Source organism: Lysinibacillus sp. BNK-21 (genome assembly GCF_048684915.1).
Classification (GTDB): domain Bacteria; phylum Bacillota; class Bacilli; order Bacillales_A; family Planococcaceae; genus Lysinibacillus; species Lysinibacillus capsici.
In genome coordinates this window covers 403,701-865,073 of sequence record NZ_JBLQTS010000001.1, presented here as the reverse complement: position 1 = coordinate 865,073, position 461,373 = coordinate 403,701, and the positions used below count along the sequence as shown (strand labels likewise).

General features: G+C 37.0%; 427 protein-coding genes, 17 tRNA genes, 3 rRNA genes, 1 other RNA gene, 6 pseudogenes, 3 riboswitches and 1 other annotated feature (2 of these 458 running past the window's edge). Of the genes and pseudogenes, 116 read left to right on the top strand and 338 right to left on the bottom strand.

Annotation, left to right across the window (positions count from 1 at the left end):
* On the bottom strand, window positions 1–123 hold the beginning of the coding sequence (locus ACMGGO_RS04275) for a DUF5366 family protein (RefSeq protein ID WP_048394459.1). The gene continues 441 nt to the left of window position 1, outside the view; the window shows 123 of its 564 coding nt (coding positions 1–123); the start codon lies at window positions 121–123; the stop codon falls past the left edge of the window.
* A gap of 155 nt (window positions 124–278) precedes the next feature.
* On the opposite strand from ACMGGO_RS04275, the gene ACMGGO_RS04270 reads away from it, so the two are divergent.
* Genes ACMGGO_RS04270 through mnhG form a run of 7 tightly spaced genes read left to right on the top strand, consistent with a single transcriptional unit; the run spans window position 279 to window position 6,034 of the window.
* Entirely contained in the window at window positions 279–2,690 is a 2,412-nt protein-coding gene (locus ACMGGO_RS04270) for a Na+/H+ antiporter subunit A (RefSeq protein ID WP_103118709.1), read from the top strand.
* Window positions 2,677–3,099: a Na(+)/H(+) antiporter subunit B gene (locus tag ACMGGO_RS04265; protein ID WP_004228380.1), complete on the top strand. Its 423-nt coding sequence runs from the start codon at window positions 2,677–2,679 to the stop codon at window positions 3,097–3,099. The genes ACMGGO_RS04270 and ACMGGO_RS04265 overlap by 14 nt, the downstream gene beginning before the upstream one ends.
* Window positions 3,099–3,440 (top strand): Na(+)/H(+) antiporter subunit C, encoded by a 342-nt coding sequence (locus ACMGGO_RS04260; RefSeq protein ID WP_066038177.1) that lies wholly within the window; start codon window positions 3,099–3,101, stop codon window positions 3,438–3,440. The genes ACMGGO_RS04265 and ACMGGO_RS04260 overlap by 1 nt, the downstream gene beginning before the upstream one ends.
* Window positions 3,433–4,920 (top strand): Na+/H+ antiporter subunit D, encoded by a 1,488-nt coding sequence (locus ACMGGO_RS04255; protein ID WP_420281624.1) that lies wholly within the window; start codon window positions 3,433–3,435, stop codon window positions 4,918–4,920. Before ACMGGO_RS04260 ends, ACMGGO_RS04255 begins: the two co-directional genes overlap by 8 nt.
* Window positions 4,921–4,924: 4 nt before the next feature.
* The gene (locus ACMGGO_RS04250; protein ID WP_048394455.1) at window positions 4,925–5,404 is read left to right on the top strand and encodes a Na+/H+ antiporter subunit E; all 480 of its coding nucleotides are present in this window, start codon (window positions 4,925–4,927) and stop codon (window positions 5,402–5,404) included.
* The gene (locus tag ACMGGO_RS04245) at window positions 5,401–5,682 is read left to right on the top strand and encodes a Na(+)/H(+) antiporter subunit F1 (protein ID WP_004228375.1); all 282 of its coding nucleotides are present in this window, start codon (window positions 5,401–5,403) and stop codon (window positions 5,680–5,682) included. The genes ACMGGO_RS04250 and ACMGGO_RS04245 overlap by 4 nt, the downstream gene beginning before the upstream one ends.
* Window positions 5,666–6,034 carry a monovalent cation/H(+) antiporter subunit G gene (gene mnhG / locus ACMGGO_RS04240; RefSeq protein ID WP_004228373.1) on the top strand — a complete coding sequence of 123 codons (369 nt, stop codon included), beginning with the start codon at window positions 5,666–5,668 and terminating at the stop codon, window positions 6,032–6,034. Before ACMGGO_RS04245 ends, mnhG begins: the two co-directional genes overlap by 17 nt.
* A gap of 44 nt (window positions 6,035–6,078) precedes the next feature.
* Here mnhG and cysC read toward each other — a convergent pair whose 3' ends face one another.
* The 4 genes from cysC to ACMGGO_RS04220 all read right to left on the bottom strand — a co-directional run bounded on the left by cysC (window position 6,079) and on the right by ACMGGO_RS04220 (window position 9,657).
* On the bottom strand, window positions 6,079–6,672 hold the full coding sequence (gene cysC / locus ACMGGO_RS04235) for an adenylyl-sulfate kinase (protein WP_048394453.1): 594 nt from the start codon (window positions 6,670–6,672) through the stop codon (window positions 6,079–6,081).
* Window positions 6,669–7,808, bottom strand: a complete 1,140-nt coding sequence (gene sat, locus ACMGGO_RS04230; protein WP_048394451.1) for a sulfate adenylyltransferase — start codon at window positions 7,806–7,808, stop codon at window positions 6,669–6,671. Before sat ends, cysC begins: the two co-directional genes overlap by 4 nt.
* A gap of 70 nt (window positions 7,809–7,878) precedes the next feature.
* Window positions 7,879–8,943: an inorganic phosphate transporter gene (locus ACMGGO_RS04225; RefSeq protein ID WP_319839506.1), complete on the bottom strand. Its 1,065-nt coding sequence runs from the start codon at window positions 8,941–8,943 to the stop codon at window positions 7,879–7,881.
* Window positions 8,944–8,955: 12 nt separating this feature from the next.
* Window positions 8,956–9,657 carry a phosphoadenylyl-sulfate reductase gene (locus ACMGGO_RS04220; protein ID WP_054549431.1) on the bottom strand — a complete coding sequence of 234 codons (702 nt, stop codon included), beginning with the start codon at window positions 9,655–9,657 and terminating at the stop codon, window positions 8,956–8,958.
* Between the two features lie 462 nt (window positions 9,658–10,119).
* Here ACMGGO_RS04220 and ACMGGO_RS04215 point away from each other — a divergent pair, with 462 nt between their 5' ends.
* From ACMGGO_RS04215 to ACMGGO_RS04200, 4 genes are read left to right on the top strand one after another with little or no spacing between them, the layout of a single operon-like run.
* Window positions 10,120–11,172 carry a sulfate ABC transporter substrate-binding protein gene (locus ACMGGO_RS04215; protein WP_305193374.1) on the top strand — a complete coding sequence of 351 codons (1,053 nt, stop codon included), beginning with the start codon at window positions 10,120–10,122 and terminating at the stop codon, window positions 11,170–11,172.
* Between the two features lie 11 nt (window positions 11,173–11,183).
* Window positions 11,184–12,017: a sulfate ABC transporter permease subunit CysT gene (gene cysT / locus ACMGGO_RS04210; protein ID WP_048394444.1), complete on the top strand. Its 834-nt coding sequence runs from the start codon at window positions 11,184–11,186 to the stop codon at window positions 12,015–12,017.
* A 10-nt stretch (window positions 12,018–12,027) separates the two neighbouring features.
* The gene (gene cysW / locus ACMGGO_RS04205) at window positions 12,028–12,903 is read left to right on the top strand and encodes a sulfate ABC transporter permease subunit CysW (protein ID WP_048394442.1); all 876 of its coding nucleotides are present in this window, start codon (window positions 12,028–12,030) and stop codon (window positions 12,901–12,903) included.
* Window positions 12,904–12,918: 15 nt separating this feature from the next.
* Window positions 12,919–13,989 carry a sulfate/molybdate ABC transporter ATP-binding protein gene (locus ACMGGO_RS04200; protein WP_048394440.1) on the top strand — a complete coding sequence of 357 codons (1,071 nt, stop codon included), beginning with the start codon at window positions 12,919–12,921 and terminating at the stop codon, window positions 13,987–13,989.
* 43 nt (window positions 13,990–14,032) lie between these two features.
* On the opposite strand, the gene cysI is transcribed toward ACMGGO_RS04200, so the two are convergent.
* The 7 genes from cysI to ACMGGO_RS04165 form a co-directional block, all read right to left on the bottom strand.
* Window positions 14,033–15,748 (bottom strand): assimilatory sulfite reductase (NADPH) hemoprotein subunit, encoded by a 1,716-nt coding sequence (gene cysI / locus ACMGGO_RS04195; protein WP_066038183.1) that lies wholly within the window; start codon window positions 15,746–15,748, stop codon window positions 14,033–14,035.
* Between the two features lie 123 nt (window positions 15,749–15,871).
* A complete protein-coding gene (locus ACMGGO_RS04190; protein WP_288579728.1) occupies window positions 15,872–17,665 on the bottom strand; it encodes an assimilatory sulfite reductase (NADPH) flavoprotein subunit in 1,794 nt (597 codons plus the stop codon).
* A 43-nt stretch (window positions 17,666–17,708) separates the two neighbouring features.
* Complete coding sequence (locus ACMGGO_RS04185; protein WP_004228347.1) at window positions 17,709–17,858, bottom strand: YezD family protein; 150 nt, start codon at window positions 17,856–17,858, stop codon at window positions 17,709–17,711.
* Complete coding sequence (locus ACMGGO_RS04180) at window positions 17,858–18,598, bottom strand: sirohydrochlorin chelatase (RefSeq protein ID WP_374805752.1); 741 nt, start codon at window positions 18,596–18,598, stop codon at window positions 17,858–17,860. The genes ACMGGO_RS04185 and ACMGGO_RS04180 overlap by 1 nt, the downstream gene beginning before the upstream one ends.
* Before the next feature lie 12 nt (window positions 18,599–18,610).
* Window positions 18,611–19,384, bottom strand: coding sequence for a uroporphyrinogen-III C-methyltransferase (gene cobA, locus ACMGGO_RS04175; RefSeq protein ID WP_420281623.1), 774 nt, complete (start codon window positions 19,382–19,384; stop codon window positions 18,611–18,613).
* A gap of 352 nt (window positions 19,385–19,736) precedes the next feature.
* Complete coding sequence (locus tag ACMGGO_RS04170) at window positions 19,737–19,940, bottom strand: hypothetical protein (protein ID WP_016991509.1); 204 nt, start codon at window positions 19,938–19,940, stop codon at window positions 19,737–19,739.
* Window positions 19,941–20,075: 135 nt separating this feature from the next.
* Window positions 20,076–21,584, bottom strand: coding sequence for a leucyl aminopeptidase (locus ACMGGO_RS04165; RefSeq protein WP_279495890.1), 1,509 nt, complete (start codon window positions 21,582–21,584; stop codon window positions 20,076–20,078).
* A 123-nt stretch (window positions 21,585–21,707) separates the two neighbouring features.
* Between ACMGGO_RS04165 and ACMGGO_RS04160 the strand changes: the two genes are divergently transcribed.
* A complete protein-coding gene (locus ACMGGO_RS04160; RefSeq protein ID WP_048394429.1) occupies window positions 21,708–22,190 on the top strand; it encodes a divergent PAP2 family protein in 483 nt (160 codons plus the stop codon).
* An 88-nt stretch (window positions 22,191–22,278) separates the two neighbouring features.
* Here the strand turns inward: ACMGGO_RS04160 and ACMGGO_RS04155 are convergent, their stop codons facing one another.
* From ACMGGO_RS04155 to ACMGGO_RS04130, 6 genes are all read right to left on the bottom strand, one after another.
* Window positions 22,279–22,608, bottom strand: a complete 330-nt coding sequence (locus ACMGGO_RS04155) for a YuiB family protein (protein ID WP_004228336.1) — start codon at window positions 22,606–22,608, stop codon at window positions 22,279–22,281.
* A 244-nt stretch (window positions 22,609–22,852) separates the two neighbouring features.
* On the bottom strand, window positions 22,853–24,646 hold the full coding sequence (locus tag ACMGGO_RS04150) for a carbon starvation protein A (RefSeq protein WP_004228334.1): 1,794 nt from the start codon (window positions 24,644–24,646) through the stop codon (window positions 22,853–22,855).
* 117 nt (window positions 24,647–24,763) lie between these two features.
* On the bottom strand, window positions 24,764–25,507 hold the full coding sequence (locus ACMGGO_RS04145) for a LytTR family DNA-binding domain-containing protein (protein WP_319839510.1): 744 nt from the start codon (window positions 25,505–25,507) through the stop codon (window positions 24,764–24,766).
* A 6-nt stretch (window positions 25,508–25,513) separates the two neighbouring features.
* Entirely contained in the window at window positions 25,514–27,265 is a 1,752-nt protein-coding gene (locus ACMGGO_RS04140) for a sensor histidine kinase (RefSeq protein WP_054549439.1), read from the bottom strand.
* Between the two features lie 25 nt (window positions 27,266–27,290).
* Window positions 27,291–27,788, bottom strand: coding sequence for an NUDIX hydrolase (locus ACMGGO_RS04135; protein WP_036078588.1), 498 nt, complete (start codon window positions 27,786–27,788; stop codon window positions 27,291–27,293).
* A 321-nt stretch (window positions 27,789–28,109) separates the two neighbouring features.
* A complete protein-coding gene (locus tag ACMGGO_RS04130; protein ID WP_048394421.1) occupies window positions 28,110–28,484 on the bottom strand; it encodes a HesB/IscA family protein in 375 nt (124 codons plus the stop codon).
* A gap of 186 nt (window positions 28,485–28,670) precedes the next feature.
* Between ACMGGO_RS04130 and ACMGGO_RS04125 the strand changes: the two genes are divergently transcribed.
* Window positions 28,671–29,363, top strand: a complete 693-nt coding sequence (locus tag ACMGGO_RS04125; RefSeq protein ID WP_048394419.1) for a DUF2225 domain-containing protein — start codon at window positions 28,671–28,673, stop codon at window positions 29,361–29,363.
* A gap of 50 nt (window positions 29,364–29,413) precedes the next feature.
* On the opposite strand, the gene ACMGGO_RS04120 is transcribed toward ACMGGO_RS04125, so the two are convergent.
* Window positions 29,414–29,650, bottom strand: a complete 237-nt coding sequence (locus ACMGGO_RS04120; protein WP_004228295.1) for a NifU family protein — start codon at window positions 29,648–29,650, stop codon at window positions 29,414–29,416.
* 83 nt (window positions 29,651–29,733) lie between these two features.
* On the opposite strand from ACMGGO_RS04120, the gene ACMGGO_RS04115 reads away from it, so the two are divergent.
* Window positions 29,734–30,069, top strand: coding sequence for a YuzD family protein (locus ACMGGO_RS04115; protein ID WP_054549443.1), 336 nt, complete (start codon window positions 29,734–29,736; stop codon window positions 30,067–30,069).
* Between the two features lie 54 nt (window positions 30,070–30,123).
* Here the strand turns inward: ACMGGO_RS04115 and ACMGGO_RS04110 are convergent, their stop codons facing one another.
* Window positions 30,124–31,188, bottom strand: coding sequence for an NAD(P)/FAD-dependent oxidoreductase (locus tag ACMGGO_RS04110; RefSeq protein WP_004228288.1), 1,065 nt, complete (start codon window positions 31,186–31,188; stop codon window positions 30,124–30,126).
* 269 nt (window positions 31,189–31,457) lie between these two features.
* On the opposite strand from ACMGGO_RS04110, the gene ACMGGO_RS04105 reads away from it, so the two are divergent.
* The gene (locus tag ACMGGO_RS04105; RefSeq protein WP_004228286.1) at window positions 31,458–31,694 is read left to right on the top strand and encodes a YuzB family protein; all 237 of its coding nucleotides are present in this window, start codon (window positions 31,458–31,460) and stop codon (window positions 31,692–31,694) included.
* 79 nt (window positions 31,695–31,773) lie between these two features.
* Here the strand turns inward: ACMGGO_RS04105 and ACMGGO_RS04100 are convergent, their stop codons facing one another.
* Window positions 31,774–32,526, bottom strand: a complete 753-nt coding sequence (locus ACMGGO_RS04100; RefSeq protein WP_066038189.1) for a TIGR01457 family HAD-type hydrolase — start codon at window positions 32,524–32,526, stop codon at window positions 31,774–31,776.
* On the bottom strand, window positions 32,523–32,975 hold the full coding sequence (locus tag ACMGGO_RS04095) for a DUF86 domain-containing protein (RefSeq protein WP_009371987.1): 453 nt from the start codon (window positions 32,973–32,975) through the stop codon (window positions 32,523–32,525). Before ACMGGO_RS04095 ends, ACMGGO_RS04100 begins: the two co-directional genes overlap by 4 nt.
* 88 nt (window positions 32,976–33,063) lie before the next feature.
* Between ACMGGO_RS04095 and ACMGGO_RS04090 the strand changes: the two genes are divergently transcribed.
* Window positions 33,064–33,330 carry a DUF3055 domain-containing protein gene (locus tag ACMGGO_RS04090; RefSeq protein WP_009371988.1) on the top strand — a complete coding sequence of 89 codons (267 nt, stop codon included), beginning with the start codon at window positions 33,064–33,066 and terminating at the stop codon, window positions 33,328–33,330.
* Window positions 33,331–33,413: 83 nt separating this feature from the next.
* Here ACMGGO_RS04090 and ACMGGO_RS04085 read toward each other — a convergent pair whose 3' ends face one another.
* From ACMGGO_RS04085 to ACMGGO_RS04005, 17 genes are all read right to left on the bottom strand, one after another.
* Window positions 33,414–33,608, bottom strand: a complete 195-nt coding sequence (locus ACMGGO_RS04085; protein WP_279495903.1) for a hypothetical protein — start codon at window positions 33,606–33,608, stop codon at window positions 33,414–33,416.
* A 51-nt stretch (window positions 33,609–33,659) separates the two neighbouring features.
* Window positions 33,660–34,187, bottom strand: a complete 528-nt coding sequence (locus ACMGGO_RS04080) for a D-glycero-alpha-D-manno-heptose-1,7-bisphosphate 7-phosphatase (RefSeq protein ID WP_279495904.1) — start codon at window positions 34,185–34,187, stop codon at window positions 33,660–33,662.
* A 114-nt stretch (window positions 34,188–34,301) separates the two neighbouring features.
* Complete coding sequence (locus ACMGGO_RS04075) at window positions 34,302–34,649, bottom strand: YutD family protein (protein ID WP_004228271.1); 348 nt, start codon at window positions 34,647–34,649, stop codon at window positions 34,302–34,304.
* A 33-nt stretch (window positions 34,650–34,682) separates the two neighbouring features.
* Window positions 34,683–35,600, bottom strand: coding sequence for a lipoyl synthase (gene lipA, locus ACMGGO_RS04070; RefSeq protein WP_004228269.1), 918 nt, complete (start codon window positions 35,598–35,600; stop codon window positions 34,683–34,685).
* Between the two features lie 107 nt (window positions 35,601–35,707).
* Complete coding sequence (gene yunB / locus ACMGGO_RS04065; protein ID WP_048394406.1) at window positions 35,708–36,505, bottom strand: sporulation protein YunB; 798 nt, start codon at window positions 36,503–36,505, stop codon at window positions 35,708–35,710.
* A gap of 23 nt (window positions 36,506–36,528) precedes the next feature.
* Window positions 36,529–37,638: an HD-GYP domain-containing protein gene (locus ACMGGO_RS04060; protein ID WP_066038192.1), complete on the bottom strand. Its 1,110-nt coding sequence runs from the start codon at window positions 37,636–37,638 to the stop codon at window positions 36,529–36,531.
* A gap of 33 nt (window positions 37,639–37,671) precedes the next feature.
* Entirely contained in the window at window positions 37,672–39,039 is a 1,368-nt protein-coding gene (locus ACMGGO_RS04055; RefSeq protein WP_048394403.1) for a bifunctional metallophosphatase/5'-nucleotidase, read from the bottom strand.
* Between the two features lie 20 nt (window positions 39,040–39,059).
* Window positions 39,060–39,884 carry a sulfite exporter TauE/SafE family protein gene (locus ACMGGO_RS04050; protein WP_054549446.1) on the bottom strand — a complete coding sequence of 275 codons (825 nt, stop codon included), beginning with the start codon at window positions 39,882–39,884 and terminating at the stop codon, window positions 39,060–39,062.
* Complete coding sequence (locus ACMGGO_RS04045; RefSeq protein ID WP_305193376.1) at window positions 39,884–40,741, bottom strand: DUF72 domain-containing protein; 858 nt, start codon at window positions 40,739–40,741, stop codon at window positions 39,884–39,886. The genes ACMGGO_RS04050 and ACMGGO_RS04045 overlap by 1 nt, the downstream gene beginning before the upstream one ends.
* 156 nt (window positions 40,742–40,897) lie before the next feature.
* Window positions 40,898–41,896: an ABC transporter substrate-binding protein gene (locus ACMGGO_RS04040; protein ID WP_103118721.1), complete on the bottom strand. Its 999-nt coding sequence runs from the start codon at window positions 41,894–41,896 to the stop codon at window positions 40,898–40,900.
* A 254-nt stretch (window positions 41,897–42,150) separates the two neighbouring features.
* Window positions 42,151–43,548, bottom strand: coding sequence for a Fe-S cluster assembly protein SufB (sufB, locus tag ACMGGO_RS04035; RefSeq protein ID WP_016993620.1), 1,398 nt, complete (start codon window positions 43,546–43,548; stop codon window positions 42,151–42,153).
* A 99-nt stretch (window positions 43,549–43,647) separates the two neighbouring features.
* On the bottom strand, window positions 43,648–44,073 hold the full coding sequence (gene sufU / locus ACMGGO_RS04030) for a Fe-S cluster assembly sulfur transfer protein SufU (RefSeq protein ID WP_016993621.1): 426 nt from the start codon (window positions 44,071–44,073) through the stop codon (window positions 43,648–43,650).
* The gene (locus tag ACMGGO_RS04025; RefSeq protein ID WP_048394396.1) at window positions 44,063–45,292 is read right to left on the bottom strand and encodes a cysteine desulfurase; all 1,230 of its coding nucleotides are present in this window, start codon (window positions 45,290–45,292) and stop codon (window positions 44,063–44,065) included. The genes sufU and ACMGGO_RS04025 overlap by 11 nt, the downstream gene beginning before the upstream one ends.
* Complete coding sequence (sufD, locus tag ACMGGO_RS04020; RefSeq protein WP_048394394.1) at window positions 45,292–46,599, bottom strand: Fe-S cluster assembly protein SufD; 1,308 nt, start codon at window positions 46,597–46,599, stop codon at window positions 45,292–45,294. The genes ACMGGO_RS04025 and sufD overlap by 1 nt, the downstream gene beginning before the upstream one ends.
* Before the next feature lie 18 nt (window positions 46,600–46,617).
* Entirely contained in the window at window positions 46,618–47,397 is a 780-nt protein-coding gene (gene sufC, locus ACMGGO_RS04015) for a Fe-S cluster assembly ATPase SufC (protein ID WP_016994918.1), read from the bottom strand.
* Between the two features lie 479 nt (window positions 47,398–47,876).
* A complete protein-coding gene (locus tag ACMGGO_RS04010) occupies window positions 47,877–48,641 on the bottom strand; it encodes a response regulator (protein ID WP_103118724.1) in 765 nt (254 codons plus the stop codon).
* On the bottom strand, window positions 48,613–51,558 hold the full coding sequence (locus ACMGGO_RS04005) for a histidine kinase (protein WP_420281622.1): 2,946 nt from the start codon (window positions 51,556–51,558) through the stop codon (window positions 48,613–48,615). Before ACMGGO_RS04005 ends, ACMGGO_RS04010 begins: the two co-directional genes overlap by 29 nt.
* 155 nt (window positions 51,559–51,713) lie before the next feature.
* On the opposite strand from ACMGGO_RS04005, the gene ACMGGO_RS04000 reads away from it, so the two are divergent.
* Complete coding sequence (locus ACMGGO_RS04000; protein ID WP_048394390.1) at window positions 51,714–52,616, top strand: LysR family transcriptional regulator; 903 nt, start codon at window positions 51,714–51,716, stop codon at window positions 52,614–52,616.
* Window positions 52,617–52,644: 28 nt separating this feature from the next.
* Here the strand turns inward: ACMGGO_RS04000 and ACMGGO_RS03995 are convergent, their stop codons facing one another.
* From ACMGGO_RS03995 to ACMGGO_RS03900, 20 genes are all read right to left on the bottom strand, one after another.
* Window positions 52,645–53,691: a glycosyl hydrolase family 18 protein gene (locus ACMGGO_RS03995; protein WP_048394388.1), complete on the bottom strand. Its 1,047-nt coding sequence runs from the start codon at window positions 53,689–53,691 to the stop codon at window positions 52,645–52,647.
* A gap of 22 nt (window positions 53,692–53,713) precedes the next feature.
* Complete coding sequence (locus ACMGGO_RS03990; protein ID WP_420281621.1) at window positions 53,714–55,465, bottom strand: polysaccharide deacetylase family protein; 1,752 nt, start codon at window positions 55,463–55,465, stop codon at window positions 53,714–53,716.
* Window positions 55,462–57,330 carry a glycosyltransferase family 2 protein gene (locus ACMGGO_RS03985; protein ID WP_279495930.1) on the bottom strand — a complete coding sequence of 623 codons (1,869 nt, stop codon included), beginning with the start codon at window positions 57,328–57,330 and terminating at the stop codon, window positions 55,462–55,464. The genes ACMGGO_RS03990 and ACMGGO_RS03985 overlap by 4 nt, the downstream gene beginning before the upstream one ends.
* Complete coding sequence (locus ACMGGO_RS03980) at window positions 57,327–58,760, bottom strand: polysaccharide deacetylase family protein (protein ID WP_420281620.1); 1,434 nt, start codon at window positions 58,758–58,760, stop codon at window positions 57,327–57,329. The genes ACMGGO_RS03985 and ACMGGO_RS03980 overlap by 4 nt, the downstream gene beginning before the upstream one ends.
* Before the next feature lie 17 nt (window positions 58,761–58,777).
* Window positions 58,778–60,103: a nucleotide sugar dehydrogenase gene (locus ACMGGO_RS03975; RefSeq protein WP_259949638.1), complete on the bottom strand. Its 1,326-nt coding sequence runs from the start codon at window positions 60,101–60,103 to the stop codon at window positions 58,778–58,780.
* A 468-nt stretch (window positions 60,104–60,571) separates the two neighbouring features.
* A complete protein-coding gene (locus ACMGGO_RS03970) occupies window positions 60,572–63,751 on the bottom strand; it encodes a hypothetical protein (protein ID WP_420281619.1) in 3,180 nt (1,059 codons plus the stop codon).
* Complete coding sequence (locus ACMGGO_RS03965) at window positions 63,748–65,169, bottom strand: glycosyltransferase family 2 protein (RefSeq protein WP_259949643.1); 1,422 nt, start codon at window positions 65,167–65,169, stop codon at window positions 63,748–63,750. The genes ACMGGO_RS03970 and ACMGGO_RS03965 overlap by 4 nt, the downstream gene beginning before the upstream one ends.
* Window positions 65,170–66,213, bottom strand: a complete 1,044-nt coding sequence (locus tag ACMGGO_RS03960) for a HEAT repeat domain-containing protein (RefSeq protein ID WP_420281618.1) — start codon at window positions 66,211–66,213, stop codon at window positions 65,170–65,172.
* A complete protein-coding gene (locus ACMGGO_RS03955) occupies window positions 66,210–67,082 on the bottom strand; it encodes a response regulator (RefSeq protein WP_054549458.1) in 873 nt (290 codons plus the stop codon). The genes ACMGGO_RS03960 and ACMGGO_RS03955 overlap by 4 nt, the downstream gene beginning before the upstream one ends.
* Before the next feature lie 213 nt (window positions 67,083–67,295).
* Window positions 67,296–68,147, bottom strand: a complete 852-nt coding sequence (locus ACMGGO_RS03950) for a MetQ/NlpA family ABC transporter substrate-binding protein (protein WP_048394372.1) — start codon at window positions 68,145–68,147, stop codon at window positions 67,296–67,298.
* A 68-nt stretch (window positions 68,148–68,215) separates the two neighbouring features.
* The gene (locus ACMGGO_RS03945) at window positions 68,216–68,884 is read right to left on the bottom strand and encodes a methionine ABC transporter permease (RefSeq protein ID WP_004228234.1); all 669 of its coding nucleotides are present in this window, start codon (window positions 68,882–68,884) and stop codon (window positions 68,216–68,218) included.
* The gene (locus ACMGGO_RS03940; protein WP_004228232.1) at window positions 68,874–69,902 is read right to left on the bottom strand and encodes a methionine ABC transporter ATP-binding protein; all 1,029 of its coding nucleotides are present in this window, start codon (window positions 69,900–69,902) and stop codon (window positions 68,874–68,876) included. The genes ACMGGO_RS03945 and ACMGGO_RS03940 overlap by 11 nt, the downstream gene beginning before the upstream one ends.
* 82 nt (window positions 69,903–69,984) lie before the next feature.
* Window positions 69,985–70,088: riboswitch (SAM riboswitch) on the bottom strand.
* 56 nt (window positions 70,089–70,144) lie between these two features.
* On the bottom strand, window positions 70,145–70,456 hold the full coding sequence (locus tag ACMGGO_RS03935; protein ID WP_054549461.1) for a thioredoxin family protein: 312 nt from the start codon (window positions 70,454–70,456) through the stop codon (window positions 70,145–70,147).
* A gap of 14 nt (window positions 70,457–70,470) precedes the next feature.
* Window positions 70,471–70,812, bottom strand: coding sequence for a hypothetical protein (locus ACMGGO_RS03930; protein WP_004228229.1), 342 nt, complete (start codon window positions 70,810–70,812; stop codon window positions 70,471–70,473).
* A gap of 91 nt (window positions 70,813–70,903) precedes the next feature.
* Entirely contained in the window at window positions 70,904–71,284 is a 381-nt protein-coding gene (gene gcvH / locus ACMGGO_RS03925) for a glycine cleavage system protein GcvH (RefSeq protein ID WP_004228227.1), read from the bottom strand.
* Window positions 71,285–71,365: 81 nt separating this feature from the next.
* Window positions 71,366–71,722, bottom strand: coding sequence for an arsenate reductase family protein (locus ACMGGO_RS03920; protein ID WP_004228225.1), 357 nt, complete (start codon window positions 71,720–71,722; stop codon window positions 71,366–71,368).
* Between the two features lie 301 nt (window positions 71,723–72,023).
* Window positions 72,024–73,373 (bottom strand): IS1182 family transposase, encoded by a 1,350-nt coding sequence (locus ACMGGO_RS03915; RefSeq protein ID WP_420281576.1) that lies wholly within the window; start codon window positions 73,371–73,373, stop codon window positions 72,024–72,026.
* Between the two features lie 296 nt (window positions 73,374–73,669).
* A complete protein-coding gene (locus tag ACMGGO_RS03910; RefSeq protein WP_066037171.1) occupies window positions 73,670–75,454 on the bottom strand; it encodes an acyl-CoA dehydrogenase family protein in 1,785 nt (594 codons plus the stop codon).
* Window positions 75,455–75,580: 126 nt separating this feature from the next.
* The gene (locus ACMGGO_RS03905) at window positions 75,581–76,753 is read right to left on the bottom strand and encodes an acetyl-CoA C-acetyltransferase (RefSeq protein WP_259949652.1); all 1,173 of its coding nucleotides are present in this window, start codon (window positions 76,751–76,753) and stop codon (window positions 75,581–75,583) included.
* Between the two features lie 49 nt (window positions 76,754–76,802).
* On the bottom strand, window positions 76,803–79,187 hold the full coding sequence (locus ACMGGO_RS03900) for a 3-hydroxyacyl-CoA dehydrogenase/enoyl-CoA hydratase family protein (RefSeq protein WP_420281617.1): 2,385 nt from the start codon (window positions 79,185–79,187) through the stop codon (window positions 76,803–76,805).
* Between the two features lie 353 nt (window positions 79,188–79,540).
* Between ACMGGO_RS03900 and ACMGGO_RS03895 the strand changes: the two genes are divergently transcribed.
* Both ACMGGO_RS03895 and ACMGGO_RS03890 read left to right on the top strand, forming a co-directional pair.
* A complete protein-coding gene (locus ACMGGO_RS03895) occupies window positions 79,541–79,882 on the top strand; it encodes a thioredoxin family protein (RefSeq protein ID WP_259949655.1) in 342 nt (113 codons plus the stop codon).
* A gap of 59 nt (window positions 79,883–79,941) precedes the next feature.
* A complete protein-coding gene (locus ACMGGO_RS03890; RefSeq protein ID WP_259949657.1) occupies window positions 79,942–80,445 on the top strand; it encodes a C39 family peptidase in 504 nt (167 codons plus the stop codon).
* Between the two features lie 90 nt (window positions 80,446–80,535).
* Here the strand turns inward: ACMGGO_RS03890 and ACMGGO_RS03885 are convergent, their stop codons facing one another.
* The 9 genes from ACMGGO_RS03885 to ACMGGO_RS03845 form a co-directional block, all read right to left on the bottom strand.
* Window positions 80,536–81,423, bottom strand: coding sequence for a 5'-3' exonuclease (locus ACMGGO_RS03885; RefSeq protein WP_004228212.1), 888 nt, complete (start codon window positions 81,421–81,423; stop codon window positions 80,536–80,538).
* Window positions 81,424–81,538: 115 nt separating this feature from the next.
* On the bottom strand, window positions 81,539–82,525 hold the full coding sequence (locus ACMGGO_RS03880) for an agmatinase family protein (RefSeq protein ID WP_259949659.1): 987 nt from the start codon (window positions 82,523–82,525) through the stop codon (window positions 81,539–81,541).
* A 391-nt stretch (window positions 82,526–82,916) separates the two neighbouring features.
* Window positions 82,917–83,909 carry a polysaccharide deacetylase family protein gene (locus ACMGGO_RS03875; protein WP_259949661.1) on the bottom strand — a complete coding sequence of 331 codons (993 nt, stop codon included), beginning with the start codon at window positions 83,907–83,909 and terminating at the stop codon, window positions 82,917–82,919.
* 4 nt (window positions 83,910–83,913) lie between these two features.
* Window positions 83,914–84,660, bottom strand: a complete 747-nt coding sequence (locus ACMGGO_RS03870; protein WP_231595696.1) for a hypothetical protein — start codon at window positions 84,658–84,660, stop codon at window positions 83,914–83,916.
* Window positions 84,641–86,314, bottom strand: coding sequence for a GNAT family N-acetyltransferase (locus tag ACMGGO_RS03865; RefSeq protein ID WP_420281616.1), 1,674 nt, complete (start codon window positions 86,312–86,314; stop codon window positions 84,641–84,643). Before ACMGGO_RS03865 ends, ACMGGO_RS03870 begins: the two co-directional genes overlap by 20 nt.
* A gap of 1 nt (window position 86,315) precedes the next feature.
* Window positions 86,316–87,446: a glycosyltransferase family 4 protein gene (locus tag ACMGGO_RS03860; RefSeq protein ID WP_199768277.1), complete on the bottom strand. Its 1,131-nt coding sequence runs from the start codon at window positions 87,444–87,446 to the stop codon at window positions 86,316–86,318.
* Window positions 87,447–87,456: 10 nt separating this feature from the next.
* Window positions 87,457–88,092 (bottom strand): sugar transferase, encoded by a 636-nt coding sequence (locus ACMGGO_RS03855; RefSeq protein WP_048394351.1) that lies wholly within the window; start codon window positions 88,090–88,092, stop codon window positions 87,457–87,459.
* A 141-nt stretch (window positions 88,093–88,233) separates the two neighbouring features.
* Window positions 88,234–88,683, bottom strand: a complete 450-nt coding sequence (locus ACMGGO_RS03850; protein WP_054549471.1) for an SACOL1771 family peroxiredoxin — start codon at window positions 88,681–88,683, stop codon at window positions 88,234–88,236.
* Between the two features lie 68 nt (window positions 88,684–88,751).
* The gene (locus ACMGGO_RS03845; protein WP_420282315.1) at window positions 88,752–90,353 is read right to left on the bottom strand and encodes a Na/Pi cotransporter family protein; all 1,602 of its coding nucleotides are present in this window, start codon (window positions 90,351–90,353) and stop codon (window positions 88,752–88,754) included.
* 224 nt (window positions 90,354–90,577) lie between these two features.
* Between ACMGGO_RS03845 and ACMGGO_RS03840 the strand changes: the two genes are divergently transcribed.
* Window positions 90,578–91,195 carry a 3-ketosteroid-delta-1-dehydrogenase gene (locus tag ACMGGO_RS03840; protein ID WP_048394346.1) on the top strand — a complete coding sequence of 206 codons (618 nt, stop codon included), beginning with the start codon at window positions 90,578–90,580 and terminating at the stop codon, window positions 91,193–91,195.
* A 38-nt stretch (window positions 91,196–91,233) separates the two neighbouring features.
* Here ACMGGO_RS03840 and ACMGGO_RS03835 read toward each other — a convergent pair whose 3' ends face one another.
* From ACMGGO_RS03835 to ACMGGO_RS03825, 3 genes and pseudogenes are all read right to left on the bottom strand, one after another.
* Window positions 91,234–92,847, bottom strand: coding sequence for a GNAT family N-acetyltransferase (locus ACMGGO_RS03835; RefSeq protein ID WP_420281615.1), 1,614 nt, complete (start codon window positions 92,845–92,847; stop codon window positions 91,234–91,236).
* A gap of 133 nt (window positions 92,848–92,980) precedes the next feature.
* Window positions 92,981–94,669, bottom strand: a complete 1,689-nt coding sequence (locus tag ACMGGO_RS03830) for an FAD-dependent oxidoreductase (RefSeq protein ID WP_115672946.1) — start codon at window positions 94,667–94,669, stop codon at window positions 92,981–92,983.
* A gap of 231 nt (window positions 94,670–94,900) precedes the next feature.
* A pseudogene (locus ACMGGO_RS03825) lies at window positions 94,901–95,118 on the bottom strand (glutathione-dependent formaldehyde dehydrogenase); the annotation flags it as partial.
* A gap of 208 nt (window positions 95,119–95,326) precedes the next feature.
* On the opposite strand from ACMGGO_RS03825, the gene ACMGGO_RS03820 reads away from it, so the two are divergent.
* On the top strand, window positions 95,327–96,013 hold the full coding sequence (locus ACMGGO_RS03820) for a zinc transporter family protein (RefSeq protein WP_231595704.1): 687 nt from the start codon (window positions 95,327–95,329) through the stop codon (window positions 96,011–96,013).
* A 40-nt stretch (window positions 96,014–96,053) separates the two neighbouring features.
* On the opposite strand, the gene ACMGGO_RS03815 is transcribed toward ACMGGO_RS03820, so the two are convergent.
* On the bottom strand, window positions 96,054–97,112 hold the full coding sequence (locus tag ACMGGO_RS03815; protein ID WP_259949676.1) for an S-layer homology domain-containing protein: 1,059 nt from the start codon (window positions 97,110–97,112) through the stop codon (window positions 96,054–96,056).
* A 433-nt stretch (window positions 97,113–97,545) separates the two neighbouring features.
* On the opposite strand from ACMGGO_RS03815, the gene ACMGGO_RS03810 reads away from it, so the two are divergent.
* On the top strand, window positions 97,546–98,445 hold the full coding sequence (locus ACMGGO_RS03810; RefSeq protein WP_054549488.1) for a 3-hydroxyacyl-CoA dehydrogenase: 900 nt from the start codon (window positions 97,546–97,548) through the stop codon (window positions 98,443–98,445).
* A 50-nt stretch (window positions 98,446–98,495) separates the two neighbouring features.
* Here ACMGGO_RS03810 and ACMGGO_RS03805 read toward each other — a convergent pair whose 3' ends face one another.
* The gene (locus tag ACMGGO_RS03805; protein ID WP_004228187.1) at window positions 98,496–98,687 is read right to left on the bottom strand and encodes a hypothetical protein; all 192 of its coding nucleotides are present in this window, start codon (window positions 98,685–98,687) and stop codon (window positions 98,496–98,498) included.
* Window positions 98,688–98,690: 3 nt separating this feature from the next.
* Window positions 98,691–99,236: an RNA polymerase sigma factor gene (locus ACMGGO_RS03800; protein ID WP_420281614.1), complete on the bottom strand. Its 546-nt coding sequence runs from the start codon at window positions 99,234–99,236 to the stop codon at window positions 98,691–98,693.
* A 173-nt stretch (window positions 99,237–99,409) separates the two neighbouring features.
* On the opposite strand from ACMGGO_RS03800, the gene ACMGGO_RS03795 reads away from it, so the two are divergent.
* A complete protein-coding gene (locus tag ACMGGO_RS03795) occupies window positions 99,410–99,565 on the top strand; it encodes a YvrJ family protein (protein ID WP_082148167.1) in 156 nt (51 codons plus the stop codon).
* Between the two features lie 421 nt (window positions 99,566–99,986).
* Here the strand turns inward: ACMGGO_RS03795 and ACMGGO_RS03790 are convergent, their stop codons facing one another.
* Window positions 99,987–100,484 carry a GNAT family N-acetyltransferase gene (locus ACMGGO_RS03790; RefSeq protein ID WP_115672941.1) on the bottom strand — a complete coding sequence of 166 codons (498 nt, stop codon included), beginning with the start codon at window positions 100,482–100,484 and terminating at the stop codon, window positions 99,987–99,989.
* 108 nt (window positions 100,485–100,592) lie between these two features.
* Here ACMGGO_RS03790 and ACMGGO_RS03785 point away from each other — a divergent pair, with 108 nt between their 5' ends.
* Window positions 100,593–101,171 carry a DinB family protein gene (locus ACMGGO_RS03785; protein WP_374805723.1) on the top strand — a complete coding sequence of 193 codons (579 nt, stop codon included), beginning with the start codon at window positions 100,593–100,595 and terminating at the stop codon, window positions 101,169–101,171.
* 309 nt (window positions 101,172–101,480) lie between these two features.
* On the opposite strand, the gene ACMGGO_RS03780 is transcribed toward ACMGGO_RS03785, so the two are convergent.
* The 5 genes from ACMGGO_RS03780 to ACMGGO_RS03760 all read right to left on the bottom strand — a co-directional run bounded on the left by ACMGGO_RS03780 (window position 101,481) and on the right by ACMGGO_RS03760 (window position 107,620).
* On the bottom strand, window positions 101,481–102,167 hold the full coding sequence (locus tag ACMGGO_RS03780) for an EamA family transporter (RefSeq protein ID WP_259949689.1): 687 nt from the start codon (window positions 102,165–102,167) through the stop codon (window positions 101,481–101,483).
* 37 nt (window positions 102,168–102,204) lie between these two features.
* Complete coding sequence (locus tag ACMGGO_RS03775) at window positions 102,205–103,491, bottom strand: McrC family protein (RefSeq protein WP_259949690.1); 1,287 nt, start codon at window positions 103,489–103,491, stop codon at window positions 102,205–102,207.
* Window positions 103,475–106,027 carry an McrB family protein gene (locus ACMGGO_RS03770; RefSeq protein ID WP_259949692.1) on the bottom strand — a complete coding sequence of 851 codons (2,553 nt, stop codon included), beginning with the start codon at window positions 106,025–106,027 and terminating at the stop codon, window positions 103,475–103,477. The genes ACMGGO_RS03775 and ACMGGO_RS03770 overlap by 17 nt, the downstream gene beginning before the upstream one ends.
* A 27-nt stretch (window positions 106,028–106,054) precedes the next feature.
* Window positions 106,055–106,471 (bottom strand): HNH endonuclease, encoded by a 417-nt coding sequence (locus ACMGGO_RS03765; protein WP_420281613.1) that lies wholly within the window; start codon window positions 106,469–106,471, stop codon window positions 106,055–106,057.
* Window positions 106,472–106,771: 300 nt separating this feature from the next.
* Window positions 106,772–107,620, bottom strand: a complete 849-nt coding sequence (locus ACMGGO_RS03760; protein ID WP_259949696.1) for a pyridoxamine kinase — start codon at window positions 107,618–107,620, stop codon at window positions 106,772–106,774.
* Window positions 107,621–107,798: 178 nt separating this feature from the next.
* On the opposite strand from ACMGGO_RS03760, the gene ACMGGO_RS03755 reads away from it, so the two are divergent.
* Complete coding sequence (locus ACMGGO_RS03755; RefSeq protein WP_004228177.1) at window positions 107,799–108,353, top strand: ECF transporter S component; 555 nt, start codon at window positions 107,799–107,801, stop codon at window positions 108,351–108,353.
* 132 nt (window positions 108,354–108,485) lie between these two features.
* Window positions 108,486–108,926, top strand: coding sequence for a cell wall hydrolase (locus ACMGGO_RS03750; protein ID WP_004228176.1), 441 nt, complete (start codon window positions 108,486–108,488; stop codon window positions 108,924–108,926).
* A gap of 153 nt (window positions 108,927–109,079) precedes the next feature.
* On the opposite strand, the gene ACMGGO_RS03745 is transcribed toward ACMGGO_RS03750, so the two are convergent.
* The 3 genes from ACMGGO_RS03745 to ACMGGO_RS03735 form a co-directional block, all read right to left on the bottom strand.
* Window positions 109,080–111,296 (bottom strand): 5'-nucleotidase C-terminal domain-containing protein, encoded by a 2,217-nt coding sequence (locus ACMGGO_RS03745; protein ID WP_374805722.1) that lies wholly within the window; start codon window positions 111,294–111,296, stop codon window positions 109,080–109,082.
* Window positions 111,297–111,496: 200 nt separating this feature from the next.
* Window positions 111,497–112,783 carry an MFS transporter gene (locus ACMGGO_RS03740; protein ID WP_259949702.1) on the bottom strand — a complete coding sequence of 429 codons (1,287 nt, stop codon included), beginning with the start codon at window positions 112,781–112,783 and terminating at the stop codon, window positions 111,497–111,499.
* 134 nt (window positions 112,784–112,917) lie between these two features.
* Window positions 112,918–114,378 carry an amidase gene (locus ACMGGO_RS03735; RefSeq protein WP_259949705.1) on the bottom strand — a complete coding sequence of 487 codons (1,461 nt, stop codon included), beginning with the start codon at window positions 114,376–114,378 and terminating at the stop codon, window positions 112,918–112,920.
* A 130-nt stretch (window positions 114,379–114,508) separates the two neighbouring features.
* On the opposite strand from ACMGGO_RS03735, the gene ACMGGO_RS03730 reads away from it, so the two are divergent.
* Window positions 114,509–115,240, top strand: a complete 732-nt coding sequence (locus tag ACMGGO_RS03730) for a response regulator transcription factor (protein ID WP_420281612.1) — start codon at window positions 114,509–114,511, stop codon at window positions 115,238–115,240.
* A gap of 164 nt (window positions 115,241–115,404) precedes the next feature.
* On the opposite strand, the gene ACMGGO_RS03725 is transcribed toward ACMGGO_RS03730, so the two are convergent.
* The 7 genes from ACMGGO_RS03725 to ACMGGO_RS03695 form a co-directional block, all read right to left on the bottom strand.
* The gene (locus ACMGGO_RS03725) at window positions 115,405–116,301 is read right to left on the bottom strand and encodes a hydroxymethylglutaryl-CoA lyase (RefSeq protein ID WP_066037149.1); all 897 of its coding nucleotides are present in this window, start codon (window positions 116,299–116,301) and stop codon (window positions 115,405–115,407) included.
* 19 nt (window positions 116,302–116,320) lie between these two features.
* Window positions 116,321–117,676, bottom strand: coding sequence for a tripartite tricarboxylate transporter permease (locus ACMGGO_RS03720; protein WP_016995237.1), 1,356 nt, complete (start codon window positions 117,674–117,676; stop codon window positions 116,321–116,323).
* The gene (locus ACMGGO_RS03715) at window positions 117,673–118,113 is read right to left on the bottom strand and encodes a hypothetical protein (RefSeq protein ID WP_048394316.1); all 441 of its coding nucleotides are present in this window, start codon (window positions 118,111–118,113) and stop codon (window positions 117,673–117,675) included. Before ACMGGO_RS03715 ends, ACMGGO_RS03720 begins: the two co-directional genes overlap by 4 nt.
* Before the next feature lie 3 nt (window positions 118,114–118,116).
* The gene (locus ACMGGO_RS03710) at window positions 118,117–119,373 is read right to left on the bottom strand and encodes a hydroxymethylglutaryl-CoA reductase, degradative (RefSeq protein ID WP_420281611.1); all 1,257 of its coding nucleotides are present in this window, start codon (window positions 119,371–119,373) and stop codon (window positions 118,117–118,119) included.
* Between the two features lie 138 nt (window positions 119,374–119,511).
* Window positions 119,512–120,060, bottom strand: coding sequence for a helix-turn-helix domain-containing protein (locus tag ACMGGO_RS03705; protein ID WP_004228161.1), 549 nt, complete (start codon window positions 120,058–120,060; stop codon window positions 119,512–119,514).
* A gap of 409 nt (window positions 120,061–120,469) precedes the next feature.
* A complete protein-coding gene (locus ACMGGO_RS03700) occupies window positions 120,470–121,462 on the bottom strand; it encodes a trypsin-like serine peptidase (RefSeq protein WP_420281610.1) in 993 nt (330 codons plus the stop codon).
* Window positions 121,463–121,603: 141 nt separating this feature from the next.
* Window positions 121,604–121,981 (bottom strand): DUF3221 domain-containing protein, encoded by a 378-nt coding sequence (locus tag ACMGGO_RS03695; RefSeq protein WP_420281609.1) that lies wholly within the window; start codon window positions 121,979–121,981, stop codon window positions 121,604–121,606.
* Between the two features lie 394 nt (window positions 121,982–122,375).
* Here ACMGGO_RS03695 and ACMGGO_RS03690 point away from each other — a divergent pair.
* Window positions 122,376–122,783, top strand: a pseudogene (locus tag ACMGGO_RS03690) (IS3 family transposase); the annotation flags it as partial.
* Between the two features lie 19 nt (window positions 122,784–122,802).
* Window positions 122,803–123,222 (top strand): annotated as a pseudogene (locus ACMGGO_RS03685) (transposase); the annotation flags it as partial.
* A gap of 117 nt (window positions 123,223–123,339) precedes the next feature.
* Here the strand turns inward: ACMGGO_RS03685 and ACMGGO_RS03680 are convergent.
* From ACMGGO_RS03680 to ACMGGO_RS03630, 11 genes are all read right to left on the bottom strand, one after another.
* A complete protein-coding gene (locus ACMGGO_RS03680) occupies window positions 123,340–123,489 on the bottom strand; it encodes a hypothetical protein (protein ID WP_004228154.1) in 150 nt (49 codons plus the stop codon).
* Window positions 123,490–123,874: 385 nt separating this feature from the next.
* Window positions 123,875–125,302 (bottom strand): reverse transcriptase domain-containing protein, encoded by a 1,428-nt coding sequence (locus ACMGGO_RS03675; RefSeq protein WP_393950314.1) that lies wholly within the window; start codon window positions 125,300–125,302, stop codon window positions 123,875–123,877.
* A gap of 350 nt (window positions 125,303–125,652) precedes the next feature.
* Complete coding sequence (locus ACMGGO_RS03670; protein WP_258860372.1) at window positions 125,653–126,381, bottom strand: TatD family hydrolase; 729 nt, start codon at window positions 126,379–126,381, stop codon at window positions 125,653–125,655.
* Window positions 126,350–127,570, bottom strand: a complete 1,221-nt coding sequence (locus ACMGGO_RS03665; protein ID WP_393950317.1) for a hypothetical protein — start codon at window positions 127,568–127,570, stop codon at window positions 126,350–126,352. Before ACMGGO_RS03665 ends, ACMGGO_RS03670 begins: the two co-directional genes overlap by 32 nt.
* Complete coding sequence (locus ACMGGO_RS03660) at window positions 127,570–128,211, bottom strand: hypothetical protein (protein ID WP_420281608.1); 642 nt, start codon at window positions 128,209–128,211, stop codon at window positions 127,570–127,572. Before ACMGGO_RS03660 ends, ACMGGO_RS03665 begins: the two co-directional genes overlap by 1 nt.
* A gap of 65 nt (window positions 128,212–128,276) precedes the next feature.
* Entirely contained in the window at window positions 128,277–130,259 is a 1,983-nt protein-coding gene (locus tag ACMGGO_RS03655) for a DUF262 domain-containing protein (protein WP_420281607.1), read from the bottom strand.
* A 208-nt stretch (window positions 130,260–130,467) separates the two neighbouring features.
* Window positions 130,468–132,891 carry a CFI-box-CTERM domain-containing protein gene (locus tag ACMGGO_RS03650; protein ID WP_393950321.1) on the bottom strand — a complete coding sequence of 808 codons (2,424 nt, stop codon included), beginning with the start codon at window positions 132,889–132,891 and terminating at the stop codon, window positions 130,468–130,470.
* Window positions 132,888–134,186: a dynamin family protein gene (locus ACMGGO_RS03645; protein ID WP_393950322.1), complete on the bottom strand. Its 1,299-nt coding sequence runs from the start codon at window positions 134,184–134,186 to the stop codon at window positions 132,888–132,890. The genes ACMGGO_RS03650 and ACMGGO_RS03645 overlap by 4 nt, the downstream gene beginning before the upstream one ends.
* Before the next feature lie 10 nt (window positions 134,187–134,196).
* Window positions 134,197–136,380: a dynamin family protein gene (locus ACMGGO_RS03640; protein ID WP_393950324.1), complete on the bottom strand. Its 2,184-nt coding sequence runs from the start codon at window positions 136,378–136,380 to the stop codon at window positions 134,197–134,199.
* A complete protein-coding gene (locus tag ACMGGO_RS03635) occupies window positions 136,377–136,574 on the bottom strand; it encodes a hypothetical protein (RefSeq protein WP_420281606.1) in 198 nt (65 codons plus the stop codon). Before ACMGGO_RS03635 ends, ACMGGO_RS03640 begins: the two co-directional genes overlap by 4 nt.
* A 77-nt stretch (window positions 136,575–136,651) precedes the next feature.
* Window positions 136,652–138,052 (bottom strand): dynamin family protein, encoded by a 1,401-nt coding sequence (locus ACMGGO_RS03630; protein WP_420281605.1) that lies wholly within the window; start codon window positions 138,050–138,052, stop codon window positions 136,652–136,654.
* A 198-nt stretch (window positions 138,053–138,250) separates the two neighbouring features.
* Between ACMGGO_RS03630 and ACMGGO_RS03625 the strand changes: the two genes are divergently transcribed.
* Window positions 138,251–139,894 carry a competence protein CoiA gene (locus ACMGGO_RS03625; protein ID WP_420281604.1) on the top strand — a complete coding sequence of 548 codons (1,644 nt, stop codon included), beginning with the start codon at window positions 138,251–138,253 and terminating at the stop codon, window positions 139,892–139,894.
* A gap of 153 nt (window positions 139,895–140,047) precedes the next feature.
* Here the strand turns inward: ACMGGO_RS03625 and ACMGGO_RS03620 are convergent.
* The 4 genes and pseudogenes from ACMGGO_RS03620 to ACMGGO_RS03605 all read right to left on the bottom strand — a co-directional run.
* Window positions 140,048–140,776 (bottom strand): annotated as a pseudogene (locus tag ACMGGO_RS03620) (IS3 family transposase); the annotation flags it as partial.
* Window positions 140,739–141,245: a DEAD/DEAH box helicase family protein gene (locus ACMGGO_RS03615; RefSeq protein WP_393950329.1), complete on the bottom strand. Its 507-nt coding sequence runs from the start codon at window positions 141,243–141,245 to the stop codon at window positions 140,739–140,741. The gene ACMGGO_RS03615 and the pseudogene ACMGGO_RS03620, both read right to left, overlap by 38 nt.
* 260 nt (window positions 141,246–141,505) lie before the next feature.
* Complete coding sequence (locus tag ACMGGO_RS03610) at window positions 141,506–141,805, bottom strand: hypothetical protein (protein WP_420281603.1); 300 nt, start codon at window positions 141,803–141,805, stop codon at window positions 141,506–141,508.
* Between the two features lies 1 nt (window position 141,806).
* Window positions 141,807–142,097, bottom strand: a complete 291-nt coding sequence (locus ACMGGO_RS03605) for a hypothetical protein (protein WP_066037122.1) — start codon at window positions 142,095–142,097, stop codon at window positions 141,807–141,809.
* A gap of 115 nt (window positions 142,098–142,212) precedes the next feature.
* Here ACMGGO_RS03605 and ACMGGO_RS03600 point away from each other — a divergent pair, with 115 nt between their 5' ends.
* Entirely contained in the window at window positions 142,213–142,557 is a 345-nt protein-coding gene (locus tag ACMGGO_RS03600) for a helix-turn-helix domain-containing protein (RefSeq protein WP_420281602.1), read from the top strand.
* A 660-nt stretch (window positions 142,558–143,217) separates the two neighbouring features.
* Here the strand turns inward: ACMGGO_RS03600 and ACMGGO_RS03595 are convergent.
* Window positions 143,218–143,397 (bottom strand): annotated as a pseudogene (locus ACMGGO_RS03595) (DUF7695 domain-containing protein); the annotation flags it as partial.
* A gap of 923 nt (window positions 143,398–144,320) precedes the next feature.
* Between ACMGGO_RS03595 and ACMGGO_RS03590 the strand changes: the two are divergent.
* From ACMGGO_RS03590 to ACMGGO_RS03575, 4 genes are all read left to right on the top strand, one after another.
* Window positions 144,321–144,962 (top strand): hypothetical protein, encoded by a 642-nt coding sequence (locus ACMGGO_RS03590; RefSeq protein WP_269897754.1) that lies wholly within the window; start codon window positions 144,321–144,323, stop codon window positions 144,960–144,962.
* A gap of 229 nt (window positions 144,963–145,191) precedes the next feature.
* Window positions 145,192–146,100, top strand: a complete 909-nt coding sequence (locus ACMGGO_RS03585; protein WP_393950333.1) for a ParB/RepB/Spo0J family partition protein — start codon at window positions 145,192–145,194, stop codon at window positions 146,098–146,100.
* 20 nt (window positions 146,101–146,120) lie between these two features.
* Entirely contained in the window at window positions 146,121–146,390 is a 270-nt protein-coding gene (locus ACMGGO_RS03580) for a ParB/RepB/Spo0J family partition protein (RefSeq protein WP_420281601.1), read from the top strand.
* Window positions 146,391–146,491: 101 nt separating this feature from the next.
* Entirely contained in the window at window positions 146,492–147,043 is a 552-nt protein-coding gene (locus ACMGGO_RS03575) for a hypothetical protein (protein ID WP_420281600.1), read from the top strand.
* Between the two features lie 230 nt (window positions 147,044–147,273).
* On the opposite strand, the gene ACMGGO_RS03570 is transcribed toward ACMGGO_RS03575, so the two are convergent.
* The 12 genes from ACMGGO_RS03570 to ACMGGO_RS03515 form a co-directional block, all read right to left on the bottom strand.
* Window positions 147,274–148,341, bottom strand: a complete 1,068-nt coding sequence (locus ACMGGO_RS03570) for a DUF4145 domain-containing protein (protein WP_420281599.1) — start codon at window positions 148,339–148,341, stop codon at window positions 147,274–147,276.
* The gene (locus tag ACMGGO_RS03565) at window positions 148,341–149,117 is read right to left on the bottom strand and encodes a hypothetical protein (RefSeq protein ID WP_393950339.1); all 777 of its coding nucleotides are present in this window, start codon (window positions 149,115–149,117) and stop codon (window positions 148,341–148,343) included. Before ACMGGO_RS03565 ends, ACMGGO_RS03570 begins: the two co-directional genes overlap by 1 nt.
* Window positions 149,118–149,789: 672 nt before the next feature.
* Window positions 149,790–150,497, bottom strand: a complete 708-nt coding sequence (locus tag ACMGGO_RS03560; protein WP_393950341.1) for a hypothetical protein — start codon at window positions 150,495–150,497, stop codon at window positions 149,790–149,792.
* Window positions 150,498–150,526: 29 nt separating this feature from the next.
* A complete protein-coding gene (locus tag ACMGGO_RS03555) occupies window positions 150,527–151,090 on the bottom strand; it encodes a hypothetical protein (protein WP_420281598.1) in 564 nt (187 codons plus the stop codon).
* 239 nt (window positions 151,091–151,329) lie between these two features.
* The gene (locus ACMGGO_RS03550) at window positions 151,330–151,545 is read right to left on the bottom strand and encodes a YdbC family protein (protein WP_393950344.1); all 216 of its coding nucleotides are present in this window, start codon (window positions 151,543–151,545) and stop codon (window positions 151,330–151,332) included.
* A 6-nt stretch (window positions 151,546–151,551) separates the two neighbouring features.
* Complete coding sequence (locus tag ACMGGO_RS03545) at window positions 151,552–154,725, bottom strand: helicase-related protein (RefSeq protein WP_420281597.1); 3,174 nt, start codon at window positions 154,723–154,725, stop codon at window positions 151,552–151,554.
* A 277-nt stretch (window positions 154,726–155,002) separates the two neighbouring features.
* Window positions 155,003–156,811, bottom strand: a complete 1,809-nt coding sequence (locus ACMGGO_RS03540) for a hypothetical protein (protein WP_420281596.1) — start codon at window positions 156,809–156,811, stop codon at window positions 155,003–155,005.
* A gap of 242 nt (window positions 156,812–157,053) precedes the next feature.
* On the bottom strand, window positions 157,054–159,558 hold the full coding sequence (gene pglZ / locus ACMGGO_RS03535; RefSeq protein ID WP_420281595.1) for a BREX-1 system phosphatase PglZ type A: 2,505 nt from the start codon (window positions 159,556–159,558) through the stop codon (window positions 157,054–157,056).
* Window positions 159,559–159,745: 187 nt separating this feature from the next.
* Window positions 159,746–163,129, bottom strand: coding sequence for a BREX-1 system adenine-specific DNA-methyltransferase PglX (gene pglX, locus ACMGGO_RS03530; protein ID WP_420281594.1), 3,384 nt, complete (start codon window positions 163,127–163,129; stop codon window positions 159,746–159,748).
* A 48-nt stretch (window positions 163,130–163,177) separates the two neighbouring features.
* Window positions 163,178–166,753 (bottom strand): BREX system P-loop protein BrxC, encoded by a 3,576-nt coding sequence (gene brxC / locus ACMGGO_RS03525; protein WP_420281593.1) that lies wholly within the window; start codon window positions 166,751–166,753, stop codon window positions 163,178–163,180.
* 12 nt (window positions 166,754–166,765) lie between these two features.
* On the bottom strand, window positions 166,766–167,317 hold the full coding sequence (locus tag ACMGGO_RS03520; protein ID WP_420281592.1) for a BREX protein BrxB domain-containing protein: 552 nt from the start codon (window positions 167,315–167,317) through the stop codon (window positions 166,766–166,768).
* A complete protein-coding gene (locus ACMGGO_RS03515; RefSeq protein WP_420281591.1) occupies window positions 167,295–167,906 on the bottom strand; it encodes a BrxA family protein in 612 nt (203 codons plus the stop codon). The genes ACMGGO_RS03520 and ACMGGO_RS03515 overlap by 23 nt, the downstream gene beginning before the upstream one ends.
* A gap of 493 nt (window positions 167,907–168,399) precedes the next feature.
* Here ACMGGO_RS03515 and ACMGGO_RS03510 point away from each other — a divergent pair, with 493 nt between their 5' ends.
* The 5 genes from ACMGGO_RS03510 to ACMGGO_RS03490 all read left to right on the top strand — a co-directional run bounded on the left by ACMGGO_RS03510 (window position 168,400) and on the right by ACMGGO_RS03490 (window position 174,150).
* Entirely contained in the window at window positions 168,400–168,840 is a 441-nt protein-coding gene (locus ACMGGO_RS03510; protein ID WP_420281590.1) for a hypothetical protein, read from the top strand.
* A gap of 607 nt (window positions 168,841–169,447) precedes the next feature.
* Window positions 169,448–171,148, top strand: a complete 1,701-nt coding sequence (locus ACMGGO_RS03505) for a YfjI family protein (protein WP_420281589.1) — start codon at window positions 169,448–169,450, stop codon at window positions 171,146–171,148.
* 105 nt (window positions 171,149–171,253) lie between these two features.
* On the top strand, window positions 171,254–171,439 hold the full coding sequence (locus ACMGGO_RS03500; RefSeq protein ID WP_289449719.1) for a helix-turn-helix domain-containing protein: 186 nt from the start codon (window positions 171,254–171,256) through the stop codon (window positions 171,437–171,439).
* Window positions 171,440–171,518: 79 nt separating this feature from the next.
* On the top strand, window positions 171,519–172,697 hold the full coding sequence (locus ACMGGO_RS03495; RefSeq protein ID WP_420281588.1) for a tyrosine-type recombinase/integrase: 1,179 nt from the start codon (window positions 171,519–171,521) through the stop codon (window positions 172,695–172,697).
* Window positions 172,698–172,986: 289 nt separating this feature from the next.
* On the top strand, window positions 172,987–174,150 hold the full coding sequence (locus ACMGGO_RS03490; protein ID WP_420281587.1) for a tyrosine-type recombinase/integrase: 1,164 nt from the start codon (window positions 172,987–172,989) through the stop codon (window positions 174,148–174,150).
* A gap of 145 nt (window positions 174,151–174,295) precedes the next feature.
* Here the strand turns inward: ACMGGO_RS03490 and ssrA are convergent.
* The 5 genes from ssrA to secG all read right to left on the bottom strand — a co-directional run bounded on the left by ssrA (window position 174,296) and on the right by secG (window position 179,207).
* Window positions 174,296–174,651, bottom strand: a transfer-messenger RNA (tmRNA) gene (gene ssrA / locus ACMGGO_RS03485).
* Between the two features lie 345 nt (window positions 174,652–174,996).
* Window positions 174,997–175,464: an SsrA-binding protein SmpB gene (smpB, locus tag ACMGGO_RS03480; protein WP_048390901.1), complete on the bottom strand. Its 468-nt coding sequence runs from the start codon at window positions 175,462–175,464 to the stop codon at window positions 174,997–174,999.
* Window positions 175,465–175,535: 71 nt separating this feature from the next.
* Window positions 175,536–178,007, bottom strand: coding sequence for a ribonuclease R (rnr, locus tag ACMGGO_RS03475; RefSeq protein WP_048390899.1), 2,472 nt, complete (start codon window positions 178,005–178,007; stop codon window positions 175,536–175,538).
* A 37-nt stretch (window positions 178,008–178,044) separates the two neighbouring features.
* Window positions 178,045–178,791 carry an alpha/beta hydrolase gene (locus ACMGGO_RS03470; RefSeq protein WP_420281586.1) on the bottom strand — a complete coding sequence of 249 codons (747 nt, stop codon included), beginning with the start codon at window positions 178,789–178,791 and terminating at the stop codon, window positions 178,045–178,047.
* A 188-nt stretch (window positions 178,792–178,979) separates the two neighbouring features.
* Entirely contained in the window at window positions 178,980–179,207 is a 228-nt protein-coding gene (secG, locus tag ACMGGO_RS03465) for a preprotein translocase subunit SecG (RefSeq protein ID WP_004228101.1), read from the bottom strand.
* Between the two features lie 205 nt (window positions 179,208–179,412).
* On the opposite strand from secG, the gene ACMGGO_RS03460 reads away from it, so the two are divergent.
* The 7 genes from ACMGGO_RS03460 to dltD all read left to right on the top strand — a co-directional run bounded on the left by ACMGGO_RS03460 (window position 179,413) and on the right by dltD (window position 186,973).
* The gene (locus tag ACMGGO_RS03460; protein WP_328023617.1) at window positions 179,413–180,660 is read left to right on the top strand and encodes a DUF5050 domain-containing protein; all 1,248 of its coding nucleotides are present in this window, start codon (window positions 179,413–179,415) and stop codon (window positions 180,658–180,660) included.
* A gap of 148 nt (window positions 180,661–180,808) precedes the next feature.
* Window positions 180,809–182,455, top strand: coding sequence for an alkaline phosphatase (locus tag ACMGGO_RS03455; protein WP_420281585.1), 1,647 nt, complete (start codon window positions 180,809–180,811; stop codon window positions 182,453–182,455).
* 279 nt (window positions 182,456–182,734) lie between these two features.
* Window positions 182,735–182,872, top strand: coding sequence for a teichoic acid D-Ala incorporation-associated protein DltX (locus tag ACMGGO_RS03450; RefSeq protein ID WP_004228095.1), 138 nt, complete (start codon window positions 182,735–182,737; stop codon window positions 182,870–182,872).
* Between the two features lie 17 nt (window positions 182,873–182,889).
* Window positions 182,890–184,365, top strand: coding sequence for a D-alanine--poly(phosphoribitol) ligase subunit DltA (gene dltA / locus ACMGGO_RS03445; protein WP_420281584.1), 1,476 nt, complete (start codon window positions 182,890–182,892; stop codon window positions 184,363–184,365).
* Window positions 184,362–185,525, top strand: a complete 1,164-nt coding sequence (gene dltB / locus ACMGGO_RS03440; RefSeq protein WP_115673019.1) for a D-alanyl-lipoteichoic acid biosynthesis protein DltB — start codon at window positions 184,362–184,364, stop codon at window positions 185,523–185,525. Before dltA ends, dltB begins: the two co-directional genes overlap by 4 nt.
* Before the next feature lie 42 nt (window positions 185,526–185,567).
* Complete coding sequence (gene dltC / locus ACMGGO_RS03435; protein WP_016994756.1) at window positions 185,568–185,801, top strand: D-alanine--poly(phosphoribitol) ligase subunit 2; 234 nt, start codon at window positions 185,568–185,570, stop codon at window positions 185,799–185,801.
* Entirely contained in the window at window positions 185,798–186,973 is a 1,176-nt protein-coding gene (gene dltD, locus ACMGGO_RS03430) for a D-alanyl-lipoteichoic acid biosynthesis protein DltD (RefSeq protein WP_420281583.1), read from the top strand. The genes dltC and dltD overlap by 4 nt, the downstream gene beginning before the upstream one ends.
* Window positions 186,974–187,379: 406 nt before the next feature.
* Here the strand turns inward: dltD and ACMGGO_RS03425 are convergent, their stop codons facing one another.
* The 10 genes from ACMGGO_RS03425 to ACMGGO_RS03380 form a co-directional block, all read right to left on the bottom strand.
* Entirely contained in the window at window positions 187,380–187,910 is a 531-nt protein-coding gene (locus ACMGGO_RS03425) for a DUF6241 domain-containing protein (protein WP_066037095.1), read from the bottom strand.
* 316 nt (window positions 187,911–188,226) lie between these two features.
* Window positions 188,227–189,519: a phosphopyruvate hydratase gene (eno, locus tag ACMGGO_RS03420; protein WP_048390885.1), complete on the bottom strand. Its 1,293-nt coding sequence runs from the start codon at window positions 189,517–189,519 to the stop codon at window positions 188,227–188,229.
* Between the two features lie 2 nt (window positions 189,520–189,521).
* Entirely contained in the window at window positions 189,522–191,063 is a 1,542-nt protein-coding gene (gene gpmI, locus ACMGGO_RS03415) for a 2,3-bisphosphoglycerate-independent phosphoglycerate mutase (RefSeq protein ID WP_103118783.1), read from the bottom strand.
* Entirely contained in the window at window positions 191,056–191,817 is a 762-nt protein-coding gene (tpiA, locus tag ACMGGO_RS03410; protein WP_048390882.1) for a triose-phosphate isomerase, read from the bottom strand. Before tpiA ends, gpmI begins: the two co-directional genes overlap by 8 nt.
* 19 nt (window positions 191,818–191,836) lie before the next feature.
* Window positions 191,837–193,021, bottom strand: coding sequence for a phosphoglycerate kinase (locus ACMGGO_RS03405; protein ID WP_026023505.1), 1,185 nt, complete (start codon window positions 193,019–193,021; stop codon window positions 191,837–191,839).
* 526 nt (window positions 193,022–193,547) lie between these two features.
* Window positions 193,548–194,564, bottom strand: a complete 1,017-nt coding sequence (gap, locus tag ACMGGO_RS03400; RefSeq protein ID WP_004228061.1) for a type I glyceraldehyde-3-phosphate dehydrogenase — start codon at window positions 194,562–194,564, stop codon at window positions 193,548–193,550.
* Window positions 194,565–194,690: 126 nt separating this feature from the next.
* Window positions 194,691–195,743, bottom strand: a complete 1,053-nt coding sequence (locus ACMGGO_RS03395) for a sugar-binding transcriptional regulator (RefSeq protein ID WP_054549559.1) — start codon at window positions 195,741–195,743, stop codon at window positions 194,691–194,693.
* A gap of 175 nt (window positions 195,744–195,918) precedes the next feature.
* Window positions 195,919–196,041 (bottom strand): hypothetical protein, encoded by a 123-nt coding sequence (locus tag ACMGGO_RS03390; RefSeq protein WP_004228055.1) that lies wholly within the window; start codon window positions 196,039–196,041, stop codon window positions 195,919–195,921.
* Window positions 196,042–196,302: 261 nt separating this feature from the next.
* Complete coding sequence (locus ACMGGO_RS03385) at window positions 196,303–196,536, bottom strand: glutaredoxin family protein (RefSeq protein ID WP_048390876.1); 234 nt, start codon at window positions 196,534–196,536, stop codon at window positions 196,303–196,305.
* 73 nt (window positions 196,537–196,609) lie between these two features.
* The gene (locus tag ACMGGO_RS03380; RefSeq protein ID WP_420281582.1) at window positions 196,610–197,506 is read right to left on the bottom strand and encodes a DMT family transporter; all 897 of its coding nucleotides are present in this window, start codon (window positions 197,504–197,506) and stop codon (window positions 196,610–196,612) included.
* Between the two features lie 122 nt (window positions 197,507–197,628).
* Between ACMGGO_RS03380 and ACMGGO_RS03375 the strand changes: the two genes are divergently transcribed.
* Window positions 197,629–198,999, top strand: a complete 1,371-nt coding sequence (locus ACMGGO_RS03375) for a PLP-dependent aminotransferase family protein (RefSeq protein ID WP_420281581.1) — start codon at window positions 197,629–197,631, stop codon at window positions 198,997–198,999.
* Window positions 199,000–199,053: 54 nt separating this feature from the next.
* Here the strand turns inward: ACMGGO_RS03375 and ACMGGO_RS03370 are convergent, their stop codons facing one another.
* The 3 genes from ACMGGO_RS03370 to ACMGGO_RS03360 all read right to left on the bottom strand — a co-directional run bounded on the left by ACMGGO_RS03370 (window position 199,054) and on the right by ACMGGO_RS03360 (window position 202,800).
* Entirely contained in the window at window positions 199,054–201,327 is a 2,274-nt protein-coding gene (locus ACMGGO_RS03370) for a prolyl oligopeptidase family serine peptidase (protein ID WP_420281580.1), read from the bottom strand.
* Window positions 201,328–201,472: 145 nt separating this feature from the next.
* Window positions 201,473–202,219 (bottom strand): TPM domain-containing protein, encoded by a 747-nt coding sequence (locus ACMGGO_RS03365; RefSeq protein ID WP_420281579.1) that lies wholly within the window; start codon window positions 202,217–202,219, stop codon window positions 201,473–201,475.
* Complete coding sequence (locus tag ACMGGO_RS03360) at window positions 202,219–202,800, bottom strand: LemA family protein (protein ID WP_259949813.1); 582 nt, start codon at window positions 202,798–202,800, stop codon at window positions 202,219–202,221. The genes ACMGGO_RS03365 and ACMGGO_RS03360 overlap by 1 nt, the downstream gene beginning before the upstream one ends.
* Before the next feature lie 133 nt (window positions 202,801–202,933).
* Here ACMGGO_RS03360 and ACMGGO_RS03355 point away from each other — a divergent pair, with 133 nt between their 5' ends.
* The gene (locus ACMGGO_RS03355; RefSeq protein ID WP_004228038.1) at window positions 202,934–203,548 is read left to right on the top strand and encodes a spore coat protein; all 615 of its coding nucleotides are present in this window, start codon (window positions 202,934–202,936) and stop codon (window positions 203,546–203,548) included.
* A gap of 51 nt (window positions 203,549–203,599) precedes the next feature.
* On the opposite strand, the gene ACMGGO_RS03350 is transcribed toward ACMGGO_RS03355, so the two are convergent.
* From ACMGGO_RS03350 to ACMGGO_RS03335, 4 genes are all read right to left on the bottom strand, one after another.
* Window positions 203,600–204,322 (bottom strand): amino acid ABC transporter ATP-binding protein, encoded by a 723-nt coding sequence (locus ACMGGO_RS03350; protein WP_048390865.1) that lies wholly within the window; start codon window positions 204,320–204,322, stop codon window positions 203,600–203,602.
* On the bottom strand, window positions 204,319–205,029 hold the full coding sequence (locus ACMGGO_RS03345; protein WP_004228035.1) for an amino acid ABC transporter permease: 711 nt from the start codon (window positions 205,027–205,029) through the stop codon (window positions 204,319–204,321). Before ACMGGO_RS03345 ends, ACMGGO_RS03350 begins: the two co-directional genes overlap by 4 nt.
* An 86-nt stretch (window positions 205,030–205,115) precedes the next feature.
* Window positions 205,116–205,913 (bottom strand): basic amino acid ABC transporter substrate-binding protein, encoded by a 798-nt coding sequence (locus ACMGGO_RS03340; protein ID WP_004228033.1) that lies wholly within the window; start codon window positions 205,911–205,913, stop codon window positions 205,116–205,118.
* A gap of 499 nt (window positions 205,914–206,412) precedes the next feature.
* A tRNA-Arg gene (locus ACMGGO_RS03335) sits at window positions 206,413–206,487 on the bottom strand.
* A 309-nt stretch (window positions 206,488–206,796) separates the two neighbouring features.
* On the opposite strand from ACMGGO_RS03335, the gene clpP reads away from it, so the two are divergent.
* The gene (gene clpP / locus ACMGGO_RS03330) at window positions 206,797–207,387 is read left to right on the top strand and encodes an ATP-dependent Clp endopeptidase proteolytic subunit ClpP (RefSeq protein WP_004228025.1); all 591 of its coding nucleotides are present in this window, start codon (window positions 206,797–206,799) and stop codon (window positions 207,385–207,387) included.
* A 55-nt stretch (window positions 207,388–207,442) separates the two neighbouring features.
* Here the strand turns inward: clpP and ACMGGO_RS03325 are convergent, their stop codons facing one another.
* The 14 genes from ACMGGO_RS03325 to ACMGGO_RS03260 form a co-directional block, all read right to left on the bottom strand.
* The gene (locus ACMGGO_RS03325; RefSeq protein ID WP_420281578.1) at window positions 207,443–207,700 is read right to left on the bottom strand and encodes an HPr family phosphocarrier protein; all 258 of its coding nucleotides are present in this window, start codon (window positions 207,698–207,700) and stop codon (window positions 207,443–207,445) included.
* Window positions 207,701–207,812: 112 nt separating this feature from the next.
* Window positions 207,813–208,760, bottom strand: a complete 948-nt coding sequence (gene whiA, locus ACMGGO_RS03320; RefSeq protein ID WP_004228019.1) for a DNA-binding protein WhiA — start codon at window positions 208,758–208,760, stop codon at window positions 207,813–207,815.
* A 65-nt stretch (window positions 208,761–208,825) separates the two neighbouring features.
* The gene (locus tag ACMGGO_RS03315) at window positions 208,826–209,821 is read right to left on the bottom strand and encodes a gluconeogenesis factor YvcK family protein (RefSeq protein WP_054549565.1); all 996 of its coding nucleotides are present in this window, start codon (window positions 209,819–209,821) and stop codon (window positions 208,826–208,828) included.
* A gap of 4 nt (window positions 209,822–209,825) precedes the next feature.
* Window positions 209,826–210,719: an RNase adapter RapZ gene (gene rapZ, locus ACMGGO_RS03310; protein ID WP_054549566.1), complete on the bottom strand. Its 894-nt coding sequence runs from the start codon at window positions 210,717–210,719 to the stop codon at window positions 209,826–209,828.
* A 9-nt stretch (window positions 210,720–210,728) separates the two neighbouring features.
* A complete protein-coding gene (locus tag ACMGGO_RS03305) occupies window positions 210,729–211,196 on the bottom strand; it encodes an NUDIX hydrolase (protein WP_048390859.1) in 468 nt (155 codons plus the stop codon).
* A gap of 348 nt (window positions 211,197–211,544) precedes the next feature.
* Window positions 211,545–212,489, bottom strand: a complete 945-nt coding sequence (gene trxB, locus ACMGGO_RS03300; RefSeq protein ID WP_054549567.1) for a thioredoxin-disulfide reductase — start codon at window positions 212,487–212,489, stop codon at window positions 211,545–211,547.
* Between the two features lie 162 nt (window positions 212,490–212,651).
* On the bottom strand, window positions 212,652–214,175 hold the full coding sequence (locus ACMGGO_RS03295; RefSeq protein ID WP_112116617.1) for a tetratricopeptide repeat protein: 1,524 nt from the start codon (window positions 214,173–214,175) through the stop codon (window positions 212,652–212,654).
* Window positions 214,176–214,265: 90 nt separating this feature from the next.
* Window positions 214,266–214,883, bottom strand: a complete 618-nt coding sequence (hisIE, locus tag ACMGGO_RS03290; RefSeq protein WP_048390853.1) for a bifunctional phosphoribosyl-AMP cyclohydrolase/phosphoribosyl-ATP diphosphatase HisIE — start codon at window positions 214,881–214,883, stop codon at window positions 214,266–214,268.
* Entirely contained in the window at window positions 214,880–215,641 is a 762-nt protein-coding gene (gene hisF / locus ACMGGO_RS03285; RefSeq protein WP_054549568.1) for an imidazole glycerol phosphate synthase subunit HisF, read from the bottom strand. The genes hisIE and hisF overlap by 4 nt, the downstream gene beginning before the upstream one ends.
* Window positions 215,635–216,267, bottom strand: a complete 633-nt coding sequence (hisH, locus tag ACMGGO_RS03280) for an imidazole glycerol phosphate synthase subunit HisH (RefSeq protein ID WP_048390850.1) — start codon at window positions 216,265–216,267, stop codon at window positions 215,635–215,637. The genes hisF and hisH overlap by 7 nt, the downstream gene beginning before the upstream one ends.
* On the bottom strand, window positions 216,264–216,863 hold the full coding sequence (gene hisB, locus ACMGGO_RS03275; RefSeq protein WP_004227994.1) for an imidazoleglycerol-phosphate dehydratase HisB: 600 nt from the start codon (window positions 216,861–216,863) through the stop codon (window positions 216,264–216,266). Before hisB ends, hisH begins: the two co-directional genes overlap by 4 nt.
* Before the next feature lie 4 nt (window positions 216,864–216,867).
* Window positions 216,868–218,142, bottom strand: coding sequence for a histidinol dehydrogenase (hisD, locus tag ACMGGO_RS03270; RefSeq protein ID WP_259949820.1), 1,275 nt, complete (start codon window positions 218,140–218,142; stop codon window positions 216,868–216,870).
* Between the two features lie 42 nt (window positions 218,143–218,184).
* On the bottom strand, window positions 218,185–218,820 hold the full coding sequence (gene hisG, locus ACMGGO_RS03265; RefSeq protein ID WP_115673011.1) for an ATP phosphoribosyltransferase: 636 nt from the start codon (window positions 218,818–218,820) through the stop codon (window positions 218,185–218,187).
* A complete protein-coding gene (locus ACMGGO_RS03260; protein ID WP_048390842.1) occupies window positions 218,813–219,985 on the bottom strand; it encodes an ATP phosphoribosyltransferase regulatory subunit in 1,173 nt (390 codons plus the stop codon). Before ACMGGO_RS03260 ends, hisG begins: the two co-directional genes overlap by 8 nt.
* Window positions 219,986–220,545: 560 nt before the next feature.
* Here ACMGGO_RS03260 and ACMGGO_RS03255 point away from each other — a divergent pair.
* Both ACMGGO_RS03255 and ACMGGO_RS03250 read left to right on the top strand, forming a co-directional pair.
* Window positions 220,546–220,749 carry a hypothetical protein gene (locus tag ACMGGO_RS03255; protein ID WP_054549571.1) on the top strand — a complete coding sequence of 68 codons (204 nt, stop codon included), beginning with the start codon at window positions 220,546–220,548 and terminating at the stop codon, window positions 220,747–220,749.
* A gap of 343 nt (window positions 220,750–221,092) precedes the next feature.
* On the top strand, window positions 221,093–222,442 hold the full coding sequence (locus ACMGGO_RS03250; protein ID WP_420281576.1) for an IS1182 family transposase: 1,350 nt from the start codon (window positions 221,093–221,095) through the stop codon (window positions 222,440–222,442).
* Window positions 222,443–222,609: 167 nt separating this feature from the next.
* Here ACMGGO_RS03250 and ACMGGO_RS03245 read toward each other — a convergent pair whose 3' ends face one another.
* The 15 genes from ACMGGO_RS03245 to ACMGGO_RS03175 form a co-directional block, all read right to left on the bottom strand.
* Window positions 222,610–223,152, bottom strand: a complete 543-nt coding sequence (locus ACMGGO_RS03245) for an acyltransferase (protein WP_054549572.1) — start codon at window positions 223,150–223,152, stop codon at window positions 222,610–222,612.
* 5 nt (window positions 223,153–223,157) lie between these two features.
* Window positions 223,158–223,799 (bottom strand): pyrophosphatase PpaX, encoded by a 642-nt coding sequence (gene ppaX, locus ACMGGO_RS03240; RefSeq protein WP_048390836.1) that lies wholly within the window; start codon window positions 223,797–223,799, stop codon window positions 223,158–223,160.
* Window positions 223,800–223,812: 13 nt separating this feature from the next.
* Window positions 223,813–224,634, bottom strand: coding sequence for a prolipoprotein diacylglyceryl transferase (gene lgt / locus ACMGGO_RS03235; protein ID WP_054549573.1), 822 nt, complete (start codon window positions 224,632–224,634; stop codon window positions 223,813–223,815).
* A 43-nt stretch (window positions 224,635–224,677) separates the two neighbouring features.
* Window positions 224,678–225,613 carry an HPr(Ser) kinase/phosphatase gene (gene hprK, locus ACMGGO_RS03230; protein ID WP_004227974.1) on the bottom strand — a complete coding sequence of 312 codons (936 nt, stop codon included), beginning with the start codon at window positions 225,611–225,613 and terminating at the stop codon, window positions 224,678–224,680.
* A 142-nt stretch (window positions 225,614–225,755) separates the two neighbouring features.
* Window positions 225,756–226,079 carry a cytochrome c551 gene (gene cccB, locus ACMGGO_RS03225; protein WP_048390832.1) on the bottom strand — a complete coding sequence of 108 codons (324 nt, stop codon included), beginning with the start codon at window positions 226,077–226,079 and terminating at the stop codon, window positions 225,756–225,758.
* 48 nt (window positions 226,080–226,127) lie between these two features.
* Window positions 226,128–226,970, bottom strand: coding sequence for a YitT family protein (locus ACMGGO_RS03220; RefSeq protein ID WP_004227970.1), 843 nt, complete (start codon window positions 226,968–226,970; stop codon window positions 226,128–226,130).
* Window positions 226,971–227,134: 164 nt separating this feature from the next.
* Window positions 227,135–228,364, bottom strand: a complete 1,230-nt coding sequence (locus ACMGGO_RS03215) for an EAL and HDOD domain-containing protein (RefSeq protein ID WP_420281573.1) — start codon at window positions 228,362–228,364, stop codon at window positions 227,135–227,137.
* 165 nt (window positions 228,365–228,529) lie between these two features.
* Entirely contained in the window at window positions 228,530–229,177 is a 648-nt protein-coding gene (locus ACMGGO_RS03210) for a VTT domain-containing protein (RefSeq protein WP_420281572.1), read from the bottom strand.
* A gap of 249 nt (window positions 229,178–229,426) precedes the next feature.
* Window positions 229,427–230,974 (bottom strand): fatty acid--CoA ligase family protein, encoded by a 1,548-nt coding sequence (locus ACMGGO_RS03205; RefSeq protein WP_420281571.1) that lies wholly within the window; start codon window positions 230,972–230,974, stop codon window positions 229,427–229,429.
* Window positions 230,975–231,116: 142 nt separating this feature from the next.
* Complete coding sequence (locus tag ACMGGO_RS03200) at window positions 231,117–233,051, bottom strand: FtsX-like permease family protein (protein ID WP_066037085.1); 1,935 nt, start codon at window positions 233,049–233,051, stop codon at window positions 231,117–231,119.
* On the bottom strand, window positions 233,023–233,799 hold the full coding sequence (locus tag ACMGGO_RS03195; RefSeq protein ID WP_004230460.1) for an ABC transporter ATP-binding protein: 777 nt from the start codon (window positions 233,797–233,799) through the stop codon (window positions 233,023–233,025). Before ACMGGO_RS03195 ends, ACMGGO_RS03200 begins: the two co-directional genes overlap by 29 nt.
* A 12-nt stretch (window positions 233,800–233,811) precedes the next feature.
* Window positions 233,812–234,237 carry a hypothetical protein gene (locus tag ACMGGO_RS03190; protein WP_066037084.1) on the bottom strand — a complete coding sequence of 142 codons (426 nt, stop codon included), beginning with the start codon at window positions 234,235–234,237 and terminating at the stop codon, window positions 233,812–233,814.
* Between the two features lie 11 nt (window positions 234,238–234,248).
* A complete protein-coding gene (locus ACMGGO_RS03185; protein ID WP_048390819.1) occupies window positions 234,249–235,232 on the bottom strand; it encodes a sensor histidine kinase in 984 nt (327 codons plus the stop codon).
* The gene (locus ACMGGO_RS03180; protein WP_004230457.1) at window positions 235,232–235,936 is read right to left on the bottom strand and encodes a response regulator transcription factor; all 705 of its coding nucleotides are present in this window, start codon (window positions 235,934–235,936) and stop codon (window positions 235,232–235,234) included. The genes ACMGGO_RS03185 and ACMGGO_RS03180 overlap by 1 nt, the downstream gene beginning before the upstream one ends.
* A gap of 100 nt (window positions 235,937–236,036) precedes the next feature.
* A complete protein-coding gene (locus ACMGGO_RS03175; RefSeq protein ID WP_048390817.1) occupies window positions 236,037–237,029 on the bottom strand; it encodes a lipoate--protein ligase in 993 nt (330 codons plus the stop codon).
* Between the two features lie 144 nt (window positions 237,030–237,173).
* Between ACMGGO_RS03175 and yhfH the strand changes: the two genes are divergently transcribed.
* Window positions 237,174–237,299: a protein YhfH gene (yhfH, locus tag ACMGGO_RS03170; RefSeq protein ID WP_004230455.1), complete on the top strand. Its 126-nt coding sequence runs from the start codon at window positions 237,174–237,176 to the stop codon at window positions 237,297–237,299.
* 398 nt (window positions 237,300–237,697) lie between these two features.
* Here yhfH and ACMGGO_RS03165 read toward each other — a convergent pair whose 3' ends face one another.
* The 6 genes from ACMGGO_RS03165 to ACMGGO_RS03140 form a co-directional block, all read right to left on the bottom strand.
* Complete coding sequence (locus ACMGGO_RS03165; protein ID WP_048390815.1) at window positions 237,698–239,887, bottom strand: YhgE/Pip domain-containing protein; 2,190 nt, start codon at window positions 239,885–239,887, stop codon at window positions 237,698–237,700.
* A 133-nt stretch (window positions 239,888–240,020) separates the two neighbouring features.
* Complete coding sequence (locus ACMGGO_RS03160) at window positions 240,021–240,593, bottom strand: TetR/AcrR family transcriptional regulator (RefSeq protein ID WP_009373269.1); 573 nt, start codon at window positions 240,591–240,593, stop codon at window positions 240,021–240,023.
* Window positions 240,594–240,714: 121 nt separating this feature from the next.
* Window positions 240,715–241,239, bottom strand: coding sequence for a FixH family protein (locus ACMGGO_RS03155; protein WP_004230451.1), 525 nt, complete (start codon window positions 241,237–241,239; stop codon window positions 240,715–240,717).
* Window positions 241,240–241,242: 3 nt separating this feature from the next.
* Window positions 241,243–242,631 carry a sensor histidine kinase gene (locus ACMGGO_RS03150; protein ID WP_054549576.1) on the bottom strand — a complete coding sequence of 463 codons (1,389 nt, stop codon included), beginning with the start codon at window positions 242,629–242,631 and terminating at the stop codon, window positions 241,243–241,245.
* Window positions 242,628–243,311, bottom strand: a complete 684-nt coding sequence (locus ACMGGO_RS03145; protein WP_004230448.1) for a response regulator transcription factor — start codon at window positions 243,309–243,311, stop codon at window positions 242,628–242,630. The genes ACMGGO_RS03150 and ACMGGO_RS03145 overlap by 4 nt, the downstream gene beginning before the upstream one ends.
* The gene (locus ACMGGO_RS03140; RefSeq protein ID WP_233436259.1) at window positions 243,311–244,279 is read right to left on the bottom strand and encodes a YncE family protein; all 969 of its coding nucleotides are present in this window, start codon (window positions 244,277–244,279) and stop codon (window positions 243,311–243,313) included. Before ACMGGO_RS03140 ends, ACMGGO_RS03145 begins: the two co-directional genes overlap by 1 nt.
* Window positions 244,280–244,462: 183 nt before the next feature.
* On the opposite strand from ACMGGO_RS03140, the gene ACMGGO_RS03135 reads away from it, so the two are divergent.
* Window positions 244,463–245,548, top strand: coding sequence for a glycosyltransferase (locus ACMGGO_RS03135; RefSeq protein ID WP_374805685.1), 1,086 nt, complete (start codon window positions 244,463–244,465; stop codon window positions 245,546–245,548).
* A 179-nt stretch (window positions 245,549–245,727) separates the two neighbouring features.
* Complete coding sequence (locus ACMGGO_RS03130; protein ID WP_420281568.1) at window positions 245,728–248,712, top strand: beta strand repeat-containing protein; 2,985 nt, start codon at window positions 245,728–245,730, stop codon at window positions 248,710–248,712.
* Window positions 248,713–248,850: 138 nt separating this feature from the next.
* Here ACMGGO_RS03130 and hemY read toward each other — a convergent pair whose 3' ends face one another.
* The 3 genes from hemY to hemE all read right to left on the bottom strand — a co-directional run bounded on the left by hemY (window position 248,851) and on the right by hemE (window position 252,413).
* Window positions 248,851–250,272, bottom strand: coding sequence for a protoporphyrinogen oxidase (gene hemY / locus ACMGGO_RS03125; protein ID WP_048391734.1), 1,422 nt, complete (start codon window positions 250,270–250,272; stop codon window positions 248,851–248,853).
* Window positions 250,273–250,286: 14 nt separating this feature from the next.
* Window positions 250,287–251,207, bottom strand: coding sequence for a ferrochelatase (gene hemH, locus ACMGGO_RS03120; RefSeq protein WP_112116630.1), 921 nt, complete (start codon window positions 251,205–251,207; stop codon window positions 250,287–250,289).
* 156 nt (window positions 251,208–251,363) lie between these two features.
* Window positions 251,364–252,413: a uroporphyrinogen decarboxylase gene (gene hemE / locus ACMGGO_RS03115; RefSeq protein ID WP_048391738.1), complete on the bottom strand. Its 1,050-nt coding sequence runs from the start codon at window positions 252,411–252,413 to the stop codon at window positions 251,364–251,366.
* Between the two features lie 233 nt (window positions 252,414–252,646).
* Here hemE and ACMGGO_RS03110 point away from each other — a divergent pair, with 233 nt between their 5' ends.
* The gene (locus ACMGGO_RS03110) at window positions 252,647–253,165 is read left to right on the top strand and encodes an antibiotic biosynthesis monooxygenase family protein (RefSeq protein WP_048391740.1); all 519 of its coding nucleotides are present in this window, start codon (window positions 252,647–252,649) and stop codon (window positions 253,163–253,165) included.
* Window positions 253,166–253,233: 68 nt separating this feature from the next.
* On the opposite strand, the gene ACMGGO_RS03105 is transcribed toward ACMGGO_RS03110, so the two are convergent.
* Together ACMGGO_RS03105 and ACMGGO_RS03100 are read right to left on the bottom strand one after the other, a co-directional pair.
* A complete protein-coding gene (locus ACMGGO_RS03105) occupies window positions 253,234–254,415 on the bottom strand; it encodes an ABC transporter permease (RefSeq protein ID WP_066037078.1) in 1,182 nt (393 codons plus the stop codon).
* The gene (locus tag ACMGGO_RS03100; protein ID WP_066037077.1) at window positions 254,399–255,148 is read right to left on the bottom strand and encodes an ABC transporter ATP-binding protein; all 750 of its coding nucleotides are present in this window, start codon (window positions 255,146–255,148) and stop codon (window positions 254,399–254,401) included. Before ACMGGO_RS03100 ends, ACMGGO_RS03105 begins: the two co-directional genes overlap by 17 nt.
* Before the next feature lie 104 nt (window positions 255,149–255,252).
* Here ACMGGO_RS03100 and ACMGGO_RS03095 point away from each other — a divergent pair, with 104 nt between their 5' ends.
* The 6 genes from ACMGGO_RS03095 (at window position 255,253) to ACMGGO_RS03070 (ending at window position 258,606) form a co-directional block, all read left to right on the top strand.
* Window positions 255,253–255,666 (top strand): HIT family protein, encoded by a 414-nt coding sequence (locus ACMGGO_RS03095; protein ID WP_048391747.1) that lies wholly within the window; start codon window positions 255,253–255,255, stop codon window positions 255,664–255,666.
* 148 nt (window positions 255,667–255,814) lie between these two features.
* Complete coding sequence (locus ACMGGO_RS03090; protein WP_259949846.1) at window positions 255,815–256,351, top strand: tryptophan transporter; 537 nt, start codon at window positions 255,815–255,817, stop codon at window positions 256,349–256,351.
* 134 nt (window positions 256,352–256,485) lie between these two features.
* Window positions 256,486–256,881, top strand: a complete 396-nt coding sequence (locus ACMGGO_RS03085) for a YtxH domain-containing protein (protein ID WP_048391751.1) — start codon at window positions 256,486–256,488, stop codon at window positions 256,879–256,881.
* Between the two features lie 157 nt (window positions 256,882–257,038).
* Entirely contained in the window at window positions 257,039–257,599 is a 561-nt protein-coding gene (locus ACMGGO_RS03080; RefSeq protein WP_004230760.1) for an HTH-type transcriptional regulator Hpr, read from the top strand.
* Between the two features lie 205 nt (window positions 257,600–257,804).
* Entirely contained in the window at window positions 257,805–258,350 is a 546-nt protein-coding gene (locus ACMGGO_RS03075) for a DUF3267 domain-containing protein (protein ID WP_016992098.1), read from the top strand.
* A 70-nt stretch (window positions 258,351–258,420) separates the two neighbouring features.
* On the top strand, window positions 258,421–258,606 hold the full coding sequence (locus ACMGGO_RS03070; RefSeq protein ID WP_008173337.1) for a hypothetical protein: 186 nt from the start codon (window positions 258,421–258,423) through the stop codon (window positions 258,604–258,606).
* Window positions 258,607–258,851: 245 nt separating this feature from the next.
* On the opposite strand, the gene ACMGGO_RS03065 is transcribed toward ACMGGO_RS03070, so the two are convergent.
* Window positions 258,852–258,956, bottom strand: coding sequence for a YjcZ family sporulation protein (locus ACMGGO_RS03065; protein WP_004230765.1), 105 nt, complete (start codon window positions 258,954–258,956; stop codon window positions 258,852–258,854).
* Between the two features lie 143 nt (window positions 258,957–259,099).
* On the opposite strand from ACMGGO_RS03065, the gene ACMGGO_RS03060 reads away from it, so the two are divergent.
* Window positions 259,100–260,080, top strand: a complete 981-nt coding sequence (locus ACMGGO_RS03060) for a peptidylprolyl isomerase (protein WP_048391754.1) — start codon at window positions 259,100–259,102, stop codon at window positions 260,078–260,080.
* A gap of 62 nt (window positions 260,081–260,142) precedes the next feature.
* Here ACMGGO_RS03060 and ACMGGO_RS03055 read toward each other — a convergent pair whose 3' ends face one another.
* From ACMGGO_RS03055 to ACMGGO_RS03040, 4 genes are all read right to left on the bottom strand, one after another.
* The gene (locus ACMGGO_RS03055) at window positions 260,143–261,447 is read right to left on the bottom strand and encodes a methyl-accepting chemotaxis protein (protein WP_279496118.1); all 1,305 of its coding nucleotides are present in this window, start codon (window positions 261,445–261,447) and stop codon (window positions 260,143–260,145) included.
* Window positions 261,448–261,612: 165 nt separating this feature from the next.
* Window positions 261,613–262,548, bottom strand: coding sequence for a 3'-5' exoribonuclease YhaM (gene yhaM, locus ACMGGO_RS03050; protein WP_048391758.1), 936 nt, complete (start codon window positions 262,546–262,548; stop codon window positions 261,613–261,615).
* Complete coding sequence (locus tag ACMGGO_RS03045; RefSeq protein WP_326141098.1) at window positions 262,545–265,433, bottom strand: ATP-binding protein; 2,889 nt, start codon at window positions 265,431–265,433, stop codon at window positions 262,545–262,547. The genes yhaM and ACMGGO_RS03045 overlap by 4 nt, the downstream gene beginning before the upstream one ends.
* A 4-nt stretch (window positions 265,434–265,437) precedes the next feature.
* Complete coding sequence (locus ACMGGO_RS03040) at window positions 265,438–266,652, bottom strand: DNA repair exonuclease (protein WP_326141097.1); 1,215 nt, start codon at window positions 266,650–266,652, stop codon at window positions 265,438–265,440.
* Between the two features lie 259 nt (window positions 266,653–266,911).
* Between ACMGGO_RS03040 and ACMGGO_RS03035 the strand changes: the two genes are divergently transcribed.
* Window positions 266,912–267,097, top strand: a complete 186-nt coding sequence (locus tag ACMGGO_RS03035; RefSeq protein ID WP_036075853.1) for a YhzD family protein — start codon at window positions 266,912–266,914, stop codon at window positions 267,095–267,097.
* 52 nt (window positions 267,098–267,149) lie between these two features.
* Here ACMGGO_RS03035 and ACMGGO_RS03030 read toward each other — a convergent pair whose 3' ends face one another.
* Window positions 267,150–267,932, bottom strand: coding sequence for an enoyl-CoA hydratase (locus ACMGGO_RS03030; protein ID WP_048391764.1), 783 nt, complete (start codon window positions 267,930–267,932; stop codon window positions 267,150–267,152).
* Window positions 267,933–268,070: 138 nt separating this feature from the next.
* Here ACMGGO_RS03030 and ACMGGO_RS03025 point away from each other — a divergent pair, with 138 nt between their 5' ends.
* Window positions 268,071–269,042 (top strand): rhodanese-related sulfurtransferase, encoded by a 972-nt coding sequence (locus ACMGGO_RS03025; protein WP_066037074.1) that lies wholly within the window; start codon window positions 268,071–268,073, stop codon window positions 269,040–269,042.
* A gap of 140 nt (window positions 269,043–269,182) precedes the next feature.
* Here ACMGGO_RS03025 and ACMGGO_RS03020 read toward each other — a convergent pair whose 3' ends face one another.
* Window positions 269,183–270,832, bottom strand: coding sequence for an FAD-binding dehydrogenase (locus ACMGGO_RS03020; protein ID WP_048391767.1), 1,650 nt, complete (start codon window positions 270,830–270,832; stop codon window positions 269,183–269,185).
* 404 nt (window positions 270,833–271,236) lie between these two features.
* Window positions 271,237–271,478, top strand: a binding site (T-box leader).
* 159 nt (window positions 271,479–271,637) lie between these two features.
* Between ACMGGO_RS03020 and serA the strand changes: the two genes are divergently transcribed.
* The 3 genes from serA (at window position 271,638) to ACMGGO_RS03005 (ending at window position 274,764) form a co-directional block, all read left to right on the top strand.
* Entirely contained in the window at window positions 271,638–273,251 is a 1,614-nt protein-coding gene (gene serA / locus ACMGGO_RS03015) for a phosphoglycerate dehydrogenase (RefSeq protein WP_016992109.1), read from the top strand.
* Window positions 273,252–273,356: 105 nt separating this feature from the next.
* Window positions 273,357–273,851: an RNA polymerase sigma factor gene (locus tag ACMGGO_RS03010; protein WP_048391769.1), complete on the top strand. Its 495-nt coding sequence runs from the start codon at window positions 273,357–273,359 to the stop codon at window positions 273,849–273,851.
* On the top strand, window positions 273,841–274,764 hold the full coding sequence (locus tag ACMGGO_RS03005) for a hypothetical protein (RefSeq protein WP_326141096.1): 924 nt from the start codon (window positions 273,841–273,843) through the stop codon (window positions 274,762–274,764). The genes ACMGGO_RS03010 and ACMGGO_RS03005 overlap by 11 nt, the downstream gene beginning before the upstream one ends.
* 44 nt (window positions 274,765–274,808) lie before the next feature.
* Here the strand turns inward: ACMGGO_RS03005 and ACMGGO_RS03000 are convergent, their stop codons facing one another.
* The 5 genes from ACMGGO_RS03000 to ACMGGO_RS02980 form a co-directional block, all read right to left on the bottom strand.
* On the bottom strand, window positions 274,809–275,597 hold the full coding sequence (locus ACMGGO_RS03000; RefSeq protein WP_048391774.1) for an HAD family hydrolase: 789 nt from the start codon (window positions 275,595–275,597) through the stop codon (window positions 274,809–274,811).
* Window positions 275,598–275,728: 131 nt separating this feature from the next.
* A complete protein-coding gene (locus ACMGGO_RS02995; RefSeq protein WP_048391776.1) occupies window positions 275,729–275,977 on the bottom strand; it encodes a DUF3006 domain-containing protein in 249 nt (82 codons plus the stop codon).
* Window positions 275,964–277,151, bottom strand: a complete 1,188-nt coding sequence (locus ACMGGO_RS02990) for an MBL fold metallo-hydrolase (RefSeq protein WP_319839571.1) — start codon at window positions 277,149–277,151, stop codon at window positions 275,964–275,966. The genes ACMGGO_RS02995 and ACMGGO_RS02990 overlap by 14 nt, the downstream gene beginning before the upstream one ends.
* A gap of 69 nt (window positions 277,152–277,220) precedes the next feature.
* Window positions 277,221–278,567: a GntP family permease gene (locus ACMGGO_RS02985; RefSeq protein ID WP_048391781.1), complete on the bottom strand. Its 1,347-nt coding sequence runs from the start codon at window positions 278,565–278,567 to the stop codon at window positions 277,221–277,223.
* On the bottom strand, window positions 278,568–279,707 hold the full coding sequence (locus ACMGGO_RS02980; protein ID WP_054548652.1) for a glycerate kinase: 1,140 nt from the start codon (window positions 279,705–279,707) through the stop codon (window positions 278,568–278,570).
* Window positions 279,708–279,872: 165 nt separating this feature from the next.
* On the opposite strand from ACMGGO_RS02980, the gene ACMGGO_RS02975 reads away from it, so the two are divergent.
* Window positions 279,873–280,970, top strand: a complete 1,098-nt coding sequence (locus ACMGGO_RS02975; protein WP_054548653.1) for a CdaR family transcriptional regulator — start codon at window positions 279,873–279,875, stop codon at window positions 280,968–280,970.
* 22 nt (window positions 280,971–280,992) lie between these two features.
* On the opposite strand, the gene ACMGGO_RS02970 is transcribed toward ACMGGO_RS02975, so the two are convergent.
* On the bottom strand, window positions 280,993–282,498 hold the full coding sequence (locus ACMGGO_RS02970; RefSeq protein WP_259949878.1) for a coproporphyrinogen III oxidase: 1,506 nt from the start codon (window positions 282,496–282,498) through the stop codon (window positions 280,993–280,995).
* A 165-nt stretch (window positions 282,499–282,663) separates the two neighbouring features.
* Between ACMGGO_RS02970 and ACMGGO_RS02965 the strand changes: the two genes are divergently transcribed.
* On the top strand, window positions 282,664–283,062 hold the full coding sequence (locus ACMGGO_RS02965; protein ID WP_054548655.1) for a hypothetical protein: 399 nt from the start codon (window positions 282,664–282,666) through the stop codon (window positions 283,060–283,062).
* A gap of 50 nt (window positions 283,063–283,112) precedes the next feature.
* On the opposite strand, the gene ACMGGO_RS02960 is transcribed toward ACMGGO_RS02965, so the two are convergent.
* The 4 genes from ACMGGO_RS02960 to ACMGGO_RS02945 all read right to left on the bottom strand — a co-directional run bounded on the left by ACMGGO_RS02960 (window position 283,113) and on the right by ACMGGO_RS02945 (window position 286,453).
* Entirely contained in the window at window positions 283,113–284,024 is a 912-nt protein-coding gene (locus tag ACMGGO_RS02960) for a copper amine oxidase N-terminal domain-containing protein (RefSeq protein ID WP_420281564.1), read from the bottom strand.
* A 119-nt stretch (window positions 284,025–284,143) separates the two neighbouring features.
* Window positions 284,144–284,806: a ribonuclease H family protein gene (locus tag ACMGGO_RS02955; protein ID WP_420281563.1), complete on the bottom strand. Its 663-nt coding sequence runs from the start codon at window positions 284,804–284,806 to the stop codon at window positions 284,144–284,146.
* A gap of 141 nt (window positions 284,807–284,947) precedes the next feature.
* Window positions 284,948–285,295 carry a YlbF family regulator gene (locus tag ACMGGO_RS02950; RefSeq protein ID WP_004230811.1) on the bottom strand — a complete coding sequence of 116 codons (348 nt, stop codon included), beginning with the start codon at window positions 285,293–285,295 and terminating at the stop codon, window positions 284,948–284,950.
* A 15-nt stretch (window positions 285,296–285,310) separates the two neighbouring features.
* Window positions 285,311–286,453 (bottom strand): DUF445 domain-containing protein, encoded by a 1,143-nt coding sequence (locus ACMGGO_RS02945; protein WP_048391791.1) that lies wholly within the window; start codon window positions 286,451–286,453, stop codon window positions 285,311–285,313.
* 208 nt (window positions 286,454–286,661) lie between these two features.
* Between ACMGGO_RS02945 and ACMGGO_RS02940 the strand changes: the two genes are divergently transcribed.
* The 4 genes from ACMGGO_RS02940 (at window position 286,662) to ACMGGO_RS02925 (ending at window position 290,294) form a co-directional block, all read left to right on the top strand.
* Window positions 286,662–286,865, top strand: a complete 204-nt coding sequence (locus tag ACMGGO_RS02940) for a YheE family protein (RefSeq protein ID WP_048391848.1) — start codon at window positions 286,662–286,664, stop codon at window positions 286,863–286,865.
* A 171-nt stretch (window positions 286,866–287,036) separates the two neighbouring features.
* Window positions 287,037–287,453, top strand: a complete 417-nt coding sequence (locus ACMGGO_RS02935; protein ID WP_048391793.1) for a hypothetical protein — start codon at window positions 287,037–287,039, stop codon at window positions 287,451–287,453.
* A 427-nt stretch (window positions 287,454–287,880) separates the two neighbouring features.
* Window positions 287,881–289,200: a hemolysin family protein gene (locus ACMGGO_RS02930; protein ID WP_004230815.1), complete on the top strand. Its 1,320-nt coding sequence runs from the start codon at window positions 287,881–287,883 to the stop codon at window positions 289,198–289,200.
* A gap of 191 nt (window positions 289,201–289,391) precedes the next feature.
* Window positions 289,392–290,294 carry a cation diffusion facilitator family transporter gene (locus tag ACMGGO_RS02925; protein ID WP_313870504.1) on the top strand — a complete coding sequence of 301 codons (903 nt, stop codon included), beginning with the start codon at window positions 289,392–289,394 and terminating at the stop codon, window positions 290,292–290,294.
* 17 nt (window positions 290,295–290,311) lie between these two features.
* On the opposite strand, the gene ACMGGO_RS02920 is transcribed toward ACMGGO_RS02925, so the two are convergent.
* Entirely contained in the window at window positions 290,312–291,049 is a 738-nt protein-coding gene (locus tag ACMGGO_RS02920) for an effector binding domain-containing protein (RefSeq protein ID WP_420281562.1), read from the bottom strand.
* A gap of 65 nt (window positions 291,050–291,114) precedes the next feature.
* Window positions 291,115–292,041 carry a helix-turn-helix transcriptional regulator gene (locus tag ACMGGO_RS02915; protein WP_420281561.1) on the bottom strand — a complete coding sequence of 309 codons (927 nt, stop codon included), beginning with the start codon at window positions 292,039–292,041 and terminating at the stop codon, window positions 291,115–291,117.
* A 555-nt stretch (window positions 292,042–292,596) separates the two neighbouring features.
* Between ACMGGO_RS02915 and ACMGGO_RS02910 the strand changes: the two genes are divergently transcribed.
* Window positions 292,597–293,718 carry a response regulator gene (locus ACMGGO_RS02910; RefSeq protein ID WP_420281560.1) on the top strand — a complete coding sequence of 374 codons (1,122 nt, stop codon included), beginning with the start codon at window positions 292,597–292,599 and terminating at the stop codon, window positions 293,716–293,718.
* 48 nt (window positions 293,719–293,766) lie between these two features.
* Here ACMGGO_RS02910 and ACMGGO_RS02905 read toward each other — a convergent pair whose 3' ends face one another.
* Both ACMGGO_RS02905 and ACMGGO_RS02900 read right to left on the bottom strand, forming a co-directional pair.
* The gene (locus ACMGGO_RS02905; protein WP_048391803.1) at window positions 293,767–294,414 is read right to left on the bottom strand and encodes a response regulator; all 648 of its coding nucleotides are present in this window, start codon (window positions 294,412–294,414) and stop codon (window positions 293,767–293,769) included.
* Window positions 294,415–294,426: 12 nt separating this feature from the next.
* Window positions 294,427–295,542 (bottom strand): GAF domain-containing sensor histidine kinase, encoded by a 1,116-nt coding sequence (locus ACMGGO_RS02900; RefSeq protein ID WP_054548662.1) that lies wholly within the window; start codon window positions 295,540–295,542, stop codon window positions 294,427–294,429.
* A gap of 188 nt (window positions 295,543–295,730) precedes the next feature.
* On the opposite strand from ACMGGO_RS02900, the gene ACMGGO_RS02895 reads away from it, so the two are divergent.
* A complete protein-coding gene (locus tag ACMGGO_RS02895) occupies window positions 295,731–296,156 on the top strand; it encodes a disulfide oxidoreductase (RefSeq protein ID WP_103118813.1) in 426 nt (141 codons plus the stop codon).
* Window positions 296,157–296,210: 54 nt separating this feature from the next.
* Entirely contained in the window at window positions 296,211–297,050 is an 840-nt protein-coding gene (locus tag ACMGGO_RS02890; RefSeq protein WP_328013130.1) for an RluA family pseudouridine synthase, read from the top strand.
* Window positions 297,051–297,092: 42 nt separating this feature from the next.
* Here the strand turns inward: ACMGGO_RS02890 and ACMGGO_RS02885 are convergent, their stop codons facing one another.
* Together ACMGGO_RS02885 and ACMGGO_RS02880 are read right to left on the bottom strand one after the other, a co-directional pair.
* The gene (locus ACMGGO_RS02885) at window positions 297,093–297,923 is read right to left on the bottom strand and encodes an aldo/keto reductase (RefSeq protein ID WP_318528157.1); all 831 of its coding nucleotides are present in this window, start codon (window positions 297,921–297,923) and stop codon (window positions 297,093–297,095) included.
* A 79-nt stretch (window positions 297,924–298,002) separates the two neighbouring features.
* The gene (locus ACMGGO_RS02880) at window positions 298,003–298,173 is read right to left on the bottom strand and encodes a hypothetical protein (RefSeq protein WP_004230831.1); all 171 of its coding nucleotides are present in this window, start codon (window positions 298,171–298,173) and stop codon (window positions 298,003–298,005) included.
* Window positions 298,174–298,564: 391 nt separating this feature from the next.
* Here ACMGGO_RS02880 and ACMGGO_RS02875 point away from each other — a divergent pair, with 391 nt between their 5' ends.
* Window positions 298,565–299,410: a VOC family protein gene (locus ACMGGO_RS02875; protein ID WP_054548665.1), complete on the top strand. Its 846-nt coding sequence runs from the start codon at window positions 298,565–298,567 to the stop codon at window positions 299,408–299,410.
* Window positions 299,411–299,447: 37 nt separating this feature from the next.
* Here ACMGGO_RS02875 and trmL read toward each other — a convergent pair whose 3' ends face one another.
* Both trmL and queG read right to left on the bottom strand, forming a co-directional pair.
* Window positions 299,448–299,921 carry a tRNA (uridine(34)/cytosine(34)/5-carboxymethylaminomethyluridine(34)-2'-O)-methyltransferase TrmL gene (gene trmL / locus ACMGGO_RS02870; RefSeq protein ID WP_004230835.1) on the bottom strand — a complete coding sequence of 158 codons (474 nt, stop codon included), beginning with the start codon at window positions 299,919–299,921 and terminating at the stop codon, window positions 299,448–299,450.
* Window positions 299,922–300,105: 184 nt separating this feature from the next.
* A complete protein-coding gene (gene queG, locus ACMGGO_RS02865) occupies window positions 300,106–301,236 on the bottom strand; it encodes a tRNA epoxyqueuosine(34) reductase QueG (protein ID WP_225340470.1) in 1,131 nt (376 codons plus the stop codon).
* 59 nt (window positions 301,237–301,295) lie between these two features.
* Here queG and ACMGGO_RS02860 point away from each other — a divergent pair, with 59 nt between their 5' ends.
* The 3 genes from ACMGGO_RS02860 (at window position 301,296) to ACMGGO_RS02850 (ending at window position 304,394) form a co-directional block, all read left to right on the top strand.
* On the top strand, window positions 301,296–301,985 hold the full coding sequence (locus tag ACMGGO_RS02860) for a B3/4 domain-containing protein (RefSeq protein WP_103118817.1): 690 nt from the start codon (window positions 301,296–301,298) through the stop codon (window positions 301,983–301,985).
* A gap of 15 nt (window positions 301,986–302,000) precedes the next feature.
* Window positions 302,001–302,510 (top strand): hypothetical protein, encoded by a 510-nt coding sequence (locus tag ACMGGO_RS02855; protein ID WP_048391820.1) that lies wholly within the window; start codon window positions 302,001–302,003, stop codon window positions 302,508–302,510.
* A gap of 297 nt (window positions 302,511–302,807) precedes the next feature.
* Window positions 302,808–304,394 carry a catalase gene (locus ACMGGO_RS02850; RefSeq protein WP_328013127.1) on the top strand — a complete coding sequence of 529 codons (1,587 nt, stop codon included), beginning with the start codon at window positions 302,808–302,810 and terminating at the stop codon, window positions 304,392–304,394.
* Window positions 304,395–304,437: 43 nt separating this feature from the next.
* On the opposite strand, the gene ACMGGO_RS02845 is transcribed toward ACMGGO_RS02850, so the two are convergent.
* Together ACMGGO_RS02845 and ACMGGO_RS02840 are read right to left on the bottom strand one after the other, a co-directional pair.
* Complete coding sequence (locus tag ACMGGO_RS02845; protein ID WP_054548677.1) at window positions 304,438–304,839, bottom strand: cytidine deaminase; 402 nt, start codon at window positions 304,837–304,839, stop codon at window positions 304,438–304,440.
* A gap of 14 nt (window positions 304,840–304,853) precedes the next feature.
* The gene (locus tag ACMGGO_RS02840; RefSeq protein ID WP_054548667.1) at window positions 304,854–305,759 is read right to left on the bottom strand and encodes a S66 peptidase family protein; all 906 of its coding nucleotides are present in this window, start codon (window positions 305,757–305,759) and stop codon (window positions 304,854–304,856) included.
* 121 nt (window positions 305,760–305,880) lie between these two features.
* On the opposite strand from ACMGGO_RS02840, the gene ACMGGO_RS02835 reads away from it, so the two are divergent.
* Complete coding sequence (locus ACMGGO_RS02835; protein WP_420281559.1) at window positions 305,881–306,780, top strand: DMT family transporter; 900 nt, start codon at window positions 305,881–305,883, stop codon at window positions 306,778–306,780.
* Window positions 306,781–306,800: 20 nt separating this feature from the next.
* On the opposite strand, the gene nagB is transcribed toward ACMGGO_RS02835, so the two are convergent.
* Window positions 306,801–307,514 (bottom strand): glucosamine-6-phosphate deaminase, encoded by a 714-nt coding sequence (gene nagB / locus ACMGGO_RS02830; protein ID WP_054548669.1) that lies wholly within the window; start codon window positions 307,512–307,514, stop codon window positions 306,801–306,803.
* Between the two features lie 186 nt (window positions 307,515–307,700).
* On the opposite strand from nagB, the gene ACMGGO_RS02825 reads away from it, so the two are divergent.
* Window positions 307,701–308,447 (top strand): arylamine N-acetyltransferase family protein, encoded by a 747-nt coding sequence (locus ACMGGO_RS02825; RefSeq protein WP_328013125.1) that lies wholly within the window; start codon window positions 307,701–307,703, stop codon window positions 308,445–308,447.
* A gap of 38 nt (window positions 308,448–308,485) precedes the next feature.
* Here the strand turns inward: ACMGGO_RS02825 and ACMGGO_RS02820 are convergent, their stop codons facing one another.
* Together ACMGGO_RS02820 and ACMGGO_RS02815 are read right to left on the bottom strand one after the other, a co-directional pair.
* On the bottom strand, window positions 308,486–309,571 hold the full coding sequence (locus ACMGGO_RS02820; protein ID WP_420281558.1) for an S-layer homology domain-containing protein: 1,086 nt from the start codon (window positions 309,569–309,571) through the stop codon (window positions 308,486–308,488).
* Between the two features lie 82 nt (window positions 309,572–309,653).
* On the bottom strand, window positions 309,654–310,013 hold the full coding sequence (locus tag ACMGGO_RS02815; protein ID WP_066038295.1) for a VOC family protein: 360 nt from the start codon (window positions 310,011–310,013) through the stop codon (window positions 309,654–309,656).
* Window positions 310,014–310,189: 176 nt separating this feature from the next.
* On the opposite strand from ACMGGO_RS02815, the gene ACMGGO_RS02810 reads away from it, so the two are divergent.
* The 3 genes from ACMGGO_RS02810 to ACMGGO_RS02800 are packed head-to-tail and all read left to right on the top strand — an operon-like array spanning window position 310,190 to window position 312,300.
* On the top strand, window positions 310,190–310,786 hold the full coding sequence (locus ACMGGO_RS02810; RefSeq protein WP_259420063.1) for a TetR family transcriptional regulator C-terminal domain-containing protein: 597 nt from the start codon (window positions 310,190–310,192) through the stop codon (window positions 310,784–310,786).
* Entirely contained in the window at window positions 310,787–311,488 is a 702-nt protein-coding gene (locus ACMGGO_RS02805; protein WP_269897850.1) for an SGNH/GDSL hydrolase family protein, read from the top strand.
* A 2-nt stretch (window positions 311,489–311,490) separates the two neighbouring features.
* Window positions 311,491–312,300, top strand: a complete 810-nt coding sequence (locus ACMGGO_RS02800; RefSeq protein ID WP_349726422.1) for an SDR family oxidoreductase — start codon at window positions 311,491–311,493, stop codon at window positions 312,298–312,300.
* A 40-nt stretch (window positions 312,301–312,340) separates the two neighbouring features.
* Here ACMGGO_RS02800 and ACMGGO_RS02795 read toward each other — a convergent pair whose 3' ends face one another.
* Together ACMGGO_RS02795 and ACMGGO_RS02790 are read right to left on the bottom strand one after the other, a co-directional pair.
* Window positions 312,341–313,015, bottom strand: a complete 675-nt coding sequence (locus tag ACMGGO_RS02795; RefSeq protein WP_048391842.1) for an ABC transporter ATP-binding protein — start codon at window positions 313,013–313,015, stop codon at window positions 312,341–312,343.
* A gap of 2 nt (window positions 313,016–313,017) precedes the next feature.
* Complete coding sequence (locus ACMGGO_RS02790; RefSeq protein WP_205447110.1) at window positions 313,018–314,049, bottom strand: ABC transporter permease; 1,032 nt, start codon at window positions 314,047–314,049, stop codon at window positions 313,018–313,020.
* Window positions 314,050–314,439: 390 nt separating this feature from the next.
* Between ACMGGO_RS02790 and ACMGGO_RS02785 the strand changes: the two genes are divergently transcribed.
* Together ACMGGO_RS02785 and ACMGGO_RS02780 are read left to right on the top strand one after the other, a co-directional pair.
* Window positions 314,440–314,640 carry a hypothetical protein gene (locus ACMGGO_RS02785; RefSeq protein ID WP_227744950.1) on the top strand — a complete coding sequence of 67 codons (201 nt, stop codon included), beginning with the start codon at window positions 314,440–314,442 and terminating at the stop codon, window positions 314,638–314,640.
* Complete coding sequence (locus tag ACMGGO_RS02780; RefSeq protein ID WP_259949915.1) at window positions 314,603–314,725, top strand: beta-lactamase family protein; 123 nt, start codon at window positions 314,603–314,605, stop codon at window positions 314,723–314,725. The genes ACMGGO_RS02785 and ACMGGO_RS02780 overlap by 38 nt, the downstream gene beginning before the upstream one ends.
* 378 nt (window positions 314,726–315,103) lie before the next feature.
* Here ACMGGO_RS02780 and ACMGGO_RS02775 read toward each other — a convergent pair whose 3' ends face one another.
* From ACMGGO_RS02775 to ACMGGO_RS02600, 36 genes are all read right to left on the bottom strand, one after another.
* A complete protein-coding gene (locus tag ACMGGO_RS02775; RefSeq protein WP_131521058.1) occupies window positions 315,104–315,811 on the bottom strand; it encodes a LytR/AlgR family response regulator transcription factor in 708 nt (235 codons plus the stop codon).
* Window positions 315,812–315,813: 2 nt separating this feature from the next.
* Entirely contained in the window at window positions 315,814–316,953 is a 1,140-nt protein-coding gene (locus ACMGGO_RS02770; protein ID WP_193767372.1) for a sensor histidine kinase, read from the bottom strand.
* 223 nt (window positions 316,954–317,176) lie between these two features.
* Window positions 317,177–317,329, bottom strand: a complete 153-nt coding sequence (locus tag ACMGGO_RS02765; protein ID WP_131521057.1) for a cyclic lactone autoinducer peptide — start codon at window positions 317,327–317,329, stop codon at window positions 317,177–317,179.
* Window positions 317,329–317,892 (bottom strand): accessory gene regulator B family protein, encoded by a 564-nt coding sequence (locus ACMGGO_RS02760; protein WP_193767371.1) that lies wholly within the window; start codon window positions 317,890–317,892, stop codon window positions 317,329–317,331. Before ACMGGO_RS02760 ends, ACMGGO_RS02765 begins: the two co-directional genes overlap by 1 nt.
* 161 nt (window positions 317,893–318,053) lie before the next feature.
* A complete protein-coding gene (locus ACMGGO_RS02755) occupies window positions 318,054–318,593 on the bottom strand; it encodes a hypothetical protein (protein ID WP_205445576.1) in 540 nt (179 codons plus the stop codon).
* 59 nt (window positions 318,594–318,652) lie between these two features.
* Window positions 318,653–321,034: an ABC transporter permease gene (locus ACMGGO_RS02750; RefSeq protein ID WP_131521054.1), complete on the bottom strand. Its 2,382-nt coding sequence runs from the start codon at window positions 321,032–321,034 to the stop codon at window positions 318,653–318,655.
* The gene (locus ACMGGO_RS02745) at window positions 321,027–321,827 is read right to left on the bottom strand and encodes an ABC transporter ATP-binding protein (protein WP_373565032.1); all 801 of its coding nucleotides are present in this window, start codon (window positions 321,825–321,827) and stop codon (window positions 321,027–321,029) included. Before ACMGGO_RS02745 ends, ACMGGO_RS02750 begins: the two co-directional genes overlap by 8 nt.
* Window positions 321,805–323,652 (bottom strand): ABC transporter ATP-binding protein, encoded by a 1,848-nt coding sequence (locus ACMGGO_RS02740; protein WP_193767369.1) that lies wholly within the window; start codon window positions 323,650–323,652, stop codon window positions 321,805–321,807. Before ACMGGO_RS02740 ends, ACMGGO_RS02745 begins: the two co-directional genes overlap by 23 nt.
* A complete protein-coding gene (locus tag ACMGGO_RS02735; protein ID WP_131521052.1) occupies window positions 323,639–324,151 on the bottom strand; it encodes a hypothetical protein in 513 nt (170 codons plus the stop codon). The genes ACMGGO_RS02740 and ACMGGO_RS02735 overlap by 14 nt, the downstream gene beginning before the upstream one ends.
* Window positions 324,152–324,153: 2 nt before the next feature.
* Window positions 324,154–324,645 carry a MauE/DoxX family redox-associated membrane protein gene (locus ACMGGO_RS02730; protein ID WP_131521051.1) on the bottom strand — a complete coding sequence of 164 codons (492 nt, stop codon included), beginning with the start codon at window positions 324,643–324,645 and terminating at the stop codon, window positions 324,154–324,156.
* On the bottom strand, window positions 324,642–325,004 hold the full coding sequence (locus tag ACMGGO_RS02725; protein ID WP_373565033.1) for a hypothetical protein: 363 nt from the start codon (window positions 325,002–325,004) through the stop codon (window positions 324,642–324,644). Before ACMGGO_RS02725 ends, ACMGGO_RS02730 begins: the two co-directional genes overlap by 4 nt.
* Window positions 325,005–325,127: 123 nt before the next feature.
* Window positions 325,128–325,361 carry a hypothetical protein gene (locus ACMGGO_RS02720; protein ID WP_131521050.1) on the bottom strand — a complete coding sequence of 78 codons (234 nt, stop codon included), beginning with the start codon at window positions 325,359–325,361 and terminating at the stop codon, window positions 325,128–325,130.
* A 394-nt stretch (window positions 325,362–325,755) separates the two neighbouring features.
* On the bottom strand, window positions 325,756–325,995 hold the full coding sequence (locus ACMGGO_RS02715; RefSeq protein ID WP_131521049.1) for a hypothetical protein: 240 nt from the start codon (window positions 325,993–325,995) through the stop codon (window positions 325,756–325,758).
* 75 nt (window positions 325,996–326,070) lie between these two features.
* Window positions 326,071–327,798 carry an asparagine synthase-related protein gene (locus tag ACMGGO_RS02710; RefSeq protein WP_131521048.1) on the bottom strand — a complete coding sequence of 576 codons (1,728 nt, stop codon included), beginning with the start codon at window positions 327,796–327,798 and terminating at the stop codon, window positions 326,071–326,073.
* Window positions 327,795–328,217, bottom strand: a complete 423-nt coding sequence (locus ACMGGO_RS02705) for a lasso peptide biosynthesis B2 protein (protein WP_227744937.1) — start codon at window positions 328,215–328,217, stop codon at window positions 327,795–327,797. The genes ACMGGO_RS02710 and ACMGGO_RS02705 overlap by 4 nt, the downstream gene beginning before the upstream one ends.
* Window positions 328,210–328,470, bottom strand: coding sequence for a PqqD family protein (locus ACMGGO_RS02700; RefSeq protein ID WP_131521047.1), 261 nt, complete (start codon window positions 328,468–328,470; stop codon window positions 328,210–328,212). The genes ACMGGO_RS02705 and ACMGGO_RS02700 overlap by 8 nt, the downstream gene beginning before the upstream one ends.
* Window positions 328,471–329,362: 892 nt before the next feature.
* Window positions 329,363–329,443: transfer RNA gene (locus ACMGGO_RS02695), tRNA-Leu, on the bottom strand.
* 47 nt (window positions 329,444–329,490) lie between these two features.
* Window positions 329,491–329,564, bottom strand: a tRNA-Cys gene (locus tag ACMGGO_RS02690).
* A gap of 8 nt (window positions 329,565–329,572) precedes the next feature.
* Window positions 329,573–329,647 (bottom strand) — tRNA-Gly (locus tag ACMGGO_RS02685).
* A 5-nt stretch (window positions 329,648–329,652) separates the two neighbouring features.
* A tRNA-Gln gene (locus ACMGGO_RS02680) sits at window positions 329,653–329,727 on the bottom strand.
* A gap of 4 nt (window positions 329,728–329,731) precedes the next feature.
* Window positions 329,732–329,807, bottom strand: a tRNA-His gene (locus tag ACMGGO_RS02675).
* Window positions 329,808–329,842: 35 nt separating this feature from the next.
* Window positions 329,843–329,918, bottom strand: a tRNA-His gene (locus tag ACMGGO_RS02670).
* A 12-nt stretch (window positions 329,919–329,930) separates the two neighbouring features.
* Window positions 329,931–330,004, bottom strand: a tRNA-Trp gene (locus tag ACMGGO_RS02665).
* Window positions 330,005–330,017: 13 nt separating this feature from the next.
* Window positions 330,018–330,101: transfer RNA gene (locus ACMGGO_RS02660), tRNA-Tyr, on the bottom strand.
* Window positions 330,102–330,110: 9 nt separating this feature from the next.
* Window positions 330,111–330,186, bottom strand: a tRNA-Thr gene (locus tag ACMGGO_RS02655).
* Between the two features lie 12 nt (window positions 330,187–330,198).
* Window positions 330,199–330,271: transfer RNA gene (locus ACMGGO_RS02650), tRNA-Phe, on the bottom strand.
* Window positions 330,272–330,286: 15 nt separating this feature from the next.
* Window positions 330,287–330,362 (bottom strand) — tRNA-Asp (locus ACMGGO_RS02645).
* 3 nt (window positions 330,363–330,365) lie between these two features.
* Window positions 330,366–330,440: transfer RNA gene (locus ACMGGO_RS02640), tRNA-Met, on the bottom strand.
* Between the two features lie 26 nt (window positions 330,441–330,466).
* Window positions 330,467–330,542: transfer RNA gene (locus ACMGGO_RS02635), tRNA-Val, on the bottom strand.
* A 15-nt stretch (window positions 330,543–330,557) separates the two neighbouring features.
* Window positions 330,558–330,632, bottom strand: a tRNA-Glu gene (locus tag ACMGGO_RS02630).
* 24 nt (window positions 330,633–330,656) lie between these two features.
* A tRNA-Ser gene (locus tag ACMGGO_RS02625) sits at window positions 330,657–330,748 on the bottom strand.
* Between the two features lie 5 nt (window positions 330,749–330,753).
* Window positions 330,754–330,830, bottom strand: a tRNA-Asn gene (locus ACMGGO_RS02620).
* A gap of 16 nt (window positions 330,831–330,846) precedes the next feature.
* A 5S ribosomal RNA gene (rrf, locus tag ACMGGO_RS02615) occupies window positions 330,847–330,962 on the bottom strand.
* A gap of 112 nt (window positions 330,963–331,074) precedes the next feature.
* Window positions 331,075–334,002: ribosomal RNA gene (locus ACMGGO_RS02610) — 23S ribosomal RNA — on the bottom strand.
* Between the two features lie 181 nt (window positions 334,003–334,183).
* Window positions 334,184–335,735: ribosomal RNA gene (locus ACMGGO_RS02605) — 16S ribosomal RNA — on the bottom strand.
* The 16S, 23S and 5S rRNA genes sit together here with 16 tRNA genes alongside, the layout of an rRNA operon.
* Window positions 335,736–336,084: 349 nt before the next feature.
* The gene (locus ACMGGO_RS02600) at window positions 336,085–336,972 is read right to left on the bottom strand and encodes a nucleotidyltransferase-like protein (RefSeq protein ID WP_016994017.1); all 888 of its coding nucleotides are present in this window, start codon (window positions 336,970–336,972) and stop codon (window positions 336,085–336,087) included.
* A gap of 149 nt (window positions 336,973–337,121) precedes the next feature.
* On the opposite strand from ACMGGO_RS02600, the gene ACMGGO_RS02595 reads away from it, so the two are divergent.
* On the top strand, window positions 337,122–337,472 hold the full coding sequence (locus ACMGGO_RS02595; RefSeq protein WP_048394737.1) for a YgzB family protein: 351 nt from the start codon (window positions 337,122–337,124) through the stop codon (window positions 337,470–337,472).
* Window positions 337,473–337,494: 22 nt separating this feature from the next.
* On the opposite strand, the gene perR is transcribed toward ACMGGO_RS02595, so the two are convergent.
* The 3 genes from perR to bcp form a co-directional block, all read right to left on the bottom strand.
* Complete coding sequence (perR, locus tag ACMGGO_RS02590) at window positions 337,495–337,938, bottom strand: peroxide-responsive transcriptional repressor PerR (protein WP_004230508.1); 444 nt, start codon at window positions 337,936–337,938, stop codon at window positions 337,495–337,497.
* Window positions 337,939–338,059: 121 nt separating this feature from the next.
* Entirely contained in the window at window positions 338,060–339,004 is a 945-nt protein-coding gene (locus ACMGGO_RS02585) for a D-2-hydroxyacid dehydrogenase (RefSeq protein WP_048394740.1), read from the bottom strand.
* Window positions 339,001–339,477, bottom strand: a complete 477-nt coding sequence (gene bcp, locus ACMGGO_RS02580) for a thioredoxin-dependent thiol peroxidase (protein WP_048394742.1) — start codon at window positions 339,475–339,477, stop codon at window positions 339,001–339,003. Before bcp ends, ACMGGO_RS02585 begins: the two co-directional genes overlap by 4 nt.
* 129 nt (window positions 339,478–339,606) lie before the next feature.
* Here bcp and ACMGGO_RS02575 point away from each other — a divergent pair, with 129 nt between their 5' ends.
* Window positions 339,607–340,893 carry a glutamate-1-semialdehyde 2,1-aminomutase gene (locus ACMGGO_RS02575; RefSeq protein ID WP_259420330.1) on the top strand — a complete coding sequence of 429 codons (1,287 nt, stop codon included), beginning with the start codon at window positions 339,607–339,609 and terminating at the stop codon, window positions 340,891–340,893.
* Between the two features lie 135 nt (window positions 340,894–341,028).
* Window positions 341,029–342,117: an FUSC family protein gene (locus ACMGGO_RS02570; RefSeq protein ID WP_279496182.1), complete on the top strand. Its 1,089-nt coding sequence runs from the start codon at window positions 341,029–341,031 to the stop codon at window positions 342,115–342,117.
* 124 nt (window positions 342,118–342,241) lie between these two features.
* Here ACMGGO_RS02570 and ACMGGO_RS02565 read toward each other — a convergent pair whose 3' ends face one another.
* From ACMGGO_RS02565 to mutY, 18 genes are all read right to left on the bottom strand, one after another.
* On the bottom strand, window positions 342,242–343,276 hold the full coding sequence (locus ACMGGO_RS02565) for a toxic anion resistance protein (protein WP_279496184.1): 1,035 nt from the start codon (window positions 343,274–343,276) through the stop codon (window positions 342,242–342,244).
* 22 nt (window positions 343,277–343,298) lie between these two features.
* On the bottom strand, window positions 343,299–344,930 hold the full coding sequence (locus tag ACMGGO_RS02560) for a YceG family protein (protein ID WP_420281557.1): 1,632 nt from the start codon (window positions 344,928–344,930) through the stop codon (window positions 343,299–343,301).
* Window positions 344,931–345,025: 95 nt separating this feature from the next.
* Window positions 345,026–345,838, bottom strand: a complete 813-nt coding sequence (locus ACMGGO_RS02555; RefSeq protein WP_420281556.1) for a hypothetical protein — start codon at window positions 345,836–345,838, stop codon at window positions 345,026–345,028.
* An 11-nt stretch (window positions 345,839–345,849) separates the two neighbouring features.
* Entirely contained in the window at window positions 345,850–346,950 is a 1,101-nt protein-coding gene (locus tag ACMGGO_RS02550; protein WP_420281555.1) for a cysteine protease StiP family protein, read from the bottom strand.
* The gene (locus ACMGGO_RS02545; RefSeq protein WP_420281554.1) at window positions 346,947–348,305 is read right to left on the bottom strand and encodes a phosphoribosyltransferase family protein; all 1,359 of its coding nucleotides are present in this window, start codon (window positions 348,303–348,305) and stop codon (window positions 346,947–346,949) included. Before ACMGGO_RS02545 ends, ACMGGO_RS02550 begins: the two co-directional genes overlap by 4 nt.
* Entirely contained in the window at window positions 348,286–349,479 is a 1,194-nt protein-coding gene (locus ACMGGO_RS02540; RefSeq protein ID WP_279496194.1) for an HpcH/HpaI aldolase/citrate lyase family protein, read from the bottom strand. The genes ACMGGO_RS02545 and ACMGGO_RS02540 overlap by 20 nt, the downstream gene beginning before the upstream one ends.
* 321 nt (window positions 349,480–349,800) lie before the next feature.
* On the bottom strand, window positions 349,801–350,376 hold the full coding sequence (locus ACMGGO_RS02535) for a TerD family protein (protein WP_016994007.1): 576 nt from the start codon (window positions 350,374–350,376) through the stop codon (window positions 349,801–349,803).
* Window positions 350,377–350,410: 34 nt separating this feature from the next.
* Window positions 350,411–350,992, bottom strand: a complete 582-nt coding sequence (locus tag ACMGGO_RS02530) for a TerD family protein (protein WP_048394760.1) — start codon at window positions 350,990–350,992, stop codon at window positions 350,411–350,413.
* A 30-nt stretch (window positions 350,993–351,022) separates the two neighbouring features.
* Window positions 351,023–351,640, bottom strand: coding sequence for a TerD family protein (locus ACMGGO_RS02525; RefSeq protein ID WP_048394762.1), 618 nt, complete (start codon window positions 351,638–351,640; stop codon window positions 351,023–351,025).
* 277 nt (window positions 351,641–351,917) lie between these two features.
* On the bottom strand, window positions 351,918–352,814 hold the full coding sequence (nikC, locus tag ACMGGO_RS02520) for a nickel transporter permease (RefSeq protein ID WP_054549024.1): 897 nt from the start codon (window positions 352,812–352,814) through the stop codon (window positions 351,918–351,920).
* Between the two features lie 12 nt (window positions 352,815–352,826).
* A complete protein-coding gene (locus tag ACMGGO_RS02515; protein WP_048394767.1) occupies window positions 352,827–353,831 on the bottom strand; it encodes an ABC transporter permease in 1,005 nt (334 codons plus the stop codon).
* Between the two features lie 225 nt (window positions 353,832–354,056).
* Window positions 354,057–355,673, bottom strand: a complete 1,617-nt coding sequence (locus tag ACMGGO_RS02510; protein ID WP_054549023.1) for an ABC transporter substrate-binding protein — start codon at window positions 355,671–355,673, stop codon at window positions 354,057–354,059.
* Window positions 355,674–355,703: 30 nt separating this feature from the next.
* A complete protein-coding gene (locus ACMGGO_RS02505) occupies window positions 355,704–356,684 on the bottom strand; it encodes an ABC transporter ATP-binding protein (protein WP_048394771.1) in 981 nt (326 codons plus the stop codon).
* Window positions 356,659–357,672: an ABC transporter ATP-binding protein gene (locus ACMGGO_RS02500; protein ID WP_103118833.1), complete on the bottom strand. Its 1,014-nt coding sequence runs from the start codon at window positions 357,670–357,672 to the stop codon at window positions 356,659–356,661. The genes ACMGGO_RS02505 and ACMGGO_RS02500 overlap by 26 nt, the downstream gene beginning before the upstream one ends.
* 296 nt (window positions 357,673–357,968) lie before the next feature.
* A complete protein-coding gene (locus ACMGGO_RS02495; RefSeq protein ID WP_305193654.1) occupies window positions 357,969–359,714 on the bottom strand; it encodes an ABC transporter ATP-binding protein in 1,746 nt (581 codons plus the stop codon).
* A gap of 179 nt (window positions 359,715–359,893) precedes the next feature.
* Window positions 359,894–360,445 (bottom strand): DUF402 domain-containing protein, encoded by a 552-nt coding sequence (locus ACMGGO_RS02490; RefSeq protein WP_004230486.1) that lies wholly within the window; start codon window positions 360,443–360,445, stop codon window positions 359,894–359,896.
* Between the two features lie 318 nt (window positions 360,446–360,763).
* Window positions 360,764–360,943: a gamma-type small acid-soluble spore protein gene (locus ACMGGO_RS02485; protein WP_004230485.1), complete on the bottom strand. Its 180-nt coding sequence runs from the start codon at window positions 360,941–360,943 to the stop codon at window positions 360,764–360,766.
* A 77-nt stretch (window positions 360,944–361,020) separates the two neighbouring features.
* The gene (mutY, locus tag ACMGGO_RS02480) at window positions 361,021–362,070 is read right to left on the bottom strand and encodes an A/G-specific adenine glycosylase (RefSeq protein ID WP_048394777.1); all 1,050 of its coding nucleotides are present in this window, start codon (window positions 362,068–362,070) and stop codon (window positions 361,021–361,023) included.
* A 197-nt stretch (window positions 362,071–362,267) separates the two neighbouring features.
* Here mutY and ACMGGO_RS02475 point away from each other — a divergent pair, with 197 nt between their 5' ends.
* Window positions 362,268–363,254 (top strand): metal-dependent hydrolase, encoded by a 987-nt coding sequence (locus tag ACMGGO_RS02475; protein ID WP_054549020.1) that lies wholly within the window; start codon window positions 362,268–362,270, stop codon window positions 363,252–363,254.
* 36 nt (window positions 363,255–363,290) lie between these two features.
* Here ACMGGO_RS02475 and ACMGGO_RS02470 read toward each other — a convergent pair whose 3' ends face one another.
* Genes ACMGGO_RS02470 through recX form a run of 3 tightly spaced genes read right to left on the bottom strand, consistent with a single transcriptional unit; the run spans window position 363,291 to window position 364,690 of the window.
* Entirely contained in the window at window positions 363,291–363,560 is a 270-nt protein-coding gene (locus tag ACMGGO_RS02470; RefSeq protein ID WP_048394780.1) for a YfhJ family protein, read from the bottom strand.
* Entirely contained in the window at window positions 363,561–363,890 is a 330-nt protein-coding gene (locus tag ACMGGO_RS02465) for a YfhH family protein (RefSeq protein WP_036076977.1), read from the bottom strand. It lies immediately after the preceding gene.
* Complete coding sequence (gene recX, locus ACMGGO_RS02460) at window positions 363,887–364,690, bottom strand: recombination regulator RecX (RefSeq protein WP_115674529.1); 804 nt, start codon at window positions 364,688–364,690, stop codon at window positions 363,887–363,889. Before recX ends, ACMGGO_RS02465 begins: the two co-directional genes overlap by 4 nt.
* Window positions 364,691–364,895: 205 nt before the next feature.
* Here recX and ACMGGO_RS02455 point away from each other — a divergent pair, with 205 nt between their 5' ends.
* The 3 genes from ACMGGO_RS02455 (at window position 364,896) to rlmD (ACMGGO_RS02445) (ending at window position 368,113) form a co-directional block, all read left to right on the top strand.
* Complete coding sequence (locus ACMGGO_RS02455; RefSeq protein ID WP_048394782.1) at window positions 364,896–365,804, top strand: TIGR01777 family oxidoreductase; 909 nt, start codon at window positions 364,896–364,898, stop codon at window positions 365,802–365,804.
* 67 nt (window positions 365,805–365,871) lie between these two features.
* The gene (locus ACMGGO_RS02450) at window positions 365,872–366,696 is read left to right on the top strand and encodes a polysaccharide deacetylase family protein (RefSeq protein ID WP_009371550.1); all 825 of its coding nucleotides are present in this window, start codon (window positions 365,872–365,874) and stop codon (window positions 366,694–366,696) included.
* A 37-nt stretch (window positions 366,697–366,733) separates the two neighbouring features.
* Window positions 366,734–368,113, top strand: a complete 1,380-nt coding sequence (rlmD, locus tag ACMGGO_RS02445) for a 23S rRNA (uracil(1939)-C(5))-methyltransferase RlmD (RefSeq protein ID WP_066038235.1) — start codon at window positions 366,734–366,736, stop codon at window positions 368,111–368,113.
* A 325-nt stretch (window positions 368,114–368,438) separates the two neighbouring features.
* On the opposite strand, the gene ACMGGO_RS02440 is transcribed toward rlmD (ACMGGO_RS02445), so the two are convergent.
* Window positions 368,439–369,074: a hypothetical protein gene (locus ACMGGO_RS02440; protein ID WP_048394785.1), complete on the bottom strand. Its 636-nt coding sequence runs from the start codon at window positions 369,072–369,074 to the stop codon at window positions 368,439–368,441.
* Between the two features lie 238 nt (window positions 369,075–369,312).
* Window positions 369,313–370,497, bottom strand: coding sequence for an MFS transporter (locus ACMGGO_RS02435; protein WP_305193703.1), 1,185 nt, complete (start codon window positions 370,495–370,497; stop codon window positions 369,313–369,315).
* 371 nt (window positions 370,498–370,868) lie between these two features.
* Here ACMGGO_RS02435 and ACMGGO_RS02430 point away from each other — a divergent pair, with 371 nt between their 5' ends.
* Window positions 370,869–371,054 (top strand): SE1561 family protein, encoded by a 186-nt coding sequence (locus ACMGGO_RS02430; RefSeq protein ID WP_016995373.1) that lies wholly within the window; start codon window positions 370,869–370,871, stop codon window positions 371,052–371,054.
* Between the two features lie 40 nt (window positions 371,055–371,094).
* Here the strand turns inward: ACMGGO_RS02430 and ACMGGO_RS02425 are convergent, their stop codons facing one another.
* Window positions 371,095–371,895: a YwqG family protein gene (locus tag ACMGGO_RS02425; RefSeq protein ID WP_257962104.1), complete on the bottom strand. Its 801-nt coding sequence runs from the start codon at window positions 371,893–371,895 to the stop codon at window positions 371,095–371,097.
* A gap of 188 nt (window positions 371,896–372,083) precedes the next feature.
* Here ACMGGO_RS02425 and ACMGGO_RS02420 point away from each other — a divergent pair, with 188 nt between their 5' ends.
* On the top strand, window positions 372,084–373,622 hold the full coding sequence (locus ACMGGO_RS02420; RefSeq protein ID WP_048394791.1) for a fumarate hydratase: 1,539 nt from the start codon (window positions 372,084–372,086) through the stop codon (window positions 373,620–373,622).
* 272 nt (window positions 373,623–373,894) lie between these two features.
* On the top strand, window positions 373,895–375,799 hold the full coding sequence (locus ACMGGO_RS02415; protein WP_420281553.1) for a heavy metal translocating P-type ATPase: 1,905 nt from the start codon (window positions 373,895–373,897) through the stop codon (window positions 375,797–375,799).
* 174 nt (window positions 375,800–375,973) lie between these two features.
* Here ACMGGO_RS02415 and ACMGGO_RS02410 read toward each other — a convergent pair whose 3' ends face one another.
* Window positions 375,974–376,891, bottom strand: coding sequence for a YihY/virulence factor BrkB family protein (locus tag ACMGGO_RS02410; RefSeq protein ID WP_004225576.1), 918 nt, complete (start codon window positions 376,889–376,891; stop codon window positions 375,974–375,976).
* Between the two features lie 22 nt (window positions 376,892–376,913).
* Complete coding sequence (locus ACMGGO_RS02405; protein WP_387256493.1) at window positions 376,914–377,240, bottom strand: YtxH domain-containing protein; 327 nt, start codon at window positions 377,238–377,240, stop codon at window positions 376,914–376,916.
* 177 nt (window positions 377,241–377,417) lie between these two features.
* Here ACMGGO_RS02405 and ACMGGO_RS02400 point away from each other — a divergent pair, with 177 nt between their 5' ends.
* The gene (locus ACMGGO_RS02400) at window positions 377,418–377,639 is read left to right on the top strand and encodes a DUF1128 domain-containing protein (RefSeq protein WP_004225580.1); all 222 of its coding nucleotides are present in this window, start codon (window positions 377,418–377,420) and stop codon (window positions 377,637–377,639) included.
* A gap of 55 nt (window positions 377,640–377,694) precedes the next feature.
* Here the strand turns inward: ACMGGO_RS02400 and motB are convergent, their stop codons facing one another.
* Both motB and motA read right to left on the bottom strand, forming a co-directional pair.
* Window positions 377,695–378,459, bottom strand: a complete 765-nt coding sequence (gene motB, locus ACMGGO_RS02395) for a flagellar motor protein MotB (protein WP_048394798.1) — start codon at window positions 378,457–378,459, stop codon at window positions 377,695–377,697.
* Window positions 378,443–379,246, bottom strand: a complete 804-nt coding sequence (gene motA / locus ACMGGO_RS02390) for a flagellar motor stator protein MotA (RefSeq protein WP_004225583.1) — start codon at window positions 379,244–379,246, stop codon at window positions 378,443–378,445. Before motA ends, motB begins: the two co-directional genes overlap by 17 nt.
* A 191-nt stretch (window positions 379,247–379,437) precedes the next feature.
* Here motA and ACMGGO_RS02385 point away from each other — a divergent pair, with 191 nt between their 5' ends.
* The 3 genes from ACMGGO_RS02385 (at window position 379,438) to ACMGGO_RS02375 (ending at window position 381,698) form a co-directional block, all read left to right on the top strand.
* Window positions 379,438–380,679, top strand: coding sequence for an aminopeptidase (locus tag ACMGGO_RS02385; RefSeq protein ID WP_158651974.1), 1,242 nt, complete (start codon window positions 379,438–379,440; stop codon window positions 380,677–380,679).
* Window positions 380,680–380,819: 140 nt separating this feature from the next.
* Window positions 380,820–380,954 (top strand): hypothetical protein, encoded by a 135-nt coding sequence (locus tag ACMGGO_RS02380; protein ID WP_004225590.1) that lies wholly within the window; start codon window positions 380,820–380,822, stop codon window positions 380,952–380,954.
* 180 nt (window positions 380,955–381,134) lie between these two features.
* A complete protein-coding gene (locus tag ACMGGO_RS02375) occupies window positions 381,135–381,698 on the top strand; it encodes a beta-class carbonic anhydrase (protein ID WP_004225593.1) in 564 nt (187 codons plus the stop codon).
* A gap of 72 nt (window positions 381,699–381,770) precedes the next feature.
* Here the strand turns inward: ACMGGO_RS02375 and ACMGGO_RS02370 are convergent, their stop codons facing one another.
* Both ACMGGO_RS02370 and ACMGGO_RS02365 read right to left on the bottom strand, forming a co-directional pair.
* Window positions 381,771–382,358, bottom strand: a complete 588-nt coding sequence (locus ACMGGO_RS02370) for a GNAT family N-acetyltransferase (RefSeq protein ID WP_054549012.1) — start codon at window positions 382,356–382,358, stop codon at window positions 381,771–381,773.
* A 160-nt stretch (window positions 382,359–382,518) separates the two neighbouring features.
* The gene (locus ACMGGO_RS02365) at window positions 382,519–383,343 is read right to left on the bottom strand and encodes a polyphosphate kinase 2 family protein (protein ID WP_048394803.1); all 825 of its coding nucleotides are present in this window, start codon (window positions 383,341–383,343) and stop codon (window positions 382,519–382,521) included.
* Window positions 383,344–383,542: 199 nt separating this feature from the next.
* On the opposite strand from ACMGGO_RS02365, the gene ACMGGO_RS02360 reads away from it, so the two are divergent.
* Window positions 383,543–384,256, top strand: coding sequence for a hypothetical protein (locus ACMGGO_RS02360; protein WP_048394805.1), 714 nt, complete (start codon window positions 383,543–383,545; stop codon window positions 384,254–384,256).
* 29 nt (window positions 384,257–384,285) lie between these two features.
* Here the strand turns inward: ACMGGO_RS02360 and map are convergent, their stop codons facing one another.
* Window positions 384,286–385,041 carry a type I methionyl aminopeptidase gene (gene map, locus ACMGGO_RS02355; RefSeq protein ID WP_004225600.1) on the bottom strand — a complete coding sequence of 252 codons (756 nt, stop codon included), beginning with the start codon at window positions 385,039–385,041 and terminating at the stop codon, window positions 384,286–384,288.
* Between the two features lie 162 nt (window positions 385,042–385,203).
* A complete protein-coding gene (gene thiT / locus ACMGGO_RS02350) occupies window positions 385,204–385,764 on the bottom strand; it encodes an energy-coupled thiamine transporter ThiT (RefSeq protein ID WP_036076950.1) in 561 nt (186 codons plus the stop codon).
* A gap of 133 nt (window positions 385,765–385,897) precedes the next feature.
* Window positions 385,898–386,005: riboswitch (TPP riboswitch) on the bottom strand.
* A 125-nt stretch (window positions 386,006–386,130) separates the two neighbouring features.
* On the opposite strand from thiT, the gene ACMGGO_RS02345 reads away from it, so the two are divergent.
* Window positions 386,131–386,454, top strand: coding sequence for a DUF4870 domain-containing protein (locus ACMGGO_RS02345; protein ID WP_048394810.1), 324 nt, complete (start codon window positions 386,131–386,133; stop codon window positions 386,452–386,454).
* Between the two features lie 55 nt (window positions 386,455–386,509).
* Window positions 386,510–386,632: a hypothetical protein gene (locus tag ACMGGO_RS02340; RefSeq protein WP_004225603.1), complete on the top strand. Its 123-nt coding sequence runs from the start codon at window positions 386,510–386,512 to the stop codon at window positions 386,630–386,632.
* 37 nt (window positions 386,633–386,669) lie between these two features.
* Here the strand turns inward: ACMGGO_RS02340 and ACMGGO_RS02335 are convergent, their stop codons facing one another.
* The 9 genes from ACMGGO_RS02335 to ACMGGO_RS02295 form a co-directional block, all read right to left on the bottom strand.
* On the bottom strand, window positions 386,670–389,750 hold the full coding sequence (locus ACMGGO_RS02335; RefSeq protein WP_387256492.1) for an AAA family ATPase: 3,081 nt from the start codon (window positions 389,748–389,750) through the stop codon (window positions 386,670–386,672).
* Window positions 389,747–390,904 carry an exonuclease SbcCD subunit D gene (locus ACMGGO_RS02330; RefSeq protein WP_387256491.1) on the bottom strand — a complete coding sequence of 386 codons (1,158 nt, stop codon included), beginning with the start codon at window positions 390,902–390,904 and terminating at the stop codon, window positions 389,747–389,749. Before ACMGGO_RS02330 ends, ACMGGO_RS02335 begins: the two co-directional genes overlap by 4 nt.
* 140 nt (window positions 390,905–391,044) lie before the next feature.
* The gene (locus ACMGGO_RS02325; RefSeq protein ID WP_387256490.1) at window positions 391,045–391,947 is read right to left on the bottom strand and encodes an SGNH/GDSL hydrolase family protein; all 903 of its coding nucleotides are present in this window, start codon (window positions 391,945–391,947) and stop codon (window positions 391,045–391,047) included.
* 31 nt (window positions 391,948–391,978) lie between these two features.
* The gene (locus ACMGGO_RS02320; RefSeq protein ID WP_004225611.1) at window positions 391,979–393,208 is read right to left on the bottom strand and encodes an aminopeptidase; all 1,230 of its coding nucleotides are present in this window, start codon (window positions 393,206–393,208) and stop codon (window positions 391,979–391,981) included.
* Window position 393,209: 1 nt separating this feature from the next.
* Complete coding sequence (locus tag ACMGGO_RS02315) at window positions 393,210–394,358, bottom strand: DEAD/DEAH box helicase (RefSeq protein ID WP_004225614.1); 1,149 nt, start codon at window positions 394,356–394,358, stop codon at window positions 393,210–393,212.
* Between the two features lie 215 nt (window positions 394,359–394,573).
* Window positions 394,574–395,275, bottom strand: coding sequence for an aspartate/glutamate racemase family protein (locus ACMGGO_RS02310; protein WP_066038221.1), 702 nt, complete (start codon window positions 395,273–395,275; stop codon window positions 394,574–394,576).
* On the bottom strand, window positions 395,272–396,504 hold the full coding sequence (locus ACMGGO_RS02305) for a hypothetical protein (RefSeq protein ID WP_054549004.1): 1,233 nt from the start codon (window positions 396,502–396,504) through the stop codon (window positions 395,272–395,274). Before ACMGGO_RS02305 ends, ACMGGO_RS02310 begins: the two co-directional genes overlap by 4 nt.
* Before the next feature lie 55 nt (window positions 396,505–396,559).
* Window positions 396,560–397,642 (bottom strand): C39 family peptidase, encoded by a 1,083-nt coding sequence (locus tag ACMGGO_RS02300; RefSeq protein WP_374806201.1) that lies wholly within the window; start codon window positions 397,640–397,642, stop codon window positions 396,560–396,562.
* A 117-nt stretch (window positions 397,643–397,759) separates the two neighbouring features.
* Window positions 397,760–399,256 (bottom strand): class I adenylate-forming enzyme family protein, encoded by a 1,497-nt coding sequence (locus ACMGGO_RS02295; RefSeq protein ID WP_257962115.1) that lies wholly within the window; start codon window positions 399,254–399,256, stop codon window positions 397,760–397,762.
* Between the two features lie 244 nt (window positions 399,257–399,500).
* Here ACMGGO_RS02295 and ACMGGO_RS02290 point away from each other — a divergent pair, with 244 nt between their 5' ends.
* Complete coding sequence (locus ACMGGO_RS02290) at window positions 399,501–400,094, top strand: metallophosphoesterase family protein (protein WP_112116686.1); 594 nt, start codon at window positions 399,501–399,503, stop codon at window positions 400,092–400,094.
* Window positions 400,095–400,134: 40 nt separating this feature from the next.
* On the opposite strand, the gene ACMGGO_RS02285 is transcribed toward ACMGGO_RS02290, so the two are convergent.
* The 6 genes from ACMGGO_RS02285 to ACMGGO_RS02260 form a co-directional block, all read right to left on the bottom strand.
* Complete coding sequence (locus tag ACMGGO_RS02285; protein WP_420281552.1) at window positions 400,135–401,886, bottom strand: methyl-accepting chemotaxis protein; 1,752 nt, start codon at window positions 401,884–401,886, stop codon at window positions 400,135–400,137.
* A 281-nt stretch (window positions 401,887–402,167) separates the two neighbouring features.
* Window positions 402,168–402,752 carry a DUF305 domain-containing protein gene (locus tag ACMGGO_RS02280; protein WP_004225628.1) on the bottom strand — a complete coding sequence of 195 codons (585 nt, stop codon included), beginning with the start codon at window positions 402,750–402,752 and terminating at the stop codon, window positions 402,168–402,170.
* Window positions 402,753–402,854: 102 nt separating this feature from the next.
* Entirely contained in the window at window positions 402,855–403,043 is a 189-nt protein-coding gene (locus ACMGGO_RS02275) for a cysteine-rich CWC family protein (RefSeq protein ID WP_048394824.1), read from the bottom strand.
* A gap of 78 nt (window positions 403,044–403,121) precedes the next feature.
* Window positions 403,122–403,319, bottom strand: a complete 198-nt coding sequence (locus ACMGGO_RS02270; protein ID WP_048394825.1) for a hypothetical protein — start codon at window positions 403,317–403,319, stop codon at window positions 403,122–403,124.
* A gap of 12 nt (window positions 403,320–403,331) precedes the next feature.
* A complete protein-coding gene (locus tag ACMGGO_RS02265; protein ID WP_004225632.1) occupies window positions 403,332–403,541 on the bottom strand; it encodes a hypothetical protein in 210 nt (69 codons plus the stop codon).
* Window positions 403,542–403,585: 44 nt separating this feature from the next.
* On the bottom strand, window positions 403,586–403,819 hold the full coding sequence (locus ACMGGO_RS02260; protein ID WP_048394826.1) for a hypothetical protein: 234 nt from the start codon (window positions 403,817–403,819) through the stop codon (window positions 403,586–403,588).
* A gap of 127 nt (window positions 403,820–403,946) precedes the next feature.
* Here ACMGGO_RS02260 and ACMGGO_RS02255 point away from each other — a divergent pair, with 127 nt between their 5' ends.
* Window positions 403,947–404,441, top strand: coding sequence for a L,D-transpeptidase family protein (locus ACMGGO_RS02255; RefSeq protein ID WP_274770277.1), 495 nt, complete (start codon window positions 403,947–403,949; stop codon window positions 404,439–404,441).
* Window positions 404,442–404,480: 39 nt separating this feature from the next.
* Here ACMGGO_RS02255 and ACMGGO_RS02250 read toward each other — a convergent pair.
* Window positions 404,481–404,890, bottom strand: a pseudogene (locus ACMGGO_RS02250) (DUF2935 domain-containing protein); the annotation flags it as partial.
* 196 nt (window positions 404,891–405,086) lie between these two features.
* On the opposite strand from ACMGGO_RS02250, the gene ACMGGO_RS02245 reads away from it, so the two are divergent.
* Complete coding sequence (locus ACMGGO_RS02245; protein ID WP_048394832.1) at window positions 405,087–406,760, top strand: ribonuclease J; 1,674 nt, start codon at window positions 405,087–405,089, stop codon at window positions 406,758–406,760.
* A gap of 44 nt (window positions 406,761–406,804) precedes the next feature.
* Here ACMGGO_RS02245 and ACMGGO_RS02240 read toward each other — a convergent pair whose 3' ends face one another.
* Entirely contained in the window at window positions 406,805–407,458 is a 654-nt protein-coding gene (locus tag ACMGGO_RS02240; protein ID WP_369579663.1) for a hypothetical protein, read from the bottom strand.
* A gap of 211 nt (window positions 407,459–407,669) precedes the next feature.
* On the opposite strand from ACMGGO_RS02240, the gene ACMGGO_RS02235 reads away from it, so the two are divergent.
* Window positions 407,670–408,059 carry a helix-turn-helix domain-containing protein gene (locus ACMGGO_RS02235; protein WP_004225641.1) on the top strand — a complete coding sequence of 130 codons (390 nt, stop codon included), beginning with the start codon at window positions 407,670–407,672 and terminating at the stop codon, window positions 408,057–408,059.
* A 41-nt stretch (window positions 408,060–408,100) separates the two neighbouring features.
* Here the strand turns inward: ACMGGO_RS02235 and ACMGGO_RS02230 are convergent, their stop codons facing one another.
* Window positions 408,101–408,976: a radical SAM/SPASM domain-containing protein gene (locus ACMGGO_RS02230; protein WP_048394836.1), complete on the bottom strand. Its 876-nt coding sequence runs from the start codon at window positions 408,974–408,976 to the stop codon at window positions 408,101–408,103.
* Between the two features lie 196 nt (window positions 408,977–409,172).
* On the opposite strand from ACMGGO_RS02230, the gene ACMGGO_RS02225 reads away from it, so the two are divergent.
* The gene (locus ACMGGO_RS02225; protein ID WP_048394838.1) at window positions 409,173–409,586 is read left to right on the top strand and encodes a hypothetical protein; all 414 of its coding nucleotides are present in this window, start codon (window positions 409,173–409,175) and stop codon (window positions 409,584–409,586) included.
* A 202-nt stretch (window positions 409,587–409,788) separates the two neighbouring features.
* Here the strand turns inward: ACMGGO_RS02225 and ACMGGO_RS02220 are convergent, their stop codons facing one another.
* The 3 genes from ACMGGO_RS02220 to ACMGGO_RS02210 all read right to left on the bottom strand — a co-directional run bounded on the left by ACMGGO_RS02220 (window position 409,789) and on the right by ACMGGO_RS02210 (window position 414,553).
* The gene (locus ACMGGO_RS02220; protein ID WP_112116690.1) at window positions 409,789–411,192 is read right to left on the bottom strand and encodes a SpoVR family protein; all 1,404 of its coding nucleotides are present in this window, start codon (window positions 411,190–411,192) and stop codon (window positions 409,789–409,791) included.
* Between the two features lie 44 nt (window positions 411,193–411,236).
* Window positions 411,237–412,394: a sporulation protein YhbH gene (gene yhbH, locus ACMGGO_RS02215; RefSeq protein ID WP_048394843.1), complete on the bottom strand. Its 1,158-nt coding sequence runs from the start codon at window positions 412,392–412,394 to the stop codon at window positions 411,237–411,239.
* A gap of 263 nt (window positions 412,395–412,657) precedes the next feature.
* Window positions 412,658–414,553 (bottom strand): PrkA family serine protein kinase, encoded by a 1,896-nt coding sequence (locus tag ACMGGO_RS02210; protein WP_039884612.1) that lies wholly within the window; start codon window positions 414,551–414,553, stop codon window positions 412,658–412,660.
* Between the two features lie 212 nt (window positions 414,554–414,765).
* On the opposite strand from ACMGGO_RS02210, the gene ACMGGO_RS02205 reads away from it, so the two are divergent.
* Window positions 414,766–415,761, top strand: coding sequence for a M23 family metallopeptidase (locus ACMGGO_RS02205; protein WP_259951018.1), 996 nt, complete (start codon window positions 414,766–414,768; stop codon window positions 415,759–415,761).
* 262 nt (window positions 415,762–416,023) lie between these two features.
* On the top strand, window positions 416,024–417,718 hold the full coding sequence (locus ACMGGO_RS02200; RefSeq protein WP_048394846.1) for a methyl-accepting chemotaxis protein: 1,695 nt from the start codon (window positions 416,024–416,026) through the stop codon (window positions 417,716–417,718).
* Window positions 417,719–417,774: 56 nt separating this feature from the next.
* Here the strand turns inward: ACMGGO_RS02200 and ACMGGO_RS02195 are convergent, their stop codons facing one another.
* The 6 genes from ACMGGO_RS02195 to ACMGGO_RS02170 all read right to left on the bottom strand — a co-directional run bounded on the left by ACMGGO_RS02195 (window position 417,775) and on the right by ACMGGO_RS02170 (window position 423,816).
* Window positions 417,775–418,449 carry a hypothetical protein gene (locus ACMGGO_RS02195; RefSeq protein ID WP_054548995.1) on the bottom strand — a complete coding sequence of 225 codons (675 nt, stop codon included), beginning with the start codon at window positions 418,447–418,449 and terminating at the stop codon, window positions 417,775–417,777.
* 137 nt (window positions 418,450–418,586) lie between these two features.
* Entirely contained in the window at window positions 418,587–420,077 is a 1,491-nt protein-coding gene (locus ACMGGO_RS02190; protein ID WP_048394850.1) for a sodium:solute symporter family protein, read from the bottom strand.
* A 21-nt stretch (window positions 420,078–420,098) separates the two neighbouring features.
* A complete protein-coding gene (locus tag ACMGGO_RS02185) occupies window positions 420,099–420,851 on the bottom strand; it encodes an SDR family NAD(P)-dependent oxidoreductase (protein WP_009374257.1) in 753 nt (250 codons plus the stop codon).
* Complete coding sequence (locus ACMGGO_RS02180) at window positions 420,841–422,592, bottom strand: HAMP domain-containing methyl-accepting chemotaxis protein (RefSeq protein WP_328025614.1); 1,752 nt, start codon at window positions 422,590–422,592, stop codon at window positions 420,841–420,843. The genes ACMGGO_RS02185 and ACMGGO_RS02180 overlap by 11 nt, the downstream gene beginning before the upstream one ends.
* A gap of 105 nt (window positions 422,593–422,697) precedes the next feature.
* Window positions 422,698–422,783, bottom strand: a riboswitch (cyclic di-GMP riboswitch).
* A gap of 202 nt (window positions 422,784–422,985) precedes the next feature.
* On the bottom strand, window positions 422,986–423,180 hold the full coding sequence (locus ACMGGO_RS02175; protein WP_004225659.1) for a hypothetical protein: 195 nt from the start codon (window positions 423,178–423,180) through the stop codon (window positions 422,986–422,988).
* 141 nt (window positions 423,181–423,321) lie between these two features.
* Window positions 423,322–423,816 (bottom strand): DUF1456 family protein, encoded by a 495-nt coding sequence (locus ACMGGO_RS02170; protein WP_103118849.1) that lies wholly within the window; start codon window positions 423,814–423,816, stop codon window positions 423,322–423,324.
* Window positions 423,817–424,000: 184 nt separating this feature from the next.
* On the opposite strand from ACMGGO_RS02170, the gene ACMGGO_RS02165 reads away from it, so the two are divergent.
* Entirely contained in the window at window positions 424,001–424,204 is a 204-nt protein-coding gene (locus ACMGGO_RS02165) for an alpha/beta-type small acid-soluble spore protein (RefSeq protein WP_004225662.1), read from the top strand.
* Between the two features lie 70 nt (window positions 424,205–424,274).
* Here ACMGGO_RS02165 and ACMGGO_RS02160 read toward each other — a convergent pair whose 3' ends face one another.
* Window positions 424,275–425,471 (bottom strand): MFS transporter, encoded by a 1,197-nt coding sequence (locus ACMGGO_RS02160; protein ID WP_420281551.1) that lies wholly within the window; start codon window positions 425,469–425,471, stop codon window positions 424,275–424,277.
* Between the two features lie 302 nt (window positions 425,472–425,773).
* Window positions 425,774–427,111, bottom strand: a complete 1,338-nt coding sequence (locus ACMGGO_RS02155; protein ID WP_420281550.1) for a trypsin-like peptidase domain-containing protein — start codon at window positions 427,109–427,111, stop codon at window positions 425,774–425,776.
* A 293-nt stretch (window positions 427,112–427,404) separates the two neighbouring features.
* Between ACMGGO_RS02155 and ACMGGO_RS02150 the strand changes: the two genes are divergently transcribed.
* Entirely contained in the window at window positions 427,405–427,725 is a 321-nt protein-coding gene (locus tag ACMGGO_RS02150) for a general stress protein (RefSeq protein WP_054548992.1), read from the top strand.
* Between the two features lie 320 nt (window positions 427,726–428,045).
* Here ACMGGO_RS02150 and ACMGGO_RS02145 read toward each other — a convergent pair whose 3' ends face one another.
* From ACMGGO_RS02145 to ACMGGO_RS02130, 4 genes are all read right to left on the bottom strand, one after another.
* Window positions 428,046–428,201: a hypothetical protein gene (locus ACMGGO_RS02145; protein WP_257962123.1), complete on the bottom strand. Its 156-nt coding sequence runs from the start codon at window positions 428,199–428,201 to the stop codon at window positions 428,046–428,048.
* 312 nt (window positions 428,202–428,513) lie between these two features.
* Window positions 428,514–429,482, bottom strand: a complete 969-nt coding sequence (locus ACMGGO_RS02140; protein WP_420281549.1) for a tRNA dihydrouridine synthase — start codon at window positions 429,480–429,482, stop codon at window positions 428,514–428,516.
* Window positions 429,483–429,790: 308 nt separating this feature from the next.
* Window positions 429,791–430,774: a bile acid:sodium symporter family protein gene (locus ACMGGO_RS02135; RefSeq protein ID WP_420281548.1), complete on the bottom strand. Its 984-nt coding sequence runs from the start codon at window positions 430,772–430,774 to the stop codon at window positions 429,791–429,793.
* An 11-nt stretch (window positions 430,775–430,785) separates the two neighbouring features.
* A complete protein-coding gene (locus ACMGGO_RS02130) occupies window positions 430,786–432,171 on the bottom strand; it encodes an FAD-binding oxidoreductase (protein ID WP_420281547.1) in 1,386 nt (461 codons plus the stop codon).
* 226 nt (window positions 432,172–432,397) lie between these two features.
* On the opposite strand from ACMGGO_RS02130, the gene ACMGGO_RS02125 reads away from it, so the two are divergent.
* Complete coding sequence (locus ACMGGO_RS02125; RefSeq protein ID WP_066038209.1) at window positions 432,398–433,123, top strand: FadR/GntR family transcriptional regulator; 726 nt, start codon at window positions 432,398–432,400, stop codon at window positions 433,121–433,123.
* 221 nt (window positions 433,124–433,344) lie between these two features.
* On the opposite strand, the gene rlmD (ACMGGO_RS02120) is transcribed toward ACMGGO_RS02125, so the two are convergent.
* From rlmD (ACMGGO_RS02120) to ACMGGO_RS02045, 16 genes are all read right to left on the bottom strand, one after another.
* Window positions 433,345–434,712: a 23S rRNA (uracil(1939)-C(5))-methyltransferase RlmD gene (gene rlmD / locus ACMGGO_RS02120; protein WP_103119110.1), complete on the bottom strand. Its 1,368-nt coding sequence runs from the start codon at window positions 434,710–434,712 to the stop codon at window positions 433,345–433,347.
* Between the two features lie 109 nt (window positions 434,713–434,821).
* Window positions 434,822–434,944 carry a cytochrome bd oxidase small subunit CydS gene (cydS, locus tag ACMGGO_RS02115; RefSeq protein ID WP_004225690.1) on the bottom strand — a complete coding sequence of 41 codons (123 nt, stop codon included), beginning with the start codon at window positions 434,942–434,944 and terminating at the stop codon, window positions 434,822–434,824.
* Between the two features lie 13 nt (window positions 434,945–434,957).
* The gene (locus tag ACMGGO_RS02110; protein ID WP_259951010.1) at window positions 434,958–435,983 is read right to left on the bottom strand and encodes a cytochrome d ubiquinol oxidase subunit II; all 1,026 of its coding nucleotides are present in this window, start codon (window positions 435,981–435,983) and stop codon (window positions 434,958–434,960) included.
* Window positions 435,980–437,326 carry a cytochrome ubiquinol oxidase subunit I gene (locus ACMGGO_RS02105; protein WP_048394871.1) on the bottom strand — a complete coding sequence of 449 codons (1,347 nt, stop codon included), beginning with the start codon at window positions 437,324–437,326 and terminating at the stop codon, window positions 435,980–435,982. Before ACMGGO_RS02105 ends, ACMGGO_RS02110 begins: the two co-directional genes overlap by 4 nt.
* A gap of 429 nt (window positions 437,327–437,755) precedes the next feature.
* The gene (locus tag ACMGGO_RS02100) at window positions 437,756–438,670 is read right to left on the bottom strand and encodes a diacylglycerol kinase (RefSeq protein WP_004225701.1); all 915 of its coding nucleotides are present in this window, start codon (window positions 438,668–438,670) and stop codon (window positions 437,756–437,758) included.
* Between the two features lie 72 nt (window positions 438,671–438,742).
* On the bottom strand, window positions 438,743–439,306 hold the full coding sequence (locus tag ACMGGO_RS02095; protein ID WP_420281546.1) for a thioredoxin family protein: 564 nt from the start codon (window positions 439,304–439,306) through the stop codon (window positions 438,743–438,745).
* A 157-nt stretch (window positions 439,307–439,463) separates the two neighbouring features.
* The gene (gene gatB / locus ACMGGO_RS02090) at window positions 439,464–440,891 is read right to left on the bottom strand and encodes an Asp-tRNA(Asn)/Glu-tRNA(Gln) amidotransferase subunit GatB (protein ID WP_048394874.1); all 1,428 of its coding nucleotides are present in this window, start codon (window positions 440,889–440,891) and stop codon (window positions 439,464–439,466) included.
* A 1-nt stretch (window position 440,892) separates the two neighbouring features.
* A complete protein-coding gene (gene gatA / locus ACMGGO_RS02085) occupies window positions 440,893–442,356 on the bottom strand; it encodes an Asp-tRNA(Asn)/Glu-tRNA(Gln) amidotransferase subunit GatA (protein ID WP_004225706.1) in 1,464 nt (487 codons plus the stop codon).
* A gap of 24 nt (window positions 442,357–442,380) precedes the next feature.
* The gene (gene gatC / locus ACMGGO_RS02080; protein ID WP_004225708.1) at window positions 442,381–442,668 is read right to left on the bottom strand and encodes an Asp-tRNA(Asn)/Glu-tRNA(Gln) amidotransferase subunit GatC; all 288 of its coding nucleotides are present in this window, start codon (window positions 442,666–442,668) and stop codon (window positions 442,381–442,383) included.
* A gap of 233 nt (window positions 442,669–442,901) precedes the next feature.
* Window positions 442,902–444,041 carry a CamS family sex pheromone protein gene (locus ACMGGO_RS02075; protein WP_048394876.1) on the bottom strand — a complete coding sequence of 380 codons (1,140 nt, stop codon included), beginning with the start codon at window positions 444,039–444,041 and terminating at the stop codon, window positions 442,902–442,904.
* Between the two features lie 121 nt (window positions 444,042–444,162).
* On the bottom strand, window positions 444,163–446,166 hold the full coding sequence (ligA, locus tag ACMGGO_RS02070; protein WP_420281545.1) for an NAD-dependent DNA ligase LigA: 2,004 nt from the start codon (window positions 446,164–446,166) through the stop codon (window positions 444,163–444,165).
* 14 nt (window positions 446,167–446,180) lie between these two features.
* On the bottom strand, window positions 446,181–448,433 hold the full coding sequence (gene pcrA, locus ACMGGO_RS02065; RefSeq protein ID WP_305193718.1) for a DNA helicase PcrA: 2,253 nt from the start codon (window positions 448,431–448,433) through the stop codon (window positions 446,181–446,183).
* Window positions 448,434–448,465: 32 nt separating this feature from the next.
* Entirely contained in the window at window positions 448,466–449,155 is a 690-nt protein-coding gene (locus ACMGGO_RS02060; protein ID WP_420281544.1) for a heptaprenylglyceryl phosphate synthase, read from the bottom strand.
* 111 nt (window positions 449,156–449,266) lie between these two features.
* Window positions 449,267–449,587 carry a YerC/YecD family TrpR-related protein gene (locus ACMGGO_RS02055; RefSeq protein WP_004225717.1) on the bottom strand — a complete coding sequence of 107 codons (321 nt, stop codon included), beginning with the start codon at window positions 449,585–449,587 and terminating at the stop codon, window positions 449,267–449,269.
* A gap of 15 nt (window positions 449,588–449,602) precedes the next feature.
* On the bottom strand, window positions 449,603–450,658 hold the full coding sequence (locus tag ACMGGO_RS02050) for a DUF3048 domain-containing protein (RefSeq protein WP_336623321.1): 1,056 nt from the start codon (window positions 450,656–450,658) through the stop codon (window positions 449,603–449,605).
* A gap of 68 nt (window positions 450,659–450,726) precedes the next feature.
* Window positions 450,727–452,448 (bottom strand): adenine deaminase C-terminal domain-containing protein, encoded by a 1,722-nt coding sequence (locus tag ACMGGO_RS02045; protein ID WP_420281543.1) that lies wholly within the window; start codon window positions 452,446–452,448, stop codon window positions 450,727–450,729.
* A gap of 200 nt (window positions 452,449–452,648) precedes the next feature.
* Between ACMGGO_RS02045 and ACMGGO_RS02040 the strand changes: the two genes are divergently transcribed.
* Entirely contained in the window at window positions 452,649–453,074 is a 426-nt protein-coding gene (locus tag ACMGGO_RS02040) for a YgaP-like transmembrane domain (RefSeq protein ID WP_053075731.1), read from the top strand.
* A 106-nt stretch (window positions 453,075–453,180) separates the two neighbouring features.
* Here the strand turns inward: ACMGGO_RS02040 and purD are convergent, their stop codons facing one another.
* From purD to purL, 6 genes are all read right to left on the bottom strand, one after another.
* Window positions 453,181–454,437, bottom strand: a complete 1,257-nt coding sequence (purD, locus tag ACMGGO_RS02035; protein WP_257962133.1) for a phosphoribosylamine--glycine ligase — start codon at window positions 454,435–454,437, stop codon at window positions 453,181–453,183.
* Window positions 454,438–454,518: 81 nt separating this feature from the next.
* Window positions 454,519–456,045 carry a bifunctional phosphoribosylaminoimidazolecarboxamide formyltransferase/IMP cyclohydrolase gene (gene purH, locus ACMGGO_RS02030; RefSeq protein WP_066038207.1) on the bottom strand — a complete coding sequence of 509 codons (1,527 nt, stop codon included), beginning with the start codon at window positions 456,043–456,045 and terminating at the stop codon, window positions 454,519–454,521.
* A 113-nt stretch (window positions 456,046–456,158) separates the two neighbouring features.
* Window positions 456,159–456,728, bottom strand: a complete 570-nt coding sequence (gene purN, locus ACMGGO_RS02025) for a phosphoribosylglycinamide formyltransferase (RefSeq protein ID WP_004225729.1) — start codon at window positions 456,726–456,728, stop codon at window positions 456,159–456,161.
* Window positions 456,728–457,783 (bottom strand): phosphoribosylformylglycinamidine cyclo-ligase, encoded by a 1,056-nt coding sequence (gene purM, locus ACMGGO_RS02020; RefSeq protein WP_420281542.1) that lies wholly within the window; start codon window positions 457,781–457,783, stop codon window positions 456,728–456,730. The genes purN and purM overlap by 1 nt, the downstream gene beginning before the upstream one ends.
* A gap of 84 nt (window positions 457,784–457,867) precedes the next feature.
* Window positions 457,868–459,292, bottom strand: coding sequence for an amidophosphoribosyltransferase (gene purF / locus ACMGGO_RS02015; RefSeq protein WP_004225733.1), 1,425 nt, complete (start codon window positions 459,290–459,292; stop codon window positions 457,868–457,870).
* A protein-coding gene (purL, locus tag ACMGGO_RS02010; RefSeq protein WP_112116715.1) for a phosphoribosylformylglycinamidine synthase subunit PurL crosses the window boundary here: on the bottom strand, window positions 459,268–461,373 show its 3' portion. It continues 129 nt past the right edge of the window; the window shows 2,106 of its 2,235 coding nt (coding positions 130–2,235); its start codon lies off the right edge, out of view; it ends in the stop codon at window positions 459,268–459,270. The genes purF and purL overlap by 25 nt, the downstream gene beginning before the upstream one ends.

The window sequence follows — 461,373 nt, the reverse complement described above, 5'->3', positions numbered from 1 at the left end:
TGAATACACACCGATGGCTTGAAAAATCTGTAAAGATTTACCAACAGCATACATCCCAAATGTCAAACTAAACAATAAAATTGTAATTAATGGTAGATAACCATAGATATATGGGTTCTTCATAAAAAATTTTTTTCCTCTATTTTTATTGATAACTTCCTATTTATAATATAACGAAAATTCTCCAACGACCGCAAGCTAAATCCCAATAGTACATATGCATTCCCAATTAAAGTACGTTATAATTGATTTACTTACCTGCATAAAGGAGGGTTTTTTTGTTACAAGTACTTTATATTTTTATTCCAATGCTTGTTGCAATATTAGTGCCATTATTATATAAACGCATGAATAATATTCACACAGGTTGGTTTGTTCTTGCTGTACCTGTTACGCTTGCTGTTATTTATACAACATATATTGCTCAAGTTGCTAAAGGTGAAGTATTTACTGCAGAGCTACCTTGGATTCCATCGCTTGATATTTCCATCATCTCATATTTAGATGGACTTAGCTTATTATTCTCATTACTCATTACTGGAATTGGCTCGTTAGTTGTGCTTTACTCCATTTTTTACTTAGATAAACATAAAGAAAAATTACATAACTTTTATGTTTACTTACTGTTATTTATGTCAGCCATGCTGGGAGTAGTACAGTCAGATCATTTAATTACTCTCTATTTCTTCTGGGAGCTAACATCCATATCATCATTTTTACTCATCGGCTATTGGTATAATCGGGATGCCTCACGCTTCGGTGCATTAAAGTCTATGATGATTACAGTTGGCGGCGGTTTAATGATGTTAGGTGGCTTCGTTCTTCTTTATTTAATGGGAGGAACCTACTCGATTCGAGAATTGATAGTCATGGCACCAAATTTAGTAGACCAACCTTTATTCACTTGGTCACTTGTCCTATTACTCTTGGGAGCATTTACAAAATCCGCGCAATTCCCATTCTACATTTGGTTACCAGATGCCATGGAGGCGCCAACACCAGTAAGTGCATACCTTCACTCAGCTACAATGGTCAAAGCAGGTATCTATTTAGTTGCACGATTTACGCCGATATTTGCAGCCTCTGAACTTTGGGTGTGGCTTGTAACAGGTGTAGGTATCTTAACTTTATTCTGGGGTTCCTTCTTTGCAGTGAAGCAAACTGATTTAAAAGGTATTCTAGCATTCTCTACAGTCAGTCAGCTTGGGCTTATTATGTCACTACTCGGGGCAAGTGCTGTTGCTTTTCATGCAAATGGCTCAATCGATACCATAAAGTTTGCTGCATTTGCTGCCATTTTCCACCTTATTAATCATGCAACATTTAAAGGCAGTCTCTTCATGATTGCAGGCATTGTGGATCATGAAACTGGAACTCGAGATATTCGTAAACTCGGTGGTTTAATGAGTATTATGCCAATTAGTTTTACTGTGGCTGCAATAGGAAGTTTATCAATGGCTGGTCTTCCACCATTTAATGGGTTCTTAAGTAAAGAAATGTTTTTAACAGCCATGCTTGCACTTCAAAAGTTTGAATTCTTCGGCTTTGAAACATGGGGAGCACTCTTCCCTATTGTTGCGTGGATTGCTAGTATTTTTACATTTATCTATAGTTTCTATTTTGTTTTCCGAACATTTAATGGGAATTACAAACCAGAGCAGTTACCTCATAAACCACATGAGGCGCCGATTGGTATGCTAATTTCTCCTATTCTTTTAGCAGCTTTAGTTGTGACAATCTTCTTTATTCCAAACTTTATCGGTAATACCTTTGTAAAACCAGCCGTTCAAGCGATACAGCCATTTTTGTATGATTCACCTCAAGCTGTTGATATTCATGTATCTGCTTGGCATGGCATTACCCCAGAGTTACTGATGACCATTGGAATTATAATAGTTGGGGTATTGTTATTTGTTGCCTTACCAAAATGGCAAGGGATGTATCAACGATTCCCGCAAGCGTTAACATTAAACAATGCCTATGACAAAATCATGCAGGGATTAGATGTTGGCTTAAATCGTATTTCCCGACGCTATATGACAGGTTCTATGCGTCACTATTTACTCTATATGTTTAGCGGAATAACTATTATTGTTATCGGCTCTCTATTCGTGAAAGATGCATTTAGTATTTCATTCCAAGGAGCCTCACCAATTAATTTGTATGAAATTATCTTGATCGTAGTTTTATTAATTGGTACTGCCATCACCATCTTGGCCAAATCACGTTTAACAGCCATTATTGGGCTTGGTACTGTAGGCTATACAGTAGCCTTATTCTTTGTCATTTTTAACGCACCTGATTTAGCGCTGACACAGCTCGTTATAGAAACGATTTCAGTAGCACTATTTTTATTAGCATTTTACCATTTACCTAAACTTGGTAAACGCGAGGAGCGAATGAGGTTCCAGTTAAATCGTGCCATTGTTTCCATTGCAGTTGGTGTGATGGTAACACTTGTTGCGCTATCAGCTCATTCCCAAAAACTAATTCCCTCTATTGCTAAGTACTACGAGGAAACCGTCTATTCTTTAGCTGGTGGTGGAAATATTGTAAACGTAATTTTAGTAGACTATCGAGGTTTCGATACATTGTTTGAAATTACAGTACTCGGCATAGCTGGCATGGCCATCTTAGCTATGATTAAGTTACGTATGAATAGAAAGGAGAACACTCATGAAAACAAATGATGTGATAATACAATTTACAGCTAAAATTGTATTTTTCATTATTTTCTTCTTCTCCATTCATATTTTTTTAGCTGGTCACTATACACCTGGTGGAGGCTTTGTTGGAGGTCTGTTAACATCAAGTGCACTTGTTCTTTTAGTGTTAGCCTATGATATCAACACAGTCCGCCATATTCTACCTATTAATTACACATATTTAACAGCCATTGGCTTACTATTAGCCCTTGCTACTGCGGCATACCCAATGTTTGTGGGCAAACCGTTTTTCACACATTTCTTTGATTATTTCGATTTACCGCTTCTAGGCAAACAGTCATTACACACGGCTATGCTTTTTGATAGCGGGGTCTATTTGGTTGTTGTCGGCGTTACGATGACCATTATTCAAACGATTGGGGAGGATGAATAATGGAAATAATTATGGCCTTTGTGATCGGCTTTCTTTTTATGGCAGCGGTCTATTTAATCTTATCAAAAAGTTTATTGCGCATTATTATTGGAACAGGTCTGTTAAGTCATGGTGCTCATCTACTCATCTTAACAATGGGTGGTCTTGGTGGTGAAGCTCCACCTGTCTTAAGCGAAGGAGCCAAAGCATTTGCTGATCCCTTACCCCAAGCACTTATTTTAACTGCAATTGTTATAAGCTTTGGGGTGACAGCATTCTTCCTTGTACTTGCCTACCGTTCCTATCAAGAGCTTAACACGGATGATATTAGCTTAATGAGAGGAAGTGATGAGGATGAATAACTTCCTACTATTACCCATTATCATCCCGTTTTTCTTCGGTATGATTTTAATGTTTGGACAAAAAAATCTAACTTATCAGCGATCATTTTCATTACTTGGGATTGGACTAGCCCTCCTCTCTGCCCTCTCACTGCTTTTAACAGTGAAAGAAGATGGTATTCAAAAGGTCACATTTGGAAATTGGCCTGTTCCTTACGGTATTACAATGGTATCTGATATGGTGTCTGCATTGCTCGTTACAACGACATTGCTTATTGCACTATTTGTTGTTTGGTATGGCTTCGCTTCTATCACGAAGGAACGCGAACGCTTCTTTTATTACCCTGGTATTATGTTTATTTTAACTGGGGTCAATGGTGCCTTTACAACAGGTGATATTTTTAACTTATTTGTGTTCTTTGAAGTATTGTTAATGGCTTCCTATTTACTCATCGTTTTAGGTGGTGAGAAGGGGCAACTGAAAGGGTCAATTAAATATATTTTAATTAATGTTATTTCTTCGGCATTATTTGTTATAACCGTGGCCTATTTATATTCTGTAGTAGGAACATTAAATATGGCTGATATTGCGGTAAAAATTGCTGAAATTAATCAACCAGGGATTATTACTGTTATTGCTGTACTATTTTTAATGGTATTTGGACTAAAAGCAGCTATTTTCCCATTATACTTTTGGCTTCCTACTTCGTATGCAGCAGCCCCGATCCCTGTCTTAACTCTATTTGGCGCTCTGCTCACAAAGGTTGGGGTCTATGCCATTACACGTACCTACACACTATTTTTTGTACATGATTTATCCTATACGCATGATTTACTAATGGCATTAGCTATTGCAACAATTGTGGCTGGTTGTATTGGAGCACTCGCTTATTTTGATGTAAAGCTCATTATTATCTATAACATTGTCATTGCAGTAGGTGTCATTTTATTTGGTGTCTCTCAAATGAATGAGGCTTCTTTAAAAGGAGCGATGTTTTATTTAATTCACGATATGCTGATTAAGGCAGCACTCTTTATGTTAATCGGCATTGTCATCTACATTACTGGTACATCTGACTTGCGTAAAATGGGTGGACTTATGAAAAAATACCCTGCACTGGGTTGGTGTTATTTAATAGCAGCTTTTGGCTTAGCTGGAATTCCACCACTTAGCGGGTTTGTTGGAAAGCTGTTAATTGTTCAGGGAGGCTTTGAGGCTGGAAGTATGTGGAGCAGTATTTTCATTTTAGCATCTTCACTGCTTGTTTTACTATCCGTGATTCGTATTTTCCTCTATGCCTTTTGGGGTGAGGAAAAAGAAACACAAGGTACCGTCGACAAATCTACCTATAAAATGCTGTTTATGCCTACTGCCTTGTTAGTACTTATTACGGTCGCATATGGTGTGGGTTCTGAATGGATTACGCCATTTATGGATGATGCTGCAAAACTATTAAATGATCCATCTATCTATATAGATGCTGTGATGAAGGAGGATTAGCACTATGGCATTTCAAATGATTTTAAATTTTGTACTTGCCTTTGTCTGGATGTTCCTTTCCTCTAATTACACAGCAACTGGTTTTATCATAGGATTCATGATGGGGATACTTTTACTTATTCTCATGCGGAGGTTTTTCAAGTCCCGTCTTTATGTCTATCGATTATGGGCCCTGCTAAAATTAACGTTGTTGTTCTTTAAAGAATTAATTTTAGCAAATGTTCAAGTGTTAAAAGTAGTGTTGAAGCCTAAACTGGACATGCAACCAGCCTTTTTTGCTTATCCAACTGTTTTAACACAAGACTGGGAAATTACGTTATTATCAAGTCTTATTACTTTAACACCAGGAACAGTTGTAGTGCATGTTTCGGATGATGCGAAAACATTGTATGTACATGCAATTGATATTAACGATGTGGATGAAGCCATTGCTTCCATTCGAGATTCATTTGAAAAAGCGATTTTGGAGGTGAGTAAATCATGACAACATTTATTATTGCTGTAATCGTAGTGATTTGCTTATCAATGATAGCGGTCATTTATCGAATGGTAAAAGGTCCTTCCGCATCCGATCGTGTTGTAGCTTTGGATTCACTTGGTGTTTCACTCATTTCCTTAATCGGACTATTTTCGATTTTAGTGGAAACAAGCTTCTTTCTTGAAATCATTTTATTGCTAGCAATTTTATCGTTTATCGGTACGATGGCTTTCTCTAAATTCATAGAGAAAGGAGATATCATCAAACGTGACAATTCTCGCTAATAGTTTAGTTATCTTTTTCATTACTGTTGGAGTACTCTTTATTGTCGTGACAGCTATCGGACTTGTCCGCTTACCTGATTTGTATACACGTGCACATGCCGCTTCAAAAAGTGCAACACTTGGCGTCATGTGTGTACTGATTGGTGTATTCTTTCACTTTTGGCTGATTGAAGATCATTTCAACCCTCGTATTTTACTGGGGATACTCTTCCTCTTTATTACTGGTCCTGTTGGCGGACACATTATGACGCGTTCTTCCTATATTGCTGGTGTTAAGCCTTGGAAAGGTACCGTACGTGATGAACTAGGTCCTGAAATTGACAGAATGAAAAAGGAACAAGGTGTAAAATAAACGTAAAAATCTGCCCGATTACTAAATCGAGCAGATTTTTTTAGTTAAATATATCCCTTGGCAGTTAAAATATTTGTCAGTTGCTCCACACATTCTTCAATGGAATGCTGTTCTGTATCCAAAATAACTTCTGGGTTAATCGGTTCTTCATATGGAGCGCTAATCCCTGTAAAATTAGCAATTTCAGCATTCCTTGCTTTTTTATACAAACCTTTAGGATCTCTTTTTTCACATGTTTCTACTGAACACTTTACAAAGACCTCTAAAAATTCACCATCCTCTACAAGTTCACGGACTACCTGACGATCTTCTCGATAAGGTGAAATAAAAGCCGTTAGCACAATTTGACCGCTCTCTATAAATAACTTTGAGACTTCACCTATTCGACGAATATTTTCTTTGCGCCCTGCCTCATCGAATCCTAAGTCACTATTTAAGCCATGACGCACATTATCACCATCTAATACGAAGGCTTGATTGCTCCTTTCAAATAATCGACGGGCAAATGCATTAGCCACTGATGATTTTCCTGAAGCAGATAAACCCGTAAACCATAAAATAAAGCTTTGATGTTTATTTTTTGAACGGCGTTCTTCTTTTGTAATGGAGGCTTCATGCCAAACAATGTTTGAACTCATTTCACTACCTCCTTACTCATGCCTTTAATTAAAATGTCTACGACTTCTTTACGACTGAATGTACTTGGTGGTACTTCTCCATTTCGTAGCATCTCACGTACCTTCGTTCCTGATAGAATGACATGGGCAGAGCTATCATGTGGACACGTCTTTGTCGTCGCCATGCCTTCACATTGCTGGCAATAAAAGCTATGCTCAAATTTCAGTGGGACAATTCCCAATTCATCTTCAGTAAACTGTTCAAAAATCTTTTGTGCATCATATGTGCCATAATAATCACCAACACCTGCATGATCACGACCAACAATAAAATGAGTACAGCCATAATTTTTTCTAACAAGTGCATGGAAAATAGCTTCCTTTGGTCCTGCATACCGCATAGCGGCTGGAAAAATACCTAATTGTACACGACTTTCAGGATAATAGTTTTTTAATAAAACCTCATAGCTCTCCATACGTATAGCAGCTGACACATCATCTGACTTTGTTTCACCCACAAGTGGATTTAGAAATAACCCATCAATCGTTTCAAGTGCTGCCTTTTGAATATATTCATGCGCCCTATGGACTGGATTACGTGTTTGGAAGCCAACAATAGTTTTCCATCCCTTGTCAGCAAATAATTGTCGCGTTTCTATTGGATCAAATGAATAAGCAGGGAACTTTTGTGTAAGACGTTTAATTAACGTAATTTTCCCTCCAACATAAATGGCAGGACGATCAAAAAGCTTTTGAACGCCTGGATGTGCTAAATCCTCTGTTCCATAGACAAGTAAAGCCTCTTTTCGTTTATTCGGCTCATAAATATCTGCTACTTCAATAACGCCATATACTTCATCACCATAAACCAGCTTCACCTCGTCACCAGGCTGTAAAATGGACGCTTTCTCTTTTGTAACAGGTAATGTAATCGGAATACTCCATACTACACCTGATGCTAAACGACTTTGTGCCACGACTGACTCATAGTCTACTTGTGTTAAAAAACCTTCAATTGGGCTATACCCCCCTATAGCAATTAGCTCTAAATCACTCAACGAAATTGCATCCAACTCAATTTCCTTATGAATAGTTGTGATTTTTTTTTCCGGATTAAATGCTTGCACAAGTAGTCCACCATGTGGTTGTAGACTCATAAAAATCTCCTCCTAATTCTAGTTAAATACTAAGTTTTGTAGTCAAAAGATAGTGATGATATGATTCAATTTAAATGCCTTCCCCTGCATCATAGATAGACTGCTCTTCTTCACGCATCGTACGCATCAGACTAATGATCCCTAGCGTCCCAACAATAATGCTGCCATTTAAAATAATGGCATAAAGGTCTTTTTCTAAAAATAACTGCACTAAAAAATAAGAAATGACTAATGAAAAGATGGGTGATACAACCCAAATACGTATAATTTTTTTCACAATATGCTTATGGAAGATTTGCTTTCCGTTTTTCGCCATCCCCATCCCAATGATGGATGAAGAAGTGACTTGTGTTAAGGGTACTGGAAGCCCAAAAATTGAGCTTACGCCAACAAGCAGTGCACCTGTACTTGAAATGAGAATGCCCTCTGCCTTTTGAAAGCGCACTATTTTTTTACCGTTTGTTTCAAGCACTCGTTTACCAAGTAGCAGAGCACCTATTGCGACAAATGCACCGCCAAGCACAATGCCCGTTGTCACATCCATCATTCCTGCTCCCACCAAGGGTCCAACTGCATTGGCAACATTATTCATCCCCGCTGAAAATGCTTCGAAAAATCCTGCTAAAACGAGAAGAACAGTTAAAATTGGCCGATCTTTCAGCAACCCTGTGTTTTGTAACTTATATAATAACTTTCCACATACAAGAGCAATGACAAAGGCAACAAGCGGTACAATCACCCAAAATGATATAATGACAAGCAGCGAATTGACGAATAGTACTTTATAGGCAATTCCTACACCCACGACAGCACCCACTGTTACTTCACTCGTTGATAAGGGAATGCCTAAAAGATTGGCGAAAAATAACGAGCTTGTCGCAGAAATCAAGATAATGATGACAACCTTTACCGTAATATACTCCTGGGGCATAATGCCTGAGCTTATCGTTTTAACTACCTCTCCTCCGCCTAATACAGCTCCACTGTAGACGCCTATCGCGCATAAAAGCAATGCTTGCCACGCTTTTTTGATGGCACCTGCCCCATAAGCAACACCCATTGAGGCTGCTGCACCGCTTGCTCCTATGTTCATAGCAAAAAATAAACTAATAGCTATTGCAAAATATTCAAGCATGGCAGAACTCCTTTATTCATGTAACCCGCACTCGGTTTTACCAGAACCTTGCCATCTACCTGAACGTAAATCCTCCATTGTAAATGCTGGTTTCGTACAATGCTCACAGCCGATGCTTGGATAGCCTTGATCGTGTAACGGATTATATGGCAAACTGTGCTTCGAAACATAACGCCAGACATCCTTCCAAGTCCAATGAATCAATGGACAAACTTTAATCGATTTAAATTTATCGTCACGATTTAAAAAGTTTGTTTGTTGACGTGTTGGTGATTGCTCACGACGTAAACCTGATATCCAAGCCTTTTTACCTGATAAGGCTTCGTGTAAAGGTTTTATCTTACGAATATCACAGCACTTATTTGGGTTGGTTTTCCATAGTTCGTCACCATGTTGTGTAGCTTGTTGCTCAAGTGTAAGGGTTGGCTTTTTCATGACAATGTTGAGTTGTGGATATTTTTCTTTGACTTTATGAATGGTTTCATATGTTTCTTTAAAGTGTACATCTGTATCTAAAAATACAATCGTAGCGTTAGGCTTTACCTTTGAAATGAGATCAATTAAGACAATGCCCTCAATACCAAAGCTACATGCATAGACGATTTCATCTCCATATTCTTGATAGCTCCACTGTAAAACCTCTAGTGCAGCCTTATACATATCATCAACCTGAAAATCAATGATCGGTTCTTGCCAATTTTCGTAAGTTAACATCGAATCCCCCTCATAGCAAAAAAGGCGTTCTAACAAAAGACATAGGAAAAACAGGTCTTTGTTAAAACGCCTCTAGTTTGACTAGCCAGCTCTATATTTAATGATTGTTCACTAGTAGTTGTTACCTCGTACTACAATCATTCTTCTTATTACCAAATATATACTAAAGTACACCAAGCAGTCAACTAGGTTTTTTAAATATCTTTTCCATACACCCATTTTTTTTGCTCTTTGCTGCATATGATGAGTGGTATCTAAGGACACTTTTATTAATTTTCAAAATAAATAATCTTTTTTATAATTCCTTGTTGACTAATAGGAAATATATGTTTAATGTATTACTAAAGCTTTGACCTAAAAAAACGCTGATCAGAGGATCTGAAGGCCATCTACCCAATGTTGTCATGTCATTGTGGGTGATGGCTTTTTGCATTCTTAAGACAGAAAAGGGGCGGATTAACTATGAAAAAAAAGAGCTATGTTCTACAATCCTTGGCATTATTAACTATTCTAACGCTTAGTTTAACTGGCTGTGGAAGTGCTAACTCAGATGAAAAAACAAGCGGTCAAGAAGACAAGAAGTCTGTAGAGCTACTAAATGTTTCCTATGATCCAACACGGGAGCTTTACGATGAGTTCAACAAAGATTTTATAAAAAAATGGAAGGATGATACTGGCCAAGACGTCACAATCAATCAATCACATGGTGGATCTGGCAAACAGGGGCGTGCAGTTATTGATGGTCTTGAAGCCGACGTTGTGACACTCGCACTCGCTTACGATATTGATGAAATTGCTCAAACTCGTGAGCTGCTGAATAAAGATTGGCAAACCGAATTTGATCTTAATTCGACTCCCTATACATCTACAATTGTTTTTTTAGTTCGCAAGGGCAATCCAAAAAACATACAAGATTGGGATGATTTGATTCAAGATGATGTATCTGTCATAACGCCTAATCCCAAAACATCTGGAGGTGCACGGTGGAACTACTTAGCTGCTTGGGCTTATGCCGGAAAGTTATATAACAATGATGAGACAAAAATAAAGGAATTTATGAAATCACTTTACAGCAATGTAGAAGTACTTGATTCTGGCGCTCGTGGAGCTACAACAACATTCGTAGAACGTAAAATTGGTGATGTCTTAATTGCGTGGGAAAATGAAGCATACCTCTCTCTCAATGAATTAGGTAAGGATGAATTTGAAATCATCACGCCTTCATTAAGTATTTTAGCAGAGCCACCAGTTGCAGTTGTAGACAAAATCGTAGATAAAAAAGGGACACGTGATGTCGCTGAAGCTTACTTACAGCATTTATATAGTGATACAGGGCAAGAAATTGCGGCGAAAAATTATTATCGACCACGTAGTGAAACGATTCTAGCAAAGTATAAAGATCAATTCCCTCAGCTTGAACTTGTTTCCATCGATGATTTTGGTGGTTGGTCACAAGCACAAGCAACCCATTTTAAAGATGGTGGTACCTTTGATGAAATATACGTACCACAATAAGGAGCGTTTTGATGAGCAGTTTAATCATTCCTAAAAAATCGCGTCGAATTATTCCAGGCTTTCATTTATCTCTTGGTTATACAATGCTTTACGTAAGTTTACTAGTATTACTACCACTTTCCATGATTTTCATTCATACCATGTCCTTAAGCTGGTCAGCATTTATAGATATCATTACAGATCCCCGTGCTGTTGCTTCCTACAAAGTGAGCTTCAGCACTGCACTGATTGCAGGCTTACTAAATGTTTTTTTCGGTACGACTATTGCATGGGTTCTCGTTCGCTATCAATTTCCCTTTAAACGAATCATTGATGGGCTTGTAGACTTACCTTTTGCATTGCCTACTGCTGTCGCTGGAATTGCTTTAACATCTCTTTATGCACCAAATGGTTGGATTGGTCAATTTTTTGATTTTAAAATTGCCTTTACACCTCTTGGCATCATTATTGCTTTAACCTTTATCGGGCTACCATTTGTTGTACGAACGGTCCAGCCCGTTTTACAAAATATCAGTGCTGAGGTGGAGGAAGCTTCGGCAAGCCTTGGAGCCAATCGTTTACAAACCTTCCGTAAAGTCATCTTACCAGAGCTAGTACCAGCAATTTTAACTGGCTTTTCCTTGGCCTTTGCGCGCGCTTTAGGTGAATATGGCTCGGTTGTTTTTATTGCAGGAAATATGCCGATGAAAACGGAAATTACGCCGTTAATTATTATGACAAAGCTTGAGCAATATGATTATGCGGGGGCAACTGCCATAGCTGTTGTCATGCTTGTGACATCCTTTATTTTGTTGTTCACCATTAACTTGATACAATGGCTAGCCAATCGTCGGTTTGTACATTAGGAGGTACTATATGGAACAATCAACTTTTATTCAGCAGGCTAGTACAGGAAAAAGGAAAGCAGCTACACAGACTGCTGCCTTACAGGAGCCTCGTATTATTCGCTATACGTTAATATTTATTGCCTTAGCTTTTTTAGCTTTCTTTATCGTACTACCTTTAGTATCTATTTTTATTACAGCCTTTCAAAAAGGATCCGATGTTTACTTTGCTGCGATTACACATCCAGATGCATTAGCTGCTATTAAGCTTACATTAATCGTCGTAGCCATTACTGTACCCCTCAATGCGATCTTTGGCGTAATGGCTGCCTGGGCACTTACAAAGTTTAATTTTAAGGGGAAAAATCTATTACTTACTATGGTAGATTTACCTTTTGCAGTTTCACCTGTTATCGCAGGTTTAGTGTTTATTTTATTGTTTGGCTCACAGGGACTATTTGGTGAATGGTTGTTTGCACATGATATTAAAATTGTTTTTGCACTACCTGGCATTGTCCTTGCCACAATTTTCGTCACATTGCCCTTTGTTGCACGTGAATTAATACCGCTGATGCAAACCCAAGGTATATCTGAGGAAGAAGCGTCCATTTCATTGGGGGCAAGTGGCTTTAAAACCTTTTGGTATGTCACTTTACCCAATATTAAATGGGGACTATTCTATGGTTTGATTTTATGTAATGCACGAGCCATCGGAGAATTCGGGGCTGTGTCTGTGGTATCTGGTCATATCCGTGGCATGACAAATACGATGCCCCTTCATATTGAAATTCTCTATAATGAATATCAATTTGCAGCAGCCTTTGCAGTTGCTTCCTTAATGAGCGTAATGGCCATCTTTACATTAATTGTGAAAGACATTATTGCTTGGAAATCAAAATCTAGTTAAAAGGAGATGGTCTCAATGAGTATACAAATTCAAAACGTATCCAAAAAATATGGGTCCTTTCAGGCACTAGAGGATATATCCGTACATATTCAGTCTGGGGAGCTAGTAGCACTGCTTGGCCCTTCTGGATCAGGAAAAACCTCATTATTACGTGTGATTGCTGGGCTTGAAACAACGGATGTCGGCAATATTTTATTTGATGGTCAATCCATCACAGATCGTCATCCAAAGGAACGCAATGTGGGCTTTGTCTTTCAACATTATGCGCTTTTTCGCCATATGACGGTCTTTGACAATGTAGCTTATGGCCTGAAGGTACGTCCTCGAAAAAGCAGACCTTCAAAACAACAAATCAAAGATAAAGTGATGGAATTATTGCAACTTGTGAAGCTTGAAAATTTCTCAGATCGATATCCAACACAGCTCTCAGGTGGGCAACGACAACGTGTCGCACTGGCAAGAGCGCTTGCTGTAGAGCCAAAGGTACTGTTACTAGATGAACCATTTGGAGCTCTCGATGCAAAAGTACGCAAGGAGTTACGTCGCTGGCTTCGAAAGTTACATGATGAATTTCATATTACAAGTATTTTTGTGACACATGACCAAGAGGAAGCTCTCGATGTTGCAGATCGCATTGTGGTCATGAATAATGGCAAAATCGAGCAAATTGGTAGTCCAGATGAGGTCTATACAAACCCCAAAAGTCCATTTGTCTATGACTTCTTGGGCAATGTTAATCTATTTAAAGGTCGCTTACATAATGGTAAGCTCATGCAGGGTGAAGTTGCACTTGATGTACCTGAGGCCCTAACACATTCAGAGGACAATGCGATAGGCTATGTACGTCCACATGATATTCAGATTGAGAAAACAAGTATTTCAGGTACAGTTCCTGTTAAAATCAGCCACATTCATTTGCTAGGACCTATCGTTCAAATTGAACTACGCCGTGAGGATCTTGATGAATTTTTAGAAGCGGAGTTATCAAAAGAACAATTTCATCTTCTTCAACTGAAGGTGGGCGATCAGGTATTTGTAAAGCCGAAACAATTAAAGGTATTTATTCCTGAGGATTATTCTATATAAAAAACCATGTAGCAAATTTTTCTTTGCTACATGGTTTTTATTTTTAATGAAATTCTCTTCCATCATAGACAGCTGTGACATACCCAGCACGAATGACAAAGTCTCCAAAATGTTCGCCCTCTAAACGTTCCTTTGAAAAATGTAGAAGAATTGGTCGTAGCTCTGCTAAAATTTCCTCCTCACCAATATTTTCACGATAGATTTTATTTAAGCGATTGCCTGTAAAACTTGCACCAAGGTACATATTGTATTTACCTGGCCCTTTGCCAATAAAGCCGATTTCACCCATTGCTGCACGTGAACAACCATTTGGACAACCAGACATGCGAATAACAATTTCTGTTTCATTTAAGCCAGCCTCATCAATAATGGCATCAATTTTTGTTATAAGAGAAGGTAAATAGCGTTCTGCTTCTGCCATGGCTAAGCCACATGTCGGTAATGAGACACAGGCAATGGAATTGCGGCGTAAGGCAGAATAATGCGCACCGTCTGTTAGCTTGTATTGTTTAATAAGCGTATTTATTTGTTTCTTTTTCTGGGGTGTTACATTGCTAATCATTAGGTTTTGGTTCGGTGTTAAACGAAAATCACCCGTGTGCACCTTAGCTATTTCACGTAAGCCAGTTAACAACTGATAATCCTCAAAGTCTTTTATACGGCCATTTTGAATAAATAACGTATAATGCCAATGACCATCTGCACCTTTAATCCAGCCAAATTCATCACCTGTACGCTCAAAAGTATAAGGGCGAGCCTGCTGAATTTCCCAGCCTAGACGACGCGTTAATTCTTCTTGGAACCATTCAAGTCCTCTCGCATCAATCGTGTATTTAAATCGTGCATTTTTACGGACAGAGCGATTCCCATAATCACGCTGTATCGTTATTATTTTTTCTGCTGTTTCTAGTAATTTATCTGGCGTTATAAAGCCAATTTCACGAGCAAGCTGTGGATAGGTTTCATGATCACCATGTGTCATGCCCATGCCTCCACCAACCGCTACGTTAAAACCAACAAGCTGATTGTCTTCAACGATGGCAATCAGTCCGATATCTTGTGAAAAAACATCTACATCATTACTTGGTGGAATCGCAATACCAATTTTAAATTTACGCGGCAAATATTGAGCTCCATAAATCGGTTCAATTTCTACATCCTGACTATCTACTACCTTTTCTCCATCTAACCATAATTCATGATAAGCACGTGTTCTCGGCAGTAAATGCTCACTTAGTTTTGCAGACCAATTATAAACCTCTTCATGTAATGCAGACTGGTTTGGATTGACATTACACATCACATTACGGTTCACATCTCCACATGCAGCAAGAGAATCCAATAACACCTCATTGATTTCCTGCATATATTTTTTAACATTCCATTTTAAAATGCCATGTACTTGAAATGCTTGGCGTGTTGTTAATTTTAAAGAGCCATTGCCATACTTTCTAGCCATTTCATCCATCACAAGCCATTGCGCTGGGGTAGCTGCTCCACCTGGTGTTCGTACACGTACCATAAATTGATAGGCCGGTTCCAGCTTTTGTTTCTGACGTTCATTCCGAAGATCTCGATCGTCCTGTAAGTAACTGCCATGAAATTTCATAAGGCGATTATCGTCCTCTGGGATACCAGAGCTTAATGGATTATTCATGGTACGTTCGAGTGTTCCACGTAGGTAATTACTTTCGGTTTTAATACGCTCTACATCACTTGGTTTCCCGGGCTGTGGAGGTAACACTATTTTTTCAGTCATTCTTTATCGCTCCTTTAATCCATTACACCTCAGCGTATTGGGCATACCTGAGGGTTTACTTGCTAACAAAGAGATCAACTCATTAATAAGGGAAGGTTTTCGAGAAATTTGTGTTGAACTCCATTAATAAACGTCACGTTGGTAGCGTTTTTGCTGTTTTAATTCATTCACATAGGCTTTTGCTTCCTCTGGTGTTTTCTGTCCTTGCTGCTCAATAATTTGATGAATGGTTGCATCCACATCAGATGCCATTGATTTTTCGTCACCACATACATAAATGACAGCCCCCTGCTCCAGCCACTCATAAAAACTTGCGGCATTTTCTTGCAATTTATGTTGAACATAGATTTTTTGGTCTGTATCACGTGAAAAGGCTACATGCATGTGACTTAATGTGCCAGCAGCTAGCCAACGTTGCCAATCCGTTTGATAGAGGAAATCCGTAACAAAATGCTGATCACCAAAGATGAGCCATGCTTTCCCCTCAATCCCTAACTCTTCTCGCTCCTCTAGAAAAGCTCGATATGGTGCAACACCTGTGCCTGCACCAATCATAATAATTGGCGTTTCATTATTCTCTGGCAATCTGAAATTCGGATTTTTATGAACATAGATTGGTAATGTATCACCTATTTGTATTCGTTCTGCCACACTTCCAGAGCAAACACCAAGACGTTGTCTACCTGCTGTTTCATAGCTTACCTTGCCAATCGTTAAATGAACCTCTTCGCTATTGGCCTTTTGGCTACTAGCAATAGAATAAAGTCGAGCTGGAATTTTACGCAGTAACTCTACAAATTGCTGTGCACTCCAAGTAAATGGTGTAAATTCCTCTACTAGGTCGAGCAAGTCTCTTCCTTTTGCATAGTCCTTCCAGGCTTTTGGTTCTTCAAATAGCTTAGAAAATTCTTTATGCTCTGTATAAGCAGCAATTTTTTCGAGTAACGGTTTAGATAACACCGTAATTTCTAATTTTTTCTGTAGTGCTTCTTTTATTGTTATTGTTTCATCAAAAACAGTCACTTCTGTCTCCGAATCAAATTGAAGTGCTGTCAGCAATGCATTGACTAATTGTTCATCATTCTCTGGCAGAATGCCAATGCTATCGCCAGGTTCAAAATGAAAATTAGCTCCCTCAATCGATAATTCAAGATGACGCGTCTCTTTATTGGAGCCACGACCATTTAGATTTATATTTTCAAGTACTTCAGCGTAAAATGGATTTTTTCTTGAATATGTAGATTCTTCAAGTACTTGCGCCCCTTCGGTGTGTGCTGAAGTAGACGTTGCTGAAGTTGTATGCTGAAGAAATTCCTGTTGAACCGCGGAGAACCACTGTGCAGCTGCGTCATCATAATCTACATCGCAATCTATACGAGGAACAATTCTTGTTGCACCTAATTGCGCAAATCGCTCATCGAAGTCCTTACCTGTCTTACAAAAAAATTCATAGGAGCTATCCCCTAAAGCAAGAACCGAATATTGTAGGTGTTCTAGCTTAGGCGCCCGCTTGCTATGCAAAAATTCATAGAATTGTATCGCTTGATCTGGTGGATCTCCCTCTCCATGTGTACTCACAATAAGTAATAGATTGGTGATCTTTTTTAAATTACTAGCTTTAAATTTCCCTAATGATGAGACAGTTACATCTACCTGCTGCTCTTTTAAAGCTGCTGCATACTTTTCAGCTAATCCTTGACTATTGCCTGTTTGGGAACCATATAAAATTGTTATTGTTTTGGTAATCGGCTGGGCTGCTGGTGGTGCCTGTTCAACAATTGCTTCAAGAGTTGCTTGGGGAGCACTTAGGTAACCGTTTAGCCAAAATTTTTGTTCAATTGTTAATTTAGGGAGAAGCTCGTTTAATAACTTCACCTGCTCTTCATTAAATGGACTGTTTATTACTTGTAATTTCAATCTTTGCCACCTCACGAATCATCTTCATTTCATATTTTTTAATTTATCGAAGCCTTATTTTTTCCTTTTTCTCAATCTGAACCACATAGGAATTTTGAACAATCAATGTAATTGATCCGTGGTTCACAGTATTTAACATTTGGCGGACATTATCTAATGCTAGATTTACATTTTCAGTTCTTTTATCTACCATTACGAAACACCTTCCTCTTTAAAATGTAGTAATTCATCAATACGTTCCACTAATACTTTTTTCACATTGTCGTCATAGCCTAAGCTTTCACATAACATAATGTTTTGACTGTCAAAGCCTTGTAATCGCTTGGCAATACTTTGTCTTAAAATGCCTGTAAATAATAAATAAGGGACAATAAAAATTTGCTGTTGCTTCCCTTTAACTTGCAGTAACCAGTCTTCAAAGGTTGGTCCCATTCCGTATAAGAAGCATGTATCAACGGCTTTATAGTGATATTTAGTACGTAGCCTTTTGGCAATTTTGGCTAAATCCATCTTGACGGCTGGATCACTACTCCCACGTCCTATGAGTAAAACACTCGCATTGCTGTTAGGTTGCTGTTTTTCTATTATCCTAGCTTGTAATGTGTCAATTAATCGTTCATGAATGCCAAGAGGCTCACCATATGTAAACTTTACATATGGGTATAGTTTTTGAGCTTTTGCCATTTCTTTCGGAATATCATGCTTTGCGTGTTGAGCAGCTAGTAGGAGAATAGGCATTACGGCAATCGCTGTTGCCCCTTTCCGAATACAGCTAGCAATGCCTTCTGCAATGGTTGGTGTTGCCAGCTCTAGAAAGCATATTTCCTGAATAGCTACTGTCACTTCTTGTTGTACGCCTTGAAGAAAGTTTACGGCCTGCTCTACACCTTCCTTGACACGACTGCCATGTGCAATATATAAAATAGCCTGCATAATCCCACAACCTTATCCCGTTATTTGGATTGGCTGTGCGGGGTTTTGCTCAAACCAATGAATGGTTTCTCTTAAGGTCACAACCTTCCCTACTAATATGATGCTAGGGTTATGAATATTTTCTGTACGCACAATTTCCTCAATTGTAGCTAAAGTCCCCGTAACAGTTCTTTGCTTAGTAGAAACTGTTCCCCAGTGAATAACAGCCACAGGCGTTTTTTCATCACGGCCATATTTGAGTAATTGTTGACGGATATACGGAAGATTACCAACACCCATATAAATGGCAATCGTATCAATTCCTTTTGCAAGACTTTCCCAACGGATAGCATCTTCTTTTCCATCCTGCATATGCCCAGTAACCATAGCAAAACTTGAACCTAAGTTACGATGTGTGACAGGAATACCTGCATATGCTGGAGCTGCTATACCTGACGTAATACCAGGCACAATTTCAAAGGGAATTTGATGCTTCACTAACACATCTGCCTCCTCTGCCCCTCTACCAAAAACAAATGGGTCTCCTCCTTTTAATCTTGTGACAACATATCCTTGTTGGGCATAATCAACAAGCGTTTGGTTGATTTGCTCCTGAATCATGGCATGTTGCTGAGGCAATTTCCCGCAAAAGATTAATTTAGCGTCTTTCTTGGCATAGGCTAATAGCTCTTTATTAATGAGTCTGTCATATAAAATGACATCTGCACATTCAATGCAACGTAATCCTTTAATCGTAAGGAGGTCAACATCTCCAGGACCTGCACCAACAATATAAACTTTCCCCATTTCATCTCACTCCTTCTGTCAATTACGCCTCGTTGTCATGGCATTTCAGATTGATTAAACTTACTAATAAGGGTCCTCGATTTTCTAAACCTGACACTTTGCTTTCGGTACAAAAACCTTTACTAAATTAAGATAAAGAAAAAAGGCTAATATTATCCTTAGACACAAAAATGCCTATGAATAATAAAAGCCTCTAGTTTGCTAGTCAGCCACATATTTAATTCTTAGTAATATAATAAGAATAATAAATAATTTAGTATATTCTGTCAACACTAATTTTGATACTTCGTTAGGCACAATAAAAACCAGTTGTCGATATCAAGATCGACAACTGGCTGATCTAATTATGTGCTTACCATGGTCTACGATATCGCGGACCTGGTCGAAAATATGGACCTGGTGGATATGGTCGATAGTTTGGATAATATGGATTGTAAGGATATTGATTAAATTGAGAGCCAAGGAAACTGCCTAAAAAACCACCAAAAAACGGTGCGCCAAATGGCCAAATAAAGCCTCCAAATCCTCCGCCTGGATAACCTCCGAAATTGCGCATATGCTACCTCCCCTTTTTACTCTATCGTATGAAGGAAGATACATCTATCATATGTAGAATGCCTATTCTATCGAGATTAGTGCATAAATCACAAAAAATCAGCGAGAATAAACTCCCGCTGATTGACATGCTTTATTATTTTTCTTCCCCTAAACGTTGGACAAAATTCGCGAGTGTACGGACCATAACACCAGTACCACCCTTAGGTCCTAAATCATGTACAGCTACTGCATCAGATGTGCCTGCTATATCCAGGTGAATCCATGGTGTATCACCAACAAATTCGCCCACAAAACCGCCGCCGAAAATCATATGACCATCACGACCAGGTGAATTATTTAAATCAGCTACATCTGATTTTCGAATTCGTTTTTTATCACTTTCTGTTAAAGGCATACGCCAAACAAATTCATCAGTCTCTTTTGCAGCTTCCATAAATGCTTCAAAAAATGCATCATCATTTGCAAGAGCACCTGTTTTATCCATACCTAGTGCAGTAATAACGCCTCCAGTTAAAGTAGCAACATCGATCAGTGATGTAGCCCCTTGCTGTTTAGCATATGTAGTTGCATCTGCCAGAACTAAACGCCCTTCTGCATCCGTATTTAATACTTCTACCGTTTTTCCGCTGTACGTCGTAATCACATCATCTGGTTTAAACGCTGTATCAGACACCATATTATCTGTAGAACCGATAACGGCTACAACATTTTTATTTGGACGTAATTCACCGATAATTTTCATCGCACCAAGTACAGCAGCGGCACCGCCCATATCACCTTTCATACCAACCATAGAGTCCTTTGGTTTTAAAGAATAGCCGCCTGTATCATACGTTACACCCTTACCAACAAGGCCAATTGGATCTTCAAAATCTTCAGTCGCTTTATATTTTAAGGTAATTAATCGTGGTTCTTCATAAGAGCCTTGGTTAACACATAATATACCACCCATACCTAGTTCCTCTAATTGTGCTTTATCTAATATCTCTACTTCAAAACCGTATTCCACAGCAAGAGATTGTGCATAGTTAGCTAAATCCGTAGCTGTTAGTAGGTTTGGAGGTAAATTAATTAAGCTACGAGCTTCATTGACAGCATCTGCATAAATCACACCTACCTCAAAGCTTGCTACCACTTCATCTAAATCCTCTGCTGTAGTCACAAGGTGAACAGCATCAATACGTTTATCTACTTCGTTTGAAGTTGTTTTATAATGTGGGACAGCATAATAGCCAAGGCCAATTCCTTCACCCGCTAAAAATGCTACATCTGCTGTTGAAATTGACTCTGTTGTAAATGATTCAAGCCAGATGGAATACTCTTTTACTTTTAAAGATCTTAATTCTTTTCCCACTAAACCAAATGCTGTGCGAATATCACCTTCTGTGAGGTTTTTACGCTCATCTAAACCTACAAATACAATACGTTTCAGGTTAGCATGGTCTTTCACAAATGGTAATTTCGTTAGTTTCTTTAATTCAGTTGAGACGTCTCCTGCACTAATCCATGTATCAAGGGCTTCACCGTAAAAAGATGAAAAGCTTGCCCAGTCCTGCATTTGTTCACGATGTTTTGTGACTCCTACCACTAATAGTTCAGTAGAAATCGTTTCAAATGTTTTTGCTTCTTTTACAATATGCATGTAAATTCCTCCATTCCATATACTATTATAACGAAGTTTCTGAAAAGCGCGTAATATTTGCCTATATCTTCTTTTAGAAAATAATGAATGTTATAATAAAAGCAATTATTTGCGAAGGTTGTGATGAAATTGAGTTTACTCCACAATACCCCATTACTAATTGCCCTCTTTGCGGTTCTCTTTGCACAGTTTGTTAAAATCCCCATTCATTTTTTAATGACCAGACAAGTAAAATGGGGACTTTTTACCTCAACAGGTGGAATGCCTAGTTCTCACTCTGCTTCTGTCACTGGATTGGCAACCTCAATTGCCTATGAGACGGGTTTGGAATCCCCCATTTTTGCGGTAGCCGCAATGTTTTCCATTATCGTGATGTATGATGCTAGTGGTGTTCGTTACCAAGCAGGTCAGCATGCAGCCATTTTAAATCAACTGCGTAAGGATTTCCAAACATTGCTTCATGATTTAAAAAAATGGCCACAGATGGACGGACAAGAAAAAATGGAGGAATTAAAAACATTATTAGGCCATAAACGAAGTGAAGTATTTTTTGGGGCTCTAACGGGTATTTTTATCGCCATCATAGCCTACGAGTTTTTCATCTAACAGACATCAACACATCCTCTAGAGGAGGCTGTGTTTTTTTGTATAAAAAAGTATTCTTTCTTCAATTGAAGAAAGAATACTAAGCACGTTAGAACATTCGATAGCCACTTTTACGTAAATAAATCATCACGATACCAGCCACAATAGAACCCGCAAAGCCACCTGATAAAATAGCAATATCCACAAACTGAAGTGCCTGTAATTTATCAATTAATGCTGGGAATGCAGAGCCTGGCTTAAAAATATAATCTAAGAAGCTTACTTCATCTACAATAAAGATGACAACAATTGGATACACAATTGCCATTAACCATGTCATCCGTAACAGCATATTTAACAAGAATCCGATACCAAAGAACATGACGAAAAATAACAAAATAGAAATGATTAACTGCACTAATGAAACTGGACCATCCATGTATGTATAACCTCCGTTTTCCTCTCATTAGTTTACATGATTACGACACCGCTTTCAATGAACATATCCTTGTTTTCGCTTGTTCGTCATATTTAGGAAAATCATCAATCGATCATCTATGGTTGATCTTTGAATTTAGGGGTATATGCTTCTTCCGCGGTATTTGCTTCTCCTTCGTCGTAGATGCTTTTTTCACCAAAAAACTATTGAAGACAAATGCTTATCTTCAATAGTTTCTATGATTTTATGAAGTTGATTGAGCTACTAAAAACTTTGGTGATTTCCAAAGCTGTGCCCATTTTTTAAATGCTGTCAGCACAATTAAGAAGCCAAGCATTAACATGATAACAGATAAAATCCCATTTAACATATTAAAGCCTGCAGCGGCTGGATTCCAGTATACATTTTTAATCATCCAATAGCCTGCAACGTTGACCGTAATGTATAAATAAGCCAATGGGATAAAGCATGTCAATGCATAGATGCGTTTATCTGCGACCTTCAATACCATCGTCACGCCACATACTAGACCAATGGCTGCCATTAGCTGATTGGATACACCAAATAATACCCAGATTGAGCTTATATCCCCTGAATACAATAAATAGCCCCACATAAAGCAGGCAAGTGCACTAGCAAAAATTGTACCTGGTACCCAATTGGTACGCTTCAGTGGTTTATAAACATTGCCACCAAAATCTTGTATTAAATAACGAGCTACCCTTGTTCCAGCATCAATGGCTGTAAGAATGAAAACCGCTTCAAACATAATGACAAATTGATAGAAGTACGAAGATAACTCTGCGAACCAAGGAATACCTGTAAAGATATCTGTCATACCAACTGCTAGCGTTACAGCACCTCCTGTTCGTCCTTCCAAGTCCATGCCGATACTTTGAGACAATGCTTGTAGATGAACGGGCTCCATTCCTAATGTAGCAAATACAGCTGGTGCTGAGTTAATAGCAAAATAGTCGGCTGGATGAAGAGCAGTAGCTGCGATTAAAGCCATCACACCTACTAGTGACTCTACTAACATAGCACCAAAGCCTACAATACGGATGTCCTCCCAACGATCAATCATCTTAGGTGTTGTTCCTGAGCCTACAAAAGCATGGAAGCCAGAAATGGCACCACAGGCAATTGTAATAGAAACAAACGGCCACACAGGACCGGCAATTACTGGTCCACCACCATGAATAAACTCTGTCAATGGTGGGAATTGAATAGCAGGATTAACAAAGAAAACGCCAATAATTAGTGCAATAAATACCCCAATCTTCATGAAACTACTTAAATAATCACGAGGTGCTAATAAAAGCCACACAGGTAATGCAGCGGCAAAAAAGGCATAGATTGGTAAGATGATAGCTAATGTATCCCGATCAAATGTTAAAAAATCACCGAATGCTGTGCCTTGAATAAGCGGTCCGATAAATACCCCAATCATTAATAAAATAAAGCCTATAGTAGATGTAACAATTAAATTGCCTGTTTTACGATAGGCAATACCCACAAGCATGGCGATTGGTATCGTAATACCTACAGCAAACGTTCCCCATGGATTGCGCTCTAAAGCACCTAACACCACCATCGAGAGACCTGCCATTGTAATCGTAATAATGAATAGCATCGCAAGGCCTGTACAGAAACCTGCGATAGGGCCTAACTCCTCCTTCATCACTTCCGATAGGGATTTACCACCATGACGCATGGAAGCAAATAAAACAACAGCATCATGAACTGCCCCACCAATTACTGCTCCGATTAATAGCCATAGAAGTCCAGGCAAATACCCAAATTGTGCAGCTAGGATTGGTCCAACTAAAGGTCCTGCTGCTGCAATCGCTGCAAAATGATGCCCAAAGGTTACCCACTTATTCGTCGGAACATAGTCTTTACCATCTTCCAAAGCGTGGGCTGGGGTGGGCGTATCATCTTTTATTTTAAGTACCTTCTTTGTAAAGAAAATGCCATACAAACGATAGCTGATCATCAAAATACAAATAGACCCTATCACTATTGTAATCGCATTCATGCAAACACCCCTTTTACTTTTTCCACATCATAGCAAAGGAATGTCCATATTATTCATAAAATAACTGAAATGTCAGAAATTAAAGTTGAAAGGTAGTAGTTGTCCGTTGAAATGCAACTACTTCGATAGGTCAAAAATTTTCCGTACATCCTTCATATATAGCCTACTTACTGGAATGGAATGTCTGTTATGCACAATTAAATTAAATTTAGAACTACTCCAAGGCTCTAATTCCACAATATGCTCTAAATTGACAATATACGCGCGATGGACACGTACAAAGCCTTTTAAGGTAAGTCTTTTTTCTAACGCGGCCAATGATTCAGAAGCAAAAAAACGCCCCTGCTCTGTCACAACAACCGTTTTACTATCCTCAGAGGTACAATACAAAATATCCTGTATTTTCAATAATAAAATTCGATCGTTTACATAAACTGTTAACTTATCGAGCTTGTCCAACTGAGTTGCCTTTAACTCCTCCATTGTTTTTGCTTGCGCAGCTCTTTTTTTAGCTAACAGTTTTTCCACAGCTGTTTGTACCCTTTCTGCCTCAAAGGGTTTCAATATATAATCAAATGCATTGACTTCAAATGCCTGCAAAGCATAGTCATCGTAGGCTGTAGCAAAAATAATTTCAGGTCTCTGTGCATTCAGTAATAATTGTTTGGCTAAGTCAAGTCCATTGTTCATGCCTAATTCAATATCTAGAAATATACAATCGACTTCTTCAAGCTGTGACGCTTTGCACAACTCCTCAAGATTTTCAGATTCACCACAAACATTCACTAATGCTGTTTGCTCTAGTAAATATCGCAGTTCCGCGCGTGCTAAGGGTTCATCATCCACAATATATACATTCAAATTTTTCTACTCCCATCTAGTCGCCTTTAACGGCAGTTGAATCATAATTTTTGTGCCCACATCTAACGTACTTGTTATATGAAAATCCGCTTCAGAACCATAAATTTCATGGATCCTCTGATAAATATTCCAAAGAGCGGTTCCTGTCCCCTGTTCAGATTGCATTATACGCTTGCCAAGTTGTTTTACCTGCTCCTTCCTCATACCACAGCCGTTATCTTCCGTTAACAGGACCAGCTTATCATTCACACGTTGTACTTTGACATAGATTTTGCCTTCATTACGATTTTTAAAGGCATGATAAATAGCATTCTCGACAAGAGGCTGTAAGGTAAATGGAGGAATTTGCACATCAAAGAGTGTTTCATCCATGATAAATTCAACTTCGTAACGATTTGGAAACCGTGTTTGCTCAATAGATAAATAAGCTTCAACATGATCTATTTCATTTTTCAGTGGAATGAGCATTTGCCGTGCGCCCTGCAGATTGCTTCTAAAAAATGTACTAAGCTTGATTAATAATGCTCTTGCCTCATCTGCATCTGTCCGAATCAAGCTTGAAATAGTATTCAGACTATTAAAGAAGAAATGTGGATGAACTTGTGCTTGTAATGCCTTGATTTCAGCATCCTTTAATAATTTTCGCTGTTGCTCAATTTCAGCATATTCAAGCTGAGAGGAAAATAGTCTACTCAAACCCTCTGCTAGCTCCTTCTTCACCCCTGTCAAAGAATCCGCTTTAGTGAAATAAAGCTTTAAGCTTCCCACTGTTCGATGCTGTACCTTCAAGGGCAAGACAATGGCAGCACTTAATGGGCAGCTAGCGTGTGGACATTGAATTTCCTTTTGAGATGTAGCCATTAAAATTTTGCCTTCCTCTAATACTCGTTTTGTCAAAGCTGTCATGATTTCTCGATGAATTAAATGATGATCCTCCCCAACGCCAACATGTGCTAACACCCCATTTTTATCGGTAATAGCGACCGCATCTACTTTTATTTCTCTTTTAATAATTTCTGCAACCGTTTGGCATGATTCTTCATTCAAGCCCTTACGAAAATGCTCAATTGTTTGTTGGGCAATTGAAAAAGCTTGATGGGTTTGTAATGCCTTTGTTCGCTCCTCTTCATCAATAAACGTTTTAATAATCATGAAAAATAAAAATATCCCAAAGGCATTCATTAAAATCATCGGCATTGCAATTAATGAAACTAACTGCAAGGCCTGCTCAAATGGCTTCGCGACTACTAAAATCACCAGCATTTGAATCGTTTCTGCACAGATGCCGATAATGACTGCTTTCTTATAGGAAAAAGTTTGACGTATTTTAAAGCGTTTACTTAAACCACCTGTAATAAAGCCAGCTAGAATCGTTGAAACACCGCAGGCTATTGCTGTAAAACCACCAAGTGTAATTCGGTGAATACCTGCAATAATTCCTACACATACACCAACAAGTGGTCCACCAAAAATTCCTGCAATGGCGACACCAATTAATCTCGTATTAGCAATGGCCTCCTCCGCATTGATCGTACTATGTATCATCTGATTTAAAGGATGGATTGTCCCACTTTCAATTTTAATCCCTGTATAACTGCTGATAATACATAGGCTACTAAAGATAATAATGAGCCATATTTTCTCTTTCGTTCCTTGCTCCTGAAACAGCTTTTCTCGAAAGAGTCGCCATCTTGACATTAAAAAGGCAAACACAATGATCAGCCCAACTCGCTCTAACATAAATAAAAACAGCTCCATCAAAGGTCACCTCCTAAAAGTCATATTATTTTTTAAAGAATAAACGATAAGAGGTATAACCAAAAATATCCCCTGGATTAATCCCTTCTATCGCCTCTAATTGATGTCTTTCAAATTGATTGGAAGCCATTTCCTTTAACATCACAGAGGTTGTTTCATCTTGTGCTAGTTCCTGTGGATACAACCATTTAGCTTCTAAAATTTCTTTTTCTTGAATGGAAACCTGCTGCTGCTCATCTAGCATTCGACAATAAAAAATCGCCATATTATCACTGATATCATCACGGATGACACCTGTTCTAAATCCAATTAAGCCTGAGACTCTACAATCGATGCCTGTTTCTTCTTTGATTTCACGAATAACCGCTTCATCTACCGTTTCTCCTGCATTAACAAAACCTGCTGGCAATGACCAACGTCCTTTCAATCCGCTATAAGCCTTTTTCACAACTAACCATTGTCCAAGCTCATTCACCGTAACACCTGATACACCCAACCATATTTTCCCTCGATCTTTTCTCATAACCTTCACCTCTATCTACCTATTATACCTGCTCACTTTCTATGGAATGAAGCATTTATTCTGAATTTTACAGTTAATCCACAGTGAAAATGCTTCTTTCATTCAACCTCAATGAAAGAAGCTATTATACATTGCCTTGAATTTCACTAAATAAGGTCATAAAAATTTGTTGGAAGTGTCAGATGATTTTTAACATAGTTACTTACAAACGGGAAAATAAAAAGAAAGAAAAAAGCTCCTTTCATTCATCATGTTTTGCAACATCATCAATCAAAGAAGCCTATTATTGTTAGCCCATTATTCGAATGGATTTATTTACTTTTACTCACAAACCTCAGGTGTACCTTCACGCTTTGCTGTTCTGAAAGACGTACCGCAGCCACATGATGCAATGGCATTTGGATTATCGATTGTGAAGCCACCGCCCATTAGCGATTGTTTATAGTCAATTTTTGTTCCCATCAAAATCGGCGCATCTTCACGGGAAACAAGAATTGTTAAACCATGCTGAACATCTTCAAAATCATCATCTTTTTTCTCTTTATCAAAATGCATGCCATAGGATAGCCCGCTACAGCCGCCACCATTCACCACTACACGTAAAAAAGAACCTTGTTCTTCATTATGCTCCATCATTTCATTAATATGAAAGCCAGCAGCCTGTGTCACTTCTATAATTTGCTTTGTACTTGTCATCCCAATCACCTTCCTTCTTACGTATTATCATAACAATTTTGACCATTGTATGACAAACATTCAGCTTCAAGTCGATTATAAGTTATAATTCTCATATTTTTCACATTAATAGTATTTTTTATTCATGTTAATAAAAACATCATTGGTATAATAGTTACAACGAATTCTTGGCAGGGGGTAATATATATGGAGATTTCACCATATTATGAGAAAAAAATTCAATGTTTAAATTGCAAAAAAGAATTTCCAACATTAAAAGTGCGTTCAAAATTTATTAAAGTAGATCATACGGAAACAGATTTTCAACCTATTTATGCAGATGAAGTGAATGCTCTCTATTATAATGTTTTTGTATGTGAACATTGTGGCTTTTCCTTTACAGAAGACTTTACAAAATATTTTGCACCGGGTATCCAAGATGATATACGTACACAAATTACAGAAAAATGGGTGCATCATGATTTCAAGGGTGAACGTACCGTATTTCAAGCGATTCAAGCCTATAAGTTAGCGTTTCTTTGTGGCACGATTAAAAAAGAAAAAAATGTAGCGATTGCTGGACTAACTCTACGTCTTGCATGGCTTTATCGTTCCTTAAACAATAGTGGACAAGAAGAGCGCTTTATGAAATTAGCACGTGATTATTATATGGAATCTTATTCTACCGAGGACTACAGCTCTACACAAATGTCAGCTGTCCGAATTATGTATATGATTGCTGAATTATCTAGACGTATTGGAGATATTGAAAATGCGACACGCTTCTTTTCTAGAGTCATTGAAAAACAAAGTGTCGGTGGTGAGGCAAAAATTATAGATATGGCGAAAGAACAGTGGGCCATTATTCGTGAAGAAAAAGAACATGCGCGTCATAAATAGGTAAATAAAAAAGTTCTAGCTTGCAAACAGCTAGAACTTTTTAAAAAGGCTTAGAATACTTGCTCTACTTCCACGATACCTGGTACTTCTTCTAATAATGCTCGTTCAATACCAGCTTTTAATGTAATCGTAGAACTTGGGCAACTGCCACAAGCACCTAATAAACGTAATTTCACAACGCCATCCTCAACATCTACTAATTCACAGTCTCCACCGTCACGTAGTAAGAATGGACGTAATTTATCTAATACCTCTTGAACTTGGTCGTTAATTGTTGCTTCTGCCATTTATCTCGACTCCTTTCCTTATAATGATTATAATGTTAGCAACAGAAAAAATCCAATATTGAATCACAAGGAGAGAAAATACTATGCCATCAACAAAACCTATGATTGAAATTTATGGAACAGCTGTCATCTGTGCTAGTTGTGTCAATGCCCCATCTTCCAAGGATACATATGAGTGGCTACAAGCAGCCATCAATCGCAAATATCCAGATCAAGCATATGATATTCGCTATATCGATATTGAAGGTCCAATTGAGAATGAACGCGACCAAGAGTATGCGTCACGTATTCAAGACGATGAATTTTTCTACCCCCTTGTCCTCATTAACAATGAGGTAGTTGGAGAGGGCTATGTCCAATTAAAGCCTGTATTTACGGCCCTTGAAAATTTAGGGTTTGTCCCAGACGAAACGGTTTAATAAAAATAAAGGGATTGTTTCAAAATGATTTTTGAAACAATCCCTTTCAGCTAATTAATCATTTTGACGTTTGTAATACCATAATAATCCTGATTTCATTAAGCGAGCGATACGCCCAGTTACTGTTGTATCAGCTAAGTATACAAAGCCTTGTTTTTTACCAAGAGCTCCCATAAAGCCTTTTAATTTAATATCTGGCATCTTCTCTGGTAAATGTTCACCTTTCCAACGCATACGAAGTACTTTCACAATTTGCTCCGCTTGTTCCTCTGCTAATTGTGCTGTTGGGGCTAAATCTGATGAAGCACAATCTCCTACAACATAGACATGTTCATCATCGAGTAAATTAAAATACTGTGTGACAAGTGGACGGTCATGTTTATCTTTCTCAACATCCATATCACGCACAATTTTGACTGGCTGGACACCCGCAGTCCAAACCACTGCATCGAGTAAAATTTCATCATCATGATTAAAAATTTTACCTGGCTCTACTCTTGTAATATTTGAATTGGCAACCACATCAACATTATGCTTAACAAACCAATCCTTTACATACTTACTTAGTTTTTCTGGAAAATCTTTCAATATACGTTGACCACGGTCAAATAGCTTGATTTTTAAATCTGAGCGACTTTCACGTAGCTCACTTGCAAGCTCAATTCCACTTAGGCCAGCCCCTATAATTCCAACTGTAGACCCAGCTGGTAACCCACAAAGTGCTTGGAATGTTGCACGTGATTTACCCATTGTTTGAATGCTGTACGTATACTCTTCCGCACCTGGTACACCATGATATTTATCTTCACAGCCAAGCCCAATGACTAAATCATCATATTCTATACGTTGTCCGTCTTCAAGAATGACTACTTTTTCCGCACGATTAATTTCAACGACTTCTCCATATACGGCTGTTAAACGTTCATGCTCTGGGAAGCTTACACGAATTTCTTTATCTGTTGCTGTCCCTGCCGCCAATGCATAAAACTCTGTTTTTAAACTATGGAAAGGGGCTCTATCTACTATAACTACCTCTCTGTCTAATGGTAGGCTGTTTAATAGACGAAGCATGACACGCATATTGCCGTAGCCGCCACCTAAAAGTACTAATTTTCCCATAATAGTCTCCTTTTATATCTCTTTTAATAATTGTTCACAAAGTATCCACAAACGAGTATAACCGATTGTGAGAAGTTTCACAATATCAGAATGAAATTTTGTGAAAGATTTCACAAAATAAACGAGAACTTGTTCATTTCTATTGATTTTTAAGCCATTAATAACAAATTCCCTTTATCTTTTATTAAAAAACGTTTCTTTTCTCTTAAACATAAATAATTGACGAAAATCGTAAAACCGAGTAGCATTACTTTGGTGAGGTGACATGGATGAATCCAATGGTTGAATTTTGTATAAGTAATTTAGCAAATGGCTCTCAAGCAACTTATGAAGTACTCGAACGCGATCCAAACATCGACGTTTTGGAATATGGCTGCCTCAGTTATTGTACAAAGTGCTCAGAATCCTTTTATGCAATAGTAAACGGTGAATTAGTAGAAGCAGATTCTCCTGATGAATTAACGAAAGCCATTTATCAATTTATTGAAGAAAATCCTTTATGGTAGTTTTCTAAAATACCTATATGAATAAATTTGAACAAATAAAAAGGATGTTATGCTGAAAATTAGCATAAACATCCTTTTATTACTTTAGTACGTCCACTACATATGTAGGTTGGCATTCTTTTTCGAGGACAATCTTTGTAGGCGTCACCCCAGTATTCACATGAATGGTGTCACAGCCAAATCGAATGCCACACATAATGTCCGTATCATAATTATCACCGATCATTACCATGTCTTCTTTCGCAATTCCATGTTCGGTCGCAATTACTTCCAGCATGGCTGGCGATGGCTTACCAATATAGATTGGTTCAACATCTGCAACTTCTCCTACCAAGCGTGCAAAAGAACCATTGCCTGGTAAGAACCCATATTCTGTTGGGAATTTAATATCCTGATTCGTGGCAATAAAGGTCGCTCCTTGCTGAACAAAAACCGTTGCCCTAGCAAGTGCCATATAATCAAGCGTACGATCAATCCCCATAACAAATACATCGGGCTCATCCTCAACAGGCACAATATTTTCATTGAGTAGTGCCTGACGAATACCATCTGTACCCATCATCGCTACCTTTTTGCTTGGAAAATGTAGGGCCACATACTTTGCTGTGACCAATGCACTTGAATAAATATGCTCTAATGGCGCGTTCACGCCAATAGACAGTAAAGCTTCTTGCAGTTGTTCTCGCGTCTTCGAAGAATTATTCGTTACATAGAATGGCTCAATTCCTGCTTGCTGTAAACGATGAATAAAAGCTACCGCAGAAGGAATACCTTCCTTCCCACGGTAGACAGTACCATCTAAATCAAAGCAATAGGCCTTATATTGTTTCATTGATGATCCTCTGGCAAAAATGCTGAAACAGGTCCTAATTCATTTGTTAAATAATTATGAACTGCTGGCGAGAACTGCTTTAAAGCCGTTAGATTAGCTGTTAGTACATGGATAACCTCTTGGATATCTACCTCTATAAACTCACGTACTAGCATTTTACGTAAGCCAACAACTGCTTTGTATGGTGCTTCCAAATCAGCAGCTACAACTTTTTCATCGACTAAAATATCAATAATATCCTCGTAGCTTCCTGGATCGCGCATAATGAAACCGTCAATCATTAAATTTCCTACATCCATCATTGACTCCATAATGTTGTGTCCAATTCGCTCGATAGCTAATTTCTTTATATCATTCTGAAGCCAGTTATCCTCTGTCTCCAAAATAGTTAATAGCCCATCTAAGTACTGTAAATTTTTTGTGATTTTATTACGATCTACAAAATACACAAGGAAAGCCCCCATTCAAATCTTTAAAAGTTGATAGTCTTTTCTCTTCTATAGTACCATAACTATAGGATTGGAAGGAGATTAAAAGATGGAACGTTTTTTTTTATATGATGATGTAGAAGATACGAAAACAAGATTTGTTAGTTTTGCTGGACAAAAGCTACGTTATGATTTAGCTATATTACAATCTGGCCGCTTCTTTGGAAAAGTGCTTGTCATGGATATCCAGTTCGGTCGCTTTGCTATTATTGGTCCTGATGATGTAGAAGAGCCTGGTTACTTAGAACATGTGTACAATCGCACAGAGGAAGAAACAATCGAATTACGGGAATACTTGCGTGAATTATTGAACTAACACCCATTTTATTGGGTGTTTTTTTATATAACATAAAAAAATTTCGCTAACCCTGAGCGATTGCGAAATCTTTTTACGTATTGTTATTTATTTAAAGTGGATGGATTATCTTTATTATGGGGCTTGTCTTTATTTTCATTATCATTTTGCTTTTTCGCTTGCTGATTTTGACCAATCACAGCTAAATCGTCTACACTAATATCAAAACCATACCCATATTCCTCTCGATCTAATGGCTTTTTATTGCGGTTTTCTTTTGCCAACATCATCACCTCCATTCATAAATTATCCCTTTTTTAATGATTTATACGCCCTTTTTCTCAATACATTTAAGCTGTGACATCCTTAATAATCCACTGGGCAGCGCTTATTAAATCTGGAAAGACAGCATCTGCTAATGGATCTTGTTCTCCTAGGAAAACACCCTTTGTTCCTGCCCGTTTTCCTGCAATAATATCCGTATCTGTATCGCCAACCATATAGGATTTTGATAAATCAATGTTATATTTCTTTCCTAAATCCACAATTAATTTGCTATTGGGCTTGCGGCAGGCACAACCTGACTTAGGTTTGTGCGGACAATAAACGACTTCATGGATTACTGCCCCTTTTTTCTCTAGCTCCTTCACCATATGTTCATGTATTTTCTGTAAGCCACTTTCCTTCATAAAGCCTAAACCAACCCCACCTTGATTTGTCACGACAAACACATAATCAAAATGCTTATTTAGCTTTCTGATTGCTTCAGGCACTTGCGGTAAAAAGTACAAATCCTTAGGCTTATTCACAAACTTCACACGATTGGTCAGTACTTCATTGATAACACCATCACGATCTAAAAATACGGCTCTTTTCATTTGCAACACACCTTCGATAAGCTGTTTTGTGCTTTAGTTTTCCCCAATTACACAAAAGCTAACAATCATGAAAAAAAACCTGATGCCTATCACATCAGGTTTTTGTATAAGAGTTTATTCTGCTAAAGGTTCATGGTCTGTTGGCTTTGTTACTTCACTCATATCCACTACTTCTGGCTGTTTCATAACTTTCCCCAATTTACGTAATACGAAATAAGCACAGCCAAAATTACAGTATTCGTATAGATAATCTTGAAGCGTACTTATTTTTGTATCAAAAGTGGATTTTTGATTTTTATCATCAAAAAACCCCTTTAAACGTAACTGGTTATAGCCCCAATCACCTACAATATAATCGTATCTGGCTAAGATATCTGAGTATCTTTCCTGAAAAACTTCCTCCTGAAAGGCCTCGCGATAATCTTCTATTAGTTCATATTCTAATCCTTCAACTATGATCAAAGTGACACCACCCTTTTCGTTCAGCCTTGACGTTTACACTTCCGCTTGTAATTGACGTTCTTTCGTTGCAGCATTTACTTGTTCGTCTGCATGATAACTACTACGTACAAGTGGGCCAGCCTCACAATGCTTAAAGCCTTTCTCCATGGCAATCTTACGCAGTTTACCAAATTCTATTGGTGAATAGTATTTTTTAACTGGTAAATGCTTTTTCGTTGGCTGTAAATATTGACCGATCGTCATAATATCTACATTATTTGCACGTAAATCGTCCATGACTTCTAAAATTTCTTCATGTGTTTCGCCTAATCCAATCATTAGTGATGATTTCGTTGGAATTTCAGGCTGCATCTCTTTAGCTAAACGCAGGAACTCTAAAGAGCGTTCGTATTTTGCACGAGCGCGCACTCTAGGTGTTAAACGGCGTACTGTTTCAATATTATGATTTAAAATATCTGGTTTTGCATCCATTAACATTTGAAGGTTCTCCTTCATCCCGCCTAAATCTGATGGCAATACCTCAACAGATGTGAAAGGACTTTTACGACGAATTGCACGTACTGTTTCTGCTAAAACTTGCGCTCCGCCATCCTTTAAATCGTCACGTGCGACCATTGTAATAACAACGTGCTTTAAATTCATAATGGCTACTGAATCTGCAACGCGCTCTGGTTCTGCCAAATCTAGTTCATTTGGTAAACCTGTTTTCACTGCACAGAAACGACAAGCACGTGTACAAACGGAACCAAGAATCATCATGGTAGCAGTACGTCTCTCTCCCCAGCATTCATGGATGTTTGGACAACGAGCTTCTTCACATACTGTATGCAGATTTTTCTCACGCATCAGCTTTTTAAGCCCTTTATATTCATCATTCGTGTTTAGTTTTATTTTTAGCCAATCTGGTTTTCTTACATGTTCTTCTTTACTTGTAGGTTTACAAGATGTCATACGAATATCGCCCCTATCAAAAATATACATTTTTTAATATTAACTATCTTCACTGTTGTCAATGTAACATATTAAAGGCACTCCAACAACTATCACAACAAACATTTCTATTTATAAGGGACAGGTATTTCTATGGACGGTTGTGGCGCGTCACTACTATTGGTATAAATGTTTGGAACAGGTCCCCTTGTTAGGCCCATCGCTACAGGTATATCCTGTGCAACGGTAGAAGATTTACTAGCGAAAGGAACAATAATCTGAACATTTACCTCTAAATGAATACCTACCTCCACATAAGCACTATTGATTCCAAATTCTTGAATAGAGGATGTCACATTACTATGAACATTCCCAATCACATGGAAGCGAATCGGGATCTTTGGCCCCAAATTTCCAAGCAAGGGAATATTGGCTGCTTGACCAAGCGGTACAAAAAAGACAATGCCATCACCATCTTGGATCCTGTTAATATCATATTCAACATTATCTAATTCAGGTAAATGGGATAGCTCTCCCTGTTCAGCTTGCTCCAAATACATTTTAACAAGCTCTAATGTCTCTGCTCGAACACGATTAATGATTTCTGTATTAAACTTAGTCGTCATCATTTCAGACGTACCTGGAGGAATATCTTCAATGATATCATTTACATCTAATACATTAGAGGTACGTGAATTAATGGCTTTACTCACAACATATGAGGCAATCTTCGTAGTTTGCACTTCCGCATATTGCAAATAGGTTGGCATGAGCCGTTCATTTAAATAATAAATAAATAATATAAGGCAAACAACCATACTAACAATTAAAATCGTTAATTTATTAAGACGCATTCCCCTTCTACCATATGAGCGTAATTTCATTCTTTTTCGAGGGAAAAACAAAAAAATCTCCTCCTGTTCCATAACGTATGAACAGGAGGAGTAATTTATTCTACTTTTGCGGGAACCACATAATCCGTCTCAACATTTTCAATTGTTACATCAGGATAATCCACTAAATTAATTTCATATGTAGCTGCCAGCAATTGATCTTGTTCTTCAAAAATACGAATCCATGGTAATGCTGCATCCAACGTGTTTTGTCTAGATACAATCCCACGGCGTCCATCTGATAATTTTAAAATAACACCATTTGGATAATGAACAACAGCTCTTTTTAAAGCTTTTACAATTCGAGCATCATAAAGAGTGCCCGAGCCAGCTTCAACAATAGCTAGTCCTTGTGAAGGGAGCATCTTCTCCCGGTATACACGATTCGTTGTCACCGCATCAAAAACATCTGCAACACCAATTATCTTGGCAAATGGATGAATTTCAAAGTCAACAAGTCCTCTTGGATAGCCACTTCCATCAATACGTTCATGGTGTTGGAAAGCACAGTGCGCCACAAGCAGAGAGATTGAATGTAAATTCCGTAATAAATCAAAACCGTAACGAGCATGCATCTTCATCATTTCAAACTCATCATTCGTTAAACGTCCTGGCTTTGTTAAAATATCTTTCGGTACCATTAGTTTACCGACATCGTGTAATAATGCACCTATCCCGATCAAACGTAAATCCTCAGCAGAGTAGCCAAGTTCTTTGGCAATGGCAATAGAATACAATGTCACTTGGAAAGAGTGTTGATATAAATATTCATCAAATAAATAAGCATCTGTTAAAATGGTTAGAATTTCATTATTTCCAGTAACTGCAGAAAGTAATTCATCTACGATCGAAACAATTGTCTTTGATTGCTGATCTAATATATAAGAAGCATTTACTGGATTCAAACCATCAATGGACTGGAACGAATCCTTTATAGTTTTGATGACTTTATTTCGCATAGCAGGTGGAACGGTCTCTTCTACTTCTATTCCCTCAGAAATCTCATCGTCAATATATAAATAATGTGTATTTAACTGTTGAAGTCTTTGAATAATACGGTCATTAATGACAACATCTTTCTTTAAAAGCGGATGACCTGCCTCATTCCAAATGGTTCTTCCTAATACCATTCCTTCTTTTAATACATCGATTGAAATTAATCGCATGACTTCTTCCCCATTCCATTCTTTAAACTCTCTCTATTGTTTAAAGAATCTTTGACCATAATCTATCATAATGTTTCGTAAAAATTCAGGTAAAATATATTGTTTTTTTGCATATTTAAAACTTGGATAAAAATAACCAAATGTAAACAGATCCAATGTGACCAGTTTATAAATGTGATTTTGATCTGCTAGCTTACCATTAATTAATAATTGCCGATTTTCATTCATGGAAAATCCATATGTCAATATTTTTCCAAAAATGACGCCTCTAAACCCTAGTCCTTTTAGTTCGATATAGGGCCATTCTTCATTTTTAGATTGCATATAAATTTCTTTCATTTCAGCGACGGATAATTCAATTGTACATAAATTAATTGGATGTGGAAAAATTCGGTGCAAATCTAAGGCAGTCACTATTCCCTTAGGAAGACCATCTAAAAATATCCCTGCATTGAATAATGCACAGTCCGCTCCGCTTTTTTCCAAAATTGCATGTGCAAATAAATCAGATAGCTGTGAATAATGGAACCATTCCTTGTTGTAGGCTTTTTTTGTTGTAAAAACTGGAGTATCCAATATTCTGTTTCCTTCATCCTCCAAAAACTGTACCACTTTCTGTTCATTTTTAACAATTGGCAAATCCTTATTATGAATTAAAGTATCCTTTTTTTCAACAATTTTCCTCAATTTTTTATCATATTCTATGATAAGATGTCCAGTATATTGGCCAAACTTACCTCCACCTGTCAGTAAAACCCCATTAATCACTTTGCCCTCTGGTAGGACATGATGAGTATGAGAGCCGAATATAACATCAATTTCTGGACACTCATCCGCTAAGAGCTCATCCTCTGTAATGCCTAAATGGGATAAGCATACAACAATGTCTACTTCTTCACGTAGTTGATGCGCTAAACGTAGCAGTGTACTTCTAGCGTCGTCCATATGCCAATTTAATTCTTCATAATATACTTCAAACATGGCCGTGGCTGCAATGACGCCAATCTTCGTACCCATTGCTGTTGTTAAGATTACATAAGGCTTCATCCATGCTGGCTTCTTCCCGTGGGAGGCATATACATTTGCAACCACAACATCAAAATTAGCATTGTCATATAAGTGGAAGAGCTCTTCATGGGATAATGTAATACCTTCATTGTTGCCGATTGTCACCACATCGTAACCCGCCTCATTTAGCAATCGCACATTACCTTTCCCAACTGTTGCTTCTGTATAAATGTTGGAACGATCTAAATGATCTCCAACATCAAACAAATAGCTTGTTTCCCCGATATTCCCTAATTTATTGCGCATTTCTTTCACATAGCTTTGCATTCGTGGCCAATACTTAAAATGACTATGCAAATCATTTGTGTGAAAAATATGGATCTTTTCAAGCATTAAAGCCACCTCACTTCAAATTAAGCTAATATGCCTTCTATAATAGATCGAATTCCTAGTAATAATAGAATAATCCTTAAAGCTAGTACAAGTGTATCGGATTTAATCCTCTTATTTAACGCAGCACCCAGCTTTGCTCCAACATAAGCACCAGGAATAACTGGAATAGTATAAAGCCAAGGTACATGACCGAAATAAACATGGCTTGCAGAATTAACAATGGACGTTAAAAATACCATAAACATCGATGTTGCCACCGCGACATGTGGGGGGAATAAGAATAAAATAATCATTGCTGGCACGATCATGGAGCCGCCACCTATTCCAAATAAACCAGAAGCAAAGCCAATACCAAATGTTAATGTAATAGCAAACCAAATGGGATAGCCATATACATAGGTTTTTCCCTCAGAGTCAGTAAACTCTTGCTGCATACCATTTTTTACAAACCATTTTACAGGCTTCAGTTTGTCTCTCACAAGCAAAATAATCGATAAAATAATAAGTAAAATACCGAAATATAAATTAAAGGATGGTAAATCTAATCCTTTATTGACCCATGCGCCAAGGATTGTTCCTGGAATACTTCCAATAAAGAATATAAAACCACTTTTATAATCCACCGTTTTAGATTTCATATAGCTTAGCGTGGAGGCAAGTCCCGTGAAAATCATCATCACCACTGATAAACCGACTACTTTTTGTGGTGTAATATCTGGGATCATTCCTAAATTTAAGCCGATGTATAATGTTGCTGGTACTAATACTACACCACCACCTAGCCCAACTAATGAGCCAATTAGACCAGCAAGCAAGGCAATGATGACTAATAAAATAAACTCCATTATAGTTCCCCTTCAAACATGTTTAATTGTTTAGGTGCCAACCCGACATCGTTAATATTCAACATACCTTGTAGCTCCTTTGCGTTTTTCGCTGCATGATTACCAGAATTATTATTAAATAAAACGAAGAGTTCATTGACCTCTGGTTCAAGCTTTTTCATGCTATCCCCAAGCTGCTGTAATTCTTCTTTATTATAATCATATAAGAAGCGAACTTTACGCCAATTTTCTGCATTTCCTGTGTTCCGCCATCCATGTATATTGCGACCATGGAGACGAATCAACGCTTTATTTGCAGTCACTACAGGGTAGAAAGGAACAGATCCTACACCAGCCTGTGGTTCATCACAAATCGTATGGATAAATTGATGTTCTCGTAAGAAATCTATCGTCTGCTTGACAACATTTTCTGCATACCATGTTTGATTTCGAAATTCAATCGCTACTTCAAAATCCTTTAGCTGCTGTCGGATATACAATAAATATTGCACATTTTTTCCTTGGCAATCAAACCATGGTGGAAATTGTGCTAATACCATGGCTAGCTTTCCATAACGTTTAAATTCATTGGCACATTCAATAAATACATTGAACATATCATTTTTTGATTCAAAGGGAATCTCTCCACGTAAATGACCCGTCATTCCTTGGTAAGCTTTCACAACAAAACGGAAGTTTTCAGGTGTATCCTCACACCATTTCCGAACATGCTCTTTGGCTGGTATGGCATAAAAAGAAGTATCTACTTCAACCGTTAAAAAATGACCTGTGTAATCAAATAATTTATCCTTTGAAGTAGTCACTCCACTATAAAGTGAAGGGTGATCGCCCCAACCAGTTAATCCTACTACAATCATGTGACATCCTCCTCTATGTACATAATCATAGCACACAGTATGTCATTACAAATAAACATCATGTAAAAAATATACCTTCTTTTATCACTTAATTATGCCAAAGAAAAAGCATGAGTCCATATTCCATTGAACTCATGCTACTATAACAGGCGACGTTTATTTCACAAGATTTTGCTGAATAGCCTCTAAAAACTTAATTCGGCTATATGCAGGGCCACCTTCCATTAGTGGATCTAGTACATTAACAAATACTCGGTCATTTTTAAATGCAGTAATATTTTGGATGATTGGATTCTTTTTAAAGTCTTCTAAAGCATTCGGCGCGTCCGCATTTTCATCTGTTGAAAACTGCACAAATAAATAATCAGGATTCATATCTGCAAGCTGTTCTACAGAAATGGCCTCTTGAGATTTAGCTTTAGCAACTTCATTAGGTACTGCTAAACCAAGCTCGCCATAAAGAACTGCATTTAAAAATACTTCTTTTGGATAAACATACGCTTGTCCCCCACGAATACGAATAGCCGCTACTTTTTGATCTTGTAGTTTTTCAGTTAACGTGGACTTAGCAGCTTCAATATCAGCTTTATATGTAGATAAGATCTTCTCAGCATCTGCTTGCTTACCAGTTAGTTCTGCTAGTAAATTCAAATTAGATTCCCAGTTCGTCGAAATATGTGAAACTAAAATTGTAGGTGCAATTTTCTCTAATTTACTTTGTACCTCTTCTGGGAACTTTGTGGACCCTAAAATGACATCTGGATTTAATTCTAATATTTTTTCAAAGTTTGGTTTAATCTTCTCACCAATAGATTCTGCTTTGTCTGTTACAGAAGCATAGAGCTCAGGGAACTTGCCACCAATAGCAATAGCTCCAACTGGGTGAACATCCAGCACCACCATATCCTCCATTGCTTCCATAGCTCCTGTTACAACAATTCTTTCCACTTTTTCTGGCACTTCATAGCTTTCACCAAGATATTCAATCGTTCTCGTGCCATTTTCATTTGTTGATTCTTCTTTTGTTTGTGTCACTTCTTCTTCTTTTGGTGTATCAGTGGAAGATTCCTCTTCTACTGCCTTCTTCTCTCCACATGCGGCGAGAATGAGCATAAATAATGCTATGAAACTAATAAATAAAAATTTCTTTTTCATTTACCTATTCTCCTTTGAATGATGATTGTTATGATGATTAACTATCTCATCTTGCTTATTGAAGTACTGAACATCTTCTAGATTTACCATCCCCCTTTTCAATTGATATTGATTCTCATTATCATTTTAGTATGTAATCTTAAATAAATCCAGTACTATTTCGATATATTATAATTATCCACTTTCTTTCACGACGTAAAAACACAAAAAACCCCTAGTCACAATTTATGTTGTGACTAGGGGTGGCTAATAAATTAACCGATAGAACCTTCCATCTCGAATTTAATCAGACGGTTCATTTCTACTGCGTATTCCATTGGTAGTTCTTTTGTGAATGGCTCGATGAAGCCCATTACGATCATTTCTGTTGCTTCTTCTTCGGAAATTCCGCGAGACATTAAATAGAATAATTGTTCTTCAGATACTTTTGAAACTTTTGCTTCGTGCTCTAAAGATACATTATCATTAAAGATCTCGTTATAAGGAATTGTATCAGAAGTCGATTGATTATCCATAATCAGCGTATCACATTCGATGTTAGCACGTGCACCACTTGCTTTAGGACCGAAACGAACTTGTCCCATATACGTTACCTTACCACCTTGTTTAGCAATCGATTTAGAAACGATTGTTGAAGATGTGTTTGGTGCCATATGGATCATTTTAGCGCCAGCATGTTGGTGTTGTCCTTTACCTGCTAATGCAATCGATAATGTCATACCACGAGCACCTTCACCTTTTAGGATACATGCTGGGTATTTCATTGTTAATTTAGAACCGATGTTACCATCAATCCATTCCATTGTACCGTTTTCTTCTACAACTGTACGTTTCGTTACAAGATTGTAAACATTGTTCGCCCAGTTTTGAATTGTTGTATAACGGCAATATGCATCTTTACGAACAACAATTTCTACAACTGCTGAGTGTAAAGAGTTTGTTGTGTAAACAGGAGCTGTACAACCTTCAACATAGTGTACGTGAGCGCCTTCATCTACAATAATAAGTGTACGTTCGAATTGACCCATATTTTCTGAGTTAATACGGAAGTAAGCTTGTAACGGTGTTTCTACTTTAACACCTGGTGGCACATAAATAAATGATCCACCTGACCATACTGCTGAGTTTAAAGCAGCAAATTTATTGTCTGTGTAAGGAATCACTTTGCCCCAATATTGTTTGAAAATATCTTCATTTTCACGTAGAGCAGAGTCAGTATCTTTGAACACAATACCAAGATCTTCAAGGTCTTTTTTCATGTTGTGATAAACTACCTCAGACTCATATTGTGCAGATACACCTGCAAGATATTTTTGTTCAGCTTCTGGGATACCTAATTTATCAAAAGTTGCTTTGATTTCATCAGGTACTTCATCCCATGATTTTTGAGTAGCTTCTGATGGTTTTACATAGTACGTAATTTCATCAAAATCTAAATCTCCAAGATCGCCACCCCATTGTGGCATCGGTTTTGTATAAAATGTTTCAAGAGCTTTTAAACGGTATTCTAGCATCCATTCTGGCTCTTGTTTCATATTTGAAATTTCACGGACGATTTCTTCAGTTAAACCGCGTTTTGAACGGAAAATTGATACGTCCTTGTCATGGAAACCGTATTTGTAATCGCCGATATCAGGCATTTTTTTAGCCATCGTTTCTCCTCCGTTCATTGAGATGTATTTTTCTAGGTAATCATCCCTTGCTTTGAGTGAAGGCATAGTAGCTTTCACTCAAGAACTAGGAAGTAAGATTTATTTCACACCTTTTTCCATTGCTTTCCAAGCCAATGTTGCACACTTAATTCGTGCTGGGAATTGTGAAACACCTTGCAGTGCCTCAACATCCTCAAGGTCATATTTATCGCTGTACTCCTCACCCATCATCATTTTAGAAAAAATATCAGAAAGCTCAATAGCTTCCTCTACTTTTTTTCCTTTGATGAGCTGTGTCATCATTGATGCAGAGGACATAGAAATAGAACAGCCTTCACCATCAAATTTTGCATCCTCTACAACACCGTCTGTCACTTTCAATGTTAGGTGAATACGGTCGCCACAAGTCGGATTGTTCATATCGATCGTTACAGCATTCTCATCTAAAGACCCTTTATTACGAGGATTCTTATAGTGATCCATAATGACTGAACGATATAGTTGATCTAAATTATTAAAAGACATCGCCAAAATACTCCTTCGCAGAACGTAACCCTGCAACTAAACGGTCAATATCCTCCTCTGTATTGTACAGATAGAAGCTTGCTCGTGCTGTCGCTACTTGCTGAAGACATTTCATTAGTGGCTGTGCACAATGATGTCCTGCACGAACAGCAATACCATTCATGTCAAGCACCGTTGCCACATCATGTGGATGTACATCATCTAGATTAAATGTTACTAATCCACAACGCTTCATAGGGTCACGTGGGCCGAAAATTTTCAAACCGTCAATTGTTTCAAGTTGATCCATTGCGTAGCCTGCAAGCTTATGCTCATGCTCTAGAATGTTATCTAACCCGATATCAGTTAAGAAATCAATAGCGGCTCCTAAACCTATTGCACCTGCAATAATAGGCGTTCCACCTTCAAATTTCCACGGTAATTCCTTCCACGTTGACTCATAAAGCCCAACAAAATCAATCATTTCGCCACCAAACTCAATTGGCTCCATCTTTTCAAGGTGTTCCTTTTTACCATATAGTACACCTATTCCAGTTGGTCCGCACATTTTATGCCCTGAGAAACCTAAGAAATCTACATCCAAATCTTGCACATCAATTTTCATATGTGGCGCAGCTTGTGCACCATCGGCTACCATGACAGCACCATTAGCATGTGCAATTTGAGCAATTTCTTTAATTGGATTTATTGTTCCAAGTACGTTTGATGCCATAGACACCGAAACAATTTTTGTTTTAGGTGTGACTGTCGCACGTACTTTCTCTAGGCTAAGAGTGCCGTCTGCTTCAAGCTCAATGTATTTTAAAGTTGCATTTTTTTCTTTGGCTAATTGTTGCCAAGGAATAATATTGGAATGATGCTCCATATGAGTAATGACAATTTCATCACCCTCAACAACATTTGCACGACCATAACTTGTCGCAACTGTATTTAAAGCGGTTGTTGTACCACGCGTAAAAATAATTTCCTGTGTTGATTGCGCATTAATAAACTTACGAACCTTTTCACGAGCACCTTCATATTTATCTGTTGCACGGTTTCCTAGTGTATGCACGCCACGGTGAACATTGGAATTATCAAATTCATAATAAGCTTTAATCGCTTCAATCACTTGAACAGGCTTCTGAGACGTCGCTGCACTATCAAGATATACAAGTCTATGACCATTTACATCCTGATTTAAAATTGGGAAATAGCTTTTAATGTCTTTATTCATCATTAGCGAACTTTCCTTTCAATAACCTCCGTCAGTTGCTTTTGAACGCCTTCAATTGGTAATTGCGTAACAACTGGCGCAAGGAATCCATGGATAACAAGGCGCTCTGCTTCTGCTTTCGAGATACCACGGCTCATTAAATAATAAAGCTGTAATGGATCTACTCGACCAACAGATGCTGCGTGTCCTGCTGTTACATCATCTTCGTCAATTAATAAAATTGGGTTTGCATCCCCACGAGCTTTTTCTGACAGCATTAATACACGTGATTCTTGTTGTGCATCGGCTTTTGTCGCACCATGCTCGATATAGCCAATACCGTTAAAGATTGACTGAGCTGCATCTTTCATTACACCATGCTTTAAGATATGCCCGTTTGAGTTTTTACCCCAGTGACGAACCTCAGTAGTGAAGTTAAGTTTTTGTTCTCCACGACCAACTACGACTGTTTTTGTATCTGCATGAGAACCGTCACCAATCAAATGCGTAATGTTTTCAGAGATTGTATCAGAATCATTCATTAGACCAAGAGCCCAGTCAACTTTTGCGTCACGCGCTAAACGTGCACGACGATTAACATATGTCGTAAATCCTTTTGCAAGGACATCTACTGCACCATATGTCACCTGTGCATTATCTTGAACAACGACTTCCGCAATAATATTCGCTTGCCCTTTTGCCTCTTCAACTGTTGAAACATAAGTTTCCACATATGTTACTGCTGAATTCGCTTCTGCTACTACTAAAACATGGTTATATAATGAAGCTTCCGCATTGTCATTAAGGAAAACAACTTGAAGTGGTTGCTCAATGATCACGTTTTTTGGTACGTATACAAACACTCCACCATTAACAAGTGCTGTATGAAGTGCTGTTAACTTATGCTCATCTACTTTAACAGCTTCTGTCATAAAGTATTTTTGTACAAGTTCGCCATGCTCACGAACTGCTGTGAAAATATCAGTAAAAATAACACCTTTATCAGCAAGTTCTTGTGATGCCTTAATATATGCTGGTGTATTATTACGTTGAATATATAGGTTTTCTTGTGCTTCAAGGTCAATTAAACCTTTTGCTTCTTCAGGTAGAGCATCCAATGAAGGGAATGCCTCACTATGAACTGCCAACACTGGGAAGTTCATGAAATCCCATTTTGTAATATTCGTTCTATCTGGTTTTGGCAAATCTAAACCAGCTACTTTGTCTAGTGCTGCCGCGCGAAGTTCTGTAAACCAAGTAGGTTCACCATTTGCTTCTGAGAACGAGCGCACGTCCTGTACTGTTACAGGCAAGTTAAGTTCCACTGTCATGCTAGTTCGTCCTCCTTCTTATGCTTCTTGTTCTTCTGTTTCTTCTTCGATTCCTAATTCTTTTTTAATCCAGTCATAACCTTCTGCTTCTAAGCGTTGTGCAAGCTCTGCACCACCTGATTTTACAACACGTCCTTGCATCATTACGTGTACATGGTCTGGTGTAATGTAGTTTAATAGGCGTTGATAGTGTGTAATCATTAAGCAGCCAAAGCCTTCACCGCGCATTGCGTTGATGCCTTTTGAGACAACTTTCAATGCATCGATATCAAGACCAGAGTCAATTTCATCTAAGATTGCAAATGTTGGTTTGATCATCATTAATTGAAGAATCTCATTACGTTTTTTCTCCCCGCCAGAGAAACCTTCATTTAAATAACGTTGAGCCATATCTTCGTTCATTTCAAGGAATTCCATGTTTTTATCTAATTCGCGGATAAATTTCATTAATGAAATTTCATCGCCTTCTTCACGACGCGCGTTAATTGCTGAACGTAAGAAATCAGCATTGGTAACACCAGCAATTTCAGATGGATATTGCATTGCTAGGAATAAACCAGCTTGAGCACGCTCGTCTACTTCCATTTCAAGCACATCTTCGCCATCTAACTCAACAGTACCTGAAGTTACTTCATATTTTGGATGACCCATAATAGCAGAAGCTAGTGTTGATTTACCAGTTCCGTTTGGTCCCATAATTGCGTGAATTTCGTTTGTATTAATTGTAAGATTTACGCCTTTTAAAATCTCTTTTCCGTCGATAGCAACGTGAAGATCTTTAATAACTAAAGTTGACATGAAAATACCTCCATAGTGTTCAGTGAATGGGTCAACCATTCCTTAATTATCATCATTCTAATCTTAACTGAAAATCGTTCTCTATGCAAACCATTTCAATTACTTTCCCATTCCTTAAATAAAATCTTTAAAAATAAAGACTTTGTAAGCATTTTCAGATTATTACTACTTCACCTAAACAATGAGAATAGACTTTCTTCATTTTCAATAAAATCCACCTAATTGAGAATTGATTTCATCTAGCTACATAGTGAAAACCTCGAGAAAAGTGCTAATTGTAGCGGTTTTGTGACAAATTAGCATAAACAACATATCTATACTATAACCTATTTCATTAAAATGGAATCAATTTAAGTTCATATTGGAAGAAAGAAATTTTGCTATAAAAATTAATGGATTGTCTCCTCAAAAGAAAGTAATTTTAGGCAAATGAAAAGACAGAAACGTAGATTGTATCCAACATTTCTGCCATTTCTCCATTAATTTAGATGATATGCCCATAAATATCCTTTTGATTCCAGTAAAAAAGCATCTGACTCTAAGGTAGAAGTGATAACAATTGCATCATTTGTCTTCAGCTCATAGCCTTCATTCACGCGTTCTATTTGAATAGGTAAACCTAGCTCTATAAAAAGCTGACGTAGACGGTAAATCGTATTATAAAGATTAGCTAACGCTTTTTTCTCATCTATATTAGGCCAAATATCATCTAAAATACGATACTTCGATACTACGATTCCTTCATGGACTAATAAATAATAAAAAAGCTCCTCCGTAACCTTTGTTCGCCATTTAATAGCTTTGTCATGTATCCTTGTTCCAACCTCACCTTTTAAACTAACTTCCAACTTTGTAGTGTTTCGCTGTGTTTGACGCCCATAATATTTTGTAAGTCTTTCATTTACTTGTAGTACAATACCTGGCGTCATGGGCTTTAATACATAGTCTAGTGCTTGGACTCGAAATGCATCTACAGCATATTTTGCATAGGCTGTTGAAAAAATAATAGGGACATCAATGCCTTCTTCTACTAAAATAGCTGCAAGCTCTAATCCATTCATCTTTGGCATTTCAATATCTAAAATTAGCGCATCATATTCACCCTTAATGGACAAAATTTGAGTTATTGCTTCTAAAGGTGATGTAAAGGTGGCAATAACTTGAAAAAGCCCCTCTTTTTCAAGTAATAGTTTGTGCAAATCTAAAATTGGCTGTTCATCTTCTACCATAATAATTTTCCACATGTTGAAGCTCCTTTAAAGGTTGTATGAATACCATTGTTGTACCTTCATCTTTCTTAGAAGTAATAGAAAGAGTAGCACTGGGCATTTCTTTTACTCGACGTAGAACATTGGTAAATCCGATGCCATTTGAAAATATATTTTCTCCATTGTTTAAAGCTTTTACCTGTTCCTCAGTCATACCAACGCCATCATCCCTCACCTGAATGCTTAAATTATTTTGCTGCCTTTTAATTTCAATAAAGACTGTCCCATTTCCATCCTTTTCAAAAATCCCATGACGAATTGCATTTTCAACTAAAGGCTGTATCAGTAAACTTGGGATTTCTATCTTTTCAGCATCTAATGTATCTTCTATTGTCAAAATAACCGTTAACTTATCACCAAAGCGTGCTTGTTCAATCTCTACATAGGCACGTATAATTTCAAGCTCTTTCTCTAACGTTGCGCGTTGCCCATCCTTACCTGATTCTAAAATATAACGTAAATAGGTAGAAAGCATCGTTAATAAATGCCCTGCTCGCTCTCCGTCTGTATAACAAAACGAAATAATACTGCTGAGTGCATTGTATAAAAAATGAGGATTGATTTGTGCCTGTAGAAAAGCCATTTCATGCTGTATCGCTTTGCCCATAGCCTCTTTCGTTAATGCTATAGCCGATAAACGTGAAAGTAACATTTCTTTTGTAGCTGGCTTACGGATATAATCATTGGCCCCTGATTCCAGGATAAGTGAAATATTCGTAGGATATTCATTGGCTACTAACATAATAATCGGTAAATCTATATAGCTATAATACTGACGTATATATTTGGTTAGGGCAATGCCTCCCATTCCAGGCATCACTTCATCTATCAATAAAAAATCAGGTCTTTTTTGCTGAATAACGTTGAGTGCCTCCTCAGGACAATGCACTACCTCTATAGCATAGTGGCTTTGTAGTAACGATTGTAAAACCTCTGCATGAATGACATCATCCTCAACTATGAGCAATCTTGGCAAATTTTCATTGAACAGTGGCTGATCATTCATAGTGATAATCATCTCATTGTCTTTTAGCACTTGCTCATAGCCCCCGAATGGCAAGGTGATGATAAATCGAATGCCATTTTGTAATAAATCTACCGAATATGTACCACCCATCTGCTCAATGATGGCTTTCCCTATCGACTGTCCAGTCTCATCTGCTGCTTTTTGCTGTATAGGCTCAGGGCCAGCTCCTTCTACCAAGATTCTTACGTCTGTATCAAGATGTAAAACAGTTAGAATCATATCCCCATTCCCAGCATGAGCAATAGCTGTTTCAAGTACCCTGTATAAGATTTGACCTAGACGTTGCTCATCAGCTTGAACTAATAATTTTGGATTGGTGTGCTTGTATAAACGAATATGCGTTTTTTTTATTTTCTTTTCGTGCATAATTAATACATGCTGAATAATCATTTGAATATTAACTGGGTGTACATCTATTTTAAAATCCTGAAACCTTATTCTAGTGAAATCTTTTAAGTCATTTACTAGATATAATAAACGTTCTAATTGTTGTTCTAGTAGTTGTTGCTTATCCGTCATAGATTGAGTTGATAAGGATTTTGTAATATTTAATGCATGATAAAGAGGTTGTTCTAATTCATTTGTTGTCACTTCTAAAAAGGAATCCTTACCGATTGTCGCCTTTTCCAGACGTTGGCTATATAATTCAGCGTCTCTTGTTCGATTAATTAGTCGCATTGCCAAATAAATATTCATACATACTACAAAGAATAGCAGACCAATACGATTAAAAACATTTCGCCCAGAGAAAAAAAGCTGATCAAATGTTCCACTTATGCTAAAAATTAATAGAGATATAATTGTTGCACTTAATATTATCAGTTCATTTTTCGGAACATGAGCACTTTTCTTCATGATCAAATACAATAATCGTCCTATTATAAAAAATGCTAGGAAATTTATATAGGTAAAAAATATATATTGTAGCTCTGATAAAGATCTTGCTGGTAAAAGCAGTGTTCCAACGCCATATAATAGTAGTGGTGACACAAATAATAAAGCTGTCCTACGCTTCATCATAGCTGTTACCGTATAGGCAAAGAACAGGAATAGCATCACTGCATTTATATACGTTATAAAATCTTGCAAACGAAAATAAAATTCAAATTCTATAGTAGGAAACTCTCTATAAAGAGTTCGTTCGCCTCTTGTACATACCAAAATTGCCAACGTAAAAAAATACATTGCACTATAAAAAAACGCTTTGTCTCTTATTCTTAATAAATACAAACTAAAATGAAAGATTGAAAATATTAATAACATGATAATCGTTGTTTTTTCTAAGTACACATCTTGAATGACATCTTTTGCAAGAGCATCCGCATCTCCTATATCTATAGGAAATATAATGCCATGCCTTGCATTATGAAAATCTGCAACTTGTATTGTTAGGATCACCGAATCTGAAGAAGGTGAAAAATACACTTCATAAACAGGATTACTTGGTTTCGATGCTTCACGAGCAGTAGCAAGTTTACCATAGGAGGCAGCGATCTCATTATTTATAAAAAGTCGATGAGATGACCAAATATTTCGTACCCGAATACCTATTTTTTTGAAATGAGGTGGTAGCTTAATTTTAAGTTGATAAGTACCATACTCTGAATCGGCCTGCCATGGTCCAGGAACCTTTTCAATTGGAGCATGATCAGGAAAATTAGCAGGTTCAAGAAATTTATTGCCTATAAAACGCCATTCTCCAGACAATGCTACAATCTCTTCCTCTTTTGTTATTTCTGATAAATCTAATTGACCATCCACCGCCTGTAACTTAGTATTGCTTGTATCTTGATCGTTAAAAATTAAATAAGTTAGCATCGTGATGGCTAATAAAATAAATAACCAACTTAAACTTTTTTTTATCATGAATCCCACCTCCTCCTCATCTTACAATAGCGAACTCTCAAATATCTAACAGCTTATAATTTTTATTTTGACATAAACAGTCATTTTTCATCTTAAATAATATATAATTAAGGTATAATCAATCTTATTTTTAGATTAATAGAGGTGAAATGTTAGTGGAGTTACGTCAATTACGCTATTTTGTAGAGGTTGCTGAACGTGAGCATATTTCAGAGGCTGCTGAGCATCTTCATGTAGCCCAATCTGCCATTAGTCGGCAAATCGCAAATCTTGAGGATGAGTTAGGCACTCCGTTATTTGAACGAGTGGGACGAAATGTCAAATTAACACCAATAGGGAAGACATTTCTTGAGCATACCATTACGGCATTAAAGGCCATCGATTTTGCAGCAAAGCAAGTAGAAGAATATCTTGATCCTGCAAAGGGCTCAATTAAAATCGGCTTTCCAACAAGTTTAGCTAGCTATGTTCTGCCAACCGTTATTTCAGCCTTTAAACGCGAATATCCTGATTTACAATTTCAACTCCGTCAAGGGTCTTATCGATTTTTGATTGATGCAGTCAAAAATCGGGAGTTGAACCTCGCCTTTTTGGGACCCCTGCCCCCGAAGGACGAATCCATTCAATCAACCATTCTGTTTACTGAAAATATTGCCGCACTCCTACCAGCCAATCATCCATTAGCTAAAAGAGAAAGCATACAGCTTGCAGAGTTGAAAAATGATTTATTCGTATTATTTCCAGATGGTTACATTTTGCATAAGGTAGCGATGGATGCTTGTAGAGCTGCAGGCTTTTTACCAAATGTCATTTCAGAGGGAGAAGATTTGGATGCACTAAAGGGCTTAGTCGCCGCTGGCATAGGTGTTAGTCTATTACCAGAAAGTTCTCTTTATGATTCAGCAGCTCGCTTTACCATTAAGGTTCCTATTGAATCTCCTACAATCCCTAGAACTGTTGGTATTATTTCACCCGTAAATCGAGAAATTGCACCATCAGAAATCATTTTCTTAGACTTTGTGAAAAACTTTTTTTCTCGCCTTTCACAATTCCAATAAAAAAATCGCCTTTTGGGCGATTTTTTTATTATTCTGTTGATTGCTCAGCAATCCATTCTATTGTTTTCTCTCCTAAGCCTCCTGCACGCCATAATACAACGTCATGATAGCTTTTCTTTTGAACGTAAGTAACCCATTTTTCTAGCGTTTCTTGATCAGCATACCAAACTTCATGGCTGACATTATTGTCATCTACATATGAAAAATAAACGGCTCCACTTGCTTGATCACGCTGCTTAGCTGCTTTTCTATCGGCTAGTAATTGTTCGGCCTCAAGCTCTGTTAAAGCGACTATTTTGCCCTGAGCTACCCAATCAAAACCTCCAGTGGCAAAGGCGATAGCTAAATCTTGATTAGACTTCTTCATTTTTTTTACTAAATCATCTAGAAAAGAAAAAGTAGCTTTAGCACCTGGCCCACTGTGGTAACCATGAACATTATAGGCCATTACTGTATAGTGAGGTCCATCTGGCAATTTCACATCAAATGGAAAGCGTGGTTCGAGTACAACATGCAATGTAACATCCTTTTTGGAAAGCTCTTGGTAAAGCTCTTCTAAAAATAGTATATAGTTTTGAAGGTCATCTTTAGCCACCTTTTCATAATCAATCTCAATGCCATTTACTTGATATTGTTCCACAATCCGCAAAATATTTCCAATATGCTTTTGCCTTGCTGAGGAATCCTGCAATAATCTATGCAAAAGCGTGCTATCCTTTTGAACAGATGGAGCATTCTCTGTTACATAATCATTGATGAGTGTTAGGATCACATGATGGGAATCATTAAATTGCTGCTTGGTCTTTTGCAACATATCTACGGCATTTTCTGTTAACAATAGTTCATCATTGCTATTAAAATATGCACCAAAAACACGTATATCTTGTAATCCAAGTTGAGAATTTTCTACATCTTTCATGGCGGATTTATTTTGCCATTCTGGTAACCAAATAGATAATCGGAGCTTCTCCTTATCGTTAAATTCTTCCTTTGCTTTAGCTGGCTGTTCTTTACTATTACTACAAGCTGTAATAAATAGTAGCGCAATACAAATAAATAACATAATGTTCTTCACTTGACTCTAATTTCACCCCGATTTAGAAGGTCTCGATAAAGAAATCAACGACATGATTAAATAACTCAGTGGATTTATACTTAACCTTCTCGAAATTCGTATATTGGTTCGTAAAAATAGTTTGATTGTTTTTATCTGTAATCAAAATATCTTCAATTAATGTATCGTAAATATCATCTGCATACTGTTCGTGTGAAGTGTTCTTATTACTGTACAACGCACCAAATCCAATCTGTGCCCCTTGTAATTTCGGATTTATTTGAACGGTCTTGGATAATACATTATCTACATCTATTTCTATTTTATCCTTATTTATAGCAATGTTAAATACTCTTTTTTCCGTTAAGTTTCTTGGGTACTCTTCTTCATCTATACGTGACCCTTTTTGCGTATCATGATAAGTGTAAACTGTTGCTTTATTAAATGCGTATTCTTCTTCATTCCACTTAATTTCATTTAATGGAAAGCGTTCTTTTTCAACAATTCCCCAGCCTGGTAATTTTTCACTTATTACAATCTCATTATCGACTAGTACAATTCGTAAATAACTATTTGTTTTTTCATCGTAATTTACATAGAAAGCTTGTTGGCCAACCACATTCCCTTTAAACGCAAAATTCACATTATATTGATCTGGCAGTTCCTCCTTTAAAAGAATTCTGCCTTCACTTGATGGAGCTGAAGTTAATGTAATCTCATTATTTTCATATTCTGCCGCACCATTTATCACTTTCCAGTGTTGTGCTACTTCCTGATCTCCTATCTTAAATTGTATCTTTTGCCTACTGGCCTGTCTGATCTTCATCATCACATGATTAGTTGACCAATATGGTGATACTTGTAATCTGCTTAAATTATAAATATCTGCCTCTTTATCATTGTAGGCTCCTAATTCTAGATTAAAATGCATACGAAACTTGTCTTTAATTTCTTTGTTATTCACACTTTCTACGAGAGGATCCATATTGTTATAAAGTGAGTTTGCATGCATAATTGCGTAGGCTTTAGGGACTTCCCCCAACTCTTCATGATAGATATCCTGCATTAAATTGTAGTCCTTCTTAATACGAGCCTCCATCTCTTGTCGAGTTTCACTTGGTATCATATATTGATTACGAATAAAATCCATTAAATAATGATTATAGTATTCTATTGTTGTTTTATTAGGTACGTTATTTTCATCTATGACGCCTAAGGACTGTCCTTTATCATTAAAAATATTAATATAGGTTAACCTATATCCATTGGAGCCCATTTCCCAATAACCGCTTTTTTCCATCAGTTTTAAATCTTTGGGCTTTAAAAATTTATTATCGGTTGTATCCATTTTATTGGCATACGTAAACATCGTTGCCTTATAATTTAATTTTTCCATAATATTTTGAGCAAAAATACTAGAATCTGTACGTCCATCTTCAAATGATAGATACAAAGCTTTTTCTGGCAATAGTTTATCATGCTGATAGAAGTCTAAAATATCCTTTTGAGTAATGGTTTGATACCCTTGTTTTTCTAACAAAGTTAATTGTTCTTCTAAATTCTTTTTAGACACATATTTAGGTGATTCATTTCTACTGACACCAAAATAGGAAAGGGCAATAAAACCCTCTTTATTATTTAATGGAACTGTTTCAGCTCCCCTTTTCTCTGTTAGAAAAACAGCTTTAATTAAAATGACAGCTAACAATACTACTATAATTAATTGAGCGATCGAACGGATGATTTTCCGACGATTTTTTTTAGCTGGCTGAAGCTCTACACTTTTTCCGTTCATTCCTTCTCACCCTTTTTTCTAATTTTCAACATCGAAAATCGGGATTTTCGTAATTTTTGCTTTTCCATTTTCTTTTCCTTCGCTAGAACATCCTGAGGTGTTTCCCTTGTCCCCCATGTAGATTTCCAAAAAGTCACCCAAGCAACTGGCATCTGCCATAGCAAAATAAATTCATAATAGAGGACAAAGATAAAACCAAATCCCCATAGTTTACTTTTTCTAAAGAATAGATGAGCCAAACTCATAAGCATGGCCATTAATAGTAAACCTATTAAAAACGTTGTAGGAAAAATACCATACATGACTGGTACATAAATTAAGTTATAAACAACGACAATTGGTGCTGCAATCGGCACAATTAAACCAATAATGAAGAAAAGGAACATAAACGGTTCTTTTTTCCACATAAATAAAAATGCACGCAATGATTCTCGAAGCCAAGAACGTTTCCATCTCATTTGCTGGGATAGAAAAACTTTTGTGTCAGATGGAACAATTGTTGAACAAATGGCATTGTCCTGATAGCCTGTTCGATGTGTTTTTAAAATATAGTTTGTCATACTACGGTCATCACCAAAAGTTGCTGGCTGACCAAGAAATTTTTGATTAAGCCATGCTGTTTCATTTTTTAAAATTAGCTCTTTCCGGTAACAGGCTAGTGGTCCTGATAAGCAAGTAACCGTATCAAACCATGCTTCAGCTGCTTTCATGATACGGAAGGCAATATAATAACGAACCGTCTGTAATTTAGTTAGCGCATTAGTAAATTTATTTTCAACCTCTGTTCGGCCAGCCACACCGCCCATTTTGGGATCTTGAAAAGGTTGCACTAAATTACGGATTGCATGTGGCTCTAAAAAACTATCGGAATCCACAAAAACAACTAAATCATGCTTCGCTTGATGAACACCCGCAACTAACGCTTCCCGTTTCCCACCGTTTTGCGGAAGCTTATAAAACTTTAATCGATCATTCGTCTTAAATCGTTCACCCTCTTGATGAATAAGGTTAATCATGTCGTATGCCTTTTCCTCTGTACGATCTGTTGAACAATCATCTACAACGATTACTTCTAATTTATCTACTGGGTAATATTGATTGATACAACTAGAAATCGTGCGATGAATCCACTCTTCCTCATTAAAGACTGGAATAATAATGGAGACACCTGGTTCAAATTTTGGATTGATCGGTACATTTTTATAGAAAATACCAAATAAATATCTACTTAATAGAAATGTTGCTGCAATAATACTATAAAGATATAAAAATTTATTAAACCTAAAGTAAATCACGCTTTCTGCTCTCATTAACATGACAATAATCGATACGACCAATAAAAATAAACTAGCCATAAAAATAGAAATGCCCCAACGTTTTTTTGTCATATATTCGTTTAAAGGCTGTAAAAATTCACAGGCAGCATAATAACGTAGTTCTCCATCCACTTCTTTCGTAAAATAACGGACAACCTTAGCCTTTAACTTCACTTTGGCTTCATAGCCCTCAGGCATTGCACCACCCGGTATGTTGAAATTCATTGTTAAAATTTCATTTATTAAAAATTCATGAGGTTGATTAGAGTAAACGAGGATACCCGTTACCGAAATATCCTCTGCAAAAAGTTTTTCTGCGTTCACTTGGCGTTTTGCCCTTTTAATATGAACCTCAAAATGAGTTTCGTAGCGTAAACTTAATTGTTGAAGTCGATAGATTTCATTCACATCTGTCGGATCAATTTCCTCTTTCTGATAGGAGGCGCCACGACGATTCACAAGGCTCCTTACATTTTCGGGATCGGGAATATTTGAAAGAATCCGACGGTCAGAGCGTGGTATCGTTAAGATCTCTTTTTTTGTTTTCATTGTTCATTCACATCCCTATTTGAATCTTCTTCAATCCAAGTAGACATTTTGCTAAAGCTATAACCATCTTCTAGAAGTTTTTCAATAATGAGTGGAAGTGCTTCTACCGTATTTGTTCCATCTAGGATATGCATGACAATGACCTTGCCGGGCCCAACCCTAGAAATCACCCGTTCGTAAATGTCTTGTGCTGAGTAATCTAAATTCCAATCAAAAGAAGCGATATCATACATAGCAATAGTTTTAATTCCCGCAGCAGTAATGATCTTGGCCGTTCGCTCATCCATTATTCCTTGGGCTGGTCGGAAATATAGAAGCGGGGGCTCTTGTAAAGCATAGGTTAATGCCTGATGTGCCTTCACTAAATCATCTTGTAATTCTTCGGGTGTCATTTTTGTAACATCTAAATGGTAATAGGAGTGGCTCGCTACCTCATGACCTTCCTCTACAATCATCTTCGCTAATTGTGGATTCTTCTCTACTCCACTTCCTATTAGGAAAAAGGTACTTTTGATATTATATTGACGTAATACATCCAACACTTCTTTTACTCTTTTTTCATGTGCCCAATCATCAAAAGTAATAGCTATTTCCTTTTTTGTTGTCTCTTTTCGATAATATAAATTCGGCTTGGCTTGCTCATAATTTACATTTGGACTGACAGCATCATATCCTGAAATTTCTTCCACGGACTTTGTTAAATAACGTTTATCCAATAGATCACTCAAAGTAGTAATGGTATACTCGCGTTCTTTAGCTAATTGAGCTAATAATGGTATAGCATCAATAATGGCAGGATTAATGTATGTGTTGAGATGAATAATAGAGCCCCTATCAATATATTTACTGATATAATTAATCAGCTCCTGAGCACTTTGCATTTTTCTATCAAGTGGGTTAATAGATAATCCAATAACAGCTTTCATATCAAGCGCCTTTGCTGCTAAGCGCATATTATCGGTAACATCGCCTGAACGACTACGAACAAATTTCGGTGTATAGCCTAAATGCTCTTCAAAAATTTGATTGGTTAACATGATTTCTTCATACGTTTGGTCATAATCCAAAGATGTTACATTTGGAAATGTCAATGTACCGTTTTGCACCTCATGTCCCCTTTTTAAGATATCTTTCACAAGCTCTGGCTCTTGAGCAACACGCATTCCCTCTAGAAAAAAGGTAGCCTTCATATTCGATTCATCTAGTTTCGTTAATAATGACTTCATTGTGTCGTTATCTGCTAAGCCATTAAATGTTAACGATACTTTTGGTACCACAATATTGGCATGACTAATTAATTCACTTTTAGTACCATCAGATTTTTTGACCTCTATAGAAGAATCAACTGGATGAATCGTTTCTTGTGTCGCTGACTGACAGCCTGCTAAGAACAGCATGATGAGCAGACCACATAGTTTTAGTCGTTTCATTTCCTATGAATTCCCCCTTATAGTTTGTAATAATTTTTATTTTCGAACAAAAAATGGGTATTACGTGTATCAAAAATTAAAGAAGCTTGTTGATCAATTAAAGAGTAATCAATAGTTGAATGATTCGTTAAAATTAATACTGCATCTGCTTGTTGGATTATTGGTGCGGTTAATGCAACCGTATTGAAATGGGATTGTTCGATAGAAAATGTTTGTATATAAGGATCAATGATCGTTAATTGGCATTGTTTATCTAGTAGTTGCTGAATAACATGAAGTGCTGGTGATTCACGTGAATCGTTTATATTAGGTTTATAAGTGACACCAATGACAACAATATTGGCTCTATACAGCTCTTTATTTTGAATACGTAAGTAATTACTTAATCTCTCTACTACAAAGTTGGGCATTGAGTCATTGATTTTATCAGCTGCTTCAATTAACGTTGCAGAGATACCATGTTGTTGCCCAGCCCATAGTAGATATTTAGGATCTACTGGAATACAATGCCCCCCCACTCCTGGCCCTGGTGTAAATGTCATAAAACCATAAGGCTTTGTAGAAGCTGCATCAATAACTTCCCAAATATCAATGTTCATCTTATAGCAAATCTGACTTAACTCGTTTACAAGGGCTATGTTAATTTGGCGAAAAGTATTTTCCAGTAATTTCTCCATTTCAGCCACTCTAGGGCTTGTCACAGTACACACATGGGTATGAAGAACTGTTTCATAAAAAATCTTTGATAATTCTAGGCATGTGGCTGTTATTCCCCCAATCACTTTTGGTGTATTCGACACGGAAAAGTTGCTATTTCCTGGATCAACACGTTCTGGTGAATACGCTAAAAACAAATCATGACCAATAGTAAAACCATATTTTTGTAAAATAGGCTGGACCATTTCTTCTGTTGTCCCAGGGTAAGTCGTACTTTCAAGAATAACTAGCACATTGGCGTTAATATTTTGACCGATGGCATGCGTTGCTTCTTCGATATATGAAATATTAGGTGTTCCATCAGGAGTAGTAGGTGTAGGTACACAAATAATCACAACGTCTGCTTGTGAAAGCATAGAAAAATCTTTAGTTGCTTCAAAATGTTTACTTTCGATCATTTGCTCTATATTTTCTCTCGGTAAATCAGCAATATAACTTTCACCATTTTGCAATTGTCTAATTTTTCCTTGATTCTTATCAAAGCCAACTACCTTAAATCCATTTTGAGCCATTTCCACGGCAAACGGTAAACCTACATAGCCAAGTCCAATCACTCCAATTGTTGCTTTTTTTGTTTGGATTTTTTTCAATAAAGCTGTACTTAGTGATTTCGTTTCGCTCGTCATTAAAATTACTCCTTTATTTAATCTGTATTTTCATTGTTTTTTCTTTATTTAATTGAGGAACGCATTCCATAAAGCAATGGTTCAATTCTCGTCATCTTTTGTAAAAACCCCCTTCAACATTCAAACTTACACAGGACTCTTTAGTCGAAATAGATCAGTAGGATTACACATCACTCAAAATAAGTTTATTAACGTTTATATAGTACTAATTGAAGCTAAACAATTTCTAAACAATTACACCCAAGGTAATAAAAACCTATTCCTATAAAAAACAAATCAAATTTTCATTATAAAAACGTCTATTTACGACGTTTTTTATATTAACCATTAACTGTAATTTTTTTTGTTTAGAAAAATTTTTCTTTCTACAATTCTAAAAATCCCCTTAAGCCTCGGTTGTCCACCGACACTTAAGGGGATTGGTAAATAAAAAAGAACTAAGGGCAGAACAATCTACCCTTAGCTCCTTTAATAAGCTTTAAATAATTTTTGTAAAATATAATAGGATTGTTTTAAGCGCTCTTCATATTTTGGTACTTGCCATGTTTCCCATGTATAAGTAGAGAGTGGTGGTAAAACACCATTAGAAGCTGCTGGCATAGATTGAACAACGTTGTTCTCTTTATCTACAAATAAAGCACCAATATAAATATTGTCTACTTTAACCGCCGCTTTATCGCCATCTTTATACAGGTTACCTATAAACTCACGCTGACTCGGATCTTTAGCTTGAATCAATAACCAAGGGATGCGAAGTTCGATAACATTGTCATCGGTCCAAGTATAATCAACTAAAGAATCATAATCTTTTGCTTCTGGATTAGCATTTCCTTGAAGTAATTTTCCTGTTTCATAGATACTAAAATCAGTCGTTCTATTTTGCTCAGGTAAAAATAGTTGTTTATTTAACACATAGTAAATAGGGGCGAACTTTCCACTATTTTTCAAGGCATTTGCCATTCGGGGAGCAACTAAATTTAAACGGTGGCCATATAAATAATCATAGAAATCGTAGTATTCATCAATAACAACCCTAGATTGACCGTTTTTATTAAGCTCAACTATAAAATCAACACCATTGGAAAACGTCATATTTTTTATAGATGTAGCAGACATATTTCCTTGACCTGGTACAACATCTAATAAAATGCGAGGGGAGGTATTGGCTAACTCCTCACTTTTTAATTTAATGTACAAATAGCGCTCATCATAGTCTACTGCAAAATCTGTTGGATTGTTTGGTGCAGTATCATATAGCTGTTTACCCGTCCATTCCGTTGTCTCTCCATCTACTTTTACCTTAAGTCTATCAAAGCTTAATAAACCAAACTGTTGCTCATTTGTTTGAGCATTGGACCAAAATGGTCGACGATTCGGATCATCATAATCCATCGTATTCCACGTTCGTTTAAACCACTCATCTTGCCATGTAAAAACAAGTCCTCCCATGAGCCCTTCATGCATAATATCCTCAAATAAATGTTGAAGTGTTTCTCCCTGTGCTTGCTCTGACATTTGCCCCTGATTCCAACCATATACATTATCATGTGTTTTACCACGTGATGCTGGGATACCAAATTCCGCAATAAGAACAGGCATAGTATGAGCTTCATGGAGCTCTTTTAAATAACCTGCATAGCTATTTTTGTTCCCTCGGAAATCGACATAATTTAAATAATCTTTATCGAAATTAAAGAAGTCAGGGTAATAAGGATACACATGATAGGAAGCAAATTGTCCTGGTGCTGTCATCTCTCCTTTTGTATAAATAACATTTGGATTGACCCCTACTAAATCTTCCTCCTCTGATGGCTCTGACGGATGTTCAAGAATGTCAGTTGTGACCCAGTTCGTGAAACTCATTGGACGTAGCCAGTTATATTTTTCCTTTTCATAAACTGACACCACATCCATTTGTTCTGCTAGCCAATGCTCAAACGGAGAGGCACCCTTTGTTTCAAAAAAAGTACCGTTGTATTGACCAATATTTGCATGTTTTTCATTCGTTCCCACAACCATGTGTGGATACCATTCAATTCCTAGTACCCATCCTATAACATATTTCGATACGTCTACATCATACAAGCCAGATGCATGTCCTGGGTGAGGCTCCACATAGATATTTCCATGAATGACATCTACCATTTGTTTCATTTCTAATTGGAAATCTTCTAACGTATCTTTGTCATAGGCGTCCAATGAACCTGCTAAGCCCTCTTCATTAATCCAAACTCCATGTAAAACATATAATGGTTTTTTTGGATGTTCTTCATTATATTTAGCAAGTGCTCTATAAAAGCCTGGTGGATGTAATGTATAGACTCGTATCGTATTAGCATTCATGTCTGCTATTTGTTTAAACCATCGATAATATTCCTCTTCAGTAATTGCTGCTTCTCCAGGAAAGGCGCCAGGTTTCCCCATTCCGATATTGACACCCTTAAATACGATTGGTTCCCATTTGCCATCTCTTAGCACCTCAAAAGATTGTCCCTGAATCCTTGCATTATAGTTTAATTTCTCATGATTTACAGTATCCTGAACCTCTTTGTGCTCAAATGAATCAAATATTTTATGCATTACTGGGATGTAAATGGACCAATAAAACGAACTGTCCGCATACTTCTCAGCATATTTATAGATTGTAGGTAACCCTTTTATTTTATAAATATTCGGTACCCGTGCGATATCATTAAAATCTCCCGCAAAATAATAACTAGATGTGTAGCTTTTATCTTGGCCTACAATTGCAGCAAATTGTTCTGGAATGCCATTATCCTTTAACAGCTCTGTTCCTTTTTTTGTTAAATCCCATTTATAATTTGCAAGAGCATCTTCAGCATATTTAGGTGTAATAATATCAAACCAATAATCGTATTGCGCCCTTGCAGATGAATGAAAGAATTTTTTCCCATTTTCAGTAAACTGCACTTGAATACCTTCAGAATTAACATGCTTGTTCATTTCTAGAACAAGAAGCTCCTCAGTTATTTCGTTAAATAGTAAAAAGCCTCCACCTTTATATGACCAATTATCGCCATGTTCATCGATCACCCATTGTGGTATTTCTAAATTTTTATGATAATCAAGCTCATCGAAATAACGTCCGATCCAGCCAGACCATGTAATTCCTAAATAATCCTGTAATTCTTTACGAACTTCCCCTGATGTTGGTGAAGCAAACGTGTTATACTCAGCAATTAACATGCTCTTTTTTTTGCTGGCTAAGCGTTCGACGATTGACTGCCATTCTTTTTGTTCAAGTCCTCCAACAATTTTTTCAGAACGTTCACCTAAACGTTTTGTTTGTTGTAAATCATCTTTATAAACTCCGTACGTATCTGCCAAATAAATGACATCATAGTCACTATAATCATTTGGCAAATTCTTTTCAACAACACTTTTAGTTTCATCATTTGGAACCGTACCATAGTAATCGCGTTCTACGTCATAAGGTTCATTATTTAATCTATATTTATAATGGTTTAAAAACCAATTCACCCCTAAGTGCTCTCGGTAAGACTCATTCGGAACGGTTTTATCTATAATGGCCACATTAAGCTGTTTTTCATCTTCTAAGTACCACCATGTAATAGGGATTATCATGAGGACTAGTACGACCATAACCCCTATATAGATTCGTTTCATACACTTTTCTCCTTTTCAGCAATGCCGACACGTTTCATATTACCCCAGTCACTTTTTCTTAAGACAAAACGAAGTAATCCCTCACAGCGCCAGAATAATGTTAGTGGGCGATACCAAAAAATTTCTGTAAACGCTAAAAGAATCATGCGTAACAACTCTCTTTTTTTCGGATACGTATTCATACTCCACGATTCAAATAATATTGCCGCTATTGAAAAAATAACACCATAAATAACGAATAGTAGTAGCAGCATGAGCGCAACTTCATAATAAATTTTCCCAAAGAAAAAGGCTATGACAATATAAATATATCCGCCTAACTCGACAAGAGGCCCTAGACATTCCACTAGCCAAAAATACGGGAACGAAAGAAATCCAATCATTCCATATCTAGGATTCAAGGTCATTTTTTTATGCTTCCATAGACTTTCAAATAACCCTTGATGCCACCTTCTTCGTTGATTGCGTAGTACTCCTAATGTTTGAGGTGCTTCCGTCCAGCAAACTGGGTCAGGTACAAATTCAATACGCTTATTTTCTTTTTTTTCTTTTATAAGTCGATGGATATTCACCACCAGTTCCATATCTTCCCCAATAATATTGGTTGAATATCCACCTGCTTCAACAGCCCATTTTTTAGAGAAAACACTAAATGCTCCTGAAATAATAAGGACTAAATTGAATTTACTTAACGCTATTCGCCCCATTAAAAATGCCCGCAAATATTCGATTACTTGCATGATTACTAGGTAATTACTAGGTAATTGAGTCTCATAAATAGAGCCAAACTGCATCTTTGCACCATTTGCAATACGAATATTACCTCCTGCTGCAATGACCTCACCATCAGATAAAATGATAGGCTTCATCACCCGCAGCAAGGATTTTTCATCTAAAATGGAGTCCCCATCAATGGAGCAAAAATACGGATATTGAGATACATTAATACCCACATTTAGCGCATCAGCCTTACCACCATTTTCTTTATCTACTAAAATACAATTTTTATAGATTTCAGATTCATATATTTGTTTAATGTCTTTTGTAGGGATGTTAGTTCGAACAATTTTATTGATTGGCTTCATTTGAAAATGTTCGATGACCGTTTGAAGGGTTTGATCTGTAGATCCATCGTTAATAATGATAATTTCAGTTTGAGGATAACGTAAATTCAATAATGAATATACTGTATCTACAACTCCTACTTCTTCATTGTAAGCAGGAACAAGTAACGATACCGGTTTTGAATAAAAGGCATCGATATGTGCATCATCATACTCTGATAGATCGAGACGATAGCGTTTTCTTAAATCCAGCATAGCAATGATGAACATTGTACAATATGAAACAATAACGAACAGCATATAAAATAAAATAATGCCCCCAAAAAACATCATGCAATAATCAATTATTTTCATTTACTTCCCCTCTTTTCTCGCTGCAATTTCTTGGGCCATTTCAATTGCATATTGATCATTTGAGGATTCAATGAATTGCTGTAATTTGGCAATACCATGTCGATCTTCTACAATCGTTTTTGCCGCTTGGGAACGTACCCACCAATTCTCATCTTGAAGAAGCTGCTCTAAATAACTATAAGTATAAGTAAGCGGTACATGTTTAAAAATTTTTGCAACCATTAACCTGGCTTCCCACATTTTTGAGGTCACAAAAGGGACAAAGGGATCCATCTCATCAATAATTCCTATTTCATATAGCCCTTTTAATGCTCTGATGTTAATTTCCGGTGTATCATGGTGTAATAATTTTTTTAATTCATCCAAATACTCCATATTTCTTTTTACAGCAGCAGTATCAATAACAGCAAATTGCATTTTGGCCGACAAACTATTAAAATCATGGAAAAATCGAATAAATACATTATCATCTAATAATATAAATAGTCTTCTATATTCACTTTCAGCGTAATTTACATTGGAATTTTTTATTTTCTCCATAAATAAATCTGGTTGGAAAAGCGAGTATATTTTCAATAACTGGAAATGTTCTTCATCTGTAATGTTATTTTTTTCGAATTCTTGGCACTTCGTTAGCAATTCATCTATTTGTAAGTCTGCAATTCGATAGAGGGCATTCATTCGAATACTCCATCGTTTACTGGATAAATCTTTTTCGTAGAATGCTTTTAAATATTGATTGGAGAATTGTTTAATTTTTAGTTCCACCTGTTCATTCCTTATATTCTTTAAATAGGATGAAAAAATTTTTTCAATAGCTTCTACTTGGGCGCTTCCTCTAGGTACCAATACGATACTAAATAATGCGTTATTGAATAAGTAATCATACCAAAATTGAGAATAATTTTGTAAATAACGGTCACGAACTTTTTCAAAATAGCTTTCACGCTGTCGCTGAACAAGTAAATACATAAAAAAGATAAAGAGCACAACTAATAAAAAGGAAATTATTGCTAAAATTGTCGAAACAGTCAGCTTGATCATTGCCAAAACCTCGCAAACGTTCTTTTAATTTTGGCTTCTAGCAAACGTAAATTAAATGGTTTGACAATATATTCATCAACACCGCCCTCATAAGCATTAAGCGCTGCCCCTTCAGAATTGCGTTCTGACATCATATAAATAATAAATTTCTTTTCATTTGGCATATGTCGTAAGATATGCAATATTTCTAAGCCATTTTTCAGAGGTAAAATATCATTCATAAGAATTAGATGCATATGCCCTGATTTATAATCATCCGATTGCAAAAAGCTATAGCCATCCTCATAAACCTTTACATCTAAAGAAAAATAAGGGATATTTATTTGCTTAAGCGTTGACTCTAATACTTGTCTAAAAATGGCGTTTTGCTCAATAATACTAACTTTCACTAATTCAGTTGGTTGCTCACAGTAATCCTTTACCTCTGCTATACTCCATGTTAATTGCTCATCCCCTGATAACATCTGTTTATTTTTATTTAACAGCTCTTCAAAAATAACGTTATTATTTCTTATTTCTGTTATAGAGGCCTTTAATGCAATCTGTTGGAACTTCCGTTCTGCTTTTAAGATGGCAAATATTCGTTTTAAAAACGCTCTAGCTTCTACATCACTACTTTGTAAAAAGAAGATGCCCCAATGATCCCCGTCGGATAATTGAAAAAGCAAGTCTGTCTTGCGTATTTTTGATTGTAAAAACGAGGTAACTTGATCATTCACATTTTCATTCAGTTGTGTAGCATTAGCTGTTTTTAAAAAGACTGCTGTTATAGTAAGGCGTGATCTAATAACACTTTCTCGCCATATTTTAAAGTAGCGCTCTACTTCATGTTCTTGCATGATGTCATGGGTGAATTTTATATCATTCATTAGAATCACTCCATCTAGTTTTTTCTTATTATTACTTTCTATCATTTATTTCATAGATTAACAACATTACTATAGTAATAAATATGACTAAACAATATCTAAACATAAATAGACGTCATAAAAAATACATAGTTTCTCATCAATTTAACTACAAATAAAAAAAGAGTACATAAGTCGTTAAACTTATGTACCCTTTTATAAAATTTTTAATTCTTATTTTACCGGTACTACTGCACCTTTCCACTCTTCTAAAATGAAGTCTTGGATTTCTTTAGATGTTAATACTTCTAATAATTTTTTAATTTCAGGTTTTGATTCATCACCTGCACGTACAGCGATGATGTTAACATATGGAGATTCTTTATCTTCAAGAGAAATAGCATCTTCAATTGGGTTTAAACCGTTATCGATGGCAAAGTTAGAATTGATAAGTACTGCATCGCCTTCATCGTTTTCGTACATTTGTACAAGCATTTCTGGGGCAGTATTTGCATCGAATTTAAAGTTTTTAGGATTTTCTTCAATATCCTTTAATTCTGCTGCTGTTTTATCAATGCCTTCTTTTAATTTGATTAAGCCTTTAGCCTCTAACAATGACAGCATACGACCATGGTCAGATACTGAATTAGAAAGTAAAATTGTTGCGCCTTCAGGCAGGTCTTCTAACGTTTTATATTTTTTAGAGTAAATACCGATTGGTTCAATATGAACGCCACCTGCATTAACGAAATCATAGCCATTGTCTTTAATTTGTAGCTCTAAGTAAGGAATGTGCTGGAAATAGTTTGCATCAAGTGTTTTTGAGTCTAAATCTTGGTTTGGTAGAACATAATCTGTATACGTTTCAATTTTAAGGTCTATGCCTTCTTTAGCTAAGATCGGTTTTGCTTTTTCTAAAATAACTGCGTGTGGTGTATTAGAAGCACCTACTTTTAATGTTACGTTTTCTTTGCTATCTGTTTGATCGCCAGATGCTGATTTTTCATCTTCTTTTTTATCTGTACCGCAAGCTGCTAATGCTAGTACAAGTATTGATAAAAATAATCCTGCTAATAACTTTTTCATTTATGACACTCCCTTGTATTTGTTTTAAATATGTTAGCGGTAAAAACCGGAATAACCTCATTTTCGTGCTAGCGTTTATCAATTTTTTCAGTAATTAAATCACCAATCCATTGAATAATAAATACGACTACTAAGATCAAAATAGTTGCCATTAATGTCACATCTTGGCGATTTCGCTGGAAGCCGTCTAAGAATGCTAAGTTACCAAGACCACCTGCACCAATAATTCCTGCCATCGCTGTATAACCTACAAGAGCAACAGCCGTTACAGTGATACCAGAAATCAAAGCTGGTAATGATTCCGGAACCAATACTTTCCAAATAATTGTAGAAGTTTTTGCTCCCATTGAACGGGCTGCTTCAATCACACCTTTATCAATTTCACGTAACGCAATTAATACCATACGAGCATAAAACGGTGCTGCACCGATAATTAAAGCAGGTAACGCCGCATTGGCACCGCGAATTGTACCTAGTAAAAACTTCGTAAATGGAATTAATAAAATAATTAATACGATAAATGGAATGGAACGGAAAATATTAACGAGTGATCCTGTTAAAAAGTTAACGATTTTATTTGCCCATAACTGATTGGGGCTAGTTAGAAATAGAACAATACCAATGACTAACCCAAGAATAAATGTCACAACCGTTGATATAGCTGTCATGTATAAAGTTTCATAGGTAGCTTGCCACATATTTTCCCAGTCTACATTCGGAAAGAGATTAGTTAGCATTTTCAATCACCTCCGTCTGTACTTCCACTGTATTTAAATAACGAAGGGCTTCAGTGACGTTTGTCTGAGAGCCATCAATTTGCACAATCAATGTACCATATGCACCATTTTTTGTTTGCGAAATATTTCCGTGAACAATACTTACTTCTACATCAAATTGTTTCACAAGATGTGAGATGACAGGCTGTTCTGTTTTTTCACCAACAAAAATCAATTTGACAAGTTGTCCAGTTGGATAGTTTGTTTTAATTTGTGCTACCGTATCCTGTGTTTCCTTAGTGTCTGTAATTTGAGATACAAACTTCTTAGTAATAGCCGCCTGTGGGGCTTGGAAGACTTGTAATACCTCACCACGTTCCACAATTTCGCCTGCCTCCATCACCGCTACACGATGACAAATTTTGCGGATGACATGCATTTCGTGGGTAATCAGGACGATTGTTAAGCCTAAGCGTTCATTTATATCTACGAGTAAATCAAGAATGGCATCCGTTGTTTCAGGGTCGAGTGCGGATGTCGCCTCATCACATAGTAAAACCTCTGGATTATTCGCTAATGCACGTGCAATTCCTACACGCTGCTTTTGTCCCCCAGAAAGCTGGGATGGATATGCCTTATCGCGCCCTTCTAAGCCTACAAGGGCAATTAATTCCTTCACACGCGCTTCACGTTGAGCCTTTGGGAAGCCTGCGATTTCTAAAGGGAATGCAATATTTTCGGCAACTGTTCTTGACCAAAGTAAATTAAAATGCTGGAAAATCATACTTACCTTTTGTCTAGCTGCTCTAAGCTTTTGCCCTTTTATCGATGAAAATTCTTGATTGTTCACCGTTACTGTTCCTGCTGTCGGTTTCTCTAAACCGTTTAATAAACGAATCATGGTACTTTTACCAGCACCACTATAGCCGATAATGCCAAAAATTTCACCTTTATTAATAGTAAGGTTGACGTCTTTGACTGCCGTTAATTCGCCATTTGCTGTTTTGTATTTCTTTGTAATATTTTGAAGCTGGATCATAGCGAATACTCCTTTTCTCATATAGAAAACCCCTTCACTCACAGACAAGTAGAAGGGGTCACGTATGATACGTTAAACCGTTCTCTCATCTTTCAAAGAAAAATCTTTGGGTGATTTGGCACCTTTTCACATTGTGATGGTTGCCGGGCTTCATAGGGCACTTCCCTCCGCCACTCTTCATAAGAGTTCGATATATTTAATGTTTTAGTAATATATTTGATACTTTACCACGCTAGTAAAGTTCAGTCAATTGATTTTTTTAACAATTCATATAAAAATGGTACGGATTGAAAAGCATAAATCTTTTCTGTCACTTTTCCGCCATCACTGATGAGTAGACAGGGAACACTTTCAATTTGATGCTCATAAGCTATGTGTTCCAAAAAGTTGATATTTGCTTTACCAATTTGTAGCTGTGGCAGTAATTGCTCAATAATGGACATCATTTTAGATGCCACTGCACACGTTCCACACATCGGTGTATATAAATAAAATGCAGTTTTCTCTCCCGACTGTTTAGCCGCTTCCCACTGCTCTATTGACCATTCTTCCATTTACTCACGCAACCTTACAAAATATATTCATTATGGATTGAAAAATGTGCACGCAGTAAGATCATTGCTAGCACTTTTCTTGGTGTCGTTTCTACTTCCTTGTATGTTGGCATTGTGCGCAGATGCTCAGCCTCTGGATAATGTCTGTCCATTAATGCACGTAGCTTATCACCAGAAGTATCTGCATCAAAAAAAGTAAATAGCTCACAGCCCTCATAGGGATCCAGTAGTTCTTCTAATTGATGCACACCAATTGTACCATTCGTACATAGTATTGTAACATTCTCATTCAAAATAGGCTCAATTTGTAGCTTATCTGAGCGCCCTTCTACTATCAAGCATTTTCCCTCGAACATTACGCCACCTCCATTTAGAGATCCCCACTTATAAGTCATTATATAACAAAAAACGCCGGTAGTTTCCGACGTTTTTCGATTATGGCTTGTCTTATTCAGCGATCATTTCTTCGTATTGCTCTGCTGTCATTAGTTTCTCAACTTCTGATGCGTCAGCAGGCTCAACAACGATCATCCATGCTTTTTCATATGGTGATTCATTAACGAATTCTGGGCTATCTTCTAAATCTGCATTTACTTCAACTACAGTACCTGAGATTGGTGCATATAATTCAGAAACAGTTTTTACTGATTCTACGCTACCGAATGGATCATCTGTTTTGATTTCGTCGCCAACTTGTGGAAGCTCAACGAATACGATATCTCCTAATTCAGATTGTGCGAAGTGAGTAATACCAATACGTACTTTTCCATCTTCTACTTTTACCCATTCATGTTCTTCAGAGTATCGTAAGTCTTTAGGTGTGCTCATGCAAAAAACCCCTCCATAAATATGTAATATATTCACTTTCAGTGTGCCATACTTCTCCTATAAATACAAGGTTTAATACGGTTATTTCCAAGCTTGCTCAAAATCTACTTCTTTAAAACCTAAAGTAACTTTTTTTCCATCTGTCACGATGGGACGTTTAATTAACATGCCATCTGAAGCAAGTAGCTCAAGCTGCTCATCCTCCGTCATTTCCGCTAACTTGTCCTTTAAGCCAAGCTCACGATATTTCATGCCTGAGGTATTAAAAAATTTCTTCAAAGGCTGTCCACTAGCTTGCCAAATAGCTGTTAATTCTTCTTTAGTGGGAGGTTGCTCTGCGATATGTACCTCTTCATAGGAAACCTCATGCTCATTTAACCACTTCTGTGCCTTTTTACATGTTGTACATTTCGGATAATGGAAAAATTGAATCGTCATTACAATGCTCCTCTTCTGTCTTTTTCTGTAGTATACCATCATAGTTGTTTTCAATGGTGAACTTCACTCTTTTTTGTAAGTTTATCCACCAGTTGTGCAAATTTATCCGCTCCTTTTACGATTATCCATCTCATATAAAAAAACCTAGCTATCTTTTGCAGATAGCTAGGTTCAGACTGTAGACAAAAGCCATCGAGAGGTTCACTCTCGATGGGCTTTTGTCATTTTTCTTCCTATTTTATCTTTAACATTTGATAATATACTACCAAATTCAACATACTCTTCGAGCATAGCTACCTTCTTAAGCTGCCTGCCACGTCCAAGTAGCCAGTTTCTTTAAATTCATGGCAGCAAAAGTAAGCATCGCCTGCATGGACAATTTTTTTAGACCTCTTAAGGTTGTCCATCGCATACCATGCTTTTCTTTTGCATCCGCAAATACACGCTCAATCGTTTCTTTGCGCTTTGCATAAATCTGTTTGATGTCATAGGAATGGCGTAAATGTTCAGCTTCCTCCACATACGACTCCCAAATATGGCGTTGAATGAGTTTTTGATGATGCTTACTTTCTGTACATTGGGAAAGGCTTGGACACTTCGCACAAATCAAAGGATTCGATTTATATTGCCGATATCCTTCTTTCGTCGTTGTTGCATACTTCAATATCTGCCCTTGTGGGCAAAGATAACAATTATAGTGCTCATCATATATATACTCATGCTTTCGGAAGAATCCATCTTTCGTTTTAGGACGTGTATAAGGAAGAACAGGCAACATTTGATTCTCTAATAAAAAATTCGTAATCGCTGGTGTTTTATAGGCTGCATCTGCCGCAACAGCTAATGGTTTTTGAACGTTTTCAATGACTTTTTCCACAAGTGGCTGTAATACATGACTATCGTGCACATTTCCCGGAGTTACAATGGCACCCAAGACAAAGCCCTTTTCATCTGTCGCTGCATGAAAAGAATACGCAAACTGCTTCGTACGTTCATCCTTCACGTAATAGCCACTTTCAGGATCTGTCGTGCTTTCCTTTATTTCTTTCCATTCTTCCTTTTCAAACTTCTCCGGGGGAAAGGGCTTTTTTCCGTGTTCCTCACGATCAATATTTAACTCTAATTGAAGTTTCTCTTCATAAGCCCGTGTTTCTTTTCGCACAACTTTTTTATCATACTTTCGTTTATTCGCACTCGCTTTCACATGCGTAGAATCGATAAATAAATGGTCTGCATGGAGGAGTCCTTGATGCATAATCTCTTTTAATATACGATAGAATATCTGCTCAAATATATCAGTGTCTTGAAAGCGACGGACATAATTTTTACCGAAGGTAGAGAAATGCGGGACTTCTGTATGGAAGCCAAACCCTAAAAACCAACGATACGCCATATTCGTTTCAATTTCTTTGATGGTTTGACGCATGGACCGTATACCAAAAACGTACTGAATAAACGTCATTTTAAAGAGAACAACAGGATCAATACTAGGGCGTCCTTTAGCAGAGTAGAGGTTTTCTACTAAAGGATAGATAAATGAAAAATCAATAGCCGCCTCTAGTTTTCGTACTAAATGATCTTGGGGAACTAATTGATCAATCGTTAGCATTTCTAATTGTTCACGTTCATTGATTTGATTTTTCGTCATCATGGTTGATCACCTCGAAAGTGTACTTTTTATCAATAATTCTTTATGTAGAAGTTGATTGGAACGAAGGGTGGCGACTCCTGCGGGAAAAGCGGGAAAGTCGAGATCCTGGACTGAGCGAAGCGAGGGAAGCAGCTCGACCCCGCCCGCGGAAAGCGTCCGCCCGTAGTGGAAATCAACGGCTTTACTTTATTTTATTGTAAAAGAAAAAAGACTGTAGGCAAACTCAAAATTCATTGAGTTTGTCTACAGTCTGAACCTAGCTATCTTTTGCAGATAGCTAGGTTAAATTTGCACTATTATACAATATATTTTTCAGCATCAATTAATTTAACGGAAGCCTCACGCTTCTTCGCAATTAAATTGTATGGATTATTACGCGTTAGCTTACGCAGTGCAGATAATGTCATACGGGCTGCATCGCCATCCGCTGAAGCAAGAATTGTGTCTTTTGCTTCTTTTTCGATTTCTGCGAATGCTTCTTGGCAGAAAATTTGTGTGTATAGCAATTTTTGATGTGCTTTTTCAGCACCGTCACGAGCAATTGCTTTTTCTGTACGTAAGACAGCTGATTCCATTGCAAATAATTGGTTAGCTATATTCGCAATGTTTACCAATACTTCTTGCTCTTGATCAAGTTTTGCACCAAAGCGTTGTGCTGCTAATCCTGCAGCTAATACAGCAATCTTCTTGGCATTTTTCACTAAATATTTTTCTTGTGCTAACGGCTCTGTACCGATATCCTCTGGCATTAGCATAAGCAGCTCTTGCTGTAAATTTTGGGCAACTTGTAATAATGGTAGCTCACCCTTTAGCGCCTTTTTCATAAATGTGCCAGGTACAATCATGCGGTTAATTTCGTTTGTACCTTCAAAAATTCGATTAATACGAGAATCACGGTAAATACGCTCTACCTCATATTCAGCCATAAAGCCATAACCGCCATGAAGTTGGACAGCTTCGTCAGCAATATAGTCTAAAGTTTCTGAACCGAATACTTTAGCAATAGAGCATTCAATGGCATATTCAGCAATCGCTCCTGCAATTACTTTACCTTGCTTTTGCTCTTCTAGGCTTAATTGGCTTAAGCGATCCTCAAATAGGCCCACAGTACGATAGTTTAATGATTCTGAAGCATACAATTGAGAAGCCATCGTTGATAATTTTTCTTTTGTCAGATTGAAATCAGAAAGCTTTGTCTTAAACTGCTGACGTTGGTTTGTATACTGAATAGCTAACTCCAATGCACGTTTCGATCCGCCAATTGTGCCCACGCCTAGTTTATATCGACCAATGTTTAAAATATTGAACGCAATGATATGCCCACGACCAATTTCACCTAATAGATTTTCTACAGGTACTTCGGCATCTTCCAATACTAATGTACGAGTTGATGATGATTTAATCCCCATTTTCTTTTCTTCAGGACCAACTGAAACACCATTGTAGGCACGTTCTACGATAAAGGCGGAGAATTTATCGCCATCAATTTTTGCGTAGACCACAAATACATCAGCAAAGCCTGCATTCGTAATCCACTGTTTTTCACCATTTAAAATATAATGTGTGCCAGCTTCGTTTAATTTTGCAGTCGTTTTTGCACCTAGAGCATCTGAACCTGAACCTGGCTCTGTTAATGCATAGGCAGCGATTAATTCACCTGAAGCAAGCTTAGGTAAATATTTTCTCTTTTGATCTTCATTACCGAATAGAACAATTGGTAATGACCCAATACCAACGTGAGCACCATGTGTGATAGAGAAACCACCTGCAACAGACATTTTTTCAGCGATTAAAGCTGAAGAAACTTTGTCTAATCCTAGCCCTTCGTATTCTTCAGGCACATCTGCTCCAAGTAAGCCTAATTCGCCTGCACTTTTTAGGAGACGCACTGAATGCTCAAATTCATGGTGCTCTAAATTTTCCACTACTGGTAAAACTTCATTTGTAACGTATTCCTCTGTTGTTTTAGCAATCATTTTATGCTCGTCAGTGAAATCTTCCGGTGTAAATACACGATCTAATTCCACATCTTCAATAAGAAATCCGCCGCCTTTAATGAAATCAGTTGTTTTTTCAGTCATGATTAATTCCTCCCAATATATCTTTTTGTTAGTTGATTCCCCTAATGATCATGTATAGAAAAGCTTGACGTATACAATGTTCGGAGGCAACCGTAAACAGTACACCTCAAGCTGATCTAGCAAAAATTATAGAATTTTAAATACGCCAGCAGCACCCATGCCGCCACCAATACACATTGTCACTACACCATATTTCTTCCCTTGACGCTTCAATTCATGAATTAGCTTTAATGTTAAAATAGCTCCCGTTGCGCCTAGTGGATGACCTAATGCAATCGCTCCACCATTGACATTGACTTTCTCTTGGTCGATGCCTAAATGACGTACCACCTGTAATGACTGTGAAGCAAATGCTTCATTGATTTCCCATAAATCAATATCTTCGATGGATAAACCTGCAATTTCCAACGCTTTTGGCACTGCCACGATAGGCCCGATACCCATTACTTCAGGAGGTACACCGCCAACTGCAAAGCTTAGGAATTTTGCCATTGGTGTCAGTCCTTGCTTGTCAGCCTCTTCACGATCCATTACTAGTACAGCTGCTGCACCATCAGAAGTTTGAGAGGCATTGCCCGCCGTTACACTGCCTTTTACGTGGAAAGCTGGACGTAGTTTGGCTAAACCTTCAACTGATGTACCTGGACGTACACCTTCATCTATACTGAATGTGAATTTTTTCACTTGTGGTTTATTGTTATCGTCTACGTAATGCTGTTCCACTTCAATTGGTACAATTTCATCATTGAATTTACCTTCTTTAATTGCCTTTTCAGCAAGCTCATGCGAGCGAACAGCAAAAGCATCTTGGTCTTCACGACTAACATTATATTGACGAGCTACTTCCTCAGCTGTATGCCCCATGCCCATATAATATTGTGGAGCCGTTTCTGCTAAAGTCGGATTTAAACGTGGTGTATTCCCTACCATCGGCACCATACTCATGGATTCTACACCACCAGCAAGAATAGCCTTTGAGTGTCCTAGCATAATTCGCTCTGCTGCATAAGCAATTGCCTGTAAACCTGATGAGCAAAATCTATTGATTGTCAGAGCAGGCGTTGTATCTGGTAATCCAGCAAGTGCCCCAATACTACGTGCTACATTCATTCCTTGCTCTGCTTCTGGCATTGCACAGCCTAAAATTAAATCATCAATTGGCCCTTCATAGCCTGCTCTTTTCAATGTTTCCTTGACTACAACAGCACCAAAATCATCTGGTCTTACTGTTGCTAAAGAACCTTTTTTTGCTTTTCCAATTGGAGTTCGTGCTCCTGCTACAATAACGGCTTCACGCATCGTATTAATCCCCCTTTGTTTCATGTGCAAGATTGATTTATTTCGTCAATTAGTTACGAAGTGGTTTACCTTTTAACAGCATGTGTTGCATTCTCTGCTGTGATAGTGGATCAGCAACAAGACTAAGGAATGCCTCACGCTCTAAGTTCAATAAATATTGCTCATCGACTAATGTGCCGTACGGAACCTTTCCACCTGCAATAACATAAGCTAATTTTTTAGCAATTTTTAAATCATGTTCGCTAATAAAGCCTGACTCAAACATCCCTTGCGCACCGATGAGTAATGTACCATAGCCTGATGCACCGACCACTGGCACTTTTGTTGGTACAGGTGGTTGATAGCCCGCTTCGTAAAGTGCTGATGCCGCCTGCTTCGCATCATACAATTGATGATCTGGATTAACTGAAATACCATCCGCAAAGTTTAGGAAATTATTTTCACGTGCTTCCTCACCAGATGTTGAAACCTTCGCCATCGCAATTGTTTCAAATACTTTATTAGCAATATGTTGATAGTCTACCTCTACGCCGTTTGGTAAGCCCTTTAGGAATTTCTGATAGAGTGCTTTATTTCCGCCACCACCTGGGATTAATCCAACCCCTACTTCCACTAAGCCCATATATGTTTCCATTGTTGCTTGAATATGTGCAGCTGGTAAGCAAACCTCTGCTCCCCCGCCTAATGTCATGGCAAACGGTGCTGCTACAACAGGCTTACGTGAATATTTAATTTTCTGCATAGCATCTTGGAATGCTTTAATGACGAAATCTAGCTCAAATATATTATCATCCTGAGCTTCTACCAAAATCATTCCTAGATTTGCCCCAACACAGAAGTTTTTCCCCTGATTACCGATGACTAAGCCCTTATAGTTAGCCTCTACTTCATCTACCGCAAAGTTAATCATTTGAATAATATCCAAGCCGATTGCATTGGATTGCGAATGGAACTCCAGTAATGCAATTCCATCCCCTAAATCTATTAAACTAGCACCTGTGTTTGATTTAATCACACCATGCTTTTTCTTATAACGTTTTAAATTAATCTCTTTTTCATTGACTGGCACTTTCACATATTGTGAACCATTATAGTAAGCTAAATCTCCGTCTAATTCTGTATAGAATGTCTCCACGCCATTTGCTAACATCTCTTTGACAAAAGCAGGTACCTCTCGGCCCTCAGCCTCCATTTTCGCCACAGAATCTTTTACGCCTATAGCATCCCAAATCTCAAATGGCCCTTGTTGCCAGCCGAATCCCCATTTCATCGCGTTATCAATGGCTACGATATCATCTGCAATCTCCCCATGTAGCTGTGCAGAATAAAGGAGCGTTGGTGCAAAAATCCCCCATAATAGCTCGCCTGTACGATCCTTTGCATAGGTTAACGCCTTCACTTTATTAGCCAATCCACGAGTTTGTTTTGCCATTTCAATAGAAGGTGTTTTTAATTTTTTGGCTGGACTATACGTTAAGGTTGCTGGATCAATCTCATGTATCTCTTTTCCTTGTTTTAAGAAGAAACCTTGACCTGATTTTGCTCCTAGCCAACCGTTTGTGACCATTTTTTGTAAAAATTCAGGTACTGCAAATACTTGCTGCTCCTCACCTGTTGTTTGATCGTAAACATTTTTCGCTACATGAATGAATGTATCTAAACCAACTACATCTAGCGTACGGAAAGTTGCAGACTTTGGACGGCCGATAAGCGGACCTGTTACAGAGTCTACCTCACCAACAGAGTAACCACCTTTTAACATTTCCTGTAAAGTGATAAGTAAACCATATGTTCCGATGCGGTTGGCAATAAAGTTTGGTGTATCTTTTGCAAGTACAACTCCTTTACCAAGCACATCTTCCCCAAACGTTTTCATGAAGCTAACTACTTCAGGTGCAGTTGTATTGGCAGGAATCACTTCTAATAATTTTAAATAGCGAGGTGGGTTGAAAAAATGTGTGCCAAGAAAATGCTTTTGAAAATCATCTGAACGTCCCTCTGCCATCGCATTAATGCTAATACCAGATGTATTTGAACTAATGATTGTTCCTGGTGAACGAACCGCATCAATTTTTTCATAAAGACTTTGTTTAATTGGTAAATTTTCTACAACAACCTCAATAATCCAATCTACATCTTTTAGTTTCCCTAGATCGTCTTCAAAGTTGCCAACTGATAGTAGTGATAAATTTTTCTTAGAAGTAAGTGGTGCTGGCTTTTGCTTTAATAACTTTTGCAAAGCTCCGTTTACAATACGATTTCTAACAGCTGGATGCTCTAAAGAAAGGCCTTTTGCTTCTTCCTCTTGCGTCAGTTCCTTCGGTGCTATATCCAATAGTAATGTTGGTATACCGATATTTGCTAAATGTGCTGCAATTCCAGAGCCCATCACCCCAGAACCTAGAACAGCTGCTTTTTTAATGTTGTAAGTCACAAGCAATTCCCCCTTATTCTCCCATTGAATGAATAGCCATTCATTTTTTGGCCAAAAAAATATCAAGTGTTCCTTAGTGAATTTTTTGTCCTTTTGTTGAATGAGATTCCCTCCACTCAACCAAGCACGACTAAGGTTTATCTTCGCTCCAAAATGACACTTCTTAATGAATGAAGATAAAACTACTTTTCTGTTTTTAGTGTAGATTATTTTGTCTAATTTAGCAATCTTTTTTCATGAATTATTTTTGCAGTATACATCTTTTTTTGTTTTTAACGAGCTAAAAGAGGACAAGAAGTAGCGATTGAAACGGCCAAACAGAAAACTTTCAGATTGCGAGAAAAATGTGTAGAATGGAAAGCAAGGAGAGTGAATACTTAATGAAAACTATTACTACTGCAGAACAATTTAACGAATTAATCGCTGGCGACCAAAAAGTTTTAGTGAAATTTTATGCTGGCTGGTGCCCTGATTGCACACGTATGAATATGTTCATCGATCCAATCATTGAAGAGTACAACCAATATGATTGGTATGAGCTAAACCGAGACGAGCTCCCAGAAATCGCTGATAAGTACGATGTTATGGGAATTCCAAGTCTATTGATTTTCCAAAATGGTGAAAAACTTGCACACTTACATAGTGCAAATGCAAAAACACCTCAGCAAGTAACAGAATTTTTATCTGCTCAATAATAATGGCGAGAGAGCTGCATTTCTTCTTGAAATGCAGCTCTTTTTGAAAGGAGTTTATTATGCGTCAACAATTGGCACTACGGGGGGCTTCACAATATGAGATTTCCATTGCACCAAGCTATCGCAATTCTGCCTGTGGACCTACTACGATTCATGTCATCTTAAAATTTTTAAATGAGTCAGCTCCTTCAATTAATGAGCTATATAAACTGCTTCGTGGTACAAAAATTGGCTTATTCAAATGGAGACTGATTCACAATCTTCGTCAATTGCTTCCAACTTGGGATATTCGAACATGTTCATTAAAGGAAGCTCTACAGGAAATTGACGCAGGTCGACCAGTTGCTATGCGTTTTGATCGCTATTTTAGCCTTCAGTGGCGTGATAAAAAATCAACCTTTGCTTATCATTGGGTACCGCTTATAGGCTATGAGATAAAAAATGATGAGCTATGGCTAATATTCCATGATAATGGTGGTCCACAACGTGATAGCCAAATTCGTCAGGCTCTCTATAAAGACAACGAAAAGGTATTATCCTTCGTGAAAATGGTTCCTTACTAGAGCAAATATCGATTAGCCTTCTTTTTGCTCTCTATTCTTTTCCTTACAATAAAAAAAGCAGAGCATATGACTATACTCTGCGATGATTGATTAAATAAGCGAATACAAAGAACGGGCGTGCTTGGCAATTAGTGTGTAGCCACGCTCTTCTATTGCTTTAAAAATATGTGGTTCGTAAGTTGGTAACACAAGGCTTGTAAAATCAGCGTCAATTGGTACATTGGTTTGAATCGTTGCAAGCTCATGTGATAGCTGCAACATATCTAAATTATCTTGAATTTTTGTTCTTTGACCTGGCTTCAATTCACCGAGTGATGCCAGTATTTTGTCTATTGAGCCATATGTTTGAATAAGCGTTAACGCTTGTTTTGGGCCAATCCCTTTCACACCTGGATAGCCATCACTTGAATCACCCATAAAGGCTTTCACCTGTGCAAACTGTGAAGGTTCAATACAATATTCTTCTTTAAAGCGAGCATGTGTATAAATATCGTATTCTGTATAGCCCTTTTTCATAAACGCAATTTCTGTAGATGGCCTTAAAAGCTGAAGTAAATCCTTATCACCACTAATGACCGTAATGTCTGCCTCGTCCTGCCATTTCGTTATCATGGAGCCAATTAAATCATCTGCCTCCATGCCCTTCACCCCGAAATTTTGCCAACCCATTTGCTGCGATAAATTTTTCGCCATATCAAATTGTGGTAGCATTTCCTCTGGAGGTGCTGGGCGATTCGCTTTATAGCCATCAAATAAATCATTGCGGAATGTATGTGCGCCCATATCCCAGCAAACAGCCATATGTGTTGGCTTCATAATAGTTTGTGCTGTTAGAACATGTCGCACAAATCCTTGGGCCCCATTCGTAGGTGTTCCATCTGCCAAGCGAATAAAATGCCCCATGGCAGCCGAAGCGAAAAAAGAACGGAATAACAGTGCCATACCGTCGACAATCAATAATCTTGGTTTTGTTGTCATCATAAATTTCCTCTCTATTACAATACAAAGTTTGTATTTATTTATTGTTTTCTATTTAAACATTATAGCAAACTTTTAAAATTCAGCATTGTTAATACTCGGAAATACACTTGCTTTACAACATAACCTTTCCTTTTTTCGAGATACGATTGCGATGATCTAGTTGAATGCCTGTCAACCATTGTAAAAATGCAGTTACACCGATTTTAACAGTTTCTGGACGTAGTATACCTTCTTTAGGATCAGCATAAACAAAATCAATATGACGAACACCCTCATTTTCGCCAATAATCTTGAGGATATCGAATAACTCATAAGCCGTTAAACCACCAGGTGAAGCTGCAGGAACATCACAGGCAAATACAATATCAAGTGCATCTAAATCCACAGACACATAAATGCGATCTACTTCATACATAAGCTGACGCAGCATTTCACGTATTGTGAGTTGAATACCATCACGCCGCATTTGCTTTAACGTAATCATATGAATGCCTTGTTCTTTAGCATAATGAATCATTTCGGGTGAATTGAAAAAGCCATGCAAACCGACATTATAGACATGTCTCCCCTCCACAACCCCTGCTGCAATTAACTGATGAATTGGAGAATCTTGTGCTAAACCAATTTCCTCTTGGTTTCTTGCATCTAAATGCGTGTCAATTTGAATGATGCCAATGCGATCCTGTGGGAAGGCATTTTTTATACCTTTTATGGAGTGCGCTGTAATAGTATGATCTCCCCCAATCAAACAAGTAAAACTTCTTTGAAAGGCTATACTTAAATTTTCTGCAGCAGCCTCGATGGCAGATTCCGAAAGCATTCGATCATTTTCTAGAATCGCCACATCCCCAATATCCACAACTGAAAGGGCACGTAAATTCACCTGCTCATCTAAATTATATGATTGAAAACCTGGCCAAGCCTTACGAAAGGCTGTTGGGTATTGCGCTTTTGACGACGCACCATTGGTATATGATAAAAGCGCTCCATATACGACAATATCCACCTCATTCGGATTCGGATTTGTTTGCTGCTTTATCCACTGATGCATAGCTGATCCATTCTCCTGCTTCCATAGGCATTCTGATTGTATAAACATATTCATCTACCACCTTCTTCTCTTTTCCATTCAAGTTCAATTGACCTAAATCAATTGGTGCTCCCCTGTAAATGTCCTAACATATTTTCTTTATAGTAATAGTACCATTCGTACAATGATTTTCGTCAAAGTTTTTCTTTTTTTCTCTTATATTGAAAATATTCTTTTGATCAAACAAAAAAAGCAAACTTGAAATCAGTTTGCTTAGAAATTACATGTTTCTTTTGTTAGGAGATTGTGGCTGTTCTCAACTTTTTGAGTGTTGTTCACCTACCTTGAGCGCTTTGACACTCTTAATAAATGACTTTCTCTCGTTTACAAGCACTTTAATTACTCTTCAGAGAGCAAACCTCTTTTTTACCAACTCTTCGTACAGAGAGCTCTTCCATTATTACTTCTGCTGTTTCGAAAGGCTATCGCAAAGTTCCGCTACCTCATACATGGAATAGCTTTGAAAATTATATTGATTACGCAGTTCTTGATGATAACTTAATAGTTCTTCTAGCATCGCCAAATTCTTATCAATATGCTTGCCAAAATTATGAGGATGCCACCATAAATGATAAAAGGCTTGTGCCTGTGCAGCCTTGAGCATGCCTTCCTTTATTCGCTTTACTTTTAAATTTTCGAATATACGCAATGGACTACAGTATGGCCTTAAAAAAGCACTTGATCGAATATTAATCAGTTGCTCCTCTTGCATTTCTTCCAGGGTGGCTATATGATGACCAGTTATATTCCAATAGCTATCTAACCACTTCTTAGCACCTAAAAGTCTTCCCTTTTTCGTAAACTTTTGTGCGTCATATAGCTCATGATTTTCGGTGCCTCTATAGCAAACATATCCCTCTTCTAAACAAGCTGTAAAATAGTCTTTGTTTATTTGATTACGAGGAAAGACAATCGATTTCATAGGCGCAGTATAGCCGTCACTGATTGTTTTCGTTGCATGTAAATCCGCACAAAAGGCAGCTTTCGTTTGGCCCTTCTCCAAGCAATAAAAATGAGAAAAGGTATGACTTCCTATTTCCTGATGTGGTGTACGTTTAATTTCCTCAATTAATGATTTACCAAAATGCAGGAGATCTTCTTGTTCATTTTCGCCAACTTTTGCTAGCTGTGTATGTGCTGCAAAGCGCATATTTTCATATTTCACAGGGATACCTCGCAAATAATGAGCCATTTCTGCCTTTGATTCAGCAAACAATAATCCAACTGTAGCCCAAGTTGCATGGATGTCATATTGCTCAAATAACGCTAGTATCCTGGGCAAGGCTTTACGGACACCATATAGGTTTTTATTGTATTGGCCATAACGAAATACGTCATGGACACCCCAATTCAGCTCAAAATCTAATGAAATAACGAGACCCCCACCATTCATGTTGCTACTTCCTCCATTTTTGCACACCTAGTAAAAGTGCACGTATTTTTGATTGGATAATGTAGCCTGAGTAAACATGAACAACCTGGCCACCAAAGCTTAATTTAAAGGCTCGTACATTTCGATTGTCCGTTAATTCTCCCATATCATATAAGACAAAACCTTGCTCCTTTAGGTGTAGCAGGTTATGCCAAATTAAAAACCGATTTGCATAACGGAAAGGACGTTTTAATTGTGCAGGCAATGCGGTTGCATGACATGTTGCCTCGAAATAAGACATCGCTTTTTTCTCATGCACAATATCTAATCGATAACATAATGTCTGTCCACAAAAACTCTGGATCTCCGATAATAATAAGGCACCCTGTTCATTGAGGAGCAGAATGGTTTCCATTTGCGACTTGCCGATTGCTTCAATTTTTTTTCTTTTGGCAAATTGATTGTAAAATTGCTGAAAGGCTTTCAAATTTTCTATGGATGGCTCTTTATACAAAATGACTTGATAGGATTCTTTTTGGGCACGTCGTAAGATTTTACGATTACCTTCAGACAGTGCTAAATACAATGAAAGCTCATGCTCTTGCAAATAAATGTGAATCGTTTCGCTTTTTACAAGCTTCCGACTTGGTACTAATGAATGCGTGTAGCCTACAACTTTCATAGACTTTCGAAAATTGGCTGGCTTTTCGAGAAAATAAAAATGCTGCATTGCGATATTCCATCGCTTACTTTTAATGGACAGAATGTACATCGCCCCCACTCTCTGTATATTTTTCTACACGGTGTCGCTCAAAACGAGCAAGTTTATAATGTTTCATTCGAGAAATAGGTTTATAGCCTAGTTGTACTAAGCGCTTGCGCTTGCGCCATTGCCAAAAACTTACCGATACCCACAATGTTTGTGCTGGCTTAATTTTCCGTAAAAAAGCTGTAATAATGTCGATTTGTTTGAAAACATCATAGGCTAAAAAATAGGTTTGCTTCGGTAAGGCTTCTACAATTTGCATTGAATCCACTCGCCAGTTTGTGGCATGTAATGCAAACGCCAGCTTATTCGTTTCCGCAAAGGAGTCTTTATAAATCGTATAGCCCTTATAAAGGAGGGCCATGACTTCTTCCTGATCAAGTTGCATCGCTTCCTGAATCGACATTTCTTCAAATAAGTTTCCGACAGGTTGCTGTGGTGATACGTCCTCTGATGGGGATAATTCATACAGCTCCACTTGTTTCAAACGAATAAATTTTTCTACGAATTGTTGTCCATATTCTAGCCAATCTTTTACCTTTCCATACTTTACTAAATATCGTAAATGGCCCAGTGTGTTACGCTTCCAATCTACGACTCGTTGGTTTCCTTTCATAAATTCTTTGAGCCTTTGCTTTAACGATAAAAAACCTGCCAGTAGATTTGTACGTTTCGTACCGCTGCTAGCAAGCATCTGTCTTGTAAAATCAATGTCTGAGCGCCAATCAAATTTATAAGACTCATAGCCTATGCTCATATCATATAAGCGATAGTTAGCAGTAAACGTTCGCTGGATGGCTTCCTGAGTGACTATCCGACCAGCACCAAATAAATTAAAAGTTGGCTCATGTGCAAGGGCATAGGTTACATAGCGGCCACGACAGCATAATCCATAGGTAAAAGCAATCCACTGGTTTTCAAAGACAAGTGCATCGACCTCTACCTGTAACGCCTCACCTTTAAGCATCGTTAAACGCTCAAAAAAATCTCTTTTCTTGCCTTTTGTAAAGCCACTTGTATCTAGTTTTTTTGCCCAACGTCGATCAAATAACCGAAACATTTGCCAAAGCTCGTCCTGTGAAGCCTCACGTCTTTCTAAGGAGCCTAAATTTCTTAGTTTTCGTTCTCGTCGATCAACGCCATGCATTTTTCGACGTTGATTGAAATGGCGATGAAAATCAATTTCCGAAAAAGCAAGATAGGGTGTCACAACTCGGAACAGGCTTGTACGTAATTGTCTTTCTACAAAGTATTGCTCTAAGATCTTAGTAGACACCTTGCTTTCTAATAACCCATGCAAGGAAAAAAGAATATGCCGATGCTTTTTAATGAGCTCATCAAAAACAAAGGTTGTAACTTGCTGAAACCATTCCTTTTTAGCTACAACCCCTGTATAATTGGCGATGTTTTCTCCCGCAAAAGCATACACCCTTACCCCCCAACGAATAGACACTGTAAAAGGAAAAAAGGCCCTAATTGTCCCCTCATGTTCAATGGCGTAAAGCTCTACACGCTCTTTCCGTCCTACAATTTGCCACCAATTATAAAACCAAGCAAATTCTATAAATGGATTATCATTGTTCTCTTCTTCTAAAATGGCATCCCAAATTTCCTTGTACCACATAAGCTCATCATCAGTTCTAATGCGAATTAATTGCAATTTAATCCCCTTTCTTCACTAGTTCTGAAACAGCCTGTTGATAAACCATTAATGTTTTTTGATACATGGGGATGAAGGTGAAGTACTGTAAATAACGCTGCTCACTTGCCGTCCCCATTTCCCCTCTTAAAGGAGCATCCATTAATAATTGATGCAGCCTCTTCTTCAATAATTCATTATTCTCTCGCTCCACTAAAAACCCATTGTCACGATCAATAATAAGCTCTTTCACACCACCTACATTTGTTGCAATAATAGGAAGTCCTACACGCATCGCTTCAATAATCGAAATCGGCAAGCCTTCCCAATCTGATAACAGAACAAATAGGTGGCCTTTCTCAAGATAAGAATGAACGTCTAATTGATTACCTAAAAATGTTACACGATTTGATAATCGATTTTGTTCAACGAAATGTTCTAAAGCTGGACGCAGAGAACCATCTCCAATCAATTGAAGGTGCCAAGGGATATCTGTCAGTTCCGCTAAAGTCTTTAACAGGACATCTTGTCTTTTAGGCACTTCAAAACGAGCAACCATGACAATGACTGGCTGCTCCATGCATATCTTTTCAGTTGTCTTATTTCTCTCGATAGGGTCAATGCCGTTGTGAATAGTCAGCAATTTATGAGCAGGAGCGACCTTTTTCATTAGTGCTAGTTCCCGATCATATTCAGACACTGTAATAATTTTTGTCGTAAATGGCTGAATTGATCTTTCCATCCGTTGATAGAATAGCTTTTTCTTGTAAGGAACACCTTCTGTAAAGCTCCAGCTATGTGCCGTAAAAATAGTTGGAATTTGTAACAACCTACCAACTATGCGACCAATCACACCGGCCTTAGAGGAGTGGGTGGCTATAACATCTGGTTGTAGATGTTTGAAAACGGCTCTTAATTGCCAAAATGCTTGAAAATCTTTCGCTAGATGAATAGCCCGTTGAAGAGCAGATATACTGATAACAGGGATTTTATGCTCTTGTAAGTGCCACAGTGATGGTTGATAGGAGCCCGTCACTACTGTGACATCATGCCCATCCTGTTTTAAGTGGATAGCAAGTGCCTCCACATGTTTTTGCGCACCTCCAACTTTATCCATTCGTGTAATAAGCTGAACGATCTTCAGTATGGCCACTCCTTATTTTTTAATAAGCACCTGTTCGTGCAACAACAACATAAATTGTCTTCAACAAAATTTGGACATCCAACCAAAAGGAATAATGATCAACGTATTCAATGTCATATGATATTTTTTGTCCATGTGAAATATTCGACCTACCATTAATTTGAGCGAGGCCTGTTAATCCTGGCTTTACCTCCAAACGCCGAGCCTGTAAGGAATTATATGCATTCGTGATCGTTGGTACTTCAGGACGTGGACCTACAATGCTCATATCACCTTTTAACACATTTAAAAGTTGTGGAATTTCATCAATACTGAGTTTTCGAAGAATAGCGCCCACTTTTGTGATGCGTGTATCTTGCTCTGTTTTAAAATAATAATCATCAGGGATACCATCAGCACAAATAGTCGGCATATTGACTGGAACTGCCTGAATACACATTGTTCGTAGCTTCCAAATCACAAAGCGGTGATGATCGAGGCCAGTTCGGATTTGTTTAAAAAAAATGGGGCGACCTGTCGTTATGAGTAAAATGAGGAATATAGCTAGCATTAGAGGAATTGTTATAAAAAGCAAAAATAATGCCCCAATAATATCGAATATTCTTTTGCCGTACTGACCATAGAATGTGAGATTCTGAGCTGTCTGAACGTGCAATACATCATCCTTTGCATTTTTTTAGCACTTAACTCTATATATTCATTTTGAACATTTCTAGAACTATTTTAGAAAAAGTGCTTATTTTATGAAAAAAAGAGTTATATCAGCGTTACTTGCTGAATAACTCTTGCTGTCTTATTATATGCTTGCTTCAAAAATTTGAACATCACATTCAATTACAACATTACCTTTTAATGCTTTACTGATCATACATGTTTGTTCAGCCTTGTGTGCTAAGCGTAGAAGTCTTTTTTCAAGATGTTCTGTTAGCTCTTGCACAATAATAGTCGGTTTATGGACAATTTTTTCATAAGTAAAAATGCCATTTTCTACACTAACAAATCCATGGGCCTGCATGGATAATTCCAGTACATCTATTTCTGACCTTTCGAATAAAGCAGCTAGTGTAATTAAATAACAGGTTGCAGCTGCCCCTAAAAGCATTTCATCTGGATTTGTACCAATGCCAGGTCCATTCATTTCCCGAGGAATAGAAATTTGTGTTTGCAAATTACTAGCTTGGATATTTCCTGTACCGTTTCTTCCTTCTGACCAAGTTAAGTCCATTGTAAATTTATGCTGAACCATTCTAGATCCTCCTTTATTTGTAAAGCGAAGAAAAATGCCCGCTTACAAACGTAAGACGAGCATTCCATTTATTCAACTGTTACTGTATTTTTTTCTGTGTCAATATGACGACCTTTCTTAGTCACGGTTTGGTACTCTGCAAGACGAGCGGTCGTACGCCAATAGTGATAGACAAGTCGATCAATCCACAGCAAAGTCTCCACTTTCGATACAGCTGTCTCTAACTCTACCACATTTTCAACAGTGTGCTCAAAGTATGCGTTTCGTTTATCACGACGCACCGTAGCCATTTCAGAGGAAGTAACCTCAAGCAAGGTAGCAATCTCAGGTAGACGTTCATCCTCATCAATGATTAGTAGTACTTTTTCCAATACCTCTAACCACTTTTGGGTTAATGTCTCCTGTAATTGAAAGGCATTTGGATGTTGCTCACGTAATGCCTTTGACAAACGATATAAGTGGTCTAAAGCATGTAAAAGGGCAATATGCTTATACCGTTCTTTTTGAGAGGAAGATTGAATAGCATCCATAAATAAACGTGTTTTTTCGATTGCCTCATCTATTTGAGCCAATCTACTGTCTGTTTCAGCTGTGCGTTTTTTTCCTTGAATAAGGGAAACGAGTACTGTCGTCATTTCCTTAGTAATATCTTGCAATGTATTAAAGGATACCTCTACAGCAACTCCAGGTATTTTGGCAACACTACTATCTAAATTACGAGTTAAATAATTTCCTTTTTCAGGGATCATTTTTTCAATGGCCTTTGCAAAAGGACGAACAAATGGCACAAAGAGTATCGCGCCAATCACACTAAATAATGTATGGAAAACAGCAATGCCGAGTGTTTCATCAAAGCTACCATTGATGGATTTCGTGACAAACTCTGTAAGAGCAAACAAAAACCTTGCACCCAATGTCACTAGTATAGCAGTGACTACATTGAACATTACATGTGTCACAGCTGTTCGTTTTGCAGCTGTTGATGCACCAATCGCAGCAAATAACGCTGTAGCTGTCGTCCCGATATTTTGACCAATGACTAAATAAGCAGCCTGTTCAAAATCAATAGCACCTGCATATAAAGCTGTTAAAGTGGCTGCTATTGCAGCACTAGAAGCCTGCATAATAACCGTCATGATAAGACCCAAAACAATTAAAACTAGTTTTCCACTAATAGAATTTGCACTAAATGCATCGAATGGAATTTTATCTTGTACCGCAGCCATTCCTCCCTGAAGAACATCAATACCTAAAAATAATAAGCCAAAACCAGTCACTAGCCCTCCAATTGCTTTGTAATCACGTGGTGCGAGCAATTGGACAAATACACCAAGCGCAATAAAAGGTAGTGACATTGTCTGCATATTGATCTTAAAGCCGATTAATGAAATAATCCAACCAGTACTCGTACTCCCGATATTGGCGCCAATAATAACGCCAATCGATTGGACAAATGTAAGAAGTCCAGCACTGACAAAACCTATCGTAATCAAGGTCGTGGCCGTGGAGGATTGTACAAGCATTGTCATAAATGTACCAGATAGTACCGAGCTAATGGTCCCACCTGTAAAACGATTGAGCCATTTTTTCAAGGCATCTCCTGCCAATTCCTTTAAACCGTTTGTTAGCATCGTCATTCCAAGTAAAAATAAACCTATGCCCCCAAGCACATTGATCAACCTATCAACACTCCCTACTAAAATTGTATCTCTCTTATGAAAGCTCCTTTTTAAAGGAGTTTTATTCCCCAAACATTCTTAATAGTACCATTATTAATTTTGAGAAAATAGGGATATTTCCCTGCATTGTACAAAATCATCCATTATTTTACGAAAAACAATGTGATAATTTTTATGGTAGAATAGAATAAATAATTCTTTAGGAGATTTTCAAAATGATTTTAACAAAGCAAGAAGCAATACAAGCACTTAAAAAGAACAAATTCATCGGTTTTACTATTACAACGGGTAATATTATTATGAAAAAGATTAATAAAACCGAGTATAATATTTTTGTTTTCGAAGAAGGAAGAGAAAAACCATTACGCTATGTAGGCTCTATCATGAACGTGATGGCGACAATGAGCGATAAAGCTTCTAAAAAAGATTTTGTAATTGTTGAACAACTACCAGCAGGAAACAGCGCTAAAGAAACTCAATCTTCTGAACAAGAAGCAACGACAGAGGAAAAAGTAGCACCACATGAAGAAAAGCCTTTAGTTGAAGGACAAGAAGAAAGCCGTGCGATTGCTGGCTATGAAGGCTTATATGAAATGACGGCAAGTGGTCGAATTATTACAGTAAGAGAAAACCGCCCATTGGCTCGCTGTAATGATGAATATGGCTTCCATATTGCGCGCTTAACAAAGGACGGCAAAGCATCTAGCCATAATGTCTTTGAACTTTGGAAACAGACATTCCCAGAGCTGGAGCACACTCTTTTCAGAGGTGCCTTAAAAGCCAAGTATGGTACAGGCTGTAAGCTAATTGATAAACCTGGTATTCATTTTTAATGAAACACCCTCAGCATATTTGCTGAGGGTGTTGTTATTTAGATATCGTATATTTTTTGCCACTTGAAAATCTTTATTATATTAATTTTAGCTACTTTATGGAAGCCTGCCTGCATGAGCTTTCTTCGTCTGGTTCTCTTATACCAAGGGACTATTGTACAGACTGCTCTCCCTTCCCGTTGCACATCTGCAACGATCTCCTCTAGTCGCAAGCTATCATATTCTTTTATAAACGACATATTGTCTGACAGCTCATAGGAATAGTTAACCGTTTCTTCGGCTACCGTTTGATCGTGTCGCTTATAGATGACATGATCGCTATCTGCAAAGAGTCGATAGCCCTTATAGAAATCTGTAACATTTTTCGCTCGATCCTTCGTTGTCATGATGTCTTTCATTGATAATTCTTGAAATCTCACATTTCCGTTACTCTGTTGTTGCTTTGCAATATAAACTTCTAAAATATGAATGGCTAGCATTCGTTGGAACATTTTTGTTAAAGCTCTTAGCCAATCTTTCGTGCTTGCATGCTTCAGAAAATAACGCAGTTCTCCTAATCGGTCTCGCTTCAATTTTACTAGCTGATGATTATTCGTTAATAGCCCTTTTAGGCGATCACGCATGACCATCCATAATCGAATACTACGCTCTTTAACTCCTTTTGTACTCATTACAAACTTCCTAGTAAAATCAATATGTGTATACCATTCAAACTTATATGGCTCATAGCCACTTCCTAAGTCATAATAACGATAGCCAGCTTGATGTGCTTTTAGCATATTTTCTTTTTCAATGAGGCGACCTGGACCAAATAGATTAAAATCTGGCTCATGGCCCATTGCCTGACAAAAATTGCGCTCTCTACAGCATAGGTCAATTGTAAAAGCAATCCACTGCCCTTCAAATTGTAAGCTATCGACTTCTACGCGAAGCTCCTTACTGTTGGTTTTAGCTAGCTGCTCATAAAATAGACGAGTTTGCTTTTCAGTAAAGCCACTTTTATCAATTTTCTTTTGCCATCTTCTCTTGAATAACGTAAACATGTCTTGTAGATGATTGTGATTCACTTCCTGAAAGGCGACATGACCAAGAGACTTTAATTTGTTTTCACGCCGTTTAAGGCTTTTGAATTTCTTACGATGCATCTTTAGAAATGTTTCCATAGGAATGGTTTGGAAATCAATATAAGATGTGACAGTTCGAAAAATCGAATGAGGCATCTGATATTCAATCGCATATTTTTCTAATACTTGAGAGGTATTTTTACTTTCTAATAATCCATGTAACACGATTAAATAACGCTTATATTTTCGTGAAAACTCCTTCAAAAGAAACGTAATCGAAGGTTCTAACCACTCCTTATCAGCAATCACTTCCATATAGGTCGCAAAACCTTGTCCTAAAAAGCTGAAATAATGGATTGTACCAAATCGTACAGAATGCACTAACGGAAAAAAGGCCACTGCTATACCTTGATGCTCCACTATGTAAATTTTGACATTGTCATGAATCCCGAGCGTTGTCCACCAAGTTGAAATCCATTCATACTCAATAAAAGGGTTATTATTATACTCTTTTTCAAGAATCTCTGACCAAATGCTCCGATAGGGCTCTAACTCTTCGATAGTCGTTATGAGTTTATAAGCTAGCAATGAACTAAATCGCTCCTTTTCACATGATTATCGCCATACATTTAGTAGCCACTATATTCCTAGCAAGAAAGTATTAGAACATTACACCAACGTAAAAACCCCTCCTTATTAGAAAGGAAGGGCTTCGTTTCATTTACACGTTTACAAGTGATACCTCATCTTTTGTCACTGCATTGGCCATATGTGCTGTCGCCACAAAGCTTAGTGTCATACCAGGCCCAATGGTTGCGCCTGGGCCAGGATACGTTTCCCCCATGATAGACGCTGAACAATTGCCAGAAGCATACAACCCCTCAATGGGTTCGCCATTCTCCTTTATTACACGAGCATATTCGTCTACTACGAGGCCACCTTTTGTGCCGATGTCTCCAGGATATAGACGCAATGCATAGAATGGTGCTTTCTTGATTTCTGCTAAATTTGGATTTGGTAGTGTCGGGTCCCCATAGTAATTATCGTAGGCACTATCTCCTCGATAAAAATCATCATCATGTCCGTTCCGCGCAAAGTCATTAAAACGATTCACCGTTGCTACTAGGTTCTCCGCTGGCACTTCCATTTGTTTGGCAAGCTCTTCAATCGTTTCCGCACTTTTTGCAACTCCATGCTCAAACCAACTTTTCGGGAATGCCTGTCCTGGGAACAATCCTGTAAAAATATAACGGCTTTTAGCTGAAGCATCAATTAATATCCAGGAAGGAACTGCCTGCTGTGTGACCTCTTGATGCTTATACATCGTATCCACGAATTCATGATATGGAGCCGCTTCATTGACAAAACGTTGCCCTGCACTATCCACTACAATCATATTGGGCACGCCACGATCTGCCACAAGGAAGAATGGATGTCCTTGTGGATCAATAACAGAAGGGGCTCCCCATACTTTATCCATTAAATCCAACGTTGCACCAATTTTTACGCCAGGTTCAAGGATGTCACCTGTTTGACCTTCTGGAGAAGAAGTCCATGCAGCATTCGTAGGACTTGGTAAATACTTTTCACGAAGTGTCTGATTATGTGAGAAGCCACCTGATGACAGAACAACACCTTTCTTTGCCTCAATTTTAAGCTCTTGTCCATCTCTTTCCACAATAATTCCTATTACTCTTCCTTTGCCCATAATGAAATCTTTAAAGGCCGTTGATAGCCAAAGCTCACCATTTGCTTCTGCAAGGGAGAGGCGTAAACGTGCAATTAAAGCTTCTCCTAAGGCTACTGGATCGCTCTTAGTTACCTTTGACTTGACTAAACGCGCCCCTAATTTCAGTGCAGTAGTTTTACCTTTTAGCGTCCGGGTAATCATATTCACTTTATGAAACTCGTAGCTATTCATCGTGAAGCCTTTTGTTGATAGAGTTGCACGACGCATAGAATTTGCTAAAGAGCCCATTTTTGTTAAATCGAAAATAAGTGGTTCAATGGAGCGTCCCTGTGACAACCCACCTGGTTTTTCTGGATAATAATCCGAGTAGCCTTTTGCATATTGGAAGCGCATATGCTTTGTTTTATTGTATAAAAAGCGTAACATTTCAGGCCCTCTCGTAATATAAGTTTCCTTTAGCTCTTCTGGCACACGATCACCGATTGTTGAATCTAGATATTGGCGTGCAAGTTCATGTGTATCTGGGACACCTGCACCTTTAATGATATGATTATTAGGAATCCATAAAGCACCGCCTGAAATAGCAGAAGCACCACCATAGCGATCTGTTTTTTCGATCACTAATGATTTCATTCCTTGTAACTTTGCTGTTAAACCTGCTGTCAATCCCGCTGCACCAGAGCCTACTACTACTACATCATAACTAGCATCCCATTTCATTCAACCATTCCTCCCTATATGAGCTAAATCGATGAATCTGTCCTTTCTATTAAAAAGTATAGAATTAAACCAATATTCAGTCAATTTAAACCATTCCCTATATTTCCACAAAAAAGGAGCATACTCACTCGATTTCAGGTTTTAGAATCAACTTTATATAGTTATCTTCCCGTCCACAAATTATTTCATAGGCTACTTGCTTCTTCTAATGGCAATTGATATGTAATGGTACGATACATTAAAAGGCAAGAGGACACAGTCACCCTTTTTCACTTTTGTCACATGCTCTTACCTATTACATAATTCTTATGTGAAAGAATAGCGCCTTGGTAAATATGCAAATCAGTTCCACGAATAGCAGTAGAAGTGATTTTCACAATAATATCGTCCTTCTTTTAACAGTTGGACCATCTAATATCTTTATTTCCATGATAGGTTACAGCCTTCACGACAACACTCCCTTTGCATAGTATCATCACAACAAGCATATATTTTCGACTCTATTCTTTCCTTCGCTAACCTGCAGTATGCACATCTTTGTCATTATCGTTTTTATGCAGGCAATTCAATGTCAAGCATATTCATTTCTACTTAGCATATAGTTTGAAAAAGGCATTAAGTTGATGATAGGGCGGAGGAATTTTACAGGTGAGTGCAATGATACTTGGCGGTTTTCTATTTTTCAGTGTGAGCATTGGGGGCGCGATTGCCTGGATTTTCTCTAAGCTATTTCAGCATACGACACAGGGGTTATCATTATTGTGCGGAGGTTTTTTAGTAGGCTTACTTGTGCTAGATATCATCCCTTCTTCCTTTCAAATCTATCAATCATTTGGGATTATATTAGGTATTTTTATTGGTTATTTCATCTTCCAACTACTAGATACCTTATTTCATGCTTCTCATGCACAGAATCCCTCTGTCTCTCTATTAACACTAGCTATGATTATCCATACAATACCTATTAGTCTCACTGTTGGAAATTTACTTGGAAATGCTGCATTAAGTATTTCTCTCACAGCCTCCATTATTCTCCACCATGTTCCAGAGGGATTTGCATTATCTACTGCACTCATCTCTCAAGGTGAAAGGCTTTGGAGACTTTTCATTTATTTCTTCATCTTCTCTATTTTCTTTAGTATTTTCATCTGGTTTGGTCAGTATTGGGCTTTACCAGACAAAGCACAAGGGATCTTAATGGGCATTTCGATAGGATTGATTGCTACAGCTAGTATTTCTGAATTCATTTTGCATCAGCTACAGAAAGTCTCATTTAAAGCATTTTTTATGTATCTCTTTCTAGGTTATTTCCTAAGCTATATTTTCCATATACTTGTTGAATAACAAAGGGATGTCTCCGCGCATGAGACATCCCTTTCCTCTTTTATTCTTCTTCACTAACTAGCATTAAAGTAAGCGTTAAAATTTTAGAAACCTCTGCCCGAGTAAGATTACCTTTTGGGTTAAACTTACCATTCGTACCATTTAAAATACCTAGATGTTGCAATAGACCGATAGCCTCTACTGTTTCTTGACGCATTTGATTTTTATCTGTGAATGAATTGTTTTTGCTCACTTGCGCAACATTCACTTCCATACCTTCTAAATACCTAGCAGTAATATAGGCCATTTCCTCTCGTGTAACGGGCTTTTTCGGCTCAAATTTTTCACCATTGAAAATATCGATTAAGCCATACTCCTCAAGAATCGCTACCTCCTTAGCACCCCAGAAACCACTAAGATCAGTATAAGAAGCAGGACCCTCATAATCTTCATTCACATTTAAGCCAGATGCACGGAAAATAATAGCCGCCAGTTCTCCACGCGTCACTTGTCCATTTGGATTAAACATAGTAGCCGTTGTCCCATTAATGATATTTGTTTGATATAGTAACTGAATATAGCTTTCAGCCCAATGACCAATAGCATCCTTGAAATATCCACCTGCTTTTAACTCAACGTCGGCACGAGCAAATACCTGTACCATATCATTTAAATCCTCTGCACTAACTGCTTCCCATTTGCCAGCTGTATATACCTCACTCTTATAGCCATTACTAGTTTGTGTAATTTTTATTTGAATCGCAGGCCCAAATAACTTCTTCAGTTCTTCATAGTTTTCCTTAAACTCTTTTTCTCCCTCTGGATAGAGGTTTGTACCATCTTTGTACGATTGAAGAATCGCCTCTAATGAAATTTTTACTGTAATACTATTTTTTGTTGTAACAATCGACACTTCATTATTTTCAAAGCCTATTTTAGATAACAAAAGCATTTTATAAATATCTTGATAGGGCATGGCTTGTAACTGACTAGTGGCTGCAACATTCTGCTTTGGATGGATTATATTTGCTACATTTACTACATCCTGTGCATACGCCTGTCCACCAACCCCTGTAAAACATGCAATACTCAGTGCACCAGCTAACATTATTTTCTTCACTGTTTTTCCCCCTTCAATTCATAGATTCAGTGTACTAAAACAACAGTTTATAAATCTATAAAAATATGGGAATTAAACAATAATTATATAAAAGACCCATTTTTAACACATTATAATTTTCCTATTTTACTTTTGAGTTTGAAACTAGTTTAACAGAAGGAGAAATTTCTCAATGCTATCTACCACAATTACATATGTAATTAGATATATCTCTCAAATGAGGGCAGCTTAAAGGCTGTTCTTTGTTATATTTCTTTTACACTGGGTACATACTTGGAAAGAAACTTCTTTCAGCTAACTTTATATTTATATAATGTTAGAGGCTTTCATTTGATTTTTATTAAACGGTAGAAGTAGTATGGAATTGTAATGAAGGATTATCTACATATCCACACTATTATATTAATGTAACAATTTCAAAGGAGGAATTTCGATGAATTATCAAAACATTACGGTTGCAGGTAGTGGTGTATTAGGAAGCCAAATTGCTTATCAATCTGCTTTCAAAGGTTTTAATGTAACAGTGTATGACATTAACGATGAGGCGTTAAAAAATGCACAGGATCGTATTACAAAATTAAAACCATTTTATCAACAAGATTTAGGTGCTACACAAGAAGAAGTGGATGCAGCCTATGCACGTCTTACTTTTAATAGTGACTTGGCGCAAGCCGTTGCCAATGCTGATCTTGTTATAGAAGCAATCCCTGAAGTTGTGAGCATCAAAACAGAATTTTACACGAATCTTGGAAAAGTAGCACCAGCAAAAACAATTTTTGCAACAAACTCGTCTACTTTACTACCAAGCCAATTTGCTGAAGCAACTGGCCGTCCTGATAAATTTTTAGCTCTTCACTTTGCTAATACAATTTGGAAAAACAATACTGCGGAAATTATGAAACACCCTGGTACAGATATGAAAGTATTTGATGAAGTGATTGAATTTGCACGCGCCATTGGCATGGTACCACTACCATTGCATAAAGAGCAACCTGGCTATATTTTAAACTCATTACTAGTTCCGTTTTTAGATGCAGCTGAATCTTTACTTGTAAAAGAAGTGGCCGATCCAGAAACAATTGATAAAACATGGATGATTGGTACAGGCGCTCCACTTGGACCATTTGCTATTCTAGACATCGTTGGCATTAACACTGCCTATAACATTGTGGAAGCGAAAGCAACTGCCACTGGTGATGAAAACATGAAAAAATTAGCTAACCTCTTAAAAACAGAGTACATCGAAAAAGGCAAATTGGGCCGCGCAACAGGTGAAGGCTTCTACACATATCCAAATCCAAGCTTTGCAAAACCAGATTTCTTAAAGGGTTAATGATTAAAAAGAGCAATGGTCCTTCTTAAAAGGGCATTGCTCTTTTTTTATCATACAAAAAAATTCCAAAAACTAGGTGTGTTTTCAAATTCCTTCGTTGTCAGCTTTTCAATAATTTTCAGCTTAATCTCCTGCTCTAAGTCTTCTCTATCCTGGTAACTTGTTTGATGAAGACACTGCTTAATTTTTGGCGTAAAATTTTCAATAATTATTAGCATCTCCTCATTCATATTGTTCTGCATTGACTAAATCTCCTCCTTTCTAATAATATGATGAAGCTTCTTTAAAGCTTTTCGATGCAGGTTGGATATATTCTGTGGTGTTGTTTTTAATGTTTCAGCGATTACTTTTATAGAATAGTCTTTGACATAAATCATTTCTAAAATTTGCAGTTGCTTGTCTGTTAATTTTTGCAAGCCTTTAAAGAGCTGTTCATTTTCAATTTTTTCTAATAATCCTTCTTCTCTCTCTTCGTAACTTATACCGTCGTCCATTAGACCACTATCTGCGACTAATAAAAAGCGATTTTGCAATCTTCTCTTTTTTTTATCGAAATCCAAGCTAAAGAAATAAATTAAATTGCTGATATATTTTATTTTCTGTACCCTTTGATAATGAGCTTGAAATGTTTCATCAACCATTTTCAAATTACAATCATTGGGATGTAAGATTGCATGTTGTACCAAATAAAGATTTTGTGCATCTGCCAAAAAACTCCTGATAATTGGGTTTTTAACCTGTTCTCTATTTCTGTAAAAAAACTCTTCTATTATTTTGTACTCATTACACATTCGCATCACTCCTATATATTCGCCTTCTTGTTCTTTAAAGTGAATATCATATATCTATTATAAACCAAAAACAGAACAAATGTTCCCTGTTTTATTCATTCATATTGATTTTATTAATCGTACGTTCACTTTTCATAACTGTAAGCATCACAATAATGAGGGAGGAAGATGTTATGATACCAATTGAAACTATACAAATGTGGGTTCACCTAATAGGTAATTCAGGTTTCCCTATTGCCATTACCATCTATCTCTTTATGCGTTTTGAGAAGAAAATAGAAAATTTGGAAGCAATCATCTTGAAATTGTTAGATAAAAGGGAAAATTAATAAGCCTATAAAAAAATATACGGCAGCATCCTTTAAAAAGGATGCTGCCGTGTGACTTAAAGATGCTTCTGCATACCATATATGTAATAACAAATATGTAGATGGGGGGATTTTATGGAGCTTATATTGACCATTTTTCTCATGCTAGATATTCCCTACAATTACTTTCACCATTCATTCCCCATTATGATTGAATACTTGGGGAATCTTGGATTTTGGCTGGCACTCCCATTATCGGTCCTTACTATCTTGCTAAGTCTATGGTTACTTATAAAAAAAGTGGGCATTGTTAGCTCTTTACTTATTCTTTTTATTACGGGGATTCTTTTATTCCTTGCTTTAATTTCATTGTTCCATTGTTACTCATCCTAATAAATTGAAGCCTTTGAAGATGGAATACTTCAAAGGCTTTTTAGCATTTTTAGAAATACAGCACCATATAATCCTCATCAAAATATTGCTGCCCTATTTTTAAGGCGTTTCGTTCTGTTCCAAAAACGTGAAAACCTAACGATTTGTATAATCCTTTTGCTGATTCATTGGAAGAAACAACTGTTAAATTAATTTGCTCGACATCTACTAGTGTCTTTGCTTGATTGATGATCTCTACCATTAGTTGTTTTCCTATGCCCAATCCCCGTTTTTTTGTAGAAACATAAACGGCAAAAATACTCGCTTTATGCTTTAGCTTCATTTTATTTGCTTGCACCAATGTCGCCACACCGAGTAAATCCTCCTGGTCAAATGCCCCAAACGTAAATGTTCCCTGTCCTTCGAGCCTACTTGCAAACGACCCAATTGACAAATTCTTTTCTTCCTCGAAGCTAGCGCCAAAAGCTTCTGGATTTGTTTGCAATCCCTCTAATCTTAAATCTCTATATACCTCAGCATCTGCAGCTGTTAATTGTCTAATTTCCATGCCTTTTCCTCCTATCATACTTTTCCTATTTATCGGCCATAACGATTGGCATTTGATGTACTTTTCCAACAGTAATCCTTAAAATGGAAATAAGGGAGCTGAAAATCTATGGAATCTACTAATATGTCAAAACACTTTCTTACATTACAGGCACAACGAGCACACTACCTACCAGCTATTCATTCACTTTCACAGGAAGAACTATGGCGAGTAACAAGCGAGGGAAAATGGTCCATTGGTGAACACTTTTATCACCTTTATTTGATTCTCAAAATGCTCCACACAGCAACCAAATATTCTTTATTCCTTACGCCTATCGCTAAAATGCGAAGAAACAAGCCATTCTCTACTGAAATACATGATATTTATGAAGAATATCAATCCAAAAAAGGACATGGAATGCGAGCACCCAGTATTTTGATTCCACCTAAGAAAATACGCTTTGTATTAAACAGTTATGATATCGAGCAATTACTTATCAACGAGACACTTGCTTTGCAAAAGTTAGTACAAAATATAGACGAGGATGTTGCAGGGCATATTGTTTTTCCTGATCCCATTGCGCATTATCCTAATCTCATTCAAGCTATTCAGTTGTTGGCTATTCATGAGAGGCATCACTTTAATAGGATGGAAGGGCTTTTAGGAGGAAAGAATTTGAAAGGTACAATTAAAGAAATCAAATAGAGCCAATTTGATTTTATGCCCCTCAAAACTGGCTCTGGATTTTTCAGTGTAGCAACTTTGTCATGGAAAAATTTTATTAGGAAACGCTACGAGCTCTTTGTTCTAGAACTACACTTAAAATTCCAAACAATAACAGTAACAACACACCCATTAACGTAATATTTGACCATTGTAACCGTGTATCGAATAGCTGAAAAAAGAAGGTGAATACAGGAATAAAGCACAATGACATCATGACTAAAAATACTTCACAATATTGAATACCCTTCTGTAATAAATACATTGGTATCAACACACCGATGACGGTCATCAATAAAATCCAATCAATGTTTTCAAGCAAATAAGTAAACATGACATCATATGTAGCGATAAATGAAAGCAAAATGATACCATAAAATCTTTTGATAATATCATCGAGCTTGTCCATCCTAATTGACTGAGCTGCTTAGAATAGACTGTACATAATACTGCACCAAGTCCACACAATATGCTTGCCCCGACTCCTAAAATACTTGATTGATCCCATGTTTGTACAGCCGATTTCCCTGTAAAAATAGCACCAATCAGTAATAAACTAGCTGCAAATATGCCAATTGCAAGACCCCACTGTGCATTTATCACTCGTTTTTTCTGCTGTATCGCAAGTAGCAATGCAAACAATGGACCTAGTCCCATTTCAAGAGAGCTCACTATCGCTGGTTCAATATATTTTAATGCAAAGTAAAACCCCATAAAGGCTAATATGGAAGCACCGTTTAACTTCCATAAAGATGATCGTGCCTCTTTCCAGCAGGGCTCTATCTTTTGCTTACTTGTGATTAATTGAAAGAAGACAGTCGTAAGAAAAAAACTAATACCGGTGAAGAGAAATGGATGCACTGCTTGTACACGGTTCGAGTAATACACTTGGCTAATAGACGTTAAAATGGCTAACACTAGTAAACTTATTACCCCTATTGCATATAGATGACGTTTATTTTCAACTATAACTCCCATAGATTCCCCTCTGATAGCATGTCTACTCATATGTTTACTATTGCGTTGCTAGAGTAAATTTTTTTACTAGTTTCTCCAAACTGTCCTCTACATGGTGACAGTCGACGAAGAACACCCTCACCTCGGCACTTTGATCCCCTTCATTTGTGTTAAAATAAATTTCTTTCATTTGTTCAACTTCCGTATTCAATGGATAAAGGAGCCATATTTCTTTAGCGTGATATTTTTTAGCATACGCATACATTTGATACATATCGGCCTGTGAAATGCCATAGTTATTGTGTGGCGTGTTACTTAGCATTTTCCATTTTGTATCTAAAATAATTTTGCGAGTGCCATTTGTTACTACAATATCTGGTCGTAATGCAAATTTCCCTTGAAATAAATGATAGCCTTTATCCTGTAATTGTACATGCCACGCTGAATCACTTAGTAGCTTTTTCAGATGAAAGCCAATATAAGACTCAAAAACTTTTTCCATTGGAAATAATAAGGCTTTAGCAAATGAATGTCCTGAAAAAGTTGTAAAGCTTTCATTATTTAAAAAAATTTTAGACCATTGCATAATCGTTTCATAATCTTTTGAGTTACGATCAATCTTTACCTGGGAAAAATCCTTATTGTAGTTTTTGGATTGCTCAATGAGTTCAAAGTGTATGAGTTGCTTACGAATTTCATTTATATTGTCATTACTAGTAGATTGTTTCAACAAATAAAGCAATGTAGCCTTGATTAACCGATTTTCTGCTCGATTCATTCCAAACTCATCATAGCGTGTATAGAAACGTTGTCGATGAACAATGTTATATTTTAATTGCTGTGAGAATACCATTTTTCCTTTGTATACATTTAAGTTATCCTCCATCGCATAATACGATGATTTAAGTCCTTTTTTAATCAATTTTTGTACTTCTTCAATGTACAATCGAATGAAAATTTCCAATAACGTCATATGATCTGTACGAAGACTAGTCTCATTAAAGGTTTTGCTAGGAAATTCTTGTAACGACTTAAGCATTTTCAAAAATGTTTTTTTAGGGTCAATGGCTGTTTTTCCATATATTTTTGGCAAAATTTGAATTTGTGTACCATTTTTCAATTGCACAATCCCAACATAATTTTTTGCACGAATGACCTTTCCAACATGCCGCTTTGTGGAAACAGAGAAAAAATCGTATGCATCCACATCTTCCATATCATTACAGTTCAAAATCATATTTTCAAGCTGCTCGAAAGAATCATTGTCTAAGTATACATACTCATCTTTAAAAGCTTTATTGCATGTCAGGATATCGTATTCCTTTATTTCAATTAACTTCTTCATTCTCGACCCTTCCATATATGCCGATATAGCTTAATGGTTCCTCGAATGCACTTGCTTGAAGATGGAATTTCGTTTCTGGGAGGTCTATATCAATGGCTCGACCAAATAATCCTTTTATACTTAATTTCTCATCCAAAATAAATCGATATTGCTGGGGTTTTAAATGATCTCCTAACACTAACTGAATCTTACTATAATCTTCATAAAAATATTCTTGGAGAAGTGGAATAATCGCATTCTTAAAAATATTAGCTAGATTTTCTAATGAACTGTCTTCTTTTAAGCTCATAAAATAGGCATGACCAATAGTATGTTCACGATCATACAGTGCTTCAATACGAGCGTTCATGACTTCCATTAGACGTTGAATATGGATATGCCCAACTTTTATATCAGCTACTGCATTCAAATTTGGCAGCATTTCAATAAAGTCAAAGCGTCTTCTAAGTGCTGTATCCATCAGTGCAATGGAACGATCTGCTGTATTCATCGTTCCCAGCAAATAGACATTTTGTGGGACACCAAAATCCTTTTTAGAATATGGAAGCTTCACATGCATTTCTTCTAGTGCTCCAATTCTTTTTGTCGGTTCAATTAATGTAATAAGTTCACCAAAAATCTTCGATATATTGCCTCGATTAATTTCATCGATAATAAAGACATAGTTATTAGTATTTTCTTCCACATCGATTTGATCATTTTGCGAGTATTTTAAAATTAAATTATTCACATCATTGATTGATAGTCGCCAAAGCTCATAAATGGTTTGCTGCACTAAGTTCGTTTTGCCATTTAGCTCATAAATATTTTCATAGATATCCGTGGCAATCCACTCTACTTCACGACTTCTTTTAAAATCTTCCTCTGCCTCTAACCATTCTGGCTCTCCTGTGATAATGCCAATTGCATCAATATGCTTTTGATCTCCTAAAGAAAAGACGATATCACCAACACTCATTCCCTCATAGAAATAGTACAAGGTATCTGAAGGATATTCCCCATCCTCAATAAAATCAGTACCTTCCTCATCCCAGCCTATACGAATTTGATTGTCCTTAAAGCATTCTTCTTTCAGCCAATTCTTGCCACTGCCTCCTAAAGAAATCTTCCAAACTTTTTTATTTCCTTCCATCACCTGATCATGAGCAGTTAATTTTAATTGCTGCGCTTGCTCACAAAATTCTTTAAACACGCCTGATTCAATTTTATATTGAATGCTCTCTTCTGCTTCATCGTTTAAAACAGGCTTAATTCCCTCGATAAACTCTTCATATCCATATGATTGATGAAAAGTAACGAATCGAATCTGACCTTGCTTTTTATACGTAAGATAACGTTCAAAAACATCTTGATACGCTTCTGCGCAAATCGCCATAAATTCTTTATTCTCAATAATACTAACCGCGTAGTTCACCGTATTATAAGTTTTTCCTGTTCCTGGTGGACCGTACAGGATGGTATTGATATTGCATTGACTCATTTTTGGGGAATCCTCCTCTATTATTATTTTGTAGTAAGGAATTAACTCTTTGATAGCTTTAATCACTAAATTCAATATCTCTTGACTACTATAGTCATTTTTTTTAATATCAGTTTCTGTCAAAATAAAAGAAATTTGTACTTTTTGGTAGCTACCATTTTTTACTTTTTCTTTTACTACATCGTTATTATCAGTTGTTAAAAATCTGTCATTACTATCGATTACATAGCATAATCCTTTTTTTAATGGGCGATTTAATAACTGATGATGGCGTTTATAATCCTGCTGATCGCTATTATCTATTGCTAGCTCTATGCTAATACGTAATCGGAACTCATTTTTTTCATCTTTTTCAGCAAAAAAAGATAAACTTGACTTGCAATCTGCATGTCCTGGTTTCTTCATTTGCCTCCATAAATATTCTCTTGTTCGTCTACCAGATACATCAAGCCAGGCAGAACGTCCAAATTTCTTAAATCCAAATCTAGCTCGACATATGTTAGCTAACTTCTCGAGTTCAGCGACTGCTATTTGACCTGCCTCTTTTATTCTTTTTAAATCATCTATTATCTCTTCTTCTGCTCTTTCTATTGCTCTATATTCTTTTCCAGCATATTCTTTTAAAAACGTGAAAATTGCTTGACAATCAAAAACCTCTATAGGATTAGTTAAAATGAAATGAGTAAACTTTCCTTCAATGAATTCATATAATTCAGCAATTTTTTTCTGCCCCATTATGGTTGTTACTGTTATTTCTCTATTTAATGCAGGGCGTTCTTTTTGATTATTAAATTCTCCGTAATAAGATAGTCTTCGCTTAATCGAATCATTAAAATCTCCTGCTACTAGATAGTTATAAATAGAACCACTAGCATTTGCTACACAGTGAGATGATGCCAATGCAGGAGGAATTTTATCTTTATTTATTTCCTCCGCTTTTTTAACAATTTCACTTTGCTTAAAATACAAATCTTCAATTTTAATATTCTCTTTTTCGATAAATTTTTCATATGTTAATAATGCTCCTGCTAACCAAATAGCCTCTACCTTTTTCATAAAAAACCCTTTCTCGATCTGGTTATATTAAAGTAAACTATCAGCCTTTTTCAAAGGAAATACCCAAACATTACGCATCCGCCCATCAACATCTTTCTGAAGATCAGTGTACGGATCGGCCGCGAGTACTACCTCACCTCGATATGTATATTTCCTCTTTGTCATAACCTCAAAATAATGAACTGTTATACCATTTGATTTGGATTCTGCTAATGTCTTATTTTGTGACTTTAACTGCTGATCACCCTTTTGTCCCATGCCTGTATAGTGATAAATTTCATTTACAGTCCTGTCATCATATAATTTTGTTCGATCTGATATTAATACTAAGGTATTTGTTCGGTGTGATCTTCTCATGCCACCCTGTGGAGAACATTTAAAAATTTCGCAAAGTTGATAGTTATCAATTATCGTATTTATTTGTAAATCTTTTATTTCCTTCAATAAACTACACTCCCTACACCAATTATTTTGTTTCCATTACAATACCATAAATTCGTTCTAATTTTACTGATTATTAATGATAAAAAACAAAATCCCTAGTTATTTTTCACTAATTTATATAAGTCTTAAAACGAAATTATTTACTAAAAATTTCCCTTAAATTAAAAAAACGTGTAAGCAATAATAGCTTCCACGCATTTCTGTTTAATTTTATCATGATTATCTAAACTTAAATTTCTTTACGGTTCAATTCATAAAAATCAAATTGATGCAGAGAATATTCCAAGTTAATTGCATCTTCTAAAGTAGCATGCTTAAAAACTTTTCAAAATGCACGCCTGCCTCACGAGGTACTTGCTCCTTCGAAGTAGCTTCAATTGCAGCGGCTAAAAATGTTTCTGCCAGTGTCATTGATTCCATTAAATCTTGTCCGCGCATCATGCCGCCCATTATGATGGATGCGAAGAGGTCGCCTGTGCCTGAATAGCTCTCACCATTATAGTTGCGGATATTATGAAAAGACCGCTCAGAATCGACAAACATATTGCCAACATAACGCTTGTCCCTATCACCTACTGGTGGATTCAAACCCGTAATAATGACGTTTGCTCCAGTTGCTTGCTGTAGCTGCTGACCTGCCTCCTTAAGGGCATGAATATAATCTGTATCATTTTGATAGCTCAGTAGCCTTTCATAGGATAAACCTGTAAGCAAGCAGCATTCCGTAACATTTGGCGTAATAATATCAGCACACTTTACTAATGCTTTCATACGATCTAGCAAGTCACCAGTAAACATTTTATAGACCTCACCATGATCGCCCATTACTGGATCGACAAGCAACGTCGTCTTATTTGAGTGAAACACATCTAAAAAGCGAAATATATTATCAATTTGCTCCTTACCTGTAACAAAGCCTGTATGAATCCCATCAAAGGTAGCTCCAAGCTTACTCCACTCGTCTATAAAAGAGTCCATCTTTGACGTTAAATCTTCACAATAGAAGCTTGAATATCCTGTTTGTGCCGTTAAAATAGCTGTTGGAAGCGGGACTGCTTGCACACCCATCACAGAGAGTACAGGCATCGCAGCCGTCAATGAGCACTTTCCAAAGGACGACATATCTTGAATTACAGCAACTTTTTTCATCATACATTCCACCTAACTCATCCTGCTTTTACTCTCCCCATCGTATCACAATTAGAAAGATGCGAAAATAACCACAAACTGACCCTTAACTTTTTTGCGAAATTGACACTTTTACAATAGTCAGTCCTTTGTTAAAGTAAAAATCATCAAAATATTCATCATAGTGAGGAAGAGACAAATGCAAAATATACAAAGGCCAACATCCTATACAAAATCACGTACAAAAACATTTGATTTAGTCATTACAGCCATTTTAGCAGCACTTGTTTTCGTTGCTACAATGTTTATCAATCTTAAGCTACCGATTGGGCAAGGGGGCCTTATCCACTTAGGAACATCTATGCTGTTTATCTCCGCTATTTTATTCGGGCCTAAAAAAGGAGCACTTGCTGGAGCTATTGGAATGGGTTTATTCGATATCGTAGGTGGCTGGTTAATTTGGGCACCCACAACCATTATTTCACGCGCATTACAAGGCTTTATTGTCGGTAAAATTGCTTGGTCAAAAGGACATAAAGGTGATAATCTTGGGCTGAATATTTTAGGAGCAGTAGTATCAATGCCCGTGATGATCGCTGTTTACTATGTTGGGCAAGCCATTATGTTCAACAGCTGGATTGCCCCGCTGGCATCCATTCCTGGGGACGTCATTCAAAACATCGTAGGCTTAGTTATCGCCATCCCAGTATGTGTTGTACTGAAAAAAACGCCATACTTCAAAAATAATTTTTAATGAAAATACACCATCTTGCTGTTGAACAGTAAAGATGGTGTTTTTTATGGAGTGATATACAAAAACAACGAATTTCAAGATAAAGTGAAACTAGCCTTGTTCTTTTTCATACTATAAGGTGGAGGTGGAAAAATGCCAAGAGTAAAATACCGTGATGCAGACGTTGCTTTAATGGCAAGGATGATGAGAGCAGAAGCAGAGGGTGAAGGTCAACAAGGTATGCTTTACGTGGGCAATGTCATTGTGAATCGTGCAGTGGCGTCCTGTTTAGACTTCAATGATGTAAGAACGATTGAGCAGGTTATTTACCAGGTACAAGGCGGAAACTATTCTTTCGAAGCTGTTCAAAAAGGCAATATGTTTTACCAACGAGCAAGAGAAACGGAAAAAAGATTAGCGAAACAAAACTTAGATTTCTGGCGAGAACATCCAGCAAAATACGCACTCTGGTACTTCAATCCATATGCACCATGTCCCCCAACATGGTATGGTCAGCCGTTTACAGGACAATTTAAGAATCATTGCTTTTATGAACCTGCTCCAGATACTTGTGCTAGTGTATATATGGGATAAGGTTTTTTGACTTTTAATAACCTACATTCACAAGTTTAATAACGCTCTACTACAATGACAAAGCCCAACGTGTTAATTGACAAAAAATCGCCGTATGTAAAGAGGCTGAAGGAATAGATGCAAATCTAGTTTCCTTCAGCCTTATGCTAGCTCTTATTTTTTAATCGTTACATATTTGCTATAAACATACCCCGATTTATTATTATACGATATCTTATACCAGCCTTGTATTTCCTCTAAAATTGTAATTTCGGTATTCTTTGAAATTGTCCCATATACTTTTCCTGAGTTCGATGGCTTTGAACGAACATTTAAGTGATAAGCCGTAACAATCCCTTTAAGTGATTCTGGCTGAGTAATAGTTGGCTTCGATTTGTCTGGTGTTGTCTTACTTGGATTCACTGGTTTTTCTACTGGCTCATCTTTAGGTTTATTCAATGCTTTTACCAGCTTCTGATAAAATTCACCTGACGTTTTTACCCCAGTAAATTGGCTAGCATCTACTTTTGCTTTTGTTGCTAGCATTTTTATTTCTTCTTCTGTAATCAAAGCTTTGACATTAATAGATGCTATATTTGTATATTTACCATCTTCCGTTGTAGGAATGGCTAAAATATCTTTATTGATTAATTCAACAACAGCAGCACGTGCTGGCGATTTCATATCGACACCAACGATTTTCCAGTTATGCTGGATCACTGGCTCATACACGCCGTTCATCTCTTCTTTTAGATATCGAATGGCTAGATTACGGATTGTACCGCCTGTTTCTCCATAGGCACTTTCTTCTTTAGAGGACCAAATCATATTAAACTTACGCCCTTCAAGTGCCTGACCTTTTGATACAAGAAAATCCATACGATAAGAGTTCATACCAAGCTTTAAATTGTCTTCTAGCTTAATTGGGGTACCATCTAATTTTCGTAGATTTTTTATTCTGTTACCTGGCTGCTCAGTTAAATCGATGTCATATTTTACATTTCCGAAATAATCATTCGTACTATATTTAGAGGAACGACGCGTTTTATCAAAACTAATCGTCACATCTCCATCACGTGTGCTATTAAAATAGCCAACTGCCCATTCCATATAATCTTTTAAATCTTTGCCCGTTACTTCATAAACTGATACTTCTCCACCAGCAAATTGATAATTATAGGCGATATCCTTTTTCTTAATAGGACCTACATCCAATGAAGCTTTGTCATTATCAATCTGATGTGCTACCACATCTGCCTTACTATAATGTAGCATGACCTCATGGAAAAAATCTGATAAAGGTGTTTCTTGGATGTGTACAGCTGGTATACCCTTAATTTCATTTTTGGGAACAAGATTTGTTCCTTTAAGCTGTGCTACTTCGATATTAGCATCTTCACGTGCATAATCATGGTATGGCTTCAACGTTTTTTCTAGGTCTTTATCCGATTCAACAAAGGTCCCGTCTTCATTCTTTACAGGAATAGTTGAAGCATCTTTTTCTTTAAGCAACAATTTCTCGCCTTGGCGAGTAAATGTTAAATCAATTCGTGAAATATGTGTTCCATATTTATTAGGCTCCGTTATAAAAACACCGTTCACTTCTTCTTTATTTATCAGTACATGATTGTGTCCTGCAAAAATAGCAGCTAGTTCTGGTACGGCATTAGCCATTTCCTTCACACCCGTTCCTGGAACACCATTTTCATTTTCCAATCCCATATGCATAAGGCCAATCATGACATCTACTTTACCCTCTAATTCCTTAACTGCCTTTTTAGTCTCTTCTATCGGGTTTTTGACAACTAAACCATCAAGATGATTTGTCCCCTTCTCATACTCTGTAATCAAAGGTGTTACCATGCCAATAACCCCGATTTTAACCCCTTCACGCTCAATAATTGTATATGCAGGTAAATAGCGTTCGCCATTTTCTTTATAAACGTTCCCAGCAAGTCTTGCTCCATTAAATTGACTGGAAACTTTATCTAATACATCCAAACCAAAATTAAACTCGTGATTACCATATGTCCAAGCTTCATAGCCCATTTCATTAACAGCCACCATCATTGGTGACTGCGGCTGGTCATTAAACAATTCTGCAGAATTATCCTGTATTAAATCTCCATTTTCCAATAGGACGGTATTCGGATGAACTTTACGGATATCTTTAATAATTGTATATAATTGCGTTAAACTTCCTGTGAGATTAGGTCCATCCACTGCGTAATCCCAAGGCATAGAGCGGCCATGAATATCTGACGTAGCCAGGAGTGTAATATGAATATCTTTCTCTTGTGCATTGACAGGCGTTTGTGTAAAGACAATTCCTGTTGCCAGAATCAATACAGCCATACTTAGTATTGTTATAACTTGTTTCAATTGATTCATTTCCTAGTTTTCTCCCTTTTTATTCTGAATTTTAAGATTCCTAATCAGTGTAGCATTTATGGAGATGTCTAACCAGGTAAAATCTATCATAAAAGTAATATAATTTCATAAATTTAACAAATATTAGCGTGATTAAAGAGGAAAAAGCAATAGAAAATCGATATTCAACAAAAGTTTCAAACCCGTCCAATATCCCTATTTTAATAGGATTTATTTGAATCATTTGGATATGCTAGAGCCACTCTCACACGTTTTTCCTTTAATAACAGGACTCCCATCAAACCAATGAAGGAGAATATAACAGGCGAAATGAAGCCATAGTAGTACCCATCACTTACATTGCCTGTGGCAGCTTGAAAATAATCTAAAATATACCCAAAAATAATGGGCAGCAATGCGGCACTTAGAAAGCCCCCTGTATTGGCAAACCCAGAAACAATGCCTGATTCATTTAAAGGGAAAGTTTGACGAACTGCCGCAAAGGTTAAAGCACTTGCACCATAGCCAAAGCCGATGATAAAGAACAGGACAATGAGCATGAAAATGGACGGATGCCCTTTCAATAAAAGAAAGGCAAACCAACTCGTTAAAACCGCAATATGCACAACAATATAGGGTCTCTTAATCGTACCTAACCAGCCAGCAATCCAGCTCATTAAAGGTGCTCCTATAAGCGCTCCGACTAGACCAATCATAATTAACTGACTAGCCTCTGACCGTGACATCTCATACATATTGATCCCATATGGTACTGCCCACGAGCTAATAAAGCCAACATACCCGCCCACAACGCCAAAATGACAAAAAAATAAAGCCCATGCTTGCCTGCTTGAAAATATTCTTCGCAATAATATGGAGCTTTTTTCACGTTTTAGTTCTTTAGTTATGCTTACAGGTTCCTTTGAAAAAATGCGTTTTGTGTTTTGTACGAGCACAAAATAAAGAAGTACACCACATAAGCATAGTAAAAGTCCTGTAGAGAAAAAGGTGATTCGCCAACCTAATAAAAGAATCAATGTAGCAAAAGGCACTGTTGCCAATAAGAAGCCTAAGCTCCCTGTCATACCTGCAAAGCCAATTAATCGGACAAACTCCTTTTTATGAAACCATTGTGCCAAAATCAGCACCATATTCACCCATATGGTGGCATCTCCTACACCAGTAAGCATTCTAGAAAAGAATAGAATGAATTCATGTGTACCTAGACTGTAAAGAATGGTTCCTATACCTGTAAGGATGGCACCAATGATGAGGAAAAGGTTTGGCCCAAATCGGTCAGCTAAAATCCCCATCGGAATTTGCAAACTCGTGTACACAAAAAATTGAATACTCGTCAATAAGCCAATTGTCGAAGCCGTTACCCCAAAATCCTCCATCAATTGATCTGTAATTAATCCTGGAGCAGTTCGCTGACTTGCCATTAACAAATAGGTAAACAATACAGCAACAAACACAATCCATCTGTACTTATGTTGTTGTTTGTCCAATAATCACTACTCCTATTAGCTTTTATGTTATGTATATGAGTTCGAGGTCAGGATAAAACCTGCTTTTGAGGAAGCTTGAAAATTACGACAGAAAGAAAACGCACCCAGTCTACACTAAGTGCGTTCATGCTATATTATACTGCTGGCTGAGGCTGTTCACTGACATGTACTGCCGGTTGACGGTCTTTCCAAGGCATTGCTTCCTCTAGCTGTCTACCTAGCTGTAATAACGTCAATTCATCTGCAAATTTACCTGTCATTTGTAGACCAATTGGTAGACCTGATTTACTTTCTGCTAAAGGCAATGATATGGAGGGTTGTCCTGTAGCATTGAATAAATTTGTAAACGGTGCATACGTGAAAATTTGCTCTGTCCATTCAACAGCCGAAATGTTAGGATTGTTGGCATTTAACTCACCAATTTTAGCAGGAAGTGTGCCAATAGTTGGACTCAATAAAATATCATAATCTTCAAAGAAGCCTGCAACTTGACGTGAAACGACTGCATTTGTATGAATAGCTTCCAATAAATCAGCCGCCTTTAATTGACCACCATATTCATAGCATTTCCAAATGGCGGCTTCAATATAGTCTGGAGAAACTGCTTTACCAGTTCCCGCTGCAGCCCCCTTTATCATTTGATAAATATTCGCTGTCCAAATAGCAACCGTCGCCTTTGTAAATGATGCTTGTTCATATTTCGGACGCGCCTCTACTACCTCGTGTCCTAGTTCTTTTAATACTTGAACTGTTTTATGAACCGCTTCTATACATTCCGGATCGACAAATGCCCCAGAATTTGTTTCAGTTGTCCAAGCAATTTTTAGCGGGCGCACTGTTTCCTTGATAAGTTGACCATACGGTGCATGTGTTACCTCTAATTTGGAATAGCTCCCTAAGTCAGGGCCTGCTACTTGATCCAATAGCACCGCTGTATCACGAATTGTACGAGTCACAGCGAACTCAATGGCAATACCATTTAAAGGCTCACTATTGAATGGACCAGCTGGAACTCTTCCACGTGTAGGTTTTAATCCCACTAACCCACTACAGGAAGCGGGGATACGAATAGAACCTCCTCCATCATTAGCATGAGCGATTGGCACTATACCACTTGCCACAGCGGCTGCTGACCCTCCACTCGAACCGCCTGGACTATGAGTTAAATTCCACGGATTGCGCGTTGCACCATAAATAACTGCTTCAGTCGCTGCATTATAGCCAAACTCAGGTGTTGTCGTAGTACCTGCTAAAATCAAGCCAGCCTTTCTAAAACGCGCCATTAATTCACTATCGACGGGTATAACCGTATTTTCTCCAATACGACTCCCCATACTATGCGAAACACCCTCTGCATGTAACACAAGCTCTTTAATTAAAAACGGAACACCTGCAAACGGCGCATTTTCATCAACCTTCTCAATGGCTTTATCAGCCTGCTCTTCTAACACACTAACAACTGCATTAATGGATGGATTGACTTTTTTTATTCCTTCTAACGCTAGCTCCTTTAACTCCTGTGGTGTTACTTCCTTTGATTTTACTAGCTCTGCCAACCCAATACCGTCATAGGATGCATACTCTTGTAAATTCATATTATCACCTCGTATAGTAGTAATCTTGCAACTATAATGTACTGAATATTCTAAATTTAAGATATTACCCGAAAGGATAATTCTGTTTTAAGTAGAATATAAATGCATAATAGAGAAATGAGGTGTTTTCATGTTTTTAGAAAATGATTTAGAAAACATTCTTAAAGCAAGCTATCATATTTCAAATATGAATGTGAAACAAAGCAATGAATGTTTTAAACATGAACTATTGCAAACAATTAGTCAGCATCTCGGCTATCACCATATGTTATTTTGGGAAATAGCAAATAATGAGCTAACCGCCCCTGTGCTTTTTAATATAGAGAGTCACACGATTAATGACTATTTACAAAGATATAAAAACTTTGATCCATTACACCCTCAAAATATAAATACACAGCATTCCATTCAGCTAATGAGTAGGAATGAAGTTATGTGCCTGCAAAAACAAACCCACTATAAAGAAGTTTTTTTGAAAGAAAATCGCTATGAAGATGAAATGGCCATGTATTTAAGAATAGAGAATAAGCTCGTAGCAGTTATTGGCTTTTTAAGGAAAACCGGAGAGAAGCTATTTAATGAAAAAGATATTTTAAAGTTAGTGTATTTGAAAAGAAATATCGAAAACATGTATTCCTTACATCACTTTTCACAGCCCTCCATCGTGTTGGAAATGACAGATCGAGAACGAGAAGTTTTAAAGTTTGTATTCAAAGGCTTGAAAAACATAGATATCGCCCAGCAATTATTCGTCAGTGAAAATACAATTAAAAAACATCTTCAAAATCTATATAGAAAATTTCAAGTAACCAATCGTACTCAACTGCTGGCAAAGTGTTTGAAGTATAGTGATCATGTTTAGTAAGGTCATCTATTGAATTCAAAGGTAGTATGATTAATTTGCTGATTAATTGGCATAAAACTATTTTTCCTCAGTAAAAAAATGCCCCACCAATTGGTAGAGTGTGTCTAACAATTGGTGGGGCAGTTCTCATTTTAATTCTAACTATAGAGGTGCTCTTTTACTTAATTACTTTGCACTTTATACACTTTACTATCAAGCTGTCTATTTATTGCCTGCTGTAAAAATCGTGTGGCGGTAAATAGTTTTTCTTCATCAATATTCGTTTGGACGCCTAAACGATGCAGGAAATTTACTAAATCATTTGTTGATACATTGCCGCTTGCACCAGGGGCATAGGGGCATCCCCCTAAACCTCCAATAGCACTGTCGTATTTTGTAATCCCCAGCTCAAGTGCTGCAAATATATTGGCTAAAGCACGGCCATACGTATCATGAAAATGAAGGGCAAACAAATCACGATCGTATTGAGTGAGTAGCTCTGATAAAATAGCCTTTACTTGTACAGGATCCGCTACCCCAATTGTATCACCGAGTGAAATTTCAGAAACGCCCATTGCAAGATAGGCATCAATGATATCCTTCACTGTTTGAAGCTTTACTTCATCACCAAACGGACTGCCAAATACAGTTGAAATATAGCCTCTTAACGATATACCTTCACGATTTGCTACTTCAGCTACAGCTTTTAAGTTCTGTAAAGATTGGTTAATTGAAGCGTTTACATTACTTTGATTATGCTCCTCAGAGGCAGAAATAAATAAAGCAATTTCATCAACCTTGTGTTGAATGGCTCCTTCTATCCCTTTCAAATTAGGCACAAGAGCTGCATACGTTATTTTTTCATCACGTGCGATTTGCTCAAACACTTCATGATGATCGGCTAAAGCTGGTATCCACTTTGGACTAACAAAAGAGGATACCTCGATATGACGGACACCTGTTTCACTTATTAAATTAATCCATTGCACTTTCAAATCAGTTGGAATAAAAATTTTCTCATTTTGTAAGCCGTCACGAGGACCAACTTCTCTTATTTCCACTTGTTTTGGTAAAGTCATAAAGATACACTTCCTTTAATTAAATGCCGAACAGCTGTAGCATAATCCAGCTTGATGCGTAGAATACCATGAATTGCACACCAGCCCCCACACCTAAAATACGATTCAATAATCCACCAACAGTTGCAACTGTAAATGTTAACACTACTCCTAGCAATTGTGCCTCGTTATAGGCAAGCAAAAATGCTAATCCGATAAACATCGCTACGATTGCTTCCTGGCTAATATATTTCAATACTAATACAGATGCTTTACGTGCATAATTCATCGCAAATGGATAAGCAATTAAAGCGGCTACACTTATACCGATTAACCCAAAAATGAAAAAGTCCCATGAAGACATTAGCGTGTGTAAGTTGTTAACTGGATCTACTGTAAAAATCGGTGGTGCATTAAATAAAGGTGATGCTGGTCCAAGTGCTACTGGGCTTAACGGAATACCGAATGCAATTAATGGAATAATCGCTTCAGCTATATATGTCGATTCCGTTACACCATTCATGACAGTAAGACTCGTTGTTGATTTTTTATAGGCACCTTTTGTACGTGAGCCTACAATTTCTCCCATCAATGACGTCATCCCAACAGGACTGAAAACAAATGTAAGGGAGGAAAGAAACGTTGTAATGCTCGTAAAAATGGTCTGCCTTTTCGATAAAATTTTAAATGGATTCGGGAAATAGCCTTTCCATGATTTCGTTTCGGGAGCAAGATTATATTGATTTGGCTTACTGCGAGCTAGATCATTTTTAGCAACGGAGGAAGCCGCCATTAAAATATTACAAAACATCGGTCCAATCGCAATTCCTAAAAAGAAAGTAATACTTAAATGTTTATCCAGCATCGCGAAGCTAACACTATCTAAAGCTTTTATGAAAAATGCAAATGGAATAATGATTAAAATACTTGCCCATTTTCCCTTTGAAAAGAATGCGATTAAAATAGCGGCAAGAGTAAAAATGATGCCTGATGAAGATTTAAAAAAGTCGGCAAATTGACCTAAAAACTGCCCTAACAGTACAGCTGTTGGTAGGGCAATAAATGCACCGATAACACCGCCAGAAATCATTTTACGTAGTGCTACGTGTGGCATGCCTAAACGGCGTAATGTATTGGCATGATCGATTAACGGTACAGCCGTAGTATCCCCTGGAATTCCTAATAACGCAGTTGGGACAGCATGTGTTAAATGCTTAGCTAACACGCCTGCCATAAAAAAGGCGAATACCCCTTCAGGAGGCGCTCCCAGCAAAATAACTAACAATGTAATTGGTACCATAATTGCTGTTTCATCTGTACCCGAAATAAGTCCAATTATAGTAAAGATAGCTGCACCAAGAAGTGCAAATAAAAGAGCTATTAAATAAATACTCATTTTTTATCCGCTCCTTTCAAGCCTTGTAAGCTAGAAAGAATTCCAAAATCCTCAAGCTCTTTTTTTGTCACTGGATCTTCCTCGATTAAGCGTATTTCCTCGTCTATATCAATTTGTAAATCCTCAAATGCTTCCTTTAAAGAATGACTAGATGCTTCATCTTCTACTAAAATACGCTTTGGTTTAAAAAGAATCGTATTAATAGCAACTACAATCAGAATTCCCGTGATTCCTGTTAACAGTGAATAAGAGTTAATCATTTGAGGGTCTGCAAACTTCGGAAAAACCCACTGGCCAAACTGATAGCCTAAAAAGCTTGCAGCAACGCTTAAAATAATTGAAATAATTAACTGATTGCCAGAAACCGTGTCTCCTAAAATTTCAATAAACTTCTTTTCCTCTACATTTTTTTGCTCATTGTATGGAGTATTCGCCATGTATTATTCACCTCGCAGAGAGTTTGTAATCTCTAAAACACGATCATAACGGAAATCCTTCTCTTCTACCGCCTGCTGCACAACTCGATCAATAATATCGCCTGTTGCCCCAGCCATTACAGCCAAGTTTTTCGCATGCAGACGCATATGACCAGATTGAATACCCTCTGCTGAAAGTGCGCGTAAGCTTGCTAGATTTTCTACTAATCCTACTGCGGCAATGTAGCTGGCTAGCTCCTCTGCTGATTGCACATCCATAATTTTTAGCGCTGCTTTTGCAACAGGATGAGTCTTCGTAGCCCCTCCCACAATACCAACAGCTAATGGCAATTCCAACGTCCCAACAAGATTGCCTGCTTTATTCAGCTCCCACGTTGTTAAAGAACGATATCTACCAGAACGAGCAGCATAGGCATGAGCACCAGCCTCAACAGCACGTGTATCGTTACCCGATGCTAATACTGCAGCAGTAATACCATTCATAACCCCTTTATTATGTGTGGCAGCCCGATACGGATCAGCATCTGCAAATTCGTAAGCACTTACAATATTTTTCGCAATCTCTATCCCCCCGAGCATTTCTGTCGAGAATTCTCCACGTGCACGGACAATACGCTTATCTGCTAAATTTGAAATAATCCGTAGCACAACTCGTCCATTTGTAATACGTTCGATTAATGGTGACACAGATTCCGCCATCGTATTAACAGCGTTTGCCCCCATTGCATCCTTCGTATCTACGATTAAATGAACGACAACCATTGTTTCTCTTGCTGTGTCGATTAAATGCACTTCTATATCCTTCACTCCACCGCCTAACTTGACTAACGTTGGATCTTTTTCATTACAATGCTCGATGATCTCATTTTTATGTTCAAAAATTTTCGCCCTCGCTGCATGAGGGTCCTCAATATTTAATACCTGAATCTGTCCTCGCATAACTGTTCCCGAGCTGGAAGTAAAAATACCACCTAGCTCATATGCTGCACGTGCCGCATTACTAGCCGCAGCAATTACTGATGGCTCTTCAGTAGCCATCGGAATAAATACCTCTTTGCCATTCACCTTAAAGTTGGCCGCTACCCCTAGAGGCACTGAAATATGTCCAATAACATTTTCAACCATTGCATCAGCAAGCTCTAATGAAATTCCACTTTTTAAAGCTTCAACTTCCTCTTTGGTTAAATTTGACTTTTCAGCGATTAACTTAATTCGCTCTTCTACTGAAAGTAAATAAAATCCCTTAATACGTGAAGTCATCCCCATACCCCCAAAATTTAAAAAAGTGTAATATAATTCAACTTAGTTGAATAACATTACACCAATTGTAAATTGTCTGAATAGTATTGTAAACAAGAAATTTGTATTTTCGATAATATTTACGTTTAAAAGAAAGATTTAATCCTCAACATAAATCGTTAATACCTTTGAGTTTTCTGCAGAATTATTAATAAAGATATGCTCCTTTTTCCCAGAAAAATACGCAGAGTCCCCCTCTTCTAAATGGTAAAATTTATGATCGTATTTCAAGACGATACTACCCGAAATGACATAAATAAATTCATCATTATCGTGAGTATAAGGCGCTAAATTTTCCGCCCCATTATGTACAGTAACAATAGAAGGATTGATATTGCTCATATAGCTCTTATTCGCTAACAGCTCATATTGATAGCCAAGTTCATTCGTTTCAACAGTCTCATGGCGCTCTTTTTTCGAAACAATCGAAATGCCATCAAATTGATCCTGGATAACAAACCAAGCCATTGGCACATCAAATATTTCCGCAATCTTGGACAATGTCACCAGACTCGGTGTCGCTTTGCCATTTTCTATTTTTGAAATATGACTTTTCGTTAAATTAATCTGCGAAGCTAAATCATCCTGAGACATTTTATTTTTCTTCCGCATCTGCTTTATTTTTACTCCAACTTCTAGTAAGTTCATTTCTTCCAGTCCCCTCGATCATTTAGGTTTTTACAATAACTATACTATATTTTTACATGATGGATAGAAAAATACGGGAGTATATTACTCCTTCATTGTCGTCTGTGGTATCAGTTTTATCCCAATATGAGAGTTAAGATGCTGATAATGCTAATTGTCTAATATGTATTGACACCCTTTCTACATAAAAAGATCAGACACTCACTTTTATATGTGTGCCTGATCTTTAGAATTTTGTCTCAGTTAGTTATTATAAAGATTATATAGAATTTATTTTAATCTAAGTATTAATTTACGGAATTGCTGAAACAACTTTATTTGCATTTCTGCCTTTTACTTTTTATTCATGGTTGGTTAAAAGCCCTCATTTTAGACCGCTTCTTGTAAATTGACTAAGTTCTTGTTATTGTTACTGCAAAGCTTGAGATACAAAATTGAACATATTTGGATTCATCTTTGGTCCACCATTCATAGTGTTCCCATTAACAATATATGAACCTCTATGAACACCAACAACTTGGTTGTTTGCATTTAATAATGCCGATCCCGACTGCCCAGGTGCAGTATCAATTGTATAAAAGGTTAAAGACGTATCTTCTCTTGTAACATTTCCTCTCATACCAAATTGAGAAACCACACCACCTGCTCTTATTAAATCTCCTGGATACCCAAAAATACCAACATTTTCGTTAAGAAGATTATTTACTTGTCTTATTCCAAGAAATCCTGCAACATCTCCTGCATGTCTATTATTATTTCCATCTAAAACAAGTACAGCAAAATCTTCTGAGGTTGAACCAGTTGAAATCCAATGAGAAGGGACAAAATAATCCCTAACATTATAAGAGCCAAACCATCCAGTGCTATCACTTACGCCTGGATAAACTGTAGCACTAGATATACCCCTTTGTGTTCCAGCATCGATTACACAATGTGCATTTGTTAGAACCCTGTTCCTACCAATTAAAGTACCTGTACAAGTGCCACTTGTACCATCCGCCCAATTTAATTCAATATACGTAATTGAACTAAATGGTGCTATTTGTGTATTTTCTACAATTGTTCTACCGTCCTCGCCTATTACTATATATGGAGTTATTTCATTTGTATTTTTAGATAAGTTGTCTTCAATAATAACAGGTGACGGAGTTAAATCAATAAATGATTTACTATGAAATATTAAGCTATCAATCTGAACAGGTGAAATTATTCCAGTGCCTTGAAAACTTGGTGTTTCATTAATTAATTGCAAATTATTATTTTTGAAGTCCTCATACTTAATAATTTCACCTTTCGAATTTACCATATCATAAGGATGCGAAGAATCATTTGAATCAAATGTAAAACTTCTAAGTTGATCCTCCGCAAAGACATTCATAGGAACTAATAAAAAGATAAACATAAAGAAAAACTTTAAAGTAATTTTTTCATTTTCATTCCTCCTAGACTGTTGTTAACTAACATTCTAATAAATAAAGGAAATAAATGAAAGTTATTATTCATAAATGGTAATTAAGTTATATTTAGTAAAAAAGAATTTTGGTCACAGTTTTTCTATACGAATAACTTTGATTTTTGCTGGATTTGACTCCAAAATTTCAGAATACCAAATCCTCACTTCATCTCCACTTTTAATTCCTTTCATAGAAAGTTTCGATTCATTAATTAAAATTGAAACTGATTCAAATTTATTTAAGTACATGAGATTTTCGCTAGAGAAACTCCCTATATCTGATTGTTGAACATCCTTCCCTTGAATAAAATAAACTATTCCTTCATGCATTACTATATAACCAATTTCACTTTCGGTATTTTCTTTACTAGCAAATAGTTGGCTAACATTACCTAAGAACCATAAAGCAACAAGAAAGAGTAACAATAAAACCGTGTTGATAATAGGTTTGGGGATTCTATTCTTCATTCAAACCACCACCTTATACATTAATTTTCATGTTGAATACAATTTAGTATTTTTAAATGTCCATAATATACCAAATACTGTGCTCATCTCTATTCTACAATACAAAACAATACTTTACTTGTAATACTTCCCAAAGAAGGAATACAGAAAATATTTTTAAGTTTTTAATACAATTGGATATATTGGTAAAATAAAAAAATTCTATTGAACTGCCGAAGATAAATTACAAGCTGTTGAGCGCTACTTAAGAGGGATGGAACGGAAAGCTCCTATGATATAGCTAAATTTATGGGGACTAATAATAATAAAGCAATCCTTAAATGGATTAAGCAATATGAAATACAATGTAGTTGAAGATTATTCAGCCGTATACAAATTAAACACTAGAGTTTACTCTGGACCAACCTATTCACTTGTTTCAGACATGTTGGACAAAGCACTCGAACGTTTACCTGAGCACCAGTTACTTATGCATACCGATCAGGACTGGCATTATCAAATGAATAAATACTGTCCCGCCTTAGAATCAAGAGGGGTTGTTCAAAGTATGTCTCGTAAAGAAAATTGTTACGACAACTCTGTCAAGGTGAATTTCTTTGACATTATGAAATCTGAATTCCTTTACATGAGGGAATTTGAAAGTATAGAGCATTTTAAAATAGAATTAGAAAAATATATAAACTACTATAATATGAAACGGATCAAGGCAAAATTAAAAACAAGTCCGGTGCAATACCGAACTCGTTTACCCAAACAGCCTAATGAAATAACGAAGCCAACATACTTCGAATTAACTATTTAATTTATCGCTTTAATCCTACTGGGATTATGATGAAGAAAATGATCAATACTCTTGCCCGAACCAACAACAACTTGTATTTAAGTATCGTACCACGAAAACAGATCAATATGATTTCACGCGTGAGTTTAAGGTATACGAATGTGAAGACTGTTCCAAATGCCCATTCCGTTCATTATGTACAAAAGCAAAAGAGGGAAATAATCGTAAGTTAATAATGAATGAGAAGTGGGAACAGCAAAAAGAATATGTCAGAACAAAGCTTTCAGAAGAAAAAACGCGTACCATTTATCGTCAACGCAAAATTGACGAGGAGCCGGTTTTTGGATTCTTGAAGGCTAATTTGGGTTTCACTCGATTTTCTGTGCGAGGAAAATCGAGGGTAGGAAACGAAATGGGACTCGCATTACTGGCCGTGAATTTAAGAAAGTTCACAGCCAGTAGCTAAGGGCTATCTAGAGACAACATAAAAAATAGAGAAATCCGAATTTGAATTCATTCAAATTCGGATTTCTCACTAATTGAAGCTGGTTTTGTCCCAGCCACGTTTTCATTCAAATTATTGATCTGTTTGTTCTTGCTTCTTTTTCAAATACTCCGCACGTATTTTCTCAAGTTGCTGCTTTTTATCAAATTTGGCTGGCTTGTTTTTTTCATGATACTTTGCCACAGCCACCTTACCTTTAGTATCCAATTGATATTTCCCCACTTTGGTTCACCTACTTTTCCTGCCTTTAAAGAAATCTATTCAACAAGTATAGTATACCTTATTTTGCTGATGTAAACCTTTTTCCTATATTGGTGTATTGCTTAACCTTAATTTCGGTAAAAGCTTAGTAAATAATTCATAGCCAAATGTATTTAAAATATTTGTATCCGCCAACATTGTTAGATGCTGATACCTTTATTCTTATTGACCGCTACATTATTGCTCACCTTTATGTATGGAGACGGCGGGTGTTCAGTCTATAAAACAGAAAACCTTATTATATCAACGTTTGAAGGGCATTTTCGAGGGTCAAAAATGGCTCTTACAAAGGAATTAATAAGGTTTGATAAAAATGCTTACGGAGACTTAAGAATTTTTGATTAAGTTATGGATATATATTAAACAGTTCTTTATAGGGATCTTCTGTTGCGTATAAATCCTGATTCATACTTGTACACTTACAAGACATTGTTTCTTTTTTTAACTGTTTACGATACTCATAATAAAGTTTTTCTAAAGATGGAAAATCAAATTTTTTCAAGCTGTTTTTAGGTAACCTTTTTCCCGTGGCCTGAAAATAATAATAATTAATTGATTTATATACCCAATTATCTAGCGTATTTAATTGATTATAGTCTGTAATAACTAAAAAAAATCGCATCCAATTTCTAGATTTTTCAAATTCACCACAATTTTTGCATTTATTTTTTTTGTAATCATTTCCAAAATATTTATAACTCATTCTTAACTTTAAAAGTTCCAAGGACCTCTTTTTACTAAAATCTGTCGTATTTAAAATATTTTCAATTCTTTTTTTGAACTTCAAAACATTCGATTGTTTGATACTAATATGCCTATTGGAAATTGTAAATCCAACAAAGTTTATTCCTCTCTTACAATTCACCTTACTAATCTTAGTTTTTTCAGGGTCTGGATGTAATGTTAATTTAATACTATTTAAATATTTTTCACACTCGTCTTTTACTTTAATAATATCTTTTTCGGATTTAGCTAAAATTACAAAATCGTCTGCATACCTAGTATATCTGATATTATGTTTGGATTTTAATGTCGACATTACCCAGCAGTCAAATTGATGTAAATAAATATTTGCTAGCATTCCCGAAATAATTCCACCTTGAGGAATCCCTTCATTTCTTTTTACTCTTATAACCTTATTTTTATTCTTCCTTTTATAACCCTTATCTACATGAATAAAACGATATAAAAGTTTTTGGATTTTTGGCATATCATTAAAGAAAATCTTAATCTGATCGTAAAGTTTATCATGAGGTATATTATCAAAAAAACCTTTTAAATCAGCATCCAAAGCGTATATATATCCTTCATTTAAATCATTATAAACTTTTTGAGCTGCCTTTTGGGCATTCACATTCTTACGATATGCAAAACTCACATAAGGTAATTTAGTAAATTCTCTTTCAGTAATCGGGCTTAAAAAATCATATAACATCTTTTGAGTCAGTACATCTCTTATTGTAGCAATTGATAAAACTCTTGTTTTCCCAAGCTTCTTTGCTTCTTCTATATTTAATTGAGGGTCTTTAGAAATTTCTATCTCTCTTAAAGGATAAAAAAAGTAATTTCCTCTTCTAATTCTTTTATAAATCATATCTATCTGATGAGGAAGGTTTTTTTGAAATAGGATGTAATCGATATTATCTAGACCTTCTGGGACTTTCACTTTTTTTTCCTCAGTCAAATTATCAGTCTTTTGAGCAACATATTCTTCAAATACATTTTTAATATTTTCTTTTATCACTATTTTTTCAAAAAAATTTTTTTCTTCCATAAAATATGGTATTCCTCCATTTTCTGCGGCGGTGGGCAAGGAGGAATGGGATTCAACCGCCTCCCTATCTTAATAAGATAGGTTAAAGTTCTAACAGCCTCATATGTAATATAAGACTGCTGGATAAACTGATAAGTCAATTAATAGTTGCATTAAGAGATTCATTAGCATTATCCTCCATTCAATTTCAGCGTCTATAATTATATTATAAATCGTCGAAACGAATGCCCTATACCGATTATCGGGACGCGTGTGTAATACACACGCTATAGGCTAAAACCTACGTGTTAAATTTTAACATAAAAAATATTTTCGGGATAGTCTAATATTCACGGTGCATATACACTATGTTATAAATCCTTTTCAATTAAAAGTCTTCGGAAGTTCGAAAAGCAAATTTTATCAAATCCATCTACTTCCTTATCAACAGCAGAATAAAAATTTGGAATATCTTTAGGGTAAATAGGTTTTCGATCAATTCGAGCAAATGGTCCATCCGTTTCAAAAAGTATTTGTTTAACTGGAATATGGGCAATTATATTTAATCCGTTTTTAGTCATTAACATTTTCGGATTTATAGAAAAATAATATCCTTTTTCAACCGCTTGTTTCAAAACACTAATTTTGCCTGTGTACCAATGAAAAATTGCATGTTTAACTTCATTTTCAAGCAAAATATCAAGTACTTCCCTCTCAGCGCCTTTACTATGGATAGTATATATACGCCCTTTATTAAACCTTTGACTAGAAACATATCGAAAAGCCTCTATTTGAATGCTTTTTTCTCTATCGCTTATTCCAGAAAAAAAATCTAACCCTACCTCCCCAATGTATCTAGTGGTAGCTATATATTTTTCGAAAAGGTCTTTATTTAAAAGATATTCATTTGAAACTTGTGGATGATATCCTAGGCATAGTCGAATGTATTTAAAGTTTGAAAACCTACCGAAGTACTTTTCGTATAACTCAGGTAAATTAGTTACAAATAATGTGTAGATTTTGCTTGTTTCATATTCTAAGGCCAACTCATACGGATTAGGATAGAAATCAATATGCACGTGCGTATCGATGTAAGTCATACTTTTCCATATACCTTTCAAATTCTTTAGCAAACTTATTCAGCATTTCATTCGTTTTAACTAAATAATCAGCCTCATCATAGTACTTTGACTTAATGTTTAATTCACTAAAAATTTCGTTGTTTCTTATGAGCTGCACATATTTTTGAAAGTATTGCACATTAGAAATAAATTCATAATAATATACATCTGGTTCAAAATTCTGTTCTTCATAATCAAAGTAATATAAACAATCATACTGTTCATTGTCATATGCAGCCATTGAAATTTTTCTCAATAAGCATGGAATACATACTCCACATTGCCCAACATGTACTTTTAATACGTCCGATCTTCCAGCTCCACATGTGAATGAATCTTTGATTACACCTTTAAAATCTAAATTCATTTCATTTATTGATTCACCTTTTGTTTTGAATAATAACGGATGTTTAACTTGTACATTTATGTTTAAATCCTCCAATAAATTATTGTATTCAAACAAAGTTTTGGGATGTGTTGTCTTCGTTGTAAATCTATCATAAAGGTTTGGATTTAATGTTAAAACACCATTTTCATACAGGTTAACCTGATTAGATTGATTATAATATGCCTTAGCTACTGCTAAAGAAAAATAGAGCAGTGAACGGGTTGCTTGTGTATAGTGTTGTTTCTTATCAACTGGTTTCTCTATCAAAATTATATCAGGGGTAGGATTTAGTTTTTTCTTATAAAAATCAGCAAGGAACCTCTGTTTAGTTGCTTCTTCTCGTTTATTGAGAAATCCAATATAATCGCTAGAAATGTCATTTTTGAAATTATAATACGCTCCTGTTAAAGAATCTAATCCTCCTGAAAATAAGCTTACAATTCTTTGATTTGGACCATATAACGATAATTTCATTTGTCTTTCTTTTCTTGCTATTAAATCCTTATTAAATGGCTTAAAAGAAATTTGATAGTCTTCACCAGAAACCCATTTTAGTAAAAGTCTAAGTCTATTAGTTAAACCTTGCCAAACTTCAACATGGAAAACTGGAATCTCAATAGAAAGATGGGTTTTCCTGGCAGTTACAGATACATCAACGCAATATACTGAACCCATTACTGTAATTAAATCGACAATAGTTTTATCTTTGTCCTTAAAATAATCAACCTCAAATTCCTGCATCAATTGAAGATGTAATTTCTCGTTTACTAATCCGTTCATTAGAACTCACCAAACGTTACATTTTTAGCAGCTTCAACAACAAATTTTAGTACTTCACTAAACTCTAAGTCTTTTGCTATATATTGATCTATTTTACGCTGTGTTTCATTATCTATAATTTGATTTGAGACATTATTAACCATTAATTCAATATCATCATAATTTAATTCATCATAAACTTCTTTTAATGTATCATGTAATTCCCCTATGAGTATTTGCTTTACTACATTAAATAATAATTTTTCGATAAAACTCGTTAGAACTAAGTCTTCATTCTTCAAAAAATTTGTCATTGTAATTTTAAAGCTTCTTTCTAAAAGAGCTTTATCTGCGAATAAATTATCCTCATTATCTATTAAATCCAAGATATGATTTACAAATTGCTCGGTTGTAATGGGATCGTTTTTTATTTCTTGCTGAGTAATGCCATTAAAGCCTTCCTTACTTAAAACTTCAAATTGATTAGAAATGATACTGATACATTTGTTTAAAGTTGCTTCATCTAAAAATTCTGTATTTATTCTTTTCAAAGTAATTATTTTCTTTGTAACATCTGGTGTTTTGTCATTGATTTTTTCAACAGGTACATCTTGCAGCATTTTCTTGATTTCTTTATTAAGCTTTCTTTTTGAAGTTCCCATAAACACTCACCTTTTCTTATATGCTAAAAAACGATAATTATTTGAAAACAATTGAACTTAATAATTTATTTCATCTCAACCTCTACACCCCATGTATCAGCATCAAAACCTGCATCAATAAATAACTTCTTACATGTCGTGTAAATACTTTTTGCACTAAAATTAACTTCTATAAAATGCCCATTCGACAATTGCTTAGCACTACGCATCTCGTTATTCTTCTTTTCTACTGAGATTAGTAATGATCTCGTCTGCAACAATTCTTGGTAGTATTCAGGATTATTTTTGTAAATGAACAGAATAGTATGTTCTAAAACTTCTCTCCAAACTTTTACCTTAGTCGTTTCATCACCTATGAATAATAAGCGTGGCGAGCTACCTGTTACATCATTGTCTTTAACACTAGCAAGTCCAAAATACGGCCATGCTAAAATGAATTTTTTATATAATTTTTCTGTTCTGTCAGTGATTGCTTGTTCATCCCAAGTATTATATTTAACGAGATCCTTATTCAATTCAAAATTGCTCTTACTATAATATTTTTTCTTAGTAGAGAATGATTCGTTCGATAGCTCTGAATTATAGCCACTTAATGTTAAGTTCCCAATAACATGCAAATATTTTTCGTGAACTTCTTCAAAATTGCTACCTAATTCAGCTTCCCAAGATTCAGTTAAAGTTTGTGGCATGATATGTTCAATGGTAGCCTTCGTTAAATCAACTTTCTCTTTATGACCAAAGCTTTCTTCAAGTACACTTAAAATAAACTTACATTTCTCTCTCTTATCACCAGCGCCATATAAAGGTGAATTGATTAATTCATGAAGAACTTCAGTATCCTTAGGGTAGCCTCTCACCTGTAAAAATGCTTTTAATTCTTGAATAGAGTCAGCTTCACTAAATGGTTTTAACTGGTTATATAGCGAACCAAACATTTTATTTAATGGTTTCGATTCGATATTGCAAACGTATCTTCTAACAATGAAATTATCGATTATCGACAAAATTTCAATGAATTGTTCCAGACTGTATTTCTTCACATCAAAATCACGATAAACATAAAGTAAAAATGGAAAAGCGGTACGTGCTTCAAACTGTTGAATACGCTTTAAGTAGTATTGAATTTTTTCATTAGACTCTTTTTCTGGATGTAGTAATTTATCATAGTAAGTTGCAAATACAGCCAGCTCCTTCAAATAATCAATGACATTCGCTTTATCTGCTTGCTGCTTTAATTTCACATAAACATCTTTCTTTTTGACATTTAAGTTTACACCCATTAAAAAATGTCTGATGAACTCAGTTAAAGAATCGCCTAAATTCGTTTGCATTGGCAGCCAATAGCCTTTATACATTTCTTCTTGCTCTGATGGTTCGATACGCATAAATAAGTAGTTTCGAATTAAGTCTGCTTCTGTTAATGGTTGTCCTTTTGCATTTAAGCTTTCAAATACTAAATACGGATTATCATCTGGAGACAGTACAATACTAACTAACGAAAGATTATGTAAAACCCCATTTTTCAACTGCTCCACATCCGTTGTTAAATCATGCAACTTATTTTTAAAGTAGTCATAGCATTTTACAAGCCCACTACTTTGATCTGATTCTAAAACTTCTTTTTTTATAATTCTTTTAAAGATATCTTTATCAACTTGCGTTGGTAACAATTTAAAATACTCTTCACCTTTTTTAAAACGATTTACAAGCATCGTTTCGTTAATTTCAGCAGCTAATTCAGGTAATCCATCTTCCTCTGCTTTGTCACGAATAACGCTTAATAGAACAAGTAATGTCGTTAATCGTTGTTGTCCATCAATTACTAAAAATTGTTGCACGCCAGTAGGATTTGCATTTACCGGTATAGATACGATTGATCCGATAAAGTGATTTTCATATTGTTGTGCCTCATCAACTAACTCCATTAAATCTTCCCATAATGTTAGCCATTGTTTTTGATCCCAACTATATGTACGTTGAAACATTGGTATGATATATTGCTTCGAGCCTTCAATTATTTCTTGTAAATTTGTTTCATTTGCTTTCACTTAGATCACTCCAAATTTATAGGGTCGATGTATATAGTTTTGCTTACTTTCAACCTTTTTTGATAAGTTCACTTTACCACATTTTTACTTTATTTATAATAAAAGCAGAAGTAAGCAATTGCGCTCTCTTCTACTCTTTAATTACAAGCTTTAATTTAAATTTCATAATAAATAGACTAGCATCAAGTGAACACAGTCCCTACTTTTATTAATATTGAAATGGCACAACATTATACTTTTCACATAAATTTTTCACCATCTCTATATAAATCTTTTTTGCATTAACTAAATCATTTTTTTGTAAGTAGTCATATCCAACTTTTATATATTGATTATATAAGTGTAAATATAACGCTTTCGGATTTGGTTCGGCATCAATTTTTTCCACAATTACAGGTGCAATGCGATAATACTCTACTATTAAGTCTCTTCCATCATCATCGAAACGTAAATGCTCATCACGATATTTTTTATAATTTAATATTTCATCACAATTATCTTCTTTCCCTAAAGCAATACAAGTTGCTGTTGTTAAGAAACACCAAGATTTACTTGATGAGTAGCTTGAACTTGAAGAAGAAGAACTATACGATCTACTACTGCTATAACTTTGCTTCACTTCGTTTGATTGAATCCAACCGGTTACTTTATGTAGCTCTATTTCTGCATAAGAATGTGACTGCCTTACAGCTTTTTCAAAATAATTTTTGGATTTTTGTAAGTCCTGCGACAATACATTACCGTATTGATAAATTTTCCCGCACATAAAGTTACATTCTGCGTTATCTACTGTTGATAAATAATTAATCGCTTTGCGATGATCTCCGTCCCAATAATATAACTTCCCTAAACGTTCTGTTACTTCTTTTGAGCGCTCTTTTTCATGAACGTAGTGATTTAATTTTAGTGCATTCGAAAATACAACCTCTAAGCGATCATCTGGTAAATTGTTTCGACCTTTTCTAAAACGATTAAATTCTATTTCTGCTAGTTTTTGCAATGCTTGAAAATGTTCAAATGTCGCGGCAATCTTTAAAAACGTTAACGCTTTGCTATATTTGCTATTTAAATAATATTTTCCTACTAGATAGCAAGCTTCAGGAACTAATAAACGTGCAATGCTTTCTACCTCTATAATATTCTTTTTATTTATAAACGATAATAAAAGCTCGGCTGCTTCAGAATTACCGAGATTCATTGCTTTTTTAAAATAAAATTGTGCATCGACATTATTTGAAACTGAAATTGCAGCTTTACCTAAATACAGATTAACCTCTGCATCGTAGTTATTGTGATAAAACTTTTTAAGCTTGTTATAAAGAGATTTACTTTTAATAACTGAAAAATATTTAATACTAATATATGCTGTCACATCGTTTAATGGTAATTCATTTAAAATATTTATACATTTAACAATTTCTTCTTTTTTACCTTTTGAATAGGCCTGAATGATTGATGTATAAATAGAGTCAGAATTTCTCAAACGCTCAATTGCTACTTTATATCCCGTATTATCTTTTATTTCAAGTGCGACAAGTGCCTGTTTTGCGATGTAAAGCTGAGCTTTGTTAGAGAAAAGGGCATCAGAAAGTATAGGACTTACAAATAATTTTTCAATCTCCATTAAATGTTTGTTGCATTGTAATAAATGTTTAACTAAATTTTTGTGGGATATTTGTTTAGCCTGTAACTGTTTCTTTAAATTATTGCGAATTGATATAATATTTGCCTCAAGCTCTTCATCGCTAACCGTTACTAAATCTTTAGAAAGCCCATTTACTAAATATTGCTCATAAGCTAACTCTTTTGTCACATTAATTAAGTAATCTTGATATGTTTCAGTAAAAATATCATAGATCGCCGGCATCATACATGGCTTATTAAGCTGCTGAAGTAATACTGGCACTTCTTCAAGTATTAAAGAAGACAACTCTGTTTCTACGTTTTCTCCAATAATAAAACGTTGTTTAGCATAGTTCGGTGCTTTATATTGATTCAATTGCTTATGAAGGGGTTCAATCATAATCGATGCTTCTGCCATATTATGTAGCATTTTATATATTTCACTTTGTCTTGAAACAAATTGTGGTAAGTAAATAAATGCAATATGCTCAAACGGACATTTTGCTTCTATATAAAACACTTGAATAAATTGATCTACATCGAGCTTTTCTTTATATAATTGCTGATTCACATGTCGAAATTCATCGGGCGATAACTTTGATAAGTTTTCTAATGTATTTTGTGCAACAATCGTTGTTTTTTCTGATGCAGATAAAATCATCGGAATGTTTGCGTTTTGTCTAATAAATTTTGCATATTCCTGCATTTGATTTTGCTCAAACCATTGTGGAACGGCATGCTTTTTACCCTCTATAACAACTAGCGTTTTATTTTGCAAATGGGGTGTGCGAACGATAAATTCAATTTCTCGTATAGCCGATTTTAAATTGATTAAAAAATTTGTTTTATTTTCATAGCTGCTTTTATCAATGACTGGATAAACTTCTGTTGTTACATATTGTAAAAACGATTGAAATTGCTGATTTGCTTTGACATTGTTAAACTGTGAGGTTGTTTCCTCTGTTAATAACTTTCCTAATACTTGAAAGGTTTTTTCGATTTTTGTCATTGGAAACCTCCAGAAACAAGAGCATTGAATTGATTCAAAATTTGTTCCTTTGTTTTTGCTAAATTTTTTCTACAATTACTAATTTCTTTTATTTCTTGTTGTAGCATTGCATAAACCTTTGTTAACGTTTGAATTTCTGAAATATCGTCAGATTTAAAAATAAAGTTGCCAACATCATTACGTCTTTTTTGCACCGCATTGAAATACTCATCAATTTGATGCTCTAGCTGATTAATGATTTTTTGAATTTCCTCTTCTAATGGTACAAATGTATTCGACTTACGGTTAATTTCCTTAAAGTACGTTTTTAAATAGTTGCGATTTAAGTACTCTTTTTCATCTTGAGCAGAATAAGCAACTACCTCATACAAAGGAATGTTTGATTTTTTCAAATATTCCTTTGTTGTATTAATAATATTTTCCACATCCGATTCTGTTTTTTTGTCGCATTTGTTAAATACAATTAGAACCGGATTTTTCATATTTAATAATTCAATAAAATCAATATCCGCTTGCTTAATAACGCCATTTTCCACATCAATTAACCAAATTAAGTAGTCGACAGATTTTAATTGCATTAATGCCTTTTCATTATCTGTAATCGCTTGCTTTTTCGTTGTATCAACTTTTGAGTACCCTGGTGTATCTAAAATCGCAATCGATTCGTAGGGAAATACCGGTGTTGAAATAACTAAGTTATTGATGAAGTGCGAAAATCCTAAATTGTACGTACTGTAAAACGCGTGACTTAGCGCTTTTACGGCATCTAAATCTAACTGTACAGATTGGTTGTTTTTTGTTAAAGCTTCGATAAACAAGTTGTCGCCTTTTACGATATACGTAGCAATCGATGTTGTTGGCACTTGGTCTTCTGGTAAAATTGTCTCACCAATAACCGAATTAATAAACTTTGATTTTCCCGCGCTAAATTGACCGCCAATACCAATCGTTTTCTTTTTTTTCAGTAAAGCTACTTTATTTTGCTCAAATAATTTATCACTTAATTTTACAAGCTCTTGATACAAATGAACTTCATTTTTCAGTTGAATTTTATTGATAGATTGCAATAGCTTGTTATCAATGAGAGTGTCCAGACGACGTATATTTCGTAATTTACTTTTCGTTTCATCAGTTACGCCTAATAAGTTTGAAATAAGGTTTAACCCTTTAGCTGAGTCCGCTAAATAAAGGTTTTCCGCCTCGTACTCTTTCTCTAAACTAAAATCAAATAAATCATCATCTGCAGCAAATAAATCGGAATCATCAAGTGAAAATAAATCCATTTTCTTCGTCATATGAATTCTCCTACTGCGCTAATTGTTTTTTAAACACATTTAATTTCAATGCAATTTCTTCCATTCGTTTCAAGTTTGCTTCTTTATCTTTTAATAGCATTTCGATTTTTTTTGCATTTACCGTAATTTGCGCTTCGATATCGTCGATGAAATTCGCTGCATACTTTTCTAATAGCAACTCAATTTCTTTAATTTTGCTGTCAATTTCAGATTTGATATCGTTTGCTACTTGTTGCAAAATACGTTCCTGCTCTAGCTGTAAGTTCGAAATTTCTTCATTACGAACAGATGGCGATGAAAAAGTGGAAGTGATTTTTGCATCATATTTACTTTGGTCAACTTCGATATCTTGGATAACAATTTGATTTAACACAATTTCTAAAGCACGCTTAATTTCAGATTCATTAAATTCATTACTTATTAATTCAAAGGCGCCTACTACTTCGTTTGCGACATCCTTTTTCATATTTTGTAAATCAAATAAGCGTTTAAATTCGTTATTAATCATTTCACGAGATCTTGTAATATATTTCCGAATACTTGCGACTACCTCTGTTACTTCAGCTGTATAGTTTGTCGTTGTAATCGTATAAGATTCACGTTTTAAGCCAAGAAATCCTGTTCGTCTTGTACCTGTATCTGATGAAGTAGAAACCGCCACTTTCACACCTGTATGATTATTGATTTCCTTTTCTACATCAATTTTAATATCAACTAGTATACGGCTAGCTTTTAAATAATTTGCTGTAAAAATATCATTCACATTTTTTCGAATAGATTGGAGCTTCGAAGAAATTTTTTCGACTTTATTTTTCAAGCCCGAAACATCGGAATGCTTCATTTCTTGAATATTATCAATCGTTTGTTCTTCCATTTGACGAATTAAACGTAAAAATTCAATATGCTGATCTTGAATAATCGTGGATGAACGTTCAGTAATAATATTGTCTTTTTCTGTTTTTACTTTCGATAAAATTTTCCCTTCTATTGTGTGTACATTTGCAAGCTTCATCAGCTCTTTAGGACTTCGGCTAAAACCCTCAAAACGCTTTTCAAACTGCTTTAAAATATGCTCTTCTGCTTTTGTTAATGGCTCATTATGATAAAGCTTCATTGCACTGCTATACATAAGTCCTGAGGTTGGGTGTGGCGGGAGATTTGCTTGAATTACCTTTACTACAGCTGGAGTATTTTGCTGTGTAATGCTCTCACCAATTGTTGTAGTTGCTTGTTGATTAAGATTAAATAACGTATGTTGCACCGCTGTTTTTAATGGAGCTTTCTTTTGTTTATAATCTAATATTGCCGAGTCAAATTTACTAGCAATTAAATATGCATGGCTAATTGAGTTTTCTGGTAACGAGCGAGTAAGTAAGCCCATTTCTTCCTGTGATAAAAATTGCCCTGCATAGCTTAAAAAGAACACTACATCACAATTCATTAAAAAATCTGAAGTTACAATCGTTCTACTTACGATTGGATCATTCATCCCCGGTGTATCGACAATTTCAATATTTTTTAAACGTTCATTATTTAGCTTAATTACCGAATATTTTACAATAGGTGTAAACTGCCCTTCTGCGCCAACATAATGATTTAATTTTTCAATATATTCATCTTGCTCATCAGCATTGATTTCAATTTTTTGACCAATATATTGTGATACATTTAAATTATTTTTTTCAGCCATTTCAATAAGCTCTTTACAAGCTGAATATTCTTTCGGCACATCATCTTTTTTAAAAACACAAAATTGTTCAAAATCCATCGCATATGCACTTTTTTCCATTTCTTGCTCGTACAGCTCTCTTAAAAATCGGTCTGCTAAATGCGCGTTATGCTGAATAATGTTCCAGTCATTTTCATCGTAAAAAACAATTTCTGCTTCAAATCTGTCACCATAGCTAATTTTCGTAAGTGCCGCAGTCATTGGCGTTGGGGCTTTTGGCAAAATATCTTTACCATCAAAAATTAGAGCATTAATAAATGAAGACTTCCCTGCTTTTACTTCACCAATAATCCCAATTTGCAAATTACGCTTTGATTTCATAATTCCTTCTAAATTATTTTTTAGTTTCAGGTAATTTGTTTGGAATAGTGCAATGCGGTCTTCGCTTAAAAACTTATTGTACTTTCTAAGTTCGTCTGATATATGTTGAATTTTATCGATAAATTGAATAGCTTCTACATTCATACTGTCACCAACTTCTCAACTTTTTGTAATTCATCACGTACTAAATCTAGTGTTGTTTTATATTGTACTAACTTTTTATCTTGTTCTATCTGCATGTCATCCTGTTGATTTAACGCTGCTTGTAAAGCTTCTCCTTCAATGGAAATGATTAATCTTAAATTTTCTTCTAGTTCTTCAATCATAACATCTTCCATTTCTGCTAAAGATTCTTGAATTGCTGGACTAAGTTTCTCAATGACTTGTGGAATTACCTCTGATTCAATAGATTGCTTTACTTTGTTGACCTGAGATTGTTTCCCCCCACACCTAATAGTTTTAAAATTTCAGGAAGGAATAAAATAATAATCTCTAACCAGGGTGCAACAGCTGTTGTTGCAATGGCTAATGCACCTGTTACCGATTTATAAACTTTGTTGAAATTGTCTGTTCCTTCGTTTTTTTGAGAAAAAATCGACTCTACTTTACGAATTTTATCCGTTACGGTGTAAACTATTTCTTCTGTTTTATCTACTAATATTTCTGATAAATTAACATCCCTTAAAAATTCTTCAAAAGAAATATTTGTATATTTCTTTGTATTTTCAAGAAGTACCGGACGTAAAATCGAATTCATACGAATGCTAAATGCATTTGAACCTGATATTGCTGCATTGGCAAGCTCTGTCGAATGAACATATAGTGCATTTTCAACTTCGGCAATAATGCTAGGCAATACTTGTGAGGTCATTCGATTAGTTAACTTCGAACGTTCCTGTTGAAGCTTGTATTCTAACTCACTTTTAGCCTTTTCCCTTTTTTGAATCTCTTCTCTTAAAGCACTATCATCAAAAGCTAAAGATTTAATCGACTGTTCTAACGCTAACTCCAAGAATTGATAAATTTCTTTTATTTTTGGCAATGTAGCTTGTTCAAAAATTTGTTGACTATTTAGTACGTGGATAGTATCCAGTAAACCTTGCTTCGTATCGTTATCATGTTTGCTATATTTTACAACTGGAACATCATATCCAAATAAGTACGATGCTTGCGCTTTAATTTTTTGTTCAATTACTTGCACATCTTCCGCGGCTTTTTTATCTACCTTTGAAAGCACAATAATTAAATTGTGATCGTATTTACGTATTTCTTCAACAAACTCTAAAACCGAGGCTTTCATTCCACCCTCTTCGCAATCAATTACTAGTAAGTACGCATTCCCTCTCTCTACATATTGCAAAATTGCGCGGTTATGCTGTTCAATATTTGAGTTAAAGCCCGGCATATCTACAAATACATAGTCTTCAAATGTTTGTAAAAAATTATTATTTAAATTGTAACGAATATTTAAGCAAACATTCGGATTTACGGATTGAATTTGTTGTTTTTCTACATATTTACGCTCTTTATTTACATCAACTATTTCGTAGCTTTCCACTAGGCTATATTTTAATTCTGTTGCAATGGCCGTTTCAGGTGTTTGCTCTTCAGTTAGTAATTCTTCTTCAAGTAAAAAGTTCATCAAAGCACTTTTTCCAGCACTGAATGACCCAATTGCTAAAATTTTAATTGAAAATTCATCACATATACTTTTTAATTCCTCTATTCGATTGATAATTTCTTGATTAATTTTAATGTCATTACCAATTTCCCCTAAAATATTTAAATGTTGTTGTATAATTGTTTTATCAATCATATTTATCACCTTTTATCGAATTTTTACTTAATTACCATCGAAAATCTTATATTAGAATCTATTTTACATCTTGAAACGGACATAATATGACCCAAAAAGTAATAAAGTGTATTTTTTATATAACTATTATACCATCCGGTGAATAAAACAGCTTTCATTTTCTATATTTATCAAATTTTAAAAATTTGAGGTGATTAGATGTTTGTAGCAATAAATCCAAATGGTGAAAAACAATTTGCCTTCCATGACGATAAAGAACGCCTATATTCTTTAGCTAAAGCCAAAGAATTATACTGTCCACACTGTCAGAAGAACGTTTTCTTTCGTGGCGGAACTAAGAAGATTCATCACTTTTATCATGAACGTCATGTCGAATGTAGTTTTGTTGGGGAGCCTGAAACGCAGGAACATCTCGGTGGTAAACTTGCGATTTATAATTGGTTAAAAGAGAAATATCCAAACGCTTACGTTGCTTTAGAAGAACGTATTGCTAAGACCAATCAAATCGCGGATGTGTATGCGGATTTTGGAAATGGTCATAAGTTTGCTTTTGAAATACAATGTGCGGAACAAACAGCTGAGAAATGGCTAGAACGACGGAAACTTTATGCAATTGCGGAGATCAAAGACATCTGGCTTTTTGGTGCGAATTATTATAAAGAAATAACAGCTAAAGATATCGAGGATGATGAGGTTGTTCTGCGCTTAAAATACCCGCAGCAATTAGTGAATGAAAAGGAACGCAGCGTTTACTTCATTGACGTTGAGAATAACCTTGTAAAACACATTGGCAAATTTTTCGGTATTAGGTATCGAACTGAAACGAGATTTGTTGTAAAGCTTCAAGAAATTGCAATACCTGAAATGACAATTGCTAAAATACAATCGCCATGCAAATTCGTTTTATATAACAAACTTTCCTATGAGAAAATTCAACATTATTTAAATGATAGAAAAATTGAAGCTGCTGAACTTTGGAAAGAACGTAAAGTGCAAAGCGCAGCACGTATGCAAATAATTCGTCAAAAACAAGAAAAGCAGAAACGGTTCCACCAATATAAAAGATATTTAAGTAATTTCAATATAGATAAAGTATTACAACGGATGTCGAATCGAGAGCAAGTATTGTTTAGGAGACTCGTGAAGGAATACGGTTTAACAGATACTAATTTCCCTGGCATTTTTAATATCCAAATGGAAAATTATAAATGCATACATACACCCTATCCTTTATGGCAATTACTCGTTTTTCACAAAGCGATCAAACACAATTACAGTAAGAAGCAACTGATTTTCTCGAATTATTTATTTCAAGATATTAAAGATCAGCTTCGATATGATATTAAGGACAGCAAGCTGGTTGCAACATTAATTCATAGTTACCTTGTTCTATTGGAGAAATGCGGATTTTTGTATAAACAAACATTATATCGTAAGTACATACACCCTTTTAAAATTGAAAACAATGTGCTACCGCTAGTAGATCATAAAGAGCTTAATACACATGTTGCTTTATATTTTTCGGAGTTTAATTTATTTGCCATTGGTTGGGGCGATTATTACGATATAGAAATATTTTCCACTGATAAGGTACAAGAACTCTTAGAACAAGATGCCCAATATTACCAAAATCTTGTGCTGCATAACATGGAGTCCCCTTTGCATATTGAAGAAGGTCTAATAAAATGGGTTCAACAAGCTGTAACAGATAAAATAATTGAAACAGAAGCCCACGAGGCAGAATTTATCGAGCATTTAATTGAATTATTACGAGAAGGGAAATTCATTTCACATGCAATGCATGATACATTCCTGGCATTGATAGAAGAAAAATTTAACTAGCATCAATGTAGTTTTAATCATAAAATTTTTAAATTTTTTTACACGTACGAACAGACATTTTATAATTTACTTAAATTAATAATAACAAGGGAAAACCCCAACTCGTTAGGTGACTTTGAAGTGACCCCTAAAAGTTAGACACGGTTATTTCATTTAGGCTGCTTGGGTAAACTGAGTTCGGTATTGTACCGGACTCAGTTTTAATTTTGCCTTAATTCGTTTCGTGTTGTAATACGTTATATAGTTTTCGAGTTCCAATTTAAAATGCTCAACACTTTCGAACTCCTTTAAATAAAGGAATTCCGATTTCAAAATCCCAAAGAAATTCTCCATTACCGAGTTGTCATAACAGTTGCCTTTACGTGACATACTTTGCACAATGCCTTTTGATGCAAGTGCGTGACGGTATTGCTTCATTTGATAATGCCAGCCTTGATCGGAATGCATCAGTAATTGGCATTCCTCTGGTAACTTCTCTAATGCTTTCTCTACCATTTCTGAAACAAGTGAATACGTTGGTCGATAACCAATTGTGTAAGTAATAATCTCTCCGTTAAATAAGTCTAGAACAGGAGATAAATAGAGTTTTTCACCAAACATTTTAAACTCTGAAATATCTGTTACCCACTTTTCATTAGGGGCTTCAGCTGTAAAATTTCGGTCTAAAATATTCGGTGCGATTTTACCGACTGTCCCTTTATATGATTTATACTTTTTCCTTCTGACTACGCACTTTAAATTAAGTGTTTTCATGATACGTTGTACCTTCTTATGATTCACTCTTCGTCCACGATTTGTGAGTTCATCACGAATGCGAAGGTATCCGTAACGGCCTTCATGGTCGTTATAGATAGATTGAATTTCGGCCTTTAAGTCGGTATCTGGATAAGTTAACTTCATCACTACTGCTGTTTATTCGATGGATATTAGTAATAACAATATCTGCTTCTTTTAGCTTTCGAATAGCAATACTTCTTTCCTGTTCACTACCCTTTTTAAAACCTTGATATAGTAAAGCTTTCGGAAGTCGATCTGACTTTAAAACAACGTTATATTTATACAAAAATGAATTTTGAGGATTAAACACTGTATCAAATTCATCAAAAACCGTTCTTCTAACAACTTTTCCTGGAGTGATTAATAGTACTTTTCCTTTACAATTAGCAAAAGGTAGAATAGACATTAAACCAGTTTTACCAGATCCAGTAGGCATAACAACTAACACTTCTCTTTTTTTAAATTCTGGAAATTGTTCGTAATAATTTTGAACGGCCTGATATGCATCAATTTGAGCTTGATATAGTTTGCTATTTTCTATAATGTTTGCGTAAGTAGAATTAAAAATTACCATAATATACCTCTTTGTTAATTCTATAATACCATATTTATACCTTTAGATATTATATTGTTTTAAAATCCCCAACTTTCTGTTTTACAATAACGAACAAAGGTTTTATATAATCTTAGATTAATAAATAGCAATGGAAAACCCCCAACTCATGAAGTGACTCACACTGTCACTTTATTAGAGTTGGGGGTTTTTTGCCTTGAGTAAATTAGTATTAATAAAACGTTAAACAATCAATAAAATGACTGCTTAACGTCCAATTATTAAAAATAGATTTTAGTAACAGTAGCTTTTCCTCGAATTACATCTTCTTTTGCTTTCGCTTGACGAACAGTTTCTTCTAACCCTTCAATGTCAGTCGAAGTAGCATCGCCAGCGAGATGCAAATCAAAGCTAACGAAATTTGAAGAGTAGCCCTTAGCCTTCACTAACTCTTTTAATTCAGTTAAAAAATCGAGATTAATAGCATCGTGTGCAGAGTTGCGTTCTTTCGTGCTATCTTCTTGCGCCTCAACAATTGTACCTAACTGAATTGTAATTTGACCTTTGTACCATTTATGCATTTTATAAGACCTCTTTCATTTTAGAATCAAGTTTTAATCCATCCAGAAAGCCAACTAGATAAATTTGCTGCAGAATATTATGCTGATACTCAAACACTAAATCATGAATTTTTTCTGTAAATTCATCCTTTGCCTCTTTATTCAAGGATAAATTAGATTGATTTAGCAATTTATCGATACTCTGCGATAAACCTTCTTTTTTTACATTTGAACTAATTTCATACAATACTCCATCAACGCGTTGATTCAAAAATTGTTGCATTGCTGCATTAAAATTATCGATAATAGCCATCTCCTTTTATGCAGTTTTTTAGAATTCTCAATAATAGTATAAAACATTAAATATTGATTGTAAAACGGAATAATTGTACGCTTAAATTGACTAATTAACTGGAGTTGATAGGACGATGAATGCTGTCTCAATCGGACGTAAAATAAGAAGTTTACGAAAACAAAACAATATGAGTATGCAAGAATTAGGCGATAAGGTTGCACTATCTCAGGCCTCAATCTCTAGACTAGAAAGTGGTGTCACTGATATAAACTTTGCACAACTATCAAATGTATGTGAAGTATTTGAACTTACACTAACTGAATTTTTTGCTATGGTCGAAAAGCAAATGGACTTAAAATTAGATGTCTCTCCTGTAGAAGTTAAAACAATCGACGACAAATTAATTGATATCATCCAACAGTTATCAGATGATCAAAAAAAGGGCCTGTATGTTTTACTACAACCATATGTAAAATGAAAAAATCGCTACTTAGAATCTAAGTGGCGATTTTTACGTTTTAAAGATAATACCTGGAAGTGTTTTTGTTTCAAAATACTAAATTTACTACTAAAAAAGCAAAAATTGAATACGCGAAATATACTCAAAGCCGAACTATTTAAAAAAATCATTATTTACTCTAAAGACTGTCTAATATTAGAATGACAAAATGGAAGGGCAGCGTTAGAAATTGAGCTTATTCCTTTACATGCTGTATATAGAGTTAAAACTTTATTTACTATAAGTAAAACCAAATGTTTGCCTTTAGGAGAGACTCTTAATAGTTACCAATAGTGGTTACCATTACTGGCTCTTTTATAGTAACCAATAGTTTCAATTGATAATATTAAACATATTGCAACTTGACTAAACTGGTCATCCCCCCCTTTATAGAAGGGATTCTGAATAGTCACCAATAATGGTTACTATAGCATTTTTTATAGTAACTATTATTAGTTATCATATTGGCAAATAAGTACTTTCAATATTATCTATTTGATATCATTTAGGATTTCAAATGAAGCGGTTTCTCTAATTATTAGGGATCTAGCTATCTGTTATGATGTAAATGGCATTACCAATATTTCCCTAACATATTAAATGATAGAAGGCTATAGCGATTTTTAATAGTGGCAAAAGTTAATTATCCATCTCTTCATAAATTGAATAACTCAAATTTATATAATCATCTACCGTTGTTCCTTCTTCTGGATTTTTTAATGCCCATCCAAACTTCTGATATTCTTTGCCTTCATCCGCAAAAATCGAGCCACATTTACAGTACCTAAAATCATAATTATTCTTAGATTCAATTATGTCATTACATTTTTTTCAACGTACTTTATTGCGAATGATTATTTTCATTAATTAAGCCTCCATATTTTAATTTTTTATAAATTTCTAATTTCTTTAATCTATTCAACCATCGTTTCATACACTTAAGGGGGTATAGCTAAGTATACCCCTTTAAGTGTATGAACGACTTCATAACCCCAAACCTATATAAGGCCTTTATACGTCTATGTTTCATACGTGCAATTACATGGCTTCCGAGCAGACAAATATCTCTGGAAAACCCCTATAATGATCAAAAAAATATATAAGTCACATCACTTTTATGGGGACTATTTTGTAATATTTTTAGCTTTAATTCAGAGTCTTTTAGTGACTTCAAATACCTAAGGATTAAAGGTATTCTATTTCTCAAAGGCACTTACAATTTAGGCATTTATTATTTTATTTACTTTCACACTCTTCTTTAACTACAATAATATAAACCACCTTTTTAGCAAATGCTATCAACTTTTATTCCAAGTCTCTTATAAAGTGAATGTTCATCCCCTAACACATCCTGCGACATTTCTTGTTGGTGCTGTTTTGATAAAAACGAAGTAAGTAAGGATTAATGGCATGTTTGGCTAATAGTGGTTACAAAGAATACAACGGTCCTAGCAGCACTGAAAAAAAGCTAATCTCTATACTCCGGATTACAGAATGACTAAACTACCAAACAACTCCTCCAACTTATCTATAACTCAATGTTTGCAATAGAACGATCTCTTTTTAAATTCAAGAACAGAAAAAAAATTCTATTCAAAGTACTTCGGATTACCTAAAAAAGGTACTTATACAGTTATTTAGAACCATTTTACTGATTCCACCCCGTTTCCTTCTTGAATAAGGACTTAATAACTATTATCATTTCATTATTATTAATTACTTTAGAAAAAGAGGTCTATATAATGAATGATGACATCTTCTTAATATTGTTATCAACAGATTTTAAAGACATAAAGTCCATTACTCATCTAGCTCATAAGTTACCTTTTAAAGGCGAGTATATAAGTATGGAAGATTTTTTTCCTTTGCTTTATAAACTACTTCCTCGAGAAGATCTGAAAAATATCACAGATAAACTTACAGTTGAAAACTTTATTTTTGTGTCTTTTAATAACGCAGGATTCCTAAATAGTCTAACTAATGAAATTAAAATGTTATTAGATGACTTAAAAAAGAAAAGTACATCTGGAAATGCTATAAACCGAATTTATAGCTTGATTAACTCAGAGATTTCTGTTGTTAATCCTGAACTACAAATTGTACCAACTCTTACAGATGCTTCACCTATACTTACTTTTAAATTTAATACCGTACGAGAATATCTCTTTTTTATTACCGCTAAATACATCCACATGAAAAAAGAATATTACATTTGTAGTTTCTGTAGAGAGCCTATTTTTAATGTTACACCAAAACAAAAAAGTAATTTAAGCAATCATAGAACCATTCTCCATCCTCACTGCCGAGATGAATATAAAAAACAAAAAGATCGTGAAAGAAAAAGAAAAGCTTCAGAAAAACAAAAACTAATTTTGAACATATAGGATTCTATAACTATGCTAACTAAAAAACTCATTCAGGCTGATATAAATACAGTCATTCTTAATCCCAAAAACCCAAAAAAGGACCCTAATTTCAAATCAAAAGAAATGAAACAAAATTCTTAAGACTAAAACGATCTTTTTGTTTAATAATATTCATCTCAAAAGACTGAAGAAAAAGAAAAGCATCAAAAAACAAAAACTAATTTTGAACATATAGGAGTCTATAACTATGCTAACTAACAAACTCATTTGGGCTGATATAAATAGAGTCATTCCTAATCCCAAAAACCCTAGAAAGGACCCTAATTTCAAATCAAAAGAAATGAAACATATTCTTAAGACTAAAGGGTTTGAAGAAGCTATCGTTGCTTATAAATCTGGTCCTTTTTACTGCATACTCAGTGGTCACAGAAGATGGCAAGCGAGTCAGTCTCTTGGATTGAAAGAAATCCCTATTTATTTAGTTCCAGAACCTAAAAACACCTTGGAAGAATTAGAAAGATTGGGATCAATTCAAGGTAATCAAACTGATTGGAGTCCATATGAATGGATTACGCACACTATAAATTTATTTGAAAATGATTTAAATTCTAAAATCGAAAATATTGCAATTAAATTAAGTGAGTCTATTCCCACAATAAAAAAACGCATTGCTGTGGGTAAGTTTTACGAGAGAAACGAAATTGAAGTTCAGTTAAACAATAATACCTACTCTGTAAATATGTTAGATACCATTCGTCTATGGTGTATGAGAGTAAAAAAATTCCATCCCGACTTGTACCATGATTTAGGCGAAAAATATATTAAAGAGATAATGCTTAGAAAATTTGAAAACAAGTGTCTACACAGTGAAATTTTAAAGGGCAATTATATAGAAAAGGCTACCCAAAATGAGTTAATGACTTTTCTCTTTGACCCAAACAAGAAAATATCTACTTTTATACAAGAAGTAAATTTATTAAATAACACAACTAAAAATTATGATGTCAAAACAAATGTATCCATCATAAAAAAGGCAACAAAAAACATTACTGGTATTAAATACAACAGAAAAAATGAAGCATCAAAAATACTAGAAGAAATCAGGAACTTAGAGAATCAAGTTGAAACCTTATTAAAAAAATTAAATTCTAATTAATAACAGTTAGGAGTAATCAAATGACACGTTTACATTTAAAATATATCCCTATAGAACAAATAAAACCCAACCCTTTAAACCCCCGCAAAGACTATAAAATTGACTCTGAAAAATTACAACGTATTCTTGAAAATCGTGGATGGGAAACTGCTATCACTTGCTATCCGAAAGATGGAAAATATATTATTTTATCTGGTCATCGTAGACATTATGCAGCTAACCAAATTGGAATGAAGCAAATACCAGTATATGTTGTTTCTCCTCCTTACCTCTTTGAGCTGAAGAATTAGATAGACTTTCTTCAGCTCAAAGAGGTAAGGAGGATTGGACTACCTATGAATGGGGTAAATATATTTTTGACCTTTCTAATAATAGTACAGAAAATTGGACTATGAAAGAACTTGCATATAAAACGGACAAAGGAGTGAAAGTTGTACGAGAAGCTTTAAAAGTTTTTAATTATTATCCTCATATGGATATTGAAGAAAAACTTCAGAAAAAGAATCTTTCCATTACTATATTAGCTAGAATAGTAGATTTTATTGGGCAACTAAAACAACATCACCCTGATATTGTAGAGGAACTTTCTGAACAAATGATTCGTGATAGTCTAGTTAATAAAGCTGAACATAAAAGAATTACTTCCAATCATTTGAGATCAGACAAATTGTTAGAAAATGCTCCTAAATCCGTTCTAAAAACATTTTTTAGAACACCTAAAATGAATTATATGGAAGTATATTCTTTGATTGAAGAAGATGAAATACTCATCGATTCAAAAATTAAAAGAGAGATTAAAACATTACAAAAAAGAACTACCGAAATTTCTCAAATGGACACTAATAATACTGAAAACTCCATTAAATTGTTTAAAGAGCTAGAATCACTAGACATTTTTATTAAATTAAAAAAAGAAGAACTTGAAGAATACTTAAATAAATAACTATATTTGTACATATGCCAAATTTTTAAAGGCATATGTACTTTTAGTCAACCCTTTAATATATCCTACTTCCTTCGTAACAATTACTGGAGGCCCGAACTGATGAATGGGTAATTAGGTTCTTCTTACACTTAATTTGCTTGTTTGCTTGCAGCATATTCTCTTCTTATATATATTTCTTTATACTAGAGTAACACTTATTTAAGCCATCCCTATATCCTTTACTAACCTTAAATCTCAATCTTTGTAAACTCCATTCCCTTCACTTTCAGCTGATTAAATAAATTCGCTAATGCCGTCTCGCCGACATTGCGGTACTTGCCTAATAGGACTAGCTCTTTCGGAAAATCCTTAACATGTAAGAAACCTTGCTCTTGTAACGAGTTAAGCAAGCTTGTTTGCCCTGGAAAGTTGTCCTTCGTTAACGCAACATTTCCTAATGCTTCTGTTAAAATAACAAAATCTGATTTGTAAAATAACAAGACTTCCCCGCGATATTGCTCCATCAATATTTTGCGTTTTTGTTCTTCTTCAACGAATAATCGTAATTCTTCAAAGAAGCATTCATCATTGGCTTCTTTAAAACGCTTTACATGCTGGTGCATACCTTCTAATTGATATGGCAGTTCACTCATAATACGTGCTTGCTGTTCGCCATTCAAACGAATTAAAAACGTTGTAGATTTTGGGAAACGCTGTGGCAATAAAAATGCATCTCGTAAAAAATCAGGTATCTCAACAAATTGATCTTTATAGTAAATTCTACGACTAACCTTTAGCTCGGTTACAACATTTACTGGCATCGGCTCTTTTTGCACAAACGTCTGCATTAATGCTTCAATATGTTCAATTAAATACTCACTATCAGCCGAGCTTTTCTCAGGAACAGGCTCGATATACTCTGGCACCTCAATATCTGGTGAAGCATATGTTTCGATAAACCATGTCAAAATCAAATGCTGATACTCCCAACAAGTTAATGCTTCTCGAATTAACATTTTGCGCGTACCATCATGACTTGCTGTATTTCCTTGGCGACGAACGAAGTGAATCGCATTATCCGTTGTTGGGGTAACAATGCCTTCATTTTTTAACTTCATTTGTAATTCACCGAAATTGAATTCGCTATGCTCAAGCCCTTCCAATTGTGCAACTTGACGAACTAAGGTTTCCGCCATTGTTCGTGTTGTTTGCATCGCTGCTCTAGGTGAAACAAAAATGAGCTTTTCGATATCTTGCGTTAGCTCAGCTAAACTTGGATTAATTCCGAATAAAATCTCTTGTAATTTTTGCGACACTATTTCACACCTACCGACTTAATTTTTTCAATCAAATATGGAATTTTTTCTTTATACTTATCTTTGTTTGCTAAGCGTAAAGAGTACTCTAGCTTTTTCAAATGATACATTGCTTCTTTGGGTAACTCTTCTATAATTAGGCCTTGTTCATATAGTAGTAAACTCATTTCCACTTCAGACGAATATAATTTAATTTCTTCAAAAACACTTCCGGTCCATTTGTAGGCACGTACTATAAAATCATAGTCTCTGTAGTGACCTTGAATAATGTGACCGTCTTTTCCGATTAATTCTGCCTCAGGTGGTTCATTGTTTTTTGCACTTTTTTCTTCAAAAAAACGATACTGCATATCTGTTAAATATTCATACTTTAACGTAGCATTTGTATCCACATCTTTACTTTTCACAATCGCAAATATTACTTCTATATTAGAATTAATATCCTTTGCTACTCGAAGATCTCCAACACTCGGATCAGCCCATTCATCAAATATTTCATCATATGGATGGCTATGATAATAAGCAACAAAGTCACTTGTTGTCACAAGCTTTCTCGCTTCCTTCACAATATCATTCACTTGCTCATTTGCCTTTACACTTGAAGCTGTTTTATTCAGTACATTCGCAACTGGAAATGTATACTCACCAACTGCATTTCTATCTTGTTCACCAAATATTAAACCAAAGCATTCCTTTTGCTGACCGCGCTTTGGATAATGGCTGATACAGTCAAGTAGCATGGTTGTTAATGTATTGTTGATTAGTTCTAAGTGCATAAAAAATCCCCCCATATCTTTAAATGAAAGCGTACCAGAATAAAAATATGGTACGCTTACTAATTGTTATACTAGATTTAATAAGGCTTTTAACTCTTCAAACTCTTCCTCTGACAGCGTAACACCTTTTCCCATCCTCTTAAGTTTAGCAACATTCATGGATGTCGTGCTTCGGTATTCTTCAATTCCAACTAATGAAACTCTCCCCTATCTGCCAATTTTTCACTAAATGTTATAGGGGCGTTATTCTTCATCAACTAAAATAAACATCGCAAAATAATTCAAATGTTGCTGTGAAAAAACGATTGAATCTGCTTCTTCGTTAATTTCGCATGGGATATCATAGTAATCACCGTTATATAATTCTATTTCTTGCGTGGCTGTTTCTTATTAAAAAGGCCTTAGCTTCTTCAATAAAAGATGTTAAATCTAATTGTTGTCCATGCTTCATAAGTGCATGACAGTTCGGGCAAAGACCTAAAATGTTGAATAGTTGATTACGCCTCGCATGGCCTTCCTTGTATTATATTAAACTATATACTTCAATATAATATTGATTAGGTCCAATAATTAAACGGGTAGCACAAACTTGACAACGACCTCCAATATCGTAGTACCATTTTTTATATTGTCAAATACATCATTGCAGGTGATAACAAACCTATATAGAATTTAAAATATTGTGTAAACAGAAATTCCTATTATCAAATATATTCCAATAGGTAAAAAGATTAATGTCAATGCATGAGTATTATTGTGCCAATGGAGTCTTCCATATTGAAATTTTTTTAATATATAGAAGTAAATAAAGAAAACTAAGGAACCCAATCCAAAATATAAAAACTCAGGTGTTCCATATTCAGAATGTATATTTCCTAAATAATCTTTTGTTTTTTCACCCATTAACTCTTGCATGAGCATAAAAACTGTAAATAGTTGAGCAATACCTATAAATAAAAAGGCATAAAAATAAATTTTTTCTAAAAGGTTTTTGAAATTCGCAGGTGGGTTATTTAACTGACATTCAATAAAAAAAGTATAGTCCTTATCAAAACTATGATATTTTTGATTTTGAGTTAATAATTTTTCTAAATACTTTTCTGGAGCAATTAAACCTTTTTCTTTAATCCATTTTTCAGCACCTTGAATATTTTGGCCATATTTAGAACCATAGTAGTCATAATATTCATACCTTAATGTAATAACATCTTTACAAATGTATTTTGAATCAACAATAATTTTACTTTCTTTTAAATCAAACTTTGCATCACCATATGTATCAGTAATCGTATAGTAAAAGTGATTTCCATGTTCAATTATTTCTCGTTCAATATTGTCAATCCATGCTGCTTTTTTCTTTAAACGCCTTTTTTTACTCAAAATTTATATTTCCCCTTCCAAAATAATATTTAATAAATTTCATAAATACTATCTTTCAGTCGATTTAAATAATAGAGCATGTCTTCACCATATATATCTTCTAGTAAAGTAAATTTATTTAAAGGGAAAATATTCATATTCTTAACTAATGAGGTAGGAATGGTTTTTACATAGTTAAGCAGGTCGGTCGTGGAGTTGAATGTTTTGATGTGTATATAACCAATTCCATAAGTACGCATTAAATCAAAGTCAAAATGTTCCCCTTGACTAACACAGATTGGTTGGATATTAGGATTACAATTAAATAATACAGATAGTCCAATTTGATCTACGTCGTATAAATTACTTATATCAATTTTCCCAGTACCATTAATATAATTTCTTATCGTATCAAAGTTGATTACATATTTTTCTTTTTCATTTTGCGTTAATAAATATAATTCATTGTTTTTCATTGGATTATAACTTGAAACATGCTTTTCAACGTACTCGTATGGCGTAATAAATTCATCTAAAAAATAGCCACTTCCTAAAAAATATAGCTTTATATTTCTGCTTATATGAGATAAATGCCCTTCTTTTGCTTGACTCATAATTAATAACTCCCTTTCAATTACGATAAGATTTTTAAAAAGTACAATGATAGGCCCTTGGCTTGGGACACCACGACATACCCAGTTTTAATAGTTTGATTGACTCGGTTTTCCATCAGAATGTTTTATGATTTGTACGTATGTTTCACCTATATGAAGCACAGATTTCGCTGTTAATAATTGCTTCATCAAACTATTTAAACATACTGACCTAGGTCAGTATGCTTAAATAGTATATATCACAGATTATTCATTAATAATTTTAACGCTTTAAACTCTTCCTCCGACAACGTAACACCCTTCCCCATCTTCTCACGATTTGGCGCCCATTCACGGATGTCGTATTTCGGTGCATTGCTATTCCAACTAATACGGTTTAGTTCTTTCTTCCAACCCTTCGCTGATTCTGAAAGTACTCCGATATGTTCTACAACTTCGTATTTGATTTCTGCCATTGTTTTTTACACCCCCACTAATTGTTCCATCTTAATTTCTTCAATAATCTTTCCTTGTTGTAATATATACATATAAACTGAACCATTTAATTCTTTATAATCCTCTATAATAATTTGATCATCCAATGCTTTTAAAAATGGTGTTACTAAAATAAAGCGCGTATTTCCATCCGCTTCTTCACTTGTGAAATCAACCAGTCCGTATGCTTTCTTTTCACGAATATTTAATCGTCCATTGTCATATTCGTATTGCTTCACAACCTCTACATAATCAGCTGGTATAATCCGCGCAGCACTACTAATCGGTTGCACATGCAATTGCGTAAGCGATTTAATCGATTGTAGTTGGATACTTCGTTCACGTTCGATATCCTCTAAACGTTCTTTACTGCGCTCTTCTAAATCTTCAATTTGCGTGTATGTTTGATTAATTAATGCGCTATTTTTATTGTTCGGATTATCATCTAAATAGTTCGTTAAACGTTCCTGTAATACTTGCATTTGTTCATCAAATGAGCGACGTAAATACGTGCTTTTTCGATTTAAATAATCATCACGCTTCATCTGAACGGATTGTAGTACTTTTTTCGCTTGAATAATTGACTCTCGTTTAAACGACTTATCTTCGTTAGCTTCACTATTTACAAACTTTAATGGCTGTTGGAATAAGAAATACGGATCGATTTGAATAAATTCTCCTGTTTCTCTTTTAGCAAGTAACATCAATTCCTGCTCCAATTCACGACTATTCCCATCGACAACACTTATACGGCTTAATTCAATAATTAACGGCTCGCCTACAGTTGCTTTTACATTACAAACAGGTAATGCAACCTGCTGTAACTCCTGATTTGCTAATTCCATTGCGAGCTTCTTGACAGGGTGATCATTAGGCAGTAGTGTTACATCTTCCGTCTGTTTAGATGCACTTAATGAAAATCTTAACGATTCGTCTGTTCGGAATGAATATTTCTTTCTCTTTATTAATTCACGAATATTTTTAGGGAAACGATCAATTCGAACTGCTTTGCTATCATTTGAGAAATTCAATTTGATTCGAGAAGTTTCAAATTGCTTTACTGCAAATTCACCGTATACGCGAGGTGGCATACTATTGATTGAAATTTCTTGATAAGCTCTTCTCGCTCCAGGTAAATCGAAACTAGAATCATCTAAACGCTCTTGTTTCGCGAGTTCTAACAAGCGTTTATGCTCATCAGATAACGTTTTTTCCATAGTTGCCACAAGCTCATCTAAATTTTCACGCCCACTTATTGCACGTTCCATTAAATTCGCCAAATCTATATTATTTTCTTCGAGTACCTCACCGATAAAATCATATACTTGATCTTGCCCTAAGTCTTCACGCATTTGATCCATTTTCGTTAATAAACGAATAAGTACGTCACCTTCTCGTGTATTACTCGCAACTAGATTGAAAATAAATACTTCATTCTTCTGACCAATACGGTGAATACGCCCCATACGCTGCTCTAAACGGTTCGGATTCCACGGGATGTCATAGTTAATCATTTGATTACAGAACTGAAGGTTAATAGATTCCCCACCGGCATCTGTTGCCAGCATAATTTGCACATCATTACGGAATCTTTCAACCTGTTCACGACGCTGATCCATCGAAAAATTACCGACAATTTTTGTAATTTCAGGCACATGATTTAATAGCTTTCGTTCTAGGTAATATAAAGTGTCCTTAGATTCTGTAAAGATTAAAATTTTCTCACCTTTAGAAAGCAATCCATCCTCACCAAATAAAGTATTTTCTAATTCTGCATACTTGACCTCTACATCTTGATAAACTAGTCTTTCTGCTTTCTGAACTAAGTCATTTAAAATCTCAATTTCAACACGTAATTCCTCAATATCAATAACATCTGTTTCACCTTCGATTAGTGCCTCAACTTCCTCTTGCTCATCAATCGAAAGTTCGTCGTATTCAAAAGGTTCAACCATTTTTACTGTTGATAATTCCGATTCAAGTAATTCTTCTAATTTTTCTTTTCGTCGTTTTAACGATAAATAAATCGCGTCAATGGATGAACTTAAACGACGCTGCAAAATCATCATCGCAAATGCAACATTCGGTTTATTATTTTGCTTGGCACGATTAAAATGCTCTCGCGCATACGCAGTTACTTCTTCATAAAGCTCTTGTTCTTCATAGCTTAAGTCGAATGCAATCGTTTTCGTTGTACGCTTCGGGAATAACGGAGTGCCATCAAAGTTTTTCATCGTTTCTTTTAAACGACGAATAACAAATGGATTACTCTTTTCATAAATAGAATCTCCCTTATTTAATCGTGAAAAAATATCATGATCTACTAAGCTCATCAAATGACGGAAGTTTTCTTTATCGCCCTTATGGGGTGTAGCAGTTAACAATAAGCAATGCTCAGTATGGCGAAGTAAACCTTCTCCTAGCTGATAAATCTTCGTACGACTAATTTTCCGCTTCTTTACACCATGCGTATAGGCAGCCATTTTATGTGCCTCATCCACAATGACTAAATCAAAATTAGCCTTCATTATGTAAGTTTTAATTTCTTCTCTTGCAGCCCAATAAAGTGATGAAATGATTTTGTCATGTGATTCAAAAGGGTTCACTTCGCTCGAACTATTCAACAAGCTACGGTTAACAATTGTAAACTCTTCCCCGAACTTATCCTTTAATTCCTCCTGCCATTGCTTTAATACTAATGGAGGTACTAAAATCAAAACTCGCTCTGCAGCTTGTCTTGCCATTAATTCGCGAATTAACATACCCGACATAATCGTTTTCCCTGCCCCTGGATCATCGGCAAGTAAATAGCGTACTTGCGGTGACTGTAGCATTCTACTGTAAACAGCTTCAATTTGGTGCGGAAGCGGAATGACCTTTCTATTGCCACGTGCGCGGGATTGGGAATATTTTTCTTCCGTTTTTAAAATGTAATACTGTAAATAATGTTGTAAACGCTCAGCATTGAATGTATTTTCTTCTTCCTGAATATTTTCCAATTGGCTAAGCTGCACTTTATCTAAATACTGTTCATAATACTTATTCGTTTTACGTCCAATCGATTCTACTAAATATAAATCTTCATCGATTTCTTCAAAGTGCTTTATTTCTACTATTTCTGGCCAGAATGAGCCTTTGATTATTTCTCCGATTTTTAGCAAATATATCCCTCACAATCTTTACATCTTTTTCTATTAAAAATTATACAGCTAATTACCCAATTAAAGAAGAACTCACGAAATACCATTATAAAATATGTAAAATATATTACGAAAGCTAATACTATTCCATAGGTATTAATTTCGAAATTAGGAGACCAAGATTAATTTCATAAAACAAAATAACAGCACTTCCTTCTAAATCAAAGGACGTACTGCTACTTGTTTTCATTATTTAATTACAAAAGTCCAAACCTTTTAAATCAATAAATCATAAATTTTATATATCAAGAGTGCCTTTCCAACCATTTATAAAGAGACTTTGAGTATCCACTTTAGTTAAAATTCGAATTAACTCTTCACGGTAGTATTTAAACACAGCATCTCGATAGTTCCCTTCCGGCCACTCCCCTTTTCCATATTGTTCAGTTGCTTTTTCCCAGAAGATTGGTTGAAACTCTCTAATAACCGCTTCTTTAACTAATTCGGTAATTTCTAACCGTATAGAGGAGAAACGATTAATAAAATCATCTAAAAATAATTCATATTCAAATCTCTCTAATTCCGATAAATTACGTAAACTTAAAATACTAGATAATTTGGTTTCAACTTCTTTTTTTGATCCCTCAAACAAACTATTAAAAGCGTCTTCTGTCGCTAAAGCTAAATAATGGTAATAATTATAAGCTGAATAGTGACCTCTATATCTGTTAACCGCATCTAATCTTGCAGGATGAACATTCCGTAATTTATCTGAGATAAATGTACCTAATACCGTAGCTAGCACGTTTGAATTATCAGGCTTACTTTCGATTTCCTCTTTCAAACTAAGAAGTTTTTCATTGGCATATTCGCTGTTTTCAAAATCATATTTCAACTTTTGGAATTTCTCATAGGCTTGCTCGCATTCTAATATATGCGCATCACGTTCTTTCAAGAGGTTGTTATTAATTTGTGAAATAATTTCTGCGTTTATCGGTTCATTTTTCTTTGAATTATAAAAAAGAATGTGATCTTCTGAAAACGGAATTCCAAGATGCTTAAATTTACTAATTATATTATCTTTACGATAGTTAATACCTTCAGATGCTGTTTCTGCTATTCCATCATCAGTCATTACTTCACTTGCTTCTTCGTTATAAACATTAATTAATAAATAAAATTTATTTGCATGATGTTTATCACGAATACGCGATTTTAGTAAATTCGATATATCAGAACTAGGGGCTGGTTTGAAACCATCAACAACTACATAGATAGATTCATTTTCTCTCTTATCTAAATACTCCAAGATATCTTCCCGTCTAAAACGATCTGTGTTTTTTCCATCGGAGTCAATACCTCTAGTATCAATAATACTGTTCACAAAAGAGTAAGAATCGAAATCTATAACATCGGGGGTTGCATGAATGATAATTTTCTTAGGGAAAGGAATTGTTGATACTTTTCCTAAATTAATTAACTCAAAAATTTTCACAGAACTTTCAAAATATGATTTTTCATCATTATAAGCTACATCAACAATTAATTCTTTACGATTCTCAAGATTTAATTCCGCTTTAAAGAATTGTAAAAAATCTTCATGACTTGTAAATTCACCATACTTTTCTTCTAAGGCTACTTTTTTATAACCCGCCATATTTCTCAAAAAACGCTCTATCTCATTTGGTACATAGAGTGCTTTAGTTAATTCCTCTGTTTGAAAACTAGCACAATAGTCTTCAATATATTGGTGAACCAACTGTTCATCTTCTGGTATTATTTCAAAATATGATTTATTATTTTGACTTCGCTGTATTACTACTTCACATACAGTTGTCCCGCCAGCAGCTGTTGAAAGGAGACCTTTTTCATTTTGAATTAATTCGAATAACCTTAAAATTGACGTTGTTTTACCAATACCTTTTTCACCTATAAATACAAGATTAAATTTCAAAAAGTCTAGAATCATTTTTTTACGGATTAATAAATCATAAATCTTTTGAAAATTTTTCGCCTTTGCTTCCGGCAAATTTTCTGCATTTGTTAATTCATATTGAACTTCTAAAATTATCTCATCAATTGTCTTAGAACTATATGTTTGCCCCATTCTCCCAACCCCTTTTTAATAAAATTTATACGAATATACCTCCATTTTAAAACATTGAATCAAATTCCACAATTAGAATATAATTACATAAAAAATGAACTAAACTAAATATGTAAACAAATCCTCGGCTATCAAGCTCGTAACAGTCATTTTACTCCAGATTAATAAATTCATTTGTTAATTGCTCTGCTAATATAACAATAAAAGTGGTCACTCATTGAATCAGAGAACCACTTTCATTATTAATACAACGCATTATACATATGAATTGTAAATTCCGCTTCACTATAAGGCGTTACTTTGTTTCCTTCTACTGTCGCCATTTTCAGTGTGCATTTTTGACCTGCTTTATAATATTGCTCGGTTAAATCAAATACCAGTTTCGCAGTACGTTCGTGATTTTGTCCCTGCATATTAAACGTATAATCGACCTCATTTGAAATACGTTCCCCGTCTAAATAAAATGCAAATCGAACGGTATGCGCCATAAATTCTGTCGAAATACTTTGTTCTTGATACAGCGGCACTTCAACACGGAAGTTTTTAATAACACGTGATGGCATTGCTACACTAATTTCAACAGGTGTCGCTTGTGACGTACGGCGATAATCAATTAACGGTGTAATGGTCTCTTGTGGTGTTGCACCACCATGTACAAATTGTAAACCGCCACCACCTACGAAACGGTTACTCCCTTTTGCAATAGCTTTCTCCGCATCTTGTAGCGTCGTAAAGGTTTCTGGTACGGCAATCGCCCCAGCACCAATAACTAAGTTTTTACCAACAACAAAACGACGATTACCATCAAATTTCTCGCCTTCAACACTCGCTACTTTCTCGGCATTTTCAACTTTTGAATTTTGATATAAGAACCCGTGATCTGCCGTAATAAATATACGTTTCGCCTGCCATCTTGAAAGCAGGTCTACAAGCTTCGCTAAATCATCCATCGCTCGTTCAACTGCTGCATACGTTTCACGCTCTGATTTAACTGAATCGCCCGCAGCGTCAATCACGTCATGATACACATACACTAAACGTTTACCCTTTAACTGCTCATCTGCTGTAGCACGTGACCAAGACGAAATTTCATCAAATCGGAATGCAATCGCTTCTGGCTCAGATTTTTGTAAAATCTTAATGCGATTCGTTAAACCATTTGTCGGCTCACCATCTGCTAATATTGTTCCGTTCGGTGCAATCGTCAACTTTTTATACGGTAATAGCGATGCCATACCAAGCTGTGTATAGGTTGGCATATTCGCAACGAGTGGACTAATCGTAGCACTACCATTTGCACGTGCATCTAATCGCTCACGTAGCTCTGCCCCTGCTTCAAAACGTAATGCATCTGAAATAATGACGAATACACGCGTTGATTCCTTTTGCATAATCGGTTCAATATTTTCCTTATAGAAAGTAGCCTGTTTTGGGAGCTTCCCTAATTCCTCTTGTTCTAAAGTAAAGTTCGTTTCTTCCGCTACTTTTGATAAATACTTATTTTCATACCAGTTCGTTAACTTTTCAGCTAAATCATCTAATACTTCTCTATTTTCAAGCTGAATATAACCTACTATAAAACGGCGATATGCTTGATCAATTAAATATAGATTACTAGCATACTGAACATATAACGAAATACGCGTATCATATTGCTTTAACAGAGTTTTATGAATCGTTAATTCTACCGCATGTACTAAGACTGTTAAAAGTCCACGAATACGCGCGTTACGATTTGCCCAATGCATTTTTAAACGATTTTGTAAAATTTCCTTCCATTCCTCTAGATTCGCAGTTTGATGAAGTAGCTCTGTCGTCAGCTTTTCAATTAATAAAACATCTATAATCTGGAACGTTGAAATATTTGCATAATGCTCTACCGGACGATCACTCAACAATTCAACAATAGAAAACGCCCCTTCAATTTCTTGCATATATTGCTCTAACACTTCACGGTCCTTCGTTTGTAACCAATCATCTACAAATAATGCGCTAGCATTAGCACGTGTTGTTTCATACTTTTTATGCAACGTAGCATCCTCGAACTGCGCATAACGTTGGAAATGTGCATACAAAATATGCTCCATTAAATGTTGTAATGTATATGACTCAATATGAACACCGAAATACTGCCCTAATAAAACAAAGAGTTGCTCTTTACTAAAACGCTTCGCAATCGATTTATATAATTCATTCGAATCTTCTTGTAAGCCAGCCATCAATAGATTTTGCGCAATTTTGTCCATATCCGCAACTGGCGCCCCAGTTAATACAGCTAACATCGCATATTCAAATTCTCGCTCACTAGCTTGTGGCTTCAACACCTTTTTAAGCTTTTCTTTACGCTCTGCACTTTTGAAAAACTCTGGGTACTTTTGCATCATTTCACGCAGTAGTGCGTCACTCACTTGTAACTGTTCTGCAAATAAAGCCGTTGTATCAGCTTTAAATTCCGTGCCGTACAGTTCCATATCAAGTAAATAATTTTTTTCCTTTTCAGGCTTTGCAAATTTCGCATATAGTAAAAATGATTCGTCTTTTTTCTTTGTTTCAATTTCAATTTTTAATGAGAAGAAATTATTACGTGTCAAAGCTCGTATATGAATCGGCTGATCTGCTAGCTCTTCCTTTAACGATTTCACAGTATGCTCCCCCTGCTCGTCATACCAAAAAACAACCGTACGGGGCTTGTTCTTTTTATGTAATTCATCTTCTATGCGTTCTTTTAATAATTGTAATACGTTCAATGTGAAGCTCCTTTCTAAAATTATTTATAGCGCAACACTTTTTTAAAAAGCGTGTATATTATTCAGAATACTAATTTGATCATCATCTACCCTCGTTGCATTAGTAAGGGCTAAGGTGTTTTATTTTATATAGTAAAACATCCGTCACACTATAAAAATAGTATAACGAATGTTTCACGCTCAGTGACTATTTAATCTTTGCTAAGACACCTTTACCACCACGATAAAACTTCTCGTAATTCACCTTCACACCATCATCTAAATCAATTTCGATTTCCTCTGCTGCAATGGCAGCTAATCGCTTATCAAACTCACGTAGTTCATCGATTTTCTTTTCAAACGACACTTTCTCAGCATTTAACTTCTTCTTATCCATCGCACTTAAATTCGGATTCACTAAACGATTTTCTAAGTCAGCAATTTCTTGCTGGTACTTAGCTTGGATTTCCTGTAAATGCTCGAAACGAATTGTTGCCATAGTGTCTGGTTGGTAGCGATGCATGTAAATAAATGTGCGTAAGCCCTTCTGTTTACCTGAGTCTACTAGCCAATAAATTGGACGTTTTTGATACATTTTGCAATGATCCGTAAAAAACTCTTCTAAAAAATATCGACGAATTCTAATTTCAGGATCTTCACCTTTTTTTATTCCTAAAGATTCAGCTAACCAATTAATGTTTTCATTAACTGTTTCTTTTCCAAACATTATTTCTAAAAATTCTTCTAGTTTTAAATATACATCATTATTATAATTAACATTTTCAGTAATACTCAGAAGATTTATACTAAAATCTTTACCTATATCATATCTACCTAACAACACCCCAACATAATATGATAAAAATTGTATAGCAGCATCTTTTTCACTTAAATTCTCAAGTGTTAATATTTGTTCAGCATTATTACCTTCGAAATATTCCTGTAAATCATATAGATGAATAAAATGATCAAATATAAGCTTTTCATAACTTTTCATGTCCTTAAACTTACATTCAAAATCCTCTTTATAACGCTTATAGCCATCTTCAATTAAATTGTTCTTTGAATACTTTAATAAAACTGGTGCGTTATATTCAATAGAGACTTCTTTTTCATCCCAATTTTCTTTTGCAAGTATTATGCACTTCATAATATAATCTATAACGGCTTCTTTCGAGTTTGTTGGTTGTTTATAAGGTATTTTTCCAACATACCCAGATTCATATCCCATTGAAGGGGATAATATATTTAAAAATGTCATACCTACAGGTGAATTTAATAATCCTAATAGATAAATTAATTGTTCATGACTTTCAGAAAATACTGCATTCCCGCTATTCGAGAAAATATAACCAGGAGGGGAATATCTAAATCCCGTTCTACCAGTACTTATTACACTCCAAGTAATATTTTCTTTAAAATAATACTTTTCATTTCTGATATTAGAGTTTGCAAACCCCTTTAATTCCGCCCCATTATTCTCCCAATTAATTACTTCTAAATTATTTCCATACCATTTCTTATATGGACCGCCTTTATTTAAAAAATACCATTTTTTAGATTCTGTTTTTTCATCATTTATATTATATGCAATTTTATTTTTTGAAACTTCATACCAATATCTTAAGAATCTGTTATTATCTGCAGTATCTAATCCTTTTTTAGATTCTGCAATATCACTCAATTTAGGACCTTTTAAAAGTTCTAACATATTTACCGGAATCCAATATAACAAAACTTTCCCAGGAATATCCAAAGAATCTTTACAATTATAAATATAGCCATCATTTAATAAGTAAGCTTTTCTTTTTTCTTCACTTGAAGAAAAATCAATAAGTCTATGATACATCCCATTCGATTGTCCTTCATTTTTTTCAAGGACAAATGCTGTAGTTTGAACTACCTCTCCACCAATATCTTCAAATGCTCTTGTTCCCAAATGAGCCATATTAGTTATATTATACTTTGAAATTAAATTTTCTCTAAACACCTCAAATGTTGTTAAGAACATCCAAGAGTGTTGTGTTACAAAACTAATTAATCCTGTATTTTTAGTTAATTCAAATGCTTTTTCTATTAATACCGAATATAAATCTAATTTCGAATTTGGATAATACTTATTAACATAGTTTTTTAATTGTATATTCATTCCTTTTGAAGCTAGGTATGGTGGATTTGTAATCACTACGTCATATTTATTAATAAGAATTTTTAATGCTTCTAAGTTACTTGCAATATCCTCAACGAATTCTGCTATTTCAAAATCCTCTAATGTATATTGTCTATTTTTATATCTTTCGGTTAATGCTTCAAGTTTAAAATATTCATTTTCATCTAGCTTAATAGCTGAACCGATATTTGATAAATCTTTTAATCCAAACAGTAAATTTTGCTCAATATTTTCATTTTTTAATATTTCCATAATGTTCGAATTAATTTTAATATCATTCAAATGAAAAATATTTATATTGATATCTTTTATACGTCTATTATATTGAAATGCTTTCATCATTAATGCAAAAGATGATAATTGAACAGCTCTTGAATCAATATCAAGACCATATAAATTATTTTCAATAATTAGTTTAGGAATTTCTCTAACTGGATATCCTTCAATTTTATAAAATTTATAAAGTAAATCGAAAGCATATGTAAGCATATGCCCTGACCCTACACATGGATCTAAAATTGAAATCTTAGTGATATCAACTTTCTTTTCTCTAATAATGTTTTTATTATAATCACTATTTTTATTATTAGAAAAATATTCCAATTCAGCTTTTAAATCTTGATTATAGTAGTTTTTTAATAAAGTCGAACCTAGAGAGTTCTCTACCATATATTGAACTATCCATTTAGGAGTAAATAATTGGGTAGCAGCTGGAATACTGTATTTTTCTATTTTTTTATTTGATTTCAATTTACTAAATACTTGATCTTTTAGTTCAATATTGTAATATTGATACAACCAACCAATCACTTCAATTTCTGCAAAGCTCTCAGTTAATTCTACATTTTGTACAAGGATTTTAATCACTGATTCTGCATCTAATAAGAAGTCCGGTAATAGTAACTCCGTAAAATCCTGAATTGGTTCAAACATAAACGGCAAAATACGATTTAACGCATTACATTGCGCCACAAATAAAACGCGGTATGCCTCCTCTGTATTACCAGCGTTAACTAGCTCACGTATTTCTTCAACCTTAATATTTAAATCCATCGTGTCATATTCAAATAAAATATCTGGATCCACTCGCCCGACACTACTTGATAACACATTCACTCGCTCTGGTAAGTATTCATGTACTTCCATATAGCGAATGGCGATGATTCGGTTAAACCATGTGTACGCTATCTCTTCAAGCAATTGCTTATAGCCTTTTTGTTCTAACTGCTTTTTTAAAGCCGTAAATGCATTTTTCATCGATAACGGATACGTTTGTCCATTAATTAATAATTGTCCAAACTGCTCTTCAATATGTAAATCGTTCTTTTCATCGATTCCGTATAAAAGAGCTTTTGTTTGGACTTGCTCAATTAATTTACGACGTGACCAAGTTGCAAAGTTTTTCAATGCGGTTTTATTCATAATTTTGCTCACCTCTTATAAGTAAAAGAAGGGGAAATCCCCTCCCTTTTATAATTCAAATTTTAACGTGTTGTCTTTTAACTCTTTTAATAGCTGCTGTTTAAGATCTGCTAATAGATCATCTAATTCTGATTGTGTTTGAATTTCCGTTTTTACTAACATGCCGCGTAGCGTTTGCGATGAAATGACTTTCATACCTTTTTCCCGTACAATTGGCGGTGGTGTAGCGCCTACTGGCGTCTCCACTACACGAAGCAATTCGTCTTCTTTTTGTTTTGCAGCTTGTTGAATTTGTATTGTCACATCTCGAAGCTCACTTAATTTCATTTGAATCATAATTAAACTATCAGCTGCTAGGAGTTGTTGCTGTGTATTCGTAAATCGAGGCATTCTTTCAGTAATTAAGCTACTTACCACTTCGTTATTTGAATAGTATTCTTGAAGCTCACTTAATTTTTGCTCCAGCTGTGTAATTTGTGTACCAACTGCTTTCTTATGTTCAATAACTTCTTGCGCAATTGCTTGCTGTAACTTTTCAATGATTGATGGAATTAACGGGATATCACGATACGGCTCTGATTTCACTAAAATGTCCGTTAGCTGTTTCTTTAACATTTTCACTTCATCAGATTGTGTATGTGTTAAATCATTTTGAATAGCTTTTAAATATTGTACAGCTTCGTCAAACCGTTTAATTGGTGCATTTAAATAAAATCCTGCTAAACCTTCTAGCTGCTCTTGTGCATCAATTAATTCATCCTCAGCATCGATGAAAGCCTTCACTAACTGTTCCGGATCTCGAATTTGTATTAAGCGCTTTATGTCATTTGATATTGCGACCACTTTTGTATATTCAGGATACGGATATTGAGAGGAATTACCTTGTTGATAACGATCCGTAATATTTTGAAGTGGTTCGTTAAAATGTTTATCCATTGCCACAGTTAAAGCGTCTGCAAACTCTTGATAAGAATCGCCACCATCTAATCGACCAAATAAATCTTTATATAATACCATGAAGTCTCGACGTACTTTCGGATCGACTTCAATTTCAGGTACTACACGGATTTTATCGCGATCTGTTGTACGATTTAATTTTGTATAAAAGTCCGTTGCGCTAGTTGGGCTAAATAGCTCATCTGTAATCGTAAATTTCAATTTACTATCATGCATTAACGCTAACAAAATTCCGATTGTATCAATTTCTGTCCAACCATATGGCATTTGGCTATATTTATCTATTACCTCTTTTAATGATGGCTTTTGATGTAAACGAATCAGCTCTTCTAAATAACGAAGCACTTCATTATAAGCTCGAATATTCCCTGTTGTATTTAGCAAATCTTGCTGAATTCCTTGTTCATATATACGTTTCCATTCAACCGTAACATTTTTCATAGGTATTGGCTCATCGATATATTCTAAATACTTAAATGTGTTCTGTACGAGCATTTCAAATGCATCATTTACTTGCTTTTCAAAGCTTCCCCGGAATATACGCTCTTGCATTTGAATATAAAACGTTGCTGATTCACACGCTTTTGCTAATAGTTCTTTTGCTTTTTTATCATAATCATCGACACTCGCTAATTTTGTATCGTAAATACGGTGTTGTGCTTGTGTTGTACTTGGGTTACGCTTTGCAGATACGTAACGTTGAATTTGCTCCGATAAACGAATTGCTTCTTCCGCCTCCGCAACTAGCTCTTCGTTTAAATACACAACCATTTGTCCTTCAACGGATTGTAAAGTCGCTTCTGCTGACGATATGGAGCCTGTAATGACTTGCATCGTTAACGGGTATTTCATATTTGATTTCGAATAGTTATCAAAGCGCTTATTATATTCAAAGATAAAGCCATTGCTATTCTTAAATTTCGGCTTATCGTAAATTTCAGAGAAAAATGTCTCTGCTAAGTTTGCCTTAATTGTACTTACATTAATTTCAACATTACGAATCTCGCTATTAATTTCTTGTTCTTCATCTGATAGAAATGAATACGTACCGTCCGCATGTTTTTCGATGAACATCGTTTGTTCTAAACGATTTAACGATTCTTTAATCGATGTTTCGTTTTGCTCAGCATCGATGTGTGTTAGCAATAGCGCTGCAATATTATTTGGTGTTGCTTGGATGTGGTCAACGCCTTTGATTAAATAAAGGACCTTTAAAATATCAACATCTGCAGCATATAATCCTTCTTTATTAATGGCTCGACTTTCTGCTTTCGTAATCGTTTGTACAATCGTTGACTCTAAGTGCTGTCGAATCGTTGGATAAAACTCGGCCATTGTTACTAATGTGCCAACTTCGTCCCCATTATGCTTCATTGCAGCATCTTGGAATGATTTTAGTAGTGAACGCTCCCCACGTGACGCGTAAGAACTTCCTTCACCATGAATACCGATTTTTTCAAGCACTGCCTGTAAAAGTTCCACTTGATAAGGTACAAACGGATAAATCGCAACAAATTCTTCAGTAGTGCGGTAAGCTGAACGGTATTGTGTTTTTTCTCTATCAAAAGATAGACGGTTACGAATTAATTGTTCATTTGGCTCATAAATCGTTTCAAGTGTCTTCTTGGCTGTTTCATTTTTTTCTAATAAGCGGCGCTTTAATACTTCATCTGTATTTGAACTCGATAGATTAATACGTGTTTTGAAGCGGCCTTGGATTTTCGAGAAGCTCGTTGTATCGACTACATTTGCCACTGATTTAATGCTTTCTTGTGACGTAATTGCAATCCAAGCTTGTCCGTTTGTTGCAGCACCGATTTCTTCCACTGCGTTTTGTAAGTCCAACATTAAATTGTTGTCCATACCGATGTATTGACCTACTTCATCAATTAGGAATACTAAACGGTAATCTGAACCTTTTGACACGCAATATTCAGCGATTAGTTTCCCTAACTCTTTCGCTGAAATACTAAATTCCTTTTGCGCATTGCGCACCATAAAATCAGCCGATGCTTCGTCATAGCCAATCTCAGTTAATGCCGCAATCATTTTCCCGAAACGCATACGGAATTTTAAACGATAGTCTTGCCACGGATCGCCGTAAAGTTCTTCAATTTTATTCGTGAAAGCAAGGTACTTTCCTTCACGCTCTAATTGTCGCTCAAAATCCGCCACCCAAAGTGTTGTTGAATAGCCCACATGTTCATTGAAAATACGTAAAATGATTTCAATAATACTTTCCTTACTACCGCGAGTCGCATTTGTGCTTGCTTCAGAACCAACATTGAATAATAGTGCATCAGACTCTTTAGCGCCTATTCGACGCATCGCTGCTAATAATATTTCATCAGTAATTTTGTCATCAAAATATTGAAATGGCGCACGACCTTTAATTTCTTTATTATCTAATAGATAAGAAAGAATTTTTAAAAAATGAGATTTACCTGAACCAAAGAAACCCGATATCCAAACACCCACGTCTTTTGTAGGTACTTTATAAACGTCTTCATAGTTTTTATAAAAATCTTTTAAGCTATTTAAAATCTCATCTGTGACAACGTATTCCTTTAACTCTGTGTGAATTGTTTCTTCGTCTGTTTGTCCGGCTTGTACAACACCATTAATAGGACGATTAATATCTTCTTTAAAAATATCTTTAATGATCATTTGAAGCACTCCCTAGGAAATTCGTGTAATTTGATATTCGTCTTCATGACGGAATTGATTATATAAACGTAAATCAAGACCTGTAAAATGGCCTGGATAAAAAAGTACTAATGGCGTCCTAAATGCATGGTTCGATAGCTTCTTTAATAAATGGCTAGACCTTATAAACGGATGAACTGTGCCTACCCCTGTGATAAAGATTAGCTCTGCATCCTCTGCTTTTTCAATAAAGCTATCTACTAATAGCGTACGATCTTCAAGTACTGTTTGAATCGCTTGTGAAAGTTCTTCGTATCCTTCTTCTTCAGCTAATTCAATAAGTTCCTCTAAATCGTCTTCAAATAACGCAAGCAAGAATTCAAATAAGTTGATTTCTTTAATATTCAATTGCGTTCGCTTTAATAGCCCTTCAGTATATGTACGGACGATTAACTCGTCTTCTGCTGGATAATCAAATACAAAGTGCGGGATTTCACTGCCAATACCAGTAGGCTTAGTAAAGCCTTCTTGATGAATTCGTGCTTCTAATTGTTCTAGCCTTTTATAAATCGTCAATATTTCCACCTACCCGTAACGTAATTATTGCCGTTAATAATGGATCATTTTTGAATGCGTATTCTTTTAATTGTGGACTTACATGTAATGGTGAAATTGTATAAATGCCTTCACTTAGGTCTATTATACCACTCGTTTTATATAATAATAGTAGTGTATTATTGATTCTTTTCTTAGAAACAATACTCCAATTCGCAATTTTGTTCGATTGTTGCTCCTTTTCTTCCATAAATGATTCTAAATGGGCTAAAACCAATTGCTTATTTTTCTGTTGATAGCGATAAATAATTAATTCATATAAGCTTTCATATGCATAGCGATATGTTTTTAAAAATGTATATAAAATTAATGCTTTTTGATCGTATTTAGTTCCTGATAAATAGTAGCTCCTAAGCTCGTTAGTTAAACTAATAGCTCTTTTATAAGCTAACTGAAATCTCTTTTGTAAGGCAGACTCTGTTTTCACTAAAAATGGATTTTCAATTAATACAATTTTTCGAATTCCTTCTCGACTCAGACCTTTTTCTAATAAGGTCAAAACATACTCAATGTCTTGCTGGTACCAACGTTCACTTGTAATTCCCGCAGAGTATTCCATATTATGACCTCCATTTTTATTCTTACTATAAGTATAACGATTGCCTATACAAATGGGTAATTGATTTATATTCCAAATAGTGAAACCTTCAATATAGTTACTCGTATAACTTATAAATAGCATTTTACAGGAGGTTCTATTATAAAAGAAGCTTGGCATACAAACGATGATAGACTTTACATTATCCTGCAAAACTTACCCGCACCTGAAATCGATAATCATAGGAAAGTTGTGAAGCTTCTAAACAAAGCGAAGCATGCTATAGCAAGTATGAAAAGCAAAAGAAGAACGACACTCCACGACAACCACACATAGCAGCCCTAATAAACGACGAATTAAATGTATTGGCAAAAGTATATCTACACGTTACATTCACTCCCGGATATCTGAACCAAGACTTTTCAAAACACATCCCAAACATCACTTTAAAAATTAATGATTATACGTCGCAATTACAGTTGTTACTAACATTACCGCCTCTACAGATCCACTATTGCAAAATCCATTTCAAATCAAAAAAAATTATTATGCATCATTAGGTTATGAACCACTATTTTTCATTGAGCGCAACCATCTGGGCATTGATATTGATGGACAATCACTTGTTCTATGGAAAACCGAACTACAGGCGTTAACAAGTCAAAAAGCGGATATTCATTGGAAGAATTTTTTAAAACAACTAGGGGAATTAGGGGACCTACAGGCAGTACTAAAGTTACCTAAAACAGACTTAAACGTGAAAAGTATAATGTATATTACGCCTGCTAATGAAGCCATTTCTATTGAAGCTTTCCATGTTTTAGAACACCCAAACACTTTACCACTTAATGCACACTTCTTCTCAATGCCTTATAAGCTAACATTTGCTCAAGCATTTAAAATAAACAATGAAAAACTTAGCCTAGCGGACCTAGACATCGAAATTAATAATTAATCAAAATACGCTGAACATTTTTTACAGGCAAAGGAAGCTTTTGAACGCCAACTTGAAGAAAAGGCTCTTTTAGCTAAGTTAGCGGCGGAAGAAAACAGAAAACATTTTTAGAAAGATATAGTCAAAGTAACTATGTAAAATCAGATAAGGATAAAAAGCCTGAACTAGTAATGAAAGCCTTCCTTTCTAATAATTAAATGCAAAATTTATTTTTCCTCAATTGAAACCAAATCATATATCAAAAAGCGAAAAGGGTTGTCCTAACGGGTGACCCTTTTTGCTTTTTTCATTGCTAATTACAATACTATTTTACAACCTTCAAAAAGATTCTTTAGACCTATAAGAATTAATAAATTTAAAGATATAATGATTTGCAGATTTGAAACAATTCATTGGCATTTACATTTTCGAAAATAATCAAAAAAATTATCAAAGCTATTCGAATACTTAAAAAGCCATGGTAGAATACTTCAAATTTTAGTAGGACAAGCCTTTTTAGTCCTTCTAGGATTCAACAGCACCCTATCCGGAAGGGTTGCTATTAATGCATTTTTTTAATCTTTAGGTACTTAGGCATGAAAATAGTAATAACGGAGGAAAATTCGATATGCAAAACAATCAGGAATGTAATGAATTCGAACAAGAAGAAAATCAAGAAGTAGAAGACGATTTTTCAGAACTAAAATTAGCTGAAGCAAAATTAGAACTAGATATTAAAAGTGAAAAAAAACATGCTAAGGAAAAGCCACCTAATGTTCAAAGCGACGGACAACAATCAAGTATTAAATTGTTTGAAGAGTTGTACGAAAGTATTAATAGCCTAGATGAATATGGATTTGAATGGCAACCACCCATAACATTTGAAGAATCAGCTCTAAAGCAATTTGACGTTAATATTTTTCCTAACACTTTAAAAAATATGGTTTTAGCAGTAAGTCGCTTTACCCAGACCCCAGTAGATCTTGCTGCAATTTGTTTAATTGGTGTACTATCAACTGTTTTACAAAAAAAGTTTCACGTTGAACCAATTAAAGGATGGAAAGAACCTTTAAACACATACACAGCCGTGCTATTACAAGCATCAAATCGTAAGTCGGCTGTTTTTGGATTAATGATGGGACCTTTATTCGATTATGAATCGAATCTTATTAAATCGCATCAAGAAGTGCAGAAAAAGAATGAAAAACATCTATCTTTACTAAATAGGCGTATAGATAAACTTGAAAATGAATATGCAAAATCAGGTGACACTGAGCCACTAGACGATTTGGAAAATTTGTGGACCTTAAGAGAAAAATTAAAACCAAAGCCAGCTCCAACTCTCATTTTAGATAATTCAACTGAAGAAGTAATAGTATCTAGGATTTCCCAAAATTCTGAACGTATTGCAATTGCCTCTTCAGAAGGAGATTTATTTGAACGGTTAAAATCATCTATTAAATTTGAAGCAAGTAAACTAGATGTGTATTTAAAGGGTTATTCGGGTGACTCCCTGCGAACTGACCGAATCTCAAGAGATACTGAACGAATAGAAGAACCTTTAGTAACAATTTGCATCTCAGCCCAGCCGACCGTTATTCAGGATATGCCTCAGAAAATCATTGATCGAGGCTTAATTCCTCGTTTTTTAATCTCTATGCCTGAAGATTTATTAGGTAAACGAGATGTGTACAATGCTAAACCAGTAGATTCAGAAACTAAATATTTATATAACAATTTAATTTCTAAACTACTAAATTTCGAAGGTAAAGATTCAGTTGCACTTGAACTTTCCTCGGAATCATACGATGTCCTGAAGAAATTTGAACACCATGTGGAGACATTATTTTTACCAGAACAGCTATATTGTGACTCCTTAAAAAGTTGGGGTGGAAAAATTATCGGTAATTTATTACGAATTACAGGTTTATTACATGTTGCTAAACACACCTACATTGCAAAGGATAAATCAGATATTCCTACAACAATTGAAGTAAAAACGTTAAAGGAGGCACTAAAGTTAAAGGAATATTTTGATTCCCAAATTACTAACGCTTATGGAATCATGTTTAGCAAGGAATCGAACGATATGGCGCAATATTTACTAGGTAAGTTAGAACTACTAACAGAAGAAAAGAAACAGCGTAAAGTTTCTAAGCAAGATTTATGGCAAAAGACAAAAAAGATTTTTACTACTGCCCCAGCCTTTAACCTAGTACTAAAAATTTTAGAAGAGCGTGGCTTTATCCAGTTTGACTTAGGTGGTAAATCAGGACGAAAAGAATTTATTATCTTATCTCCCTTTGTAAACAATAATAAAAAAATTTAACAGTAGCTATTCGAATATGAGAAAATGGCTGTTATTATATTTCCAGCTTTTAAAAAACAAAGCTAAATTTCAAGTCTTATAGCAAGAGAAAGGTAGGAAATTCGGATGCAACCACGTGATTTAGAAAATGAAGAATGGATGAATTTAAAAACCGCTGCTGAGTATTTAAATGTATCTTATAAAACGCTAATGACTTTTCGTGCAAAGGGATTAGAAGTAGCAGAGATCGGTCGTATTCGACGCGTATCAAAATCAGCATTAGATGAATTTATGAAACAAAATAGCTTTTAAAACTAGAGATTTGAGGAGAATTACTTCGTAAAACTAATATCTTCAATTAAATAAAATTCAATCGAGGAGGATATATAACATGCTAAATATTTCAAAAAAGTACCCACAAATTAAATCATATCAATTAAAGGATGGAACAACAGTATTTCGTTTTACCGTATACCTTGGCGTTGATCCTTTAACAGGTAAAGAAAAAATCGTAACCCGAAGTAAATTTAAAACTGTAAAACAAGCGGAGCGAGCAATTGAAAAGTTAAAATTTGAATTTAGTAACGGGCTAAATCCCTCAAATATGTTAAAGACGTTTAAAGATGCTTATGTATTTTGGGACGAAGCATATAAAGTATCAGGAATTACGATGAGTACTTACTCTAAAACAGAGGGTTATTTTAAAAATCATATTTTACCGTTCTTCGGCGAAAAGAAATTAGCAAAAATTAATGTCGCAATGTGCGAGCAATTTGCTATCGGACTTTCAAAAAAACTGAAGTATTTTCATCACATTGTTAACTATGCTTCAGATGTTATGGAAACAGCGTTTCGTCTCGGAGATATTCATAAAAATCCTTTCAAGTTTGCACGAATTCCAAAGGAAGTACCTCATACTCAAAACGATAATTACATCGAAGTAGCAGATTTCAAAAAATTACTTCAAGTTTTACCCGAACTAGATTATAAAAAACAATGTTTATTACGTCTTCTTATGTATACAGGGATGCGTAAAGGCGAATTATTGGTTTTAACCTGGTCTGATGTAGATTTTGATAACGGACAACTTTCGATTCATTCAGCTTACTCCTATTCAAAACATAACAGGGGTAAAAATGTTGGTCTTACCAAAGGGAAAATTAGTCATATTATTCCTTTAGACCCTACAACCTTAGAGATGTTGAAAACATGGGAAGAGTTACAATTTAGACAGTTGAAGCAATTGGGTCTACCTCGTAAATCGGATAACGAACAGATAATTTTCAATAACACAGTCAATAAATGTTTAAAAACAAGTTCTCCAAATGACTATCTAACTGAAGCTATTGATAAAGCTAATATCAAGTATGTTACAGTTCATGGTTTACGCCATACCCACGTGACACACCTTCTTGAAGCCGAAGCAGACTTTTTTGGTATTAAGGATCGTGTAGGACATTCAAAAAAGGAGAATACGACTCATATGTTTTATTCGCATGCTACAAATAAAATAAAACAAAATACTTTACAATGTTTACTTGATTACTATAAAGAATTTGATATCAATTAATCAGGAGGAAAACAGATGAAAAATGAAATTTAAAAGAAAATACCGGACTTAAAATGTTACGAAGAGTGCCTCTAAGGAATTCTCATTCTATGACTTTCCACTCTGCACCTCCCGATATCTAATCGAATAAATATTTATTTAATACGCAATAGAGCCTCAAAACTCTATTGCGTTTTTTGTTGTCTTACAATGTCTTATTTGCTAAAGCGTAGCCTATCACATAAACTGAAACTGTAGTACTAGTTACTACAACCTCTTTGTCTCCGTAAGCACGAAACAGGAGGAACATATGGTTAATATTAAAAGTTACAAACTAAAAACTAATGAAATCCGATATAAATTCCACATTTATATTGGCACAGATCCATTAACAGGCAAGGAAAAAACAACTACTCGTAGCGGCTTTAAAACAAAGAAAGAAGCTAAAGAGGCTTATTATGAGTTGCAACAAGAAATTAAAAATGGTACTTTCGGAAAAGTTTCTAAAGACACGTATCAAGAGGTCTATGAATTATGGTTAGAACAATATGAAAATACAGTAGAGGATAGCACCCTATTAAAAACTAAACGTATTTTCAGCAATCACATTTTAACTGCCTTCGGTTCATATCGAATTGCTAATATTGATGCCGCAATCTGTCAAAAGCATGTAAACCAATGGGCCAAAAAACTAAAGCGCTTCAAAATGGTGAAGAACTATGCAGCTCTTGTTATGAAGTACGCTATGAAACATGGCATCATTGATAATAACCCTTTTGAATTAATCGAAATGCCTATTATCAAAGCAAAAATTTCAATTGATGAGGACGATGAAGAGTTTGAAAATTTTTATTCGCGTGAGGAGCTTGTACAGTTCTTAACCCTTTTACAAGAAGATCCTAATATTAAAAAGCGAGCTGTTTTTCGTTTGCTCGCTTTCTCTGGAATGCGTAAAGGGGAAATTTTCGCTTTAAAATGGAAGGATATCGACTTTGATACTTTTGATGTTCGAATTACTAAAGCAGTGAAACGTGGCGAGAAAGGGCTTTATCTTGGACCAACAAAAAATGGTAAACCTCGAACAATCAAAATTGATGAAGAAACCATTGAGATTTTAAAATTATGGCGAAGTGAGCAAGAAAAGATTTTTGCTGAGAAAGGGATTAACACTAATAAGAAGCAACAATTAGTGTTCTCTAATATTTACAACGTTCTTCAAGACCCTAATAAAACTGTACAATGGCTTTCAGACTTCATTGTAAAACACAGTTTGGTGCATATTACGACACACGGACTACGTCACACACATTGCTCGTTGTTATTCGAAGCGGGTGCCTCAATTAAAGAAGTTCAGTATCGTTTAGGCCATAACGATGTGAAAACAACATTAGAAATTTATGCCCATGTTACGCGAAAAACGAAAGAAGGTACTATTAATAAATTTACAGCCTTTTTAAACAATGAATCCGATTAATTCCTAACAAAGGATTAACAAAGGTTAATAAGGTTTTTAATAAGGATTCAATCCTATTCAGTACAACTCAAAGGCAATAAAAAAGCGCCATAAACGTTGATATATCAACATTTATGACACTCCATGAAATTCAGTAAATTTCACTGTATGGAGACGGCGGGAGTCGAACCCGCGTCCAGAAACTCCAATACTTCAGCTTCTACGCGTGTAGTTTGCCTATTTACGATTCACGTAACATTATGCCGACAAACAGGCGTCCTGTACGCTAACCTGGAAATCTCTTGCCGATGACTCAGGTGGCACCATCGACCGTATCCCACTAAAGTTGGGCCCCACGTTCTCTACATGGGCGATAGAGAGGCAGAGCGCTTACGAGCTTACGCTGCGAAAGCTAAGTTTTGTTGTTTGCCAGTTATTATATAACTGTCGTTGATGACGGAGCCGAGCCCTCCGACGCGCGACCAAAGCTTGAACCATCCCTGTCGAATCCGTAACGTCCCCTTGAATATGAAGCGAAGCAGCTTGGCCTCGTTCAAACAAAGAGCTAGAATTGCTTCTAGTACGGTGGGAGCTTAAAAGTACGCTTCCATGAAATCTGGCAATCAGTAATACATATTATAAAACAAAATGAGAGAGAGTTCAAGTGTACCGCTTTAATTGAAAAAATTGGCTTAGCTATAAATACTATCCGCCAGATTAAGTCTGCTATCCAGCACTTTTGCAATGCTATCCACCACTTTTCAACCTCTATCCGTCACTTTCGCCATTCTATCCGCCACACTCGCTGGCCCCACCCAACAACGAAAAAACTCACCGCTATCCGCAGTGAGCTTTTCTCTAAATCTATTAATATTGATTTTTTGCTTTGAAGGCACGTTCCATTTCGCGTTTGGCTTCTTTTTTGCGCATGTCGCTGCGCTTGTCGTAGTCTTTTTTCCCTTTACCGATGCCAATTAGGAGCTTGGCGTAGCCATCCTTGATGTACATTTTCAATGGAACGATTGTGTAGCCGTCACGTTTTACGGCACCGACTAGCTCGCCGATTTGCTTTTTGTGGAGCAGCAGCTTGCGGGTGCGTAGTGGATCGTGATTGAAGCGGTTGCCTTGTTCAAAGGCGCTAACGTGCATATTGTTGATCCATGCTTCGCCATTGCGGACGCGGACAAAGGAGTCTTTCAGTTGAACTTTGCCTGCACGGATGGATTTGATTTCTGTACCTGTTAGGACCATGCCTGCTTCGATTGTTTCTTCGATGAAGTAGTCGTGGCCTGCTTTTTTGTTTTGTGCTAATACTTTACCAGAACCTTTTGCCATATCTTTCACCCTCTACTTAAAAGGTTGAGCTTAAGCGAAAGCACCCTTTCAATGGATACTTTCGCTTAGGCTTATTTACGTTTTGTTTTTTTCTTTTTGCCTTTTTTGGCAATGCCCTCATAGAACTTTTGCTTTTGCTTCACGCGTTTTTTTGGACCTGGGCTTGAGTCATCTTTGCGGCGTCCACGTGGATCACGGTCACTTTCACGTCGTTCACCTTGCTTTGATGAGCTACGAGTTCCACGGTCATCCTCTTGACGACCGCCTCTACGATTGCCACCACGCCCGCCTTTTTCCTCATCACTGCGTGTGCTTCGGCGACTGCGTCCACCTTTGTTATCGCTGTAATTTTTACGTGCATGAATAACAGTTGGTGCTGCTTTGCGTGTTCGTCCATATGAAGTTACCATTCCAACGATTTCAAAGTCAATGGATGACTCCTCAATAATGACATTTGCCACACGAACTGTCACTTCATCCCCAATACGGAATTGGCGATTCGTTCGTTCCCCGATCATAATCATTTGACGATCATCGAAGCGGTAGTAATCATCAGTCATATTACTAATATGGACAAGTCCTTCGATGGTGTTTGGTAGCTCCACGAAAATACCGAAGTTTGTAATGGATGAAACAATTCCTTCGAATTCTTCGCCAATTTTGTCGGACATATATTGTGCTTTTTTCAGTGCGTCTGTATCACGTTCTGCATCAACAGCACGACGTTCACGCTCAGATGTGTGGTCAGCAATTTCATCCATTGCCATACTCCACTGTGCAATGGTTTCTCTCGATGTATCCTTGTTAATTAAATACGTGCGAATTAAACGGTGTACAACTAAGTCAGGATAACGACGAATTGGTGATGTGAAGTGTGTATAGAAATCCGTTGATAAGCCAAAGTGTCCAAGACTTTCTGGGTAGTACTTCGCCTGCTGCATTGAACGTAGGAGCATCGTTGAGATAACAGGCTCCTCTGGCATACCTTCAATTGCCTTCAAAACATCCTGTAATGCCTTAGGATGAACGGTATTACCAGTACCTTTAATTAAAATCCCGAAATTCGTGACAAATTCAAAGAAGCGTTGAAGCTTTTCAGGCTTTGGATCTTCGTGAATACGGTATAGAAACGGTACATTCATCCAGTGGAAGTGCTCTGCCACTGTTTCATTGGCAGCTAGCATGAAATCTTCAATTAATTTCTCCGCTACTGTTCGTTCACGTAATTCAATATCAACGGGCCATCCTTCTTCGTTTACGATCACCTTGGATTCTTTGAAGTCAAAGTCAATAGCTCCTCGCATTTCGCGTTTACGGCGTAAAATACCAGACAGCTCAGCCATGTTTTTAAACATTGGAACAAGTGGCTCATAGCGTTCAATTAGTGCCTCATCCTGCTCCTCTAAAATCTTGTAAACGTCCTTATACGTCATACGCTCAGTCGTTTTAATGACACTTTGGAAAATTTCGTGTGCAACCACATTACCATTCGCATCAATAATCATTTCACAGGATAGTGTTAAACGGTCAACCTGTGGATTTAATGAACAAATGCCGTTTGATAAGCGATGTGGAATCATTGGAATGACACGGTCTGTTAAATAAACACTTGTCGCACGATCGTAAGCTTCAATGTCAATGACTGAGCCTTGCGTTACATAATAACTTACGTCTGCAATATGTACGCCAAGCTTATACGTACCATCTACATTTTTTGTTACGGTTACAGCATCATCTAAATCCTTTGCATCTGCACCATCAATTGTCACAATCGTTTCATGACGTAAATCACGACGACCTACTAAATCGGCCTCGGTAATTTCATCGGGCACGCGCTGTGCAGCAGCAATGACTTCATCAGGGAATTCAGGTGGAATGTCATGCTTATATAAAATGGATAAAATGTCCACACCTGGATCATTTTTATGCCCTAAAATTTTTGTAATATAGCCTGTAGCGGATTTTAAATCCTCTGGCCATGTTGCTACCTCAACAACAACCTTATGTCCATCGACAGCTCCTAATGTATCTCCTTTGGCAATAAAGATATCCATTGGTAGCTTTTTATCGTCTAGGACAACAAAGCCGAAGCCTCGGTTAGCCTGAAATGTGCCGACAAAGCTTGTTTGCCCACGCTCGACGACCTTTGTAACCGTACCCTCACGTCGATCACCAAATGATTCCTTTAAAACACGAATCAGAACGATGTCTCCGTTAATGGCACCGTTAATTTCATGCGGCGGAATGAACACATCATCCATGCCCTCGACATCAGGTGTCACGAAGCCAAAGCCCTTCGCATGTCCGATAAATTTACCTCTTAGCAAATTCATACGCTCTGGTAGGCCATAGCGATTGGAGCGAGAGCGTACAACTAAGCCTTGCCCTTCCATGCGGACAAGTGTTTTCACAAGCTCCTTGAACTCCTCCGCATCCTCAAAGCCGAATTCATCCTCGATTTCACCGACGGTTAGTGGTTTATAATCATCTTTGCTGAAAAAATCGAGTAAACGACTTTGTAGTGTATCTTTTTGATCTTTCATACATATTCCCTCCTTCATGAGAAAATCCTATTTATAATTATTGTGCCCAATTTAGGCTTTCTAAAAAGCGATAAATGTCCTCATGTAATTGATCTTTTTCTTGATCTAATGTAATAACATGTTTTGAGTTTTCATACCACTTGATGTGCTTTTCAAGTGACTCAGTTTGATTATATATAATGTTGGCAGATTCTGTCTCTATTACTTCATCATTTGTAGCTTGTACGACGAAAATAGGCGCGTAAATCATGTCAATTTCTTGACGAGTGCGAGCTATAAATTCTCGTAGCTGCTGTAGAGATGGCATGCCTTTGTCAGCAATGCTTGTAACTTCAGCTTCAATTTGCTCTTCCTGTTTCCCTTGGAACTTTTTATAGTCCCTTGCATATTTCAAGACACCCTCAAACATAACGTCGGTTGTACGCATTGTCATAGGGGCACACATTGTCACAATTCCTTTAACAGGATTATTTAATGCAACGTTTAATGCCATAACACCGCCTAATGAAAGGCCAGCAACGGCTATTTCCTGATAGCCAGCATCCTGTAACTGTTTGTAGGCGGCAATAACATCCTGCCACCAGTCTGCTGGACCTGTTGTGATTAGTTCTTCTGGTTCCACACCGTGACCTTTATAGTGAGGTGCTAATGTAGTATACCCTTTTTTCTCTAAAAATCTACCAAGCATTCGTACGTCTGCAGAGCTTCCTGTGAAGCCGTGTAATAATAAAACAGCACGTGGTCCTGCCTGAAAGAAAAATGGCTGTGATAATGATTTGTTCACTGTAAGCACTCCTTCATTCTAAAACACTTATACATACTATACCCATTCTCGTCATCTCAATGTTGCCCAGCGGATGACATTGGTTATTGCATTACCATTCATTTTTTACTCCAGAGAGAGAATTTACCATTTAACAATGATAAAAGAAAACGCCCAACCAATTCGGTTAGGCGATATATCTTCAACTATTAGATTTTTGTAATAGCGATTGCTAATAAAAAGAACACTATAGCTAACACAATTGTTGCACGGTGAAGGATTAAATCCATACCACGTGCTTTTTGCTTTCCAAATAGTTGCTCAGCTCCACCCGAGATGGCACCTGATAAGCCTGCACTTTTACTAGATTGAAGTAATACCACAACGATTAACGCTAATGATACGATAACTAATGAAACTAATACTACTGTATGCATTCACTGCACCTCCCGAACTTTGAAACATCACAACAGACTACATTATAACAAAAAAAGGTTACGATGACAAACTTCGCTTTATGTTTTGCTGGAAATTTTCCGCCTCATGCTTCCATCCTTGTCGACTTATGCTACTATTTGTGGATGTCACTCCCTATAAATTAAACTATAATGGCAAAAATGAATTTTTTTGGAGGGTGGGAAAATGAATAAAAAAATAGCAGCGCTGCTTGTGCTATGCTGCATGATTCCGTTTCTTACTGCATGCTCAAAGGCCATTGACCTACTTCTTGAGGAAGAGGATGTAACAACTACGACCTTAGCAGAAGAAACAGAGAATGATATGAAGAAGCCAGAAAGTAAAGCGTTATCTGCCTCTTTTTCACCTAATGATCTTTTTTCAACCTCATTATTTAAGGATGATCCTGCCTTACTACAATTCACTAAAAAAGTCGAAAAACAAGTAGCAAAGTTTGAACAGCACTTTGAAGTCCCTTATACCGGGAAGCTACACTTCGAAGATTTTGAGGTGCAGCTGAATGACTTAAATAGCCTGCTTTCTTTCGTTGATCCCTATACAGCTGGTTATTTTCTTACTTATGAATGGACGGCTTGGGAAACCGAGGATGGCTATTTGGTAGAGTTGTCGATTGATTACTTAACAGATGCCAAAAAGGAGCAAAAGGTCGATCAATATGTAGAGGCTTTTGCTGATCAGTATATTACGACAGATATGACAGATTTTGAACGTGCTAAAATCATTAATGATACGGTCGTACAATTAGCCACTTATACAGAACAAGGCTCTACTGAGGGACAAACGGTTTTTGAGCTGATAGACGAGGAAACTGCGGTATGTCAAGCCTATGCTCTACTAGCTTATCGCCTACTATTAGCATCGGATGTAGAAGCTAAATACGTATATGGCTATAGTGAGGATCAGCTGCATGCTTGGAATTTAGTCAGTATCGATGGCAATTGGTATCATCTTGATACAACGTGGAATGACGTGGATTCAGCGGAGCCTTATGCGATTTCCTATGAATACTTTTTAGTCAGTGATGAAAAACTAAGCCAAGATCATTTATGGGTAAAAGAAAATTATTTTACTGCTACAAATAACAATTATGATTTTATGCATGATATGTGGTATGCCAATACTGTGGATGATGTGATTTATTATAATAGTATCAATGATAATATGGTCTATTCCTATAATTTAGACACAAATGAAAACAATCAAATTACAGAAACGGCATGCTATTATTTAGCTACTTATGATGATTTCATTTATTGCAGTGACTATGACAATGCCGGTTATTTAACAAAAATTAATGTCCAGGACGGCTCCGAAGAAGTCTTATTTGAAGATGAAGTCCTCAACTTGTACATTGAAGAAGACATTTTATATTATGAAACAATTGATGGCGCACAACACCAGGAAAATTTGTAATACCCCAAAAGAATCTGTGTGACTTTTATACAGATTCTTTCCTTCCCCAATATTTACATAATTACCATATTCCATTAACAAACCTTTAACGCTAGCTTTACACCATTCCTTTACACTTACAATTGAATTCACCTAAAGGAGGAAAATCATGAAATACGCAAAAAAATGGACTTCATTGTTCTTAGCAAGTGCAGTGACTTTATCCGCAGTTAGTATCCCACAGCAAGAGGTACATGCAGCCGAAGGAAAGAAACCGACAAATGTCATTATGCTTGTGATGGATGGTAGCAGTAATAATGCTGTCACCCTTTCTCGCTGGTATAAAGGTGAAAGCCTAGCAATGGATGAAATTTTATCGGGTGCTATGCGCACATATTCTGCTGAATCTGCCATTACCGATTCCGCGCCTGCTGCGACAGCATTAGCAACTGGGCATAAATCGAACGATAAATATATAGGTGTGCTGCCCTCTGTGATCAACTCCCCTGGATTAACGCAAATCGCTAAGGAAGATGCCTTCCGACCTGTAGCCAATGTGCTAGAAGGAGCTAAACAGCAAGGTAAGGCTACTGGATTAATTTCTACTTCCGAAATTCAACATGCTACACCAGCTGGTTTTTCTGCCCATGTCAACAATAGAAGTCAATATGGGGATATAGCAGAGCAGCAGGTTTATCAAAATATTGATGTTGTCTTAGGCGGTGGTCTGGAATCACTATCACCAGGCACATCGAAAAATGCTCGTCAAGATGGCGAGGATTTAATCAAGGTTTTGAATGAAAAAAATTATGATCTCGTTAAAACACGCGATGAGCTATTTAATAGTCAATCCTCAAAAATTTGGGGAAGCTTTGCGCCAAGTGCACTTGCTTATGATTTAGATCGTGCTAAAACAAGAGCATCTGAGCCTACACTTGCTGAAATGACAAATAAAGCAATCAATACGCTGAAAAAGGATGAGGATGGCTTCTTCCTCTTTGTAGAAGGTAGTAAGGTTGACTGGGCTGCACATGCCAACGATACTATTGGTATCATTAGCGATATTTTATCATTTGATGATGCAGTGAAAGAAGCGGTTGATTTTGCGAAAGAAGATGGTAATACTTTAGTCATCGCAGTAACTGATCATGGAAATAGTGGCATTACGATGGGGAACGCTAACACTACTAGTACCTATTCCAGCATTCCAGTCTCTGCGTACATCGACCCGTTAAAAAAAGCTACAATGACCATTGAAGGAGCTTTAAGCCAACTAAAAGAAGATCGCTCGAATTTAGTTGAGGTCGCTGCTCTTTATGGCTTAGATTCATTAACAGAGGACGAGCTTAAAACATTACAGTCTGCTAAAGACTTAGGCAATGAAATGGTAAAAATGCTAGCCAATCGTGCAAACATTGGTTATACAACAGGTGGCCATACGGGTGAAGATGTATTCTTATATTCATTTGGTCCTTCTAAATTGACAGGATTAGTAGAAAACACTGATTTAGCCCATACAATGGCACGCTTTATGGGCTTTGACTTAAACACATTAACAAATGATTTATATGTGCCTGCAACGAAGGCATTTACGGAAAAAGGATTTACAACAAAAATTGACTTATCGAATAAAGAAAACCCAACATTTATTGCACAAAAAGCAGATATTACAGTGAAAATTCCAGTCAATAAAAACACGATGATCTATGAACAAACTTCAACAAACACGGCAAAGACTCATACATTTGATACAATCAATGTCTACAATGGCTCTGAATTTTATGTATCTAAAAAAGTTATTAATGAAGTGAAATAAAAATAATAGCGCGAACATAAGTTGAGATTATTCCCTTATGTTCGTGCTTTTTTTACATAACTAAACCAGCCAATAATTTGTAAACTCTATATATCCCCCCAAAACCTTAAATTTACCTTAAATTAATCTTATGATTTACTGAATTCATCTTAATTCAGCAACATTTTTCTCCACATTCCGTCAAATCAGTGTTAAAAACATAAGGTAAGGATTTTTAACTAGTAAATTACTATTTTTTGAAAATTTAATCCTATACTTTTTTTCATTGGAGGTGGACAAATGCAATCCATCAAAAATAATGAGTATCTACGCTTCATTGGCTTCACGTTGTTTTATTTGATTGTTTTGGTACTGTTGTTTCTTATACATGGCTTCCATGATATGAACGCCGGACCATTTATATATACGGAATTTTAAATAAAGGAGATTAAAATATGTTAAGTATTTTGGCAGCTATTGAACGTGTGGCACTCCAGCAGCCACAAAAAACTGCTTATCAGACACACAATGCCTCCTTAACTTATAGTGAGCTTTGGCAATTATCAGATCGTCTTGCCGATTATTTAATGAAGCTTAAGTTGCGGAGACAACAGCCTATTGTCATTTATGGACATATGTCCCCCCTACAAATTGTTGCGTTTATCGGAGCTGTAAAAGCTGGCCATCCATATGTGCCTGTTGATTCGTCAACACCATCAGAAAGATTACAGCTCATTACAGAAGCTTCTGGAGCAGGTTTAGTATTGACAACAGAGCTATTACAGATGCCGTTGAACCTGCCAGTTATGGCAGTGCATGATATTCTGGATGCCTCCTCAAAGGACGTGATCCTATCATCCGCAACATGGGTTCGAGATGAGGATATCCATTATATTATTTACACTTCTGGTTCAACCGGTCAACCAAAAGGGGTACAAATAACAGCTAGTAATCTAACACACTTTGTTAGGTGGATGCAGGAACACTTCCCTTTACAGCAAGACGGCGTATTTTTAAATCAAGCACCTTATTCCTTTGATTTATCTGTTATGGATCTCTACCCAGCTCTTGTTGGTGGACACACGCTTTATGCGATTACACAGCAAGAAATTGCTAATCCAAAAGCATTGTTTGATTCATTAGCGATGTCAAATACTCGTGTATGGACTTCTACACCTTCCTTTGCCAAGATGTGTTTGATGAACAAAGAATGGGATCAAAAACTCATGCCTGCATTGGATACTTTTTTATTTTGCGGAGAGGTTTTACCGATAGCGGTATGTAACGAGTTAATGCTTCGTTTTCCACAGGCAACAATTTATAATTTATATGGTCCTACAGAAACAACCGTCGCTGTATCCTATGTAAAAGTAACAAAAGAGCTAGCAGCACACTTCGAACAATTACCAATTGCCCCTATAACGGAGCCAAACGTTTCTGTAGCAGAAGATGGAGAAATTATTATTTCAGGGCCAACCGTTAGCGCAGGGTATTTGGGAGCGCCTGAATTAACAGCGAAGGCTTTCCCGATCGTGGATGGCGATCGCATCTATCAAACTGGTGATATAGGCTATGAGCAGGATGGTTATTTGTTCTTTTCAGGTCGTAAGGATTTCCAAGTGAAATTACATGGCTATCGTTTAGAGATTGAAGAGATTGAAAAACAAATCAATAACCTGCCACCTGTTTCAAGTTGTGTTGTTGTACCTGTTTATAAAGAGAAGGAAATCATTTCTCTTAGTGCCCATATTGTTTTACGTGAGCCATTAACAGGAGCAGCCTTCAAAACGACAAAGCAATTGAAGGCACTTTTATCGGCGTACTTACCTGCCTATATGATACCGAAAACGTTTAAATATATGGACGCTTTACCACTAAATCCAAATGGTAAGGTAGATCGTAAAGGATTGGCGGTTATGGAGACAGTATGACGCCTTATGGAAATATAGCATTTTTTGTGATCATCGGACTTTTATTACTACCTACCATCCTCCTAGGGTTACGAGGCAAATCTTCGAAACGTTATAATCTTTTTATATCGGTCATTGTCTTAGCATTAATCTTCGGACATTCATTGAATGGGACCATCTCGCTCGTATTATTTACTGTCTTTCAGGTAGTACTTATTGTGGCTTATCAGCGTTACCGACTTCAGCAAAATAGCGGAACCATTTTTATAATAGCAGTGCTTTTATCCATATTACCCCTGATTCTTGTGAAGGTTTTGCCGATTCTCGGGTTACATCATTTATTTGGCTTCCTTGGTGTATCCTACATTACGTTTAAAGCGGTGCAAATGATTTTAGAAACTCGTGATGGCTTGATGAAAGAGAAAATTTCGGTAGTAGAGCTAGTCTATTTCTTATTATTCTTTCCTACCGTATCATCGGGACCTATTGATCGTTGGCGTCGTTTTACAAAGGATTTTCATACCGTACCTTCCTCGGAGGATTACCAAAAGCTGCTATTGAGTGGCATTAACTATATTTTTGTCGGCTTTTTATATAAGTTTATTTTGGCTTATTTAATTTACAACTACACGCTTATTTATTTGCCTAACCATACGTATAACTATTTGACACCCTTTCAGGGACAGCTAGCGTATATGTATATGTATAGCTTTTACTTATTCTTTGATTTCGCTGGCTACAGTGCATTTGCTGTTGGTGTGAGCCGGATAATGGGTATCCAAACACCGATTAACTTTAATCGCCCTTTCGCCAGCCGCAATATTAAAGATTTTTGGAATCGTTGGCATATGAGCCTTTCCTTCTGGTTTAGGGATTATGTCTATATGCGCTTTGTCCTTTGGATGACAAAGAAAAAATGGCTAAAAAATAAATTTGCTATTTCGTATATAGGCTTCTTTTTACTATTCTTTTTAATGGGTATTTGGCATGGTCTGGAATGGCACTTTGTGGTCTATGGACTCTATCATGCCCTATTGATTATCAGCTTTGATAAATTTGAACGCTGGAATAAAAAGCATAAGCGTTGGCCAAAAAATAAATGGACGCATGCTATTGGCGTAATCATTACGTTTCATGCTGTATGCTTCGGCTTTTATATTTTTTCTGGCACATTATTTTAAACAAAGGGCTATAAGAGCCTGTTCACTAAAGGAGAATTATTAATGGATCAACAACAAGTTTTAGAAATGCTAGTCGAGTTATGTGAAGATGAAATTATTGTAGAAAATCCAGATATTGATTTATTTGAAGAAGGTTTACTAGATTCGTTTGGGACAATTAATTTATTAGTTGAAATTGAAAACCGTTTTAATATTTCTGTCCCTATTACTGATTTCAATCGTGAAGAATGGAATACGCCTAATCGAATAGCAGGGAAATTAGCTGAAAGACAATGATCAAAAAAGGCTTTCTTTCTTTATTTATTGCATTTGCTCTTTTTACTGGCTTTGTCTTTTTTCCTAATGCTTGGATTAAAGCATGGATATCCAATGAGGATGTGGAGCAAGCCAAAACGAACATGTCTCCACTTGTATTTCAGGGCACATATTTACAGGAGCGAATGTTGCAGGAGCCTAATTCCATGCCACTTTATGGCTCCTCGGAATTAAACCGTTTTGATCCGTTCCATCCATACAATTATACGCGAGCAACTGATGCTCCGTATTCGACATTTATGATTGGGCGTGGAGGCATGCAGTCCATTACTCACTTCTTGAATTTCGCAGCACAAGAAAAGAATTTAAAGGATAAAAAAGTGGTCTTTATCATCTCCCCTCAGTGGTTTACAGAGAAGGGCATGGGTGAATTTCACTTTTCACCGAATTATTCCATGTTACATGCTTATGATTTAGCCTTTAATCAGGAGATGGATGCCAACCTTCGTAAAAGAGCAATGGAGCGCCTACTTGAATTTGATACTGTCAAACGAGATCGCCTCTTAAAGACCATGTACCAATATCAAATGTCTAACGGCAAGGAAAAACCAATTACTGGACGTATGGCCATGGTCGCGGGGCGTTTCCACAAGGAGTTACTAGAAAAGAAGGATTTATATTATTCCCTTTTCCCACGTAAAGGTCATGCATTAAAAAGTGATGACAAGCTGATTGCCAATCAAAGCTTTGAGCAACAATTGCAGCATGCAGAGGCATATGGGGAGAAGCGTGTATCCAATGACTATATGATTGAAGATCGCGCCTATCAGCGACTTGTAAATGCTAAATTTTCAAAGTTTAAAGATATACGAAAAAATGAGGATTATACAAACTCTCCTGAATATGAGGATTTCCAACTAGTTATCGATGTTTTAAAGGATGCAGGTGCCAAACCACTATTCGTCTCCATTCCAGTTAATGGCTATTGGTATGATTATAATGGCTATCCTGAGGAACGTCGTCAAAAGTATTACGATAAAATGGAGCAAGTATTAAAGGATGCAAATGTTGCCTATGTTGATTTTTCAGATCATGAATATGATCCTTACTTTATTATGGATACGATTCATATTGCCTGGAAGGGCTGGGTCTATCTCGATCAAGAACTAGATCAGCATTGGTCACAGCCATAACAATAGTCAGGACAGTCTAATATTAGTAGACTGTCTTTTCTTATTATCGTAAGAGACCTTTTATGTAAAGCGCCATTTGCTCACTTATATATCATTTAGGTTTTTCAATAGCTTCACTAAATTGTTGAACCTGCTCTGCCTGATCATTAGAGGCTGCTCCAATTTGCTCCATGCTTCCCATAAGTGCTTGAATATTACTCGTGATCGTTTTAAGGGAGGTTACAATTTGTTCTGTTGCTGTAGCTGTCTCACTAGAAAGCTTCCTTACCTCTTTGAAACCTGCACCGTATTGGCCTGCTCATGCCGCTTCACGTTAATCTTTTTTATATGTTAAAATGCCTCAAAGTTTGAATTAACTTTGAGGCATTTTTTGAAATTCGCCTATTTATCTTTCGCAAAATGGTATTCAATATAAGTCATATTCTAAATTGTGTTGAATATAAGCTTGCTCTTCAGATGGAGTTAATAGACGAATTGCTTTCCCTGAAGCTTCTTCATCGCCACCTTGCATTTCCCATATGGAATTGTGGTCGTCAACTGCATTTGAAAAATCACCCTTCGACCATCTTTCCAATATTGAAATGTAAAGCTCTTTATATTTATAATTGCTTTCTTTGGCTATAGCTAACAATCGGTCAACCTTTTCTTGTGTTATTTGCTCGTGACCCCATTTTATTTCCGCTTCAACCTTCTGATGAGACATACTATGAATGGTTTCGTTCATTTTGTGTTCTATTAGGTCATCTGGATATAATTCATTTTCTTTTTTTAGAACAGTTCCATCCTTAGAAGTTACTTCAACATATCCAGCGATTGTTTTTTCTTCCTCGGGAGTAGATTTATTCATATGCTCAGTGAATTTGATGTAACTAAATGCTCCACCGAAAATAATTAATATTACAATGATACTAATAACCGATTTGGTTTTTCTCTTCATGTTATTACCCCTCAGTAATTTTTTATCATTATGTAAATATGGTTGATATTAGTTAATTAGGTTAAATAATAACAGAATGTTGTAATAGGTTTCAATGGTTAGATACTTAATGTCCGCCGCTTTCGGTTGTTCTAATTGAATAAGCTTACTCTGTAATTAGATAAGCAAATAAAAAACCCCCAATCTACAAGTGTTTTATTACACTTATAAATCAGAGGTTGAAGCAATACATAAGTATTGCCTAAATGTACAACATGGTTCAAATATAAAAGCTGTGTATTACTAAGTTCAAAGTATTTTCTCTTCAATCAAATACTTATTTTAAGTTATAGAATGAATTTAAACCAAGATACTCTGCTGTTGAACCAAGTTGATCTTCGATACGAAGAAGTTGGTTGTATTTAGCTACACGGTCTGTACGTGATGGAGCACCTGTTTTAATTTGACCAGCATTTGTTGCAACAGCGATATCAGCAATTGTCGCATCTTCTGATTCACCAGAACGGTGAGAAATAACCGCTGTGTAGCCTGCACGTTTGGCCATTTCGATTGCTTCAAACGTTTCAGTTAACGTACCGATTTGGTTTACTTTGATCAAGATAGCATTGCCTACGCCTTGCTCAATACCTGCTGATAATTTTTTCGTATTTGTTACAAATAGGTCATCACCTACTAATTGTACGCGATTGCCGATACGGTCTGTTAATAGCTTGTGTCCAGCCCAGTCGTTTTCGTCTAAGCCATCTTCAATTGAAATGATTGGGTATTTATTTGTTAACTCTTCGTACCAATCTACCATTTCCTCAGAAGTTTTGACAACACCTTCACCATCTAAGTGGTATTTGCCATCTTCTTTATTGAATAGTTCAGAGGATGCTACGTCCATTGCAAGTTTCACTTCGTCACCTGGTTTGTAGCCTGCTTTTTCAATCGCTTCTAAGATCACTGTAATTGCTTCTTCGTTAGAGCCTAGGTTTGGTGCAAAACCACCTTCATCACCTACTGCTGTGTTGTAGCCTTTTGCTTTTAGAACAGCTTTTAGGCTATGGAAGATCTCAGCGCCAATACGTAATGCATGACGGAATGATTCTGCACCAACAGGCATAACCATGAATTCCTGAATGTCTACATTGTTATCAGCGTGAGCACCACCGTTTAGGATGTTCATCATTGGTACTGGTAATTGCTTAGAATTGAACCCACCAAGATATTGATAAAGAGGTACATCTAAATAATCTGCCGCAGCATGTGCAACTGCCATGGATACACCTAGAATTGCGTTGGCACCAAGCTTGCCTTTGTTTTCTGTGCCATCTAGCTCGATTAAAGCTTTGTCGATGACTACTTGATCAAGAACAGAATAGTTACCTTCTAATTCTTCCGCAATAATTGTGTTTACATTTTCAACTGCTTTTAATACACCTTTGCCTAGGTAACGAGATTTGTCACCATCGCGTAATTCTACCGCTTCGTATTCACCTGTTGATGCACCTGATGGTACGATTGCGCGGCCAAATGCGCCTGATTCTGTAAATACTTCAACCTCTACTGTTGGGTTCCCACGTGAGTCTAAAACTTCGCGCGCATAAACTTGTGTAATAAATGGCATAATTAATTCTCCTCTTTTTCAATTAATGATTGTCCTGTCATTTCAGTAGGCTGTGACACCTCTAATAATTCTAACATGGTTGGCGCTAAATCGGCTAAAATACCACCATTTCTTAACATTATATTTGGTTTTGTCACAATTACTGGAACAGGATTTGTTGTATGAGCTGTCATTGGCTCACCTGCTAAAGTTAACACTTCATCAGAGTTGCCATGGTCAGCTGTAATAATAGCTGCGCCACCTTTTGCAAGGAGTGCGTCTACTACTTTCCCTAAGCATTCATCTACTGCTTCAATGGCTTTAATTGTTGGCTCCAGCATTCCACTATGACCAACCATATCAGGGTTGGCAAAGTTAAGAATAATGCCATCAAATTTTTCAGCCGCAATTTCTGCAAGTAAGGCTTCTGTCACCTCATAGGCAGACATTTCAGGTTTTAAATCGTATGTCGCCACCTTGGGAGAAGCAATTAAAATACGTTCCTCACCAGGGAATTTTTCCTCACGTCCACCACTCATAAAGAATGTAACATGTGGATATTTTTCAGTTTCCGCAATCCGCAACTGTGTTTTCCCATTCGTCGCTAATACTTCACCAATTGTATTTTTCAAGTTGTCATTTTCATAAGCAACCTGAGCGTTGACTTCATCACTATAGTGTGTGAAGGACACAAATTTTAAATTCTTTGGATGATTTGCAGATATAGCAAAGCCATCGAATGCTCCATTTGTAAAAACTGTTGACAGCTGAATGGCACGATCGGGACGGAAGTTAAAGAAAATCACTGCATCATGATCGCCAATTGTTGCTACTGGCTCACCATGCTCTTGAATGCTAAATGGGATGACAAATTCATCTGTTACCTCACGCTCATAGGATGCTGCTACACCACTTTTAGCACTTTCTGCTGTTTGACCGACGCCATCCACCAGTACATTGTAAGTCAGTGCCACACGATCCCAACGTTTATCGCGATCCATTGCATAGTAACGTCCATGAATAGAAGCAAATTGCCCTATGCCTATTTCAGCCATTTGCTTTTCCGTTTCTTCGATATAGTCTAATGCTGTTGTTGGACCAACATCACGACCATCTAAGAAGCCATGTATATAAACTTCCTCTAATCCTTGCTGTTTAGCTAGCTTTAATAGTGCAAACATATGCTCATAATGACTATGAACACCACCGTCTGATAATAAGCCCATAACATGTAGCTTTGACTGATGAGCTTTCACATGTGCTACTGCATCTAAAAAGGCTTGATTCGTGAAGAAATCTCCATCACGAATAGATTTATTTAAGCGTGTTAAGCTTTGATAGACGATACGTCCTGCACCGATATTTAAGTGCCCCACCTCAGAATTCCCCATCTGTCCTTCAGGTAATCCAACGGCTTCTCCCGCTGCTGTTAATGTCGCATGAGGAAATTGATGCCAATATCGATCAAAATTTGGCTTATTGGCCTGTGCTACTGCATTCCCGAATGTTTCATCTCGAAATGCAAAGCCATCTAAAATAATTAATGCTACTGGCTTTTTAGGCATTTGCTGCCGCCTCCAATAATGTTAAATAAGATTCTGGTTGTAAGCTTGCTCCACCAACTAAAGCACCATCAATATGTTCTTTGGATAAAAGCTCCTGAATGTTATCAGGCTTAACACTGCCACCATATTGAATGCGCACGGCATTCGCAGTTTCAGCATTATATAGCTCTTCTACTACTGCTCGAATCGCTCCGCATACTTGATTTGCATCGTCTGCCGTAGCCGTTTTACCAGTACCAATCGCCCAAATCGGTTCATACGCAATGACCATGTGCTCTACTTGCTGTGCTTCAAACCCAGCAAGTGCTGCTTTAATTTGGCCAGCCACTTTTTGCTCTGTTGTGCCTGCTTCACGTTCTTCTAGTGTTTCGCCACAGCAAATAATAGGTACGATAGTATGTGCAAGTGCTGCTGCTACCTTCTTATTAATCGCTTCATCTGTTTCATTGTAGTATTCGCGACGTTCAGAGTGTCCTAAAATGACATAGTCAACATCCACACTTGCTAGCTGTGCTGGACTAATTTCACCCGTAAAAGCACCTTCATTTTCATAGTGCATAGTTTGTGCACCAATTGCCAGCTCTGACTCACTAGCAACTTGCACAAGTGTAGGTAGGTAAAGAGCTGGTGCGCAAATAACAGCATCTACTTTGTCATTGGAAGGAAGTTTTTCTTGTACAGCATCTACAAACTGAATAGCCTCTTCAAATGTTTTAAACATTTTCCAGTTACCTGCAATAATTGGTTTACGCATCATTTTGCCTCCGATTAGCTTATTTATCGTTTAGTGCTACAATCCCTGGAAGCTCTTTGCCTTCCATTAATTCTAAGGAAGCACCACCACCTGTAGAAATATGATCCATCTTATCTGCTACTTCAAATTTTTCAACTGCTGCAGCTGAATCACCGCCACCGATTACTGTGTAGCCAGCTGTTGTTGCCATTGCATCAGCAACTGTTTTTGTGCCGTTTGCAAATTTGTCCATTTCAAAGACACCCATTGGTCCATTCCAAATGATTAATTTAGAGTTTTTGATAACTTCTGCATAGTTTGCAGCCGTTTTAGGTCCAATATCTAGACCCATCCAATCAGCTGGAATAGCATCTACATCAACGATTTGTGTTTCAGCATCCTGTGAAAATTCATTTGCCACAACAGCATCGACTGGCATATGTAATTGCACACCTTTTGCTTTTGCCTTCTCAATAAAGGACTTTGCTAGCTCAATTTTATCTTCCTCTAGCAATGATTTACCGATATCGTGGCCTTGTGCCTTAATAAATGTAAAGGATAAACCACCACCGATAATTAAGTGATCTACTTTTTCTAATAAGCTTTCAATAACACCAATTTTATCTTTTACTTTGGCACCACCAATAATGGCTGTAAACGGATGCTCAGGGTTAGACAAGGCCTTACCTAGTACATCTAATTCCTTTTGCATTAAGAATCCAGATACAGCTGGGATATGCTTAGCAATTCCTTCTGTCGAAGCATGAGCTCGGTGGGCTGCACCAAAAGCATCATTAACATAAATATCTGCTAGCTGAGCAAATTGCTGTGCTAATGTAGGATCATTTTTTTCTTCACCAGCATGGAAGCGTACATTTTCAAGCAGTAGAATATCTCCATCTTGCATATTTGCAACGGCTTCTTCCACCGCTTGCCCAATGGATTCATCAAGCTTCGTAACAGGCTTGCCCATTAATTCCGCTAAGCGAATGCCAACAGCCGTTAAACGCATATCCTCTTTCACTTCACCTTTTGGACGACCTAAGTGAGAAGCTAGAATAACTTTAGCACCCTGCTCTACTAAATACTCAATTGTAGGAATAGCTGCACGAATACGCGTCTCATCTGTAATAGCACCGTCTGCCATTGGTACATTGAAATCTACACGTACAAAAACGCGTTGACCCTTAACATCAATATCTTTCATTGTTTTCTTATTTAACATGAAGAAACTCCCTTCAAAGTTTGTTTTAGTCTTACACCCTTGTGTTTTACCCATCTTGGCTCTACACCATGCTTACTAAATTCAATAGTCATTTTGGTACTTTTTCAGCGTCACTATCTCGTGTAAGTATGATTCTCCAACTTTTGATAATGAACCCTAATACTTGTTTTTATAGTAGCAAAAGTTAACTGTTATGTCTTGCAATCAACATGTATCAATTACGCCTCAGTGTATTTATTTTTTCCGAACTTGTTCCTCTTCAAAATCTGTGACATTCGCTGAGGCTTTTATCTTGATTCAGTCGGTGATTGAACACCCATGAATCAAGAGAGTCATTTGTGTAATCATCTCATTACCTATAGAGGTGGGGTTTTCTGCTGAATCTAGAAAAAAAGGAGTAAGGGTTATCCCTTACTCCCAATACCCTTGTATATTATATCTATTCGATATTATAAAGGCTATACTTTTTGTGCATAAAAAGCAGTAATATGTCACACTTTTTACTCAAAATGTCGAAATATGATACTTATTTATGGTTTAAGCCTTGTTCAGCAATGTATAAAGCTAGGTCCATTAAGCGAGTAGAGTAACCAATTTCGTTATCATACCAAGCTAAAACTTTCACCATTTTGTTTTCTAACACCATTGTTGAAAGGCCATCTACCGTAGAAGAATAATGGTTACCGTTATAATCAATTGATACCAATGGTAGCTCATTGTAATCTAAAATGCCTTTTAATTCATTTTCAGAAGCTTCTTTTAATGCTGCATTAATCGTTTCTTTCGATACATCTGCTTTTAGCTCTACAACTAAGTCAACACATGATACGTTAGGTGTTGGCACACGCATAGAGAAACCATCTAGCTTACCTTTTAATTGTGGTAATACTTTTGATACAGCTACCGCTGCACCTGTTGTTGTTGGAATCATAGACACCGCTCCAGCACGTGCACGACGAGGGTCAGAGTGTGGGAAGTCTAGAATTCGTTGGTCATTTGTATAAGAGTGAATTGTTGTCATCATACCACGTTCAATGCCAAATTTCTCATCAAGCACTTTAGCTACTGGTGCTAGACAGTTAGTTGTACAAGAAGCATTGGAGATCACATCATCAGTTGCTGGGTTATAATCCTCATGGTTTACACCCATAACAAATGTAGGCATTGCGCCTTTTGCTGGTGCCGATAGAATCGCTTTTTTCGCCCCTGCTTCAATATGCTTGCCTACTTCTTCCATTGAACGGAATCGACCAGTACATTCAAGCACTACATCTACGCCTAATTCGCCCCATGGTAATTGGGCAGGATCTTTTTCAGCATATACTTTTACACGTTGACCATTTACTACGAAAGAATCTTCATCTGCATTGACTTCAGCATCATAGATACCGTGTACTGAATCATATTTCAATAAGTGCGCAAGCTGACCAGCATCTGTTAAGTCGTTTACGGCTACTACTTCAAATTCATCATGCTTCATTGCCTCACGAAATACTAAACGTCCAATACGTCCAAATCCATTAATCGCTAATTTTAATGCCATTGTTAATTCCTCCAATAATGTGTGATGTCTGTCTCTATGAATAGAGACATCAAAATTTACTTTATGCTCATTCAAAAAATGCTTTAGCACTTTCTGAGATCGAGTGACATGTTTACAACTTTGCCATCATTCAAGATGCTTATTTTCTATAGAAGATATTTTAGCAGCAATTGCTTTGGCCGCTGCTTCATCTGTTACAAATATGGTTTGCTTAGGTGCTACTTTGAAATAAGAAAGCATTGCATTGACCTTCTGTTTTCCTGCTGCAACTGCAATGACCTGCTCACTGTTTTGTACCTGCTCAAGCTGGATACCAATTGTACGTATACGATGTACTATTTCTCCATCGGCATTGAAATAATAACCGAAAGCCTCACTCACAGCGCCTTTTTCCTCAAGAATTCGCAAATCCTCAGGAGATGAGTTACGACGAATCGCCATTTCCTCTGCAGAGCCAATCCCATGAATGACGCAATCTGCTTGATCATAGAAGGCCATCATTTCTGTTACCATCGGCTCTGTTAGCATCGCTTGATAAGCTTGCTCACTTAAATGCTCTGGTAAAAATAAAGTACGGTATTGTGTTTCCATTTGCATGGCAAATGTTGCAACAAGTGTATTGGCCTGCATTTGCATTTCATGTCCAATCCCCCCGCGTGCAGCTACAAAAGTGATATCCTTTTGTCCGTCTAAAGGATGTAAAAACTGTGCAAGTGAGGCAACAGATTTTCCACCAGTGACAGCTACAACTTGCTCATCAAAAGCAGCCGACATAAATTGCAATGCTGCTTCTTTGCCTAGCATGCTTAGGATTGTATGATCCTCATTGTAATCACCAGGAACTACGACTACACGTTGAATGCCAAAGTGGCTTTCAAGCACTTTTGCAAGCTGGGTTAAACCAGACCATTCATAAACGATAGCTCTTAATTTTTCAATGACTATTTCACCATCATCTGTACATACCATACCCGACTTTTGCGCATCTAATAACCCTTGTTCACGTAAAATATCAGTTTCTTTGCGTATTTCTCTTTCTGTCATTTTCAGTGAATCAGCTAGTGTACGTCGCCCGATTGGTTGCATAAGTTGAACGGCTTGCAATATTCGATATCTTGCTTGCAGAAGCGGATACATTTCAGGAAGTAGCCTTTGCTGTGCCTCTGGAACAGTTAACATATCTATCTACTCCCCTAATTAATAGTGGTGGGTTTGTTTTTAACCCACTTAATTATTTTGTGTCCCACTTATGCTTTTATTATAATATGCATTGTTTTAAAGTGCAAGTAGTTGTATTGTTCTGGATAAAAAAAAGCCTCATAGCTCTAAAATCAGCTACAAGACTTTGTTGAACTTATTTAGTGAAAGATAAAATCGCATTCTTTTTAAAACCTTCTAAAGCTTTTGTTGCTTCAGTTTTATTTGTAAATTCAAAAATACGAACGTCCTTTTTCTCAAATACTGTAATAACCCACATTGTAAAATCTCCCTTCACATCATTCATTTTTGTAATATAACAACCACTAAAATTTGTGATACATTTGCTAAACTGTTTTATAACAACTTCTTACTTGATACCTATTCTACTCCGATTTTTAGGAAAAGAAAGTCTAATGTGAAGGTCTTCACAAACTGTTCAAATTCAAACCGCTTTCATTGAACAATTTGTGAATTGTGAGAATGACAGCTAATAATAAAGTCATTTATACCGTTAATAATTCTTTATACTTTCAGTAGATTAACTGCCTAATCGCTCCATTAACGTGGCATAATCTAAATGACCATACTGAATGACGACACCCTCTTTTTCAACTACCGGAATCATTAGCATATATTTTTCATGTATACGATCATCCTGCTCTATATCAATTATTTCAATATCAAATAGAACATCTTCCTGAACAAGCTTTAATGTCTGTAGCCCTTCTACACATAAAGGACAATTCGCCCGACTAAAAAATTGAATCTTCATAGATAGCACCTCCTCCTTTATTATAAACGATGTGGCAATGAAGAAATGGCTACTATTCTTTGATGATGTTTATTTAAGCTGTCTTAGCATCCTTCTTTGTAATGGTTGTATTTTTGCCAACAATGACGGAAATCACGACAATTATTGCCACGACAATCGTAAGCCAAGAGATGGATTCATTTAAAAATAGCGTAGCAAAAAGAATCATTAAAAATGGCTGTAAATATTGGATCTGACTAACTCTTGCAATACCTCCTAAAGCCATTCCCCCATACCAAGCAACATATGCTAAAAACTGACTGACAACAGCTAAATATAACAGGCTAACCCACGCTGTAAGAGGGGCATGTAGCATTTCCAAGGAAAATCGGGAAATGACAGGGACAATAAAAAAGGGAGCCGCCATCAAAATAGCCCAAGCAATCACCTGCCAGCTCCCTAATTCCTTCGCTAACTGTCCTCCTTCTGCATAGCTAAGACCTAATATTACAACTGCTGCTAATAATGCTAGATCTGCCATATGTAATTGGCCTAAGCCTAAAAAGCTAGCATAAATAATAACGGCTATAGCCCCAATAACACTCGATAACCAAAACTTAAATGAGGGACGTTCACCTGCTCTGAATAAAGCAAAGCCCACAGTCGCTAAAGGTAAAAGTGCTAATTCTACCGCTCCGTGAGAAACTGGTAACCTTGTCATTGCCCAAGACGTAAGTAAAGGAAACCCTAATACAGCGCCAAAGGATACTATTATCAAGCTTTTAAATTGTCTAGCAGTCGGTAGTCTTTCTTTTCTTACAAGTAAAATAATGGCTACGATGAACGCCGCAATGACAGCTCTCCCCAATCCTACAATCGTCGCTCCAAAATATGGTACAGCTGTACTTGTTGCGGGTAACGTTAGACTAAAGCAAATTACGCCCACAAATCCTAACAGCAAACCTATTTTTTCTTTTCTTTTATCCTGCATGTTCTCATCCTTTCATTTTCCTCTCCATCTGTCCCTGGTATAATCCATAGTAAGTGTCGCTATCTCAAAAATAAACAGAATTTTCTACCAACTGTCCTGGTACAGATAAAGGAGGAAGGATGATGATTGCAAAATATTTAGAAGTTGTAGAGGACATTAAAGAGCAGCTTGCTAATGGTGTGCTCCTTGCAGGCAGTAAACTACCTTCCGTTCGACAACTGTCTGAGCAATTTTCCTGCAGTAAAAATACAGTGATAAGAGCGTATAATGAATTAGAAAAGGAGCATCTTATTTTTTCCAAACCCAAAAGTGGCTATTATGTTGTGAATAACATAGAGCAACCAACTACAAACCAACAAGTTATTGATTTTTTATCAGCTGGCCCAGACAAAAGCATTATGCCCTATATTGAATTTCAGCATTGCATCAATCAAGCTATTGACACATATAAAGAAGAATTATTTAGTTATAGTGATCAGCAAGGGCTTTACTCGCTGCGTGTACAATTGGCTAAGTATCTACAGGACTTACAGGTCTTTACTGAACCTGATCGATTATTTGTTGTCTCGGGCTCACAGCAAGCATTACATTTACTAGCGGCAATGCCTTTTCCGAATGGTAAAAATAATATATTAATAGAACAGCCTACCTATTTTGGTTTTATAGAATCTGTCCATCTGCAACAAGCTACAACTTTTGGGATTGATTTAACAATGGAGGGCATTGATTTAGATCGTCTTGACTATATTTTTCGCAATAATGACATTAAGTTTTTTTATACTGTGCCGAGATTCCATAATCCTCTTGGTCATAGCTATACAAATGACGAAAAAAGAAAGATTGTGGAATTAGCAGAAAAATATGATGTTTATATTGTGGAGGATGATTTTTTAGGAGATTTAGATCCTAATAAAAAAGCGGATCCGTTTTTTTCTTTTAATCCCACTGGCAGGGTTATTTATATTAAAAGCTTTTCAAAGGTATTTCTTCCGGGTTTAAGAGTAGCGACAGTCGTCCTTCCCACTATAATGACAAATCATTTTCTACGTTATAAATTTAGTGCTGATTTCAATAGCTCTGTGCTCTCGCAGGGTGCCTTAGACATTTATTTAAAAAGCGGTATGTTTAATAGTCATATTAAAAAGATTAAAGAGCTTTATGTAAGAAAAATGAGCGTTTTACAGGAGGCTTGCGAATCATTACTTCCCACCTCTACTAACTATACGAAACCAGTATCAGGCTTTTATCTTTCCATTGTTCTTCCTGATAATGTAAGTGCTAGGCAGGTGGTTCATTTATTAAAGGAAAAAAATATATTGATGGATGACGCTGCTAGAATGTATCTACCAGAATTTAAAAAAGATAATCTTATTCGTTTAAGTATTTCTCAGGTAGATGAACCATTAATTTATACTGGTATCGAGGAACTAGCACTGTGCATTTCATCATTTGAACGTAAAATGCGCTATCCAAATCCCATTCACCTATTGTAATAAAAAAAGGCATTGATTGTGAGCAAGCTACACATCAATGCCTTTCGTTTTAAATTATTTTAAATGACTATCGAAGAATTTTACCATGGCATTATAGAATTCAATTCTATTTTCTTCATTTGCAAAGCCATGTCCTTCATTATCTTTTAGCATGTACTCTACATCCACACCTCTAGCGCGTAAGGCTTCCACAATTTGATCGGATTCTGCTTTGTTCACACGTGGGTCATTTGCTCCTTGTGCGACAAATAATGGTGTTTTGATTTTATCTGCATGGAAAACTGGTGAAACAGCAGTTAACAATTCTTTGTCTTTCTCTGGATGACCTACGCGCTCATAAAACATGTTACGCATAGTTTCCCAGTAAGGAGGGATGGTATTTAATAATGTAAATATGTTAGATACTCCTACATAATCAACTGCAGCAGCATATAAATCAGGTGTATACGTAATACCCGCTAATGTTGCATAACCACCAAATGATGCCCCATAAATACCGATGCGATCAGGGTCTGCAATGCCTTGGTCAATTGCCCATTGGACACCATCAGTGATGTCATCTTGAATCTTCAGACCCCATTGCTTATTACCAGCCTGAAGGAATTCTTTACCATATCCAGTTGACGAACGGAAATTCACCTGTAGCACTGCATAGCCACGATTAGCTAATAATTGTACTTCTGGGTTGAAGCCCCACATATCACGTGCCCAAGGCCCACCATGAGGATTAACAATAAGAGGGAGATCTTTTGCTTCTTTATTTTTCGGTAAAGTTAAATAGCCATTAATCGTTAAACCATCTCGGCTCTTATATGAAATTGGATGCATTTCTGCCAGTTCATTCGGATTTAACCAAGGGCTTAAAGTGGCCAACTCGGTTAATTCATCTGTCGTAGAATCGTAATAATAATATTTTCCATAGACAGTATCACTTGAAACACTCACAATAAATTTGGTCATTTCTTTATTGTAATCATTGATACCAAGCTCACTTTCATGCACATTCAGCTTGCTTTGGATTTTACGGAAAAGCTTTTCAAAGTTCTCGTCAAAGAATTCGTAATGTGGTTTATCTGTTATATACGCACCATATAGCAATTTATCGTGTTCGGCACTATATAAGACACCAGAAACATCTACTTGATCATTAGACATAATTACTTCTTCATTACCTTTTAAGTCGTATTTCACAACTTCTACTTTGTCTCTACCTTTGTTAGATGTAGCGTAAATGTATTGATTGTCTTTTGAGAAAGCTAGTGGCATTACTTCATCTCCAGCTTCCATTTCAATAAATGGCTTGAATTCATCCTTTTCAGAATCTCGATAAAGAATCGTTCCTTCCACACCATCTGAGGCTACAGCAATTCGTACATTTCCATTGCGATCTGCTAGCCAGCTCGTAATATTACCCGGATTTTTTGCAACGTGAGTTGTTTCCCCAGTCTTTACATTCAACTTGTAGACATCAAAAACTGTTGCATCTTCCTTATTCATCATGATAAGAATTTCATCTTTAACACCCTGTAGACCACTTAATATCCCAACTGTGACATTTGGATATGGCGTTAGATCTTTTTCCTCAGAGCCATTAAATGTTGTAGAATAAATATGGAAGTTTTCATCTCCACCTTTATCCTTTACGTAGAGTAAATTATTATCCTTCCAGTAAAATCCTGCAACGTCCCGATCCTTTGAATTGGAAACACGAACAGGCTCACTATCATCATTCATCTTTTTCACGAAAACATTGGATCTATTCTCCCAAGCAGAGGAAAAAGTAATGTAATTGCCATCTGGCGAAAGTTCATAACCGAAATTACCAGGATTTTTCATAAAGTCTTCAACTGAAATTTCCTTTACACCTTCATGATTAGAACCATTTTTTATTTGTTTCGCATTGTTTAAAATTTTTACTGCATCTTGTTTTGAAATTGCTTCTGTATTTAATGATAAACCATTAAATAAGCCAATCTTATTGGCCTTCTCTAAATAGTCAGCAAGTGAAGTCTCTTTTTCTTCTTTATTTAACGCTCTAACTAAAATACGAGCCGCTTCATCACGTTTAATTGTCAAACTTAAATCTGTGAATTCTCCAGCCTTGACCCATTTATCAATAATTTGTTGACGCATTGAATCTGAACCGTGCTGGAATGTTAAAGTTGTTACAGCTAAATTCAAAAATTCCTGCGCTGACACACGTTCTTCTTGTGCTGTTACTGTGCTATTAGTTTCATTTGCAGCACGGACTTCTTGCATTGTTGCAGGAATAACTACAGAGGTTGTTAAAATAATTGCTAACGATGCAGATAAAAATCTTTTTTTCAAAATGATTCCTCCCTATATCAGTTTACGCTATATCGTTTGTCGATATATTTAAATTATAACAATTCTAGCATTATTGTCAATAATTGAGAGGTTTTAATTAAGCCAAAATGAAAGCGAACTATATAGAATAGTTCGCCATACTCTATTAAAATTTCCTGCTTGCTCCTCCACCAGCAGAAGATCCGCCACCAAATCCGCCAAAGCCCCCTCTACTCGAACCTCCACCAAAACTTCCTGGATAACCGCCATAGCCTCCAGAGCGAGGACCTCCGCCGCCTTTCGAAAAGAATGAATAGATAATAATAACAACGATAATGATTAGGATAATTAACCAAGTGGGTATGTCATCCTCTTCTTTTGTTTGCGCTGGCAAATCACCGTTCCAATTATACTCTTGGGCAACAGCGCGGAAAACTTCAGAATAGGTTGCTTGAAAAGCTTGGTCTAGATTACCAGCACTTGCTGAGGGATAAAATGCATTATCTAAAATGCGTCCTAATTTACCATCTGGTAATGCTCCTTCTAATCCCTGACCCACGGCAATTACAACGTCGTTATTTCCTTCCCCTTGACCTAAGGTAGCTAAAATCAGGACACCGTTATTTTTTTCCTTGTCACCAATGCCCCATGACCGAATCAATTTTGTCGCATACATTTTCGGCTCTTGTCCATGAAGACTATCAACTGTGACTACCATGATTTCAGCACCCGTGCCTTGATCCAACTGCTCAGAATATTGATTTATCTCTTCTTTGACATTCGCAGAAATTACATTGGCAAAGTCATGTATATACGTATTTTTCATCGGTGATGGCATCGTTGCTTCTGCTAGATTCGAGAAAAAAAGAAGCACCGAACAAACGATTATCATCTGTACAATGCAACGTTTCATTATTGTGTACCCGATTGACTAAAATCGATAGATGGTGCTTTGTCCGCTCCTGCTGTGGCTTTAAAGTATTCTTTTTGTTCAAAGCCAAACATTCCTGCCATCAAATTCCCCGGGAAACGTTTAACATGTTTATTGAATTGCTGCACCTCATTATTGTAATCCTCACGTGCTACTGCCAGACGATTTTCTGTACCTGCTAGCTCATCCATTAACTGGCGGAAGTTTGCATCTGCCTTTAAGTTTGGGTAATTTTCTACAACTACTAGTAAACGACTAAGAGCGCCAGTTAAAGCATCATTGGCAACAGCTTGCTCCTCTGGTGAGCTTGCACTTCCCATTTGTGCACGTGCCTCCGTAATATTCGCTATCACCTCTTGCTCATGATTCGCATAGCCTTTCACAGATTCCACTAGATTGGGAATCAAATCATAGCGACGTTGGAGCTGATTTTCAACTTGTGCCCATTTAGAATCAACATTTTCCTCGGCTGTCACCAGACTATTGTATTTAGGTATAAATAATAAGGCGATTACAACAAGAATGATGACAATTATTCCAATTGGTCCAAGTAACTTTTTCAATTTTAAGCCTCCTTGACTTGCTTTTCCTTCTATCTTTAGTCTACATTTTTACCTTTACATTTATACCGTATGAAATTGAATTGACACGACATACTAAATACTGCAACAAAAAATTATTGAGGAGGCGTTTTTTTTGTCACAATCGTTTTACAATGAATCATCAAACCAAACAAATTTAAATCAACAACATAGCCTAAATCATGGTGGACATGAAATGATGGACATGCATGAAACAATTGGCGAAATTATTGCAGGTATGAACCAAGCGATTATTTTGCGTCCCCATGTAAAAGATCCTGAATTACTCAACATTTTGGATCGCCAATATAATTTCACTCTTGGTATGTACAATACGATCGTAGAGTCCTTTAAAACAGGACACGATCCATCTGTTCCAACAGGACGCTACCAAATGGAAACAGGAAATGATTTCAAATATGGCCTAAATCCTGGTCAACCAAAAAAGCCGATGCAAAACGCTAATGAAATTAATGATGAAGCTATTTCTGGATTTTTACTTGGAGCTCAAAAAGGAGCAGCAAAATGTATGACAACTGCTGCGTTGGAGACAACAAACCCTGTAGTTCGTCGCGTTGTTGCGGATAGTATTCCTAACTGTATTGAAATGGGATACGAATTATCCATTTATCAAAATAAACACGGCTATTATCAGGTGCCTCAGTATTCCCAACAGGATATGCAAACGATGCTGAATGCATTTGACACAACATCTAATCCCCTTCATTAAATAAGAACAGCACAAAAAAAGCGAACGAGCATGTCGTTCGCTTTTTCAGCTTTATAATACTTTTCCTAAAAACGCTTTCGTACGGTCGCTTTGGGGATTGCCGAATAGTTCCTCTGGAGACCCTTCTTCTACAATATAGCCCCCATCCATAAAGACTACTCGATCACCTACTTCACGAGCAAAGCCCATTTCATGTGTCACAACTACCATTGTCATCCCTTCAGCTGCTAGATTTTTCATAACATCTAGCACCTCTTTTACCATTTCAGGGTCAAGTGCTGAAGTTGGCTCGTCAAATAAAATAGCTTTTGGCTTCATTGCTAAGGCACGAGCAATCGCCACACGTTGTTGCTGACCACCTGATAGCTGCTCAGGATAATTATAGGCCTTGCTGTCGAGCCCGACCTTTTTTAATAGCTCATGTCCTAAAGCTTCTGCGTCTGTACGATTCATTTTACGAATTTGCATAGGTGCCATCGTGACATTATCGATAACCGTCATATGCGGGAATAAGTTAAATTGTTGAAACACCATACCCACTTCAGCGCGAATTTCATTGATATTCGTTTTAGGATCATTAATTTTTACATTTTCAATATAAATAGCACCATCCGTTACTTCTTCTAACATATTGATGCAACGGAGAAATGTACTTTTTCCTGAACCAGACGGCCCAATAACACAGACAACTTGTTTTTCTTGAATTTCATAATCGATTCCTTTTAATACTTCAAGCTTGCCAAAGTATTTGTGTAGGTTTTCAATTTTTATCATCTAGCTTCCCGCCCTTCTACCTTAGCTTTACGAGGGACATAGCTATTGCTAAATCGTTTCTCGATAAATGCTACAATCTTCGTTACACCATATGTCAACACTAAATATAATAATGCTGCAACGATATACGGTTCCCAGAAGCGGAAGCTTGCACCAGCTACGACCTTACTAGCGTATAAAATATCTGGTGCTGCAATTACAGTTACGAGTGAAGAATCTTTTAATAATGCAATAAATTCATTGCCCAATGGCGGAATCATACGTCTAAATGCTTGAGGTAAAATGACCTTACGCATCGCTTGGTTATGCGTTAATCCAAGAGAGCGAGCAGCCTCCATTTGCCCTTTTGCAATACTTTGAATCCCTGCACGGAAAATTTCCGCATTATAAGCAGCACAGTTTAAAATAAGCGCTGTAATCCCTGATACCATATAACCTAAAGAATGACCAAAAATTGTTGGAATAACTGCTAAGTGAATTAACAAGATTTGTACAAGCATCGGTGTTCCACGGAATAAATCGATATATAGTTTAGATGGCCAATAAATCCATTTTTTACTCGATAATTTTCCAAGGCCTAAAAATAGTCCTAATAGAATACCGCCAAAATAACCACTAAGTGTCAAAATAAGTGTTACGCCAATACCTCGTATAAACATATCTCGGTAGTTCCAGACAATGTCCCAGCGTAAGTCAAAGATGTCCATCCGAAAACCCCATTCCCCTTTAAATTACAATTAATAAATGAGCTGTTAGCACAGTTACTATGTTAGTAGCATCATTTCATTCATTTTTATTGAAAATCAATGCCTGTAATTTCTTTTAATTTACCGTTTTCTTTAATCTTTTTAAGACCTTCGTTTAATTTATCTAGCAATTCTTTATTCCCTTTTTGAACCATGAAGCCATAGTATTCTTTTTCGAATGCATCATCTTCAATTACTTTTAGTTTTTGATCTGGGTGAGCTTTGATATATTCATAAACTACTGCATTATCTCCGATAGCTGCATCAACATTACCATTTAGCATCTCTTGGATAGCGATTGGCTGACTTTCAAACGCCATAATATTTGTACTTGCTTCCCCTTGTAGCTTTTTCGCTGCCATATGACCAGTTGCATTGATTTGTACAGATACTTTTTTATCTTTTAATTCATCAAGAGATTTAATCTTTGAATCTTCTTTCACAACAATTAATAACTGAGACTCATAATACGGTTCTGTAAAATCAAATGATTCTTTACGCTCTTCCGTAATTGTGATTCCAGAAGCACCGATATCTGTTTCACCGTTCTTAATTGTTTGGAACACTGGCTCCCATCCAATATTATTCCACTCAACCTCAAAGTCCATCTCATCTGCGATAGCTTGTAGAATATCGACATCAATCCCTACAATTTTCCCCGAATCGTCAACAGATTCAAATGGTGCAAAAGTTGCCTCAGTACCTACTTTGTAAACTTTTTTGCCATCTCCACCATCTTCTGAAGATGAGCTACCTGAAGATGCATCATCTTTTGTACCACAACCTGCAAGTGCTAATGTTAAAGCTGCAATAATCATCAGTAACATCCAACCTGTTTTTTTCATTGTATTTCCCCCTAGTTCGATAATTTTCCGAATTACGTATTATTTTTCGCAATTCGGAAATGTTAGACTATTAGGTCAATTATATTAACATTATAGTATTTAGACAACAACTTTTCGCATAAAATTAAATATTTTTTCATATAAATTTATAATAAATTCATATAATTTGAAAAAACATGTATAAATAACAAGAAAATTAACCTAAAACTAATATATATACAATAAGAACCATGCCAAATTTCGATAAATTTAGGCAAAAAAAAAGAATCCCCTCAGATAGGATTCTTTTTTTTCGACTATTACTAGTCTCACGTACAGTATGTTCACTAAAAAATAATTTGGAGTTGTTGCTTTTTTGAAGGTTTGAAAGGAATAAATAGGGGAATAATGCCAACTAGGACAGTATTCCCTTTATTCTTCCTCTCGATCTCCAGTAAGCAGGCTGCTAAACTACTTATTAGGAGATGAGCTATAACAGTATATCAATTGATCAGTAAAATGGCGCCCTCGGAGGGAATCGAACCCCCAGTGCAAGAACCGGAATCTTACGTGTTATCCATTACACCACGAGGGCAAAAGACACAAAAAAAAAGTACTCACTCTAGGCTTACGAAAAGCATGATGTAGATAACCCTCATTTTTGAAGCATACCTGCAAAATAGTGTCCTGTACTTTAAACCTTATAACCTTAATCATTATACAAGCCTATCCTATATAATTCAACCATAGAATGCAAAAACAATTTATTTTTTTTAATTTCACTTTAGCAGGGTTAATATTTGACCTTCCCTGACTATAATGTGTATGATAAGGATACAGCTGAAATACAAAGGAAAATTTTCAGCAAAGGTATTCGAATTTAGCTTTTTAAGGAGGATTTAACATGAATTTAATTCCTACAGTTATTGAACAAACTAGTCGTGGTGAGCGTGCATATGACATTTATTCACGTCTACTTAAAGACCGTATTATCCTTTTAGGAAGTGCTATTGATGACAATGTTGCTAACTCCATTGTCGCTCAGCTTCTTTTCCTACAAGCAGAAGATCCAGATAAAGATATCTCTCTTTATATTAACTCACCTGGCGGATCCATTACGGCTGGTATGGCTATCTATGACACAATGCAAATCATTAAACCACAGGTACAAACAATTTGTATTGGTATGGCTGCATCAATGGGTGCTTTCCTACTTGCAGCTGGAGAACCTGGTAAACGTTTTGCCTTACCAAATGCTGAAGTCATGATTCACCAACCACTAGGTGGTGCACAAGGTCAAGCGACAGAAATTGAAATTGCTGCTAAACGTATTCTATTCTTACGTGAAAAATTAAATGGCATTTTATCTGAACGCACTGGTCAACCACTTGAAGTCATTGCAAGAGACACAGATCGTGATAACTTCATGACTGCTGAACGTGCAAAAGAATACGGTTTAATCGATCATATTATGCACCGTAGCGATAATAAATAAAAAAATAGAAGGCATCACAGAATTGCTCTGTGATGCCTTTTATATTTAATGAATGTTAATCTTCATTTTCAATAATTGTTGCCAATGCTGTAACCGCTTGCTCAGCATCGTTACCTTCACTGCTTAAAATCACTTCGGTACCTTTAGCAACTGCTAAGCTCATAACACCCATAATGGATTTGGCATTTACTTTTTTCTCATCTTTTTCTAGAAAGATATCAGCACTAAAACGATTTGCTTCTTGCACAAATAGTGCTGCTTGTCTAGCTTGTAGTCCTAATTTTAATTTAACCTGGACTCTTCTCTCAATCATTCTCAAAACTCCCCTTCACTACCGTTCGTCTATTAGTTTTATCTTACCTTACTTACTGGCAAAAGAACAATAAGCGATTAGCATGACATTCATACCTGAAAAGTATGATAACTTAACCACCTATTTTTTCACCACGCCTTAATGCATCCGCAATCTCATCAATTTTTCTCAATCGATGGTTAACACCTGATTTACTAACCGTTCCACTAGATACCATTTCACCAAGCTCTTTTAATGTCACATCTTGGTATTCAACACGGAGACGTGCTATTTCACGAAGCTTCTCTGGTAGTTGATCAAGACCAATTGAATTTTCAATAAATCGAATATTCTCAACCTGCCGTAATGCTGCTCCAATGGTTTTATTTAAATTGGCAGTTTCACAGTTCACAATACGGTTGACACTATTACGCATATCTCGCAAAATCCGAACATCTTCAAATTTCATCATGGCCTGATGCGCTCCAACAATATTAAGAAAATCTGAAATTTTTTCTGCTTCTTTTAAGTAAGTTACAAAGCCTTTTTTACGTTCAATTGTTTTGGCATTGAGTTCAAATTCATTCATTAAATCCATTAATGCCTCACCATGTTCTTTATATAAAGAATAAACCTCTAAATGATAAGCCGATGTTTCTGGATTATTGACGGAACCTCCTGCTAAAAAGGCTCCTCTTAAATAAGCTCTTTTTTGGCCGCTCTTTTGAATGAGCTTTCTTGAGATAGTATGGTTAAATTGAAAGTCGTCTGAGATGATTTCTAAATCAATTAATAGCTCACGCGCTCCTTCTCTTACACGGCATATATACACATTATTTTTTTTCAATCGCATTTTCTTACGAACAAGTAATTCAACATTGTACGGATACAATTTTTTCATAATCGTATATAGTCTTCTGGCAATTGCAGCGTTTTCGGTTTGCACGTCTAAGCTTAGTTGTTTATTTGCAAAGGATAATGAACCATTCATACGAATTAGGGCAGAAACTTCTGCTTTCATACAATGATTGTCCGCTTCTATTTGTGTCAATTCTTTTTTTGTTTCAGAAGCAAAAGACATATCACGCCCCCCTTTCAATCATGATTTCTATGTATATGTTCATCTTACCATATACAATAAAGCCATTATGTTTCTATTATTGGTCCTCTTACTTTTTGATGGTAAATATCAGCATAATCTACCAGCCATTCTGCAACATTTGTAGCATTATGTCGAACCGTTCCATCTGGTCGAATTGTAGCAATGTCTCGTTTGATAACTTCTAAACCCATACTTTCAAGCTTTGCTACGTCAAATGTTACTGGTTCCGCTCTTTCTTCTTTATACAGTTCTTTTACAGGGTTAGGGAGTTCTTCATCATTTACTAAAATGGAATCGATAAAATCATGGCCAACATGCTTATGTATGGCTGTTACATGATCGCCTGCTGTATAGGAAATGGTTTCACCCTTTTGTGTCATTAAATTACAAACATATATTTTTCTTCCTTTAGCCTTAACAACTGCTTCACCTATTTCCTTAACAAGCAAATTCGGAATAATACTTGTATATAAGCTTCCTGGTCCTATTAAAATATAGTCTGCACGAAGTATTGCACGAATAGCTTCTGGCAACGGTTGCACATTTTCAGGTACTAAAAAAACGCGATTAATGCGTTTCGTCGCTGTCGGGATTTTTGATTCTCCCTCGATAATTGAACCGTCCTCAAGCACAGCATGTAAGGTGATTTTTTTATTAGCTGCTGGAATAACTCGACCATGAACTTTTAAAACCTTTCCCATCTCACTGATAGCATGATTGAAATCACCAGTAATATCAGTAAGGGCTGTAAGCATTAAATTCCCTAAGGAGTGACCTCGTAAGTCTTCAGATGCCGAAAAACGGTATTGAAACATTTGCTCTACAAGGGGCTCAATATCTGATAATGCTGCAATCACATTACGTACATCGCCAGGCGGTGGGATATCGTAATCATCACGTAAACGACCTGAAGATCCACCATCATCTGCTACTGTTACAATAGCAGTAATATCAAATGGGTGATGCTTCAGACCGCGAAGTAACGTGGAGAGCCCTGTGCCACCACCAATTACCACAAGCTTTGTTTGCTTTTTCCCCATTCACTCATTCCTTTCTACGATTAATATCACGATGCGTAATAACCGTATTTTCCTTGCCCGCAAAATATGCACCAAAAAATTCTGCTAATGTCACGGAGCGATGCTGGCCCCCAGTACAACCAAAAGCAATAACAAGCTGTGATTTACCTTCTTGTCGATAGAGAGGAATCATAAAGTCTAATAAATCCGTCAGTTTTTGTATAAGGATTTGCGTATCTTCCAACGCTAACACATAAGAAGATACCTCTGTTTGAAGACCCGTTTTTGGACGTAGCTCCTCCACATAGTATGGGTTTTTAAGAAAACGAACATCAAACACTAAGTCCGCATCAATCGGCATACCATGTTTAAAGCCAAAGGACATAATGTTAACGGTAAAAATAGTATCTGCCTCACTTGCAAATTCTTTTACGATTTTTTCACGTAATTGCTTTGGTTTCATGTTAGATGTGTTATAAACAAAATTGGCACGACCCTTTACTTCAGATAAAAGTACTCGTTCCTGTTTAATTCCATCTAGAGGTAAACCATTCACTGCTAATGGATGTGCACGTCTCGTTTCTTTATACCGTCTGACTAATGTGGCATCATCTGCATCTAAAAATAAAATACGAGCAACAATATCGCCTTCTTTTAGTATATGGTCTAATGCGCCAATTAGAGCATCAAAAAAGTCGCCTCCGCGCATATCCATTACTGCTGCAATTCGGGTACTGTTTTTACCAGAATCTCTTAATAAGGTTAAAAAAGTTGTAAGTAACGCAGGTGGTAAATTATCAATACAGTAATACCCTAAATCCTCAAAGCTTTGAATAGCTACTGTTTTCCCAGCCCCAGACATTCCTGTAATAATAACCAATTCATGTGTACTTTGTTGGCCTTCAACCACCACTGTCATGCAACTCCTTTATTGTTCTTTTGAAATTTGTATTTTCTGATGAAGTAATTCAAAATTCGTTGTATAGTCAAACGTGCCATACTGAATGCCTGATTGCGAAACAGCAAATTGTAAATTAGTTCGATCTCCTTCAGCCATTGGCAAATGTGCTAAATCCTCTACTGGGTGCCATGCAAGTTTGCCTTCTCTTGTTTCTTCGAATGGTACTCCATCTACATCCTTTGCAACAAATGTATAGAGCATCCATTCATCCACTACGTCATTGTTTTCTTTAATGATCATCGTATAAACACCCTTTAAATGAACATGTAAAGGTATGACGTTTGTCTCTTCTTGAAACTCTCGAATAGCAGCCTCGAAGATTGACTCGCCACTCTCCATTTTCCCTCCTGGAGCTACATACCAGCCTCGTCTTGGTTTCTGAAGTAATAATACTTTACCGTCTTTTACGGCAATTAAATTTGCAATTCTTTGCATAGGCACACCTCTAATCACTTTTGCATTCTACTCTTCATTATAACAAGACCTTGTAAGTTTTGTCCTCATTTACAACTCTTGTACGCAGACAATTAACAATTTAGTTCTATTCAAAGATAACCATTTCATCTTGGGCGAAATTTACGTTTATCGTGATATTATTATTTGATTTTTTACACATAAAAAAGTAGGTTGCTCCCACCTATTGGAGGCGGAAACAACCTACTAAACAAAATAAAAGGGGGATTGCTAATTACATTTTTAATCATACACCTTTTATATGTCATTCAAGTTACAGCAATATTAAAAGCACATTAAAATTGTATTTTTTTCCTTAAAATAGCCATATTAGGCATTAATTTTCTCTAATAGCTCTTCTACATAATGTTGAACAGCTTGCGCGGCAATACTACCGTCACCAGTTGCTGTTACAATTTGACGAAGTGATTTTTCACGGACATCTCCAGCTGCAAAGATACCTGGGATTTTTGTTTCCATCGTTTCATTTGTCAAAATATAGCCAGCCTCATTTAAAATACCTAATGACTCAAATGGTTTCGTTAAAGGAAGCATACCTATATAGACGAAAACACCATCTGTAGCAAATTCAGATTCTGTACCATCGACAGTTGATTGTAGTGTTACACTGCCAACTTTACCATTCGCTTCATTGATTTCTTTTACAGTTGCATTCCAAATGAAATCAATTTTTTCATTGGCAAAGGCACGATCTTGGAGAATTTTTTGTGCACGTAATTTATCACGACGGTGGACAATTGTCACTTTATCAGCAAAGCGAGTTAAATAAACACCCTCTTCAACAGCTGAATCTCCGCCACCTACGACAACTAGATTTTTTTGTTTAAAGAATGCTCCATCACATACTGCACAGTAGCTGACACCACGGCCACCAAGCTCTTTTTCACCAGGCACACCCATTTTTTTATACTCAGCACCAGTGGTGATAATAATGGCACGTGTTTTATATTCTTTTGCACCTGATTTAATTGTTTTATATTCTTCTCCATCGATGATTTCCGTTACATCACCATAGGCATATTCAGCACCAAATTTTTTAGCATGCTCAAACATTTTTGTAGAAAGCTCTGGTCCTAAAATTGTCTCAAAACCTGGGTAGTTTTCTACTTCTTCTGTGTTTGCCATTTGTCCACCAGGAATGCCACGTTCAATCATTAAAGTAGACAAATTTGCACGAGATGTATAAACAGCGGCAGTCATCCCAGCAGGACCTGCACCAATAATTACTACATCATAAATTTTTTCTTCCGACATAAATACTTCCCCCTAAACAGAATACTTTTTATCTTCATTCAACCAATACATCTAACGTCATCTATAGAAGAAGATCAATGACGCTAAGGAAAAATTGGTGATAGCGTTAGTATGTTCATCGTATGTGAAAGTATAAAGTTATTCAACTATGTTGCTCACACATTAATCATGACTGTTTGGCAAAAACGTTAAGATTTCGTCAATATACTTTGATAAAGTAGATACAGAAACGCCATATTGCTGCGCAATTTCCTTTTTTGTCACTTTAAGCATTTGTGAAGATCTGAATAAATAATCATTTGCTCCTGCAATTGCTGTTGGATTTGTAAAACGATAATTTTCTATTAAAGCTTGTTCACATAGCACAAACCACATTTGAAACAGCGGTACAATTAATGATGATAGCTTTCCATATTGTTCTAATAAAATTTCTGAGACCTGTACTGATCGTAAAAAGCTTGCTTCTACTTTATTTTTCTTATCAAATTCATGTCCAAGTGCATAAGCTAAAAATAATTTTTCAAAAGAGCCTAATTGTTCAATATTAATCCATTTCGGATGGGCGATAATTTCTTGCTTATGCGCTGTACCTTTCAGTAAAAATAAACCAAAAATGCGTTCACTCGTATAAGTGCTCTCTAATTTTTCAACAATAAAATCACGATCATGCTCCAATGCATCAAGTCCAAATTCATTTTCTTGTTGGCGCCAAGGTTCGAAGCCCTCTTTGTCTGGGTCTAGCTCTAGAAGCTGATCCCACGCACTTTTCGAAATCTCCTCATGTCCTGAGAAATAAGCAGCATGTGACAGCCAAAAGTAAAATCCTGCATCTCCTACATAGCCTCTCTTTTGCATGCTACGCAACCATTTATAGGCTAATTCATATTGGCCGATTAAGGCTAAGGTAGCACCAAGTTTATAACGATGCTCCCAAGTATAGGGTTGAATTTTAACAAGAACATTTAACAGTTCTTGTAAATCATCTTCATTTTTTTCATAATACGCAATTACCGTTAAATTGCATAATGCATGTAGATTGCCCTTATTTTCACGTAGCACTGTATGCAAGAGAGCCTTTGCTTGCTCTTCTTCTCCAACATAAAAATAAGCGAGTGCTAGATTATTATAGGCTGACCAAAATGCTGGTCGATCTTCAATTAAATCTTCTAAAATAGTAATAGCTTCAGGAAAATCTCCCTTTTCCATACAACGACGAGCTTGCTCCTGACGATATAAATCCTCACCAGAGCCTTCAAGCTCTTCAAAATCATCTTGCTCAAAAGCGACAAACTCTAATATTTCTGCTGCTTCATCGGCATAAGCACCCTCAGGTTCTAGCTTTAAATATTCTTCTGCAAAGCGTTTTGCATCATGCATGATGCCTACACACCCTGATACTTCTGCCATGTAAAATATGATTTCTGGATTATCTGGATCAATTTGATAGGCGCGACGAAGTAGGTCATACGCTTCCTCAAAACGTTGACCTTCTAACTCTACTATGGCTAACTGCAAGATAATCATTGGATCGTCGGGACTTAAATCTACCGCACGCTGTAAATATTTATAGGCTTTATTCATTTGTCCACTGTTCATTGCTTGAATTGATTTCTTATAATAATAGTCGCCTGTTGGAATGAACGACACTATATTCGATTGAGTCTCATTTTGACGTTTCTTTTCCAATATATTTCCTCCGAAACAAGAAATAAGGAACGTATTCTACGTTCCTTTACACAGTAACTCCTATTATACCACACAATCAATAATATGCTGTTATTTCTCCTCGTGACGTTTTTCCAACACATGCAGAACATCATAAATGCTTACTTTTTGTTCTTGTAATAATACGAGTAGGTGATAAATTAAATCAGCTGCCTCCCATTTTACTTCCTCAGCATCTCGGTTTTTGGCACCAATGACCACCTCTGTTGCTTCTTCCCCAACCTTTTTACAGATTTTATCAATGCCCTTATCAAATAAATATGTAGTGTACGCTCCTTCTGGCATTTCCTGCTCTCGCTTTTCGATGACACGAGCAAGTTTAGAAACGATGTCCACAGAGCCTACCTTCTCTTTTTGCTGAATAACCTCAGTGAAGCAAGAAATTGTCCCATTATGACATGCTGGCCCTGTCGGTAGAACCTCCACTATTAAAGCATCTTGATCGCAATCCGCTTTGATTGAAACCACCTGTTGTGTATGGCCACTTGTTGCTCCCTTATGCCAAAGCTCTTGACGGGAACGAGAATAAAACCAAGTTTCCCCTGAGTCAATTGTTTTAGCTAATGACTCCTTATTCATGTAAGCTACTGTTAATACCTCTTTTGTATTGGCATCTTGTACTACAGCTGTAACAAGACCTCTCTCATCAAATTGAATGTTCTCTATCATCTTACTGCCACTCCTTTTTCACGTAAGTATTCCTTTACTTGCGCTACACTTGTTTCTTTATAATGGAAGATAGAGGCTGCTAGTGCAGCATCTGCATCTACCTCTTGTGCTAATACTTCGTAAAAATGTTCGGCATGTCCCGCTCCACCACTAGCAATCACAGGGACTGTCACAGCTTCACGCACTGCTTTGGTTAAGGCTAAATCAAAGCCTGATTTTTCTCCATCTTGATTCATACTTGTTAATAAAATCTCACCAGCTCCTAAGCGTACAGCCTCTTTGGCCCACTCAATGGCTGACCAAGGGGTTTTGTTGCGACCACCATGTGTATAAACCATCCATGTGCCATCTTCCTCACTATAGCGAGCATCGATTGCTACAACAATGCATTGTGCGCCAAAGTAATCAGAGCCTTCCTGTATAAGGGCAGGTCTTTCCAGCGCGGATGTATTCACTGAAACTTTATCAGCACCTGCTCGTAAAATACGCTTCATATCATCCAACGTACGAATACCTCCGCCAACAGTAAAGGGTATGGCAAGCGTAGCCGCTGTTTGACGAACGACATCTACCATCGTTTCTCGACCTTCATGTGATGCAGAAATATCTAAAAATACAAGCTCATCTGCTCCTTGTTCATCATAGAACTTCGCAAGCTCCACGGGATCTCCTGCATCTCGGATAGAGACAAATTGTATACCTTTTACAACACGACCTTCTTTCACATCAAGACATGGGATAATACGTTTTGTTAGCATGCCTTCACACCTTCCAACCATTGCTCTAATAAATAAACACCTAATTCCCCTGATTTTTCAGGGTGAAATTGCATGCCAGTCACAGAACCATTCATCACAATACCAGGTACTTGAATGCCGAAGTAATCAGCATAGGCAACAAGCTCTGATTCTACGATATCTGTTGCATAAAAGGAGTGAACAAAATAGACATGCTTCGCTGATACTTCATTGTGTAACCATGCAGGACGATTTGTCACAATTAGTTCATTCCACCCCATATGGGGTACTCTGTATGCTTGGCCCTCTTGGCTACCACTAAAGCGTTTAATACACCCCTTGAAAAACCCTAGCCCTTTTGTTGGGGTTACTTCATCACTTTGCTCGAATAATAATTGCATACCTAGACAAATTCCTAAAAGTGGACGGTTTTCTCTTTGTGCCTTCTGTAAATATTGATCTAAGTTTGTTTCAGCTAAACGCTTTCTGGCATCAGGGAATGCACCCACCCCTGGTAATAAAAGTGCGTCAGCTGTATCTAATGCCTTCTCATCAGCAGTTATAATAACTTCACAGCCTAGCCTTTTTAATGCCTGCTCCACACTAAATAAATTACCCATTCCATAATCAATGACACCTATTTTCATGTCAACAGCCCCTTAGTCGATGGTACGCCTTTAACACGCGGGTCAATTTCCACTGCGGCATCAATCGCACGTGCTAATGCTTTGAAAATTGCCTCAATAATGTGATGTGTATTTTGTCCATAAGGTACAATTACATGAACATTCATCCTTGCCTCAAGGGCAAATTTCCATAAAAATTCATGCACTAATTCTGTATCAAACGTTCCTACTTTTTCTTTTAATGCTGGCACACGGTACTCTAGATGAGGTCGATTCGAGCAATCGACCACTACCTGAGCTAGTGCGTCATCCATCGGTACAAAGGCGTTACCATAGCGTTTTATGCCTTTCTTATCACCAAGTGCTTCTCGAACAGCCTGTCCTAATACAATACCAAGGTCCTCTGTTGTATGGTGATCATCAATATAAGTATCGCCATTTGCATGTATTGTGCCGTTAAATAGTCCATGCTTAATAAATAAGTCAAGCATATGGTCCATAAATCCCACGCCTGTTTGGATATCTGCCTTGCCTTCACCATCTAAATCAATTGCTACAGAAATTTGCGTTTCATTCGTTGTACGCTCTATCTTTGCATATCGTTTCTTTTCTGTCATCGTCCTATTCCTTCTCCCATCCACGTGATTCCACTGCACGAGCATGGCCCTCTAAGCCTTCCATACGCGCTAAACGTGCAATTTTTGGTGCGTTGTCTCTCCAGGTTTTTTCACTATAGTAAACAATACTTGATTTTTTCACAAAATCATCAACATTTAAGCCACTCGCAAAACGAGCCGTACTATTAGTTGGTAGTACATGATTGGTCCCTGCAAAATAATCACCAACTGGCTCAGAACTATACCGACCTATAAAAATACCACCAGCATGTCTTATTTGCTCAACTAACGCCTCTTCATTTTCCATCACAATTTCTAAATGCTCTGGTGCTAATGAATTAATGGCTTCCACTGCATCTGCCAATGTTTCAGCTACATAAATTACCCCAAATTTCTCTATGGAAGCACGAGCTACTTCTTGACGCGGTAAGTTCAGCAGCTGCTTCTCTACTTCCTCAGCTACTTTTTTGGCTAATTGCTCTGAGGTTGTGACAAGAATTGAACAAGCTAGTGGATCATGCTCTGCTTGTGATAAAAGGTCTGCAGCAATTTCATCAGGATAGGCTGTGTCATCAGCCAGCACAGCAATTTCACTCGGTCCCGCAATCATATCAATGGCTACTTCTCCAAATACCTCACGTTTGGCAAGTGCCACATAAATATTTCCTGGACCTGTTATTTTATCGACTGGGGAAATTGTTTCCGTGCCATAGGCAAGTGCAGCTATTGCTTGTGCCCCACCAACTTTATAAATCTCATCAATCCCTAAAAGGTGAGCCGCCACAAGTACACCTGCTGGTAGTTTCCCATTTGGCCCTGCAGGTGAAGTAATAACAATACGTTTCACCCCTGCAACCTGCGCTGGTATTACATTCATCAAGACTGATGAAGGGTAGGCAGCTGTACCACCTGGAACATATAGTCCTACTGCATCTAAAGCTGTTACCCGTTGGCCTAACCAAGAACCATCTCCCAGTTCTAGGTGATACCCTGAACGTATCTGTTGTTCATGATAAAAACGAATATTTTCTGCTGCTTCCGCTAAGTCTTTATATAGTTGAGGATCGAGTTCACTTACTGCTTCTTGTATTTCTTCTTCAGAGACACGTAAATTTTTAGGGACATAGCCATCCCATCGCTCAGTATAGGTGCGTAACGCCGCATCTCCCTGTGTCTTAACATCCGAAAGCACTTGTCGTACAACTTTTATTTGTTCTTCATTTCCTCCTTCAAGTGGTCTTTTTAAGGAAATGCCTTTTTCAAGCTTTGTTATTTTCATAGGATTAATCCCCTTTAGTCCTTCATATGTAGCTACAAATGATTACTTTTTCTGCTCATTTACACATTTCTTTAACCGCCTCACAAGATCAATAATACGCTCACCTTTCATACGATAACTTACAGGGTTTGCAATTAATCGAGAAGAGACAGCCGTAATAAATTCATATTCTACTAAGCCATTCTCTTTTAATGTACGACCTGTAGAAACAATATCGACAATTCGATCAGCTAAGCCAATCATTGGTGCTAATTCAATAGAACCGTTGAGCTCGATAATTTCCACTTGCTCTCCAATGCCTTTGTAGTACTTCATGGCAATATTCGGATATTTCGTAGCAATTCTAGGCGCAATCTCATTCATGGGGGTGTTTGGTAGGCCTGCAGAAGCGATATAGCAATTACTAATTTTCAAATCAAGTAATTCGTGCACTTCTCGCTGTTGCTCTAACAAAACATCCTTACCAGCAATACCAATATCAGCAACACCATGTTCAACATAGACAGGAACATCCATTGGCTTTGATAAAATAAAGCGAATTTTTTCCTCTGGTATTTCAATCATTAATTTACGTGACATTTCTACTTCTTCTGGTAAATTAAAACCTGCCTCTAACAACATTTGATATGCCTCTTCAAAGATTCTTCCTTTGGGCATTGCAATCGTTAATTCATTCACCGCCAACTTCCTCCTGTCCAACTACCACCACTTCTGTAAAGTATGCTAAAAAAGCCGCCTCATCGACTAGACTACTACGTAACTGCAAAGTAGCTAATTTTCCTGCTGCTCGTAAATTTTTAACCTTTAGTAAAGCTTCCTCAAATTGTTCTTCTTCAAAAAGAACAACTGTTGCTTCCTGTCGTTTCACAGATTGCCCGTTTAATGTTTCTAATAAACGATCCACACGAATACTAAATCCTGTAGCACCAACCTTTGAACCAAAAACTTCTAACAAGCCATCATAACGACCACCATTTCCTAATAAAAAGCCACTTCCCACAGCAAATACTTCAAATAGCATACCCGTGTAATAACTCATATGACTCGAAAGTGTGAAATCGAAAGCTACATAATCAGCTAAATCAGCCATTTCAAGTAGTTGAGCAAGTTGTTGCATATATTCTAATGCATCATTTTTGCGGACATATTTTTCAATATCTCGTATATCTCTGACATTCATGGCTTCTTCAATAAATTGTAAGAGGGCATCGGATTTAGCTTTAGGCAGATCAAATGACTCTACTGCTTCTTCAAACCCTACGTAATTTCGTTGGACAAGCAATGTTCTAAGCGTTGTTTGCTGTTCGATACTCTCTGTGTAATCTTGTAAAATGCAATTTAATATACCAGCATGTCCAATTGTGATTTTAAACTCTTCCAATTTAAAATGCTTTAATAGCTCCATTGCTGTTACAATAACTTCTGCATCAGCAAAAACTGATTGATCACCTATTAACTCAATCCCCATTTGATCAAACTCAGCCGGCCTGCCTCCCTCTGCTTCCTGAGCTCGAAAAACGCTTGCAAAATAGGCAAGACGTAGTGGGATCATTTCCTTTAATAGCTTCGATGTAGCTACTCGAGCAATCGGTGTAGTCATGTCAGGTCGCAGCACTAACGTATTTCCTTGGCTATCCACTAGCTTAAATAAATGAGCATCAGCAATCGCTGAAGCCTTCCCCACTGTATCGAAATACTCCACCGCAGGCGTTTTAATAAACTCATAACCCCTTTTATATAAAAAGTCTCTGCCCGCATGTCTAACTGCTTCAACTTTCTCATAGATTTGCGGGAATGTATCGCGCATTCCAAGTGGCTTTTCAAACATTTTTATCGACGACATATGGACACTTCCTCACATTTCACTTTAATTCACTAGAGTATTAGAGAATTAGATTATGAAAGAATTTTAACTTATTTCATTAATACAGTCAACGATATCCTTATTAATTATCGAAATCTTTAAATACTTATTATTCTGTTAATTATACACATTGAATTGCAAAGACTTCCAAAAAAAGCATGACTCATTTTACTTATAATTTGACAAAATACTTTAGTGACAATGAGAATATGTCTAAATTGTGACAAACCAATTTTTAATCACTTTAAGTATTCGCTAAAAATTGATAATGATTCTCTCTTAACAAATCATTGATAAAAATAAAGAGTTTTCAATAGAGTATTCTCAATATCGAAATCCAATAATTATATCTATATAATTATTTTTAACCAATCACTTAAAATGATTCTCAATCTCATTATCATCAATAATACTTTTATATCAATACATTTATTGATTATTACTCTCATTCTATTTTACTTTTTACATTTCAAAAAACTTAATATAGAATAGCATTAATAACAAAAAGAACCATATACATTACATTGGAGGGATTTATTATGGCATGTCCATTCGTACAACTTAGTGAGCAAATGATCGTTAGTATTTGTAAAGGCGAGTTTTATCCTGGTGACAAGGTAACACTTCACACAACTGAAGACATTGATGGGACTGCAATTAAATCAACTTTTGTTGAAACAACTTGCTTAGGTGATCATGACACTTGTGAATTCAAATCAGATTATGACGCAGCTCTTGCTTAAACAGTAAAAGCTACTCCCAAAACCTAGTGTTTTTGGGAGTAGCTTTTTATGCAAAAAACTCACGAAGTATATCACTATACTACGTGAGTTCAGACTGTAGACAAACTCAATGAATTTTGAGTTTGCCTACAGTCTTTTTTCTTTTACAATAAAATAAAGTAAAGCCGTTGATTTCCACTACGGGCGGACGCTTTCCGCGGGCGGGGTCGAGCTGCTTCCCTCGCTTCGCTCAGTCCAGGATCTCGACTTTCCCGCTTTTCCCGCAGGAGTCGCCACCCTTCGTTCCAATCAACTTCTACATAAAGAATTATTGATAAAAAGTACACTTTCGAGGTGATCAACCATGATGACGAAAAATCAAATCAATGAACGTGAACAATTAGAAATGCTAACGATTGATCAATTAGTTCCCCAAGATCATTTAGTACGAAAACTAGAGGCGGCTATTGATTTTTCATTTATCTATCCTTTAGTAGAAAACCTCTACTCTGCTAAAGGACGCCCTAGTATTGATCCTGTTGTTCTCTTTAAAATGACGTTTATTCAGTACGTTTTTGGTATACGGTCCATGCGTCAAACCATCAAAGAAATTGAAACGAATATGGCGTATCGTTGGTTTTTAGGGTTTGGCTTCCATACAGAAGTCCCGCATTTCTCTACCTTCGGTAAAAATTATGTCCGTCGCTTTCAAGACACTGATATATTTGAGCAGATATTCTATCGTATATTAAAAGAGATTATGCATCAAGGACTCCTCCATGCAGACCATTTATTTATCGATTCTACGCATGTGAAAGCGAGTGCGAATAAACGAAAGTATGATAAAAAAGTTGTGCGAAAAGAAACACGGGCTTATGAAGAGAAACTTCAATTAGAGTTAAATATTGATCGTGAGGAACACGGAAAAAAGCCCTTTCCCCCGGAGAAGTTTGAAAAGGAAGAATGGAAAGAAATAAAGGAAAGCACGACAGATCCTGAAAGTGGCTATTACGTGAAGGATGAACGTACGAAGCAGTTTGCGTATTCTTTTCATGCAGCGACAGATGAAAAGGGCTTTGTCTTGGGTGCCATTGTAACTCCGGGAAATGTGCACGATAGTCATGTATTACAGCCACTTGTGGAAAAAGTCATTGAAAACGTTCAAAAACCATTAGCTGTTGCGGCAGATGCAGCCTATAAAACACCAGCGATTACGAATTTTTTATTAGAGAATCAAATGTTGCCTGTTCTTCCTTATACACGTCCTAAAACGAAAGATGGATTCTTCCGAAAGCATGAGTATATATATGATGAGCACTATAATTGTTATCTTTGCCCACAAGGGCAGATATTGAAGTATGCAACAACGACGAAAGAAGGATATCGGCAATATAAATCGAATCCTTTGATTTGTGCGAAGTGTCCAAGCCTTTCCCAATGTACAGAAAGTAAGCATCATCAAAAACTCATTCAACGCCATATTTGGGAGTCGTATGTGGAGGAAGCTGAACATTTACGCCATTCCTATGACATCAAACAGATTTATGCAAAGCGCAAAGAAACGATTGAGCGTGTATTTGCGGATGCAAAAGAAAAGCATGGTATGCGATGGACAACCTTAAGAGGTCTAAAAAAATTGTCCATGCAGGCGATGCTTACTTTTGCTGCCATGAATTTAAAGAAACTGGCTACTTGGACGTGGCAGGCAGCTTAAGAAGGTAGCTATGCTCGAAGAGTATGTTGAATTTGGTAGTATATTATCAAATGTTAAAGATAAAATAGGAAGAAAAATGACAAAAGCCCATCGAGAGTGAACCTCTCGATGGCTTTTGTCTACAGTCTGAACTCACGAAGTATATCACTATACTACGTGAGTTTTTATTATTTCTTTGGTGTACACCACTCTACAGCCTCATTACGTTTGCGCTCAGCCATTTGTTCAGCAGTATATATTATTCGCATTGGATTACCCCCTGCTAAACAGCCTGCTGGCACATCCTTATGTACAAGAGTGGCAGCTGAAACAATGGCACCATCACCAATTGTTACACCTGGTAAAATAGTTGTATTTGCCCCTATCATTACTTCTTTTCCGATATGAACATCACCTAAGCGATATTCCTCTATTAAATATTCATGCGCTAAAATGGTAGTATTAAAACCAATCACAGTATTGTCTCCAATGAAAATACGTTCAGGAAACATGGTATCTGGCATGACCATTAAGGCTAATGACGTTTGCTTACCAATAGTCATGTTTAAAAAAGTACGATATAGCCAGTTTTTCACACGTAAAAATGGTGTGAAGCGTCCAATTTGAATGACAATGAAACACTTCATCACCTTCCAAAAGGACACCGTGTCATATATATTCCAAAGTGAATTGGCTCCTTCGACACGGTAACGTTCTGTCTTACGCGCCATCTACCTTACCCCTCTTTCACAATATCAAATAAATCTGACATATGCTGCAACATATATTCTGGTTGATACTGCTGTAAGTAAGCCTCTCCCTTAATTGCCCAAGCAACACCCGCTGCTCTTACACCAGCACGATGTCCAGCTTCAATATCGTGCGAATTATCACCAATCATAATCGCATAGTCTTTTTCTATCCCTAATCGTTCCAACGCAAGCAATACTGGCTCTGGATCAGGCTTCACATTGTTCACATCATCTGTACCAATACGCACATCAAATAGATGCGTTGCACCAAGAATAGCAAGTCCACGATCGATGGTCTCATTACGTTTCGTCGAAACAATAGCCAATTTTATACCTTGAGCTTTTAACTGCTCTAGAGTTGACACAACATCAGGATATTGGCTGACTAGGTCATCATGGTGTGCAATATTCCAAGCGCGATACATCTCTATCAAATCGTCTTCTTCACCTGGTGCAATGTCATTAAATGTCTGTTTCAATGATGGACCAATGAATTTCAGGCAATCTTTTGGCGAATATTGCCCGGGAAATCGCTCATTTAATACATGCATAAATGTTTGAATGATTAAATCATTTGTATTTAGTAAAGTCCCATCGAAATCAAATAGTAGTGCCTTAACAGCCATCTTTTACAACCCCTTATTTATTATCCAAGTATTTTACGGCTGGTTTCACCTTTATTCTACGATAAATAATTGCACCTAGACCAACTACAATACCGATAATGGATACAACCTGTGCTGAACGTAAATCTCCCACTAAGTAAAGGCTATCTGTGCGCATTCCTTCGATATAGAAACGACCAATTGAATACCAAATTAAATAGCTAAAGAATATTTCTCCACGATGTAAGTTCACTTTACGCAAAACTAATAGAATAATAAGCCCAATTAGGTTCCAAATCGATTCATATAAAAAAGTGGGATGAACATATGAACCTAATTCTTCAATATACATTTGATTAATAATCCAGTCTGGTAGCATTAGGTTTTCTAAAAATGCTTTCGATACCTCGCCACCATAGGCCTCTTGGTTCATAAAGTTGCCCCATCGACCAATAATCTGCCCGATTAAAATACTAGGTGCGGCAATATCTGCTACTCGTAAAAAGCTTACATTTTTTATACGAGTATATATGTAAGCTGTGACAAATGCCCCGATGAGTGCACCATGGATGGCAATACCACCATTCCATATCTCTATGATTTTGCCTGGATTTTCACTATAGTAATCCCATCGCATTGACACATAGTAAATACGTGCACAGATAATGGATATAGGAACTGCCCATAATAATAAATCTGCAAGAAAGTCTTCAGGCAGACCTCGCTTAACGGCCTCTCTTTGCCCAACAATATAGGCTAAAATGATTCCCGACACAATTAGCAATCCATACCAACGAACTGGAATTGGTCCTAAATGAAAGGCAATCGGGTCAATTTGCAATAGTAATAAATCCATCTTCTACTCCTCTCAATATGTCATGAACAATGTTGTTCGCTTTTTAATCGTCTAACACATCATTTGATGAAATCACTTCATCTAAACGTCTTGAAAATTCCTCTGCCGCATTGACGCCCATTTTCTTTAAACGATAGTTCATCGCTGCCACTTCAATAATAACGGAGACATTGCGTCCAGGTCTTACTGGAATTGTTAGTTTTGTTAGTTCCGTGTCAATTATTTTCATTTTTTCTTCTTCTAAGCCCAATCGATCATAAACTTTTTGTGGATCCCATATTTCGAGCTCAATGATGAGGGTAATACGTTTATAGGGGCGTACTGCACTTGCACCAAAGAGTGTCATAATGTCAATAATGCCGATGCCTCGTATTTCCAATAAGTGCTCTAACAAAGGTGGAGGGCTTCCAATTAATAGGTTTTCTGATTCTTGACGAATTTCAACACAATCATCAGCAACTAAACGATGACCCTTTTTTACAAGCTCAAGTGCTGTTTCACTTTTACCTACGCCGCTTTTACCGATTATAAGCACTCCAATGCCATACACATCGACAAGTACACCATGTGCTGCTGTCATTGGAGCTAAGCGCCCCTCTAAGTAGTTCGTCAATCTACTCGAAAATTTGGTTGTTGTCATATGTGTTTTAAACACAGGTACATGCTTTTCGTTTGAGGCCTGAATAAGCTCCTCTGGTACTTCTAAATCTCTAGAAATAATAATAGCAGGTGTATCCTGTGAACAAAGTAAACGCATACGCTCAAGCTTAACATCCGCTGGGAGCATTTCAAAAAAGGAAAGTTCAGTCTTGCCAAGCAATTGTACACGATTTGCTGGATAATGAGTAAAGTATCCTGCCATCTCAAGCCCTGGTCTTGAGATATCACTTGTCACAATTGTCCTGCCTATTCCTTCTTCACCAGCTAATAACTCTAATTTAAATTTCTCCATAACATCTCTTGTTAATACTACGACCAATGAAAAAGCCTCCAATCAATGGATAAGGTTCATCTTATTTTAGCATGTCTATGTGTAAAAGAAATGTATTTACTCTCAATACAGCGTTTACTTGCACTAAAAAAACTAGCGGCTCTCCAGCCCGCTAGTTTTTAAAAAGCAATTATTTTTGAGTTGCTAACCATTTAGCAACAGCTTCAGCATCTGCACCTTTTACTAATCCTGCAGGCATGCCGTTTTTACCATTATTTATAATATCTAAAATTTCTGATTCAGACAAACGTGAACCTACATCATTTAATGCTGGACCATTTGCACCTTGTAGCTCGCCACCATGACAAGTAACACAAGATTTCATCGCTATTGCTTCGCCATCTGGCTCTGTAGCAGTTTCATTACCATTATTAGATGCAGTTTTATCTCCGCCGCCACATGCTGCTAAGAAGATTGCTGATCCGAACACTAATGTTAACATTGCTTTTTTCATTAGTACCCCTCCTCATAATAAATATCTTACGCCGCCATTATACCAAAATTATGCACGTTTGAAACCTTCTCCTAATACCTCATATGCATCAGAAACGATAACAAACGCTGATGGGTCAACGCTTTTAATGAGTTGTTTCAGCTTTGTGAATTCTGTTTGATAAACAACAACCATCAGAACTGGTCGTGCTTCTCCTGTATACCCTCCAATTGCTGGTAACTTCGTTACACCACGATTAATTTCAGCATAAATGGCTTCCCTTACCTCATCTTGTTTCAATGTAATGATATAGACCATTTTAGACTGACTAAAACCTAGCTGAATAATATCAATCGTTTTTGTGGTAACATAAAGTCCAATCAGAGCATACAAACCTTTTTCTAAGTCAAAAACAATTGCTGCACTAATTGCGATAACGCCATCTATTAACAGCACACTTGTTCCAAGCGACAATCCTGTAAACTTCGTAATGATTTGCGCCAGTAAATCAGTGCCACCAGTTGAAGCATTCCCCTTAAAGACCAGTCCTATTCCTAGGCCAACAACAATTCCACCAAAAAGAGCACCCAATAAAGGATTATCAGTCCACGGCTCCCAGCTATTTGTTAATAAGACGATAAAAGGTAATGTAATTGTCCCAATAAAGGATTTTATTCCAAATTTTTTGCCCAATAATAAAACACCAGCAATAAAAAGCGGAATGTTAAATGCATACTGAACAATTCCCGGATTCCAACCAAATAAACCATGCAAAATCGTACTTATTCCACTTACCCCACCTGAAGCGACTTGATTTGGTAATAAAAAGACATTAAAACCAATAGCAATTATTGCCGCTCCTACAATGACATACACATACTCCACAATGCTATCTCTCACATCATGTTTCATTTCCCCACGCCCACTTCAACTATCAGAATTTTTTAAAGACGAGATGATTATAGCAAATACTTTTAGCATTGAGAACTTCATCATGATGAAGGGATACTAGATTGAGGAAGGTATAAAATAAGCTATCTTACAGTATTCAATAAGATAGCTTTTGTTGATTTGGTTTAAAATGATTTTTCTGCCCATTCGATGGCTTCATAATATAAAAGATCAATGTCAACTAACTGAATATTCAACTGTACAGCTAGCTCTTCTAATCGTGGCCAATCAAGTTTACTTAACGCAATACTAAACTCCAAATATGGGGTCATTTCCGTTTCAAAGCCTAAAATGGTATTCGTAATAGCCTCTGAGAATGGTAGCTGCTGTAAAATAACATTCATCGGTCTTTGAAGTAATGTATCAATTAGAGAAAACATGCCGACTAAAAAATATTCTGAGAAATTCTTTTTATAAGCAAGCTTAGCTAGTTTTTCACAAACCTTAGCTCGGAATAAAGACGTACACATCACTTCTTTAAAAAGATCAGAATCAGCATCAATATCAATTTCACGCATGGCCAATAAATAAATCCATTTTCGTAAATTGGATACGCCCAATAACACAATCGCTTGCTTGATGGAGCGCACTTTAGATTTAGAACGTTTAGTTGAGTTATTAATCATTTGCAATAATTTGTATGTCAATGAAATATCACGTTCAATATTTTCCGCTAACAAATGAATATTTGGTTCTTCCTCTTTTAGTAAAGAGATAATGTGAATATATTGAATCGCATTTGCTGGAATGTCTGTTGCTCGTATTATTTGCGGTTGTTCAAAAAAATAACCTTGAAATAACACATAGCCTGAGGATTTAGCGACTTCAAATTGATGACGCGTCTCTACCTTTTCAGCGAGCAATTGAATATGTGGAAATTTCTCCTTAACTTTATTTTCGATTTCCATTCTTTTTACGATGGAAGAAGCTAAAAAATCCACCTTAATATAATCAATTTGTTCAAATAATTCATCATAAACTTCCACTTGATCATCCATCATAAAATCATCCAAGGCAATTTGAAACCCCTGTTTTTTTAGCTCAATTACACGCTCCACTAATTGAGAGGTAAGTGGAACATCCTCTAATATCTCAATCACTACCTGTGAGGGATTTAAAAATTCATGTATAGAGCTCATCAATAAGTTTTCAGTAAAATTAACAAAGCCAGGCTTACCTTTCGTTACCTCTTCAAAACCAATTGAAAGAAATGAGTTCACAAGTACATCAATCGTTGCTGCATCTGAATCGACCATTGGAAAGGCATTTACATTTTTGCTACGGTATAACAATTCATATGCAACGACTTGCTCATGAAGATTAAATATAGGCTGTCTGCCAATGAATACTTCCATTCCATTGCCCCCCATTTCTCCATTTTCTAGTAATTTATAGTATAACATTTTTTACGACCTGATGCTTATACTTCAAGCTAACTTAACATGCCAACTTTGCTTTTTCAGCAAATAATAAAGAAAGGACAGTCCCTGTGATGATGAATCACTTAAGGACTGTCCATATTATTTACCGACTTTGGATTTAATTGCACCGATCACTGCAGGCACAACTGATATAAAGATAATCAAAATCAATACAACAGAGAAGTTATCTTTAATAATTGGAATATTCCCAAAGAAGTAACCTAATAACGTACAACTGAATACCCATAAAATTGCACCAAAAATATTATAAAATAAGAAATAACTATATTTCATTTTACTTGCACCCGCCACAAACGGGATAAATGTACGAATAAATGGCATGAAACGTGCGATTACGATCGTTTTCCCACCATGTGTATTAAAGAATTTTTCAGCTGCTTCCATACGCTCTTTCTTAACAACTCTACCGAGGAGGCTCTTTGGCGGAATAGATGTCCCTACCTTATGTCCAATATGATAGTTCATCGTATCTCCCAAAATAGCTGCTGCTAAAAATACAGGGATTAAAATCCACATATCGAATGCGCCCATTGCCGCAGCTAATGTTCCACTTGCAAATAACAAGGAATCACCAGGTAAGAATGGGAAAATAACAACCCCTGTTTCTACAAAAACAATTGCAAATAAAATAAGATAGCTCCAATTGCCAAAATCACTAATAATTTCTTCTAAATGCACATCGATATGCACAATAAAACTTATTAACTCCTTAATGAGTTCTAACATGTTTTTGTATGCTCTCTTTCAATAGTATTTTTACCTAAAAGCTTTGACGTGGCTTCACCTCAAAGGGTTCCAGTTTTGTACGTCTTTTTACATTACTTCCTCACTATATGACAAGCTCTTGAAAAGTATGTAGAAGATTTCACAAGTTTGATTTTATCACTTACAGACATCTACTCTCAACTGATTTTACTATTATACGAATAATGTACAAAAAAAGAGCTACCATTTTTCAATAGTAGCTTTTCTCGTTTAAACTTTCTCTTTTAATGAGCGTCTTAATATTTTTCCTGTTGTGTTTTTTGGTAGTTCATCCAGTATTTCAATTACTTTCGGAACCTTATACTTCACCATATGTTTAGCACAATAGGATAGTAGATCATCTGTTGTAGTAGCAGCCACTTCTTTCAGCACAACATAGGCATGTACTGCTTCCCCTAAGTTAGGGTCTGGGTAGCCTACCACTGCTGCTTCTACAATATTATTATGGGCAAACAGCACTTCCTCTACTTCACGAGGATAAACATTAAAGCCCCCTACAATAATCATATCCTTTTTACGATCGACAATGTAAAAATACCCTTCTTCATCTACCTTTGCTAAATCTCCTGTATAGAGCCAGCCGTCACGAATCGCCATCGCCGTTTCTTCAGGCATTTTATAGTATCCCTTCATCACATTTGGACCACGTACAATTAGCTCTCCAACTTCGCCCACAGGAACTTCCTGACCATTTACATCAACAACTCTATTCTCAACATTGCTAATGGATGTTCCAATAGAGCCAGCTTTACGATCACGATCTAGTGGGTTAAAACATGTCACGGGTGAAGCTTCGGATAAGCCATAGCCCTCTGACACACGCACATTAAATTTCTGTTCGAAATTATGTAATAGCGCAACAGGCAAGGAGGCACCACCTGAAATAGCTAAACGAATTGTCGAGAAATCTTCAGGATTGCCCTCAGGTAATTGGTACAAGAAATTATACATAGTAGGAACACCAGCAAATACCGTTGCTTTTTGCTCTCGTGCTAAAGCGAAAATTTCGCTAGGGCTAAAGCGTGGTGCAAGTAAAACTGTTGCCCCACTTAATAAAGGCGCATTCACCACTACCGTTAAGGCAAATACATGGAATACAGGTAGTGTCGCAATAACACGGTCCTCTGCATTAATGCCTAAATAATGCGCAACATCACGTGCATTTGAGTACACATTGCCATGTGTCAGCATGGCCCCCTTTGGACTACCTGTAGTTCCTGAAGTATATAAAATAATAGCATTATCATCCTCTGCAACTTCAACAGGTTGTAAAGATTGAGTGGTTTTGGCGATTACATGTGTAAATAAATGTGTTTTTTCTTGTGCTTGTGGTGATAAAGCTGCCACTTTTTCCGCTATATCTGGTGTGGTTTCACAAACTATAAATGTTTTTACCTGTGGAAATGCTTGTACACCTTTTTCAACCAAGTTTAGCAACATATCCAGAGCAATGACTGCTTTTACATCTCCATTATGCAAAATGTAAGAAATTTCATCCGGTGTATAGATTGGATTAACAGGTATTGCTGTTGCCCCTAAGCGCATTGTTGCATAGAGAGCGATTAAGTAGTGTGGCGTGTTGCCGAGTAAAAACGCCACATGATCCCCTTTTTCAACGCCTAAATCTTGTAATCCCTTTGCAAAGCGGCCAACTGTATGCTCAAATTCCCCGTAAGTCGTATCTTTCCCCATAAAATGATACGCCACTTTTTCAGGTTGTTCTGCTGCCTGTTGACGAACACGTGAAACTAAATTCAATTACACCATCCCCTTATCGTATAAAATGAATCGCTATTCAGTAATATTATATAAGAAATATATCTAAAAAACAATGAGTCTTTTTATCTCATGTCATAAATTACGTTAAATAATTCATTTTTTTCTCTTTTAAACCATTACTTCATGAGCGAATATGGGAGATATAGCGCCATCGAATTAAATAAAAATAAACCACTTGTATTAATACAAAAAAGCCAAAAGCAAAGAATACTTCTTTTACAATCGATATATTCGCAATGTCCCTTAAAATACCTTGAACCATTAGAAAAGCAAAGGCACTATGCATCATCGCAACACCCCAAGGTAAAAAGAATTGGGGAAACAAATGGCGATTAACTAGCTTTTTTAACTCTGTATCTGTTAAACCCATACGTTTTAATACATCAAATTTACGCTTTTCACGTTCGAGGGATGTATGCAATTTAAAATAGATAAAGCTACCAGCCGCAAGTAAAAATACAGTGGCTACTAAAACACCCACTAATGTAAATAATGAGTAGGTAGCTAGTATATAAGAATAATTTAATCCTGCATTTTCAAAGTAAAAAGGGCTAAACTTATCCTTTTTAATAAAATATAAATTGGATTCTAGATGATCGATATCCTTACCAATATCCTTCGTTTCCATCCATTGAGGAATAACAAATGTAAATAGATGATAGCTTGGTTGAATAATGTCTTGATCGGAAATCGGATGAATAAGCTTCGCGAAGTCTTCATCACTAATGACAATCGAATTGACACTGACAATCGAGCCTGGAAACACTATTTTTGGATAGACACTATCAATAGTGAGCGGTATATTGTTTTCTTCTAAAACAGTATGCACAACTCGATCTTTTAATTTTTTTAGGGAATCCTCCGAATAAGGAATGAATACTGCCTCACCTGCTTCCAGATTCAATAATGGATAACTGTAGGAAGAAAGCAGGACATTCATATCGGACTCTCGAAAAACCTCCACTTCATTTCGAGTGAAAGAGGAGGTTTGCTTCACAACAATAAAACGGGATAGCTGATACGATAAACCTTTCTCCTCTAATTGCAGCCTTAAAGAATTGATATGCTCCCGTTCATATGGATTATCGACATCCCCTTTATAAACCAGCCCGAGTGGATTTAATCGATCATATTGCGTTGTATAGGAGGACATTGTTGCTAAAACACCAACAGATAAAAATGCAAGTGTCGATACCATCGTCACAACGAAAAACATTTTCACGTTATCCATCATTATATGCGTTTGTTCTGCTAGCGATAGTAGACGGTAGCGTTGCCAATGATATTTGCGTTTCCCACGTGCTAAATCTAAAAAACAAGGTACAGAATCACTGAAAAAATAATAGGTGCCAAATGTTGCGGAAAATGGTATTAACAGCGTTAGCCCAATTAGTGATGTATGTCCGACAACAAACGCGAGAATATACGTCGTTACAATTAAAGCAATACCATAGAAAGCTCGTATTTTGGAATACGTTGTTAAGCTATTTAAATAATCACTGCCTTTTATAAGATCTCGTAATTTTCTCTCTCGTGTAAAATACACACTAATAAAGGAAATGACGAAAAATGCACTTGTGAAAACACCAATCGTTAATAAAAATGGCTCCCATGAAATATAGAGTGGTAAATCTTCTAAATGTAAAATTTCCCGAACAATCATAAAAAAGAATTTTGAAAAGGAGAAACCAAAGACAATCCCTACAATAATGGAGCCTGTTCCAATAATCATTGTCTCTAAAAAGACAAGTTTATTCATCTGACGTTTTTCCATTCCCAAGTGCAATAAAATAGCAAATTCATGTGATCTGGCCTCTAAAAAGGCACTCATGGAATAATATAAAAAGAATAATGTAAACAGGACGAGAACAATTTCAGCCCCCACCATCCCAATGAGAGACATCTCCCCTAATATCCCACGTTCAATATCAGGGTGAAACATCAGCATGGAATAGATAAAAAATACAGCCACAGAAAAAAAGCTTGCCATGAAAAAGGCGCCATATATCCGGCTGTTCCGCACGACATTACGGTAAGCGAATTGTCGAAAGGTCACCTACTTGCCCTCCTCCTAGTAAGCTCAAAACATTTAAAATACGTTGGAAAAACATCTGACGGCGGTCATCTCGATAAATTTCATTAAAAAATTCACCATCTTTAATGAATAACACTCGATCACAATAACTTGCTGCAATTGGATCATGCGTGACCATCACGATTGTCGTTTGTTTATCCTGATTCACTTTTGTCAATAGTTCAAGCACATCACGTGAAGAATTTGAATCTAAATTACCTGTAGGTTCGTCCGCTAAAATGAGACTAGGATTATGAATAAGCGCACGACCAATTGCTGTTCTTTGTGCCTGTCCCCCAGATATTTCATTTGGACGTTTATGAAGGAAGGAAGTTAAATCTAGCTTTTCTACAATACTTGCCAGACGCTCCTCCATTACCTCTAGCGGCTGTTGATCTAACGTTAAGGGCAACACGATATTTTCCTCGACCGTCAGCATATGCAAAAGATTGAAATCCTGAAACACAAAGCCAAGCTGTCTTCTTCTAAAATAGGCAAGCTCTGTTGCATTCAACTTATGTGGATTCATTCCATCTAAAATGATTTCTCCACTAGTTGGTTCATCAATGGTCGAAATAATATTCAACAATGTCGTTTTACCGCTTCCTGAGGGCCCCATAACAGCTAAAAACTCGCCTTCTTCCACGTCAAAGCTCAATTGATTTAATGCACGATGCGTTACTTTACCTTCGTACACTTTTGTCACATCTTTAATTTGTAAAATAGGCATACTTCATTCACCTTATTTCTTCATTAATTCTAAGGATTGAGGTAAAAGCCACTGTAAAACGACCTCAAAACCAATGTGAAAATGAGGCTCTGTTAAAGCCAGTATTGACTCTTCCTCTACTAAACTAAAGCAATGCTCTCCAATAATTACATCCCAAGCATCCATTTCTCCCTCTACGATTTCCCCACATACAGTATAATACCCACTATACATAATCTGTTGACCGTCTACAGGAAAAGCATTCAATAATGTTGGTTGCTGTAAGTTTAACCCAAGGCTCTTTGAAAAATGCAGTAGTTCTTCATCTAACTTTTCATTTGCCAGGATAAAATTTTGATAGGCTAATGGATCTCCCGCTTGCAGATGTGTCATATAAAGCGCATTTGTTTTCTCCTTATCAATTGTTAGTTTCCAATCTAATATACGTACCTCTACCATCCTAGTGCCCCCTAATTTGTAAATGTTACTGTCACAATCGTCCCTTTTCCTACCTCTGATGTAATAGCCAGCTCATGCCCTAGCTTTTCACAGATTTCTTTGGCTAAATAAAGGCCCATTCCAGTTGATTCACCTGTTTTCCGCCCATTTTCGCCAGTAAAAAAGGCTTTCGTAACACGAGAAAGATCGGAAGCTGGAATCCCAATACCCTCATCACAAATCGCAAGTTGTACATAGTCATCCTTTTCAATGGCAGAAATAACAATTTTTTTATTGGCTTCAAACGTGTATTTCACTGCATTGGTGATAAATTGTCCAAGAATGAAACGAAGCCATTTTGAATCACTGGCAACAATTAGATCGTCGTCAATATGAATTTCCGGGAAAACTCTTTTCGTAATAAATAAACGTTTATTTTCATTAACAGTTGCAGTTACAATACCTTTTAGCGCAACTCGCTCTACTTGCATATCATCCTCAAAATTTTCTAGGCGTGCATTAACAAGTACCATGTCCAACCCTCTACGCAAGCGATCGATTTCCTCCTGAACATTCTTTTTATCAAGAGGTCGGTCATCTTGTAATAATAATTCAATCACTGAAATAGGTGTTTTCATTTGATGGACCCACTGGTTCATAAATTGATCATGCCTTTTTTGACTTGCATATAAAGCATGCAGCTCATGTTGATAAAGTCGATACAATTCATGCATATACTTCTCGGTTTGTATAGCTTCTGGCGTTTTTGCATTTTTTTGTAGCACATCCTCCATTGCTGATGGAAGCTGAGTTATCTTCAATAAGTAGCGTTGCCGCATTAAATAGCGGACAAGTAAAAAGGATGCTAATAGCACAAGGCTAATACAAAAGGAATAAATAGCCGTATCAATATTTCGAAAACCGTCGAGTGCATAGATAACCATGATGAAGCCAACTAATAAGAGCTGGAACACAATAAATGATGCATAATCACGTAAAAAAAGCTTCCAGCCCACTATAGCTCACCTGCACTTAATATGAATCGATAGCCTGCACCACGTACCGTTTCGATTGTTGACGATATATGATAATCCGCTAACTTTTTTCGAACTCGGGTCATATTCACATTCAAAGTGTTTTCATCGACAAATGCTTGATCGTCCCAAAGCTCCTCTAACAATTGCTCACGCGAAACTACTTTCGGTGCATTGCCCATCAGTAGCTCTAAGATGATACATTCTTTTTTCTGAAGCGGAATTTCTAAATCATTTTTATGTAGCTCCATTCTTTCTAAATGAAGTACAAGCTGTCCTTGCTTGATTGTCCGTTCTTCTTGCCTTGCTGCATATTCACCATATGTACGGCGTAGATGACTACGGATTTTAGCCAACACAATTTCGTAGTTAAAAGGCTTTGTAATAAAATCGTCGCCCCCATTTTCAAGTGCAAAGATTTGGTCCATTTCTCCTGAGCGTGCAGAAATGAAAATTATTGGACATGTTGTATGCTGACGTAGCTGGCGACACCAATAATAGCCATCGTAAGCGGGTAAATTTATATCAAGCAGCACCATATGTGGATTAAATGCTGTAAATTCTTCTATAAGATGATCAAATTCTTGAATTGTTGCAACTTCGTATTGATATTTTCTAAGCGTTTCCGCTAGTAATGATGCAATCTTGACATCATCTTCAACTATGAATATTCGATGCTTTTCCATATCAACACTCCTTTCTTTCTATATTGTATCAAAAAAAGGTTCGACGACATAATTGTCAGCGAACCTTTAGGCTAAAACATTACATGAAACCGTATTTTCCTTAATAAATTAATTGTAAAAAGTCCTCAGTTGAAATTCCACCAAAATATGTAGGGATATCAATGTCTGCTAATGCCTTAGCAATAGCCGCTCTGTCATAGTTTGTCCCAACTAAGCGCTGTTCTATATCAGCCATATCACCGACACCAAAGAAATCTCCAAAAATATGCACTTCTTCCATCACACCATGATTTACTTCTAGGCGAATATCAATGCCTCCTGTTGGGAATCGGTGTGTTTTTTGAATATTAAAGCGTGGTGATTTCCCAAAATTCCACTCCCATGTTTGATAGCGTTCCTCTGATAGCTTGTGGATATTTGCCCAATCATCTTCGGTTAGCTCATAATAACGAATATTTTCTTCCCCACCAAAAATGGATTTCAAAATTTCAAGACGGAATTCCTCAACTGTCATTTGCTCTTTTAAAAACTCTGAAATGTTTGCTACTCGTGAGCGAATTGATTTAATACCTTTTGATTCGATTTTATCCTTTTTGACCTTTAAGGCTGAGACAACCGCATCGATTTCTGTATCAAACATCAATGTACCATGGCTGAACATACGTCCTTTTGTAGAGAACTGAGCATTTCCTGAAACTTTACGTCCCTCTGCTAGTATATCATTACGTCCTGAGAGCTCTGCATTCACACCCATTTTTGCTAGAGCGTCAACGACTGGTTGCGTGAATTTTTTATAGTTCATAAAGCTATCGCCATCATCATTTGTAATAAAGCTGAAGTTAAGATTGCCTAAATCATGATAAACAGCACCACCACCTGAAAGACGGCGTACAACTATAATGCCATTGTCCTCTACATAGTCTGTATTGATTTCTTCAATCGTATTTTGATTTTTACCGATGATGATAGACGGTTGATTAATGTAGAAAAGGAGCACTGGCTCTTTCTCAACGTCCATTGTTTTTAACAAATACTCCTCAATAGCAAGATTAATGCGTGGATCATGGATCCCTTTATTATCAACGAAAATCATAGTTCACGTTTCCTCCTTCACAAAATATCCATATTTATTTTACCGTAAATTAGGCATTTTGTGTTGACGAAAAGCATCTGTTATAATACACTAGAAAATATCAAAACAGTAATAGTACAGATGAACTTAAAGGAGGAGTCCACAATGTTAGAAAACGTAGTTGAATTTTTCAAGAATTTACCTGCTAAGCAATGTACTGAGTGCGGTGAAAAAATGGAAGAACAAAGCGAATGCTACAGCAACACTTGTGAAAAATGTAACCACCTATAAGTATTTGCCTATTCTGATATAGTCATATACGTGCCCCACACGTAGCAATCATGACACCCTTCATCATATTTTGATGAACCCTTAATTAAATCTCTTACACTTACAAAAAACAACAGCTGATACGCTCATATCAGCTGTTGTTTTTATGTTGTTGAAAAAGACAATCACTAGCAGTGAAAGACCTTTTGGCAAGGGAAGGGGATTTCCGTTCTGCCAGCGTCCCGAGGGAGCAGCTCACCTACTTAAAAACAAATGGCCGCAATGGAAATCCATACTTTTTTTCATAAAATTTCTATAGATAGCTTCGTTTTTATTTATGTCATTTGAGGCTGAAGAATTATTACATAACCCCTATGAACAACAAAGCACTCACCGTACATTAGGTGAGTGCTTCATGATTAGTTTTCTTCAGCTACTTTAGAGTAACGTTTATTGTGCAGTAGCATAAAGTAACCAAATGTGATCGCTAAGAATGCTACTAAGAAGCCAGCTAGAACTCCATAGTTTTGCATTAAGAATGACGTATCACCAGTAGAAATACTTGATTTAAATGCTTGAACTGTATATGTCATCGGTAATAGCTTGTTAAATACTTGTAATGGTGAAGGTATTAATTCTAATGGGAATGTACCTGCACTTGTTGTTAATTGTAAAATTAGTACAACAATTGCCATGAAACGACCAGGGTCACCAAAGATCGAAACAAGCATTTGGATTAAGGCTAAAAATACATAGCTTGTTAATAAGGCTGTTAAAATAAAGTAGCCCATGTTATTCACTTCGAGGCCTAGACCCCATTTGACAATAACTACTGTTAGTAATGTTTGCACTAAACCTACGACTGCTAGTACAGTCACTTTACTTGTAAACCAAGATGCCCCGTTTTTAGGACGAATAGCAGGTTCAACAAGTGGGAACACAATTGAAATTAATAATGCACCTACGAATAAACCTAGAGAAATAAAGTACGGTGCAAAACCTGTACCATAGTTAGGAACATGGTTTACAGACTCTTTTTCAACTTCAACTGGACTACCTACCATATCATACGTGTCTTGATTTGCTTTAACTTCATTTGCTTTTTCACTAGCCTCACCTAATTTACCAGATAAAGTAGCTGTACCATCTGCAAGCTCCGTAGAACCATCTGCAAGTGTTGCAGATCCTTGTGCTAGCTCACCAGATTTTGAAGCAAGTGTTGAAGTACCTTGATTTAATGTTGTTGTACCATTCGCTAATTCATTTAAACCAGATGCTAATGTTTTTGAACCTGTTACAGCTGTATTCACACCTGCATGTAGTTCACCTAATTTTGCAGCTAATGTAGCATTACCTGCTTGTAGACCTTTTGCACCTTCCAATAAAGCATTACTTTTAGCTGTTAATGCATTCGCACCAGCTAGCACTTCTGCTTGACCTGCTGCAATTTGAGTTGCCCCAGAGCTTACTTGATTGGCACCAGCTTGTAATTTTTCTGTACCAGCTGATAAGGATGTTAAACCGTTATGCACACTAGCACTACCTGCCTGTAGTTCCGCTAATGTTTGTTTCAACGCTGCTGCTTGCTCTTCAGGCATTGAAGCCATCATCGTTTGTAATTGATTTGATAGAGCTGTAATGCCTGCCTCTACTTTTGCAGATCCCGCTGTTAATTGAGTTGCTGCACCATTCAATGCACCAGCATTCTCAGCAATAGATGCTGCACCTGCACTAATTTGCTGTTGTTTATCGTTTAAAGTGTTTAAACCAGCACCAACTTTTGCAACACCTTGTGTATATTGTGATAACCCCTGTTCAAGGCTCGTTGCTCCATTTGCAGCTTGCTGTGCACCCTGTTGTAATTGAACAGTACCATCTTGTAGTTTGACTAAACCACTAGATAAGTCATTCGCGCCTTTTGCGGCATCTCCTGCACCTTTTGTTAATTTATCAGTACCATTTGATAGTTCAACTGTGCTCGATGCTAGTTGCTCCAGATATCCTTTTAAATCTTTTGCACCATTCGCTACTTTTTGTGCACCCTCATCTAGCTTATTTGAGCCATCTGCAGCTTCTGTAAAGCCATCTCCAAGTGTTGCAATGGAATCAAATAATTTTTCAGCATAAGTCGCTGATACTTGAGAATTTACTTCAGCGCGTACACGATCCATTGCAGTCTCACCAATTTGAGCACCAAGGAAGTTCAATCCCTCGTTTGGAATGTAGTTCATTACTAATTTTGATGGTTTGTCATCTAATAGTGTTGTTGCATGTTCAGAGAAATTTGTTGGAATTTCTAAAATCATATAATAGTCACGACTATTTAAGCCTTTTTCAGCTTCATCTTTTGAAACTTCTATAAAGTTAAATTGCTCGCTATCTATCAATTTATCGACCAAGGTATCTCCTAAGTCTAATTTAACGCCATCCATCTCAGCACCAGTATCCTCATTAACAACAGCTACTGGAAGATTAGGAAGCCCCGCATAAGGATCCCAAAACGCCCATAAAAACATACCCGCATACATTACTGGAATAAATAATACAGCAATGATTGACACAAGCATTTTTCTTGTTTTAAAGATCTTCAGCCACTCAGCTTTAATCATATAATATCCTCACTCCTAAACTATTTGACCGAAAACGTCATTTGGTCATTTTCATTCAAAAAAAATAATCAACCTCGACAATATTGCAAAAAGAGCACTTGATTCAATACTTATACAGCTGTATTTTATCGAATCAAGTTAAAATCAAACCTCGAAAGATAGTTTCCTTAAAAAGATTAAGAATCTTTTCTTCAGGGATTACATCACCATGTAACTCATGCCAATCGACAACAAAAGCAAGATATGCCTTCAGCAATAAGTAACTAACTAGCTCCGCATCACACTCTCTAATTTCACCTTTATTAATACGTCGTTGTATTAGCTCTGCGACATACGATAAGATTTCAGTCTCGATACGTAGTAGCACCTGTTTAACTGCTGGTGTTCGTAATTCTTTTTCTTCCTCGATTAGCTTTGCAAATAAAAGATGTTTTTCTCGGAACTGTAGCATTTTCATTAAAGCATTATGCGCATTATCCATAAAGCTTGCTGATGCATCCAACACTGCATCTGCTTCCGCTTTCATCTCTCGAACAAGTGACATTGCGATCTCTTGAAATAAAATTTCTTTATTTGCAAAGAATGTATAAATCGTACCTTTACCGACATTGGCGATTTTAGCCACTTGCTCCATTGTTGTTGCCTTGTAGCCAAACAATGTAAAAGATTTTGCAGCTGCTTCAAGAATTTCCTGCCTACGATCCATTAGTAACATCCTTTCTAGTTAGGTTATGTACATCTCTCGTACACTTTAATAAAAATGACCAGAAAACCATTTCGGTCATCTGGTCATTATCATATTCCTATTTCAAAAAAATTGCAAGCTTTTAATGATGATTTTTTTCATCTTTTTTCTCTTCCTCATGATCCATATCATCTGAAGTGTCATTATTATGATCCATCATGTTATTATCCATGCTGTTATTGGCTTTTTCATCCTCTGGGACAACCTTTGTCATATCAGGGCTTCCAGCAATAATTTGTTGCTTTGGCATATTATGAACACCGTTAGCTGTTGTATGTGCATACATATAATACACACCATCATGATCAAAAGTAGTCGTTGCTTTATATACACCGTCTTGCTCTAATTTCCCATCAATCATTTGTCCTTCATCGCGTTTTCCTGATTCCCAAACTTCAAATTCTACTACAGCATCATCGACATTTTTTCCACCTTGTTCAACATGTGCTGCCAGCTCAATCGTTTCATTGAGTGCTACTTCTTTTGGTGTTAAAATTTCAACTTCTGGGATCTGTGGTACTTCTGGTTCTGGCAATGCCTCTTTTTTTTCTCCACATCCTACTAATAATGTAGGGACTGCAATTAGCGCAAATAACCACTTTTTCATCTTTTAATCCTCCATTAATGGCAACCGTATCTTCACGGATGTGCCTTTTTCAACAACACTTTCAATTTCTAACGTTCCCTGTAACTGTTTTAATAACTGTTCAACAATCGATAAACCTAGTCCACTACCACCGTCCGCACGACTTCGAGCTTTGTTAACACGATAAAATCGTTCAGTGACATGGGTTAAATCCTCGACAGGAATACCAATTCCATAATCCCTAATGGTAATTTGTGCACTACCAGCCTTTTCAGCAGCAACAATTTCCACCTTAGAATTTTCATGCGAGTAATTAATCGCATTTTCAATAATGTTAATAAATATTTGTTTTAGTTTTACTTCATCCGCTTCAATAATTAGGGCATCATCTACATCTAAATATAAAGTTATGTTCTTTTTATTTGCTTGATGCGTTAAGATTTTTTGAACCTCTCGTAATGTTTCACCTAACGGAATTGGATATAAATCAATGTCAGTTTGTTCATTTTCTGTTCTTGCCAGCTGAAGTAATTCGTTTGTTAAGCGTTCCATGCGATTGGCCTCACGGACGATTAGCTGAATGGTTTCTTCTTTTTGGCCTTCTGTGATGATGCCATTTTGCATGGCTTCGCTATAGCCCTTTACATAGCTAATCGGTGTTCGTAATTCATGCGAGACTGTTGCCAAGAATGTTTTTTGTGCTTCATCCTCTTGCTGAATGGCCTCTGCCATTTTATTAAAGGTACTAGATAATTTACCGATTTCATCTCGTGAATTGACAGGTACACGAGTCTCATAATTCCCATAGGACATCTGCTCCACTGCAAGCTGTAAATCGTTTAATGGTCGCATAATATGTCGAATCCCTTTATAAATTAAATAGCTAACAACTACTAAAAATATGAAGGCACTAATAAACAATAAAATAACGCCACTATTTGCCAATTCACTAATTTTGGCCAGTGGGAAATAAATATAAATAATACCTTCTAATCGATTTTGATCAACAAGTGGTACAACCACCGAAATAAGTTGTCGATCAAAGCGAGGCTCGTACCCAATTTTTTGCACATACTTTCCTGCCAGTAATTTTTGTCTTTCCTCAGGACCAATCAATGTCTCATAATCGATATCAAATGGAACACAGGCACTTAATTCACGAGGATTCCTTACCGCAAATATATTCAAATTGGAATAATCATTAAATTCTTCAATATCTGCAATAAATTCATCCGTTACCTTGCCATTGTCATACATTGTTTGTAGCTTCAATCCAACCTCGACCATTGTATCTTCTGTATCTTGTACATATAAACGTTGATATAAAAAATTTGTGAGAACATACATAAAGACGACGGTAATAATTAAAAAGGCGAAAATTAACAACCAAATGCGCGTGGCAATTTTTTTCATTCGCCAGGATCAAAGCGGTAGCCCACACCCCAAACGGTTTGAATATGCGAAGCCGCATCCTTTCCAAGCTTTATTCGTAAAGTTTTAATATGTGTATCTACCGTGCGTGTTCCACCTACATAATCAATATCCCAAATGCGTTCTAATAATTGCTCTCTCGAATAGGCATTTCCTGGATTTTTCATAAATAAGTGTAAGAGTTCAAATTCCTTTAAAGTAAGTGGAATACTCTTTCCATCAACGGATACTTTTCGTGCTATTTCATCTATTTTAATAGAGCCAAAAATTACGTACTTTTGCTGTAGTTCCGTAATATTTGCACCACTTCGTCTTAATACAGCATAAATTCTGGCTACGAGCTCATCATGTGTAAATGGCTTAACAATATAATCATCTCCGCCAAGTGTAAGACCTTTCACTTTATCCTCATTCGCATCACGTGCAGTTAAAAAAATAATCGGCACATTGGACATAGCCCGAATACTTTGACAAACAACAAAACCATCCTCATGTGGCATCATTACATCAAGTAATACTAAATCTATATTTTCACGCACTATTACATCGTAAGCCTCAGTTCCACTAGCGGCAGTAAATGTCTCTATATCAGAGTTATTGAGCATCATTTCAATTAAATTACGCATATCCTGCTCATCATCAACTATTAATACAGTTGTCATCATTGTTCCTCCCTTACTAACAGCTGAAAAGCACCTTTCCCCACATCAACTGTCTTTTCCTTCTGGCCATCTTTTATAAAATACAATGTGTGATCATCATAGCCAGCGACAACAATATAATCTTTAAATTGATCCACTACAAATGGATTTGCCCCAACCTCTTGCTGCCATTTGATATGGCCATCAAAGTCAGCCACATATAACTCGTTGTGACCATGACTTACAACAAGAACAGCATCTTTGGTCTTTTTTAATCCTACTGGCATCAAAGGCATATCAATCTCTCCATGCAGTTGACCTGTAGTCAAATCATATTTTTTAACAGAACTATTTGGCTTACTTCCTTCCCCATGACCGCCTACCCATAGCTCATGTGTTTCTTCTAGAACAGCTATTCCATGTGCAGATTTTTGAATCGGCCACTCTTGCTCAATTTTTAAATCCTTCATATTTAACACAGATAACTTTGTATCTTTAAAATTAATAACATATAGTTTATCCCTATACGATGTCATTGACATTGGATAATTGCCAAGTTGTTGTGAAGCTAGCTGATTGCCTTCTTGATCAAAGCTTGTCACTGTATTGGTTTTACTATTCGTGATAAAAAATTGCTTGATGTTGTCATCGTAGTATACATTGGTCGTACCAATCTCTACTTTTTTTGAATAGAGCTTTTCTCCGGTGGATATTGTATAGACGTCGATGTTATTTAGTTGGTGTCCATATAATAAAACTTGGTCATCTCCTAATAATATGGCCCCTGAATAAGCCTTATCAAATAACCATGTCGCAAGCATATTCCCATCCTCATCAATAAAATCTAATGATGGCTCTTGTATGTTCAATGAAGCTATAAAACTTCGTTCCCTTTCAATGGGTTCATATGACTTTTCAGCGCAACCCGCTAACCATATAATTTGTAGTAACGAAAAAATGAAGAATGCCCATTTTTTCAACTTTATCACCTCTGCCCCTTTACTATACTTCACAATTGTGAAATTCGGGTGAAACTTGGAAGGTAAATTTATGACAAACCATGAAAATACATTTCACATATCAGGCGCGCAATTCTTCTAACAGTTCAATCATCCAACCAATATTTCCGTCCTTACATATATTACAAAGATAATGGTAAGGAGGAATAGAGTATGATATCCATTAGCTTATGTATGATTGTAAAAAATGAAGAAGATGTTATTGGTCGATGTCTTGACTCTGTCAAAGATATAGTAGATGAAATTAATATTGTTGATACGGGATCAACAGATAGTACAAAGCAAGTGGTTGCACAATATACCGACCGAATTTTTGATTTTAAATGGATACATCACTTTGCAGCAGCACGAAACTTTTCCTTTCAACAAGCAACAAAAGAATACATCCTCTGGCTTGATGCTGACGATGTTTTTTTAGAGGAAGACCGCCAAAAATTAAAGGCACTCAAAGCATCTCTTACTTCCGACATTGATGCTGTTTCTATGAATTATCATTTAAGTTTCGATCATGAGGGAAATGCAGATGTCTTAATAAGAAGATATCGCCTTGTCAGGAGGGAAAAGCAATTTCAATGGATTGGTGCAGTTCATGAATATTTAGAAGTTTGTGGTATGTTGTTTGATAGTGATGTTGCTGTCAGCCATTTACCGTTAACCCATGATCACTCCCGCAATATTACGATTTATAGACAACTGATTGAAACAGGAGAAACACTATCACCACGTGATACATTTTATTTTGCTAATGAATTAGTAGATCATGGCCTGTTTGAGGAAGCTATTTATTATTATGAATTATTTTTAACGTCCAAATTAGGGTGGATTGAAGATAACATACGTGCCTGCTTAAAATTAGCTGATTGCTATTCCCATTTAAACGATAAAGAAAACAATTTCAGCGCTATACTACGAAGCTTTGAATACGATATCCCCCGACCAGAAGCCTGCTGTCGCCTAGGTTATCACTTTATGGAACAATCTAGAAATTACGAAGCTATATTTTGGTATGAGCAAGCTCTAGTGATTAAACAGAAGCCAAATGCGCCCTTTCAAAACAAAAGCTTTTCTACATGGCTACCCCACTTACAGCTCTGTGTTCTTTACGATCGCTTACAACAATATGAACTAGCCAATGCCCATAATGAATTAGCGGGCTCGTTTATTCCGAATGACCCAAAAATTCTACACAATAAAGAATATTTCAAGCGTATTTTAACAATCAATCAAAATGACTCTTAAAAAATATCAATCACCATCTAAAAAGTTTCGTCTCCTATTCACAGGATAAACATCCAATTATCTTAAATACAATTGCAACGAATCTATAAATAACTCTCTATTTACAAGTAATTAATAGTTATGTGTCTACCTCCCTTATCATTCATCAGAATACGATATTTGAGAGAGGAGGTGAGATTATGCATTTTGGAAATTTTATAGATAGAGTTTGCAGTAAGTGTCATTCATTTCCTTGTTGTTGTAAAACTGGTCCTATTCCAAGTTGTCCAATTTGGCCAGTGAAACCTACAGGACCGACTGGGGGGATAACTGGACCTACAGGTAGTACAGGTGTGACTGGCGTTACTGGGGCTACTGGCGTTACCGGGGCTACTGGTGTTACTGGTGCTACTGGCGCTACCGGCGTTACTGGTTCTACAGGTGAGACTGGGCCCACTGGCGATACTGGGGTAACCGGGGTAACTGGGGCTACTGGGGCTACGGGCGTTACTGGAGTAACCGGGGTAACTGGGGCTACTGGGGCTACGGGTGTTACTGGTTCTACGGGTGTAACCGGGGCTACCGGCGTTACTGGGGTAACTGGAGCTACTGGTGCAATCGGACCTACTGGTGCTACTGGGGTAACCGGCGCTACTGGCTTGACTGGTGCAATCGGACCTACTGGCGCTACTGGCGTTACTGGCGCTACCGGCGTTGCTGGGGCTACGGGTGAGACCGGCGCTACTGGGGTAACTGGCGCTACTGGGGCTGCTGGCGTTACTGGCGCAATCGGACCTACTGGCGCTACCGGCGTTGCTGGGGCTACGGGTGAGACCGGCGCTACTGGGGTAACTGGGGCTACCGGCGTTACTGGGGTAACTGGCGCTACTGGAGTAACCGGGGCTACCGGCGTTACTGGGGCTACTGGCGTTACTGGGGTAACCGGCGCTACTGGCTTGACTGGTGCAATCGGACCCACTGGCGCTACTGGAGTAACCGGGGCTACCGGCGTTACTGGTTCTTCGGGCACTACTGGCGTTACTGGTGCAATCGGACCTACTGGCGTTACTGGCGCTACCGGCGTTGCTGGGGCTACGGGTGAGACCGGCGCTACTGGGGTAACTGGGGCTACTGGGGCTACTGGCGCAATCGGACCTACTGGCGCTACCGGTGTTACTGGTTCTACGGGTGAGACTGGGGCTACCGGCGTTACTGGGGCTACGGGCACTACTGGCGTTACTGGCGTTACTGGTGCAATCGGACCTACTGGCGCTACTGGTTCTACCGGCGCTACCGGCGTTACTGGTGTAACTGGGGCTACCGGCCTTACTGGGGTAACCGGGGCTACCGGCCTTACTGGGGTAACTGGCGCTACTGGGGTAACCGGGGCTACCGGCGTTACTGGGGTAACTGGCGCTACTGGAGTAACCGGGGCTACCGGCGTTACTGGGGCTATTGGCGTTACTGGTGTAACTGGGGCTACCGGCGCTACTGGTGTAACCGGGGCTACTGGCTTGACTGGCGCAATCGGACCTACTGGCACTACTGGGATAACTGGGGCTACCGGCGTTACTGGCGTTACTGGCGCTACCGGCGTTGCTGGGGCTACGGGTGAGACCGGCGCTACTGGGGTAACTGGGGCTACTGGGGCTACTGGCGCAATCGGACCTACTGGCGCTACCGGTGTTACTGGTTCTACGGGTGAGACTGGGGCTACCGGCGTTACTGGGGCTACGGGCACTACTGGCGTTACTGGCGTTACTGGTGCAATCGGACCTACTGGCGCTACTGGTTCTACCGGCGCTACCGGCGTTACTGGTGTAACTGGGGCTACCGGCCTTACTGGGGTAACCGGGGCTACCGGCCTTACTGGGGTAACTGGCGCTACTGGGGTAACCGGGGCTACCGGCGTTACTGGGGTAACTGGCGCTACTGGAGTAACCGGGGCTACCGGCGTTACTGGGGCTATTGGCGTTACTGGTGTAACTGGGGCTACCGGCGCTACTGGGGTAACCGGGGCTACTGGCTTGACTGGCGCAATCGGACCTACTGGCACTACTGGGATAACTGGGGCTACCGGCGTTACTGGCGTTACTGGCGCTACCGGCGTTGCTGGGGCTACGGGTGAGACCGGCGCTACTGGGGTAACTGGGGCTACCGGTGTTGCTGGGGCTACGGGCGTTACTGGCGTTACTGGTGCAATCGGACCTACTGGCGCTACTGGTTCTACCGGCGCTACCGGCGTTACTGGTGTAACTGGGGCTACCGGCGCTACTGGTGTAACCGGGGCTACCGGCGCTACTGGTGTAACCGGGGCTACTGGCTTGACTGGCGCAATCGGACCTACTGGCACTACTGGGATAACTGGCGCAATCGGACCTACTGGCGCTACTGGGGTAACTGGGGCTACCGGTGTTGCTGGTTCTACGGGCGCGACTGGCGCAATCGGACCTACTGGCGCTACTGGCGTTACTGGAGCTACCGGCGCTACTGGGATAACCGGGGCTACTGGCTTGACTGGTGCAATCGGACCTACTGGCGCTACTGGGGTAACTGGGGCTACCGGTGTTGCTGGTTCTACGGGCGCGACTGGCGCAATCGGACCTACTGGCGTTACTGGTGTAACCGGGGCTACCGGCGTTACTGGTGTAACTGGCGCTACCGGCGTTACTGGTGTAACTGGCGCTACGGGTGCTACTGGGCCTGCGTTTACTGAAGGATTCTCTGCCTTTAAAAACACGTTGGCTGTTAGTGGATCTACTTCAATCACTAACTGGAGTGTTGCTTCACCATACTTTACAACACCTGCTTTCAATCCAACAACTGGGATATTCACTGTACCAACTACAGGTAGGTATTCCTTTGAAGCAACCATTAACTACTCCACTGCTGCGGCTATTACCGTTACTTTAGGAGCAGGAATAAACCCTTCATTTGCAATTAGACAAAATGCTACTACAAATTTAATTAGTGGCTTGTTCCCTGTACTAAATGTCAATGTGGCGCTTGTATTAACTTTACGCGCAGTTCTTGGAAATGGCACAATCACTTTAGCAGGAGAAGTGAATTTAAATGCTGGAGATACGATTGATTTGTTCTATGAAGCAAATGGATTGACTATCTCTCTTACACTAGGCGGCGCTAACTCTGGTGGTATTGTTTGGTCATGTCATCGAATTTCTTAGAGTTAGGACATTAATCAGCAATACAGCTCTTAGTAGAAATAGCAAACCACAAATAGTGGTTTGCTATTTCTTTTTCATGTAACAATATAAAAAATAGTACAAACATTGATAATAAATGTTTGTACTATCTGATTTGCATTACTTGAACATTTCCATTAATACTTCATTCGCAACCTGTTTACCTTGCTGTACACATTCTGGAATTGATATTCCTTCAAACGAGCTTCCTGCAAGCTTTACAGTTGGAAAATGTTCTTGTAATTCTTGTTTGATACGAAGGACTTTCGCCTCGTGGCCAACTGTATATTGTGGCATCGCATTTTTCCAACGTGTTACAACCGTTGTGACAGGTGCGCCATCGATACCAATCGTTTTCTGTAAATCCTGTAGCACGGTTTTTTCGATCTCCGTATCCGATAAAGCCACAATCGCTTCGTCGCCCACTCGACCAATATAACTGCGTAATAATACAAAATCCTTTGGTGAAGTACCTGGCCATTTTCGATTCATCCAAGTGCAGGAAGTAATTGAAAAATCACTATTTCGAGAGACATAAAAAGAAAGTGCATCTAAATCCCCGAGTTGTTCCTTTTTAAAGGCCATTGTAACGGTTGCAATAGTAGCAGCCTTCATTGTGCCCAATTCATGTAATAGACTTAACTTACTAAACATTTTTTCAGCCATATTAAAGGGGGTGGCAATAATAACAGCATCTGCTTTGATATGTGAAAAATTATTGAGCATTACCTGAACTGAACCATCCTTGCCATGCTCTATTTCCTCTACTTTGACACCCTTCATCACTGTCCCCGGAAGTAGTGATTCTTCTATACTTTCAATGAGTGTTTCAAGGCCATTGCTAAAGGTTTGAAAGATACCTTTATTTTCAGCTATGTGATGATTGCTTAAGAAATTCGTGCCTGACTTCTTCATACCAATCAGCAAACTACGATATTGTTGTTCTAAACTATAAAGCTGTGGGAAGGTTGAGCTCATACTTAACTGCTCAATATCCCCTGCAAATGTACCTGCTAGTAGGGGCTCTACTAGATTTTCCACTATCTCAGCACCAAATCTTCTTCTAAAAAAAGCGCCTAACGGTTGATCGTCATCCTGTGTAGAACGGGGAATGAAAAAGTCCCCCGCCGCACGAACTTTACCACTTAGTGAGAACAAGCCTGAAGTTATGAATGAAGAGATATGTGGTGTCTCTCCAGATAAGAGATGACTAGGTATTGGATATAACTGACTACCAACAGCTATATAGTTTGGACCCGCATTACTTGTTAATAGTTTCTGTTCGATCCCAAGATCCTTTGCTAAATCATTGACATAGTTTTCACGATCAAAAAAAGATTCTGGCCCACGCTCAATAATAAAGCCATCTTTTCTTAGAGTTTGAATTTTTCCGCCAAGACGTAATGACGACTCGACAAGTACGATATCTAATGGCAATTCTTTTGCGCTTGCTTCTTTTTGCATATAGAACGCAGCTGTAAGGCCTGTAATGCCACCGCCTACGACAACTACCTTTCGTCTTTTCTGAGTCACCAACATCATCACTTTCTTTTCGCTTAGCTTAATTTTTTATGAATCGCCTCTACCATCGCATCAATAAATAAAGGATGTGTATTTGGCATCGCTGGACGATAGTATTTTGCACCAAGTTCATCACAAACAACTTTACATTCAAAATCGTTGTCATACAACACTTCTAAATGCTCTGTTACGAAACCTACTGGTGTATAAACAAATGAACGGAAACCTTTTTCTTCGAATAGCTCACGTGTTAAGTCTTGAACATCTGGACCAATCCAAGGCTCTGGTGTTTGGCCTGCTGATTGCCAGCCAACCTCTACATTTTTTAAACCGGTCGCAGCTTGAATAAGACGAGCTGTTTCAATTAGTTGATCTTCATATGGATCACCTAAGTTTTTAATTTTTTCAGGCAATGAATGTGCTGATACAATTAGACAAGCTGTCTCACGTTCTTCTTCTGACATTGCATTGAATGTCTCATTCACTTGTTGTTTCCAGTATTCTATGAATTTTGGCTCGTCATACCAAGATTCCACAGAAGTTATCTTTAAGCGACCTCCTGCGGCCTCTTCAGCACGACCATTATAAGACTTAATTGAGAAAGTAGAGAAATGAGGAGCTAAAACAATAGAAACCGCTTCTTTTATGCCCTCCTCCACCATTTGCTCTACTGCATCTTCTATAAATGGATGAATATGTTTTAAACCAATAAACAATTTATATTCTATAGCATCCTGTACTTCGTTCAAACGTGTACATAATGCTTCAGCTTGTGCTTGTGTTGCCGCAGCTAATGGGGATAAACCACCGATTGCTTCATAGCGGCTACGCAAATCTTCTAAATGCTCTGCAGAAGGTTTACGTCCATGACGAATATGCGTATAGTAAGGTTCAATATCTTCTTCTTTATAAGGTGTTCCATATGCCATTACTAGTAAGCCTTTAACTTCTTTCATTACCCTTTTCACCTCTAAAATTGTTTTATGTTTTTCATACATTATGTGATAAAAAGAAGCTGCCCAATCTTGATTGTTGGACAGCTCCTTTTCTACATTGAAATTAAAATTCCCTATGTAGAAAAGGACATATTATTCACGCTTGATTGACTTCCATTAAGAACGAGCTTGAATTTGTTGAGCACTATATTCATGAATAAGTGTTGTAAGACGTTTTAAGACATCTGGGTCAACCTCTGGGAAAACACCATGACCAAGATTAAAGATATGACCTGGCATTTCTAGACCTTGATCAATAATATCCTTCGTTCGTTTTTCAATAACTGACCAATCTGCAAGTAATAGGGATGGATCTAAGTTTCCTTGTACAGGCTTGGTAATACCATTGGCACGTGCATCTTTAATCGGTAAACGCCAATCTAAGCCCACAACATCTATCGGTAAATCATTCCATTCCTTTGCTAAATGGCTAGCACCCACTCCAAATTGAATTAATGGTACATTTTCTTTTTGCAACTCTGCAAAAATACGAGTCATAATCGGTTTAATAAATACACGGTAATCCTCTACATTTAAGGCTCCAACCCATGAGTCGAACACTTGGATAGCTTTTGCACCAGCTTTAATTTGAGCCGTTACATCTGCAATAATCATGTCAGCGAGTTTATCCATTAAAGCAAACCAAGCTTGAGGTTCAGATACCATAAATGATTTTGTTTTATTATAGTTTCTTGAAGGACCACCTTCAATCATGTAGCTTGCAAGTGTGAATGGGGCTCCAGCAAAACCGATTAGAGGTACATTTAATTGCTCTTCTGCAAGTAACTTGATTGTTTCTAATACAAATGGTGTATGCTCTTTAGCATTGAATTCACCTAATTTTTCTACATCCGCTACTGAACGAATAGGATTTGAAATAACAGGACCAACACCTGCCTTGATTTTCACATCTATCCCAATTCCAGGGAGAGGTGTGACAATATCTTTATATAAAATAGCAGCATCTACATTGTAATTTTCTACAGGTAGACGAGTGACATACGCACATAGCTCAGGTTGATGTGTAATTTCCTCTAAGGAATACTTTTCTTTAATGGCACGGTATTCTGGCTGAGAACGTCCTGCCTGACGCATATACCAAACTGGTGTATGTGCGGTCCTTTCTCCACGTGCAGCACGTAGAAGTGTATCATTAAAAGTTGTCATGAATAGTTCCTTCCCCTCGTTAAATTCTTACTATAAAAAATCGCATGTTTATTCCTTTATTATTGATATCCGTTTCCAATAGTAAACGCTTCCTCTGTTATTGTATAGTTTTCCTAGTGAAATGTCATAAAATTGTTCTTTCTCGGCATATTCTTTTTGAGCGGAGCGTTAGACTTACGCCAGAAAGGGTATAATCACGCTATATTAGTAAGATTCATAAGGAGGATAAATTCATGTATATTTATTTAACTTCTGGTACTGGCGATTTTTTGGAACAGGTAAAAAATAAGTATCCTAATGAACATATGATTTTAATTCATGGGGAAGGTAACTCTGTACTGATACATGAAACAGAAGGAAAAACAGTATTTGCGACACCTCGTAAATTTGAAGTGCTAGATTCAGTAAATGATTTAGAGGAACACGGTTTCTTTGTTTTCAACAATATTCCTGTAACAGATGAAGGAAGACCAGTTTTCGAGCATCGCTTTTTAGAACGTTCACGCGCTATTGAAAACGAGCCTGGCTTTGTTGCCTTCCGTTTATTAAGGCCTATCAAGAGTGATACTTACATTGTCATGACTCAATGGCATGGACCTCATTCATTTGACGCATGGAAGAGCTCTAAAGCCTATGAAACTGCCCATGCTAGAAGAGATGATTCAACTGGGATACGCCAGCAAAACATCTTCTCAGCAGCTTCTTATGTAACAACCTATAGTGCTATACCAAAAGAAGAAGATTCACAATAAGTTTAAATAATTAAAAGCTCATTTATCCAACAATATCATTGGTAAATGAGCTTTTTAGTATTCTATTTCTACTTTGAAACCTTCGACGTTAATTCACTAATCACCAAAACAATGATAAAGGCAATATAAAACATTGGTTGTGTCATAGCACATAAGCCCACAACAATAGCTTGTGTAATCATGGCTAAACGCACAATTTGCTTCACAGCTAGTTGACGAGCATGATCTGGTAACGGATAGAGCATGTCCATTCGAAATTCGCCACTGGATAACAGAGCTTGTTTTAACTGAATAGTTGTCGCAAAGCTGAGTGCACCTGCTACAATCCATGTAACGACAGGAATATCTACAAATGCTGCAATGATTGCTGAAATAGCAGTAAGGCGTACCCATAAATAGAAATGGTCATCTGTTCGAATAAAGGTACGAAATACCAAGTACTTTTGAGCATTTTCCTTACCGTATGGTACAAATTTATAGAGCCAGTCCATCCAGCTTCGACGGCGAATGCTACCGTGTAAATGAGGTACATCTGTAAAATAATTTGCAAAACGATAGAAGCTCATCATACGATTCTGTTCAAGCTTGACAAAATGCTCATACGGCACTGGTTCACCAACTGATTTTTTACTAAAGACCATCATATAAACAACACTAATAACTGTCGCGATTACTGCTAATAACAACTGTGCATGGAGCCCCATATAAATAGTAGCTGCAAAAATGACAGCTCGGATAAACCTATCCACCCAAACCATCTGCCCTCGTTCACTATAACGATAGCTGAATTCTCCTCGAACACTTAGATATTTCAACACAATAGTAAGTAAAAATATTGTCCATATTTCGACCGTTGTTAATTCAGTCACGGCTTTTAATAAAGGGATACTAACAATATAGACAATCGCTACAATCCACACCTGAGACCAAAACGTCCAAGCCAACGCCTTGCTGAAGTACAAAGACATCTTTGATTCTAAAGGTAATAAGTATACTTGATCTGGCTCTCTCAACAATGTAGTCGGACGGCTAAAGGCCAATAAAATCCCGATGATAACAGCTATCAGGACTTCTGCTGGAAAGTCTGTTTGAACAACTTTCAGCCATTCGCTATATTGATAGCCCCCTGCTCCTATTAGAAATACAAGTACGATAGCAATATGCCCTGTAAAAATAAATTGCATATATTTTTGTACTTCTCCTATATAATGCATGAAGCGAGAGGACCATACATCACGCAAGTTCTTCATGGTCCCGCTCCTTTGTCATAGCAATATAGAGGTCATCTAATGTCGCATACGGCATAGCAAATGATTGACGTAAATCAGCCATTGTTCCTTGTGCTCGAACTCTTCCTTCATGCAATAAGATAATGCGATCACAATGCTTTTCAGCTGTTGATAGAATATGTGTAGACATTAATATAGAAGCGCCTTCTTTTTTCTTTTCATCCATTTGATCTAATAACGATTGAATACCTAATGGATCCAATCCCACAAAAGGTTCATCAATAATATATAGACTTGGATTCACTAAAAAGGCACACATAATCATAACTTTTTGACGCATTCCCTTTGAAAAATGTGAAGGGAACCAATTTAATCTTTTCTCCATTCGAAATTCTTTTAACAGTACCTCAGAACGAGCATCGAGTGTTGCTTTGTCAATACCGTAAGCCATTGCAGTTAATTCTAAATGCTCTCTTAATGTTAGCTCATCGTATAATACAGGGGTTTCAGGAATATAGGAAAAGGCTGTACGATACTTGTCCGTATCTTCCTTTAATGTTACACCATTTAGACGAATGTCCCCTTCCTTTGGCAACATTGTTCCTATAATATGTTTAATCGTTGTACTTTTCCCAGCTCCATTTAAGCCGATTAAGCCAACTAGTTCACCTTCTCCAATCGTAAAAGATAGATCTTTAATAACAGGTTTTCTTGTATAACCACCTGTCACATGTTGTACCTCTAATACTGACATATTCTCACTCCTCTTCTTGTATTATATTTTATCAAAAATTAGCAAATGATACAGGTTTGAGTATGATAGAATGTACTTACATATACGTTAAGGGGGAAATTCTTATGAGCGATTGCCTATTTTGCAAAATTATTGATGGTTCCATTCCAAGTACAAAAATTTATGAAGACGATCATGTCTATGCATTCACAGACATTTCACCTGTTGCAAAGGGCCATACACTATTAATTCCAAAGCATCACTGCAAAGATTTATTTGAAATGCCAGAGGAAGTGGCTCGTAATCTATATGCTGTGGCACCAAAAATTGCAAATGCAATTAAAGCAGCATTTCAGCCGATTGGTTTGAATACCATTAATAACAACGGTGCTGCAGCTGGACAAACTGTTTTCCACTACCACTTACATTTTATTCCGCGTTACGATGAAAAAGAAGGGCTAGGCTTAATTTGGCAAACACAAAAGTACTCACCAGAGCAGTTGTCAGAAGTAGCAGAAAGTATTAAAGCCAATCTATAAGCCATTTGTAATATATTAACATCTGAATGTTCAGAATGCTGTATTGCAAATTTTTAAAATTTAGCGTACAATCACAAATAAGTTTCGCTAGCGGTCAAGAGGACACGTTAGGAGACAAATAGATTAGCATAGTCGAGGAGAGATTCAAATGAATACAAAGAATTTAGTATTAATGGCACTGTTAGTAGGTGTCGGTGCTGCACTTTATGTGGTTACACCAGGAATGGTGAATGGAATGAAGCCTGATTTTATGTTAACCATGATGTTTATTGGTATTCTATTATTCCCAACAGTGAAAGAAACGTTCCTACTTTCTCTTTCAACAGGGGTGCTTTCAGGTTTATTTACAACATTCCCAGCAGGTCTAGTTCCAAATATTATTGATAAAGCTGTTACTGGTTTTGTATTTTTAGCTGCTTTAATCATTCTCAAAAAACTGGCAGGTCATTTCGCCGTATCTGCTGTCTTAGTTGGCTTGGGAACAATTCTTTCAGGAACTGTCTTCTTAGTAGTAGCGCTTTTTGTGTTTAATGCAAATGTTGGCGCGACGTTTGCGATGCTATTTATTGGCGTTGTCCTTCCAGCTGTCGTATTTAACGTTGTTGCGTTTGCCGTTATTTATCCAATTGTTTCAAAATTAGTGAAGCGCTCTAAATTCAATACAGCTATTTCTCAAATTTCATAAATAAACACTTTAAATAATCAAAAGAAACTAAACTGTGACGGTCAAATCACTCGTTTAGTTTCTTTTTTCTTTTTGTATTGGTGCATTTCATGGTTTAATAGTAAATAAACATGACTAGAAATGAGGTATCTAATATGAAAGCAAAACCATTTTTACTTGGACTAACGACAGGAATTATCGGTGGGACAATCGCTGTACTTTTCTCCACGCCACAATCTGGGCAACAGCTACGTGCTTCTGTTAAACAAAATGTTGACCAAACAAAGGGTATGCTCCTTGATGTAAAACAACAAGTAGGAACTGTTAAACAATCTGTTAACACATTAACAAATGAAGTAAAAAATAATATCCCACAAATAATAAATGATTTAAAGCAAACAATTACGACTTTTACTGAAGAAATCGAACCAACGAAAAATAATTTACAACAAGAATTAGATGCTTTACAGAATTCGATAAGCGAAATCGAGAAAAACATTGCACAAATTACAGAAAATAAGAAAAAACCTCAAGAAAAAGTTAGCGACTAAAGTCCTTATCAATAGTTAGATAATCTGTATTTTTATCAAAAACTATTGCTATAATATTATTTTTTAGCCACTTTTCAATTTTTTAATTTTTCTAACTTTAAACTTTTTTCCTTTACTGCTATAATATTTTTAAAAATGTGAAAGAAAGCAGTAGGTGATGGCTTTGTCAGAGGAATTATATACACAAAAAGAAGCGATGCTTTATAGTCAAAGAATCGCACAGTTATCAAAAGCGCTGTGGAAAGCGGTTGAAAAGGATTGGCAACAATGGATTAAACCTTATGATTTAAATATTAATGAACACCATATTTTATGGATTTCATACCACTTAAAAGGCGCTTCCATTTCTGATGTTGCTAAATTTGGCGTGATGCATGTTTCTACAGCATTTAATTTCTCCAAAAAATTAGAAGAGCGTGGCTTTCTTAAGTTTTCCAAGCGTGATGACGATAAACGTAATACGTATGTTGAACTTACAGAAGCTGGCACAGAGCTCATTATAGAGATGAATAAAAACTACCATAATACGTATCATTCCGTACTGGAAGGATCATTAGCATTAAAAGATTTATATGGCCGTTTCCCTGATTTTTTAGATGTAATGGCTGTTATTCGTAATATCTATGGTGAAGATTTCATCGATATTTTCGAACGCTCTTTCCAACATTTCCGTGATTCCTTTGACACACTAGAAGAACGCACACCTGTAAAAGGATAAGACGAAGCTTCAAACTGCACATAATTTTTCCTGCAATTATTTATAAGTTGAACATAAATGAGTTATACTACTGTTCATTCAGGAATGAGTCATGTGAAAGGAGGTATTTCAGAAATATTTCTGAAGTACCTCCTTTTTCTTGCATTCTAACATAATTCAATTTACATTAAATAGGACACTTCCTATTCGGAGTTGATAAAAAACCATGCATTGCTGGAAAATTTTAAATTTAGAACATCATTACGGTACTACGCGTATTATTATAATGGGTGTCATTACTTTTTTATTGGTCTTTTCTGTTTCGTATGTAACGTTTAATTTATTTAATGAAGAGCATTATACAGATCGACTATTCTGGCTCTTTGTGATAGCTGTGCTAACACTTTATCCCATTCACAAATTTTTGCACTTTGTGGCCCTATTTGATTTACGCCAACATTTAAAATTACGTGTACGTAGTCAGTTTTATATAATTCCTGTTTTACACATGCGAATTCGAGAGCCATTATCTAAAAATCGATACATCTTAGCATTACTTACGCCTTTTATCGTTCTAAATACTAGTATTATAGTTGGAACATGGCTTTTACCAGCCTATACCCATTATGGGACATTGCTGTTAGCCTATCACTGTAGTCTATGCCTGATTGATATCCTTTACGTAAAGTATCTCTTGAATTCACCTAAAAATTCACAAATAGAGGAAACACCTAAAGGCTATGAAATTTTAGTTCCACCGACCGTTCACTAAATTGCTTGTACTTGTTTTTTATTGACGTTCTTTGTTATGCTATTACTATTGAAAGAGGGGAGGAATAGACTTGCTATTAATGATTGTAGTTCTATTCTCGGTATTCTATTTATTTCAAATTAACCGCATGACATATGCTCTATGCATGCGACGTGAAATTCCCGAAGAAAACCAACCAAAAATATTCCGAACTATAAATATACTTATTACTATCCTACTTGTCTCATTCTACATTGAAATTTTATATGCAGTTTAACAGAAAATTCCATTACGCCAAGGCGTAATGGAATCTAAATTTTTTCGGGCTTTTTTGAAAAGCCCCTTTCAAAACATGTGCACCATCCGCGCCCGTCCGCACGCTTGAAGATAAGTCGAGCCCCCCATGCAACAACTTTTACTAATCAAATAAATTGTTTAGAACCTAAGGCATGCGGCGCGAATGTCTAACATTGTTAAGAAAAGCTAAGAGTTAAAGCTCTTAGCTTTTCGCGGTTTTATTAATTAGTATAGGAACGCTGCACCAACGATAATTAATAAAATAAATAACACAACTAATAAAGCAAAGCCTGAGCCGTAGCCACCGCCACCGTATCCTCCGTTGCCCATAACTTCACCCCCTTTCTTTTCTATATCCTATGCGCTTCAAAATTTGAAATATAGGCAATACTCAAGGGGGAACCATTTTGTTTTTAAAACGTTTATGTTATAGTAAAAAATGGACGAAACCATGTTAGGAGAGAATATCCACTATGAAAAAGACAGTTTTATCTTTAACTTTAGCTGCATCTGTATTAGCGCTTGGTGCTTGTAGCGGCGGAGACAGCAAAGCAATCGTTACTTCTAAAGTGGGCGATATTTCAGTAGCTGATTTTAATGAAAAGGCAAAAGCTTTAACAGGCTCATATGTAATGCAGCAAATGGTGACTGAAAAAGTTTTAGCTGACAAATATGAAGTAACAGATAAAGAAATCAAAGAAGCGTATGACACAACTGCATCACAATTTGGTGATGGCTTTACACAAGCGCTTGCTGAAAGTGGTTTAACAGAACAGGGCTTTAAAGATTCTTTACGTGTTCAACTTCTTCAAGAAAAAGCTTTAAAAGATCAAGCCATTAAAGAAGAAGATGTGAAAAAATACTACGAGCAAATGAAAACAGAATTAAATGGTCGTCATATTTTAGTAGCAGATGAAAAAACAGCAAAAGAAGTAATTGAAAAAATTAAGGGTGGCGCTAAGTTTGAGGACGTTGCAAAAGAGTACTCAACAGATACTGGCTCTGCTCAAAAAGGTGGAGAGCTTGGATGGTTCTCTGTAGGTTCAATGGTAGATGAATTTAACGATGCCGCTTATGCTCTTGAATTAAATACATTAAGTGAACCAGTAAAATCTAGCTTTGGTTACCATGTAATTGAAATTACGGACAAGCGTGATGTAAAAGGTGTTGGTTCATTTAAAGACGAAGAAGAAAACATTCGTTCAACTATGTTAAGTAAACTGAACCAAACTGGTGAAGCTCAAACGATTCTTAAAGATATCGTTGCAAAAATGGCTAAAGATGCCGATGTGAAAACATCTGATAAAGATTTAAAAGAACCGCTTAAATTCTTTACAACAACAAGTGAAGAACAAGCAAAAGCAGCTGAAGAAGCAGCTAAAAAAGCTGAAGAAAATGCGCCAAAAGAGGATTCCGAAGATAAAGCAGAAGATACTGACAAGGAATCTAAATAATTAGAGTCTAGTATATAACAAAAGAGAAGCACCCTGATACATCAGATGCTTCTCTTTTTACTCTATTTTACTTTAAATTGGCTAATTTCAGTTTGTAGGTCATTTGACATTGTCTGAAGAACATTTGCAGCACTTGCTATTTCCTCATTAGAAGCACTTTGTTGCTCGATAGATAAAGCAATATGCTGTATGCCCGAAGATGTGCCATTTGCTATGCCAACGACTTCTTTTACAGCCTCATCTGTTTGACTAGCTTTCTCATTGACACGCAAGACAATATCCTTTACCTCCGTTGTACGATGACTTATCTGTTGCAAATATACGACTATATTTTTAAAGGTATCGCCTGTCTGTTCAACAGACTCACGGCCTTCCTCCACAAACTGTGTACCGCTATTAATAGCATAAACAGCACTGGAGGTTTGGTTTAAGATATCATCCACCAATGTTCGAATATTATCTGCAGCCTTTCCAGATTCCTCTGCTAACTTTCTTACTTCATCTGCCACTACTGCAAAGCCTTTTCCAGCCTCTCCTGCACGAGCTGCTTCAATAGATGCATTTAATGCAAGCAAGTTTGTTTGATCTGTAATACTTGTAATCAACGCTACAATCGTACTGATTTCCTTCGATTTTTCGCCTAAAGCATTTACAACTGCAGTTGACTGATGAACAGATTCATTAATGGTATTCATTTTTGCAATCGTTTGCTCAATTAACTGTAATCCTAAATCAGCCTTTTGGTTCGTTTCATTTGCTATTGAGGCAACTTCCTGAATAGCAGAAGATGCATGATCCATATCTTTAGTAATTAAATGTGCTGATTCAGATAATAAATCCATTTGCCTTAATTGTCCTTCTGCACTGGAGGCAATTTCCCCAATGGCACCCGAAATAGTTTCAACTGTTTGACTGCTTTGTTCGGTAATCGTTGTAAATTCCTTTGTAAAGGTTGATACATCTGTCGATGCTTTATTCGTCTTTTCAATGACCGTCCCAATTTGTACTAGCATATGATTAAATTCAGTCGATAATTGACCAATTTCATCTTTTAATCGATCATCAATACGAACAGTTAAATCGCCATCAGCAGCCTGGGTCATAGCATTTAACACACGCTTTACACGCCTTAAGACAATATACCTTGTACATAACGAAATAATTACTGTGCCAATAAATAACGAAATAAATGTATTAATGGCAACCCCAGCACTTCCATTCAAATGCACTACCTTCTCGAATTGACGACTAACAAATTCTGAAATATGGGAGCTAATAAATAAACTTATGCCGATAGCTAGTATCATTTTGAAAATTAAACTTTTCCAAAACTTAATTTTCCGTGAAAAAAGTCCCTCTGTATCCATTACTTTTCCCCATTCCTATAATTTCTCTCTCTATTCTAAAATAAATATTCACATTGGTACAATAGTTAGGCACTACAATTAAATATATGAATACTTAGACTCAGAGAAATTAATATCGAATAGCTAGACAGCAACGTTAGTTTATGGGACGATTGATATTGCTTTTTAAATAGTAGGCTTATAGAATGAACGATTATCAAGTGGGAAGAGTCTCTCTGTAAATTCACCCGGTGTCGTTTTACCTAATGCCCTTGTTAACATATTCATCTTTGCATCAATGTTATCGATATAATGCAAAATTTCTGCTTCCTGAATCATAGGTTTTTTCGGGCTACCCCACTCTTCTTTCCCATGGTGTGACAATACCATATGCTGCAACAGCATGACTTCTTCACCTTCAATTTCAAGCTCACTAGCAATCTTAGCAATTTCATTTACCATAATCGTAATATGACCTAATAAATTGCCCTCCACTGTATACATTGTGGCAACTGGGCCTGATAACTCTACAACCTTGCCTACATCATGTAAAATAATTCCAGCATATAATAAGTCACGATTTAATGTTGGATATAGGTCAGCAATGGCTTTACCTAGTTTGAGCATGGAGACCATATGATCTAATAAACCTGATGCATAGTCATGATGATTTTTAGTCGCTGCTGGAAAAACTAAAATAGCCTCTTGATGTTTTTTAATTGCTGCTCTTGTAATCCGTGAGATATTAGGGTTTTTAATGTCAAAGAAAAATTGCGTTAATTCTTCATATAGTTGTTCTTTTGGTGTTGCAGAGGATGGCACTAAATCGTGAATAGCAATTCCTTCCTCTGGCTTAGCAACACGGATAGATTTAATACGCAATTGATTCTTTCCTCTATAGTCATGAATCTCTCCGCCAACACGTACAATGGCTTCCGCATGGTACATCTTTTCATGATCCTCATTCGTATCCCATAGCTTTGCCTCTATATCCCCACTCTTATCTTGTAATATTAGCGACATAAATGGCTTCCCAACGGTTGTAACCCCTTTTGTCGCTTGTTTTATTAATAAAAATTGATCAACTACTTCTCCAACTTGGAGCGTCGTAATCCCTTTCATGTTGACGCCACTCCCCTTTCATTTGCTAATGCTCCTATATCGACAATCTGGTTTTTTTGCCAATAGTTGAGCATTGTGTCATGACAAGTAAAATATAAAATTTGACGTTCATATCCTACTTCTTTCATTAATTGTACCATTTTGTCTGTGCGGTTTCGATCAAAATGGACAAAAGGATCGTCCATAATCATTGGAAATGGTGCAGCGCTCACTAGGGTTTTTGCTAGAGCCATTCGCAATGCAATATAAGCTTGCTCTTTGGTAGCCTGGGACAACTCCACCATTTGATAACGTATCCCTGCAGCATCCTGCGCTACAAAATAACCATCCTCATGAATCGAAATTTTGTCATAGTTTCCTCCTGTTAGTAAACGGAATATAGCATTTACCTCTTCAAGGACATGAGGTAATTTTTCTTCACGAAGACGGAATAGGGTTTCATGAATAGCTGTCGCCACAGCTTTTTTAGTTGCCCACTGCTCAATTAACTGCTGCAATTCTGTTTTCTCCTGCTCAAACTGTTGAAGTAATTGACCATACTTTTCATCATTTAATAGCTGTTCTTTTTCCATTAGCAAAGCAGCACGTTGTTCCAGACATTGATCAATTTCTAGTTGCAATGATTGCTGCTCTTGTTCTAAAGCACATATGCGTTCGCTAACAGAGTCCTCAATCAGATTTTCCTTCTGTTGAAGATCGAGTGAAGATAATTGAGCCTGGACGGTTTGCAATTCTGTCTCAATTTTTCTTCTCTGTTCAAATTGCTCATGCATTTCATAATAAGCCTGTTCATTTTGGATCCTTGCTTCTTTGAATAGCTCGTACATTTCAGCAGTATAACGATCCATTCTTGATTGTCCACCTTCTATTTTTATTTGGACGCTGGCTAGCTGATCTTTTGCATGCTGTGCTTGCTGCTGTTGCTGTTGTGCTTCAAGGTAGGCTGTTCGTAAATGCATATAAATTTCATGTTCATTATAGGCTCCCTCTAAAACCCGTTGAAGCTGCTCATAAATGTTGTTCTTTTCTACCTGCGTTTCTTGCAACAGACTTGAGGTACTGTTTCTTTTAGCTGCTAATTCTTGTACACCACGAATACGCATAAATAATTCGGGCATTAGCGATCTGGCTATCGTTCCTTGTAAGCGATAACGCTTTAAAAAATGTTGGAGCGTTTGAGTGGCCTCTTCACTCTCTACCTCCGTTAGTTGAATTTTATATTCAAGAGAAGTATATTGCTGCTCCTTCTCTTTCTGCTGTTCATTGATGTGCAACCAGCGATCTTCATATCTTTGCTTCTTTGCAAGAACTGCTTGTACTGTTAATTCCTCTTGCTCTAACTCCCGCAGGAGGATGCTATTCTCTTTATTAGTAGGTTCATTTGCTTGCTTAACATATCGAATAAACAAAAAAGTTAGCAATGATAAAACTGCTCCAATTAGAATTACAACTATGTTTTTTTCAAATACACCATAAGCAAACGACATGAAGCAAATCAGTAGTATAAGCCAGATAAAGTCATGAGGCTGCTTCTGCTTACTGCGTTGCGATTTGGCAGAACGTAGTTGCTCAAGCCTTCGCTTTTGTTGAGGCCATTGTGCTAAAATATGTTCTTCCTCACTTGTTAATGACTCACGCATTAGCTGTTGCTTCTGTTTGGCTATTGCATCTAATTCTAGGTGTACTTGCTCTAGTGAACGTAGATGAAATTTTAGCTCTTCCTCCGCATCCTCTAATTTACTTAATTGAAGCTGAAATTGTTGCTCCTGTTGGAGTGAAACTGTTTCGTTCAAAAGATTTTCTTGTGCTTCTTTCTCTGTTACACCTAGTAAACGAAACTGTGCTTCAATTTCTTGTTCGAGCAAAAATAGATCATCCTGTAAATTTTGCTCTTTCACCATTAGCTGATGCCACGTTGCCTCTTTTTGCATAAGGTAAGCCATTTCATTGACCTTTTGCTCATCCACTGTTGCAAGTATTTTCTCCTGCAATATTTGATGCTGCTCCTTTAATTGCATCAGTTGCTGACTTTCATGTAACAGACGATCCTTTACCTGCTCATACCGTCTGATACCCTCTGATGGAAACTGAACATGTTGAAAATTGGTCATTGTCTGTTGCAATGTCTGTTGCTGCTTGAGGAGAGGGAGTGCTTGCTTTTGAATAGTTAATTGCTGCCATTGTTGCTGTTGCCGTTTTTGCGTACCAAATAGCTGTTCTAAATTTTGCTCAAGTAATTGTAATTGCTGTAATTTATCCTCAAAGGTTTGAATCTTCCCCTGTTCCTGTTTAATTGTCCGCTCAAGCTGCTTTAGTTGTTCAATCTTTTGATTAATCAATGGCACTTTACCTGTCTTTTTAAACAGCTCACTAGCCTCTTTATCCATTTTCTTTTCAAGTGCGGATAAATACTGAATACCTGTTGTACCTGAGGCAAGTAGCAAATGGGTTAGCTCCTCTTCAGACATTTTTTCAATACCTTGTAGTTCATGCAGCGAAAAAGAAAAAATGGCTTCAAAGGATACCCTAGAATATCCATATAAAAGCTTTACTAACAACTCCTCATGCCCCGTCGTTCCATCCTCTAGGTAGACAGTAACATCACCAGCAGCCTTTCCTTTCACACGTTCAACTGTACATTGACCATAAATAGGGTGTAAAAGTGTCAGCTGACCTCCATATTTCGTTGAAATTTTCGGCTCATATTTGCGCTGTATCTGCTGCCTTGTTGGGAAACCAAAAAGCATTTGTAGTATAAACTGCTGTATCGTCGTTTTTCCTGCTTCATTTAATCCATAAAAAATAGTGACACCATCATTTAACGAAATGGAGATATTTTCATGCTTACCAAAGCCATAAATTTGGATTTTCTGTATTGTCAGCATGTAATCACACCCTTTGAATTTCTTCTGCTAATAATGACTGTGCACGATGGGTTAAGTTCTCAATATCCTTTTCACTAAGTGGCTCTATCAGCCTCGCACCACCAGCATATTGGTACAAATCTTTTAGAATATCCTTCCATTCATTACTGTTCCATTGTTCCATTAAGCTCACAACGGATTGAGTTGTTGCTGTATGCTCATAAAATCTCGCTGCCTTTTGCAACACCATTTTTTGTACCCAACACATTGGGTCAATACCTTCCTCAGCCTCTCGAATAGTCTCTAACCACGCATCTACTGTTGCATGTTCAAATAAAGCTTCCGTTTGTTCGTCAATATTTTGCAAATGAAGCTCTACTACAGATGCGCCATACTTCTTCCTATTAGCTGTAATAGCTTCTGCACATCTCTTCAATAATTCATTGGCGTGTAGCACATTCGTACAATCTACCTCAATGGTGCTATAAACAACAGCAGAGGTAGAGATAAAATCAAGCTCAGTCGATGTTTTGGATAGCGTAACATCATAAAAGCCTTTCATTCCTTGTTCTTTACGATGTCGACTTTGAATATTGCCTGGATAAACAATTGGAGGGTTTTGATGTAAAAGCTGTCGTTTATGAATATGGCCAAGCGCCCAATAATGATAGTTCTTTTCAAGTAACTGTTGTTTTATAAAAGGGGCATACACATCATGTGTTGTATTGCCTGCCTCACTGCCATGAAGCATACCAATATGAATGGCATGCTGATCATGTGCAGTTGGATAGCTTTCAATAACAGATTCCTTTAAATGACGTTCAGGATAGCTAAAACCATATATATTCACTTGTTGACCCCGTATTTTTAATTGAACTACACTCGTTTCAGCTGGTAATTCATAGACATTACTTGGTAAAGAAAAGCGTGTCCATGTACCATTTAAATGATCATGATTTCCGTAGCTCACAATGACAGGGATATTGTGTTGAAAAAGCTTCTCCATTGCATCTTGAAATCTTCGTTGTGCTTGCAAGCTACGATTTTCACCATCATAAATATCCCCAACAATTAGTAAAAAATCAGGTTTTTCCTGAATCGCTTTAAGGATAATTTTATCAAACGCTTCAAAAGTGCTTGACCGTATTTTCTTTAAAATGGGTTCGGGTAGTCCAAATAAGCCCTTAAATGGACTATCTAAATGTAAATCTGCCATATGGAAAAAACGAATTGCTGACATCCAATCACCTCAAATAGTAGATAATTCTCTCTTTAGTACAAAACCAAAGTAATAATATGTTGTTTATTCAAAACCGAATATTTGTTCTATTTTATCATAACTCATGTTTGATGAAAAATGCTATTACGGAAAAAAACAACATTGCCTTACTTTTTCCACAATTTTCGTAATTTATCAAAAAATTCACTAGTTTTACCGTGAAGTTTATAAATCTTCTATGTATAATAGAAATATATTCAAGTAAAAGGGTGGGGTCTGTATGGAGAATTATCGTTTTACAGCTTTTGAAAAAACAGGGGAAACATTGTTTGATGAAACTTGGACTTTTGAAAATGATGAGGCTGCTAAACTAAATGGACAACAACAAATTGAGGAAAAAGGTGTTGCCGATAAAACTCATCGTCTTGTAAACGCTTCAGGTAAATTAATTTTATTCCATGTTTAGTGGCTAATAAAAGGCACGTAGTCAATGGTTTGCTACGCGCCTTTTATTATTTTTATTTGCCTACAAAGACAGGCGTTCTTTTCTCTACAAATGCATGAATGCCCTCGACATGATCTGTTGTTTTACGCATTGCAGACTGGCCCTCAGCCTCTAATGCTAAGATATTTTCTAGCTGTGGCATATTTTGTGCATGTAGAATTTTTTTCGTTGTAATCATGGAAGAAATCGGGGATGCAAGCATTTTCCCCACCACCTGATCTGCCATTGCAAATACAGTGCCCTCTGGTGCAATATAATCAATTAACCCTGCATCTAATGCTTCTTTTGCTGTTAATACCTTTCCCTCCCATATCATTTGTTTCGCTTTAACAGTACCTACACGCTCCTTCATGAAGAAATGACCGCCCCCATCTGGAATCAGTCCAATTCCAATGAAATTCATAGCAAGTTTACTATTTTCACAGGCTACAATAATATCTGCCCCTAGTGTTAGACTAAATCCTAAACCTGCTGATGCACCATGAACCGCTGCAATCACAATCATTGGTAGCTGATAATATGCCTTCACGATACGTGTCAGATAAACCATTGCCTCATCAATATTCAGTGGTTTGCTTTCATCTAGCATTGCTTTTATATCACCACCCGCAGAAAAGACCTTTCCTTCTCCACGAATAACAAGCACCTGAATATCTTTTTCCTGCTGTAGAGCCTCAAAGCATTCTGCAAGTTCACGCATCATGACATCATCCATTGCATTCATCGCCTGTGGACGATTCAATGTTAAGGTTGCTCGACGTTCTAATTTTTCTAATGTAATCGTTGAAAATTCCATCTCTATAACCCCCAAATATGAATAGTCATTCACTATGTATAATTCGTGTTTTTTTAGAAAACTCCTTCTCTCTAAGCAAAATTGCTCCTGTTATGCTATATTAAAGGACGAATATCGAGATAAAGGTGGTAATGTATTTTGACACAAAAAGACTATCGTGTATTACTTTATTATAAATATATTACGATTGAAGATCCTGAAGCGTTCGCAGAAGAACATTTAGCATTGTGTAAAGAGATAGGGCTTCTTGGTCGTATTTTAGTAGGTTACGAAGGTATTAATGGAACTGTATCAGGTACCATTGAGCAAACAGATGCTTACATGAATCATATGAAGGCAGATGCTCGTTTTAGCGATATGATGTGGAAAATTGATGAGACTGAAGGGCATACCTTTAGAAAAATGCATGTACGTCCTCGTCGAGAAATTGTTCACCTCGGTTTAGAACAGGATATCAATCCGTTAGAAATCACAGGTGATTATTTAACACCTAAAGAATTTATGGAACAGATGCAAGATGACAACACCGTGGTTATCGATGCCCGTAATGACTATGAATATGATCTCGGTCATTTCCGAGGGGCTGTTCGACCAGATATTGAAAACTTCCGTGACCTACCTGCTTGGATGGAGGCGCATAAAGAAGATTTTGCAGATAAAAAAATCTTAACTTATTGTACAGGTGGTATTCGCTGCGAAAAATTCTCTGGTTGGCTAAAACGCGAGGGCTATGGTAAGAGCGTAGGTCAATTACACGGCGGTATTGCTACATATGCGAAGGATCCTGAGGTAAAAGGTCAATTATGGGATGGTCAAATGTTTGTTTTTGACCGCCGTCGAAGTGTACCGATTAATCAGGTGGAACATGTTATTGTTGGGAAGGATTATTTCACCGGAGAGCCTTCTGAACGATACACAAACTGTGCAAACCCAGCGTGTCATAAGTTAATGCTTTGTGAAGAAAAACATGAGGCATTTTACATGCGAAGCTGTTCAGATGATTGTCGCCGTGCAGAACGCAACTTTTTCGTGGAGGAAAACGGTTGGACAAAGGAACAGGTTGAAGAACAAATTGCTAAGATTGCAGAGGTCCAACAATCAAATTGTTAATCCATTTCATAATTTAATCAAGGTGCGCATTGCTGTTGGATTTGCTCAAAACTTCAGCATAGTGATCTACTCCAACATTATCAATCCATTTAAAAAGAGCATCGTTCATCAAAACGATGCTCTTCATTCATTTATGCACTTTATCCTTGCCCTAAATAACGCCCTACCTGGCGTCCACTAAATAAACAACCACCAACAAATGTCCCTTCTAAAGCGCGGTAGCCATGGACGCCACCGCCACCGAAACCACTTACTTCACCAGCAGCAAATAACCCAGGAATTGGCTGACCGTCCATGCCCAAAACAGCGCCATTTAAATTTGTTTGTAAGCCACCTAAAGTTTTCCTTGTTAGAATGTTTAAGCGAACAGCAATTAAAGGCCAATTTTTGGTATCTAAAATTTTATGTGGCTTGGCAACACGCACCCATTTATCCCCAATATAATTTCTTGCTCCATGAATAGCGTTTACTTGCAAATCCTTTGTAAACTTATTGTCCATTTCCCGATCTCTTGCCAAGATTTGCTCTTTAATCTTCATGAAATCAAGTAGCTCATTCCCAGCAAGTTTATTCATTCCATCTACAAGTTCCTTTAGATCATGTGCAATCACAAAATCCTCTCCGTGATTTTTAAAAGCTTGGATAGGAGCAGGTGGGCCTGGTAAAATGCGTTTTAGAACATCGCCAATGCTTTTGTTTGTTAAATCTGGGTTTTGCTCCGAGCCAGATAAAGCAAATTCTTTCTCAATAATTTTCTCCGTTAAAATAAACCAGGAATAGTCATAACCTGTTTTTTGAATCGCCTCTAACGTACTGAGTGTATCAAACCCTGGAAAGTTGGGTGCATGAAAACGATTCCCCTCTGCGTCAAACCACAGGGAGGAGGGACCAGGCAATATCCGAATTCCATGGTTGGGCCATATTGGATCCCAATTTCTTAAACCCTCTGTGTAATGCCACATGCGATCACGGTTTACAATGCGTCCCCCAGCATGTTCCGTGATCTCTAGCATTCTTCCGTCAACGTAAGCTGGTACACCACATACCATATTTTTGGGAGGGGTTCCTAATCGAGCAGGCCAATTTTTTCTCACTAAATCAAAATTTGCCCCAATACCACCACTTGCCACAATCACAGCTTTAGCTTCGTAGGAAAATTCACCGATTCCTAATCTCGAACTCTTTTCACCTCGATTAATAAAGGTTTCAGCTAGCACCGTTCCGCTAATTCCTATAATCTTCCCTTCTTGCTGCACAAATTCATCCACACGATGTCTTGGCTTGAAGTCAATGAATCCTTCTTTCATAGCCTGTTTTACTTTATCTACAAATGGCTTTACAATGCCAGGGCCTGTTCCCCAGACAATATGAAATCTAGGTACTGAATTGCCATGCCCTCCTGCCAATGAGCCTCCCCGCTCTGCCCATCCAACAACAGGGAAAAACTTTATACCTTTTGACTTTAACCAGTCGTATTTTTCACCTGCAGCAAAATCGACATATGCTCTTGCCCATTTATACGCCCAGGAATCCTCATCTTCTAAACGATCAAAGCCTGCAGTTCCTTGCCAATCCTGCCATGCAAGCTCCTTACTATCTTTAATTCCAAGCCTTCTTTGCTCTGGAGAATTTACTAAAAATATTCCTCCAAAAGACCAATATGCCTGTCCTCCGATTGAATTTTCAGGCTCTTGATCTACTAAAAGAACTTTTTTCTTTGCATCGATTAATTCACAAGCTGCGACTAATCCTGCAAGACCAGCACCGACTATTGCAACATCGTACTTCATTCTTACACCCCCAAATCAATCATCCTTAACTAACATTCTTCTCTCACAGTCTGTTTACCTTCTACTTTTTATATTTTTGTCTAAAATGTGACAAACAAAAACGTTCGCTTTCTTAGAACAAATCCATGGATAATTAGCATAAACCCTCTATTTTATTCCATTTAATTCCCATATAATTTTTCATGCTAAAACTACACAGAAACCTGATACTATCGGACTTTTCAAATATCGTTAGCGCTTTCATTGTATTCCCCAAAAAGACGAACAATACAACAGTATTATATAAATAATATTCGTTTTTAGTTATTTTTCAGACTTTTGAAGTCAGTATTTTTAAAGTTTTTAAGAAATATCGTTGACAAAGGTGAACAATAGGGATTATGATGTTAACAAATTTAATCACAAAAAATATAATGACGGAGACACACTAGTCGCAAGAAAATCCAAAGAGAGCTGATGGTTGGTGCAAATCAGTGATTTCTACGATAATAGTTCCACTCCTGAATAGATAGGCTGAACAACTTAAAAGTATGCTTATCCGTCTCATGCACGTTACGCATATAGCTAAGACTGCCAGAATAAATTTTCCAGCAGTGATTAAGGGTGGTACCGCGAACCAAAGTTTATACAGCCTTTCGCCCCTTACAACACACTAACTGTGTTTGTAAGGCGTGGAAGGCTTTTTATATTGTCTTCGATTTAGAAAGGAGATTGTTTGTATGCTGTAAGATGTTCGAATTTTACAAATTTCAGACTATCGTAGATAAAGCCATAGCCAATAATGATAAAAAAGGAGCTAATTATAATGACTACTGCAACAAAAACAAGAACTATTAACGTATTTATCGCTGATCCACTAAGTGAGGATGGTATTTTCCCATTACGCCAGGAACAAGATTTAGATTTAAACATTATTGTAGACACAGGTTTAGCACCAGAAGAATTAATCGCTAAAATTGCTGATGTAGATGTATTACTTGTGCGTTCTCAAACAACGGTAACACGTGAAGTAATTGAAGCAGCAAAAAGCTTAAAATTAATTGGTCGTGCTGGTGTTGGTGTCGATAATATTGATCTTGCTGCTGCTACAGAACACGGCATTATCGTGGTAAACGCACCAGATGGTAATACTAACTCAGCTGCCGAACATACAATTGCGATGATGACTTCACTTGCCCGTCATATTCCACAAGCTTTTAATACATTAAAAAATGGCAAATGGGATCGCAAATCTTTTGTTGGCGTGGAGCTAAAAAATAAAACTTTAGGCGTTGTAGGTTTTGGTCGAATTGGTGTTGAAGTAGCTTATCGTGCTAAGGGTCAACGTATGAATGTTATGGCATACGATCCTTTCCTAACAGATGAACGTGCCAAAGAATTAGGTGTAACAAAAGCAACGGTTGAAGAAATCTGTGTAGCTGCAGATTTCATTACAGTTCATACACCACTTTTACCTGAAACTCGCAACCTTATTAATAAAGATAAATTTGCGATGATGAAAGATGGCGTACGTATTATTAACTGTGCACGTGGCGGTATCATCAATGAAGACGATTTATATGATGCAATCGTAGCAGGTAAAGTGGCTGGAGCAGCTCTTGATGTATTTGTTTCTGAACCAGCAACAGATCATAAGCTACTGACTTTACCACAAGTTATCGCAACGCCTCACTTAGGAGCATCTACAATCGAGGCACAGGAATCTGTAGCGGTTGACGTATCAAATGACATCATTAAATTTTACAAAACAGGTACTGTAACAAATCCAGTAAACATGCCATCTATACCTAAAGAGCTTCTTGCACAAGTTGAGCCATTCTTTGAATTAGCTGAAAAACTTGGTTCATTCCTATCACAAGTGACAACAGAGCCAGTCAAAGAAATCAACCTATCTTATGCTGGAGAAGTAGCAAACTATGATGTTCGTCCATTAACTTCAAATGCATTAAAAGGTTTACTGTCTAAAAATCACGGTAATCATGTCAATGATGTGAATGCTCGTTACTTATCTGAACGTATTGGTATGAAAATTAATGAGCACAAAACAACAACAGCAAAAGGCTTTACTAGCTTAATTACGATTGAAATTATTACTGCTAACGAAACACATACTGTAGCGGGTACACTATTAAATGGTTTAGGTGCACGTATTGTAAAAGTAGAGGACTATGTTGTAGATGTCATTCCACAAGGCCACCTTCTTTACATTAAAAATACTGACAAACCAGGTGCAATTGGCCGTGTAGCAACAAAGCTTGCAGAAAAAGAAATCAATATTGCAACAATGCAGGTTGGTCGTGCACAGGTTGGTGGTACAGCGGTTATGATGTTAACGGTTGATAATGTTGTAACAGAAGAAGATTTAGTTTTTGTGGCACAGCTTGAAAACATTGATGAGGTAAAAGCCATTAACCTATAATTAATAATAGCAAGAAGCAGGGAGTCTCTACTCTCTGCTTTTTATTTTGGGAAAATGATACTTTTCTATGAGTTCTTCGTCTTTAAAGAAAAGGAGGTGTTCAGCTTGAACATAGAAGAAATATTTTACTTACATAATAACACCATTTTTAAATACTTATATTACTTACTAAATGATGAAAAATTAGCGGAGGATTATACACAGGAAACCTTTGTCCGTTATTTGAACCATCACCAAACAATAAAAGAAGGAGCCGATCTCGCTTGGTTGCGGTGCACTGCACGTAACCTTGCCTATGATCATTATCGTCGGAAAAGGATTATTCAGTTTGTCCCTTTTTTACAACAGCATGAAGAACAAGCGTCACCTTCTCCTCATCAATGGCTGATGCAACGAGAAGATGCCAAGATACTGTATCTTGCAATTCGAAAACTAAAAATTACCTATCGTGATGTGATCATTCTGCGCAAAATAGAGGGGCTTTCCATCGAAGAAACCTGCGCTATTCTTGGCTGGAATGAGGGGAAAGTAAAAAACACATTAAAACGAGCACTCATCGCATTAAAAAAACAGTTAGGAGGTGAGATGGATGAAGAATGATAAGAAGACATGGCAACACTTAGATGATTTAATGTTATCTGATCAGCAGCAAAAAAAATTATTACGCAATATGACAGAGCCCTCAGTAATTAGTAAACAAACTACTGGAAACGGATGGAAAATTCCGTCTGTGTCAGTGCTATTTATAGTAGTTCTTTCTTTATTAATTTTAACTTTTGTTCAACGTCCGACTGATTCTCCTATGACAATGGATTCCTCCAAAGCCATCCAACGTTTCTACTTAAAGGAGAATCTGAACAAGGATACCTTTATAGCAAAGGATTCTTGCCTTTATGTTCCTCAGCAATGCTATGCTCATTCAAAGGCTATCACACAGCTACAACAGAATTGGGACAACGCTTCTCCTATAACAATATCCGCTAGTCAATGGAAAAGTGGTACTATCTATGATATTTTGATTCTCTATAATGACCGTACACAAGAGAAATGGAAGGTACTCAATAACAAGATTTTCTTCAATGTTGAAACCCAGCAAGCCTTTCTGATTGAAGAATCAATTGACTCTCTACGCTATTTTTATGATGAGAAGCGGTCGACGAAACTTATTTTAGGGAACATTTTCATCCTACTTATGCATTTCATCCTATGGATTGCTAAAAAAAGAATGCCTTATACAGAACGTCGCTTTTTCGCTGCGACAGTTGAGCATGCTATTGCCAATGCCATCATGCTCGTGTTGTTTGGAGGTATTTCATTTGGTATCTATCTTGTCCACCATACAATTCATGCAACAATTATTTATGGCCTTTTCTCACTCTACTCCTTTATGCAAATCTATTATCGTAAAAAGGCTGGTGAACCTAAGGGTTACTTAATTGCTAGCGCTCTTGTTCAGCTTTGTATAGCGATAGCTTTTACATGTTTATACCTTGGACTGAATGTCTATTTTTAATAAAAAAATGTACTGACTCCATGAAGGGTCAGTACATTTTTATACTATAGCTTATTTACAAGCTCCAACAACGCTGTCAAAGAATCCACCTCATAGGTAGGTGTCACAGCCCCGTTGGCGATATTGCTTTCACGATTAATCCATACATTGCGCATTCCCACACGAGATGATCCTAAAATATCAGTATTAAGATTGTCGCCAACCATAATTGCCTCGTCCGCTGTAATACCTGCTTTCTCCATCACAAACTCAAAAATAGATGCGTCCGGCTTACCTTTACCAAAGTCACCTGAAATAATAATATGATCAAAATATGGGGCAATTTCTGGTGTGATTTCTAGCTTTAAATTTTGCAAACTTGGTGCGCCATTTGTAAGCAATACAAGCTGATATTTTCCTTTTAATTCATCTAACACTGCAAAAGTATCTTCGTATAAAAATGGCGCTACTTTACGCTCGGCTACAAAGCGCTCTCCTAGCTCCTCTCCAAACGCTGTATCTTCAATACCAAGAGCAGCTAACCCTTTTGTCCAAGCCGCTGCACGATAGCTAGGAACAATTTCCTTCATTTTTTGGAAGGAGTCTGTCGAGTCGTCAAACGTTCCCCAAAGTCCTTCAAATGGATTGATACCAATTAATACCGTATAATCATATGTTTCATAACCCTCATATAAAGCACGTGCCTCTCGGCGAACAGCTTCCTCTAGCTCAGTAGGATTCACATTATGTACTGTTGCTGCATAGTCACATGTTTTTTCAAATGCAGTTTTGACTGATTTTTTATCCCATAGTAGTGTATCATCTAAATCAAAAATAATTGTATTTATCGACATTTTTGTCCGCTCCTAGCTCCCGATTAATACTACTATTTTAGCATATTTTCAAAATATTTAGGATAACAATTTAAGTACAATTCCTGTATCTAAAAACAAGCTGTACGTCAAATCTTACAGCTTGTCATGTATTAATTATTTTTATTTCGTAAACGATTCATTAAACTCTGAAGGTCTGCTCTTTTTTGCTGTGTTTCTTCTTTTAAAATTTCAATATGGTAAATACCATCTTTTTCTTCTATCTGAACACGATCACCTACTTGCACAGGCTTGTTCATGGCTGACTGTGAAATAATGAGTTGTTCCTCTTCTGCTGGAAACTTTAAGAAAACCGCATAGCCATCTTCAATACGGTCCAATGTGTATTTACTCAAGCTCACTTACAAGTTCCCCTTTCTCATTCCGTAATTGCGCAGCATCTCCAGCATTTAACCAAATTTGTTTAGTTGTCCATTTCAAATAATTTTGCCCTTCCCGTGCATTGGTTCCACTAGTAATATAAATCGTTTTCCCTGGCTGTAAAGAAAGATTAGGGAAGTTATAAACTTGATGCCCTTCAATTGAAATAAGCTGCCAATCTTTTAAAGATACTGCGTGTTGTCCACTATTTTTAATTCCTACAATTTCAGTAACTAGATCCTTACTAACGATTTCAATAGCTGTTGTCGGTTCTTCTTTAGAAAGTATATTACCAGTTTCTACACTAAAAGTTTCCTTACCGTTCACCGTATAGTTTACCCCATCTGTGGACACCGTAATCGTTCCTAAATCCGCGGTGGCATATATTTTACTACCAATAGCCTGCAAACGGTCCACAATTTCTGCATGTGGATGTCCATACTTATTATCCTCTCCATAACTTAATATCGTGACCTCTGGTTTTACAGCCTGAATGAACTCCTCTGAGCTACTTGTGTTAGAGCCATGATGTCCAGCTTTTAAAACTGTTGCTTTCACATCATACTGCAACATTTCCTTTTCTAATGCCACTCCCGCATCTCCTGTCAATAAAAAAGAGACATTCCCATAAGTCATTTTTAAGACAATGGAGGCATCGTTATTGTCTGTAGCCTGATCATTGGCATTTAAAACTTTCACATTTACATCCTTATCAAATTCGATATCATCGCCGATTTTTGGCACATGATAAGGAATATTTTTTTCATCGATACGTGTCAGCATCTCTTCAAAGGTTTGCGATGTATGTACTTTTCCCGAATCATAAAATTGCTCAATCGTCATGTTATCTAATACAGGAATAAACCCTCCAATATGATCAGCATCTGGGTGTGTTGCTACTACAATATCAAGCTTATTTATCCCAAGTTCTTTTAAATAAGAGACAATCTGTTGCCCTGCGCCCTTCACTCCCCCATCTATAAGCATCGTTTTACCACTTGGTGATTCGATCAGTATAGAATCCCCCTGTCCTACATCAATAAAATGAACCTGCATTTCATGACCAGCTGTTACAGGAATTTTCTCTGTCTTGACTGCCTCGGTACAGCCGGCTAATAAAAAAATACAAAGGAGTAATACTATTATTTTTTTCATCTACTAACTTCCTTTCTATTCTCCTATTATACAAAAAGAGAGCTAGCCATGGGCTGCTCTCCTTTTACTTTAAACAAATATCCACCATAAAATCATCGTAATAATAATAGTCACAAGCCCTTGGAGTAATGTGGCCACCGTTTGGGCTTTATAGGCTTGTGTTACTTCCATACCACTATACTGCGTAATCACCCAAAAGAAGCTATCATTCACATGGCTAACTGTCATTGCTCCTGCACCTATTGCCATCACCACTAATGCTAATGGTACCGCTCCATCAATCCCCAATGTCACAAGCATCGGGGCTACTAAAGTAGATGTAATCACAAGAGCTGTTGTAGAAGAACCTTGAGCCGTTTTCAACGCTGCTGCTACTATAAACGGCACAAGAAGGAATAATGTACCTGAGGCAAACATACCTAAATCCATTTCTTGAAGCATTTCTCCAACACCAGCATTTTTTATAACAGTTCCAAACGAACCACCAGCCCCTGTTATAAGTAAAATTGGTGCGGCTTCTTTTAGACTTTCGCCAATCCAACCTGTTAATGTCGTTTCATTGATTTCAGGTAATAATAAAAAGGCTGCTGCTACACCTAAAAATAAGGCCACTGTTGGAGAACCTAAGAATTTAAAGATGGTATTGAAAGTCGCTTCCGTATCACCAACTAATGCTGCTATAGAACCCAAACCAATTAACACAATCGGCAGAACGATTGGTAAAAATGCTTTAAATGTTGAGGGCATTTTACCAAAGGATTTAATGACTTCCTCATAATCTAATGCCTCTACCTCATCTTCAGGAACGCGAATTTTTGTCGCAACTTTTACTGACCATAGATAACCTACGAATGTCGCTGGTATCGCGACTAATAAACCAATGACAATGACTGTTCCTAAATAATCTGCTGCGCCAATATTTCCTGCTGCTGCAATAGGCCCTGGAGTTGGTGGTACTAATACATGCGTCGCAAATAAGCCAGTTGCTAAAGCTACTGCCATAGATGCAATCGTAACATTTGCTCGCTTTGCTAATGATTTTTGCAAGCTGGATAAAATAATAAAGCCAGAATCACAAAATACTGGTATGGATACGATATAGCCAATTAAAGACATCGCTAATTGTGGACGTTTAGGTCCTACAATTCTTAACACTACTTCTGCCATTCGATAAGCAGCACCTGATTTTTCTAATATTAAGCCTATAATAGTACCAGCAATAATGACTAAACCAATACTTGTCATTAAGCCTCCAAATCCAGTATTAATGCTTTCCACTACTGTCAACAATGGCATACCTGAAGCAATTCCAACGAAGAAAGCACTGATTAATAAAGCTAAAAACGGATGAAGCTTTAACTTAGCTGTTCCTAAGACAACAAACAATACCCCTATTAATATAATAATGAACAACATCTAGACATCCCCCTTTTGTAAGTAACGCTCTATCATTCTTTTAGTTTTTAACCGAATAAAGTGTGCAGGTTCTTGCATTGCCTGCTGCACATCAATCTCCTCATCTACCAATGACTCAACAACTGTAAAATACGCTTGTAATGCTGTATTCGCCTTGGTATCAATTCCTCCAGACAGCAGCATCGCCTCTACATTCGCTTGCTTTGCAGCTTTGGCTACACCTAATGGTGCCTTACCATGTAATGTTTGAAGATCAGATTTTCCTTCACCCGTTATCACTAACTGTGCTTCTGCTAAATGAGCCTGAAGTTGTACAGCGTCCAGCACAAGGTCAATTCCTGCATGGAAGGTTCCTTTTAAAAAAGCGATTAATGCGCCCCCCATTCCCCCAGCGGCTCCAGCACCTTTATAGTCATGTAATCGTATAGCAAATTGAGCTTCAACAATATCTGCAAAATGCTTTAAACAACGATCAAATTCAGCGACCTGGTGTTTTTGAACACCCTTTTGTGGACCAAAGATGGCAGTGGCTCCTCGTTCACCAATAAGCGGATTATCCACATCACAGGCAATCGTAAATGTTGATTCTGCTAATCTAGTGTCTAGTAGACTCATATCTATGACATCTAATTGCATAAGGTTAGAAACACCAGCCTCAAGTTCCACCCCTTCCGCTGATAATAACCGCACACCTAATGCTTGTAACATACCAGTACCCGCATCATTTGTAGCACTCCCACCAATGCCAATAATAAATTTTCTAAAACCTTGATCAAGTGCGGCTTTAATTAATTGTCCTGTGCCATAAGATGTAGCAAGTTCAGGATTTTTCTCACTTTCTTGTAACAGCATAATACCAGATGCTTGAGCCATCTCTATTACACAGGTTACTTGATCGCCCAGTACACCATATTGAGCCTGGATAGCTCTTCCCAATGGATCAAGCACAGTTGCTGAGCAATATCGGCCATCTGTAGAGGCAATAAGTGAGTGCAGTGTACCTTCACCACCATCTGCCACTGGTAGTATAATTGTTTCAATTGAATGATCCACATCTAAGATTCCTTTTTGCATTGCCTTTGCTACTTCAACTGCTGACAGAGTACCCTTGTAGGAATCTGGACTAATGATAACTTTCATGATATACCTCCACTTATGTCGTCCATTGACATTTACGTAAATTTTCATATCCCTAAGTTAAGCGCTTACAATTTATTATAATGACAATAAATTCAGAAAACATTATAATAGGTGTACAATTTATCTGTCATATAACAGGCTTTTTTTTATGCGAGGTGTATAAACATGTTGACAAAAAAGTTAGCAGAAGACATCGTCCATCAAACGATGTTGCGCTTGCGTCACAATATTAATGTTATCAGCCCAAGTGGAGTCATTTTAGCTTCTGGGGATAAAATGAGGGTGGAAAATATTCATGAAGGTGCACTATACGTAGCACAGACAAAAGAGACTCTAATTATAAATGAGGAAAATATAGCACTTTATCCAAACACAAAACCAGGCATCAATATGCCAATTATGTACCAAGATGAGGTTGTAGGTGTTATAGGTATTACAGGAGATTCAGAGGATATGCTTGAAATTGCTAATCTCGTTCAACTCACAACAGAGATTATGGCCCATCAAGCGATTGTTGAATCTAAAAGCGAATGGCAACGAAAGAATAACGATTACATATTTGAAGCACTCGTTCATGGAAGTAAGCTAGACGGAACCTTAACTGAACGGATTCAGAAATTACCATTTGCTCTTTCTGGCCCTTTTCAGGTGATTTTAGTGAGCTTAAATGAAGCATCCTACGCAGAAAATACAATACCCTTCTTTTTTGAGGATCTATTTTACAAACAGCCTATTCTTGCTGGTCATAGCCAATTACAGGAATACTATATCCTACTAACAAGTTGTATGGAGCAAAATTGCCGTCCTATTATAAAAGCACTGCGTAAGCAGAAGCAGAAACTTCCCTCCCTTCAAATTGGTGTAGGGCCTGTGGTTCAACATTTATCTCAGCTTCCCTATAGCTACCAAGGTGCCAAAACAGCTCTAAAATTTGCTGCAATCAATAATGAATTGACTTTTTTTGAAGATGTCGAGTTATATTCCCTTTTTAAACCTCGTGAATCGGAGGAGGTACAAGCATTTTACCGTCGTGTACTCAAAAATTTAGACGCTAAACAATTGGAAACATTACAATCGTTTTTTGATTGTAATTTACAGCTAAAGCATTGTGCTCAGCAATTGAATATTCATCGACATACACTTACTTATCGTTTAAATAAAATAAGGGAATTAACAGGCTATGATCCGCAATACTTTGAGGATGCTGTTCTGCTAAAAATGGCCTGTACATTACGAACACTACAAACAATGAAGGCAATCTGAACAGATCAGATTGCCTTCATCATTAAGCCTTATATAATTCATTTAAAAATTCTATTTTCTTCCCAATAGCCTCTTCAAAGGTCATGATATAGGCAGCAGGATCTTTCGGATTATGGAATTGTGTAATTCTCCCTGTTTCGGGATGAACAAATTTTGAGGATGCCCCACAGCCAATTCCTAAGATTGTCTGCACTTCTTCCATAATAACGATATTATAAATACTTTCTTCTCCCGCTTTACTATAGCCGACATTTTCTAAATTACCTAAAATATTTTTCTGACGATATAAATAGTATGGAACATAATCATTTTCTTTTGTCCAAATTCGTGCCATTTCCATCATTTCAGCTACCGTATCACGGTCGGCTACTTTGTATTTATCCTTATTACGCGTCATCTCTGAAGCACGTTTAAATGATAGCGTATGAACAGTTAAAGACTCTGGCTGCATTTTTGCCGATTCCTCTAATGAATGTTGGAATTCTTCAATCCCTTCATTCGGTAGCCCAATTATAAGATCCATATTGATATTGTTCATACCTGATTCTCTTGCAAGCCAAAACTTATCAATGGTTTCCTGGACTGTGTGATGACGACCAATTGCTTTTAATGTTTCATCAGTATAAGATTGTGGATTTACACTAATACGATCAATACCCCATTTTTTTAGTACTTCTAATTTTTCTGGTGTGATGGTATCAGGTCTTCCTGCTTCAACTGTCACCTCTCGAATTGTTTCAGGGTTAGGGAATGATTCATACATCGTTTGATATAAGGCATCCATTTCATCGGCCTCAATTGAAGTCGGTGTACCACCACCCCAATAAATGGAGGTGATTTTCATATCATTGTCCTTCAGCCATTTGCCCATTTCGCGCAATTCAATATGCAAGCCATCTAAAAAAGTCGTAACACGCCCTTGCTTACGATTACTACCAATCGCATAGGCTGGGAAAGTGCAATATGCACATTTGGTAGGGCAGAATGGAATACCAATATAAACACTGATTTCTTGTCCAATGGCATCAAGATCAGGAATGGTCACTAGTTGTCGGTCCACAATTTCCTTTAATAGTCCAACTTTTTCCTTTGATAAGCGGAAATCTCGAATTAATAGATCAGCAATTTCTTGCTCACTTTTACCTTCTTTTCTAAATTTATGATACAGCTTTGTTGGGCGTACACCCGTTAAAATCCCCCATTGCTGATGCACTCCAGTATGCTGTTCAAGAACATCTAAAAATACATGTGACAATGCACGTTTTATGCGAATATTTAGCTCACGATCTGTTGCCGGGGACTCATATTGAATACTGTACTCATTCGTGTATTGCTTACCATCTACAATCAAGTTTGCTTTTGTAGAAATGGAAAAATCGTCTCCAGTCTGATAGTCAAATGTAGCAGACATATCTGCTCCCATTGGTTCAACCTTCAGCTTGGAATCCTCAAAAAATAAATTCGCAATATGATTTAATACGCGAATCCAATCTTCAGGATATTTTTGATCTATATGAATAATTTTCATTTCGTTTCGCTCTCTTCTTTTATATATTGCAGATTTAAGTTTAACAAATTTCTATGACTATAAGCAAAATAACAATTAGAATCTATAAAATAACAGAATATTCAGTTTAAATATAGACAAACTATTTTTTTGTCATTATAATTTTCAGAAAAGGTGGTGTCGAGAATGTTTATTTTAAAAAATGACAATTATACATCTGTTTCGAGCTTTATTCATCAAGTAGAAGTAGCATTCCACCATTTTGATTTAGAGCGCTGTGACGAAAAAACATTATATGTCACGGTAAAACTTAATTACGGCACACATAAAGTACTTTGTGATTTTATTTATATTATTGATCAACAAGAAATCTATGGCGCTATTTCAATTAACAAGCATTATGAAAAGACAAGGGTATTTATTCAACAGCATTTTCAGCAATTTTTATTGTATTCAGATGAAATGGTATTAGCTAAAAACTTCATGAGTACAATATCCTTTAAACAATGTCTCCAACAATTTGCGAAAAAGTATCCAGCCTTTATTTCCTCAAAGAACCATTACGCTCTAGCAATGGCTGAGTAACCACAAATAAAAATAGTATGCCAAGCATTGTTGGCATACTATTTTCTTAATTATTTTAAATATTCATCCACAAATTCAACAGGTACATATGTCTTTGTATTTTTTAAAGTCGGTGCGACTGTTAGTGTACGTAATGCCTTATTATAGCCAAATGTTTTTTCACCGCGAGTAATTGTGTAAGACATATTCCCTTTTGAAAGGATTGCCCCCTTGCCTGTAGAATCCACTTTGAAGCCAAGCTTTTCAGCGATCACACGTAATGGCACCATTTTTGTACCAGCTACTTCATAAGAATCTGATGCGATAATATTATCAATTTCTTCATTTATTGGATTCTTAGTAGTTGAGGAATCATCGTCCAGTACAATTACTTTAGATGGTGTTGTTTGAGCTGGGATACTTTTAGTAGAGGCCGTATAGAAAACAATCAGATGCTTCTCTGCTAAATCTTTAGCGTCCACCTTTTCACCTTTTTCATTGAATAGCTCTGTTTCTTTCCCAATATTTAATTTTAAAATATCATACGTATTAGTTAAATCTTCAAAGAAATAATCCACTTCTACAAAACCAACTTCTTCTGTTTCAACGATGACAACCTCTGGATTGAATTGTGGTGGATAAATATATTTTTGCGGTTTGTTAGCAAAGGTATAAGCTAATACTTTATCACCCTTTTGTAGCTCCACTTTCTTCCCAGTATTGTCGAACACGAGAGTATCTTTAGTAATTTCTAATACATTTGTTTGCTCGCCTTCTTTTACTGTGTAATATGTAATATTTTCCTCAATACGAACATCTTCCACAGTACCACGAGTATCATTAAAAATGTGTACGGGATCAATTTGTATTTGTGGAACCTCCGCTTCTGTAGATTGCTGCTCATTTGCTGAAGCTACCGGTACAAGGGCACTTCCAAATAATAATGCAGACATAGCTGCAGGTGCTATTTTTTTCATGTTCATAAAATCTCTCCTTATTGTTTGGATTCATAGTAGTAGTAGTTTTAAAATGGAAAAAGTTTCAGTGCAAACCGAGGATTTTATGAGAAAGAGGTGGCAGTATCTACTGCCACCTCTTATTCCTATTCTTTAACAATCTCGCTCAAACCAGTAATATCGATGCCATTTAAAGCTTGAGTAGCAAGGCGATCTGCTTCCGAATTATCCTTACGTGAAACAAGCTGGTATTCGGCTTGAATGTGAAGTTGCTCCAGCTTAGCATCAATTTTATCTGCCCAGCTTGCTAGTTCTTTTTCCAATGCTGGCCATTCCCCATTCAGTTGATTGATGACCACTTGTGAATCTCCTATAATACGCACAGGCAAATGGTGGACATTTAAAAGTTCTAGTTCTACTAAGGCTAAATAAAGCGCTGCATACTCTGCCTCGTTATTTGATTTCAATTCAGACGAAAAGGCATTCCTTCTCAATCGTAAAGGTTTACCATTTTGTTCATAATAAATGGCGCAGCCTAGTCCTGCTTGCCTTGTCCCACGATCAAAACCTCCATCAAAATAGAGCGTAATATTATGAGGCTCTGTATCAATTTCCTTTAAATATGCTTTTAGCTCTTTATGTGACCAATTTGTATCTTGCCGATCCATACAATGTAGCGATTTTACCCTTCCCGTTCTTTCCATGTCCTCTGCAAGTAAAAGTGCTTGAGCTGCAGGCATTTCAGCTGAACGTAAAACTGTTGTTGCTCCTTTTGGTGTTTTATAGGTCCATTCAATGATGACATGCATATTCATAACCTCCCATACTCTTTAACTGGTACATAAAGCAAAAACGTGTACCGACCAATAGCGGATACACGTTTTCCTCTCACTTGTTATATGTGCAATTCCTAGAAAATTTATTCCTTTTTAAATTGCGATTATCACCTTTTATTGAATTCCTTCATATAAACCTTGGATAGGTTTTATTAAAATGCGATTTACTTCTTCGATTACTTTACTTACCTTCATTTCTGCCTCAAGCATCGTTGAAATTTTTTCATTTTGCTGTGCAAGCTGTGCCGCTTTTTGTGCATAGACAAGCTCATCCTCCAAAATATCCTCACCAGCTAATTGCTTTTTCTGTAATTCGATTTGGATTTTACGGAAGTTTTTAAAGACATTTAATGCCTCTTCATCATTTTTAACAACTTCAACAGCAGCTTTTAACGCTTCAAATTCTGGAATCTTACGGAAAGTTGCTTCTAGCGCATTAATGTCATTATAAATATTAATCATTCATACAATCTCCTTTTAAATAAAGTAAACAATCAAGCCTTGCACAATCCCAATCAATCCACCAAGCACTGCACCTAATACAGTAATCATTTTAAACTCACGTTTTGAAATACCTAATACAAGCTCCTCTAATTTCTCTACTGGGAATGAGTCAACCTGCTCTCGCACAACCTCTTGTAAGTTTAAACGTTTTAGTACATCCTCAAGTTTTTCCTCTGCCTTCACAAAAGCTTTTTCTATAGCTTGTGGAATCACGGTATACTTCGCCCAGTCATTTCCTTCTGGCCAATAATAAGAAATCGGTTGATTTAAACGTTCAGAGATTGCTAATTGTTCTTTCACGTACACTTGTAATTTCGATAAAATGGGGTCAAATTGAACATCTTGCAAAAAGTCCATAGCTGGTCGATCTTTAAGTTTTTCCCATTCCTGTGAAAATATTTTTGTTAGTAATGTTGTTGTTCCTGGTGCTTGTAAAAACTTCACAAGCTCACGTTGAACTTTCCCAACTAATGAAGAGGAATCACCTAAGAACATATTGATCATGCCGCCTAGAGACCCTTTTGATGATAAAAAGTCATCAATCATTGCCTTTATCGTCATTTCACCTTCTGGTGATAAAAAATAATCCTCGCCTTTTTCTAAAATGTGCTGAACTGCTACTGGAATTTTAGCATCAATTGTATTTTGGATATCATCTGATAACAGCGTACGAATTGATTTTGTTGATAGTGTATTCTTTACCGACGAAAATTGTCCCTCAACAATTGCTTCAACCTTCTGTTCAATGGTAGTAGGTAGATGAGCAAACCCAGCTAAGTTTAGCCAATCCTGAATTGTTTTGTCGTTTGTAAAGATTGTTTCTTCAACTTTTGTTTGCACAAAGTGTTCTACTTTGTCTTGAATATCCTTAGAGAAAAACTTTTTTCTAAATGTTTCAGGCGTTAGTAAATAATTAACTACTGTAAGACCCAGCTGTTTAGCTAATTCATCACGTCGTTTGGGTATAAGGCCTGGTGTAAACGGTACACGCCAATTTTTAATATATATCGCTTTATATGGACGAAAAAGCATTTTAATGGCTAAGTGATTTGTAACGCCCCCAATTGCAGCCCCAATGATAGCCATAAAAAGTAATGTCACTATAAAATTATCCATTAGTATCCTCTCATTTCAATTGTATTCAAGATTGGCGTATTTTGTCGCCTTCTGCACTCATTATAGCAGAGCAATGATTTTCAACGAAAGAAATACCCCTTTAGAATTTCAATCTCATCCTATTTACTTCTATGAAAAGTGAATAGTTGCAAAAATATCTTTATACTTGAATAATATGACTACATACTATAAGAAGCGAGGTTTGATGATGATTCAACATTTCAGTTTTAAACCACTATTTGAAAACACGCAACTACCTGGGTGGTCTATTTCATTTTTTTATCAACGAGAACGATACCAAGCGGAATATTTAAAGGACGGTACGATTGAGTGGATAGGAGCCATTCCATCAGACGAGGAGGTTGTTAAAAAAATGATACATGAACTTATGCTGTTTCATGTATACGATTGAATTTGATAGTCAATTTTTCGTTGTGATCCCGTATAAAAATACCTATATTTACTATTAATAGCACGCCATTTAAGCTAATTATGTTGAATCCTGTTGAAATTTGTATATTTTTCTTATACATTTATGATATCAGCTTAATAGTAAATGTTTTTTATGCAGGGGGCCATTTCAATGAGTAAAGTCACACTTTCGGATGACTTAAATAGCTATAATTCAAAAGCGTTAATTCGTGTAAAAGTAAAAGAATTTTTTTCAGAATTTTCCGCTAAAATATTCGAATTAGTGGATGAAGCGGGTGCTGTTAATAGTAAGAAATTCGAGGAACTTTCTGGCTATAAAAGCGACTTTTACAATGAGTATTGCAGTCAACTAAAGGGCTTTTTTGATTCTTCTACTAGCTCTTTCGGCAAGAAATCGATTAAAACGTTCTATTTAACGTATAATAATAAGAACTATGTTTTAACACAGCAAGGCATAACGGAAAAAGCACCTGTATCTATCGCTCCGTTTACAGGTGAAATACCTTTAAAGGAAACGGTTCATGATGTTGAAAAAGCGTGTTTAAAATTACGCTTCCAGCAAGAATAAATAGGTCAAACATTTAGAAAGGGGGAGTCTCAAATGACGATTGAGACTCCCCCTTACTATAAAAAATAATTCATTTAAAAAAATCCGCAAGCTAAAGCACTCTTGAGATTTTTGACGTGTCGTATTATATGAGATGCAAAATGCTTCTTTCCCTAAACAAACTATCTTTGATCTTTCTAAAGTTAGCATATAGCCATGTTAATTACAATCTTTTGGTATTTGAATCTAGTTGCATTTTTTCAAAAGATCCATGAAAAACAAGTGAAAAAGTTGTTGTCAATATTTGTGTTTTTCTTTTAAATAATTTATGATTGAAACATCCAACAATTTTTTAAATCATAGGAGGTGTACACTTTGTTTACTTCCCTCATTCGGGCGGGAACAAAGGAATTATTTGGACGGAGACATATTGGAGATAACCATTAGGTTGGCGGCATTCGCCCTACTAATTATAATGACTGGATTTTTCGTTGCAACTGAATTTGCAATCGTAAAAGTGAGATCTACCCGCATTGATCAATTGCTCGCGGAAGGGCATAAAAAAGCGAAAAATGCAAAACGTGTTGTTTCAGATTTAGATGAGTACTTATCTGCATGCCAGTTAGGTATTACCATCACTGCACTTGGTTTAGGTTGGTTAGGTGAACCTACATTTGAAATCATTTTACACCCAGTGTTTGAATTTCTAAATTTGAATGGTAGTATTACATCTATCCTTTCATTCATACTTGCATTCTCAATCGTTACGTTTATGCATGTTGTTATTGGGGAATTGGCGCCAAAAACATTAGCCATCCAAAAAGCAGAATTTGTCACATTAAACTTTTCTGGCCCATTAATTATCTTCCACAATATTACCTATCCCATCATTAAGCTATTAAATGGCTCTGCCCGTGGTTTAACAGGTCTTTTCGGCTTAAAAATGATGTCAGAATCAGAAGTTGCTCATACAGAGGAAGAGCTGCGTATGATTTTGTCGGATAGTTTAAAAGGTGGAGAAATTAATAACTCAGAATATGAATATGTTAACAGTATTTTCGAGTTCTCTGATCGTCTTGCAAAAGAAATTATGGTTCCTCGAACTGAAATTGTCGGCATAGAAAAAGAGCTAACAATTAAAGAAGTGTTTGATTTAATGGGTGTTGAGCAATATACTCGTTATCCAATTCTGGATGGAGATAAAGATCATATTATTGGATTAGTTAACATGAAGCATTTATTAACCGCTTACATTAAAGATCCTAAAAATGGTGATAAGCCAGTCATTGATTATATGCAACCTATTATTCGAGTGATGGAAACAACGCAAATTAACGATCTATTACTAAAAATTCAACGTGAACGTATTCATATGGCCATTTTAATGGATGAATATGGCGGAACATCTGGTTTAGTGACGATTGAAGATATTATTGAGGAAATTGTCGGCGATATTCAAGATGAATTTGATGAAGACGAAATCCCGGAAGTACAAGAAATTGCAGAAAATCATTTTATTTTAGATGCTAAGATGCTTCTTGAAAATGTAAATGATATGCTTGGTACTGACATAGAAGATGATGATATTGATACTATCGGTGGTTGGTTCATGACGAAGCGTTTTGATGCAGTCGAAGGTGACAGTATTGAAGAGCAAGGTTTTGAATTTATCGCAAAAGAATTAGATGGTCACCATATTTTATACTTAGAAGTTCTGAAATTACCTAACAGTGATTTATCAAATGAATATGACGCAGTCATTGACTAAAATTGAATTGATTTACCATACTTGTCGTGGTACTATTAGAAGCACGCTTGTATAATCTAGGCTATAAATATGGTCTTTTTTTCACACCTTATATAGGTGGGAGCAACGACTGTAATAAATAGATGAAACGACTCCCTTTTTAAAAGGGGGTCGTTTTCTAATGTCCGAAAGTTTTGCGAGGAGGAAACAAAATGGAGCTCTATACAAATTTACGTCAAGGGGAAAAAGGTGCATGGCTATCCATTGGTACATATCTAATCCTAAGCTCTGCTAAGCTTACAATAGGCTACATTGGTACATCTGAGGCCCTAAAAGCAGATGGTTTAAATAACACAACTGATATCATTGCTTCCATCGCGGTACTGGTTGGTTTACGCATTGCCCAAAGACCACCTGATTCCAACCACCAATACGGACATTTACGAGCTGAGACTGTTGCCTCTTTAGTCGCATCGTTCATTATGCTTGTTGTCGGTCTCCAAGTATTAGTTAGTTCCCTAAAAAGCTTGTGGGAGCCCACTGGTACAACACCTTCACTATTAACAGCCTATGTAGCAATAGGTAGTGCAGTTGTCATGTATGTGGTTTATCGCTATAATTTGGCACTATCAAAGAAAATTAAGAGTGCCGCTGTTAAAGCTGCTGCCTTTGACAATCGCTCTGATGCACTTGTCAGCATCGGTACAGCCATTGGTATTTTTGGAGCCATTTTCGGCTTTCCGATCATTGATTCACTTACAGCTCTCATTGTTGCCTTTTTAATTATTAAAACAGCAGTAGAAATTTTTTGGGAAGCTGTTCAAAGTCTTACAGATGCATTTGATATTGATGAAGTTGAAACGTTATCGGTCTTAATCCGTAACGTGGACGGGGTAATGGAGCTTTTAGACTTTAAAGGACGTGCCCATGGCAATATGTATTTCATCGACGTAACTGTCACAGTAGATCCTTATTTAAATGTCTTTGAAAGTCATCGCATAACCGAAGAAATCGAACATACCATTATGCGTGAAAATCGCTTTTGTCAGGTTCTAGTGCATATTGAGCCATATATCATTCCTCCGCAAAACGAAGAAAAGTCTCCTACCAATTGATTGGTAGGAGACTTTTCTTATTTAATAGCTATATAAATATCCACTTGTGATTCATGTGGATTAGCGGATCGTTCATCATACAGTTCAAAGTCGCCTGTATATGTTCGTTCAACTTTAGAATTTGCAAACCATGCCCAAATCTCTTGCCAGGTTTGGATGACAACTTCAGGCATCGTGCCTTTATCTGATGTAAATACTAGATACTTAGCTGCTGGAATCATTTTAACTACTAAATCTGTTGGAATGTCATCATTATTTACTTCAACTCCTAGTGTAAGAGTATAATTACCATTCACATCCGTTTCATAGTCTGAATACAAACCAAAGACATGGCCATTTTTTCGTTCGGCTATTTGGCCCGCAATATTTTGCTGATAAAAGTCATCCCATAATTGTGGAATTTTAGCATGCTCTGTTATTTCATTTGCATTACTTGTTTGAGTTGAAATACCTACGATGTTAAATGCGGTTAATTCAACTACTTTTGGTTCCTTCCCTTCACTTTTTCTCCATCGCTTCAAACTTGGCAAAAAGGAAGTCAGCATATTCCGTGCCTCATTTTCTGGCATACCACCTTCCTTAAGATGCGGTACACAAATTTCGATCATTTCTTCTACTGTTAACTGGGGTTGTTTAAACTTGCCTCCCTCGTAACAATATATACAATACTCCAGAATTTTGTCCCCATCTTTTTCAGTACCCAATAATGCCTCTTCTACTAAAGGCATACCGCAGCTTTGACAATAGCTTTGCATCGTCATTCCACCTTTCGCTTTATTTGTACTTACTATAGCAAAGGAAACCTGACAACTGTCTGTCATCAATTATCTAGATTTTTATATAATTGAACAATTTCTAAAGCTCGTTTTTGAATAATATCTCTTATATAAAGTGGTTCCATAATTTTAATGCGATGCCCAAAGCTTAACAAGAAACCATAAAGCCATTCATCTTCGGGTATAGATATATGAATCATAGATTGTTCATGGTCTATATGTTCTGCACCAAAGGATTCCTCCACTAATGTTGTAATGTCTTTATCAAAAGAAATGACTAAATCGACTACGTTTTGTGGTCGATGCCATTCTTTACCCCAAGGGAGTTCACTTAAATTCACTTCCTTACGCTCAAAGGTAGAATCAGCTTGAAGCAAATGTTTCATTCTCGCAAGCTTAAATAAACGAAAGTCCTTTCTTAATGTACAATAGCCATACAAATACCATATCTTCCCTTTTTGAACAATTGTATGTGGTTCGACTATTCGGCTTGTTTGTTCACCATAAGTAGTAGAATAATGAAAGCTTATGCAACGATTATTCTCTATAGCTGTCTTGAGCGTCGTAATAAGCTCTTTAAAGAGAGCGTTTGGTCCCCATGGACTAAGATCAACAAATAGATGGTCCATCGATTGTTTTACATGATCATCAGCAATACTCGTTATTTTCTCGAGCACGGCTTCAGCGTGGGAATCTTCATAGGTAGTCAAAGCACTTTTAATCGCAATAGAAAGTGATGTGAGCTCATCCTTCGTCAACACTTGCCTATCAACACGATAACCATCGATTAAACTAATGCCACCATTTACACCTTGCTGACTAATAACAGGTACACCAGCACAGCTCAATGTTTCAATATCTCGATAAATGGTACGAATCGAAACATTAAATAACTCTGCTAATTCCTGTGCCTTAACCTTTTTACGGTTGATTAATATCATCGTCATGGTTAGAAGTCTTTCTAATTTCATGGTAAAATCTCCTTTCTTGCCATCCCATTATTCCTATATATACTTCTATTTTAATTAATAACCTATCTTTTTAAGTATTTTTTAAGTACTTTTTGAGTATTTTTTAAGACAAATGTACTATAATAACGCCTAATTATTGTTACAACAATTATACTATTTTAACAATAAAAGAAAAAACAAGGCTTATGCCCATATGCAACTTTCATTAACAATACTATGTTGTTTCATTTTTGTATAAGAATAGTTTGATTTTAACGCCTAAGTAATTATTTCAATTCTCTTAACACAAACTAAAAAACTTTTATCTTCTATATAATGAACGGCGAAATTTTCTTTGAATGGATTTGACGCGATGTGACAAACACATCGGGATTCATTGACTCTCACCCGTGAAAGAACTACACCATAAATTGCTTTTTTCTGGCATCAAATTTTTAATAGAAAAGTTGAGTGATTTTCACTTTTCTTGCCCTTCACTATATATAGGAAGCCTTTTCACCCAAAATGAACTAGAGTTTTATGTTTTTAATTTAATTGTATAAAGGAGAGTTTGATGTGATTCGAGCCGTTTTAATAGACAATGAACCTTTAGCTTTACACTATTTTCAAAATAAACTACATGCCTTTCAACAAATACAGGTGATGCAAACCTTTACAAGCGTAGAAGTATTTCTGAATGAACTACCAACTATGGAATTTGAGGCTATCTTTTTAGAAGTAAAACTTCAAGAATTATCAGGACTTGAAGTTGCTGATATTATCAAAACGGAACGCCCACAAGTCAGTGTAATTTTCATTACCGCCTATCATGAATTTGCATTACAAGCCTATGAAATTGGCAGTCTCGACTATGTATTAAAGCCTATCAGTCATGCCCGTTTAGAAAAAACTGTAGCCCGTATTGAGCATGAATTTTCCATTCAGCAAATGCTTCAACAGGCTACACAAACTGTCTTAACTGTACAATGCTTCGATCAATTTGCCGTCTATAGTAACAATAGTTTAGTGGCATTTAAAACAGAAAAGACAAAAGAATTGTTTGCTTATTTTATTTTGCATCCAAATATACCGATTCATCGAGATTATTTAATTGAAATTCTATGGCCTGATTTAGATTATGTACGAGCCAAATCAAATCTTCATACAGCTCTATCTTATTTAAGGAAAACTCTAAATACAATTGGCTACGAAAACTGTATTGTCTTTTCAAATAAATACTATATCTTCGAAAAGCCAAATATCGTATGTGATTTATACGATTTTCAAAAACTTCATGAGGATTTTTCAAGACTTGAATTTCCCTCTATTTCTTTGATTAATCAATGTCTTTCTATTTATAAGAATGGCTTATTTGTTTTTGATGATTATGAATGGTCAACTGCCTATAAAGATAAATTAATGAAATCATACATAGAGCTATTAGAAAAAGGGTTTCAAACAACGGTCTTTTCAGATACTGAAAGAGCTATGGAATTTTTACATGCATTAATAGAGTATGATCCCTATAATGAACAAAAACTTGAGCACTATTTATATACGTTAATACAGGCAGGGCTTCATGAACAGGCACTCAAAATTTTCCAAACATATACGCAAAAACTAGAGGAAGATTTAGCACTAACACCAAGTTCTACATTATTAGAGATATCTAAAAAATTAATTGTTCAACATAAATAATGTAAAAAACGGCAAGTGCTTCTATGTGAGTAGAAGCTCGCCGTTTATTTATATCCCACTACCTTCAGTTAGCCCGTGCTTAACAGCATACAGCGCTGCCTGTGTACGGTCTTGTACTTGTAGCTTTGTAAAAATATTCGAAATATGGGTTTTCACCGTCTTTTCTGTGACAAATAGTGAGGATGCAATTTCCCGATTACTCTTTCCTTTTGTAAGCTCTGCTAGCACATCCTGCTCACGAGGTGTCAGCGGATTTAATAAATGGGGTGCATTCTGAGACTCCTGGCGATCCATTTCAAGCGTTGTCGTTGCTTCAGGATGTAGAGTGTTTTCACCACGCATAATACGACGAATGGATAAGACCAATTCATCTGGCTCAATATCTTTTAACTGATAGCCTGCCGCTCCTGCCTCCATTGCTGGAACCACATGATCTCGATCAGAAAAGCTAGTGAGCATTAAAATTTCTATTTGTGGAAACTTCGCTTTGATGCGTTTAGTCGCCTGGATGCCATCCATTTCAGGCATGACTAAATCCATTAAGATAATATCTGGTTGAATGCTTTCTGCTAATGCAACAGCTTCGTGCCCATTTTTGGCCTCTCCAACAACCTCAATATCCTTTTGTGTCTTTAAGAAAAACAGTAGTCCTCTACGCACCACGTGATGATCGTCTGCAATTAATACACGTATCATGTCCTCTCCCCCTTAATATGGCAAGCGGATTAGCAGCTCCGTACCTTTGCCAATTTCACTTACCCAGTCGGCAGTTCCACCAACTGATTTTGCACGATCCTTGATAGATTGTAAGCCCATTGAAAGCAACTTTGTATTGTTGTCAATGACAAAGCCCCGTCCCTCATCACGAATAACCAACAAAATATCTGTTGATGTAACAGTAATATACAATGCTGCCTCTAATACACCTGCATGGCGACGTACATTATTTAACGCCTCTTGGGCTACGCGAAATAATGTTTCTTCAATACGTGAGGGAAATTGCAATACGCCTGAAACCGTAACATGTAGTTTTAAGCCAAGCATTTCAGCGTATACTTTCATGGCCTCAAGTAAACCATTTTCCAATCCTTTAGGTCGCAATTGCCAAATTAACGCACGCATCTCTGTAAGTGCATCTTGTGTTAAATGCTGAATCTCTTTAAATGTTTCTTTCACTTCGCAATCATCCGTCATTTCAATGCCAGCCCTAGCTGTTAACGTAACCGAGAATAGTAGTTGATTAACTGAATCGTGTAAATCACGAGCTAGGCGATTACGTTCCTTCACAAGCGCCATTTCCTGCTCCTGCTTTGTCAGTAAAATTCGCTTAATAGCTGAACCCATCTGAAAGGCAACTGATTCTAATAAAGCAAGCTCCTCCTCTGAAAAGCGTACTGTATCCTTAGATGCAACATTTAATACGCCAAAACGTTCTTGTCCAGATTGAAGAGGTACTGTCGCATGATGCGTGATTCCTTCATGATCCCCAACATTTGCAGCTATGGCACTTTCAATACGCTGACACTCGATAATATTGGAGGCTTTTTTTAGCTCTTCATTACGATAACGCGATACACACCAACAACCGCCCTTTTTTAAATAATGGCAATTGTTATATTCCAATGCCTCTGGTAGATTTTCATGGACAACTAGTTCTGAACGCCCCTTTGCATCAATAAAAAAAATCCAGCCTGTTTCAAAATTGGTGCCATTTAAAAATTTGATGAGCGCACCTTTTAGCATTGTGACAATTTCAGTTTCTTCATTTAATAGTTCAGCAATCTCTTTTAAAATACTGATATTGGAATGCTCATTCTCCCTCACGAAAACACCTCTTCTTTAGCATTACTATTGTTAATGATACCATTAAGCTATTGAAAGCGTCTGCTTCCACCGTTCATACTTTAGACTGAAATTCATCACATACCTTATTTTGTGTAAGTTGATTTACATATAAAACTAGAACCACTATAATCGAACAAGGACATGGTTTTATGAAGGGAAGATTGAATATGTCTAAAAAAGAAGAAAATGGCTTATTATTTATTTGGATTGTTTCTGCTATAGCAACACTAGGTTCGTTATATTTTTCTGAGATTCGTCATTATGAACCTTGTAAATTATGTTGGATTCAACGTATTTTTATGTACCCAATTGTTATAATGACGACAGTAGCATTTATACAAAAAAATGCACGTATTGCTGTCACAACAGCTGTATTTTCTGTGGTTGGCGGCTGTATTTCACTTTACCATTACGGAATTCAAAAGCTTAGCTATTTAGCTGAAAATGCTCCTTCCTGTGGCGCAGTTTCTTGTACAGGACAATATATTAATTGGTTAGGCTTTATTACTATTCCGTTTTTAGCATTAACTGCATTTATTTTAATCGCAGGGGCAAGCTTTTATTTAATCAAAGCTTCTAAAGCTGCAAAATAATCGGAAGACCGTGTTCTACCTTTGGAATACGGTTTTTTCTACGGAGGAAGATCTATGTTTCATTATGAAATTGCTGAAGATAACTTAAGTGTGGAAGAATTGCTACGTAATCATTGGCGACTCGGTAAAAAACTCGTTCATGAATTGCGTATGGCCAAAGCCATCACATTGGCAAATGATGAGCTGGTTCAATGGAATACACTTTTACAAACTGGAACAATAATCAAATTTACGTTTCCTGTTCCAACTTCTAGCTACAAACCAACGCCTGTATGTGCTATTGATGTAGTCTATGAGGATGACCATTGTTTAATCGTATCAAAGCCAAAAGGTATGGCAACACATCCTAATGATGCTCGTGATACACATACATGTATGAACCATGTCATGGCACATATCAAAGAACAGGGTGGCATTTATGCTGAACATGTTCATCGTCTTGATAAAGGGACACAGGGCTTATTACTAGTAGCAAAGCACCCTTTAGCAAAGTCCATTTTCGATCGAATGATTGAGGAAAAAACCATTATTCGTACGTATGCAGCAGAGGTGCAAGGTAACTTACGAACGTCTTCTGGAACGATTGCTGAACCAATTGGCAAAGACAGACACCATGCCACAAGACGTGTTGTGTCCAAAACTGGGCAGCATGCTGTAACACACTATGAAGTGGTGGCGCGTTACAAAAATTCCTGTGTCGTTCATCTCATACTTGAGACTGGGCGAACACATCAGATCCGTGTGCATTTAGCCTATATTGGCCATCCAATTATTGGGGATACAATGTATGGTGCACGAGAAACAGTAAGTGATGACTACGAACTACATGCCATTCAATTAGAATTTGACCATCCTTTTTTAAATAAACGTATTATCGTCAAGGACGAGCAATAAGAAAAATCCCGCCTCTATAGGAGTGCGGGATTTATTCTTTTTTTAAAAATCAAATTTAAAATGATCAGGATCTTGTCCAAATCGTTGGTTACGATTTAATGTTGCCATTTTCTCCATTTGATCTTTGGTTAATTCAAAATCAAAAATCTGTGCGTTTTCCTCAATTCGGCTCGGTGTTACGGATTTGGGAATAACGAGTGTATCATTTTGTAAATGCCAACGCAGTACTACCTGAGCAGGGGTTTTATCGATTTCTTTCCCAATCTCAATAATGGTAGGATCAGCAAGTACACCACCACGTCCTAGTGGAGACCATGCAGTAACAGCAATTTGGTGTTCACTACAAAATGCCCTTAATGGCTGCTGTTGTAAATATGGATGTACCTCCACTTGATTAACCATCGGTGCAGAATTTGCCTTAGCCAATATTTTTTCTAAATGATGCTCATGATGATTCGATACACCTGTTGCGCGAATTAATTTTTCATCGTAAAGGCGCTCAATAGCTCGATATGTTTCTTCAAATGTTTCAGGGACAGCCCAATGTGTTAAATATAAATCTAGGTAATCCATATTTAAATTCTTTAGCGAAACCTCAAAAGCACGTAATGTTGCATCATATCCTTGGTCATTATTCCATACTTTTGTTGTAACAAAAATATCTTCACGACGAATGCCTGAATGACGAATAGCTTCTCCTACTTCTACCTCATTCCCATATAAGGATGCTGTATCAATAGCTCGATAACCGTATTGAAGTGCTTTATCAATAGCCTGTAATGTTTCCTCACGTTCTGTCATTTTGTAAACACCTAAGCCAAAACGAGGCATTTCTACACCATTTGATAATGTTTTCGTTGATTGTAAATTCAAAAAGCACAACCCCTTTCTTATCCTCGTTCCATTATACAAAAAATTGGATTTAAGAAAAATAAAGCGGCTGGTTTATATACTACTTTTTCTTCTGTTCAACATCTTCCAATTGAATTGGATCAGCGATTCGCTCATCCTCCGCAAGCTCTAGACCATCACGTAAATGCTCCATCTGCTTGCCCAAATCTTTTAATTCTTTCATATCTCTCACCATTGTCCCGTTTTCAATATTTGGCACCTTTTTTTCCATACTAATCACCTCACTTTTAGTTTTCCCGATATCAAGCTGTTTGAACCATTTCTGACATATTTTATTCTGCTATGTCGTTTCATTTTTAAAGTAGATAGGCTATACTAAAAAGAGATTTCTTTATAACATGAGGAGGGTTACTTCCATGAAATTATTATTAATCATTGGTGTAACAGTTGCTTTCTTAACAGCTATTTTCACTGCTGGATACGAAGGCGACTACAAAGCTGACAAATAATATCTCAAGAAAATCACTAAGCTTTTCGAAAAGCTTAGTGATTTTCTTTTTTTGTGGAACAATAGAAATACTTGACTTTCCTTTATTTTTAAAATAAACTAACTTACATAAAGTAACTTAATGAAAAAAGATAACTATTTGGAGGTATTCAAAATGCATTTTCATGAAAAACCAAACACCTATGTAACGAATGTTGAAATAAAAGTGAGTGATTTACACCGCTCTTTAACCTTTTATCAAGAAATTATTGGCTTTAAAGTGTTACAACAAGATTCACATAAAGCTATGTTAACTGCCGATGGAGAAACAGCTCTATTAACTCTTGTTCAGCCTAAAACCGTAGAAGATAAGCTTAGCATGACGACAGGACTTTATCACTTCGCCCTATTATTACCTAGTCGACGTGACTTAGCTAATGTTATTTCTCATTTTCACGAAAAAGGTGTGTACCTTGGGGCTTCTGATCATGCTGTAAGTGAAGCACTCTATTTAAATGATCCTGATCATAATGGAATCGAGATTTATGCAGATCGTCCTGAAAGTGAATGGACATGGCATAACAATCAGGTGCATATGGTGACAGAACCACTCAATATTCGTTCTATTTTAGAAGAGGGCGATGGCAACTGGCTTGGTCTGCCTGCTGGCACAGTAATGGGCCATATTCATTTATCGGTCTCTAACTTGGCTGAAGCCGAGCAATTTTATACAAAGGGATTAGGTTATGATATTGTCACACGCTACGGGTCCCAAGCATTATTTATTTCTACAGGCCGTTACCATCATCATATCGGCTTAAATACTTGGCACTCAGAGAATGCACCAAAGCTTGGAAAAAATCAAGTTGGCTTAAAAACGTTCTCATTGCGTTTAGATAACGAAGAACAAGCGGCAACTATGAAAGATAATCTTCGTGGTATAGGTGCACCCGTTACGGAAATCGTCGGAGGGTTCCAAACAGAGGATCCTGCGGGGAATGTTGTGTTATTAAAGTTTTAATATTAAAAAGCAGTTCTCACAAGCGGAGAACTGCTTTTTAATGTAACCCTGGATATCCTTGTTGACGTAATGCCTCATAAATAACAATTGCAGCCGTATTGGACAAATTAAGTGATCGCACATGATCACTTTGTGGAATACGTAAACACATATCTCGGCGTTCATAAGCAAAGTCCTTCGGCAAACCTGTAGTTTCTTTTCCGAACATAAAATAAATATCTCGGTCTTGATCACTAAAATCATTTTTCGTAAACGGCTCATCACTGTATGTTTCGATTAAATAAACATCTCCATTTTTAGAGTACTCTATAAAATCCTCAAGTGAATCATGATAGACAATATTTACACTATGCCAATAATCTAAGCCCGCCCGTTTCAGCATTTTATCATCCGTTGAAAAACCTAGCGGACGAATTAAATGGAGCGATGTATTAGTACCCGCACAGGTACGTGCAATATTCCCCGTATTGGCTGGTATTTCTGGTTGATATAAAACGATATGCAATGGCATAACGACACACTTCCTTATTAAAAAATTCTTTAAGATGACTCTTTAAAAAGTTAACGAAGCCTTCCTCTTTTGGAGCGACTCTTCTCACAATTAGAGCGGATCCGCTCTCAATCATAGGAACTCCAAGCAATTGATTTCATCCCTACATTAAACTGTAGTTAGTCAATTGCTTCTACATCCAATACTACTTAAAAAACTGCAACCCTTTATAAATTTCACTTCGCACTTCTTCGTCCTGCTCTGTAGCTTCTGCTTCATGTAAGGCAGTTTGTGCAGTATCCCCGCCAATCTTACCCAAAGCCCATGCGGCTGTGCCTCGAATGACAGGACGGTCATCTTTATGAAGTAGAGCAATCAAATCTGGTATGGCGGCTTCCTCTTTAAAATGAGCAAGTGCCAAGATGGCATTACGCTGGATAGGCTTTTTTCCACGCCATGAGCCTGAAACATGACCAAATCTCCCCTTAAATTCCCGATTAGTAATCTTTAAAAGCGGTGTCAATAATGGTTTGGCTAGCTCTGGATCTGGTATAAATTCTTCATGAATCCAATTAATTTTCCCTTTATTTTTAGGACATACTGTCTGGCATGTATCACAGCCATAGAGTCGATTACCGATATGACTACGAAACTCATCTGGTAATGTACCCTTCGTTTGAGTCAGAAAAGCAATACAACGCTGTGCATCCAATTGTCCACCTTGAATTAAGGCTCCCGTTGGACAAACATCCAAGCACAGTCGACAATCTCCGCATTCATCCTCCATTGGCTTATCTGGCGCAAATGGAATATTTGTAATGAGCTCTCCTAAATACACATAGGAACCAAATTCAGGCGTTATAATCGAGCAATTTTTTCCGCTCCACCCAATGCCTGCACGTTCAGCTACCGCCCGATCTACAAGGGCTCCTGTATCAACCATTGATTCAATACGTACACCTTTGACATGTTCCTCAAGCCAAGTAGATAATAGCTTTAAACGCTCACGTAATGCTGTATGATAATCGACACCCCATGAAGCACGGCAAAAAATTCCACGTCGCGCACCCCTTTTACCAATTGGTGCATTTTGCATACGTGAAGGGTAAGCCACAGCTATCGCTACAATACTCTCTGCTTCATCTAGTAATTGAAGGGGTTCTGTACGTTTTTGAATATCACTTTCTTCAAATCCAGACTGATAGCCAAGCTCCTGCTGGCGACGCAATCTGTTTTTTAATTCTGTAAAGGGAGCTGCTGTTGTAAAACCTATTTTATCAACACCAATGGACATCGCATATGCCACAAAATCACGTTGCAGGTCGTGTATGTTCATTTTATTTCCAACTCCTTACATGGTACAATATTAGAAATAGATAAAGTAGGTGATGTTCATTGGAAATTTCCATTAACCCAACTCTATTAACACAACATCCCGAGCTAAAAATCGGCATTATTCATTATACCAAAATTGTTGTAGCAGAATCCCCTCAAATGATTAAAGGGCGTATGCAATTGTATCAGGAAAATCTTTTTCTTGAAATGCAGGAACTTCCTGTAACACAGCGTGAGGGGATCGCAGAATGGCGACAAATTTGGAAAAAGCTTGGTGCTGATCCAAATCGCTATCGTCACTCAGCAGAAAGCCTTATGCGTCGAATTAGTAAGCAAAATTATTTAACGCCAATTCATTCAGGTGTTGATTTAAATAATTTCTTTTCACTTCAATATGAAATGCCAATTGGGCTATATGATGTTGCTCAAATCAAAGGGTTTGTAACAATTGATCTTGGTCATGACGAGATTGGTTATGAAGGTTTGAATGGGCGCTTTAACACATTAGAAAATATTCTGTATAGTCGTGATGAGGTAGGAGCATTTGGCTCACCTTTTGTTGATTCTAAACGCACAGCTGTCACAGAGGAAACAACTGATGCGTTACATATTTTTTATTTCCGCCCTTCCTTAACAAATGATGCAGCGAATGAACTGCTAGCGTCAGCTGGGAAAATGTTTAATCAAATTCATGGCGGACATTATCAAATCGCAATTATATCAAATGATGTACCATCTAAAACACTATAAAAAGGACGTGTTTTCGTGATTAATCTTGCAGAAGCTGTTAAACTAAAAAGTATTTTAGGAAAGAAAACTCAAGAGCTAGTAAACGAACTACATCGCAGTGCCTTTGTAACAGTTGAAAAGGGACAAGCCCCTAAAACAAGTAATCGAGCACTCCCCCTTATTGAAGCTGACTTAGCCCAAGTTCGTCTAGATACTCGTACATTAGACCGCCTCGTTTACGAAGCAAACATCCAAAACACAGTAGACTTTAAAGGTCAAAAGCTAGCACTAGTAGAAGCCATCGAACTAGCAACACAACTTCGTGCCGAGGCTGATATGTGTAAAGATTTCAGTATGCGAGAAAAAGAGAGTGTAAGATTTGGCTATGGCGAAAATACAATGTTATATGAAATTGCTTTGTATGAGCCAGATGAATATCGAGAACGAGCTACAAAGCTTGAAAAAGATGCACATAAGCTATCTAATCTTATTAATTCAAAAAATTACAGTATTCAAATTAACTTTGACGATTCCCGTTATTTCTAGACTCGGGACGGTGAGACTCCAACCCGAGTTGGATGTGCTGTTTTCAAATCTAGCTTTTCAGCTAATTAGTTAAAAACCAATAACAAGTTACCTGTTACTGTATGACCGATGACTAATGACCAACTATAAGCAATGGCCATACTCAAAACAACTTGATTCCATTTGAAAACGCCATCCAGGGCTCTCCTACATTTATGTATGGAGAGCTTTTTTAAGTAGTTCAAAGGGATAATTTGGATGACTAGTTTGCCCCTTTCAAGGACAAAATGGAAGTATCTATAGGAAAGGGGTCATACTATGACACAGCAAGATGATGCAACACATGAGCAAGATATGACATTGACCAACAGACAGGGACATCCAATTACCAACAATCAAAATTTGCGAACAGTCGGTAATCGAGGTCCTGCAACATTGGAAAATTATGATTTTCTAGAAAAAATGAGTCATTTTGACAGAGAGCGAGTTCCAGAACGGGTTGTGCATGCTCGTGGAGCTGGGGCACATGGGTATTTTGAAACCTATGGTGTTGTTGGCAATGAACCTATCTCTAAGTATACACGTGCAAAAGTCTTTCAGGATAAAGGGAAAAAAACACCTGTCTTTGTGCGTTTTTCAACTGTTATACATGGTGGTCACTCCCCAGAAACATTGCGTGATCCCCGCGGTTTTGCAGTAAAGTTTTATACAGAGGATGGCAATTGGGATTTAGTAGGCAATAATTTAAAGATCTTCTTTATTCGTGATGCGCTCAAATTTCCAGATATGATTCATGCTTTTAAGCCTGATCCCATTACTAATATTCAAAACGTTGAACGTTTTTTTGATTTTTGTGCTAGCTCACCAGAAACCTTCCATATGGTAACATTCGTTTACTCTCCTTGGGGGATTCCAGCAAATTATCGTATGATGCAGGGCTCTGGGGTTAATACGTACAAGTGGGTGAATAGTGAAGGCAAGGCAGTCCTTGTCAAATATCATTGGGAACCGCTACAAGGTATTAAAAATTTAACACAAAAAGAAGCAGAGGAAATCCAACAGAAAAATTTCAATCATGCTACACAAGATTTATATGATGCTATCGAACGTGGAGACTTCCCCGAATGGGAGCTACATGTTCAAATTATGGAGGATGGTTCACACCCTGAGCTTGATTTTGATCCATTGGATGATACAAAGCTTTGGCCAAACGATCAATTTCCATGGTATCCAGTTGGCAAAATGGTGTTAAACAAAAACCCTGAAGACTATTTTGCGGAGGTGGAACAGGCTACTTTCGGGACAGGGGTGCTTGTTGATGGCTTAGACTTCTCTGATGATAAAATGTTGCAAGGTCGTACTTTCTCTTATTCTGATACACAACGCCATCGTGTAGGCGCCAACTACTTACAGCTTCCAATTAATGCACCAAAAAAACGTGTAGCGACCAATCAACATGGTGGGCAAATGATGTATAAGCGTGATTTGGCACCTGGACAAAATCCACATATTAATTATGAGCCATCCATGCTGAATGGATTAAAGGAAGCAACACAAGCTGGTAAAGAATATACACCATACATTGAAGGGAACCTTGTTCGTGAATCGATTGATCGTCAAAGTAATACGAAACAGGCTGGTGAAACCTATCGTAACTTTGAACAGTGGGAACGCGAAGAACTTCTTAAAAATTTAATACGTGATCTATCGGTCTGTCATGAGGATATTCAAAATGCCATGATTGCTTTGGCACAAGAAGCCGACGAAGAATATGGTCGCTTACTCAAGGAAGGTTTGCACAACGCTAAAAAAGATTCCTCTGCATCAAAACCACTTGGCAATATCCATGGTGATCAAGCACCTCAAGATGCCATGAATAAAGGACACGATGCTGAGCCTTATTAACGAAGCTAAAAAAGACATTACATTTTTTGTAATGTCTTTTACTTTATTGTTCATATGCCTTATACCAATGATAAGGTTGAATTTCCTTTAATGATTTAAATACCAATTCTCCATCTGCATTCGTAATCGCTGCCTTTACATTTTCTCCCCAATAAAAAAGTCTTTCCTGACAGACTCCACAGGGTGTCAGCACTACAAATTTAGATGTTTCATCTTCCCTAGCAACACAAATCGAATGCGTTACTTTTGTATTCAATTTATGTGCCTCTAAAATAGCACCTGTTTCCATACATAATTCAGTAGCAGCATTCATTACCTCGGGTGCGACACTTGTTAAAATTTGCCCATCCGCGGTATATAAGGCTGCAGCTCCTCCCCATCCAGTGAGATATCTTTTTTCTGCTAGTGCAACCGCAGCTTCATACAGTACTTTTTCAATATCCATATTTCCTCTCCCTATCATACATGCACACCTGGTAATATTTTCAACACCTTTTCCTGTGCGTCTAAAATTGCCTCTGTTCCTAATGGAATGGCTATATTCGTTGTTTCATGTCCGAACTTAAAACCTGCCACGACTGGTATTCCTAAATCTGTAAAATACTCCTTCATTAACGAATGAAGTGCTTCTTCATCAGATCCTGTCTGTGTAAATGAACCAATGACGACTCCTGCTAATTGCTCAAATTTCCTTGCTTGTTTTAAATGCTGAAGCATTGAGTCAATAACTGGAATTGTTTCATTTACATCCTCTATTAATAAAATCCTACCTTCAGTTCTTACTTCAAATTTGGTACCTAGTGTGCTGACAAGACGATAAAGATTTCCTCCGATCATTTCACCACGTGTGATGCCCCCAGCAATCGTTGTTAGCGGAGAAATTGCCTCTGTATACTGAATTTCCATAGGGGAAAATAGCTGTAAAAACATTTTTTTTGATAAATCATCCATCTTATTAGCTGACATCAGCATTGGCCCATGAAATGTCACCATATTGGCATACTCATTAATCGCACAATGTAAATATGTAACATCAGAAAAGCCCCAGAAAATCTTAGGATTTTCTTCTATTAAAGCATAATCAATTTTATCAGCAATTCTGGCAGAGCCATAGCCTCCCTTTACACAAAAGATTGCTTTCACTTCTGGGTTTTTTACCATCTCATGAAAATCAGCTAGTCTGATTTCATCACTTCCTGCCAAATATTCATGTTTTGCATGAATCGTATCACCCACAATATAGCGAAGACCCAATTCGTCCAAAAAAGCTACTGCTTCTCCTAGTTTTTCAGGCTCTACAAGACTTGAAAGTGCAACAACACCGACTAAATCTCCCTTTTGTAAACATGGTACGGTACTTTTCACAGTTATTCCTCCTCTTGTTGTCCTTATTTTAGCATAGCAAAACTTCAGAGGCATTGATTATTGCTATACTGACTGCCTATAATTAACTTTACTATTCAATTAATAAAGGGGTTAAAGCATCTTGAAAATTCCACCATATATATTATTAGTAATCGCAACTCTTTTATGGGGTGGTAATTTTGTTATTGGACGTGCCGTTAGTGAAGATATCCCTCCCCTAACACTTGCCTTTTTACGCTGGTGCGTCGCATTTATTATCTTTTTTCCCATTGCATTTCACCAATTAAAACGTGAATGGCGGTTACTGAAAAGACATTGGTTTATTGTCATCATTCTTTCATTAACAGGTGTTACAGCATTTAACACACTTGTTTACATTGGATTACATTACACAACGTCCATTAATGCATCTTTAATGAACTCTTCTACGCCCATAATGATTTACATATTTTCCTTTATTTTTTTGAAGGAAAAACTATCAAAATATCAGTTAATAGGGACCGTTCTATCACTAAGTGGAGTTGCCTTTATTATAATGGGTGGCTCTTTTACAAGGATTGTCGATTTTACTTTCAACAAAGGGGATTTAATTGTAATCGCAGCAGTATTATGTTGGAGCATATATTCATTGCTCATTAAACAATATGCAACTCGCTTACCAGGGCAGTCTACCTTTCTAGTGACGATTGGACTTGGGGCTATGATGTTATTTCCTTTTTCTCTCTATGAAACACTGTCTAGTGCAACAGCAATTCATTGGGAATGGTCAACCTTTGCTGCTATTTTATATGTTGGTATCTTTGCCTCTATCATTGCTTTTCTCTGCTGGAACAGTGGTGTTATACAGCTGGGAGCGAACAAGGCAAGTATTTATTTAAATTTCATTCCTGTTTTTGCCTCCATTTTTGCCGTCCTTTTTCTTGATGAGAAATTGCATTCATTTCAGCTTATAGGTGGACTAGCGGTTGTTGCAGGAGTTATTCTATCAGGAAAAACAAATAAGCAAAGACTTCAATCCTAAGAAGTCTTCGCTTATTTTTCCTAATTCGTACCGCCATAAATTATTGTAACATTAGGATGGTTTAATAATTGGCTAGCTGGAAATTCTTCTGTAATATGACCACTTTTCAATTTTTCAATCGCTGGGAGTTTTTTTTCACCAAAGGCAATGAGGATGATTTCCTTTGCCTTCATTATGGAGTGAATGCCCATTGTAATGGCATGTGTTGGTACTTCAGACGGATCATCAAAATAAATAGCATTTTCTGTTCTCGTTGACTCTGTTAGCTCCACAATATTCGTCTTGGCATCAAACGATGCGCCTGGTTCATTAAAAGCAATGTGTCCATTTACACCGATACCTAGAAGCTGTAAATCAATGCCTCCTGCTTCTTCAATGCTCTTATCATATGCAGCACATTCTTCAGCTAAATTGGCTGCCTGTCCATTTGGCAAATGGACATTTTTCGGCTGTATATCCACAAAATTAAATAAATTCTCATGCATAAATGTAAAGTAGCTTGCTGGACTTGATTGCTCAATGCCAACATACTCATCCAAGTTAAAAGTTTGTACTTCCTTAAAAGATAAATGGCCAGCTTGGTGTCGTGCCACTAATTCTTTATACATGCCTACAGGTGATCCACCAGTTGCTAAACCTAAAACACTATCAGGTTTCTCTTGTATTTGTTTTGAGAAAATAGTAGCTGCCACTTCACTCATTTCCTCATATGTATTCACTTCTATCCATTTCATTCTTTATACGATACCTACCTTACCATTAATATTATTAACTAATATGTAAAATATTTCACTTTATAGTAGCTAATATATTAATCTTACTAGTTATTTAGCTATTTTTCTATCATTTCCTACTTCAGTTTATGCGTGTAATCTAAGACTATTTCGGTTATGTTATTAATAAGGAAGTGAGGCGATTTTATGAATTTACAAATTCAGCACTATTTACAGTATATTCAATTTCAAGGAACGTTAGAGCCATCTATTCAACTACTTGGACAACTACAAACTAAACATCTATTAACCATTCCCTATGAAAATTTAGATGTTGCCTTGAATCGTGGTATCTCCTTCGCTATTCCTGATATATTTAAGAAAATAATTATTGATAAACGTGGTGGCAATTGTTTTGAATTAAATATCTTATTCAGCTGGCTTCTACGAGAGCTTGGCTTTTCTGTCACCAATCGTTATGCCCAGTTTTGGCGCAACGTAGCGGAAAATACCCCTCCAGAGGAAATTCCTATGCATCAATTATTACTAGTAAATATGAGTGGACAATACTATATCTCGGATGTAGGTGTCGGTGCATTAGCACCCTGTAAACCAGTGCCACTGATTGCTGGCTATCAACACCGTGAAGGTAAAGAGTTATATAAAATAGATTATGATGAAGCGAATGGTTGGATGCTGTTGGAACAAGCTAAACATAGTTGGCGTTTGCTTTATAGTTTTCACGACGATGCCAATGATGCAAAATTTGCACCACGACTTTCCAAGCAAAAAAATAAAATTGCTATGATTCGAACCATTGGTGGCCGTCATACCATGATGAACAACGAATTTAGAATTTATGAAGGACAATCTTTAACTACCTATACAACAAACAATGAGAAGGAATGGCTGCAAGCTCTACAGCGTTTTTTTCATATCTCTGTACAACAATAAGGAAAGCAAGTCCATGGGTGGCTTGCTTTCCTTTCACATTATTTCATTGTCCTATTGAGCAATTCAAACACAACTATGTCATTGTGTAGCTCTTTAACTAAACCTATATCATCTACAAAGTAATAAGTTTTCACTACATCACTAAATTCTGACCTTTTCTCGACTATAACCACGCCCGTATATTGCACATCACCAGCTTGTACCGTACCATCAGTAGATTTTACAGTTACTCGTTCCCCTGCAGAAACCCCTGGATCATCTTCATGTAAAACAACACCTATTCTAAGTGGAAGTTCTATATATAAATCATAATGTGTGTTAGCTTCACTAGCAATGGCTTGTCCGTATGCACGATCATGACCATATAAAAGCTCATCAGAGATAGTTTGTCCTGTACTTACATTTTTGACTGTCCATACATCATTTTTACCGTCGTGTTGCTGATATTGATAGTTTAAAGTATAACGCTTATTGTCACTTAAAGAATAATAGGCATACGTATATTCAAATGCGGGGTCCCTTAGCAAGTTAGGTTTAGAAAGAGTCATTGCTCTCGCTAAAAACGCTGAGAAATGGGCGCGTGTAACAGGGTCATTAGGTTTAAACGAACCATTCTCATAGCCCCTTACTAAATGATTATGGGCCAGTGTTAAAATTTCTTTATAACCTGGTGTCTGCTTACTCACATCTGTAAAATAATAAGGATCTGAACCTTTTAATTGAAAGGCCCTATTTAGCACAATCGCCATTTCCCCCCTAGTAAGCGGTGCATCTGGATGAAATTTATGGGCAGTATCAAATATACCTTTATTTTGCACAGCCGCAATTTCTTTATAAAATTTATGAGTGGTTGTGACATCTTGATAGTTTGGATTTTGCACATGGATCGTGTTTAATCCTAAAGCACGTGTTAGCATTACAGCTACTTGTGCTTTCGTAATAAAATCATTCGGCTTGAACAAGTTATTCGAATACCCTTTCGCAATATCCTGTTCTACTAAATAATGAATTTCCGTCATTAATGTATCATCCGTTAGATCGATAAAGCTGGCTGCCTGCACTTCCTTCGGTAATATACCAATCGTTATCAGGATCAAACATACTAGCTTCAATATGTTCTTCACATTATCCCTCCTCCTTCGATTCTATACCCATAAAGACGTACCCATATGCTTAAAATGAAAAAAGCCTCTATTAAAAGAGACTTTATTCGTTATTTTTATATTGAATTAATCCAATCCCTATTCCAGTCGGATCGACCAAATAAGCTAGATAGAAATCATCAAACGCCATTTTGTCACGCAAAATAGTAGCACCATTGTGTTTTGCCTGTGCAATGACTTCGTCAATTGCATCCACTTCAATTTGAATTCTTGTACCATGCGGAAAATCGCTTGGTCCTTTACCAATGCCACCATTAATTCCAGCTTTGTCTTCATTCCCAGTCATAACTGCCCAATAATCCCACTTTGGAGCTGCCACCTCCCAGCCAAACACTTTACTATAAAAAGCTGCCGCTTTCTCCGGTTCCTGACTATTTAATTCAAAGCCAATCACTTTTCCCATACATATACCCCCTCATTTTTAGCATAACAAATAATTCAACAATTAATTGGAATTCCCTTCCTGCAACTTTAGAAATTTGACAATATTCCAACTAAAAAATTTATGTATTTAATTAGTTAGAAAATTATGTATAATCAAATTAGAACGATTGTTCAAATCATTAAAGGAGTACAACATTGAGTAAAAGACGCTATGACAGTGACAAGGCAAAGATTGAGATTATCAAACATGCCATCCAATTATTTTCTCAACATGGCTATAATCAGACATCTGTTGGTGATATTTCGAAAGCCTCTGGTTATAGTAAAGGACATATTTATTATCATTTCGAAAATAAAGAAAAGTTATTTGTGCTTTTGGCGCAGCAATCGATGAAAAATTGGCATGACAAATGGTTGCAACAAGAATCTTCATACACCACATCCACAGATAAATTGTATGGTATGGCCATGCATGTCCTCTATGAGTATCAAACACCCTTACTAAAGTCAGGTCAGGAACTGGCATCTAATCCCAAATCAAGTCCTGATTCAATACAACAGTTATACAATTTAGCTATTACGCCAATGAATGCTTATCGAGCAATTCTTCAAGAGGGCATCGACCAAAACGAATTTGTTCATGGCAATGTAGATACATGGACCGTCTTACTTGGCACATGGCTAGGTGGATTATGTCAGCTGACCAATACTCATAACTTGAAATCATTAGAACCACTCTTTCAACAGGCAATAACGATTTTCTTAAAAGAAATTAAAAAAGGTGGGGTTTAAATGAAAGTAGGTTTAATAGGTGATAGCTTAACAGAAGGTCGTCCAGGCGTTTCATTTTATGATCTCTTGAAACATCAATATCCTCATATTTCATTCGATAATCTTGGAAATCCAGGCGAGACGATTAAAAGTTTATTTACTCGCTTGGAAAAAATGCCTCTCCAATCTTCCTATGATCTCCTTATTCTTTGGATAGGCGTCAATGACGTCTATTCAAAATTATTAAAGGTGCAAGCACAGCCTGTGGCGAAGGATCACTTTGAATTCGAAGAGTACTGCCTTAAGGTATTAGAGAAAGCACATGACGCTTCCAAAAATGTTGTATTAGTATCTCCAGCATTAGTAGGAGAAGATCTTCAAAATCCCTCTAACAAAGAAATAACACAATTAACGTCTGTTATGGAGTCTATTTCATTGAAATCTGGCAATGTTTATTTTGTAAATATGCAAAATCTCTTTAAAGAGCATTTAGAACATTTGGAGTGCTCAGGCTTTATTAATACGAATGTAATAAGAGTCCTACTGGATGTTTTATTTTACAAAAGTCCTTTACGTATCGATAAATTATCTCAAAAAAGAGGGCTACATGTAACTTTAGATGGTGTTCATTTGAATAGTAAAGGTGCTGATTTAGTGGCACAGCAATATAGCTCTATCATTGAACTTTATAAAGTCGAAGGAGACAAAATCGGGAGGTCCTAAAGATGAGAAAGATTGCTGTTGTTACTGGCGGTGTTTCAGGGATAGGAAAGGCTATTTGCCAAGAATTAATTGCTCGAGAAATATTTGTCATTATTGCTGATATTCAAGATCATGAGGGTCGTGTGTTAGAAGCAGAGTTAAATAAGGATATCGCCCATGTAAAATTTGTACATTTAAATGTAACCGATTACAAAAATGTAGCTTCTGTCATTCATGATGTATTTGAAGAATTTAACCGTATAGATTATCTGTTTAATAATGCTGGTATCGCTATGTATGGGGAGATGGGTGAAATGACTATTGAGGATTGGAAGGAAATTATGGCCATTAATTTATGGGGTGTCATTTATGGGACTCAAATAGGCTACCCACTTATGAAAAAACAAGGTTTTGGTCATATCGTCAATACCTCCTCTGCTGCAGGGTTAGGACCTTCTCCTTTTTCTACTGCATACGCTACTACCAAACATGCTGTTATAGGACTAACAACCTCTCTACACTATGAGGCTGAGGAATTCGGGATTAAGGTGAGTACTTTATGTCCAACGTTTGTGGATACACCAATTTTCGATAATGCAAAGGCGATTCATATGGATAAATCAATTATCACCAAACAATTAAAGCAGCAAAAAATGATCTCACCTCAGCGAATTGCAAAAATGGCTATAGAGGGTGTTCATCAAAATAAGCCTATCATTTGTCCAATGCCAATGCGCAAAACACTGGATGTTGTTTTTACTATTTTTCCTTTTTTACACAAAGCGTTAATGAGAATGGTTTGTAAAGTGAGTCGTAATGCACGTTTAACCTAATGTTTCACAAGGCTCCCTACTAATGGGAGCCTTGCTTATTTTATAATACGACACCATCGCTCATTTTAATAATACGATCTGTATATGCCAACATTTCTTCGTCATGTGTCACTAATAATGTAGTTATATTTAAAGTTTTTGTTAATGTTCTTAATAACAACATAATCTCTTTAGAGCGCTGTGAATCTAAACTAGCCGTTGGTTCATCAGCAAACAATACTTTCGGTTGATGAATAATAGCACGTGCAATTGCTACACGTTGCTTCTCTCCCCCTGACAAGGAGGAAGGATAGGCAGTTTTACGATGTTCCATTCCAACTAACTCCAATAGCCGATTGACTTCATATTTCTGTTCATTCTTTTTTAATGGAGATTCAGCTACATCTAGCATTAATAGCAATTGTTCCTCCACTGTCAAAAAGGGAACGAGATGTGCAAATTGAAAAACAAAACCGAATTTACTTGCACGTAATTTTCGTACCTGGTCGGTTTTCATCGTCGTAAGATTCTGCTCTTCAAATAACACTTGCCCATCTGTTGCTGGTTGTAGTCCTGCAGCGATCGTTAATAATGTACTTTTCCCAGAGCCAGAAGCACCTACCAATGCTGTAATCTCTCCTTCATTTAAAGAAAGATTGATGCCCTTTAAGATCTCTTCCTCGACTTCACCATTCTTAAACGTTTTTCGTACTTCATCAATTGTAAATAACGTCATGATTAAGCCTCCCCTTGCTGTATTGCTTGTAACGGTTCAATTTTTTTAATTTGCATTCCTGACAAGGTCGCACCAATAAAGCCTATGAGGAGGAATACAACGGATAACTGTGTTGTAGTGCCTATTGTTAAAGTGAATGGCATCCCCTTAGGAGCAACTATATTAAATAGCTGGCTAAGACTGACAGATACCACAAGTGAAAAGATTGTAATAATAGCCATCTGTGTCCAGATCATTTTAAATAGCTTACTTGTTTTTAATCCAATTGCTTTTAAAATGCCATACAAGCCAATTTTTTGCACATTCATCATATAGAAGAAAATAGCAAACAACATCCCACTAATGACAACTAAGAACCATATAATCATATTTAAAGATAATTGTTCCGCATTATAACTAGGGATAGTATTGAGAAACTCTTTATTGCTATATGCTTGCAATCCCTTAATATCATTTGGCTCACTATTTGGTACAAAAATTAATTGTTTATCAGCTACCCGATACATCTCCTGATAAGCCTCTTCACTAACATAAGCAACGGGAGCATGGCTATATTTTTTTTGCTCTACAAAACCTTTTACAATGAACTTTCCACTGTATTGATTATTCGTTAATATATCTCCAACTTGTATTCCTTTATCTTGTAGTGAGCTATCCAAAAGCACCTCGTCTTGATGCACATTGCTAAAAAGTGTAGATTCCGTTGATGTCACAAAGGCTACACTTTGTTGTTTATCATCCTGATCATTTAAAAAGCCCATCTGGATCGAAAAAGCTACTGCCTCTTTTTCTTTACTTATGACTTTCTGTTGCAGGTCGCTATCGATTCTTGAAAGATTAAACGTGCCATCCGCATCCTCAGCCATATAAAATTGTCCCTTCGGTAAATCCTTAATTAAAGCTGCATTATCCTGTGACAGACCATTTGCTAAACCCGAGATAATAAACGTTAAAAAACTAACTAGGAAGATAATGGAGCCCAAGATTAAAAACCGTACTTTATTCTTCTTCATTTCTTTCCAGGCAAGATTCATCACTAACCCCTCCATTTCTTTGATTACTCCTAGCTTAAAATTGTTAAATGAACAGAGCATGAACTAATCGTTAAAATGTAGTGATTATATAAAAAGCCACTCTATAAAGGCATTTTTATCCCATAGAGTGGCTTCTTTTTTGAATCTTATTTATCTTTACTTGCTAAAATCTTTTTTGCTAACAAAATTTCTCCTACTATAAATGAGTTGATATTTTTAATAACAATTATATATTTTGTAAACCTTATAATAAGGTTTGTTTAACAGATTACATAAATCAAAAGTTATATACACGAAAAATTTTCAAGAATTTCTTTATTTCTATCCTTGTTATTGTCATAGTGTCTATAGTAATTTTGGACGTAATAATCATAGTAATCTATTGGAAGTATGGCTGAAAAAATCGATCAATACTTAAAAAATAAAAAATTTCAAGGTATCGTTCTTATTGCAAAGAAAGGTAAAATTTTATTTACAAAAGGTTACGGTTTGGCAGACACTGATTTACCTAATAGCCCAACCACACTCAGAAACATTCACTGCTGTAGCGATCATGCAACTAGAAGAAAAAGGACTTTTAAACCTAGATAATCCAATTTCACAATACTTTCCAGACTTTCCGAATGGAGGGTCTATTCAAATAAGTCATCTCCTATCTAAGTCGTTTCCGTCATAGCACGGCTCAATGACGAGAAGTTAACAGTGATTGTTCTTAGCAACGAGATGACAGTGAATTCTAAAAGAATCAACCCTCATTTTACTTCCATCGTTCTTCAGCAGCCAATTTGGATATGGGAAGAATAATAGAACTATTTCATTATTATAATACAGTGTTTAATGGTGATTAGAATAGTATCTTTAAACATTTCTTATCCGTAGTAGTATAGATTGAAGCAACAGAGTATATAGCACATTTAACAAAGGTTGTTTCACACATTTATAAGGAACGTCTAAAGCAAAAGGATTGCGAGTTCAGTCATACAAAATAAACTCACAATCCTTGTTATATCGATGAAAAAGTAAGCATAAGTTTTTTTACTAGGTGGATGTCTAACTATTTTAACCCCTTTATAAGTCGTGCAGAGGCAAAGCAAGTTTCACCATTTTTAAAATATACAACTCGTTCCTTATGATCTACAAATTCAATGTTTTGTTTATTCACAATAAAAGCCTTATGACATTGATACATCGATGTATGTGCTTCCTTAAAATCCTTTAAGCGACCATAAAACTCAATATGCTCATTTTCTAAATGTAATATAATTTTATGTAATTTTGGGGATGCCGCAAAAAAGTATATATCCTGAATAGCAATATTCCTTGTATAACCATTTGCTCTTATTTGAATCTGTGAAGGTGATTGTTGTTGGCCAATTTGTATATACTTTTCATATGCAACTTTTAGTGTTGTTAATATTTTTTGCTGTAACATACCTGTGTGATCCTTAATAATAAAATCTAACGCAGCAATTTTATACATAAACGTTAAATAGGTCATTTCTGCATGGGTTGTGACAAATATAATACTGCACAATGGGTCACGTTGGCGAATCATATCCCCTAACATAAGCCCTGTCACCTCATGGTTCAAATCAATATCCAAAAAATAACAATCTGCTTTTTCATATGTAATGACTTCATTAGGGTTTGTAGTTGTAAGTACAATTTCAATCCCGTTCCCTTCCATCATAGCATAGTTTTTAATGGTTTTTTTGATATGCTCTAATTGTACAACATTATCTTCACAAATAATCACTTTCATATTTACACCCCCTCCTCCTCAATAAACAACTCTTGTATAAATAAATTGCCATTTATTTTTGTATTTAAACGAAGTTTTGGAGATGCATCTACCATTTGACGTAATATAGATAAGCCCAAGCCTCGCTCCTCTCCTTTTGTCGAGAAGCCTTCTTTGAAAATTTCATGCACTTTTAACTCATAACTTTTATTGGATGAAAATGTATTCATACATGCAATTAACACAGCTTTTTCCATTCGAATAAATGCTAATCGAATCCAAGGCTCTGTAGCATGTTTACTGGCTTCAAGCGCATTGTCCAATAGTATGCCGCACATACGATTTAATTGAATCTCATCCAATGCTATTCTATCGATTTTTTCGACAATCTCAATGTACATTGGAACGTGAAACGTTTGCGCTTGAATAAGTTTTGTTGTTAAAAGTCCTTTTAAACTAGCTATATTTAAACAGTTAAGCATCGAAAAGGATATTTCATGCGCTTGCTCTTTCTTTTCAGTTTGTAAAATATGTCGATAAAAATAGGTTTCTAGTTCTGAGTAACTTTTAGAATCTATAAAATGACGCATTGATGTTAAAATATTCATATAATCATGTTTAAATTGACGCATATCTCTATTAATTTCTTCAAGCGAAGACACATATGAATTAAATTCTTCTAATTCCATTTCCTTTTGTTTAATATGTATGTTCTTAATAGCTAAGTAAACAAAGAAACCAATAATAATGATAAAGATCATCAAATAAATCACAAAAAAGAACAAATTATGTTGGACACTTTTGATAAACGATGTACCATCCATCAACACAATATCAGTATACATAAAGACAATCGTCATAAGCATCAAGGGAATCATTGCAGGTATAATGTATTGCTTAAACACATACCATCTAACAAAATAATCGAATAACTTTATGTAGACAAGCACCAATATAAATAGGATACTCATCGAAAAAATGAGTTGTACCAATGGAGAAGTGATGATAGCATCCATGCCATTCGATAAATGATACACGACAAGCGAAGAAATATGATCTGCCAAAACAACTAAAACAATCGTAAACAGCACATGGGCCACATTCCGCCAACGCTTTGTTTGCCGGTAAACGAAGAAACTTTCCACTAATAGGATGTACGCCATAGCATAGACACCTATAAAAGCAAACAACACTACTGATGGCGAAACTATTAATAAAGAAATCTTCAATATCATTTTTTTTGTTATTGCAATTTTGCTAAAATATAACGGTAAAATACTTAATATCAAAAATTGATAAATAATCAAAGTTAAATAGGATATACTCCACATACGAATAACATGATCCTTCCAAAATAACATATAATCAATATCTATCTTAGAATATTTATGTATTTTTTTCAAATTTATTGAAATTTAATTCTTGTGGCAACTCCTCTTCTCCTAAAGCTCCCCAACACATATAAACAGAGCTAAAGTCAGCCAATTTAACGAATAAATTATATAAATAATCAATAATATTGTCGATAATAAATTTCATTAATGAGATCCTCCTATTTTTGCAATAACCACTAAAACAATCCCCTTCAAAAATCCTGCTAAGAAAAATACACTTATGGATGTTGGAAAAATAACGAGTAGTCCCCCCAACACAATAAGTCTGCTATACAGTTTTTTAAACAAAAATGTTCGATGAGCTTCACCCTGTACTTTTGTTTTTTTAGAACTCACTGGACCAATAAACAACAAGATGACAGCTCCTAGCAAAAACGCCCCCCAAACAACGAGTGAAGTGATAGGCAATGCTACAGCTAGCCATGTGATGAACGGAAATGAAATACAACTAACAATAAGACACGTTTTAAATGATGAACAATGCGCACCATATGCTACTTGACGCACCAATAGAAATCCAATTTGAACCAGTAACATTCTCCAAAATAAACCGAACGCTATAGCTATACCGTAAATAATCAAAAATTTTTTTAACTCGCTTGTAACAACACGAAATCCATACACTAATTTAATTTTATCTAACTGTGTTAACGGTCTTCTATGTTCAAAAAAATCTACTAGCATTTCCTCTTTTGCAGTAAATTCCATCTCATCACCTCCTTGATCACTAGTATAAAACATGTAACATCAAAATAGTTAAAAATATCCTAAAAAGTATATTTTTAAAGATAATCGCCTATTTTCAATCTTCTCTTTTACATAAACGTTCAAAAAAAGAACGTAAGCGTAAAGTGCCACTTAACGTTCCCTTAAATAAGTTTTTCTGTATATGCTTTATAAACTGCTTCTAAATAATGAGATGTTCCAAAATATGCATTAATATGTCTAATCGATTGCTCTATCTCTGTATTTGTAAATTTTTGAGAGTTACAAAGAAAGTCAATGGAGTGACCCTTTGCCAATTCCATGAGCACATTCATTTCTAACATATTCAATCCGCCCAATCGTCTTGTATCAACTATTTCTATTGAGTCTCCTTCAATGATATGAACTAGTTGTTCTATCGTCATATTTTTATTTATTACCTTACAATTCAAGATATTATTTGTGTAGTAATGAATCTCTCCAATATTTTCATCTGTCATAAAAACAATTTGGCATTTCATTGTTTCGAGGTTTTTTAAATATGGTATATAGTGAACAAAATGCTTATAAGATGTGTCAATTAACACAACATCATATTTTTTATTGGCATTTATCCTTATGACAACCTCACTCAACAAGTTAATGGTATCAACTACCCAAGACGGTCTATACATAGTGAACATATTTTTTAAAAGCTCTTGCATAAGCGTGTAATCTGAATGTACTAAGATATACATTATTCTGTTATCTGACACGAACATTTCTATATAACACTCCGTTTTACAAATCGAGCAATATATAGTCGACAACATACTAAAATAATCATCGCTGTACCTATACTTGAACTAAATATAAATAAGAAATCCCATTCTATTGGCCCATCTGCGTCAATTTGCATGATTAACTTTGTTAAAAACATGCCACTTGTTAATCCAAGTAGTAAACCGATAGTGACAATAAAGAGAACTTCAGACCAAATAACCTGTTTTAATTCTTTTGGGGCAAGCCCGATTAAACGTTGTGTATTGTATTGGTCTCTTCTTTTAAAGATTATATGAAAAATCGTTTGCACTAGACCAGTACAACTCGCTACTACTAAAGCAGTCAAAATGAGCATGAACATTGCCCATCGTTGATAAAACCATTCCGAGGCTTGCTCTAAAAGAACAGCTCGCTCCACAATTTTTAACGTTGGCCAATCATGAATCGTCTGTTGGAGATCGTCTAATGTTGTGCCATTACCTAAAGTTAAATGGATTTTATCAATTGTTACAACATCTTTAATCAAAGGGGAATTCCAATCAACAAAAAGTTGTTTATATTTGTTTTCAGTTGGAACAATTCCAGTAATTCTTAAACGAATGACTTTTTCATTTGACCGTCTATCTAAGTAATCGCCTTCTAAAACATCGCCTATTTTTAAATCATACTTATCAGCTACATCATCTGTAATTTCAACTCTATCTGCTCCACCAAAATCTTTGGCAAAATAATTCAGATTAACACCATTATTAGTGAGAAAAGAACTACCCTTACTATCTAATTGTATTTCTTTTATTGAAATTTTTTTTCGCAATAACTCTATATCATTATAAGAAATATTTTCAAAATAAGGATTATCAATCGCTACTTCATACGGATAGGTTTTTTCAATCGTTGTTTCCTCGGATTGTACAATAGATTTCAAAAATGTACCATTAAACGTAATAATCATAATCAAAATCGCTAATATACAAACAACAGGAACATAGTTACTTAAATTAGGGATGAATTGAATTTTTACATAGTGCGCTTTGTTTCCTAAATAGCGATGAATCCAGGAAGAATATTTTTTCAATGTGTATACTATCATATATGGGAATAAAAAGAATAGACAACCTATGATACATACACTTCCAGTAAAAATGAGAATAATTGATTGAATTGCATCATTTTGCAAAATACCTTGTGCAAGAATAAGTAAGGACATCACACCTACTATAAAAGTAAGTACGGTCTTCCATTTCGTCCAATGATATGATTTAAACTCATAATTTCTTTTCATTGCTAAAGGTAATATTTTAGTTACCCTCGCTACTTGAACAAACACAAACATGTAGAGTAAGAAATAAATAGCAAGTAAAATTGCTGAAAAATAGACAACAGGAATGTTAAAATGGGCTTGTGGTAAGCCAACCATCTCAACCAAAGATGGGACAACGAATTTTAGCAACAAAAGGCTACTGATTGTGCCTGTCCCCACACCTATTAGTAATATGATAGTCGATTGATAGTTGACAATCTTTTTTAGTTGCCCTGTCGTTGCTCCCATTGTTCTTAAAACGAAAAATTGGGCTTGTAAACGACTAAATAATAATGAAAAAGTGGACTTCAATAATAGACCACTAATAATGATAATACTAAACACTAACATCATGATGAAAACGAGTAAGGAATTTAAATTTGCTTGTACCCAGTCCGTTTCTTTCGTTATATCTACACGTATATTTGGGAAAAATTGATGTAATACAGTAGCTGTCTGCCACACATCCGTTGTTTTAATCATGACAAACAAGCCTTTTACATCCGATGGAATACTACTTACAATTTTCAAAGAATCAATGTCCATATAGAGAATAGGCGCATCTTCTCCATATTCATTAGGAGATAGCACTCCTTTTATAAGAAACGGCTTACCATTTACCATAATTGAATCTGAAACAGACTTATTTAATGTTTTTGATAACGAATGTGAAATAATAACTTCATTATCTTTCGGTATGTCGTTCAAATGATAAAATCCTTTTGTTAAATGCCCATTTGTAACACCTAATGTATAGGCTCCTTCAATCTTATCAATAGATGTAAATTGTAGTAAAATCGGTTCCACAAGCTCGACTTCTTCTAAAGTTTTAATCTGATTAAAACTTTCTTTCGTAATCCATTGACTAGACTCTTGACTAGATGAAAGGTTATAACCAGCAGAAATATCCACATCCCCATACAAGTTACGAATATTGTCTTCCATTTCTGTTCGTGCATTTTCAACATAGATCAACATTGTTGCAATTAAACAAACAGCGAGTGCTACAACTTGTATGGCAATGATTACTTGTATTTTAGCAGCTCTACAAAGTTTCCAAGCAATATTCTTTAAATCATACATTGAGATAACTCCTCTGTATGTTTTTAAATTTGTCAAAAATCATCGATAAATTATCGCTATTTACTTGATTGATATAACTATCTACTAATTTCCCTTTATGAAAGAATAGTACACGATCAGCATAAGTCGATACATGTGGATCATGTGTTACCAATATAATTGTTTGATTTGTTAGATTTTTCAATTGAACAAGTGTTGTTAAAATATCATTAGTTGTATTCACATCTAAGGCCCCTGTTGGCTCATCTGCCAGTAATAATAGCGGATTGGCAATAATCGCTCGTGATATAGCCACTCGTTGTTTTTGCCCACCAGATAATTCATGTGGTTTCTTCACAGCTAAATCACTAATTGACATTTTTGTTAAAACATCTTTCACCTTTTGCGCAATTTTTTTAGAGTCCTCATCTAGCAAAATTAAAGGCAGAGCCACATTATCTGATACCGTCAATTCATCTAATAAGTTAAAATTTTGAAATATAAAACCTATATTTCGTTTTCTAAATTCCGATGCTATCGGTTCTTGAAATTGCTCAATCATTGGTACACCTTGAAACATTAATTCCCCATGTGTAGGTTTGTCTAAAGCAGCTAAAATATTAAGTAATGTACTTTTCCCTGAACCACTCGTACCCATTATTGCTACGATTTCGTTTTGGTAAATTTCACAATTGATTGTATCTAGTGCTTGTACAATAAAATCCTTTGACTGAAATTCCTTTGACACATTTTTCATCACTACTAATGGGGTTTCTTTCATATTTTGTGTCTCATGTAGTTTCAACGGTTTCATGAAAATGCTCCTTTCGCTCATACCATTTGGATTGGGCTTGATGCATACGATAAAATAATCCTTTATTATTTATTAATTCATCAAAAGTACCAATTTCTTCAATTTTCCCCTTATCCATTACGATAATCTTATCTGATAATTTCGTGGGTCCGATTCTATGTGTAATCGTAATCGTTGTTTTATCATCTGTCATGCTATCAAATAATTCAAGTGTTTTTAATTCTGAATGAGGATCTAATGACGCTGTAGGTTCATCCAACAAAATCAAACTAACATCCTTCATTAGCGCTCGTCCTAAAGCTATTTTTTGCCATTCTCCCCCAGATAGATCAATTCCGCCATCCATTTCTTTAGATAAATAAGTATCTAAGTCAACATTATGGATTGATAATTTATGTCCCAATCCTACTTTTCTTATGACATCCCATATTTTCTGGTCATTCTCCATGTCATCTACATTGCCAAAACCAATATTTTCTCTTAAGGAATACATATATTTAGGGAATGTTTGAAAAACAACAGCAACTTGTTTATGTAAACTAGATTTATCAATGTCGGTCATATTTTCTCCATTTACTAAAATCGTTCCTTCTGTCAAATTGAATAATCCTACTAAACAATGGGCGAGTGTTGTTTTCCCTGAACCGTTTCCACCTACAATCGAAATTTTTTCTCCTCTTCGTATTGAAAAGTTCAATTTTGAAAAAGCTGAAATATCAGAATAAGGATAGTTGAAAGTGCCATTTTTAATATCAATCGTTTCAATAGAATTAATTTCTTCTCTCTTTTCGTCATCAAAATGTTCTATTTTCAACAACTTGATTAATGCATTATTATAAATAGCTGCTTCAAAAATAGAAGCTATATGTGCACCAATTTGAGCAAAAATGCCCTGTAAAGTAATTATAGCTGCAGTTAACGCCACATAACTCCCTATTGTTAAAGCGTTCTCTACTAGTTGATAAACAAAGAATACAGATACACCTGTATTGATAACTCCTACAAATAGTATCATCACTGCACTATTTTTCAGTTCCCACTTTGTCACTTCAAGTCTCTTGTTCATCGTATAAAAATAAAGTTTTTTCCATTTTTCCAGTAAATAATCACTCAATGTATACACTTTAATTTCCTTTAAATAGCTTTTGTCAAAAAAAAGGGATTCTGTATAAGAAAGCTCTCTTTCTTTAAATACAACGTTTTTTTCAACTTTATAATTTTTAAGTTTGCTAAAAAAAACAATGACAACCCCGGGAATTGTTGATAAAAGCACAGTTAAAGGTAATGTCCAATGAATAGCCATTAAAATCGCAAAAACTGAAAATAACGAAAATACACTTGTAATGATCTGCAAAAAAGAATATGTTGTACCTAACCCATTTCCTTCCAATGCTTTGGCTGCCAGATTCACTTGATTGTAAAAAAAGCTAGACTCAAAGTTTTCTAAAGAAACGCTAGTTACTTTTTTGTTTAACATCGCTTTAAATAAATAATTCACTCTTAAAGAAATTTTTCGAAATAGATAATCTTGAATTTTTCCAGATAGTTGTCCAAATAGACTAAGAAACGTTATTGCTACAAGGAGAACTAACACAAACCCCAATTCATTAGGAATTTTCTGCACCACCGTTAGTTGATCTATCAACCTTTTCTGTAGCAAAATTTCTAAAGGTAACATAATAGAAGTTATTATGCTTAAAATAGTTAAAAAAAGAAATATGCTCTTTTGTTCTCTCCAAATATTTTTCAAATAAAAATACTGTGAATAGAAAAAGTCTCTAACAGGTCGATCTTTCTCATGGAATTTTAATTCATTCAACTTCATAGTCATTCACATCCAAAAGATTTTCTAAACTTGCGATTCCTTTCTTCTCTACTACAAAATTATTAGTATTCAAAACTAGATACATTGGAAAGACATCTATTTTTAACTGATTAGAAAGAATTTCTTCTTCTATAAAATAAATATATTCATCCTCTAAATAGCTCAGGTTATCCCGATTTTCTATCGTATCCGTTGCTATAAAAATATACTTTTCTTTTTTAACAGGAATTAAAAAATTGAGTTTTTTTAATGTTGCTTTACAAGCAGAACACTGACTATCAATAAATACTAAAGTCTGCACATTAATCTCATTCATAATATCTTGAACTTTAACAGATTCAAATTGTTTATTCTTCAATGGAATCAACGGAAAAACGTTTTTTTCCATCGGTCCCCATTTTTCTACATTTAGCACTCGTCTAGTTCTTAATGAAATCAAAATGCTAAGCATTAATACACAAGAAATGATGACGAAAGCATAATAAATTTCCATGTCCATCGTTACACCACCTCTACGTTTCTTCTAATAATTATTAAAGTGATGAACCATAAAAGAACAGGTACGAGATAAAATATATTGCCAAAGTCAAGTATATTCATATTACCTTTATCAAAATAGAGTAGTGGCACTATACTGAAAAACATGCATAGACTTTGTATTAAGCCACCCAGTCCTGTCTTAGTTGGAATTAAATTGCCGAAACATTTACAGTCCTCTTCTATCTTATTAATAAGTGCATACGAATTAATAATTATAAAGAGTAAAATTAAAGATAAGGCACTAATATAAAGTATAGGGTGAGCATAAATAAACAAACTGACACCTATTACAATTTCAAATAATGGGAATAACAATGCCAAAAATGTAATTAAAATATCATTGATAGGAATATACTTTAAAAAAAACTGCTTTGTATTTGAATGTGAGATTAATTTAGAAATCCCAGAAAGTATCAATACTAAAGCAGAACCATAACAAAAAATATAAATCATAGTATCTCTCCTAAAAAAATTAAGAAAGTTAATGTGAATTTCACATAATTGTATCCTAAATTTTTTATATTTATATTGATAGGTATGTTTTCAAAACAACCACAGTTACGTGTCTTTCCTCCTTTAGAAGGTTTAAACAGTAAAAAAAGATTGAACAATTGCAACATTACAGCGGTCATACATATGTAAACATTCACAAATTGAATTAATAAGGAGATACCTACAAGCACATCTAAACTCACTAAAATGCTTACGAATATCGGAGATATTGTTATTTTTTCATTTATCGCCACGTAATAATGATAAATTTTAAAAACTTTATTGAATCCGTTTTTTAGAAAAATAATTGCTACAACCAGATAAACAATAATGATATTCAGTCAACTCCTTTTCTTTCAAGCCACTATTAAAATCCTTTAATATACAAGGATTTTAATAGTAAAATACACACAAAATTTTATATTGTTTCAAAGAGATTTACCTTATGAAGAAAAATTCATTATATCTTCCCAATAATATTTTTCACCCATATATAGTAATACTGGAATTTCTTCAATTTGCAATTGATTTAATTTCATCAAATGTTCGACTTTTATCTCGTTATCGTTTTCAAATAACACTTTTATCAAAATAACTTCTCTCTTTTTTGAAATTCTACGATAAAAAGCATTCAAAACATATAAGTTATCAAAAATGTTATTTTCATCCGAAATCAAATATGTTCTTCCCTTTTCCAGGAAATCTATTTGCTCAATCTGTATAAATCTCCGCTGAAAATCAATGCAGTTTCTTAATTTTGTCAAATTGTAAAAAAAGAAAATCAAAAATACAATCCCGAAAATTAGTGTCATACTTTATTTATCAGTTAGAAAAATATGAAAACGTTCATTTCACATTTTGTAGGAGTATTGTGCTATTACTATAGGGCAAATTTAGTTTTTGTATTTATTTTCTGCTATAGAACCATAACGATTCATCGTAGACTCTTCACCAAAACCTGTTCTTGACTATACATTCCTGTTACAACTTTTATGTAATAAAAAAGTAGAACATTAATTACAGTTAACATCGAAATAAATAAAATAGTTTTGGTATTAACCTATTTATAAGTTAGCAGTCATCTTTTTCTGCAGAACAACTAACCGTTTCAGTCTTACAAACGTAACATATATTTACAACTCCAGGACCATAACATGGTTCGGTTCTATATTTACGTCTTCTATAACTACCTTTTACAGCACCTGTTTCATCAAAAAATGGCAATTCTTTACCCCAGCCACATTGACCTTTAATGATTTCCGAACTATTTCCACTATCTAAAAGCATTGGTTTGCTATATGTCATTAACATAATTATTTCCTCCTGCAACCCTTAGAAATAGCACAATACACCTACACTAACAGCCTCCTTATTAATATTGATTCATTACACTTCTTGCATAATCCATACTTCAATGGAGAACAGTAATAAAAAAGCCTCATCTATCAACAAACCATTTCTCCACTTATATAAATTTTCTTCCCAAAACTCTTCGGAACAAAGACCTAACTTTGAGACAACTAAAGGTGACTTTACATTAGAATAAATTGAATTCCAATTTTTCCTTATACTCTTTAATGTATGAGCAATGTGTGATGTTTTATTTATACGCAGTCGAATACTGTCAGGTAACTTATTTTTCTGAGAGTCTCTTAAAATTTTTTTCGTGTAGAAAGGATCAAAGAGAATATGACTAGGGATTTTAATCATAAAAGAAATTAACTCCCTATCTAAAAAAGGATGTTTTATATCCGCACCATAAAAGCCACCTATCGCCCTATCCATATAATGATTGGCTTTTGCATTTAACATTTGATGCAATAAATTTCTAGCATGATTCCGTTTATTTTTAGTTGTTCTACTAAAAGGATGTGGTTGAATGATGTACTCACGTAATCCTTTAAAAGCAGACATATTTGTATACATACAATATTTAGTTAAATCGCCGAACATATCCTTTATTTTTCCTTCTCTAACGTAATCTCTTAATAAATACGGCGGATTCGTTAAAAGTTGGTCACCACCATAACCTGTTAGGATACTATATGTATTATTGTTCACACTTGACTCTATTAAGGGAGAAATAAATTCACATGTAGGAGCAGTAGCATACGGTTCGTCAAAACGTAATATATTATTCCGAAGATCTTCATACATCAATACTGAATCATAATTTAGAAAAGTACCTTTAGAATTATATTGTTCTAATAATTCCGTTATATATGCACTTTCATCGCATTCCTTTAATTCATCAAAAACAACGCTTACCGAATTAATTTCTCCGTATCTATGCCCCAATCGTTTTGACACATTAAAAATAGTAGTTGAGTCTAAGCCACCGCTTAATAACACCGTATTTCGCTCGCTTTTCCGTACTCTCCTCAAAACTGCTTTGTTCAAAATACTTTCGAATTCTTCAATTAACGCTTCCCGATTTATAGTTGTCTCCTTCATCATCCATTTATCAGAAAATAATTCATCATAATTCACATAGTTTATTAGGTTAATTTCCTTATTTTCATAAACAAACATATTCCCACTCGGTAAACGCAAGATCTCTTTATATGGCGTTAAATAGGAATCAACAATTCCTTTTGCATTTAGATATTCTTGAAAGTAAACACCGTTCAACTCAGGTGTATTTAGATAACTTTTCAATAGAAAGATATCGCTCGCAACTACTAATTTTGTATCGGTTTTTAAATAAAAGAGCCTTTTTACCCCCAAGGTATCTCTACAGGCCATTAATGTTAAATTCTTTTTATCAAATAGAACAAATGAAAACTCGCCATCTAAACGCTTCACAAAATCCAAACCAAATGTGTTATAAAGGGAAATTAAATTAGTGAGTAATTCTTGCTCAGTCCAATCAACATTTTCATATACACCATGATTCAAAATATTGTATATCACAATGTCTCCCACTATTAACACATCATTATTTTCAAAAAACACATATGGGGTCGTATTTTGAGCATATGCTGCTTTCAAAACAAAGTTCTGTGAGGATGTGTTGAAATAATTTACTTTTGATTTACTGTTGATCTTAAGATGTCCATTTTTATCCACTTCTCCCTCCGAATTATCCATAAATTCAAACACATACCAATTCACCTAAGTTCAACTCCCTTCATATACGAGTTTGAATCTATAATCACTTTCAACGAATCAAGATTTTCCATTTCTTCAAATAGATTGTGGCCCTGATATTGAATCCAGGCATGTGCCTCTAAGGGAAATTTTTTTATCCCTATTACCATGTTTACTGGTATACCATACTTAGATTGAAGTATCTTATAACCAATTAACGTTTTGTGTATACAATCTGCTTTCCTAGGATACCAACAGCAAACTTGGTCTAAAAGAATAAACCACTCCAAAATCTCTTCAGAATTCTCCTCAGTAAAAATCTCTTTAGAACCCTCTATAGTATATTTTTTTATATAGCGTCTAAAGACTTCATCAAAACCTTTTCTCCGTATTTGGAAATCTAAAAATATTAATTCTTTGTATAAATATAAAATATTATACAAATTTAATTAAACCTCCTTTTGACAACGAATTTAAAAATCCATCTAAATCCTTTTGAATAATTAAAATATCTTCATTTGTCCTTTTAGCTATTAATTTGGAAATATCAGAGACTATTGGTGTTTTATCAAACTCTTCCCAAATAAATGAACTAAATTTATCTAGTGCGTAAATTTGATTCGTATAAATATTAATAATTAGATATTCATCCTCTTCTTTATAGGAAAGAAGATACTTTGATTTTTTTACACGCATCCCTTTTACCACTTCCTCCTCTTTTACATTGTGAACAATCCTTTAATACTGTTCCTGTATTACTACTATACACAGTCATAAGCTCTAACAGTCTCTTTACTCTTATCATCTTCTTTCTTCCACATAACCGTATTTTTTCTACTTACTCCATTACGTTTATGATTATATAAATGTAGTGGAGTAAAATGACAACTCTTGTGCTATCGATTACATCCACATCAAGTCCATCACTCAACACATATATAAAAACTGCACCTTCTAGTTGATTGTTAACTTTCAATCAACTAGAAGATGCAACTCGTAGGGTTTTATTGGTCCATGAAAGATCTTAAAAATAGAAATCTAAAAATCAATGTATAAAAGAAAATATTCTCTCTCCACCAAAGTTCAAAAAATTATTGATGTTGAAACAGATGTCTTTGTCTTTTACCTAAAATCTATAGGATAAACCTATTCTTTTCAGGCGTCTAAAATGGCACAACCTTTATAGAAAAATATTGTAAAGATATTTATTACCCTCTAAAGCCCTGTAAAATTTGTAAAACAAATTTACCTGTTTTACATAAACATAACTGCTTAGTCTATCATAGCGAACGTTCTGACACACAATGTTTTATCACATAAAAAAACAAGAATGCTAATATAAACATTCTTGTTTTAATTATGTTTCTAATGATTCCTTTGGAGATTCAAACCCATGAGTAACTTCTATGTTAAAACTCATACTATTCTCTTCCAATGAATTTTCTATACTTTTTTTATTCTCGTTGACCTTTTCTTCAAAAAGAATCCTTCTCTTTCTAAACCTGTTGCAATTCCCCTAATATAAAAAGCTCATAAACCCTGTTATATCAAGATTTATGAGCTTTCTTAATTTTTATTAATTTGATGATACCGGTGGTCGGGGTCGAACCGACACTCCAAAGGAACACGATTTTGAGTCGTGCGCGTCTGCCAATTCCGCCACACCGGCATAATGGAGATAAAAAAAATCGGATAAACCGATTAACAGTTAAAATATGGAGGCGGCAACCGGATTTGAACCGGTGATAAGGGTGTTGCAGACCCGTGCCTTACCACTTGGCTATGCCGCCGTCATACATGGAGCGGAAGACGAGGTTCGAACTCGCGACCCCCACCTTGGCAAGGTGGTGTTCTACCACTGAACTACTTCCGCAAAAATGGCTGGGGTACTAGGATTCGAACCTAGGCATGACGGAATCAAAATCCGTTGCCTTACCGCTTGGCTATACCCCAACAATGGGGCGACTGATGGGAATCGAACCCACGAATGCCGGAACCACAATCCGGTGCGTTAACCACTTCGCCACAATCGCCATTGTATTATGATGTTTATTAATTTTATATGAGATGGGGCGACTGATGGGAATCGAACCCACGAATGCCGGAACCACAATCCGGTGCGTTAACCACTTCGCCACAATCGCCATAAAATTAATTGGCAGGGGCAGTAGGAATCGAACCCACACCAAAGGTTTTGGAGACCTCTATTCTACCGTTGAACTATGCCCCTAAAATAATAAAACTGGTGGAGGGGGACGGATTCGAACCGCCGAACCCTAAGGAGCGGATTTACAGTCCGCCGCGTTTAGCCACTTCGCTACCCCTCCGGGAATATCTGGTGCCGGCTATAGGAATCGAACCCACGACCTACTGATTACAAGTCAGTTGCTCTACCTGCTGAGCTAAACCGGCAAAAAAATAAGATGGGTCAGGACGGAATCGAACCGCCGACACTTAGAGCTTCAATCTAATGCTCTACCAACTGAGCTACTGACCCATATTTTAAAATAAATGGCGGTCCCGACCGGGATCGAACCGGCGATCTCCTGCGTGACAGGCAGGCATGTTAACCGCTACACCACGGGACCATTTGGTTGCGGGGGCTGGATTTGAACCAACGACCTTCGGGTTATGAGCCCGACGAGCTACCACTGCTCCACCCCGCGATAATACTATAATATTGTTAAAATAATGGTGGAGGATGACGGGCTCGAACCGCCGACCCTCTGCTTGTAAGGCAGATGCTCTCCCAGCTGAGCTAATCCTCCATCTGGGTATTGAATTGGTGACCCCTACGGGATTCGAACCCGTGTTACCGCCGTGAAAGGGCGGTGTCTTAACCACTTGACCAAGGGGCCATCGTTTGGAACACATCAAAGTGCTGGCGGAGAGTAAGGGATTTGAACCCTTGAGACAGTGTTAACCGCCTACACGATTTCCAATCGTGCTCCTTCGGCCACTCGGACAACTCTCCAAGAATGGCTCCGAAGGCAGGACTCGAACCTGCGACAACCTGATTAACAGTCAGGTGCTACTACCAACTGAGCTACTTCGGAATAATTTTAGTATATAGCCTAGCGACGTCCTACTCTCACAGGGGGAAGCCCCCAACTACCATCGGCGCTAAAGAGCTTAACTTCCGTGTTCGGTATGGGAACGGGTGTGACCTCTTTGCCATCATCACTAGACTATTTGAAAGACAATACTTATTATAACATATCTTATAAAAATTACAAGTATATTCTAATATTTTATTCTTTCAAAACTGGATAAACGGTGCATTGAATGTTTCAAACTTTTTTGGTTAAGTCCTCGATCGATTAGTATTCGTCAGCTCCATGTGTCACCACACTTCCACCTCGAACCTATCTACCTCATCGTCTTTGAGGGATCTTACTTACTTGCGTAATGGGAAATCTCATCTTGAGGGGGGCTTCATGCTTAGATGCTTTCAGCACTTATCCCGTCCACACATAGCTACCCAGCGATGCCTTTGGCAAGACAACTGGTACACCAGCGGTGTGTCCATCCCGGTCCTCTCGTACTAAGGACAGCTCCTCTCAAATTTCCTACGCCCACGACGGATAGGGACCGAACTGTCTCACGACGTTCTGAACCCAGCTCGCGTACCGCTTTAATGGGCGAACAGCCCAACCCTTGGGACCGACTACAGCCCCAGGATGCGATGAGCCGACATCGAGGTGCCAAACCTCCCCGTCGATGTGGACTCTTGGGGGAGATAAGCCTGTTATCCCCGGGGTAGCTTTTATCCGTTGAGCGATGGCCCTTCCATGCGGAACCACCGGATCACTAAGCCCGTCTTTCGACCCTGCTCGACTTGTAGGTCTCGCAGTCAAGCTCCCTTGTGCCTTTACACTCTACGAATGATTTCCAACCATTCTGAGGGAACCTTTGGGCGCCTCCGTTACCTTTTAGGAGGCGACCGCCCCAGTCAAACTGTCCGCCTGACACTGTCTCCTGCCCCGCTAAGGGGCATGGGTTAGAATTTCAATACAACCAGGGTAGTATCCCACCGACGCCTCCTTCGAAGCTGGCGCTCCGAGATCTCTGGCTCCTACCTATCCTGTACAAGTTGTACCAAAATTCAATATCAGGCTACAGTAAAGCTCCACGGGGTCTTTCCGTCCTGTCGCGGGTAACCTGCATCTTCACAGGTACTATAATTTCACCGAGTCTCTCGTTGAGACAGTGCCCAGATCGTTACGCCTTTCGTGCGGGTCGGAACTTACCCGACAAGGAATTTCGCTACCTTAGGACCGTTATAGTTACGGCCGCCGTTTACTGGGGCTTCAATTCGCAGCTTCGCTTGCGCTAACCACTCCTCTTAACCTTCCAGCACCGGGCAGGCGTCAGCCCCTATACGTCACCTTACGGTTTTGCAGAGACCTGTGTTTTTGCTAAACAGTCGCCTGGGCCTATTCACTGCGGCTCTCATGCGCTTGCACGCTCAAGAGCACCCCTTCTCCCGAAGTTACGGGGTCATTTTGCCGAGTTCCTTAACGAGAGTTCTCTCGCACACCTTAGGATTCTCTCCTCGACTACCTGTGTCGGTTTGCGGTACGGGCACCTCTCACCTCGATAGAGGCTTTTCTTGGCAGTGTGAAATCAGGAACTTCGTCCATACGGACTCGCCATCACAGCTCAACGTTACAGTGTGCGGATTTGCCTACACACACGCCTTACTGCTTGGACGCGCACAACCAACGGCGCGCTTACCCTATCCTACTGCGTCCCCCCATTTCTCAAACGGTGAGGAGGTGGTACAGGAATATCAACCTGTTGTCCATCGCCTACGCCTATCGGCCTCGGCTTAGGTCCCGACTAACCCTGAGCGGACGAGCCTTCCTCAGGAAACCTTAGTCATACGGTGGACGGGATTCTCACCCGTCTTTCGCTACTCATACCGGCATTCTCACTTCTAAGCGCTCCACCAGTCCTTCCGATCTGACTTCAACGCACTTAGAACGCTCTCCTACCACTGACATCGTAGATGTCAATCCACAGCTTCGGTGAATCGTTTAGCCCCGATACATTTTCGGCGCAGCGTCACTCGACCAGTGAGCTATTACGCACTCTTTAAATGATGGCTGCTTCTAAGCCAACATCCTGGTTGTCTGTGCAACGCCACATCCTTTTCCACTTAACGATTACTTTGGGACCTTAGCTGGTGGTCTGGGCTGTTTCCCTTTTGACTACGGATCTTATCACTCGCAGTCTGACTCCCGTGTATAAATATCTGGCATTCGGAGTTTGTCTGAATTCGGTAAACCGGGATGGCCCCCTAGTCCAAACAGTGCTCTACCTCCAGTATTCTCATCACGAGGCTAGCCCTAAAGCTATTTCGGAGAGAACCAGCTATCTCCAAGTTCGATTGGAATTTCTCCGCTACCCACACCTCATCCCCGCACTTTTCAACGTGCGTGGGTTCGGGCCTCCAGTAAGTGTTACCTCACCTTCACCCTGGACATGGGTAGATCACCTGGTTTCGGGTCTACGACCACGTACTATTTCGCCCTATTCAGACTCGCTTTCGCTGCGGCTCCGCCTTCTAAAGCTTAACCTCGCACGTAATCGTAACTCGCCGGTTCATTCTACAAAAGGCACGCTATCACCCATTAACGGGCTCTAACTACTTGTAGGCACACGGTTTCAGGATCTCTTTCACTCCCCTTCCGGGGTGCTTTTCACCTTTCCCTCACGGTACTGGTTCACTATCGGTCACTAGGTAGTATTTAGCCTTGGGAGATGGTCCTCCCGGATTCCGACGGAATTTCACGTGTTCCGCCGTACTCAGGATCCACTCAGGAGAGAACGAACTTTCGACTACAGGGCTTTTACCTGCTCTGGCGGACCTTTCCAAGTCGCTTCATCTAACTCGCTCTTTTGTAACTCCGTATAGAGTGTCCTACAACCCCAAGAGGCAAGCCTCTTGGTTTGGGCTCTTCCCGTTTCGCTCGCCGCTACTCAGGGAATCGATTTTTCTTTCTCTTCCTCCAGGTACTTAGATGTTTCAGTTCCCTGGGTCTGCCTTCAAGACGCTATGTATTCACGTCAAGATACTACGCGATTAAACGTAGTGGGTTCCCCCATTCGGAAATCTCCGGATCAAAGCTCACTTACAGCTCCCCGAAGCATATCGGTGTTAGTGCCGTCCTTCTTCGGCTCCTAGTGCCAAGGCATTCGCCGTGCGCCCTTAATAACTTAACCAAGTTATTAAGCCTATAAAAAACTTAAAAAATAAATGTGTTTGTTACAATTTCAATGTCGTTTTATCCAGTTTTCAAAGAACAAGTTTTGAAGTGTTTCATTCAGATAGAATGAACCTTCAAAACTGAACGCAAAACGTAATCTTACAAACCCAAGGTTTGTATTCCGAAATAATCCTTAGAAAGGAGGTGATCCAGCCGCACCTTCCGATACGGCTACCTTGTTACGACTTCACCCCAATCATCTATCCCACCTTCGGCGGCTGGCTCCAAAAGGTTACCTCACCGACTTCGGGTGTTACAAACTCTCGTGGTGTGACGGGCGGTGTGTACAAGGCCCGGGAACGTATTCACCGCGGCATGCTGATCCGCGATTACTAGCGATTCCGGCTTCATGTAGGCGAGTTGCAGCCTACAATCCGAACTGAGAACGACTTTATCGGATTAGCTCCCTCTCGCGAGTTGGCAACCGTTTGTATCGTCCATTGTAGCACGTGTGTAGCCCAGGTCATAAGGGGCATGATGATTTGACGTCATCCCCACCTTCCTCCGGTTTGTCACCGGCAGTCACCTTAGAGTGCCCAACTAAATGATGGCAACTAAGATCAAGGGTTGCGCTCGTTGCGGGACTTAACCCAACATCTCACGACACGAGCTGACGACAACCATGCACCACCTGTCACCGTTGCCCCCGAAGGGGAAACTATATCTCTACAGTGGTCAACGGGATGTCAAGACCTGGTAAGGTTCTTCGCGTTGCTTCGAATTAAACCACATGCTCCACCGCTTGTGCGGGCCCCCGTCAATTCCTTTGAGTTTCAGTCTTGCGACCGTACTCCCCAGGCGGAGTGCTTAATGCGTTAGCTGCAGCACTAAGGGGCGGAAACCCCCTAACACTTAGCACTCATCGTTTACGGCGTGGACTACCAGGGTATCTAATCCTGTTTGCTCCCCACGCTTTCGCGCCTCAGCGTCAGTTACAGACCAGAAAGTCGCCTTCGCCACTGGTGTTCCTCCAAATCTCTACGCATTTCACCGCTACACTTGGAATTCCACTTTCCTCTTCTGCACTCAAGTCCCCCAGTTTCCAATGACCCTCCACGGTTGAGCCGTGGGCTTTCACATCAGACTTAAAGGACCGCCTGCGCGCGCTTTACGCCCAATAATTCCGGACAACGCTTGCCACCTACGTATTACCGCGGCTGCTGGCACGTAGTTAGCCGTGGCTTTCTAATAAGGTACCGTCAAGGTACAGCCAGTTACTACTGTACTTGTTCTTCCCTTACAACAGAGTTTTACGATCCGAAAACCTTCTTCACTCACGCGGCGTTGCTCCATCAGGCTTTCGCCCATTGTGGAAGATTCCCTACTGCTGCCTCCCGTAGGAGTCTGGGCCGTGTCTCAGTCCCAGTGTGGCCGATCACCCTCTCAGGTCGGCTACGCATCGTCGCCTTGGTGAGCCGTTACCTCACCAACTAGCTAATGCGCCGCGGGCCCATCCTATAGCGACAGCCGAAACCGTCTTTCAGTCTTTCACCATGAAGCAAAAGAGATTATTCGGTATTAGCCCCGGTTTCCCGGAGTTATCCCAAACTATAGGGTAGGTTGCCCACGTGTTACTCACCCGTCCGCCGCTAACGTCAAAGGAGCAAGCTCCTTTTCTGTTCGCTCGACTTGCATGTATTAGGCACGCCGCCAGCGTTCGTCCTGAGCCAGGATCAAACTCTCCATAAAAGAAATTTGATTAGCTCAAATTGTTTTGCTGGCATCATGTTTGATGTCCAAAATTTTTGTTTTGTTCACTAACCGAAGCTAGCTACTTAAAACTTTATTGATTACGTTTTGCTTGTTCAGTTTTCAAGGTTCATTATTTAAGTCGTTTTTCAGCGACTTCTTTATATTAACATCTCATTCAAAACATGTCAACAACTTTTTTAAAAAAGTTTTTTGTGTTTTTCTGAGTTATTCGTTTATGTCTTAGCGACAATTAATATAATACAATACTAAGATATTATTCGTCAACTACTTTTCTAAAAAAATATCGAGGTATTTTTTAGATACCTCGATTACAAGCATACTACAGTCATTGCCCCATTTCTAGAGCATCTTTATTTACCTTGTAATGACGGTGAAATATCCTATCATTTTTCGCTGCAATGGGTTCAATTTGAATATAGCCTTTATCCACTAGATACTCAACAAACACTTCTAAATCCACTGAGTAGTTAACAAGTTCATGATGATCATGTAATTCCTGAATAGTCCACATTTCTTTTGTTTGCATGACTTCTAATATATGCTGTGCCCCATCTCGTGTACGAGAGTGGATTAAAAACTCACTTGCTAAAAACAATAATTCTAAGCGCTTTTCTATTGGCTCATTACTTGTCACTAGCTCTTCATACAGCTTATAGATGGCTGGCTCGATTTTTTTCACCTGTGCCCAAACAGTTACTTCAGGATACAGGCCACTATCGATAATAGATAGGCGGCCTAGATGATGTAGCGAATCCACAACATGATTATAAGCATCTAAGTAACTTCCTTTATCAAAGTATTCTTTCCCCTCCAAATAGCGACGAATTAACTTTGAAAATTGAATACCTGTTTTAATTTTACGACCACTATACGGAAATTCCTGCAATTCTATTTTTAGTTTATGCAGAAATTCATTCCGATCAAATAATACTCTACCGAAGAATATCCAATCAACAACCTTTCTATTTGAACCGATGAGTAACCATTTTCGAATTAATTTCTCCGTAACAGTATGTAGAGCGATTTTATTTCCTTCATATAAGTAATGTTTTGAAAAGACTGGTTGCTCTGCTTCTTTTACGATAATGAGTAAAACCGTATCAAATGTATCTGTAACGTTACTTTGTTCTTCACGCTTTTCCACTAAAATTACGCCTAATGTATTCGACTGACTCGCACGTTCTTGATATATCGGACGCAGTACTTGCTCCATGTTCAGCCCTCCTTTATTCATATAGGTTGTTTTGTTCCGTTAAAAATTCGACATACTCTAAAAGTATTCCTTCTTTCATTCAGTTCAAAGCTAAAATACTTTGCCCTTATATGTTATAGTAGATTTTAGATTGGGAGGCAAGATGAAATATGAAACCTTATAAAAGTAAAATTAATAAAATTCGTTCATTCGCATTAGCACTAATCTTTTTTGGTTTTATTGTCATGTACGGAGGCATTTTCTTTAAAAACAGCCCGATATTAGTTTTAATTTTCATGTCACTAGGTGTTCTTTGTATTATCGGTAGCACAGTTGTATATGCGTGGATCGGATTACTGTCAACAAGAGCTATTCAAGTAGAGTGTCCTAATTGCCATAAACATACAAAGGTTTTAGGCCGAGTAGATATGTGCATGTACTGCAATGAGCCATTAACACTTGATCCTACTCTAGAAGGTAAAGAGTTCGATCAATCCTATAATAAAACAAAAAAATCCTAGCCCTTTTTAAGAGCTAGGATTTTTATTGTACTTTAGCAGTAGCAACTTTACATGATGGACAAGTGCCGTATATCTCTAAGCGATGCGAATGCACATCAAAGCCTGTTACCTGTGATGCAAAATGCTCTATTTCGTCGAGTCCAGGATAATGGAAATCGACGATCTTACCACAGCATTCACAAATCATATGGTAATGATCGTTTGTCACGAAATCAAAGCGACTTGAAGCATCCCCGTAAGTTAGCTCTTTCACAAGACCTACTTCACGAAATACACGCAGGTTGTTATAAACAGTCGCTACACTCATATTAGGGAACTTACCCTCAAGAGCTTTATAAATTTCATCGGCAGTAGGATGTGCCATTGATTGAATTAGATATTCCAAAATAGCATGACGCTGAGGAGTAATACGTACACCAGTTGTTTTCAACGTGTCCAGTGCATCTTGTAAATGCGTTGCAGACATCGTCATGCACCTCTTCCATAAGTATTATTAATTTATAATTGTTATAAATAGTGTATCCAATTCGTACTACTTCGTCAACAATCACACATTGCTTATCCTCAATAAATCAATGGTTTTTTCCTTAATATCCTCTTGATAAATCCATAACATTTTCTAAATCCGTGTCACCCTTTAGCCATTTTGTTAGGCTTGGCTTGAAAATTTCTAAGCTACGCTCAACATAACGAGAAGAATGACTGGATACATGAGGTGATACTATAACATTTGGTAATGTCCATAATGGATTGTCGGATGTCAGAGGCTCCTCTTCAAATACATCTAAAACTGCGTGTCCTATTTGCTTTCTTTCAATCGCTTGAATGAGTACGTTTTCATCAACTAAATTACCTCGACCAAAATTCATGAAGATCGCATTGTTTTTCATCGCAACAAAATGCTCTTCTTTTAATAAATGGGTCGTTTCTGTTGTTTTTGGTAATACAGAAATAACGATATCTGCAAGAGGTAGTGCTTCTTTCAAATTGGTAAAACTAATCATCGTATTCATATAGGCCGCTTCTTTACCAGAGCGGTTACACCCAATTGTTGTAACACCAAAAGCTTGCAATAAACGCCCAACTTCCGAACCAATGGCACCTGGCCCCAAAATAAGTGCCGTACTATCTCGTAATTCCGTTTGTTGTGTTTTTTTCGACCATTCATTTTTCTTTTGCTGCTCATACATCCAAGGCAAAGCTCGTTTAATGGCTAAAATATGAGCAAGAATCGATTCAGCCATAGGCGTTTTATGAATGCCACGAACATTTGAAACTAGAATCCTGCGTTCAATAATAGCCTGAGCTGGCATTTTTTCTATACCTGCCGATGCAACAAAAATCCATTTTAGCTTTGTAGCAGATTGAATACTCTCTTCTGTTAAATCTTCACCATATGTAACTAATACATCCGCTTGTTGAAGCTCTTCATTTGATATGCTCTTTTCAAAGATAAATTCAAGCTGTGGAAATTCTGCTACTAATGGTTCTCGTAAATCTGGTCTAGGTTCAAATGTAAAATAGATTCTCATTGTTTTGCCTCCTGTTCTGCTAAATAAGCATATACTTCTTCAATATGATTTTTCACTCGAACTTTGCGCCAAGCTTTTACAAGCTTCCCCTCAGCATCAATTAAAAACGTTGAACGCTCTATGCCCATATATTCACGTCCATACATTTTCTTTAAAACCCATACATCATAAGCTTCAGCAATAGCATGGTCCTCATCCACTAATAATGAAAATGGCAAACCATGCTTATCAATAAATTTTGTATGCTTGCTTGCGTTATCTGGGCTAACACCCAGAACAACAGCATTTAAATGACTGAAGTCCTCAAACTTATCGCGAAAATCACATGCCTCCGTCGTGCAGCCTGGTGTCATATCCTTTGGGTAAAAGTATAAAATAACATTTTTTCCTTTAAAATCAGCTAAATGCACCATCTCGCCCTTTTCGTTCAATAGAGAAAAATCCGGCGCTTTTTGTCCTTCTAGTAATGTCATACAATCTCCTCCTCTGTAGGTCCTATTTTACTCTAAGTAACAAATCAAGTCATATCTCTTAATTTCTTTGGATTTCTTACACCGATAGGTCTACAATAGATTACGTATAAAAAGTTAGGAGGCAATTCTATGAATCATGCAAAATCTGAAGCAATACATGAAGAGGCATTACAGCATATTGTTGGTGGTGTAAACAGCCCTTCTCGTTCATATAAAGCAGTAGGTGGCGGTTCTCCTGTAGCCATGGCGCGAGGAAAAGGCGCTTATTTTTGGGATGTAGATGGCAATCGTTATATCGACTATCTAGCAGCATATGGTCCAATCGTTACTGGTCATGGTCATCCTCATATTGCAAAGGCCATTACGCACGCAGCTGAAAATGGTACATTGTTTGGGACGCCGACTGAGTATGAAGTTACTTTCGCAAAAATGTTAAAGGAAGCCATTCCGTCGATGGATAAAGTACGTTTTAACAACTCTGGTACAGAAGCTGTTATGACAACGATTCGTGTGGCACGTGCCTATACAGGACGTACAAAAATCATGAAATTTGCTGGTTGCTACCACGGGCACTTTGATTTAGTATTAGTGGCTGCCGGATCAGGTCCAGCAACATTAGGAACACCAGATTCAGCGGGCGTGACAACTTCGACTGCTGAAGAAGTTATTACTGTACCTTTTAATAACCCTGAAGCCTTTACAGAAGCCATGGATAAATGGGGCGAGGAGATTGCAGCTATTTTAATCGAGCCAATAGTAGGAAACTTCGGTATCGTTGAACCAAAGCCAGGCTTTCTTGAATTAGTACATGCTACAGCAAAGGAAAAAGGGGCCCTAACGATTTATGATGAGGTCATCACGGCCTTCCGCTTCCACTATGGTGGCGCTCAAAATTTACTTGGCCTAACACCTGATCTAACTGCACTTGGTAAAGTTATTGGTGGTGGTTTACCAATCGGTGCTTATGGCGGACGTAAAGAGATTATGGATACTGTGGCACCCCTCGGCCCAGCATACCAAGCGGGTACGATGGCTGGAAATCCTGCATCTATGCAAGCTGGTATTGCTTGCCTAGAAGTTCTACAAACACCAGGTATATACGAGGAAATGGATAGATTAGGCGCAATTTTAGAAGAAGGTGTTTTAGCTGCTGCTAAAAAACATGGCGTAACCATCACGTTAAATCGTCTTAAAGGAGCGCTTACTATTTACTTTACAGATGTGAAGGTAGAAAACTATGAGCAAGCTGAAAGCTCTGATGGTGAAATATTTGGACGCTTCTTTAAACACATGCTTGAGCAAGGTATTAATCTAGCTCCTTCTAAATATGAAGCATGGTTCTTAACAACTGAGCATACAGAAGCAGACATTCAGGAAACAATTGAAGCAGTAGATATTGCGTTTTCTCAATTGTAATCTTGACAAGAAAAAGGCGACTTGCAAGTAGAAGTCGCCTTTTTCTTATTCATCCATGCAAATCTATGTATTTTATGAGCACTTCCTTCTATAATGTAAAGAAGCTAAAAAATATTAGACAGAAAGGACATCTTTATGAAATTAGGTGCCCGTGTATTTAAAACTGGTGTAGCTATCGTATTTGCATTATTTATTGCAGAGTTGTTAAAACTACCTTCACCTGTTTTTGCTGGAATTGCAGCTATTTTTGCTATTCAGCCTTCTATTTATCGTTCTTACCAAACCATTGTGGAGCAAGTACAAGCGAATATTATAGGTGCGACAATTGCCGTCATTTTCGGCTTGCTTTTTGGACACCATGTCGTTGCCATTGGTATAGCTGTCATAATAGCTATTGGTTTAATGTTAAAGTTTAGACTCGAAAAATCACTTTCGCTAGCGTTGGTTTCAGTTGTAGCTATTATGGAATTTCAAGGGGATGACTTTTTAACATTTAGTTTGATACGCTTTGTTACGATATTAGTTGGGGTATTAGCAGCATTTGTCGTAAATCTTGTGTTCTTACCACCTAAATACGAGGTAAAACTATTTCGCAAAATTTATATTTTACAAGATGATATTATTCGTTGGACACGACTGGCTGTACGGCAAGCTTCTGAGCATACATCCACAAAAACAGCATTAAGTAAGTTTAAAAACCGTATGCTACGAGTGGATACGCTGTATGATTTATATAAGGAAGAGCGTAATTACTTTAAAAATAAAAAATATGTCAAAGCTCGCAAACTAGTAGTCTATCGTCAAATGATTTTAACTTCCAAGAAAAGCTTGGAATTGCTACAGCGTTTGCATAATCACGAAAATGAATTAGCTCAGCTCCCTACCCAATTTCATTTAATGATTCAGGAGAGACTTGATTCCTTGCTAACGTACCATGAGCAATTGCTCTTAAAATATACAGGGAAGCTTAAGCCTGAGCATTCGGAGTGGAGTAAAAGCATTGACTATGTCCAACGTAATGAGCTGATGGAAATTTTCATCAAGCAAATCAACTTTGCTCGTGAAGAAGGCGATACGGAGTTTTCTAGCTATCACCTACTCTATATTTTATCGCGTATTTTAGATTATGAGGAAAACTTAGAACATCTTGATACACTTATTGTTTCTTACCAAAGCTATCATGGACATGAAATCAATGTAGAATTTGAAGAAGAATTCATATAGCTAACATTTTGGCGACAGATTACCTTGATTCAGTGGGATTTTGATCACCCATTGAATAAGATAAGTCTGTCGGCTTTTTTTATACAAAAAACCTCCAAGTAGTAATCTACTTAGAGGAAAGGAGCTAAGAACGCAATGTTAGCAATTGTTGCTCTGCTTGTTGGCGTTTGACCGTTTGTTCAGCACGTAAATGCTGATAATTGGCAATGCCTGATACAATAGTATCCCACATTTCTTCAGGAGTCTTGGTAGTGTTGGATTGTTGAGCCATGGCAGTACTTAATTGCACCGCTTCCTTGCTAGCTCCCCCAAATTGCCTCATACGATCTTCAAAGGCAGAGGCTGATTGACTTTGTAATTGTTGACGTCTTTCATTAACTGCATTCATCAAACCCATTTTAAAAACAGGAATGGTTTTAACAAAAGCCCCATTAATTTGTTCCATCAATTCACTGTTACCATTACGTAGCATATCGATTTGAGGGGCTGTGATAATAGCCACCATACGCGATTTTTCTAAGTCATCTATTTTTTGCTGGAGCATCTCTGCAATACCTTGCAAACGATTTAGCTCCATTTTCGCCAGCTGATTACCTGCTTCACTCTGTTTTTCATACATCGGAATCAATGTTGTTTGGACCTCATGAAGCTTCATGTCAGTTGCTACGATATACTTTTCTAGCTCAAGATAGTACATGAGGTCTTCTTGATATAAGCGTGCAAGTACTCGGTTATCCTTCGCTAATTCCTCTTCCATCAGTACAAATTGATAATGGATTTTCTCAATATCTCTCCCCAGTCCATTATATTTCGTAAATAAATCGCCATCATTTTTGGTCTTACGTGCAAACAGCTTTTTAAAAAAGCCCTTTTGCTCTGTAAAATCTTGTTTGTCGAATGTCTGCATAAGGGCTTCAAGCTGCTTAAATAATTCATTTGATTCGAAAGTTGTTGACTGGGTGATGATGGCTAAAATTTGATCTGCAAAAGTAGCTAATTTTGTAGACGGTTCTTTTCCTAAAGCTAATAGCTCTATCTGATTTTTTATATTGATTTGATTGGCAATTTGCCGTACCTCTGCATGATCCCTTAACTGTTCTTTGAAGGCTTCTGCTGTTTCCAGTGTCAGCTGCTTCAGCGTCAACGAGTTATTCGACATTCGTGCCGCCTCCTTCCTATCATCAGAAAAAACGATTAAAGAGTTTTTTTATGATTTTGTCGGGTGCAGTTTTCTGTGGCTTTGGTTCTTCATAGTGCAAGTCAAACAGCATATGCTCTAAACGGTGTACATCATAACTATCCTCTTGCAAATGCTTTTCTAAATCTAGTTGTCCTGTCGGATTATAAAAAACAATATCCACACCAAATCGATTTAAAAAGGCCAATAACGCTATATCTTCACGTGATAAAGCTGGTTGTTGAGGTGCTTGGTATAATACCAGCTTCGGTACCTCTTGGGAATAGTCAAAGCTTTGTAGTAATCTTAGGATCTCCTGTGGAATCATCGACATTTGTTTAAATAAAAATAACTGTAAATCATATAAGGTCTCATTTGGCTGCTGTTTCAACATGGGCTGCTCACAGGAAGTTTTTATCGTGTGTGCAATCGCACGTTGTAGCTCCAATGTTAACTCACCGTATTGCCACCAATCACTTTGCATAATACGCTCTACTGATAGTTCTCCATTTACTAGGCAATGCTTATAGTGAAAGTGGAAATTCGCTCTACTCGTTGGTGCATAGGGGAATTTCTGGACAAAAACAGTTTGCGGATTTGCTAATAACTGATGCATATAATACCAGTATTCTTCCCGTCTGCTCGAAACCCCACTAATTTTGGCAAATATGACTGGAATGACAATCTCATCCCCAATTACTTCAAACTGTGGTCGAACCAAAGCTTTCTCTTTTGCATAAATAAAAATATCATCATATGTCATCCGTAATGTTAAGGAGCGTGGCATAAAATCTTTAAACTGCCAAGGCTTATAGACACCTGATTGCTGATCATGCATTAATTGCTCAAAATGCTGACTAGATCGATATCCAACCGTTGCCTGCCGGTCACGCAACTTATCAGGAAATGGCTGTAAAGTTGTTTGATTGGCATACGCAGATGTGATAGAGAAAGTATCATTAGGATCAATCTCAGCAAATTCATCTATTTTAGCTGGATGAAAAATTAACACATCACAACCGAGCTCCATTAATAACAATAAGAAATAGCGCTGACTTAGAGTTGCTTCCCCATACCAAACTACTTTAGGAAAATCATCTGTTGGTTTCATGGATTTTGTCCATAGAATCCAATGGTTTTTTAGCCATTTCACCATATCAATTAAAAAACGGCGAAAGTCATTTGCTAGCAAACCTAACGATTGCTGTTTTTGAAAGAGCTCTACTACTTTAATGGTTGCTAACTGTAAATGGCGATTCATTACACTGTCATCATGCTTAGGAATTAATTGATAACCATACATCATTGCCACTAAACGATTAATAGATAGACCTTGTGGAGTTTGTTGATGCTGCGAAAGGATTGTTTGTATTGCCTGAAAGTCTTTTGGTTCAATATGTTTATTTAATTCTTCACTTAAAATATGGATGTTAGTGTTCTGTGACAATGTAAATAATGAATTGAAATAATCATCTTCTTCGATTGGTACGCCCAATACACGAACAGCAATTCTACTAAAGCTCACTTGCTGCTCTGTTGTTTCATAAAATGCACGATCCTTTGGTGAATCTTGAAACGCCTGTAGCCAATCATCAGGATGACGCTCCAACACTGATTTAATTGTGATTGTTTGCATACAAACGCACCTCCTAAAAATCATCCTCAGCCTATGCTAAAGCATTCATTTGTCATAGGACGTCTCACCTAATGACAACAAAAATATTTGAACATCTATACGATCGTTTGTTGTGATGCCATCTGTAAAACTGTTTCCAATAAATTCTTTGTAAATGCTTCACCATTGTGAGGCGAGTAAGTTGTATTTTGTAAAAACTTTGGCTGTTTATCCTTTAAGTCTCCATGATTTGGTGTAAAACCTAAATCAGCCATTGCAAGCATGCCATAATCCATAATAGAATCACCTGCTGCTATATGCACATCGTATGTACAGAACTCTTTTATATATTCTATAGCCGCTTCCTTTGTCAGCACCTTGGGCATAAAATACAATTTTTTTCCTTGTAGCAGAACATGCCAACCATGCATATCAAACTCTTGAATCATCGCTTGTAATTCATCGTATGGTAAAATATCAATATCTACATGATGTACATAAAAAAGCTCATCTATATACAGAGATCGTTGTAGCCATGTATCAGATTTAATTGTCTGAAAAAGCTTTAGCATATCCATACGAGGGATCGAGGAATCTTCAATACGTCTAGATAATGTTTGTGTCCATTTTTCATATGGCTGACCCTTTTCTACTATTGTACCCCCATTGCTTGTAATTGCAAAAGCAGGGCATAAATCATGAATAAAATGGATTCTTTGATATTGATGTAAAGCTCTTGTCGTAACAGGTACAAATAAAGTATGTTGGTGTACCTGTTGCAATAGGGGTGCTGTTGCCCGTGTCATCATACTCATTGCTGTTTCGTCCCTGTGTTCAACGACGATTGTCTCTGTAGCTGGCGGAAACATCTCCATCATGCGTTTAGAATAAATAAGGGTTCTATCTAAATCAGATGTAAATAATATCATCATATTCTCCTCTATAATTCTTTGATCAAACCACAACATGCATAGGACATATTCGAATACTCTTCAATCAATACATTTTTTTCCTGCGCTAATAATAAAATATGTTTCAATTCATGCATGTACTGTGGATTAATTAAAATCTTCCAAGGTATTCTTCTCAGCAAAACTCTTGTCGTTTCCCCAACACCTGGCTTAATGAAATGAATATTATCAATACCAAAATCTCGTTGAATTGTTTGCACGGACTTCATACCCTCCCAAGTAATTGGAGAGATTTCTTGCTCTTGAATTTGTTGCACAATTTTACTCTGTACTTGTTCAAAACATGTGACGATACGCTCTATGTACAGATTGGAGACATCTATTGCCTCTAATTCTTTGTAGTATTTTGCACCATGAAAATCGTTTGCATCCATAAACTGCAAATTTAATACCGTTCTACTTACTAATCCAGATACAGTGGAATTTAAACAAGCAGATGGTATTAAAAAATCCTCACGAGTTCCATAAATAGCTGCACAATGGCCAGGATCAGCCAAAACAGCTAAATCGGCACTTAACTGTTCTTGATATTGTAAATTAAACTTTTGGCAGGATTGAATTAATTCATTGGTAATTGCCCCTTTTCCTGTCCAACCATCAATAAATTGCAGACTTCCTAGAGGATGCTGTGTCAAAATATAACGAATTGCCGTTTCATCAAACCCACGACCTCGCAGTATAGAAATGGAGTAATGTGGAACATTCACATGATAATGCATGCCTATATACCGTTTGATTAAAATACCAATGGGTGTACCTGCACGAGCTAAACTCACAAGAATTAAATTTTCTAATCCTCTATTTTCAATGATTTGTTCTGCCACTACTCCAACGGCGATTGCTATTCTTTCTGCATGAACATCTAGCGCTTTATAAAAAAGATTCATGTAGGTATCCGATGGTTGCTTCTCCACTGGCAGCATTTCCGAATAATGTATACCCGATTGAATGAGTTTTTCACGTTTCTCATTATCCATTTCAAGGAATGCACTTCCAATATCACGCAATAAAAAAATAACGTCCTCTGGTGCATAACTCCCCATTTTATCTGGCTGCAAAGTCGATATCATCGTTCTACCTCCAATTCATGCATACTAATTACATATACTTTGGCTTTAGTGGCTTCTTGTAATGCCTTTACCACACGGGCAACTACCTCTTTACTTGCTATACGTTCCACTATGAAAAAAAGTTCCGTGTAAGACTGGCTTTGAACATTATATAAAAAATTAGTGACCCCATTATTTTCTGGACTTTCAAAGGCTATTTTATCGTTAATCGTATATCCTAAATCATCCGTACAATAGATTGGACTACGTGTAGTTGACTGAAAATAAACATCATTTCCTAAAAAAGAGGCAATTTGCATAGGAACATACATGAACTCACCCGTGCCAATAACAAGCGCTGGTCCATTTGTTCTTAGCTCTTGTAATTGCATAGCAATAGCTTGTATCGTTTGCTTTTGGTCAACATGCTGTTTTGACGTGAGCATAAATCTCCCTGTTGCTAGTAAATAGGGGTACTTATTTATTAATCCATTCTCCGCAACAGAACGATAGAATTTGCGATCAACATATACTTGAATCGGACTAATGTCCATATCTCGTGCAACCTGTGTTAGTAAGTTTGGTTGTGTACTGGTTAAGCTTGGAATGCCAGAACAGCTAAAATTCCCACACATAATGGAGATGAATTCTATAGAGATACCCCATTGTACTTCTAATTGCTTAAAGATTGTTTGCTGCTGTTGGGAACGCCAATCTAAAATAGATAGTACCGCATATTGTCTCACTAAAGGAAATTTCTGTATTAAAGTCTCAATAATATTAATGACCGTATTTCCAGTAGTAATCTCATCATCAATTAACACAATGCGCTTAGCTTGCAGTAAAAATTCTGGTTCCTCCGTATAAATTCTATGGCTTGTCGCATGTGAATGTTCTTCTTCAAACGTAACAAATGGCTCAAAATCGGGCAACACTTCACGTGTTGTGTGGATATACATAGCATTCGAGTGAAAGGCATTAAATACTGCGTGTCCAAGTGCTGTTGCTGTCTCAGCAAAGCCAATAAACAATGTTTCATCCGTTAATTCTAGGGTTCCTTCTATGGATTTTTGTACTTCATCCAAATTAGCTCCGTCTTTTAAAGCTTTAACGACAGCCGAAGCCATTACCTTTTGTCCCGTAAGATGCTGCTGATACATCATTGCTAAAAGAGTTCCTGTCAGTAAAGGGATTTGCGGACGGACAGCCAAATGTTTGCCTAGTACCGTGCTTACAAACAAAAATTGTCTCTTCTTATTAATCCGAGCCGCCATTCTAAACAAATCGGTAAGCGCAAAATTATGGGGATTGTAGGTAATTTCAATATCAATTGAATAATTCGGTAAAATGCTTAATTTACTCATTTGTTGTTGCATATACACTACCACCTATTTCAGACTGTAATAAAAGTGAGGCAAAATCGACAGATTCATGATAAACACCATAGACATGAGCCTGTTTTAAAATCCGTTGTGCCCATCTCATATGTGGCTTAATTTCATTCATTTTATTAGCATAGTGACTTTTCATAACACCTTTTTGTCCATCATTATTTTCTATAATACTTAGCGCATCTAAGTATTCCTCATACGAAATAGCATACAGGGCATGCACAACACGGATATGGCTCGGATGAATAATTGTTTTTCCCACTATGCCATTTTGTTTATCCATTAAAACTTCTTTCATTAATCCATCTAAACAATCGTCTAATAACGCTTTCCTTGTATCAAGCGCGCCTTTCTCACTAAATGGTGTCACTCTAAGTGCGGGCTTTAATACACGCTGATTATTAAAATACTCCCACACAGGCCCAGAAATAATAAAACCATCTTCCTCACGACCTAAGATATTGACAATATCTGCAATACAATCTCGTATGACACTAATATCATAAATGGTTGAATCCATACGCCGGCGAATTCCGTAAATACCACAAAAATCGGTAGCACCAATTCGTACATTTAATACACGGGCTTTGTATTGATGTAGAACCGCTTTAATGTCTAATAACGCTTCCATGCGAGATTCCTTATATAGTACCTCACGACTTTCTAAAATTGGCATACCATATAAAATTAAATCATTTTCTAAAATGGTTTGTTCAAGCAACTCGAAATAACGGGCACCCTGTTCTGCTGTAAACTTTGGAAAGACATAGCCAGTTAATATTTCTTGCTTTTTCCCTAAAACAGTTGTTAGCCTTTGAAATTGCTCAACATGACGTACTCGAACAAAAAGTAAAGGGAGCTCCTGAAGTAATAGCTGTTTTTGCTGATAGAGTGCATATAATTCACTAATATCCTCTATCAGCTTAGCTTCACAATCTACTAACTCTGCATCTCCAACTGCATCCTCCAAATCAATGACAAGTGATGTGAGTTCCTTATATTTTTGTGATCGGATCAAGCTCACAATCGTAGGCATGGAAGCTGGCATATACAAAGTCGCACCTAGGGCATATGACAAAATATCCGCCGTTTCCCATTTCGTAAACGGCTGTGGCTTCTTATAAAAAATCATCTCTGCATCTGTTGCAAAATGTTGCATCTAATCCTCTCCCCAGTAACTATGCCTTTTGTGAAAAAAGCACTGTATCAGCCTGTTCCATACAGACTAATACAGTGCCTTGTTTACACTGCTGTTTTCTTCTTCAACTTGTAAATAACAAATGTCAATAAGAATGCAGCTATTAAAATAATAACGAAAATTTCATGCGAAGGATGGTAGCCCCAATATACTAACACACATTTTCAGTGTATTACGATAAGCCCCTGTTACATCTGCTAGTTTAAAAACTGTGCATATGTATTTAATATCTCATTTAATACATCCACATCAGATCCTCCACCATGCACCTATGTCCCATAGTTACTGTAGGCCATATGCATTGATTAAAGCAGCTAGTCCACCCTGGTAACCTGAACCTACTGCAGCAAATTTCCACTCACCATTATGTCGGTACAGCTCACAAAATACTACAGCCGTTTCAATACTGAAATCTTCACCTAAATCGTAACGCAATACCTCTGATCCCGACTCTTCGTTCGTCAATCGTACATAGGCATTTAAGACTTGCCCGAAGTTTTGATGACGTCCCTCGGCATCGTAAATAGTAACCGTCACTACAATTTTTTCAATTTGAGGTGATACTTGCTTTAAGTTGACAAGAATTTTTTCATCATCTCCATCCCCTGCACCTGTACGATTATCTCCCGTATGGACAACAGACTGGTCTGGGCTGGCTAGATTATTATAGAAAATAAAGTCCTGTTCATTACGACATTTACCTGAAGCATCTAGTAAAAATACAGATGCATCCAGGTCAAAGTCTTGTCCACCATCAAATTGCTTTACATCCCAACCTAAACCAATACCAATGCTATTTAAGCCTGGATCTTGCTTTGTTAAATCAATACGTTGCCCTTTACTTAATTGTATAGCCATTCAAAAATCTCCCTTTCTGTCCAAAGATGAAATTTTAGTTTACACTTAAGCCATAATCATTACATAAAGCAGCTAAGCCACCTTGATAGCCTGCACCAATCGCATTAAATTTCCATTCTCCGTTATGACGATATAATTCCCCTACAACAATAGCTGTTTCAATACTGAAGTCCTCGCCTAAATCATAGCGAATAATTTCTTCGTTGGAAGCAGCATTCATAATACGAATATAGGCATTAGACACCATACCGAAGTTTTGACTGCGAGACTCTGCATCATGAATGGTTACTGTGAAGGCTAGTCGCTGAACATGAGCAGGTACTTGAGTTAATGCCACTTTCACCACTTCATCGTCACCTTCGCCTACACCTGTTAAATTATCGCCTGAATGCTCAACTGAACCATTGCCACCTGTAGTGTTGTTATAAAAAATAAAATCATTTTGATCTGCAACTTTACCTGTATCAGCAAGTAAAAACACAGAGGAGTCTAAGTCAAAATCATGACCACCATCATATTTATTTGTATCCCAGCCTAAACCTACAACCACATTCGTTAATCCTGGATTTGTTTTAGTTAAATCTACCTTTTGACCTTTTTGTAGTGAAATGCCCATAATTTTTATTCCTCCTATTTAGTCAATTATTTATTGATATCTTCGAACAACGTCGCCAAGCTTTATGTCATTTGTTCCCGTACCAACCGCAGCAAATTTCCATTCGTTATTATGACGGTAAATTTCTCCACATACTAACGTCGTTAAATTCGAATAATTATCAGTTAAATTATAGCGAATTAGTTCGCTTCCTGTCCTGTCATCATACACACGAATATATGCATTATGAATCATACCAAAGTGTTGATTGCGACCTGCCGCATCATAAATGTTTACAACAAACACAAGCTTGTTATATTGCGAAGGTACAGACGATAGTTCAATTGTAATTACCTCATCATCACCATCACCATCACCTGTTAAATTATCACCTGAATGTCGAACAGAACCGCAGCTACTTGTTAATTTTCCGAAATAAACAACATCGTCACCCGCTACAACCTTATCATCTTGTAACATTAATACCGAAGCATCACAGTCGATACTTCTGCCACTGCCACTATTTCTGCTAGAAAATAAACCACCTAAAAAGCCGCCACTTTTCTCTTGGCCTACAGGGTCCCACCCTAAACCAACTTTAATTTTATTTAATCCTGCGTTACCCTTTGTTAAATCAACTCTTTGTCCTTTTTGTAAATTAATCCCCAATTCTAACACCCTCCTAAAATATGTATTTCAGTCGAAAGATTTTATGGTAAGCAATAATCTACTAAGCTAAAAGATTTCTACTTAAATTAAGTCTAAAATAACGTGACAAAAAATTCAATTAATGGCTCCGAAAAGGTGTTTTCTCTTATTTTTGAAAGCCCCTCACGTCTTTTTCTATACTATAAAACGTTTTTGTAGTAAAAATGTTCCTTTTATATCCAATGGTCCAAGCAGCTAAAAAAACCTTCTAACTTGTAGAAGGCTATTGTCTTATTTACTAACTTTTCATTTTTGGATCAAGTGCATCTCGTAGTCCATCACCCATTAGATTAAAGCCTAAAACTGTTAACATAATAGCTAAACCAGGGAAAATCATCGTCCACGGAGCATTTAATAAGAACTTCCGTGCATCCGCTAACATTTTTCCCCATTCTGGTGCTGGAGCTTGAGCCCCTAGCCCAAGGAAACCTAATGCTGCCGCTTCAATAATGGCTGTCGCAATTGCTAGTGTCCCCTGTACAATTATTGGGGTTATGGAATTCGGCAAAATATGGGAAAATAGAATTCGTGCATCACGCATACCAATTGCTTTTGCCGCTACTATATATTCCTCTTCCTTGACACTTAAAACCTTAGAACGAATTAAGCGCCCAAAATTCGGTACGTTAATAATAGCAATGGCGATTAATGCATTTTGTAAAGATGGACCAAGCACTGATACTACTGCAATCGCTAGTAGCATACTAGGGAAAGCTAGCATAATATCAAAAATACGTGAAATTATCGTATCGATCCATTTTCCATAATAACCTGCAATGATGCCAAGTAAACTACCAATTATCACGGACAAAATAACAGAGAAAAAGCCTACCCATAGCGAAATCCTTGCACCGTGAATGATCCTCGAAAAAATATCCCGTCCAAAATCATCCGTTCCAAACCAATGATCAGCGGATGGTGCCAGTAAACGCTTCGTTAAATCTTGTTCATTGATGCCCTGTGGTGCAATGAACGGACCAATGACAGCTAGTATAATAAAAAAGATAACAATTCCTGCTCCAACAAGGGATACTTTACTCTTTTTAAAACTACGCCACCCTTCGAGCCATGGACCTACTGCCTTTTCTCGAACCGGTGATACTTCTTTTTTTATATCGATTGCTCCAGTCATCATTGCAACTCCCTTCTATTTGTATTTAATCCGTGGGTCGACTACTGTGTACAGTAAATCCACGATTAAGTTAATCATGATGAAAATAAATGCAACGACGAGAATACCTGATTGAATAACGGGATAATCCCTGAAGCCAATCGCATCATAAATATAACGACCAATTCCTGGCCAACTAAAAATCGTCTCTGTTAAAATGGCACCACCTAGCAGTAATCCAGTTTGTAGACCAATTACCGTTAACACAGGAATAACTGCATTCTTTAATGCATGCTTATAAACAACAATAAACATTTTTTGTCCTTTTGCTCTTGCAGTCCTTACATAATCTGAACGCATAACTTCCAGCATGGAGGACCTTGTGATTCTGGCAATGATAGCCATCGGAATCGTTGCAAGTGCTACTCCTGGTAATATTAATCGCTTTATGACTTCGATGAATTGATCAAAGCGGCCTTGAATGAGCGTATCCAATAAATAGAAATGGGTTATGGCGGTAATTGGATTTCGCACATCTTCTCGACCAGATGTAGGCAGCCATCCAAGCTTACTACTAAATGTCCATTGCTCCATCAATCCAAGCCAGAACACGGGTACAGATACACCGATTAACGCTATAATCATTGCTGTATAATCAAACCAAGAATTTTGGAACCACGCAGAAATAATGCCCGCATTCACACCAATAACAATCGCAATGATCATCGCAAATAGTGCAAGTTCGGCTGTTGCTGCTAAGTATGGGAAAATTTCTTCTGATACAGGTAGTTTCGTACGTAGGGAAACCCCTAAATCTCCCTGAAAAATACCTGCTAAGTAACTAAAATATTGTGTATACCACGGCTTATCTAATCCTAAACTTGCGTTTAACGCCTCGACCGCCTCTTTTGTTGCCTGTTGTCCTAAAATAACTTGTGCTGGATTTCCAGGAATTGCCCGTATCAACATAAAGACGATAAAAGTCATTCCAAGCAAAACTGGGATTAGTTGAAGTAAACGTCTCCCCATATAGTGAAGCATTTTCATCACCTCTCTATGATTTTCATAATCTACTGTGAAGTCTTTATATACTGTTGAAAGGTTGAGCCTTCACTAAACGGTTTTGAATGTTTAGTTGAATTCTTTCATACAGGAAATAATCATTATCTTTACTTGAAAAGAATCTGCGAGATTTCCACGGCTTACCCGCAGAAAAGCAAGCAGATTCTTCACATTCCTTTGTTCAATTAAAAATGATGAAATTTACTATTGAATATCTACTGCATCTAAACGGTCAGAACCAGTAGGATGCGCAATGTAATTTGTAACTTTCTTGTTAGCAGCTAAAATTGGAATAGAGTGAGCAAGTGGAACCCATGGAGCATCCTCAGAAATAATTACTTGAGCTTGCTTATAAAGTTCATTACGCTTGTCTTCATCAATCTCAGTTTGAGCAGCTGTTAATATCTTGTGTAATTCTGGATTATCATAGAACGTATAGTTATTAGAACCAATATTATCGCCGTCTAATAACGTGTATAGGAAGTTATCCGCATCCCCATTATCGCCTGTCCAGCCAAGTAGGAATGCATCCGCTTCACCGTTTTGAGCTTTTTCTAAATACGTAGCCCATTCAAATGACACAATTTTAGATTTAATACCCACGTCTTCTAAGTTCTTTTGAATCGCTTCAGCCACTTTTTGTCCGTCTGGCATGTATGGACGTGGTACTGGCATTGCCCATAGCTCAATTTCCTTGCCATCGTAGCCTGCTTCAGCAAGTAATGCTTTCGCTTTTTCAGGATCATACGTATAGCCTGTCACTTCATCGTTATAACCAGAAATTACTGGTGGCATTGGGTTTTTCGCTGGCTCAGCTAGCCCTTCATAAAATGCATCTACTAATGCTTGTTTATCAATTGCATAGTTGACTGCTTGACGCACTTTTACATTATCAAAAGGAGGACGTGTAACAGTTAAACCAAGGTAACCAACGTTCATAGATGGACGTTCGATTAACTGTAAATTTGCATCGCCTTCGATTGTTGCTTTATCAGATGGGCTTAAGCCATCAGCTACATCAATATTGCCTGCTAATAAATCATTTAAACGTGCTGAGTTTTCTGGAATAGAACGATAAATTACTTTATCTAATTTAGGATAGCCATCAATATAGTAATCTGGGTTTTTCTCAATTGTGATTGAATCATTACGTACCCAGCTAACAAATTTGAATGGACCTGTTCCTACAGGATTTGCAGATAAACTTTCTTCATCTGCTTCAAATGCTGTTGGAGAAGCAATCGCAAATGGAGACATTGCTAAATTTTTCAGGAATGGTGCTTGAGGTTGGCTTAACTTAAAGACAACTGTGTAGTCTCCCTCTGCAGTTACTGATTCAATTACTTGCTTGTCACCAACGACAAATTGCGAACTAAAGTAAGGGTGTTTATCTGCACCTGTTTTCCAACGTTCAATATTTTTAACAACAGCCTCAGCATTGAAATCTGTGCCATCATGGAATTTCACACCTTCTTGTAGCTGGAAAGTATACGTTAAACCATCCTCTGATGCCTCCCATGATTTAGCTAAGCCTGGTTGAATTGTTACATCTCGCTCTCCAAAGTTTACAAGTGTTTCATAAATATTAGCTGTCACCGTGAAGGATTCACCGTCTGTAACAACAGCAGGGTCAAGTGCTACAGAATCTCCACCACGACCATACACTAAAATTTTTGGTTCTCCACTGCTAGCTGTATCGCCACCAGTTGAAGTATCTTTACTACCCGTATCCTTAGTATCTGAGCCGCCACAAGCTGCTAAGATTGTCGAGAGAATAAGGAGTAGCATTACACCTAAAGTCCAAAACTTCTTTTTCTTCATCGAATTTCCCCCTATGAGTTTTTATATCATTTAATGTTGGAGTGCCTCGTAAAGATGGCAAGCAACATAATGACCTGGTTTCACTTCTTGCATTTTAGGTACTACCTGTGAGCACTGATCCTTTTTAAACGGACATCTCGTATGGAAAGTACAACCGCTTGGCGGGTTTGAGGCACTTGGAATATCTCCAGAAATGATGATCTGTTCCCGTTCAAACGTAGGATCTGGAACAGGAACCGAAGATAAAAGTGCTTGTGTATATGGATGAAGCGGTTCAGCATATAAATCCTCACTCGCTGTCAGCTCAACTAATTTACCTAAATACATAACGCCAACTCGATTACTAATATGACGCACAACCCCTAAATCATGGGAAATAAAAATATAAGTTAGCCTTAAATCCTTTTGCAGCTTTTGCAATAAATTCAAAACCTGTGCCTGGATGGATACATCAAGTGCAGATACGGGCTCGTCCGCAATAATTAAGCGTGGATTGGTCATCAGGGCTCTAGCAATGCCAATACGTTGCCTTTGCCCTCCACTAAATTGATGCGGATAGCGTTTGATATGATATTCATTCAATCCAACAATCTCAAGTAGCTCCAACACTTTTTGTTTTCGCTCTTTGGCATTACCTATCCCATGAACAATAAGAGGCTCCTCTAAAATTTTGCCGATGTTATGGCGAGGATTTAGTGAGGCATAGGGATCCTGAAAAATCATTTGAATATCTCTACGTGCCTTCCTCATTTCATTGTTGGATAATTCTGAAATCATTTTGCCTGCGAATTCTATCCTGCCTCCAGTTGGCTCTAGTAAACGCATTAATAATCGACCCGTTGTGGATTTACCACAGCCTGATTCGCCAACAATTCCTAATGTTTCTCCTTCAAATACTTCAAAGGAAACATCATCTACAGCCTTTACATCCCCGGCATGTGAATTAAGGACTCCTTTTCGAATCGGAAAATATTTTTTTAACCCCTCAACCTTTAATAACGCTTTCGACACGTTGCTCCACCTCCTGTTTTTCTAGTAAAAAACATCTCGATTTATGATTCTCTGCTGCTTCAAATAAAGGTGGTGTTTCCTGTAAACAACGTTCCATTGCATATTGACATCGTGCTGCAAAACGACAGCCTACTTGAATACTTCCTGGTTTCGGTACACTTCCAGGAATGGAGTATAAATTTTCCTTTTTATAACGCATGTCAGGTACTGATTGAATGAGTCCTTGTGTATAGGGATGTTTAGGATTAGTGAAAATTTCATGAATCGGCGCCTCTTCCACTATTTGTCCTGCATACATAACAATCACTCGCTCACAGGTTTCCGCGACAACCCCCAGATCATGTGTAATTAACAACACAGCTGTATTCAATCGTTTATTTAAGTCTTTCATAAGCTGTAAAATTTGGGCTTGTATTGTAACATCCAATGCAGTTGTAGGCTCATCCGCAATCAATACTTGAGGGTCACAGACAAGTGCCATAGCAATCATCACACGTTGACGCATACCGCCAGACAGCTGATGTGGGTAGTCCTTTAGCAAATCCTCAGCACGTGGTAGACCTACCAATTTCATAATTTCAACCGCTCTTGCAAACGCTTCCTTTTTTGACCATTTTGGATTATGGATTAATATAGCTTCCTTTAACTGGTCACCAATCGTGAACAAGGGGTTTAGCGAAGTCATCGGCTCTTGGAAAATCATTGCAATGTCTTTTCCACGTATTTTTTGCATTTGTTTGTCCGTACATTTAGCAATATTTTTGCCATCTAGCAAAATTTCTCCACCCGTTATCTTACCTGGTGGTGATGGAATTAATCCCATGATGGACAGCGACGTAACACTTTTACCACTTCCCGATTCTCCTACAATCCCTAAAATTTCCCCTTCATGGACAGAAAAATCGATATCGTCTACAGCAGGAATTTGCCCATTATCTGTGAAAAAGGTTGTTTTCAAACCTTTTATTTCTAGTAGTTTTTTCCTCATGTGTAACGCCCCACCCTACCTATATTTTACTTAAATGTATAATAATATTAATAGAATACTATAACTTTCGTTAAATTCCTTATTTTCAGATAATTCTAACTAAAAACCCTTACTCTTTCAATCATTAATATTCTGCAAATTACATAGAATTTCTACAATAATCGCCTTCCATAATAATAAAATCTTATAAAGAGATAATTTTTTACTTTTTTCAAAAAAAAATAGCCTTCCATTTTCGAATAAATGAAAGACTTTTTTTGAAAAAATTTCTTAAACCGTTTAATTTTCGGAAAATTTTAATCTAAGTGCTGTACTTGGAATAAATTATAATATGTCCCTTGACTGTCCATTAACTGTTCATGTGTTCCACTTTCAATTAATTGACCATGATCGATGACGAATATCTTGTCAGCATGGGTAATTGTAGAAAGACGGTGCGCAATAATAATAGTTGTTCGTTCATGGGCAAGCTTGTCTAATGATTCTTGAATCAGTGCTTCACTTTCTAGATCTAATGCAGAAGTAGCCTCGTCCAGGATTAAAATTGGTGGATTTTTTAAAAACACACGCGCAATGGCAACTCGTTGTTTTTGTCCGCCAGAGAGCTTTACTCCTCTTTCCCCAACCTTTGTGTCATAACCATTAGGCAGACTCATAATAAAGTCATGGGCATTTGCCGCTTTGGCTGCTTCGATGACCTGTGCATCTGTTGCATCTGGTTTCCCCATTAATATATTCTCTTTGACAGAGTCACTAAAAAGTATATTGTCTTGCAAGACAATACCAATTTGAGATCGTAAGGAATGTAAAGTAACATCCCGTACATCTTTTCCATCAATGGTCACTTTCCCGCTTGTTGTATCATAAAAGCGAGGAATTAAACTGATAATCGTTGACTTACCACCACCACTCATCCCTACAAAGGCAACAGTCTCCCCAGGATTTATCGTTAAATCGATAGCATCTATAATAGGTGAGCCAGTTTCTTCATATTGGAAGGATACATTGTGAAAGCGAACCTGCCCATTTGCATGTGGTAGTTCACCAGCATAGTCCTTATCATTGACTTCATAAGGCTCATCTATTAAATCGAACATTCGATCCATTGAAGCGATTGACTGTGTTAAAGTTGTGGACGAGCTAACAAGTCGACGAAGTGGGCCATATAAACGTTCAATATAAGCAATAAAAGCAACCATTGTTCCAACTGAAAGTGACCCATTTATTACTTGATAGCCCGCATAGGCTATAACTAGTAATGGCGCTACATCTGTAATGGTATTCACGACAGCAAATGATTTTGCGTTCCACTTTGTTTGATCAAGCGCTTTTTCTAAAAACTCACCGTTTGCTGAATCGAACAATTTTTGCTCATGCTTTTCTAAAGTAAAGCTTTTAATAATGCTCATACCAGCTACACGTTCATGTAAATAGCTTTGTACACCTGCAAGTGCTTGAGAACGTTTCCGTGTCAAATCTCTCAATTTGCCAAAAAAGTATTTCACACTGAAAGCATAAAATGGAAATGCGACCAACGCTACTAGTGTTAGCTTCACATCCATGGTTAGCATAATGGCAATCGCAATTACAATCGTCGCCAAATCTAACCAAACATTCATTAACCCCGTCATGACAAAGGTTTTTGTTTGTTCAACGTCATTAATTACCCTTGAAATAACATCCCCTGCCCGTGTATTGGCATAATACCTTAAGCTTAAACGCTGTAAATGTGCATAAATTTCCTTACGAATATCAAATAGTACCTTGTTGCTTACGTGTTGTGCAAAATATTGTCGATAATACTCAATAGGTGGACGGATAATAAAGAACACAATAATAGTTCCACCTAGCCAATAAAATAGTTCTTTTGTTTTTTCTACATCTGTTAAGTCATCTGCTGCAATAATATCGTCTAGCACAATCTTAATGAGCAGTGGAATAAATAGTGGAATAGCAAATTTTACTATACCAATGATAATCGTTAAAATAATTTCCCATGTATATGGTTTAACAAAGCGCATATATCGCTTAATGCTTCCCAATTTATCATCACATCCTTACAAAAAGAAACAGACATTCGAAGATGAATGCCCTAAGTATTATAGCAATATTTTGATTAAAATACAGTTATGATGACTTTATAGCGAACTATTTTACCTTTACCTTAACAACACTCTGTCCCCTCCAATAAAAAAACACCTATTAGTTAAACTAATAGGTGTCATGATTGATCATCTGACTGCATATCAAGCTGGAACTTGTAACGATTTGTCCAGACATCGATGAAATCGGGTGCAAATGGTCCTCTTTTTTGTTGAATCCAGCTTATTAATTTATCGACATTGCGCTTTAAAATCTTATCTATGACATCAGGATAAGACATTTCCTTACGATGGAGCTCATATTCATCCTCGTCTAAAAGGGTATAAGACATGTCAGGAAAAACTTTAATATCTAAATCATAGTCGATATATTTAATGGCATTATTATCGAAAACAAATGGTGAGCTTAGATTGCAATAATAATACACACCGTCTTCACGTAGCATACAGATGATGTTAAACCAGTGTTCCGCATGGAAGTAGCAAATAGAGGGCTCTCTCGTTAGCCATGTACGACCATCGGATTCTGTCACAAGTGTCCGTTCATTCGCACCGATTACGATATTTTTCGTTCCTTTTAAAACCATCGTTTCTTGCCAAACACGGTGGATACGGCCATTGTGCTTATAACTATGTATTTGTATCGTTTCTCCTTCTACCGGTAATGCCATTTTGTTAGCCCACCTTTTCGTCTATGCTACCTAAATCTAGCAGTCTCTAGTATATTATAGCAATGTGTACGCGAAAGGTGTAGTTAGAAAACCACAAATTTCACTACGCTATTTTGAATTTGTATAAAATTTAGTCAATTATAAGCGAATTTTATTATAATGTCAGCTTTGATGGGATTTTTTAGTTAATGCCATAGAGAATTTCCTTTTAAGCTGACGATTTACTTACCTAAACAATTTAAAAGGGGCTGTCTTTTTCATCTTTTCGGATTTAAGACAGCCCCTTAGAGGTAAATGCAATTATGCAGTTACAAAGTGTTACTCACCTAAATCTTGGTTAGTTTTTGAGAAACGGCCAGAAGCTGGAGCTTTCTTTTGCTCTGCTTTCGCATTTTGCTTTTGCACTTCATTTACGTCCGTTTCATAACCAAACTCTTCACTTTGACGTTGCATGTTTTTATTCGGTTGGAAATTTTGGTTGTTTTGTTTTTTCATCATTCATTCACCTCCACGCTAGTTATTGTGTACGGAGGTGATGACTTTTATGCTCATGTATCAATGATTTTAAGAAGGTTTTATTTTCCTGCCGTTTGCTTTTTTACTTCATCCCAAATTTTTAGCATAGGCACAGGCATCGGTAAAAGTTCTATTTGCTCACGATTTAGCCAATCACCTAGCTCAGTCGATTCGCATTTTATATAATAGCTATTTAAATGCCAAGTTAAATGTGAAAAAACATGTTTAAATGTAAGTAATTCATGTTTGGCTTGGACAATTACTTTATATTCCATTGTAAAGTTTTCTACCGAAGATTGGCTTGTATCAATCATTGGAAATTGCCATAGATTAGCTAGCAGGCCTTGCTCGGGACGTTGTTGCATTAAAAATTGTCCTTTGTCATTTTCATATACGAGAACATCATATGTGAGATGCTTCATTTTTATCTTTTTTGATTTGACAGGTAATTTTTCTGGTTCTCCCTCATTAAAAGCTGTGCAATACTCTCTGACTGGGCATAATAAACATTTTGGAGAGGTAGGTGTACAAATAAGTGCACCCAGCTCCATTAAGCCCTGGTTAAACGATGAAGCATGATCAGGATCAATTAGTTCCTCAACCGCACTTTCGAAAATTTTCTTCGTTTTGGGAATAGCTATATCTTCATGTATATCAAGCACTCTACTTAGAACCCGCATAACATTACCGTCAACTGCATGTTCAGGCTTATTATAGGCAATACTTAAAATAGCACCTGCAGTATAGGGACCAACTCCTTTTAATTTAGATATTTCATGGCGATTGTCAGGTACTATACCACCGTAATTTTCTATAACCTCACGAGCACCTGCTTGTAAATTGCGAGCACGAGAATAATAGCCAAGACCTTCCCAATGCTTTAATAAGTATTCTTGGGGTGCTTCTGCAAGCAAATCTAATGTTGGAAAACTTTCCATAAAGCGATTGTAATAAGGAATAACTGTGTCGACACGTGTCTGTTGTAGCATCACTTCAGATACCCAAATTTTATAAGGATCTGTTGTGTGTCTCCACGGTAAATCACGCTTCTCTGTGTTAAACCAGTCAACTAATGATTGTCGAAATTCTGTTACATATGGGTAATTCACAGTGACCTCCGTTGTTTTTACGATTTAATTTATGATGAAAAGGGTATACAATGAAGAAAAGAATATTCGTGGAAGATCGACAATAATCGTCGCTTTCGCACGAGTGTCAGAATATTTCAATATACCTTTTATTATGTTCGAAATAAAGTTGTATGCACATTGTACTCGATTTTAATGCATACTAGGAGTGGATATTTTTGGATTCAGGTACACATTTCGTTATGGGTATTGCCCTTGGCGGTCTTGCATTAGCTGACCCTGTAGTAGCCAATCATTCAATGACTTTTACAGCAGTAATGGCAGGTACAATTATTGGCTCACAAGCTCCAGATGTCGACACTGTGTTAAAACTACGTAATAACGCCATCTATATCAGACATCATCGAGGAATTACACACTCACTACCAGCTGTAGCTATATGGCCTATTTTAATTACAATTGTTTTATCACTGATTTTGCAAGATGTGAATGTGTTACATTTATGGCTTTGGACATTTTTAGCTGTTGCACTTCATGTTTTTGTCGATATTTTTAACGCGTATGGTACACAAGCAATTCGACCTTTCTCTCGAAAATGGGTTGCGTTAGGTGTCATTAATACCTTCGATCCCATCATTTTTACCTTACATTGTGTAGGTATTGTGTTATGGGCATTTGGCACAAATCCAGTATGGACATTCAGTATCATGTACGTGGTTATCGTGATTTACTATATTTTGCGTTTTGCTGTGCAAAAAGCAGTAAAAAACGCGGTGCATCATACTATTCAAGATGAAGAATATGTCATTGTAGCACCTACTATGCGCTTCTTCCACTGGCGAATCGCAGCAAAGTCCAAAACTCATTATTATGTTGGCCGTGCTTATGGAAGGACTGTTAATATTTACGATAAATTCGAAATTAAGCCTTTGCCTAAAACTGCGCTTGTAGATGCTGCAATGAAAGATCCTAACTTAGCTGCATTTGTGTCTTTCTCTCCTATGTATCGATGGGAGATTTCCGAGCTTGAAAACGGCCTAATAGAAGTAAGGTTAATCGATTTGCGTTACCGTAGTGACAATCGCTATCCTTTCGTTGCCGTAGCACATTTAAATGATGCGAATGACATTATTACGTCTTACACAGGCTGGATCTTTACAGAAGATAAGCTACAGAAAAAACTACAAATTGGTGCGAGTAATTAAGCAGTAAACCCTGACCAATATTGGTCAGGGTTTTTATTATTGTACCATATCATCACTAGCATCTAGTAAATGTATATACTTCGGATTGCGCCCTGCAAAAGCATGTAGTTTATCACCATAGCTAGCAATTAATTGACGAACAAGATTTTCTGTATACTCTGCCCCACGATAATCATACCCTGCTTTCGCGGCAGTTGATTCAAAGTCACTCCATAACAACTCCACCCAAACCTGTGCCCGTCCAACAGACATCTGAGGATTCTTTGCAAGTAACTCTTGTGTTAGTTTCTCAATTTTTTCATCCATTTATTTGCCCACCTTTACTGGTGAAAGGATAGATACTGGTAGTGCCTCTTGGTACTTGTCTCCGCCTAAACGATGACCCCAAGCAAAGCGTCCCTTCAAATAATCTACTTGGAAAAACTCATTATCTGAACCATCAATACGATACATTTCTCCTGGAACGATTGTATCAAGATCCACTAAATAAGCCGCAGCCATTAAAGCTTTGCGTTCATAAACAGCAAACTCATTGATGATCCCTAGCTGTTCTGCCTTTCGAGCTTTCTCTTTTAGAAAAGCAATTTCCTCTCGCAATTCATGTTCAGACATAGCTGCATAATTTTTTTCACTCATTCTTCATTCTCCTTCTCTTCTATAAAAAGATCTATTACTTCTATAGGAAAACCCTTTTGATAGAGCGCCTGTTTAACCTTCATTTTTAGCTCATAACCAGTATACTTCGATACGTACTTTTTCCAAACTTTTTCGCCTTGAGCATCAAGTAGCTGCTGCCAGTTGTCATCATCCTGCCCTATCTCAACTTGGCTAAGCACCTCTTCTACAATCGAGAAAGCATACCCTTTTCTTAATAAGTAATCCTGAATTTTGGTCTTAATCTGTGTTGGGGTCTTCTTGCTCTCCGCTCGAACAATTTTCTCTGCCAGTTGCTTCGCCAGTTTTACTTGTTCCTCAAAACTATATGTAGCAAGCACCTCATCCTGCAAGTTTTTCTCAATGCCTTTTTTGATCATGTCTTGTCTAATGGCTCTTGGTCCTTTTTTCATAGTAGCTTTCTTTGTATCAAGCAGAGCCTTTGAAAAGTTTTCATCATTAATAAAGCCATAGGATTTTAACTTTTGGATTGCCTCTAACACTACAGCTTCTCCAAATTCTAAGTTGAGCAGTTTTTTCTTAACCTCATGCTCACTTCGCATTTGATATGAAAGGAAGTTTAACCCCTTATTAAATGCCTTACGTATCTCATCTTCATAGGCAATCTCTTGAATTTCGAATTCATCGAGCACTTTTCCCTTTGTTAAACCAAATTGAATGAGAATGGCTTCATCAACCGGAAAAGCATACTCTTCATTTAAATAGATATTATAGCGTTCAGGATTGTTTTTTTGACGTGCAATTTTCGTAATCATACGCATAGCAAACACCTCACTATTATCATTATAGCATTTCTTTATGGGGGATCTGACAATTAGCACGGTTAATTTCCCTATGTTCGCGGGCATTCTCTTCCCTTCCACGGGTAAACTTTCTTCTCTGCAATTAATGCCTAAAGATGTTTACTTTTTGGTTACATGATAAACTTAAAAGTAAGCGTTTTATTCGAGAAAAGAGGTGCTTGTTATGAAAATAGTGATTGCAGGTGGCACTGGCTTTGTTGGAAATGCTCTTATACAGCTATTGCAGCACAACGGACACGACATTTTTGTCTTAACGCGTCATAAGTCAAAGCTAGAAAATGGCGTTCACTATGTTCAATGGCTACATCAGCAGGAGCAAGCTTTGGAAATCTTTGAAGATGTAGATGCCTTTGTGAATTTAGCAGGTGTTTCATTAAATAATGGTCGTTGGACAAAAAAGCAAAAGAAAGTTATCTATTGGAGCAGAATGAATGCCACATTAGAGATTATACGTATAATGGACATGCTCACGATAAAACCAAAAGTCCTTGTCAATGCTAGTGCGGTTGGTATATACCCAACTTCCACACAAGCCATCTATGATGAAGATTTTACGGATTACGCAACTGATTTTTTAGGCACTACAGTCCACGATTGGGAGCGACATGCGAAACGAGCAGAAGCATTAGGTATTCGTGTGGCTCTTGCACGCTTTGGTGTCATTTTAGGTAGAAATAGTGGCGCACTTCCACCAATGCTATTGCCCTATCAAATGCATATAGGTGGAACGATCGGCTCTGGAGAGCAATGGCTTTCATGGGTACATATTGAAGATGTAGCACGTGCTATTTATTTTGCTATTACAAATGAAAATATTCATGGACCATTTAATATAACAGCCCCGCATCCTATGAGAATGAAGGAATTTGGTCAAACGATTGCCGAAGTCATGGGCAGACGTCATTGGCTGCCTGTTCCTAGCTTTGCGATGCGTTTAGCTCTCGGCGAACAAAGCACACTTGTTTTAGAAGGACAACAAGTGCTACCAACCCTATTAGAACAACAACATTTTATATTTAAATACCCTTATTTAAAGCAAGCACTTGAAAATTTATTAAAGGCTCAAAATTAGAAAAAATTAAGTTGGATAATTTTTTTAGTAATTACGCATTCTAATGAAAAAGAAAGGATGCGTTTTTATGTGGAAACAACATATTGTTGGTGCGGTAATTGCTACTTTTATTATTGCCGCAGGAATTAGCTTTAATCCATTTTTTGCTGCTGGTTCTGATGAACACCATTGGGGCTTTAAACGTGCTAAAAACGGTGAGCAGGCAGAGGCAGGAGCACAGCTCGATCAGTTACTTGACAAATATGGTGCGATTTATAAAGGGAAGGCAGATAAAAAAATTGCCTATTTAACATTTGATAATGGCTATGAAAACGGCTTTACTGAAAGTATTTTGGATACATTGAAAAAAGAAAATGTACCTGCTACTTTCTTTTTAACAGGCCATTACTTAGACAGTGCAAGCGACTTAGTGAAACGCATGGTGAAGGATGGTCATACTATCGGGAATCACTCATATGGTCACCCAAATATGGCTCGACTTTCACCAGATGGCATGCGTGCAGAATGGCAAAAGTTCGATGGCAAGTTACGTGAATTGACAGGCATCGATCGTACAACATATGCTCGTCCACCTGAAGGAATTTTTAATGCAAAAGTGCTAGAGGTGGGCAATGCAGAAGGTTATCGTCATATTTTCTGGTCTGTGGCCTTTAAGGATTGGATGAAGGATGAGCGTCGTGGTGCAGATTATGCTTATAATGCACTTATGGAACAACTGCATCCTGGTGCCGTTATTTTAATGCATACCGTAGCACAGGATAATGCCGAAGCATTACCAATGTTTATTGCAGAAGCTAAAAAGCAAGGTTATACATTTTTATCGCTTGACGATTTAGTATTAGAATATGAAGATTTCCCTGTTGCTTTGCAATCGCCTGCTCCTTCGCTATAATGGGGAGATGACAATATAGAGCAGGGACGTGGAACGTTTGACGCAGCAAACAACAATGACCGTGGGACAAAAATTCCCACTAACAATAAAAAGGCTAGGCATTAATGGTGAAGGTGTAGGTTTTTATAAACGTAATGTGATATTTGTAAAAGGAGCCATTCCTGGTGAAGAGATCACAGCTCAAGTAACAAAAACACAACGTAATTTTGCTGAAGCAGAGATATTAGCCATTCGTAAAGCTTCAAAACATCGTCAGGAAGCACCTTGCCCAGTGTACAATGAGTGCGGGGGCTGCCAGCTTCAGCATATGACCTATGAAAAACAGCTAATAGAAAAGCGAGACATTGTTATACAAGCATTAGAGCGTTATGCCAAACCTTTACTCGAAACAATTGAAGTGAGAAAAACACTTGGCATGGATGATCCTTGGCATTATCGTAATAAAAGCCAATTCCAAGTACGTAAAGAAGGCAAGCGTGTTTACGCAGGTTTATTTGCTGAAGGAAGTAATAAGCTGTTAAACATTAATGATTGCCTTGTTCAGCACCCAATTACTTCCAAAATCACCGTTGCCACTCGAAAAATTTTGCAAAAGCTAAATATCACTATTTACGATGGTCGTACGCTAGATGGTTTAGTGCGTACGATTGTTGTACGTACAGGTATTCGTACCGGGGAGACACAAGTCGTTCTTGTCACAACAAGGAAAGAAATCCCTCATTTAGCTGAATTGATTACACGTATTAAAAAAATTGATCCGAGTATTGTATCCATTGCACAAAATATTAACCGTGAAAAAACATCGTTAATCTTCGGTGATGAAACTGTTGTTCTTGATGGCAAAGAAACCATTCATGAAGAGCTTGGCGAATTGGCCTTTGATTTATCTGCCCGCGCCTTCTTCCAACTAAATCCAAAGCAAACAGTTCATCTTTATGATGAAATTAAAAAGGCTGCTGCTTTAACGGGAAAAGAAACAGTGGTTGATGCATACTGTGGCGTTGGCACAATTGGATTATGGTTAGCGGATAAAGCGAAGGAAGTTCGTGGAATGGATATCATTCCTGAAAGCATTCAGGATGCTCGTAAAAATGCTCGAAATCATGGCTTCAAGCATACGAAATATGCAGTCGGTACAGCGGAAAGTGTTCTAGCGAAATGGCGTAAGGAAGGATTTACTCCTGATGTAATTACGGTAGATCCACCACGTACAGGACTAGCACCTGAATTTATTCGAACAGTCCTTAAACTAAAACCTAAACGTTTTGTTTATACCTCCTGTAACCCATCCACTTTGGCAAAGGACTTACAACAATTATCTAAGCTTTATCATGTTGAGTATATTCAGCCTGTGGATATGTTCGCACAAACGGCGCAGGTGGAATGCGTTGCAAAACTTGTTTTAAAAAACAAATAGTATGAAAAGGACGTTTCCCTAGGAGACGTCCTTTTTCTAATGCACAGCACAAGCTGCCTGGTGGATGATGGATGGTCCAGAAAAGTCGATACCTTAACCAATAACCCAGGATTTAAATGATTATTAAATGTTAAATTTTCAGCTTTTATTCAAAGAACTTTAAAACGTAAGATTTGTACTTTCACCTTTTACCTTTGAGCTTTCAAATCAGTTTAGTTGAAAATTACCATTGGAGTAAGGCATGTTTTACGTTTTAACTCGCACACATGCCTTGAAGCGCGAGCGACTTTTCGTTTTCCATTTTCGCTAGGACATGCAAATCTTTTTAAACTTGTACTTCAATAAAGGTTGTGGCATTCGACTCTGATAAGACAGCGTCCACCTCTGATTCAAATTCTTCAATCCGATTGCTCAATTTCTCAATTTGTTGTTTAACATTTAGGGGATCAATGATTTCAAACTCATTTCTTTTCATAAATGTTTCGGTATGTAATTTGACTTCCTCTGGTGATTGTTTATCTTTATTGCCCAATATGTTAATTAAATAGGTTTCCAGCTTTGCAGGTAATGCATCATTTTCTTTGGCAATCGTATTGATAGCTGAACGATGCTGATGCTGTATAACTTCTAGCAAATTCTTTTCGTATTGAATGGATTGTTTCCGTTCAATTGCCTCCGCTACAGTCATTTCCTCTTTGCCCACCAACACCTTTGTGTTTGCATTGGACTGCACAACTAGTGCTTTTATTTTATTTCGATAGGAAATTAAACCTAGCACTTTATCATAGGATGCTTGCATTTGTTTTTCATATTCAGGAATGTCTACACCATTAATTTTACGATTGCTTTTTCGATTAGCTACGACTGCACTAACCTCATTTGTTGCTGCTTCAATTCGCAGAGTCAGCATTTTTAATTCTGTTAAAGCACGGTGGATAGATAGTTTTTTCATTTCTGTCATGATAAAAACCTCCTTTTTAAGCAAGTGTTCTTTTATTATAAATAGAAAGATGGATAATGTCCAAAAATACCCATTTTATTTTTTATTGCTTTCATTAGAACATGTCTGTATAATAATTTTCTAGGTGCCAAACCTATGTAACTTGGACGGAACATCCTTGTTACGCAAAAAACGCCATAACAGCACGGATTTGCTGGGCGTTTTTTGTTTTTTGAGCGGGAGATGAGCCCCGCTCTTTTTATTTTGCCATCGTTGGTTGTTGATGCTTGCGGCGTCCAAATATAAATAAAACGATTGCAACGACTAGCAAAAGCATAGCCACAAGTAAAAGAAAGCTATAATTTTTTACATATTCTAAATAAACTCCACCTAAAAATGGACCTGTTAAGCTACCAATACTTAAAGCAATTCCGCAAAGTAAATTCCCCGTAGGCAGTAGCTCCTTTGGTGTCAAATCAGCCATAAATGTAATCCCTAAAGAAAACATCGAGCCAACCAGCGTACCCGTTAAGAAAAATGCGACAGCCACAGCGAATTGTGAATGCTCTAAAAAGCTTGCAATCGCAAAAATAATTGCGCCACCAAATGACCCAATCATCAAAATATTCCTTCTCCCTACTTTATCTCCTAGTGCACCAAGCGGTACTTGCGTTAAAATACCACCAAATGTAAACACAGATAAAATGATAGGAATCATGCCGACTTCAAAGCCCTTGCGTAGTGCATAGACAGGAAACAAGGCATTTAGTGAAGACTCCAGAAAACCATAAACAAATGGACCTAAAAAGGCAATCCACCCAAATACAATAGCCATTTTATACCGTTGCCATCCTCTGGCATTTAAATCACCTGTTAAACGCTCAGGCTTTTCATTTTGTAAGAGAAATACAAAGGACCATGCAAAGAGGCACATTATTGAAGATACGATAAACGGTAGCGCTTCAGCAATTTCAATGAGCTTCACCATAAGTGGCCCAACAGCAAAACCTATGCTAAATGATAAGCCATAAATGGCCATCCCCTTCCCTAAGCTTTTATGATCTGCAGTACTAGTAATCCATGTTTGTGTGGCATAATGCAAGGCATGATCGCCTACGCCAATTAATAAACGAAGGACAAACCAAAAGGTCACACTTTTCCATAGAGGAAATGCAAGTAAAGACGCAAAAACTAGTGCTCCACCAATTAAAATAATCGGTTTATAGCCCCACCTGCGTAAGGGCTGCTCGATAAATGGTGAAATCAGTAATGTTCCTATGTATAAGCCTGTTGCATTCAAACCATTCAATGCAGAGGATACCCCATCACGTTCAAATATTATCGAAATAAGCGGTAATAGCATCCCTTGTGAAAAGCCTGATATGGATACAATTACTACTAAAATGGTAAATCTTTTTTTGCTGTAATCTGAGAAGTACGTCATTTTTCCCTCCACTATCTAGTCATTCTTCCAAAGAACAGCATACCAAAAAGCCTTAGCGCTCACCACATGTGATTTTACGCTAAGGCTTAACTAATACTTATCCTCATTTAATTGTATAAACACGATTTTCGGCTTTTGAATATTACCGATTACTTGTTTAAACTCCCTCCTTTTCGAGTTAGCGTTGCAGATGACTTTTTCCAATCAGCTCCTTTACTTTATCTTAAAACAACTTTAACATACATCCTCAATATTGTAAATATTCTGTTTATTGTTTTTTAAAATTAATCTCTTAGTCCTAGGTGTTTCCCTAAACATTGAAATTTAAGCTCAAATCGGCTACGATGAAAGGGATGAAATGAGGTGTACGAATGTCAAAGCCAATCACTGATAAAGAGCAACAAGTAACCTATTTAAAAGAGCGTCTGGAGATGTTTTTAGAAGTATTAGATGCCCTTGATCCTGAAACAGCTGAGTTAGAAGATATTGATCGCTTAATCCAAATGATGGATGATTTAGAGGACAAAATGGAGCAATTTCATGCTCGTGAACAATAATGAATAAAAAACAAGCGAGCATCGTGTGCTCGCTTGTTTTTTAATGGCAATCCCAATTATAAAGTACCTTGCTAAAATCTTTATTCATTAACTCTTCCTCTGTGATAAAGAAATTGCCAACGCCACAATCGCCCCAAAGAATATTGTCGCCGACACTATCAATCTGTAACAGCAAAATGATTGAATCTTTATAATCTCCATATGCTCGAGGATCCTCTTGCGTAAAGAATGGATACCCTCCAATTTTATGACCATCACCAGTCATAGCATCGTAGAAGCTGTCTTCTAATGCTTCGTCATCCTCCAAAGCTGTTAAGATGCTAGCATACTTTTCATTGCTTCTAAAATCATCAATCGACATCGGCTCAACGCCTGTAGTAAAGGATAATGCCATTTCACGCTCGACAGGAAAATATAATTCTTCATCATCTATTTCTATAAAAGAAAAATCTTGAATAAGCTGTGCTTCATCTTGTATAACTTGTTCATGAAATATTACACGAAAGCCTTCTTGATTTTGTCCATTATCAAAATCCATTCCTAAAACATCGTCATAACCATCAATATAAAACTGCAATATTCCCTCTTCTGGGAAATTGGGTAAATGCATAGGAACCTCTGCAAAGTTAATTTGAGCTAATAGCTTTAACGGTTGTCCCTTCATGTTTTTTGGATAGTCCATTCCCAATGGGAAATAAGGATCTCCTGCAAACTTACTTTGAAATAAAGTTGTTTTACTTATTTCCGTATTAACCAATACAACAGGCTTCATTGTCTCTTCTATTAATGGTCTATATTGCTCGAATGCTTCGGGTAATTCAAGTAAAGTTTTAGCAGTCATGCAAGTTCCTCCTAATATTGGATTTATTCTATTTTAGAACAAATGTTCTATAAAATCAATACTCTCCTTCTATATTATTAAAATATGCTTTAATTTAGCGGTCTCAGATAAGGACCCTTTTTTTCATTAGTTGAAAAGAGTATAATGTAACGTGGAAATAATCAATTTTTCTATGGGGGGCAATACCAATGAATCTACAAAATTTGGAGAAGAGTCTTTACGATTTAATTACTGAAACATCTACGAATTTACCTAAGGATGTACGTCGTGCTATTAAAAAAGCAAAAGAAGCTGAGAATGCTGGTACTCGTGCAGCAATGAGCTTAGACACAATTGCAAATAATATTATTATGGCAGAAGATAACGTGTCACCAATTTGTCAGGATACAGGGCTACCAACTTTCAAAATTTATACTCCTGTTGGCGTAAACCAATTAGAAATTAAAGCTGCAATCAAAAAAGCAATCAACGATACAACTGCAGATGCTAAATTACGTCCTAATGCGGTGGATTCATTATCTGGTGCAAACAGTGGTAATAATCTTGGTGATGGTTTGCCAGTAATGAAATTTGAGCAATGGGAAAAAGATTACATTACAATCAAGTTAATTCTCAAAGGTGGCGGCTGTGAAAATAAAAACATTCAATACAGTCTACCATGTGAACTAGAAGGTCTTGGTCGTGCAGGGCGTGACTTAGATGGTATTCGTAAATGTATTTTACACTCTGTATACCAAGCACAAGGTCAAGGGTGTTCTGCTGGTTTCATTGGTGTAGGTATTGGTGGAGACCGTTCTTCGGGCTATGATTTAGCAAAGGAGCAATTATTCCGCCATGTTGAAGATACAAATCCAAATGCAGATCTTGCTAAGTTAGAAGAGTATGTTGTTAAAACGGCTAACACATTTGGTATCGGTACAATGGGCTTCGGTGGTGAAGCAACATTATTAGGCTGTAAAATTGGCGTAATGCACCGTATTCCTGCCTCTTTCTATGTATCAGTAGCATATAATTGTTGGGCTTACCGACGTATGGCTGTGGACATCGATCCTCAAACTGGCGAAATTTTGAATTGGCACTATCAAGAGGGTGAAAAAATTACCTTCAAAGAGAATGAAGTAGCTGCTACAACAGAAGATACAACTACAGATGTAGTAGAACTTACTGCGCCAATTACTGAAGAACAAATTCGTTCATTAAAAGTTGGAGATGTCGTTTCTATTACTGGTCGTATGTATACTGGCCGTGACGCCATTCACCACCATTTAATGAGCCACGATGCACCAGTTGATTTAAATGGACAAGTTATTTATCACTGCGGACCTGTAATGGCTAAGGATGAAGAAGGCAATTGGACAGTGAAAGCTGCTGGCCCAACTACTTCAATTCGTGAGGAGCCTTATCAAGGCGATATCATGAAAAAATTCGGTATCCGTGCTGTTATTGGTAAAGGTGGAATGGGACCAAAAACATTAAAAGCACTTAATGAGCATGGTGGCGTTTACTTGAATGCAATTGGTGGAGCAGCACAATACTATGCGGACTGTATTAAAGGCGTTGATGGTGTTGATTTAATGGAATTCGGTATTCCTGAAGCCATGTGGCACTTAAATGTTGAAAAATTTACAGCAGTTGTAACAATGGATTCACATGGTAACTCACTACATGCAGATGTGGATAAATCATCATTAGAAAAACTTGCTCTGCATGCAGAAAGAGTCTTCTAATTAAATAATAGATAGCAGTAGTAACTCATTTTATTGCACAATTTTGTAAGGCACAGAATATTCCTAGTGAATAGACTGTGCCTTTTTCAATCCTTTCGCAAATTGTTTAAAAATCTCCATCAAACTTCCTACTTTATTTTTATAAATTCCTTTGTTATAATAATTCTAAACAAAAGAGATGGTAATTGAAATCCATTTTCAATTGAATAGCTCAAAATAACGCTAATTTATAAAGGTTTTGATATTGATTTTCATTATCAGGAGGGATAAAGATGGAATACTCTAATCGAGAAAACATAAACATAATTGAGAAAATAAAAGAACATGCAGAATTAATTGCTGCATTAATGGCTGGAATTTTCATCTTACTAGCATGGCGTTTAGACACAAGTGGACAAACAACAGCTTCTGTTCTACTATATTTAATTGCCTTTTGTGTAGGTGGTTTCGCGAAAGCAAAAGAAGGCATTGAAGAAACCATAGAAGAGCGAAAGCTAAATGTTGAGCTGTTGATGGTATTAGCTGCAATTGGCTCAGCTGCAATTGGCTATTGGACAGAGGGGGCCATCCTAATATTTATTTTTGCAGTAAGTGGTGCACTTGAAACTTATGCGATGAATAAAAGTCATCGCGAAATATCTGCACTTATGAATTTACAGCCAGAAGAAGCTTGGTTAGTGCGTGGCGGATTTGAGCCTATGAAAGTATCAGTTTCCACATTACAAATCGGGGATCATTTATTGATTAAACCGGGTGAACGAATTCCAGCAGACGGCATTATTTTTAAAGGCCAATCGTCTATTGATGAGTCAGCTATTAGCGGTGAGCCACTGCCAATCTCAAAAAGCGAAGGAGACGAAGTTTTTGCAGGCACAGTCAACTTAAATGGTGCTATTACTATGGAAATGACAAAGGCGAATTCAGAGACCCTTTTCCAAAAAATTATACAGCTCGTTCAAAGTGCCCAAAGTGAAAAATCTCCCTCTCAACAATTCATCGAAAAATTTGAAGGGACTTATGTAAAATTTGTTTTACTTGGTGTTGCCATTATGATGGTTCTTCCCCACTTCTTACTCGGCTGGGACTGGACAACAACCTTTTACCGAGCAATGGTGTTATTAGTGGTTGCTTCACCTTGTGCACTCGTTGCCTCCATTATGCCTGCAACACTCGCTACTATATCAAATGGTGCAAAAAATGGTGTGCTATTTAAAGGTGGTTTACATTTAGAGCATCTTAGTGTGTTACGTGCATTGGCGGTCGATAAAACAGGTACTTTAACGCAAGGAAAACCAGTTGTTACAGATTTTATTGTCCGTGATGGAGTAGAACGTAAGACGGCTCTAGCAATTCTTGCAGGAATTGAATCTCAATCCAATCATCCCCTTGCCCAAGCGATTACCTCCTATGCTAAGGCTGAAGGAATCGACATACTGCCACAAGCAACAATTGAAGATATTCCTGGCTGGGGTATTAAAGGAACGATTCAAAACAAGGAGTATCAAGTAGGCAAACCAGAGTTTGTTGATGTACAACTTGCTAACAGTTTTGCAAATAGTGCTGTAACTAAACTTACAGCAGAGGGAAAAACAGTTATTTTCATTCGCGATCAACATGGTATTGTTGCATTAACAGCATTAAAAGATACTGTGCGCTCTGAAGCTAAGAAAGCTGTTACATTATTAAAAGAGCTTGGTATTCAAGTGGTGATGCTTACAGGTGACAACGAAAAAACAGCGAAAGTTATCGCGAAGGAGGCTGGCGTTACTGAATACGTCGCAGAATGTCTGCCAGAAACGAAGGTAACTGAAATGAAACGCCTACTTACACAACATCAATTTGTTGGCATGGTCGGCGACGGTATTAATGATGCACCTGCATTGGCTACCGCAACTACTGGCATTGCTATGGGTGAAGGTACAGATGTGGCGCTTGAAACAGCGGATGTCGTGCTAATGAAAAATGACTTATCAAAAATCGCCTATGCTGTTCGTTTATCACGTAAAATGCAACGTATTGTGAAACAAAATATTTTCTTTTCTATCGGGGTTATTATCTTATTAATCGCCTCTAACTTTTTACAAGTTGTTGACTTGCCATTAGGCGTAATCGGGCATGAAGGTAGTACAATTCTAGTTATTCTAAATGGTTTACGTATGCTCAATAAAAATGTTTAACATCAAGTAAGCCTCAGCATAATTGAGTCCAGCTTGCTTGAAGCTACTCTTCCTGTGACATGCGCTGTGGCTTTCATTGAATAATTGATGCATTTAATCAGGTAAAATCAAGTAAAATAGCCTCGCTACTCTTTATGAGTTTAGCGAGGCTCTTGTTAATGAATGATCATTTCCTTATCGACGAATTTCCTTTTGAAGTGCTCTTTTCTGCATTGTAGCATTTAATACGCCACCAAAGATTAAAATGATTCCCGTAAAATATAACCAGAGCATTAAAATAATGACGCCACCAATACTACCGTATGTAGCAGAATAATTTGCAAAATTATTAATATAAAAAGAGAAACCGTATGTGACTGCTAACCAAGCAAGCGTGGCAAATAACGCTCCTGGCCATACGCCCATTATTTTCAAACGAGGACTTGTATTTGGCACAAACCAGTAGATGCCCATTAATACGATGAAAATCAATAATGGCGGGATTGACCATCTTAATCTATGCCAAACTGATTCAAATTGCTCCTCTATTCCGACGATTGAGAATAGGAAATGTCCAATTTGCTGACCAAAGACCGGTAATAAGAGCGCAACGGCAATAACAATAACGAGAGCGATTGTAAAAACAAGTGATAAACCCCTATCTAATATGCCTGCTCTCCCTTCTGTATCGTAGGCTTTATTTAAAGCACGAAGTAATGCATTAATGCCTTTAGATGCAGACCAAATAGTACCTAAAACCCCAATGGACAGTAAACTACTGTTGCGATTTGTTAAAATCTCATTCAGTGTATTTTCAATCAGCTTATACACTTCATCAGGTAAGATATTCACTAAAAATGAATAGACCTGAGTGGTTTCTAAGTTAAGATATGGTAATAGTGTCACCAAGAAAATAAGTAAGGGGAAGAACGATAGTAAAAAGAAATAAGCCAATTGTGCAGCAAGCGCAGATATTTCAACTCGCTTGAGCCGACCTATTAAATCTTGGATAAAGCCTTTGGATGTCATAATATCAATCGCTCCCTCCTCTGGAGAAACAAACGATTTTACAAACCCAAAAGCATTATGCAATGTTGCTTTATTCTTTTCCATACAATTCCTCCTAAAACGACCTTTACTCCTTATGAGGTAAAGTAAAGGCTGATTTCGTATCTTCAATCATTCCCTGTATCGTGGAAGGTAAATCCTTAAATTCATCCACCTTTTCAGCAATTGTGTTGACATTATATGACACACTTTCACAAAGCACCTTTGCCGCGAGTACTTTTTCCTCTACCAAAACCTGCAATTCTTCTCGATTTGCTGCATAGTATGAGATGGCTTCCTTCATCTTTTTTGTTGAGGCAATTGTTTTTTCTCGTGTAGTACGATCTAACATACTTAATGCTGCTCCTACTGCTGCTCCTGCTACAATAGATGCTAATAATTTACTTTGACCCATATTAAAACCCCCTGCTTGTATAGTTGCATATTCCCTATTATTTCATAAATAAACAGTCTTCTGCACTTATTCTACCCAATAACAGTCTATTTTTAAAGCAATGCCCAAATACGGAGTTGACATTTTTTTTATTCAATGAAATGATATGTGCGAGGATGACGAAAGGTAGGGTAAAAAATGGATTTATCAGTTCCATCTAAAGAAAACGTTATGTATATGGTTGATCAAATGAAGGACAAGCTTCGTATGGTGAATGTCGATGCAATGAAATCAGAAAACTTCGATGAAGCAAATTATGAAGATTTAGTGTATCTATATGAAATGGTTATGAAGAGAGAAACTTTTAGTCCAAGCGAAATGCAAGCGATTGTAGCTGAATTAGGATCTTTACGTAAATAGGTAAAACAAAAAGCTATTAGCTCAAGACATTTGTCTGCTGCTAATAGCTCTTTTATTATGGTGTAGTCTTTGTTTCAGAACCATCCTCTGTAACTAATGGTTGAATTAAAACTTCTACACGACGATTCTTTGCGCGTCCTTCGGCTGTGTCATTTGGTGCAATTGCACGATACTCACCGTTTCCTTTTGCACTAAAGCGCGTAGGATCTAACTGGTCATTACTTTCAATAAGAAGATTTAAAAAATTCGTTGCACGCAAAACAGATAGTTCAAAGTTTGATGAGAAATTCGGACCTGCTGGTACATTATCTGTATGACCTGTGATGACAATATTTCGAGCTGGATCAGATACCAACATAGTTGATAGCTCTTTGGCAATAGGGACATACTCAGGTTTAACTTTTGCCTGCCCTGGGTCGAATAAAATACTATCACGGATTGTCACTAGTAATCCTTCATCCGTCATTTCTGTGGCAAACTGATCTTCCATTTCATTGACTGCAATAAAATTATCCACACTATCTTTTATTTCAGCTAACTCCTGTTGATCCTTTAAATAGGCAGAGTTTTGCTGTGGCGTTTGGTCGCTATCCGCATTCGGAGTAGGGACTGGTGCAGGTTGCTCTAGAAAACTAGTTCCACCATCAAAGACTTGACTAAAAACTGCCGACATTCTTTCTAGCTTTTCTTGATCGACTGAACTTGAGGCAAACAAAATAATGAACACGGCTAGCAGCAAAGTTAAAATATCTGCGTATGGCACTAACCAAGATTCATCAATATGTTCATCATGCTTTTTCTTCTTAGCTTTCTTTGCCAAGGCCACCCGCCCCGCTTTCACCAGAAATTTGACGACGTTCTTCCATCGTTAAGTATGATGATAGTTTCTGTTCAATTACACGTGGAGCCTCCCCTTCTAATACTGAAAGGATACCCTCAATCATCATTCTCTTTTGTTTTACCTCTAAAGCAGATTTACGTTTTAGCTTGTTCGCAAATGGATGCCATAAAACATACCCTGTAAAGATACCGAGTAATGTAGCCATGAAGGCAGCTGAGATAGCATGTCCTAGCTTTTCGATATCATTCATATCAGCCAATGCGGCGATTAACCCTACTACTGCACCAAGAACCCCTAAAGTAGGTGCATATGTACCTGCTTGTGTAAAAATAGCTGCTCCACTAGTATGTCGCTCTTCCATCGCTTCTACTTCTTCTGTTAAGACATCACGTATGTAATCAGCATTTTGACCATCAATTGCTAATGTAAGGCCATTTTTCAAAAATGGATCTTCAATCTCTGAGGCCTTACTTTCAAGTGCTAATAGCCCTTCGCGACGAGCTAAGTCAGCCCATTGTGAAAACATTTTAATAATCTCTATATCATTTGCTAATTTTGTTTCTTTAAAAAGAATCTTAAATAGCTTCGGCACACGCTTTAACTCCTGCATAGGAAAGGCAATTGTTACTGCGGAAATAGTACCAAAAATGATAATTAGGATAGCTGCAGGGTTATAAAATGCAGATAAACTTACACCCTTCATTACCATCCCTGTTAATAGTGCTACTAAAGCAAGTATTAACCCTATAATCGACGACTTATCCATTCTAGAACCTCCAAATCTACTATCTAATGTTATTTCGTCTTTTTTTCCATATTTTAAATATATATATTCCTAGTATAAATGTATTTCATATATTTTTCGATGTAATTAATGCTTTTTATTCACATTTCGACCATTTTTGATTATATTGAATTAAGAATATTACACTTAACTGTCTTAAATTGAAAGGGGATATGATTTTGTTATTATCGTTTGACACAAAATTACTAAAATATGCCGAGTTAGCGGTGAAAGTAGGAGTAAATATCCAAAAAGATCAGTATCTTTATATAAGCTGTTCGACTGATAACCTAAAACTCGCACAAATAATTACTAAAATTGCCTATAAAAATGGTGCTAAACAAGTTTTTGTCGATATATCCGATGATGAACTTGTACGTGCTCGCTATGAAGGGGCACCAAAAGACTCATTTGATTTCTTCCCACCTTGGAAAGTGAAGGAACGTGAATGGTTAGCTGAACATGGTGCTGCTTTCTTAAGCATTAGCTCACAAAATCCCGATTTATTAAAAGGTATTGAGCGTGATAGAATCATGGCATTTCAAAAAGCATCTGGCCAAGCACTTGCCAACTATTATCAATGGTTACAAGCAGATAAGTTTAGCTGGTCTGTCATTGCTGCTCCATCTAAAGCTTGGGCAGCAAAGGTTTTTCCTCACCTTCCAGAAGAACAGCAAATGGATGCATTATGGGAAGCTATCTTTGCAGCCACACGTATAGACGTTGAAAACCCTGTTGAAGCTTGGCATACACATGATCAGGAATTACATAGCAAAGCTGATTATTTAAATGCAAAGCAATTTAAGTCACTGCACTATACTGCACCAGGCACAGATCTAACAATTGAGCTGCCTCCACACCATGTGTGGACAGGGGGTAGTAGTATAAGTACTCAAGGCCAAACATTTATGGCCAATATGCCAACTGAAGAAATTTTTACAGCACCGTTAAAAACAGGTGTTAATGGTTATGTATCAAGCACTAAGCCTTTAAGCTATGGTGGCAATATTATAGATAATTTCACACTAACATTTAAAGATGGTCGAATCATTGACGTCAAGGCGGAGCAAGGCCAAGAAATTTTAGCTTCCCTTATTGAAACAGATGAAGGTTCTCATTACCTTGGTGAAATAGCATTAGTACCACATCAATCACCTATTTCACAATCCGACCTATTATTTTACAATACATTGTTTGATGAAAATGCATCCAATCATTTTGCCATTGGTAGTGCATATGCTTTTTGCATTGAGGGCGGCAAAGAAATGACTTCTGAGGAACTAAGCGCGCATGGTCTCAATCAAAGCTTGACACATGTAGACTTTATGATTGGCTCTACCAAAATGAATATAGATGGAATAACACATGATGATCAAATAGACCCAATATTCCGTGATGGAAATTGGGCATTCTAAATAATCCATTCCTACTAATAGTATTCTAGGCTAAGTATGTTAAGGTTGTCATAAATTATCCTTAGATTTTCCTAGTAACCTATTGTATAATTGTTTTAGGGAATTTTAGTAGATCATTTAAGTAGAGAGGAGCTCTAATAATGTTCATTACAACTGTTCTTGGCTTTTCAGCAGTTTTATTAATTTCAACGGGATTCTTCATCCACTACCTACAAGTTGGTTTAGATAGCAAGTCTTCAGTAACTGTAGATCCAAAGCCAAACGAAAAATTTTAATGTGTAAAAAACAGCTACTATTTATAGGTAGCTGTTTTTTTATAGCTTACATGTTATTTCATCTACTAAATCGTATGAAACTGCTCCTTTATTGTAAAAATTATCTGAATAAAGTCTTTATTGTTTGCATATTGAAAATTTTGCTCTACAATATTTTTTGTAAGGAAGGGAGCAATATTCATGACAATGTTACAAGATATTCTAGAATTTAACAAAGAGTTTGTACAAGAAAAAAAATATGAGCCATTCATCACTACGAAATATCCTGATAAACGTATTGTTGTTTTATCTTGTATGGATACTCGTCTTGTAGAGCTTTTACCAAAAGCGATGAATTTGCGTAATGGCGATGTAAAAATAGTGAAAAGTGCTGGTGCGTTAGTGAGCCATCCTTTCGGTGCAGTTATGCGTAGTTTATTAGTTGCTGTCTACGGCCTACAAGCTGATGAAGTGTATGTTGTTGGACATTATGACTGTGGTATGAGTGCGGTTGATCCTGACGCCATGCTTAGCGAAATGGTACAACGAGGCATCGATCCAGAAACAATCAAAATGTTGGAATATTCTGGTTTTGATTTGAAAGAGTTTTTACGAGGTTTCGGTGATGTAGCAACAAGTGTTAAGAAAAGTGTCGATACAATTCGTAATCATCCATTAATGGTAAAAGACGTACCTGTTCATGGTTTAATAATTGATCCAAATACAGGTCATCTAGATTTAATTGAAGATGGAAATAAACAATAAAATTATTTCTTCATACATTAATAAAAGAGCAAGTGCCTATCCTCTCTATGTGGAAGATAGGCACTTATTTTTCTATTCATCCTCTAAACGTGCATACATATAGTGATCTACCCAATGACCATTGATATACAGTAGCTTTCTTAGCAGACCCTCCTGCTGAAATCCAGCCTTCTCTAATACACGCATGGAGGCATTATTTTGTGTCGATACGTAGGCCTCTACACGATGTAGACCAATTTGTTCAAATGCAAATCGGACCACCATATTCACAGCTTCTGTGACAATGCCCTTTCCAACATAAATCTCATCCATCGCATAGCCAACAAATGCACTCGAGTACGGTAAGCGTTTGACAGCATAAAGTGCAATATGCCCTATTAGATTATTTGTACTATGCTCAAAAATACCAAAAGTAAATTCACGCTTAGACTCCATTAAATAGAGACTTTCTTGAATTTTTTTGTATTGAGCATCGACTGTATAGTATTCAGGTCTTTGCAGTGGCTCGTATATAGACCAAAAGTATTTATTACGGCTTACGAGACCCGTTAAACTTCGTGCATCTTTTTCTTGGAATGTGCGGATGTAGCATTTTTCCCCCTTTATTGTTACCACATTCCCACCCTTTTTTCTTAATAGATTCCAAATTTTAAGCACCATTTCTCCACACTAGCCTTCCAATAAAAATCAATACGTTTCTCTTTGTTTCATTGGCTACAAGCCATAATTGCAAACCCTATTTATATTTCATTGTATGTAAAAAAACAGGCTGCTACAACCAAAACAGCTTATGTCTTATTGTCATAGCAGCACAATTCAATTATTTAGTTTTTTGTTCTTTCTTTTTCTCGTTTACTATTTCTAAGCTGGAGGAATCAGCATCCTCTAGTTGAGTATTGTCTAACACATTTGTTAAATGAAGACCACGTCTTTGAGCCTCTCGTTCAATGTGTGCAATAGTTTCCTGTAGCACCTGAACACGTGCATACTTTTTGTCATCTCCAGCGACTAAGACCCATGGTGCATCTTTTTTATCTGTCTTTTCAAACATCGCATTTGCTGCTTCAATATACTGAGGTGTTTTATCTCGATTGCGCCAATCCTCGGCTGTTAACTTCCAAGATTTATAAGGGTTTTGTTCACGTTCTTTGAAGCGTTTTAATTGCTCCTCATCTGAAACATGAAGCCAGAACTTAATAATTATGTAATCTCCAGCAGTTAAAATCTTCTCGAAATTATTAATTTCTTCATAAGCACGAGACCATTCATCCTTTGTTGCGAATCCTTCGATGCGTTCTACTAGTACACGGCCATACCACGAGCGATCAAAAATAGCGATTTGCCCATGTTGAGGCAATTTTCTCCAAAATCGTTGTAAATAATTGTAGCGTAATTCATGAGCTTGAGGAGCAGAAATAGGATGTACAACATAACCACGGGGATCGACACGTTCGATTAATCGTTTAATAGCGCCACCTTTACCAGCTGCATCCATTCCTTCAAATACCAAGATCAAGCCAATCTTGTTTTTTAATAAAAATTGTTGTGCGTTCAACATTTCATATTGGAGTACTTTTAATTTCTTTTTATACATCTTTTTGTCTAGTTCAACAGTTAGATCTAGATTTTTCAAATTTTGTGTCATGAAACTTCACTCCTTTTATTTGGCTATTCTTATTGTACTAAAGAAATATATGGATGCCTATCAGACATGGTAAATTGTAGGTATTAATAGTAAAACAACACGATACATTGTTGGAAATTTCCGTTATAATAAAAAAAGTGACAGTACTATACTTATTTGTCTTTTCCCTATACAATCTAACACGAAGGGAGAGGAAAACATGCCTCGGTTTATCTTGATGACAATCTCTTATCTTGTCTCAATCATCCTAACCTTTTCATCCTTTTTCGTGAACATCAACGGTCAATCTTCGCTAGAAATCGCTAATCGTTTTTCTGTTGTATTTGCACCAGTTAGTGTAAGTCATGTAATTTGGATTATCATTTATTTTTTACTCGGTTATTGGTTAGTTATGAACATGAAAAAGACAACTTTGAAACAGTCTGCGCTTTTTAGTTGCATAAATATATTACAAGCATTGACGATATATGTCTGGCACCATGAGTTATTTATTGTTTCTCTTGGCATTACATTACTCTTAGTCTTGTACTTGTTTATGTTGTATAATACGTACCCACTTCAGGACAAATCCTTGTTTGGTCGTATTCCTTTCTCTATTTATTTAGCATGGATGACATTTATTTTTATCACAAATACAAGCTTTACGTTAACGGCTTATGGTTGGAACGGCTTTGGTCTTAGTACGCCTCTTTGGGCAGTGATTTTACTTACTTTAGGAGGAGCCATTGCGCTACATATCCGTTTCCATCACTTTGATGTTATGTATCCAAGTGTTTTTATTTGGGCTTATATTGGAATCGCCATACATAATGGTTTTGATGAGCTACTTGTCACTACAGCTGCTTTATTTTTATGCGGTGTTCTCTTTGTTGGCATTTTATTTATTAAAAAAAATCCTGCCTACCAAAAATAAATTGGTTAGCAGGATTTTTTCATTACATCCTATTCTTCGTCTAATGACGTTAAGATAATTGGTTTATCTTTTGTTACAATGACTGAATGTTCGATTTGAGCTACAAGTGATTTATCAGGTGTCACGAATGTCCAGCCATCACCTGCTTCTACGATATGCTCTGCATTTGCTGAGATAAATGGCTCAACCGCAAGGACCATACCTTCTTTCATAATAGTAGAATCCCATGCATCGTAATAATTTAAAATATGGTTTGGTTCATCATGTAAAGATTGACCTAAGCCATGACCTGTTAAATTCATAATAACAGTTAACCCATTAGCATTTGCCTCGCGTTCAACAGCTTTACCAATTTGATTTAATTTAGATCCAGCCTTTACCTTTGTCATTGCTCGATCAAAGGCACTTTTAGCAACACGGCAAAGCTTTTCTTTGTCCTCATAGCCATCACCCACAACAAATGAAATACCTGTGTCAGCAAAATAGCCATTTAAAGAGCCTGAAACATCAATATTTACGATATCTCCCTCTTGAATAACACGCTTTCCTGGAATACCATGTGCTACTTCTTCATTGACGCTAATACATGTATACCCTGGAAAATCATATTCTCCCTTTGGTCCTGAAATAGCGCCAGCCTCTGCAAACATGCGACCAGCAATTTCATCAAGCTCAAGTGTTGTAACACCTGGTTTTGTGGCAGCTTTCATTGCTTCGCGAATTTCAGCACAAATGCGTCCTATTTTTTTAAAAGCTTCAATCTCTTCTTGCGTTTTTACAATCATGTATAACGTCCCTTTCATCTAATATCTATTCTTTAATATAACATAACTTTTTATGCGTATAACGATAAACGCTTTAAATATTGTATGCTTTCCTACTTTGCAAAGTGCTAAAAGAGTTATTCACGACAAAAAAGTCCCTCCACTCCTGTGAAGGGACTAGCATTAAGCTTTTCTTTGCATTAATTGGGGAGCGGCTGTGAATAAAAGAACACCAACGATAGCCGTTAAAATGGTTGCTGGTAGCATATATGTACCATTGTAGATGATGGAATAAATCCATGCATTTTGGTCACCCGCATATTCGGCAAAAAATACAGCACCAGCAATTGTATGTGCTGTGTATCGTAAGAAGCCTGCGAAAACGGTACCTATGATTATATAAAGTGCCATTTTTGTTTTGTTCATATGTTTAGCAGCGTCTAACACTGGTCCACGTACAACCGCCGCTAATCCTACAACAGTAAAAGCAACGCCATAATCCAGTAATCCTTGTAGCCAGTGCACGATATAAGAACCAAACATTGTTTGCATAACACCCACAAGTAGTCCCGTAGTAAGACCAGCTACTAAGCCCCAGCGAAATGCTATTAACATAATCGGTACCATAACAAGACTAACTGAGCCGCCTTGTGCCCATACTTTAAAGGAAACCTGATCCAGTACGAGACCTATCGCTGCAAAAATCGCAATCTCCACTAGCATTAATAGTCTTTTTTTGTCCATACATATTCTCTCCTTTGTTCCGATGTAGGATACAAGAGCAGGAATAGAAAAGCGCTGATATGTCTCTTTCTGACACCTTTTTCCTTTAAGGACGAAAAAACGATGTCAGGACAGAGCCTCACATCGTACAAGTGTCGGTTTCTATCCACATCCCTACGCAAGCGTTAACTTACAGGTTCGAAGAGTCAAGGCATTACGTGCCCAGTCTCAGCTGACATCATCAGCTCCCCTTGTGGTCGTTACATCTGAATTTATTTGAACACTCTCATTGTACGCAATGGATTGAAGGATTACAACCTTCCATACATCATTTTTTTGAAACTTTGCTGTTTTTCATGCGTAAATATTTAAAAAGGAGGTACAACTATGGAGAATCAAAAAATTTTAGCTGCCTTTAGTTATCTTAGTATTTTCTTCGCCCCTTTTATCGTTCCATTAATTGTATATTTCGTGACAAAAGACAGTGATGTAAAAAGCCATTCGATTCGTGCACTTGTCTCTCATTTAATACCCTTTGTTTTTGGCATTCTATTCTTTATTGTCTTTGTTTTTTCTACATTTAGTTTAGATCCAACCTCCAGTAACAAGACAGTGATGATTATTTGGTTTGCTTCATTCGCCATCTATGCTCTCGTCTCACTCGGTATTGTGATTTGGAATATAATTCAGGCTGTTCGTGTTATCCGTTAATGTTTTATTTTTAAGTGAAACAGGTAGTAGTAATTGTAAAAGGAGCTGTTTTGGGATGAAAGTATCAAACGTTGTAAAAACTGCCGTTAAGTTAGCACCTATTGTTATTCCTATCGTAAAAAAAGTAATGGCTGCAAAAAAGGGCACAACGCCTACAACCACAACTCGAAAAAAATAAAACGAAGGCGTATTCCTTTTAGAAATACGCCTTCGTTTTATTTCACTTCAAAATGGGTTTGACTATGGCCATTTAATGTTTTTTCCACATGTAAAACTGCTGGCATCGCAGATTTCAATTCAGGTACATGCGAAATAACGCCAATCATACGACCAGAATCCTGCAAATCAATTAATGTATCGATTGCTTTATTTAGTGATTCCTCATCAAGCGAGCCAAAGCCCTCATCAATAAACATCGTTTCAATATGAATATTACCTTGGTAGCTTTGAATCACATCTGCCATCCCCAATGCAAGGCTCAACGAAGCATTAAATTTTTCGCCACCTGATAAAGTTTTGACATCTCGTAATTGATCTGTATAAGCATCATAAACATCAAGACCAAGGCCACTTTGCTTCGCATGCTTTTCTAATCTATCTGAACGTCTAAGCTCAAATTGACCGTTTGATAAATGATACAGACGTATATTGGCAGCTTCTGTAATTTGATCTAAGTAGTTAATTTGTATATAACGCTCAAAGGATAGCTTTTTCGAGTTTTGTCCATTTAATAATCCATAGAGCTCCTTTACTCGCCCTGCTTCTTGTTCAAGTAAATGAAGCTCTTTCGCTATTTCTTCCACCTTTTTACTAAAGCCTTGGCATGCTTGTATAAAGCCATTGATCTGTTGTAAACGTTTAAATGCTTCCTCATAGGAAACTCGATGCTGTTCTACTCTTGCTTCCATCGCCTCTAAATCTTGCTTCTCTTTTCCTTGAAGGTATGTAGCCCCTTCGGTAATCTGAATTTGCAACGTGTGTACTTGTAAAGCATAGTCGCTACATGCTTTTCGAAGTGCATCCAATTGTATGGCACTCCGTTTAGCAGTTGCATAAGCCTCATAGCTTTCGAAACCTATTTCTTGCATATCTGCTGAAAATTGCTGAAGCTTTTCATTCATTTTAAGCTGTAATTCCTCAAAGGACTGTTTGGCAATTTCTACAGTTAGTGTTGCATTGCTAGCTGCTTCCTTTGCTGCATGCAAATTTTCTTGACTCACTTGCCAACTTTTTTGAAGCTCTTCTTTCTGTTTACTAACTTCATTAAGTTGTTGCTTTAATTGCTGTAAAGTTGGTAAATTAGCGGGCATCTGCTTAAGTTGTTCGTCTACTACCGCTTGTAATTTTGTCCATTCTTTTATCTGCTCTGCTAAATATTGCTCTAGCTTCATATGCTTATTTCGTAGCTGCTCTATTCGGTCATGCTGATGCTTTATTTTTAATCGCACATCAGCTAATTGATGTTGAATAATTTTTAATGCAGCAAGCTCTTGTTCCACTTCATGTAAAGTAGCGGTGATCTGTGGTTGGTCTTCTGGTTTAATATGCTGAGCCTCGAGTTGTCGCCATGTATCTTGAAGAAGTTGCTGCGCTGATGCTAAAAATGCCTCTTTCTCTAAATACTTACGCTCGTCTGATGATGCCTTCGCTCTTAATGCTTCCACTTGAGCAAGCTCAATAACTTCCACTTGCTCATTGTGTGCTTTCTGATGTGTCATACTACCACAAACAGGACAGGGTTCTCCTTCCTTCAGTTGTTCTGCTAAAATACTAGCTTGACTCGTCAGCCATCGTTGCTGCAAAAGTTGAAGTGCCTCTTTACTTTCTTGATAGAGACTTTCTGAAGCAACTACATCCTGCTTAGCTAAATCTACGGCATGTTTATATTTATCCGCTTGCTTGATTAAAGCAACCTGTTCCCGTAGTTTCGGTAATTGTTCTAAATAGCTTTCATAGGGTTCAACCTGTTTTTCATAGCCTTCTAATGATTGAGAAAAATGCTGTAATTGCTCTTGTTCATTTTCCAAAAGTTTGACGTTATCATTTACTGCTCGTTTTGCATTTTCAGCATATTGCTCCGCTATTTGCAGCTGCTGTATATTGTTTTCATAGGCTTCAAATTTCGGTAAAAGCGCTAGCATCTGCATTTCCTGCTGTAAGATTTGCTGTCGTTCAGATTCTTTAGCCTGCTCTATCTCATATTTTTCTTGCGCTTCTTGCAACTTTTCTTGTGACTGCTGTTGCTTAACCTTTGCTTGTTGAAATGCTATCTCTTTAACATTCAGTTCAGCACGTAAATCCTTGCATTGTTGTTCGAGGAGCACCAGTCGCTCTGCTTGTTCTGCTAAAGCAATCTCCTTCTCCTTTGCTTGGTATAAATCCTGCTGTTGTAAAAGCATTTGTAGCCGTTGCTGTCGATTAGCTTGTTCATCAAATTGCTCATTTAGCGTTTTTGCTAAGCGATAATATTCCTGCTCTTTTTGATGAAGGCTATACGCTTCTTCATAGTATGACTGTTCATCTTCTCCACATTTCTTATAGTAGCTAAGCTCCTCATCAAGTGCCTCTGTCAGTTGATGTAAATTTTCGGTATTATCAGCAATTAATGTAAATAAAGCGGAAGAACGTTGTGGTAAGGCGCCCACAATTTGACCAAGTAAATGTTCTTTTAATTGTTTGGCACGCTCAAGATCACTTTCTGCTTCTTTACGCTTGGCATCAAGCTTTTTCGCCATGACACCGAAACGATCTGTTTTAAAGATTTTCCGTAAAATTACTTCTTTATTTGTTGAATCAGAGGTTAATAGTTTTCTAAATTCACCTTGAGGTAGCATGACAATTTGGCTAAATTGATCTTTTGTGAGACCTATGATTTCCTGCACTTTCTTATCGACTTCAAGCGTTTGCTGTTTCTCTACAATGCTATAATCTAGCTTTCCGTCTTTTACTTCTGCTAGCTCTATTTTCTTTCCAGTAACCGTTTTATTTTTTTCTTTAATATGACCTGGCTGTCGTACTATTCGATAGACCTTTCCATGCATTTCAAAGACGAGTTCTACAGCTGTATAAACTTCATCATGTGCAAAACCGCTTCTTAGTAAAGCTGTATCCTGCCGGTCCTCCCCACTACCTGATCCGTAAAGAGCATAGCAAATAGCATCGAAAATGGTTGTTTTACCAGCACCAGTTTTTCCAGAAATGGCAAACAATCGATGCTCCCCTAGCTCTTGAAAATCAATTACTTCCGTGTCTTTATATGGACCAAACGCTGTAATTGTTAACTTTAAAGGCTTCATTTTACAGTCTCTCGCTCCTCATCTAATAACTCCTGTAACATCTCTGTGAATAGGCGTTCCGTATCTTCATCAGGCTGAATGCCAATAATATTGGTGAAGAATGAACGGAATAAATCAATATCTTCTAGTTTTTCAGCTTCTACTACTTGTAGTTCACGTGGCATATCTTGTCTTAGTACCTTCCGCTCCACATGCATAGCGTGCGGAAATACACTACGAATACGTTCCATCGGTGAAGTCACAGATATTTTATCCGTCAATCTAACAAATACATAATCCTCACTTGGTGTGAGCGTTAATAACTCCTCTAATGGACCTTCTACTACTCGTAGATCTCTTCTTGGCACAAGCTTTCTTTTACTTACTGTGGTGTTACCTTGCTCATCTAATTCGATGATTAAAAATCCTTTCTCATGTAAATGCTCAGATAACGAGTACTTTAAGATAGAGCCTGCATAGCGTATGGTTTCGTTTAAAACAAAATGTGCCTTATGTAAGTGCCCAAGCGCCGTATAGTGAAAAGGTTTGAATAAAGCTGCATTCACACAATCTGAGCCTCCAATGGAAAGGGGTCGCTCGGAATCACTAGTATTTGCTTCCTCCTCACCATACTTCGTCACAAAGGCATGTCCAACAAAAACATGACGCTTACTTGTGTCCATGTCTTCCGTGATATACTCAATAATTTTTTGCATGGCGTCTTGATGAGAACGGATTGATTCATCTTCAAAGATGTTGCGAATAGCAGCTGGCTCTGCATAGGGCACTAGGTGAAAATGTACTTCCCCATGTTGATCATTCAAAACAATAGGGGCATGATTTTTTGTAAATTGGCCCTTAATATATAAACCACTATCACTCATTAAACGGCTACCAAAATTTAAACGACCTGCACTATCATGATTTCCCGCCACTGCTAGAACAGGAATCTTCTTCTCTAATACTATTTTCGCTAATACATCATTTAGTAAATTAACTGCCTCAATAGGAGGCATCGAACGATCATATAAATCACCTGCGATGATAATTACATCTGGTTTTTCCTCATCAATCGCTTGTATAAATTGTTGAAGAATATAATGTTGATCTTCTGTCATATAGACACCTTGAACAAGCTTTCCTAAATGCCAATCTGCTGTATGAAATATTTTCATTCTAGTACCTCCTAGTCTTCTCTATATTTTAGCATGACTATTCCCAATCTAGTGAACACTAAAGGTTTAGTAGTTCTAGCCAAAATTGGTTTTCATAGAAAAAAGCATCTTATAAGTAAGATGCCTTAGATACCTGCTATTTAGATATATTTGATAAATGCCTTATATCCCGGGAATCCCTGAATTACGTAAGTCATACGAGGAGATTGATGTTGTGTCACATTTTGCTTCTGAGGTTTCGCTGATGATTGTTGCTTTAGGATTTCCTCAAATGACTTGGGATTTGGCTTTGGCAATTCTGCTGAAGAGATGTTTAAAGCATCACTACCACTATAAACTTGTAAAAATGAGTTAGCCATTTGTCGATAGCCTTCAATATTTGGATGAACATCAGCACTATTTGGTAAGTAGTTGGTTGCATTCAATCCAAAGGCATCATAGACATTTATATAAGCTGCGCCAGCTATCTCTGCTTGTTGTTGTAAAATCGTATTTAATCTAACTAGCTGGGCATTGGTTCCTTCTTTTTGCGTCGGATGAACTGTTGGATAAGCAAAATAATACCCTATAACATAGATTTTTGCTTTAGGCGCACGTTCTTCTAATTCATCCAAAATCGATAGCATATTTTTTCTTGCCAAATTTAAAGCGTAATCTGCCTGAAGCTGTGAAAAAGCTAAGGTCCCTGCATTTGGGTTTACCTGGACAAGACGTAATAAATCATTAGCCCCTGCCGAAACTGTAATAAGCGTCGCATTTGCTAATAAATTTTGCGCTTCCTCAGATCGTATTCGTTCTAATACATCTGCCGTAGTAAAGCCAGGAAAAGCAAGTTCTTTTGTGTAAAATGCTAATTGACCAATCGAACTTAATTTCATGGCAATCAAATCACTATACCCTACATCAATTTCTTTGTAGGGTGTTTGACCTGCTGCTAAGGAATCGCCAATAGCCACATAGGTTTCTGTTTGAGCAAAAGCAGATGAAACCCAAATTGTCATGAATACTATTGTCATACCTATCAAGCTACAAAATCGTTTCATCTGCTTCCCTCTTTTCTTATTGACTAAAAATTTAAAATGCCCAGCTACCCTTGCGGAAAATTGGCTCAACCGTACCATCTGGTAAAATACCATCGATGTCCATTTCACCACTGCCAATCATGAAGTCTTCGTGTGTCACAGAAATATTGGCACCCAATGCTTCAAGTTGACCGTTTTCTAGGTCTCTACCACCCTCTAAGCAAGTCGGATATGCCTCACCAATAGCTAAATGGTTTGAAGCATTTTCATCAAACAGCGTATTAAAATATAAAATTTCCGACGCTGAAATTGGTGACTCGTGAGGGACAAGTGCTACTTCACCTAAGTAGCTTGAGCCTTCATCCACTTGAATAAGCTCTTGCAATAAATCATGTCCTACTTCTGCCTCTGCCTTAATAATTTTGCCCTCTTCAAATGTTAATTTAAAGCCATCGATGATATTGCCCTGATAGACTAATGGCTTCGTATTACTAACATAACCGTTTACACCTTGTTTCATTGGCAGTGTATAAACTTCTTCTGTTGGCATATTGGCCACAAAGACATTATCTTCTGGTGTTTTACTACCACCAGTTAGCCATTTATGTTGTGGTGCTAAAGCGATTGTTAAATCTGTACCAGGTGCTGTATAGTGAAGCTTTGCATACTTTTTATTATTTAAAAGCTGTGCACGAGATTCTAAATTAGCTACATGCTGACGCCAATTATCAACGGCATTGCCTTCTCCAATATGAACCGTTTTAAAGATAGCTTCCCATAATGCAGGTACTTGCTGCTCCTCTGTTAATTGAGGGAAAACCTTTGCTGCCCATTTAGCTGAAGGAACTGCTACGATGGACCAAGCAATTAAATCCTTCATGACTGCATTGCGATAGTTTTTCAATGCTGCCCCTGATACTTTTTGATGTGTTGCTAGTCTGTCTGCTGGAATTCCTGTTAGCTTATCAGGATCTGCTGCATCAATCCATAATAGAGCTCCTTTACGTTCAATCAGTTCATCACGCATTTTCACAACCCATTCAGGGAAGCGATTAAATTCCTCATCGGATGCATGCTCAAAATAAGCACGATCCAATTCATCATCGGAAAAGTTTACATGAACACGGCCTGCCCCAGCCTTGTAAGCCTCTTTTACAACTAAACGGGCAAAATCTAAAGCATCCACAGATGTATTGACTAATAAGTACTGGCCTGGTTGGATATTCACCCCCACTTTTACTGCAAGCTCTGCATATGCCTGTAATTTCTCTTCAAATGTCATACTATTTCCCTCGCTTCTGTCCAATTGTTTTAGAATTACCTTCAATCAGCTCGCCATCATGCCATATTTTTTGCACAGGCTTGCCCGGAATTTCCCTTGTCCATTTTTTATAGGTTTTTTCATCACGATAAGATAATAAGGTTAATACTTCACCATCAGCTCCAGCACGCCCAGTACGACCAGAACGATGCAAATACTGTTCAATTGTTCGTGGGACATCAACATGAATAACATGTGTTAAACCTGCAATATCTAAACCACGAGCTGCAATATCTGTTGCAATTAAAATACGTGCATCTCCTTTACGGAATGCATCTAACGCTTTTTTACGTTCTTCTTTCTTCATATCAGAATGGAGCGTGACAATCGGTGCTGAACGGTATTGTAGTTTTGTTTCCTTCATTAATAATTGATCGATATTATTAACAAAAGCCAACGCTCTTAAACCCTCTGTATGGGAAAGCCGGCGCAGGAAATCCGTTTTATCACGTTCTTCTACCTTCACAAAAGAATGGACAACTTTACCGACCTTTAACATGTCCTCAGGCTTTATTTTAAAACGCAGTGGCTCAAACATCATACGACTTGCCACTAATTCAATTTCCTCTGTAATCGTAGCCGACACAACAACAACTTGTCGGCCATAGGCAGAACCTTCGATAAAGGATTTGATTACAACACGGTATTCACGACTTAGTAATTGATCACATTCATCTAAAATAACTGTTTCGACTTCTTTGAGTTTTAATTTTCCTGCTCGTGCTAATTCGTTTAAACGCCCAGGTGTGCCAACAACAATCGTTGGCTTTTTCTTCAACTTTTCAATTTGACGAGCAGAATTGGCACCACCAATCAGCTGTTGAACAGTGATGTCTGTTCCAGCTGTCCACTCACGAATAACTTCTACGATTTGCATAGCGAGCTCTTGCGAGGGAGCTACAATCAGTCCTTGTGTTTGCTTTTTTGCCCCATTCACTTTATTTAATAATGGTAAGACATATGCTAACGTTTTACCTGATCCTGTTGGTGATTCCGCCACAATATCTTTGCCTTCAAGCATAGCTGGTATCATTTCATCTTGAATTTTCATGGGTGTTTCAAAGTTCCATTTTGCTTGTAGTTCTTCTTTTAATAAATTTATGACTGACATGTTATTTCCCACCTTCTATCTACTTGACACTAGTTTAACACACTCCGTAGGTTCCTACTTTATATGTACGTAAGCAATTGTCTAATCGTTTCAAGAGAACATTGCTTCCTTTCATAAAAAATCTGCTTCACTCAACACGGAAAGTAAGCCTGTCCACAACTCTTTCAAGAATTGTAGCTTACCCGTGAAAAGCAAGCAGATTCTTTTCAATTCAACTAATCGACTAATTCATAACCACAAGCTAAAATGGCACATTCAGCTAAAACGATTAATGAATCAATATAAATGTCACTTAGCTTTAAATCTCTGTTTACAACAGATAGCTCTGTACAACCTAATACAATTCGATCACAATTTAGTGCTAGCATCGCCTCTTCTATCGGTTGCCAATCTTCTAGCGTAACATCCTTCCCAGCCTTGACATAATCATAAATGATCGACATCACATAGGATCTCATTTCATTATCTGGAACAACTGGTGTAATACCAAACTCCTCAAGTGCTTCCTGATACATCCGTGATGTTAACGTGCCTGTTGTTGCTAAAATACCTACTCGCTTTGCTCCTAAATCAGCAGCACGCTTCGCTGTTTCGCGAATCATATGCAAGACAGGTATAGGAGAACCCTCTTCAATTTCTTGATAAAACGTATGCGCCGTATTACATGGGATCGCTATTATGTCTGCTCCTACCGAAGCTAATTTTTTTGCATCCTCAATAATGACTGGAACTGGATTATCCTTTGTATTATCTAAAATAAAGGCCGTACGGTCAGGAATATTTGTATCATTATCAATAATGGTATGTAAATGATCCTGATCTTTTTGTGCTTTCGTACGTCTTACAATCATTTCTCCTATAAACATTGTTGCAAGTGGACCAACGCCACCAATTATACCTAAAGTTTGTTTTTTCATGTGTTAGACAGACCTTTGTTATTAAAATATTTCTTATAGCTACGATAAAAGCTTAAATTATCAAGCGTGACATTCAACCAACGTTTTGCATTCATATCCTTATAATTAAAAATAGAATCTGTAGCCATACCTTGACGAATTAAACTTTTCGCCTCCATTACTAGTTGTTCATTTTGAACATATTTGAAAAGCACACCATTCGGTACAATTGTCCAAAGATGCTTGTTCCTCACATATGTTAGTTGTTGTTTACTTCCTCGAACATAATCGTTCGCTACATACTGCATTAAATTAAAGCCACTGGCCGTCACATAATAATTGGAAAGTTCATTATGTAATTCAATACTCAACAATTTATATTGACCATCACGATCATCATATTTCATATCAAATGTGGCAAAGCCTTGGAATTGTATCGCTTCAAGGAATAGCTTAACATTATCCATTAATTCCTGATGATAGGTTGTCATAATCGCTACATAACGTCCTATCCCTTCTGGAGAATGTTCTTCTAAAATAGGGTTTCCTACGGCAAGAAGTTTTGCCTTCCCATCTTGTCCTATATATGCATTAACAACACGCATGTTAGCGTCTTCACCTGGTATATATTGTTGAATCATCAGATCATCACGATAAGCTGATTCTTTATAGATAGCACGTAATATACTGTCCTTTTCGTCCTTATCATATGCAATATATACTTTTTTCTTACCAGGAAAAATACAAGTAGCATATTTTGTCATATTCATGGGCTTAATGACAACTGGATAATCAAATGGCATGTTGTAGTCTTCATAATCATTCACCGTGCATACATGTGTAGCAGGGTATTGAAAACCAAATTGTGCACATAGCTCATACATGCTTTCACGAGTTAAAAGTTGATGCGCAAGTGTGGCGTCTACATAGGGAACTAGAAAATCCTCTGCTAACTCTTCTTTGTGTTCTACGATTCTTTTGACATAAAATTCATCACAGGCTAATAGCAGTAATTTTTTGTCTCGGAACTCCTCCGCTATGGCTTTTAGGGCGGTCACAAATCTTTCTTCGATATGAAGTCGCGGTATCTCGCGAAAAGTCCATAAATCACTTTGTTGAATTTTTTCCATGTTCGTATGGTTTAGTGCAAGTGGCTTCACACCATAGGCTTCGTAAAATGCTCGGGCCATGCCATAAGCATTCATTTCATCTCCAAGTAAAACAGGTAAAAAAACGTGCTCAATGGCCATTCTACTCAACTCACTTTTACTTTTTTATTAGTGTAACATACTAATGATTTATAGCTTATTTATGAACAGCTACAGCTTGTTTGCCTAATTCCTGATAACTTTTGAAAAATTGATCGACATTGTAAGTAACATACCCTTTTAAAGGATCCATTACGACTACCTTATCACCTAAATGTCCCGTTAAGACGACTGCATGTAAGTTCATAAAAGCATCATGTCGAGTCGTTTCCCCTGTATAAATCCAGCCTCTTTCTGCTTTTCGTTTAGGCTTTGATAAATCTAGCGTTACCCATGTCACGACAGGAATACCTTCACGCACAAGCTGTAAAATGTCATCCTGTGAGGCGTTACTCATATTTTTGACATGTAAGTCAGCTTGTTTATCTGTAATAACTGCCTCAGCCGCTTTGACAATTGGAGCAGCAAAAACATACATACCACGAGCTTTATCACGAGGATTACCTGCAAAAGCTTCATTGGGATTTGGTCCAAAACGTTGATTGCCTACTGTTCGTATTTCTTGCTTTGGTAAATACTTGTCAGTCATTTCGAGTTTTGACACATTCATTCCAAAATAATTTAATACGGCTGTAAGTGAAGTAATTTCACAGCCATGTGGCAGCTCGGGGTTTTGCATGACAACAGGGACATCTAACTCCTGATCGTCTCTTAAAAAGTGTGTTTGCAATCGATAATAGGGCTTTGTTGTATCGTAAGTGAAATTCTCGATTGTTGTATACCCATTATTTGTCGTACTATTTTCAAGTGTCGTTGCCGCAATTGCATATTCTCTCCCTGCCTTTAGCTTCGAAAATATAGCTTCTCCCTCTTCTGAACCAATCGCTTCTTCCACTACTTCACCTGTTTGTACATCTGTAACCGTAAGGAAGAGATTTGGAATAGGTGCCCCGCTATTAAATTCTACTGTTAAAACCGTTAATTGATTTTTTTGTTCTGCATCTTGCCAAGAAAATGGCTGACAGCCTGAAAGTAACATAATAATCAAAATGCCAATAAGTAAAAGGCGTTTATACCCCGTCCACAAGACAAATTCCGCTCCTATTCTAAGGCGAAGAGCAGCCTCTTCGCCATTCTCATTATTCAATTTGTCGTAGACTCTATTATACGATACTTTCATAGCCGTTCCTATTTTATCTTCATTTAGTAACTATTTTTTGTACTAATAGCGAGTTACACAAGACAGTGAACCCCAAAAATCTGGATAGCAATTATGCCAAAGGATAATTGAACTGTCTTAAATTGTTGTCACTTTCGGCCGTAATGTATGCTTTAGTACCTTCCCAGAGGCATTTCGTGGCAATTCTATTAAAAATTCAATTTCATAAGGTACTTTGTATTTGGCAAGTCGTGTTTGACAATAGGATAGTATCGAATTTTCATCAAGAGACTTCCCTTCCTTTAACACAACAAATGCTTTTGGTACTTCTCCATATACTTCATGTGGCAATCCAACCACTGCTGCTTCTAAAATTTCCGGCATTTGATATAGAACTTCTTCTATTTCGATTGGGTAAATATTTTCTCCACCACGAATAATCATATCTTTTTTTCGATCTACAATATATAAATAGCCTTCCTCATCAAAGCGTCCTAAATCGCCTGAGTACAACCAGCCATCCCTAATCGCTCTTGCTGTTTCCTCTGGATTGCGTAAATAGCCCTTCATTACTTGTGGTCCTCTTACGCATATTTCGCCCACCTCTCCAGCTGGTACGGTCTTTCCTTCACTATCAACTACACAAACCTCTGTCTGTGCTAATGGTTTTCCAACTGAGCCAATTTTCGTCAATGCATCCGTATCTAATAAAGAGGTAGCTGCAGGTGAATTTTCAGTTTGACCATAAAGATTTTGAACCTTTACATTTGGAAATGCTTCTTTCACTTGCTTTACAAGCTCATAAGGCATCGGGGCAGCACCGTAACATAGTAAACGTAAATGATTAAAGCTATGTTCCTTGAATCCAGGAGTATTTAATATAATGGTATACATAGATGGAACACCAAAGAAAATTGTCGCCTCAGTAGCTACAATTTGAGCTAACGTTTTAGTTGGTGAAAATGCTTCTTCAATGACCACTGTTCCCCCTCTATAAAACATAGGCATAGCAAATACATGAAGACCTGCACAATGAAACAAAGGCGTACAAATAAACATTTTGTCCCTGCTAGACATATTCATAGAAGACGACCAAATATCTGCTGTAGCCACGATATTCTGATGCGTTAGCATGACGCCTTTGGGTTTACCTGTTGTTCCCGACGTATACATGACCACTGCCGTATCGTCAGCCTCTAATTGCACAATTTTTCTAGCACGATTATCATATTCAATTATGTTTTTCATTTCTTGAAATCCGATTGTATGTTGGAATGAATAAGAAACGTCCTCTAATACCTCTGTTAATCTTTCATCAAAAATTAAGCCCCTTGCTTGAGAATGATTAAAAATAAAATCAACCTCAGGAGCAGCTAATTTAGTGTTAATTGGCATCACAATAAATCCAGCTAATTGGACACCTAAATATGCGATTAAAAATAAATCTGAATTGAGCGTATATAGGGCAATCACATCATCCTTTTTAAAATCTTGTTCCTGCAAGTAAGTCGCAAATCTTTCTACACGTTGGTAAAAATCATGATAGCTTATTGCCTTTCCATCATACAATGTTGCAATTGCATTTGGTTGTTGCCTTGCATAGTCTTCAAGAATATCTGTCATAAACTTCGTCATTATAAGCCCTCCATACTTTCATTTTATTATTATTGAATAAACAAGAATGGGAAACTATTAAACTTCTTAAAATTCTGAAAATTACGATTATATTTTATCAAGCAATGTATTTCTTGGCAATTTTTCCACACATTCAAAATATGTAGCTGAAGTAACGAAATATTCTTAGACATTTTACTTTTCTAGTAATTTCTATTAGGTGTATGATACTTGTACGATTATTATTAGGAAAGGCCGGGTTTAAATGCTTTATGCACTTTTAGGAGATTTACATTCTAATATAGAAGACACTAAAGCTGTTCTAGCTCATATTCAACAAACAGCAGAGGAAGCAACAATCATTGGGTTAGGGGATTTATATGAATGCACTGTAAGTAAGAAAAAGGCACAAACCATATCTGGCTTACCTTTGCAAAAGGCGGCCATAGTAGAAAGTGAATTTGAAAAACTGCTAACCTTCCCCTCTATTCGAGGCAATCAAGAAGAACGTATTACTCAGGTCACTGGCATTGAACGTTTTAAAGCTTTACCAGAGACAATAGAGATTGATGGAGCCACGCTTATGCACGGACATCAATTTAGGTGGAATGTAAGCTGGCAACCGACTTTCCCACCCTTTCAAAAACCATTATTTTTCTTCGGGCATAGTCACGAATCAGGTCTTTATCATCAACAAAAAAAGCTGCCGATTCGTATTCGCTACGGGCAACCAATTGCGTTACAAGACAAACAATATGGTGTGAATGTAGGCTCAGTTATCAATCACCGTGAATGGTGTCTTTATGATAGCCAAAAGCGTACAGTGACATTTATGTGTGTTCCACCTATTAATCTATAAAAGAGCAAGCTAGTATGTAGACTAGCTTGCTTTCCATTTTTTAATGAATATATTGCTTTTTCTCACTCAATAAAATTTCCTTTAACTCTTTTAATTTTTCAATTACAACATACGATTCATCCGTAATTTCTTTCAGGTATTTTTCAGCGCCCGTTTTATTCCCTACATTGTACTCACGCACTGCTTTTTTTGCTATATCATGCACGTGAATAAATGGTTGTTCTAACTCTGCGTAGACACGCTCATCACCTAACAGTTTCTTTCCTGTGCCGTAGTACCATTCGCCAAGGCGTGATTCTTTTGGAGACCCTACATCCTGCTCCGTCATCGTTTCAAAGCCTAGTAGCAAATTGTAGATTTTCCATCTCCACAATAGGTGATCGGTAATAGCTAATTCAATAATATCCTCTTGGCTAATAATAAAGTTTTTAGAAATTGTTGTGGATCGGTATCCATCAATCATTTTACTTAACTTATAAATGGCAGAGCCCATATCAAAAACGATTACCTTACTTTTTTGCATGCTCTCTGTAATTGTATGGTTACGTTCAGAAATAGTAGTAGCAGATTGTGCCTGAACCTTTGTCGTTGTAGCTATTTCCTCAAAGCGCGCCCCCTGCTGCTGTAAGTTTTTATTTAGCTCAGCTAGCGTCTGTGATATATATAAGGTATCTGTAACACCTTGATGTAAATCTTGGGAAAATTGAGTCGTCAATGAACTAATATTATGGGTAATATGAAGTAGCTCCTGTATATCTGTATGTATAGATTTGACAGATGTACTTGTATCATCAGCAAGTTTCCGAACTTCCTCTGCAACAACCGCAAAACCTTTTCCTGCTTCTCCAGCACGAGCGGCCTCTATTGATGCATTTAAAGCCAACAAATTTGTTTGATCTGCTATTTTTTTTATTAATTCCATTAATTTCGCTACACTATTTACACGCTCAACTAAACGCCTAATATCTTCCTGCATTGATTTATGGCCTTCATCGGTTGTCTGTAAAATAGATGATACTTGTTGTAATGATTCCAAATCCTGATTTAATTTTTTAAAGGCATGCTTTGTTTGATCTGAAATATCACCCACTGATGCGGCAATTTCTTCAATACTTTCGTCTAACTCATGCATTAATTGATCTGCAGCAACAATCTCCTGTTGCTGAATCTCCTGAAATTCAATTAGTTCCTTAATGGTATCTAGCTGTGTATTATAAGTAATTATTTCACCTAATCCATTTACTACAGATCCTGCTTGAATTTCAATATAGGTCTCCAAAATAATTTGTTGATCAATTGTTACTAAGCTATCGTAAGACAATAAAACATCCAGCATTTTTTCTTCATCACGAGATAGTTCTTTGACAATAAGTGGAATGATTAATTGATTAATCAGTGTATAGGCAGAAATCATCCAATTCGGTAGTACACCAATTCTTGCATGAACATATGCAATTTTACGACGCTTAAAGACATAATCTAAATCTAATTCATCATCAAATAAGCTAATGAAATGGGTATCAAACAATCCTTTTAAGCGCTCTACTGTGGAATGTGTATTGATGACCTGATTAAACTCTGGGATTTCCAGTAGACGAGCATAAAAATTATCGAGTATATGCTGTCGATTATTCTCGTAAATTTTACGTAAAAACCCAACAGATTCTCTTCTAATTCTAGATAAAGCAAGGAAATCCAATTTTTCTTTAAAGCGTTCATTTGTTTCGATGTCTGAATTTTTCGTAGCCGAAAAATAATCATAACTTTGATTAATCTTCTTCCTTTTGAACATAGCTCCCACTCCTAGTTGTATTCAAGTAAAATAAAATTACCAATATTTTAAAGCCAATTATAGTTTTCTCTTCATTACCTTCAACTAATAAAACATATATATTTTACCAACAATAGAATGACAAAAATAGATTCTCATTTAATTCTTTACACTTTATTATTTTTTCGTCCACTTTATTGACAATTTCTTATTTTCTTAGTTAAACACTGTCTTTACGCAGAAAAAGCGCTAAAATCCTGATTGATTTAGCGCCTTCTTCCCATATAAACTTCTCGTTAGTGCTAGCACTCGCAATCGCAATTTTGTAAACTATCCAGTAGCTTTTCCATGGCTTCTAGTTGCTCACACAGCGTTTGAATCATGCAACGTAGGATTGGAATTAACTCTTGACAGATGCAGAATCTAAGCACATTTTGTGCCAGTCGTATACCACCCTGATGATGGACAATCATTTCCCGAAGATAATTGATATTAATGCTATTAGAGACTGGTGGAGCACACATTGCATTGAACATAGCTTCTGTAATTTCTTTGTAAGCACACATATACTCGTATAATTCATACTCTGAATTTTGTACGACACAACATCGATTTTGTATCGCTTCAAGACTCTCAACCATTTCTGTATGTGTGCGAATGATTTCTAAGGCGAGATTTTGCACAGGTATATTCGTTGTATAACGTAAAACATTTTCAGACATTTGTATTGCTGCAACTTGATGAGGGATGATTTGCTTAATAAAATTTTCTGAGATACTACAAGTAATGGTTACATAGGTCATACCCTGCATCATTTTTTTGAGGATTCGCTGATATTCCTCTAAATATGCCTTTGTCACATTACTGAGTTCAATTGGTTTAGCCATTAGACACACTCCTTTCAGAGTAATGTATGCCTGCTAGGTTGTTGTGCGATAGACAATTGTACCAATTGCTCAATTTTTACCAACCTTTATCATCGTAAAAAACTATACTTGCTCTTTCTTATATGTAGCTATGCATGTTGAACAAATGCATAGATTTGGCTCTCTTTGCACTGTAGTTAACAGGGTTTCTGGAATGCTAACTGTCATACACCAGCACTCTTTTTCACCTTTTGCCACGCCACAATGGTTTTCGCCTCCGCATAATGGACATTTTATTTCTCCAGTTGACATGCTTTTACAACTCCTTTATTTTTCATCATTGTAAAATAAAAAGGGAAGAGCGCTCAATACCTTGCTCCTCCCAAAACTTTAATGTTGATGCTTGTGTATATCTTGTTTTACTTCTTCAATGTCAGTGTCACTATAAATAGATGTTCCACGTCCGCCACTTTTTGCTAACAGGGCCTTCACTTCATTATAGGATAATCCTGCCTCTGCATTTTTTTGCTTCACTTCGTTAATATTTGTGCCTGCAGATGTAAACTGGATGTCTTTTTCACGATTCATCATTTTTACCTCCTATAATTCATCTGGCTGCATTTCAATTAATTCGTCGCCTTCTCTTTTTACACGCTTATTGAGTTCCTCTATCGGAATGGCATCTACAGTTTGCATATCCTCATGCAGATCGAAAAGACTAATCGTATCTGATTCAACCATGTCAGGCTTGTCCTTACTATTTAAATTCATGAACATTTTCTTTTCATGTGGTATTTTTTCGATGTCCATTCTGTCACACTCCTTTTCCTATAATGTGTGTAATGCTGAACAGATTATGTGTCTTTCTCTTTCGTACTTTTATCAATTCGATGATACTCAGCTATTTGAATAACTCGTACATGTTTTGTGTGCAGTTCATGGTATATCCCCCTACTATCCGTAAAGGAGATATATTGATCACGTTCATTTTTCACTAATTTTTCTGCCTCTTGTTGCGATTCAATAAAAATGAATCTTCGTACATAATGTACCTCATCAAAAAAATACGTAATTTTAAATTCCTTCATCTTTATGCCCCTTAATCCTGCAATGTCACCGCTTATTCTGTCCAGAAACTGAAAAACCTTGCATTCCTATAAAACATTCTGAAGCATATAGTAGAGCAATAAACCTTTGCATTGGAGGGACTAAAAATTGATTCATACAGTCAAAGCTGGTGAAACCCTTGTTCAAATTTCTCAAGATTACCGTATACCTTTGTCATCTATTCTCGCTGCTAATCTAGGAATTCAGCCTGACCATCTTTTCAATGGTCAACAAATTATCATCCCCGGCTTGCCCGACCCCGAAGCAATTCCTTACCATATCGAGATATCCACCAATAATCGCTGGCTCCGTTTATATAAAAACAATATCCTTCAAAAACAATACCCAATTGCAGTTGGACGCATGCTTCACGAAACACCAGTAGGTAGTTTTATTATCATCAATAAAGCGCCAAACCCTGGCGGTCCTTTTGGTACGATGTGGATGAGTCTTTCTAAAGAACACTACGGAATTCATGGCACAAATGATCCTAGCTCTATTGGGCATGCTGTTTCACATGGGTGTATCCGCATGCAAAATCGAGATGTTGAAGAGCTAGCCAGTATTGTGCCAATAGGTACAGAGGTAGTGATTCATCCCTAACCAAAAAGGCTATCTAGTCAGCTTAGATAGCCTTTTGTTTTAATGATCTTGTTCTCTAGCCTGTGCAAGCTTTGTTAAATAGTATTGCTCTTCACGCCACATATGATCCGCCATCGGAGCTGTAAATGTACCTAGCACCTCTGCACTTAGCTCCATTTCTTCTAATTCTCTTAAGAATGTTTTAAATAATGCCATTTCAAGCTCAACATCTTTATTAAAGCGTTTTAAAGCAGGAAAGGAATCCATATTCGTACGTAAATAGCCTGTTAATTCTACGGCCTTTAAGTAAAATTGTTCAAAGTGTTGAGCAAACTCATGACTCTTTTGCTTCAAACGCTTCTATGGGCTCTTTGAATATCATCCTTTTCTGAGGGATAGAGGGCGTCATGAATAAATTGAGCATGATTTTGCATGATTTCTAGCCAAAATCTATGCTCAAAAATAGCATGTTGCACAAAATTAGACAAAGCTTTACCTCCTTTTAATTTGATTTTAGAGAAATATTCTTGTTATCACTCCATTCTATTCTTTGCATTATACAATTAGTCGAATAGGAAATTTCGTATAGGATGAAATGCTAAAAGCTATACTACCTATGGCAAAAGCATTTAGATGGCTTTATTTAAAACTATAGGAGGGAATACGTTGTCAACAAGTAAACAGCTATTATCCATATTCGCCCTAGGTGGGATAAATGAAATTGGTAAAAATATGTATGTAGTACAATATGCAGATGACATAATTATTATTGATTGTGGAGCAAAATTTCCGGATGAAACCCTGCTCGGAATTGATTTAATCATTCCTGATATTACGTTTTTACTTGATAATAAGGAGAAAATTAAGGCATTAATTGTCACACATGGACATGAGGATCATATTGGTGGAATTCCCTATTTATTAAAAAAATTAAACGTCCCTGTGTATGCTACCCGATTCACCCTCGGACTTATTGAGTTAAAGCTTAAGGAACATAAACTTTTAAGAGAAACGGATTTAATTGAAATTCATGCTGATTCAGCACTACATTTAGGACAAATCGATATTAGTTTCTTTAGAACCAATCATAGTATACCCGATTGTTTAGGAATCGTTTTAGCTACCCCTGAAGGAAATGTTGTCCATACGGGAGACTTTAAATTTGATCTAACGCCCGTTAACAATCAGTTTGCTGATATTCATAAAATGGCTGAAATCGGTTCAAAGGGTGTGCTTGTCCTTATTTCAGAAAGTACAAATGCAGAAAGACCAGGTTTGACCCCTTCTGAGCAACTTGTAGGGCATCATATCGAGGAAGCCTTTTTACATGCTGAACGAAAAGTAATCATCTCAACCTTTGCTTCAAATGTTAATCGCATCCAACAAATCGTACATGCTGCAATTGCCACCAATAGGAAGCTAGCTTTAGTAGGGCGTAGCATGGTCAATGTCGTTGATGTCGCGATTGAACGAGGTTATTTATTTGTACCAGAAGATCTGTTAATTGATGCACGAGAGGTAAAATACCTCCCACCAGAAGAGGTCGTGGTCCTCTGCACAGGTAGCCAAGGTGAGCCTCTAGCTGCACTAGCAAGAATAGCAAATGGTAATCATCGCGAAATTAAAGTTTTACCAGACGATACAGTCATTCTTGCGGCTTCACCAATCCCAGGTAATGAAAAGGGCGTTTCTCGCATTGTAGACAATTTGTTTCAGCTTGGTGCTAAGGTTATTTATGGTTCTTCCAGTCATACAGGTATGCATGTATCAGGACATGGTCATCAAGAGGACTTGAAACTTATGCTGACGTTTATGAAGCCTAAATTCTTCATCCCTATTCATGGTGAGTATCGTATGTTACATCAACATCGTTTATTAGCAGAATCTATTGGCGTTCAAAAGGGACATACATTTATTATGAAAAATGGTGATGTAGTTGATATTGAAAATTCAAAGGCAAGGCAGACACGGAAAATTCCTGCTGGGGATACCTATGTAGATGGGATTGGCATTGGTGAGGTGGAAGGTATTGTCCTCCGTGATCGCAAGCAACTTTCAGAAGACGGAATGCTTGTTATTGTATTGACACTCAATAAAGCAGACGGTGCTTTTATTTCAGAACCCGATACCATTTCACGTGGTTTTGTTTATGCTAAAGATTTCGAGGCACTGTTAACTAAAGTCAATGTGCTTACCAAAGAAATCGTCAATGAGCTTCAAGAAGAGGGCAGACAGCAAATACATGTCCTTCGCCGAGAAATTAAAAGAGCTGTTGGACAATATTTATTTACCCAAACAAAAAGAAAGCCCATGATTTTACCAATTATTATTGAAATTTAACAAGTCGGTGCAAGGATTGCCCAATCCATTTGCACCGACTTATGTTAATTGCTCAACCTTTGAAAGGAATCATTTAAGAAATCTCCATTATAAACCTTATGTAACATATCAGCATATAAATATTGGAGCTGTTCAAAGCTATGATGTAAGTTTTTTGAATGCTGATTTACTTGTTTTGACACATTATCGAAATACTGTGGAAGTTTTTCTACCGCTGTGACTAAAGAATCTTTATTCATTAATAAATGTTGAATAGCGTTTAATAGTTGTGCTGCTCTATGTTGTATATCAAGAGGAGGTAATTCAATTATTAAACGAAGGATATGACGCCTCTCTTTATTTATTTGATACCATTTAAAAAAGTGAAATAAATAGTCACTAACAACAATGGATTCATTTGGAATAATGGCAATGATACCATGACCGATGCACACAGCTTTTTTACATTGATAAATAATGGTTTCCTTTAAGTTTAATTTGTTGAGAAGAATGCTTTTTGCAGGTACCAGTGACAAATTTAATGAATCAACCGTGTGATCAATCTTTGGCACTTGACTAGCATCATCATCTACCAATAATTTCAATAGTGTTGCTTTGGTGATAAAAGGAGTACCTTCCCTAGTAAAACATTGATCGTTCACAATTAAATGACCAATTTGGACTTTTGCTATTTCTTCTAAAAAAAACTGCTTCACCATGTATGAACCCTCCAATCCTCTGTCCCAATTAATACCCTAAATACAATCTTCATTAACGCATACCTAGTTATTTATTTAGGTCATTTGTCTGGATAAAAGTATTACTCTAAAGATTGTACCATTTTAATGTAACTTTTTCTCCATTATACCACTATAATAGTATAGTCATTTCCATTGTTTTTCACTAGCTTTTAACATAGAGGTGAATCATATGTCAGATTTTTTAAAGCTAGTAGGTGAACAACTTCGGATTATTCGATTATCTAAAGGACTTAGCCAAGAAGAAGTGGCTGAAAGAACAGGGAAGTTAGGTTTCAGTAAAGGAAGAGTTTCCAATATTGAGCATGGACAATCTAATATTACCTTAAGTACTTTGGAAACAATCATGAAGGCATTAGACATTACCCCTGAGGAGCTATTTAATTTTCAAAAATTATCTGGCGTTACTGATATTGAGGAGAAAAACCTCATGCTAGACATTCATCGCTCATTATTAAGAGAACGAAATTTAGACGAGGTAAAATATGTAGTTCGTATAACGAAGGATTTTTTAGATACGATTGATTCTCAATCAAAGAAAAACAGCTCTAACGGTCAATGACCATTGGAGCTGCTTTTTTATTTCAAAGTAACTTTTAGTAGCTACATACCAAACTTTTGACGATAGCCGCATTTTCTACATAATTCTTCCACAGCTTCTCTTCTTGAGAAGCCTTCAACAATCTTATTGGCACGCTCCCCTTCAACAATGTCGGAAAAGGATTTTTCATGTACATTTCCTAAATTAATGACACCTTCCCCATCCAAACAGCAAGGTACTACGGTACCATCCACCAATATAGCTGCTTGACTACGCAGTGCATGGCAAAAACCCTTACCTTCATCCTCTGGCTCTAGGAGACTTGGCCATCTAAACTCATGATCCTGATTTAAATATACATGAGGGGCAATTTTTACCCCTTTACCAGGTTCTACTTTTTCTTCTATACGATAATCAAGATGATACTCATTTTCTAATATTTCTAAAGTCTCGCGGTTGCGACGAGCTGCAACATCCGAAACATGATCCTGTTGTAGATTCCATAAACGATAGGAAATAATCGTATTGTATTCCCTAGAATCTCGCACAAAATCCAATATATCCTCTAAATATTTTTCACGATTTTCAGAGCCTTCATGCCCATCAAAGCTATGCAACGAGAAATTAATTTGACGTAATGCTGGCTTTCCTAATATTTTCTCGCGATTTTTTTTGATTAGCGTACCATTCGTTGTAATATTGACTTTGAATCCTTTTGCATGGGCAGCGTCTAATAGCTGATCAATTCTTGGATGTAGTAATGGCTCTCCTTTCACATGCAAATAAATATATTTTGTATGTGGACGAATTTCATCTAATATTTTATTAAATTGTTCGACTTTTATAAGCCCCTTTGCACGCGCTGTAGGTGGACAAAAACTGCATGCTAAATTACAAACACTCGTAATTTCTATATAAACTTTTTTAAATGTTCTCAATGTTGCTTCTCCGTTCCCATTCAATAAATAATCAAATCTCATTCATTTTAACAAATTTATTGGATAGATAGCAAAAATCGTTGAGCTTCCCTCTGGACACTCCTACCTTTTCTCTAGGTAACATGGCTACACGTACAGGTGGGTTCAAGAAGCGCTAATATCTTAATAGTAATAGGAAAGGAAGGGAGGAGAAACGATGTCTGGTTTTAATTCTAAAAAATTTTATGGACCTGACGAACCTGAGCAGGAATCCTCTAACAAACAAGGGAAAAATCATATAACAATAAACTTCACATTCAATATAGGAAATACAGATTTTCACTTTGAGCAACGTGCAGAAGGCGGAGGCCAAATCAATCATGATGTAGGCACAAATGCCAACCAAGGTGGACAAAATGCTAGTAACGGTAGTCACACACGCAACGTCAATTCGCAATTTGCTGACGGTAATGGAAGAAGTGGTATTGCTGGTAATAATAATGACGAGGCTGGTGGGCAACAAGGCATTAAAGTACGGGATAGTCTTGTCATTGAAAGTGATATTCATTCATCCTCTAACCATAGTGAAAGTAATGAAGAAACTGATGTATTAACTGAAGAAGATGAGTAGATTGGTTTCAAAAAGATCATGTCAGTAGCAAAAAAAAGGCCATTTTACACGAAGAGGCTCTGTGCTCTGCCACTGGAAAGCAAGTAGCCTGCAACCGATTGTTGACCTTTCAAAAAAAATACTATTGATGGTTTTGTTTTTTGACACGATGAAAAAACTTCTATCTGCTTGATGGTACCCTCAACAGATAGAAGTTTTTTTATTATACATTGCGTTTATAATTTTTTGTGCCGTCATATGAATAGAGCATCGGCTTTTTATCGACATAGGTTTCTAAATGAACAGGACGTCCCCATAGCTGGTAAATATAAGGTAATACATTTTCTAAATAGTGTGGATCTAACTCCATCCCTTCATAGCCATGAACTAAATATAGCTCGCCATTCCGCAAATAATCGCCATTTTTTACAACAATATATGGGAAGCCTCCGTTTACACGCATGGATACGAGTTGATCGCGAACCATCTCATGATCCTTATCCGTTATACGGTATTCATTCCCTTTCTTTTGGAACAAGTACAAATCTTCACGCTTCGCTAAATCCTTTGTTAAATAGTTTCGAATAAAGGAAATATCTGATTCTACCTCTCTTACCTCAAAAATCTTTTCACGTCCCGTATTTGGCAAAATACCTAACCGTTTCATTTCCTCGGTAGGATTATTATAGCGATTTTCAATATCCTCGAAAATTTTAATCCCAAGATAATATGGATTAATCGATGTTTTGGAGGGCTGCACAACCCCCGCATTTAATTTGGCATATTCGATAGTTTCAGCAGTAGTTAACTTTAGCTCCCGCATGATTCGTTGATGCCAGAATGAGGCCCAACCCTCGTTCATTATTTTAGTCTCTAATTGAGGCCAAAAATAAAGCATTTCCTCTCGCATCATTGTTAATATATCTCGTTGCCAGTCTTCCAATTCACGGCTATGTTCCTCTAAGAATAACAACAGGTCCTTTTCTGGCTGAGGAGGAAATTGCTTTAATCTGCGTCGAATTGGTTTATAAACTTTTTCTTTTTCTTCTATACTCCATAAATCATCATACGGTGATTTTGTTGGTGGTTTTTCCTCCTCAAGCTCATCCTCCTCACTCCAGGATAGCTTCGGTCTTAAAATTGATGGATCAATATGTTCTTGAATAGCTAAAACAGCATCTAAAAACTGCTCCACCTCATCCTTGCCATACTCTCTCTCATAGCCAGCTATTCGCTCCGCAGTTGCGGTCATACTTTCTACCATATCTCTTCTTGTATTAGAAAAACGTATATTATTTTTGAAGAAATCGCAGTGTGCTAGAACATGGGCAATAATCAATTTATTTTGGGTTAAAGTATTGGTATCGAGTAAAAATGCATAGCAAGGATTTGAATTAATGACAAGCTCATAAATCTGACTAAGTCCTAAATCATATTGAAGCTTCATTTTATGAAATTGTTTTCCAAAGCTCCAATGGGAAAAGCGCGTGGGCATACCGTAGGCGCCAAATGTATAAATAATATCTGCTGGACAAATTTCATAACGCATTGGATAAAAATCTAAGCCAAAGCTTGAGGCAATTTCGGTAATTTCATCTATTGCACGATGAAGCTCTTTTGTGTCCATTTTACGCCCCCTCCTTTGAACGTGGTGCTGAGGATATTTCCATGTTACTCTTCACTTTTCTTGAAAAAGCTCTTTAAGGCGTCATACACATCGCCTTTTTTTCTCAAAATATGGTATCTGAATTTAGGATCATCAATTTTTTTATACGTATACATAAGCGTTGAGAAACGGTTATGCTGATTCACCTCACCATAGCCAAACATGCTGGATACATCCATTAACTCTCCTACTAACTTCAAGCACTTTTCATTGTCCATGGATATATTTTCACCATCTGAAAAATGGACAGGATAAATATTGTAGCGAGACGGATGATATTTATCCTGAATTAATTCCAATGCCTTTTTATAAGCTGAAGAACAAATGGTTCCACCACTTTCGCCCTTTGTAAAAAACTCCTCTTCTGTGACAACCTTTGCCTCAGTATGATGAGCAATAAATTCAATTTCTACTGTTTCATATTTTGACCGTAAAAACTTCGTCATCCAAAAGAAGAAGCTTCTCGCACAATATTTTTCAAATGCGCCCATTGAGCCACTTGTATCCATCATGGCGAGCACTACTGCTTTGGATTCTGGCTTCTCCACTTCATCCCATGTTTTAAAACGTAAATCGTCATTGTGGATTGGCGTTATTTCTGCTTTCCCATGCATCGCATTGCGCTTTAATGCATTTAAAATGGTACGCTTTTTATCGACATTACCCATGAGTCCTTTTTTACGAATATCATTAAACTCTATTTTTTCTGTTTTAATATCTGCCTTTTCTTTTTGCTGTAAATTAGGTAACTCTAGTTCATGAAATAAAACATTTTGAATTTCCTCAATACTGACTTCCGCTTCATAATAATCTTGGCCAGGCTTGTCACCCGCTTCTTTTCCTTTACCTGGAGCCTGATTGGCCTTACTGCCATCCCGCGCTACTACATCTCCAACACTACTATCCCCTTGTCCCTGCCCTACATGCTTAGAGTTATCATAGTTATATCGAATTTTATATTCATCAAGTGACCGAATTGGTATCTTAATAACCTCGCGACCATTGGACATCACAATACTTTCTTCGCTAACTAAATCAGGTAAATTATTTTTAATCGCATCTTTCACTTTTTCCATATGGCGTTGTTGGTCCTGGTGCCCTTTACGATGGAGGGACCAATTTTCCTGAGAAATGACAAAGCGTTTATTTTCGTGTTCAGTCATTTTTATCCTCACCCATCTATCAAATTCGCTTTTTCTATACTATGCTTGTGAGCTAAATTTTTGAACTTTTTTCATAAAATCAATTGTATATTTATCAATCACGCCTCAAACGTCCAGATTTTTTTCGACCATGCTCTAAAGTATCTCTTCAAAGTCTCGGACATCCTCTGGGGCTTTTTGTTGATCAATCTCTCCTCCTGATAATAAAAGGAGTGCCCTAAAAATGGGACACTCCTATCTTAATTGGAACAATGAACATCAAGTTATCGATTGAGCAAACTTCCTACATACTGTAGCAACTCATTTGCTGATGTTGTATTATAGCCATGTTCATCAACAAGCCTTGCCACAACCTCATTAATCTTCTTCAGTTGAGATTCATCTGGCATTTTAGAAGAAGTAGTAATTTTAACGATATCTTTTAAATCTGCAAATAATTTCTTCTGAATGGCCTCTCGCAATCTTTCATGAGAATTATAATCAAAACGTTTACCTTTTCGTGCATAGGCAGAAATTCGAATGAGAATCTCTTCACGGAATGCCTTTTTAGCATTTTCTGAAATGCCAATTTGCTCCTCAATCGAGCGCATTAATTTTTCATCTGGATTCATTTCTTCCCCAGTAAGTGGATCATAAATTTTATTTTTATTACAGAATGCCTCTACATTATCAAGGTAGTTATTCATCAATGTTTTTGCCGATTCCTCATAGGAGTACACAAAAGCCTTTTGTACTTCATTTTTAGCAATCTCATCATATTCTCTACGAGCAACCGCAATGTAATTCATGTATTTTTCACGATCCTCTTGAGAAATCGATGCATGCTGATCTAACCCATCCTTCAATGCTCGTAAAACGTCTAATGCATTTATCGATGGTATCTCTTTGCGGATAATAGCAGAAGAAATACGATTAATAATATAGCGTGGATCAATACCGTTCATGCCTTCATTCGGGAACTCTTTCTTCAGCTCCTCTAAGTCAACGGAATTAAATCCCTCCACATTTTCTCCGTCGTACAAGCGCATTTTTTTAATTAGATCCACACCTTGTTTTTTCGGAACTTCCAAACGAGTGAGAACCGAAAAGATTGCTGCGGCCTTTAAAGCATGCGGTGCAATATGGACATGGGACATATCGCTCTCTTTTATCATCTTTTCATAAATATGCTCTTCCTGACTAACTTTGAGGTTGTAGGGAATTGGCATAACGATAATTCGAGAATGTAATGCCTCATTCTTTTTGTTCGAAATAAATGAACGATACTCTGTTTCATTTGTATGAGCAACGATTAACTCATCTGCACTAATTAAAGCAAATCTTCCTGCTTTGAAATTTCCTTCCTGCGTTAATGATAATAAATTCCATAAGAATTTTTCATCTAGTTTTAGCATCTCCTGGAATTCCATCATTCCTCTATTGGCCTTATTCAGCTCCCCATCAAAGCGGTAAGCACGAGGATCTGACTCTGAACCAAATTCACCAATTGTAGAAAAATCAATACTTCCTGTTAAATCTGCAATATCCTGTGATTTAGGGTCTGATGGTGTAAATGTCCCTATACCCACACGTTTATCTTCTGAAAAAGTAATACGTTCAATCATTACATTTTCAATGCGTCCATCGTATTCCTTTTCAAGACGCATTGTATTTAAAGGCGATAAACTTCCTTCAATTCTAATCCCATATTCCTCAAAGAACTCATTACGCAAATGATGTGGAATTAAATGGAGCGGATCTTCATGCATTGGACATCCCTTAATTGCGTAAACTGCACCTTCATCTGTTCGCGAATATTGCTCTAATCCGCGTTTTAGTAAGGTAACGATAGTTGATTTACCACCACTAACTGGTCCCATTAATAATAAAATACGTTTTCTTACATCTAACCTGCGTGCTGCTGGATGGAAATATTCCTCCACCAGTCTTTCAATTGCTGTTTCAAGCCCAAAAATTTCTTGTCCGAAAAATTTGTACATTTTTTGCCCATCGCGTTCCTCTACACCAGAACTTTTTATCATATTGTAGACGCGTGAATGGGCTGTTTGAGCAACTTCAGGTCTTTCCCTAATGATGTTTAAATAATCTGCAAATGTCCCTTCCCACTTCAGCCTGTTTTCTTCTTCGCGATAGTTTTTCACTTTATCTAAAATGTTAATAGCCTTCCCTCCATTCAGGGCTTGATTTATAACATAGTATGAAGTTAATGGCATGATGATACCATTACTTTTTCTTTGATGAAGTTTCTTCTTATTATTTCTATTTTTGGGGGCAAAAAAATTGCCGATATATCAACTGTTTTCATACATAGAACCTTACTGAATGAAGATAAAAATTTCGGTTATTCTAACGTTAGAAAGGAGGTCCATCATTGCATCGCCATTTTATATTTCTTTTCACATTTTTATTTTTAGGGATTATGCTGTACCCATCTGCCTCTTTTGCAAAGGAGGATCTTACAGAAGAAGAAATTTTACAGCAGCGTATGTCCTATTATGTACAATTCGATGAATTACTCATTCCATGGCATTTTTTAGCTGCTATCGATCAATATGAAAGAAACCTACAATCAGTTCGTAAAGACATCCCTAAACGAGAAGGCTATTTGGCTATTCAATTTTCTGATGAATACTGGTCAGGTGCATTAAATCCTGTAAAGGAAGACACTTCTCCTGAGACAATTAGCTATTTCGGAGGAATGGGCCTTGACGGTAATCATGATGGAATCGCTAGTCCAAAGGATGATGAGGATGTCATTTTTTCGATGGCTAGTTATTTAGGGAAATTTGGAACAACAGATGAGGATTTTAAATTAGCATTATGGGAATATTACGGAAGCGAAGAAGCAGTCAATCAAATATTTACCATCTCCACATTGTACAGACATTTTAAAACTATAGAACTTGATGCACATACCTTCCCGCTAAATATCCGCTCTGATTACAGTTACAGGGGCACTTGGGGCGCCAATCGTGGTTGGGGTGGACGCCGTATTCATGAGGGAACTGATATTTTTGCCAGCTATGGAACGCCTGTATTATCTACCTCTTATGGAATAGTGGAGGTAAAAGGATGGAATCAATTTGGTGGCTGGCGTATTGGTATTCGGGACAATCATAATTCCTACCACTATTATGCCCACCTCGGTAGCTATCATAAGGAAATTGAAGTAGGTACAATTGTAAAACCTGGTACTGTTCTTGGCTATGTTGGAAGCTCTGGCTATGGAAAAGAAGGTACATCTGGCAAATTCCCTCCACATCTTCATTATGGTATTTATAAATTTAATGGAAGAACCGAATGGGCTTTTGACCCTTATCCTTCCCTTCTACAGTGGGAGCGCAAGGCGAAAAGTCAAAAACAATAGAGAATCCTTTACTTATGGCACTTGAAGCATTTTGCTTCAGGTGTATTTTCTTTCTACTTAGGAAATTCTACATAAATATATAAATTAGTCGTTAGATATCTATATATATTTAACTATAAACAAAAGGAAAATAGTTATATCATTGTACTAAAAAACTATTTTTAAATATTTCTATCGAAAGGCTTATTAATACGCATAATTAGTTATAAAATAATACTTGTGTTGAAAAAATTTCTCAATGAGATAGTAAAGGGATGGGAAAATGAAAGGCATTATCAAGTTTAAAACACTTAAAACACGAATTTTAAGTGCATTTATTCTTTTGTTAGTTTTAGTAGTTAGCTTTACAACCTACACTTACAATTCCAATACAAATATGGAAAAACAAGCAAAAGATTTAGTGAAAGAAGATTTAGTTGTTTTAGATGCAAGTAAAAATTTAGCACTCTCTATGAGTGTCCGCCTATCTGCAGCGTTAAATTATGTGTTGACAGGTGACGAAAAATACAAAGAATCATTTGATGAGTATCGCAAAATGGCTGAGGAAAATAACGCTATTCTAGACAAATATGAAAAATCAGATGAACGCGATCAACTTGTAGCAATCGCTCGTGATTGGAGTACCCTTGTCAATACAGAGGTATTTGATATCTACCAAAAGGGCAATAAAGAATTAGCTTTAGAAAATTTAATGGATACACATGAACTCGTAACGAAAGTGCGATATGGTTACGAAAAACTGGCAGATGAACGCGCTAAAGCCATTACAGATGTCGGTAATGATGTTGTATCAACTAGCTCTGAGAATCGAACAATTGGTATCGTCTTTAGCTTGATTCTAACTATAGCTGGTATTCTAATTGCCATTATCACAGCCAGTACCATCTCTAAACCTGTTACAGTAGTAGCCGACCGGATGAAAGAATTAGCAGATGGAAATTTGCAACTAGAGCCTTTGCCTGTAAAAACACGAGATGAAATTGGAACGTTAATGGTAGCAGCCAATGACATGAACGAAAAATTAAAACAAACGATCCAGTCTATCTACTCGGTTTCTGAAACAGTAGCAGCTAGTAGTGAAGAACTTGCTCAATCATCGAATGAGGTACAAGCAGGTACTGAGCAAATTACAGTAACGATGCAAGAGCTGGCATCTGGTACAGAAACACAAGCATCTACCACAGGTGATTTGGCAGAAACAATGACAGCATTTAAGCGTAGCATTCATGAAACTACACAAGAGGGCATTGAATTAAGCGAACATTCTAGTCATGTTCAAAAATTAACGGTTTCAGGGAAAAGTTTAATGGTGCAATCTACCAAACAAATGGCTACAATAAATGAAATTGTATTAGACTCTGTGAAAAAGGTAGAAAATTTAAATGAACAGTCTGCTGAAATATCCAAGCTAGTGTCAGTTATCGATGATATTTCAAACCAAACAAATTTACTTGCATTAAATGCAGCAATCGAAGCAGCACGAGCAGGTGAGCATGGCAAGGGCTTTGCTGTTGTGGCAGATGAAGTCCGAAAGCTTGCTGAGCAAGTACAGTTCTCTGTCACGGATATTGCAACAATTGTCCAGCGTATTCAAGGTGAAACTGGCAATGTAACATCTGCCCTTCAGACTGGCTATGAGGAAGTAAAAAGAGGAACCACACAGCTCGATGAAACTAATGAAACATTTGAAAAAATTTCTGATGCTGTTGGGGATATGATAGTTAATATTTCAACGATTACAACGAATTTAAATCAGCTTGCTCAAAATTCGGAAACCATTAATGCTTCTATTGATGATATGGCCTCCATTTCACAGGAATCCGCTGCTGGCGTTGAGCAAACAACAGCAACTGTTGAGGAAACCGCCGCTACAATGGATGAAATCGCTAGAAGTGCAAATCAGCTTGCTGGAATGGCCGAAGAGTTAAATACGCAGCTACAGCAATTTAAAATTTAATCATCTAAACAACAAAGGCTATCTCAAATTTTTCTATTTTGAGATAGCCTTCTCTCTTATTGCCAATGACTTATTGGCACTCGTTCCAGTTCATGACGTTTAATAATAACACTTATCTTTTGAAACCATTTCTCACAAAGCTCTATGGCTTCTTTATAGTCGTCCTCCTCTTTTGATATTGGATCTTCACTATTATCCATGAACATATATTCTTGAATAGGCTCTGATAAATGATCTACTACTAACTTTAGCGATAGCTGTGAAATTGTATCTTCTTCTACCTCCTCTTCTTCTATTTCATCTGCTTCAGCAAGTAAGGAACCACTCATTAGATGATTCTTTGTTCTAACCGTAAATACTTCATCTTCCATGATGGCAACCTCATATATTCTGTTAAATGGAACCTCTATAATTTTTAGTTCTTCGTCTAAAGCTTCTCTTCGGGCGAAAATAAGCATGTTTGTCTGTTCATTTAACAGTAAAGCATTTAAAGCATCATTGGAAACTGTACATTGTGTATGAGGAATAGCCATTATCTCCTCCTCACTAGCTTCCGTCATGGCTGTCAAAGTTTGTATGGCAATATAACGCTCTTTTAAATAACGGATACTCCCTAGACCGACTAAAGCCAGCCCGATTAAAAAAAATAGTTGCTTAATAATGACTAATTCAATGGCATTTGCTAGATAAAGATAGACAATCCCTAATAAAATGAAGAAAATATTTTTCATCCAATTCCCGCCTTTATCAAGATAATCACTAGAAAAATTCAGATGATGTACTAGCAATAGTATTCTTGATTCTATCGTTTCATTCTAATAAAAAACACGAATTCATTGAACTTTACAATGAATCCGTGCTTTTGCTTTTAACGACCAATTAGCTCTTCTTTACTACTTACGTCGTCTAATGTTTTATCTTTTTCTATTTTATGCATCTCAAGAACATGCTCAGATGGCGGAACGAGTATGCTCACCACGACAATTGTGATACCAGTTATAACAACACCTGAAAATACAGGAGCCTGCCATAATTCATTTAATAGACCTATGAAGCCTTCTGATTGGATTGTCAGACTAGGTACGAATGTTAGTGATGTCACAATGTAATAAACTAAGCCAACGGAAATACTTGCCCAAACTGCTGGTGTACTGACACGTTTCCAAAATGGTCCTAAAACGATTGGCCAGAATATTGTTACGAATATAATATCCCAAGCTAAATAAGCTAAATCAATTACTTTTTGGAAGCTTACAGCTAGCACTAAACCTAATAAAGCACTAGCTAGAATAATAGATCGCGAAAATCTTAATAGCTTCTTAGGATCAGGATTGTGATTAATAAAATCTAAATAAATATTCTTTGTGACAATCCCTGAAGTCGCTACATAACATGCAGCTACTGTAGACATCCCCATGGCTGCCATGGCTGTTAAGAAAATAGCTGCTAATAAAGGAGGAAAATAACCTTGTGCAAAGGTAAGCATCAATGTTTCTGGGTTTGTGCTTTCAGGATAAATAGACTTAAAGGCTTCCCCTAGCATCCCTGGAATCCAGCTAATTGCAATGACAATAATACCAGCAATAATCATGCTTCGTTGTGCCACCCGTGGACTTTTTGCAGCAGCTACCCTCTGCCCAAGGTCAACTGCAGGGATATCTCCAAGTGCTAGTACAAGATACAAAGTCCAGAATTCTGCTCCTGCCTTCTCAAATAATGTACTGATATTCCACCACTCGGGATTAAATGTAACGTCTGGATAGTAAAACAAAATAAAAATGGTAATACCCAAAATACCTGCCACTGCAAGCGCACCTTGTACGATTTCAGTATAGGCTACTGCCCATAAACCACCAATAACTGAATAAATAGCCGTTAGCGATACAAATAGAAGCGCCGCAGGTATAAAATCAATTTGCAATAATTGCTGAATAATATACGTTCCACCAACTGTTAACGCCGCTGCATTAAAAACTCCAAAAGCAATTGCCATAACAACCCCTGTATAGGCTCCTAGCTTTTTACTGCCATAGCGTAAACCGTAGTAATCTGCTAATGTCCAGCCCTTTAAACGTCGCAATGGCTTTGTCCAAATGAGTGCTCCAAGAATCATACAAGTCCCTAAACCACCCATTGTTGCCGAACCTTCAAAGCCACCACTTGTATAGCCAGAGCCTACCGCTGCAAAAAAGAAGGGAGCTGCTAATAATGCAGCGACTAAACTACCCGTGACAACGGATAAAGGCATGCTCCAGCCAGCAACAATTAAATCCTCGGCTGTGTTGACACGCTTATAGCCTTTATAGCCAATATAATAGATAAATAATAAGTATAAGCAAAAGATAATAATATTTAACATTATTTACTCCTTCGTTTTCCATTAACCGTTCATTACGACCCCACCATTTGGCGTTAAAATTTGACCTGTATAGAAGTCAGCATGATTAGAGGCTAAAAATAATACACTTTTCGCAATTTCTTCTGGTTGTGCTAAACGTTTTAATGGATATTTTGCGGATTCTTCCTCCACATAGTTATCGCCAAACTCTTGTAGAATGTCCGTAAATGTTCCACTAGGAGCAACTGCATTGACAAGTATAGAAGGTGCTAATTCTCTTGCTAAAGCCTTTGTAAAAGCATTAATAGCACCCTTTGCAGCTGAATAATGCGTGAATTCTTCACAACCCAAGCTACCAATATCAGATGAAATATTGATGATTTTTCCTGTATTACGTTCCTTCATTCTTTTTGCTGCTTCACGGCAATTATAGAAACAGCCATATAAATGAACTTTAATCATACGATCCCACTGCTCATCCGTTAAATCTGTAATGCTGGAACCCTGTGCAAATCCAGCGTTATTTACAAGAATATCAAGATTCCCGAGATGCTCGTCCATAAATTGATGCATCGCTTGTACTTCTTGAGAGTTAGAAACATCTGCGTGGAATATTAAAGCTTTCACACCCAACTTTTCTGCTTCTGCACGTACAGCTTCTGCCTCTTGCTCATCCCCAATATAATTAATTAAAATATTGGCTCCATGTTGCGCAAAGCCTAAAGCAATTGCTTTACCGATTCCTTTACTAGAGCCTGTAATTAAAACATTTTTTCCTGTAAAATTAATGTCCATTATGATCATTCTCCAATTTGAATTTTGCCACTAGACCTTGCAGCTCTTCTGCTGTTTTGCCCAGTGATGAAGAGGCATCCTTTACTTCCTGCATGGTAGATAATTGCTCTTGTGTAGAATTCGAGACATTTGAAGAGAACTCTGCTGACTGCTCTGCAGATTGTTTAATATTATTAACAGATGCCGCCACTTCTTCTGAGGATGCAGAAATTTGTTGTGAAGCTGCTGAAATTTCACGTATTTGGCTAGCTACTTCTTCTGAGGAAGTAAGAATTTCTTTAAAGATTTCGCCTACTTCATTGGTAAATGCCATCCCTACCTTAACATCCTCTTTGCCTCTCTCCATAACTGTGATAGAAGCGTTTGAATCAGACTGAATAGAACTAATTAAATTGTAAATTTCTGTTGCTGATTGAGAGGATTGTTCAGCTAAGCGTCTCACTTCATCCGCAACAACGGCAAAGCCTTTACCGTGTTCACCTGCTCGTGCCGCTTCGATCGCAGCATTTAAAGCTAATAGATTTGTTTGATCAGCTATAGCAGTAATTAAGCTAACAATTTCACTTATTTTTTTAGTATTAACATGTAGTCCATTAATGGTTGTCCCTATTTGTTCAACAGAATCATTAATTAACTCCATTTGAGCAATAACTTGTTGTACAACTTCATTGCCTCGTTCAGAAGCCTGTGATGCTGAAATAGAGGATTCCGCAGCTACATTTGCAGAATCAGCAATTTGCTGAATACCTGTTGCAGTTTCTTCCATAGCAGCAGCTGTTTCCTCTGTCATGGTCATCGAGGCCTCAGCATTTTGTGTAATTTGATTCATGTCTAGTGCAATATTTGTTGAGCTGTTATAAGTTTCACCAGCATGTACCGTTAATTGATTGGCTGCTGAAGAAACGTGATTGGATGTATTGCGTATGTTTAAAATAATATGTTGCAAATTAGCCACCATTGTACGAATGGATTCAGATAATTTACCAATTTCATCCTTCGATGTCTCTAAATCCACATCTATTAATTCACCATTTGCCACTTGATTGGCAACGTTCACTACTTTTTTCAGTGGCTTTAATAGTCGATCTATAATTATGTAAACTAAAACTAATAAAATTAAAATGCCGATAATGGCAATGACAATTTGCTTAATCACACTTGTTTTAATAATCGTATTGATATAATCAGCGGAGTAATCAATCCCTAATAGGGCAATCAGTTGGCCATTATCATCTTTAATAGGACTAAAAACCGTTCTCCAAGAACCAAAAGGATCCTCGAATATATCAGTTACCTCTGTACTATTATTTTCAATAGCTAATTTTGCTGTTTCTACATGTTCATCCGCTAAATCAGTAAAAATTTCACCGGCTTCATATACTTCATTTAGATTAGAGGTATAGCCAATTGGATTGACGCCACCCTCATCCTTGACATCCCAAATATAACTCCAGCTCATAATACCTTGCTGGTCCTGAATCATATCAAGTTGCTTTTGGATCTTTGTAAACTTTGCGTTTGTTTCCCCTTTTTCGGACAGCAAATCTTTTACTTCATCACTGTCTAAGTTCATAGCTGTTAATAAACCAACACTTTTTAATTCTTGCTCCAAATCCACATTCATCCGATTATTCAATTCACTAATACTTTGCGTCGTAATAATAGCGATAAGCAGTAATACAACGATAGAGACTGTTAGTAAAAGCTTATTTTTTAATGATGTGTTTTTTAACAACTTCATTTCCCCTTTTCCTCCTTTGAACTTTACTTGCAAAAAAATGCCTATTTCAAAAGAAATAGGCATAAAAGAACAAAAACTAGAATGAGAATGATACAACTAGCACTCTTTTGCAACCCAGCCGCCATAGCATTTATTGCCTTAGACCTGTAGCTTTGCGTCTTTACTTTTCAGTAAATTTGCCTATATTTCCCTACCAAAATTAACACAGTAGGTAAAAGTAGTCAATGCTCTCTACTTAAAACATACATATTTTATACTAGCTGTTCCTTCATTAATAATTATATAAATTACTTAATTATGATTCATCTATTGAACAAAATAAAACAGCTACAACCTCAATTAGCGTTGTAGCTGTCCACTTTCAATTCACTTACCCCTAAGTGTTTGAATAAATTATACGTTTTGTGTGACAAGTAATACGGAAGGTATAAAGGATAACGCAAACATAGCGATATACCATACGGAAGTACGACGTAATGAAAAGCGTACTTTTTTTCGTTCCGCATAAAAAATATCTAACATAACTGCAACAATAAAAGGCATTGTAATACATGCAATAGCTACTAATAAGATGTCAAAATAAATCATACAAGCACCCCTTTGTCTGTGAACATTTTTCATCTTTTTTGTGAACATTTTGTGATAATTTTATTGTACACAATTTCGTCACAAATTGTCAACGAGTTTTAAAGAAAAAAATGGCACTTTATGATTGATATCCATTGTGCATTATGCTCTATATTTATATGTTAGGCCCCTTAAAAAATTTCGTACGAATGAATCGCCACACTCTTTATAATTACGATGACTTGGATTTCTTAAAATAGCACCTAATTCACCTTTTGTAACTTTAATGCCGCCGTCATATAAAATCTCAAGCATCTCCTCAGTTGTTAAAGCTAAAGCAATTTTTACTTTCTTTAGCAGCATATTATTTGGGCTTTCTTTACCTGACACAGGTAAAGGTCCAACAGCCTGTCCTTCTCTTGGTTTCTGAGGCCCGCGTTTAAAAGTAATTAATCCATTTAAAAATGCCTCTAACATTTTATTATTACATTTGATGTATTCCTCTGGCGCTTCTTCCTCATCATTAATCTTAATCAGCATATTTAATACTTCTTCCTTTGTATAATCCATGCCACCAAGTTTAAAAATTTCTACCATATCTACATTTTTTATATCGAACGCATAGCGTAAACGAATTAAGATATCATTATTTGTCATTATATTTCCTCCTTTAATTAACCTTATATAGTAAAGAGCCAGGCTTAATTATAACAGAGAGTTTGCTGATTATTGCTAGCTTTCCACAAGTTGTTGTTGTTAGCAAATAGCGTGTGCATTTCCTACTTTTTAAATGTATGAAAAATTTAATCGCAACCATTCTAAGGTCAAGGAGGTGAGAACAATGGCTAACAATAACCGCAGTTCAAATAAACTTCTAGTACCTGGAGTACATGAGGCTGTCAATCAAATGAAATATGAAATTGCACAAGAATTTGGCGTTCAGCTTGGGCCAGAAGCATCTTCTCGCGCAAATGGTTCCGTTGGAGGAGAGATTACAAAACGCCTTGTTGAAATCGCTGAAAAACGTTCAAAAGGTTTATTATAATTAAATACTAATAAGAAAAGAACGAATCCCATTTACATAATTGGAATTCGTTCTTTCGTGCTCTATAAAATTATGCTGTTTGCAATTCCTTCCCTGAGCTCTTAAGCGTTAGCATAACGATAAAGGAAATACAATACAGTGCTGCTAAGTAAATCATCACGACAGTCATATCGTAGCTTTGTAAAATAAAGCCTACAAAGATTGGTGAAAACCCACCTATAGCTCGTCCAAAGTTAAAAATGGTGTTTGTTGCTGTACTGCGAATTTGTACTGGATAAAAGCTACTAATTAATGCACCATACCCTGCAAACATTCCATTAGAGAAGAATCCTACAACCGCACCGCCTACTAATATCGCTACTGCACCTGTTGCAAACGAGTAAAAGAATACAGCACATGCAGAGGCTACTAAAAAGATCCCGAATGTTCGCTTTGCACCAAAACGATCCATAAATCTACCAAACGTCAGCATTCCAATGATCATGCCAACTGCGGTACTAATTGTCCACAATGCTGAGCTTGAAACCGATAAACCTTGCGATTTCTGTAACATCGAAGGTAGCCAAATCATTAGACCATTATAGCCTGCAATTTGAACAGTTGCCATTAGAATTAGGGAGAGTGTTGTCATGGTGATACGAGGTGAAGCAAATAATTGTGCTAAATTCCCGTTCTCTTGCTTATTATTTTGTTGTTTCTGCGCTGCTAACCATTCTGGTGATTCATCAATATTTTTACGTACGATAAAGGCAAAAATAACTGGTAGTAATCCTACAAAGAATAATGCACGCCACCCTAAAGTTGGTAAAATAATAGCACTTAATAAAGCGGCTAAAATTACTCCATATTGTGCACCTACACTGACATAAGAGGATGCTCTGCCTTGTTTATTCTTTGGCCAAGCCTCCGCCACAAGCGCCATCCCAATACCATATTCTCCGCCAGCACCTAAACCAGCGATAAATCTATAAACATAAACTTGTTCAATACTTGTTGCTACTCCTGTTAAGGCCGTTCCGATGGCAAACAAAATAATCGTATACGTAAACACTTTTACTCGACCATATTTATCTGCTAATACACCGAAAATAATACCACCCAGTAGCATCCCAATATTCGTGATAGATGAAATCAATCCACCTGTTGCAAGATCAATATTAAATTCTGCAATAATCATTGTCATAGCAAAGGAAATAAACATAATGTCCATTCCTTCTAGCGTTAGCCCTGCCACTGAAGCAACCACGGTTTTTTTACGATAATCCATTCTTTTTAGCCTCCATTTTCTAGTTGTCGATCTCTTTTAGTGAATGGATTATAGCTGTCTTGTCCATTCTCTTTTGAAGCCTCACGGGACTTCCTTTAAAAGAGGAGTACGGAACAATAATAAAAGCCCTTCCGTCACAGAGGACAAAAGGGCATGACAAAGCAAAGATATTAGCTTAAAAATATCACATAGCCCTTTTCAGCCTCTCTGGACCGTATTAAAGGATTTATATATCGTTCATTTATACCGTTCTACATTCTATAAGATTACGGAAGAAAAAGCAATGGTCGAATAGTGGAAATTCAACACGGTATTTCTATAAAGTTTTGAGCAAACTGATAAATTAGATTGGCAGGTACAGCCAAATTAAGGTTTTGACCATCATCGAAGCCTGCTGTAATCAGACCAACCAATCGCCCATGCATATCCAATAAAGCACCACCTGAACTGCCATTTGATATAGCGGCTGTAAATTGAATCATAGACATTTGCCGAATATCACGAAAACCCGAAACAATCCCATCAGAAACTGAGTTAAACAATCCTAACGGACTGCCAATCGCCACAATTTTTTGCCCTCGAACTAATTGTCCATCCACTTTTACAGGTAAAGGATGGCTTATTCTGTCTACCTTCAAAATAGCCAAATCATGCATATCATGATATTTCACAAATTGATGGGTAATATACTCGTTGGTATCATTTTCATAGAGCACAGAATAATATTTTCCACCACCTACAACATGCAGGTTTGTTAAAATATATCCATCTTGGTGGAGAATGACACCAGAGCCATAGCATAAAACCTTGTCATCCTCCCCGAAGGTCTTAATCATCACAACAGATGTGGCTAAGGAGGCTAATTGCTCATAGCTCCACTCCTCTGTCGCATTCGTTTTTTGAGCAGGAATGTTCAATTGTCTTGAAGTACTTTTAATAGGCAATGTTATTTCTTTTTCATAGAAATGACGACACATATGTAAGGTAGATGACGCTTCTATTATAGGGTACAAATTGGCAATATCTCCTTTGGGATTCATGTAACAAATATCGCACCCCAGTGACGATAAGAAATATAAAAATAGTAATTCATGCTGCGTAATGTCACCTATAAAAACAATTTTGGGGGACGTTGAATTTTCCCCCGAAAAAATTTGTGGTAAATAATAATCCATCCAATACAAAAATTTAACGGCAAAATTTTTTAACAACGTTTCATTAGGATAAGGCTGATTTTCTTTAAATAGTTGAATCATCTGTTTAAAGCTTAGCTTTTTTGTCCATTCAAGCTGATCACTCGCTAATTTACTGCACAAAGATAGCTTATCCAGTAATTGCGGGTTTTCAGCAGCAGTCTGCCACATTCTCCAACTTTCCGACAATCTATCTACATCTTCCTTATTACGAATGACCTCAAGCTTATGCAGTCGTAAATAAAAAATGCTTTGCTTGGAGAAATAGTCCTCCATTTTTAGAATCTCATCTTTATAAAAATCTACAGAATCAGGTATACCGATATATCGTAGAAAAACAACTTCCTTCGTAAGAGAATGTTTGTTGTGATTAATTTGCATAAACTCCTGAAAAGTATTTGCTGATTTATTGTATTTAATTTTTAACGGTCTAGTTGTCACAATCATCTTCATACAACTCCTATAAGCTCTTCATTACATATAATGGTACTTATATACAATTCTCTGATGTTTCTCTAAATCCTCTATTGATTGCAAACAAAAAAGCCCGACTCTATAAAGAATTGGACGTAGCTTTGGAATAAAGATTTAGAATAACAACTCCCAATGTTTTCTAGTTGTTCATTAGTATTCCATTAGTTGTTAATGCCACTCTAACATAATTAAAAACTAAAAAGATGTTTTATCCATTCAATTTAGTGGAATAGATTGAATGTGAACATATATAGGAGGGATCAATAATGACAGTCAAATTGACAGTAGAAAACGTAGTACAGGCGAAACAAGAAGTGGAGAAATTAGAAGCGCAAGGATATCTTCGAGATAACATTTACATCTTTGCGCACTATGAAGAACGTGAAGATGATATTAACGAAGCACTCGGGACTGAAGAAGCTGGTATTAGCGAGCAAGGGTTCCTGACTTCTCTGAAGAACCTGGTGAATTCCCGTGGAGATGAACTCCGCAACAAGTTAGCTTCTGTCGGATTAAGTGAATCGGAAGCTGCTCAATTCGAAAAGGAACTGGATACAGGTAAATTGGTCATAATTGCCAATAAGTAAAAACAAACCCGGGAATCCAATCCCGGGTTTGTTTCATTTTACACCTTCGTCTCTGTATTCAAGATAGCCTTTCAACTATTGTCAATGATCTGCTCGAGGAAATTTTCTTCTTCTTCATTAAAGAGTCTTCTTTAGCAATATGGTCCTATTCATAAAGAATGACACTTTTCCTTATTATGAAAAATCGCCCGTTTGTTGAATAACTAATTTTTATTAATAATAGCGTTTTCTCATATATTTCTTATTTAGTAGTTCAATGACTATTGAAGATAAATTCATAAAAAATTAGAGCTACAGTTTAATGACTCTAATTTTTACGTCTATTCTTTACAAAAATCGACAAATTTTTTTGCCTGTATTAAGGACATATCTGTTTGTTCTCTCACAAACTTCACCGCTTTAATTTCACCGACGGACTTTATTTTCTCTTTTACTAAGGCAATCAGTTCCTTATTATAGATTTTAGTATAATCCATTTTTCCGACCTCCTCTAATCTATAATACCTTATACGACTATTTTAACCATTTAGTTTCAATATATATTAATACCACTAAAAGGAATTTGTAAAAATAAGGATAAATCAATTGTGAGGATTCATATTACTAGATAAAAACTACATTTAAACAGAAGAACATAAAAACAAGAACCCTCCCCCTAGCATCTGAAGCTAAAACATCAATAGCGATAAATTGAAAGGAGCAAAGAAAGGGAAATCTCATCCTCAAAACTTTGCTCCTATTTCTACTGTTATTTACTTGACTTTATTGGTGGGTTCATCATTTCATTGTCATTCAATATTGTTTGATTCAAAGTTGTCTAGCAATACACGTACTTCATCCGTTGATTTTGTGTTCATCAATTGACTTCTTAATTCACCAGCTCCTCTGAATCCTTTGACATAAATTTTGAAGAAGCGATGAAGTCCTGTGATGGAACGTGGTAGTTCTTCCGCGTATTGATCTTGAAGATCGAGCTGCAGTCTTAAAAGATTAAGATACTCTTTACTGCTATGCTCTTTTGGCTCTTTTTCAAAAGCAAAAGGATTTTTAAAAATACCTCGTCCAATCATCACGCCATCAATCCCGTATTGTTCAGCTAGTTGGAGTCCCGTTTGACGGTCAGGAATATCTCCATTGATCGTCAGTAGCGTATTAGGTGCAATACGGTCACGTAGTTTTTTGATTTCCGGAATAAGCTCCCAATGCGCATCTACTAGGCTCATTTCCTTTCTTGTTCGTAGATGAATCGAAAGGTTCGCAATATCCTGCTTTAATATATGCGTTAGCCAATCCTCCCACTCATTTACATCCTTGTAGCCAAGTCGTGTTTTCACGCTAACAGGCAGTCCGCCCGCTTTTGCTGCTTGAATTAATTCTGCCGCCACTTCTGGTCGGAGAATAAGGCCACTCCCCTTCCCTCTTGATGCTACATTCGGTACAGGGCAGCCCATGTTAATATCAATGCCTTTAAAACCTAGCTCTGCCATCCCAATACTCATTTCACGGAAATATTCGGGATTATCTCCCCAAATATGCGCCACCATTGGCTGCTCATCTTCTGTAAAGAGCAAACGACCGTGCACACTTTTCTTTCCCTCTGGATGACAGTAGCTATCCGAATTTGTAAACTCAGTAAAAAACACATCTGGTCGACCAGCTTTACTCACAACGTGACGAAACACAACATCTGTCACATCCTCCATCGGTGCCAATACAAAAAATGGTCGTGGTAAATCACGCCAAAAATTATCTATCATGTTAATTCCAAATCCTCTCACTATGGATAAAACTCCATGCTCTCAGTTAAAAATTATAAAGTCAAATGTTACATTTATCTCATTAGCTAATGTAAAAATCAACAATGTTTATTTTAACGAAAATCAGTCCTAAATGGTATTTTAACAAACAAAAAAGTAGATGGTATAGATTGTTTCTACCTCATCTACTTTTATTATACCTAATTTTCATTTCTATATTTTTTCGAATGGATCCATTTGTGAGGTGGATTTAAACAAAATAGATAATATGACTGCACTACTATCGGGTTGAATCAAATATTTACTTTCTATATTTGAGTTCTGCCGTTATCTTCTTGCATCTGTTTATTATACTGTACCTCTGGTTTCTCTGGTTTTTTCGACCAATAGGTAGCGAGAATCGGACCAGAAATATTATGCCAAACAGCCCCAAGTACACTAGGTAGGGCCGCTAAGGGACCGAAGTGGGCAGTGGCTAACGCTACACCCAGACCAGAGTTCTGCATTCCAACTTCAATTGAAATAGCTCTTCGATTGCTTTCATCGAGGCCTAATACACGAGCTGTTATATAACCAAATAACAATCCGAATGCGTTATGAAGCACTACAGCTGCAAAAATAATGGAGCCTGCCGAAGCGATGGAATCGACATTACCAGCAACAACAGCAGATACAATAATCATAATAGCAACTACTGAAATAAGAGGAATCACATTAATACTTTTTTCTACGATTTGAGGAACAACTCTTCTGATAATAATCCCTAGGATAATAGGGATAATAATTACTTGAATAATTGAAGTAAACATCGCTATGGGATCAACTGGCATCCATTTACCTGCAAGCAATAACAGGATGAATGGTGTGGCAATTGGAGCTAATAATGTCGAAAAGGATGTCATTGTGATGGACAAAGGTACATTTCCTTTAGCTAAATACACCATGACGTTTGAAGCAGTTCCACCTGGTACAGATCCAAGAAGGACTAGCCCTGCAGCTAATTCTGCTGGCAAGTTCATTATATAAGCAATTAAAAAAGCGGAAAGTGGCATGATAACATATTGAGCACATACACCGATAATGACTGGTACTGGATTCGTGATAACCAATTTAAAGTCTACTGCTTTTAGCGTCAGACCCATGCCAAACATAACAATGCCTAGCAAAATCGTGATATACCCCCCAAATATTAAAAAGGGTTCTGGAGCTATAAAGGCAATAACAGCAATACAAATAACCCATATAGCAAAGTATTTACCAGCAATTGTACTAATCGTTTCTAAAATCTTCATATTTCCACTCCCTATATTTTTATTTTCAATATTTTATTCGGATTGAAAAGTGTGTCAGGGTCAAGTGCTTGTTTAATCTTTTCCATCACTAGAAGTGCTTTACCGTGTTCTTTTTCTTGATATTTCTGCTTACCAATGCCCACACCATGTTCTCCTGTGCAAGTTCCTCCTCGTTCTAGTGCATACATCACAATCAACTCATTTAATTCATCAGCTTTCTTTATTTCCTTTGGATCATTCATATCAATCATTAATAGTACATGGAAATTTCCATCACCAACATGTCCAACAACCCCACCTGTAAGCGCTAACATATCAAGTGCTTCTCTTGCATGTTCAATAGCACCTGCTAACTCGGATATCGGTAAGCAAACATCGGTTACCATTAGTTTTTTTCCTGGATGTCCATGGACATAGGCGTAAGCTAAATTATGGCGAGCTTCCCATAGTTGATTTCGGGCTGCATTATCCATCTCAAACTCAATATTTTTGCAATTATGAGCCGCTACAATCTCTTTCATAAATTCTACATCCTGCCTTAAGCCAGCCTCATTTCCCTCAAATTCCAAAAATAAGGTTGGTTGTTCCTCATAAGCTGTTTGACTATACAAGTTCACTTGTTTCATTGAAGGTTCATCTACAAGTTCAACTCTTGCAATGGGAATTGCCGCTTGTAGAATACTCACAACTCCTTCCACAGCATCATTCACTGTTTCGAAGGACGCTCTAGCAGCCATGACACATTCAGGAATACCATAAACTCTTAACGTCAACTCAGTAAAACAACCAAGTGTTCCCTCTGACCCAACAAATAGACCGTTTAAATGATAGCCCGATGAAGATTTCTCTGCTAAATTCCCTGTATGAATCACTGTTCCATCTGACAGAACAACCTCTAAATCTCGAACTTGATCGCGCATAGTTCCATATTTAACAGATGTTGTACCACTAGCATTTGTTGCGGCCATTCCTCCAATTGTCGCATCTGCTCCTGGGTCTACGGAGAAAAATAATCCATATTTCTTCAACTCTTTATTCAATTGAGAACGTGTCACCCCTGGTTGAACTTTCACAAGAAAGTCCTTCTCTCTAACTTCTACTATTTTGTTCATGAGTGAAAAATCAATTGTTATCCCATGATTATAAGGAATCACATGTCCTTCTAAGCTTGTTCCTCTTCCAAATGGTACTATTGGTACTTTGTATTGATTTGCTATGTTCATTATCTTACTGACTTCTTCTGTCTTTGTCGGAAATACCACAATATCGGGTAGACAGGCACTATGATAGGATTCATCACTGCTATGCTGTTCTAAAATCGTTTGATTGATTGTCATTTCAATTTCTGGAAGAACACTTCGTAGGGCCATCACTAATTCTTCATTTGTAGTAATCATTTTTTTCCTTCCCCTTTTGCTCTCATAGTATTTGGATGATTTAATTAATAATTTTATATGTCATACCAATTTTCTACATTCTTAAAATTGGTCCAACCTTTTTACATTGTACTAAATATTCAGAAAATATCAACTATTAATTTTTTTCTTAAATTGATAAACATGCTGTATTTCTGTATGATTAAAGCGTTTATAGTACTATGTATTTAAGGTGGTGAGATAGGTAATGCCTCAACCAAAGAAAAAAGCGTATCAAGTAATTGTTGATCAAATAAAGGAATATTTTTTAAATGGTGAATTACAGCCTGGGGATAAACTCCCGACAGAAAGAGAATTAGCGAGTCGTTTTAATGTCAGTCGAACATCGGTAAGAGAGGCACTTCGAAAGCTTGAAATAAAGGGATTTATTGAAATTAAACAAGGCAGTGGTAGCTTTATTAAAACAGCAGAGTCCCATACTTTAGGTGAAGAACTCTCCTCTACAATTATTAATACTGAAAAAAAATTAATTTATGAAATGTTGGAGCTTCGCCAAGCACTTGAAGTAGAGTGTGCCTTTTTAGCTTCACGACGAGCTACTTCTGTAGACTTAGAGCGAATTAGCCAAGCATTAGACATGATGGATCAAGGTAAAAATGATGTAGAATTAGGAATTCAAGCAGACCTAAGTTTCCATCATAATATTGTACTCGCTTCACATAACTCTATATTTTTACAACTGTTCCAAACCCTTAGTGAGCATATGCAAGACACAATCCGAGCTACCCGCAGACAACGCTTGGAAGATCCAGAACGAACGCAAGAGACTATCGATGAACATAAAAAAATTTACTTAGCCATCGCCTCTGGAGATGCGAACCAAGCTAAGCAACTCATGGAAAACCATATCACGCAAATAAGACGAGAATTAACAGAGTCTCTTTTAAGTCATATTGGAGAAAAAAACAATTAAAACTAGAGATACACAATTATATATAGTTTATAAGTGATGGGATGTTCTGAATGGTTTTTGTCAGTGGGAATTGGCTCAATTAGTGAATGTTACAGATGGAAGAAATTACATCGAAAAAAACTCGGATTCGTATTTGATCGAATCCGAGTTTTTATTGATTTTAACTAAATTCCGTCCTAAAACGGTAATTTTTATATTGTATAGATGAGTTTAGTAATGTGTTACACATTTAACTTAAGCCATGCCACGGCTTCACAATGTGTGGAGTGCGGGAACATATCCACTGGCTGGATTTCCTGCGTTTGATAGCCGCCATCCTCTAAAATGCGAAGATCGCGTGCTAGTGTGGCTGGGTTACAGGATACGTAGACCACTCGTTTTGGTCGTTGCTCTAGAATAGTAGTTAGCAATGCTTCATCGCAGCCTTTGCGCGGTGGATCAACTACTAGTACGTCTGCTTCCTTGCCTTCTTTATACCATCTTGGGATAACTTCCTCTGCTGGGCCTGCCTCAAAATAAGTATTTGTAAAACCATTAAGCACTGCGTTGCGTTTGGCATCTTCAATCGCTTGTGGGACAATTTCCACGCCCATGACAGTCTTTGCTTTTTGAGCAAGGAATAAAGAAATCGTACCAATTCCACAATACGCATCAATGACACGTTCATCTCCCTGTAAGTCAGCATAATCTAGTGCTTGCTTGTAGAGGACCTCTGTTTGCTCTGGGTTGACTTGATAGAAAGAACGAGCAGAGATTTCAAAACGTACATTACCGATAGTATCAATAATAACGTCTTTACCCCAAAGGTTGATTGTGTCATCACCAAAAATAACATTGGTTTTCTCACTATTCACATTTTGCATAATTGATGTAACGTTTGGCACTAGCTTTTGGATTACTGCAATAGCTGCCTCTTTTTGTGGGAACTTTTTCTTTTTCGTTACAAGGACAACCATGACTTCTCCTGTTGCTCGTGCTTTACGGATAACAACATGACGCAACATGCCTTCATGTGTATGCTCATTGTAAGAGCGAACACCTAACGTTGCTAATTCCTTTTTCAAGCCTGCAAGAATAGCATCTGCTTCTCCTGTTTGAATTAAACAGCGATCCATATCCACAATGCTATGCGTTTTTGTTTTATAAAAGCCTGCAATCGCTTGTCCAGCTTCATTTTCAGAGAAAGGAATTTGTGCTTTATTACGGTAGTGCCAAGGTTCTTTCATACCTTTTACTGGGTGAACAGGTGCATGAATTTTACCAATCCGCTGCATCACATTGCGCACCATATTTTCTTTCCATTTTAGCTGCCCCTCATAGGATAAATGCTGTAATTGACAGCCGCCACACTGCTTGAAGTAATCACATGGAGCTTCAACACGGTCTGGAGATGGCTTGATAATATCTATTACCTTTGCAAAGCCATAGTTTTTTAATGTTTTTAACACATGGATTTCGGCCGTTTCGTTTGGCAGTGCGCCTTGTATGAATAGTGGATATCCTTCAACCTTTGCGACACCATTGCCATCATGCGTTAGATCTTCTATATAAACTGAAAGTCGTTCATTTTTTTTCACGGGTGCTGACATTCGTACATCCTCCATTTCAATCTCCTTATTGTAGCATGTGTTGGCGAATGAAAAAAGAACAAGACTTGGCTGTTGCGCGTCTCTGCTAATTAACTTGAAAAAAGAGTCGCTATTCGCGACTCTTTTCCTGCTCTTTTGTAATATGATAATCCCTTGGTGCCCACCAAAATGCACACAAGATCCCAAGAATGACGACAATAAAAGGTGCATAAAAAATTAAAAAACTTTGCATATGTGCTTTCCTCCTATGCGTGATTGTCTTCTTTTCCTGTCACATATTTTTTATTGAATAAGAATAGTTTCATCAATAAATAAAGTGAAGGAAGAAGAAGACACAGTCCTAAAATAAATGCGATAACTAAAGCGATCGCCATTTGTGTGCTTGTAAAGCTATCGTAAATGGTTAAATATGGATACAGTAGGTATGGATATTGAGCAATTCCATAAGCAAAGAAGGCTACGGCAAATTGAGCAATCAGGAGCCCAACTGCAAGTCCGTACTTTTTACGCATGGCAATGAGTACGACTGTGACAATAAATAAGACAGCTGAAATCGCAAACATCCACCATAAATTTACCATATGACTGTAGCTCTCTGGGTTGATGGATTTCATTTCATACATAATGCCAAGCGCACTAATCATTAGCGGTGCTGCCCACACAAGAGCATATTTTCTCATTAGTTTCGTTGCTTCGCTATCATTTGCTTTATGCGCGTACCATGTTAAAAATACGGCTGAAATATACAATACCGCAGCGATACTTAGTACCACAATGCTCCAAGCAAATGGACTTGTATATAAAGTCCAGTAGTTCAGCACAGGCTGCCCATCAATTACATCAACATAGCCTCCACCGGCAATGGCAAAGACAACGGATAAAGAAGCGGGGATTAATAAACCTGCTACACCATATGTCAGTGTATATCCGATATGGCCTCGTGTACCATACGATTCAAAGGCATAGTAGGAGCCTCGAATTGCCAATAGTACAAGCGAAATACTAACGGGCACAAGTAAAACCGTTCCGTAATAAAAAGCGGTTTGCGGGAAAAATCCTACGATTCCTACAAAGAAGAATACTAAAAAGACATTGGTAACTTCCCAAACAGGCGATAAATAACGTTTAATAATATTTGTTAAAATATGATTCTTACCAATAAGTAGGCTATATGCATTAAAGAAGCCAGCACCAAAATCAATCGATGCGACAATGACATAGCCAAATAGGAATATCCATAATACTGAAATACCTAAAATCTCTAACGTCATAGGATGTCACCGCCTTTTTCAGAGTGGCGATCTTCAATCTCGCGTTCGATTGGGTTCTTTTTAAACATTCTTACCAATACGACAATACTTCCCACTGCTAATACTGCATAGACTCCTGCGAATAAAAGCAGCATTAAATCCACATGGTCGCTCGTCGTAGCTCCCTCAGGTGTACGCATTAGTCCATAAAGTATCCATGGTTGACGTCCAACTTCGGCAAGCCACCAACCTGCTTCAATCGCGATAATTGATAGTGGTCCTCCCGCTACGATAATCCATCTATACCATCGTGAATGAATAAACTGCCAGCCCCGTGCTTTCCCTACAACATAAAGTAATGAAACTAGCATCATAAACATACCAATGGAAACCATGATATCAAAGAGATAGTGAATATAGAGTGGCGGTAGATCCTCTTCCTCAAATTGATCTAAGCCGATTACCTCTGCATTAGGATTAAAATGTGCAAGAATGCTTAAAGCATACGGAATTTTGATAGCATATTTAACTTCTTCTCCATCTAAGACACCAAATAATACAAGAGACGCCTTACCTTCTGTTTCAAAATGCCATTCTGCTGCTGCTAGTTTTTCGGGTTGATATTCAGCTAAGTATTTTCCTGAAAAATCTCCAATCACAGCGGCTGCTATGGAGAAAATCAAGCCAATTTTCATTAGTAAAAGTAGTGATTTTTTATGGTATACATGCTTCGAGCCTTTTAACATTCTAAATCCTGCAATAGCTGCTAGCACAAATGCCGATGTCATGTACGCTGTCACAAGTACATGTGCAACCTTCGTTGGCATGGCGGGGTTAAACATTGCAAGAAAAGGTTGAATATTAACAAGTTCTCCGTCTACGATATCAAATCCTCTTGGTGCGTTCATAAAAGCATTAACAATTGTGATAAAGACTGCTGACATCGATGCTCCGACAGCAACAGGGATTAACAGAAGCATATGCTTTTTCTGACTATCAAAGCGATCCCAAGTATATAAATAGATGCCCAAGAATATCGCCTCAAAGAAAAATGCAAACGTTTCCATAAAAAGTGGTAACGCAATTGTTTGACCAGCGAGTTGCATAAAATTAGGCCACAATAATGATAGTTGTAAGCCGATTGCGGTTCCAGTTACCACGCCGACTGCTACAGTAATGACAAAACCACGGGCCCAACGTCTTGCCATTAAGATATAATGTTCATCATTCTTTTTATACCCAGTCCATTGAGCAATCATAATCATTAACGGGACACCCACACCAATTGTTGCATAAATAATATGGAACGATAATGTTAACTCCGTTAATGCTCGGCTCCAATAGACCGCTGATTCATTAATCATCTCATTGCCCCCTTAACTTCCAAATATTCTTCCAAGAATAGAAAGTAGCATAATGATTGCAACACCAAAGCTTAGCCATATAAGCTTCTTTTCTTGTGACTTATACAAAGGCAACACTTCCTTTCCCTTATCCATACCCCCATTTTCCACTATTCCAACGAAAAAAACCTTAATAACGGACCGAAACTTCAGTCTATTATTAAGGTTTCAAATTTTGTTCAAGTAATATACGCACATTTGCCAAACATTTTTCTAATTTCATTCACATTCTTACTTCTAAAGCTTAGTTTATGGGATTTAGCCAGTTTTATTCTAATGATGGAATTTTAATTTGGAGCGGCCTCTCCTTCTTTGAGAGCACTTCAAGCAATCAAAAAAATACAAAATAAAGCTCATCCACAATAAAATCGGATGAGCTTTTCGGGTTCATTAAATACGGTCTTCCTCTCGAATATCTGCGAGTGGAACAAAGATTTCGATGTGACGCTTTAGGTTTTCAAATGTAGCAGGAGCGTCTCCGCCATATTCGCCATCGAGGTTAAGGTGGACCTCATTTTCTGTAGTAACTTTGACAACGCTAGCTTTTTTGTAGATGACACGATCATCATTTAAATGTTCGCCTCTTAGTGCCATGGCAGCTAGTTGAATAAATTCAGGAAGACTTACCTTCTTTAGCACTATTAAAGTAAAGTAACCATCATTAATGCTTGCATCAGGAGCTAGTTTTTCAAAGCCGCCTACTGAATTCGTTAACCCACATAGGAACATCATAGCGTCGCCATCAAATACTTCGCCATCATATTCAATGCGCATATGTGAGGCTTTGATGGATGGAATCATCTCAACTGCCTTTACATAATAGGCTAACTGACCAAGCATTGTTTTCATTTTGCTTGGTACTTCGTATGTTAGCTCTGTAATACGTCCGCCAGCAGCAATATTGATGAAATAGCGTTCGCCATTTAAGAGTCCAACATCCACTGGCAATGTGTCGCCTTGAATAATAATGTCTACTGCCTCTTCAATATTTCGAGGGATATGCACGGCACGGGCAAAATCATTTGTAGTGCCCATTGGAATTAGACCAACTTTCGGACGGTTTTCAAATGGACTTACACCTGAAACAACTTCATTTAATGTGCCATCTCCACCAACTGCGATGATGATATCAAAACCGCGTTCTACCGCATTTTTTGCTGCAAGCGTTGCATCGCCTTCACATGTTGTTGCGTGACAGGATGTCTCATAGCCTGCTACCTCTAGTTTTTCCAACACCTCTGGTAGATGTTTCTTAAACACTTCGCGTCCAGATGTAGGATTATAAATGATTCTTGCTCGTTTCATAACATACCTTCCTGCTTCATAAGATTCTACTTCATTCAACGATTTGTACGTTGAAATGTTGCAATACTCTTGTTATTTTTGTAATGTTTCTGTTACTTGCTTCTTAAAGTCCTCATAAACAAATGTCCAATATGTTTGATTGGAGATATTTTCTTCACGAATTTCTGCATAAAGAGCCTTTTGTGCCTCTTCAAATGTTGGATCTTCTTTATCTGGTAAGCTTGCTCGTTTCGTTACGACGAACTCTTGTAATTCTGGTGCGCGTGGTCCCCATTTTCCAATCACTTCTCCAGCATCATCTAATAATAGATAAATTGGAATTGCACGACCACCGTTTGTTAAATAACGATCAATTAGTTCTGTATCAGCATCACGGAAAACGGTACGCATATCTAATCCTGCTGCTTCAGCAATACGGCGAATAATTGGATTATTTAACATTGCGTCTCCGCACCAATCCTCTGTAATCGTTAAAATTTTAGGTTGTTTTTCTTTTAATAACTCAATAAAATCATCGTTTGTTGGTACTTCAAAGCCATCATAAATACGAAAGCTTTCTTCTTTTAACGTCGTCATGTTCTCCATATATTGCTGTATTGATATAGCTTCATTAAAATACTGTTGTTCTGTTTTCATTGGCTCGTCCCCCTTATTACTGTCTATTCTATATTTTGCTATGAATACTCTTTTTAAACAACTATTAAGTTTCGTAAAATGCAAATTTGTTACATTTTTGAAAATTAATAGCCGAGGGAGCAATGAAGCTCTCTCGGCTATTATGTTACAACGAGTATTATCGTTTGGCAATTTCTTGTTGTAATAATTTATTAACCATTGGTGGGTTAGCTTGACCTTTTGTTGCCTTCATAATTTGACCAACTAAGAAGCCAATCGCACGGTCTTTACCATTTTTGAAGTCCTCGATAGATTGAGCATTGTTATCTAAAACTTCTGTTACGATTGCTAGTAATGCACCTTCATCAGAAATTTGCACTAAGCCTTTTGCTTTCACAATATCCTGTGCAGATCCGCCATTTTCTACCAATTCAGCAAATACTTTTTTACCGATCTTAGAAGAAATTGTACCGTCTGTAATTAATTTCACCATTTCAGCAAGGTTTTCTGGTGTTAATGCAGTATCTTTTAGATCTTTTTGCTCTGCGTTTAAATAAGCAGAAACATCTCCCATTAACCAGTTAGCAGAAAGCTTAGCATCTGCCCCATTTGCTACCATTGCCTCAAAGAAGTCTGAGATCTCTTTAGAGATAACAAGAACTCCAGCATCATAAGGTGTTAAGCCTAGTTCTTCAACATAGCGTTTTTTACGAGCATCTGGAAGCTCAGGAATTTCAGATTTCACACGCTCTAACCATGCATCATCAATTGAAAGACGAACTAAGTCTGGCTCTGGGAAGTAACGGTAATCGTCTGTTCCCTCTTTAACACGCATTAAAATTGTTTTACCTGTTTTTTCATCAAAACGACGTGTTTCTTGCTCAATCACGCCACCAGATAATAATACATCTGCTTGACGTAATTCTTCATGTTCTAAACCACGACGAACATAGTTGAAGGAGTTCAGGTTTTTAAGCTCTGTTTTTGTACCAAATTCTTCTTGACCATAAGGGCGAATAGAAATATTGGCATCACAACGTAATGAGCCTTCTTCCATCTTACAATCAGATACGTCAGTATATTGAATAATCGATTTTAATTTTTCGAGATATGCATATGCTTCGTTTGGTGTACGAATATCTGGCTCAGAAACGATTTCAACAAGCGGTGTTCCTTGACGGTTAAAGTCAACTAGTGAATGGTCACCAGCATGTGAAAGCTTACCAGCATCTTCTTCCATATGAAGACGTGTGATACCGATACGTTTTGTATAGCCATCTACTTCAATATCAATCCAACCATTTTTACCGATTGGCTTATCGAATTGTGAAATTTGATAAGCTTTCGGATTATCTGGATAGAAGTAGTTTTTACGGTCAAACTTTGTTTCTTGTTCGATTTCCATATTGAGTGCAAGTGCTGCACGCATAGCGAAATCTACTACATTTTTGTTCAGGACTGGTAGGACCCCAGGATAGCCTAAATCGATTACTGTTGTATTTGTATTTGGTTCAGCACCAAAGTGAGCTGGTGCTGGTGAGAAGATTTTTGAGTTAGTCTTCAACTCAACGTGTACTTCTAAACCAATGACTGTTTCAAAGTTCATGTTATTTTCCCTCCCACATTTGAGGAACTTCTTTATGGAACTCAGTTGCTTGTTCAAAAGCATGAGCCACACGGTAAATAGTTGCTTCATCGAAATATTTACCAATTATTTGTAAACCTAATGGTAGGCCGTTTTCAAAGCCACAAGGAATTGAAATCGCTGGTACACCTGCTAAGTTCATCGGGATTGTTAAAATATCGTTTGCATACATTGTCATTGGATCATCAACATTTTCACCAATCTTGAATGCTGGTGTTGGAGCTGTTGGTCCAATGATAACATCAAAGTCTTCAAATACTTTATCGTAGTCTGCTTTGATCAAAGTACGTGCTTGTTGTGCTTTTTTGTAGTACGCATCATACGTACCTGCACTTAGTGAATAAGTACCTAGCATGATACGTCGTTTTACTTCATCACCAAAGCCTTGTGCACGTGTTTCTTTATAAAGGTCCATTAAATTTGTAACGTTTTCTGCACGGAAACCATAGCGGATACCATCGAAACGAGATAAGTTAGAAGACGCTTCAGATGAAGAAAGGATATAGTACGCAGCTAGTGCATATTTCGAGTGAGGAAGTGATACCTCTTCTACAGTAGCACCTAAGCCTTTTAATACCTCTAATGCCGCAAGCACTGATTGACGAGCTGCTTCACCAACTCCTTCACCAAGGAATTCTTTTGGCACAGCGATACGTAAGCCCTTAACATCACCAGTAAGAGCTGCAGCGTAATTTGGCACCTCAACATTCGCAGAAGTCGAATCATTTGGATCTAATCCAGCGATAGCTTCTAGTAATAGCGCATTATCTTCAACATTGCGTGTAATTGGTCCAATTTGATCTAGAGAAGATGCGAATGCAACGAGACCAAAACGAGATACACGACCATATGTAGGTTTCATCCCTACAACACCACAGTAAGCTGCAGGTTGACGGATTGAACCACCTGTATCTGATCCAAGAGAGAATGGTACTTCACCAGCTGCTACAGCTGCTGCAGATGCACCTGAAGAACCTCCTGGTACGTGGTTTAAGTTCCATGGATTTTTTGTTGTTTTATAGTATGAGTTTTCGTTTGAAGAACCCATTGCAAATTCATCCATGTTTAATTTACCAACTGTAATCATGCCAGCTTCACGTAGCTTGTTGACAACAGTTGCATCATAGATTGGCATAAAGCCTTCTAGAATTTTAGAGGCACATGTTGTTTCTAAGCCTTCTGTTACGATGTTGTCTTTCACACCGATCGGTAGACCGAATAATGGTCCACGCTTTTCAAATGGTACTTTATCCATTTCAGCAGCTTGAGCAGTTGCTTTTTCTTCGTTTGAAGCAAGGAATGCTTGTACATCGCCATCAAGCTTTGCAATACGCTCGTATGCTTCTTTCGTTAAGTCAGCGATTGATAAGTTACCCGCTTTAATTTCTGCTTGTAACTCCTTAGCTGAACGTTCAAATAGCGTCATGAGGAATCCTCCTATGTTTTAGTATTACATGATAGCTGGTACTTTTACTTGACCATCTTCTTGTTCTTTTACGTTTAACATCATTACTTCGCGGTCTAAACCTTTTACTGCTACGTCTTCACGCATTACATTCACTAATGGTAAAACGTGCGTTGTTGGTTCAACATTTGTTGTATCCAGTTCATTTAACTGCTCCGCAAAGTCTGTAATTTTACCAAGCTGTTCAGCAAATTTCTCTGCTTCTTCTTCTGTAATTGCAAGACGTGCTAAATTTGCCACGTGCTTTACTTCTTCTTTTGTTAATTTAGCCATTTTTCACACCTCCGAATACTTGTTCAATTCATTGTTTTTATTGATAACAATAGGGTTGAATAAAGTTAACCATGCCAATAATCATAACATTTTTCATTTTAAAAATCACAACTTTCACTAAAAATATAGAAACTTTCACTACTATAACAAAGTGTTGTCTCTATCATCCTGTTGTGTTCCTCTATTTCAATCCATTACCATAAAAAATATAGTCAGCACAAAGGCTGACTATATTAATCATAAACATGCACGTAAGGGTCCTTGTCATTGGCCTTTTTGATGATTAATGCCTCAGGACCATTCACTGAAGTAACACTCACTTCCACATGAATATTATCAAATTGATTGATTAAAATCCCTGTTAAATATTGCGTGAATCCTATTATCTCTGCTTTGCCGAAAAATTGGATTGGGATTTCAATCGAAAGGTTTTGTATTTGTTTATTACGATAGAAACCAGTTCCGATCACACTTGTATAGTTAGAAAAATATTTATCAACATCTTGCTTGAAGTTCTTGAAGTTATTGTTGACATCTCGGTATACATCTTGTGAATCATCTGTTGGGAACAAGACGTAATTTTCATCTATACCTTCCCAATCAGCGATGCTGTTCTGCCCTGCTTTTGCTACACCATAGCTAAAGTATGTCCCTGGAATAATTTGATTACGGGCTTGCTGCTTAAACAAACCAACCACAATCGGTACATCCTTTAACTCTTCACGTGAACGTAAACGAGAAACGATTTCAGCAGCCATTTTTTTGCCCTGCTCAATAAGAGTAGACTCTGAAATTGGTTCCTCGTAATATTCGCCATACTGTTCTTTTTGATAGTAATAGATAGAATTTAAAGCAAGACCGATTGAAATCCCACCTAGTTTCACTTTATTATCCTTCGTTTTTGTTAAGTAGTTTTGCTCTACAATATGGGATAAATAAACTGGAGCCTTTGTTGCTCGCTCCTCAGGTGTCATTGTGTCTGTTGTCGGTGGATTTAATCCATCCTCTGTTTGTGAACTACGAGCAAGCCAAGAGCTTACTGTACTTTCAGCTAAATATTGACCTTCTTGGAAGTAGTAGTTTTCTGTGTCGAACTCATTTTGAGATAAACGCATTAAACCTGATTCAACTTCCTTCATATCATATTTCGTATAAATGTTAGATACCACTAGACCTCTACTTGCACTCTCTTTATAAGGGATAAGCGTCTTATAATAAGATTCATCAATTTGTATGCTTGGGATAATTGTTGTTTCAGCTTTTTCTTTCTGTTGCGTTTCCTGTGTAAGCTCTGTCTCCTTCTTGTCAGAAGGCACACAGCCGACTAGCATTGCAGCAGCTACGATTGCTGGAATGAGTCGAAAAGACTTCATTATTTAGTGCTCCTTTACTAATAGTCAATTTTAGGTCGACGAATCTACTCGACGCCTTGTTGTAACGGTTGTGCACTCAACATTGCCTCCTATTCATAAAAGGAAGGATATCATGCACTTATTAAATGAGGTTAAGTTGTTCAATTAAGTTATCTTCAGTCCAAACTTCGATACCCAATTGCTCAGCCTTTGTTAGTTTAGAGCCTGCATCCGCACCTGCGATCACTAGATCTGTTTTTTTGCTGACACTACCCGTGACTGTACCACCTAACTCTTCTATTTTCGCTTTTGCTTCGTTGCGTGTCAATTGCTCAAGTTTACCAGTTAAGACAATTGTTTTACCTGCAAAAGGACTATCACCTATCGCTACTTCTACTTTTTTACCTTTGTATTTCATATTCACGCCTGCTTCAGCAAGACGCTTAATGACTGCTCGTGCATCTTCATTTGAGAAATACTCCACTAACGATGAAGCCATTTTATCTCCAATTTCATAAATTGCTACAAGCTGCTCCTCTGTTGCAGCCATCACTGCTTCCATTGAACCAAATTCCTCTGATACGATTTTGGCTGCTTTTTCACCAACATGACGAATTCCTAGTCCAATTAATAAACGCTCCATCGAATTTTCCTTCGATGCTTGAATGGCATTTACTAAATTAGTTGCTGATTTTTCGCCCATACGCTCCAATTCCACAAGCTGCTCTACCGTTAAATGATACAGGTCAGAAACATCATGTATTAAATCTGCACGTAATAATTGCTCCACTACTTTATCCCCAAGACCGTCAATATTCATCGCGTTTCGAGAAACAAAATATTTTATGCTTTCTGCAATTTGCGCAAAGCAGGCAGGATTTACACAGCGCAGGGCAACTTCGCCTTCAATCCGAATCAATTCACTATCACAAACAGGGCAATTTTTTGGCATGACAAAAGGGACTGAATCTTCAGGACGTTGTTCTATTAGCACACCCACAACTTGAGGAATAATGTCACCAGCTTTTCGAATAATAACTGTATCACCAAGACGAATATCCTTATCTCGAATTAAATCTTCATTGTGTAAAGAAGCACGTTGAACCGTCGTTCCCGCTACTTGTACGGGGGTTAAAATCGCTGTAGGAGTAACAACACCTGTACGACCTACTGTTAAATCAATATCAAGTAACGTTGTAACAACTTCCTCTGCGGGAAATTTATAGGCAATCGCCCAGCGTGGACTCTTTGCTGTATAACCTAGTTCATCTTGCTGAGCATAACGGTCAACTTTAATAACAATTCCGTCAATCTCGTAAGCTAATTTTGGACGATTTTCTGTCCAATGTTCTATAAAGGCCATTACCTCTTCAATAGTAGAGCATCGTTGGCGTTCTTTATTGGAAGGGAAGCCTAAGCCTTCTAAATAATCAAGCATTTCTGCATGACCGTCGATACCATATACTTCACCGTCTCCGCCAATGGCATAGATAAACGTTGATAATTGGCGACTGGCCGCAATTTTAGGGTCTAACTGACGTAATGAGCCAGCTGCAGCATTCCGTGGATTAGCAAACAACTCCTCACCATTGTCTGCACGTTGGGCATTTAAGTTTTCAAAGGATTTTTTTGGCATATACGCCTCACCACGTACTTCAATCGTAATAGGTTCCTTTAAACGAAGGGGAATCGCACGGATTGTCTTTAAATTGGCGGTAATATCTTCTCCTACCACACCATCTCCTCTTGTAGCCCCTTGTACAAACATGCCATTTTCATATTTTAATGAAATAGCTAAACCATCTATTTTCAGCTCACATACATATGAAAATTGATCTCCGATAGCCTGACGCACTTTACGATCGAATTCTCGTAAATCCGCTTCATGAAAAGCATTTGAAAGACTAAGCATTGGGTAATCATGCGTCACTTTTTTAAAACCTTCTACCACTGCTCCACCAACACGCTGCGTAGGAGAATCGGGGTAAATAAGGGATGGGTTCGCTTCTTCTAATGCAATCAGTTCCTGTAATAGCTGGTCATAGACACTATCTGCTACGACAGGTTTATCTAACACATAATAGGCATAACCATATTCATGCAGTAATTTATTTAACTCCGCTATACGCTGTTCTATTTCGTTCATTTACGTTCCTCCGCTTACGCTTTTTCAATCGGTGCAAATTGAGCAAGTAATCGCTTTATACCAATTGGTTGTGGGAATGCGATATCAAGCTCTGTACTATCACCTTCACCTTTTACACTAACAACCATACCTGTTCCCCATTTTTTATGAATCGCCTTATCTCCAGCTTTCCATCCAAATTGATCTCCCCCCGTTGCTTGTAAACGTGCTGTGGCAGGTTGTGTTTGCTGAATAGCACCCAGCATACGCTTTTGATGGCCACCGGTTGAACGATTGTTAGTAGCAAATGGTACTGTTGATGTTGTCCCTGCCTTAGAAATTGACTCTGTAATATCTTGAGAAATTTCACCTAAAAATCGGGATGCATTATTAAAGCTTGAACGACCAAAAATCGTTCGGCTTTGGGCACATGTTAAATATAGACGTTCCTCAGCACGGGTCACACCTACGTACATAAGGCGGCGTTCCTCTTCCATTTCTTCTTGATCGTCTAGTGAGCGTGAATGTGGGAAGATGTTTTCCTCCATACCGATAATAAAGACAACTGGGAACTCTAAGCCTTTAGCTGCATGCATCGTCATTAAAATAATATTGCCTTTAGATGCATCCTCTTTGTCAAGTGCATCAATATCAGCTATAAGGGCTAAATCTGTTAAAAAGGCAATTAAGCTTTTATCATCACTGCGCTCTTCAAAAGCCTTTGTGACAGATAAAAACTCTTCAATATTTTCTAAACGGCTTTCTGCTTCAATTGTTTTTTCGTTTTGTAACATTGCTCGATAACCCGATTTATCAATAACTTGCTCCACAATTTCAGTGACAGATAGATATTCCTGCATTTGTGTAAAGCCTTTAATCATGGCATAAAATTGCTCAGCCGAATTTGCTGCTTTCCCTGATAATCCCATGAAAACAAGATCATTCATCGCATCAAAAATCGAACGATCCTGATCTATCGCATAACGTGCCATTTTTTCAAAGGAAGTTGCACCAATACTGCGCTTTGGCTCATTAATAATACGTGCTAGTGATAAATCATCATCATTATTAGCAATAAGTCGTAAATATGCTAGTAAGTCCTTTATCTCTTTTCGATCATAGAACTTTGTTCCGCCTACTATTTGATAGGCCATATTGGACTTAACAAGTACTTCCTCCATTACACGAGATTGAGCGTTTGTACGATATAAAATAGCAAAGTCATCAAATGAACGATTTTCTTTTTCAATTAACTGTTGAATCGTTTGTACAACAAATTGCGCTTCCTCCTGCTCGTTATAAGCTTTATATAGTGCAATCTTTTCACCTTCTGAATTTTCTGTGCGTAATTCTTTTGGGTAACGTGTTGTATTATTTTGAATGACGTCATTGGCTGCCTGTAGGATGCGTTTAGTTGAACGATAATTTTGCTCTAGCATAATCACCTTTGCAGTTGGATAATCCTTTTCGAAGGATAGGATATTCCCAATATCTGCACCACGCCAACGATAGATAGACTGATCGGAATCACCTACAACACAAATATTTTTAAATTTCTTTGCTAGTAACTGTACAAGTAAATACTGAGATTTATTGGTATCTTGATATTCATCGACATGAATATATTGAAATTTATTTTGATAATATTCAAGCACTTCAGGTACACGTTTAAACAACGTAATCGTCGTCATAATCAAATCATCAAAATCAAGGGATTGGTTGCGGCGTAATCTTTTCTCATAGCCTTTATAGATACGTGCAACTGTTTGTTCATAAGGATTCTTATCATTCATTTGGCCTGCGTAATCATCCGCTGCTATACACTCGTTTTTTGCTGCACTAATAGCATTTAAAATTGCTCGTGGCTCAAAACGTTTTGGATCAATATTTTCTTCCTTCATCACATTTTTGATGACTGAAAGCTGATCCGTAGAATCTAAAATAGAGAAATTACGAGAAATGCCTAGTTGATCGATATTACGACGTAAAATTCTTACACACATAGAGTGGAAAGTAGAAACCCACATACTATCGCCCGTACCATTACCAAGAATGCCATCAATACGTTCACGCATTTCTCGTGCTGCTTTATTTGTAAATGTAATCGCTAAAATTTTAGAAGGATATACTTCCTTTTCGATAACTAGGTAAGCAATACGATGTGTTAAAACTCGTGTTTTTCCTGACCCTGCACCTGCCATAATGAGTAATGGTCCTTCAGTTGTTTTAACTGCTCTTTCTTGTTCAGGATTCATGCCTGCTAGTAAATTTTTTGTTAACTGTTCCATTTCGCACCGCCTTACAAACATTTGTTCTAAAATTATAACGTATTTTTAACAGCCTTAACAGTCGCAAGTGCAGCTTTTAAATCTTCGTAAATAATATTTCCAATTACTACCGTATCTGCAACGCGTGCCATTTCCTCTGCTTGCTTTACAGATGTTATGCCACCACCGTAAAAGAGTTTAGTATGCTTCAGTTCGTTTTTCACAGCACTAACTACCTCTAGATTGCCATACATACCACTGTACTCTAAATAAAAAACAGGCAGTTTAAAGAAATTCTCTGCCATGCGTGCATAAGCTACCACGTCATCAATCGTTAAATCTGTTTTCGCACCCGTTACATGGGCTACTTTACAATCAGGATTTAAAATACAATATCCTTCCGCTACTAATTCATCCCATACCATAATATCGCCGTATTCTTTAATAGCCTCATGATGTAAATTTTTAATCCATTTTGGATCATCACTATTTAATACCGTTGGGATGAAATAATAGTCGTAACCTGGTGTTACCGCATCGATCGTAGAAATTTCAAGTGCTATCGGCACCTCAAAACGACGCACTCGAACAAGTAAATCTAATACCCCATCCAACGTTACATTATCTGTTCCCCCGACCAAAATAACATCTGTCCCAGACTCGCAAATTTTTTCTAATGCTTCATCGGAAATGTCCTTCGCTGGATCTAGCTTGAACACATGTCTCCATTCTAAATAATCCATCTATGTTTACCACCTATCATTTTCTATCTATTCGTTTACAAGTATAGCTTATGATTCACGACAAAAAAATGAAAAAGACCGAGTAGAACTTCTACTCAGCCTTTTTTCTGACTATTCTTTTGGTGCTTGGAATGGTTTTTCATCTGGATACAAACGACCTAACATTTCATCATATGTATCATTCCCATAATCGAAGCAGCGACGCACGCGCGAAATAGTTGCAGTACTTGCCCCTGTTTCCTTTTTAATGGATTCGTAGGTTTTCTTTAATCGTAATAAATGTGCAACCTCAAAGCGTTGTGCCAACGATTGAATTTCACTAATCGTACATAAATCATCAAAAAACTTATAGCATTCCTCGATGTCCTTCAACTCTAACACTGCTTTAAATAATTGATCTGTTTGATGCCCCCGAATTTTTTCGATTTGCATACAATTTTCCTCCCTTTAAGGCTGCGTTTTCACCATTGCTTGTAACCCTGGCGAAGATGGTACGAAATGAACCCACGACTTTCCTGGTACAAGCTTTACAGGATCCCCTGTTTGCTCTACAGCCATTGGTATTCCATTAACATTAGCCCATTTGACTTCCCTCAAATAGCCATTTTGAAATACATACGCATTTCCACCAGACGTTAAATCAATTGCTTGGCGACCAATATCATCAATTGTTTGGTGATCCATTTCGAAAAATAGAACATTTGCCAATGACACTGTTTCGCCTGTTAACATATCTTTTGTGTCCACACCAGCCGATTGTCGTTCATAGTGATTAGTTTGATGATCATACACATACGCGTTATGGAAATCTTCATTATTTCCGTAATAAATGTCAACTTGACTTGTTTCAATACCTATTTTACCACGTTCATCTGGTTCATAAAAAGCCTGAAGTACTTTTTCACTGTAATTCATTGAAGCGCCTACCATTTCAGCACCTTTTAGAATGTTTTCTGATGTAATATAGGAATTGTGTGGTGCAACGCGGTCGTTAGAACGTTTAAACAGAATACCATCATAAGCCATACCGTTGATATTGTCGACGATACGATGATCAAGCATTGTTTTCGCCTCTGGACTATAGCCATGTGCTACATAAAAGGCATCAAATCCCTTGGCCATATCGATAAAATATGAGCGTGCACTACGAACTGGCCCAATATTTTCAGGCAGTACACTTTGGTATACTGCTAAAAAGCGTGTCACATTACCTTCTGCAAGCATTTCATAAATGATATCCGCCGCAGCTAAGCCTGATTGTGGACGTGCCGCTGGATGATTATTAATGGTTACGATAATTGGTCGCTGTGTAATTTCTTCTTGTATAGCCTCCCCAGTAAGTGGTGCAACAAATGCTGGTTGTTGCACAGGCTCCTCCACTACTGCTTCTTCCTCTACAATTGGTTCATCATCCTCTTTGACTTTTGGTGTATCCTTTGAACATCCCCCGATTACCAAAGCACTAAATGCAAAAGCAATCCATAATTTTTTCGATTTGAACACAAGCATATCTCTCCTTTGAACAATTACAATATTTGTAATTGTTTAAACAACTGAAACACTTTCATGAATTAGCGCATAACAGCAGGTAATAATAACTTATTCTTCATCACATCGAAAATTCCTTGTGGTGTTATACGAATATATGGTAAATGAGTAGATTGTAAAAATAGTAATGTATAAATGGCATCTCCTAATTGATAGCCTCTATCTGCTAAAGCTTGTTTTAAAGCCTTTTCTTTCTCTGTTAAAGTGAATACATCTCCATCATATAAAAGTCCACCAATTGTTAATGGTATATCCGCTATAACTTCTCCTTTTTCGACGAGAACAATACCACCATTCATTGCCTTCATTTCTTCGAAGGCTTTAATCATATCGTCTTTATTTTTTCCAATTAACAATATGTCACCGGTGTTTGAATAAGAGGATGCAAAGCCTTGGACATCTGTTGCAAATCCTTTAATCATTGTATTTACATGCCAGTTGCCTTTTCGGTTAATGAGCATTAAATAGCACTCATCATGATTTGCCAATTGCCCTTCTTTCGTAATTAAAGAATTATAAGGCTTTGTAATCACATCATTAACTAATTGAATCCCAAACGGCATAGAAAACTGGAAATCCTGTGAATCTAATGAGAAATCTAAATCTAAAGCTGGGATGGAAGAATAATCAATTGTCGCCATTCTATGCACACGATCCCCATTACGCTTCAACCAGACACCCTTTGATAAGACACTTTCTGGAACAGGATGATATTCATCTTGTAAAATATTGAGTGAAGCAAAACGCCCTGTTGCGATAAAACCATGTAAATTAGACATGTTGTAATAACGTGCTACATTATAGGAAGCCATTTGATAAGCATCAATAGGAGATACCCCTGCATCTAAAGCTACTTGAATGCATTTATCCATCACACCATCCTCATGGAATGAAGGTGTTGAACCGTCTGTTGTAATCATTAAATGATCAAAGATCGGAAGCTCTTTTTCTACTATTCCTTTTAGTAGATGTGGTAAATCTGGTCGAATGGAAGAATGACGTAAAGTTACAGCATAGCCCTGCATAATACGACGCTCTACCTCTTCTACTGTCATTGCCTCATGATCACCATCAGCACCAAGCAGTTTCATTCGTGCCAATGTTCTTTCTGAAGCTCCAGGGAAATGACCTTCAATTTTTTTTCCCAGTCCCTTAGCCATTTGCATACGATAAAGCATTTGATCGTCGCCATGCAACAGCTTAGGCCAGCCTGTCAACTCTCCACCAAGTAAGACATCACTTCGCCCTAACCACTCTAATATAGAAGTATTAGAGAAAACCTCTTCTTCTTGCTCCAATTCAGTTTGTGAGTCAAAGCGAGTCCACCAATAAAATGAAAAAGGTAGCTTTTTCAAACTCTCTAAAATTGAAAACGCTTTCTTATTTTCTAAATTTAAAACAAAGCTTAAATTATCCGAAATAAAAGTTGTTGTCCCAAGCTGACCACAAAAATCTGCAAATGACTGTGGATGATAAAGCTGGAATGGGTGTACATGTGGCTCAATATAGCCAGGTACGATTGTTTTTCCTGTACAATCCACCACTTCTGTTCCTTCTAATAAAGGAGGCATTCTGTCACCAGCATAGACAATTCGATCTCCCAAAATCCAAATGTTCCCTACTATGAATTGCTTTAACATACTATGCAAATAACGTGCATTCTTCAGCACGATATCTGGTGCCTTTTTCCCATCGATTACTGCTAATTGTTGACGTATTTTTGTTATTTTCCATACTGGATCCATGCTATTCGCTCCTTCCTAAATTACGTAATTTTTCATTGTGTAAATCCAACGTGAAATCACATACTACTACTGCATAATCGCATATTTTCATAAAAATTATGCTTTATGCAATCATCTTGTTTCAATCGTAACACAGCACTTTCATAAAGCAAAGTGCACCTCGCTTATTTTTTCCACAATGACTAAAGGAGGAAGTAATGATGATGCAGCAAGCAAATTTAAGCGAAAAGAATGCATTTTGTCGTTTTGCCATGGGGACAAGTTTAACCGCATTTGGTATCGCTAAAGTTTCTAGAAATCCTAATTGTACAAAAGGTCGATTAATGATTGCATTAGGTGCCATGAAAATGGCTGAGGGACTTTTTAAATATTGTCCAACGAAAGCAGTTTTAAGCTCCAATATGCAGAATGCCATGAACACCTCTATGCAAAGTATGTTCAGCGGGCAAAATTCTATGTCTACTGAACAAATCGATAAGCTCATGAAGGATTTTTCCTCTGCTATAGCTGGTAATTCTTCAGGTTCACAAGCTACTGCTTCAAAACAATCTAACACCAGCACTTCAACTCAAAATTCCTCAAATAGTAGCGATTCTTCAACGAATAAAGCTCAGAATCCTTCTTAGTCAAAGGAGCCGTCCCAATCTATTATTGAGACGGCTCTTACCTCTTACGTTTTGAAACAACAAGAGGTTTCAAAAGACGATAAAAAATATTTAGTGAAAATAATAATTACTTAAATGTACGCCAGCCAATATCTTTACGGAAGAAAAAGTGATCCCATGTTTCCGTTGCAATACCTTCATAAACCTTTTCCTGTGCTTCTTGTAAAGTAGCTGCTTTTGCACCAACTAACAGTACACGTCCTCCATTACCAACGAATTGACCGTCTACTAATTTTGTACCTGCATGGAAAACTGCATGTGATGTCGAAAGTGCCTCTAAATTCGGTAATACCTTACCTTTTTCAACGTCTCCTGGGTAACCCTCTGCTGCAATGACTACACCAAGCATTGCTTCTTCTGACCATTGTAAATCAAAAGGCTGTTCATCCATTAACGCCATCATAAATGCACCAAAATCTGAAACCATACGTGGCAATACAACTTGCGTTTCAGGATCACCAAAACGAGCATTAAACTCTATGACCTGAGGACCTTTATTCGTTAAAATTAACCCTGCGTATAAAATACCTGTAAAGGAAGCACCATCTGCCTCCATCCCTTTAACAGTTGGTTCTACAATAGTTTGAAATGCAATATCTACTACCTCTTGTGGGATTTGTGGTACTGGTGAATAAGCACCCATACCTCCTGTGTTTGGTCCTTTATCACCGTCATAAGCTCGTTTATGATCTTGTGCAATAACCATCGGATAAATTTGTCCTTTGTGCACAAAAGACATAAAGGAGAATTCTTCACCGTCTAAAAATTCCTCAACGACAACACGTGAAGAGGATTCACCAAAACGTTGGTTTCCAATCATATCCTCTACAGCTTCAATCGCTTCTTCCTCTGTCATTGCCACAACGACGCCCTTACCAGCCGCTAAACCATCAGCCTTAATGACAATAGGCGCCCCTTGTTCTTTAATATAGGCTATTGCTTTCTCTGCTTCAGTAAATGTTTCATGTGCTGCTGTAGGAATATTGTATTTATTCATAATTTCTTTCGCATAGGATTTACTGCTTTCTATTTGAGCAGCAACTTTTGTAGGACCAAAAATACGTAAACCTCTAGCTGTAAAGAAATCGACAATGCCTTCAGCAAGCGGCTGTTCTGGGCCAACAAATGTTAATGCAATATCATTTTCCTTGGCAAATTGAGCGAGACCTGCGAAATCCATTGTATCAATAGCAACAACTTCTACTTCGCCTCGCATCCCATCATTTCCTGGCGCTACGAATACGTTGTTCACTGATGGAGAGATGCTAAATTGTTTAGCGATTGCATGCTCACGACCACCGCTTCCGATTACTAATACATTCATCTTAGAGAATCCTCCTCTTTGTAAGTAAAACCGAGATGAACCAACATCTCGGTCTGTTTAGATTTCTATATAATTCTACAATTAATGTTTAAAATGACGTACGCCTGTGAATACCATCGCAATGCCGTATTCATTTGCTTTATCAATGGAATCTTGATCTTTAATGGAACCACCTGGTTGAATAATTGCTGTAATTCCTGCAGCTGCCGCCGCCTCCACAGTATCGCTCATTGGGAAAAATGCATCTGATGCTAATGCAGCACCTTTCGCTTTTTCTCCAGCTTGTTCAAAGGCAATTTTAGCTGCACCTACACGATTCATTTGCCCTGCACCAACCCCAAGTGTCATTTGAGAATCTGTTACAACAATCGCATTGGATTTCACATGTTTGACAACAGACCAACCAAGTTGCAATGCTTCCCATTCTTGCTCTGTTGGTTCACGATCTGTCACCACTTTAATATCCGCATTGCCAAAGCCATAACGATCTGGCTCCTGTACAAGGAGGCCACCCTCAACTGATACAACATTGAATGAATCTTGTTTCGCTTGCTCGAAAGGAATTGTTAGTAAGCGGATATTTTTCTTTTTCGTTAAAATATCTAATGCTTCTTGTGAGAAAGCAGGTGCAATTATAATCTCTAGGAAAATATGACTTAGCTTCTCAGCAGTTGCTGCATCCACTTCCATATTTAATGCGATAATACCGCCAAAAATAGATGTTGGATCTGCTTCATATGCTTTATCGAATGCTGCCTCTAACGTGACACCAGTGCCAACACCACATGGATTCATATGTTTCACCGCTACAGCAGCTGGCATTTCAAATTCTTTTACAATTTGCAATGCTGCATTACCATCTTGAATATTATTGTAGGATAACTCTTTACCATGTAATTGTGTAGCATAAGCTAATGAAAAGTCAGAGCCAAGACGCTTTTGGTAGAAGGCCGCTTTTTGGTGAGGGTTTTCGCCATAGCGTAAATTTTGCTTTAATTCATATGTCATCGTTAAGCTCTCTGGGAACTCTTCTTCAGTCAGGTAGTTCGAAATATAAGAATCATATGCGGCTGTGTGACGGAAAACTTTCGCAGCTAGTTTACGACGTGTTTCAATTGTTGTGGCACCGTCTGCTTTAAGTTCCTCTAATACTGTTGCATAGTCATTGCTGTCCACGATTACTGTTACATATTGATGGTTTTTTGCAGCAGAACGTAACATAGTTGGACCACCGATATCAATGTTTTCAATTGCATCATCCCAAGTTACATTAGGCTTTGAAATTGTTTCAACAAACGGATAGAGATTCACACAAACAATTTCAATTGGTTCAATTCCATGCTCATTCATCTGTGCTTGATGAGAGACATCATCAAACTTTCCTAATAGACCACCGTGAATCATTGGATTTAAAGTTTTCACACGACCATCTAAAATTTCAGGAAACTTCGTTACTTCATCTACTGCTGTTACAGCTACCGCATTATCCTGTAACATTTTTTTTGTACCGCCAGTTGATAAAATTTCATAACCTAATGCTACTAATTCCTTTGCAAATTCTAAAATACCATCTTTATTGGAAACACTGATTAATGCACGTTTTGTCACAACAATATCCTCCTAATTTTTATCGTGCTGTCCACGAACTGACTTGCTTCAATAGATTAATAGAGTTAGGTCTTACTTGTTGAGTAGGATTCTCGACCTAACTCCCTCTTCAGTTACTGTAATAATTGCTGTAATGCCTTTGTATATAATAAATGCTCTTGTTTATGAATTTCAGCTTCTGTTGCCTCGCGATTTCCTTCAATGACAGGTACCGCTGCCTGAGCGATAATTGGTCCAGTATCCATTCCTTCATCAACAAAATGCACTGTTACACCTGTTATTTTCACACCATGATTAATGGCTTGTCCAATAGCGTCCTTTCCAGGAAAGGCAGGCAATAGGGACGGGTGAATATTAACAATTCGCTGTGGAAAGGCTGCTAATAATACGTCACTGATTAAACGCATATACCCAGCAAGCACAATCCATTTCACATCGCACTCATGTAAAGCTTCGATAATAGCTGTCTCATATGCTGACTTCGAGACAAACTCTTTTGGATTCAATGCTAACACTGGAATCCCAAAGTTTTCAGCACGTGTTACTACAAATGCTCCAGGCTTATCTGTGACCACTAGTGCGACCTTTGCATGGAGTTCACCACGTTCAATGGCCTCTTGAATGGCTTGAAAATTGCTACCGCTACCTGACGCGAACACGGCTATTTTTGTTGGTGCAGTCATTACACTAAACTCCCATCATGTGAGCCATTAAATACTACTCCGTCACCTTTAATAACACGTCCGATTGTATAAGCCTTTTCACCATTTGCTTCAACTGCAGCGATTACTTTATCAGCTTCAGTTTCTGGCACAGCTATTACAAAGCCAATACCCATGTTAAACACATTATATAAATCTTTATCTTCTAGCTTACCTTTCTCTTTTAGGAATTCAAAGATACGTAATACAGGCCAAGAACCTAAGTCGATTTCCGTTGCTAGTCCCTCTGGCATCATGCGTGGTAGATTTTCATAGAAACCGCCACCTGTAACATGTGCACAGCCATGTACATCTGCTGCCTTTAAAGCTGCTAGCACAGGTTTAGCATATAGCTTTGTTGGCACTAGAAGCGCCTCACCGATTGGGCCTAGATCTTCATAGCCTTCTACAATAGCATCCACAGCATATTGATGATCTGCAAAGACAATTTTACGCACTAAAGAATAACCGTTTGAATGTACACCACTTGATGCAATTCCAATAAGTACATCGCCTTCTACGATTTCTTCACCTGTCACGATGGCAGACTTTTCACACGCGCCTACTGCAAAGCCAGCTAGATCATATTCATCTTCTTCATAAAGACCAGGCATTTCCGCAGTTTCTCCACCTATTAGAGCCGCACCTGATTGCACACAGCCATCTGCAACACCTTTGACAATTTGTTCGATTTTTGCAGGCTCTGCTTTTCCAAGAGCTACGTAATCTAAAAAGTACAGCGGTTCTGCTCCTTGAGCAACAATATCATTTACACACATTGCTACACAGTCCACACCGATTGTATCGTGCTTGTCTACCATGAAGGCTAGCTTTAGCTTTGTTCCAACACCATCTGTCCCCGAAATAAGAACAGGTTCTTTAAGATTCAGTTCTGACAAGTCAAACATGCCACCAAAACCACCAAATGTCCCCATTACACCTAGACGGTTCGTACGTTCAACATGAGACTTCATTCGTTTTACGGCTTCATAGCCCGCTTCAATATTTACACCTGCTTGTTCATATGCCTTTGACACGCAGAGTTCCTCCTTATCATCCAAGTCGCCTAAGTTTCCTAGATAGAAATGACTGTAAGACACTAATTTGTTGCGATGTTGTTCTTAACGTAATAATTCTTTTTCATGTGGCAAAATCGTATCCGGAAAAATCTCTGTTGGATATTTGCCTGTAAAGCATGCAAGACAAAGTCCTCGGTTTTCATCTTCGTATGGTCGTGCAATTGTTTCTACCATCCCCTCAACAGAAAGGAATGTCAGAGAATCTGCACCAATTGCTTCACGAATTTCATCTACATTATGACTAGAAGCAATTAGTTCTTCATGCGTTGATGTATCAATGCCATAATAACAAGGGTTTGTCATCGGCGGTGATGAAATCACAACATGAACTTCTGCTGCACCAGCATCTTTTAGCATTTTGACAATGCGACGAGATGTTGTACCACGAACGATAGAATCATCAACCATTACTACTTTTTTTCCTTTTACGACTTGAACAACAGGTGAAAGTTTCATTTTCACACCACGTTCACGTAGCTCCTGTGTCGGCTGAATAAACGTACGACCAACATAACGGTTTTTAATAAGACCTAATTCATAAGGGATTCCACTTTCTTCTGCAAAACCAATCGCTGCGGAAATACTTGAATCAGGAACACCTGTTACAACATCTGCTTCAATATGCGCACACTCACGAGCAAGCTGTTTACCCATACGTTTTCGTGCCATATGAACGTTAATACCATCAATATCCGAATCAGGACGTGCTAAATAAACATATTCCATCGCACACATCGAACGTTTATCCATATCAGCAAAACGATCTGATTTTACGCCCTCATCATTAATAATGATTAATTCACCTGGTTCTACCGAACGAACGAATTCTGCACCAATTAAATCGAATGCACAAGTTTCAGAAGCTACCACCCAGCCATCTCCTAGCTTTCCAAGAGATAATGGACGTAAACCATGTGGATCACGTGCAACAAGCATTTCATCCTTTGTCATAATTAAGAAAGAATAGGCACCCTTTAAAAGAGATAGGGCATTTTTCACCTTCGCACGGAATGGTGAATGCGAACTTTTCTTAATAAGATGCGCCAACACTTCTGTATCAGAGCTAGAGTGGAAAATGCTACCTTGTCGCTCTAGATATTGCTTTAAATGTGTCGCATTGACTAAGTTACCGTTATGGGCAATTGAAAGGCTACCAGTTGAGGAGTGGAATAATAATGGCTGTACATTTTCAATACCGCCACCACCAGCAGTCGTATAACGAACATGCGCAATAGCTGCTTTGCCGTTCACTGCTTTTAATTTATCTTCGTTGAAAACATCATTAACTAGTCCTTCGCCTTTCACCGCGCGAAGATGCTGTCCGTCTGAAACGACAATTCCAGCGCCTTCTTGTCCACGGTGTTGAAGAGCATGAAGCCCGTAATAGCTAAGGTGTGCTGGATTTGGGTTACCCCAAATACCAAACACCCCACATTCTTCGTTTAAGCCTCTGAGTTCAGCAAGCATGGGATTGCTCCTTTCCAATTAGAACGGAATTCCTCCACTGTACCTTCTACAAGCACACCTTTGTCCCCGTTGATTTTCACAAGTGCATCGTTTGTTACGACACCAATTTTTTGAGCATCTTTCATGATTTCTACAAATGCTGCAGCATTTTCTTCTTTAACTGTGACAACAAAACGAGATTGACTCTCACTGAATAGCGCAGTTGTTGCAGAGCCTGTTAATGTTACATCCACACCAAGACCGTTAGCGCCAAATGTTGTTTCAGCAATCGCCACAGCTAGACCTCCCTCTGCTACATCATGCGCAGATTGAACAAGGCCTGCTTTAATCGCCTTTAATAAAGATTGCTGACGTGTCGCTTCAACCTCTAAATCAATAGCTGGCGCTTTCCCTGAAATAACACCATTATTTAAAAGTTTTTGAAGCTCTGAACCGCCAAATTCTGTTTTTGTCTCACCAATAACAAAGACAAGATCTCCTGCTGCCTTTACATCCTGTGTCGTTACATGTGCTAAGTCTTCAATAAGACCAACCATACCAATTGTTGGCGTTGGATACACCGCTTCGCCTGAACGCTCATTATAAAGAGAAACGTTACCTCCGATTACTGGGGCATTTAATGCCGTACAAGCTGCCGAAATACCATCTGCAGATTTTTCAATTTGCCAGAAGATTTCTGGTTTCTCTGGATTACCGAAGTTTAAGCAGTCTGTAATCGCAAGTGGCGTGCCACCAGTTGCCACGATATTACGAGCTGCTTCGGCTACTGCGATAGCACCACCCACTTCTGGATCTAAATAGATATAACGTGAGTTACAGTCTGTTGTCATTGCCAACCCTTTATTTGTGCCACGTACTCGAATAACAGCAGCGTCAGATCCTGGTTTAACAACTGTTGATGTACGTACCTGATAATCATATTGATCGTATACCCATTCTTTAGAAGCAATTGTCGGTGCTTTTAATAAAGCAATGAGTGTTTCTTTGTAATCAGTCACAGCAGGTTCAGTGTTTTCGATTGCTTGGAACTGAGCATAGTATGCAGGTTCTGCAGATGGTTTATGATAAACAGGTGCATCTTCTGCTAATGCGTCTGCAGGTACCTCTGCAACTACTTGTCCTTTGTGTAGCAGACGAAGCATTTTATCATCTGTAACGCGACCAATCGCTACTGCATCTAAATCGTATTTATCGAAAATCGCTTTAATTTCATCTTCGCGACCTTTTTTCACAACTAAAAGCATACGTTCTTGAGACTCAGACAACATCATTTCATACGCTGACATTCCTGTTTCACGCTGAGGCACTAAGTCTAAGTTCATTTCTACACCAGAACCAGCCTTTGAAGCCATTTCTGCTGAAGAAGAAGTAAGACCAGCTGCACCCATATCTTGAATACCAACTAGAGCATCCGATTTTACAACCTCTAAACAAGCTTCAAGTAAAAGCTTCTCCATAAATGGATCTCCAACTTGTACCGCTGGACGTTGGTTTTCTGATTCCTCAGTTAATTCCTCAGAGGCGAATGTTGCACCATGAATACCATCACGGCCTGTTTTCGCTCCAACATACATCACTGTATTACCTACACCAGCAGCAATGCCTCGTTGAATATCTTTATGATCAATTAAACCGACACACATAGCATTCACTAGAGGATTACCTTCATAGCAAGGATCAAATTGAATTTCGCCACCTACTGTTGGGATTCCGATACAGTTACCATATCCTGCGATTCCCGCTACTACTTCTTCAAATAGATATTTACCACGTGCTGACTTTAATTCACCAAAGCGTAACGAGTTTAACATAGCGATTGGACGTGCACCCATTGAGAAAACGTCACGGATAATACCACCGACACCCGTTGCAGCCCCTTGATAAGGTTCAATTGCAGAGGGATGGTTATGCGACTCCATTTTAAACACTACTGCTTGTTCGTCACCAATATCAACAATACCTGCACCTTCACCTGGTCCTTGTAATACCTGTGGACCTTTAGTAGGGAATTTACGTAGTACTGGCTTTGAATTTTTGTACGAGCAGTGTTCAGACCACATTACTGAGAAAAGACCTGTCTC

Excerpts from the sequence above, each read along its gene's own strand:
- ACMGGO_RS04265 (WP_004228380.1), top strand. The coding sequence starts at position 2,677 with ATGAAAACAAATGATGTGATAATACAATTTACAGCTAAAATTGTATTT.
- ACMGGO_RS04260 (WP_066038177.1), top strand. The coding sequence starts at position 3,099 with ATGGAAATAATTATGGCCTTTGTGATCGGCTTTCTTTTTATGGCAGCG.
- ACMGGO_RS04255 (WP_420281624.1), top strand. The coding sequence starts at position 3,433 with ATGAATAACTTCCTACTATTACCCATTATCATCCCGTTTTTCTTCGGT.
- ACMGGO_RS04250 (WP_048394455.1), top strand. The coding sequence starts at position 4,925 with ATGGCATTTCAAATGATTTTAAATTTTGTACTTGCCTTTGTCTGGATG.
- ACMGGO_RS04245 (WP_004228375.1), top strand. The coding sequence starts at position 5,401 with ATGACAACATTTATTATTGCTGTAATCGTAGTGATTTGCTTATCAATG.
- cysC (WP_048394453.1), bottom strand. The coding sequence starts at position 6,672 with ATGAGTTCAAACATTGTTTGGCATGAAGCCTCCATTACAAAAGAAGAA.
- sat (WP_048394451.1), bottom strand. The coding sequence starts at position 7,808 with ATGAGTCTACAACCACATGGTGGACTACTTGTGCAAGCATTTAATCCG.
- ACMGGO_RS04225 (WP_319839506.1), bottom strand. The coding sequence starts at position 8,943 with ATGCTTGAATATTTTGCAATAGCTATTAGTTTATTTTTTGCTATGAAC.
- ACMGGO_RS04220 (WP_054549431.1), bottom strand. The coding sequence starts at position 9,657 with ATGTTAACTTACGAAAATTGGCAAGAACCGATCATTGATTTTCAGGTT.
- ACMGGO_RS04215 (WP_305193374.1), top strand. The coding sequence starts at position 10,120 with ATGAAAAAAAAGAGCTATGTTCTACAATCCTTGGCATTATTAACTATT.
- cysT (WP_048394444.1), top strand. The coding sequence starts at position 11,184 with ATGAGCAGTTTAATCATTCCTAAAAAATCGCGTCGAATTATTCCAGGC.
- cysW (WP_048394442.1), top strand. The coding sequence starts at position 12,028 with ATGGAACAATCAACTTTTATTCAGCAGGCTAGTACAGGAAAAAGGAAA.
- ACMGGO_RS04200 (WP_048394440.1), top strand. The coding sequence starts at position 12,919 with ATGAGTATACAAATTCAAAACGTATCCAAAAAATATGGGTCCTTTCAG.
- cysI (WP_066038183.1), bottom strand. The coding sequence starts at position 15,748 with ATGACTGAAAAAATAGTGTTACCTCCACAGCCCGGGAAACCAAGTGAT.
- ACMGGO_RS04185 (WP_004228347.1), bottom strand. The coding sequence starts at position 17,858 with ATGGTAGATAAAAGAACTGAAAATGTAAATCTAGCATTAGATAATGTC.
- ACMGGO_RS04180 (WP_374805752.1), bottom strand. The coding sequence starts at position 18,598 with ATGCAGGCTATTTTATATATTGCACATGGCAGTCGTGTCAAGGAAGGT.
- cobA (WP_420281623.1), bottom strand. The coding sequence starts at position 19,384 with ATGGGGAAAGTTTATATTGTTGGTGCAGGTCCTGGAGATGTTGACCTC.
- ACMGGO_RS04170 (WP_016991509.1), bottom strand. The coding sequence starts at position 19,940 with ATGCGCAATTTCGGAGGTTATCCAGGCGGAGGATTTGGAGGCTTTATT.
- ACMGGO_RS04165 (WP_279495890.1), bottom strand. The coding sequence starts at position 21,584 with ATGCATATTGTAAAAGAAGCAAAAACATTTGAAACGATTTCTACTGAA.
- ACMGGO_RS04160 (WP_048394429.1), top strand. The coding sequence starts at position 21,708 with ATGAAATTGAGTTTACTCCACAATACCCCATTACTAATTGCCCTCTTT.
- ACMGGO_RS04155 (WP_004228336.1), bottom strand. The coding sequence starts at position 22,608 with ATGGATGGTCCAGTTTCATTAGTGCAGTTAATCATTTCTATTTTGTTA.
- ACMGGO_RS04150 (WP_004228334.1), bottom strand. The coding sequence starts at position 24,646 with ATGAATGCGATTACAATAGTGATAGGGTCTATTTGTATTTTGATGATC.
- ACMGGO_RS04140 (WP_054549439.1), bottom strand. The coding sequence starts at position 27,265 with ATGGAGCTGTTTTTATTTATGTTAGAGCGAGTTGGGCTGATCATTGTG.
- ACMGGO_RS04135 (WP_036078588.1), bottom strand. The coding sequence starts at position 27,788 with ATGAGAAAAGATCGAGGGAAAATATGGTTGGGTGTATCAGGTGTTACG.
- ACMGGO_RS04130 (WP_048394421.1), bottom strand. The coding sequence starts at position 28,484 with ATGACAAGTACAAAGCAAATTATAGAAGTGACACAGGCTGCTGGCTTT.
- ACMGGO_RS04125 (WP_048394419.1), top strand. The coding sequence starts at position 28,671 with ATGGAGATTTCACCATATTATGAGAAAAAAATTCAATGTTTAAATTGC.
- ACMGGO_RS04120 (WP_004228295.1), bottom strand. The coding sequence starts at position 29,650 with ATGGCAGAAGCAACAATTAACGACCAAGTTCAAGAGGTATTAGATAAA.
- ACMGGO_RS04115 (WP_054549443.1), top strand. The coding sequence starts at position 29,734 with ATGCCATCAACAAAACCTATGATTGAAATTTATGGAACAGCTGTCATC.
- ACMGGO_RS04110 (WP_004228288.1), bottom strand. The coding sequence starts at position 31,188 with ATGGGAAAATTAGTACTTTTAGGTGGCGGCTACGGCAATATGCGTGTC.
- ACMGGO_RS04105 (WP_004228286.1), top strand. The coding sequence starts at position 31,458 with ATGAATCCAATGGTTGAATTTTGTATAAGTAATTTAGCAAATGGCTCT.
- ACMGGO_RS04100 (WP_066038189.1), bottom strand. The coding sequence starts at position 32,526 with ATGAAACAATATAAGGCCTATTGCTTTGATTTAGATGGTACTGTCTAC.
- ACMGGO_RS04090 (WP_009371988.1), top strand. The coding sequence starts at position 33,064 with ATGGAACGTTTTTTTTTATATGATGATGTAGAAGATACGAAAACAAGA.
- ACMGGO_RS04085 (WP_279495903.1), bottom strand. The coding sequence starts at position 33,608 with ATGGAGGTGATGATGTTGGCAAAAGAAAACCGCAATAAAAAGCCATTA.
- ACMGGO_RS04080 (WP_279495904.1), bottom strand. The coding sequence starts at position 34,187 with ATGAAAAGAGCCGTATTTTTAGATCGTGATGGTGTTATCAATGAAGTA.
- lipA (WP_004228269.1), bottom strand. The coding sequence starts at position 35,600 with ATGACATCTTGTAAACCTACAAGTAAAGAAGAACATGTAAGAAAACCA.
- yunB (WP_048394406.1), bottom strand. The coding sequence starts at position 36,505 with ATGGAACAGGAGGAGATTTTTTTGTTTTTCCCTCGAAAAAGAATGAAA.
- ACMGGO_RS04060 (WP_066038192.1), bottom strand. The coding sequence starts at position 37,638 with ATGCGATTAATTTCAATCGATGTATTAAAAGAAGGAATGGTATTAGGA.
- ACMGGO_RS04055 (WP_048394403.1), bottom strand. The coding sequence starts at position 39,039 with ATGCTTGAAAAGATCCATATTTTTCACACAAATGATTTGCATAGTCAT.
- ACMGGO_RS04050 (WP_054549446.1), bottom strand. The coding sequence starts at position 39,884 with ATGGAGTTTATTTTATTAGTCATCATTGCCTTGCTTGCTGGTCTAATT.
- ACMGGO_RS04045 (WP_305193376.1), bottom strand. The coding sequence starts at position 40,741 with ATGATTGTAGTAGGATTAACTGGTTGGGGCGATCACCCTTCACTTTAT.
- ACMGGO_RS04040 (WP_103118721.1), bottom strand. The coding sequence starts at position 41,896 with ATGAAAAAGAAATTTTTATTTATTAGTTTCATAGCATTATTTATGCTC.
- sufB (WP_016993620.1), bottom strand. The coding sequence starts at position 43,548 with ATGGCTAAAAAAATGCCTGATATCGGCGATTACAAATACGGTTTCCAT.
- sufU (WP_016993621.1), bottom strand. The coding sequence starts at position 44,073 with ATGTCTTTTAATAATTTAGATCAACTATATCGTTCAGTCATTATGGAT.
- ACMGGO_RS04025 (WP_048394396.1), bottom strand. The coding sequence starts at position 45,292 with ATGATGAATAAAGACATTAAAAGCTATTTCCCAATTTTAAATCAGGAT.
- sufD (WP_048394394.1), bottom strand. The coding sequence starts at position 46,599 with ATGACAGTGGAACTTAACTTGCCTGTAACAGTACAGGACGTGCGCTCG.
- sufC (WP_016994918.1), bottom strand. The coding sequence starts at position 47,397 with ATGTCAACTTTAGTTATTAAAGATCTTCACGTTGCTATCGACGGAAAA.
- ACMGGO_RS04010 (WP_103118724.1), bottom strand. The coding sequence starts at position 48,641 with ATGTGGAAAATTATTATGGTAGAAGATGAACAGCCAATTTTAGATTTG.
- ACMGGO_RS04005 (WP_420281622.1), bottom strand. The coding sequence starts at position 51,558 with ATGATAAAAAAAAGTTTAAGTTGGTTATTTATTTTATTAGCCATCACG.
- ACMGGO_RS03990 (WP_420281621.1), bottom strand. The coding sequence starts at position 55,465 with ATGAACGGAAAAAGTGTAGAGCTTCAGCCAGCTAAAAAAAATCGTCGG.
- ACMGGO_RS03985 (WP_279495930.1), bottom strand. The coding sequence starts at position 57,330 with ATGAAAACAAAAAAAGAGATCTTAACGATACCACGCTCTGACCGTCGG.
- ACMGGO_RS03980 (WP_420281620.1), bottom strand. The coding sequence starts at position 58,760 with ATGAAACGACTAAAACTATGTGGTCTGCTCATCATGCTGTTCTTAGCA.
- ACMGGO_RS03975 (WP_259949638.1), bottom strand. The coding sequence starts at position 60,103 with ATGACGAGCGAAACGAAATCACTAAGTACAGCTTTATTGAAAAAAATC.
- ACMGGO_RS03970 (WP_420281619.1), bottom strand. The coding sequence starts at position 63,751 with ATGAAACGAATCTATATAGGGGTTATGGTCGTACTAGTCCTCATGATA.
- ACMGGO_RS03965 (WP_259949643.1), bottom strand. The coding sequence starts at position 65,169 with ATGAAAATAATTGATTATTGCATGATGTTTTTTGGGGGCATTATTTTA.
- ACMGGO_RS03960 (WP_420281618.1), bottom strand. The coding sequence starts at position 66,213 with ATGATCAAGCTGACTGTTTCGACAATTTTAGCAATAATTTCCTTTTTA.
- ACMGGO_RS03955 (WP_054549458.1), bottom strand. The coding sequence starts at position 67,082 with ATGAATGATATAAAATTCACCCATGACATCATGCAAGAACATGAAGTA.
- ACMGGO_RS03950 (WP_048394372.1), bottom strand. The coding sequence starts at position 68,147 with ATGAAAAAGTTATTAGCAGGATTATTTTTATCAATACTTGTACTAGCA.
- ACMGGO_RS03945 (WP_004228234.1), bottom strand. The coding sequence starts at position 68,884 with ATGCTAACTAATCTCTTTCCGAATGTAGACTGGGAAAATATGTGGCAA.
- ACMGGO_RS03940 (WP_004228232.1), bottom strand. The coding sequence starts at position 69,902 with ATGATCCAGCTTCAAAATATTACAAAGAAATACAAAACAGCAAATGGC.
- ACMGGO_RS03935 (WP_054549461.1), bottom strand. The coding sequence starts at position 70,456 with ATGGAAGAATGGTCAATAGAGCAGTGGGAAGCGGCTAAACAGTCGGGA.
- ACMGGO_RS03930 (WP_004228229.1), bottom strand. The coding sequence starts at position 70,812 with ATGTTCGAGGGAAAATGCTTGATAGTAGAAGGGCGCTCAGATAAGCTA.
- gcvH (WP_004228227.1), bottom strand. The coding sequence starts at position 71,284 with ATGAGCACACCTAAAGACTTACGATACTCTGAAGAACATGAATGGGTA.
- ACMGGO_RS03920 (WP_004228225.1), bottom strand. The coding sequence starts at position 71,722 with ATGACGATTCAATTTTTCCATTATCCGAAATGTACAACATGTAAAAAG.
- ACMGGO_RS03915 (WP_420281576.1), bottom strand. The coding sequence starts at position 73,373 with ATGATGACGAAAAATCAAATCAATGAACGTGAACAATTAGAAATGCTA.
- ACMGGO_RS03910 (WP_066037171.1), bottom strand. The coding sequence starts at position 75,454 with ATGACTGAAAAAACAACTGATTTCATTAAAGGCGGCGGATTTCTTATT.
- ACMGGO_RS03905 (WP_259949652.1), bottom strand. The coding sequence starts at position 76,753 with ATGCGTGAAGCCGTTATTGTAGCAGGAGCACGAACTCCAATTGGAAAA.
- ACMGGO_RS03895 (WP_259949655.1), top strand. The coding sequence starts at position 79,541 with ATGGAAAGCAAGGAGAGTGAATACTTAATGAAAACTATTACTACTGCA.
- ACMGGO_RS03890 (WP_259949657.1), top strand. The coding sequence starts at position 79,942 with ATGCGTCAACAATTGGCACTACGGGGGGCTTCACAATATGAGATTTCC.
- ACMGGO_RS03885 (WP_004228212.1), bottom strand. The coding sequence starts at position 81,423 with ATGACAACAAAACCAAGATTATTGATTGTCGACGGTATGGCACTGTTA.
- ACMGGO_RS03880 (WP_259949659.1), bottom strand. The coding sequence starts at position 82,525 with ATGTTTATACAATCAGAATGCCTATGGAAGCAGGAGAATGGATCAGCT.
- ACMGGO_RS03875 (WP_259949661.1), bottom strand. The coding sequence starts at position 83,909 with ATGAATGGTGGGGGTCTCGTTATTTCATTAGATTTTGAGCTGAATTGG.
- ACMGGO_RS03870 (WP_231595696.1), bottom strand. The coding sequence starts at position 84,660 with ATGTACATTCTGTCCATTAAAAGTAAGCGATGGAATATCGCAATGCAG.
- ACMGGO_RS03850 (WP_054549471.1), bottom strand. The coding sequence starts at position 88,683 with ATGGTTCAGCATAAATTTACAATGGACTTAACTTGGTCAGAAGGAAGA.
- ACMGGO_RS03840 (WP_048394346.1), top strand. The coding sequence starts at position 90,578 with ATGATTTTAACAAAGCAAGAAGCAATACAAGCACTTAAAAAGAACAAA.
- ACMGGO_RS03830 (WP_115672946.1), bottom strand. The coding sequence starts at position 94,669 with ATGAAATGGGATGCTAGTTATGATGTAGTAGTAGTAGGCTCTGGTGCA.
- ACMGGO_RS03820 (WP_231595704.1), top strand. The coding sequence starts at position 95,327 with ATGATACTTGGCGGTTTTCTATTTTTCAGTGTGAGCATTGGGGGCGCG.
- ACMGGO_RS03810 (WP_054549488.1), top strand. The coding sequence starts at position 97,546 with ATGAATTATCAAAACATTACGGTTGCAGGTAGTGGTGTATTAGGAAGC.
- ACMGGO_RS03805 (WP_004228187.1), bottom strand. The coding sequence starts at position 98,687 with ATGCAGAACAATATGAATGAGGAGATGCTAATAATTATTGAAAATTTT.
- ACMGGO_RS03800 (WP_420281614.1), bottom strand. The coding sequence starts at position 99,236 with ATGTGTAATGAGTACAAAATAATAGAAGAGTTTTTTTACAGAAATAGA.
- ACMGGO_RS03795 (WP_082148167.1), top strand. The coding sequence starts at position 99,410 with ATGATACCAATTGAAACTATACAAATGTGGGTTCACCTAATAGGTAAT.
- ACMGGO_RS03790 (WP_115672941.1), bottom strand. The coding sequence starts at position 100,484 with ATGGAAATTAGACAATTAACAGCTGCAGATGCTGAGGTATATAGAGAT.
- ACMGGO_RS03785 (WP_374805723.1), top strand. The coding sequence starts at position 100,593 with ATGGAATCTACTAATATGTCAAAACACTTTCTTACATTACAGGCACAA.
- ACMGGO_RS03780 (WP_259949689.1), bottom strand. The coding sequence starts at position 102,167 with ATGGGAGTTATAGTTGAAAATAAACGTCATCTATATGCAATAGGGGTA.
- ACMGGO_RS03775 (WP_259949690.1), bottom strand. The coding sequence starts at position 103,491 with ATGAAGAAGTTAATTGAAATAAAGGAATACGATATCCTGACATGCAAT.
- ACMGGO_RS03770 (WP_259949692.1), bottom strand. The coding sequence starts at position 106,027 with ATGAAAAAGGTAGAGGCTATTTGGTTAGCAGGAGCATTATTAACATAT.
- ACMGGO_RS03760 (WP_259949696.1), bottom strand. The coding sequence starts at position 107,620 with ATGAAAAAAGTTGCTGTAATTCAAGATATGTCGTCCTTTGGAAAGTGC.
- ACMGGO_RS03755 (WP_004228177.1), top strand. The coding sequence starts at position 107,799 with ATGCAAAATATACAAAGGCCAACATCCTATACAAAATCACGTACAAAA.
- ACMGGO_RS03750 (WP_004228176.1), top strand. The coding sequence starts at position 108,486 with ATGCCAAGAGTAAAATACCGTGATGCAGACGTTGCTTTAATGGCAAGG.
- ACMGGO_RS03745 (WP_374805722.1), bottom strand. The coding sequence starts at position 111,296 with ATGAATCAATTGAAACAAGTTATAACAATACTAAGTATGGCTGTATTG.
- ACMGGO_RS03735 (WP_259949705.1), bottom strand. The coding sequence starts at position 114,378 with ATGAATTTACAAGAGTATGCATCCTATGACGGTATTGGGTTGGCAGAG.
- ACMGGO_RS03730 (WP_420281612.1), top strand. The coding sequence starts at position 114,509 with ATGTTTTTAGAAAATGATTTAGAAAACATTCTTAAAGCAAGCTATCAT.
- ACMGGO_RS03725 (WP_066037149.1), bottom strand. The coding sequence starts at position 116,301 with ATGACTTTACCAAAACAAGTGGAAATAAGAGAAGTTGGTCCTCGTGAC.
- ACMGGO_RS03720 (WP_016995237.1), bottom strand. The coding sequence starts at position 117,676 with ATGAGTATTTATTTAATAGCTCTTTTATTTGCACTTCTTGGTGCAGCT.
- ACMGGO_RS03715 (WP_048394316.1), bottom strand. The coding sequence starts at position 118,113 with ATGGCGAATACTCCATACAATGAGCAAAAAAATGTAGAGGAAAAGAAG.
- ACMGGO_RS03710 (WP_420281611.1), bottom strand. The coding sequence starts at position 119,373 with ATGACTTCACGTATTAAGGGATTTTATTTACTTTCAGTAGAAGAGCGA.
- ACMGGO_RS03705 (WP_004228161.1), bottom strand. The coding sequence starts at position 120,060 with ATGAACTTACTAGAAGTTGGAGTAAAAATAAAGCAGATGCGGAAGAAA.
- ACMGGO_RS03700 (WP_420281610.1), bottom strand. The coding sequence starts at position 121,462 with ATGTTTATCTTTTTATTAGTTCCTATGAATGTCTTTGCGGAGGATCAA.
- ACMGGO_RS03695 (WP_420281609.1), bottom strand. The coding sequence starts at position 121,981 with ATGAAGAATAGAATCCCCAAACCTATTATCAACACGGTTTTATTGTTA.
- ACMGGO_RS03675 (WP_393950314.1), bottom strand. The coding sequence starts at position 125,302 with ATGGAAGAAAAAAATTTTTTTGAAAAAATAGTGATAAAAGAAAATATT.
- ACMGGO_RS03670 (WP_258860372.1), bottom strand. The coding sequence starts at position 126,381 with ATGACTTACATCGATACGCACGTGCATATTGATTTCTATCCTAATCCG.
- ACMGGO_RS03665 (WP_393950317.1), bottom strand. The coding sequence starts at position 127,570 with ATGAACGGATTAGTAAACGAGAAATTACATCTTCAATTGATGCAGGAA.
- ACMGGO_RS03660 (WP_420281608.1), bottom strand. The coding sequence starts at position 128,211 with ATGGGAACTTCAAAAAGAAAGCTTAATAAAGAAATCAAGAAAATGCTG.
- ACMGGO_RS03650 (WP_393950321.1), bottom strand. The coding sequence starts at position 132,891 with ATGACAAAAATCGAAAAAACCTTTCAAGTATTAGGAAAGTTATTAACA.
- ACMGGO_RS03645 (WP_393950322.1), bottom strand. The coding sequence starts at position 134,186 with ATGACGAAGAAAATGGATTTATTTTCACTTGATGATTCCGATTTATTT.
- ACMGGO_RS03640 (WP_393950324.1), bottom strand. The coding sequence starts at position 136,380 with ATGAATGTAGAAGCTATTCAATTTATCGATAAAATTCAACATATATCA.
- ACMGGO_RS03635 (WP_420281606.1), bottom strand. The coding sequence starts at position 136,574 with ATGGAAGATGTTATGATTGAAGAACTAGAAGAAAATTTAAGATTAATC.
- ACMGGO_RS03630 (WP_420281605.1), bottom strand. The coding sequence starts at position 138,052 with ATGATTGATAAAACAATTATACAACAACATTTAAATATTTTAGGGGAA.
- ACMGGO_RS03625 (WP_420281604.1), top strand. The coding sequence starts at position 138,251 with ATGTTTGTAGCAATAAATCCAAATGGTGAAAAACAATTTGCCTTCCAT.
- ACMGGO_RS03615 (WP_393950329.1), bottom strand. The coding sequence starts at position 141,245 with ATGGTAATTTTTAATTCTACTTACGCAAACATTATAGAAAATAGCAAA.
- ACMGGO_RS03610 (WP_420281603.1), bottom strand. The coding sequence starts at position 141,805 with ATGCATAAATGGTACAAAGGTCAAATTACAATTCAGTTAGGTACAATT.
- ACMGGO_RS03605 (WP_066037122.1), bottom strand. The coding sequence starts at position 142,097 with ATGGCTATTATCGATAATTTTAATGCAGCAATGCAACAATTTTTGAAT.
- ACMGGO_RS03600 (WP_420281602.1), top strand. The coding sequence starts at position 142,213 with ATGAATGCTGTCTCAATCGGACGTAAAATAAGAAGTTTACGAAAACAA.
- ACMGGO_RS03590 (WP_269897754.1), top strand. The coding sequence starts at position 144,321 with ATGAATGATGACATCTTCTTAATATTGTTATCAACAGATTTTAAAGAC.
- ACMGGO_RS03585 (WP_393950333.1), top strand. The coding sequence starts at position 145,192 with ATGCTAACTAACAAACTCATTTGGGCTGATATAAATAGAGTCATTCCT.
- ACMGGO_RS03580 (WP_420281601.1), top strand. The coding sequence starts at position 146,121 with ATGACACGTTTACATTTAAAATATATCCCTATAGAACAAATAAAACCC.
- ACMGGO_RS03575 (WP_420281600.1), top strand. The coding sequence starts at position 146,492 with ATGAAAGAACTTGCATATAAAACGGACAAAGGAGTGAAAGTTGTACGA.
- ACMGGO_RS03565 (WP_393950339.1), bottom strand. The coding sequence starts at position 149,117 with ATGCACTTAGAACTAATCAACAATACATTAACAACCATGCTACTTGAC.
- ACMGGO_RS03555 (WP_420281598.1), bottom strand. The coding sequence starts at position 151,090 with ATGAGTCAAGCAAAAGAAGGGCATTTATCTCATATAAGCAGAAATATA.
- ACMGGO_RS03550 (WP_393950344.1), bottom strand. The coding sequence starts at position 151,545 with ATGGCAGAAATCAAATACGAAGTTGTAGAACATATCGGAGTACTTTCA.
- ACMGGO_RS03540 (WP_420281596.1), bottom strand. The coding sequence starts at position 156,811 with ATGGGGCAAACATATAGTTCTAAGACAATTGATGAGATAATTTTAGAA.
- pglX (WP_420281594.1), bottom strand. The coding sequence starts at position 163,129 with ATGAATAAAACCGCATTGAAAAACTTTGCAACTTGGTCACGTCGTAAA.
- brxC (WP_420281593.1), bottom strand. The coding sequence starts at position 166,753 with ATGATCATTAAAGATATTTTTAAAGAAGATATTAATCGTCCTATTAAT.
- ACMGGO_RS03515 (WP_420281591.1), bottom strand. The coding sequence starts at position 167,906 with ATGGAATACTCTGCGGGAATTACAAGTGAACGTTGGTACCAGCAAGAC.
- ACMGGO_RS03505 (WP_420281589.1), top strand. The coding sequence starts at position 169,448 with ATGCAAAACAATCAGGAATGTAATGAATTCGAACAAGAAGAAAATCAA.
- ACMGGO_RS03500 (WP_289449719.1), top strand. The coding sequence starts at position 171,254 with ATGCAACCACGTGATTTAGAAAATGAAGAATGGATGAATTTAAAAACC.
- ACMGGO_RS03495 (WP_420281588.1), top strand. The coding sequence starts at position 171,519 with ATGCTAAATATTTCAAAAAAGTACCCACAAATTAAATCATATCAATTA.
- ACMGGO_RS03490 (WP_420281587.1), top strand. The coding sequence starts at position 172,987 with ATGGTTAATATTAAAAGTTACAAACTAAAAACTAATGAAATCCGATAT.
- smpB (WP_048390901.1), bottom strand. The coding sequence starts at position 175,464 with ATGGCAAAAGGTTCTGGTAAAGTATTAGCACAAAACAAAAAAGCAGGC.
- rnr (WP_048390899.1), bottom strand. The coding sequence starts at position 178,007 with ATGAAAGATCAAAAAGATACACTACAAAGTCGTTTACTCGATTTTTTC.
- secG (WP_004228101.1), bottom strand. The coding sequence starts at position 179,207 with ATGCATACAGTAGTATTAGTTTCATTAGTTATCGTATCATTAGCGTTA.
- ACMGGO_RS03460 (WP_328023617.1), top strand. The coding sequence starts at position 179,413 with ATGAATAAAAAAATAGCAGCGCTGCTTGTGCTATGCTGCATGATTCCG.
- ACMGGO_RS03455 (WP_420281585.1), top strand. The coding sequence starts at position 180,809 with ATGAAATACGCAAAAAAATGGACTTCATTGTTCTTAGCAAGTGCAGTG.
- ACMGGO_RS03450 (WP_004228095.1), top strand. The coding sequence starts at position 182,735 with ATGCAATCCATCAAAAATAATGAGTATCTACGCTTCATTGGCTTCACG.
- dltA (WP_420281584.1), top strand. The coding sequence starts at position 182,890 with ATGTTAAGTATTTTGGCAGCTATTGAACGTGTGGCACTCCAGCAGCCA.
- dltB (WP_115673019.1), top strand. The coding sequence starts at position 184,362 with ATGACGCCTTATGGAAATATAGCATTTTTTGTGATCATCGGACTTTTA.
- dltC (WP_016994756.1), top strand. The coding sequence starts at position 185,568 with ATGGATCAACAACAAGTTTTAGAAATGCTAGTCGAGTTATGTGAAGAT.
- dltD (WP_420281583.1), top strand. The coding sequence starts at position 185,798 with ATGATCAAAAAAGGCTTTCTTTCTTTATTTATTGCATTTGCTCTTTTT.
- ACMGGO_RS03425 (WP_066037095.1), bottom strand. The coding sequence starts at position 187,910 with ATGAAGAGAAAAACCAAATCGGTTATTAGTATCATTGTAATATTAATT.
- eno (WP_048390885.1), bottom strand. The coding sequence starts at position 189,519 with ATGCCATTTATTACACAAGTTTATGCGCGCGAAGTTTTAGACTCACGT.
- gpmI (WP_103118783.1), bottom strand. The coding sequence starts at position 191,063 with ATGCCTAAAAAGCCAGTAGCATTAATTATTTTAGATGGCTTTGCATTT.
- tpiA (WP_048390882.1), bottom strand. The coding sequence starts at position 191,817 with ATGCGTAAACCAATTATTGCAGGTAACTGGAAAATGTTTAAAACATTT.
- ACMGGO_RS03405 (WP_026023505.1), bottom strand. The coding sequence starts at position 193,021 with ATGTTAAATAAGAAAACAATGAAAGATATTGATGTTAAGGGTCAACGC.
- gap (WP_004228061.1), bottom strand. The coding sequence starts at position 194,564 with ATGGCATTAAAATTAGCGATTAATGGATTTGGACGTATTGGACGTTTA.
- ACMGGO_RS03395 (WP_054549559.1), bottom strand. The coding sequence starts at position 195,743 with ATGTTAACTGTTCCAGAGGCACAGCAAAGGCTACTTCCTGAAATGTAT.
- ACMGGO_RS03390 (WP_004228055.1), bottom strand. The coding sequence starts at position 196,041 with ATGTGGGTTATTACAGTATTTGAGAAAAAGGACGTTCGTATTTTTGAA.
- ACMGGO_RS03385 (WP_048390876.1), bottom strand. The coding sequence starts at position 196,536 with ATGAAGATTCAATTTTTTAGTCGGGCGAATTGTCCTTTATGTGTAGAA.
- ACMGGO_RS03380 (WP_420281582.1), bottom strand. The coding sequence starts at position 197,506 with ATGCAGGATAAAAGAAAAGAAAAAATAGGTTTGCTGTTAGGATTTGTG.
- ACMGGO_RS03375 (WP_420281581.1), top strand. The coding sequence starts at position 197,629 with ATGATTGCAAAATATTTAGAAGTTGTAGAGGACATTAAAGAGCAGCTT.
- ACMGGO_RS03365 (WP_420281579.1), bottom strand. The coding sequence starts at position 202,219 with ATGAAACGTTGCATTGTACAGATGATAATCGTTTGTTCGGTGCTTCTT.
- ACMGGO_RS03350 (WP_048390865.1), bottom strand. The coding sequence starts at position 204,322 with ATGATAAAAATTGAAAACCTACACAAATACTTTGGCAAGCTTGAAGTA.
- ACMGGO_RS03345 (WP_004228035.1), bottom strand. The coding sequence starts at position 205,029 with ATGGACATCTTTGACTTACGCTGGGACATTGTCTGGAACTACCGAGAT.
- ACMGGO_RS03340 (WP_004228033.1), bottom strand. The coding sequence starts at position 205,913 with ATGAAAAAAACAGGTTGGATGTTACTGATGATTATTGCAGCTTTAACA.
- clpP (WP_004228025.1), top strand. The coding sequence starts at position 206,797 with ATGAATTTAATTCCTACAGTTATTGAACAAACTAGTCGTGGTGAGCGT.
- ACMGGO_RS03325 (WP_420281578.1), bottom strand. The coding sequence starts at position 207,700 with ATGATTGAGAGAAGAGTCCAGGTTAAATTAAAATTAGGACTACAAGCT.
- whiA (WP_004228019.1), bottom strand. The coding sequence starts at position 208,760 with ATGTCTTTTGCTTCTGAAACAAAAAAAGAATTGACACAAATAGAAGCG.
- ACMGGO_RS03315 (WP_054549565.1), bottom strand. The coding sequence starts at position 209,821 with ATGGGGAAAAAGCAAACAAAGCTTGTGGTAATTGGTGGTGGCACAGGG.
- rapZ (WP_054549566.1), bottom strand. The coding sequence starts at position 210,719 with ATGACAGTGGTGGTTGAAGGCCAACAAAGTACACATGAATTGGTTATT.
- ACMGGO_RS03305 (WP_048390859.1), bottom strand. The coding sequence starts at position 211,196 with ATGCAAAGAATTGCAAATTTAATTGCCGTAAAAGACGGTAAAGTATTA.
- trxB (WP_054549567.1), bottom strand. The coding sequence starts at position 212,489 with ATGTCGGAAGAAAAAATTTATGATGTAGTAATTATTGGTGCAGGTCCT.
- hisIE (WP_048390853.1), bottom strand. The coding sequence starts at position 214,883 with ATGATAGAGAACATTCAATTTGATGAGAGAGGTCTTGTTACAGCTGTA.
- hisF (WP_054549568.1), bottom strand. The coding sequence starts at position 215,641 with ATGCTAACAAAACGTATTATCCCATGTCTTGATGTGAAAGAAGGTCGT.
- hisH (WP_048390850.1), bottom strand. The coding sequence starts at position 216,267 with ATGAAAATAGGTGTCATTGATTATGGAATGGGTAATTTATTTAGTGTG.
- hisB (WP_004227994.1), bottom strand. The coding sequence starts at position 216,863 with ATGACAGAAAAGAAACGATATGCAAAGATAGAGCGTACAACGAATGAA.
- hisD (WP_259949820.1), bottom strand. The coding sequence starts at position 218,142 with ATGAAAATAACAAAGCTTGAAAAAGGCATTTCCTTAAAAAGACCACTT.
- ACMGGO_RS03260 (WP_048390842.1), bottom strand. The coding sequence starts at position 219,985 with ATGTCGTCGATAAAAATGTTTGAAAAGCCACTTGGAATGCGCGATACA.
- ACMGGO_RS03255 (WP_054549571.1), top strand. The coding sequence starts at position 220,546 with ATGGCATGTCCATTCGTACAACTTAGTGAGCAAATGATCGTTAGTATT.
- ACMGGO_RS03250 (WP_420281576.1), top strand. The coding sequence starts at position 221,093 with ATGATGACGAAAAATCAAATCAATGAACGTGAACAATTAGAAATGCTA.
- ACMGGO_RS03245 (WP_054549572.1), bottom strand. The coding sequence starts at position 223,152 with ATGGCGCGTAAGACAGAACGTTACCGTGTCGAAGGAGCCAATTCACTT.
- ppaX (WP_048390836.1), bottom strand. The coding sequence starts at position 223,799 with ATGGCTGTTAAGGCACTACTATTTGATTTCGATGGGACTTTACTAAAT.
- lgt (WP_054549573.1), bottom strand. The coding sequence starts at position 224,634 with ATGGATTTATTACTATTGCAAATTGACCCGATTGCCTTTCATTTAGGA.
- cccB (WP_048390832.1), bottom strand. The coding sequence starts at position 226,079 with ATGAAAAAAGCAATGTTAACATTAGTGTTCGGATCAGCAATCTTCTTA.
- ACMGGO_RS03220 (WP_004227970.1), bottom strand. The coding sequence starts at position 226,970 with ATGAAACATGATGTGAGAGATAGCATTGTGGAGTATGTGTATGTCATT.
- ACMGGO_RS03215 (WP_420281573.1), bottom strand. The coding sequence starts at position 228,364 with ATGGAAGTATTCATTGGCAGACAGCCTATATTTAATCTTCATGAGCAA.
- ACMGGO_RS03210 (WP_420281572.1), bottom strand. The coding sequence starts at position 229,177 with ATGTTAGAACTCATTAAGGAGTTAATAAGTTTTATTGTGCATATCGAT.
- ACMGGO_RS03195 (WP_004230460.1), bottom strand. The coding sequence starts at position 233,799 with ATGCCTATTTTACAAATTAAAGATGTGACAAAAGTGTACGAAGGTAAA.
- ACMGGO_RS03190 (WP_066037084.1), bottom strand. The coding sequence starts at position 234,237 with ATGGTAGAGGTACGTATATTAGATTGGAAACTAACAATTGATAAGGAG.
- ACMGGO_RS03180 (WP_004230457.1), bottom strand. The coding sequence starts at position 235,936 with ATGGAAAAGCATCGAATATTCATAGTTGAAGATGATGTCAAGATTGCA.
- ACMGGO_RS03175 (WP_048390817.1), bottom strand. The coding sequence starts at position 237,029 with ATGATTTTCGTTGATAATAAAGGGATCCATGATCCACGCATTAATCTT.
- yhfH (WP_004230455.1), top strand. The coding sequence starts at position 237,174 with ATGTTAGAAAACGTAGTTGAATTTTTCAAGAATTTACCTGCTAAGCAA.
- ACMGGO_RS03165 (WP_048390815.1), bottom strand. The coding sequence starts at position 239,887 with ATGATTAAAGCTGAGTGGCTGAAGATCTTTAAAACAAGAAAAATGCTT.
- ACMGGO_RS03160 (WP_009373269.1), bottom strand. The coding sequence starts at position 240,593 with ATGGATCGTAGGCAGGAAATTCTTGAAGCAGCTGCAAAATCTTTTACA.
- ACMGGO_RS03155 (WP_004230451.1), bottom strand. The coding sequence starts at position 241,239 with ATGAAAAAGTGGTTATTTGCGCTAATTGCAGTCCCTACATTATTAGTA.
- ACMGGO_RS03150 (WP_054549576.1), bottom strand. The coding sequence starts at position 242,631 with ATGAAAAAAATTGCCACGCGCATTTGGTTGTTAATTTTCGCCTTTTTA.
- ACMGGO_RS03145 (WP_004230448.1), bottom strand. The coding sequence starts at position 243,311 with ATGACAACTGTATTAATAGTTGATGATGAGCAGGATATGCGTAATTTA.
- ACMGGO_RS03135 (WP_374805685.1), top strand. The coding sequence starts at position 244,463 with ATGATATCCATTAGCTTATGTATGATTGTAAAAAATGAAGAAGATGTT.
- ACMGGO_RS03130 (WP_420281568.1), top strand. The coding sequence starts at position 245,728 with ATGCATTTTGGAAATTTTATAGATAGAGTTTGCAGTAAGTGTCATTCA.
- hemY (WP_048391734.1), bottom strand. The coding sequence starts at position 250,272 with ATGATGTTGGTGACTCAGAAAAGACGAAAGGTAGTTGTCGTAGGCGGT.
- hemH (WP_112116630.1), bottom strand. The coding sequence starts at position 251,207 with ATGAAAGAAGTTAAAGGCTTACTAGTAATGGCATATGGAACACCTTAT.
- hemE (WP_048391738.1), bottom strand. The coding sequence starts at position 252,413 with ATGACAACTTTTAATGATACACTTCTACGTGCTGCACGTGGAGAAAGG.
- ACMGGO_RS03110 (WP_048391740.1), top strand. The coding sequence starts at position 252,647 with ATGTATATTTATTTAACTTCTGGTACTGGCGATTTTTTGGAACAGGTA.
- ACMGGO_RS03105 (WP_066037078.1), bottom strand. The coding sequence starts at position 254,415 with ATGAAGAACTTGCGTGATGTATGGTCCTCTCGCTTCATGCATTATATA.
- ACMGGO_RS03100 (WP_066037077.1), bottom strand. The coding sequence starts at position 255,148 with ATGTCAGTATTAGAGGTACAACATGTGACAGGTGGTTATACAAGAAAA.
- ACMGGO_RS03095 (WP_048391747.1), top strand. The coding sequence starts at position 255,253 with ATGAGCGATTGCCTATTTTGCAAAATTATTGATGGTTCCATTCCAAGT.
- ACMGGO_RS03090 (WP_259949846.1), top strand. The coding sequence starts at position 255,815 with ATGAATACAAAGAATTTAGTATTAATGGCACTGTTAGTAGGTGTCGGT.
- ACMGGO_RS03085 (WP_048391751.1), top strand. The coding sequence starts at position 256,486 with ATGAAAGCAAAACCATTTTTACTTGGACTAACGACAGGAATTATCGGT.
- ACMGGO_RS03080 (WP_004230760.1), top strand. The coding sequence starts at position 257,039 with ATGGCTTTGTCAGAGGAATTATATACACAAAAAGAAGCGATGCTTTAT.
- ACMGGO_RS03075 (WP_016992098.1), top strand. The coding sequence starts at position 257,805 with ATGCATTGCTGGAAAATTTTAAATTTAGAACATCATTACGGTACTACG.
- ACMGGO_RS03065 (WP_004230765.1), bottom strand. The coding sequence starts at position 258,956 with ATGGGCAACGGAGGATACGGTGGCGGTGGCTACGGCTCAGGCTTTGCT.
- ACMGGO_RS03060 (WP_048391754.1), top strand. The coding sequence starts at position 259,100 with ATGAAAAAGACAGTTTTATCTTTAACTTTAGCTGCATCTGTATTAGCG.
- ACMGGO_RS03055 (WP_279496118.1), bottom strand. The coding sequence starts at position 261,447 with ATGGATACAGAGGGACTTTTTTCACGGAAAATTAAGTTTTGGAAAAGT.
- yhaM (WP_048391758.1), bottom strand. The coding sequence starts at position 262,548 with ATGAAAGGGATTACGACGCTCCAAGTTGGAGAAGTAGTTGATCAATTT.
- ACMGGO_RS03045 (WP_326141098.1), bottom strand. The coding sequence starts at position 265,433 with ATGCTGACAATACAGAAAATCCAAATTTATGGCTTTGGTAAGCATGAA.
- ACMGGO_RS03040 (WP_326141097.1), bottom strand. The coding sequence starts at position 266,652 with ATGTCAGCAATTCGTTTTTTCCATATGGCAGATTTACATTTAGATAGT.
- ACMGGO_RS03035 (WP_036075853.1), top strand. The coding sequence starts at position 266,912 with ATGGAGAATTATCGTTTTACAGCTTTTGAAAAAACAGGGGAAACATTG.
- ACMGGO_RS03030 (WP_048391764.1), bottom strand. The coding sequence starts at position 267,932 with ATGGAATTTTCAACGATTACATTAGAAAAATTAGAACGTCGAGCAACC.
- ACMGGO_RS03020 (WP_048391767.1), bottom strand. The coding sequence starts at position 270,832 with ATGAAGTACGATGTTGCAATAGTCGGTGCTGGTCTTGCAGGATTAGTC.
- serA (WP_016992109.1), top strand. The coding sequence starts at position 271,638 with ATGACTACTGCAACAAAAACAAGAACTATTAACGTATTTATCGCTGAT.
- ACMGGO_RS03005 (WP_326141096.1), top strand. The coding sequence starts at position 273,841 with ATGAAGAATGATAAGAAGACATGGCAACACTTAGATGATTTAATGTTA.
- ACMGGO_RS03000 (WP_048391774.1), bottom strand. The coding sequence starts at position 275,597 with ATGTCGATAAATACAATTATTTTTGATTTAGATGATACACTACTATGG.
- ACMGGO_RS02990 (WP_319839571.1), bottom strand. The coding sequence starts at position 277,151 with ATGAAAAAAATAATAGTATTACTCCTTTGTATTTTTTTATTAGCCGGC.
- ACMGGO_RS02985 (WP_048391781.1), bottom strand. The coding sequence starts at position 278,567 with ATGTTGTTCATTATTATATTAATAGGGGTATTGTTTGTTGTCTTAGGA.
- ACMGGO_RS02980 (WP_054548652.1), bottom strand. The coding sequence starts at position 279,707 with ATGAAAGTTATCATTAGTCCAGATTCCTACAAGGGTACTCTGTCAGCA.
- ACMGGO_RS02975 (WP_054548653.1), top strand. The coding sequence starts at position 279,873 with ATGTTGACAAAAAAGTTAGCAGAAGACATCGTCCATCAAACGATGTTG.
- ACMGGO_RS02970 (WP_259949878.1), bottom strand. The coding sequence starts at position 282,498 with ATGAAAATTATTCATATAGATCAAAAATATCCTGAAGATTGGATTCGC.
- ACMGGO_RS02965 (WP_054548655.1), top strand. The coding sequence starts at position 282,664 with ATGTTTATTTTAAAAAATGACAATTATACATCTGTTTCGAGCTTTATT.
- ACMGGO_RS02960 (WP_420281564.1), bottom strand. The coding sequence starts at position 284,024 with ATGAACATGAAAAAAATAGCACCTGCAGCTATGTCTGCATTATTATTT.
- ACMGGO_RS02955 (WP_420281563.1), bottom strand. The coding sequence starts at position 284,806 with ATGCATGTCATCATTGAATGGACCTATAAAACACCAAAAGGAGCAACA.
- ACMGGO_RS02950 (WP_004230811.1), bottom strand. The coding sequence starts at position 285,295 with ATGATTAATATTTATAATGACATTAATGCGCTAGAAGCAACTTTCCGT.
- ACMGGO_RS02945 (WP_048391791.1), bottom strand. The coding sequence starts at position 286,453 with ATGGATAATTTTATAGTGACATTACTTTTTATGGCTATCATTGGGGCT.
- ACMGGO_RS02940 (WP_048391848.1), top strand. The coding sequence starts at position 286,662 with ATGATTCAACATTTCAGTTTTAAACCACTATTTGAAAACACGCAACTA.
- ACMGGO_RS02935 (WP_048391793.1), top strand. The coding sequence starts at position 287,037 with ATGAGTAAAGTCACACTTTCGGATGACTTAAATAGCTATAATTCAAAA.
- ACMGGO_RS02925 (WP_313870504.1), top strand. The coding sequence starts at position 289,392 with ATGGAGCTCTATACAAATTTACGTCAAGGGGAAAAAGGTGCATGGCTA.
- ACMGGO_RS02920 (WP_420281562.1), bottom strand. The coding sequence starts at position 291,049 with ATGCAAAGCTATTGTCAAAGCTGCGGTATGCCTTTAGTAGAAGAGGCA.
- ACMGGO_RS02915 (WP_420281561.1), bottom strand. The coding sequence starts at position 292,041 with ATGAAATTAGAAAGACTTCTAACCATGACGATGATATTAATCAACCGT.
- ACMGGO_RS02905 (WP_048391803.1), bottom strand. The coding sequence starts at position 294,414 with ATGATACGTGTATTAATTGCAGACGATCATCACGTGGTGCGTAGAGGA.
- ACMGGO_RS02895 (WP_103118813.1), top strand. The coding sequence starts at position 295,731 with ATGTCTAAAAAAGAAGAAAATGGCTTATTATTTATTTGGATTGTTTCT.
- ACMGGO_RS02890 (WP_328013130.1), top strand. The coding sequence starts at position 296,211 with ATGTTTCATTATGAAATTGCTGAAGATAACTTAAGTGTGGAAGAATTG.
- ACMGGO_RS02880 (WP_004230831.1), bottom strand. The coding sequence starts at position 298,173 with ATGGAAAAAAAGGTGCCAAATATTGAAAACGGGACAATGGTGAGAGAT.
- ACMGGO_RS02875 (WP_054548665.1), top strand. The coding sequence starts at position 298,565 with ATGCATTTTCATGAAAAACCAAACACCTATGTAACGAATGTTGAAATA.
- trmL (WP_004230835.1), bottom strand. The coding sequence starts at position 299,921 with ATGCCATTGCATATCGTTTTATATCAACCAGAAATACCAGCCAATACG.
- queG (WP_225340470.1), bottom strand. The coding sequence starts at position 301,236 with ATGAACATACACGACCTGCAACGTGATTTTGTGGCATATGCGATGTCC.
- ACMGGO_RS02850 (WP_328013127.1), top strand. The coding sequence starts at position 302,808 with ATGACACAGCAAGATGATGCAACACATGAGCAAGATATGACATTGACC.
- ACMGGO_RS02845 (WP_054548677.1), bottom strand. The coding sequence starts at position 304,839 with ATGGATATTGAAAAAGTACTGTATGAAGCTGCGGTTGCACTAGCAGAA.
- nagB (WP_054548669.1), bottom strand. The coding sequence starts at position 307,514 with ATGAAATGGATAGAAGTGAATACATATGAGGAAATGAGTGAAGTGGCA.
- ACMGGO_RS02825 (WP_328013125.1), top strand. The coding sequence starts at position 307,701 with ATGAATTTACAAATTCAGCACTATTTACAGTATATTCAATTTCAAGGA.
- ACMGGO_RS02815 (WP_066038295.1), bottom strand. The coding sequence starts at position 310,013 with ATGGGAAAAGTGATTGGCTTTGAATTAAATAGTCAGGAACCGGAGAAA.
- ACMGGO_RS02805 (WP_269897850.1), top strand. The coding sequence starts at position 310,787 with ATGAAAGTAGGTTTAATAGGTGATAGCTTAACAGAAGGTCGTCCAGGC.
- ACMGGO_RS02800 (WP_349726422.1), top strand. The coding sequence starts at position 311,491 with ATGAGAAAGATTGCTGTTGTTACTGGCGGTGTTTCAGGGATAGGAAAG.
- ACMGGO_RS02795 (WP_048391842.1), bottom strand. The coding sequence starts at position 313,015 with ATGACGTTATTTACAATTGATGAAGTACGAAAAACGTTTAAGAATGGT.
- ACMGGO_RS02790 (WP_205447110.1), bottom strand. The coding sequence starts at position 314,049 with ATGAATCTTGCCTGGAAAGAAATGAAGAAGAATAAAGTACGGTTTTTA.
- ACMGGO_RS02785 (WP_227744950.1), top strand. The coding sequence starts at position 314,440 with ATGGCTGAAAAAATCGATCAATACTTAAAAAATAAAAAATTTCAAGGT.
- ACMGGO_RS02780 (WP_259949915.1), top strand. The coding sequence starts at position 314,603 with ATGCAACTAGAAGAAAAAGGACTTTTAAACCTAGATAATCCAATTTCA.
- ACMGGO_RS02775 (WP_131521058.1), bottom strand. The coding sequence starts at position 315,811 with ATGAAAGTGATTATTTGTGAAGATAATGTTGTACAATTAGAGCATATC.
- ACMGGO_RS02770 (WP_193767372.1), bottom strand. The coding sequence starts at position 316,953 with ATGGCGTACATCCTATTAGTGGAAAGTTTCTTCGTTTACCGGCAAACA.
- ACMGGO_RS02765 (WP_131521057.1), bottom strand. The coding sequence starts at position 317,329 with ATGAAATTTATTATCGACAATATTATTGATTATTTATATAATTTATTC.
- ACMGGO_RS02760 (WP_193767371.1), bottom strand. The coding sequence starts at position 317,892 with ATGGAATTTACTGCAAAAGAGGAAATGCTAGTAGATTTTTTTGAACAT.
- ACMGGO_RS02755 (WP_205445576.1), bottom strand. The coding sequence starts at position 318,593 with ATGCAAGAGCTTTTAAAAAATATGTTCACTATGTATAGACCGTCTTGG.
- ACMGGO_RS02750 (WP_131521054.1), bottom strand. The coding sequence starts at position 321,034 with ATGTATGATTTAAAGAATATTGCTTGGAAACTTTGTAGAGCTGCTAAA.
- ACMGGO_RS02745 (WP_373565032.1), bottom strand. The coding sequence starts at position 321,827 with ATGAAACCGTTGAAACTACATGAGACACAAAATATGAAAGAAACCCCA.
- ACMGGO_RS02740 (WP_193767369.1), bottom strand. The coding sequence starts at position 323,652 with ATGAAGTTGAATGAATTAAAATTCCATGAGAAAGATCGACCTGTTAGA.
- ACMGGO_RS02735 (WP_131521052.1), bottom strand. The coding sequence starts at position 324,151 with ATGGACATGGAAATTTATTATGCTTTCGTCATCATTTCTTGTGTATTA.
- ACMGGO_RS02730 (WP_131521051.1), bottom strand. The coding sequence starts at position 324,645 with ATGATTTATATTTTTTGTTATGGTTCTGCTTTAGTATTGATACTTTCT.
- ACMGGO_RS02715 (WP_131521049.1), bottom strand. The coding sequence starts at position 325,995 with ATGTTAATGACATATAGCAAACCAATGCTTTTAGATAGTGGAAATAGT.
- ACMGGO_RS02700 (WP_131521047.1), bottom strand. The coding sequence starts at position 328,470 with ATGCGTGTAAAAAAATCAAAGTATCTTCTTTCCTATAAAGAAGAGGAT.
- ACMGGO_RS02600 (WP_016994017.1), bottom strand. The coding sequence starts at position 336,972 with ATGGAGCAAGTACTGCGTCCGATATATCAAGAACGTGCGAGTCAGTCG.
- ACMGGO_RS02595 (WP_048394737.1), top strand. The coding sequence starts at position 337,122 with ATGAAACCTTATAAAAGTAAAATTAATAAAATTCGTTCATTCGCATTA.
- perR (WP_004230508.1), bottom strand. The coding sequence starts at position 337,938 with ATGTCTGCAACGCATTTACAAGATGCACTGGACACGTTGAAAACAACT.
- ACMGGO_RS02585 (WP_048394740.1), bottom strand. The coding sequence starts at position 339,004 with ATGAGAATCTATTTTACATTTGAACCTAGACCAGATTTACGAGAACCA.
- bcp (WP_048394742.1), bottom strand. The coding sequence starts at position 339,477 with ATGACATTACTAGAAGGACAAAAAGCGCCGGATTTTTCTCTATTGAAC.
- ACMGGO_RS02575 (WP_259420330.1), top strand. The coding sequence starts at position 339,607 with ATGAATCATGCAAAATCTGAAGCAATACATGAAGAGGCATTACAGCAT.
- ACMGGO_RS02570 (WP_279496182.1), top strand. The coding sequence starts at position 341,029 with ATGAAATTAGGTGCCCGTGTATTTAAAACTGGTGTAGCTATCGTATTT.
- ACMGGO_RS02565 (WP_279496184.1), bottom strand. The coding sequence starts at position 343,276 with ATGTCGAATAACTCGTTGACGCTGAAGCAGCTGACACTGGAAACAGCA.
- ACMGGO_RS02560 (WP_420281557.1), bottom strand. The coding sequence starts at position 344,930 with ATGCAAACAATCACAATTAAATCAGTGTTGGAGCGTCATCCTGATGAT.
- ACMGGO_RS02555 (WP_420281556.1), bottom strand. The coding sequence starts at position 345,838 with ATGATATTATTTACATCTGATTTAGATAGAACCCTTATTTATTCTAAA.
- ACMGGO_RS02550 (WP_420281555.1), bottom strand. The coding sequence starts at position 346,950 with ATGATATCGACTTTGCAGCCAGATAAAATGGGGAGTTATGCACCAGAG.
- ACMGGO_RS02545 (WP_420281554.1), bottom strand. The coding sequence starts at position 348,305 with ATGCAACAACAAATGAGTAAATTAAGCATTTTACCGAATTATTCAATT.
- ACMGGO_RS02540 (WP_279496194.1), bottom strand. The coding sequence starts at position 349,479 with ATGCAACATTTTGCAACAGATGCAGAGATGATTTTTTATAAGAAGCCA.
- ACMGGO_RS02535 (WP_016994007.1), bottom strand. The coding sequence starts at position 350,376 with ATGGCTATACAATTAAGTAAAGGGCAACGTATTGATTTAACAAAGCAA.
- ACMGGO_RS02530 (WP_048394760.1), bottom strand. The coding sequence starts at position 350,992 with ATGGGCATTTCACTACAAAAAGGTCAAAAGGTAGATTTAACTAAAACA.
- nikC (WP_054549024.1), bottom strand. The coding sequence starts at position 352,814 with ATGATGACTGGAGCAATCGATATAAAAAAAGAAGTATCACCGGTTCGA.
- ACMGGO_RS02515 (WP_048394767.1), bottom strand. The coding sequence starts at position 353,831 with ATGCTTCACTATATGGGGAGACGTTTACTTCAACTAATCCCAGTTTTG.
- ACMGGO_RS02510 (WP_054549023.1), bottom strand. The coding sequence starts at position 355,673 with ATGAAGAAAAAGAAGTTTTGGACTTTAGGTGTAATGCTACTCCTTATT.
- ACMGGO_RS02500 (WP_103118833.1), bottom strand. The coding sequence starts at position 357,672 with ATGAGGAAAAAACTACTAGAAATAAAAGGTTTGAAAACAACCTTTTTC.
- ACMGGO_RS02490 (WP_004230486.1), bottom strand. The coding sequence starts at position 360,445 with ATGGCATTACCGGTAGAAGGAGAAACGATACAAATACATAGTTATAAG.
- ACMGGO_RS02485 (WP_004230485.1), bottom strand. The coding sequence starts at position 360,943 with ATGATGAAAAAACAAAACAACCAAAATTTCCAACCGAATAAAAACATG.
- ACMGGO_RS02470 (WP_048394780.1), bottom strand. The coding sequence starts at position 363,560 with ATGGATGAAAAAATTGAGAAACTAACACAAGAGTTACTTGCAAAGAAT.
- ACMGGO_RS02465 (WP_036076977.1), bottom strand. The coding sequence starts at position 363,890 with ATGAGTGAAAAAAATTATGCAGCTATGTCTGAACATGAATTGCGAGAG.
- recX (WP_115674529.1), bottom strand. The coding sequence starts at position 364,690 with ATGCGTATGATTACGAAAATTGCACGTCAAAAAAACAATCCTGAACGC.
- ACMGGO_RS02455 (WP_048394782.1), top strand. The coding sequence starts at position 364,896 with ATGAAAATAGTGATTGCAGGTGGCACTGGCTTTGTTGGAAATGCTCTT.
- ACMGGO_RS02450 (WP_009371550.1), top strand. The coding sequence starts at position 365,872 with ATGTGGAAACAACATATTGTTGGTGCGGTAATTGCTACTTTTATTATT.
- ACMGGO_RS02440 (WP_048394785.1), bottom strand. The coding sequence starts at position 369,074 with ATGACAGAAATGAAAAAACTATCTATCCACCGTGCTTTAACAGAATTA.
- ACMGGO_RS02435 (WP_305193703.1), bottom strand. The coding sequence starts at position 370,497 with ATGACGTACTTCTCAGATTACAGCAAAAAAAGATTTACCATTTTAGTA.
- ACMGGO_RS02430 (WP_016995373.1), top strand. The coding sequence starts at position 370,869 with ATGTCAAAGCCAATCACTGATAAAGAGCAACAAGTAACCTATTTAAAA.
- ACMGGO_RS02425 (WP_257962104.1), bottom strand. The coding sequence starts at position 371,895 with ATGACTGCTAAAACTTTACTTGAATTACCCGAAGCATTCGAGCAATAT.
- ACMGGO_RS02420 (WP_048394791.1), top strand. The coding sequence starts at position 372,084 with ATGAATCTACAAAATTTGGAGAAGAGTCTTTACGATTTAATTACTGAA.
- ACMGGO_RS02415 (WP_420281553.1), top strand. The coding sequence starts at position 373,895 with ATGGAATACTCTAATCGAGAAAACATAAACATAATTGAGAAAATAAAA.
- ACMGGO_RS02410 (WP_004225576.1), bottom strand. The coding sequence starts at position 376,891 with ATGGAAAAGAATAAAGCAACATTGCATAATGCTTTTGGGTTTGTAAAA.
- ACMGGO_RS02405 (WP_387256493.1), bottom strand. The coding sequence starts at position 377,240 with ATGGGTCAAAGTAAATTATTAGCATCTATTGTAGCAGGAGCAGCAGTA.
- ACMGGO_RS02400 (WP_004225580.1), top strand. The coding sequence starts at position 377,418 with ATGGATTTATCAGTTCCATCTAAAGAAAACGTTATGTATATGGTTGAT.
- motA (WP_004225583.1), bottom strand. The coding sequence starts at position 379,246 with ATGGATAAGTCGTCGATTATAGGGTTAATACTTGCTTTAGTAGCACTA.
- ACMGGO_RS02385 (WP_158651974.1), top strand. The coding sequence starts at position 379,438 with ATGATTTTGTTATTATCGTTTGACACAAAATTACTAAAATATGCCGAG.
- ACMGGO_RS02380 (WP_004225590.1), top strand. The coding sequence starts at position 380,820 with ATGTTCATTACAACTGTTCTTGGCTTTTCAGCAGTTTTATTAATTTCA.
- ACMGGO_RS02375 (WP_004225593.1), top strand. The coding sequence starts at position 381,135 with ATGACAATGTTACAAGATATTCTAGAATTTAACAAAGAGTTTGTACAA.
- ACMGGO_RS02370 (WP_054549012.1), bottom strand. The coding sequence starts at position 382,358 with ATGGTGCTTAAAATTTGGAATCTATTAAGAAAAAAGGGTGGGAATGTG.
- ACMGGO_RS02365 (WP_048394803.1), bottom strand. The coding sequence starts at position 383,343 with ATGACACAAAATTTGAAAAATCTAGATCTAACTGTTGAACTAGACAAA.
- ACMGGO_RS02360 (WP_048394805.1), top strand. The coding sequence starts at position 383,543 with ATGCCTCGGTTTATCTTGATGACAATCTCTTATCTTGTCTCAATCATC.
- map (WP_004225600.1), bottom strand. The coding sequence starts at position 385,041 with ATGATTGTAAAAACGCAAGAAGAGATTGAAGCTTTTAAAAAAATAGGA.
- thiT (WP_036076950.1), bottom strand. The coding sequence starts at position 385,764 with ATGGACAAAAAAAGACTATTAATGCTAGTGGAGATTGCGATTTTTGCA.
- ACMGGO_RS02345 (WP_048394810.1), top strand. The coding sequence starts at position 386,131 with ATGGAGAATCAAAAAATTTTAGCTGCCTTTAGTTATCTTAGTATTTTC.
- ACMGGO_RS02340 (WP_004225603.1), top strand. The coding sequence starts at position 386,510 with ATGAAAGTATCAAACGTTGTAAAAACTGCCGTTAAGTTAGCACCTATT.
- ACMGGO_RS02335 (WP_387256492.1), bottom strand. The coding sequence starts at position 389,750 with ATGAAGCCTTTAAAGTTAACAATTACAGCGTTTGGTCCATATAAAGAC.
- ACMGGO_RS02330 (WP_387256491.1), bottom strand. The coding sequence starts at position 390,904 with ATGAAAATATTTCATACAGCAGATTGGCATTTAGGAAAGCTTGTTCAA.
- ACMGGO_RS02325 (WP_387256490.1), bottom strand. The coding sequence starts at position 391,947 with ATGAAACGATTTTGTAGCTTGATAGGTATGACAATAGTATTCATGACA.
- ACMGGO_RS02320 (WP_004225611.1), bottom strand. The coding sequence starts at position 393,208 with ATGACATTTGAAGAGAAATTACAGGCATATGCAGAGCTTGCAGTAAAA.
- ACMGGO_RS02315 (WP_004225614.1), bottom strand. The coding sequence starts at position 394,358 with ATGTCAGTCATAAATTTATTAAAAGAAGAACTACAAGCAAAATGGAAC.
- ACMGGO_RS02310 (WP_066038221.1), bottom strand. The coding sequence starts at position 395,275 with ATGAAAAAACAAACTTTAGGTATAATTGGTGGCGTTGGTCCACTTGCA.
- ACMGGO_RS02305 (WP_054549004.1), bottom strand. The coding sequence starts at position 396,504 with ATGGCCATTGAGCACGTTTTTTTACCTGTTTTACTTGGAGATGAAATG.
- ACMGGO_RS02300 (WP_374806201.1), bottom strand. The coding sequence starts at position 397,642 with ATGAAAGTATCGTATAATAGAGTCTACGACAAATTGAATAATGAGAAT.
- ACMGGO_RS02295 (WP_257962115.1), bottom strand. The coding sequence starts at position 399,256 with ATGACGAAGTTTATGACAGATATTCTTGAAGACTATGCAAGGCAACAA.
- ACMGGO_RS02290 (WP_112116686.1), top strand. The coding sequence starts at position 399,501 with ATGCTTTATGCACTTTTAGGAGATTTACATTCTAATATAGAAGACACT.
- ACMGGO_RS02285 (WP_420281552.1), bottom strand. The coding sequence starts at position 401,886 with ATGTTCAAAAGGAAGAAGATTAATCAAAGTTATGATTATTTTTCGGCT.
- ACMGGO_RS02280 (WP_004225628.1), bottom strand. The coding sequence starts at position 402,752 with ATGGCTAAACCAATTGAACTCAGTAATGTGACAAAGGCATATTTAGAG.
- ACMGGO_RS02275 (WP_048394824.1), bottom strand. The coding sequence starts at position 403,043 with ATGTCAACTGGAGAAATAAAATGTCCATTATGCGGAGGCGAAAACCAT.
- ACMGGO_RS02270 (WP_048394825.1), bottom strand. The coding sequence starts at position 403,319 with ATGAATCGTGAAAAAGACATCCAGTTTACATCTGCAGGCACAAATATT.
- ACMGGO_RS02265 (WP_004225632.1), bottom strand. The coding sequence starts at position 403,541 with ATGGACATCGAAAAAATACCACATGAAAAGAAAATGTTCATGAATTTA.
- ACMGGO_RS02260 (WP_048394826.1), bottom strand. The coding sequence starts at position 403,819 with ATGAAGGAATTTAAAATTACGTATTTTTTTGATGAGGTACATTATGTA.
- ACMGGO_RS02240 (WP_369579663.1), bottom strand. The coding sequence starts at position 407,458 with ATGGTGAAGCAGTTTTTTTTAGAAGAAATAGCAAAAGTCCAAATTGGT.
- ACMGGO_RS02235 (WP_004225641.1), top strand. The coding sequence starts at position 407,670 with ATGTCAGATTTTTTAAAGCTAGTAGGTGAACAACTTCGGATTATTCGA.
- ACMGGO_RS02225 (WP_048394838.1), top strand. The coding sequence starts at position 409,173 with ATGTCTGGTTTTAATTCTAAAAAATTTTATGGACCTGACGAACCTGAG.
- ACMGGO_RS02220 (WP_112116690.1), bottom strand. The coding sequence starts at position 411,192 with ATGGACACAAAAGAGCTTCATCGTGCAATAGATGAAATTACCGAAATT.
- yhbH (WP_048394843.1), bottom strand. The coding sequence starts at position 412,394 with ATGACTGAACACGAAAATAAACGCTTTGTCATTTCTCAGGAAAATTGG.
- ACMGGO_RS02200 (WP_048394846.1), top strand. The coding sequence starts at position 416,024 with ATGAAAGGCATTATCAAGTTTAAAACACTTAAAACACGAATTTTAAGT.
- ACMGGO_RS02195 (WP_054548995.1), bottom strand. The coding sequence starts at position 418,449 with ATGAAAAATATTTTCTTCATTTTATTAGGGATTGTCTATCTTTATCTA.
- ACMGGO_RS02190 (WP_048394850.1), bottom strand. The coding sequence starts at position 420,077 with ATGTTAAATATTATTATCTTTTGCTTATACTTATTATTTATCTATTAT.
- ACMGGO_RS02185 (WP_009374257.1), bottom strand. The coding sequence starts at position 420,851 with ATGGACATTAATTTTACAGGAAAAAATGTTTTAATTACAGGCTCTAGT.
- ACMGGO_RS02180 (WP_328025614.1), bottom strand. The coding sequence starts at position 422,592 with ATGAAGTTGTTAAAAAACACATCATTAAAAAATAAGCTTTTACTAACA.
- ACMGGO_RS02175 (WP_004225659.1), bottom strand. The coding sequence starts at position 423,180 with ATGATTTATTTTGACATCTTATTAGTAGCTATTGCATGTATTACAATG.
- ACMGGO_RS02170 (WP_103118849.1), bottom strand. The coding sequence starts at position 423,816 with ATGACAAATAATGATATCTTAATTCGTTTACGCTATGCGTTCGATATA.
- ACMGGO_RS02165 (WP_004225662.1), top strand. The coding sequence starts at position 424,001 with ATGGCTAACAATAACCGCAGTTCAAATAAACTTCTAGTACCTGGAGTA.
- ACMGGO_RS02160 (WP_420281551.1), bottom strand. The coding sequence starts at position 425,471 with ATGGATTATCGTAAAAAAACCGTGGTTGCTTCAGTGGCAGGGCTAACG.
- ACMGGO_RS02155 (WP_420281550.1), bottom strand. The coding sequence starts at position 427,111 with ATGATTGTGACAACTAGACCGTTAAAAATTAAATACAATAAATCAGCA.
- ACMGGO_RS02150 (WP_054548992.1), top strand. The coding sequence starts at position 427,405 with ATGACAGTCAAATTGACAGTAGAAAACGTAGTACAGGCGAAACAAGAA.
- ACMGGO_RS02145 (WP_257962123.1), bottom strand. The coding sequence starts at position 428,201 with ATGGATTATACTAAAATCTATAATAAGGAACTGATTGCCTTAGTAAAA.
- ACMGGO_RS02140 (WP_420281549.1), bottom strand. The coding sequence starts at position 429,482 with ATGATAGATAATTTTTGGCGTGATTTACCACGACCATTTTTTGTATTG.
- ACMGGO_RS02135 (WP_420281548.1), bottom strand. The coding sequence starts at position 430,774 with ATGAAGATTTTAGAAACGATTAGTACAATTGCTGGTAAATACTTTGCT.
- ACMGGO_RS02130 (WP_420281547.1), bottom strand. The coding sequence starts at position 432,171 with ATGATTACTACAAATGAAGAATTAGTGATGGCCCTACGAAGTGTTCTT.
- ACMGGO_RS02125 (WP_066038209.1), top strand. The coding sequence starts at position 432,398 with ATGCCTCAACCAAAGAAAAAAGCGTATCAAGTAATTGTTGATCAAATA.
- rlmD (WP_103119110.1), bottom strand. The coding sequence starts at position 434,712 with ATGTCAGCACCCGTGAAAAAAAATGAACGACTTTCAGTTTATATAGAA.
- cydS (WP_004225690.1), bottom strand. The coding sequence starts at position 434,944 with ATGCAAAGTTTTTTAATTTTTTATGCACCTTTTATTGTCGTCATTCTT.
- ACMGGO_RS02110 (WP_259951010.1), bottom strand. The coding sequence starts at position 435,983 with ATGACGTTAGAGATTTTAGGTATTTCAGTATTATGGATATTCCTATTT.
- ACMGGO_RS02105 (WP_048394871.1), bottom strand. The coding sequence starts at position 437,326 with ATGATTAATGAATCAGCGGTCTATTGGAGCCGAGCATTAACGGAGTTA.
- ACMGGO_RS02100 (WP_004225701.1), bottom strand. The coding sequence starts at position 438,670 with ATGAAACGAGCAAGAATCATTTATAATCCTACATCTGGACGCGAAGTG.
- ACMGGO_RS02095 (WP_420281546.1), bottom strand. The coding sequence starts at position 439,306 with ATGAAAACAGAACAACAGTATTTTAATGAAGCTATATCAATACAGCAA.
- gatB (WP_048394874.1), bottom strand. The coding sequence starts at position 440,891 with ATGAACTTTGAAACAGTCATTGGTTTAGAAGTACACGTTGAGTTGAAG.
- gatA (WP_004225706.1), bottom strand. The coding sequence starts at position 442,356 with ATGACGCTATTTGAACGTTCAGCTAAGGAGTTACAAGCAGAAATTAAA.
- gatC (WP_004225708.1), bottom strand. The coding sequence starts at position 442,668 with ATGGCTAAATTAACAAAAGAAGAAGTAAAGCACGTGGCAAATTTAGCA.
- ACMGGO_RS02075 (WP_048394876.1), bottom strand. The coding sequence starts at position 444,041 with ATGAAGTCTTTTCGACTCATTCCAGCAATCGTAGCTGCTGCAATGCTA.
- ligA (WP_420281545.1), bottom strand. The coding sequence starts at position 446,166 with ATGAACGAAATAGAACAGCGTATAGCGGAGTTAAATAAATTACTGCAT.
- pcrA (WP_305193718.1), bottom strand. The coding sequence starts at position 448,433 with ATGGAACAGTTAACAAAAAATTTACTAGCAGGCATGAATCCTGAACAA.
- ACMGGO_RS02060 (WP_420281544.1), bottom strand. The coding sequence starts at position 449,155 with ATGGATTATTTAGAATGGAGACATGTGTTCAAGCTAGATCCAGCGAAG.
- ACMGGO_RS02055 (WP_004225717.1), bottom strand. The coding sequence starts at position 449,587 with ATGCAAATCGAAAAAATTCGGGGGCATCAAACAGATCAATTATTTAAA.
- ACMGGO_RS02045 (WP_420281543.1), bottom strand. The coding sequence starts at position 452,448 with ATGGATCCAGTATGGAAAATAACAAAAATACGTCAACAATTAGCAGTA.
- ACMGGO_RS02040 (WP_053075731.1), top strand. The coding sequence starts at position 452,649 with ATGATGCAGCAAGCAAATTTAAGCGAAAAGAATGCATTTTGTCGTTTT.
- purD (WP_257962133.1), bottom strand. The coding sequence starts at position 454,437 with ATGAATGTATTAGTAATCGGAAGCGGTGGTCGTGAGCATGCAATCGCT.
- purN (WP_004225729.1), bottom strand. The coding sequence starts at position 456,728 with ATGACTGCACCAACAAAAATAGCCGTGTTCGCGTCAGGTAGCGGTAGC.
- purF (WP_004225733.1), bottom strand. The coding sequence starts at position 459,292 with ATGCTTGCTGAACTCAGAGGCTTAAACGAAGAATGTGGGGTGTTTGGT.